This is a genomic window from Chitinophaga sp. NPDC101104 (genome assembly GCF_050277495.1).
Lineage (GTDB): Bacteria > Bacteroidota > Bacteroidia > Chitinophagales > Chitinophagaceae > Chitinophaga.
Genome location: NZ_JBNNSF010000001.1, coordinates 2,056,603 through 2,517,975, shown reverse-complemented (window position 1 = coordinate 2,517,975; position 461,373 = coordinate 2,056,603). Strand labels below are relative to the sequence as shown.

The following is a 461,373-nucleotide window of genomic DNA, read 5'->3' as shown; positions in this document are numbered from 1 at the left end:
CTGGGAAGGGATTTTCAAATACGTGGGGTTCCCCGCTTACATGAAACCATACGCCGGCGGCGGCTGGCGCGATGTGCACTACATCAGGACACGCGAAGAATTTTTCGACGTCCATCAGCAAACCGGGCAGGAAACCATGATGCTGCAGGCGGAAGTGAAATGGGAGGAATATTACCGCTGCTTTTGCATCGGCGCCAAACACGTCCACATCATGCCCTACCATCCGGGCTTGCCCCACGCAGAGCGGTACAACGCGAATTTCCGGCCATCTCCCGCGCTGGCGGCGCTTATCAAGGAATTCACCATTTCGCTCAACAGGATGCTGGGATATGATTTCAATACCGTGGAATTTGCCGTGCAGGACGGCGTCCCTTACGCCATCGATTTCTGCAATCCCGCACCGGACGCTGACCCGCAATCGGTAGGCCCGAAAAACTTCGAATGGTTCCTGGAGCACTCGGCCCAATACGCGCTGGAAAGGGCCATGGCGGCCCGTGAAGACGAGATGAACCTCCGATGGGGCATTTTCGTTACCGGCGCCGCGGCGCGCAATCCCGAATAATTTACGAACTTCACCTCCGGTTAACCAATCGTCACACATGAACTTTGCCGCTTTTACGCTCGGAATAGAAGAAGAATACATGGTCATGGACCCCGAAACCCGGGAACTGCGCTCCCATGAACAAAAAATCGTGGAACAGGCGCAGAAGGTCATCAAAGACAAAGTGAAAGCTGAAATGCACCAGGCCGTCGTGGAAGTAGGAACGCAGATCTGCGCTAATATCGACGAAGCCTGGAGCGACGTTTCGCTCCTGCGCAAAACGATCCACGAAATCGCCGGGAACCTCGGTTTCAGCATCGGCGCTTCCGGCACCCATCCCTTTTCCAAATGGGAAAAACAGCTCATTACCGACCATCCCCGTTATTTCGAACTGGTCAACGAAATGCAGGACGCCGCCCGGTCTAACCTCATCTACGGCCTGCACGTGCACGTAGGCATGGAGAACCGTGAAATGGCCATCCACATCGCCAACAGCGTCCGCTACTTCCTTCCCCACGTGTTTGCGCTAAGCACGAACTCGCCGTTTTGGGAAGGACGGAATACGGGGTTTAAGTCGTTCAGAACGAAGGTGTTCGATAAGTTCCCCCGCACCGGCATCCCCGACTATTTCGCCAGTATCGAAGAATACGACAACTACATCAAGCTGCTCGTAAAGACCAATTGCATCGACAATGCGAAGAAAGTCTGGTGGGACCTCCGCGTGCATCCCTTCTTCAACACCGTCGAATTCCGCATTTGCGACGTGCCGCTCACCGTCCGCGAAACCATCACCCTGGCCGCGCTTTTCCAGGCGGTTTGCGTCAAAATATACAAGCTCCGCGCCCAGAACCTCAACTTCATCCTCTACAACCGCGCCCTCATCAACGAAAACAAATGGCGCGCTTCCCGGTACGGGCTGGATGGCAACCTGATCGATTTCGGGAAGGAAATGGAAGTAAATACCCGCGCCCTGATTTACGAACTGCTTGATTTCGTGGACGATGTGGTGAACGACCTCGGCACCCGCGACGTGATCACGAAGGGAACGGAGGAAATCCTTTCCGGGGGAACAGGTGCGGATAAACAACTGAAAGTCTTCGAAGAATCCGGTAACGACTTCATTGCCGTAGTCGATTACATACAATCCCGGTTTCTGGCGTAATTTTGCAGTAATGAAAGTAGCTGTCTTAGACCTGTATGAAGGCGTTCCCAACGAGGGGATGCGCTGTATCCGGGAAATGCTCCTGCAATTTGCCGAAGCACGCCAGATACCGTTGCAACTCAATGAGTTCGATGTCCGCGGGCAAGGCAAGGTGCCCGATATGGGGTACGACGTTTACATCAGTTCCGGCGGGCCGGGAAGCCCGGTCGACAGCGCCGGCAGCACCTGGGAAGCCAGTTATTTCGGCTGGCTGAACGCCGTTATGGACTGGAACCGGAAAGAAGGGCGCCCCAAAAAGTACGTTTTCCTTATTTGCCATTCGTTCCAGATCGTTTGCCGTTATTTTCAGTTGGGGGAGGTTTGCCGGCGGAAGAGCCCGGCTTTCGGCGTATTCCCCGTCCATCTCACCGCTTCCGGAGAAAAAGAACCGACCTTCGCCGGATTGGAAGATCCATTTTTTATCGTTGACAGTCGCCACTGGCAAGTGATCCAGCCGAACGAAGCCAACCTTGCGGCCATGGGCGCAGAAGTGCTCGCCATCGAAAAGGAAAGGCCGCATGTTCCCCTGGAAAGGGCTACCATGGCCATCCGCTTCAATCCGTATATGATCGGGACGCAATTCCACCCCGAGGCCGATGCCGAAGGGATGCACAAATACCTCCGCCAGCCCGCCTGCCGCAAACGCGTTGTGGGCGACCATGGCGAAGAGAAATACGAAAACATGCTGGAACTGCTGCAACAGCCAGACAAGATCCTGCGCACGCACGATACCCTGCTGCCCAACTTCCTCGAAGCGGCGCTGCAATACCAGCATACCTAAAACGAATCATCATGATCCCCGATATCCGCCTCGCCTATAACCAATCGTTTTCACCGGCCCAATACCAGGCGCTGCTGTCGGACCTCAAGGCTTCAACAGGCGTGGAGCCTGCGTTCCGCATCGCGGAAACCCCGGTTTTTGTGCCGCATCTGCTGACCGAACGCCTCCTCGAAGCCGGGGACGCCGTTTTGAAAGTGGTCATGCGGCCGGATATCAAAACCCTCACGGCCGGGGCTATCCCGAAAGCATATAACGTGCCCGGCGAAAACGCGCGGCCGCAATTCATCATCGTCGATTTCGCCGTAACGCGGGCAGACGATGGCTCCCTCGCCCCGAAACTCATCGAGCTGCAGGGGTTCCCGAGCCTGTTCGGATTCCAGGAACAACTCGCTGCCGCATACCGGCGGCACCTGAACGTACCTTCGGGACTGGAGAACCTGGGCAAAGGGCTCACGCCCGCTTCCTACCGCGACCTGCTCCGCCGCACCATCGTCGGGAACCGGCCGGCCGGGGAAACGATCTTGCTGGAAGTGCTGCCCCTGCAACAGAAAACCCTCATCGATTTCGCGGTGACGGAAGCGATGCTCGGCATCCCGGTAGTGTGCGTTTCCGAGTTAAAACAGTCGGGCCGCGAGCTGTATTTCGAGCGCGGTGGAAAAAAGCGCCCCGTCAGCCGGATCTACAACCGTGTCATTTTCGAAGACCTCGAAAAGATGCGTCCGCAGCTGGGCAACCCCATCGATCTGCGGCAGGATTTCGACGTGGAATGGGCCCCTCATCCCAACTGGTATTACCGCATCAGTAAATACCTGTTGCCGCACATCAGCGGCCCGTTTGCCCCGCGGGCCTGGTTTTTGGACGAAATCCCCGTGTTGCCGCAACAGTTGGACCAGTTTGTGCTGAAACCCCTGTTTTCCTTCGCCGGCCATGGCGTCATCATCGACCCCACCCCCGAAGACGTGGAAAAGATCGCCGACCCGGGCAACTGGATTTTGCAGGAAAAAGTGGCGTACGCACCGGCGGTGGAAACGCCGACCGGCCCGGCCAAATGCGAGATCAGGCTCATGTATTGCTGGCCGGAAGACGCGCCCGCTCCCATCCTCGCCCATAACCTGGCCAGGCTGAGCAAGGGCAAAATGATCGGTGTGAGCTTCAACGATGCGCAGGATTGGGTGGGCGGAAGCAGTGCTTTCTTCGAATACTAAAAACTACGATATGCAACGACTCAACATCAGTTCCGGCGCTCCATGGGAGGCCAAAGTAGGCTATTCCCGTGCCGTCCGGATCGGTAATGTGGTGGAGGTTTCTGGGACGGTTTCGCAGGACGGGGACAAAGTCATTGGCCTGGGCGATCCTTACGAACAGGCCAAACACGCGCTGGCCAAGATCGAAGCTGCGCTCGTGAAGGCAGGCGCTTCGCTGCACGATGTGGTGCGCACGCGTATGTTCGTGACCGATATATCGAAATGGGAAGAGATCGGCCGTGCGCACGGGGAGTTTTTCGGCGGCATCCGGCCGGTTACGACCATGGTGGAGGTGAAAGCCCTCATCCACCCCGACCTCCTCGTCGAAATCGAGGCTACGGCCATCGTTCCCGTGAAATGACGCATCCGGGCATAAAAAAGCCGGATGCGCGCTGCATCCGGCCGGGGGCATGTGTGCCCGGAATCTCTTAGGCCCCGAAAGTTTCCTGCCATTTCAGCATTCCACCTACCAGGTTTTTTACGTTGGAGAAGCCCATGGTTTCGAGGATCATGGCTGCCTGCCCGCTGCGGTTGCCGCTGCGGCAATATACGATCACTTCTTCGTCTTTCAGCGGTTCGATCTCGTCTACCTGCATCGCGCGGATATCGCCGAGGGGAACGAGGGTGCCGCCGATGTTGAACTCGGCGTTCTCATGCGGTTCGCGCACGTCTACCAGGTTCAGCTTTTCGCCGCTGTCGATACGTTTTTTCAGGTCTTCTGCAGTAATATTTTCCATTGTTGGTTTTTTACAAAGTTAATTAATCTTCGGATGCAGGCTGTGCCGGTGGCGGTACGGCCGTTGAATCCGTCACGGGTTTGGTGGCAGACAGCCACAGGTCCACGCTTTCGCCGGCGCGGATGAGGTTCAGCTCTCCCAGGCCATTGCGCCGCGCGGGCGACTGCCGGTACACGAATGCGCCGAGCGTGTCTGTCACGGCGCCATCTATAAGCACAGTGCCGATGATGAGGTTGCTGGCGGCGAGCACTTCGCGGGCTTCCATATACGTCATACCCACAGTTTCAGGCACAGGGTTCTCCATACTGCCGGTACCGCTGGAAAGCACGAGGGTGATGTTGCTGCCCTCGGGGATTTCGGTGCCCGGCTTGATGGGCTTGCCGTGCAGGAGCTGCTCCAGAACGGTATTGGTAGCGAAGTCGGGGCGATAGATGGTATCTCCGATATTGAGCCTGCGGGCGCGGAGCGTCATTTCGGCGCTGCGGTAGGTCAAACCTTCGAGATCGGGCATGGGCACCATGGGCGGCACCACTTTATTCACCGTGAGGTAAATGGTGCGGTGGCTTTTCACGACGTCTCCCCGCTCCGGGGTCTGCTCATACACGAGCAACGCCCGCATGGTATCGATATATATGGAGTCGCGCACCTCCACGTCGAAGCCGAGCGCCTCCAGTGCCTTGGTGGCATCTTCGATGCTTTTGCCCCTGACGTCGGGAACGGTCACTTCTTCGCCGTGGCGGGTGAGGAAACCGAGGGATAGGAAGAAAATCACGCCCAGTACGATGATCAGGCCGCCGATAACCAGCAGGTTGAACCAGAACGAGCGCTTCGTTATATTATCGAACATTTTCATATTAGCAAAGTACGCTTATTTATTAACAGCAGCAAGGCACTCTTCAATAAGTATGCCGTAAAACTCGCGCAAAGTTATGCCTGCGGCGCGTACCTGCTGGGGCACGAGGCTGTTTTCGCTCTGGCCGGGCATGGTATTCACTTCCAGGAAATACACGTCGTTCGTCCCTTCTTCGAGGATGAAATCCGCCCGTGCGATGCCTTTGCAGTTGAGGCGGTTGTACAGCTCCTGCGCTACCTGGCGGATGTGGGCCGCGGCTTCTTCGGGGATTTCGGCCGGCGTCACTTCATTCGTCACCCCGGGCGTATATTTCGCTTCGTAGTCGAAAAACTCTTTACTGGAGCGGATTTCCGTGAGCGGGAGCACCTGCAGCTGGCCGTTCTTCCGGAATACGCCGCAGGTCACTTCCGTGCCTTTGATGAATTCTTCGATGAGCACCTGGCTATCTTCCCTGAATGCTTTCTGGATGGCTTCGTCCAGATCTTCCGCATGGTTCACCTTGCTCATGCCGATGCTGCTGCCCCCTTCTGCCGGTTTCACGAACACGGGCAGGCGCAGGTAGCTGAGAATGGCGGCGGGGAAATAGGGCTGATCGCGGAAAATATGGTAAGACTTGCTCACTTTCACCACGCCGAGCGCGGCCACCACCTTGTTGCAATAGCTTTTATTGAAGGTGAGCGCGGAAGTGACCATGCCGCAGCTGGTGAAGGGGATGCCGAGCATTTCGAAGTAGCCCTGGAGGCGGCCGTCTTCACCGGGCGTTCCGTGGATGCCGATAAACACGGCGTCGAACCGGACATGGCCATCGGCGGTATGGAGCGAAAAATCGTTCTTGTCCACTTCCACGATGGTGCCGTCGGGCGCGGTATATGTCCACCCGTCGCGGGTGATGATGATTTTATAAACGTTGTAAAAGGCGGGATCGATGTTGCGTTCGATCACGGCGGCGCTCTGGACGGAGATCACATATTCCCCGGAATAGCCGCCCGCAACGAGGGCGATGTTTTTCTTCATAGTTCGGCAAAATAACAAAAAAGGAAGGCCCAACGTACGCTGATCCTTCCTTTTTCAAGATTATTTCAATGAAATATATCGGTTTGACGGGGAAACTACACGTGCAGCTTGGCTTTCTTGGCCATGAGCTCGTCTACCGTTTCCTGGTACATTTCGTCGGGCACGCAGCAATCTACCGGGCAAACGGCAGCGCACTGGGGCTCTTCGTGGAAGCCCTGGCACTCGGTGCATTTATTGGGAACGATATAATACGTGTCTACCGAAATCGGTGCATTCCGCTGGTCGGCGTCCAATTCGGAGCCGTCCATCAAAGTATAGCTTCCTTTTACCGTGGTACCGTCAGCAAGCGCCCATTCCACGCCGCCTTCGTAAATAGCGTTATTCGGGCATTCGGGTTCACAAGCTCCGCAGTTGATACATTCATCCGTTATCTTAATTGCCATATTGTAAACTTTTTGTTTAGGATGTAAGCCATTAATTTTGCTCCAAAAATAAAATATCTTCAAATCAAATACTCAATTTATTTTCCCGGAGATGAATGTAACAAATAAAATCACCCTATTGGAGCGCCTCGGTGCTTATCTGAACGGACAGGGGACGGACGAAGAGCGCGAGGAACTCCGTTTGGTCAAGGAAAAAGCGTTTCGGCAAAACGGGTGGTTCATCCCGGAATTCATAGACCTTGCCATTGCCCAGATCGCGGACAATTTCCTCCGCCGCCCCCTGCTGGAAGCCTGGGTGGCGCAATATCCGGGCTTCGGGGAACCCAAAGCCCCCAAAACGGTGGGTATCGTGGCTGCGGGGAACATCCCGCTCGTAGGGTTCCACGACTGGCTCACGGGCTTCCTTTCCGGCCATCGCATCAAACTGAAACTGTCTTCCAAAGACGCCGTGCTGCTTCCCCACCTCATCGGGAAGATCGCGGAATGGTCCCCCGAAGCCGGTGAACTTACGTCCATCCAGGACGTCCTCAAAGACTGTGACGCCTACATCGCCACCGGCAGCAACAATTCCGCCCGGTATTTCGAATACTATTTCTCCAGATACCCCCACATCATCCGCCGCAACCGCACGTCCGTAGCCGTGCTCACCGGCGATGAAACGCCCGCCCAGCTCGAATCCCTGGCAGACGATGCCCTCCTCTATTTCGGACTGGGTTGCCGCAACGTCACCAAAGTGCTCGTACCGGAAGGGTACGATTTCGAGCCGCTCATGATCGCATTCAAAAAATACGACTGGCTCATGGACAATCACAAATACAAGAACAATTACGATTATAACCTCGCGCTGCTGCTGCTCAACAACGCGCCGTTCAAAACGAACGACAACCTGTTGCTGCACGAGAACGAATCCGTTTTCTCCCCGCTCAGCGTGCTTCATTACGGCATGTACCGCAACCGCGAAGAACTCGAAGCCCAGCTGGCCGAAAACGCTGACCTGCAGTGCATTGTAGCCGCAGACCGCATCGCGTTCGGACAAGCCCAGGCACCCCGCCTCACCGATTATGCGGATGGGGTTGATACCGCTGCGTTTTTCGCCGCATTGTAAGCCCGCACTTACATGAGCGGTTAACAAATTGTCACATCTTATTGTTAATTTGACAGGCACTGTACCAGCAATGGCAGTGCCTGTTTTCATTCCCGGCGGCGGGTTTTAACGTTTGACCTAAAAAACTGTTAAATACTTCCGTGTTATAACATTCAACGGTCATCTGCCGTTACATTTGTAGAACAGGGCATGTAAATTGATGAGGTACAGCCGTACGAAATACCAACATTTTAACCCTTAAAACCAGTACCTGTATGAAGTTTTCGCATGTCGCAGGGACCGTTCTCATCAGCGCGGCTACTGCAATTGCCAGTGTATATGTGTACAGCAAATATTTCCAGCCGAAAAGCATGGGACTGTACCAAAACGGATCGGATACCGTGCCGGTCAATTACGTCGATTACAGACCGGGCTCCGCGGGCAGCAATGCCCTCACGCCGCCGACGGATTTTACGCAGGCGGCGCGAATCGGGACACCTGGCGTAGTACATATTAAAACGAAGATCAATCCCCGGCAGCTGGGCAACAACCTGCAAAAAAGGCGCAGCCTGCTGGAAGAATTCTTCGGCGAACAATTCGAAGACAATAGCCGCCAGTACTATTCGCCACCGCAAATGGCTTCCGGTTCCGGCGTGCTCATCTCGGACGACGGTTACATCGTAACCAATAATCACGTGGTGGACGATGCAGACGAAATCTCCGTGACGCTGAGCAATAACAAGACATTTACCGCCAAAGTCGTGGGAACGGACCCCAGTACCGACCTGGCCGTGATAAAAATAAGCGCGACGGGCCTTCCCTACCTGCTCTATGGCAATTCTGACGACGTGCAGGTGGGCCACTGGGTGCTGGCCGTGGGCTATCCGCTCAACCTCGAAACCACCGTAACGGCGGGCATCGTGAGCGCGAAAAGCCGCAGCATCGGGATCAACCGGCGCAACAGCCGCAATGCCATCGAGTCGTTCATCCAGACGGATGCGCCCGTGAACCAGGGCAACTCCGGCGGTGCGCTGATCAATACGGCCGGCGAGCTGATCGGGATCAACTCGGCCATCGCTTCGCCTACCGGGGCTTACGCAGGGTACTCCTACGCCATCCCCGTGAACCTCGTGAAGAAAGTGGTGAACGATATCATGAAGTTCGGGAACGTGCAACGCGCCTACCTGGGCATCGAATACGACGATCCGAACCGGTTGACCGACGAAGAGCTGAAAGCCCGTGGCATGACGCGCGATATGGCTGGCATCAAGGTGCTGGGCGTTCCGCAGGGCGGGGCCGCAGCCGCAGCAGGGATCAAGACGGGAGACGTGATCACCAAGATCAACGGCGTTTCTACGGCCTCCATCCCCGAGCTGATGGAACAACTGAGCCGCTACAAACCCGGCGATAAGGTGACGGTCAACTATCAACGGAATGATAAAGAATTGACTGCCAATGCCGTCCTCAAAAACCTGGAAGGCAATACCGACATCGTGAAACTGAGCGTGATCGATCATTTGGGGGCGGACGTAGCGCCGCTGACCCGGGACGCGGCCGCCAAACTTGGTATCGACGGCGGACTGGTTGTGACAAATATCGGAAGCGGCCTTATCAAGAAACAGACGAATATGAAGCCTGAATTCGTTATTCTGAAGGCAGGCAGCACGGCGATCAAGTCTACGGACGATCTGAAGCGTGCGCTGGATGGCAAGAAATCAGTACGGCTGGAAGGATTTTATATCCGCGACCGTTACTCCAACATATATTATTACGACCTGGACCTTTCCGGAGGGACATCGTTCTAGAAGATATTTTACGTGTTTTCATATAGGTTTTATAGGTTAGGATTAAAGGCTTCCCGTTTTCGGGAGGCCTTTTTCATACATTTTGTTTACTAATTTGTTACGAATGAGTAATTTTTAATGTATTATAATATTATATTCTTTACCCACTGACTGTCAGGTAATACAATAAAAAAAGCCCTCCGGAAACGGAGGGCTTTTTGATGGTCGTGCTGGTAAAGAGCTTACAAACATGACCATATATCCTATGAAAACCCTACACCGAATGTAGGACTATAAATCATACAGGCCCCATTACGTTTGGTAAACGCTGGAAACGGGTTCGGCAACGGCCATAAAGCATCGGTGAAAAAAATAAGCCCCTTTGCAGGGGCGGCGTTTCAGAGGTTGATCACTCCTTTGAGCTGGGTGAAAAACTCGTCTTTTTTGCGGGAAGAGATCGGGATGTTCTTCTGGTCGCTCATAATAACGGCAGTGCCCAGGCCCTTGATGATCTTCACGATGTGGTGAATGTTGATCAGGAAGGATTTATGGACGCGATAGAAGCCCTTGTCAGACAACATCTCTTCATACTCCTTGAGGGATTTGGAAATGAGATGGCTGACATTGTTGATCAGCTGGATCTTCGTATAGCTGTCGAACGCTTCGCAGTAAATAATGTCTTTCAGATCGATGACGTTGTAACCGTCGTTCACGGGGATCACGATCTTCGAGAAGGCGTTATCGTTATTCTTGACGTAATCTTTGAGGATGGACGCCAGTTCGTTGAGCCGTCCTTTTTTGCTGCGCTTCACTTTTTCCAATGCGTCTTCCACCTCACTCACCTTGATCGGTTTGAGGAGATAGTCGAGGGCGGCGAACTTGATGGCTTGCAGTGCGTACTCCTGGAATGCCGTGATAAATATCACTTCAAAATTGAGTACAGGGAACATTTCCAGCAGCTGAAAACCGTTATGAGGGGGCATTTCAATATCCAGGAAGAGAACGTCGATGGGGTTGTTCTTGATCATCTCCGCGGCTTCATGGATATTTTGTGCTTCGCCAATAACTTTTACATCCTTGCAATAGTTTTCCAAAATATTACGCAGGATATGAATGTTGCGGACCTCGTCGTCTACAATGGCAGCTTTTATTATACTCATAACATCTTTACAATGGGAATGAGGATTTCGACCAAGGTACCTGCCTTGTTGCCGAATCCAGAGTTAAATTTATCAATTATTTCCAACTTTCCAACGCTTCCATTAAAAGATTTGATGATCTGCAACCTTTCACGGATCACGCTCAACGCCGTGGATTCGTGTTTGGTGAGCTTACCGGTCTTAATGCTGTTGGCATGTTCCCAACCGATGCCATCGTCGTCCACCGCGCAATACAGCAGATCTCCCTGCAGCTCCAGCCGCACCAGCAGGTGCCCGCTCCCGTTCTTCGGCGCCAGCCCGTGCTTGATGGCATTCTCCAGGATCGGCTGTATGAGCATGGGCGGGATGTAGATCGTGTATTCCTTCAGCTCCTGGCTCATGTCGAACTTATATTCGAAAGAATTGGCGAAGCGGATTTTCTCCAGTTCGATGTATCGGGTCAGGAACGCGATCTCGTCTTCCAGCGAAATGTAGGATTTACGGGAATTATTGAGCATTTGCCGCATGAGCGTCGCGAAATCTGCCAGGAAGTTCAGCGCCTGCTTTTCTTCCTTCTCCAGGATGAGGTGTTGTACGGAATTCAGCGAATTGAAGATGAAATGCGGGTTCATCTGGTTGGTAAGCGCCTTGGCCTCGAGCTCGGCTATACGCCGGTTGTACTCCGTCTTCCGCCGCTCTCCCCCCTTTATCCGCGCCACAATGTACCGCAGCACGAGCAAAATGGCCATAATGCCCAATAACACGAGCACGCCCCTCGCCCACCATTCCTGGTACCACCGCGGCAAAATGGAAATGCGCAGCACCACGGGCTTGCTCCAGCCGCTCTTGTATTTCCGCGCACGGATCAACAGCGTGTAGTCACCCGGCTGCAACTTGGGATAAGGCACGATGTTGCTCATCGTCGTCACCCATCCGGAAGCCGTATCGTTCGAAAAATTGTATTGATATTCCACCAAATCGGGCAAATCATACGCGATCGCGCCGAATTCCACTTCAAAAGTGCTGCTCCATTCGTACAAATGCTGGAAATACGGCCCGGGAATCCACGCACTGTCGCCATAACGGATCGAATTGAGATACACCGTCGGCGGAACGGTATCCACCGGGATATGGTCCCGCGAGAAATAGCAAAGGCCGTTAGACGTGGCCACGTACAGCGTATCGCCGGCATGACTGATCCCGCGGATGTCGTCGCTCATGAGCCCGTCGTTCGACGTCAGATTGCGCAGCAGCGTGCGGGTCCGGGTATCGATGATCGACAAACCCTTATTGGTAGCCACATACAGCCTTCCGTTGCCGTCATAATACAACTGCTGGCAGATATCGCTCACCAAATGATCGGAAGTCCGGAAATGACGGACCACTTCATTATCCTTCAGCACAAAAATCCCCTGGTCGCTCGTCCCCACCCACAGATATCCGTTTATCCATTGCAGGTCTTTAATGCTCTGGCTGAGCCGCGGATCGTCCTGCACCGGCACGGGAAATGCCGTGTTCCTGCCGAAATACAGCCCGGAGCTCGTTCCCAGGTAATAACTGCTGTCGCTCACGGAAGCGATGGAATTGACCTGGGTTTCCAGCGGCGACAGGTCGAGGCTCCGCCCGTCTGTCCCGAATGCGAGCCGGTTGCGGCTCACCACGCGGAGTTTCCCGTCAGGCGTGAAATCCATGTCTTTGATATTGCGCATCCGCAGCGCCGGTTTCGGAGCGGAACCGCCGGGCGCGTAATTAAAGACGATATTGTCCGTCGCTATTACCAGTTCGTTCGACCCCGGCTGCGCCAGGATGCCCAGCACGGAATTGCGGCCGCCGGTAGAATCCAGCTCGAACCTGCGGATGTTCCCGTCTGGCGTCATCACGTTCAGCATGCCCGCGTTTTCGCCGATATAGAGCAGGCCGTTCCGCTTGTCTTTGAATACACTGTACACGGAATGGGAATATAAACCGTTGGTATTGTCGAGGTAAGCGAAATAGAAATGCTTGAACGGGATATGATACACGCCGTCGCCGAAAGTGGTGATCCAGGTATTGCCGTCGCGGTCGTGGAGGATAGACGTGATGAAGTGATTGTTCAGGAGTTTGCTGAGCTTGCGCTCGCCTTTGAAAAAGTCGCGGATGAGATACAAGGCGCGCGGCGTGCCGATCCAGAGGTTGTCGCCGTCGATGCTCATGCTGCTGATCTCTTCGCGGATGCCCCATTCCGAACCGGAAAAGAAGGGCATAATGTCTTGCGGGGTGTAGGAATACAGGGTGTTACCGGTGATGATGACCGGATTGCTTTGGATCCGTTCTGCAAATCGCTGATTGCCAAGGGAAAAAGGCGAGGCAATGAATATTTTTTGTTGAACGTTGTTACTGTCTTTCACGCCTCCCAGGCTGAAATACCGTTGCAGGGGGTGGAAAACGCTGTCTTTGCTGAGGATGCTCATTACATCCATGGAGCTGGCGCCGAGCTTGTCGTACACTGTTCTGCGGCCGTTATACTGGATGATGCGGCCCGCGGAATTGAGGAACCAGATGGTGCGGGCGCGGTCTTCGAACGCGTATTGGACGTAATGGCTGCGGCTGTTGTAGCTGAGGGTAGAATCGGTGTCTTCGTTGTGGACGACGTGGTCCTGGAAGAACGAGAGTTTGCCGTTGCTGGTGAAGAACCAGATGCGGCCGCGGCTGTCTGCCGCGAGTTTCACGACGTCGTTATCGGTGAGGCCGTCCTTTTTGGTATAATTCCGGAAGCGCTTGCCGTCGAATTTGCTGACGCCGGTGGGCGTGGCGAACCAGATGAACCCTTCGAGGTCCTGGACGGCGCTGTAAACCGTTGCGTTGGCAAGCCCATCCTTCACATTATAATTGCGGATGACCAGGCCCTGCGCGGACCCCACGAGGGGGCCGGCCAGGCAGGCCAGCAGCAATATTATGTAACGGATGGCTTGCATCAACGGCAATTATCGGCTTTTTCCTTGATTAATATGCTCTTGCGAACAACACCCTTTCTTTGGAGGGTTTTCCGGTGAGGATGCAGGTGCCTGCTTCCTGGGGGTTGTTCAGCGGAATACAACGGATCGTGGCTTTGGTGCGCTCCTTGATGGCGGCTTCCGTTTCGGCGGTGCCGTCCCAATGGGCGGAGATGAACCCGGTTTTTCCATCGAGCAGTTGCTCGAATTCTTCCCAGGTGTCCGCTTTGGTGATATGGGATTCACGGTAATCCAGCGCTTTTTTGAACATGCCGTCCTGGATCTCGGTGAGGAGGGCGGAGATGTGCTGTGCGAGGCCGTCGAGGGATTCGGAGGATTTGGTCTTCGTATCGCGGCGGGCCACTTCGGCTACGTTGTTTTCGATATCGCGGGCGCCGATGGCGATGCGCACGGGTACGCCTTTCATTTCGTACTCGGCGAATTTCCATCCCGGGCGGTTATTGTCGGAATCGTCGTATTTCACGCGGATGCCAAGGGCTTTGAGCTCTTTGACGATGCCTTCCACCTTGGCGTCGATCCCGGCTTTCTGGTCGGCGCCTTTATAAATGGGCACGATCACGACCTGGAGGGGGGCGATGCGGGGGGGAAGGATGAGCCCGTCGTCGTCGCTGTGCGCCATCACGAGCGCGCCGACGAGACGGGTAGACACGCCCCAGGACGTAGCCCAAACGTATTCCAGCTTGTTTTCCTTGTTGGAGAACTGCACGTCGAACGCTTTGGCGAAGTTTTGTCCGAGGAAGTGGGACGTACCGGCCTGGAGGGCTTTACCATCCTGCATGAGGGCTTCGATGCAATAGGTGTCTACTGCGCCGGCGAAGCGTTCCGAGGGGGATTTCACGCCTTTGATCACGGGAACGGCCATGTAATTCTCCACGAAATCGGCATACACGTCGAGCATCTGGCGGGTTTCTGCCACGGCTTCTTCGGCGGTGGCGTGGGCGGTGTGCCCTTCCTGCCAGAGGAATTCGGCGGTGCGGAGGAACAGGCGGGTGCGCATTTCCCAGCGGACTACGTTGGCCCATTGGTTGACGAGGATGGGAAGGTCGCGGTACGACTGGATCCAATCCTTATATGTGTTCCAGATGATGGTTTCGGAAGTGGGGCGCACGATCAGTTCTTCTTCCAGTTTGGCTTCCGGGTCAACGATCACGCCGCCGTTCACGGGGTCGTTTTTCAGGCGGTAATGGGTGACCACGGCGCATTCCTTGGCGAAGCCTTCCACGTGGGCGGCTTCCTTGCTGAGGAAGGATTTGGGGATGAAAAGCGGGAAATACGCGTTCTGATGGCCGGTTTCCTTGAACATACGGTCCAAAACGTCCCGCATGTTTTCCCAAAGCGCGAAGCCGTAGGGCTTGATGACCATGCAGCCACGAACGGCGGAGTAATCCGCCAGTCCGCCTTTCAGCACCAGGTCGTTGTACCATTGCGCGTAATCCTGTGATCGGGCAGTAATCTCTTTACTCATATTATATTTTTTCTTTTTCCGTTTCCCCTGGAAAGATTTTGATGTAAAACCTTGATAGTCAGTCGCTTGCCTTAAGCTTACCGCCGCTCGTCCTGCCGGGTAGCCATTCGCCCCAAAAGGGGTTGAAAAGGGCTTCCCCATACAATAAACTGGCGTAATATTTGTTCTAATATTAATACGGAAACGCCACAGACCTCACAGGAAATGTCAAACCGGTCCCCGGGTGTGCGAAGATAATAAAACGGCCGGTGCGTGTAACCCATCAACGATAAAATTCGTTTAAATTGAGTAAATTTACATTGTTCATAAAATCACAGCAGAATGAGACCTATGATATATAGTGCGGTAGCGGCCCTGCTTGTTTTCGGCAGCTGTTCTACCACTTATCAGACCGCCCAGACGCCGGATGATGTGTATCACTCACCCGTACGTGACCAGCGAGGCTATGCTTCCGGCAATCAGCGTGCCAGTCAGGCCAGATCCCAGGAAACCGAAGAAACTTTCGATGAGGACGAAGGCAATTACGTTACTTATGCGGACGAAGATGAAGACCGTTATGACTATGCCCGCCGGATCGACCGGTTCAGCCGCCCCTATTCCGGCAGCTACTGGGATGGTTATTATTTCGACGACTTCGGCAGCAACATGTACATTAACAATTACTATGGCTACAACAGCTGGAACCGTTTCGGGTGGAATTCCTGGTACGGCCCTTCGCTGAGTATCGGTTTTGGTTTTGGCCGCCCCTGGGGTGGTTATTACAACAGCTGGTACAACCCCTGGTATAATAACTGGTACGGCGGTGGCTGGGGCCATGGCTGGTATGGTGGCGGCGGCTGGTACGGCGGCGGTCATGGTTGGTACGGCGGGGGCTATCCCTGGTACGGCGGCCATGGCGGCTACTACGTAAAACCCAGGCCTTCGGATTCCTACAGGCCCCGCGGGTCCAGCAACAGCCGGGCATATGACGGCAACCGTAATTACAACTACCGTAACGTAAACCCGAATGGTTCCGCGACGCGCAGGGTATATGACAGCAATAACGGCCGCCCGGTGACACAGCCGAGCAACCGCAGAACGTTTGACAGGGCGCCCGGCGAACGTCCGGCCAACCAGCCGGCACCGCAGCGCGAACGTTCCAGCAGAACGTACGAGCGTAACTATGACCGGAGCAACGCCGCTCCTCCCCGTCAACAGTCTCAGCCTTCGTATACGCCCGAACGCAGCAGCGCACCGCAGCGGAGCTACACTCCGCCCAGCAACAGCAACCCGGGCAGCAGCTCACCCGCGCCGACGAGATCTTACCGTCCCCGCGGCCGCTAACATAACAAATGCGAATTACCAGTAAGGAGAAGCTCACAAAGGGCGTCCGGCTGGTAATTCGTGTTTTTATCCCACAACAGATTTGTTCACCAGCACTTACACGATGAATAAAAGAACAGCATTTCTTTTGATAGCCCTTGGTGTATCCTCCACGGCCCTGGCACAAGACGAGCACGATGCATTACGATACAGCCGCCTGATGTTCGGCGGAACGGCCCGCACACAAGCCATCGGCGGTGCAGCCGGCTCCCTCGGCGGCGATATATCCGCCACCCATATCAACCCGGCCGGTCTCGGCTTCTTCAAAACCAGTGAAGTCAACATCACGCCCGGGTTCTATTTCAAGAATAACGACATGCGGTTCACCAGCGGTACCGGCAGCAATTCGAACCCCACCATGTCCGACAGCAAAAGCAATATGATGTTGGGGAACGTTGGTGTAGTGTTCGGCATCCCCAACCGCAACGCCAACAGCAAGTTCCGCAACTTTGCCGTGTCTATCGACTATGCCCGTACGGCCGATTTCAATAACCGCAGCTACCTCGGCGGCAAAAACACCCTTACCAGCTTCTCCGATACCTGGGTGGAAAAACTCATGCCCAACGGGAATCCGGTACCGTTCAACGATGCCAACGACGTATACGCAGAAGGCCCCAGCCTGGGTTTCCGGACATATGTCATCGGTTACGACCCCGATAACAACGGCGGCGTTGAAAAATATTACTCCGTGATCAATCCCACCGCGGCTGGCGGCATCCTTCAGAGCGATGATATCAGGGAACGCGGCGGGATCAACGAATTCTCCGTGGGCTTCGGCGGCAATTACAGTGAGCAATTGTACTTCGGCCTTTCCCTGAACTTCCCCCGGATCGATTACGAGCGCAACCGCACGTTCACGGAAACCGATCCCAACGAGAACAACGTCACCAACGACTTTGACCAGTACCAGTTCAACGAAGTACTGAATACCGACGCCACCGGTTTTAATACCAAGCTGGGTATCATTTACGCACCCATGCCGGCACTCCGCATCGGCGCCAGCTTCCACACCCCGACCTGGTTCAGCATGCATGACACCTATTCGGCGAGGGTTGATTCCTGGATGGAGGAACTTGGCAATCATTTTTCCAGCACGGAAGACCTCTATGATGGCTTCCCCATCGAATACGACTATACGCTGCGCACTCCCTGGCGCGCCGGCGGCAGCGTTTCCTACATCTTCGGCACTAACGCGGATACCAAACAGCAACACGGCTTCATTACCGCCGATGTGGAATATGTAGATTACTCCGCCACCAAATACAAGTTCAACAAAGGCGCTCCGCAAGACCGTGACAGGGCCAAAGCCATCAACCGCACGATCGAGGACTCTTACGCCGGTGCCATGAACATACGGGTGGGCGGCGAGCTGAAATTCAATGTACTGGCCGTTCGCGCAGGGTTTTCCTATTATGGCAATCCCTACAACAGCGATTTCTCCGACATCGACGCGAGCGTAAAGCGCGTGAGCGGCGGCCTGGGTTACCGTAACCGGGGGTTCTTCACCGACCTTACGTACGTGCATACACTGAACTCCAAATCCGCCTACAACCCTTACGTCCTGAACGACTCCCCCGGCCTGCCCGCGGCTCCCACAGCCGAGCATAGCCTGACCGGCGGAAATATCGTTTTGACGGTGGGTCTCAAGTTCTAGACAACATAAATTCAAGATACAAAAAGGGGAAGCGTGAAAGCGCTTCCTTTTTTTATGCAGCGCATTCGGGATGTAGATCTTCGTCCGATGATCTTGTTCCAAAAGACGGATCGCCGGTGCAGTCGGTTATTGAAAGATCCCAGGGAAAGATGAGCTGGTTTTGATGCCGGAAAATGAGGAATAGACGATCACATTCGACGGAATGATGCGTCCGGATCACGAAGCGTTACGCAATCCCCAACCGCCCGCGAATGAAAGTTTCCACGGCTTCGGGCGACCGCGCGTCGAACCAGTTCAGGTCGGGATCGCGGCGGAACCAGGTCATCTGGCGCTTTGCGTATTGGCGGGTATGGGTTTTAATACCTTCTACGGCAGACGCAAGGGTGGCATTGCCGTCGAGATAATCGAAGATTTCGGTGTAGCCCACGGTCTGGAGCGCGTTGTGCCGCCGGTACGGCAGCACGCTGCGCACTTCTTCCACGAGCCCCTGGGCCATCATCTGGTCCACCCGTTTGTGGATATTGGCATGCAGGAGCTCTTTCGGCAGTTCAAGCCCGGTCTTGATGACATTGAAACTCCGTTGGCGCGCGGTCTGCGTGCGGAATGACTGGATGGAGCGGCCCGTGGCTTCGAATATTTCCAGCGCACGGACCAGGCGGTGCGGGTTCTGGGTTTCTGCCGTTGCGTAGAACGCCGGGTCTTTCGACCTTAATTCTTCCTGCAGCCAGGAAATCCCTTTCGCAGCGTACCCCGCGCGCACGGCGTCGCGGATAGCCGCGGGAACGGGAGGCATATCGTCCATCCCTTCCAGGAAAGCCTTGATATACAGCCCTGTACCACCGGTCAACACGAGCGTATCGTGCCGGGAAAAGATATCCTGCGCGTACCCCATCGCCAGGGACTCGTACGCAGCGGCATTGACTTCTTCCGTAATCGAATGGGAATCAATGAAATAATGACGGACAGCCGCCAGTTCTTCCGCGGACGGCTTGGCCGTTCCAACGGAAATCTCCCGGTAACATTGCCGTGAATCCGCCGAAATGATCTCGGTGCCCAGCATCTGCGCGATGCGAATGGCGGTGGCCGTTTTACCTACTGCTGTAGGGCCGGCAACCAGGATAACCGTCTTGTTCATATGGTGAATGCCCGGCGCAGGACGCGCCGGACGGGCTTACTAAAACATGTTTTCGTCTTCGGAACCGCTTTCTTCCATGCCATCATCCTCACTTTCCGTCTCCTCTCCTTCTTCCCCGAAGCCGTCTTCAGACATGCCTTCGCGGTTGAGGTCGTACTTCTCTTCCATTTCTACCAGTTTATCACCGATGAGGCCTTTGGTGCCATACTGGCTGGGTGCCAATCCTTCCTTGCGGACGATGGCGGGATAGCTCAGTTTGGCGTTCTCATCTTTGGCAACACCGATCAATTCCACCAAAAACGTCCAGTTTTTAGCGAAATCGTAGAGGTAAATGAATTTCTGGTTCGGGTCCCTGACCATTGCGCCGATCGGTGTGTCTACCATCAACAGCGGCTCCGCTTTCCGGGGCGCTCCATCTTTTTCCAGCAAAATCTCCCGGCCACGCTGCCAGTTGTCGTTACTGCGGTAAAAGGTCGCCTTGTGCTTGGAGTCAAACTCATATGCTGTCAAGATGGCCTGATGAAATTGCACAAAATTCTGACTGGGCTTTACAACGATATCCCTGTAGACACTTTCGTCTTCTTCCCAATAAACTCTGAATTTTAATACCGGCATATGATTTACAATGTTGTATGAACAAAAATACCAAATTATTTAACAGGGGTCAAGTTTAGTTCCGCCGCCTTTTTCAGCATGAACGCATATGCTGCGTCATAATTATTGCTGATCTCACCGTCGAGAATGGCTTCGCGGATGGCACTTTTCAAGTCGCCCACGAGCTTTCCGGGCTTCAGTCCGAACGTTTCCATGATGAGCTCGCCCGTTACCGGCGGCTGCCAGTTGCGGATGCGGTCGCTTTCCTCCACTTCCTTCAACCGCTCGCGCACCAGCTCGAAATTTTCGAGGTAGCGGCGCACTTTCGCGCGGTTCTTGGAGGTGATATCGGCTTCGCAGAGCATCATGAGCGCTTCCAGGTCTTCGCCGGCGTCAAACAGCAGTCTGCGTATAGCCGAATCGGTGATATTCTCCTTTGTGAGGCTGATGGGCCGCAAATGCAGCTCCACGAGCTTTTTCACGAGCCGCATCTTTTCGTTCAGCGGCAGTTTCAGCCGCGTAAAGATCCTCGGCACCATTTTCCCGCCCACGGCATCATGACCGTGGAACGTCCAACCATGGCCGGCTTCAAAGCGTTTGGTAGCAGGCTTCCCGATGTCGTGCAGCAATGCCGCCCAGCGCAGCCAGAGGTCGCGGGTATGGCGGGAAATATTATCGATCACCTGGAGGGTGTGGTAAAAATTGTCTTTATGCCCCTTCCCTTCCAGCATTTCCACGCCTACGAGGTCCACCATCTGCGGGAAAATGATTTTCAGGATGCCTGATTTATACAGCAGATCGAGGCCCACGGAAGGTTTGGTACTGAGCATGATCTTGTTCAGCTCGTCGGTGATCCTTTCCTGGGAGATGATTTTTATCCGGCTGGCGTTGTCGACGATGGCCTGGAACGTTTCGGGAAGGATGGTGAAATTGAGCTGCGACGCGAAGCGGATGGCGCGCATCATGCGCAGCGGGTCGTCGCTGAAGGTCTGCCCCGGTTCCAGCGGTGTGCGGATGAGTTTGTCTTCCAGGTCTTTCAACCCGTTGAACGGATCGATCAGTTTCCCGTAGTCGGCTTCGTTGAGGCTGATCGCCAGTGCGTTGATAGTAAAATCGCGGCGCAGCTGATCGTCTTCCAGCGTTCCGGGTTCCACTTCGGGGTTGCGGGAATGGTCGCGGTAGCTTTCGCGGCGGGCGCCCACGAATTCGATCTCCGTTTCGCCGAACTTGATCTGGGCGGTACCATAAGTTTTGAAGAAATTGACTTTCAGGGACGGATCGAGCAACCGGGCCACCTGGTGCGCCAGTGCGATGCCGTCTCCCACGCAAACGATATCCATGTCTTTCGTAGGCCTGCCCAGCAGTTTGTCGCGCACGAAGCCGCCGATCAGATAAGCGGGTACGCCGATCTGCCGGGCCGCTTTCGCGACGCTTTCAAACAAATCCATTTCCCGTTTCGTACAGGGAATTTCCATCATGTATCTACCGTTTTAAGGCGCAAAAGTAATTTAATCCCGGATGATTTCCAGCCTTCCGTCTTTCCCGATGCGCACGATCCTTGAGGGGCGGGCCGGCGTTTCGTCCTGCTGCCGGTATTCCACCACATAATCCACACCGTTCCGGATTTCGGGGGAAACTTCCCTGAAGCTCGCGGGCGAGGGTGCTCCGGAGATGTTGGCAGACGTGGAAACCAGGGGTTTGCGCAGTCTTTTCACCAAATGGCGACAGAAAGGGTCCTGCACCAGGCGGATGGCGATGGAGCCGTCCTGGTTGATAACGTTGGGCGCGAGATGGAGGGCGCCTTCGTAGATAACGGTCGTGGGCCGGTCGAACCCGGCCAGTACTTCGGCGATATCGGGCGGGGGCGAGGCGAGGTATTTCATGAGGTCTTTGACGTCGGCCATGAGCACCACGAGGCTTTTGGCTTCGTCGCGCTGTTTGAGGGCGTAGATTTTGCGTACGGCGGCTTCGTCGGTAGCGTCGCAGCCCAACCCCCAGATGGTGTCTGTGGGATAGAGAATGGTGCCTCCGTTGCGGAGGGCTTCGAGCGAGCGGAGGATATCGTTTTCGAAATCGGTCATTTCAGGATGTTTTGATACACGTTCATCACGGCGTCGGCGCATTTTTCCGGCGTGAAGTGCCGGGCGTGGAGGATGCCTTTTTCCACCATTCCCTGTCGCAGCGCGGGCTCTACGGCTACGCGGAGCATGCCGTCGGCGATGCTGTCCACGCTGAAAGGGTCTACGTACAGCGCAGCGTTGCCGCCGGTTTCCGCGAAGCAGGAGCCGGAAGATGTTACCACGGGCGTATGGCTCCAGAGGGCTTCGAGGATGGGGATGCCGAAACCTTCGAAGGTGGAAGGGTACAGCAGCGCCAGGGCGCCCTGGTAGAGCGCGGGCAGGTCGCGGAAGGCGAATTTGGTGACGTCGTTCAGGAAGATCACCCGGCTGGTGAGGCCTTTTTCGGCGAGGTAGGCTTCCACTTTCTTTTTGTAGGCACCGCCGTCGCCCAAAACGACCAGCGGCACGTTGAGGCGGTCTTTCAGCAGGAACATGGCTGCTGCGATGCGGGCGAGGTTTTTCCGTTCGATGACGGAGCCGACGTAGAGGAAGTATTCCGAGGGAAGATTGTAGCGGACCAGCATCTCGCGGACCTTTTGCGGGTCAGGCGGCACCTGGAACGAGGGGTCGCAGGCCTGGTAGCAGACGGGGATTTTCTCTTCCTGAACGCCGTAGAACTCGATGAGGTCGGCTTTCGTCTGGAGGCTGATGGCGATCACCTGGTCGGCCGCCTGGCAGGCGTACTTCGCTTTTTTGCGGTACGTGTTGACGTCGATGGGATTGTATTGCCGGGGATACCGTTCAAAGATAAGATCGTGCATGGTGACGGTGCTGCGCACCCCGGTGCGGTGGATACCGAAGGGCAGTTCGGCGCTGAGGCCGTGGAAAACGTCGATCCCGTGGCTTTTCAGCTCGCCGGATACCCATCGGCTTCTCCAGACCGGTTTGAGGAGGCGGTGGAGGAATTGCCGGGGAACAACGGTGGTTACGGCCCCGGGGGGGCGGTACAGCGGCTTCACCTTGGGAGCGAAGAGCACGTATTCGTGATCTGGGTGATATTCCGCCAGGGAGGAAACCAGCGTCCGGCTGTAATTACCCAATCCCGTGCGGTTCTGGAAGGCCCTTTTGGCGTCGAAACCGATTCTCAATGCTTTTAATTTGATCAGTCGGCAAAATACTGAATTTGATTTTTTTCTTTCCCGCAAAAATTTTAACTTGAATGTCCTATTTAAAAGATCGGAACGGACATGTTCCGCAGAACCATATAAAAAGGAACGGAAAGCAAAAGTCATTGTTCACCACCCAATTTTTTTCCTGACATGAAACCCAATGAAAAACTCATGAAGCCGTTTTTCGCGCAGCTGTTAGAGTCGCAGCAACAGCTAAGCACGAGCAATCAAACTACAGAAAATTCTCACTGGACCAGCAAACTGGCCGATGTGCCTGACCAGACCCAGAAATACCCGTCAGACGGTGATGAGGAATGGTGGTTGCTGTAATCCCTCATTTTCAACGAACGTTTTCATAGGCAATGGCCCGGCGGCCGTTGCCCTTTTGTTATTTGCCGGCTTCTCCATGATACTCTGCCTTACGCATTCCCAGGACACATTTACGATAGACCGCGTTCAGCAACGGCTGGAAGCCCTCGGTTATGAAGGTTTCCGGTTCAACACCGATGAGTTCGGCACCAAATACCGCCTTCGCTACCGCTTGCACACCACCGGCCCGCAATACGAGCTCCGGTGCGGCAACCGGGTGATCGACGCCCGGGAGGTCCGCGGTGTGTGGTACCGGAAGATGTGGGACCTCCAGGTCCCTCCATCCCTCGACCCCGCCTATGTTCCGGCGTTCCTGAAAGAATACCGCACCTCGCTCCATATATTCCTCGATTCGCTGGACGTGCCCTGGATCAACCGAATGGACCTCGACCATGCCGTGGGCGCCAACAAGCTCATGCAGCTCACCGCCGCCCGGTCTGTAGGGCTCCACGTCCCGCAGACCCTTTTCAGCAACCACGCAGAAGACGCCATCCGATTTTTCGACGACCATGGCGGCAATGTGGTCGTTAAACTGCACGGGGCGCTGTCCAAATCCATGGACGGCAAAAGCGACTTCTTCCCTACCACCCGCCTGCGGAAGGAGGACGTCCCCATGCTGGAATCCCTGTCCGCCTGCCCCATGATTTTACAGGAATATGTCCCAAAAGACCGGGAATTACGCGTAATTTATATCGACGGGGATTTTTATACCGGGAGCCTCCGCGCCCCGGAGCTTACCGACTGGCGCACAGGCAATACCACCCTCGTTTCCTGGGAAACCTGGGAGCTGCCGGCCGCCGTGGAAGAGAAGTTACATGACATGATGACTTTACTGGGCTTGCCTTTCGGCGCCATAGACATGATCGTGCGGCCAGACGGCGAGCACGTTTTCCTCGAAGTGAACCCCCAGGGCGAATGGGGCATGCTGGAGAAATACCTCGGTTTCCCCATTGCCGCCACCATCGCCGAAAAATTAGTCAACCGAATCGAACAGTATGGGTAAAATTCTGATTATCACGCATTCAGCAGACAATGAAGCCGTTACATCCGTTATGGGACACCTCGAAGCCGCCGGCGCCACACCGGTCAGGTTCAATGTAGACCGCTATCCCCTCGTTACCCGACTCACTTCCGAATACAATGGCCATGGCCGCCGGCTTTGGCTGGACGACGGGCAGCGCACCCAGCAGCTCGAAGACCTCGACGCCGTTTGGTACCGCCGCAGTTACCATATTGCCGACGGGCTCGACCAGGTGCTGGAAAAACCCTATCTCTCCCCTGCTGCCGGCGAAATCAGGCGCACGCTCTTCGGGATGCTCGAATCGCTCCCCTGCTTCCAACTGGAACGGTACAGCGTGTACCGGCGGCTGGACAGTAAGGAAGAACAGCTCCGCCTCGCCACCGAATGCGGACTGCTAACGCCCGCTACCTGCATCACGAACAGCCCGGAGCGGCTGGAGCAGTTCATGAAGGAAGTGAACGGCCCCATCGTGGCGAAAATGCAGAGCGCGTTCGCCATCCAGCAAGACGGGCAGGAACAGGTCGTTTTTACGAGCGAGATCCGGGCAGACCATCTCGAACAATTACCGCAACTGCGCTTCTGCCCCATGACTTTCCAGGAAAAACTGCCGAAGGCGTTGGAATTGCGGGTAAATATGGTGGGAAAGGAAATCTTCGCGTTCAGCATCGATTCCGCGCAACAGCCCGGGGCGGAAACGGACTGGCGGAAGGAAGGCGCTTCGCTCGCCGTGCAATGGCGGCCTTATGCGTTGCCGGCTTCCGTTGCGGAAGGATTGTCGCGGTTGATGGACCGCTACGGCCTTAATTACGGCGCCATCGATCTCATCCTCACGCCTGAAGGGAAATACTACTTCCTGGAGCTCAACGCTGCCGGCGAGTTTTTCTGGCTGGACAAGCTCTGCGACGGCGCCATTTCCCGGCAACTGGCAGCGGTGCTGGCCGGAACGGCGGAAAGGAGAAAGCCCCTCATCCCCTGAACACTCATCAAATTCGAAAATCCCCATCTTTAGAACCCGCGTCTTCAGCGCGTCGCCGCTGCCTTGCCATAAACGGCGAAACATGCGTTACGCCTGGGTTATAATCCGGGGCCGCCGCAAAAAGGAACAGCCCCGCAATTGCAGGGCTGCCTTCGATATATCCATCAATTTGCACTAGTAACCTTCGTTCTGTTTCAGCTTCGGGTTGCGCAGCAGTTCCGCGTCGGTGAACGGGAACCAGAGGCGCGTGGCGTTGCGGCCTTTCGAAGTGAGGAAAGCTTCCGCTTTTCCGAAGCGCTTCATATCGATCCAGCGGCGGCCTTCGCCCACCAGTTCCCGACGGCGTTCCTTTTCCAGTTCGGCGAGGAATGCGGTGGCGTTCGCGAAATCGCCGGCGTTTTTCGGGCTGGCGTTCCGTGCCGTGCGCAACTGGTTGTAGCGCGTTACATCGACCACGTTCTGCCGCGCGGCGGCTTCCGCCGAAATGAGATACGCTTCGCTGATCCGCATGAGCGGATAGATGACATACACGGCTGCGGCGGATTGCAGCGTATCGGTAGAATATTTCAGCATGTAGTTCACGTCTCTTCCCGTAGCGTTCTGTTTTGCTTTGCGGATGATTTCGCGGCGGGTATCTCCGGGCTCGTAGGAATCCGCCAGTGCATCGTCCATCGACGTGAGGCCCGTGCCATTGCCGAGGAACGGCGGCGCGGGGCTGTAGAAGCTGAACAGGCCATAGCGTTCGTAGGCGCTGGGCATCGGGCCGTCAGACATCTGCCAGAGCATTTCGCTGGCCGGGCTGTTGTACCGGAAAATCGGCGAGAACGTGCCTGCAGACAGGCTTCTCTTTCCCGAGCCGATCACGGCTTCCGCCAGTTCTTTCGCACGCGCATGTTTCCCGCGCTGCAGGCTCACCCGCGCAAGGAGCAGCTGTGCGGCTTGCTTCGACGCGGCTTTGGGGGATTTGAAATCGCCCAGTAATGGAATGGCGGCTTCGAGGTCTTTCTCCACCTGGTCGAGCACTTCGGTTTCCGTGCTTTTGGGTTTGCGGATCTGGTCGATATCCGTTTCCACGGAAGCAATGAGCACCACGCCGCCAAACACTTCCGCCAGCTGGTTGTAGGAATGTGCGCGGATGACGAGGGCTTCGCCCAGCAGCTGCCGCATCGCCGGCGTAGCCGGATTCCCGATTTTGCCGATCACGAAATTCGCGTTCCCGATGGCGGTATATGCCGCGATATACAACCGCCCGATCCCGAAACCATCGGCGGAACTGGGGTTGCAGGCTTCGTAGGCCTGCGGGTTGAACTGCGCGGGATTGCCGCCCTGCAGGGAAATGATGTCGTCGCTGTAAATGTCCGTCATGGGGTACGACTGCGGAGGCCAGCTGCCCGACATGCTCATGTAAGCGCCTTTCAGCAGCAGCGCGATGTCGTTATCGGTGAGCTGATCTTTCCCGATCGCCTGGTCTGGCGCGGGCCTGTCGAGGTATTTGCCGCAGGAGGCAAGTGCCGCCACACAGGCTATGAATAAGTATTTTTTATAGTTGAGCAACATGATGTGTCTGTTTTAATGATGTCAGAAACGAAGATCGATACCGAATGAAACGGCGCGCGGCAGCGGCGCTACGTCTCGCTGCAACCCGGACTCCAGGCCCTGTTCGGGATCATCGGCGTTCAGTCGTTTATCCTTTATCGTGAACAGGTTCTGCGTGGCCGCGTACACCCGCACCTGCTGGAACCCTGCTTTCTGGATGAGGTTGTTGGGCAGGTTGTAGGCCAGCGTTACGTTGCGGCAGCGGAGGAACGAGCCGCTGTAGATGTAATGCGTGGAAGGCATGAGGTTCCAGTCGTTGGTCCTCCCGGCGCCGTGCTCGCCCACGATCGCGCGGGGATAGCGGGCCTGGTCGCCGGGTTGCTGCCAGCGGTCGAGCACCCAGGTCGGCTTGTTGTTCACCACGCCTGTCCAGATATCGAAATCATAGTTGCGGTAGAACTGTTCGCTGAAGTTGTAGATCTTGTTCCCGAAGTTGAATGCCAGCTGGGTGTTCAGGCTGAAGCCCTTCCAGCCCAGGTCTACCGTTACGCCGCCGTTCACTTTCGGCAGGGCAACGGGTATGTACACCATATCCTGCTGGTTGATCTTCCCGTCCTTGTTCACATCGGTATAGATGAGGTCGCCCGTTTGCGGGTCCACGCCTTCCGACTGGTACAGTTGCAGCAATCCGAGCGGCTGGCCGATGCGCACGGAGCCCATGGGGCTTCCCGGGAAATACACACCGAACGCCATGGTGCTGTCGCGCAGCTCGGTGACGCGGTTGCGGTTGATATTGGCCACGGCGCTCACCTCCCAATGAAATGCGCCGGGTTTCCCGTTTAGGGACACGGCGAGGTCGAGCCCGCGGTTGGTCATGGCCCCGAGGTTCACGCGCTGCGAGGTAAACCCGCCGCTCGACCAGGGGATCTGGCGGCTGGTGAGCAATCCGTCGGTTTTCTTCACATAATATTCTGCAGTGATGGAAAGGCGGTTGTTGAAGAAGCGCGTTTCCAGGCCGATGTCGTGCTGGCGCGTGCGTTCCCATTTAAGGTTGGGATTGCCGAGCAGGGTGTTGAGGCGAAGGGCGGGCTCGTTGAGATAAAGCAGGCTGTTGACGAGGTCCTGCGTATCGTAATGCCCCACCGGCCGGATGTTCCCAGTGATGCCGAAGCTGCTTCGCACCTTCAGGTAGCTGAGGGTTTTGTTGCCGCGGAGGAAGTTTTCGTCAGACACGATCCAGCCACCCGAAATGGCCGGGAACCAGGCCTGGCGGTACTTCTTCAGCTTGCTCGTGCCATCGCGGCGAAGGCTGAGGCTGAGGAGGTATTTGCCGTCCCAGCTCATGTTGGAGCGCACGAAATACGATTCGGAAAATTCTTCGTAGAGGCGGTTTTCGCTATTGTAATAGTTCGTGGAGATGGAGGCGTTCGCCGGTTTCCAGAGGCCCTCGATCATGGGAAAACCCTGCAGGTTCTTCTTGTTGATCCGGTATTGGTTGCCCGTGAACTCCTGTCCCAGCAAGGCGTCGCCTTTCAGTTTGCTGTAGCTGAAACGGTAGGTCAATACGTTATTGAACGTGTATCGCATCCCTTTGTTCTCCGTTTCCAGGTAGTCGCCCTTGGTGCCGAGGCCGCCGTAGCTGTGGGGCGACATAAACTCCACCAGGTTGCTTTCGCTCCGCGATCCGGCGATCATGGAGCGGAAGCTGAAATTCTTGTTCAGCGTGGCTTCCGCGAAGAAATTACCCGTATAGTTCCAGTTATCTTTTTGGTTGTCGTAGAAATAACGGAGGATGCCGTAAGGGTGTTCCTGGAAACCGTTCCAGTAGTCCCAGGTGCCATCGGGATTGGTTTTGATGGAATCTGGCGTATCCGGCCTTGCGGCGATGGCGGAGTTGATGGCTTCGGCCAGGCCGTCGTAGCGGACTTTCGAAATGTTCACGTCCATGCCGGCTTTGAGCCAGCGGTTCACTTTTTGGGTGAGGGCCAGTTTGCCGGAGTAGCGGTCGAGGCGGCCGTCGCCCACGGCATTGGCTTCGCCGTATTTGCCGAAAGAAAAATAATAGCTGGTCTGGTTGCTGCCGCCGGCAACGCTCAGCTGGATGTTGGAGAGCGGTGCGCTGGCGGGCTTCACTTTATCGAGCCAGTTGAAATCGTCCGGTCCCATTTTCAGTTCGTTCATCTGCAGGTTGAGGATGTCTTTTTCCCCGCGGAGATTGGCTTCCTCCCCGGGCGTTACGCCGCCGGCGAGCCGCCTGTCGATATCCCCGATCCGGTTCTGGCGCGCTTCCTTGAACATCATCGCGTATTCGTCGCTGTTGAGCGGGCGGTAAGAGAAAGACGACATATTAAAGCCCGTGTAGGCGTTGATGTTAACGACGGGCCTGGCGCCGAAGGAACCTTTTTTGGTGGTGATGAGGATCACGCCCTGCGCGCCGCGCGCACCGTACATCGCCGAAGAAGCAGCGTCTTTCAGGACTTCGATAGACGCGATGTCCTGCGGGTTGAGGTTGAACATGCTGAAGTTGGCGTTGGCGCCCGAGGGCGCGGCGTCGATCACCAGTCCGTCCACGACGATCAGCGGGTTGGAACCGGAACCGGTCACGTTATTCTGGATGGTTTGAACACCACGGATGGTAAAATTGGGCATGGAGCCCGGCGTTGCGCCGGTGTTGGAGACAGACAGGCCGGCCACGCGCCCCTGCAGGGCGGAGATGGGGTTGTTGACCATGTTCTCTTCCGGTTTCAGCGCCCCGACTTTGCCGATGGAGCCGGAAAGCTCGCGTTTCTGCTGGGTGCCGTATCCGACTACGATCACTTCGTTCAGCCGCGAGCCGCCGGTTTGCAGCGGCAGCTGGAGGGCCAGCGGGCCACGGTCTTTCACGGGGAATTCCATCTGGCGGTAGCCCAGTGAGGTTACGACTAGTATGGCGCCCTCGGTCACGGAAACGCTGAACTGCCCGTCTTCATTGGAGATGGCGCCTTTGCCCGTGCCTTTGACGATCACGGTGGCGCCGATCACCGGGTTCCCGTCATCCCCCGTCACCCTGCCGGAAACGATGAAAGCGGTGTCGGCCAACGGCCTTTCCGCAAGGCGGGGCTGGATGAGGATTTTGTTGTCCATCTGGCGGAAGGAAAGGGAATGCGGCTGCAGGAGCTGATCGAGCAGGGCGGCAAGGTCGCGCCGGCCTTCGGGAAGGCTCAGGTGGCGGATGTGCCCCACGTCCGACTTGCGGTACATGAAACGGAAATCCGTCTGGCTTTCGATCTGTTTGAAAGCCTCCATGAGCGAGGCGTCTTTCAACGCCATGCGCACGATCTGCCCGTTGAGCCGCTGCGCTTTGGCGGAGGCGGCTACGATAACCTGTGCGGTTACGGCGATCAGCATAAAAGACAATAACGAAATTCGCATACATCGATACAGGAAAATCGCGCTGGGCAGTTTCGGGAAAGCGCGGGCGCTTCCCGCTGCGAGTGCGGAAAAATTCATACTTTAGTGATTGCAGGTGAATAAAACGCCCGTTGACGCGGGCTTTTAAAATCTGGGGCCGTTGCACAATTCCCGTTGTGCAAGGCCGCGAGCCTCTGCTTCGGCAGAGGTTTTTCCGTTTACGGCGGTTGGATGTTGACGTTCATACGCATGATTCTGGTTGTGCCGGGTAATTACGGCAAGTAAATAATAACGCTCTTTTGCTCTTTGTCTATGGTGTATGCGGCCTGCAGGAAGGCGCAGATGCTTTTCAGCGCCTGCTCCAGCGGCTCGTTGCTGCCGAAGGTGGTGGAGAAACGCTGGCTGCGCAGGGCTTCGTCGGGGATGGAAATTTTGTAACCGAAACGGTCTTCGAGCAGGGAGGCGGCCTGCTGGAGCGTGACATCGTCGAACAGCAGATCGCCCTGCTGCCATGCGGCGGGCTGCGATGCCGCCTGCTGGAGCGATTGGCCGTCGTCTGCATTATACACGATCTGCTGGTTGGCGGTCAATTCCCCGAGCGGCGTTGCTTCTTTATCTACCCGCACTTTCCCTTTAAAAACCGTTACCGTCACTTTCCCGCTTTGCGGAGCCGCGACTTCGAACGTGGTACCCAGTACGGTGGTCTGCAATCCACCGGCATGGACTACGAAGGGCTGGCTGGTTTGTTGTTCTACGGTGAACAGGGCCTTCCCTTCCAGGAACACTTCCCTTTTATGAAATGCAGCGGCATACCGCAATTTGCTGCCGGCGCTTACCAGCACGGTGCTCCCGTCTGGCAGGGCGATGAGGTTGTTTTCCCGGATGGGCTGCACGGATTGATCGGTGGCCGCTACGGCAGGCGCTTTCGGGCCGGGTTGCATCACGAGGAACGCCACGGTGGCGGCGCCGGCGAGTACCAGTACGGCGGCGGCTATTTTCCAGGCAGCGAACATCGTTTTCTTCGGTGCAGGCCCAGCCTGGGCGGCGATCTGTTGCAAGATGCCGGCGTGCATCCGGCTGCCGAGGCGTTCGCGCTCTTCGGTCGTGAGCAAATCCGTTACATCGGGTTGCGAGGCGAACGCGTCGTAACTGGCGAGGAGGAAACGCTCCTCTTCGGGCGAGGCTTTGCCTTCCCGGTATTTTTGCAGTATTTCGAGGAAATACGAGTGGTCCATATCCTTAAGACAGCCGGAAAGGCAATTGCCCCATCCGCCGTGAAAATATTTTTCGGGGAAGGATGGGAACATCCTGGACGGTTGCCTGTTGTTCATTTATCAAACCGGTGAAATATGATATTTGTAGAAAGTGAATTCGCGCGCCTGCAAACGGTTGTACTGGCTGAATCGGAGTTCGGGTTCCCGGCGGTGCCCCGTCCGGAAGACCTTCGTTTTCTCACCCCGGAAGCCCGGGAGGAAGTGCAGCAATATCGTGGCCGCGATCATGCCGAAGCCCTGCCCGACGTTCATCGTGCCTGGGAGCTGGAACGGGAAGCGCTGAAACGGATGCTGGAGAAATACGGCGTGAAGGTGCTCCATCCCCGCAAACTCCTGCCCGAAGAGAAACAGGCGGCGGGTGTGGACGGGTATTCCAATTTCTTTGCCCGCGACCCGTTTTTTACCGTGGGGAATAGCGTGGTGGAGGGGTCGATGCGGTTTCTCCACCGCAGGAACGAAGTGTTGCCGATCCGGGGCATCATCGAGCGGGAAGTGATGCCGGAAGATTGTCACTATGTGGCCGTTCCCCGCCCTGCCATCGCTGCGCCGGACGATGCCACCCTCGGCCCCGGCCCTTTCCTGGAAGGCGGTGATGTGCTCGTACTGGGTAAAAAGGTGCTGGTCGGCAACTCCGGACTGGCCTCCAACGCGCAGGGCGCCCGCTGGCTGCAGAAGTACCTCGGGCACTGGGGGTATGATGTGGAGATGACGCGCCTCCATCCAGACGTCCTGCACCTGGATTGCGCATTGGGCCTTATCCGCGAGGGATTGATGGTGATTTGCGAAGAAGCTTTCCTCGACGGGGTGCCGTCTATCCTCCAAAACTGGACGCCGATTCCCGTAGACCTTTCGGAAACAGGTACCCTCATCACCAACGGGCTCCCCGTTTCATCCGGCGTATATATCACCGACCCCGCATTTGCCCGTATCGGCGAACAGGTGGAGGCGCACGGCATCAAAGTGGAATATATCGATTTCAGGATCAGCCGGAGCTTTGGCGGATCGTTCAGGTGCAGTACGCAGTCGCTGTTGCGAAAGGATTAATTACCAGCAGAACAGGGAACCGAGCGTGGCCCGGAGCCTTGCCAGGGCTTTGCCCAGCTGGTTCTGGACGGTTTTGCGGGAGATGTTCAGCTGCCGGGCGATCTCGTCTGGACTGGCGCCTTCGTTATACCGCATCCGGAAAATTTCCTGCCGGCCTGGCGGGAGCGCGTTTACCAGATCGTGGTAGGATTTCAGCCATTCATTACGACGGGCCAGGGCGTCAGCGGTTTCCCCGTTGGCGGTTTGTTCCGCCAGGAGGTCGGCCATGGGCAGGAAGCGTTGCTGCACTTCCAGCAGGTTCAGCACGCGGTTGCGGACCGCGGTATGGATGTACGCCGGGAGGTGGACGATGTGGAGGTCTGCGCGGCGGTTCCAGAGCTGCAGGAAGAAATCCTGGGTAATGTCCTGCGCGGCGGCGCCGTCGTTGAGGCGTTTGAAGGCGGCATTGTAAACGGGCTGCCAGTAGCGTTGATAGATCGCGTTAAAAGCTTCTATGCTGCCGTCTTTCAGCGAACGCAGCAGTTCCGCGTCGCCCTGGTCTTTATATGCGCCCGTATCCCCCATGAATAATGTTAGCCAGTCGGATAAAAATACGTTTTATCACCCAACTGTGCGTGATTATATTATTTTTGCGGAAAACAAGCATAAACCAATGGATATACAGCAACAAATCCAGGCTGCATGGAACGACCGCAGTCTTTTGCAGCAAACGCAATATTCTGACGCGGTACGTTCGGTGATCGAAGCCGTGGACAAGGGAAAGCTTCGCGTGGCGGAGCCGGTGGAAGATGGCTGGAAGGTGAACGAGTGGGTAAAACAGGCGATCCTGATGTATTTCTCGATCCAGCCGATGGAAACGATGACGCTGCCTCCGTTCGAGTTCTACGACAAAATGAAGCTGAAAACGAACTATAAGGAGCTGGGCGTTCGCGTGGTGCCGCATGCGGTGGCGCGTTACGGTGCGTTCATTGCCAAGGGCGCTATCCTGATGCCTTCGTATGTAAATATCGGCGCATATGTAGATGAGGGAACAATGGTGGATACCTGGGCTACGGTGGGTTCCTGTGCGCAGATCGGCAAGCATGTGCATTTGAGTGGCGGCGTGGGCATCGGCGGTGTGCTGGAGCCTTTGCAGGCCAGCCCCGTGATCATTGAAGACGGCGTGTTCGTGGGCAGCCGCTGCATCGTGGTGGAAGGCGTTCGTGTGGAAAAAGAAGCGGTACTTGGCGCCAACGTGGTGCTGACACAGTCTACCAAGATCATCGACGTAACCGGTGCCGAGCCTGTTGAATACAAAGGCCGTGTTCCGGCCCGCAGTGTGGTGATCCCCGGCAGCTATACCAAGAAATTCCCTGCCGGAGAGTTCCAGGTGCCCTGCGCACTGATCATCGGCCAGCGTAAAGCGAGCACCGACCTTAAAACGAGCCTGAACGATACCCTGCGCGAATTCAACGTTGCAGTGTAACGACAGTAAAATACCTTTTGAAAAGCCGCGCTGGTCGCGGCTTTTTCATTTTCTGTCAAATTTTTTCTTGCCAGAATTTGGAAATAATGAGAAAGTGCGTACATTTGCACTCCCTAACACGGACTAACGATGCCCAGATGGCGAAATTGGTAGACGCACTGTGTTCAGGTCGCAGCGCCGGCAACGGTGTGCTGGTTCGAATCCAGTTCTGGGCACCTGAAATTAAAAAGGCTTTAAGTCACTAGACTTGAAGCCTTTTTTAGTTTATATCTTTTTTATTCGTGAATGCCGCATTAGTCCAGCTCCATCCTCAACAACCATCTTTGCGGGGCGCATGTTTGTAAATTACTTCTCCCTCCCGTTCTGCATATTCGCCCGAAATTATCGGATATGCATATTTGGGAGCGTGCGATACGCTATGGCTTTTTATCATTATCTTGTCGCCCAACTTCAGACTGCCTAACTGCTGAGGAGCATCGTCAAATCTTAGGATAAAATCATCCCCGTTAATGCTGACCATTACGCCGAAACCCAATAATGAGCCTGGCGGAAGAGCGAGATCCGTTACAACCGCCTCCATATTGGTGTAATCCTTAATATGCTGCCTTATTTTAGCCTCGGCGGCATACACCTTTTTCCCTTCGGGAGACGCTTCCCACATTTTGAACGCTATCCCCGCCGGGGTCATCTCCCATTCTTCCTTTGCTGCCCTCCTTTCCGCATCCGTAAGCGGTTTAGGAGCTGGCTTCTTTGGGTCCTCATTTTGAATGGCGCGGCTGGCAAATACGAATCCACTTACCACGATCAGCGAAAAGATCAGCGCATACATTGCTTTTTTCATAGTGTTTGTGTGTTAGTTTAAAAATATAGATGCTGTGGTAGCGAAACTACTTTATAGCGCGCTGAATGAGGGATTCGGATTGTAAATAATAATGTAAATTTTGTAAATAATGTCTTGACAATGTGCTTGTTAGAGGAAGTCAGCTACCATAAAGGAATTAACAAGAATATATTGAATTATTGGGGGACAAGGTGAAGACCTGACAGCGCTGGCGGCGTACAGCAGACATTGGTGAATGCCGTCAGTCTGGGCAAAAATATCGGTCGGATATCAGGACGGGATCTTATAACGCGTTACGCTACTATTAATTTGCTGCAACAAAAAAGGGCAATCCGGCGGACTGCCCCTCAAGCGTTTACTTACATTTCCCGGTTACTCGTAGCAACCGTTGGAATTCAGGCAGTCTATCACGTGATCGATCGCTGCGCTGTACATTACGTCCCAGGAGGTGCCGTTCGGGGCAGATACCCAAACCGTGATCATCTGGCCGCAGGCGTCCCACATCTTGAAAGCTTTCTGGATGCGGAAATTGCCCACTTCCTGCTTGTTGGCAGAAACCTTGATGTCAGACTTGTTTGTTTTAACCGCAACTGCCGCTTTCCTTTCAGCAGGCATCGTGGATTTGGAGCCGGCGGCGAAGGCACCGGAGCCTATCATCAGGCAGGCAAAAGCAAATACTACTTTCTTCATAATAGTCGGATTTAAGCATTAACGATGCGTAAAAATCCGACAGTTCAAACGTTTCTTCCCCAACAGATACATATTTGCCTGCATCGGCCTGATATTCGTTCCCTTTAGCATAAAATCCGCTGCGCGGGAGCCGGCTTCCATCCTCTGTTTTTATTTCACCGCTATAACGACCGGCTTCCCTTTCAGTACGAACGATGCCACATTGGTATCATCTTCCGGCGGAAGCCCCCACCCTCTTTCTTTCCCCGGTATTACGAGGTAACCCGTTATGGACCCGCCACCATCGATCTTGCCGGTAAAAATCAATGTCTCCGACAACGGCCAGAACCCGAAATCGATCCATAGTTTCTCGTCCGGCATCAGCTCCCACGGCCCCCGGAAAATCCCGCGGGCAATCAGCGTAGTGTCCATAGCGCCATGTCCGCAGGCCGCGCAGCCGCTGTCGCTGCAATCCGCATCCAGGAAACATTTCTGGTGCGAATAGTCGATCCGCATCCGCACGCCTTTCAACAGCACGGTACATTTACATGGATCGCCGGAGCGGACGCAATGGCTGTAGGAGAAGAAAGGTCGTTGTATACCAAGTTCCTGCTCATCCATCCTGCCCGTGCCCGACAGCTCGCCATACCCCGATCCCACATAAAAACCGGACAGGTTTTTCCCGCCATACCAACCCCTGGCCACGGCGAGCGTCCGCTCTTCCAGACAGGGATGCGCGTACAATTCCTCATCCTCGCAAGGCGGATTGGGCACCATCTTCAGGTACTTTTGCGATTCGGGTAAAGTGGCTTTCAGCCGCGCCATGTTGTACCCCGAAAAGTAATCGGCGTCCAGTTCGTTCTGGAGCTTCTGACCGTCGTCTGCCCCGCTGGTATTCCCGTTCAGGTGATGGCCCAGCTCATGGAGGTATACCGCCATTTTGTCCCAGTTCTTGTGGCGGACGTCCACCGCAGAATCGAAAGCGGTTTTACTGTAGAGGACATACCGCGTATTGTCGCGCGCCGAAATGAGCGAGGCGAAATTGCGGACTTCGTCGCAGCCCCGGAGCAAAATCCTGCCCCGCAAACCGAGCGGCTGCAGCAGCTGCTGCATGGTATTTTCGGCCAAACTGTCCTGCACCGTGGGCGGCAGCGCCATACAGGGATACTCCACGGCCGCCGTATCGTCGCCCAGGAAACATACCCGGCCGTAATATTGCTGTGCGGACGCAATGCCCGGCAGCAGGAAAACCGGGAGCAGCAGGGCACTCCGCAGTATGATGGTTCGCAGGTCAATCATCGGTCATTTCCTGGTTGATGTAAGCGGGATTCACGTCGTTCTCACCCAGTGAGCTCACTTTTTTCATGGCCGCTATGGCAAGGTCGCGCGATTGTTTGTTCCAGTATCTGGGATGCAGCATGAACCCGCAGTTCAGCATTTTCTGCTTATCCGACCAGATGACATTGCAATCCCGTTTCCCGATGTTGCCGATAAAAGGGCAATCCGTTCCGAAGAAAGCGTACCGGTAAGAATATCCCCCAACGCCCGGGCCTTTCCCCTGTGAGGAATAGTACTTGAAACCTTTCGCCCGTTTCGAATAACCGGTCAGTTCATGGCCCAGGCTGTCGATGTAACAGATGAACAGCACGGCGTGCCCCGTGCGGGTGGTCCGGTTCAGGTTGACGAACGAGCCCGGCGTCAGTTCCCGGTAAGTGCACATGCTCCCCATTCCGTATGCGTTCAGCGCATAGGCCGAGCCGTAGGAACCGGAATTCACCCACATAAAATCCTTGAAGGTTTTGGATTGGGTAGACACCCAGTGCCGGATGGGGAGATAGCTGAACACCGAGGAATCACCGGTTTCCGCGGCGTAGATGTTCAATGCGGTCACGATGAGCTCCAGTTGCGCGGCCACGCACATGGTCACCGCCGGCCGGGAAGCTTTCAGCTTGTTTTTCCCAAAAGGGAGATCGTGGGTAAAAACCCCTTTGATATCGTAGCCCCGCAAAGCATAGTTTTTCTCTATCGTGTCTACGGCCCGCAGCAGGTAGCTGTTGAACTTTCTGTCCTGGGCTTTCAATGGCGCCGCTGCCCACAACACCGCGAGCAGGCACAGCAAGTGCCGGAAACGTTTCATGTTAACCATATCCTGTTGATTTAATTAGTCTGATGCACCGATCTGTACGATCCGGGAAAGCACTTTTTCCAGTCCGCCCTTAAACTTACCCTCGAACCCGTAATCGTTTTTATCATCCCCTTTCCGCAGGTACCGCAACTGGGCAACCAGGTTATCTATCTTACCGGCTTCGCTTCCCGGCAGTTTTTTCGCGTCTTGCAGCAACGTCACGTTATCATCGAAATTTTTCAGGAGAATGCGGTAATAATCGTTGTAAAACGGCTTGAAATCCCGCGCCAGCATCACCGCCTGCGCGGTAAAATCTTTCACCTTCCGGATCTCGGGCCGCAGCAATCCGTTCTTGTAGAAATTGTTGTTCCTGTTGGTATTGTTCATATCAAACAGCTCGTCTGCCTGCTCCTTGACGGGGCGCGTATTGCCATGTACATCTATATTCAATTCCGACCGGAACCGCTCCACCAGCGCGTTGATCGCGGGGAAATAATCGTCGTACTTCGCTTTGTGGAAACGCAGATCGCCAGAGAATTCCTGCGACTGGTCATTGAGTTGTTGATAAAAGTTTACATACGGCATCATGGAAGTCGAAAACTGTTCCAGCATTTCCTTCCTGATGGGCGCGTCGATCTTGACCGGCAACGTATCGCCTTCTTTCAGTTTTCTGGTCAGCTTTTCGATGAACGGAATATTGAAGGAAGCGAGCGTCGAAATTACCGACGTCACGATATTGACGGCGGGGAACGATTTGGCGATACCGCCGACGATGTCGGAGACCGTCGTTTTCAACCTGTTTTTATATTCCGGCGCGATGTTGGCCGTGGAGATGACCTGCTCCGCCACGGTGATGACCCGCTCCGTGAAAACGAACCCCAGCTGGTCGTTCGTGGGGTTGCCCACCTGGCTCATGAGCGTATTGGCCAACGCCTCGTTCCGGTCTGCGATAATGTCTTTCACCGTGTTCTGGAGGGTAGACATCAATTCCATCGTCAACAGTGCATTCCGGTAAGACGTATTATACGGTTCCGCGTAAGATTTTGCGTTGGTGTGATTGATTTCATTCACCACTTTGGCGAGGCTGTCGATCCGTTCCTGGAAAGCCTTCAGCAGCGAGTCCGTATTGCCGGTGGATTGCGCAAACAGAGTGATGGGGAGCAGCAACAACAACAGGCAGTAATATTTGATCATGGTACAAGAATTTATCAGCCGATGGGAATTGCGGATGGGGACGGCATGCAGCTTTCCGGCCAGGACGGATGGCAAGTTAGTCCCAACGTCATGGGGCGCGCATTAAGTCGCACATGCATTTGCATCAGGTATATGAAAGAACCGGGGTTTATCAGCAACGCAATGCGCTTTCACTGTTTTCCGAAAAGGGATTGATTTGACTGGAAGGCCGTTCAACCGACGCGATGAATCTGGGGTAAATCCTGGCGATAATATTAAGAGAAGATGCCGGCAGGTATAGTTGTCAATGTCTGCTTAGTGCTTATTGGGGCCGGACATACATCTTTTACCAAAGTAAGATATTTATTTTGATCTGCCAATTTTCAAGCCGATCGCATGCCCGGATCGAGGGGTTTATCCGGCGGTTCGTGGGCCAGATTCCGCGGTTGATGGAAAAATCGCGGGGAACGCGGGCGGGCGGGGGCAATTTGCGGGTATGCAACCAGATAAAATCAAGAACAAAGGGCAGGCGCGGCTGTTCGAGAACCAGTATCTTGAAATGCTCACCAAAACGCATCCGCTGGTGATCTGGGGGATGTACCTGCCGGTAATCGGGTATTTGCTGTATTACAGCGTGGCGCAGGCGGGATGGGGCGTGGCGCAGGCGGCGGGGATTTTCTTCCTGGGGGTTTCGGGGTGGACGCTTTTCGAGTACATCATGCACCGTTTCGTTTTTCACTTCGTGACGGAGCGCCCCCGGCTGCGGCGCATCATTTACACGCTGCACGGCAACCATCATGAATACCCGCGCGACAAGCAGCGCCTCTTCATGCCACCCGTTCCCAGCCTCATCATCGCCTCTGTCATTTTCGGCTTGATGCGGCTGGTACTGGGCATGGCGGCGTTCCCGTACTTTCCGGGGTTTATGCTCGGCTACCTGCTGTATGGCACCATCCACTATGCGATCCACGCCTGGCGCCCGCCGTTCCCATGGGCCAAGCCCCTGTGGCGGAACCACCACCTGCATCACTACAAGAGCGAGGAAAGAGGCTTCGGGGTCAGCACTTCGCTGTGGGACCGCGTTTTCGGGACGTTCTTCAAGGGTTAGGTTGTTCAAAAAGCGCAGTTCGTATCTTTGCCGGATATGCTGCACCGCTTTCCTCCTTCACCGGCCCAGGCTATGACCGACGCCTCGTTCCTCGCGCATCCCGCAGAAACGCTCGCAAAGCTGAAAATAGAATCGCGGCCGGGGAAGCGGACCGTGCTCATGACCGAGCATACCTTGATATTCGTGCAGCGGGGCGTCAAGCTCCTCCATTTTCCGGATGAAACGGTACGGGTTTCGCCGGGGGAAGTGTTCCTGCTGCGCAAAGGCATTTACGTCATGGCAGAATACATAGGGGAAAGCGCCGATTTCGAGGCGATCATGCTGTTCCTCCCCCTGAAGCTCCTCCAATCCATGTCGATGCACGGCAGCCATGCGCCTCATCGCCATTCCCGGCCTTACCTGGTGTTTCCTGCCACGCCGCTGCTGAAGGGGTTTACGGAAAGCTTCCGGCAATACTTCGGCCAGCCGCCGGCACAGTTCGAACCGCTCATGCGGCTGAAGCAGCAGGAAGCGTTGCTGCTGCTGTTGTCTGGCCCCCAGCGGGGAATCGTCCAATCGTTCATCCGTTCGGCGATCGACAGCGAGCCGGCCACCATGGACCATATCCTCAGGCAATACCTCCTGCAGCCCGTCACCATCGAAGAACTGGCCAGTCTCTGTAATTGCAGCCTCGCCAAGTTCAAGCGCGATTTCCGGCAACGGTACCAATGTTCTCCCCGCACCTGGATCAACGATCAGCGGTTGGCGCATGCGCACCTCCTGCTGAGGAATACGGACAAACAGGTAGCCGCGATCGCCCTGGATTGCGGTTATGAAAACACTTCCTGGTTCATCCGGCTGTACAGGGAAAAATACGGCCATACCCCCACCGAAGAAAGAGCCAAAAGAGTTACCCGATGAGCCATCCGGGTTACCTGTGATCCCCATTTCCGGCCGACCTTTGCTGAAAAAAAAGTATGAAGATCTTATTGATCGGTGGTGAAGGCACCATCGGAAAGGCAGTAGCGGCCGAATTCCGGCGCCGCGGCATGGAAGTGATCACCGCTGGCAGGAACAGCGGGGATGTTCAGGTAGACATTTCCCAACCCGCATCGATCGAGCGCATGTATCGCCAGACCGGCACCGTGAATGCTATTATCTGCACCGCCGGCACGGGATATTACGGACCGTTCCGCACCATGACCGCCGACATGATGATGCCCGGCATCCAGGGCAAGTTGATGGGGCAGATGAACCTGGTGCTGATCGGCCAGGACTATCTCGCCAAAGGCGGCTCCTTCACCCTCACCACCGGCATTGCCGCCGAGCACCCCGCCCGCAACGGCACCTGTGTATCGATGATCAATGGGGCCGTTAACAGCTTCGTACTGGGCGCGGCGCAGGAAATGACGGAAGAAAGAAGGATCAATGCAGTGAGCCCCGGCCTGGTGGAAGACAGCTTCGAACGGTACGGGTCCGCCTTCCCTGGCTATAACCTCGTGCCCATGGGCAAATTGGTGAATGCATACATCCTGAGCGTGGAAGGTGCGGTGAACGGCAAGGTCCTGAAAGTGTATGCGTAAAGCGTCGCCTTCTCCCTGTTCGTACCTGCATTTAACCGGTTTGCATAGAAAACCGCGTTGATTCCCTTCATATCCCCTACTTTTTCGGAAAACCAACTGGAAGTATGAAAAAATACCTGCTGATGTTCCTGGTTTGCTGGAGCGGAACCGCGATGGCGCAGATGGGAGCCGCACAAAAAATCGTCCCGGAATATCTCCACGAAACCCGGATCAAAAGCGATCCTCCCGCTATCTGGCAAACCATCCGCGACCTGCCGAAAGTTAAGGATTACTCCAACGGCACGATCACGGAAGTAAATATCCGTTCCGTTGGCGGAACGCAGTTCCGTGACCTCGTGTTCGCAGACGGCCGCAAGCGCACGGATGAAATCGAACAGATACACGATGCTTACAAATTCTTCGTGTTCCATGTTGCCGCCCCGCTGCCGACGGGCGTATCCAAAGCGATCGTTACCGCGCTGGTGGAATCGCTGCCGGACAGCAAGGATACTTCGGTCGTTCGCTGGTCTATCATCATGGAAGGCGACAAGTCCGCCAGGAAAGCCCTGACAGACACTCTCGTCGCGGAAATCGCCAATTATGAAGCCGGTCTGAAAAAATTGATGGAACAGGCGCCGTGATCCTAACGCAGTATTCGATTATTTGCCATAAGAAAAAGGCCTCTTTCGGGAGGCCTTTTCTATTTTACAATGTTTTATATCAACCTGGGGTCCACCAGGTCCATCCGGTTATCGAATCGGCTTTTATTATCTGGAATTCCGCATCGCTCTTACGATACGGTCTGTCCGCCTTTCTGCCCGTGCGTTGTTCAAAGACACAACGGCCCAGATAGCGGCGGGGAGCCACCCAATCAGGGTGATCTGCAGCACCAGGCACAGGATCGCGTGAAGGATCATGCCCCTGAGGAGAAAGGATAATGCCGGGAGGAGGATTGCAATCAATATCATATCTGTTGAATTCAGTGTTTTGGAATGGCTGCGTGTTTCATATGCCCGGGAGCTCCCTGGTCATATGTAAACGCAATATACTATAAGATACTGAAAAATGGCTGCTCCCGATGCCCCGCCAACCTTTCCAGTCCTGAATTTTCAATTTTTCCACGTACAGATTTTCCCCGCAGGTCTCTACCTATATGGAAGGATACCATTTTATCAAAAACCAGTCAAATCCAATGTCATGATCTCCAGACTCATATGCCTGTTCATGCTTGCCGGTGCCCTGTTCGCCACATCCGCCACAGCGCAGTCCAGGCCCCCGTTACGACCATTAAAAGTATTATTCGTAGGCTACGACCCAGCCCGCCCCCTGCCGGAAATGACCCGGTCGGCCCCGGGCGGTATGTCGAAAGAGGGCTTCATCGCCGAATACCCCGTGCGGATGCCCGCCTTCAAAGCCCTCCTGAGCCAGTATTTTTCGGAAGTGGCAACGATGGATTGCCGCGACTGGAAACCGGCCGATTCCAACCCTTACGATGTGACCATTTTCGATTTCCGGCCCAATCCATTGCCCCAGCAGGATTCCGCACGCCTGAAACGCAGGCTCCGCCCGGCTTTCCTGCCCGACGATTTCTCCCGGCCCGTCGTGTTCATCGCCAACACCGCACCTGAAATGGGCGAAGCCATCGGCCTGAAGCTCGACTGGCTCTGCCTTTGCCTCGATGCCGACGCGCACCACCTCAATGTAAAACACCCGATTTTCAACGGCCCCGTCGCCAGAGTGAAACCGACGCTGCAGCTGAAAGAAACGCCGGAAGGCATTTTCCACTATACCACCGGCAAAAACGTACCGAAGCAGATCCCTATGTGGAAAGTCCAGAACGAAGGGTACCTGACCAGCAAAGATGCCCGCATCGGCCTCGTGGCGCGGGGCAACCGCTTCGAAGAAGGACCTGATGCGGAAATGATCTCCAGCGGCGTTTGCACCAAAGACGTGCAGGCCGTGGCCCTCGGCCGCCATGGTAATTTCTTCCTCTGGGGGTTCGGCTCCTCGCCCGCTAAAATGACGGACGAAGCAAAAAAGGTGTTCGTCAACACCGTCGCCTATATGCAGCAGTTCGCCGGCAAAACGCCCATCGCCCGGAAATACAACGACCGGATGGCCACCACCGACAATGTCCGCGAAATCGCCGCCGCCGCTACCCGCGAAGCTTACGAATCTTCCAAAGTGGAAATCCAGCGGTTCAACGAACAGAACAGAAAGGAAAAAGCCCGGCTGGACGCCAAGAAAGCCGCCGGACAGGCCTTCACTTCGCAGGAGGAAACCATGTACCCCTACTACGGCAATGACGAAGAAATCCCGAGTTGGGAAGATTACCTGAAATCCCTCACCGGGAAATACCACGAAAAATTCGGGAGCGATGCCGCTGCCTTCCAGGCTTACATCTCCAAAAATTTCGATTACCTGTATTGCGACCCCACCGCGTTCTTTACCTGGACGGTAGACGAAGACGTGGCACAGATCGGCGTTTCCAACCACAGCATCAAATTACTGGATACCTGCATCGACATGCTTCGCCGCAAAGACCGGGAAGACCTGGCGCTGAAAGTGCTGAAACGCTACACCGCAGAGAATTTCACCACCGCCAAAGAATGGAGCGCCTGGCTGTCGGCCCACCGGAAAAAACTCTTCTTCAGCGAAACCAACGGTTACCGTTTCGTCATCAACACTTACAACTGATGAAGCACATATTACTGATAGGCCTGTTGCTCCCCTTGCAGGCGCTTTCCCAAAGCAAGTTCAGCGACAGGATCGAAAAAGAGGCCGCGGCCCTGAAGTGCCCGCCGCCAGACGGATCGAAGCCCGTTACCGTGAACGCGGCGGTGGTGGCGACTGCAGACAGTCTCGCCGTTATCGTAAAATCAGAGATACTGCGGGGTTGGCACATCTACGCCTATGTCCCGGAAAACCAGCCCTACATCCAGTTAGACCCGATCCTGGAAACGCCGGCTTCCCTGCAACCTGCCGGCGGGTGGTCGCAAACGCCCCCCACCGCTTCCGTTCACGATCCGGGCGTGCTGATCTACAACAACACCGCCGTTTTCATCCGGAAGTTCGCCAGGAAAGAACAGTCGGGCGGCAAGATCAAAGCGGGACTGTATTTCCAGTGTTGCGATATCAAACAATGCCTGCCACCGGATGAACATGTGGTGGAACTGAAGTTTTGACGATACCATCCGGACGTTCAAATCATCCACATCACAAAGCCTGCCCGGAATGGGGCAGGCTTTGTGATGTACGGCGACAGGCATTCAATTCCGCAGCAGTTCCATTTTCACCCAGTCTTTCTTTTGCCGGGAAACGGGCACGGTGCTGTTATCTTCCATTTGCAGCGCGAGGCCGTCGCCGCGCAGCAAACTGCGGACGTATTTGCGGTTGACGAGGTGCGACTGGTGGCACCGGATGAACCCGTAGCCTGCCAGCAGCTCTTCATAGTCGGCGATGGGCGTGGTGGAAAGGATTTTTTCCCCGTTGGACAGGTAGAAAAATGTATAGGAGTTCTCGCTCTGGCAGCGCACGATATCCTGCACGGCCACCATCCGCATTTCCTTGAGGGATGAGATGGCGATGCGATGATCGTGCCGGTTTTGGGTATGCTGCAGGTTGAAAAGGAGGTTCCGGAGGTTATGGTTTTCCTGTTTCTGCGCGATCCTTTCCGCGGCGCGGGCTACAGCGGCCACGAGCTCCGGGATGTCGAGCGGTTTCATCAGGTAATCGATAGCGGAAAACCGGATCGCGCGGATGCCGTATTCGCTGAAAGCGGTCACGAAGATCACTTCGAACTCGTAGGTACCGAGCTCCTGCAGCATTTCGAACCCGTCTTTTCCCGGCAATTGCACATCCAGGAACACGAGTTTGGGTTGCAGCCGGCCGATCATTTCCCGCGCTTCGAACGCATCCGCCGCCAGGCCTACCACTTCCACCTGTGCGCAATATTTCTCCAGCAACGCGCGAAGGTTGTTGCGGTTGTGCGGTTCGTCTTCTATGATCAGGGCTTTAATCATCCAGCCAGTTTTTGAATGTAAAATACGCCGTTGTGCCGGATTGAGCGCTTTCCAGCTGCAACCGGACTTTCTTCCGCCGCTCCGCCTGGTTGAACAGCGCGATCCGGTCGGCCGTGAGCCGCAGGCCTTTGCCTTCCGCGGGCCGGCTGGCATCGAACCCTTTTCCGTTGTCGGCGATTTCCACCAGCAGATCAGCACCTTCCGTCCGCAGGGATATCCCCAGGGCTAAGGTTTCCCCTTTCCCCCGGAAACCGTGCTTCACCGCATTTTCCACGATAGGCTGGAACAGCAGCGGCAGCATGTCTATGGCCGCCAGATTCACGCCCGGCGCCACTTCCAGCGTAAAATCGAACGGCTGGCGGAGCTGCTCCAGGCGGATGTAGCTTTGCAGGTGTTTCAACTCCTGGTCCAGCGAAATGCTGTCGCGCTCCCCGTTTTGCAGGGTGTTGCGCAACAGTCCCCCGAAACCCGACAAATAATGGTTCGCTTTTTCCACTTCGCCTTCGTTGAGCAGGCCTTGTATGGAACCCAGCGCATTGAACAGGAAATGCGGATTGAGCTGGGTGTACAGCGCCCTGGTCCGCATGCGCTGCGCTTCCTGCTGGCGTTTCCGCCAGCGGTTGCGGAACCAGTAGAACAGCAGGCCGGCCAGCAGCAGCAACCCGATGGCCACCACGATCAAAAACCAGGGCGCCTGGTACCAGTTGCCCGGCACATAGAACCGTTTCACGAAAACAAATTGGGGCTTATCGGCGTAACGCACTTCCAGCCGATAATTATTACCAGCCTGCAGGTCGGCCACGATGATGATGTTATTGGATTTCCGCCAGACGGCGCGGGTATCGCCGTTTACCAGCAGGCGGTATTCGAACGCGGAGTCGTTCGGTACATCGCGCCGCGGCCGGAAAACCATCGCGGATTTCGTGTCGGGGAAAAGTTTGGCCGGTGGCTTCGATTCCGGCTCAGTGCGGCCCGGCCAATCTTCATAAAAACGTTCCGTTTCTCCTGCATTTCCAGATATCGCGCGTTGCTTCTCATACACATCGCGGACAAATTCGGTCAGGGTCATGGTTGGATCGTGATTGTCCATCCCATACATCACCAGCGGCGGCGACAGCAGCGCGTCTACCTTACTGAAATGCATGGTGAGGAACGGGGCTTCCTGCCGCTGCCGGAAGCGGAATACCAGGCTGTCGCCGTTCTCCAGCATCATATCGTATAGCATCAGTCCCTTTTGCGGCCAGTGCTTATATGGCTTGTCGAGATTGGCGTAGAAAGAATCGGTATATGGCCGCCCGGCCGAAACCGGCAGCCATCCCGTCTCCTCTTTTCCGTTCCGGGAGGCCTGGTAATACATGGTGGCCGTTTCAAAGACATGAGCATCCTCGGGCAGTGTGTCGCGGAAGGAGCCGCCGATGGAATACCCGCCATTGTCCACCAATTCCTTCATCCGGAACACGGAAATGGCCAGCCGCTTTCCGTATACCTTATAATGCTGGTCGTTGAAGGGTAGCCGGATATCGTATGGCTGATAATCGACGTCGAGATTGAGGGTATAGTTATTGGCGATCTGGATAACGGTCGAATCGTTGTACACGAAATTATGGGCCCGCGGCGTCCTTTGCCCGAAGGCGGCCACAACCGGTACCAAAACCAGCAACACGGCAATATATAAATGGCGAAATAACTGCATCAGCTTGAAAATTAAGGAAATTCCTATTGAGGCAACAAAGTATACTTTTTGAGATCGATATCTACGGCCACGATCCGGCCATCCGGCCCTACCAGCACATTCTGCGGAATGGCGCTGATATTGTAGTTTTTGCCCGTCTCCCCTTTCCAGCCACGCAGATCGGACGCATGCACCCAGTTCAGCCCGTGCTTCCGGATCGCAGCCTTCCATTTCTCCCCATTATCATCCAGCGAAATGCCGATGACCGTTAACGCCTTGTCCTGGTTCGCTTCATGGAATTTTTTCAGCTCGGGCACCTGCGCGATGCAGGGGCCGCACCACGACGCCCAGAAATCCAGCAACACATACCGTCCTTTGAAATCCGACAACCGTACCGCTTTCCCGGAAGTATCGCGCGCAGCCAGTTCCGGCGCGGGGTTCCCGGGCTGGATGGCGCCCCGGCGGTCTATCCGGAATCGGAGGGCCCGGCCTTCGGCGGACTGCTTCAGCTCGCGCGACAACCCTTCAAAATCCGCGCTCAGCGTCTTCGTGTCCAGGTCGTGAAAAATGGAGTAGGCCATCGTCACGAGTGAAATGTAGGCATCGGGATGCTGGCGCACCCAATCGTGCGTCAGTGCTATCGCTTTCCGTTTCAGCGCCGCGGCGGAATCCTTCATGGATGCCACGTTGCGGGTGGAATCAACCCTGGCGATGCTGTCTGCCCGGTGCTGCAACTGATAACGTTCCGCATCCAGTTTTCCGGTGAGCGCCCGCAGCTCCTGCCAATGATCGTTGGCCGGGGAGCCCGTCAGTTGTGCATTCCCCGGGATATACCACTCCTTGCCCCGGAGGGTCAGCGTCATGTCGGCGTTCTGGAAAAAGAGTTGGGTGAAAGAGCGCCTGTCGCCCGTGACATACACCGAAAACAGTAGGCCTTCCGTTACGAGCTTGCCGCTGAAGGTGAAGCGCCCGTTAGATACAAGTGCGGAGTCCGAGAATTTGGGGTTCATGTCCGACCAGTCGATCCCGTAAAAATGGATGTATTGTCCATTGAAAGACTCGTCTACCTGGCCTTCCAGGGTAAACTGCTGCGCGGAGGCCTGCAGGTGCATGATAACGGCGAGGGAAATCAGGGAAATGATGCGCCGCATGATGGTGGGATTTGATTTCATGCGTCAAAAATGTGGATTCGGAAAAACTCCCGGCGGCCGTTTCCTGAATTCAGCGGGTTTGGCACTGAATCGGGCGGCTATTGCAGAAAATAGCTTCCTGGCCAGACGGCTTCCCGCGGCCCGCCATTACAGAATGCCATCAAGTTTCCACTGACGGAATATTCGCCGGAACCGATAGCGGATTCGCACATTTAGCCTGGAATCGCAAATCCTGATAGTATTTGCACCTGCGCTTGCTGCAGCCGGTTTTATTTCCCTATTTTAGCTACCTATCCAAAGCAGTACTTGGCTATTCACGTTTTACAGTCAGAACAGGATTTGCTCAGCAAAACGGCATCGGGCGATCAGCAGGCATTTGCCGGGCTGGTAGACATGTACTGGAATAAAGTCTACAGTCATGCCCTGGCTTACACCAAACGCCAGGCACAGGCGCAGGAAATCACCCAGGATATTTTTCTGCATATCTGGCACAAGCGCGATCATCTCACCGAAGTCACCAGCTTCAAAAATTTCCTCTTCATCGTCGGGAAAAACCAGATCATTTCGGCCATGCGCCGGAACCTGCAGGCAACCGTTGCGCCAGACGGGTCCGAGCTGTATGAGGAAGTCATGCAGGCTGACCATCCCTTGCGGTACAAGGAAGCGTATCAACAGGTCCTGGAAGTGATCGAACAGCTGCCGCCCGTCCGCAGAAAGGTTTTCAAGCTGAGCCGGTTAGACGGGCTGAGTTATGAAGAGATCGCCGCGCAACTGAATATTTCGCGGAACACGGTGAAAGAGCACATCGTGAAATCCCTCAACTATTTACGGCAACACCTCCAGGCCGAAGGGCATTTTGTAGCCCTCATGATCCTTTTTTCCATTTTTTTCTGACAGGAACCACCCACCCTTTCTTTTTCACGCGTCTTTAATTGTAATCAGCCGAAAATGGATCAACCTACACTGAGCGAATTACTGGACCAATACCTGACCGGCACCATTTCCGCCGAAGGGAAAGCGCAACTGGCGGACATGCTCTCGGAAACAGCGCATGCCAGCGAGCTGGAAATGCGCATGCAGGACGATTTCATGAGCGACAGGTTCCTCGGCGACGATCACCCCGCCGCACGGAGCGCGTTGCACACCTGGCTGCAGGAACGGATCAGGGCGCATGAAAAACCGAAATCCCGCATCCGCCCGCTGTTCCGGATAGCGGCGGCCGCTTCGCTCCTGCTGGTTATCGGAACGGCAGCCTGGTTGATCACCTCCCACCGGAATCGAACCGTCAAAACGACGATTGCACAACACAACGTACAAGACGCCCAACCGGGCACCTACAAAGCCAAGCTCACCCTCGCGAACGGACAAGTCGTAGTGCTGGACAGCCTTTCATCCACCCAACCCCATTCCGGCGCCGTTCAGATAGCGGAAGACGGCAGCCTGGTATATGAGCCCGGCGCCGAAGGGCTCAATACCATTTCCACGAACAAGGGAGAAACGTTCTCTTTTAAACTGGCCGACGGCTCTACCGTCTGGCTGAATTCTGCATCGTCCGTGCAGCTGCCGGCCGCGTTCCTCGGAAAAGAGCGCCGCATCGTGGTAATGGGAGAAGTGTTCGTGGAAGTGGCGCCAAACCCGCAACAGCCCTTTATCGCGGAAATGAACGGGATGGAAGTGCTGGCGCTGGGTACCGCCTTCAACCTGAACAGTTACCCGGACGAGCCGCGGCCCACGGCCACACTGGTGAGCGGGCGGGTGAAGGTAACGACGGCCGACAAAACCGCCGGGCCGGTGATGCTCTCGCCCGGGCAGCAAACGAAGCTGCTGGAAAACGGGCTGCTGGCGGCGGCGGAAACGGTGAATACCGACGAGATCGCCGCGTGGAAAGACGGGCTTTTCCACTTCGAGAACGCCAGCCTGGAAACGGTGCTCCGCCAGTTTGCGCGGTGGTACGACATCGAGGTCGTCTATGAAGGGAAACCCGCCGCAGGCCGGCAATTTTTCGGCATCGTTCGCCGGAACAACACCCTGCAGCAAGTATTGGAAATATTGAAAGACAATGATATCGGATTCAAAATAGAAGGAAAACGCCTGACTGTAACAGCTAAATAAGAAACATGAACGATCAACCAAAAAGGAACCGCTTCGTGGTCTAGACGAAGCGGCGATGTTTAGTTGACAATAAACAACACCTGTAAGCACCATTTATTAGTTCACCAAACACTCCAAAGTTATGAAATTAACTGTAAGCGTACTTACCGGCCGCCCGGTCGGGTGGTACCGTATTACCAAAATCTTCAGGGTAATGAAATTATCAGCCATTCTCCTCCTCACGGTTTGCCTGCAGGCAGCTGCAGCCAGCGTTTCGGGGCAAAACGTGACGCTGCGCGTGAAAAATGCCACTTTAAAAGAAGTTTTCCGGAAGATCCAGCAACAAACCGGGCTCGATGTTTTCCTCGATGAATCGTTCCTCGAGAAAGCCGGCCGTGTAAGTATCGACGTGAGTAACCTTCCTGTGGAAGACGTGCTCGACATCTGCCTCAAAGAGAAACCGTTTTTCTATACCATACAGCAGGGGCGCATCGTGGTGAAGCCCATCGCCGAAAAGAAGGACTGGCTGCCGGAAGTGCTGCAGCAGTTCGTTAAAATAACCGGTATTATTAAGGATGCGGAAGGGAACCTGCTCGTGGGGGCTTCCGTGTCCGTGAAAGAAACGCATAAAGGCGTGGCCACGGGCGAAACCGGGGAATTTTCGCTGGACGCGGAGCCCGGGCAAACGCTCATCGTTTCCTACGTCGGGTTCGTGACCCAGACGATCAAGGTCGGCGAAGCCAAAACGCTGACCATCGTACTGGAAAAATCGCCTAATAAGCTCGACGACCTGGTGGTGGTGGGATATGGCATGCAGAAGAAAGTGAGCCAAACCGGCTCGCTGGCCACCGTTTCCGGCCAGGAACTGAACAAACGCCCTGCACCCAATGTGCAGAACCTGCTGCAGGGGCGCGTGGCAGGGCTCGATATCGTGCAAAGCACCGGCCAGCCGGGCCGCGACAACGCCAGTATCCTCATCCGCGGCGTGGGATCGTTCGGGTCATCGTCTGCCCCGCTGGTACTGGTAGACGGTGTGATCGGCAGCATTTCCAACCTGGCACCGGAAGACATCGCCGACGTCACGGTGCTGAAGGATGCGTCTTCCGCCGCGATCTATGGTGCAAGGGCGGCCAATGGCGTCATCCTCGTTACCACCAAAAAAGGCCGGAAAGGCCAGTCGGTACTGGAATACAGCTTCAACATCGGCCGCAGCACCGCTACCCGGCTGCCCGACCTCGTGTATAACTCCGCACAATACATGGAGCTCCGCAACCAGGCGAGCATCCGCGTGGGGCAACCGGCTTTCTATTCCCAGGACAAGATCGACGCATATAAAAACGCGACGGATAAAACGAAATATCCCGATTTCAACTGGATGGATTACGCTTTCAATCCCGCCACCACACAGAACCACCGTCTCGGATTTTCGGGCGGGAGCGAGAAAACGACATACAACTTTTCGCTCAATTACCTGAAGCAGGACGGCGTACTGGACAAAAACGACTACAAACGCTACAACGCCCTGCTGGATTTCACCACCCAGGTACATAAACGCGTGAAAGTAGGCGCCAACGTGAACATTTCCCACCAGCTCATCACCGAGCCCTGGCAAACGAACGACGGGCTGGTGCTCATTCTCTACCACTCCGCACCCACTTTCGGCCCTTACCTGCCCGACGGCAGCGGCCGGATCGCGTCTAACGCCTACCCCGGCGAATCGCAGGGGCAGCGGAGCTATCCCGCGGTGCTGGCCAGCGGCGGGCAAACCACGAAACGCTACAACGTGAATGCGCAGGCCTTCGCCACGGTAGACATCGCGAAAGGATTGGTATACGAGGCCAAGGGGGCATTTTCATACTTCAACGAAGATTACCGCAACCGGCAGTTCCCCACGCCGTCTTATTACTATCAACCAGACGCGAACGGCGTTTACCAGTTGTCGGACAATGGAACGCCCACGTTCGAAGGGCTGAACCAGACCTTCTCCCAAAGCATCACGCAAACTTTCTATAACACCCTGACCTATACTACCACCATCGCCAACGACCATAACATCCAGGCGCTGGGCGGTTACGAGCAGCAGAGCAACCAAAGCCCCTCCCTCACCGGTACCCGCCGCGGATTCCCGAGTAACGGCCTGAACGAGCTGAGTGCCGGTTCCGCCACCGGACAAACCGCTACCGGCAACACGACTGAGTGGGCGCTGCAATCGCTTTTCGGCAGGATCAACTATGATTATAAAAGCAAATATTTCCTGACGGGCAATATCCGGTACGACGGCACCTCGCGCGTGGCGCCCGATACGCGCTGGGGGCTGTTTGGCGGCGTTTCTGCAGGATGGCGCGTTTCCGAAGAAAACTTCATCAAGGAGAAAATGCCCTGGATCAGCAACCTGAAAGTGCGCGGCTGCATCGGTAACCTCGGGAACCAGGAGATCGCCAATTATCCGTACCAGGACATCCTCACGGCCACCCAATATCCGTTCGGCGCCACGCTGAACCAGGGCGCGGTGCTCACAAGGCTGGTCGACAAAACCCTGAAATGGGAATCGACCCGCATCACCGACATCGGGCTGGAATTCGACTTTTTGAACGGACTGATCGGCGGTTCGGCCGGCTGGTACAACAAATACACGAGCGGCATCCTCGCCCAGCGGACAGACGTTCCCGGCAGCGTAGGCCTCGCCGCACCTACCTTCAACGCCGGTGCGATGGAAAACAAAGGCTGGGAGCTCGAGCTGCGGCACAACAACCGCATCGGGGAAGTGACCTACGGCGTGAGCGCACTGTATTCCGCGTACAAGAACCAGGTGAAGAAAGTAGTGGTGCAGACACCGGGCACCCTGGAAGTAGGCGTTCCGTATAATTCGTATTACCTATACGACTGGGCAGGCGTTTTCCAAAGCCAGGAAGAAATCGACAAATGGGCGAAGCAACCCAACTCCGGCGTGCTGCGCCCGGGCGATCTGAAGATCAAAGACCAGGACGGGAATGGTACCGTAGGGCCGGAAGACCGCATACGCATGAGCCCTTATCCCGATTTCACCTATTCCCTCAACATGTTCGCCAACTGGAAAGGGTTTAACCTGACGGTGTTCTTTCAGGGCGTGCAGGGCCGCAAATTGCTGGTGCGCGGCTGGGGTATCGAGCCCTTCGGCCAGGGCGCGCCACCGCCCAAAAAATGGCTGAACGCCTGGACGCCGCAGAACCCCAGTCAAACGCTCCCCGCCATTTACCTCGACCGCGCCAATTACCCCGGCGTAACGGGATATAATTCCACCTTCTTCATGCAGGACGCATCGTACCTGCGGCTGAAAAACGTGTACCTCTCGTACAGTCTGCCCCAACGCCTGCTCGACAGGATCAGCTCGAAGGGGCTGACGGTTTATGTTTCGGGCGACAACCTGCTGACTTCCACCAAATACGAAGGAGCAGACCCCGAACGGGCGGGCGGCGGTAACTTCTCGCAGTTCCCGCAACTGAAAACCTACACACTTGGCCTGAACGCGAAATTCTAGTACCTGAAAAACACTACATCATGAGAAATCGACTTTCCATATATGCCGCGCTGCTGCTGGGCCTTTCGGGCACGCTGGCCACTTCCTGCAAAAAGGATTTCCTGACCAAAAACCCACTGAACGCTATTTCCGGGGAAACGTTCTGGAAAAACGAAACCGATGTGAACCTGGCGCTCGCGGGCGTCTATTCCCGCCTGCAAACCGGGTTTTCGAGTTATAACAAAGTGTACCTGGACGGGTATTCGGATAACGCGTACGACCGTTTCGGCTACTTCGGGTTCAACAACATGACCACCGGCGTGGTGAACCCCACCAACGTTCCCGGCACCTTCTACGATCCGCCGTACCAGGGCATTGCGGCCTGCAACTTTTTCCTGGAGAATGTAGACAAGGCGCCGATCGGCGACGCTACCAAAAAGATCTATAAAGCGGAAGTGCAATTCCTCCGCGCACATTTTTACATGGAACTGGTACAGGCTTTCGGGGATGTGGTGCTCTACAAAAAAGCCCCCGCCACCGTGGATGCGGCCAAAATACCGGCGGCGCCGAAAAACGAAGTGCTGGCTTTCATCCATGAAGACCTCGACTTCGCCATCGCCACCCTGCCGGATACGAAATACGACGGCCATGCCGTGAAAGGAAGCGCGATGGGCCTGAAAGTGAAAGCGTTCCTGCTGCAGGAAAAATGGAGCGAAGCGGCCGGCCTGGCACAGCAGCTCATCACCGGCGGGAAATTCAGTTTGTCGCCCAGCTACAGCGGCCTGTTCATAACCTCCACCCAGCAGAACAATCCCGAGATCCTTTTCTCGACCCGGTATCTCGCGCCCAACAATGTGCACGCCGGCGGCGAGGGACTGGAAACGGAAGTGGGCTGGTACGGATCGATCGGGGTATACGCCAACCTGGGCGATGATTACGAATGTACCGACGGTAAATCCATCACCGAATCGCCCCTGTACAATCCGGCTGCGCCTTATGCCAACCGCGATCCCCGGATGGACATTACGCTCAAGCTGCCCGGTGAAAAATACATCAATCCGGACGGGACGGAATTCCAGCATTCCGACCCGGTGCTGACGCCTTACCTCATGCAGAAGTACCTCGATATGGGCCATTTGCCCTTTACCCGCGGCGGCGCTTCCATTTCCACCGACCAGAATATCATCCATATCCGCTTCGCGGACGTGCTGCTGATGTACGCCGAAGCGAAAAACGAGGCCTCCGGCCCGGACCCGTCCGTATATGACGCCATCGACCAGGTGCGCGAGCGCGCGGAGGTGAACATGCCGCCGGTAGACCGCCTGAAATACGCCAGCAAAGACGCGCTCCGGCAATACATCCGTCACGAGCGCCGCATCGAGCTGGCTTGCGAAGGACATCGGTATTTCGATCTGAAAAGATGGAACAAGATGGCGGAGCGGTTGGCACTGGTGAAAAACCCCGCCGGTGCGCAATTAAGTTATGGTGAAAAGAACAACGTACTGCCCTTCCCCCAGGGCGAGATCGACAAAAACCCGCAACTGAAGCAGAAGCAGGGTTATAATTGATGCTACCTACCCAATACATGGACAAACCGGGAATGCTTCCTGGTTTGTCCTTTTTTTATTCCGGGATACGGGCTGCCTTCGCTTTGGCTGCTGCGAAAGCTTCCGGCCTACTAAAGCAGGAAAGGCACGGTTGCCCGTACCTTTCCCATCCTGGTATTATTATCTTACATATGATTCGATCTATTATTTCCGGCTTATTTCATAAGTCCCTCCTTTCCTCGTCATAATTGCATACACACCGTTTTCCCTTTTCACGGAAACCGGTTTCCCATCCACCGTAACGGTTATTCCCGCATCGTTCCAGGGCGATTTCAATTGACACACACCTCCCTTTTCACTAAAAATATTCAGCGAAGATACGGCCGATCCGTCGTAGTCAGCCGAAACCAGGAAGGCCCCCTTCGCCCGGAGCCTCGTAAACGAAGCCGGCGACTTCGGCCAGCAGGGGAAAAGGGTCAAAACACCATCCACCGTTTGCAGCATCATCGAATTGACGGTTTCAATCACCGTCGTTTTCTCGGCACAATGATGCCCGTCGGCGATAATAAAATTGGGGCGGGCCGTTTTGATCAGCTCCTTCATACTTTGGACCAGGATTTCCGGATCAAGTCCCGCACGCGCCCACATGACGTAAGCGCTCAGGCCCAGGGCGTTCATGGATCCGGTAAACCCTTTCTGCGACACTTCGTAGTAATACATCGTATTCCTGGCGATTTGCAGGCGGGCACTGTCCGAACCCAGATGCAGCACTTCGCAGGGATACAGGGAATGCATCTGGATCGCGTGATTGGGCAAATCCCACCCGGCTTCATTTTTGGCAAATACCGGCAGGCCCTGGTTGGGCGTTTGGGTGGGCATGATCACTTTGTACGCCGGCAGGTGCGTGAGAATGTCGTTCCATTTATCGCGGCGTTGTTTGTCGACGCCCAGCAATTTGCTGTACTTCATGAGCAGGCTGAAAGTTTGCTCCACGAACGCCAAATCCGAAGGCGGGTTCAAATCCCAGGAGCCCTCATGCCCGCCGGTCGTGATGGAATACCGGTAGGTGCCGCCAAAAGCCTCCTTCTGCAAATAATCCTCATAAAAATCACCGCAAAGGCGGATATAGGGATAGGCTTTGTCCCGCAGGAAATCCAGGTCGCCGGTATATTCGTAATACCAGCTGAACAGGGGAATATTGAACGGGGCGTTCATCGTTTGCTGCCAATAATAATTATAGAAAACACCAATTCCCAGCGCGCCTACCGGGAAAAGCAGTCCCCGGCAGGATTTCCCTTTCCAGGAAGGATGCATGGTCCCCATCTCCTCTTTCGCCCGCCGCTTCCCTTCGGGGATCAACAGTTCGACCGTTTTATAGAACGGCAGGGCGATTTCTGGCCGGTTGGCGGAAAAGGCGCTGTAAAACCCCGCCTGGCTGTTGTAGTTGAAATGCATATCGCCGTGGTACATCATCCTGTCGTCCATATTCCACACGCCATACATGCCGCCGCTCACGGGAGAATGTTCGTTGTAAGCGGAGGCCAGTAAATAAATGGACGACAGGTAATGACGGTCTAGCAGTGAATCGTTCGTTTCTACGTAAGAGCGCGTCCACATATCCTTCCACCAGGCGGTTTTCGCGGCTTTCAAGCGCGAAACACCCTTTTCGTCCAGGACAGACAACCTTTTGCCGGCGGCAGACAATTGCGGATCGTTGGTCTTACCTCCGCCGGAAACATACACGGCGATGTACACCGTATCTGCGGCCGTCAGTTGAAAATCCGCTCTCACCATGGCGTCCGACAAGCGTTGCAGTGCAGTGTTCGCGCCGACGATGCGGGTCGAAATCCCGGCGTGGGAAATCCAACGCACGTTGGTCGTTTTCGTTTTCCGGGATACCTGGGCGACTTGACCGTTCACGGCCGCAGAAGTGGCATAATCTGTCGATGGGTCATCGGCATAGGTGTCGACAGAAATAACTACCGGCGTTTTGGATGCGGTCGTCAATTCCGTGATGATCACATTTTCCGCCATGCTCATCCAGCTTTTCATTTTTACCTGCCGCGCCGTGGCGGTCGACATCCGCAGTTCGCTGTTCAATTGGTCCATCTGGTAGTTAAACCCCGAGGGGTCGGGCCGGTTTACGGTCACGAAACCCGAACGGACAGGTGAATTTACCGTAATGGTCACGCCCCCGACCGGAAGGGCCGCCGGTCCGCTGCCGGCCCAATCCGTCCATCCATCCGTCACAAAATCCACCTTTGAAATCTTTAACGTCTGGCTGTTATCCGAAGTAAAGGCCACCACGCCCACGTCGCCATTCCCCAAATACGGGCCCAGCGGCGCATGGTTGCTTTTGATGCTGCTATAGCTGAAAGGCTGGTGCCAGGTGGCCGTGAGCATCCCTTTCTTCCGATCGAAAAACAGGGAATCTTCCGGCCAACCAGCGAACGTTCCCTGGTGAAGCGCAATCAGCAATATGCTGCAGCTTACTAATCGTGGAATATATCTTGATTTCATTTCCGGTTGTATAATTGGTAACATGTATTTGATTAGTAAAACCCGCCTGGAAAGACGGGTTTACTACTTAACTAAACAAAGTGTCATCATTTACATTTGAACACGAGGGGGAATACTATGCTATTTTACAATGAAAGAATGTAATTTACGATTTTCTTCGCATCGGCCGCTGCCAGTGCTGGATGCGGCGTCATGGGGGTTGTGCCCCACACGCCGGACCCGCCCGAGATCACTTTGGCCGCCAGCTTCCCGATGTTGGATTCCGTACGTTTGTATTTCAGCGCGATGTCTTTGTACGATGGTCCAACGAGTTTGGCGGCAGGCTGATGGCAGGCATGACAGTCGAGCCCCGCCAGCAATTTCCTTTCCGCAGCGAACTGGCGCTGTTTGTCATCTTTTGCCTTCAGCGGCGCAGCGGGCTTTGCGGCAGGTTTTGCAGCTGCTGCTTTGCTGCCTTCTGTCGCTGCCGGTACATTGAATGCTTCCAGTTCCGGAAGGGTAAACATCGACGCGCGGCCTTCCGTAGCGGCCCGGACCTTTTTCACATCGTCCGGGCTGATCATTGCAAACCCGCTGCCCGACGGGCGGAAGCGGTAATGCACATAGCTCAGTACTTCCGCCACCCAGGCATCGCTGTTTGCGACGCCCAACGGCGCCATGACATCGGGATAGGTTTTACCGTCGATGGGGCCGGTGAGGCCATGCAGCAACACGGCTACGAGGGCGTCCCGGCTGGCGGCCCTTTTTGAATTGGCGAGCGGCGGCGCGGCCATAGGGGCTCCGCCGATGGATACCCCTTTCCCGTTATCGCCATGACAGGTTGCGCATACCTGCTGGAAGGTTTGCCGGCCGCGGAGAACAGCCGCCCGGTCTGCTACGGGCAGATCGGACACGTCCATGCCATATGTCTTCTGGTTTTTATTCCTTTCTACGATCGCCGCTACTTCTTTGAGATGGCGGGTGTTTTCCGCCGGTGACAGCTTCGCCAGGTAAGCTTTGGCGCCGGAAGCACCATACAGCGAAAGTGTGGCTGCGAGCTGCATTTGTACATCTGCGTCCGGATCGTTGAGGTCTGCCAGCCGGTGGAACAGTTGTTCATCGCCGTTCCTGAGATAACGTTCGCTGATGGTTACCGCGGCTTTGCGGAGCTGCGGGCTCGCATCGCGCAATGCTGCGCCTACGATGGAGGTATCTGCGGCCTCCAGTCCCTCGAGCGTCCAGAGGGCGTGGAGGCGCGCCAGTTCTTTGTGGTGCGTGCGCAGGATGGTTTGCAGGGCAGGGACGACGGACCTGTCTCCGCGAACGATCAGTTCTTTCTGTGCATTATCTCTCCACCATCCGTCGTTGTGCGACAGCAACTGCGCAAGTTCGTTGCTGCTGCGGTCTAACAGGTCCGGGCGGGCGGCGGGTTTGAAGCCGTCATACACCAGCCGGTAAATCCTCCCATGCCCCACGTTTTTGTCGAGCGCGCGTTTCAGTATTTCCGGGCGCAGGTAGCTTCCTTTCCGCGTCCAGTTGCCTTCCTGGATGATGCCGCGGTGCATGTCTACGATATAGAGGCAACCGTCGGGGCCGTTGGCGGTGTTGACGGGGCGGAAATTCATATCGGTGGAAACGATGAATTCTTCGCGGTCGTAGGCGTTCCGCAGCACGCGGATGCCGTTCCTTTCAGACACTTTTGCCCGGCGGATGAGGCGGCCTACCGGTTCGCAGAGAATAAGGTCGCCCTTCAAATCCCCCGGCAGCGCGCTGCCCCGGTAAATGGACTGGCCACAACAGCCCGTAAAATGGTTCAGGGTACTGTCTGCCCGAAGGCGCCCCGGCCCGCCCTGCACGTCGGGCGTGGCGATCACAGGCCATACGGCATTGAAATCGCCGTCCAGCTGCTCTTTCACGTCGTACTTACCGTAAAACGGGTTGATCTGGAATCCGTAAGCAGGTACTTCGCCGCCGGCGGAGGAGAAAAACAAGCGCCCGTAATCATCGTTCCCGATACCCCACTGGCCGTAACCGGCAAACATGGTATCTGCCACCAGCTTTCCGTTGACGTAGCGGTAGCGGAGGTTCTCGTAAGTCGTATAAATGCGGTTGTCGATGTTCCAGATGAAGCCGCTGCGCTGGTGCTCGAGGTTCCCCGTATGCGGAGTGCCGTTGCCGAACACCTGCGTTTTGTGATCGGCCACGCCGTCGTTATCCCGGTCTTCGTAGGCCCAGATGTTGTTGGTGTAGGTTTCGCTGACGAGGAGCCTGCGGCCTACGCAGAGGATCATCCTGGGCAGCAAAAGGCTGTCGATATACACGGTACTTTTGTCCATCGCCCCGTCGCCGTCCGTATCTTCGAGGAGCGACACCCGGGATACGGGCGCGTTTTCATCCGTCCCGTCCACATCCTGCATATAAGTGCGCATTTCGGTGACGAACATCCGTCCGTTACCGTCCCATGCGATCGCCACCGGCTCCCTGATCATCGGCTCGCTGGCCACGAGTTGCAGCCGGTAACCTTTGGGGAGGTAAATGGAGGCGAGACTTTCCTCGGGCGACAGGTATGCGCCGTCGGGGTTCGTGCGGACGATGATCCGGCCTGCCGAGTCGCGCGGCAATTGTTGCTGTATCGTTTCTTTTCCCGGATCGGCGGATTTGCGGGGCGCGCCGCAGCGATAGAGCGTCATGGCCACTACGCCCGATATCAGGGTAATCAGTATATTTTTTCGCATGTGCATTTTTAGGATCAGGACGATTTACGGCGGTGCAGGGTACGTGGCTGGCCGGGGCTTCCGTCCCCCTGTACCAAAAATAACGTCCAGGTGTCTGCATCCACCTGTTCGAGGTGATACCGGCGGCTTTCCTCCTTCATCTCTTCCTTCAGTTGCTTGTCGAAAACCCCGGCACTGCGCGCATCCTGCCAAATCCGGAACGCCCGGAACAGTTGCTGCTTGTCCTGCCGCTGCTCCACGCTTTTCTCGCTGAGGCCCAGCATATAGGTAGCATCCCACGCAATGGATTTCGCCTGCAGGTTCTCGATCGTTTGCACGTTCCAGTCTTTCTGGATGTTCTGGATTCCGAAAGTACAGGGGAAGTAATTGCTGTTGAAGGAATAGCGGATATCCTTTCCTTCGATCCCCCATTTATTACGGACGGGATCGAACATATGGTTGCCGCCGCCCACATTGCAGACGCTCATGTAATGCCAGTTCCCTTCGAACACACAGGAGCCCATCACCCGCAGGTACGGAACGCCCAGGCGTTGCAACTCGCCGAACATGACGCGCAGGAAGCGTTTGAACGGATACTGCCCCTGGCCCTGGTAGGTAAAGCTCTCGAAACCGTCGAAATCGATATAGTTCATACCGCCTTCGTGGAGGAGCCGGGCGTAGAAAAGGGCGTATTCGTCGCCGAGCTGCACATCGGGGATAAAGCCCGAATAACAGTTGACCTGCAGTTTGGACAGGGTATCCCCGGCAAGGTGCGCCGCCACTGCCGTCTTGTACGCCCCGCGCACCACGCCTGTGAGCGTGTAAGGCTTTTGAGTGGTGACGCCGCGGTATTTGATCAGCTCGCTGCCGATGCGGAGCACGTTGGTACGGTTATCGTCCCAGCCGCCGCTTTCATTGAGCCACGATGTGTCGGAGACAGTAATAAGGGTGTCGGTAGCCGAAATCTTTGCTGCGATGGCCGTTTTCAGCACGGTGCACAGCCCGCTGTTGGGAACGGGATGCACGTCGCTGCTATGAGGCTGGATGAAAGTACAAAGCGTATGCAAACCGTAAGCGATGCCATGCTTGTTCGTTTCCGCGGTGAGCGTGGTGATGGGGTGCTTTTCGCCGTTCAGGCTCACGCGCTTGCCGGCCCAGCGGTCTGCCGGGTTGGTGTAATATTCGCCCAGGCCTTCGTCCTGCACGGCTTTCAGGCCGAGCTGGTTCGCGTAGGACACGAGGCTGTCGTGCCGGCCAGACCAGGCCATGTCGATCTCGAAATTCTCCGGGTCTTTCACCCATTTACCGTTGCGGGTGATGTAAGGCAATCCTTCGTTTTTCACGATCTTTTCGATCACTTTCAATCCCAGCGTATCCGGACAGGCGTACAGCGCGATGGATGAGCCGATGAAATCCACGTCTACGGGCGTCAATTCCATATGCCGGGGAGATTTGATGCCGGGGAAGTCGTTGAAAAGCGGGTAGAAAATGGTTGCCGGCTTGCGGCGGTCGCGGGAATGCATGGTGATGGCCGCGCCGAACGAAGGCTCCAGCTTCACGCCGTTGCCGTTCATATACCGGAAATATTCTTCCGGATGGGAATAGAACGCCACATCGTTCATCCCGTCTCCCCCGATGCGGAACCGCTGGCCTTCGTAAAGACTGTCGGGCAGAGGGTATTTCACGGGATCGGGCGAATGGATGATGTAAAAACCCTGCGACATGCCACCATCTACGGCAGGGCCGCTCGTCGTATTATCATCGAGACCGAGCATGCCGATGGCGAAATCGTCGTTGCGCACCACGGAAATGATCTCCCCGATGTATTTGGAAATGGTGGTATTATAGGGCCCCCACACCACATTGTCCACGCCATTGCGCGGCGCGAGCGACAGCAGCCGGAACCGGAAGTAATCGCCTTTCTGTTCCGCTTTCAGCCGTGCTACCGAGCCGTTGGGGTAATGCAGTTGCAATTCCCCGGCGGCTTTCAGCCATTTTGCGCCGTCGGGCAGGATCTGTTGTTTGTTTTGCTGGAGCGCGAGGATGGGTGAAATGGTCCCTTTGGGATGGTATTCCTTTTTTGTTTTTTTATCCTGGATACTGGTGATGTAGCCGCTGGCGCTGATCCGCAGGCTGGCATGGGCGGTATTCAGGCGGATGTCCTGCCCCGTTGCAGGGAGGCAGCATGCCAGTACAAAAAGTGCCATAGCGGCGAGGGATCCGCGTTTTTCTTTCGTCATAAGGTGAGCCGGGATGTTTTGTTTAACTGATCGTTACCGGTGATGATACTGCTCCGGTTCCCAAAACTCACCCAAATCCGCCACTGCGGTATCGTCAATATTATCCAACATCGATGGAAAATTTGCAGCCTGGCGTTTAAACGATCTGCCGGAGCAGCCTGTCCGCATCGGTTTTCTGGCAGAGCCCCGTCCCCTTCGCCAATGTTGCCGCCGTGCCGCAGGCGACGCCGTACCTGGTGGCGGCAGAAATGTCCAACCCGTTCATCAACCCGTAAACGATCCCCGCCACCATGCTATCTCCCGCCCCCACCGTACTTTCCGGCTTGACGACCGGGGCCTGGATGCGTTCTTCGACGTTGCCCGTTACCAAAATCGCCCCCGCCGCTCCCATCGAAATAACGACCACGGCAGCCCCTCCCGCCGCAATGATCCTTTTGGCCGCCTCGACCGCCCCGCGCTCGTCCAGCTCTTTGCGGTCGGCCAAGGCCGCCAGTTCCCCGAGGTTGGGCTTTACCAGATAAACGCCGGCCAACGTTGCCTGCCGGAGCCCGTCGCCGTTGAGGTCCGCGATCACGAGGCAATCGTGAATATCCGCCAGGGCAACGAGCTTTTCCATAAAGTCGGGCCCCGTACCCCTGGGCAGGCTCCCGCTGACCACAACGTATTGCGCCCCGGGCATCACCTCCGCCAGTTTGTTCAACATGGCGATGTTCTCCGCATGCGAAACGGAAGGCCCGGGCATAACGAAACGATATTGACGGCCGTTGGAAATGTCGGACACATGGAGGTTCTCACGCGTTTCGGCCAGCATCCCGACCGGTGCCGCCGCCATTCCGGCAGACGTAAGCTGCGCCGTCAGCATGCCGCCGTTGCAACCGCCGGCGAAGTACACAGGCAGCACTTTTTCACCGAACCGGTGCAGCACCCGGGCCACGTTAATACCGCCGCCACCGGGCTCTGTACGGGGCGCGGCGCAGCGAAGTTTCTTTTCCGGCTGCAGCGATTGTACGGAGGTACTGACATCCACGGCCGGATTTAGCGTAACGGTAATGATCGGGTACATATCTTCAGGTATTGATCAGATACATTGTTCCTGTATGCCTTTACCTATCTGGTACAGCAGCTCGGGGTTGAAATCTTCCAGGTGATTGATAGCCCGGAGGCCGTCGTGCTCATCCCGCTCGTAGCAAATTTCCAATCCTTGCAGCACAACGGTTATTTTCCTGCCAAGGCCGCCGGAAAGTACCCGGACGGGCACGTCCCATTGCCTGCCGTCGAACTGAATTTTGACGGTATAATTTTCCGTTTTCATAAGACGATGTTTTACGGGCCATCAATGAACGTAGGTAATGTAAAGGTCGTAGGCCTTCAGCAGTACCCAGGCGAGGAATTCCCGTGCTATGGGCCATCCCAGCCAGGCCAGCAGCAAAACAATGCCCCAGGAAAGCTCCTGCGAGGTGAGAACGTTCGTTCTTCCTACGGGCCTCGGATAGGCGGGTGCGTGAGAAATTGCGTGTGCCATAACGGTAAGTTTAGACATTAAAGCTAGGTTTTTCAGGCTTCCTTATCAATGACGGGAGGCTGCGGCCGGACTGACTGAAATCATACATTCCGCCGTTGCCGGATCATCGGCCGGGACGGGGATTTGAGGTAGCTTTTCAATAAATCCTTCGTTATGACAAATATATTTTCACCCGCGTTTTTCGTGATCAACGGGATATGCCTGTTGATCTTCATATTTGCCTTCCGGCGGCCAGGCCAGGCCGCCAAGGCGATCGGGACCGTATTTTTCCTCACTGCATTTATCAATATCGTCGTGCTCATAGCATGGCCGGAAACATACCTGGACCTCGAAGCGGTGGCGGTGTACGAATGGTATGTGAGAACGATCCATGAATCGTTCCGGGTACATATGCAAGTGATAGTCATATCTATCTCACTGGCGCAGATATTGATCGGGCTGGGATTGTTCGGATCGGGGAGCCTCCGGATGGCCGCCTTGTTTTGCGCGCTGATCTTTTTCTGGGCCATCGCCCCCTTCGGCGCCGGTGCCGTTTTTCCAGCTCCGGTCATTTTATCGGCCGCATGCCTGGTCATCCTGTTCAAAATCAACAGGAAACGGTCTGCGCTTACTTCGCATGGGTAATTCCGATACTTTATCGGCAGAACGATTTGTCAGCTTATTTGTTAATTCGGTAAATTTATATTGCTGATCGCATGTTATGCTGACAAAAGACTCGCCCAATGCCTACAATTCTTGTCATCGAAGACAGCCCCGACGTATTGGCCAATATTACGGAAATCCTGGAGATGGACAATTACGACGTGCTGAATGCAAAAGACGGCCTGGAGGGCGTCAGGGTTGCGACCGAAAAGAAACCCGATCTCATTATCTGCGACATCTGCATGCCATTGCTGGACGGATACGGCGTTTTGCACATGCTGCAGAAGCGTGAGGAGATCTGGAGCACGCCATTCATCTTCCTCAGTGCACTGTCTGCCAAATCGGAGATCCGAAAGGGCATGGAACTGGGCGCAGACGACTACCTCGTGAAGCCGTTCGATTCACTGGAATTGCTGCATGCGGTGGAAGTCCGGCTAAGCAAAAGCAAAAAGCTGCGTTCCTCGTTCACGCCGGACATGACCGGCCTGCAATCATTGCTGAACGTGGCCAACGGCGCTTCCCTGCTCGATGAATTGCGGGAAGGCAGGAATTGCAATACCTACAAAAAGAAGCAACTGATCTATTCGGCCGGCAACCATCCGGCCTATCTTTATTATGTCAATAAAGGCCGCGTCAAAACGAGCCTCCATAACGAAGAAGGCAAAGAGATCATTACACGGGTATACGGGCCTGGAGAATTCCTCGGCTATAAATCCCTCCTGGAAAATAAGGTGTACGACGATGAGGCCGAAGCCATCGAGCCCACTGAACTGGCGCTTATTCCGCGCAGCGATTTCGAATCGCTGGCTTATAGCAATATGGACGTTGTCCGCAAATTTATCCAGCTCCTCACCACTAATCTTTCCGAAAACCAGCAGCATTTACTGGGCATGGCCTACAATTCGCTGCGCAAGCGCGTGGCAGATGCGCTCCTGTACCTTTTCCGCAGGTGCAGCAGCCAGGGCGTTACCAATCCCGGACTGGATATCGGGCGGGACAATATCGCCGCCATCGCCGGGGTGGCCAAGGAATCGCTGATCCGCACCCTGGGCGATTTCCGGGACGAAGGCAGTATCGACATCCAAAACGGCGCGATTTATATCAAGGATATCCGTAAACTGGAAAGAATGGTGAACTGAACCATTGATAACTGTCAATCACTTTCATGATGGCCGATATTGGCCAAAGATGGCCGATCAACTAATTTTCCGGAAACCGTTATCATGAATGCACAACACAACGGCCAGCCCGGTCCGGCGAAACGGGAGGCGGATATCAGAAAAGAGCGGTACTGGCTGGAAGGGCCGCGGTCGCGCATCCGCGAGCTGTTCTTCCTGCTGGATATCCTGTGGGAGTTTGTCCGCGGGTTCCGCATTTTCCACTTCTCCCCGCCCTGCATCGCCGTGTTCGGCTCTGCCCGCGTAGCTCCCGGCACCCTGCATTATGACGCCGCGGTAAAAATGGGCACCGGCATCGCGGGGCTCGGATTTGCCGTCATGACCGGTGGCGGGCCGGGCATCATGGAAGCCGCCAGCCGTGGCGCGCGCGAAGGCGGCGGCGTAGCCCTGGGATGTAATATCCAGCTGCCGATGGAACAAAAAGCGAACCCCTACCTGAACAAATATTTCACCTCCCGGTACTTCTTCGTCAGGAAAGTGCTCATGTTCAAATACTCTTACGGATACGTCATCATGCCTGGCGGGATCGGCACGCTGGACGAGCTTTTCGAAGCATTGACACTGATACAGACCAAAAAGATCCTCGATTTCCCGGTGGTGCTCTTCGGCAGCCATTATTGGGAGCCGGTCAAAACCATGCTCGACCGGATGCTGGAAGAACGCATGATCGCACCCGCCGACCTGGAATTGTTCCTGGTGACGGACGAAATTCCCGAAGCGATTGCACACCTCCAGCAAACAGCCCTGCTCAAATACCAGGCAAAGCGGAAAAAAATATTCCGGAAATTCATCGTTTTGGGCGAGTAAACCTGGCCATCCGTGATATCGTGCGGCCCGGAGCGGCTTTCCGTCATCATTTCCTGTGACGGGCATCATTGTCTGGCGATGCGAGTACCGGTAACTTTCCCGAAACTTTCCACCATGAAAAAGGTACTCTACCTGGCGGATGCCTACAAGATCGACCGCCATCCGCTGGATTTCGCTGGTTTCGTTTGCCAGTTATTGCATGCGCCGCTGACCGGGCTGTTCGTGGAATTGGCCGCGCATGATTCCGCATCGGAAAAGGCACTGCGGGAAGAAATGATCTGCAGCGGCGCCGATTACAACCGGGATACGCCCATGGAGATACTCAGGGACGAATGTATTCAAAGGAACCTCTCGGTGTTCAGGAATACCTGCGACGAAGTCGGTTTCAACGCCCAGGCGCTGCTGATCAGCGATCATATCGCCGATTCGGTGGTAACGGAATGCCGGTATGCGGACCTGCTGCTGATAGATCCCGCGTTGGGATTGTCGGTTTCCAATGCCGGCCATTCGCCGTCGATGGCGCGCAATATCCTTTCACAGTCTGAATGCCCAGTCATCCTAGTCCCCGAAAGGTTCGACGGGCTCGAAGAAATCGTGTTCGCCTATGATGGCAGCCCTTCTTCCGTATTCGCCATCAAACAGTTCTGTGCCCTTTTTCCCCGGCTGACCGACAGAAAGCTGACGGTGCTCACCGCCCATGGCGAAACCTGGGTCAGCAAAAACGAGTTGCAACTGATGGGCGATTGGCTGCGGGGAAATTTCCGCGATGTGAAATTCGTAAATGCGGGAGCCGACAGCAGGATGGCGTTGCTGGAATATGTGCTGGAAAAGGATAAACTGCTGATCGTGATGGGTGCTTATGGAAGAAGCGGCTGGTCTGCGTTCGTGTCTGCCAGCCATGCCGAACCGATCGCGAAATTCGTATCGAAAGCATTATTTATCAGCCACCGCTAAATAAAAACTCCCGGCTCACCTGGGCCGGGAGATCGCTTTTCGGCGGACCAGTTCCCGCGTCAGCACCTTGCCGTATTCATGCGCCATGCGCTCCTGCGAGGACGGCGCGAACGAAACGGATTGCACGGCAAATTTGCGCAGGCCATCGGCCACGTCGTACAGGCCGCTTTCCCAGGCGTACCGGGTTTCTTCCCTTTGCAGCTCGGGCGCCAGCATCCAGTAGTATTCCGAAGCGTATTGGTCGGTCAGCAGTTGATAGAGGCTAATGGGAAGGAAGACGCCTTCCGTTGTTTTATTGATCAGTGAAATGGTCAGCACGGCATCGATCCCCCGGTCGGCGAATTGTTTTGTCGGCACTTTGTCTTCCGACTGCAGGAACTCGAACGCATCGAACCCCTGGAACGAGGTTACCGCTGTAAAGCCTGCGTCTGTCAGATCTCCCGCAACATGGGATTCCATCCGCTGCCGCAATGCGCTGTCGGGCATCATCCCCAACACGAGTATTTTTTTGCAGGCCACCGGCGATGCAGCCGCCGGCTGCCGTATCCGGGTAAGCTGTGTGGAATAACAGGCGGGAAGCATGGCCATGGCGGCAAAATAGATCAGGATGCGCTTCATGTTTGTTCGTTTAGATCGTTATCAGGGATGCCTGGACGGATAGCCTCATAGCTGCCTCTCTCCTCCAGTTCGCCCAGCGTCAGGTCGTCAGTTTCCGTGGTTTCGAGCCAGACATTCCCCGATTTCCGGAAAACCTGTGCGCTCAGGCCCAGCAAATGCGTGAACTGATCCTCCAGTTCTGCGGCAGTGACGTAACCGCCGAAATCGATCCACGCCGCACTATGGAAGTCGCGGATTTCATCGATATGCGTATCCGGATGTACTTTATCCGCCCGATGGCTGCCTTCGTAAAGGCCGTGTGGCTGGCGGAAGAATTCCAGCTTGAGGTGCGGGTAACAGACATGAAATTCGTCCTGGATGTAGCGGACAAGGAATTCTTCCGTGATGAGCATTTTCATATGGCGGCGTTTTGCGAGGTGAGTGATGTTGTAGCCATCAACCGGGCGGCTTCGATCACCGGGGCGATATTTTCCCTGGCCACGTGGTTATAATCCGTAACCACTATTTTTTTCCCTTTCCTGGCCGCGAGCCAGGCGCCCATCCGCAGCAATAATTTGTCTTTCAGCGACAGCAATCCGAAATTCAAGCGGCCCGGCAGGTAAAAGCAATGTGCGCCCGGCTGCAACGTGGCCGGCACACATTTTTCGACGTAGCTTTTTACTTCGGCCAGGTTATCGGGCACACCGCCGGCAACGATGAAAAAGATGAGCTTCTTGCCTTCCAGCAAGGCCAGATTCGCCTGGAGCCACTTTTTCACCTGCAACTGGCCGATGTAAACGCTGGTGCCGATCAGGATACATTCCGCCTGGGTGATCTGCTCCGGCCGTACGAAATCTGTTTTAACGACAGGATAATTCAATGCCGTACCGAGCCAGATGCTGTATTGCATCGTTGCACCATACCGTCCATTATAAACGATTAATCCTTTCATACAATGTGGATTTTAGGGATGAGTAATGAACACGGGAATGTTGGCCGTCCGCAGGATCGCTTCAGCATCGCTGTGGCGGAAGAACCGGGAAGTGGCGCTCCGGCCGTATGCGCCCAGCGTAATGACGCCATGGGTGCTGTGCAGGGTGGCGGCAAGCAGTTCCGCGGTGGGCTTGCCTTCGAGCGACTGGTACGTGACATCTTCGTAATGATGGTTGAGGTATTCTTTGATGAGCTTGCCGGAAGGGATTTTCCGCTCGTCGTTTTCGACGATGTAAATGACTTTGACGGGCACTTCGCTCAGGGTATCGAACAGTTGTGTGAACTGGCGGATGGCGAACGAAGAAGAAAACGTGCCGTTATAGGAAAACATGAGCTCCCGGAAATAATGGACGGTTTCCGGGATCACCATCACCGGGCATTGCGCATGCACGAGCATATCTTTCACGAATTGCGTGGGATTGGAATCGGTGACCATGGAAAAGGTGGTATCGTTCCGAACGATCAGGAGGTCGGCGAAGCGGCTTTCAGCGACCGCTTCCACCATGGGCACGCCCGGGATTTCGCGGACGGTCACGTCCATCCCGTTATCCCGGTAATATTCCTGCAGGCGTTTTTTGTTCTCGATGGATTTTTCCCGCCTTTCCTTCATGCTTTCCGCGAAAATGGCCTGGTAATCGAGCGTACCGGAATCCAGCGCCGCATATTGCACGGCTTCCCCGGCGATGTTTTCGAGAAAAAGAATGGTGAGTGCGCCGCGGGCTTTATCGGCGATGTATTTGTAACTTCTCAGCTCATGTTCCGAGAAATGCAGTGCGTCTACGGTTGCAAGGATCTTTTTCATGGTGAGTATTTTAATGAAAGTTAGGCCTTCCGGCCTGGCGGAAGAATGATGGCGGACGCGGCAGCGATGATCGTGGTCATCGTTTCATGAGCGGTGCGCAATGAATACGGGGTACGTATGGTCGGTGATGGCGCCTGCAGCGAAGCTCTGCCTGAACATCATGGACAGGTCTGACCGGCCGTAAGCCCCGCAGACCAGCATGGATGCCGGACGTTCATTGAGCCATTCTCGGAAATGTTTCCGGGCGGAGGATTCCAGCATTTTCACCGTCAGGTCCGGGTAATGGCGCGTACAAAGCTCCAGGATGTAGTCTTTTTCCGGCAGGCCGCCATGTTCCCTGGAGGAGGCATGAACGAGTGTGGCCGGCCATTTGGCCATTTCCGGGAACAGGAGCGCGAATTGCCGGATGGCGTAAACCGAATCCTCACTTCCGTCGTACGCCAGTACGATCCGGGAAGGGAAATCGAAGGATTCCGGAACCACCACTACCGGGCATTCCGCTTCCTGCAATGCCATTTTCAGGTATTCGTTGGGCCGCTCGGTGCCATACCGGTCATAAAAGGTTTCCCCGCCCAGCACCAACAGATCGGCGAACCGGGATTCCTTGCGGATTTCGGGCATGGCCACGTCGTAAGGGTATTTATGCACCCGCCACTCGATCCCTTCCGCGTTGCAGGTTTTCTCGAACCGCCGGATATGTTCCTCCATTACCTCTCCATTGAAATCTTCAAGCATGGGGCTGAAGTGTCCGGCGCTGCCCAGGGCATAGCTCCAGGTAGACGACAGATCGATCTGCGGCAAAAAAGTGCCTGCCAGCAGGATCGGCGCTTGTTTGTTGAGCCCCGCGGCGAAAGCCAGCGAACCTTCGGAATAATTGGTACCATCGAAGGCAAGTACGACCTTTTTCATATGTCTCATTTTTAATTATTGATATTGGATATAAACCGGGGAAGGTTGCAGCAACAGCACCTCGGCCGGCAACATGAGGCGCCCGCCGGTAGCGGGGTCCACCTTGTAGAACAACTTGAATCCCGTAAACTGCGGCGGCTTTTTCCCGATGTATGCCCTGTAGGTATCCCTTTTCCTGGCAGGTGAGCCGAAGCCGTCCATATTCATTACGAACTGCACTTCCGGCCGGCGTTTGATCGACTGCGTATTGGTGACCATCGCCTGGGTGAAGCGGTGAACAACGAGGATTTTCGGCGGCAGCCCGTTTTCCCGGACCAGCTCCGCCAGGTACCCGGAAACGGCATTGATCGTAGCCGCATCCATGGTGCCGATGGCGGAGCATGGGATTTGTCCGCCGGTCATATTGTATTCCGGGTCGAGGCCCAGGTGCACGTCGGACATGGCCAGGTATCCGGCGAGCGCTTTGGTTTCCGTGAGCGCATCGCTGTGCCCGGTCTGAATATCGAGGAAAACGACCGCCTGGTGACGGCGCGCCATGCCGATGACCCTGTCGATCTCCGCGTGCGGCATCCGGAGGCGGTACATACGGTCCTTTCCCGGGGAGCGCTGGGCGGTCACGGCGATGTAATGCAGGGCAGACACCGTGGGGATCAGCGTATCGGCAGCTACCCAGCGCCGCATTTCACCGGCGAGTTTCTCCATGAGCGCGTCTTCCGGTAGCATACCCAATATCCCCATGGCGGGTGTATAGAAGTTGCCATAATAGGCCACAATTCTTTTATACGGCAACAAAGCCCCCGGCAACGGCGGCCCGTCTTCGGCGGCAGCCCACCAGGTAAGGGGGGCTCCGTGCGCCAGATGCCGGAGGGCCTGACGCCAGGCGGCAGTATCCGGCGGCAGGGAATCAGGCGCGATCCGGATGCCGGCCGGGACCGTATCCATATGTTCCCGGCCCAATTGCCGTATCATTTCCGTACGTTCCGTACAGGAACCCAGTATTCCCGCGAAGACGATGCACCGTATCGTTGCAAGGAGCGCCATGGTACTTTGTTTATAACCCAAAGCTAACATAGCGCCGGCGCCGGGTAAATGATGTCGATACAGGGCCTTGATGACATTCATGCATTGCCGCGCCGGCCCGGCTGATCACGATCAATGGCGGGGCGTACGGCCGTCAGCGCCAATGATCCGGCAACTTCGTACTTTGCTAAAAACGCTGGGTATGGAAGAAAAACAGGCGATACAGTACGTCCGGAAATCGGACGGCGGACTGGCGGCATTTTCGGAGAAAAAACTGCGCCGGTCGCTGACCCGCTCCGGTGCTACGGACGAGACGGCAGACGGGATCATCGCTTCCCTGCGGCCCAGGCTTTACCCCGGTATTTCCACGCGGGAGATATACGACCAGGCTTTCGGCATGCTGAAAGACAGGATGCGCCCTGCCGCAGCGCGCTATCATCTGAAAAGGGCCATCCTGGAGCTCGGGCCGTCTGGGTTTCCTTTCGAACAGTTTATCGGGGAACTCTTCCGCCGCAGGGGCTACAACGTTCAAACCAACCAGTTCGTCACCGGCCACTGTGTCAGGCATGAAGTCGACGTAATGGCCACAACGGCCGGTGAGAAAAACTTTATCGAATGCAAGTACCACCAGGCAGGCATCAAATGCGACGTAAAAGTGGCGCTTTACGTACATGCACGGTTCCAGGACATCGCGCGCTCATTCGAAAAAACCAGCCCCGGCAACCTGCATGGTTGGCTCATCACCAATTCCCGTTTTTCGTCTGACGCGCTCCAGTACAGCAACTGTGTGGGATTACAGTTACTGTCCTGGGACCACCCTTCCGGTAAAAGCCTTCGCGACATCATCGACCAGGAACAACTCTACCCGGTAACCTGCCTTACCACCCTCAGTCATTACGAGAAATCCAGGTTGCTGCACCTGGGCGTCGTGCTCTGCAGCGATCTGCTCGGGCGGCCCGGTGCCCTGAACGAAGCGGGCGTTCCTCCCGGAAAAGCGGACAGGGTGCTGGAAGAAGCCGGCACACTCTGCGCAAAAGAGCAGCACCATCGCAAGCAAAAAGACAAAAAAAGCCCCGCCTGACCGGCGGGGCAGCAGTAGCGGCAAAGCGCCCTATTTTACCGTTACGTTCACGGTGGGAGCTGTTTTTGTGTCTTCTTTTTTCGGCAATACGATCTCAAGTACGCCATCGGTATATTTCGCTTCGATTTTACTGGCGATCACCGACTCCGGGATTTCGAAAGAGCGCGTAAAGCTGCTGTAATTATACTCCTGCTTCCGGTAGTTGTCCTTTTCCTCTTCATGCTTCGATTCCGTTCGGGAACTGACGGTCAGCAGCCCTTCCGACACATCGATCCTGAAATCTTCCTTCTTCATGCCAGGCGCTGCCATGGCGATTTTGAATGCATCTTTCCCTTCACTGATGTTCACCGCCGGAACGGTCAGAAACGGTTTGTTTTTCTTCCCGTTCATATCGAGCCATCCGGAAAAGAAGTCGTCCCACAGGGCCGGGAACATCGTGTCGGGTTGTAAAGAAAGCGTTTTCATGTTACTTCAGATTTATAAGTGATGAGATGAAATTTCCATGGTTGAAAATTACCCAGGAATATCCCGGCAAAGAATGACGCAAATATGGCTGCTGCCTGATCGATATCATCCGCTCCCTTTCCGGGCCTGCGCTCCGCCATGGGGACGAAAGGGACGTAAGCGAGGCTTTTATCACGCAGGAGTTTTCCCCATCCGGCCAGGAAAAGGGGCTCAGCGGTCTTTTCCGGATGCTGAACGGGCCAGCAACAACCTCCAATGCGCCCATTCCTCCAGATGGTCTGCGGCAATCTTGGCCATGGCCGCGAATGGGATGAACAGGACCATGCCCGCAACGCCCCAAACGATCCCTCCGGCAAGGATGGCTACCAGCGTTGCCCAGGTGCTTACGTTCAATTGCGCGGCCACTACTTTCGGGAAGATGATGTTGGCCTCCAGGTATTGCACGAAACTGAAAACCCCGATCACTCCGACAGGGTACCAAATGGACCCATGGACGGTCCACGCCGCCGAAATTGGCAGCAATGCGCTCACAATGATCCCGAAATAGGGAATGATGGTCATAATGGCCGTAAGCATCCCGAAAAGAATGGCATGGGGCACATCGAGCAGGTAAAGCCCGATGGAATTGAGGATACCCACGATCAGGTACACGAGGGCCATACCTTTGACATATTGGAAATATGTCCGGATCACCTGCCGCAGGATCGTTTCCAGTTTATGCGCGTAACGGTCGCCCGCCATCTCCTCCAGGAACGAAACAAAAACCCGTCGGTGGAATAAAAAAAGTGCAGCAAAAACCGGCGTCATGAACAACATAAAAAGTGTATTCGCCGTGACATTGACCGTCCCCCTCAGCACAGGGCCGATGAACCCCATGACCTGGCCTGCCTGGTCGTGCAGCCAGTTATCCTGCACCTCGAGCGTGATCCGGAAATTCAGCGCCAACCATTGCTTCATATCCGTCAGCGATCCTTCCAGCTTAGCCGCCAGCATCGGCCAATCGCCCAGGAACGATCGGAGTTGCCAGACAAGCAGCGCCAACAGCGCTGCAAACAGCGCGATGACGATAATGAGGCAAACCGTCACCCCGGCCGTCCTGGAAGCGCCCCGCCGCTCCAGCGCCGTACAAACCGGGTACATGATCATCGCTACCAATAAACCCATAAACAGCGGCACGAAAAGCGGCTTCCCGAAAAAAAGCAATGCCCCGCCAGCCAGTATGAGCACCAGGCTCCTGGCCAGATTATCTGTATTGCGGACTGGTTGCATGTGGTGATTTGAAGTGAACAATGATATTACGGATAATAACAAGTTCACTTAATTCCCCTTCATGGAAAATGACCACTGTCGCAGCGAAGCTGATCCTAATCACCCCGGCGGGATCCGGCTATCCAAACCCCTAATTCTATATAACAGCGCGTAGCATCCCTATTCCTCTTCCATCACCACAAGCCGGTCCACGACCAGCCCGCTGTTGTTATCGGCGGCGAACTGGATGGCAACCTTGCCATCGTTGGTGTCTTCCCGCATCATGAAAATTTTGATCCATTTCCCTGTTGCCGCGATGTCGCCGGTTTTCAGCTCCCTGCCTTCGATCGTGATAATACCGGAGGCCTTACCGTTGCCTGGGCGCAGGAGATGCAGATATACATGTCCTTTTACGCCGGCGGGCGGTTGGAGCTGGATGGAAAAATCCCTCCCGGCCCAGGCGCCAACGCTATCCCGGCGGATGGTCCGCAGGCCGGTGGCGCTGTATTTGTAGCCTTTGTTGGCGATCACGGCATCGTCTTCCGCAGACCAGTCTTTGGAAGCGGAAGCGTTCCGGCCCGCACTGATGAACAATGCCGCACCGTTGAACTCGCTGGGCAACTGCGAAGTGGGCGCCGGAACCTCGGTTTGGGCCAGGATCTCTTTCAACCGTGCTTCCGGCAATGCCATTTTCGGGCTGAAAGCCGGGCTTTTCATGTATTGCACGAGGCTGTAGTACAATTGCCGGGCGTATGCGTTCGCGGGTTGGCGGAGGTTGTATCCGCAAACCAGGAGCTTCCCGGCACCGATGCACGTTTCGAAAATACTGCCCAGTTTTTCGTTGAAATGGAAATCGGAAACAGGCTGCGCGATGGGCGTATATGCCGCCGGCATGCCAGTCAGTTTAAAGTACTTCGCTCCGGGAGTGATCCGGTACCATTGCCAGTTCGTGAAATCGCTGGTCGGGAAATGGCGGAACGCTTCGCTGCCAGCATCGATGCGCGAACCGAGCGTTTCATTGCCCTGGCCCGGGAAGAAGCTCGCGCTCCAGAAGAGCGGCGCAAAGCTGACCGGCGCCGAGGTCCGCTTGTTGCCGAGCTGGTCTGCCAGCAACAACACCTTCCCTCCTTTCGCCAGCACGCTATCTACCGAATGGTCCCAGGCATCGTGTACGTAGATGCCGTCGGTATCGACCGTCCGTTTCTCCGCCGGCGGGAATACGAAAAACTGCCAGCTGTTGCTATACTTATTGTCCGCGAAATACAACCTGAATGTGTACTGGCCTGCCTGGCCGGGGAAATCTCCCAACGGCAGGTCAAGGCTGTCCGCTTTCGTGAGCGTGCCCTGCGGGAATACCGACTGGCGGGCCTTACCGCTATGCAGCTTTTTCCCGGCGGCATCGGTGATTTCCCAAAGCAGCGGTCCATTCAGATCGGATTTGAAAAAGTTCGCCACTTCCATGCCCATGCGCAACGTATCGGCGTGGGTGTAGGTGAACGTAGGCGTGCGTACCAGCGGCACTACGGCATTGCTGTACCCGCGGAAATTTTTGGCGGAAGTGGTGCCCTTATCGTCCCAGAAACAATCCAGCCAGCCTACGAGCGCTTCGCCCTGGCCCTGGTAATCCTGCAGGCTCAGGAGCTGGAACCCCGCGCTGGAGGGCGCCAGTTGGATATTCTCGATGAGGTTTTTATACAACAGCTGCTGCAGCTTGCCCGTGGAACTTTGAAAATCCCTATCCTGCAAAGCCACGCCGTTTTTCAGCGCCATATCCCGGAAACCTTCGAGGTTGCGGGCTTTCAGCACGCCGGTGTATTTACCGGTCTCGCTCCAAAGCGGATGTACCGGCGCCTGGCCAACTTCATGCGCGATGATGGGAATGTTCGCCCGGCTGTAATTCGCTTCCAGCCCCGCATCGGTTTTGTTCATGCTGTATCCGTAAGTGCCGCCCACTTCCGGGATGTTATGCGTCACCATATAATCATCCACCGGCATGATCTTCCGCGCGGTGGATACGGAATACAACCTGCGCGGATCGCCGGCCTTCGCCTTTTCGATCCACTGTTGCATCACGTCGAAATCGGAATTGCCCAGTTCGTTGCCGATACAGAAAAAGAGGAACGACGGATGATTGCCGTATTCGTCGATCACGCGTTTCATTTCCGCCTGCACAAAAGCGTCGGCACTGGGGTTCTTGCCCAGCCCCTGCGGATAGTTTTTCGTGTTCATTTCCGGCCGGGTTTTCTGTTCGCCGGCCATCCACCAATCCAGCCAGATGATTTCCGTCTGGATGTAAATCCCCATTTTGTCTGCCGCTTCGAAAGCCGCGCGCGGCGGCGTCCAGGAGTGGAAACGGACGGTGTTCAGCCCGAATTCCTGGTACTTTTTGAAAATCCGCTCCCATTCCTTCTCATCGCAGGAAGGATAGCCGGTGAGGGGGAAATGCACACAGTCGAGGTTCCCGCGCACGAACGTCGCCTTTCCGTTCACGAGGATTTTATTCCGCGAAGCGGACACTTTCCGGAACCCGATCCTGTCGTTCCACGCAACGGTATTTTTCCCCCGCTTCAATTCCACCTTTACATCGTATAGATTGGGATTGAATTCGTCCCATAGCCGGACATGCTCCCAGCCCAGTGGCGCAAACGCCACCAGGGTATCGCCGGCCGGGACACGCAATTTGCGGACGATATTTTTCACCACTTTACCCGTTTTCGGATCGTTCACGGCCACCGACGCTTCCACATCCGCGGCAACGTCGCTTTTCACCATCACTTCCACCCGCATCTCCATTTTTTCCGCATCCGGGTAAAATTTCGCCCTTTCGATGGAAAAAGTTGGTGTGGCCTGCAATTCCAGCCGGCCCACGATGCCGTTCCAGATACTTTGGGTGTATTCCGTATAGCCGTGCCCTTTATCGCCGATGTTATGGATGAGATCGTTGTTCACGCAGATATCGATCGTATGGGTGCCGGGCGCCAGTTTCCCGAGGGTATGGCGGTGCGGAACGTAGAGGGGCGACAGGCGGGAGATTTCCTTTCCGTCGATAAAAACCCGGCTTTCCCACAACACCCGCTCCAGGAACAGGCGCACCTCCTTCCCGGCCCAACCCGCCGGTATGGTGATCTGCCGGTGATACCAGGCAGGACCAACATGTTTGTAGGCCCGAGTCAGGATACCGTAATCGGAGCCCGTGGTTTTTTGTCCGATACGCGCCTGGTCGGTGGTCCCGGGCAATTGCACCGTATGCTGAAAAGTGCGCGGCGGTGTGTTCCGGTTGAAATATGTGCTGTCCGCATCCAGCTGCACGGCCCATTTCCCGGCGAGCGACATCCGCTCCTGCGCCTGCGAAGGCAGCGTGGCGGCCATGCCGGCAAGGAGCATCGATCCCAATATCCAATCGTTCGTTCTCAGTTTCATAAGTAAAGTTGTTCGTTCAAAGTACAAGGAATCGGCGTTACAAACAATGGATGAGCGGCTCGACAAATAAAAACTCCCCGAATGGAAAATCAGAGTGTATTTATCGATCAGGATCGTATTACAATCAATAGCCAGGGTTTTGTTTGCCCTGCAATTTCGGGTTCTGTTCGATCACGCTTTGCGGGATGGGGAATAAATAGTTTTTGTTGGCGAAGAATTTCCGGTCGCCGCCGCGCGCGTCTACCGGTGCGTATTGCAGCGATCCGTTGGGCGCCACGGTAATGGAAATCCCGCGCAGGGGGCGGTTCAGGTTCACTTCGGCGATTTTCCAGCGGATGAGGTCCCAGTAGCGCTTGTCTTCAAACGCCAATTCCACCCTTCTTTCCCGGCGGATGGCCGTGCGCATCTGGTCTTTGCTCAGGCCAGCCGGCAGCCCGTTGAGATCGGATCGGCCGCGCACGGCGTCTACCGCGGCGTACACCGTTGCATCGGGGCCTGCGGCTTCGTTCTGCGCTTCGGCATAGTTCAGCAGCACTTCCGCATACCGGAAAATGATGTAGTTCTGGTAGCTGGTGTAGCCGTCCCAGCTGGCGGCGCCCAGCGTAATATCGGTGGCCATGCGCTTGCGGGGGTAATATCCGGTTTGGCCGGCATCGTCGCGGTCGGTGAGGTCTATTTCGTTGGGGCTTCCGATCCCGCGGCGGGTGAAAATCGTATCGTTGTAGAACCAGGAGCCGTCATATACGATAGACTGGTAAAAACGTTTTTCCCGGTTTTCGTAAGGCTTTTGCGGGTTGTAGCCGGACGTGGGGTCGGTGATGACTTTCCCGTTGGCCATGGCATAATCGTCCACGAGGTCTTGCGTAGGGTTCATGCCGCCCCAGGAGGTTTCGGCGCCGCCCTTGGTGAACGTGGGGCCGATGAGCCCGTCGAGGCTGCCGCCTTTTCCCGGGCCCGGAGGCGCGTATTCGCGGTAGAGGATGGATTCTTTGCTGGCGTTGCCTTTGCTGAGGAACAGCGCCGCATAGTCCGGATCGAGGTCGTAATCCAGTTCGTCCATGATTTTTTTATTGCTCGCGGCAGCGGCGGCCCACTTACCGGCAAACAGTTCGCACCAGCCTTTCAGCGCCATGGCTGCACCTTTCCCGATCCTGCCGGAATTCGGCATGGGCGGCAGGTCGGCGTAGATGGCGGTGCATTCGTCGGTAATGAATTTCAGTGTTTCCTCTGAAGTATTGCGCGCCCGGAACACGCCGTCGCCCTGGGTTTCCACGTCGAGCACATCGGTGATCACCGGCACCCCGCCGAAGGCCATCCAGAGGTTGTGGTAAAAATAGGCGCGCAGAAAACGGGCTTCGGCCAGCCTTCCTTTTTTATAATCGGCGGAAAGAGAGGAAGATGCGGTCACGTTCCTGATGAACACGTTGCATTTGCGGATATAGGTGTAGTTGGTAGACCAGTTGTACATATTGCTCACTTCGCCCGACAGGCCGGCGTTTGCGGGAGAATAGAGCGCCTGCTGGACGAGCGTCCGGGAGGTGGGCCAGGCAAATCCGCAGATCGTATTGTCTGACCAGTTCTCTACCGGATCGTACCAGTTATTGCCGTCGGGCAGGCTGCGGTAGATATCGTTCAGGAAAAGGTCGGAGGCGCCGGGGTCTGTCCAGACATTGGCGTCTGTAAGCCTGTCGCGCGGTTCCACATCCAGTTGTTTGTCTGAACAGGATGTCAGCGCAGCCGCTCCCATCAACAAACAGCATCCGATTATCGATATATGCTTTTTCATCATCTTGGTCAAAATTTTAGAAATTAACGTTTAAGCCAACGGTGATCACTTTCTGCTGCGGATAATAGTTCCCGTTGCTGACGCTCGCCTCCGGGTCGAAATCCTTCATGTCTTTGGCCCAGGTAATGAGATTCTGCCCGGACACATATGCGCGGACAGATTGCAGGCGTGCTTTTGCGACGAGGTCTTTCGGCAGGGAATATCCCAGTTCCACGGATTTCATGCGGAGGTAGTTCACTTTCCGCATCCACCAGTCAGACACCTGCGTGGAGTTCTGGCTGGGTTGCGGCAATACGCGCGGATAGAGCGCCCCGGTGTTGGTAGGCGTCCAATAGTCGAGCGTGGTGGCCAATGCAGAGCCGCTGTTGAAGAAAGGGAACGCGGCCTGGCCGTTCAGCAGGAAACTGCCGGCGCCCGCGCCCTGGAAGAGCAGGTTCAGATCGATGCCTTTGTAAGAGATGGTGGGCGAGAAACCGTAGATCAGCTGGGGCGTAGACGGGTTGCCAATGACTTTCTGGTCGTTGGCGTCGATCTTCTTATCGCCGTTCACGTCTTCGTACATAATATCTCCCGGGCGGAGGGTGCCGAATTGCGCGACATCGTATTCCCCGCCGTCGATGATGCCGTTGCCGTTCTTATCATCGCTTTGCTGGAAGAGGCGGATGGCGTGATAGCCGAACTGCGTGCCGATGGGCCGGCCGGTCTGCTTCCGGTTGGGATTGTTGAAAGTAGCGGGCAGTTCGAAAATCTCCACGTATTTATTTTTCGCGTAAGTAGCGTTGGCCACCAGGCTCACCCGAAAATCCCGCGAGATGTTATAGGTCGATCCGACGCTGAAATCGAAACCGCGGTTGCTGACCGCCGCGGAGTTCGACTGCGGCAGCCCGATCCCGTATTCCGCCGGCACCTTGTTCTGGTTGGCGATGAGGATATCGTTGCGCTTCTCGATGAAATAATCGGCTTCCATGGTGAACAAACCTTTCAGCACGGAGATCTCAAACCCGATATTCGTTTTCTTCGCTTTTTCCCAGGTGATGGCCGCGTTGCCGGGGGCTGTTTCCTGGAGCCCCTGCGAGCTGGCGCCTCCGAAAACGGCATTGTTGCTCAACAGCGAAAACGCGCTCAGGTACTGGAACGGCGCCAGCACACCGCCGATGTAAGGCAGGGCGCCGCTCTCGCCGTAGGAACCGCGGATTTTCAGGTTATCCAGCCAGGCAACGTTTTCCATGAACTGCTCTTCCGAAACCCTCCAACCGGCGGAGAACGCCGGAAAGAGCTGGTACCGCTGCCCAGGCGCGAACACGTAATGCCCGTCGTACCGCCCGGAAGCTTCGAACATGTATTTACCGTCGTACGCATAGGTAAGGCGGAAGATCATCCCCCGCTGCTTCAGCTCTCCCGATGAGCCGCTGTTCGACAGGTCGTTGGCATTGGAGCTGCCATTGTTCAGCTCGGGAATCCCCACGTTATAGTTTACCCGTCCCGCCCCGAAACTGGTCGATTTGGTGTTGCGGGACTCCAGTACCAGCGTAGCGCCCACATCGCTCTTACCGAAACTGTTGGCATACGTCAGGAAGCCCTGGTACGTGAATGCCTGGCTTTGCCCGAAAGAGACGTTGTACGTCGGTTTCTGCGGCCCGTCGGACCCGATCTGCGTGATGGTATATGGACGGGTAGCCGCATCCGTGATCGCATAATACGGGATGGGCGTAGCCCAGGTTTTCACCGTGCCGCCGTTGGGATCGTTGTAATCGTAACTGAACACGGCTTTGGCGGTAAGGCCTTTGAGGGGCAGCTTTTGTTCCACGCTCACCTGGCTCAGGAGGATCTGGCGGAGATCGTTGGAATAACCGCTTTTGTAGATGTTCCCGTATGCCGAGCGACCGATGTACGAGCCCCAGAGCCCGTTGCTGAAGAGCACCGGTGCCACGGGGGGCGTACGGTACAGCTGGTCGAATATGCTGCCGGCGGAACGGGCGGGATAGCGCCTGTCTTCCACCCTGCCGCTCAGCGATATGCTGAACTTCGTGGTGTTCGTTACCTGGGCTTCTACGTTCGATGTAAGATTATAGCGCTTGAAATTGGTGGGGCCCCACATGCCGTCCTGCGACAGGTACCCCAGCGCCCCGAAGTATTTCACTTTCTCCGAACCGCCCGAAACGGACAGGTTGTGCCCCATCATGGGCGCGTTCCGGTTGATGAGCGTTCGCAGCGGATCGTTCACGGGGAATAGGTCCGGGTCGGAACCGTCTTTGAATTTCTGGAGCGCGTTATCGTCGTACACCGGCGCCGTGCCCGCGTTTGCGGCGGCCGCATTGCGCATGGTGGCGTATTCGAAGGAGGTCACCATTTTCGGCAGCATGGTCGGGTTTTGCCAGCCGTAATAGCCGTTGTAAGACAGTTGCGGCTTGCCGGCGGAACCTTTTTTCGTGGTCACGAGGATCACGCCGTTGGCGCCCGCTACGCCGTAGGGCGCCACGGCCGCGGCGTCTTTCAGGATGGTGAAGCTCGCCACGCTGTTGGGGTCCAGCTGCTGGAAGCTGCGCGGAACGCCGTCTACGATCACAAGTGGCGCGGTGTTGCCGGTGGTGCTGAAGCCGCGGATGAGGATGGAAGAGCCATCGTAACCGGGCTCGCCACTTCCCTGTTTGAAGATCACGCCCGGCACGCGGCCGCCCAGCGCGTTGCTCAGGTTAGCCACCGGCAGGCTCGCCACTTCGGAACCCTTGATGCTGGAAACGGCCGCCGTGAGCGAGGTCCGCTTCTGCGTGCCATATCCCACCACGATCACTTCGTCCAGCTTTTTGTCGAGCGGCTTGAGCACGAACCGGATATCGGTCTGATCGCCGACCGCGATCTCCGTGGGCGACGAAGCCATGTGCGTGGCCACGAGCACCACATTTTCTCCCGAAACGGAAATGGTGAATTTGCCGTTATCGTCCGTAATCGCGTTGGCCGGACGGCCCTTGATGGAAATGGTCGCGCCCGGTAAGGGTTGGCCCTGTTCATTTACCACCGTTCCCGTCACCTTCCGCGTAGCCTGCGAAAAGCCCGGGAAATGGATGAACAGCAATAGCAGGATGAATAATCCACTGACCAGAGGAATAACGTGGTGATGTTTACCTAATTTCATTAGATGTGAGTTTTAGTTTAGTATACCTGAACCTTTTTCGCAACAGGATGCCGGTGGCCGATCAGGGATCGCCCGGAAATAACATGCATGGCTGCATGCATCACATGGTAAGACGGAAATGCTGTTTCGTCAAAAATGCTGATGTCTGGTGCTAATCGTCGTTTTTCATAACTGTAAGACTATGGAATGTGGCGCCAACACTGCTTCATCCGGCGCCGGATTCAAAATAATTACCTTTCGTTCCATGCATGCGCATGGCAGCGCAATGCAGCTTTCGTTCGCCAGCCTAATGGTTTCGCGGTATGTTCAGGTTTTAATAATGGCTTCCTGTGTTGCTTATCATACCGGGTTTACAACAATACGGGAAAGAAACGGGCGCTTTTCCTTTCACTTCCATCCCATCGCCCCGCCTCGTTGCTGACTGATGGCTCACTGCTTATATCATACAAAACATCGGGTACTGTCCGCGGATGATGCCGTAACGACGACGCGCACGTCAAAACCGGCGGTAACGTTACAAAACTAGGCGTAATCCATAGCCCGGCCAATGGACTAACTAACTGATCGCATGGACAATCTTATGGTCCGCAAGCAGCCTTTCCGAATCGTACGTATCTTGTTCCGGCATGCAGGATGCATGTATGGATTCCACTTTTCACCCAATCGATTGTAAACTTTCCGCATCATGAGATGGACATTCACATTCCTTACGGCCGCGTTATTGCTGTTTCAATGCCAGACCTTCGCCCAACGTGTTGCATCGCCTGAAGAGGTAACGGTTTCACTGAACGGGGATTGGTTGTTTTGTATAGACTCGCTGGATGAAGGGGCTGCTGCGCGCTGGTTTTCCACAACACTCCCGGCCCAAATATCGAGAACGGTCAAAGTACCGCACACCTGGAATGTTGACCCCGGCACCGAAGAATACTACGGCACCGCCTGGTACCAACGGGAAATCGACATCCCGCAGGAAACGAAAGGCAAGTCCGTCCGCCTGAAATTCAACGCCGTGTACCGCGACGCCCATATTTATCTCAACGGCCAGCAAATCGCGAAACACTACGGTTCCGGCTACACTGCCTTTTATGCAGACGCGTCGAAAGCGGCCCGGAAAGGGAAAAACCTGCTGACCGTTTCCGTGAACAATCAATTCTCCAACACGGCACTCCCTTACGGCAAATCGTTCGACTGGGCCAACGACGGCGGTATCACGCGAAGCGTATCCCTCCATATTTCCAACCCCTCGGGCATCGATTATATTTTGGCCGATGCAAGACCCGTTCCCGGAACGAAAGCGGGCCAACTGCACGTGCAGACCGTCCTGCTCGACAGAAAAACCCAAAAACCGCTGCGCACCCGCCTGTCTGTAACCGATGCGGCACAACAGGTCGTATTCACGCAAACGCAAAACGGAACGCCGAAAGACGGCAAACTGACAACAACGGTACAAATCCCCGAAGTTCAGCTTTGGCATTTCGATCACCCCAACCTCTACCAGGTACGTATAGATGTGATGGACAAAAACACCGTTATCGCCACCAAAACCGTCACCATCGGCTTCCGCAGCATCGAAGCCCGCAACGGGAAAATCTTCCTGAACGGTGAACCGGTAAGACTGTCTGCCCTGGAATGGATGCCTGGCTCCCATCCGGATTACGGCATGGCCGAGCCCGCGGCTATCCTTTACGGCAACCTGGAACACCTCAAAAAGCTGAACGCCGTTTTCACCCGGTTCCATTGGCAGCAGGATGAAGCGCTGCTGGACTGGTGCGACCGCAACGGACTGCTCGTCCAGGAAGAAATCCCGCTATGGGGAGGCGCTACCGTGCTCGATTCCATTAAATCCGTTGCCATGATGCAGGCCGATGAAATGGTACTGCAGCATTTCAACCATCCTTCCGTCATCGCCTGGGGCGTGGGCAACGAGCATTCCGGCCAATACACGCCAACGCACGATTACGTGAAACACATGTACGGTTACATCAAGGCGATGGACAGCAGCCGCCTCGTCAATTATGTCAGCAATACCATCCAATACAATCCAAAACTGGACGCTACCGTTTTCGGGGACGTCATCATGTGGAACGAATATTTCGAGACCTGGTTCGGCGGGAAAATGTCGGATGCCCCGGCGATGCTGGACAGCATCCACAAATATCATCCTGAAAAACCCGTCGTTGTGTCGGAATACGGGGTTTGCGAGCCTGCGTTTGCCGGCGGCGATCCCCGGCGGATCGCGCACATGATCAGTCATACCGCCCTGTACGAAACACGGCCTTTCGTAGCCGGCGCCATCTACTTTTCCCTGAACGATTACCGGACTTTCATTGGTGAAGAAGGAACGGGCAAGCGCCGCCAACGGGTACACGGCATGATCACGCTCGATGGTGAGCTGAAACCTTCCTATCACATGCTGAGAAACCTCTTCAGCCCGATCATCGTGACCAGCATGCAATCTTCCCCAGACAAGGCCAGTATATCCGTCACCGTTACCATTCCGGGCGGTATGCCGGCGTACACGTTGACAGGATATACGGCGCAGGTTTCCAGCGCATCGGGCGCGGGTGAAATGCTCCGGCTGCCCATCATGGAACCGGGAAAACAATACAAATTCACCCTGAAAAACCAGGATGGTGACAACAGGCAGGTCGTGTTCAGCCGTCCCGGCGGGTACGCTGTGATCTCGGTCCCGGTCAACAGGTAAATTCATCGCAAATAAAAAAGGCCTCCCGGTATGGGGGGCCTTTTTTATTCCGGCAGGATGCGGGGACGGTTGCTTCGCTCTCGAAAAGCCCCGCTCCCAGCCGATCTCCGGCTTCCTGCCTGTGCATCGCTGCGGTATTATCAGGGAATCATCTTTTATCCCACCAAACCGGTTTGAGCCAGTCGTTTTGCCCGCCGATCCGCTTCAGCGCTTCCTGGTAGTTGGCCGTGTTGTTGAACGCTTCCGTTCCGGGATAGTACAACCGCAGGAATGGGACTTTATTCGTTTCCGATTCGGTTCCCACATCTGCGATCGCTTCCAGCACCGGGTATCCCGTGCGGCGCTGGTTGGCGAACGATTCGTAGCCGTTGGGGAAGAGCGCCACCCATTTCTGCATATTGATATGTTTGAGCACCGTGTCTGCCGGCAGCCCGGTGAGCGGATGCGCCGTCACGAAAGCATCTACCTGCGGTTGCGGAACGGGTTCCATTCCGGGGTACATTTCCAGCTGCTTCATGGCGGCGCGGATGCCGTTGTGGTAGAACTGTTGCGGGTTGGCGCCAGCCCAGCCCCGGGCGGCGGCTTCCGCCAGCAGGAACTGGACTTCGGCATATCCCATGTGCAGGAAGGAGGCTTGTAATTGGACGAAAGGCCGGTTGATGACACAGAACTTGTTGGCATGGGGGATCACGCGGCCGCCCGGCGCGGTAAAATCGCTCCAGTTATCCCACCAGTAAAGGCCGGACTGAACGGACATAAAACCCGTTAAAGCAGTGATATCTTCTCCGGCAGGGTCGCGGTTGATGAAAAAGCGCGACAGCCGGGGATCGCTGTGATACTTCAGGTATTGGACGAAGGTGTTGGTACCGATCGTATACAGGAAGGAGGATTCTTCATGGAAGGCCTGTGAGAGGCCGTTGCCGCGGAGGTCGGGGAAACCGAAGTTTTCGTGGATGATCTTGAAATTGTCGTCTGCGCTCGCCATCACGCCCGCATCTACCGCCGCTTTCACTTCCCGCGCGGCCATGTTGGCGTCGATTTTGGACAGGCGCATGCCCAGCCGCAACCGGAGCGAATTGGCCAGTTTCTTCCAGCGGTCTACATTGCCGTTGAAGACGATATCGTTCAGGAGCGCCTGTTTACCGGCGTCGAACTGGGCCGTTGCCTCGGCCAGTTCCTTGAACAGGTCTTTGTAGATATCCTGCTGGAGGTCGTACTTCGGCGTATAGATCTTGCCGTAATAAGCGATGCCGGCCTGGGAATAGGGTACATCGCCGTAGGCGTCCGTCAACAGCGAAAAGATGTACGCTTTCAGGATGCGGCCGGCGGCGATATAGTTCACCAGTTCCGGGTCTTTTTTCGAGCGCTCGATCATATCGATGAGCTGTTTGAGGCTTCTTCCGTAGAAGATCTCCCACATGCGCTCGCCGTAAAAATCGTTGCGGATGTACTTCCCGCCGAAGCGCATGCCCCATGCGCCGCTCACGTACTGCGACCGTGGGAGGAAATAATACATAATGGGATAGCCCGTTTCCCGGCCGCCGCTCAGGTAATAGGCCGCGGCGGTCAACTGCTGCCCCGGGGCGATTTCCGCGCCGCGCGTCGGGTCCGTATTGATGGAATCGAAATCTTTCGTGCAACTGCCGGCGCCCACAAGGGCCAGGCAACTGATCAGGATATATGGAACGATTTTCATGTTGGCCGTTTTAGAATTTTGCATAAAGGTTGACGCCATAAGTTCTGCGCGTGGGGAGCGATCCGTATTCAAAACCCTGGCCGTTGCTGTTGTTGTAGCTGGATTCGGGGTCTACGTTCGGGACGTGCTTGCTGATGGTGAACAGGTTCCGCCCGATGAGCGATATCGCCAGTTCCCTGAAAATCCCGTTCCCCAGGAACGATTTCGGGAAGGTGTAATCGATATTGAGCTGGCGGATTTTCACGAACGAGGCGTCGTAGATGAACTGCTCGGGGATATTGTCGGTCACCCGTTGCCACCATGCCTGGGGGCTGACGAATGCGGAAACGTCTTCGTAAATCGGCTTCCCGTCTGCATCGGTCCCTGTCTGGCGAACGCCGCTCACGGAACGGCCGCCGGTCGGTTTCCAGTTGCCGGGCGTTTGCCCTGCCGCCAGGCGCGCCCTTTCAGATTCCGCCCAGCCTTCGCGCCCTTCCAGCGTGGCTTTATGCCGGCCGTTGGCATGCGCGAGAAGGTTGGTCATGGAATAGATGTGCCCGCCCTGCTTGATGTCCAGCAAAATGCCGAGGGAAATGTTTTTATAAGTGAACCGGTTGTTGACACCGCCGATCCATTCGTACTGCCCGCTGCCGATCTTCGTATCCGTTGGGTCGTACAGTGGCAGGTTGTTGGCGTCCAGCACGATCTTGCCCTGCGGGCTGCGCAGGAACTTCCGTCCCACGATGATCCCGAATTCCTCCCCTTCTTCCGCCACGATCGAGGCATTTGCCCAACGCGCCTGCGCCAGGGTATAAAATCCGGACACGAGCGGGCTCAGTTCCAGGATCTTGTTCCGGTTCCGCGCGAAGTTCACGTTCACATCCCAGCTGAAATGCTTGGTGGTGACGGGTTTGCCGAGCAACGTCACCTCGATGCCGCGGTTGCGCACGTTCCCGGAGTTGATCACGGCGCTGGTATACCCGCTGGATGAGGAGATCGGCGCGTTGAGGATCTGGTTCCGGGTGTTGGACTGGTACCAGGTAACATCCAGGTTCAGGCGGTTGTTGAAAAAGACGAGGTTCGCGCCGGCTTCGTACGATTTGCTGATGCTGGGCTTCAGGTCGCTGAACGGCACCTTGTCCACCGCCACCCCGCCGATCGCATATCCGCCCACGATAGGCACGTCGGGATTGCTGCCGTAGGTCAGTTTCAGCTGGTAAGGCTCAACGGCGTCCGTTCCCGTTTGCGCCGCGGAGAAGCGCAGTTTCCCGAAAGTCAATGCCCCGCTTTTCGGCATCAGCTCCGTAAACACGAAGCTGAGCGACGCCGAAGGATAGAAGAAGGAATTCCGGCCCATGGCGAGCGTCGACGACCAGTCGTTCCTGCCCGTCAAATCCAAATACAGGAAATTCCCGTAAGCCAGGTTCACAGCGCCATACACGGAGTTAATGCGTTTGCGTAGAATCTGTTCATTGCTCAGTTTCGTTTTGAAGTTATTGATGCTCCGCACGCCGCGCACGCTCATATCCCGGCCGGTCGTATTGAGGAGGTTTTCGCGGTAGTCCATGCGGTTGGCGCCGAGGTTACCGCCGATCCAGAAACGTTTCACCTGTTTGCCGTAATTCAGCATCACTTCGGTATTGGTTTCGCGGAAAACGCGGTCTTTCAGGTTGATCATCCCGCTCTGGTTGAACGGGGTCGACACTTCCATGAACTCCCGGAACCCGAAGCGCGAGTAATCCGTACCGGTCCTGGCCTGGACAGACAGTTCGGGGAGCAATTGATATTTGAACTGCACGAAACCGTTGAGGCGGTCCTGGCGGCTGTCGTTCGGCTGTTCGTATATGGCCCAGTAAGGGTTTACCTGGTATTGCTGGTTATTCCAGTTGATATAATTCCCGGTAACGGGGTCTTTATATTCCTTGAGCCAGTTGATGTCGATATTGGGCGCGATCCCGCTCAGCACGTACCCGATGTTATTCGGATTATCTGAGAGGGCCGGACGGTTGTTCACCTTTTCGTTGAGATAGGTGATCTTGGCGTCCATAGTGAGTTTGGACGTCAGCTGCGAGGTCCCGCGCAGGGAAAAATTATGCCGGTTCAGGCCGCTTTCGGGAACGATGTCTTTATTGCTGACGTTGGTATAGGTAAACCGCAGCTGGGCTTTATCGCTGCCGGTAGATACGGAAACCGAGTTGGTCAGCGTGAGGCCGGTGCGGAAGAAGTTCGGGATGGGATTGCGGGCTTTGCTGTAGGGGACCTGTTTGCCGTTCCAGAGCCAGGTAAGGCTGTCGGCGGTCATCTTCGGGCCCCAGCTGGCCTGGGAGTAGCCGCGGGCCGTGGCCACATCGCGCGGGAGCATGCCGTCGCGGCCATTGCCGTAGGTATCCTGGAATTCGTAGCTGGCGTTCAGTTTCTCGAGCACGGAATTGGAGGTCACTTCCACTTCCAGCCCTTGCCGGCTGCCTTTTTTGGTGGTGATGAGGATCACGCCGTTGGCGGCGCGGCTGCCGTAGAGCGCCGTGGCCGCGCCGCCTTTCAGGACGGATATGCTGGCCACTTCGTCGGGGTTGATGATGGAGGAGCCGTCGCCGAGGTCGTACCCGCCGTAGCGGTCTGCCTGCCCGGGCGAGGAATTATCCGCCGGGATGCCGTCTATCACATACAATGGCTGGTTATTGCCGCCGATCACTTTCACGCCGCGGAGGGTCACTTTCACGGAGCCGCCCACGCCGCTGTTGGTAGCGTTGACGTCGAGCCCTGCCACGCGGCCGGTGAGCGCCTGGATGGGATTGGTTTCGCGGGCGCGGGTGAGGTCGCTCCCTTTCACGTCGGTGAACGCGTAACCGAGCGAGCGTTGCTGCCGCCCGATCCCCAGTGCGGTAACCACCACGGTATTCATATCGATCACCCGTTGCGGGGCGTTGGTATCGGCAGGTGCGGCCGGACCGGCGGCCGCCTGTTTGATGATGATCTGGTTGCCGATGGCTTTGATGGAATATTGGGCAGGGGGAAAGATCACTTCCAGCAAATGCTGCAGCGTAGCGTCTTTCCGGCTGATGGAATACTTGGGGCGATTGGCCAGCACGCCGGTGGGATATGCGAAAGATACGCCGGCCTGCTTTTCAAGCAAAGTAAGGATCGCTTCTGCTGGCTTGTCTGCGATGGCCACCGTGAGCTTTTTCGACAGGGCATCGGGCTGGCGCTGCGCGATGGCGTAGAACGACGCGCAGACCATCGTTATGATCAGTGTAATACAGGGAATTTTTTTCATCTCTTCATTTTAAGATGTGATCTGCCGCCGGCGATGTTGGCAGACATAACGCTCCCTTCAGGATCAGCCGGCTAATCCCCCAAAGGCGGGCAATACATCTCCAAACCGGCAGGCACCGGTGATAAAATGGGAACTACGGTAAGCTTTACTTTGTTTTGATCCTGGTTTTAAGTTTCGCTGTTACGGATTTATTTGCGTATCAATTCATAGTCTTTGTCTGAACGGCGGTTAACACGGAGGTCGAGCATTTCGGAAAGAACGGTCAGCGCCTCGTCCAATGGCATGTTGTTAAAGCGGACGGTGATCCTGCTGCCGAGCAGCTGCGGGTCTTTCACATCCAGCGAAACACGGTAATAGGAGCCCAGGGTTTCCAGCACTACCTGGAGCGACTGGTTGCTGAACGACAGGTCGCTGTTGCCCCATCCGCAGCGGTATGCGTAATTGCCTTCCGGCTGTTCCACATCCCCTGTTTTCGCATCCACCACCGCCATATTTCCGGCGGTGAGGACCACTTTCTTCCCGTTGCCTTCCACGCTCACTTTGCCATCCCACACGGTTATATCGCTGAAACCTTTGGTGGTATTGATGTTGAAAGAAGTCCCCAACACCCTTACGAGCCCTTTCTCCAACTGCACGCTGAATTGCAGGTGCGCATCGGGGCTGATGCGGAAGAAGGCTTCGCCGGCCGTGAGCCGCACCGATCTTTCGCCGTTATCTATCTTATATTGCACCGTGGCGCCAGGGCGCAGGAAAACATCGGAACCGTCGGGCAGGCGGAGACTGTCTTTCACGGCGTGTTGCGCGGTATAGGAAGTCCATTCGCCGCCCGTCCCTTTCATCCACCAGTAACCGGCCAATACCAATACCGGCAGCAACACGGCGGCGGCACGCCACCCCTTGCGCCGCGCGGGCATCGTGCGCACCGTTGCGGTTTGAGGCGCATTCGATATATGGTCGCGCATACTGTTCCAACCGGCCTGCACATCGAAGGGCTCGGGCAGTTGCCCGGCAGCCTCCCAGGCCCGGCGTACCTCATCGAACCGGCGGCGGTTCTCCTCCCCGGCATTCAGCCAGTCGCTCATCAGCCGCTGCTTTTCCGGGTTGCCGCTATCGGCCAGGTAGCTGATTATGAATTGGGACAGGTCGTTTTCCATATGCTTATAGTATTAAGACAATTCAGAAAGGGGATACTTTGATGCCTTCAGGAATTTTTTTTCGGGCCAATCCGGCCGCGGAGGGATTTAAGGGCTACGGAGAGCTGGAAATAAACGGTATTGACGGAAATGCCCAGTTTCTCCGCGATCTCGGAAGGCTCCAGGCCGTGGACGCGGCTGAGGAGGAGGATTTCGCGGCAGCGGGGCGCCAGGGTGCCGAGGTGCTGCATCAGCTCCTGCTGGAACAGGATATAATCGGATATCTCGAAGAAAGAATGGCCATCCGCCTGGAACTGGAGTATCTCCTCGCCGATGTGGCGCTTGCGCCGCTTCAGCTCGTTGATGCACAGGTTGGTGACGGCACGGTACAGGTAACTGCGGACCTGCCCGGTAATAACGATGTCGCCTCCCCTGTCCCACAAATGGGCGAAAAGATTATGGACGATATCCTTGGCCAGGCTGCTGTCTTTCACCCACCGGAATGCCAGCAGGTAAAGGGGCTCGCTGTAGGTCGTATATAATTCCTGGAAGACCGTTACATCCCGGTTACGCAGCGCGTCGTTGGCCAGGGAGGCGGAGATGTTCGATTCGTCCTTCATTCCCGTAATAATACAAAATATTCAAATATTTTCCTTTGGAGGGCGATGGCCTCGTTTTGATCAGCATCCCGGGGGCTTGCCTATATTTGCGGATATGGATTTTTCGAAAGAATGCAGGATACCGGCTTCGGGGATCGCGACGCTTTCCGGGTACGGCCTGTTGCAATATACCCGGAACGGAAGCTTCCTGGAGTCCCGGGAACTGGGAGACATCTTCCCCGTTTCGCTGGAACTGAACGAAGGCGTGTTCACCAAGCGAAAAGCGGCCGTCCATTTCCCGGCCGTATCCGTCTGCCAGACCGGGAATTCCATCGTTTCCTCCTGCGCCTGCGGCGGCAGCGACACCGGCCTTTGCGAGCACCAGGCGGAAGTGCTGTACGCCATCATCGAAAGAAAGCAGCTCCGCGTCTTCTTCGACAAACCCCTCCGCCACAAAACACTCCTCAAAACGGCCAGGGAATACGGACTGGAAGAAGAGCCCGACCTGGACGCATATTTCCGGATCAGCATCAAGGGCGACGATATCCTCATCGAGCCCCTCGTCAAAGCGCTTCTCCCGATCAACGACAAGCTCTTCCGCGATGAGCTCCTCCCCCTGCGCATCTCCACGCCCAAACCGCCGGAAACTACAGACGCGGAGAAACGCACCATCCTGGTGATCGACAAACACCGCTTATACAACCAGCCCGCCTTTCTGCTCATGCAGGCCGACGTCTCCCAGACCGGAAAGCTCAAAAACCCGGTCGATAAAATCGATCCGCTCCAACGCATCTGGGAAAGCCAGGACCCCGCGGTCATCAAATTCCTCACCGCCATCTCCACCTTCTCCCAAAAGGAAATCGAATTCGGGCAACCCGCAGACAACAACGCCCTGCGGCTCATTTTCGAAAACCCCATGCAGCTGGACGTCTACCATCACGACCGCTCCGTGTCCGAATCCGTGTCTGCACGGTCGCTCACGCCCGTTCACCTGCAAATCCTCCAGGCGGAAATTTCCCTGTCCGTCTTCAAAAAATCCCCGTTTTTCGAGATTACGGGAAAGCTGCTCATGAACAATACGGCCATCCCGTTCGACAAGCTCGTGCTGCGCCATCAATACTTCATTTTTTACCGACAAACCTATTACCTCGTCGATAACCCCGACATGCTCCGCGTGATCCGTTTCTTCAAAAAGAACAACGAAATCCTGCTCGTCCACGCTTCGAAATACGAAACTTTCCTGCAGTCCGTACTGCAATCGCTGGAACATCTCGTTCAGATCGACTACAGCTATATCCGGCAGGCGACTCCCGCGCAACTCGCGGAAAGGTCATACACAACGGAGCGGCTGGTGTACCTGCAGCAGCGCGACAATTACATTTACATCACGCCCGTCATGAAATATGGCGGTGTGGAAGTGCCGGTGTATTCGCGCAAGCAGCTCACGGATACCGACCGGAACGGCAATGCATTCAAGATCCAGCGCGATAACGAGGCCGAAGTGGCGCTGACCACCATGGTCATGCACCAGCACCCGGATTTCAACGACCAGGTCCGCGAATACGAATACTTCTATCTCCATAAAAACAAATTCCTCGACGAAGACTGGTTCCTCGATGCGTTCGAGACCTGGCGGAAGGAAGGCATTACCATCCTGGGGTTCAACGAACTGCCCGGCAACAAAAGGAATCCGCACAAAGCCCGTGTTCAGATCGAAGTGAACAGCGGGATCGACTGGTTCAACGCGCACCTGAAAGTCAGTTTCGGCAATAAACCGGCATCGCTCAGGCAGCTGCACAAAGCCATCCGCAACAAAAGCAGGTTCGTGGAGCTGGGCGATGGCACCAGCGGACTGCTGCCGGATGAATGGATTCATCGTCTCGAAAAATACTTCCAGGCGGGCGAGATAGACGCCGACATACTGAAATTCCCCAAGATCAATTTTTCGGAGATTTCGGCGATGTTCGACAGGGAAGTGCTGAGCCAGGAAACGCAGGCCGAGATCGCGCAATTGGGGCAGGCTTTCCCGCCGGCGAAAGAAATCCCCGAAACGCCCGTTCCCGCGGGCTTGCAGGCGGAACTGCGGGCGTATCAGCGCGAGGGTTTGAATTGGTTGAATTATCTCGATGGATTTAATTTCGGCGGATGTCTGGCAGACGATATGGGATTGGGGAAAACCGTGCAGATCATCGCGTTCATCCTCTCCCAGCAAGAAAAAAACGGGCATGCCACCCACCTCGTGGTGGCGCCGACTTCCCTGCTGTTCAACTGGCAGGAGGAATTGCAGCGTTTCGCGCCTTCCCTTTCCGTACAGCTGCATTACGGCGCCAACCGCCTGAAATCGGCGGACAGCGCAGGCGATTTCGATGTGGTGCTCACCAGCTACGGGACGCTCATTTCCGATATCGGTTTCCTGAAAACGTTCCGGTTCGGATATGTCTTCCTCGACGAATCGCAGGCCATCAAAAACCCGAATTCGGAAAGGTACAAAGCCGCGAGACTTCTTCAATCCCGCAACAGGATCGTGTTGACGGGCACGCCGGTTGAAAATAATACGGTGGACCTCTACGGCCAGCTGTCGTTCGCATGCCCGGGCCTGCTGGGCAGCAAGCAATATTTCCGGGAAATCTATTCCATCCCCATCGACCGTTTCGGATTCTCGAAGCGGGCGATGGAATTGCAGCAGAAAGTGAAACCCTTCATCCTGCGCAGAACGAAGAAGCAGGTGGCGCGGGAATTGCCGGAGAGAACGGAGATGACCATCTATTGCGAAATGAACGCCGAACAGCGGAAGATTTACGATGCGTACGAACAGGAACTGCGCGACTACATCGCCAATAAAACCGACGACGAAATCCACCGCAACAGCATGCACGTGCTCACCGGCCTCACCAAACTGCGGCAGATCTGCAATTCACCGGTGTTGCTGAAAGAAGGCCATTCCGGCGAAAATTCCGTCAAGATAGAAGTGCTGCTGGAGCAGATCGAAAACAAATCCCGCGAGCATAAAATCCTCGTTTTTTCGCAGTTCACCGGCATGCTCGACCTCATCAGGACGGAACTGGAAAACCGGAAAATCCCGTTCGAATATTTAACGGGGCAAACGAAAGACCGCGGCGCCAAAGTGGCCCACTTCCAGACCAACGATGCCGTCCGCGTGTTCCTCATCAGTTTGAAAGCCGGCGGCGTGGGCCTGAACCTCACCGAAGCCGATTACGTATACCTGGTAGACCCATGGTGGAACCCTGCCGCGGAAAACCAGGCCATCGACCGCAGCCACCGCATCGGGCAACACCGGAACGTGGTGGCGGTGCGGCTCATTTGTTCCGGGACGATCGAGGAAAAGATCAGGATAATGCAACAGCGGAAAAGCCAACTGGCGCTGGATTTGGTAAAAACCGACGGAACGGTGCTGCAGCAGATGTCCAAATCCGATCTCCTGGAAATTTTATAGCGTCAATACGGGGAAGGACTGGTGGCCGTCCACCCGCCATCCACCACGAGGCTCTGGCCCGTGATGTGGCGCGCCTGGTCGGAAACGAGGAACAGCGCGGCATGGGCGATGTCCTGCACGCTGGCGGGGCGGCCCATGGGCGTAATGCGCGACCATACCGCTTCATAATCCGGTTCCGTGGTGGTCCGTTCCGTGAGCGTGGCGCCGGGGGCCACGGTGTTGACGCGGATGCCGAAGCCGGAGACTTCGGCCACGAGGTTCTTCGCCAGCATTTCCAGTGCGGCTTTGGTCATGGAATAGGCCGCGAGGTTTTTATGAGCCTGGTGTCCGGTCACGGATGAAGTGAACAGCAAAGCGCCTCCATTCCCCTGGCCGATCATCTGCCGGGCGGCGGCCTGGGCGAGAAAGAAAGTGCCCCCGATATTGAGCTGCAATACCCGGAACAGCGATTCCGCAGGATAGGAAAGGAATTCCCCGAACAGGGTGATCCCCGCATTCGCAATGGCGATATCCAGCCGGCCGGTTTGCTCCACGGCGGCTTTTACCAATTCGTTGACAAATTTTTCCTGGCCCGAATCCCCCGGAACGGGAAAACAATGCCCGTATTCCGCGCTGATTTTCCCGGCGGCTTCGATGCAAAGTGCGGCGTCGATATCGTTGAGGAATACCGTGGCGCCGTGTTGCGCCAGTTGCCGGCACATTTCAAAACCGATCCCGCTGCCTGCGCCGGTGACGATGGCTGTTTTTTGCTTGAAGTCCATGTTCGTATAGCTTTTGCCGTTGGATGATCGTTTTAATGGGAATCCCGCGTTACCTGGCTGCCGGAGCCGCCTTTGAGAAAATCGAAATCCGCGCCTTTGTCCGCCTGCTCCACATGCTCCACGAAAAGCCGGACGTAGCCGCGGGTGTAGGGGCTTTGGAAGGGCGCTTTCCTCGCCCGTCTTTCCGCTAATTCCGCAGCATCTACTTCCAGTTCCAGGCGCCGGTTCTCCACGTCCAGCGAAATCCAGTCGCCGGATTCGACGAGCGAGAAAGTGCCGTTTTCCGCGGCTTCGGGGGAAACGTGGAGCACTACCGTGCCGAACCCCGTTCCGCTCATGCGCCCGTCCGAAATGCGGACCATATCCGTCACCCCTTGCTGCAGCAATTTGGCGGGCAGCCCCAGGTTGCCGACTTCCGGCATGCCCGGGTAGCCTTTCGGACCGGCGTGCTGCAACACCAGCACGCTGTCTGCGTCCACATCCAGCGCGGGGTCGTTGATCCGTTGCTTGTAATCTTCGATATCGCGGAACACGACCGCTTTCCCGCGGTGCCGCATCAACGCCGGCGTGGCGGCAGACGGCTTGATGATGGCGCCGTTCTCGCAGAGGTTGCCCCGCAGCACCACGATCCCCGATTGCGGGTTCACGGGCGCATCCGCCGTGGCGATGACGTTCGTATCCCAGCTTTTGGCCGGACGGATGTTTTCCGCGATGGATTTTCCATTGGCGGTTTTACATCCGCCCTGCAATTTTTCTGCTATCTGCTTCATCACGGCCGGCAATCCGCCGGCGTAATAGAGATCTTCCATGAAATACCGTCCGGAAGGCTGGAGATTGGCGATGAGCGGCACCTGGCGCGAAAAGCGGTCGAAATCCTCCAGTTCCAGCGGCACGCCTACCCTCCCCGCGATGGCCAGCAGGTGGATGACGAAATTGGTTGAACCGCCGATGGCGGCGTTTACGGCGATGGCGTTCTCGAACGCTTCGCGGGTGAGGATATCGGAAGGTTTCAGGTCTTCATGGACCATTTCCACGATCCGCCTGCCCGTGAGCTGCGCCAGCACTTTGCGGTTGGCGTCTGCGGCAGGTATGGCGGCGTTCCCTGGCAGCGAGAGCCCCAAAGCTTCCACCATGCAGGCCATCGAGGAAGCGGTGCCCATTACGGCGCAATGCCCCCGGCTGCGGCACATCCCGGCTTCCGCCTCGTTCAGTTCTTCCTCGCTTATCACGCCCGATCGCACATCTTCCGAAAAACGCCACAGGTCGCTGGTCCCGATATCCCTCCCCCTGAACTTGCCCGTCAGCATGGCGCCGCCGGAAATAACGATGGCCGGCACATCCACGCTGCAGGCGCCCATAACGAGGGAAGGCGTCGTTTTATCGCACCCGCACATCAGCACCACCCCGTCCAGCGGATTAGCGCGGATGGCTTCCTCCACTTCCATGCTGGCGAGGTTCCGGTACAGCATGGCCGTGGGTTTCATGAGCGTTTCACCGAGCGACATCACCGGGAATTCCAGCGGGAAACCGCCCGCTTCGATGATGCCGCGCTTTACCGACTCCGCCAGTTCGCGGAAATGCGCATTGCAGGGCGTCAGTTCCGACCAGGTATTACAGATGCCGATAACGGGCCTGCCGCGGAACTGATCGTCCGGTATGCCCTGGTTACGCATCCAGGCGCGGTAGATAAACCCGTCTTTCCCTTTCTTCCCGAACCATTGCCGGCTCCTGAGTTGTTTTTCCATGGAATTGAATTCGTGTGATGAAGATGCCTATCAAAATACGAAATTTTCCGCCCCCTGCATCCCGCTCCGTTCTGCCCCGGAAAACGGAAAAGGCAGCACCGAAGCGCTGCCTTTTCTGAAGCCGGTTGTCCGTTTCAATTACTTTCCATACATGTAGATTTCCGCCACGCTGGTGAATGGCGGGTTGTTACTGTCGGGGAGCAGCATTTTCAGGTAGCGCCCCGTAGCACCGGTAGTGTTGTTGATCGTCATCTGGTTGCCGGACGCGAACGTGCCAGAGGCCGCCAGCGTCCAGGTACCGTTGGGATCGCTGCTGTTGCCTACGTACAGTTGCACGGATTTCGTGTTGGTGTTATTGTTACGGCGATAAATGGTGAAATAGGAAATGTTCTTCACCGATTTCATGTCGATGATCGCCCAGTGGGGCAACGCTACGTCTGGCCCCCATTGGGAATGCCAGTAGGTACCGTGGTCCCCGTCTATGAGCGTCGCCTTTCCGCCGCCGTCCGACGCGGTTTCATCAGATACGGCGAGCACTTCCCAGTTAGACCGGTCGAAGGTGAAATACTCCGGCAGTACATCGGATGCCCAAGCGGTGGCGAAAGTATCGATCGCTTCTGCTTCGGGGATGTACAGTGAGCGGTACTGGAACGGGGTGCTGCCCGCCGCGTCGATGTTAGCCGTAAAATCATCTGCCGGGATACGCACCACGGTATCTGTTCCGCGGCGGTTCTTGAATTTCAATTCATTGAAGATCATGTTTTCCGCCGGGGCAAACCAGTCGATGGCCGCTGCCGTCTCGTAAAGCGCCATATTCTTGATGCGGCGGTTCTGCAGTAACGCTGTGTACTGAGCGCCGTAAGTGGCGCCAAACGTAGTGTAGGTAAGGGAACGATGGCCGAAATTATCTACGGCGTATATGTCGAAAGAGTAGTTTTTTTCTACCAGCCCGTTAATCATCACGTCGATGCTGTCGCGGCCCGTTTTCATCTTCGCGGCCAGCACCAGGGAATCCTGCCGGCCGTTCCACAATACGATGATGTTCTTGATATTCTGGCCGTTTATCATCCACAGCCGCATCATCAGCCTTTCCTTTCCGGCAATGAATGCCACGGAATCCGGCCTTACGGCGTAAATGATCTCGCCATCTTTTATGAATTCCTTGTGTACGTCCGTGAACTTTTCGCAGGAAGCGAGCGAAGCCAGGATGCACAAAAACGAGAAAACATGCAGTATATATTTCATGTGCTTGTCGGTTAAAGTTGATGATTATTTACGCTCTCCGTATACGTCCACTTCCGCGGGGTGGGTGAACGTTGTGCTGCCCCAGGTGGATTTTACCACTATGCGGATATAGCGTACGGGTTCCAGGCCGAGGTCGAAGGTGAATTCGTGCCCGTTGATGGCTGCGTTGAGATCTTCGTCGGTAACGTTGCTGCCATTGCCGGAGGGCTTTACGATCGCCGTTTCCATAATCTTTTTCCACTCGCTCCAGTCGCCGCTTTGCGAAGGCGTCGTCACTTTTACGTAGACGTCGAAATCTTTGGGGTTGCCCCAATTATAGTAGCTGTCGCCAAAATTACGCTGGAACATCACGATGCGGCTCACTTTGGCCAATACGCCAAGGTCGATCGTAAACGGCGCGGGCAGCGACGAAGAGGGCGAGTGGCCGAAAGAGGTCACGTCGTCGTCGATGATCTTCTGGTCTGAACCTTCCCAGTTGGTGAAGTTCTGGTCGTTTGCCAGCTTCATGATCTTCATTTTGCCTTTGGGCAGTCGTTCCTCGAACAGGGGCACAAGCTTCCTGCCTGCGGGAAAGATCGTGTCTGAGCGGTTACCGTAGTTATCCTTAATTACCATGGCGAATTCGCGTGCCACCGGCGGATATCCGCGCAAAGCCTGCATGTCTTTCGCGAGAGAAGAAGTAATTACGCGTGCCAATGCCATGCGGCCAAGGGAGTCCGGCGTATAGAGCTCGAAAGCCAGCGGTGTTTTCAGGTCGTTGAGCCAGGTGAATCGCGCGCCGCCGAAGTCGCTCTGGATGCCTACCGTTTCAGTGGCGATCCTGATGGGCGATTTAAGCGGTTTGATGGTACATTTGACCGGGTCGGAAATTTCCTGCGCACGGCTGATTGTGTACAGGGTGACTTCATGTTCTTTTTCATCGTTGAAGCCCATCACCTGGAGCTCGTTTCCGTACATGGAGGCCGCCGCTTCGAGTTGTTTGCCGTTCGTAAGCGTATACACGGCTTTCACTGAGAGCACTTCCGCCTCGTTGGGGATCCGGTACGTGATTTTGGCGCCGCCGGGTAGATTGGTCACTGCCACTTCCGAAACGATGCCGGGTTTACCGGAAGAGGGCGAAATGGGTTTGTTCTCTTTTTTGGTACAGGCCTGCAACGCGCCAAAAAAAACAATATTCAGTAAAATCAGTTTCTTCATAACCATAATATTTTAACCTTACCATCCGGGGTTCTGGATGAGCAGGGGATTGTTAATCATTTCAGACTGGGGAATGGGTGAAAAATAATCCCTGAAGGAGAATCGCTGGAAGTAAACGGTGGTTACCGAATAATATTCTTCCGCCTCCCTCCCGTTTACGTTCCATCCCTGGATGGGGCGATTCCGGTCACGGACGGATGTTTTCCAACGGTTGCTGTCCCACATGTATACGCCTTCGCCCGCCAGCTCGATCCTTCTTTCCTGCTGGATGATTTGGCGCATCCCGGCTTTGGACAAGGGCTTGTTGGGCTGGTTGGAGTATTGTGCCCAGCTTTGCACTACTCCTTTCAGGCCGGCGCGTGACCGAACGGAGTCGATATAACGATAGACTTCCGCATCAGGCGCCGATTTCGATTCGTTGAGTGCCTCCGCGCACAGGAGCAGCAGGTCGGCGAAGCGCATTTCGGGATATGGGTAGCTTTCCTCCGTAACACTATTTTCATCGCGCCAGGTGGTGTTCATAGACACGAGTTTTTTGGGCCAGTACCCAGTAGCATTGTACTCCCCAGGGTTAAACACCGATGAAAATTCTCCGAAGCGGTTTTTGGGGAACGGTGTGTTTTCTTCCGTGGTAACGAGATGGGTATTCCCGTACCAGCGGCCGCGGTCAAAGCCAAGAGAAGAATAGAAACGCATTTCCCGATCGAAGTTCATCGACGCCGATTTTTCGTTTTGGGCGATAAACAGGTTATGGGCTGCATCTCCCACACGGATGTTGTAGCGGGAGGAATAAGGGAACGTAACGTCTTCGTTGATAGGCACTCCCTTATCGGAATAAAACTGTTCCACGGTAGACAGCGGTACGCTCAGGATGCCTGTATTGCCCGACGGCGTGGAGGTACCGCCTTCCACGCGCGCAAGGGCGGTAATCTGGTAGTTCCAGTTGGCCGGATAGGAAGAGTTGGCCCAGATGATCTCGGGGTTCCAGCGCTGCGTCACCGAACTGCGCAACGTATTGATCAACATTGTGGTGTCTGAAAGGAATTTGGAATTCACAGCTTCATAGTCGGAAATCTTATACAACCGGTGGCCAGCAGCTGCACAAATTTCGATCGCCTTCCTACAGGCGTTGGCGGCACTGTCCCACCGTGAAGGTTCGAACTTCTGGTTGAAGAACGGAGCGCCTTCGTGGTTCACAAACCCGCTGTAATCGGTATTCCCGTTGAAGAGCGGGCTTGCCCAGTACGTCAGCACCTTGGCCTTGAGGAAGTAAGCCACCGGACGGGTAAAGCGTCCCAGCTCGGTGCCTTTGCTCTCGATACTGAGCGGTAATGCATCCGATGCGATCACTTCATTGATCAGCTGCAACACATAAGCGAAACAATCGTCGATCTTCTCACGATACACGCGGATCCCTTCTGTGGATTCCGTCAGGGAAGTATTCTTCCGTAGCGGCGTAATGGGGCCGTAGTACTGGATCAGGTAAAAATTGAGATATGCCTTGATGAGCTTCACTTCAGCCTTCATCCGATCTTTCTCATATTTATTGATATCGCGCACGCCGTCGATATTCTCCAGGAAGGTATTGCAGTCGCGCTGACCTGCATACAGCGACCGCACCATGTTGCTGGTACCGCTCCAGTAGTTGGTGATGGCCAGCGAAGCGCTGTTTTCTCCGAGCGCGAACCGCATGCCGCCATCGGTACGCTTGTCGCGGTTAAAGATCAGTTCCATGGCGCCAAGCATCGCGGGATTCTCGTTCCAGCCAGCTGATTTTGGGATGCCCCAGTAACAGGTGGCCAGGAATTTCATCGCCTGGTACCGGTCCGAAAATGCGTGTTCGATCGTGGCAATATTGTCCGGTACCACGTCGAGGTACTTGTTACAGGAAACCGTTCCCGCCAAAATGCTGCAAAAGGCAGCTATTTTAATAATTACTTTCTTCATAAAAAATCTTTTACAGGCCAATGTTAATACCTACATTATACACTTTCTGGAGGGGGTAGTCGAACCCGGAACCCGCCATTTCGGGGTCCCACAGCTTGAACGCGCTCCACACCGCCAGGTTGGTGCCGCTGGCATAGATCCGCAGGTTTTCCACTTTATATCTTTTCAGCCATTCCCGGGGGAAAGTATACCCGATGTCGGCGGACTTCAACCGAAGGAACGAGCCGTTTTGCATGAACCAGGTGCTGGACTGTGCGTTGTTGGTAGACACATAGTTGGCCAAACGGGGCCAAAAAGCGTAGGCATTGCGATTGGATTCGGACCAGTAATCGTCTGCGATCGCCTGCAGCACGGCATTCTGCCCGATCCGGTTATCACCTCCGTCTCCGTCCACAAAAGGCGTCACGTTCTGCATATTGAGCCAGAAGGATTCGCGGCCAAGGCCCTGAAAGAAGAAGTTGACATCGAATCTTTTATAAGTAACAGACAACCCGAAGCCATACACGATTTCCGGTGTAACAGGATGGCCGATGGGTACCTTGTCGAGGTCGTTGACCTTTCCGTCGCCGTTGACATCGCGGAATTTGATATCTCCGCCGGAATACTCGCCATACTCCTGCCTGGGAGAGTTTTTCACTTCAGCGTCGTCTACAAACAGCCTTTCAGCGATGAAACCGTAGTTTTGACCGAGGCTCCTGCCCACGCGCGAGAGCCAGGGGCTTTTGCTGTAGTCGGGCTCTTCCCATTTAATGACTTTGCTGGTGCTGTAAGTGAAAGTACCACGGCCGGTTACCTGCCAGTCTTTCCCGAAGCTCTTGTCGTAATTCAGCTCGATATCGATACCCTTTCCTTCCGCTTCGCCGAGGTTAGCTTTTACAGACGGAATGATACCGGTAGTAGCCGGAATGATCCGCTGCTGAAGAATGTCTTTCCGTCTTTCCTTATATACTTCAATAATGGATGAAAGTCCGTTGACCAGGTTAAATTCGAGCACCAGGTTAGATTTATAGGAACGCTCCCAGCCGATCTGGTCGTTTGCGTACCGGCGAACGTTGATGCCGCCCGGGTTTTTGTCCATATTCAAACCCCAGTTCACATTATAGTTCGCATTCAGGTCCACATCCGAGAGATAGAAAAAGCGCTCGTCCCTGCTCCCGATCGCTTCGTTGCCGGCGATGCCGTAGGAGCCGCGGAGCTTCAACTGGCGGAAGAAGGAAGTAAGCGGCTGGAAAAACGCTTCGTTGGATATCACCCACCCCGCACCGAACGAGGGGAAGAAGCCCCAGCGGTTGTTTCTCGCGAAACGCTCCGATGCGTTGTAACCGAAAGCGAATTCGGCGAGGTAGCGGGAATCGTAATTATAGGAAAACCTGCCAGACAAACTTACGTTGCGGGTGGGCAGCGAAAGCTGGAGGCTCGGGGCCGCACCTTCCTTGAATTGGCGTGCGGTAAATACGCCCAGGCCGCTCACGCTGTGCTTGCCGAAGTTGCTGTTATACTGAGCCGCACCTTCAAAGTAAACGCTGTTAGAAACATCGCGGCCGCTACCTTCGCCGTAGCTAAGCGTTTCGGTACCCGTTGTGGGATTAAGACGTGCCAGCTTGTAAGCGTCGTTTTTCAGGTCGTAACCGGTGATCTTGTAGTAAAAGGGATTGTAAGCACGGGTGATCTGGTAATACGACCGGCGGTCGAAGTTTACAAGTCCCCGCAGCATGAGGCCTTTCACTAATTTGTCGAGGTTTTGTTTCATTTCTATGGTAGTCAGCATATTGCTCGCACTGTAATCCTTGTAGCCACGGAGCACCTCGGCGTAGGGGTTCAGGTAATCACCCGTTTCGAAGTTCCCGAACAGGATGTGCTTGGCATAGCTGAATACGGAATCCGGCTCGTAGTAAGGCTTGAAGCGGACAGGGTTGGCCTGCATCACTTTGCGGTACATGGAAGAACCTCCGTCTATCGGACCAGTATAATCGTCGAAGTTCGCCACGAAGCGGGTCGACAATTCCGTTGTTTTCGTGAGGTTGATATTTACGTTCGAACGAATGGAGTATTTGTATAGATCGATATTCGAGTTGAAATTGTTCCTGCGGTCTACACGTATATTCCCCCGGTCTCTCGTAACGGCACCTGCCACATAATACCTGGCCACGCTGCCTCCGCCGGTAAAGCTGAGGTTCAGGCGGTTGTTAATGGTCATATCCTTGAACATCGCTTCGCGCCAGTTGGTGGCGGGAAAAATGTCTTTGTGTTCACCTCTTTCAGTGAAGGTTATCTGTTCGTCGAGATAATAGGTATTGGCTTCGGGGAAGCGGGTTTTGATCGCCTCGTTCTGCATCCTCATATACTTAACCGGATCCGCCGTCTTGATCGTTTCGGTAGGCATGGAAAACGAATTCTCGACGCGCACGTCGACATTCATCTTTCCTTCCTTCCCTTCTTTGGTGGTAACGAGGATCACGCCGTTGGCGCCGCGGGCGCCGTAGAGCGCCGTGGCGAGGGCGTCTTTCATGATGCTGAAGCTGGCGATATCGTCGGGGTTCAGCCGCGCGAGGTCGCTCGTGTTCAGCTCGATCCCGTCAATGAGGATGAGCGGATCCTTTTTCGCGGAGGCGCCGAACGAGGTGATCCCGCGAATAAAAAACGAGGTGTTGTCCTGCCCTGGCTCCCCACTTCGCTGGTAAGCCACAACGCCCGCCAGGCGGCCTGCGAGGGCGTTGGTGAGGTTACTGCTCGGGATGCGCAATTCGCCCGGCTTGATGGTGGTCACAGACGCTACCATGCTGGATTTTTTCTGCCGGGAGTAGCCCACCACGGCCACTTCGTTGAGGCTCCCCTCCTGCGCTTCCAGGACGATGATGATCGGCCGGCTGTCGGCGATGAAAACCGTCTGCGGCTTATAACCCACGAAAGAAAAAACGAGGCTATCGTACATATTAGCCTCGAGCGTGAACTCGCCTTTTTCGTTGGTCATGGTACCGTGCTGGGTACCTTTAACGTAGACCGACACGTGCGGCATCATACCGCCCGCCTTGTCTTTCACCGAGCCCCGTACCGTGACCGGCGGCTGCGAAGAGGCGGCGCGCACTTCCGGGGCGGTTTTGTTCAGGATGACGATCACGTTGTTCTCCATCTTTTTGTAAGACAGCGGCGTGTTCCGGAGCAACTTGTTCATCACCGTATCGATGGTGGCGTTTTTGGTGCTGATGTTGATCTGGATGCCCTGCGGGATCACTTCAGACTGGTACACGAACGAATACTTGCTTTGCGCCTGGATCGTCCGCAAGACGCTTTCGATGGGGGCGCGACTGAAGTTCAGCGTGATCTTGTCTTGCCCTGCCAGGTCGTTGGCCAGCAACGACGACCCGGTGAAGAGCGCAAGAAACATGATAATTTTCATGGCAATAAGATGCTTATACATATAGCCGCGGCTATAGCAGTACGTGTTAATCATAGCTAAAATAATTCAATTGTAAATCAGCCGCTCCTTTGCGGCTGGATTTTGACCAGTGTTTACAGCAGGGCACGTGGGGGCCCGGCCGGTTTTCGTGGAAAAACCAGGGACGTTAACTTATCATATGCGATTCGAGTTTGGTTTAAGGCGCTATAAAAATTGTATCGTTTTTCATTTTGTAACTAAAACCGCCGGCTACCTGTAATGATTCCATAACGCTTTGGAGACTTTGGTTTTCAAATATCCCCGTGTACTGCCGGGCTTTCATGTCTTCATCTCCATGCACGACCACATTCACACCATACCACCGCGATAGAATATCTGCTACTTCATGAAGCGGTTGGTTGGCGAATACCAGCTTGTTCCTGGTCCACTGTGCTTCCGGAGGAATAGAATCTGTTTTAACGATCCTGATCTTGGTTATTTCTTCCGGGATTTTTCCCGATTCAGCGTGTATTTCTTTTATTTCTTCTGGCAGGCCGGTATCGTTTTTCACGATCAGTTTTTCATCCGGCGACAGCAAATAGCTCAGTTCTTTTTTATGGTTGACCGATACCTGGACTTTCCCCTGTACCAGTGTGGTGGCCGTCGTGTTCTCGTCCGGATAGGCACGGACGTTGAAGGCGGTCCCCAGCACCTTGATGGTAACGGTGGCCGTCTTGATGATCATCGGGCGGCCGGGATCTTTCGCCACGTCGAAATACGCTTCCCCGATCAGCGTCAGTTCGCGGTCGTTTTTCCCGAAGCTCGCGCCGTAAGTGATCCGGCTGTCGCCGTTCAGCCACACCCGCGACCCGTCGGGCAGCGTCAGTTTGGAGCGCGATCCCTTTTCAGTGCCAACGATGTTCTGCTGCGCCTGGGCCTCTTTCCTGGCAGACATCCAGTACCAGGTACCGGTGCCGGCCACGCAAAGCAGGACGACGGATGCAACAGACAGCGGGATGATGCGGCGCCACGTGAATATCCGCGGCTGCTTCGGCTGGTCGGGCGCTTCGCCCCCTTCCGAATGGACGGACCTCATGATGCGGTCCCAGCTTTTATCACTGTTCCTCCGGTCGTCGTCCGTCCGCCGCGGCCCGTATTCCATGCCGAACAACTCGTCTACCTGGCTGGCCAGGTTCCGGTCGTCCTCATTCTCCTGCAGCCATTTAGACAACTCAAACTGTTCTTTGAGCGAAATGCCCCCTGCTTTCTTTTTTGCGAGCAATTCAATTAAACGGCTTCTATGCATGGACTTGTCGATAAATTCTTCTACTATAAGACAACGGAAAAGGCGGAATTACGTATTCGTCCGCAAAAAATATTTCCCGGATGCGCCTACCGGCTGCTTCGCCTGGGGAGGATCACCTGGCTTTCTTCCAGGATGGCGGCGATTTTCTTGAGAGAATGGTAGAGCTGGGTTTCAACCGTGCGAACGGAGGAGTTGAGGATCTTGGCCACTTCCCGGCAATTGAGCCCTTTTTCCTTCACGAGATAAAAAACGAGCTTGGATTTGGGCGGCAGCTGGTTGATGGCTTTTTCGATGGTGAGGACTTCTTCCTTCCCGATCATGGAAGTTTCTGGCGTGGAGAAGGAATACAGGCTCTGATCGTCGAGATCTTCGATGGATACGTCGCTCACATTTTTCCTCGCTTTGAGGTAATTGATGGAAGCGTATTTGGCGGCGGTGTAAAGGTAGGCGGAAAGGTTGTTGATATTGCCCAGTGTTTTCCGGTTCTGCCATAGCCGGATGAACACATTTTCCACGGCGTCTTCCGCAGCGGCATCGTCCAGAACGATCTGCCGGGAAAAGGCTACCAGGTCGAAATAGAACAGATCGTAGATCTCCCGGAATGCATTTTCATCGTCATTTTCGATCCGTTTGGATATTTCAGACAACTGTGTATTTTCCAATGACAGCGATTTATTTGAGGGACGACAATATCAGTACGATGGTGGATCAAGTTATTAGATTTTTTTGATTTTTTTATTTTTTTTCGGAAATCCGGAATGGAAACGATTGTCATCCCAACACTATTTCACTGGCATGACAAAAGCCTCCCGCGCAGCGGCTCCTGCTTTTATTATTGTACCCGATGTGTCATCCGCCACAACATCATTTATATATGCGCGTAAATTACCGCCCGGTGAAAAAAATCGCGATCTTATATGGTCTTTTGCGCCGTTTTTGTAAATTTATACGAGCTGCTGCCATAGATATGAGCGAAATCAACGATATAGCTTTATTGGACTTACTGAAAGACGGGGATGAAACTGCGTTTACGGAAATCTACAACCAGTATTGGGAGCGGCTGTATTTCATGGCGCACAAAAGGCTGCAATCCGCGCAGGACGCGGAAGAGATCGTGCAGCAGGTGTTCCTGACCCTCTGGCACAAGCGCGCTTCGCTTTCCATCCAGTCACTCCCCTTTTACCTCTCGGCCATGGTACGCTACGCCGTTTACCGGCATTTCGCCAACGAGCAGCGCGCCAGCGAGCGGACGGGCACGCTCCAGGCCGTGGCGCCCGATATGGCGCCCGCATTCGATATCGACAACCGGCAATTGATAGACATCCTGAACAAATTCGCCGACGGGCTGCCGGCCAAACACCGCATCGTTTTCCTCCAGCATAAGCTGCTGGACCGGCCGCTGGACGAGGTGGCCAGCGAACTGGGGGTGTCTCTCCGGACAGCCGAAGGTTACGTTACCCATGTGATGCAGCTCATGCGGAAGCGGCGGGAATCCCTCGCCATGGCGCTGCTCATTTTCCTCCTGAAATAACCCCGGAAAATTATTTTCTCCTTTTTTGCGTACAAAAGTATTTGGCGATGCTCTATATATAAAAGGGCCCCTCGCTCTGGATTAACTACACGTAATGGATACAGCACAGGTTAAGGTCCTGGCCGCAAAATACCTGGACGGCACCGCCACCCCCGAGGAGGCTGCGGCGCTGCACGACTGGTACGACCAGGTAAACGCGGGCGATACGGAAATCGTGACCACGGAACAGGAAACATCGCTGGAAGACACGCGTGCCCGCATGATGGCACGCATACAGGAACAGATGCGCCCGGCCGCCACCCTCCGGCCGCGGCGCCGGAAATGGCTGCCCGCCGCCGCGGCCGCCGCACTGCTGCTCCTGGCCACAGGGGCTTACCTGCTGCGCCAGCAAGGCAAACCGGCCGGTCAGCCAGCGGCGGAACTAACGCCCGCCACACCGCCCAACAACAGCAAGGGCGTAACGCTCACGCTGGGCAACGGCCAGGTTGTGGAGCTGGATTCCAGCGCTAACGGCTACCTAGCGCAACAGGGCGGTTCTACGATCAGCAAAGAGGAATCGCTGCTGGTGTATGGCCCCGAAAAGCCGGGCGAAGCGCCGGTGATCAACAAACTGAACGTCCCGAAAGGGGAACAGTACCGGTTGATATTGCCCGACGGCACGAAGGTCTGGCTGAACGCCGCCAGTGAGCTCCGGTTCCCATCTGCATTTGCGGGGGAACAGCGGCTCGTGGAGCTGAACGGGGAAGGATATTTCGAAGTGGCCGCCAATGCCGCGCAACCCTTTGTGGTACAAACCGCAGGCCCGAGGATCGAGGTGCTGGGGACGCACTTCAACGTGAAAGCCTACCCCGGCGAACCCGGCATCCAGACCGCCCTGCTGGAAGGCAGCGTCCGGGTAGTGGCCGGCAGCGGAAAGAGCAGGGTCATGCGCCCCGGCGAAGTGGCAACCGTCGGCGCAGGAGCCGACATCTCCGTGCTCCAGGACGCAGACGCCGCGCAGAACGTAGCCTGGAAAGACGGGCTTTTCGTTTTCCGGAACGCCGACCTGCCGGTCATCCTCCGGGAGATCGGGCGTTGGTACGACGTAGACATCGTGTACGAAGGGCCTGTTTCCCACCGGCGGTTTACCGGGAAGGTTTCGCGGGGATACAGCCTCTCCGAAACCCTGTCCGTCCTGCTGGCCAGCAACCTGCATTTCAGGCAGGAAGGGAAAAAGATCATCGTATTGCCATAAGCGCAAAACAGATATAAACATCGAGCGGACGGCTTCCCGGCACGAAGCGTTCAACCAATCATTCACGAAAAAAACAAAGACTCAGACAGGAAAGCCAAAGTCGTACACCAATTACAAGGAACATTTTTAAAACTTTAATCAACCATTATTATGTTCTCGACGTCCTTTAGCCGAAAGGAGCTGGGCAGACTATGCCTGCTATCAACCAAATCCGGGCGGAGCCCGTTCACAAAAAGTTTATTCACCGTGAAGCTCTCCATCATTTTCGTCCTGTTAGGCGCCATGCACGTCAGTGCCGCCGCCACTGCGCAAAAGATCTCCATCCTGCGGGAAAATGCGCCGATCGAGCGGGTGCTCGATGAGATCGAAAGGCAAAGCGGCTACCAGGTATGGTACGAAGAAGGTACCCTGCCCGCCGGCGCCATCGTGTCTATCGCCGTGAAGAACGCTTCCCTGGAAGAAGCGCTCGATGCCTGCCTGAAAGGGCGGCAGCTGGCCTGGACCATCGTCAGCAAAACGATCGTACTGCGCAAATCTGCCCCCAGCACCGCTCAACCGCAACCGCCGCAGAAAGTCCGCGGCACCGTGCGCGATGCGGCCACCAACACCCCCATGCCCGGCGCCACCGTGCAGATCAGCGGCTCGTCCAAAGCCACCGTCACCAATGGCGAAGGCGAATTCGAACTGGATACCGACAATGCTGACGTGACGCTCGAAGTTACGTTCGTGGGGTATGAGCCCCGCAAAGTAAAAGCCACTGCGGGCCGCGCGGTCACCATTCTACTGTCTGCCGCCTCCTCCAAACTGGACGAGCTCATCATCACCGGTTACTCTGCCAAGAAAACCGGCGAGCTCACCGGCGCGGTGCAAAAGATCAGCGGCGACCAGCTGCGCAAAGGCATCACCACCTCCGACCCCGTTTCCCTGCTGAAAGGGCGCGCTACCGGGCTCTACATTTCCGAACAGGGGGCCGGTGACCCCACCAGCGCCGGCGGACAGATCTTCGTGCGTGGCCAGAGCAGCATCGTGGGCGTAGGCGTAGACCGTGTCAACGAATTCGTGATGCCCACCCAGAATTACGGGCCCCTGTTGGTGCTCGACGGCGTGATCATGCCGAACCAGAACCTCAAGGAGCTCGTGAACGCACAAGACATCGATAACCTCACCATTCTGAAAGACGCCGCCGCCACCGCCATCTACGGCTCCCGTGCAGCCGCCGGCGTGATCGTGGTCAATACGAAAAAAGGCCAGACCGGCAAACCGCAGCTCCGCGCCGAAGTGAAATACGGGATCAACAAACCCAACCGCGGCGATATCCGCTTCCTTTCCAGCCAGGAGCTGTACGACCTGCAGAAACGCTACTATACCGAAGATTACCGGGTAAACAACGGTACCCTCTCACCCCAGTACCCTACCCTGCAGGCTTATCTCGACAATCGCCTGCCCGCCCTTTCCGACGTGCAGAACGGGTACAACTGGGAGCGTTACGCCTTCCTCAACAGCAACACCAAGGAAGTGAACCTCTCGGCCCGCGGCGGCACCGAAGCCGCCAGGTATTACATCGGCGGATCGTATTATGACGAACAGTCGACCGGCGTACAAAACGGCCTGAAGCGCGGCAACTTCCGCATCAATCTCGAAAACCGCCTCTCCTCCCGCCTTACCACCAATATTTCCGTCAACGGTATTTTCGACAGCGGCGAACGGGAAAACATGAACTCCGGCACATTCCTCTATGGCATGATCCCCTGGGTGAACCCTTACAACGCCAACGGAACGCTGAAGCCCAATCTGCAATACAAAATCGACGGCAGGATGCGCACGGCCGAGAACCCCATCTTCGAGAACGAGTATAACTACGTGCATCCCAAAGCGCAAAGGCTCGTGGGGTCTATGCGGGCGGATTACAGGATCACCGACTGGCTGAGTATTTCCAGCACCAATTCCGCCAACCTGAACTATACCAAAGACGAGCGTTACATCGACGCGCGCAGCTATGCCGGCTCCGGTACCAGCACCTCTTCGAAAGGGTTCCTGGGCACTACCACCAACCAGCTTTTCTCCTTCCTCACATCGAACCAGCTGAATTTCCGGAAATCGTTCGGGTTGCACAGCCTGCGCGCCCTCGCCGCAACGGAATACGGCCGCACGAAAATGGAGAACATGCTCGTGAACGTGAACAACGTTCGCGCCGGATATCCCGTGATCTCGCTGGGCCGGCTGGTGGGCGGACGATATGATTACTCCATCTACGGCATCCCCACTACCAAAAACGGAAATATCGAAGGCGGCAAGGAAGACCGCGCCGTGTTTTCCGCCTTCGGCGAAGCGGGTTATACGTACGACGATCGCTTCAGCCTGAGCGCCTCCCTGCGAACGGACGCTTCCAGCAGCTTCGGTGCAGACAAGCGCTACGGAACGTTCTACTCCGTCGGCGGCGCATGGGTGGTAAGCAAAGAACGGTTTGCGGCCGGGATGCCCTGGCTCAGCAACCTCAAGCTGCGCACCAACTACGGTACCAGCGGCTCCCAGCTGGGCGATAACTTCCTCACCCGTACCCTTTACGACCCTACCTACACCTACCAGGGGCAGGGCGGCGCCATCGTGGCCGTGCTTGCCAATCCTGACCTGAAATGGGAGATCACCAAAACCTTCAGCGCCGGCGTTGACCTCGGCCTGTTCAACAGGGTTACCGCCAGTGTGGATTTTTATAGCCGCAGATCGGAAGACCTCCTCCAGAAAGTGACCCTCGAATCCGTAGCCGGCTTCCCCACCCAATGGAAAAACGTGGCTACCGTGCAGAACCGCGGCCTGGAAATCCTTATCAATTCCGATAACATCACCGGCGGGAAGTTCCGCTGGAATACTTCCTTCAACATCAGCTTCAACAAGAACAAGATCATCAGCGTAGCCAACGATTCGCTGCGGCAGGGCTTCTATAACGCCAACGCGTTCTACCTCTTCCCCGGCGACGATATCAACTCCCTCAAAGCCGTTCCCTACGCAGGCGTAGACCCCGAAACCGGCAAGCCCCGGTTCGAAAAACGGGTTTTCGACGACAAAGGGAATGTCACCGGCATCACTTACGTAAATTCGATGGACGAAGTGGGCGCATCCGCCGACCCGCGCCAGTTCCAGCATATCGGCAACTTCCAGCCCAAAGCTTTCGGCGGCCTCACCAACAGCTTCTCGTACCAGCAGTTTTCGCTGGACGTGCTCATCACCTTCGCTTACGGGTACGTCATCAACGACGACCTGGCCGAGCAGATGCAGGGCTCCAATCTCACCAGCTACAACCAGATCGCGCTCCGCAGCTCCCAGCGCCAGTGGACGCATCCCGGCCAAACGGATGCCACCGAGCCTGAACTGTACACCCACGCCAACACGAGCTATTTCGGTTCCAGCAAATACATGCACGACGGCAGCCACGCACGCCTGCGCAGCGTTCGCCTGGGATACGAACTGCCGCAATCGCTGCTGAGAAAGCTGCGGCTGGCACAGGCCAATTTCTACGTGAGTGGCGATAACCTCTACACGCTCTATTCGAAACAACTCATTTCATCCGATCCGGAAGGGCCTTCTGTTGGACAGGCACAGGATTTCGGCGGGTCTATCGGTTCGGCGATCGGCATTCCGCGCAGGTACGTTTTCGGATTGCAACTTGGATTTTAATTTTTCGGGCAACAATAATTGAACATGAAACACATTACCACCCTCATAATTACCGGATTGCTGGCCACGGCCTGCAACAAGCAGATCGACAGCGTTCGGCCATTGACGAAGATCGACAAGGAAGGCGAACTGGCTTCGCTGGCAGGGATCGAAGAAACGACCATCGGCAACTACGTGCTCATGCAGGGCAGCGGGTTCAACGATTACGACGTGCCGATGCATGATTTCGCGGAAAGCCGCGGCAATAACGTGACCCTGCAGACCTGGGGCCTCCCTTCCAAACAAACCGACGCCTTTTTCTACCGCAACAGCGCCAGTCCCACCCAGGGCAACAGCGCCGATTTCTACCGCAACGCCTACCAGATCATCGTGAGCGTCAACACCACGCTGGAAGGGATCGCCGACATGGAACAATCCTCGTTCTCTTCGCTCACCGAAGCGGAGAAAAACCGGTTCCTCTATGCGAAAGGTGAAAACCATTTCATCCGCGCCCTCATTTACTTCAACCTGGTGCGCGTGTACGGCAAACCCTATTACCAGCAGGCCGCACAAAGCCCCGGCCTCATCCTGAAAACCAGCAGCGACATCAAGGACATCCCGGCGCGCAGCACCGTGCAGCAGACGTACGACCTCATCGTGGCCGACCTCGCCATGGCCGCGCAGCTCATGAAAGCACCGGTAACGAAGAACAACGGGTTTGCCAGCACCGCTGCGGCATGGGCGCTCCTGTCCCGCGTGTACCTCTACAAAGGCGGCAGTATCGCCAGTCCGGACGCGGCCGCCAATGCGCTGGCCATCAAGTACGCCGACAGCGTGATCAGCCATACCGGTGCCAAATACGCCCTGCTGCAGGGAGACGCCTACGTGAAGATGTTCGCCAGCGATGAATTCGGTGAGAACGATCGCGTAAAAGGCGCCACCAACAAGGAATTCATCTTCGCCTACGACAACTCCACCCGCGGCAGCTCCATGGGCGAAATGTACCACTTCGACGAATACTACGGCGTGGGCGCCACTTTCCTGCCCTCTACGGAATTCAAGAGCCTCCTGCTGCCGGGGGACTTGCGGAGCAATTTCATCCTCCTCAACCCCAAATCCGGCTTTGTAGAAACAACGAAGTACCTTGTTTTGCCCGAAGCCTGGCTCACCCGTGCGCCGTATCCCTACTTCCGGCTGGCCGAACTGTACCTGAACCGCGCGGAAGCCAACGCCAAGCTCGGCAACACCGCCCAGGCGAAAGCAGACCTGAAAATCATCCATACCCGCGCCGGACTGCCCGCTGCCGATATCGACAACCTGACCGCGCAAAACCTCATGGCCGCCATACTGAAGGAAAGAAGGATCGAACTGGCTTTCGAAGGACATAACAGCTTCGATTATTTCCGCAACGGCCTCCCTATGACAAGGATCGCCGCGGATTTCAACGGGACCGCCTTTACCATTCAGCCCACCGACCCGAAAGTTGTGCTGGAACTGCCTAAAAATTAAGACAAGCTAAACCAATCGCACACATATGAAACGCACCCTCCCCTGCTTACTGGCCGCCGCGGTTTACGCCTGCGGCACCGCAGACAAACCCAAGGCAACCATCACGGCCGAGATCACCGGCCTCAAGGATTCCGTGGTCTACCTTTCCGTACCCGTGGCCGATTCGGCGCGGACAGACACCATGCGCGTGGTAGACGGTAAATTCAGCTGGTCGGGCGACGTGACCGAACCGGAAAAAGTATACCTCATGTTTCCGACGCGGTATGTGGAACTGTTCCTGGAACAGGCCGACATCAAAATCTCCGGACACGCCGATTCCCTTTCCGACGTCCGGGTTTCCGGCTCCGCCAGTCATGATGAGTACATGGCCTACCGCAAATCCCTGAAGCCGGTCACCGACCAGGAAGAGGCGCTGTACGCCAACTATAACGAGATCAAGGACAATGATTCGGCCATGGCCGTCCTCGAGGTAAAAGCCACCGATCTGCGGACGCAGCGCCGCGCCATCACGAAAAGCTACATCGCGGAGCATCCGAAAAGCCCCGTGAGCGTATCGCTCCTGCAGGATATGGCCGTGGTAGGCGAATACAAAACGCTCGACAGCCTTTACCAGCTGCTCGACCCTGCCGCGCAGAAAACCGGTACCGGCACCCGCCTCGCCAGCCGCATCGCCATCCTGAAAAAAAGCGCCATCGGCGAACCGATGATCGATTTCACGCAGCCCGACGTAAGCGGCAAACCCGTGAAACTTTCCGATTTCAAAGGCAAATACGTGCTGCTCGACTTCTGGGCCAGCTGGTGCGGGCCCTGCCGTGCGGAAAATCCCAACGTGCTCAAGGCTTTCAACGCTTATAAAGACAAAAACTTCACCGTGGTAGGCGTTTCACTGGACGAAGACGGCGAGAAATGGAAAAAGGCCATCGCCGACGACGGCATGCCCTGGATCCAGCTGTCGGACCTCAAAGGCTTCAAGAACTCCGTGGCGCAGGAATACGGCATCCAGGCGATCCCGTCCACCTTCCTCGTGAGCCCCGAAGGGATCATTGTGGCCAAAGACCTCCGCGGTGCGGCATTGCATAAAAAACTGGCAGAATTGTTGAACTGATAGCCCACTTCCAAATAAAAACACGCATCATGAAACAAATACCGATGCTGATCGCAGCCAGCCTGCTGATATCGGGCGCACAGGCGCAGACTTTCACCATCAACGGAAAAGTGGAAGGCAAGCCGGGCGGATTCGTTTACCTCAGTTATGAAGGCAGCAACGGCGAGCGCCATAGCGACAGCGCCAGGCTGCAAAACGGGCGCTTCACCATTTCCGGTCCCCTGACCGGCCCCACCGTCGGGCATTTTATGCTGGAAAGCCCTTCCGCCATGAACTACGACGCGGAATACGCCACCCTTTTCCTCGAGCCGGCCAAAATGACCCTCACGGCGAAGAAAGGCGCGCTCGACGAAGCAAAGCTCGCCGGCTCCCGCGCACAGGCCGACATGGCGAAGCTCAACGAGCTGCATAAGCCGGTGTACGTTCACCTGAAGCCTATTTCCGAAAAATTCAACCAGCTCAACAAGGAGTACATCGCCGCGCGCCGCGCCAAGAAAGACAGCGCCACGCAGGCCGGGCTGATCAACCAGCTCGATGAGCTGAAAGAAAAGATGGGACCGTATCAGGACCAGCTCGACGCCATCGATAAAAAGTTCATCGACGGGCATCCCGCTTCATTCGTGAGCGTGTACCTGTTGCGCTTCCGCATTGGCGGGATGAACCTCAAAGAAGCGGAGAACGCCTGGAACAAGATGCCCGAGGAATTGCGGCAAACCGGTTACGGGAAAGAAATCAAGAAAGAAGTGGACGCCCTCCGCGGCGGATCTCCCGGCAGCGTGGCCCATGTGTTCACGAAGCAGGACATCAACGGGCAAACCCTCAGCCTCAGCGATTACAAAGGGAAATACGTGCTCATCGACTTCTGGGCCAGCTGGTGCGGCCCCTGCCGCAAAGGCAACCCGCACCTGAAAAAACTGTACGCGCAATACAAAGACAAAGGCTTTGAGATCATCGGCATTTCTGACGACGACAGCAAGCCCGAAGCCTGGAAAAAAGCCGTAGAACAGGACGGTATCGGTATCTGGAAGCATGTGCTCCGCGGGCTCGACATGAAAAAACGCCAGAACAACGAGCCCAATCCCGAAGATATCAGCGATTACTACGGCATTCATTCCCTGCCCACCAAAATCCTCATCGGCCCCGATGGCATGATCGTTGGCCGTTACGGCGGTGGCGGTGAAGATGACGATGCGATGGATAAAAAACTCGCGGAAGTTTTTGGGAAGATGTAGCATCCCCTTCCCAATGCCTGAATTTGAAGCGAATGCCCTTCCTGCAATATGGAAGGGCATTCGCATTTACGGAGGGATATTAGTACGTTGTCTTTTTTTAATCTGCAAACGTTCCTTCCTGGCCGCGCAATTGCTCCGCGGCCTGCAACAGCACTTCCAGCACATGGTCCAATTTCCGGCGCGAGGGGTCGTTATCCGCCGCGTGATGCTCCAGATCGATCAGGTCCGCTTCCAACGCCGCGATCCCCATGGCGTCCACAGAAGGACGGATCTTGTGGATGGCCGCACGCACCGCGGGCCAGTCACCCGCGCCGGCAGCCTGCCGGATCTCTGTTACCGATGCCGTGGCCTGCTGGCGGAACATCCTGACCATCTGGGTGATAAAACCCGTGCTATCGTTGATCTTCCGCAGCTTCGCCAGATCGTACAGCGTTTCCGGCGCGGCGGCCGGGGAACCGCTGTTTTGGGAAACGGAATGGCGTAACTGATTTTTTTGCAGGCTGATGGCGATCTCCCGGATCAGGGCATTTTCTTCGAAAGGTTTGGACACGAATCCCGTCATACCCGCTTCGATGCAGCGGTCGCTTTCCCCTTTGATGGCATTGGCGGTGAGGGCGATGATCGGCACATCCAGCTTCAATTCCCTGCGGATGAGCGCAGTGGCTTCATAACCGTTCATGACGGGCATCTGCACGTCCATCAACACCACATCGTACCCCGCTACCTTCAGCTGCCGCACGGCTTCATAACCGTTTTCCACCTCTGTCAGCTCCACATGGTAGGCTTCCAGGATGGTGCGCACCACCAACCGGTTCATGATATTGTCTTCGGCCATGAGAATGCGGCTGCCTTTGAGCGCATCTTTGTCGGGCATTTCGGTGTCGATCGTATTCACGGCCGCATCCGTCGAGGTTTCGAGCGACAGCCAGAAGGTAACTTCCGTGCCGGCGCCCATTTCGCTGGAGATGCTGATCTGGCCGTCCATCAATTCTACCAACTGTTTGCAGATGGCCATTCCCAGCCCGGTGCCGCCGGATTTGCGCGCGGTATCGCGGTATTGCTGGGAGAATTTGTCGAATATTTTTTTCAGGAATTCGGCGTCCATTCCCGCACCGGTGTCGCGCACGGAAAAAACGATGGTCTGCCGGCCGTCTTTCATCCCGCTGGGCGTTACCTGCAGGGTGACCGTACCACGGTCGGTGAATTTGATGCTGTTGCTGAGGAGGTTCAGAAGCACCTGGCTGATGCGGTGCGGATCGCCGGTAAGTACGGGATGCATTTGTGAAGACACTTCGAGTTTCAGCAACAGGCCTTTTTCATCGGCCTTCGGCTGCACAACGAGCAGCACATTTTTCAGCATATCGTAAATCCGGAAGGGAATGGTTTCCAGCTCCAGTTTCCCGGCTTCTATCTTCGAGATATCGAGGATATCGTTGATGACGACCAGCAGGTGTTCGGACGCGGTATCGATGGTATCGAGCAGGATGTGCTGGCGGTTATCGAGCTGCGTGCGGGCCAGTTGCCGGCACATGTTGATGATAGCGTTCATGGGCGTCCGCATTTCGTGGCTCATATTGGCCAGGAAAGCTTCCTTTACCCGCGAAGACTCCTCCGCCGCGATACGCGCCTGGCTCAATTCGTATTCCAGTTGCTTATGCTCCGTGATGTCGAGATGAATGCCGATAGAACCGGTGAAACGGCCGGCATCGTCGTAGTTCGGGGCGCCGCTGATGAGCCACCACTTCGGCTCCCCGCGCTTATTCCTCACTTCGAGCTCATATACGTCCGACACGCCGTTTTCGCGCAACCGGCCTTTTTCGGCCAGCAGCCGCGCCTGCGCTTCCTCGTAAAAAAGCAGGGACGGGTCCTGCCCCATCAGCTCCTCTGCCTGGTAGCCCGACATTTCGCAAAAACACTGGTTGGCGAAACGGATGATGCCGAGCGCGTCTACTTCCACCAGGCCCAGGTTCATATTATCGATGATGTTGCGGTATTTTTCCTCGTTCTTCTTCACTGCGTTCACCGCCTCAACGCGCTTCGTCACGTCGCGGCACTGCCACAGGTGGCCGCGGTAGACGCCGTTCATGAACAGGGGAATGTAATCCCGTTCGTACACCCGGCCGTCTGCCAGCTCCATTTCATCGTTCACGACCGGCACCTGTTGCCGGATGAGCTGGTTGATCCGGGCCACCAGTGCCACGGGGTCTTTAAACAGCGAACTGCTTTCCCCGATCGCTTTTTCGCAATCCCTGCCTACCATTTCAAGCGGTGTTCCGGGAATATTGAACATCTTGCAGAAGCTGGCATTGGCCAGCACGGCGGTACGATGCTCGTCTTCCACCAGCACGCCTGCCTGCAGGTTGGCGATCAGCAGGGCGAGCCGGTTAGCGGTGTCGGCCAGCTCGGCTTCCACTTTGCGGCGCTTGATCATTTCCGTTTTCAATACGTCCAGGATATCGAGGAGCTCGTCTTTGCCCGCGGCCAGTTCCGAACCGGTGAGCTGCACGACAGCGTCCTGGAGCTGGACGATCGACAATTGCTTGTTGCCGAGCTCGCGGGAAAGCCTGCCGTTGAGGGATTGATATTCTTCTTCGCTGATGCGGAACGCCCTTTCGGAAAGTTCCAGATCGCGCTCGTACGCCAGGTAGGAATCGTTGACCGCATGCAGGAAACGTTCGCAGCCGGGATCGTCGATGATTTGGGGCGGTGCGTATTTGGACAATTGCCTTTCCAGCAGTTTACTCCATTTCATAGAAGGTGGTTATGGTCATCGTTTGATTGTGCAACTGGCATTTGCCGCCCGGCACGTTGGGCGACAGCTCACCATAAGAATAAAATCCCGACATGACGCATCGCCCGCCGAACTGATCGATCACCGCGTCTACTTCCTCTTCGATACGATCGCGCAGGATCACTTTCCGGCCAACGCACGAGATGAGCAGGGCGTATTGCGGCCCGGAGGCGCCGTTGGGCAAGGTGGCATTCAGCGCTGCACCATGCGATGCGTTGATGAGCCGGTCAAAGTTGGCGCGCATAAAACGGGCGCGGGAATCGACGGGGATATCACCGGCGAAGGTCATGGTACCGGCTTCCTCATCCACCGACAAAATCGTCCGCACCACGGCCTCCTCCGTATCGGGCAGTACTACTGCCAGCGGGAAAAGCAGCGCGGCACCCGGCAGCCCGGAAGCATCGGGGCCGAGGTAGCGTTTATATACCGATAGCGCATTGACGCCGTCGAGCTCGTACAGCACGTTATGGTCCGATCGCGTCACTACTTTTTCCAGTCCGAACGTGTCCCATCCGCCCTTGGAGCCGTGGCCTACCGCCAATTTATCGCCGAAAAACCCGATGCCGACGATGTTGCCCTGCTGCGCCGGGGCGTTGAGGCCGACGAGCGTGGAGGAAAAGCGGAGCCCGTCGCCCGCAAGCCCCCCGGTCACCAACACCTGCTCCCATCCCGGCGCGGCGTGGATGCCGTTGAGCAGGTCTGTCCCGTTTACGAAACTGCCATCGCTCACTACGAGCAGGTATTTCGGCGGAACGCCGTTGCGCAGGCAGCGGTCTGCCAGTCCACGGCCGGCGCCGAAACTGTCTGTATACGCCGAAATATTGACGCATTGCGCCTGCAGCGCAGTATGATCGAACCGGAGCGCAACGATGGATACGCCGCCATCTGTCACCGACGGACCGCTGATTTCCCCGGAAGTGGAACACAGCACGATTTCCGCCGAAGGGAAATATCCGCGCAGCGCGTTGTGCAAATGATCGGTTTCCAGGTGTTGCTTATCGGCGAAGCACAGTACAAGGTTACAGGATGCCGGGTCCATTTCGGGGCCGCCTTCCGACGGTAAAACCCGGCCGTCGTTGAAGCGAAACAGTTTTGCTAACATGCATTCATGGTTTAGAAGATGGTCGATCTTTCAAGGTTGTAACGGTTGACCGGAAGTTATGCTGGGGCCTGCTGCAATTTTACGGCGAACGCAGGATTGCAGGAGATCTACTTATAAATTACTCCATTTTCGCAAGCCGGGAAAATTCTTTTGGCCGCTTTCCATAAATTATCACCGATTTATATGCGATTTTATCTGCAAGTTAATAAGTAAGGGCCGCCCAACATCGGAATGCCGGGCATAAAAACGCCCTTCCTGCGGAACGGGAAGGGCGGTCAGGTTTTGATATATTTTGTAAATTGACGGCGGCTTCACCGTTAAAAGCGTATCAAAATGAAAGACAACACCGAAAGAGTCAAAAAAATGTCGTTCGCCAGCGTTTACCCGCATTACATCACGAAAGCGGAGAAGAAAGGGCGGACGAAGGCCGAGGTGGACGAAATCATTTTCTGGCTGACGGGATATGATGAAAAAACGTTTCAGCAGCATCTCGACAACAAAACAAATTTCGAGGATTTCTACGGCCAGGCCCGCATCCATCCGAACGCTTCCCAGATCAAAGGCATGATTTGCGGATACCGGGTGGAAGACATCGAAGATAAAACCATGCAGCAGGCCCGGTACCTCGACAAACTGATCGATGAACTGGCGAAAGGCAAAGCCATGGAGAAGATCCTCCGGAAATAAGTTTACAGTCCTGCTGCCTGCAGCGCCTGTTCCATGTCGCGGACCAAATCTTCGTGGTGCTCGATCCCGACGCTCAGCCGCACCATTCCCTCCGTAATTCCGTATCGCAGTTTTTCCGATTCCGGCACGCCCGAATGCGTCATGGACCAGGGGTGCTGCGCGAGGCTTTCCGTACCGCCCAGGCTCACGGCTAGTTTGATGTGCCGCAACGCGTTGAGGAAGCGGAATGCCGCCGGCTCCCCGCCCGCTACGTCGAAGCTGACCATGGCGCCGAAACTGGTGTATTGTTCCGCATAGATCTGCCGCTGCCTTTCAGACATCCCCGTCCGCAATCCGGGATAGTAGACTTTTTCCACGCCCGGGCAATTTTGCAGGAACGCGGCGATGTGGGCAGCATTTTGCGCGGCGGCGTCCATCCGGAGCTTGAGGGTTTCCAGGCTGCGCAGGAGCATCCAGGCCGGGTGGGGATCGATGATGGTGCCGAAGAACGTTCTGGCCGCTTTGATGGACTGGATGATGGATGTACTGCCCACCGCAGCCCCGGCGATCACGTCGCTGTGGCCGCCGATGTACTTGGTGGCGGAATACAGCACGATGTCTGCCCCGAACTGCAGCGGGCGCGACCATAACGGCCCCATGTAGGTGTTATCGACCGCCAGCAGCACCGGCTTTTCTTCCGTCGAAAAACGTTTGGCCAAATCGCTGCACATCCTGACGTCGATCACTTCACCCGTGGGGTTGGCGGGCGTTTCCACGAATATCATTTTCAGTTTCCCGGCGGCGCCGGCCGCTTCCACCTGGCCAGTGATGCTTTCAAAGCTGTCGCCCGCGCTGAAACCGATCGTGCCGATCCCCCGTTCTTTGAGAAAATGCTGGATGAATTTATGGGTGCCGCCATAGAGGGGATTGCTGAAAAGGATGAAATCGCCCGGTTTGAGGAAGGCCATCATGGTGGTGGAAATGGCGCTCATGCCGCTGGAAAAGGCGGCCGCGTCTGCTCCGCCGTCCCACAGCCGGATGCGCTCTTCCAGGATTTCTATGTTGGGATTGTTGATCCGGCTGTAGATGAGGCCCATTTCCCGTTCCTGCGTGGGCGTATGGCCGTGCGCCATGGTAAAGAAATCCTTGCCTTCTTCGGCCGTGCGGAACACGAACGTGGAGGTGAGGAATACCGGCGGCTTTACGGCGCCTTCACTGAGCTCGGGTTTGTAGCCATGCCCCATCATAGCGGTTTCGGGAGATTTGATCATCGGGTCGTTTTCCTGCAAAGCTGGCTGTTGGCGGATGGGAAAACAAGATGCAGCGGGTGCGGCAGTATAAAATCGCTAAATAGCGGCGCTGCGGACGGCGAAATAGTCTTTTTGACTATTTTTGGCCCATCCAAAGCAATTTTCAACTTCCTGCATCATGCAATTAGACAAAACCGACCTGCGGTTACTCGCGCTCCTGCAACACGACGCCCGGCTCAGCAACAAAGAGCTGGCAGACAAACTCGGCAAATCCGTAACGCCCGTGCTGCTGCGCAGGAAGAAACTGGAAGAAAGCGGATACATCAAAAAATATATGGCGATCGTAGACAGGCATCTCATCAACCGTTCCCTCATGGCATTCACCAGTGTGCAACTGAAAGAGCATGCCGAAGAATTGCTGCATGCTTTCCAGCAATCCGTTTCCCGGTTCGAGGAGGTCATGTCCTGCCACCATATGACCGGCACCTACGATTACCACCTGAAGATCGTGGTGGCCGACATGAACGCGTATCACAAATTCATCACCGAAAAACTCGCCAAATTACCCAATGTGCTCACGGTGCAGAGCAGTTTCGTGATGGCGGAAGTGAAAGACGAGCTCGCCTACACGCTGTAATACCCCGCTAAAAAAACACCCCCCGGCATTCGGAGGGTGCGTATCTTCAGTACCGGCTTATTGCAAAATAAAACTGGCCGGCGCATATTTGTTCAGGTTGAAAGAAAACCGCCGCGCTTTTACCGTTATCGCATTCTGCGTCAATTTTTCTCCCCTCAGATCTACCGGGATGGCTTTCGTCCAGGTTTTCCCTTCCGGCAAATGGACCGTAATCATCCCCGATAATCCCGCCTGTTCCCAAACGGAGAGCAGTGTGCCGTTGTGCCCGTTGGCGTCTGGCCCGAACGCGGTAACGAGCGTGCCTTTGCGGGAAAGCCACAATCCTTCTTTCGTGGCCGGCAGCGCGCCTTGCTGATTGCCTGCAACAGCGGCCAGGAGCGGCAACCGGGCTTCCCAGGACTGAACGGCCAGGTTTGCCGCCGGCTGTTCGTTCGCGGATACGGGCCAGATGCGCACCCGCTCGCTCCAGCTCCCATCCTGCCATAACGGAAAATTCGTGTTCCACATGTTGTTATAGAGGTTCACGAAAACGTATGGTTTCTCGGGCACCGCGTCCATCGTCCACCGCCAAAGCCCCGGCTCACCGATCGAAACCAGCGGCGCATCGATGGGGCAAATGCCTGCGCCCACGCCATCTCCACGGACCTCCACACCCGTGGTCACCGCCAGCAGATGACGGTTGGTACCGGGAATGATGTCTGTATCCGGACGGATGGGCGCTCCCAATCTCCCCACCAAAAATTCCGGCTGCCGGATCAGGAACGGAAAGCACAGCCAGCCGCCTTCCGGATGCTTGTCGGGCGTTTTATCCTTCACCTGCCATTCAATATCGATATACGGACGGTTGCGGGGAAAAGTAAAAGTGATCGCATATCCCTTCGCCAGTCCCTTGCCGTCTGCAGCGGTCAGCACGATGCGGTCTTCCACAGGCGACTCCTCCTGCGCCAGTTCCCAGCCGGAGATGGTCGTGGCTTTGTACGGCACCTGCGCCGAATCGGGCATTCCGGGCTTGCCGATATCGTTCAGGCCCCAGCCCGTCTTGATGCGGGAATACTGATTAAAAAACCGGTCGTACACTTCGTGGCTGCTGAACCTTTCGTGGAGGAACTGCCCTGCCACGTACCCCGACGCGGTGTCTATCATTTCCTTTCCCGAAGCTTTATCGATGAGGGAACGGATACCGCCCTTTTCCAGGTCGAACGAAGCGATGAAATACCGCGTTTCCAGGCGGGCATTGCCCTTCCGGCTTTGCGTAAGCGCCTGCGCATAGGGGACCGTTTTATAGCCATTGGCGGGCACATCTTCCACCCAAACCGCATTCCCGTCTATCGTCGCCATGCCCGAACGCCGCCATGGAAGGGCGTTGTACACGACGATGCTCTTACCTTTGGATGGTACGGCACCGGCCAGTTGCGCCAGGCGTTTTTCCAGTTCGGCGGTAACGGTCTGCGCGGCGTTGCGTGCATAATTGCGATGGTCTTCATACGATTGCATCCATTTCCGTTTGCTGCCGCGCGGCAGTTTCGAATAGTCGCCGTTTTCGGGAAGGGGCTCTTTTTCCAGGTCGGCCAGCCATTGTTCCCACGCGTTGCCGTACAGGCGGCGCGGGCCATATTCCGCGTTCATGCCCCAGGTGTGCTCGCTGTACAGGAGACTGTTTTCATAAGCCTTGTGCAATGCATCCTGCAATTTGCCGGTGGCCAGCCCCCAGGCGCGGAGGTGCGTATCCATGCTTTCCAGCGCGGGCTCCAGCGGGCGCAGGTTACGTGCGGTTTTGGTGGCCTGCGGCATGGACATGAGCCCGTGGATCCAGGTGTCGGGCATATCTCCTTTCACGACCGGCACCTGCGGGTTTTCGGCCAATACCGCTTTTGCGAAATCGTCGAGCTTACCGAAGTGGACCCGCACACCGGGCATCTTTTCTTCATATTCCTTACGCCATTTGCCGACTTCTTCGGGCGATGGCGGGCCGTGATTGTCGCCGGCCATGATCATAGACAGGTAATTCCGGCAGGGCCAGTCTTGTGGCGGCAGCAAACTGCTGCCGTAATCGATGGTATACCCGCAAAGGACGCGCGAGCCATCGGGCCCTTCCCACCAGAACAGCTGCGGCACGCGCGGGTACTGGCTGGCGGGGTTGACGCCGATATGCAGGAATTTAACGCCGGCATGCTGCAGCAAAACGGGCATTATCCAGCTGTGCGAGGGCACGTCCGTCATTTTTGCCGCGATGGGCAACGGCCGGTTGAATTGCCGGCTCACGTTTGCCGCGATCGAAAGGCCATGCACCATGTCGGCCAGGTCCTGCGATTCCGTATGCGTCGTGAAAGGAAGGGCATGCACCGCGATAAAACCTTCCTTCACCGCCTTTTCAATCTTCTCCCTCCGCTCCGGGTCTTGCTGCGGACCGAGCATCTGCGCCTGCAAAGGCCATCCCGGAACGGTCCACACGAACCGGTGGGAAGCGGGCAGATCGCGGTTTTGACCGATCACTTTCAGTGCATTGTCCATCATTTCCGTGCGGTAGCGGTGGAATACGTTTTCCGCCAGGTCGGTAAAGCCCAGGTCGAAATGACTTTTCACGACGATCCAGACATCCGTGACTTTGGAAGCGGGCGGTTGCGTCTGGGCGATGGCCTGGCAGATGCAAAGCATCGCGCAGGTAATGGATAGTATTTTTTTCTTCATGCTGATGATGGTTCGGGAATAGTGCATCGTTTGCCGTAATTACCGATCAGACAACATTTGTATGTTACCGTTGCTGTTGATCTTCACGTTCGTGGCCCCACCGGAAGGTACGGATACTTTCGGCCATTGCATAAATTGCGTGTATCCCATGGCCGTCCGTGCCTGGCGGGCGTTCTCGGCGAATATTGAGACGGCGGCGTCGTAAGGCGTTGTGTTGGTGAGGCGCAGGGTGACGGAGGATTTGTCTTCCGCCAGCTTTTCCGCTTTCACATGATCGAACACATACAGCAAACCTTCACCGGGGCGCACATATATCCCGGGGATTTCCATGGCCATGAGAATACCGTTGGTTTCCGTCCATGAGTTGCGGGTGTGGATGAAATTGCCGATAGCCCCGGCGCCTTCCGCGTCGCTGGGCTGGATGCGTTCCATGCTGCTGCCGATGAGATAATTGGTGGTGATGTGCCCCGGCATGTTCACGGCTTCGGTATGGGCGTGCTGGATGTCGCGGAGGAGATCGGCGAAGTGGCGGTCGCCGGTGGCGCGGAATAGTTTGAAAAGGTGATCGGCGGAGGAAGTACAGACGCCTGGCGCCGCGTGTTTATTTTGGCTGCTGGCCCAAACGGCGCCGGCCATCCGGCCGCCCAGTTTCGCGATGGCGCTGCCCGGCGGGAAAACGGGATCATAGGCCAGCGTCCAGGAGGCGCAGAGGGCCGCCTGTGCTTTGGCGCGCTCCAGCCAGATCGCTTTGCCCGTGTACCGGTACATCGCCATGAGCGATTCCATGAACCCGAAGGCGGTTTCGGAATCCGCGTCCTGCGAAATATCGCCGCAGGCGCCGCTGTTAAAGCCTCGCTGTTCCACGTCGCGCCGGTAATAAAATCCTGCGGCATCACCGGCCACTGCCAGCCAATCCGGCCGGCGGAAGTAATCGGCGGCCAGCGCGAGGCCCGCCGGCACGATGGCGCCGGCAGACGAATTAAAAACCGCCACATCGCCCGTTTCCGGGACGATGTATTGCCCGAATTCGCCATGGGCTTTCCAGGTTTTTACGAAAGCGGCGGCCAATCGCTGTGCGGCCGTTTCCCATTGCGGGTTGATGGTGCTCCCATGCCCCTGGGCTTTCAGCAACAGGAGGTGTTTCATGAGCCAGAACAATACGTCGCCGTTTTTGCGCACCATGGCCTGGAGTTCCGGGAAATCAGGATGGGCTTTTTCCGTCCCCAGTTTCCCGTCCTCCGAAATAAATCCATAAAAATATCCGCTTTTTCCCTGCATCTTCGACACGATGAAATCCAGTTCTTCCGCTACCCTGCTTCTTTCCAGCGGATCGTTCAGCGCCAGCATGGGGAAAGTATTGATCATACCGCTCACCCATCCCAGCTGGAAATGCCGGCTGTTTTCAGGCAGGTAAAACTTCCCGGCTTTCGTTTCCGTGAAATTGCCGCGGCAGATGTCTGTCCCCAATTGCGCCAGTTTGCTCATGGGCACGAGGTTTCTCGGCGCATTCGGCCCCGTCACCGATTTCCGGATGTCCATGAAATGCCGCAAATGGCCGGGAATCCCGTCCGATTTCCTTCCGGATATTTTAAAACGCAATACCACTTCATCGCCGGCCGACCAATCCGGCGCTTTGTCGCCGCTGGCGTGGAAATCCCCGAACCCCGCGGCGCGCGTGCGCATGGCGGGGGCCGTGATCCGGAAAGTGCAGGTGTCGCGCTGCTGATTTTCTATAATCGATATCCCGTTATTGCCGAGCCGGGTCTGCTGCTCCATGAGCACAAACCAGCTCTGCCCTGTTGCGGGCGCATAAAAGCTCATGCCGGGCGCCGCGGTGTTGGTCGATTGCAGCTCCAGGAACGAGTTACTTTCGCCCGGCAGCGCGAGGCGCGGGTTGTTGGAGATCGTCAAGGGCGCACCGGGATTGAAATACATGTCTTTCGGGTACTGCGGACTATACCCGTTGCCGATGGCGCGGTAACGGTTACCGTTATAAACGATGCCCGGCACCAACACGTAATTATCTTCCCGCCAGTCCCCGAAAACGAAATCCACCACCAGCGCGGTGGCCGTCGCTTTTCCCTTCAGCAGCCTGCAACCGAGCGCCACATCGATCGTGCCGTCTGCCGCGGGTTTCATTTTCCAATCGAGCTGCCAGACATTGATGCCGTCGGCCAGCACGTTCCCGTTCCTGAACGGTAACGATCGCTGTACCACGGTGCCTTCGTATTGTTGCAGGCTGATCTTCAGCCCGCCGTTCATCGGGCCAATGGCGGCGGGCGGCACTGCCTGCTGCGCACAGGCAATTGCCGTCCAGCCCGCCATCAACCAAACACTCATCCATTTCACTTTGCTTATCATAATTCCTTGTTGATCGGTGAATAATATACCGCCGGGAACGGCAGTACCGTTTTTCTTCGGGCGTTCAGTGTCAGCAACCGACTGATGCGCCCGGTGGACTTAACCAGTTTAATTCAACCAAAAAGTGATTACGTTTACTGTAAACGTGGCGTAAACTGCTTATTTCAAGTATTGACCGAAAGCGCCGGCGGAAACATCCGACAGCGCCGCGCCAGCCAGCAATTGATCTCTATGTGATTGGTGAATTACCGACAGCTTTTCTCGTGGCAAAGTGATCCTATATCCAGGCGATGGTATAAAATTCCGATTCTGCCGTCCGCCCCACCACCCTAAATTTGACTTTTAACTATGCTTTTTTTGCAGGGGCCGTTAAATTGTCGGTTAGACATTTAATCTGCTGTAAAACCAGTCCAAATCAGTATATTTGAATAAGATACATTCCACAAACCAACAGTGAAACATTCCAGGACCGGTACTTATGCAATACATTTATGAGAATTTCACTTTTCCGCCCGACCAGTCGTTTACCGTACGGTCGGAGATACTGGAAATAAAAAAGTATACCGCGCTGAAGTCGCATGTCAACTTCGAGATCGCGTTGCTGGAGAACTGCAGCGGCAAGCGTTTCATCGGCGATCATATCGAAGATTTCGAGGGAACGGAGCTCGTGTTGCTGGGGAGTTACCTGCCGCATTGCTGGCAATATTACACCACGCTCGACCCCATGATCCCGCCACAGGCAACGGTGATCCATTTCTTTCCCGATTTCCTCGGGCAGCAGTTCCTGGAGAAGCCCGAATCGAAGCAGCTCAACGAGTTGTTTGCGCGCGCGGCGAAAGGGATTTCGTTCTCGGGCTATACCATCCAGACGGCCAAGCTTATCATGCAGCAGATGCTGTTTTCCACCGGGATGGCGCGCGTGGCGCTCATGCTCAGTTTGCTGGACACGCTGGCCAATGCGGACCAGGCGCGGGTATTATCTTCCCCGTTCTACAATTCCGTGGCGTCGTCGGGCGAGGCGCAAAAGATCAATAAAGTGTTCGATTATATTTTCCAGCATTTCAGGGAAGAGATTTCGCTGAAGGCGGTGGCCGATATTTTACCATTGTCGCCCGCGGCGTTCTGCCGGTATTTCAAGGCGCGGACCAACCGTACGCTGATCGATTTCGTGAAGGAAGTGCGGATTGGCCATGCGGCCAAGCTGCTGCTGGAAAAGAAGCACAATGTAACGGAGGCCTGTTACATGAGCGGGTATAACAATCTATCCAATTTCAACAAGCATTTCAAGGAAGTGAAGGGCCTCTCGCCGCGGGATTTCATGCGGCAATACGACACTTCCGCCGGCCGCTGATCATTTGTTCTCAAAATCATAGAAAGGCGATGCTTCCGTCCAGGTCTGCCCGGGCAGGGAGCCTTCCACACCGCGCTGGTAGCCCGCCATCAGCCGGTTCCATTCCGCGCAGCGCGGGTCGGATGCTTCCGCTTTCTTTCCCATTTCGCCGAGATCGGCGCCCTCCGGCACGGTGATCACCATCACCAGGGTATGCTGGCTGCGGAACATGCGGATCCGGCGGTAACCCGCTTTCTTAAACCCCTGCTCCACTTCCGGCCACACGGCTTCATGGTAATGGAGGTATTGCCGCAGCGAATCGGCGCCGGGCGCGATGTTGACCACGAAGACCTTCTCCTCCAGGCGCTCCTTCGTTCCGCAGGCGGCAAAAACAATAACGGAAAACAATACGATCATCCAACGCATAAAAATATTTTTAGATCAGGCGAAATACAGGTAAATAGCGATCATCACGGCGGCCAGTAATCCCCACGACACCCACACGCCCATACTGGTGCGGCCTCCCCGGCGCCACGATTCCGAAAGCGACGGCAGGGCCTGCACGGCCGGAGGTTTCGTCATCAGCGTAACCGCCACCAAAACTACCGACATGGCCACGAAAAGATAAAAAGACAGCAACATGAAATGCGGCCAGAATTCCTTCGACGGAAAGCTCAGCACATGACAGACGCCCACCACCAGGCAAACCATTCCGCCGCCGTACAACACGGTTTCCGCGGCCTGGCGGTTCACCCTTTTCCAGGCGATGCCGCCCACGAAAACGACCGACAACGGCGGCGCCAGGATCGATACCATGCCCTGGCTCAATTCGAAAAACCCTTTCCCCGAACGGGAAAAGACCCAGGCCACGCCTACCGCCAGCACGGCCGCCAGCAACGTGGCCCACCGACCGGTAGCGCGCTTCGCCGTTTCGTCCATCTCCCGGAAACGGGCCAGCACGTCGAGCGTCAGCACAGTGCTGAACGAGTTGAGGCCCGACGACACCGTATCGATCAAAGCCGCGATGAGCGCGGCGATGCACAGGCCCAGGAACCCATGCGGCATCACCCGGCTCACCAGCGTAATATAGGCATTGTCGGGCTGCGCAATGTCTTTATACAACACGTAACAGATGATCCCCGGAAAAATAAAAATGAACGGCATGAGGATTTTCAGCGCGGAAATGAAAATGGCGCCATACTGGCCTTCCTTCATGCTCTTGCCTGCCAGCACCTTCTGCACGATCGTCTGGTCGGTACACCAGTAATAAATCCCGACAACCGGGTACCCCAGCACCATCGCCACCCAGGAATATTCCGGGTCAGACGCGGGGCGGAACAACTGCCAGTAACTTCCCGGCGCGGCATCCACGAGCGCCTGCACGCCCCCGGCCTTGCGCAGCGCGAGGTAAACGAGGATGATGGAAGACAGGATAATGATCGCCGACTGGAAAATCCCCGTCCGCACCACCGCCTTCAAGCCACCCACCGCCGTAAAACTCGCTGCAATGAGCGCCACCACGGCCACGGCCTGCATAAGCGGGATGTCGAAAATCTGCGAGATGATCAGTCCGCCGGCATACAGCGCGCATCCCAGCCAGACGATCAAAATGGAAATGAGACTGTACCCCACGAGGAAATTGTACGAAGGCTTCCCGAACCTTGCCAGCAGGAATTGCGGCATGGTATAGACTTTCGTGGAAATGTAATGCGGCAGGAAGAACATCGACATGAGGAAGATGAAGAACCATGCCAGCCATTCGAAGTTGCTGCCCACCATCCCCTGCGTGAAACCGATGCTCGCGAAGCCCACCAGCATAGACGGGCCGGCATTGGCGCTGAACAGCGAAAAACCGATCTGCCACCACGACAGCGACCGGCCGCCAAGGAAAATGTCCTTGCCGGCAGCCTTGTTCCGGCTGTTCAGGTAAAAACCGGTGGCCAGCAGTGCAACTACGTACAGCAGCAGCACTGCATAATCGGAAGATGCCAGGGTGATTTTCAAATATTTCCCATTTTATGATTTATAGAATGACATTCGGTCGGTAGGCGGCCATATCTGCCGCGTCCCAAATTACGGAACGGGTGATTTTTCCAGCGCGTGCCCAATAATCCCAATCGATGCGCACCGGCGACCCTTCGATATCCGGGAGCGACCAGCCTCCGTGACGCCATTCCGGCCGGACGCTGAAATATTTCTCCAGTCCCGACATGATGGGGTACAGGTATTCCACGCGGCAGGAATCGGGCGCCGTGGCCATGAGGCCAGCCGTGTACAATGAATATCCGCCGGAGGAAAAGTCGGCCCCGTTGCGCATGGCCATGTCCCGCACTTCCGCCCATTCGCGCACGCCGCCGATCTGGGTGGGCACGGGCTGGAGGTGTCTGACGCCGGCCTTCAGCAGCGTGGGGAACATCCGCGAGGTGCGTTCCGATTCACCGAAAGCGACTTTCACCGGCGAGCCTGCGCATACGCGATGGATGTGCTCCATACCGGCGGAGTGCACCGGTTCTTCGATCCAGGCGATGTTGCAGGCGGCGGTTTCCTCGAGGAAACGGAGGGCCTGGTCTGCCTGCCAGACCTGGTTGACGTCTACGGCCAATTGCACATCGGGCCCCAGCAGGCTGCGCACGAACCGGACGCGCTCCGCGTCTTCCTGCGGCCGACCGCCGAAATCCTTGCCGATCTTCATTTTATAGCAATCCACGCCTTTCCCGAGGAAGTAATTGACCTCCGTTTCCAGCTGGGCGTAGGTGTAGTTGGTGCCGCCGCCGCTGCCGTAGATCTTCACGTGGTCTTTTTCCGCGCCGAGATAGCGGTGCAATGGCCGGCCGGCGCGCCTTGCGGCGAGGTCGTGCAGTGCAAAATCGATTTGACCCAGCATGGCAGCCGCGGCGCCGCGGAACCCTTCGTTGCGTATCGACCAATATAGCTTGTGATATAATTCTTCGTAGGGAATGCCTCCCCCGTGCAGCAGGATCGGCAGGAAGCAGGACTCCAGGATATTGGTGTAGCTGCTGAAAACGGGCGCCTCGCCCACGATGCCGTGCTCGTCTTCCAGCGAGATCACGGCGAGGCCGAACGTGAGGAAAGGGCCCATGGTAGCGTCCTGGAAGGGTGTAACCGCCGGCACGGGCTCCAGCACGGTAACTTTTACGCGGGTAATATTGAAAATCTGGTCGTTGATCGTGTTCATGTCAGTGATTTCTCCTTGCTCGATTGTAGAATTTTCTGGAATAGCGGGGCTGGTAACGGCCCGGCGGTGAAATCGCCGAGGGTAGCCCGCAGTTCTTCCGGGTTAGACGGGCCGATGACGATGTTGAATTCCGGTGGAAACGACAGCAGGAAGCGATGTGCCATGGCGCGCAGTGCGAGCCCTTCGCTTTCGGCCAGCTGGTGGAGGCTCCGGGCGGCGGCGATGTCGCTTTCCGGCAGCCATGCGGGAGGATTGCGGGAGAATTCGGCGAACGGACGGCCGAGGGCGCCCATGTTCAGCGGACTGGCGGCATAATAACGTTTGCCGGCAGCGAGGGCCGCGGGCATGGAGGTTTCCAGCGCCGGGGTGTGGCAGGCGTTGAGGCGGTTGTATTCCATCAGCACGCTGAAGGTATCGTCTACCAGCCATGGCCAGGCGTACAGGGGCGGGTTGCCGCCGATGCCGATCTGGCGGGCGTATCCGCGGTCTTTCAGTTCCACCATTATTTCCACTACCCTTTCGAAATCGTTTTGCGGGATTTGTGCGGGATCGTGGAGGAAGAGCACGTCCAGCTCCGGGATACCCAGTGTTTCCAGCGAAGCGGCAGCGCTGCGGAACATGGCGTCGCGGCTGTAATCGTAATGCCCGTCGTACGCCGTGGCCCCCGGGAGCCGGCCAACCTTGGAGCTGATGGCCGGCAGCGGGCGCCGCCATTGCCGGAGCGCTTCGCCGACGAACCGTTCGGCCTGCGCGTAGGCGGGAGCGGTATCTATCGACCCGATTCCCAGTTCCATCGCGAGCAGCACGGTTTCCACGGAAGCCGCCGGCTCCACCGGTCCCCAGATGCCGCCGATGCCGGCAGTGCCAAGTATTAACCTTTCAAATATCATCCCGGGAATTTTTTTCATGCGTTATCAGTCCCTCCAAATGTACCCCCGCAGCCGCCAACACCGCCAGATGCATTTTGACCAATTTACATGTTTTTTTGACGGAGCCGCCACCGGAATTTGCAATCGAATGTTGCACGCGGGGACCGCTATCCTCCTGAAAACCTGTCCCGAAAACCATAAAGAATCCCTAACTTGCCCCGGCGAAACACAGATCAGTGAACAAGGCATGAGCACACTTTATTGAGACTCTTTATTGTAAGCAATTTAACCGTACTATTTGAAGCACAACGTCCTATGAGCAAATTTTCGATCCGGAAGACCCTGTTCACCGGTCTCCTGTTTTTATCCGGCATCACCACTTTACACGCACAATCGGCACAACCGGCCTTCACCTGCGGATCAGACATCCTCCTGGCCAAACTGCGCGACAATCCCGCTTTCCGGTCCCGCGAAACGGGCATGAACCAACGCATCCGCCAATTCCCGGCTGGCGCGCAAAGCAAAGCCGCAACGGATTATGTGCTGCCCGTCGTTTTTCATATCCTCAACGCCGACCCCGCGTCCATAACCGACGCCGATGTGGCGGCGGCGCTGCAGCAACTGAACGACGCCTACGGCCAAACGGGCGCTTTCGCCGGGGCCAGGACCAACACGCGCATTCAGTTCTGCCTCGCCAAAACCGATCCCGACGGCGGTAAAACCACCGGCATCCTCCGCGCCAAAACCTACCTGGGCGATTTCGACGCCGATATGGAAGGCGGCGACGTTACCGCCATGGGGCGCTGGGACGGCAGCCGGTACATTAATATCTGGGTGGTGGAAGACATCAAGTCCGAATTCATGCAAAACTTCGAATGCGGGAAATGGCGGCGGCTGAAAATGGGCGGCTATGCGAGCGCAGGCGGAGATATCGTAGTGGCGGGCCTCGGCGTGGGCGTACTAGCCCACGAAATGGGGCATTACCTCAGTTTACTGCACACTTTCGCGGCGATGGACTGCAAGAATAACGATTGTGCAACGGATGGCGATATGGTGTGCGATACGCCGCCGGACAAATCCATCAACGGCGGTTTCGCCTGCAGCGATCCGGAGAATAGCTGTCACACCGATACGCTTTCCGGCTTCACGACAGACGTGCCCGACCTTCCGGACAACTTCATGGATTACGGCGGCGGCAGCGGCTGTGTTTCTTCTTTCACGGAAGGACAAGCGGAAAGGATGCGCAACTTCATTGCCACATCGCTTCCCGGGATGACCGGCAGCACCTTGTGCAGCGAGCCCTGTGCAGACGCGGTGTCGGCGGGATTTACGCGGGATATCGATTTCCCGGTGACGGGGAACACCGTTCAATTCACCAATACTTCCACCGGCGCAGTGCGGTACGAATGGTGGGTGAACGGCCAGCTCGAAGCTACTACGACGGATTTCAGCCTGCTCACAGATAAAAAACAAAACTACCACGTGGCGCTGCGCGCATACACCGCTACCGCCGGATGTTTCGCGACATTCCATCAAACGGTGCAGGTGAGCTGCGGTGTGGTGGCGCGGTTCTACCCGGATAAAAGAAAAATCGCCTCGAAGGAAAATGTGGAATTGGACAGCATCCTTTTCACCAACCGCTCCGAAAACGCGACGGCTTTCCGGTGGCTGATGCGGAATGATAAGGGGATGATGGAACAGGCCGTGAGCACGGATAAAGACCTCCGGTATATTTTCAAAGTGCCCGGCACCTACACCGTACGGCTGGAAGCTACCGATGGCAGTTGTACCGACACTACGAACGCGTTCACTTTTACGGTGGACGACCCCACGGCCGATGGCGCCATTTACGTCCGCTCGGTGGACTGTTACGACAAGGATAAAATCCGCGTGTCCCTGTATTTCTACAACTTCGGCTACAAGGAAATCCCGGCGAAAACGCCCGTCTCTTTCTACGACCGCGACCCTCGCCTGCCGGGGGCCCGGCTGCTGGGGAGCCCATACCTCATCCCCTACGCACTGAAAGGCAAATGCCCCTCCTATCTCGAAACGACGATCATCGCCGCGGGACGTTCCGATTTCGACACGGTAGTGGCGGTGCTCAACGATACGGGCAGCATCGTGCCGCTGACGTTCCCCAATACCGGGATCGATGAATCCAACTACGGCAACAATTTCAATTTTACCAAAAACTTCCGGTTCAGGGTGAAGATCGCGACCGATGAATTCACGTTGCAGCCTGGCGAGCAGGTGACATTTTCCCCGGAGCCCAGCCGCGGCGGCGATATTGCCGCAGGGAAATGGGAGCTTCCCGATTACCTCAGTTGCAGCGATTGCATCGGGCCGGTATTTACCGCGCCTTACCGGAAAGGGACGCAACTCGTTAAAACCTTCATTGCGGAAAGCAAGTACAAATGTTACGATACGGCCACCGTTACCGTCAACCTCCCTATCGTGGACGATTATACGGTGAAGATCGATGGCTCGGAATGCGCTGCAGGCGGCCAGGTGCATGTGGATTTCACGATCTGCAACCAGTACGCGAAAGGAAATATTCCCCCGGGCCTGGAAGTCGTGTTTTATGACGGGGACCCGGCGCAGCCGGGGGCCCGTCAATTGGGGACTGCTTTCCAGACCGGCCGGTTCAGCGGCGGCGCCTGCGAAACTTTCGACCGGACAATCTCGGGAACGGCCACGGGCAAGCTCTTCGCGATCGTGAACCCTGCCAGCTCCGTTGCGGAAACGGGGCCTGCCAATAACCTTCATTCTGCGCAGCACTACGGACCGGTCGCTACGGTTTATCCCGGAGACACGACCGTTATCCGCAAACACAGCTATCCCTTACGTTTCACTACGGATCATTTCACACCGGCAAGCTACCGCTGGAGTATCGATAAAGGAAGTTCTGAACTGAGCTGCAAAACCTGTCCGGCGCCGGATATCAGGGTGCTGGACACGTCTGTCGTGAAACTGGTGCTCACGAACCGGTTCGGCTGTACCACATCCGCCACTGCGAAGTCGCAGCAATTCCCGGCAGATCTCACCATCAACATCCGCGACGTCAAATGTTACGACAACAACCGCACCTACGTGAAGTTCCAGGTGTGCATGCAAAACGGGTACGATGTGGTGTACGGCGGCATCCCGGTTACGTTTTATGATGGCCCGACCACCCGCGCATTGGCCACCACTTTCGTTCCCGCGTCCCAAACCGCCAATTGCGTGATCGCGCAGTTCATCGTTCCAACACCGGCTTCCGGCGAAGTGGTGGCGCGGGTGAACGATCCTGGACAAAGTGCGGCAATTCCGCTCATCGAATCGGATATTACCAATAATGAACATACTGCGACTCCCCTGCCATTTATCGTCAGATTCCCGGAACCAGGCTCACTTATTTCGCCCCGGCCGGCTGGCCCGCTTCGCCTGCAGCCCTTGCTCACCGGCGGCCCGGCACGCAACTGGCAGTGGGAGCCCGCACTGGGACTGTCCTGCACAACATGCGAACAGCCCATCGTCAACCGCACCGGCTCTTCCATGCAATACCGCGTTACGGCCACCAATGAGTTTTTCTGTACATCCACCGCCGTTTTCGACCTCAAAACCTTCATCCGCAAAACCGTCGAAATGCCGACCGCCTTCTCGCCCAACAAAGACGGGGTGAACGATGTATTTTACGTGATCGGCAGCCTGAACATCAAAACCGTAAAGGATTTCATCATTTACGACCGATGGGGCAGATCGTTCTTCGAAAGACATAACATCCCGGCCAACGACCGGCAATTCGGTTGGGACGGCGCCGGGATCAAAGGCCCGGCCAGTGCCACCACTTATGTTTATTTCGTCCGGGTGCTGCTGGACGACGATCGCATCGAAACCTTCACGGGAACGGTGACGCTTATCCGGTAACTTTCATTGCATGGCCAATAAAAAAAGCCGGTGATCGCTCACCGGCTTTTTCGTTTTATTGCAGCACTTCACTCACCAGGACCACCGGCTTGATATTGGTATATTTCGGAATATCGGCCAGGATCTCCTTTGCGTTGGGGCCAAACGTGTTTTCGTAGGCCGACAGCCGCTCGAAGTACAGGTATCCGATCGCCAGGTAAGGGACCGGCTCGCCGGGCCGGCCGCCGAGGCCTTTGTCGATCTTGACGGCTTTCAGGGAGTCGCCCATCAAGCGCTGTAGCATCGGCATATGTTTCGTTTTGTAATAGTCCATATCGAAATGCATACCTTCCCCGTTGGGATACAGGATCGTTACCTTGATCATGCCTTTCCGGGTTTCGGGGAGATCGGCGGGCCTGGGTTCCTCCTTTACGGTTTCCGGCACCTGGGCCGGTTTATTTTGCTGGCAGCCGAACAATATCGCCGCAGGCAACAGAAACAGATAGATTTTCATGAACGTGCGATTTAGGGAATTAATGATACGATAGTTTCCCGAAGCGGGGATTACCGGCTTCCCGGTAATCGCCTTCAAATTACCCGGTTTTCACCAAAAATCCCTCCTTCCACTCCAAAAATCTTAATCTAGATTAAGCCGCTTTCTTAAACTGGTTCATAGGCCGGGGAAGCAGCCCGACGGAACTTTGTGATGTAAAAAGGAAGCAATGTCACAATACATCCATCACAAAGCAGATACCCGCGGCCACGACCGCCACGACTGGCTCGACAGTCAGAAAACCTTCAGTTTCGGCAGTTACTACAACCCGAAGCGGATGGGCTTCGGCGCGCTGCGGGTCCTCAACGACGATGTGCTGCCCGGCGGCAAAGGCTTCGGCAGCCACCCGCACGACAACATGGAGATCATCAGCATCCCGCTGAAAGGCAGCCTCAAACACGACGATTCCGCCGGCAACTCGGCCGTAGCGGGCGTGGGCGACATCCAGCTGATGCACGCCGGGAGCGGGCTTTTCCACAGCGAATACAACAACAGCGCCGAAGAAACGGCAGAATTCCTCCAGATATGGGTCTACCCGGAAGACCTGAACACACCGCCCCGGTATGCGCTGGGCACCTTGCCCCTGGCGGCCGAAAAAAACCGGATGCATGCATTCATCGGCCCGGATACCGGCGCAACAGTGCGCAGTGATACCTGGTTCAGTTTCGGGACCTTCAGGAACGGGGCGAGCCAACGCTACGATGTCCGCAAACCCGGGAATGGCATGTACGCGTTCGTGGTGAAAGGCCGGTTTTCCATCGACGGGAAGGAACTTGCCGCGCGCGACGGGCTCGGTATCTGGGAAACCGCCGGTATCGATGTCCGCGCGCTCAGTCCCGACGCGCAATTGCTCATCATGGACGTTCCCATGGATTTTCAACACTAAATCCCCCATCATCATGGACCATAACGCACAATTACACCTGCTGGCGGTTGGATACGATACCGCTATCATGCAGGTAGTGGAAAGACTGCTGAACAGTCACGAAGGATGGAACGGCACGATCGCGCTGTCGCGGGAAGAAGGGCTTGCCCGGCTGGAGGCCGCATCGTTCGACGCCGTGCTCCTCTGCGTGGGCGTTTCCGCATCCGACGAAGCCATCATCCGCGAAGCGGCAGCCGCCCATCGGCCGGCCACAAAAATCATCAGACATTACGGAGGCGGCAGCGGATTGCTCGAAAACGAGCTCCGCGCGGCACTCGATCACAATAACCTTTAATCCTGCCAACATGGAAAAACAGATACTGGGCCTGCATCACATCACCGCCATCGCGGCAGACGCCCAAAAGAACTACGATTTCTATACGAAAGTCCTGGGATTGAGAATGGTGAAAAAGACCGTGAATTTCGACGATCCCGGCACCTATCACTTTTATTACGGCAACGAGCACGGCACCCCCGGCACCATACTCACCTTCTTCCCCTGGAAAAACATCGGCCAGGGAAAAAGCGGCACCGGCATGGCCACCGAAATCGCTTACGCCGTGCCATCCGGCAGCCTCGACGCCTGGAAGGAACGTTTCTCCCGGCACAATGTCGCCTTCTCCGAAACCGCCCCGCGCTTCGGTGAAACGGGCCTTTCGTTCTCCGACCCCGACGGGCTGCAGCTCCAGCTGGTGGTCCCTGCCGCGGAAGATGCGCGCATTCCCTGGGAAACGGCTGAAGTAAAGGCGGATATGGCGACCAAAGGCTTCCACAGCACCACTTTATCGCTGAAACAGATCGACGCCACGGCGAAAGTTTTGACAGACATCTTCGGATACCGCCTGCAGTCGCAGGAAGGCAACCGCTACCGGTTCGTGACCGATGCCGTGGCCAACGCAGGTATCATCGACCTGCTGGAACTGCCGGACGGAGCACCGGGCAAACAGGCAGCCGGCACCAACCACCACGTAGCGTTCAGGGTCGCCAATAACGCCGACCAGATGGAATACCGGGATAAAGTGCTGGCCAGTGGATTGCAGATCACGCCGCAGATCGACCGGGATTATTTCTATTCGCTGTATTTCCGGGAACCGGGCGGCGTGCTGTTCGAGATCGCGACAGACAATCCGGGGTTCACGGTAGACGAGCCGCTCGATCAGCTCGGATCCAGCCTGAAACTCCCGAAACAATACGAACAATACCGGGCCGCCATCGAAAGGGAACTGCCCGTCATAAAATAATAACTATGCACACCGAAAATATCGTCACGGCCGGGAAACCGCTGTCTGAAGCCACGAAGGCATTGATCATGGTCCATGGAAGAGGGGGATCTGCGGAAGACATCCTCTCGCTGGCGGCGCATCTTTCCGTGAAAGACTTTGCGCTGCTGGCGCCCCAGGCCACGAATAACACCTGGTACCCGCAGTCGTTCCTGGCGCCGCCGGATCAAAACGAGCCCTGGTTATCGGCCGCCATCGATCAATTGAAACACATCACCGACCACCTGGAACGGCGCGGCATTGCGCAGGAAAACACGTATTTCCTCGGGTTTTCGCAGGGCGCTTGCCTCACGCTCGAATTCCTGGCCCGGAACGCCGCAAGATATGGCGGGGCGGTTGCCTTCACGGGCGGGCTTATCGGCGACATCATCGACAAAAGTAATTACAAAGGGAATTTTGGCGGAACGCCCATATTCATCGGCAGCTCCAATCCCGATTTTCATGTTCCGGTGGAAAGGGTGCAGGCCTCGACGGCGATCCTGCAGGAGATGGGCGCTATGGTAACGGAAAAGATTTACGACAACATGGGGCATACCATCAGCGGAGACGAGATCAAACTGGCCAATTCGCTGATCTTCAACTAAGGCGTTATTTCCGCTTTTGCAGGCTGCTCCGCACTTTACTGAGGAATTCCGGCGATACCCCCAGGTACCGCGCGATCTGGTTCTGCGGAACGCGTTGCGCCACCTGGGGGTATTTTTCCAGGAAAGCGAGATAACGTTGCTCCGCCGTTTGCGAAACCATACTGTGGAAACGGCGCTGCAGCGCGAACAGGGCCCGCTGCACCAGCAGCCGGAACAGGACCTCGAACTTGGGGACTTTTTCGAACAGCTCGCGCTTGCTCTTCCGGTCGATGACCAGCACTTCGCAGTCCTCCAACGCTTCGATGAACATGTTGGAAGGCTGCTGGTCGGTAAAACTGTACAGGTCGCTCACCCACCAGTCTTCTATCGCAAAGGTCAGGATCGTTTCCGTTCCATCGTCGCTGAGAAAATAAGTTCGGATACAGCCCTTCACGATGTACGCTTCAAAATCGCACACCTCCCCTTCCTGCAGCAGATACGTCCGCTTCCGCACCCTTCTGAACTTCAGGAGCGAATGGAAATACGCCCGCTCCTCCGGCGTGAGGGCGATGCAACGGTCTACGAATTGGTCTATCTGTTCGTACATGATCCATTAAAGATAAGGAAACCCCGTTTCCCAACCGCGCGCCGTTAAAAAGAAACGGCGGCCCCGGGCCGCCGCTGTATCAGTTCAACGCCACCGAAAAATCGACCGGTTCTCCCGGCTGGCATTCATGATCGTTGCAGACCATGTATTCGATGGTGCCGGAAATTTTCGTTCTGGCCTTTCCCTTCACTTTCACGATCTGCACAAACTCCACCTGGCCTTCATAGAACTTCAGCGTTTTCCCGAAAGACTCCTCGAATTTGCTGATCATCTTCCCGTTTTCCTTCGCCGTCCCCTGCAGGGTAAGCAGCGGGCTCTTTTTGAAAACGATCTTCGTGGGCGTGGCCGCGTCTTCCGGACTGGCCTGGCTGTAAATATGCCAGGGGTTTGAAACGCTGGCCGAAATGCGGACTTCGTACGTGCCTTCCGACACTTTTTTGGAAGCGTAGCTCCACTTCACGGGGCTTTGCGCGAATGTGGCGGCGCTCATCAATAAAATGGCAATGGTCAGTATTGATTTCATAACACTTGTATTTAACCAATAATATCCATCCGCCAGCTATTCCGCAATCCCAACTTGATGAGTGAATGAAAGGAAGGATGTAAGGAAAATCTCCTACCCATGGGCCGTCAGCAGCGAAGTAGGCGCATAGCCGAAATGTTTTTTGAACGCGAAGGAAAAATGCGACAGGTTCTCGAATCCCACTTCATAACAAACATCGATGGGTTTCTTCTTTTTCTCTACGAACTGGTAATGCGCCAGCTCCAGCCGCTTTTGCGTGAGCCACCTCTGCGGCGTAGTGTCGAACGCTTTTTTGAAGTCGCGCTTGAAAGTAGTGAGGCTCCGGCCTGTAAGGTAACCGAATTTTTCCAGGGGCATGTTGAACATGAAGTTTTTCTCCATGTAATCCGTCAGGTCGATTTTCCCCGGCTCTTCAAAACTGGCGAGCATACCGTCTATCTCCGGATCGAGGGAACGCAGGATGGTGACGGCTTCCGTGATTTTCAGATGGGCGATGTCCTTCGGCAGTTCCTGCATATCGAAATACGGGACCAGCGACGACAGGCAGCTTTGCAGCAGCGGATGGTCCCTGAAGTGGCGGATCTTCTGCGCTGTTGCAGGCTTCGGCTTCACGCCGAGCTTTTCATAAAAATCCCGCAGCCAGGGCGTGGTCAGATGCATGACCACCGTTTGATGCGGAAGCCCGTTTTTCGGATAATTGATGATCGTAGCCAGCTGGTTGCGCGGGATGAGGAAAATATCGCCCTGCTGGAACATGTACGTCCCTTCCGACTGCACGATCTTCGTTTCACCTGAAATGAACCAGATGAGCATATGGTGCTCGAACAGGATGTCCGATTTGAAGAATTTGTCGGGGTAGCAGGACAGTTTGATGTCTTCGGTAATATATTTTGCCTGGTATTCCATGTGCTGAATTTTACGTTCCATCGCAGCCGCTTGCATAAAAATAAGCATATTCGGCCGCAACGGGAACTCCGGGAATGGTGAACGGATCAATTTGAGTGGCGTTTTTGTTGCCGCCGGTTAAAAAGGATGTACGTGAAGCATAGGCCCCGCAGTCCGCCATACAGCTCGCACAGCTGGCTCGAGCGCCCGGCTATGGAGAGGCCCCCGGCCTGCAAGGGTTGCAGCGCATCCGTCACCAGCAGGTACGACCGTGCCGGCACATTGTTCTTCAGCAGGCGGTGCGCTTCCACCACCACTTCTCCGTACAGTTTATGATATGCCCCTACCGAGAATTCCGCCATATCCCCGTAATGTGCGATGGCTTTGAGGTGCAGGTCCAGCTGCAGCCCGAACTGTGCTTCCAGCTCGCGGAGCTTGCCGTCGAAGGCGGCTTTCATCGCTTCAAACTGTGCGTACAGCGCTTCCATGGCGGGTATTGCATCCCATTTGTAGAAAAAAACGGCATCTCCTTCGATCTCCGCGATCTCCATCCCGAGCGTGTTATGCTGCAGGATAACGGCCAGCAGCTCGCAGGTGATGATTTGTCCGGTAATGAGGTCCGTACTGCGAACGAGCGCTGTAAACCCGCTCATATCGGGGATGAACACGAGGCCTTTCCGGGCTTGCGTTCCATGACTGCGATGCACGGGATTTCTTTTCGGGAGGATGGAGGTACGCATGGGAATGTATTTTTCAGGGGATGAAGAACGGGTTGGGTCAGCGGATATCGAATTCGATGCCGGTCAGCGTTTCGGTGAGCGACCAGAGGCGTTGGGCGCTGTGCGCGTCCAGCGAGGCGGGCGATACGCCGCTTTGATGGAGTTTGGCGCTGCCGGGGCCCAGGAGCTCGGCCACATCGCCGTCTTCGCAGTAAACCCCGCCGATTTCGTTGAGCAGCGGGCTCGTAGCGGCCCACACGGTGGTAGCGGCGCCCTGCGGGACGGTTTTGAGGGACGCCAGCACTTCCGGGCGCATATTCCCCTGTTCATCCACGAACCCCATCTGCTGGAAAAGTTCCAGCGGCGCTTCCCGGCCCAGTTCCGTGCCGCCGATCGAGCCCGGATGCACGGAATATGCCCGTACCTGGAAACGGGCCGCCCGGTTATCGAGCTCCAGGGCGAACAGGTTGCTGGCCGTTTTCGATTGCCCGTAGGCCTGGAGGGTTTCATACGGCCGGTGCAGGAAATTCGGATCGTCGAAATCGACGCCCCCCATCTGGTGCCCCAGCGACGACACGTTGACCACCCTCGCCCCGTTTGCCGCTTTCAGCGCGGGCCAGAGCCTTGCCGTGAGGTGGAACTGCCCGATGTAATTGGTGGCCAGCTGAGATTCGATCCCACGGGCATCCCTGCGCAGCGGCACCCACATGATGCCCGCGTTGTTGATCAGCAGGTGCAACGGACGTCCCGAAGCCAGGAATTTTTCGGCGAAGTCATCAATGGTAGCGGGGTCCATCATATCCATGGCTTCGATTTCCACCTGCGGGATGCCTTCGAGGTTTTTGCGGGCTTTTTGCACATCACGTGCCGGAACAATTACCGTAGCACCCGCCGCTGCCAGCGTTCTGGTGGTTTCTACGCCGATACCGGCATTTCCGCCCGTTACGATCGCAATTTTCCCGGAAAGGTCCATACCGGCGATCACATCTGCAGTGGTAGATTGGGCGTTAAAGCCCGAGCGGAGCGGGTGCTGCAGGGCGCCCTGGTTGTTGTACTGTTTCATGCTTGTTTCGTTTTGTTTGTTGAAACAAATGTAGAACAGCCGCCGCCGGGGCACTTTGTTCTGCGGGCCGAATTTGCTTTGTTTAAAAGGTCAAGGGGTTTGTTCAGCGGACCGGGGTATAAAATGCAGGGACTGGCGGCTATATTTGCATGGATTCCACGCTATTTATCAAATAAAAAGACCATGAAAAGCATTTTTCTTACCGGAAACCTCATCCTGGCGCTCATTACCGCCGGCTCACCGCTCCTCGCCCAATCTGCGCGCACCTTCCAGAACCCATTACCCGTTGAATTCGGCGACCCGTACGTGTTAAAAGTACCGGGCGGCAAATACTACATGTACGGCACCGGCGGCGCCAGGAACGGGTTCGCGGCCTGGTCGTCGGTCGACCTGGTGCACTGGAAAAACGAGGGACAGGTTTACCATGCCAGCAACCCCAACGGCTGGAGCGATTCCACCGCCGCGTGGGGCGGGGCTTACTGGGCACCCGAAGTATATGCCTTCAAAGGAAAATACTGGATGTTCTACAGCGCCCAGTGGAAAGAGAACCCCGGCAAGGAGCTCGAACATTTCCGCATAGGCGTGGCCGTAGCCGATTCACCCACCGGCCCGTTCATAGACGTCATGCAAAGGCCCGTTTTCGATCCCGGATACCCCATCATCGATGCCAATGTCTTCTTCGACGACAACGGGAAAATCTACCTGTATTATTCCCGCTGCTGCTACAAACACGCTGTAGACAGCGAAGTGGCCGACTGGGCCCGCAAACAGGGATGGTTCCAGGAAATCGAGGAAAGCTGGGTGTATGGCGTGGAACTGAAACCGGATTTCAGCGGCGTGATCGGCGAACCGGTACTGCTGTTGCGCCCGCCCGTAAAGATGGACGATAAACAGGCGGAATGGGAAAGCAGATCTGTCACGTCGAGGGAAGTGAACCGCCGGTGGACCGAGGGCTCCGTGACTTTCAAAAAAGGCAATACTTACTATATGATGTATTCCGCGAACTATTTCGGCGGCAAGAACTACGCGGTCGGGTACGCGACGGCGAAAAGCCCCCTGGGCCCGTTCATCAAAGCGGCCAACAATCCCGTGCTGCAAAAGAATGTGGAGAAAGGCGGCATCGTAACCGGAACGGGGCACAACAGCATTACGTATTCGCCGGACGGCAGGGAAATGCTCTGCGTGTACCATGCCCGCACCTCCGCCACGGGCGACAAACGCGTTGTCTTCATCGACCGGATGCGCATACTGAAAAACGGGAAACTGGTGGTGGAAGGGCCGACAACCTCGCCGCAAAAATCACCCGGCAGCAAATAACGGAAAAGCCCCGCGGAAAAAAATTTATGGAAAACCATCGGGCCTGCATCTTCCCTTAACGGGAAAATTCCATCGTTCATGCATCCATAAACCTTCATTCCATGTTCAGGCACTATCTCCAGATCACCCTCCGCAATTTCAGGCGTTTCAAAACCACGTTCATCATCAATCTGGTGGGGCTTTCCACCGGGCTGGCCGTAGCACTGCTCATCTACCTCTGGATTTCCGGGGAATTGCGGGTAGACGGCTTCCACGAAAACGGCAACCGGCTATACCAGGTGATGGTCAACCGCGAACAGGACGGCCGCATCAACACCGTTACAGGAACGGGCGGCGGATTGGGCGATGCCCTGCAAGCAGACATGCCGGAAGTCGAATACGCCGTGAGCATGACGCCGCCGGAATGGTTCAAAAAATTCAATATCGGCTGGACGAACGAGGTGATGGGCGCGAGCGGCAATTTCGTGGGGAAGGATTATTTCCGGATGTTCAGCTTCCCGCTCATCCGGGGGAACGCAGCCAGTGTGCTGGCGGACAAGAATTCCGTGGTGCTGTCGAAGCGCCTGGCGGAGCAGCTCTTCCGGTCGGCCGATAACGCAGTCGGGAAAACGCTGGAATGGAAATGGCTGAGCTTCATGAAAACCTGTACCGTATCGGGCGTGTACGCCGATCAGCCGGAATCTTCGACCCAACAATTCGACTTCGTCCTCCCGCTGGACGCCTGGAAAGATTTCGTTCCGGCGACGGCAGATTTCCGTTCAGGGCCGTTCCAGACGTTCGTTGTCCTGAAGCCGGGCACCGACCTCCCGCAGTTCCAGCGCAAAATCGAAAACTTCATCACGCAAAAGGATAAAAACACCCCCTTCCCTTCCCGGCTGTTCCTCAGTAAATATGCAGACGGCTACCTGTACGGGAATTACGAAAACGGCGTGCAATCGGGCGGAAGGATCGAATATGTACGGCTTTTTTCCATTATCGCGGCATTCATCCTCCTGATCGCCTGCATCAATTTCATGAACCTTTCCACCGCAAAAGCCTCGCGGCGGATGAAGGAGATCGGCATCAAAAAGGCCATGGGCGCGGGCCGGCATAAACTCATCTTCCAGTTCATCGGCGAATCGCTGGTAATGAGCTTCGCCGCGCTTATTATCGCATTATTGCTCGTGGCGCTGTTCCTCCCGCAGTTCGACCGCATCGCCGGCAGGGCCGTGGCCATTCACTTCAGCTGGCAACTGGTGCTGGCGGTACTGGGGATCACCATGGCAGTGGGGATCGTGGCGGGCAGTTACCCGGCATTTTATCTCTCGCGGTTCGGCGTGGCGGCGGTCCTGCGCGCCAAATCCGGCGGCGGAACGGGGGAATCGTGGGTAAGGAAAGGATTGGTGGCTTTCCAGTTCACCGTCTCCATCATTTTCATCGTTGGCGCCATGGTACTGTACCAGCAACTGCAATTCGTGCAAAACAAACAGCCGGGTTTCGATAAGGACAATGTCATTTATTTCGAGATGGAAGGAAGGGTGGCCGAGCGGACAGACGCGTTCCTCAGCGAGCTGAAAACCATTCCCGGCGTGGTGAACGCCAGTACCGTGCAGCAGAATATCATCATGCCCGCTTTCCTGCCGGGGCCGGGCGTGCAGTGGGACGGCAAGAACGCCGACGACCGTATCCGCTTCCACAAAATGCCCGTCAACTACGATGCGCTGGAAACCCTCGGCATCCAGATGGCCCAGGGCAGAACGTTCAGCAAAAACTTCGGCACGGATTCCACCGGCGTGATCCTCAACCAGGCTGCGATACAAATGATGGGCATCACTGACCCCGTCGGCAAAACGATTTACCTCGACAAAAACCCGAGAACGATCATTGGCGTCACCAAAGACTTCCATTACAACTCGATGCATGAAAAGGTCCAGCCATTCCTGTTCTCGCTCCAGCCGCAGGCTACGGCGCTGGTGATGGTGCGGATGAAGGAACACGGCCAGCCCGCCACCATCAGCCGGTTGAGCGAATTCTACAGCCGCTTCAATCCCGGCTACACGCTCAATTTCAACTACATGGATACGGCTTACCGGCAGCAGTATTCCCTGGAAAACCTCGTGGCTACACTGTCCAGGTACTTTACCGTACTGGCGATCGTCATTTCCTGCCTGGGGCTCCTGGGGCTGGCGGCGTTCAGCGTGGAGCGGCGGGTGAAGGAGATCGGCATCCGCAAAGTGCTGGGCGCCAGCAACGGGAATATTTTCTGGGTGTTGTCGGCCGGTTTCACGAAGGTGGTCCTCATTTCCATCGCTGTGTCTATCCCCATCAGTTACCTCCTCACAAAAAACTGGCTCAACGGGTTCGCCTACCACATTGCGCTTACACCGCTGTACTTCATGGCCGCGGCCATTATTGCGCTGCTGGCGGCATGGTCCACGATCGGTGTTCAGACGGCGAAAGCGGCCAGGGCTAACCCTTTGCAGTGCCTGAAAGACGAATAAACATTTCTTTTTTTAACACAACAGCCCATACAAAAGCCCGCTCAAACTGAGCGGGCTTTGCTTCCTTTTCGATAAACAGCTGCAAGCCGGGTGGCCTGCAGCTGCGTGTTTTTATATCCACTGCAATACTACCTCCGCTTCCTGTACAGCAGCAAAAACGCCGCGAATACGAGGAGCGATCCGGGGATGAGGCCAAAGAAAACTATTCTCATGGTGATGATACCCTTGTCTGTGGTATCGATCGCGTCTTTCGAACGGATGGCGCCCGTGTTCACGGGAAAATCGCCGTAGGTGAACCAGCGGAACATTTCCGTTACGAGCGGCTGGTTCCATACCAGGGGCTTGCGGCGCTCCAGTTCGCCGGAGCTCATGAAATCCGCGTCGCCCGTTACGATGATGCGCTGTGCTTTCCCGTTCACCGTTCTTTCGGCGGCCACGGCCAGCGCCTCGTTGTTTTTCGCTTTCAGCAGCGGAATGGTGCGGAAGCCCGTTGCGGGACCGAACCGCAGCGGCAAGGTGCCCGCCATCGATACGATGCCACCGCTCGCCTGGAACGCGCCCAGCTGCGGCGCTACGGCGCCTGCGCTGTCTGCAAACCGCGCCAGCACGAAATCCGGGGCGTAGTCGCGGCTTTCTTCCAGTACGGCGGAATCGCCGGGGTGCACATCGAGCTGCTGCAACAGGGGTTTCAGCACTTCCTGCGAGCCGGGCTCCGCGATCACGAGGAGGTTGCGGCCGCTGGCCAGGTACGCGTCCAGCTTCTGCTGCACTACAGGTGCGAACGCGCTTTTGGGATCGGCGACCACCAGTACGGACGTAGTGGCGGGGATGTCCTGCTTCGTGAGGTCTACCGTATCCACGTTGAAGCCCTGGTTCACGAGCGCGCCGCGGAATGTGAGCTCGTTCACGAAGGTGCGGAACGCCCCGTCGCCGGCTTTGGTGATACTGCGCTCGCCGCTGCCGCGGAGGAACGTGACCACGGGGATCTCTTCCGGCGTCACCAGGCGCTTCAGCGCGGCGGTGAACTCCTGCTCGCCGGGATAAATACGGAGGTCGTTGTAGAAACGGAGGAAGGTTTGCCTGTCGCCGTATTGCAGCGACCGCACGAGGCGGTTTTCTTCGGAATTCAAATCCACCAACTTCTTCACATCTTCCGGCTTCATCACTTTTTTATAATCCAGGTCCTGAATATCGGCAACTTTTTTGGCGATGGCGGCATCGCTTTCGCCGGGGTAGTTTTTATACAGCCCTTCGTTGTTGGAGAAATCGTAATAATACACGTACTCCATTTGCATGTCGGGCATGAACCGGCGGTAGGGCGTGAGGATGCGTTCGTCTTCGCTCTTCTTTTCCGGGGCGCCGAGGTAATAGTTCTGATCGAGGATATTGACGTAGGTGGTGATCTTCAGCGGATGTTCCATCTTCGCGATCAGTTCGCGGCTTTGGGGCCCGAGCGTATGGTTTTTGGTGGCCGTCATGTCCAGGTACCCCGTCAACGCCGGCAGGCTGCTGAGATAGCCGGTTACGAAGCAGATGCACACCAGCCCGAGGTACCTCGCGGCGCGGGCCATGGCGGGCCTTGCCTCCCGCTGGTCTTGCAGCCGCATGCCCGTGATGGCCAGGAAGAACCCGATGACGATGCAGAAATACACGATGTCCTGCGTGCTGATCAACCCGAAAATGAACTTCTCCGTTCTTCCGGCGATCGACATGAAATACGTGATATGCCTGACGGTATCGTTGCCCTGGAAGAGGCCGCCCACGAAGTTGAGCCCCGCCAGCACCGCCAGGGTACTGATGGCCGCCACTACCTGGTAAGTGGTGAGGGACGACATGAAAAGACCGATGGCGGAATAGGCGCAGATGAGCAGGTACAGGCCGATGGCGCCGGACACGAGCAAAGACCAGTCGATGTTCGTGATGAAAAACGAACCGGCAACGGCGTAGGCGCAGATGATGAGCAGCAACAGGGCACCGTATCCCATCATCGCCAAATATTTCCCGAGCACGATGTCTTTCACTTTAATGGGCGACGACAGCAGCAGTTTGATGGAACCGCTGTGCATTTCCCGGCTGATGAGCCCCATCGTGAGCAGGGGGATATAGAAATAGAGCGTGCCTTTCACGCCGGGATAAAACCCTTCCTGCAGGCCGGCGAATACCATGGAGGTGACGTCGTTGAAATGGTTGCCCATCCGCTGCGCCCTGCCGATCATCTGCAGGTAATAAATGAAATTGACCCCGATCTGGATGGGAAAAACGATCAGGATGAGCCAGGCCACCGGCGAATGGAACAGGAGGCTCAGCTCCTGGCGGGCTATTCTGGTTATGACTTTCATGATGGTACGGCGGATTTAAATGTTTTGTTGGATAACTGGGCGAAAATGGCGTCGAGCGAGCTTTTCTCCAGCGTGATCTCCCGGAGGCGCCACTTCCGCAGCACGCTCGTTTCCACGATATGCTCCGCAATGTCTGCCGCCGGCTCGAACCGCAGCCTGACGGTCTTGTCGGACAGGAACTGCACTTCCCTGATGCCCGCGATGGACCGCAGTTCTTCGGCGGATGGTGGGTTTTCCATCGTAGCTACCAGGCTGTCCGGCTCGATGTAGTTGTTGAACGTATCCATCGTGTCCTTGAACACGATCCTGCCGCCTTCGATCATAATGATGTCCTGGCAGGTGGCCTGGATTTCGGAGAGGATGTGGGAGGAGAAGATCACCGACCTGTCTGCCGCGATTTCCTTGATGAGCTGCCTTACTTCGAGGATCTGGTTGGGATCGAGGCCGTTGGTAGGCTCGTCGAGCACCACCAGCAGCGGCCGGTGGATGATGGCCTGGGCGATGCCGACCCTTTGGCGGTAGCCGCCGGAGAGGTTGCCGATGAGCCGGTTGCTGAAGTGCGCCACGCCGCAGCGTTCCTTCACTACATCCACTGCCGCCTTGATCTTCCGTTTATCGATGAGGCGGAGATGGGCGCAATAGGTCAGGTATTCGTCTACGGTCTGTTCCAGGTACAGCGGCGCGTTCTGGGGCAGGAACCCGATCCGCTTTTTAGCGTCTTCCGGATGCTCCCGCATGTCGATGCCATCGATCAGCACGCGGCCGCGGGTTTGACTGAGCACACCGCAGAGGATGTTCATGGTGGTGGATTTTCCGGCGCCGTTGGAGCCGAGCAGCCCCACGATGCCGTTCCGGTTGATGTCGAAGCTGATATCCTGCACCGCCCAGTCTTTGCTGTAGCGGTGAGACAGCCCTTCGATCTTAACGATGTTATCTTGCATGTTCGTTATTTTACGCAAAGGGAGGATGATGGCGCCGGCATTCACCGGCGCCGATCAAGGTATGTGGCTGGTTTGGAGATTACGGGTTGAGCGGCCAGTCCGGGTTGAACACGGTGGCGTTGGGCCACAGCTGGCGCAGGTATTCCTTGCTGTTGGGCAGCAGTTCGTAGACTTTGCCTTCCGCAGTATGTTTGATGGTTTTGGCGAAGCGGGGCTCCTTGTTCAGGCGCTTCAGATCGATCACCCGGATGCCCGTGAAGGCAAGCTCCCGCCGTCTTTCATTCAGCACAAAGCGCAGCACGCGCTCCGAATCGTTCCCGAAATCGGCCGGGGCAAAGGCTTTGTACGCCGCCGGTGTGATGCGGTTCAGGCGCAGCTTGTTGATGTCTGCCAGCGCATCGGCCTGTTTCCCTTCGCGCGCCAGGCATTCCGCGCGCACGAGGTACATTTCCGGAACGCCGAGGAAATTGTTGTAATAATCGCCGCGGAGGAAAATCTTCACGCCATAACGGTTCATGTAATTGAACGGCGGCGCCGGCGGCCAGCCGTCTGCATAGTACAGCGTCCAGCGTTTATCGTCGTTGGTGAACAGGGCCGTCAGTTCCGGAGAAGCGCACACGTATTGCCCGAGGCCCATCGGCCGCAGGAAGTGCCTGGCCACGATGGTTTCCGTGTTCAGTTGCGCATCGGGAATGTTGGTCCAACCTACCGGGGCACCGGGCACGTTGGGGAAAGGCCCCGGCGCGATGATCTGGTAGGTGTTCATGTCTTTCAGTTCGCTTTGCAGGCCCAGCGCCAGGTCGGCGTTCTTTTTGGCATTGGCGTAATCGCCCATGAAAAGGTAGGTGCGGGCCAGTGCTGCGTACCCTCCTGCTTTGGTGGCCCTGAACTTCGTAGGTCTGTTTTTCAGCGGAAGGTCGGCCACCGCGGCATTCAGATCGCTCAGGATCTGCTGGTACACTTCCTGCACGGAATTCCGGGTGAACTTGGCGCTGATGTCGGCGATGAGCGCGATGGGAACGCCGGGCGTTGTGGCCGCGGTGGCCCCGTCGTAATGCTGCGCATAGGTGTTCACCAGCAAGAGGTGCTCCATGGCGCGGCCCAGGTAAGCCTCGGCGCGGATGCTACGCCGGCTCGCTTCGGAGCCTTCCGTCGCCTCCATGATATTGTTGATGACGCTGTTGCAATAGAAGATACGCTTGTACCCTTCGCTCCAGGTGTAATCGTTATTCCCCTGGTCGTACGGCGAAGTATTGAACTTGTAAATCAGCCGGGCAAAAACCTGCCGGGCCGAATACAGGTTGCCGGGCTCCCCTTCCGGCAGGAAAGCGTCGTCTGACTGGAGGTCCCAGTACATATCCCCGTAATTCACCATGGTACCGGAATTGAGCATGTTCTCGTAATCGGTGACCGTGGTGGGGATGAATTTATCTTTCGGCTTGATGTCCAGGAATTTGTCGCAACCAGACAGTGCCACTATGCTGATGATATACAGATGTAATTTCTTCATGGTTCCAGGTTTTAGAAAGTGATGTCGATGCCGGCCATATAAACGCGCGACACCCAAAGCGTCCTGTTGGCATACTGGCTCGCCAGCTGGTACGCCTCGGGGTCTATCCCCTGGCCGTTACGGAACCAGGAGAAGGGATTTTGCACCTGCAGGGTGAATTTGGCGGAGGAGAGTTTGGTAACGGACTGCAGCATTTTCGCGAAATCGTACGACAACGAGATGTCCCTTACTTTGATATAATCTGCCTTCAGCACGTTCCTGTCTGCCGCAAACCAGATCAGCGTGTAATATTCACGGCCGTCTGCGTTCAGGTCGGGAGCGGGCATGGTATTGGGGTTCAGCTCGTCGCCGGGCTTGCGCCAGAAATTCATCAGCCTTTTGTCTACGTTCCTGCTGCCGAAATCGTTCTGGATGGGGCTCGCCACATCGCGGATCACATGCCCGCCGTTGGCGATCATCATCACCCGGAGCGTAAGTTGTTTGTAATTAAAGGTATTGGTAAAACCGGAGGTCCATTTGGGCCGGAGCGTACCGCCGTACACGAGGCCGTTGACGTCTTGCATGTTGGCCACCACGGTGCCCGACTGATCGTAATTCTTCACCACTTTTCCGTCTGCATCGTACACCATTACGGTTCCGTTCGTAGGGTCGAGGCCGGCGTAGCGGAAGCTGAACACCGCATCCATGGGGTAACCGATACGGTTTACGCCCCAGCCCTGCGTAAGCGTCCGGTAGTCGGGGTTGCGCAGGTTGATGTCCGTCATCCGGCTTTTGTTGAAAGTCAGGTTCAGCGTTGTGTTCCAGCTGAAGTTCCGGCTTTCGATATTGCGGGTATTGAGCGCGATTTCCAGCCCTTTGTTGTTCATGCTGCCGTAGTTGATGAGGGCGAAGGGGAACGCATTCGTGGGGTCGGTCAGTTTTTCGCCGAGCAGGTCGGTCGTTTTGCGGATGTAGTAATCCACCGAGCCGGAGATCCGGTTGTTCAACACGGCAAAATCGATCCCGATGTTGGTGCTCGCCGTTTTTTCCCAACGGAGGTTGCCGTTCGGCGGATAAAGGATATCGGTGGCGTTGGCGCGCGCATCGTTGAAGAAGCTCGACGTAGCCTGCAGGTACGGCCCGGCCGTCTGGGCCACGTTACCGCCCAGGCCGTAAGTGGTGCGTATGGCCAGGTTGTTCAGCCAGTTGATGTTTTTCATGAAATCCTCTTCCGTCAGCCGCCAGCTGGCCCCCAGGTGCCATACGGGCAAACGGCGGTCGCGGGTAGCCACGCCGAAAAGGTTGGAATCGTCGACGCGCGCACTGCCGGTCAGGTTATACTTGCCGTCGAACGTATATCCGAAGTTGCCGTAAAACGATACGTAGCGGTTTTCCCAGTAGCGGTAGTAAGTATCGTCATTGAAGCCCCAGAAGAAGGTGCCATCGATCGACTGCGTATTTTTCAGGCTGCCGAGCTGCGCCTCGTTGATAGGCTGGAACTGGAGGTTATTATCGTTGTACCCCATTTTCGACAGCTTCGTAGCGCTGCCCGAGATCGCGCGCCATTCCGTACCGGCGATGGCCGTCAAACGGTGGCGGGGCGCCACTTCCCGGTCGAAGCTCAACTGGCCGCGGGCGGTGTAGGATTTGGAGCTGCCCCTCGTTTCGAAAATCTGTCCGCCGTCGGGAATATTTTTGATAAGCTCCCCGTTATTGTCTATCTGCGCCGCATCGTTGATCATGCGCTTGGTGTAATAGGACGTGGGCGTGTAGTACGTCTTGCCTAAGCTGGACCCTCTTTCCGTCTGGTATTTCAGATCGAGCGTGAGCCCGCGGATGATTTTTGCCGTAAACCCGCCCTGCAACCGGAAGTAGTTCGACCAGTTCGACAATTTGGCCCTGTCCATTTCTTCCAGCGGATAATACGTTTCATCATACAGCCCTACTTCCACCAGCCGGTTATTTTCGTACGGCGATTTCAGTTTGGTGAAGGGAGCCGGGCTGCCGTCTGCGTACTGCATGATCTCGTACGGCAGATTGGTATAATATTGCGTAGGGCCTTCGCGGGTAAATTTCGCATTACTGAGATTGGTCATCACCCCCACTTCCGCATCCAGCCATTTGAAGACTTTCACGCGGTCGTTCAGTCCTACGTTCACGACTTCGTCACGATCGCGCAGGCCAAAGCCGGAATTGCCGGTATAGTTCATGAACAGATTGTACTGATGGGCATCGTTGCCGCCGTTGACGGAAAAGCTCTCGCGGTGCTTGAATTGGTTGCGCATATAGAGGTCTTCCACCTGGCTTTGGCCGTCGTAGCTGCGGAGCTGGTTGAGGATTTCGTCGAGCTGCGCTTTGGTGATCTTGCCTTGTTCATGATCGTAGAGCGCTTCTTTCACTTTGCTTTTGCCGGCGCGCTGGAGCCTGTCGTTGAAAGAAGGGTGCCATTTATTGAAGAGCTCCACTTCCATGTCTACCATCTCTTTCGAGTTCATCAAGTTCAGGTAGCTGGCGTCGGATTTGGGCGTCAGGAAGGCGGTGCTGCTGAAATTGACCGTCAGTTTCCGGGCGCTGCCGTGGCGGGTGGTGATGGAGATGACGCCGTTGGCGGCGCGGGTGCCGTAGATGGAAGAGGCGGCGGCGTCTTTCATGACGGTCACGTTCACGATATCGTTGGGGTTGAGGTAGTTGAGGTCTCCTTCATAGGGGAAGCCATCCACAACGAACAGCGGGCTCTGGGTACCGTACAGGGTGGAAATCCCGCGCAGGTTCACCGCTCCGTTCTGCATGAAAAGCCCTGGCACCGTGCCTTCCAGCCGGCTGATGAGGCTCGTTTGCATACGGGCGCCCAGCGTTTCTTCGGTGATTACGCTGAATGCGCCGGTGGCGCGCTCTTTGGGGATCGACTGGTAACCGGTATTGGCGGTAACGTTCAGTTCGGTGAGGTTGGACGATATCATGGAGAGCACCACATTGCCCATGGTGCCGCTTTGCAGCATGCGCGCCGTGATGGTCACATCTTTGGTTTTGAAACCGATGAAGCTGATGCGCACTACGCTCCCTTCCTGCACCGGAAGGGTGAATTTGCCCTCCGCATCGGTGATGGCGGAGCGGCCGCCGCCCGTTGCCACGATGGTGGCGCCGATGAGCGGAACGCCGGTGCTGTCGATGATGCGCCCGGTGATGGGGGTTTCCTTCACGGCCTGCGCCTGTTCGACAGGAACGGGATCGAACTTCCCGTAGAGGAAAATCGTGTTGTCGGCGATCTTGTATTGAAACGGCTGGTCTTTAACGATGAGGTCCAGGAAACTCAGCAGGGGCATGTTCTGCACGGATGCGGAAATGGTGCCGGCCTGGCGCAACAGGTCGGATTTACCCCAGACCACGTACCCGGTTTGCTGCTTGATGGCCGCAAAAACCCTTTTCATCGGCACTTCCCTTCCGGAGAAAGTAATTGACTGGGAATACGTGCTGGCTGATACATGTAAACAAATGGCGAGAAGGAGAACACTGGTAATTTTCATGATCCGGAGGATTTTGGCTGGGAACCGGCATGGCAATTCCCAACGGCTCCAGTAAGCAGTTTTTTGCATAGATTTGCAACGTTTGGTTGTTAGAAATGGAGGTCTCGAAACCCGTTTTTTATCAACCGGCAAACTTTTACGGGAGTGTTCGCAGCACTTCCGTTTTTATTTCCGGCCGACCGATCTTAGTTGATATTTACTGGTCCATGTATGATTTGCTGTTTTATGGTATAGGGATAAATATTTGCTAAGGCATTACGATCAGCCGCCGTCCTTCCTCCAGCCGGAAATGTACATCCGACCGCTCCAGTCCGCTCAACACGTCAGACAGCTTCAGTTTCCGGCTCATTTCCCCGAAAAACACCACATCGGGCACATTTCCTTCATACACCACATCAAGATCGTACCATCGTTCCAGCTGGCGCATCATGTCGCGCAGCCCGGCCCCGTCGAAGTTAAACAGCCCGTTTTTCCAGGCGATGGCTTTATCGAGGTTTGCGTTGCGCGTCACTTCCATCCCGTTCCCGCCGGCCTGCAACTGCTCTCCGGGCTTCAGCACCATGGCGCCCCCTTCGTTCCCCGCCTGCGCGATCCTCACGGCGCCCGTCACCAGTGTGGTATAGCTGTTCCGCTCGTTGGCATAGGCGTTCACGTTAAAGGAAGTGCCCAGCACTTCGAGGTCTAACTTCCCCGGCACCTTCACCCGGAAAGGCTTCGCGGCATCCTTCGCCACTTCGAAATACCCTTCCCCGGAAAGCTCCACGGTCCGGTCGCCCCCATTGAACGCCACCGGGAACCGCAAAGAACTGGCCGCGTTCAGCCAGACCTTCGACCCGTCCGGCAAAGTGACCGTAAACTGCCGCCCCTTGGAAGTGGCGATGGTATTGTATTTCAGCTCCCCTGCCCCGGGGTCTTCCGGCGTATACTGCAATCCCTCGCTGCCCAACACCACGGCCGTCCCGCTCTGGCGGGAGATGAGGCCATTGCCGGCGCTGTCCAGCTCCAGCTGCGAGCCGTCGGAAAGGGTGAGGATGGCGCCGTTCCTGCCAGGCTCCACGTCCAGCGGGGCGTTCACCGACAGCATCGGTTTAGGCACGGGCTGATGGCGGTTGAAATACCAAACCCCTGCGGCTACGAACAATACCGCCGCCGCGGCCGACCACCACCGGTGCAGGAAATGCACGCGCAGCTTCGGCGGAGCGTTTTCTTCGGCCAGGCGCTTGTCCGCCGCCAGTATCCGGTCGGCCACCTGCATCCAGTGCTGGCGGTCGAAAGGCCGGGCCGCTTCGGGCCGGACAGCTTCCAGCCAGCTTTCGGCTTCTCCGATAGCGGAATCGTCGCGGTCAACGAGGGCTTGCAGCTCCCCGAGCTCCGCATCCGTGGCGGCGCCACTGGCCATGCGTTCCAGCAAATATTGTAAGCGGTCGTGCTTTTCCATGCATTTCGGGATCAGGTAAACGATGATGTTTCAGTCCCCCTTATCTATACCAGACAATCGGGCGGACAGGTAGTACCGAAAAAAATCAAAGTTTTTTTTCGTTCGGGGGTACAATCAGAGGAGAATATCGATCAAAACGAGCACAGACAATGGATATCCGGCATTTTGAAGGGAAGCCCGGATATTTTTGAGCGCCATTACCATTAAGTTTTTCACGGTGCTGGAAGCGAGGCCCATGCGATCGGCGATTTCGGAAATCGTGAGCGCCTCTTCCCGGCTGAGGCGGTAAATCCGCCGCTGTTTTTCCGGCAGGAGGTCAACCGCGTCGCCCACCAGGGAAAGCAGCTGTCTGAATTCCACCATTTCCGCCACCGGTAACGATTTGCCGGAAGCGTCCTTTTCGTGGGCGATGTGGTCCATGACTTTATCGCGGACGGCTTGCCGGCGCACATGGTTCACGGCCAGGAAGAAACAGATCTTCCGGACCCAGGCGCCCGGCTGCTCCAGCCCGGTGAGCTGGTCCCGCGCGATCCAGACTTTGAGGAAAGTTTCCTGCACGAGATCGTCCGCCACCGCCGCCGACCCCGTGATGCGCAAAGCCATGGCCTGCAGCCGGGGAACGTACAGCTCGAACAGTTCGCGGAACGCGGCTTCGTCGCCGGAAGCGATCCGGCTGAAAAGTTCAGGAGCGTCAATAAGTTGACCGTCGTCGTTCAAGGAAACGCAATTGATGATGAAATAAAGTGCCGTCGCAGGGAGATAACGAATGGTATGAAAATGGTCCCGGTTGAATGAGCAGCGAATTTCGCCAAAATCCCCCGGAAATGCAATGGCCGTACCGGCGATCACAGCGGATAGGCCGTATCGCTTTTCGTTTCGGAAAGCACGAAAAAGCTCTGCACCGTCGTGATATTGGGCAGGGTGGCGAGTTTGCGGTAGAAAACGTGGTAAGCGTCCATGTCTTCGGTGGCGATGCGCAGGATGAAATCGAAAGTGCCCGTCATCTGGAAGCATTCCATCACTTCCGGGAACTTTACCACTTCGTTCTCGAAGGAGCTGAGGGTGTGGGCGGAATGGTCTTTCAATAATACATGGCTGAAGGCGATGAGTCCGCGGTTCACCTTTTTACGGTCGAGGATGGCCACGGTCCTGCGGATGAAGCCCTGCTGCTTGAGGCGCCTGATCCGTTCGTGGACGGCGGCCACCGACTTGTGCAGCTTGCCGGAAATCTCCTTGTTCGTCAGCTCTGCGTTGCGCTGGAGAAGGCGCAAAATCTCCAAATCCGTCTGATCTATGTCTTGCATGGCAAAAAGTTGAAAATATGGAACCGGAAGAAGTTCGGGTTTCCGGCCACCGCCGGCCCGGCCCATCCGGAAAAAATGCCAAATTCAGGCTTTTCACCGGAAAATTTACGGTTTATTCAGCCATCATGCAAAAATTAGAAAAGATTTTTGAATTTAGTATGGAAATAATACGCCGGCAGACAGGGCAGCAGATCAACCGAAAAACAGACGTACATCAAAAACCAACCATTTATTTTCTTTTTGGGGCTCACCGGCTCAGGGAATCCCCTTATCACGAATTCGCATGGATTACAGGAAGTGTAGATCATTCAGATGTACACGGTCCAACATTATGACACTGAAAAGAATAATTTGAAGCAGTAAAGGATTCCCGATCTCCATCGGGAATTGCATCCACGCCATCATGCACCAAAACGGTCCGGTTGCACAACTGCCCTTCCGCCATGTTAAAAAACTGTTGAGTAATTACGCACAAATCCCGCTCATGTGGCGGGATTTGTGCGTTTTACGAAGGCCGTGCGGCTTATGCGTAACACCGTACCGCGCAAATGGCGGCGGGTGCTTCCGCTGATGGATGCGCCACTTCGATCACGAGTTTTTCCGTGTTGACGGGCTTGTCCAGTTCGATGCGGTTAAAAGCCTGGTAATTGCCTTTCCGCTCCGCGATGATGTTCCCGGCATCGTCTTTCACCTTGAAATCCCTTACGCAAAAAGGCATCGCCGTTTCGGGGTGCGTCATCAGGACAGATTCCATGGGATGGTCGTAATCGGTATCGAAGAAAAGCTCTATCGTACGGATGGCCTTCGGTTCCGGCCAGGTGAGCGTGAGCGCAGGCTGCGCATCGTGCCAGTCGGCCACCCAGGCATTGGGCTGCGACACGGGGCGCTCGAGGCCGTTGATGACGTTGGCGGCGGAGAAAACGGGCAATCCATCGCTCACTTTGAAATCGAGGTTATGCCCTTCCGGCCGGCGCTGCGGGCACCAGAACTCGAATGCTTCCATGCCGATATCTTCCGGCGGGGTTTGTTTGCCGTAGTTGGACACGGCTTTATTGACCGTATTGAAAACGGACAGCAGGCCGGTCACGCGCTTTTCGGTGTAATGCAACTGAACGTCCGAGTTTTTGAAGAACGTGACGAAACCATAGGCCGCTTCCTCCAACTGCGCATCGAACTGTAATTGCAGGCAATTACGGCCCGGTTGCAGGGGAACGGCCAGGCGCGCCAGGGTCACGTCCGGCGTATGGTTGCCGCTTTTGCCGCTGATCCGCAGTTCCACGTCGAGCGTCGTATGGGCGGCAGCTTCCGCATGAAATGCCATCACCGGCACTTTCCCGGTCTGCAGCGGCACCATCTGCGCCACGGAGACATCCAGCGGTTTGAGGATGGCCTTCCCCGGGAATTCTTTCAGCACCAGTTCGCTGCTCGCGGAAACGGTGGCCTGACGGGCGAGATCGGCCGGCGCGGCGGACCGCAGGCCGGGGATGTATTGGCCGAACTGCAGCAACCGCTGCTGGAGGGCGTTCGTATATCCTTTACCGATAATTTCGGCGGGTAAAATGTTTTGTTCCTTACAGATGACAGCAGCCATGGCGGCGGCCTGCGTAACGTGGGCGGAAGTGGCCATTACGCGGGTGGAGCCGTACGCTACGTGCGAGGCACTGATGATGCGGCCGCCCAGCAACAGGTTCGTGATATTGCGGCTGTAGAGGCAACGGTATGGGATCTGATAGATGCCTTTGCTGTGCCACTGGTTGCAGCCGGGCTTTTCGGAGAAAACGCCATCGGCAGGGTGCAAGTCCACCGACCAGCCCCCGAACGCCACGGCATCCGCATGCATGCGCTGTTCCACGATATCCTGCTGCACCATCATGTAATCGCCTTCGAACCGGCGGCTTTCGCGCTTACCGGGGATCATGCCTACCCATTCCAGGGTAAGGTTGGCGGCTTCCGGGAACTCCCCGGAGTTTTTGATATGGTCCCAGACGCCGTAGACCACTTTCCAGAGCTCCCATTTGATGGTTTCCGTATCGTGCACCGTATCCAGCCGGCCGCCGTATTCGATCCACCAGAGCTTGCAACCGTATTCGCGGGCGTTGAAGCTGCGATAGCGCGGCACTTTGGTGATGTCTTTCAATGCAAACGCAGGAGGGGTAAAGGTTACGGGCTTTCCGGCATCCTTGCTGTAGAAGTAAAGACTGTGGCCGAGGAGCTCACCGTATTCTGCCGACGGGGCAAACAGTTCGCCGAATTCCTCCTTCTTCTCCGCGCCCATCCGGAACGCGGCGCCCGCCAGAAAGCCCACTACCCCATCGCCGGAAGCGTCGAGGAACAGGGGGGCTTTCAGGATGTACGTTGTCTGGTTCTGGCTGCAATAGGCATGAAGGGCGCCGATGGTGGAAGGGTCTTTCTTCTCCACCTGGTACACGGCCGTATTGAGGAGCAGGGTGATATTGGGCTCCTGCGCAACTTTGTCGAGCAGGACCATGTCGAATATTACGGGATTGCCTTCGGGATTGCGGTAGGTGTTTTCGACGAGGATTTCATCGACTACGCCGCCTTCCCTCGCCCAGCGGTTATTGTTGCCCATGTGCGACGTGGCGCCGAGTATCCACAGGCGCACTTCGCTGCTGGCGTTACCGCCCAATACCGGGCGGTCTTGCACGAGCACTACTTTCAAACCCTGCCTGGCGGCGGTAATGGCGGCGCATACGCCCGAGAGGCCGCCGCCGGTGATCGCGAGGTCAACAACAATGTTCATTTCCGGGAAACTGCGCACTCCGGCTGCGTCTTGCTTGATCATATCTGGTATTTAATTGCCTATGGTTATTTTTTCACTGGTTTCGATGGCCCCGTCCCTCCCTTCCAGCGTGAGCCAGCAGCTGAGCTTGTATTCCTGCGGAAGCGGAACGGTAAATTCGAAGGGATACGCCGTATCGCGCAGCCGGTTTTCTTTTCCGCCGGCGTCCGTATAATGCAGCTGTACCGAGCGCCAGCGGGTATCGTCGTCTTCGAGATAAAGGAACAGCCGGCTGCCGTATGCACCGAGCCTGAACAGCATCGCTTTGGCGTTCCCGGCTTTTATCTCCCCGAAATCATTTCCATTTTTGTTGCTGCCCGACAATATTTTTTCCTGGAAACGGACGACCGGCTTCACCCCATCCACTATAAACACCGCCAGGCCACCCGGCGCCACGGTACAATCGAAGGTACCCTGTCGTAAAGGCCCTGCCACAGCGCCGTTGAGCGTCGACACCCGGCTGGCGGAAGTAGTTCCCACGAGTGCGGGATTGAGCGCAATACGCGTGCGCACGGTGGATTTGCTTTGATTGGTGAAAGCGAGGAAAACGCGCTCCCCTTTTCGCCCGGCGATGTAATTCAGCTCCGGGCTCGCGGCCGCCAGTAGTTTCGCCGGCATCCACAACTGCACGTCCTTTTCGCCGTAAAAGGTCCCGGGCGCGCCGCCGTACATATGATTCTGGAGGTACGCATATCCTTCGACGTACTCCGTCGGGAAATGGACCTTCCCTTTACTGCGGACGAACACGTCCGTCACCAGGTAATCGATCAGCATCGCCGCCATGGGCAGGATGTGGTTATAATGGAAGGAATTGACGCTTTGGGCTTTGTGTTCCCGCAGCGGAAAATCTTCTTTTTCATACGCCGTCGTCCGTTCGGTATTGATATGATACCCCGGAAAATTGCGGTATCGCCCGATGGTGGAAGCTTTGGCCACGTTCATGAGAAAAGTGTCTTTCGCGTAATAACCAACCTTGAGCATCCACGGCGCGAAGTTGGTCATGAAAATGCCGCGGTGGCCGGTAGACGTGCCGGAAGATTCAGGCGTGAGGCCGGTTTCCGACAGCCGCCAGGCGGGCGCTTGCTCTTGGGGATAATACACTTGCGTATGCCCTTTTGAACGGAGGTACCAATACATCGGCGCCTTTCCGCCCGCATTCACCGTGATCATACTATCGGGAACGGCAGGTGCCATCCAGGTGAACATGGCATAGTGGCGCGCGCCTTCCACGGCCGCGTCGAGATACGCTTTATAGCCGGTGAGCTCATAGAGTTGCAACAACTCGATCCAGCGGTTGGTATATGCCGGCCAGAAGAAGAAACTCCCGGCGAAGGGGTCGTCGAACGCCGTTTGAGACCGTTCAACACGGTCGCGGAGATAGGCGTTGGCTTTGGAGATCGCGACAGACTGGTATTCCCTGTTGCCCGTGGCTTTGAAGAGGTGCATGGCATTGATCCAGCTGGCGCCGTCTTCCTTCACGTCCAGGTTACGGACGCGGGCACCGGCATATTCCCGTTCCATCATTTGCAGGTAAAACGGGTTGCTGCGGCCGAAAACGTTGTACAACGCCACGAGCTCAGACAACGGCGCCACCGGGCCTTTCAGGCGCCTCGACGGACTTTGTATCTTCTGCAAGCTGTCGAGACTGAAGAGGAATTTCTCGCGGCTGAGCATGAATTCCATGAGCGGGTAGGCCCTTTTCTCGAACATCACGGAATCGTCGCGTACGATGGAAAGTTCCAGCGGATGCAGGCTGGATACGTTTTTCACAGCACCCGGCACATCGGTGGAATAGGCGAAACCTTTGAGACTGTCCACAAACCAGGCGTAGCGCGACATGGCGTAGGCGGTCATATTATCGAGCACGGTATTGAGCGACGCGATGTCGTTTTTCCGGTAATCGCGGAACCCGAAAATCCGCTCCGCGATGAATTGGTAAGTATGGGTAATATCCTGCGGTTCCGCCACGAGCTGCATGGAAAACCGGAATGGCGCTCCTGCTTTCATGTTCGAACCGTAACCGCCGGGGATGGGTGCGTACACCTGCGGTTGCATCCTGCCCTGTTCATTCCGCAACGTGACGCCGAACTGGCTGTTGGGCAGCGTGGGCAAGGGCTGGAACGGCAAATGCTCCGGCGCGGCGAGCACACCGAGCGTATGCTGGCCATTGTACACCATGGTTGCCGGCAAAGTGGCCATGAACGCGGGTGTGAGGTATGCCGCATCAGGAACGCGCAGCTCCTGCCAGATGAGCGGTTGCCAGATTTCCTTCACTTCGGGAACGGGAATAGCCGGAGCGCCCACGAAGCCGATGCTGTAATATCCGTCCCGCTTCGGACGGAACGTGAAATGCAAAACAGGATAAGGTTTGGCGGAAGGCAGGAGGAATGCGGAGAGCTCGCTGGACGGGAATCCGAAGAAAATAGTGTCTTTCACCTGCCGGATGGCGTTGGCCTGCAGCACCGTGCTTTCTCCTACGTTGAAAATATTGGCGGTGCGCCATTCGCTGCGCGTGCGGAGGATCCGATCGTCGAACCCGTCGCCCGCCATGGCCGCTCCGATTTTTTTCTGTTGGAAATCCGCGCGGCTGCTGTCTTCCACTTTCCAGGTGAGCACATTGTATTCGACATTTTTGATCCCGGCGGGCTTGAGTGCCATGGCCGGGTCTTTTTCGCTGAAAATAACCCGGAATGCAGGCTGGAAGGTGTATTGACGGCCGGCCGATGTGATCCGGACGCCTTCCGCCGCAGACGGTACCCGTACCTGCGCCTGTGCCGCAAAGGACATGAAGGTAAGACAGGCGATGAGTCGTGGAATTCCGTTTTTCATATGCAATGTTTGCGCTTCGATGTTCAAATTTAGTATCGCGCCGGAAGCGCTGTGAGCGTGCCTGGCAAGAAATCAGGCTGGGAACATTCCCAATTTGTGGGAGCATTCCCAAAATATCGCATTACCGTTCCGGCGGCGGCAAAGGCTTCCCTTTGAGGAGTATCCGGCCGAGGTACAACACGGTCTGGCCGTACCTTTCCGGGTACCGGAGGACATCTGTGCTCTGGCTCCCGCCGAGGATCGCGCGCTTGTCTGCCCGTTGGGAAGAAAGCCGGATGTTAACGGTGTATTCGCCTTCCGGCAGGGTAAAAAGCTGGTGTTGCCCGCGGTAGCGGTTGTAGCAGAAACTGTTGAACCTGTTCACCGGGATGCTATCCCCTTCCCGCAGCCGGTACACCTGCGTACCTGGCACCAGCGGCGGGTCCACCTGCATGGGTTTGCCGTTCACTTCGATGGTGATCTGCCCCGCTTCCGGCCCGCCGACGTCGAAAATCCCGAAGCCGGTGCCTTTGAAACGGAAGCGGAACGAAGCGCCCGGCGTGGAAGCCTTTTCCATCACCGGGAACCACGCCGCGAACTGCGGCATCGTTACCTGCGACCAATCCCCGCTGAAAACCGCTATTTCCCGCGGCGGATACATGCCCGCGTTCCACCAGTCGTCGGTGAAAAGCGGCGCCGGCAAAGGCCTGCGGCCCTTGCGCCGGGGCATCTTCCTCATCTTCTCCATTCCCCGTGCCACGGCGGCGGCATACAGATTCCCGCCGGCGGGCAGCGGATGGATGCCGTCCGTCGAAAAGAGCACATGGCCCAGGGTATCTTTCGCTTCGCCCTTCCAGACCAGCGATCCCTGTTTTTCCATTTGCGCCGCCTCCATACCCATGTGAACCGACGGTACGCCGTAATGCGCCGCCACTTTCTCCAGGCCCTGGATATGCAAAGGGATTTCACCGGCGGCGTAGGCCTGCGTTTGCTGGCCGGTGATCGTATAAATGAGGCAAACTTCCGCCCCCGCGCTCCGCACCTGTCGCACGATGCCTTCCATTCCCTCGGCGTACGCACCATTGACGGCAAATTCCACGAACACCAGGTCGGGCCGGTGTTGCAGCAATTGTTCCTGCACGCGGCAGGCGCCCAGGTCTGTCCCGGTGCCGGATACGCCCGCGTTCAGCGCGGAGATCTCATTGGCGGGGAACATCTTCTGCAAATACCGCAGCACCTGCGGCCGGTACCCGGCGTTGCCTTGCGTGATACTGCCGCCGATGAAACCGATCTTCAAAGGTTTGCCGGCGGCCGCTTTCGCGAAGAAGTCCGGCAGTCCGTTGCGGGGAATACATTCCCGGTGGTCATTGAAATTACCGGCGCTCACCAGCGTAGTGCCCGGCGGCACCTGGAAATACAGCGGCGACGCGCCCGCCTGCGATGCGGCGATCAGGTCGCCGTTGCTTTGCGCCAGCGCCGGAGCTGCCAACAGCATCCACCACAAGCCCGTCAGGTTTCGGATATGTATCATAAATGCATGTTTCTTTCAAATGTGCGGCCGTCTTTCGTGGTCACGGTCACTTTTACCGCGGCTTCATCGCCGGGCTGCAGCGGGTGGAACGACCATTCGAACGGATACGCCGTCAGTGTTGCTTCGCGGTGGTCCATGGAAACCGTGACGCGGGTGCCTTCGGAAAGCGTGGATTCGAGATAACCGTAGACCGCGTCCCAGCCAAACGGCGTGCGGATGCGGAACAGGTAGCACTTCCCGATCCCGGGGCCGAAATCCGTGGACCGCATCCCTTCCTTCAACGGGGAGATTTTCGGGCGGAGGGGTTTCTTTCCGGACAGCGGAAAACTAACCGCGGCAAAGCCTTTCGGGGGAATGGAAACGCTGAAGGAGCGGCCGTCCGCATCCAACACGCCCGATTTTCCGCCGGAGAAAAAAGCAGCGCGGGCATTTGCGGCCACCGGCGCTTCCGCACCGAGCGTTACGGGGAAAGTCAGTTCCCCGTCGGATTCGCTGGTGAACAATATCCAGAAACGCTTGTCAGACACCGCTGTCAGGAAATTCACCGCGGGATGGCTTACTTCCGCCAGTCCGCGCTTCATCCAGATACTGCCCCTTTCATCATCCATCACTTTTCCCTTTCCACCTCCATACACCCTGTTATTGAACCAAACGAAACCATCCTGTTTCACGAACGGAAAATTCACCTTTCCGCCGCTCCGCTGCTGCATTTCAGTAACCAGATAGTCCATCGTGAATGCCAGATGCGGCGGAATATGATGATAATAGATCGAGCTCACGTCCGGCCCTTTGTAGGGAAATTCCGGTTGCATCGTGATATCCTGGAACCCCGTGGCATAATACCCCGGGTAATTCGTGAAACGCCCTATCACCGCGTTTCTCGCATAGGTCTCGAAAATCTTTTTGGGCCGTTGCTGGTACAACCGCAGCAAATGCGGCGCCCAGCTGCTCATGTATACGTGCCGCACCAGCTTCCCCGGATCGAAAAACGTGTAAGGCTGCTCGAACCCGAGCCCCACGGGAGACACCAGCGCCTGGGGTACCTGCTTCTCGCGCACGTCGCCCGGCTTCCGCGGGAAGCCCAGCCGGTATTTCTCCCCGCCCTTCCACCACATCGTGGTATTGCCTTCATAAGCGTTGCCCGGATGGATGGTTTGCAGGGTATCTTTCACCGACGGGTAACTCCGCACGCCGGCGATCGTATGGTACGATGCGTATTCGGCGGCATCGAGGTAGGATGTATCGCCGGTGGCGTCGTACAGATCGGTCAGGTCCCACCAATTGGCGTAAAAGGATGTATTGTAAAAGGGTTGCTTGGTCAGCGGGATGGTTTTGGTGCCGTAGACTTCCGTCCTCACGAATTCATCCGCATGCAGGCGTGCCGAATCCAGCCAGCGGCGGTCTTTCGTCAACCGCCAGGCGGCCAGCTCCTGCGTCCACACCGGGATGGAAACGGAATAACCGCTGGCATCGCGCACTTTCCCATCGGGCAGCGCGATCTTTTTCAACCAGGGATTGGCATCTCCCAGCAACCGGTGCAATCCTTCGAAATATGCCGTCGTGAATTGCGATCCGAACGGGCTCAATGTTCCCGCTTTTTTGCTCATGCCTTTCTGTGCCCAGCGGAAACCGCTGCGGCTCAGCGTGTACTCGATCACCGGCAGCGCGCGGCTGATGAAAAGCGCCTCGTCATGCGCCATCACGGCCGCTGCGATCACGGCCAGGGGCGCGGATTGCACCACGGTGGGCGCCGCTTCCGGGTCTGCTTCGATGTCGAAGAAACCTTTCAGTTCCGGCGCCCATCCTGCGGCTTGGTCGTTCCGGATAAGGTCGGTTATGTTAAAGATGGTTTCCGTAAGCGATAATTGTTGCGCCCGGTAATCGCGAACGCCGTAAATGCTGTCTGAAACATACGCCAGCGCATTATTCCAGCCGGCCGCCGCTCCGATCGCGAACGACCGCCGCAACGTTTCTCCCGCTTCCAGCCTGGAATCGGCTAAACCGGGTACCGGCGAATACGCTACCGGCTGCACGCCGTTCCGCTCGTTCTGGATCCCGAAGCCCATCACAGCAGTACCTGCCATGGCCCAATCGAGCGGAAATCCATCGGGCGTTCCCGCTACGAAAAGCGCCAGGCTGTCGCCTTTCCGTTCCGTGATGGCAACGGGTTGCGGCATCATGGCGCTCGGGAGCATGAGCGGCTGTTCGGGGATGCGCTGGTACTGGAACATGGGCGGCAGCTGCACGTTGGAGATATTTTCCCTGGACGTAGCCTGGAAAGCCGTCACCACCAGGCTGTAATACGCCGTTTTCTGCGGCGTGAACGCCAGGTCGAGGCGGAAGTGGCGATGACCGGACCCGAGCGACCAACTGCCGGAGATTTCCCTTCCATCGGCGGCGCGGTAGATCACCCGCACGCGGTGTGGCCCTTCCTTTTCAAGTGATATGGCATGAAAGACCGTCAAATCACCCGACAGGAAAGGGTTCCGCAGGTTTTCAGGCTCCATGATGGTGTAGGTTTTTCCGTTGCAGTTGAAAGTGCTGTAACCTTTCGAGCCGTTCCAGCCTGGGATGAACCCGCCGAACGTGATCTGCGGATTTTCGGCGGAAAGCAGGAGGATGCGATGTTCTTCCGTTGGGGCCGGCAAATACTCCCAGCGCCCGTTGCGCTTGATGGCGGTGCGGGCGGCGAGCTGCGCGCCTTTCCGCCATTCGAGTCGCAGGAATTCGTTTTCCAGCGTGGCTTCCACGGGGGCGTTTTGCGGGATTTGAATTTCCGGGAGGGAAGGCTGCGCCGCTGGTTGGGGATGGATGGTCTGGTGCGGGGCTTTGAAGCGGGAAGGCTCGTTTTCGTTGGGATCGATGTTATCGGCCGTGAGGAAAAGCGCATCCACCCGGGCGAAGTTGCCTTTGCTGTCGCTCAGCTGGACTACGTTTTCGCCGGCATCCAGCTGCAGGGCGCCGGCTTTCTCCCAGTGATAGCCGTCTTTCCCGTGGTGGCCCAATTCGTTTTCCAGGGGCCGGTCGTTCAGCAATACCTGGAAAAGGCGCGTTCCCGGCCGGTCTTGCGGGTAATCGACGGTGCGGGCCCAAACGGAGTAGTTGCCGGGCTGCGCGATGCGGACCACCGTCAGGGCGTCTGCCGCTTTTACCTGTCCGGATATGACGCGCAGGATCAGGTGATTGGAGACGTTGGCGCCGGGGGGCTTTTCCACGATCCAGCCGCCTTTGATCCGGAAATCTTCCGCTTCCAGAAAATAACTGCACTGCGCCTTCGCGGACATAGCGAAGGTGACGCATATCCAAATGCATATCCCGATCGATCTCATAACTTGTTTTTTAACTTTCGCCCGAAACCGGCACTATCTGCCCCGCAAAGGGATTTCGACGATCTGAATGCCGTAAGGCTTCATCTTCACCGCGAACACCTCTTTCGGATCAACAGGCGTAGCCGGGATCCGGTCAAAGCGGATGCGCAACGAGGCAGACATGGCTTCATCGTCGTTATTCAACAACACCAGGAAGAGTTTCCTATTATCAGTACTGATCGCGCAACAGTAATCCAGGTAAGGGTTTTCGCTGGAAAGCAAGCCCTGGCGCAGCAGTAACCTCGCTGCCGTCCCGTTCACTTTCCCGGGCGCAAATCCGTACGATTGATGCGGGCCTACTTTCGGGGTGATGAATCCCCGCGGGAAAACGACCCTTCCGCCGGAGCGCATTTCCGCTTCCGCCAGCAAATAATCGGTGATCCACCCGATCTGCCACCAGGCGTGATGCGGATACGGCCCCGCACCTTTGTTCATGACATCCCAGTAATAGGAAGCCACGCCCGTGGCATCGTCTACGAACGCGTCGCGCCCCAGTGCGGCGGCCCTTGCCATGTTGAGGAAAAGCGAATCTTTCGTGAGCGCGAACATCCGCACGAACATCCCTGCGTGGCTCGCCAGCAATATCGGGCCGCGGTAATTGGCACTGCCGAAAGTACCGCCGTGCTCGAAGCTGAGGCCGGCCTGGCTGATCTCCCAATCCTTCCGTTCCACACCATTCACCTTTTTAATCGCATTGTTGGGAACAGGATGCGTGAAGATGGACGTGGTATACATTTTCGCGGTGTTGACCGCCGCCGTTTTATATTTTTCCTTACGGGTAACTTCGTACAATTCCAGCAGGGCCTGCGCGCTCTGTGCCGTCGCGAAGTCGGGAACAAAGCGGGTATCGCCGCAAACGCCGAGGAAACGGCCGGAATCCACGGCATGCCGGATGAACCAATCCGCTCCTTTCTGTGCCGCGGCGAGGTAGCGCGGCTGTTTCAGAATTTTATACGCGATGAGCAAGCCGTAAAACGTGGGCCGCAGATCGTCCACTTCGCGGAACATAGGCTTTTGCGTGGCCTGGTCGTACGCCACCTGCCACTGCCCCTGCGCATCCATCCAGGATAGCAGCCGGTCGGCCGCAGCGGTCAATTCCCGCCGCATGGCGGCATCGCCGGGATTGAACAGCAGCACGTTACCCGCGTCCATCAACACATAATACGTAGTAGCGATGGGCTCCACGTATGGCCCCCACTCTTCCGTAAACCGTTTGCTTTTGGACAGGTAATACTGTCCCGCGGCAGCGCCATGGAAAAATCCCGGCTCCGTCGTCTGCTGTTGCAGCTTGAAGTTCCTGGCGAAGGGAAGCCGCGTGCCCTGCAGCACCGGATCGTTCATAATGGTGGCGAGCATCCACATGGCGCCGTAATCGGAGTTCTTCATCGCGTCTTTCTCCGAACCGTACACCCCGCCGAGATAGGCCTGCGCACCGATTTTCATCCCGTTGAACGTTTCCGTCCGCCAAAGCGATGTAGAATCGTTCGTAACGTAGCGGTGCATAGCCAGGATGCGGTCTGTCAGCGAGCGGCGCGTGCTTTTCAGCGCCAGGAAATCCGGGAACCGGTAGATATCGTTCACAGCGTGCTTATAAACCGTGTACCAGTCTGCGCTTTGCAAAGTATAGCGGAAGGAAAACGTGGCTGACTGGCCTTTCCGGAGGAAAGAGCTTTCTTCTCCCAGCACCGGGTGATACAGCGTGGGCGTGAGTTGTCCTTTCCGGTTCATGAGCGATAGCCCCAGCCGCCACACGGTCTGCGTTTTCCCGCTGCCGGCCCAGGGATCGCGGGCGGTGCCGGGCGCAGCGATGACCGACATCGTTACCCCGTTTTTCCCTTCCACGAAAGGCGCCAGTGTAGACGCTGCCCTGTCGCGCACCAGAATAGGTTTGCCGGGGATGCCCTGCATGTACACGGCCGATTTGATGAAATCCTTTTCTATGGCGTTCCCCTGGAAGTAACCGGGGATCCCCGCCCAGGAGAAACCGTTTTCATGCCAGTTGGCGATGGTAGGCGTGGCGATGGAAAAGTAACCGGCTGCCTTGGCCGTGAGGGTGATCGTAACGAGGACGTCTGACGGGAAAGCGGGGTCAGGTTGCCAGGTGGCTTTCATCTCCGCACGGTGGTTCCCGGCGGAGAATGTGGGATTGCTTCCCTCCTGTTTCGCCGCTGAAGGATGGAAATGCCAGGCTTCGCCGGCGGTGTTCAGTTGCACGGGGCTCGTGAGCTCTTTCCAAAGCGGGATGATGTAGCGGTAAATGCTTTCCGGGAACAGGATGGGCTGTCCGGCAGCGTCGAGCACCGTTTCCGGGGATGTGGACGGTTTTTCCACGGCGTACAGGACGGTGTATTCCCCTCCTGCATGCGGCACCGGTTGCCATTTCCCGTTCTTTTTGATGGACAGGTTTTGCAGTTCGTACCCTTGCTGCGCCGCGCCCCAGCTCATGCGGACGGCCCCGCTTTCCAGCGAAATGCGCTCCTGCGCCAGGGCGCCGCCTGTCATCAAGCTACCTATCAACCACAAAAAAGTATGTTTCAGCATCATGCAGACTTTTTGAATGAAGCCCTCAGCGGAACCAGGGCCAGTAATAGAATGACGGTCGCGATCAAGGCTACCAGTACCGCGCTCCCCGCAGCGAAGAAGCACAGCACGTACATCAGTACCGCGATGAAAGCAAGCGAAAAAGCGATCACTTTCAGCCCGAACACATTCTGCTGGCGGATGGCCGCGGCCTCTTCCGGGTCCGGCTGCTGGGCAACTACCTTCCGCTGTGCGCGCACCTGCTGCAATTGCAGGAATTCTTCGCTGACGGTGCCTTTCATCCGCGCATATATCTCGAACACCAGCAACATGAGGAAAGGCAGCCCCACGCCCAGGAGCATCTCCTCCGCCCTGTCGAGCCTGATGGAGGAAGTGAAAGGCAGTACCAGCTTGAAAAGCAGGTTGGCAGCGAGGCTCAGGCCGGTGATGTACAAGGTCGCCCTGCCCGTCAGCCGTTTCGAGAACAGCGACCAGATCGGCGGCGCCAGCAGCGGCCCGCCCGTTACCGCGGCGATGCTCAGGGTAAATTCCACGATGCCGCCGATGTAGGGAACGATCAGCGCGATGGCGATCATCCCCAGCCCGAAGCACCACGATGATAGCCGCGCTACCGACATCAGCTTTTTATCACTGGCGGCGGGATTGATCCGTCCTTTGTAAATATCGTTGGTAAACACGGCAGACACGACGTTCAGCGCCGTATTGGCCGAAGCCGACGTTGAGAAGTACATGCCCGTGAGGATGAGCCCCATCAATCCGGCGGGCAACACGTGCTTGCAAACCATCAGGTAAGCGTTTTCCGTTTCCGCGCCCTGCAACGTGGGATCGATCAGTTTGTACAGCATGGGCGGCAGCATCCAGAGCACGGGGCTAATGATGTACAGCGCCGCGAAGAGATACGCCACTTTCGAAGCGGAGCGCGGCGTATCCACGCTGGTATAGCGTTGCACGAACGTCCAGTTGCCGCCGATGTAAAAAATATGGTACAGCGCGAACGCGAAAATGAAACCCCAGGAAAATTCTCCATTCACGACATCAAAAAATCCTTCCGGCGAAAAATGCAGGAAATGTTCCACGCCTCCCGCCGCATCGAACGCGAGCGGAATAATGATCAAAACGGCCGCCGTGAGGATCACGAACTGCAGAATATCGGTCACCATCACCGCCCAAAGCCCGCCCACGGCCGTATAGGCGATCATGAGCAACCCCAGCACAACGGTGCTGGGCATCAACGGAAAACCCAGCGACGAGCTTACCAGCCGCGCCACCGAATACAATACCGAGCCTTTAATGAGCAGCGATACGATCATGAAGATGTAGATGTACGATTGCTGAACGCCCGTCCCCAGCCGCTCGCGGATGAACTCCGCCGCCGTGAGGTTGCCGGTGGCTTTCCATTTCGGGGCGAGGTAGAGGCCGGTCACGAGCCCGCCGATGCACATCGTCCACTGGATGGTTACCGCCACCCAGCCGTATTTGTAAGCGATCGATCCCCAGGCCACGAACGTGCCGGCCGAGAAAAAGCTCATGAACAGCGAAAGGCCGCCGATGAACCAGGGCACCGCTTCGCCCGCGGCAAAAAAGAATTTCAGGTTACGGCCCGTCCGTGAAAAGGAAAAGCCCACCAACATGATGAATACCGAAAAAATAACGATCACCGAGGTATCAATCGCAACGTTCATGTCTCTGCTTATGGTGTAATGGTTAAGGTAATTTCACGCGTCAGCCGCTTTTCTCCGTTGTACCGCACCGCCGAAGCCTCGAACACCACTTTGTAGGTGCCGGGTTTCGTGTAGACGTAGCTATGCCCGCCCAGCACGGTACTGATGTTTTTCAATGCGGTGCCCGCATCCGGCGCTATCTGCCGGGGGTCGAAGCCCTTGCTGATCACCCAGTCTTCGTTATCGTCTACCGTGGCGCTGCTGTTTTGCATGAGCAGCTGGGCCGAGGTGATCGTCCAGACGCGAACGGGATTTTTCACGTCCACCTGCTGCCATCCGCCCGTGCTCATCACCGCCAGGGGCGTTACCACGCCGTCGTCAGACACGTTATTGGCACTGAAGGTACGCACTGCCCAGAGATTCTGGCCCTGCGGCTTCTTGTAATCCGTGTACCGGAACGCCACGTACACGCGGGCCGTATCATGCAGGTTTTTCGAGAACTCTTTCAGGCTGATGATGCCGGAAGGCGTGTTGTCGGTACCGGTGGAAAAGACCGCCCGGTCGGAAATGTCCGTCCACGTAGCGGCGGCCAGATCGGCCGTGGTGGCTTTCCCGTTGAAATCGCCAGACACCATCAGCTGCAGGTTGGGATAAATCAGCCCGCTGCGCACGAGCGTCGAAAACTCGATCCGGAGATCGTTGGCGGCGCGGGTCCGTTTCCGGAATTCGTAATTATGGCCCGGTTCGCCGGAATAGAAAGTGATATTGTCAGGATTGCCGGAGAACTCGAAACGTACGGAATCGCCCACTTTGTAGGTCTGCGCGCTCGTCCGCACTTCGAAGCCGGGCATCTCCACTTTGTCTTTGTTACAGGCCGCCAGCGCAATGGCTGCGGCCAGGGAAAATACGACCTTTCGCATGATTACCAGTTCGGGTTTTGTTTGATGAGATGGTTGACGGTGATTTCGGTGTTAGGGATGGGGAACACGAGATTCCTGGCGGTCACGTTTTTTGCTGCATTGGCCGCGTACCGGAAGTTGGAAGGCGCGGTGGCGGTGATTTCCGTGGCGAGCGACTGCATTTTGGAAAGATACAGCCCCCAGCGCATGAGGTCGTGCTTGCGCATGCCTTCGAACGCCAGCTCGCGGGCCCGCTCGTCTTGCAGGAACGCCAGGAACGACGGTTTATCCAATCCCTCCGGCGCGTCCACCGTTGCGTCGGGCATATCCACCGGTTTCCCGTAGCCTCTCCGGCGTACACTATTCAGTGCCTTGTACGCTTCCCCGTTCGGCCCGTTCACCTGGTTTTCCGCTTCCGCCTTCATCAGCAGCACATCGGAATACCGGACCACGGGGAAGTTGGTGGAATTGTAAGACCTGTTTTTGGGCGTGGCCGTTTCGTATTCGCGGCGCCATTTCCCGATGGTACGGTCGTAAATCTGGACAGGCGTGTAATTCACTTTGGTCGTAACGCCGCTGACAACTGCGTATTTGTAAGGTGCGATGGCCCAATCCCTCCGCAGGTCGGTTGCTTCGTACATCCCGAACATCCGCGCGGTGGGGTGGATGCCGCCGCCGCTGTAGCCGATCTTGTCATCCGGGCACTCCAGGCCGTTTTCGATGCCCACGGCGCCGGCGAGCTGTGTGCTGCCGAGCTGGTTGCCGAACATCCCGATTTCCCAGATGCATTCCTGCAGGTCGTATTTATCCTGGGAATGGTTGATGAAAATCTGTTTGTAGTCCGGGTTGAGGGAATGACGGCCGGATGCGATCACCTTGTCGGCATATTCCAGCGCATCGGCATACCGTTCCGTATCCTTCAGCGGCTCCCCGGCCATGGTGAGGTACACCCGGGCAAGGATGGCCTGCACGGCGGTCTTGGTGACGGTTTCGTTGTAGGAATAGTTGCTGATGTCGCTCACGAGGGTTTCCGCTTCCCGCATGTCTTTTACGATCTGCGCATATACGTCTTTCACGGCAGCGCGCGCCAGGTAAGCATCGTTCGGGGATTTGGTGGATACGAGCTTCAGCGGCACGCCGCCGAAATTATCCACCAGCAAAAAGTAAAAGTAGGCGCGGAGGAACAACGCCTCGCCGCGTATCATACTGCGGCGGATTTCGTCCATTTTCGGCCGCTGTACGTTCTCGAGCAACAGGTTGGCCCGGTCGATGCCCTGGTAAGCCGTTTCCCAGAAGCGGCCCACATCCAGCTGTCCCGCGTCGAATTCCATCACCTTGAGGTTATTGATGGTGATATTCTTGTAGAAGAACTCGTCGCTGATAGCGAGGTAGCTGAACAACCCGCGGGAATACATGCGGCCGAAGTTGTCGATCAGGCGGTTGTACACCCCGTTCAGGGCGCGCCGCAGATCGGCTTCGGTGTTGTAATAGTTATCGGGCGTCACGAAATCTTCGGGCTCCGTTTCCAGGAAGCTCTTGCAACCGCCGAAGAAACCGGCCGCCAGCAGAAATATGATGAGGATGCGTTTTTTCATCGCAATGCTTTTAAGTGTTCAATCATTAAAGCGTAAGGTCGAGCCCCAACGTCAGCGTGCGCGCCTTGGGATAGGCCGACCAGTCGAAACCGGGCGTGAGGGCGGAATGGCGGACAGACACCTCGGGGTCCAGGCCCGTGTAGTTCGTCCAGGTGTGGAGGTTCTGCGCGGCGGCGTACACCCTGAGCGATTTGATGTTCGCACGGCGCAGCAACCGCTGCGGCAGCGTGTACCCCAGCGCCACGGTCTTCAACCGCAGGTACGATCCGTCTTCGATCGTCCGGGAAGAATACACCTGCGGTCCCTGTCCGCCAACGCGGTACAGCTCGTTCGTCTGGTTCTCCGGCGTCCAGCGCTTTTCGAAAGACTGGAACATGTTCAGGTAATTCCGCACCACGTCGCCTCCTTCAAACTCGATCCGGTTGGCGTTGAGGATATCGTTCCCGTAACTCCACTGGAAAAACACGTTCAGGTCGAACCCGCCATAGGTAAAGTTGTTGGAGAAACCGCCGGTGTGCTTCGGATTGGGATTGCCGATGATCGTGAGATCGTTGTTATCGACCTGTCCGTCGCCGTTGATGTCTTTGTATTTGATATGCCCCGGCGTAATGTTGGCGCGCGGCATGGTGTTGTTCGGCACATCGTCTTTCAGCACGTACGAACCGTTCGCCAGCTTGTTGAAGTCGCTGTACTGGTACACCCCGTCGAACAGGAACCCGTAAAACTGCGCGATGGGCTGGCCGGGAATGGCGATGTAAGGGAACGCGTTGTTGAAATTGCCCCAGGTGATGCGGGTGGCCAGGCTCGGCTCGCCTTCGTTGAGCTGCACCACTTTATTGCGGTTGAAGGAAATGTTGAAGTTGGACGTCCAGCTGAATTTCTTCGTCTGCACATTGGTGGTGTTCAACGTCAGCTCCAGGCCCTGGTTGGAGACTTTCCCCACGTTGCGGAAGCCGCTCAGGTAACCGGTAGACCCCGGCAAAGTGGCCAGCAGCAGCAGATCGCGGGTATTTTTCCTGTAATAGTCGGCCGTAAACGCGATCCGGTTTTTCAGGAAGCCGAGATCGATGCCGACGTCCGTCTGGCCGGTGGTTTCCCATTTCAGCTCCTTGTTGCCGAGGTTGTTGGGAATGATGCCCGCTTCCATGTTATTGCCATAGGAATAACCGGAATAGATGAACATCTGGAGGGCAGACAGGTACGCGAAATCCAGCACGCGGTTATTCCCCGTGAGGCCGTAACCCGCGCGCAGCTTGGCGTCCGACAGCCAGCTGATGTCTTTCATCCAGTTTTCCTCGATCAGCCGCCAGGCGAACGCGCCCGACGGGAAATACGCCCACTTGTTGCCGGCCGCGAATTTCGAGGAGCCGTCGGCGCGGAAAGACACCGTGAACAGGTACCGCGAATCGATGCCGTAGTTCACCCGGCCGAGGAACGACATCAGCGCGTTCCTGGACCTCTCATTCGGCGCCGTTGCCACGATCCCCTCGTCGAGCCCGCTCATGCCCAGCGCCTCGTTGGGCACCTGCGTGGATACAAACCCATGGCGGTAAGAGCGGATCTGCTGCATGGTCATGCCCGCCACGGCGTTGAGGCTGTGCTTGTTCTTGAACGTGCGCACGTAGCTGAGCGTATTTTCGTTCAGCAGGTTGTTGATCTCGGTATTGTCGATCGATCCGTTCACGCCCTGGGCGCTGCTTTTCGGGTTGCCGAGGCGGGTGTTGGAATTGTTGAAGATTTCGCGGCGGATATTCGTTTTGGTCATACCCCCGGTGATCCGCAGCGTCATGTATTTGAACGGCCTGATCTCCAGGTAGGCGTTGGAAATAAGGGTATTGTTGAAAGCGGGATTGTATTCGTTGCGGGTGGAAATGATCGGGTTGATGCGCCACTCGCTCAGCGGGTCTACATCGGGATCGAAGGGCTCGTCGATAAGGGAAGCGTCGCTGTCGGCGTCGCCCGTTACCGGCCGGAAACCCCATACGCTGTACATCAGGCTCGCTGTAGGACCGCTTTGCGGGCCGCTCACCGTCGAATTGGCGAATACCCCGAACGTTTTGGTGCCGGTGTAATTGACGTTGATGCCGGCTTTCACCTTGCTGCTGATGGTCTGGTCGATCACCACGCGGCCCTGGTAGCGGCGGAACCCGCTGTTGATGATGATGCCGTCTTGCGAGAACACGTTCCCGGAAAGCGAATAGCGGGTTTTGTCGGAGCCGCCGCGCAGGGAAATGTTGTGATTATGCCCGAACGCGTCGCGGAACACCTGGTCTTGCCAGTTGATGCCCTTCACGCCGCGGTAGCTTTCCAGCGTTTTGCCATCTTTAAGGTATACGGGCTCGTAGAGCGCGGGATTCATTTCCAGCTGATATTTGACGAACTCGTAAGGTTCCATCATCTTCTGCTGGCGCAGGTTCTGCATCACTCCCAGCCAGGTCTGGTAATTCACGACCGGCGCGCCTGCTTTCCCTTGTTTGGTGGTGATCATTATCACGCCATTGGCGCCGCGCGCACCGTAAATAGCGGTGGCCGACGCGTCTTTCAACACTTCGATGGATGCGATCTCTGCGGGATTGATGACGTTGTTGTCAGGGCTTTCCATCGGGAAGCCGTCTACCACGTACAGCGGCGAGTTGTCTTGCGTAACGGAGTTGTTGCCGCGGATGACGATCTGCATGCCCGCGCCCGGTTGCCCGTCTGTGGCGGATACCTGCACACCGGCCACCCTTCCCGCCAGCGCCTGTTCGAAGCTGGCAACGGGTGCTTTTTCCATATCGGCCATTTTCACTTCGCCTACCGAACCGGTGAGGTCTTTGCGCTTTACCGTTCCATAACCGATCACCACCACATCGTTCAGGCCTTTGACGGCGGGCTCGAGCCTGGTGTTGTAAACGGTGGCGTTCGGTGCGATGCGGGCTTCTTTGGTGTGGAACCCGACGAACGAGAAAACGAGCACGGCGTCAGTTACCTGTGGAAGGCGGATGTTGTACAAACCTTCTTCGTTGGTCATGGCATTGGCTTTGCCGCCTTTGAGGAGAATCGTTACTCCGGGGAGCGGCTCCCCCTCCATGTCTGTGATCTTCCCGGTGATGGTGCGGCCCTGGGAAGGTTGTGCCTGTGCATAGGTAAGTTGGACCTGCACAACACACAACAGTAACATTAAAAAGATCTTAGCTTTCATAATAAACCAGCAGGTTTTAAAGATAAACTATGCGTGCAGTGCGGAGCATTCCGGAAATTCTGAAAACGTGGCATTAGCCGGCATCGGTGAGCCGATGGAGCGCAACAGCTTTTTCATACGTGTGAATTTGATTGATGGCCAAAGATTGCAACTAACAGCTATTCCACGAACAAAAAAATGACTTTTCCCACATTGGGAACATTCCCAATTTGCGGGAATGTTCCCACCAATTGAAATAATTCGTTTCTTAGCAACATGAAAAGGCACCAGGTAACCATCATCGATATCGCCAAGGAGCTGAACCTCTCCAAATCCACGGTCTCGCGGGCATTGACGGGCCACAAGAGCGTGAAGCCAGACACGCGGCAGGCCGTGCTGGAACTGGCGGAGAAGCTGGACTACCAGCGGAACATGCTCGCCATCAGCCTCATTACCAAAAAAACGAATACGATCGGGATTATCGTCCCCGAGTTCAAAAGCTCCTATTTTCCCACGGCGATCATCGGCGCGCAGGAAGTGGCGAGCAAAGCGGGATATTCGACGGTCATCTGCCAGTCCGACGAAAGTTATGAAACCGAAGTGGCGAACACCCGCGTGATGCTGGCCAACCAGGTAGACGGCATTCTCGTATCCATCACCCGGGAAACGCGGAACTACGATCATCTGAAGATCTTCCAGCGCAAGGGCATCCCCATCGTGTTCTTCAACCGGGTGTGCGACGAAATGGAAGTGCCGAAAGTGATCGTGGACGATTACGACGGTGCATACCGGGCGGTGAATTACCTCATCGAATCCGGACGGAAACGCATCGCGCACCTGGCGGGCCCGTCGTCGCTCAAGATCAGCGAAAGGCGGATGAATGGGTATAAAGCGGCGCTGCGCAAGCACAATGTGCCCCTGGATGAAGAGCTGCTCCTCTCTTATGATCTCAACATCGAAAAAGTAAAAATATACGTTACCCACCTGCTGAACCTGGAAAACCCGCCCGACGCCATTTTTGCGGTGAACGACCCCACTGCCATCGAAACCATCCAGGTGATCCGGAAACGCGGGCTAAGGGTGCCGGAAGACATAGCTGTGGTGGGTTTCAGCAACGATTTCGTGTCCGGCCTCATCGATCCGCCGCTCACTACCGTATCGCAGCCCGTCCGCGAAATCGGCCGTACGGCGGCGCAATTGCTCATCGACCAGATCAGCCGGGAAGTGGCCGACTGGAAATCCATCATCAAAGTATTAAAAACCGAGCTCATCGTTCGCAAATCCACCTGAAACATGGAACAGCTCACTTATAGAAACGCCTTGCAGGCAGACCTTCCCCAGATCGTAGCGATCTACAACTCCACCATAGCTTCGCGGATGGTGACGGCGGATACGGAACCCGTTTCCACCGAAAGCCGGCAACACTGGTTCGATATCCATACGCCGGAGCGGCGGCCGTTGTGGGTGGTGGAAAACGAAGGAAAAGACATGGTAGGATGGATCAGCTTCCAGTCGTTCTACGGCCGGCCTGCCTACAACGCCACCGTGGAGATCAGCATTTACCTCGACGAAAATTTCCGGGGGAAAGGATTCGGCAGGGAAATGCTGAAATACGCCATCCAGCACGCACCGTCGTTCGAAGTAAAAACCTTGCTGGGATTCATTTTCGCGCATAACACTCCCAGCTTGCGGCTGTTCCGGTCACTTGGGTTCGAAGATTGGGGCACGCTGCCCGACATCGCGGAGCTCGACGGGAAAGAAGTGGGGTTGAAGATTGTGGGGAAACGGGTGGGATGAATTTACCTCCCATCAATAATTACTAAACTTTTTGATTAGCATTACTTAACTTGCAGTTAATGAACATCAGCCGCAAGCAATTCCTCCGCCAGGCCGCGCCCCTGGGCTTAACACTGCTCCTCCCCGACCTCGTGAAAGCGAGCTTCGGCGGCAGTTCCAGCATATTCCGCCTTGGCCTGCTCACCGATCTCCACCACGATATCATGCACGACGGGCCCGCGCGGATGCAGGCGTTCGTTGCCGCGATGGACAAGCGCAAACCCGACGCCATCGCGCAGCTCGGCGACTTTTGCTATCCCAATGAAAAGAACCTCCCCGTCATACAGGCTTTCAACGAAAGCCACGACCACCGGCTGCATGTGATCGGCAATCATGATACCGACAGCGGCCATACCAACGAGCAATGCACCCGCTTCTGGGGCATTCCGGCGCCGTATTATTCGCAGGTGACCGGCGGTTACCAGTTCATCGTGCTCAACGGCAACGAAAAAGGCTCTCCCACGCACAAAGGCGGCTATCCTTCCTACATCGGGCCCGAACAGGCCGCATGGCTGAAAACACAGCTAACTGAAGGAAAGGGGCCCGCCATCATCCTGTGCCACCAGCCGCTGGAAGGCCCGGCGGCGGTAGACAATGCGCAGGAGGTCCAGGATATTATCTCGGGATTCAACAGCCGCGTGGTGCTCGTCATCAACGGGCATACGCATGTAGACCGGTTGCAGCATGTAAACGGCATCCCCTATCTTACCATCAACTCCGCATCGTATTATTGGGTGGGCGGGAAATACAAACACGAAAGCTATTCGCCCGAGGTGCACGCGTCGCATCCCTGGATCGCCTACACCTGTCCCTATCGCGACGCGGTTTTCACCACGCTTACCATCGATCCGGGAAAAGGCACGGTCAGCATCGAAGGCTGTAAAAGCGAATGGGTAGGCCCTGCGCCGGAGCGGATCGCCTACAACGAAAAAGGCTTTGCCAGCGGCGAAGATATCGTTCCCTATATCCGGGAAAGGAAATTCAAATCGCCCATGAAGCTGAAGAAATAAGGGGGCTGAAATCCGCTCCTGTACGACCTTACTACACAAATATCAAAAAGAAAACCCCGGGGCCCAGGCCCCTGGGTTTCACATGACGTTCCCTTCCTCACTCGGCCGTGTTCTTCAACTGCATCAGCAGGGAATACGCGCCGGCGGTCACGATGGTTTTGCCTTCCAGCCCGGAAGCAGCCACCACGGTCACACCTTCGCCCTCCTGCCCTTTGGTGACGGGCGTTAACCGGAAAGTGCGCTCGCCTTCCTGCACGAATACATAATCCTGGTTCTCGAAATTCACGAAAGCCGCCGTGGGCAATACTTTCTCGACGATATCGTTCAGCCGAACCTCCGCATTCATGTACATTCCCGGCACGAGGCTCTTGTCGTACTTCCGGAAATGGCAATGCACCTCGGCGCTGCGGTTCTCGTTCAGGGAATGACTGATCAGGATAATTTCCGCATCGTATTTCTGATCGGGCCGGGCGTTGGTGTACACCACCGCCGGCTGGCCGATAGACAGTTTGGCGAGGTCTTTTTCGTAAACGGTGAGGTTCAGGTGGATGTCTTCCGGGTTCACGAGATCGAAAATCACGTCAGACGGCGTCACGTACTTCCCGATGTTGACATTCACTTTATTGACATAGCCGTTAATGGGCGACAGGATATTGACCGTCCGCGAGATATTGTTTTCCGTGAGCCGGTCCGCATCAATGCCGATCAGCGCCAGTTTGGCGGCGAGCGCGCGGGTGGAGATGCTCACGTTGCGGTATTCGCTTTCGGCCTGTTGCATGACCTTGTCGCTGCTGGCTTTGCTGCTGTTGAGCTCTTTCTGCCGCTCGAATTCCTTCCGCGCGAACTCCAGCCGGTTTTTCGACATGAGGTAATCCTGTTGCAACTGGATGAACTGCGGATCTTCCATCACGCCCAGCAATTGTCCTTTTCTGACCAGCGTCCCGGGCATCATGCCGGTGGATTTCAGGTAGCCGCCGAGCGGGGTGCTCACGGAGATCATGTTTTGCGGGGGCACGTCCACCTGTCCGCTGAGCCGCAGGATGCCGCTCACGCTTTGTTCGGAAAGGCGGCCGGTTTGGAGGTCTACGTGCTTGCGTTGTTCCGCCGTGAGGGTCACCACATCGGCATCCGCCGCTACCGGCGCGTCTTTGGGCGCTTCCGGGGCATTTCCGCAGGCGGCGAGCAGCAGGCAAAGCGCGGCTGCGAGGGTATTATTGAAAATGATATCGCGTTTCATAATTAATCAGCTAACAGGTATTGCAATTGGATAATGCTATTGTTGAGATTTTTAACGGCGTCGAAATAGTCGAGCTGTGTGCCGAGGGATTGCTGGTTGAGGACGGTCCATTCGAGGTAATTGATTTCCCCTTCCTGCAGTTGCCGGTTCAGCGTGGCGGTGATTTCCTGCGCGTTTTTCAAAGCGCCCGTTTCGTAATCGTTCACGATGTCGCGGAATTGCTTCACCCGCACCATCGCCCCGGCCAGCTCCGCTTCCAGCGCGGCGGCCTGGTATTCGGTCTCGTTCTGCGCAATGCGGAGGCCGGTTTTGGCGGATTTGATCCGGGCGCGCTGCGAACCCGCGAAAACGGGAACGGCCACGCCCACCTGGAAGGAATTGAACCGGTCGCCCCGCCCGTACCGCACGCCGTCGCGGATGCTGCCGTTATTGAGCCCCGCGCTGAAATCGGGCAGCAGCTTCGCTTTTTCCACCTGCACGGCCGCACCGGCGGCGGATTCCCGCTGGCGGCGCCATTTCAGCAAGGGATGGCCCGCAAGGCCCGAGGTATCCGGCAACGGCATATCGAGCTTGAAGGCGGCCGATTCGGGCATGCGGGGCTCGCTGGAATGGAGAAGCAGCATGAACTGGCGTTGCAGCAACGCACGCTCCTGTCCTACGGTTTTGCGAAGCATCCGCAGCTGGATGAGCTGGTTTTCGGCGCTCGCTTTTTCGAGGATGTTCGTTTCGCCCGCCTTCAGCCGCAACGCGGCCACGCGGAGGAACGCGCTGTAGGTGGAATCCATTTGCAGGAGGAGCTTTTCGCGCTCGGCCATCAGCAGCAGTTCGTAGAAAATACCGGTCGTCAGCCTGCGGATTTCCACCTCCTGCAATTCCGTTTCCAGCAGCGCCGCTTTCCACTCCTCGCCCAACTGCCGCTTCTGCCGGTTGTACAGCGAAGGAAGGCTGAAGCTTTGGGTCACGGAGATCCTGTCGTCCGCCAACGGACCGTTAAACTTCCCATATTCCGCCCCCACGGACGTTTTCGGCAGATCGACCGCGGTTTTCATCAATTCCTTCGCCTGTTCCGCGCGCAAGCGCCGGTTCTGCACGAGGAGGTTATTGCGAACGGCGGAATCCAGGGCCGCTTCGAGGCGGATCGGTTGTTGCGCGAAAGCAGGCATCGCTGCCAAAAGCAATACCACACCGGCCGCCAGTTTCTTTCTTTTGATTTTCACCCCTTTCTCAAAGGCAACGTAGAGGATCGGCAACACGAACAGCGTCAGCAGCGTGGCGATCATCAGTCCGCCGATCACCACCGTGGCCAGCGGCCGTTGCACTGAAGCGCCCGCACCGTTGCTGAGCGCCATGGGCAAAAAGCCCAGCGATGCCACGAAAGCCGTCATGAGCACGGGGCGCAACCGCGTAACGGTGCCGCGGGTCACAATTTTCTGCATATCGGTTTCTCCTGATTTTTTGATGCGGTTGAATTCCGCCACCAGCACGATCCCGTTCAGCACCGCAATCCCGAACAGCGCGATAAAACCCACGCCTGCACTGATACTGAAAGGCATGCCGCGTAGGGCGAGGAGGAAAATGCCGCCGATGGCGGACAATGGAATGGCCGTATAAATCAACAAGCCGTATTTGATGGAATTGAAAGCGAAATACAGCAACAGGAAGATGAGCACCAGCGAAACCGGCACGGCGATAGACAGGCGCGCCTTTGCTTCGTTGAGGTTCTCGAAAGAACCGCCGTAGCCGATCGCGTAACCGGCGGGCAGTTTGATGCTTTCCGCAACCTTCCCCTGCAATTCTTCCACGATGCTTTCCACATCGCGGCCGCTTACGTTGAAGCCCACGAGGATCCGGCGGCGGGTGTCTTCGCGCTGGATCTGGCTGGGACTGTCGATCAGTTCCACAGCCGCCACCTGGTATAGCGGTATCTGCGTACCGGCTGGGGTCGGGATGAGGAGGTTCTGCACGTCGCGGATGTCGGTCCGCTGATCGTTCTGCAAACGTACCACCAGTTCAAACCGTTTTTCCCCTTCGAACACGAGCCCTGCGCTCTGACCGGCGAACGCGGCATTCACGTTCCGGTTGATATCGGCGATGTTCAGTCCATATTGCGCGATGGCCGCGCGGTTGTATTTGATGACGATCTGCTGTGTGCCCGTGATCTGCTCCACGTACAATTCCGTGGCGCCTTTGACGGTGCGCACGATGCCGGCGAGCTGTTTGGCGTAAACGCCCAGTGTGTCGAGGTCTTCGCCGAATATTTTGCAGACCACGTCTTGCCTTGCGCCCGTCATCAGTTCGTTGAAGCGCATCTGCACCGGGAACTGGAAGCTGGTAGTGACGCCCGGCACCTCCGACGCCGCGGCCCCCATCTTTTCGGACAGCTCGTCGAACGAGCGGGCCGACGTCCATTCCGATTTGGGCTTGAGGTTGATGATCATATCGCCCATATCCATCGGCAACGGCTCCGTGGGCACTTCGCTGCTGCCGATCTTGGTGACGATGTTGCGCACTTCCGGGAACCGGCTTTTCAGGATCCCTGCTACCTTCTGCACATGATCCACGGTGGTATGCAGGTTACTGCCCGACAGGACGCGCGTCTCCACCGCAAAATCCCCTTCTTCGATCGACGGGATGAATTCCCCGCCGAGCCGCGTCAGGATGAATATGGCCGTTATGAACATCACCACCACGATGCCCACGATGGTTTTGGGAACGGCCAGCGCCTTCGTCAGCCAGCCTTTATATCCTTTCTCGATCCGCTCCATGGCCCTGTCTGACAGGTTGGGCTTCGTTTTGACCTTCCGGCTGAGCACCACCGCGCTCATCATCGGGATGTACGTCAGCGACAACAGGAACGCCCCCAGCAGCGCGAAAGCCACCGTTTGCGCCATGGGCTTGAACATCTTGCCCTCGATCCCCTGCAGCGTAAAAATGGGCAGGTATACGATAAGGATGATGATTTGCCCGAACACGGCGCTGTTCATCATTTTGGAAGACGCGCTTTTCACTTCGCCGTCCATCTCTTCCTTCGACAACTGCATCACGCCCGCAAACTTTTTGCTGTGGCTCAGCTGGTGCATGACCGCTTCCACGATGATCACGGCCCCGTCCACGATCAGCCCGAAATCCAGCGCGCCGAGGCTCATCAGGTTGCCGCTCACGCCGAAAAGGTTCATCATGATCACGGCAAAAAGCATCGACAGCGGGATGACCGACGCCACGAGCAGCCCCGCGCGCAGGTTCCCCAAAAAGATCACGAGCACGAACACGACGATCAGCGCGCCTTCCATCAAATTGACCTCCACCGTTTTGATGGCGTTAGACACCATGTCGGTACGGTCGAGGAAAGGTTCTATCACCACGCCTTCCGGCAACGTTTTTTGTATTTCCGCGATTTTGGCTTTGATATCTTCGATCACCACATTGCTGTTGGCGCCTTTCAGCATCATCACGATCGCGCCGGACACTTCGCCTTCGTTGTTATACGTCAGGGCCCCGTACCGCGTAGCCGACCCGATCCGCACATCCGCCACGTCGCGGATGAGCAGCGGCGCACCGGCGGTACCGTTCCGCACCACGATGTTGCCGATATCTTCCTGGCTGCCGATGAGCCCTTCGCTCCGGATGTACAGCACGGTCGCCTGTTTTTCGATGTAGGCGCCGCCGGTATTTTCGTTATTGGTTTCGAGGGCGTTGAACACGTCGGATATGGTAACGCCGTACGCCTGCAGCTTGGCGGGGCTCACGGCCACGTGGTACTGCTTCAGCTTTCCGCCGAAACTGCTCACTTCCGCCACACCCTTCACACCGAGCAATTGCCGGCGAACGATCCAGTCCTGGATGGTGCGCAGTTCGGTAATATCGTACCGGGACGCGTACCCTTTTTTCGGGCGGACGACGTATTGGTAAATTTCCCCCAGTCCGGTGGAAATAGGCCCCATTTCGGGTTTGCCGATCCCGTCGGGGATCGAGGCCTGGATCACGGCCAGGCGTTCGGACACCTGCTGGCGTGCCCAGTAAATATCCACCCCGTCGTCGAACACCAATGTTACGAGCGAAAGGCCGAAGCGGCTGTAGCTCCTGATCTCGCTGATGCCCGCAATATTGCTGCTGGCCTGCTCCACGGGGAAAGTAACGAGCCGCTCGATGTCGGTAGCCCCGTACGAGGGCGCAACGGTGATGATCTGGACCTGGTTGTTGGTGATATCCGGGACGGCGTCCACGGGGAGTTTGAACAGTTCGAAAATACCATAGATGATGAGCGCGATGGTAAACAGCGCAACAACGAGTTTATTCCTCACGGAAAACCCGATAATTCGATTCAACATGAAATTCTGCTTTGATCTATCCGGAAACAATAATTGGACAGACCCGGCTATGGCCAGGCCTTACACAAAAAGGGACGCTCCGGGCCGGGGCGGCTGCCAGATCTTGCTGACGCCTTCGGTGGGGATGAAGTCGGCGTAGCGGGGAAACAATGCATCGGCCGCAAGGGGCATCACCGGCTTTTTGAGCACCAGCGGACTGGGTGCGGGGATGACTGGACTGAACATCAGGTTGGTATCTGCCTGTTTGAACGGCAACTGGTTGTCGCGCTCTTCGTCGTTGTCCGTATGCGGGATGTTGTTGTAATGATCGATGAGGAACTGTGAAAAAGTGATGTCTTTGTTCAATTGCCGGTGCTCGTTGAAGTGCTGTACCAACACGGGCAACTTCACGATCTCCCGGAGTTCCGTGCTGGAGATCGTGTAGACCACGAACAATATCAACGCTAGCAACTTTTTCACAAGGCACAAAGGTAGGCATTATATCTTTTAATTGCATGGCCCTTTCCGTCCCGGCTTTCCCGGTCAATGGGGAATAGCCCGGCAAAGCGGGATTATTCCCTGATTTCGGCCTGAATTTCCGCTTCTCAATAATTTTCGTATTTTTTGCCCGGAAACGGACCAAACCAAAATCGGGGAACGATTAACTTATCGTTAATTCCAGGTGATTCCCGGCAGCTTATTTTCCACGTTATTTCCAGTCTAACGGCAGGTTTGGCGGCATAGCGCCCCATCCCTGGCACGGAGGCTGCGGCGCCGGGTACTGGCAGTATCCGGCCGGCAAAATTATATTTGCTCAACAAAAACATGAGATGTCTGAACGCAAAGAAGAAATCGGACGGGGCTTGCTGCAAGCCGTTGCGGAAGGCGATGAAAAAGCATTCAGCGGGATATTCCATCATTACCGGAACAAAGTGTACGCCATTGCCTTTAAAGTGACGGGCTCCGAAGCCATCGCCGAAGAGGTGCTGCTCGACGTATTCCTGAAAGTCTGGCTTAAAAGGGAACAACTGCCGCAGGTAGCGCACTTCTCCGCCTGGCTGTTCACCATCACCCGCAACCACCTCTTCAACCTCCTCAAGCAAGCCGCGCATCGCACACAACCCGCGCTGCTGGCGGACTCCGAGGAATATGCCTTGTGCCCTGCATCAGACAATCCCGCCGCCATCCTGCAGGAAAAAGAATACCGGAAAGTGCTGCAACAGGCCGTAGACCGCCTGCCGCCGCAGCAGAAGAAAGTATACCGCCTCATCAAGGAACACGGCCTCAAGCGCGAAGAAGCCGCCGTGGAGCTCAACCTTTCCCCCGAAACCGTAAAGCGCCACCTTTCCGACGCCATGCAATTCATCCGCGTATACTGCGTATCGCACCTGGGCACCTGGGCGGCGCTCACCATTGTTAAGGGAATATTATGATCTGAAATTTTTTTCCGCCCGGCTGACCCGCTCCCCTTTTTTTACTGTCTCCTTTAATAGAAACGCATAACAGAACCGAATGTCCAGACTAGACGAGCTGTTCCATAAACTCCTGGCCGGCGCCTGCACACCCGCCGAAAAACAGGAACTCTACGCCCTGCTGGCGAAGCCGGAGCACGATGCAGACCTGCAGCGGCTGCTGGACGAAGCCATCTATTCCACCACCGGCGACGAAAAGCCCGTGGCCAACGAGCGCGCCGGCGCCATCCTGTCTATCATCCTGGAGGCACAGGCGAAGCCCGCGCCGCGGAAAACCATCCTGCGCACAGTGGCCATTGCAGCCGCTGCTGCAGCGGCGGTTGCAGCTTTAGTGTGGACGGGCGTTCAGCAAACACGGTCCCCGCAGCAAAGGTTGGTAAAAACGGAAGAGACCTTTACGCAGGAGATCCTGCCTGCATCCAGCGGAGCGTTGCTGACATTGGGGAACGGGCAGACCGTTCCGCTCGACAGTCTCGGTCAGGGCGTGATCGCCCAACAGGGCGGCACCTCCGTGAAACTGGGGAACGGATCGCTGGCGTACGACGATGCGCAGCCCGGGGAATCCACCTTCAACACCCTTTCCACGCCCCGCGGCCGTGTGTTCCACATCACCCTGCCAGACGGGTCGGGCGTGTGGCTGAACGCGGCCAGCAGCCTACGGTACCCGACCAGCTTTGATGCCGCGGAAAGAACGGTGGAACTGAAGGGCGAGGCGTATTTCGACATCCGGCCCATGGCGGCCAAACCGTTCAGGGTGAAAGTGAACGGGCGAACGGAAGTACTGGTGCTGGGAACGCGGTTCAACGTTTCCGCCTACGGCAACGATCCGCTCATCGCCGCCACGCTCCTCCAGGGCAAGGTGGCTGTAGACCAGCGCGTGCTGCAGCCGGGCGAACAGGCGCGGATCACCGCAGAAAATGCGATAAAAATCGTGAAAGCCGATACCAGCCAGGTGATGGCCTGGCGGAACGGGATGTTCAATTTCGACAATGCAGACATCCGCGAAGTCATGAAACAACTGGAACGCTGGTACGATATCGACGTAATCTACGAAACCGACATACCGCCCCTGCGATTCGGCGGAAAAATGGAACGCAGCCTTTCCCTCCAGCAAATTACCCGGATACTGGCCATATCCGACGTGCATTGCAGGCTGGAAGGCAGGAAACTGATCATCACACCTTAAAAAATTCAATCCGGCACATACAGCCCCCGCACCTTAACCCCGGTTAAGGCCGGGCTACCTATGCCCTAAAATTTCACATACGGAAATGACGCAGATTTTTGACCGCAAACACATCATGAAACCAAAACCGACAGTCATGAAACTGATCCTGCTGCTGGCCACGGTGCTGACCTTACAGGTACAGGCCAACGTTGCCGCCCAGACGATTACCATGACGGGCAAACAGCTCGCCTTCCCGGAGATCTTCGCCAGACTGGAGAAACAGACGGGGTACGTGGTATTCTACAACCTTTCCCTGCTGGCCAAAACCACGCCGGTGAATGTAGAAGCCCGCAACAAACCCCTCGAATCCTTCCTGTCCGACATCATGGCCGGCCAGCCCATCGATTACGAGATCAGCAACAAAACGATCACGATCAAGGAACGGCCGCTCACTCCGCAATCCGCCGGCACCGTGGCGCAGGCCCCGCCGGTTAAAGGCCGCGTGACAGACGAAGAAGGCAATGCGCTGCCCGGCGCCACCATCGCCGTGGCAGGCACTTCGCGCGGCGTGCAGACGAACGAGAACGGGGAATTTTCCATCGAGGCGGATAAACAGGACATCCTGTTCGTCACCTATCTCGGCTTCGAACGGAAAGTGATCGCCGTGAAAGATATCAAACAGCCACTCGTGGTACAGCTTTCCCCGTCGAAGAAAAACGTGAACGAAGTAGTGGTGATCGGGTACGGCAGCGTGCAGAAAAAAGACCTGACCGGCGCCGTGTCTACCGTAAAAATGTCGGACCTGGCAGACGTGCCCGTGGCGAGGGTAGACCAGATGTTGCAAGGGCGCATCGCCGGTGCGGAATTCGTTTCGGCGGACGGGGAGCCCGGTTCCGGCACCTCCGTCCGCATCCGCGGCACCCGCTCCATCACGGCAAGCAACGAACCGCTGTACATCGTGGACGGCCTCATGGACGCCATCACTTCCCTGAGCGAGCTCAACCCATCCGACATCGAGAACATCAGCGTGCTGAAAGACGCGTCCTCTACAGCCATCTACGGCTCCCGCGGCAGCAACGGCGTTATCATCATCACCACCAAATCGGGCGGCGATAAAAAAGGCAAAACCAGTTTCACGTTGCGCAACGACGTGGGTTTCTCCGAGCTTCCACGCTACCTCGACCTGATGAACGCCACCGAGTTCGCGCAATTGCAGAACGACCGGTATTACTTCGCCAGCACGGCCAACCAGACCAAACCGCTGGAAGAATATCCCTACCCCGATCCGCTCGCCCTGGGCGACGGCACCAACTGGACGCAGGAGATCACCCGGAGGGCGCCGTACCATAACCTGACGCTGTCTGCCTCCGGCGGCGACAAGGCCACCCAGTACTTCTTTTCCGCCAACTACAACAACAACCAGGGCATCATCAAAAACAGTGGGATGAAACGCTACCAGGTGCGCCTGAACCTCGACCGTACCATCAATCAATACGTGAAAGCGGGCGTCCGTTTCAACTATTCCAACCTCGACCGGGCGCTCAACAATGCCGACGTGGGCACGCAGACGCTGTGGTACCGGTCCACCATCTTCCTCGCCCCCACCATTCCGGCGTATAAGCAGGACGGCAGTTTCAACGACTGGAACTCCCAGTGGTACAGCGGCACCCTGTTCGATTCGCCGCTGGCCAACGTGTTGCTGCGGAAGAACGACCGGCTGGAAAAAAGCCTCAGTTCCATGGCCTATGTAGAGATCACGCCGGTCAAAAACATCCTGGTGCGGTCCACCATTTCCTATTCCGATCTTTCGCGGACCAACGACCAGTACATCCCGTCTACCATGCCCTCGCGCCAGAACGCCAACTCCGGCGGCTATGCGTACAAGAGCGCGTACGCAGAAAACAACCTGCTGAACGAAAACACCATCACGTACAAGCGGACGTTCAACAAGCGCCACAATTTCGACGCGATGTACGGTTTCACCATGCAGAAGCGCCAATACAATAACATGACCACCAACGGACAGGGTTATTTCATCGACGACATCGAGAACAACGATATGGGTGCGCTCCCTTCCAAGGAAACGATCAACCTCAGCTCCTCCCTGGAAACCCAGGGCCGGATGAGCCACCTCGCCCGTGTCAACTACAATTACCGCAACCGGTATTACCTCACCGCCACCATGCGCCGCGACGGGGCGTCGAACTTCTCTTCCGACAACAAATGGGCGTTTTTCCCATCGGGCGCGTTCAAGTGGAATATCAGCAGCGAGCCCTTCATGCAGCGTTTCAACAAACTGAGCGAGCTTTCCCTCCGCCTGAGCGGCGGTACGTCCGGCAACGATGCCATCAGCAGGTACCAGTCGCTCTCCCGGCTCACGTCTACCACCGGCGGCTACCTCTTCGGCGGCGCGCAGCCCGTGGCCTACTATCCCTCCCGCATCGCCAACGAAGGCCTTACCTGGGAAAAGACCACCACGTTCAACGCCGGGCTCGACGTGTCGTTCTTCAACAAGCGGCTGGACATCGTGCTCGACCTCTACCAAAGCCGTACCTCCGACCTGCTGCTCACCGTACAACTGCCCACTCACGTGGGTTACGGCTCGCGCCTGGCCAACATCGGCAAAACCTCGAACCGCGGGATCGAGCTGACCGTCAACCACGAAAACATCCGCCGGAAAAACTTCTCCTGGTCTACCTCCGTGACCGCGGCGCATAACACGCAGCGGGTGGAAGATATCGGCGGTTACGAGCGCGTATCCGTGTACGACAACCCTTACGGCGCGCAGTACATGATGTATGGATATGAAAAGGGCCGGCCGCTCAACGCCGTCTGGGGCATGCAATACGCCGGCGTGTGGAAGAACACGGCGGAAATCGAGAAGAACAAAGAGACGAAAGAATATGCCTCCGCGGCGGTGAATTTCTACCAGCCCGGCCGCCAGCGCTACATCGACCAGAACCGCGACGGCGTGCTGGACAATAACGACCTCATCTATCTCGGGAACGCCGATCCTTACGTGTATGGCGGCATCCAGAATACATTCCGGATCAAAAAACTGAGCGTTTCGTTCTATTTCAACTATTCGCTGGGTGGGAAGATCTACAATCCCACCGAATTGTTCATGGGCACGGGCACTTACCTGAGCAACCAGTTCCGTTATATGGTGAACGCCTGGCACCCCGTGCGCAACCCGGGCTCCGATTACCCGCGGGCGGATTCGAAAGACGATATCCCGAACGACCGCTTCCTGCACGACGCTACGTTCCTGCGGTTCAAGAACCTCTCGCTCGGGTACCCCGTCAACCTCAACGGGATCACCGGCAAAAGGCTGAATTCGCTCTACCTCGCGCTGACCGGCAACAATCTTTTCCTCTGGAAGCATTACAACGGATACGATCCCGAAGTATCCACCCAAAGCGGCGGTTCCACCATCCGCAGGATGGACAACGGCGCCTACCCGACCAGCCGCACCATCACCTTTAGCGCAGAACTGAAATTCTAAAAACACCGAACATGAAAACGAACAAGTACCGCATATTATATCTCCTGTTGCTCGGCGGCTCCCTCACACTGGGCAGCTGCGCCAAGCTGCTGGAAGAAGAGCCGCACAGCTTCGTGGACGCAGACGGGTTCTTCAAATCGGAGAGCCAGTGCATCGCCGCGCTGAACGGCTGTTACATCGACCTTACCAACATTTACGCCGCCGACCTCATGGTTTCCCTCGAGGCGGTGACCGACCTGGCGTTCCTCAATTCTTCCAACCTCGACGCCAAGCTCGAGATCTCCCCCGCCAATCCAGGCATGGGAGATAACGTATGGACGGCCTGCTACCGCGGCGTGATGTATTGCAACGCGGCCATCGCGGGGATCGAAAAGGCGAAGATCGCCGAAGACCGGAAGCCCGCGCTGAAAGGGGAAGCCGTGGCGCTGAGGGCTTTGTATTATTACATCCTCACCAGCACTTTCGGCGATGTGCCGTTCTATACGGCGGATGTCAACAGCCTGGATGTGCTGGAGACCATCGGGAAGCTGGGCCGCATGAACGCCAGTGAAACCCGGACAATCCTCATCAACGAGCTGAAGGAATACGCGCCTAAACTGCCGCAAACGCGCACCTCCGAAGTGAAAGACAACCGCATTTCCGCGTCCATGGCGTATATGCTCATCGGGAAAATGGCGCTGTGGAACAAGGATTACGCCACCTGCGAAAGCGCCATGGAGGAGATCCGGAAAATCTACGGCCAGCTCGTGCAATATCCCCTCACAGATATGTATTTCCGCAACAAGAACACGCCCGAATCGATCTTCGAGGTACAATATACCTGGTCGGCCGCCGGCCTGAAGAAAACCTCCACCGTAGCGGCTTTCTTCACCCCCACAAAAGCTTCCGGCACGAGCGTGTACGATGGCGTGGACATTCCGGAACTGGGGAACGCGGCCAATCCCTTCAACAGCATTACGCCTTCGGAATACATGATGTCGCTCTACGACCTGGCCGACCCACGCAAAGAGATCATCCTTGCCTATTCCTACAACGGCACCTGGTTCAAGCGGCCCATGGCCAACAACGGCACCGGCAAAGCCTGGATGGGGCCGAAGTTCTGGTGCCCGGGCATGACCAACATCGCCGACGGCAATAACCAGAAAGTGTTCCGCTATGCGGATGCGCTGCTCATGCTGGCAGAAGCCGCCAACGAAACAGGCAATACCGACCTGGCGATGCAATGCATCAACGAGGTGAAATCCCGCGCCAGCGCAGATTTCGTACTGACGACATATCCGGGAAAAACGGAGTTCCTGGAGGAAGTGAAGAAAGAACGCGCCCGCGAGCTGATGGGCGAATACGGCCGGAAGTGGGACCTCGTGCGCTGGGGAGACTGGTTCCGCGCCATACAGGAAACCATCGCCACGGAATACCCCGTCATCAAAGACAACGCCCTGCCCTATCACGAATTCTATCCCATCCCGGATAAGGAAGTGATGCGCTCCAACGGCATATTAACCAATCCCGCCTACAACCAGTAATGCACATGAAAAGAAATATCTCCCTCCTGGCCGTCCTGCTCCTGGCCGCATTTTCCGCCACGGCGCAAGACACGCTGCGCGTCCTCAGCTATAATATCCTCGAAGGGATGGTGAAAGACACCACCCGCGGTAAGAAAGTATTCGTGGAATGGGTGAAAGATCACCGGCCCGATGTGGTAGCCCTGCAGGAATGCAACGGCTTCACCCAGAAATCGCTGGAAGAACTGGCGTTGAGCTATGGCCATCCCTACGCGGTGATCGTGAAGGAAAACGGCTATCCCACCGGGCTCACGTCCCGCTTCCCCATCGCCGGCATCCAAAAGATCAATGACAACATGACCCATGGGTTCATCATGGCGAAAGTGGGGAAATACAATATCGTAGTGCTGCATCTCAACCCGCACAAGCATAAGAAAAGACGGGCCGAGATTGCGCAGGTGATCGCCAATATGGATTTGCAGACCGATAAAAAGAACCGGATCGTGATGGGCGATTTCAATTCCGTGTCGCCGCTGGACAGGGAACGCATCGAAAAATCGGATTACCTCGCCCGCCAGAAAGCCGCAGCCGCCCAGCGCCCCGTGCTCGACAATCTCGCCGAAGGCGGCGTGATAGACTATGCCGTGCAGCAGCAGATGCTGGACGCGGGCTTCACCGACGCCGGCAAAACGTTCGACGAACGGCAGCAGGCGCAATCCGGTAAAAGCATTATCGCTACCAACGCGCGCATCGATTACGTGTACCTTTCCGGCGACCTGAAGAAGAAGATCATCCGCTGCGCGTTCATCTACGATCCCTTCACGGCCGTTCATTCCGACCACCGGCCCATTCTCCTCGAACTCAAACAATAAAACGGCATGAAGCATTTCAATAAATTCCTCCTGGCCGCCGGCACCGCAGCGATCCTCTTCGCCGGTTGCCGCAAGAAAGAAGATTATCATTTCACGACGGAACTGGCCATAGACACCCGCATCGTCCGCCTGAACGCATTGCCCGACACGACGCAGATCATCGTGTACGCAGAAGGTACATGGACGGTTGAGCCCCTCGAAAAAACGGACTGGATGACGCTGCAACAATCTTCCGGCGAAGGCAAAGGCAGCATCCGCGCCGAAGTGACCAGCAACGAAGGCAACCTCCCCCGCGCGGTAAAAATCCTCGTGCGGTCAGGCGGTAAATCCGACACCATTTCCCTGCAGCAACGGGGCCTCACGCCGCAGATCGCCATCGCAGACACCACGCTGCAAAGCATTGCAAACGGCGGCTCCATCAAATCCGTCATCACCACCAACGTACCGCTGGAGAAGATGACCGTCAGCTACCAGTACGACGATCCCGAACAGCAAAACTGGATCAGCAACGCCAGCATCCAGAACGGTTACCTTTACATGAAAGCCGATACCAGCCGCGCCGCCGCCATACGCAGCGGCCTGCTCACCCTGAGTTACCTCGACGCGCTGGGCACCACCACCCGCGATTCCGTCCGCATCCGCCAGCATCCCGGCATCGATTTCACGGGAGCAGTGATGAAGGATTTCGCATACATCAAACAGGCGCTCGCGGCCGGCACCATCGACGAGAATATTTATGTGGAAGGGATCGTGATCAGCGACAAGGGGCATCCCAACATCGCCAAAAATCTCAATACCGCCAGCAACAAGCATACGGTCGACAAATCAGAAAATGCCGTGGCCGTGTATGTGCAAAGCATGGACGGTATGATGGGGCTGTATATCAAGACCCAAACCCCGGGCGACAATATCTTCAGTTTCAACGACCATGTGAAAATATGGCTGAAAGGCGCCACCCTTGCCCGTCTCACGAACCCTGACCGCGTAACGGTTTCGGGTATTACAGCGCCGCAGGTGATGGAGAAGGAAAGCAATACCGCCGTGTTGCAGCCCCGCGAAAAATACATCGGCGACCTGACCGACAATGATCTCTATACCTATGTGAAATTGCGTGATGTGGAGATTTCCGTTCCCTGGGGCTCTTTCAGCAATATCAATGAAGGATATGCGGCCAGGATGGACTGCTTCCCCACCCATATCCGCGACATCCGCGGCAACGGGATGTACCTGCTCACGAACCTGGACGTGCCTTACCGGCGGGACGGGAACGCCCTGCCCCAGGGCTCCGGCACCATCGCCGGCGTGCTGGTGAGCGAAACGATGGACCGTTACGGCGGCAACATCGGAAAATATGCTATCCGCCACCTCCGCCGGGAAGATATTGCGCTGCAACAAGCCCGCGAAAACGGGTTCTCGAACGTACTGGTGGAATGGGGCCGCTTCCGCAACGAATTCGCTGCCACGCCCACGGCCACCCAGAACCCGCTTACCCCCGAAACCGGCGCAGGGCGCTTCTACCAAAGCACCAAAACCGGGCTGAACTTCACTTCCAGCGGCATTTCCGCCGCCACCGACTTCAACGCCCTGCAGCAGGAACCCACCACCAACAAAGGGGCCGTTAGCAATGGCGGATGGGCCACCAAAAACTGGTGGAACGCCACCGAAAACCGCGGAGAATACTGGATGATCGAAGTATCGACGGCAGGCATCAGCACACCGGTTTCCCTCCAGCTGGACGGGAATTCCGACATCGGCGGGCCGCGCAACTTCACCGTGGAATGGGCATCCACCAACGACGCCGCCACAACCTGGAACACCGTAGGCACCTTCACTTTCCAGGACGTGGTGAACTGGTCGAACACCCTGCTGACGCAGGTGGCGGGCACCAAAGTGGTGAACTTCCAGTTTCCGCAGGCCGCCAGCGGACTGCTGACGCTCTACATCCGCATCCGCGTCACCAACAAGACCGCAGGAACGTCCACGGCCGTTTCCGGCGGGTCGGTGGGCGCGAATTCCGTTTCGAGGATCGTGCATGCGTCGATCAAGTACAACAAGTAAGTCTTTCGATTTTGGTTGAAATGGAGTAAAAGAAAACCCGCCTTCGTGGCGGGTTTTCGCATATCTGGAGAATATTTTTATACGAGTATCACCTCCTCATCCACCGCTTCCCCGTTCATCAACTGCCCTACGCTCCGCAACGTGACCTCCGCGATCTGCCGCAGGGCTTCTTCTGTGAAAAAGGCCTGGTGGCCGGTCACCAGTACGTTCGGGAAACTCATGAGCCGCTGGATAGTATCGTCTTCGATGATGCTGCCGGACAGGTCTTTGAAAAACAGTTTCTCTTCCTGCTCGTACACATCGATGCCGAGATAGGCGATGTGCCCGGATTTGAGGCTGTCGATCACATCAGCGGTATGCAGCAGTCCACCCCGGCTGGTATTGATGATCGTGACGCCGCGTTTCATTTTCCGGAGGGTTTCGCGGTTGATGAGGTATTTGTTTTCGGGGACGAGGGGGCAATGCAGGGAAATAATGTCGGACGCGGCGATCAGCTCCTCCAATGGTAAATATTCCACGCCGGTCGCCTGCAATTCCGCATCGGGGAACGGGTCTGAAGCGATCACCCGGCAGCCGAACCCCGCCATGATCCTGCAAAAAGCCTTGCCTATTTTGCCTGTACCTACCGCCCCTACCGTTTTGCCATGGAGATTGAAGCCAAGGAGCCCGTTCAGCGCGAAGTTCTGCTCCCGCACGCGGTTGTAGGCTTTGTGGGTTTTGCGGACGAGCGTCAGCAACATGGCTACGGCATGTTCCGCCACGGCTTCGGGGGAATAGGCCGGAACGCGGCACACGCGGATGCCGTGTTTGCGGGCCGCATCCAGCTGCACATTGTTGAAACCGGCACAGCGCAACGCCAGTACTTTCACGCCTTTGGCGGCCAATACACCGATCACTTCCTCGGTGAGCTTGTCGTTCACGAAGGTGCAAACGACCGGGGTGCCATCGTCCACGGCATTGACGATATGCGGGCCGAGATGGGTTTCCAGGAATTCCAGCTCGAAGCCGTGTTTTTCGTTCGCCTGGTGAAAAAACTGCCTGTCGTATGGTTTTGCGGAGAAGAATAACATTTTCATGGTCCTGAAAGTACGAAACCACGGGTTTTCGGGCAAATGATCGTCGTCATCCAAAAGGAAAGGCGGCCGTAACCGGCCGCCTTATTTATCAAATTCAGCTGTAATGACTACAATAAAACCTCAGCCAGTTTCTTTTCCAGCTCCTCCCCTCTTAAATTCTTCCCGATGATCCGGCCTTCCGGGTCGAGGAGGAAGTTGGCGGGGATGGATTTGATGTCGTATTGCCTGGACACGGCATTGTCCCAGAATTTGAGATCGGAAACGTGCGTCCATGTCAGGTTATCGTCGTGGATGGCCTTGATCCACTTGGCTTTGTCCTGCTCCCGGTCGAGCGAAACGCCGAGCACGGTGAAGTTCTTATCGCGGAACCGCTGGAAAGCCTTTACCACATTGGGGTTCTCCTCGCGGCAAGGCACGCACCAGCTGGCCCAGAAGTCGATCAGCACGTATTTGCCGCGGAAATCTTTCAGCGAAACGGCTTTGCCGAGCGTGTCGTTCTGTGTGAACTCGGGCGCCATTTTCCCGATAGCCGTGGCCCTGGCCGCTTCCACGCTGTGTTGCATTCTTTTGGCGAACACGTTCTGTTTGGCGGAGGGCTCCAGGTCTTTGAGGCGTTTTTCCAGCTTGTCCATATCCTCGTACCGGATGAAGAAACCCAGTACCATGGCGCTCACCGGCGATGCCGGATGCTGGTCGACCCACTTTTCATATTCGACGGTAACAGCGGAATCCAGTTTGTCAAATTCCGGGCGAAGGGCCTTCAATGTTACCGTATCCTTCTTCTCATATGCCGCGTTCAGCTTTTCGCCCAGCGCCATTCTCGCCTTGAACGGTTTGGTGTTGTTCAGGCCGGCAAGGCTGTTGAGCTCCTTTGCATAAGGGGTACCGGCAAACACGAGATCCTTCAGCAGCGGGCCTTTCCCCGATACCTTCAGCACGCCGGGCTCCATGTAGAAAACCGCGCCTCCATGCTTTGCACGCCGGTCGTTGCCGGCGCGCAGTAAAAACAAATCCGATTCACTGGCCTTTGTAGCGATGCGGAACGCGCCGCCTGTCACCACGGTGGAATCGGGCTTTCCGCCGGCAAAAATGGAATTGAAATAGATTTTCGTGCCGTCGGGCAAACCCGCGATCTTCCCTTCCACAACCGCTTCCTGCGCCATAGCGGAGGTTGCGAGCAGGCAACATGCGAGTATCTGGCTAATCGTTTTCATATGGATGATTGATTTTTTGATGATTACTTCCCGCCGAGCAGGCTTTCCAGCTGGGCGTCCATCTTGGCATCGTCGCGGTCGCCGCCTTCGAACCGCCCGATGATCTTCCCTTGCGGATCGATGAGCACTTTCGTGGGTAGGGAGGCGATGCCGAAACGCTTGCTGATATCCGTCGGGTTATAGATGCCGGCCATGATCTTTTCGCGGTCCATGCCACGCAGCACGTGCTTCCAGATCCCGATACCGTCGTCATTCACCGCTTTACGCCAGGCTTCGGGCTTGCTGTCGTCGTCAGACACACCGATGATCTCCAGCCCTTTTTCCTTATACTGCGCGTACAGTTTTTTCAGGTGCGGGTTGCCTTTCCGGCAGGGCAGGCACCAGCTGGCCCAGAAATCGATCAGCACGTACTTCCCGCGGTAATCTGCCAGTTGGAAAGGTTGCCCGTTGATGTCGGACGTTGCGAACGCATAAGCCTCCGTTCCCGGCACGCCGATCTTCCGCCGTTCCAGCTCATCGCCGATCCCCTTCGCCATACCGTTTTTGATGGATGCGGGAAATTGGTCGAAATATGCCTGCAGCTTTTCCGTCGGCAACGAATAACTATACCCCCGCAGCAAAAATGCGCTGAGATAGGTGCCGGGATGCGCGTCGATGTACGCCATATCGATCTTCTCCATATCGGCGTAATACGGCTTCAAGCCCGACTTAAACTCCTGCGCCTTGAAATTATCGATTTTATTGATGGAATCAAGGGATTTGAAGAAAGGTTCCCATTGCTTTTTGATGGGCGCTTTCTCTTTGTTCACGGTATTAAAATCCGCCTGCACCGCACCGCCTGTAACGGCCATTTCCTTGAAGGCGTTTTCCTTTGCGGCGATGGTGGTTTTACCGGGCTCGAGGAAGAAGAACTGGATGTTGGGATCGTCCATGCTGCGGGACTTCATTTTCCCGCTCAGGCTCGCATACACGGGCCCTTCTATCGTTCCGGCGAACCGGAATTGCCCGTTGCGTACGGCTACGCTGTCTTTCACGTAAGTCCCCTTTGCGCCGGGATATTGCAGGTACAGATACGGATCACTGCCCGCATACCGTCCTTCGACGGTGAACGCTTCCTGCGCAAATGCCCCGGGAATGGCCGCCAGCGCAACCAGCGATAAGGAAAGGAATTTTTTCATGGCGATGGATTTATTGTTCGTTTTGTGTGAGGTTCGGGTTGCCGACGATCTCATCCGCCGGAATGCGCATCAACACCTTCGGATCGGTCGCCTGCACCGTCAGGGCGCCCGACGATCCGGAAGCGTACGTACGCACCATGGGCAATCCGTTCCGGAAGCAATCATAACTGCTATGGCCTTCGAACATGAGCTCGATCCGCCGCTGCTTGAGTATTTCGTTGAACAGCGGCTGGCCGGCGATGTTGGACGTATCCCCCAGTCCCGCGCGCCGGCGGATCACGTTGAGGTCTGCCAGCGCACCGGCATTATCGCCCCCTTTCACCGCCGCTTCCGCACGGTTCAGGTACATCTCCGCCAGGCGGAGATAGCGGTTGGGCGACACGCTGTAGAGCGAAACGTAATTGAGCGAATATTTCACCGTCGCCAGGGTATCTTCCGTATATCCCGGAGTCACGTTGCGCTTGAAAAACTGCCGGCGAAGGTCGTGCGGCTGGATGATGGAAAGCAAGTCGGGCGAAGGGCGGTACAATCCGCCGGAGTAATTGATCTGCGAAGGCATGGCGAACAGGTTGCTGATGAGGCCCTGGTTGTACTGCGCGTTCACCGCGAAAATATCCTCCGGGTTACCGGGCGCATCGGTATTGTAGTACGCCGCGAAATCGGCGCCCTGCCGCAGCGAGTAGCCGCCGTTCAGGATCACGGAATCCGCATACTGCCGCGCCTTTTTGGCCGCATCCGCGTTGGCGGACGCGAAAGGCCCCGTCATGTACAGGTACACGCGCGACAGGAACGCGAAGGCCGCATAACGGCTGGCGTAGCTGTTGCCGGCGTTTGTCTTCAACAACGGCAGCGCCTCCGTCAGATCGGCGATCACCTGGTCGTACACCGCCTTTACCGTGGCCCGGGGCGGCGCGAAGCCGGCGCCGTTATCGTCTGTGGTAATGAGCATCACGCCGGGATTGTTGCCCCCGTTCTGGTAATACGGCTTGCCGTAGAGGCGTACCAGGTTGAAGTAGATATATGCCCGGAGGAACAGCGCCTCACCTTTGGCCTGCAAAATGGCCGGGTTGGCTTCGCCGGGTTTTACATGCGCGATGATCTTGTTGATCAGCAGCGATGCGTTGTAGGCCCCGCGCCAGTATTCATAGGTTAAGGACAGGTCTTTTTCCGCGGAATTGAGGTACCCGAAGGCATTGGTGTACCTGTTCACGGCCGCGTCCAGCGCGCGGATGTCGTTGCCATGCGCTTCCGACAGGAAGAGCTGCTGGTCGTTGAAGTTGAACGAGCTCTGCACTGCGGCGCCCGCCACGGCGGAGTATGCGCCGAGCGTGGCTTTGCGGAAACCTTCGGCCGAGGAAAACTGCTGGTCTTCGTACGTCACGTTATGCGGCCGCAGCTTGTCGAGCTGCTTGTTGCACGCGCTGCCGGTAAGCAACAGTCCGCCAGCTACGATATATTGAAAAACGGATCTCATGATTCAGGTATTAATGGTTAAAAGCCTACGTTGATGCCAGCCAGGAATCTGCGGGGATTGGCGAAGCCTGTGCCCACGCCGCCGTATGATGTGCTCGTATTCAGCACCGCCCCTTCGGGATCTGCGCCCACGAAGTCTTTCCGTTTGATGACGGCGAGGTTGTCGCCGCTGATGTAGGCAGACAGTTGCCGGATCTTCAGCTTGCGCAGCAGGGCTTCCGGCACATCGTACCCCAGCCGCACGTTGCGGAGCCGCAGGTGGCTCGCATCGCCCCAGAGGCGCGAGGAGCGGTAGGTCAGTGCGTTCCAGGCATTGGGGCTGGTGCTGAACACATCCGGGTAATTGGCTTCCGTATCGCCTTTCCCTTCCCAGATATGCTGGTTGCTGCCGAATACCACGTTATTGCGGCCGAGGCGCGGCGCGGTGGGCGACTGGAAGTTGTTTACCAGCGACATCATCACGTAGTTGCCGTACTGGAACCACCATTCCGCGCTCAGCGTAAACCGTTGGTATTTGAAGGTATTGGTGAAGCCGCCAAAGAACTTGGGCGTGGCCGAACCTACCACCTGCCAGTTGGCCAGGTTGGTGGTGCTGCCGATGCCTTCCACCTCAGCAGGTTTGCCGGAGGGGTCGAAGTTCTGGTGTATCATGTTGCCATTGTCGGGGTTGATGCCCACGAAGCGGATCGCCTTGATCACATTGATATCTTCCCCGATCTTCCGGTAATAGGTGCCGGAATAGCTGTCGCGCAGGGAGTCCTGGTACAGCCGGGAGATCTCGTTCTTGTTGAAGCTGATGTTGAAGTTGGCGAACCAGTTGAATTGCGCTGATTTCACGACGTGCGCGTTCAGCATGATCTCCAGGCCGCGGTTGATGATCTCGCCGATATTCTGGTATTGTGCCAGCGAGCCCTGCGCCGAAGTGAGGTTCACGTTCTGCAGGAGGCCGCTGCTGCGTTTGCGGTAGATGTCCGCATTAAGATCGATCCGGTTCCACAGCCCGAGGTCTATCCCTACGTTCGTGTTGTAAAGGGTTTCCCAGGAAATGATCGGGTTCGCCAGCTGGGAGATCGTGGAGCCGATATTGTTCACCGACCCGTAGGTACGGCCATCCGTATAAAAGGTGGTATTGAGGTAACCATCGCCCAGGTCGCGGCCAGATGTGCCATATACCGCGCGGAGCTTCAGGTTGTTGATCGTGTTGCTGCCTTTCAGGAACGCTTCGTTGGAGACCATCCATCCACCGCCGATGGAATAGAAAGTACCGTACCGCTTGTCGCGGCCGAAGTTCGTGGTGGCGTCCGTCCTTACGGATGCGGAAGCGTAGTAGCGTTGGTCATAGTTGTAATCCGCCTGGCCGAACGCCGAGAAAGTAGCCCGCTCCTGGTAACTTCCCGATGGCCTTGCCGGCGGCGAAGACGGTAACACATAAGCGAGATAGATCGCATCCCCGTAAGCCTTCGCTGCGCCTGCGTTCCGCTCTCCCGGCAAGAGGTTGTACATGTCGGCGCTGTTGATTTCCGTCGTCCGTTTGCCCCATTCCTGCCCTACGAGCGCCGAAACGGCATGCGCGCCGAAAGATCTCCGGAAGTTCAGCGTGTTGGAAGTCAGGAAGTCGGTATAGCGCGTGTCGCGGATCGTGAGCGTGCCATTTGGTAAAATGGGACTGGCGGGCGTGAAGAGGTACGGATACCCGCCGTATTTCCCCGAATATGAACGCGGATCGAGGTAAGAGTTGAAGCGCGTGCCCATGTAGTTGATGGAATTCGCGCTTTGGATGTACAGCCAGGGCAGGATATCGTATTTCAGTTTCACTGCGCCGAGGTGGTTCTGCACGTTGGTGATGGCGGAATTGTCGTATTGCGTCTCGGCGAGGAAATTCTGCGCCCAGGTGGTAAACACCGGCCCATAGTTGCTGGATTGCTTGACGGGCAGGCTATCGGCCATGGCGCCATCGGCCTTGTAAGGGTTCATGAACGGCTGGATCATGTACAGCTCGGGGATGCCGTTGCGTTTCGTGGTTTTATCGAGGATGGAGCTGATGTTCAAGGCCACGGAGAAGCGGTCGCTCACCTGCTGGTCGATGTTCATGCGGATGCTCTTCCGGTCGAAACCGTTATCGTACAGCGCGCCGTTTTCCTTGTACCAGGCCACGCCGCCGTAGAAGCGGGTCTTATCGTTCCCGCTGCGGATGTTCAGTTCGGTATTCCGGAAATTTCCGTTGCTGTAGATCGCATCTTCCCAGTTGAAGTTATTGTTGCGGTCGGCGTCGGTATATGTCCGCCGCTGGCGGATGAATTCCTGCACATCGGGGAAAGTGGCCTGGATGGAGGGCGTCTGTTCCCAATAGCGCTGCATCTGCTTGTCCATAAAGGAAATCAGCTCGCCGGTGTTCATAAACCGGATCGCGCGTTTCGGCTGAATAACGCCGTATTGCATATTGAGATTCACATCCGTGCGGCCTTTTTTGCCCCGGCGCGTCGTGATCACGATCACGCCCTGGGCGGCGCGGGAGCCGTAGATGGCGGTAGACGAGGCGTCTTTCAACACCGTGACGTCTTCCACATCGGCGGGGTTCACTGCGTCCTGCAGGCTGGTGTAGTTGGTAATGACGCCGTCCACCACGTACAGCGGCCCGTAATAGCTATTGGTGGCCGTGGCCATCGAGGATTGTCCCCTTTCGATGACCTGCCCCTTGGCGCCCGACTCGCCGGTGGTTTCCGTGATGTACAGGCCGGTGGTCTTGCCTTTGAGCATAGACAGCGCGTTGGGCGTGGTCACGCTGCTGCGGAGCTGGTCGCCGGTTACTTTCTGCACCGCACCGGTCAGTTCCTTGGCCGATTTGGCGGTATAACCGGTGATGATCAGCTCGTCCAGCTTCGAAGCCGACTTTTTCATTCTCACCTCCAGCGCCGCGTAATCACGGGGCGTGAAGCTCACGGGTTCGTAACCGATGTAGGAAAAGATCAGTTGCGGATCATAAATCCCACCCACGGTAAAACGGCCGTCGTTATCGGTATTGGCGATGTAATTAGCACCCATGGGGTGTTTCGTGACCGAGCGGACCGTCACACCGGGCAGCGGCGTCCCGTCTTCGTCCGTTACGCGCCCTTCATACTTGAGCGCCGCCCTGGGCACTTCGTTCTGGACGTCTGTCACCACGGTCGTTTCGCGGTTCTTGATGACAATGAACTTTGGTGCCTGGATAGAATAAGTTAATGGTTGGTTTTTGAAGCAGGCCGTTAGCGCATCGTTGAGCGAAGCGTTTCGGATGCTGAGCGTTACAGGCTTGGCGTTGTCTAACTGATTTTTTCCATAGATAAAGGTGTAGCCGCTCTGTTTTTCGATCTGTTTGAGGACTTTCAAAAACGGTTCGTTGCGCAATTGCAGGGAGATCTCCTGCGCGCGGGCAGCGGTGCCTGCGGCGAGCATCAACAAGAACAACGTCAGCATACGGTAAGCCCTGCGGATGGCCGGTTGGCATGAAATGCCCCGATCCGCCTGGCGCCAGGCGCATGAATACATAAATTCGATTTTGGTGATAAATAATCTCGTGTCTGAAATGTATGTCCCTTTTCCCCGGGCCGCCCTTTCAGACAAGGCGGTCCCTTTCCCGCGGCGCTTTTCCGCCTTCGGGATACCTGCGATTCAGATGGCCTGCGTACTACCCGATGCAGCTGTTCATCAGGGCGTCACAGTTACTGTATTTCCATTGATTGTAAAGTGTACGAGTCCTGTCAGTTCCAATAATTCCAGCACTTTCGACAGCGGAACGTTCCGCGGGATCGTGCCATTGAAGAATTCCTTCACCGTTCCTTTTTCATATTTCACATCCACGTCATACCAACGGGATAACTGTTTCATCACGATGTCTATCGGCGCGTCGCGGAAGAGGAACAAGCCGTTCTTCCAGGCTGTGGCGGCTTCCACGTCGGCCTGCGCGTTCAGTTGGACGCCGGCCGCTGCGATGGCTTCCTGGCCCGGGCGCAGCAGCTGCTGCTCCGGCCCCTTTTGCACGAGCACCGCGCCGTTCACCAGCGTTGTGCGGCTGGCGGGCTCGTCGGCGTACGCCTGTATGTTGAATCCCGTTCCCAGTACCAGCACGTTCGCGCCGTCGCGGAGCTTTACGGTGAAGGGGCGCTCCGTTTGGGCAGCCACTTCGAAATAGGCTTCGCCGGTCAGCTCCACCGCTCTTTCCTTCCCTTCGAACGCCGTCGGGTAGCGAAGGGCGCTGCCTGCGTTCAGCCACACCACCGATCCGTCGGGTAAGGTAAGCCGGTATTGTCCACCGCGGGGCGTAGTGAGCGTATGGTATTCCAATTCGCCCGCGCCTTCGGCATAAGCCAGGGCGCCCTGTCCCGTTTTCACCGCGTTGCCGCCGCCTTTCGCTGCCAGTTCCCCGTTTTCCGCATCGGAAAGGTTCAGCAGGCTGCCATCTCCCAGGGTCAGCGTGGCCTTGTTGGAGCCGGGCATCGCTTCTCCGCCGAAATGCCGGGCGGTGGCACCCGTATTTCCAGCCGGCCGCAGCGCGTAATATCCACCGGCACCTGCCATCAGCACGATCGCGGCTGCCACGGCGATTTTCCGCCAATGCAGGCTGCGCACTTTCGCAGGCTGTTTGGTGGCATGGATGCGGGCCATGATCCTGTCCATGTCTTCCGGCGCCAGGTCCATCGGCTGTTCGGCTTCACCGAGCCCGGCGAGGGTTTCGTGCATGAGGGCGTCATACCGCCCTTCCTGCAGCAACCGGCCCAGTTCGGCGGCCTCGCTCTCTCCTATGCTGCCGGCGTAATATTGCCGGAGCAGGAGACGCACTTTGTCCCTTTGTTCGTCTGACATGGTGGAATAGAAATTTGCAACAACGATATAGCTATAACTATCGAACGGCTGGTTAGGACCAGTGCGCCCGAAAATATTTTTGACTTTTTTTTCAGAACCAGAACAGTCCCGCTTTGCGGACGAAATCCCTGACCGACTGCAGCGCCCGGACCAAATGGTTTTTCACCGTATTGGGAGACAGTTGCAACCTGGCGGCGATCTCGGGGATGGAGAGACCCTCGTAACGGCTCAACCGGTAAATCTGCTGCTGCTGGGGCGGCAGCCGGTCTACGGCCCGGGCGATCACGGTGCCGCTTTCCCGGAACTGGAGTTGCTCGGCCACGTCGGATCGCGCGGTGTCGGAAAAATCGCGGAGATGCTGGAGGAGTTGGCCTTCGCGGGCAAGGCGCTTGATGTAGGTAAGCGAGAGGTTGGAAACCACGGTGAACAGCCAGGCGCGCAGGAATAGGATCTTCTCGTATTCCGCACGATGCTGCCACAGGCGCAGGAATGCTTCCTGCACGATATCTTCGGCAACAGCCCTGTTTTTCGTGATTTTAATGGCAAACGGCAGCAGTCGCGGGAAATAATGACGGACGATCGTTTCGAACGCCCGCTCATCGGAAGCGCCTATTCCGGCCAGCAACGACCCTTCATTATTTAAATGCTCGCTCATTCCGTCCCCCTCCCTTGGCATGCGGTGATGGTTGATTCGGGATAAAATTAATAAAAATGCGAGAAAATCATGGAAGGGAGGAACCCTGACCGGCGGCGATCGTTACAACTGCACCATGGCCTTCACGACGCCGTTGGCCGGATCGAGCCAGGACGCGAATTTCCCGGCCACTTCATCGAAATTGACGGTATGGGTGATGTAATGGGTGGGGTCTACGAGCCCTTTGCGCATGGCGTCCATGACATGCCGGAAATCTTCTTTCGTGGCGTTTCGGCTGCTCATGAGAGTGGCTTCGCGTTTGTGGAATTCGGGATGGGCGACGGAAATCTCCCCGCGCTGGAGCCCCACGAGCACGTACCGCCCGCCGTGCGCGAGGTACCGGAAGCCGTCGTTGATGGCGCGCTGGCTACCCGTGGCGTCTATCACCACGGTCGGGAAATCGCCGTGGGTAATGGTTTGAAGCGCCGCTTCGGGGTTTTCGGCAGCCGCGTTGATGGTATGCCTGATGTTGAGCTTGTCTTCACAGAACCGGAGGCGCTGGGAATTGATATCTACGGCGATCACTTCCGCCCCGGCGATCCGGGCAAATTCCATGATCCCCAGGCCGATGGGGCCCGCGCCGATCACCGCCACGAATTCTCCGGGCATCACGCCCGCCCGGCGCACGCCGTGGGCGCCGATGGCCAAAGGTTCCACAAGCGCCAGCGCGTCATGCGAAAGCCCTTCGCCATGCAACAGGGAGGCCGACGGCACCTGCAGGTATTCCACCATCCCGCCGTCCACATGTACGCCGCAAACAGCAATGTTCACACAGCAATTGGGTTTCCCCGAACGGCAGGCAATGCATTTCCCGCAATGGAAATAGGGAATGAAGGTAACCGCCTCCCCCGGCTCGAACCCCGGTGCACCATCCACCGCCACCAGTTCTCCGGCAAGTTCGTGCCCCAGCACCCGCGGGTAACTGAAAAAAGGCTGCGTGCCTTCAAAAGCATGCAGGTCGGTACCGCAAATGCCGATCCGGCGGATGCGGATGATCGCGTGGCCTTTCTTCAATTCCTGTTGCGGGGCTTCGCCATATGTCAGCACGCCGGGCGTGGTGCAGGTCAAAATCTTCATTCGTTGCGCGTTTTCGGTTCAAAAATGGCTAATCCCGGCGGAAATTCCTTGTCCGGATCCGACTTTTCCTGTTACGGATCAGAGGATGTAACAAAAAAGCGCCGTACCCCTCGGGCTACGGCGCTTTTAACTTTGAAAGCAAATGCTTTATTTCTTCTGCTGCGACAGGAAAGTCACCAGCGAAGCCAGTTCTTCGTAAGAAAGGGCGTTCGCCAGGCCGGCCGGCATCATGGAATTTTTCATTTCCTTCCGGGATGCGATATCAGAGGCTTTCAGCGTGGTCACGTTGCCGCCGATATCGCGCAGCACCACTTTGGAAGCGGTTTCTTCCGTCACAAAGCCCATGTAGGATTTTTTGTCTTTCGTGGTGATCGTCACGGTCGCGAAACCCTGGGAAATGGAAGCGTTCGGCTTGAGGATGGACTCAGCGATCTGTTCGCGGTTCATGATCGAGCCGATCTGGCCCATGAACGGGCCTTTCATCTTCTCACCCTTATTGATGCTGTGGCAGGCCACGCAACCCTGGGCGGTGAAGAGCAGCTTTCCTTTCGCGGGATCGCCCTTGATGTTGTTCACGGCGATCAGCACATCTTCGATGGAAGATTTGCCTACCTGCCCTTTTTTATTCTTGATCTTTTCGAGGTCTACCTTCGGCTCGTTTTTAGCGACCGCGTCTTCTTTCTTCGCCGGTGCGAATGCGGCGATTTCCATACGGTTGCGCTCGTCGAGGTCGGTGAAGAACTGTTTGCGGGCGGGCGCTTTCAACGCTTCACGCTTCAGGAACTTCTCGATGGCCGCCGATCCTTCCCAGGTCACCGCTTTGTAGTACGGGCCGTGAGAATCCGGACGGGTGCCCCACCACCAGGAGGCGTCGTAATCCGCTTCTTTCTTGTAGAGACGGGCCAGCGTAGTGATGATCTGGTTTTTCTGTTTCAGGTCTTTGGCCAGCGGGTACGCCGCCAGCAGCCCGTTCACCGCTTTGGTATCGTGCATATACCGGAGCGCCCACATCGCCAGTGCGCCGTTGGGGCCATTGATGCCCGCCACGGCAGCGTCTACCGCATGCAGTTTCACCAGCGACTGCACTGCCAGGTGCGGCAGCACGATCTCGGCGTTCGGGGTAGCGTGCGGCCCTTCGGTGCCTTTCGCCGGCGCCACGAACGTTGCGGGAACTTTCGTCTGCAACAGGGCTGCCGCTGCTTCCGGACGGCCCAGTCGGCCGAGGCCTACGATGGCCGCTGCGGCTACGCGGGGCGAGGGGTCTTTAATGCCTTGCAGGAAGGGATCGATGGAAACATCGGCTACCAGGCCCTTGCGGTCTGCCAGGGCACGCAGTGCGTGCTCGCGGACAGCGGCGTCTTTGGTAAGACCGGTCAGCCCGGCGATACCATCATGGCCAGCCGCCTGAGCGTAGGTATAAATACCGGCAACACGGGCGTACAGCGGCGCTTCCATATCTACCGCCACGGCGAGCGCCGCTGCGGAAGCCGCCTGTTTATCTTCGCGGGAAACGAGTTCCTGGGAAGCGGCCAGGCGCGCCACGGAACTGGGGGATTTCAGCATCGCCGCCAGTTCTGCTACGGAAGATTTCGTGATATCCGGGAATGCGGTATACGTCCAGTCTTTGGGGACCGCGCGGATGATGTATCCTTTATTGGGGCTGCCGGAATAGCCGGCGCCATCCCATGCGGAGAGGTACAGCCTTCCGGAACCGTCCACATCCAGGTCGGTGATCTGCGGAATGCCGAGGAACTCCTCTTCCTTCTGCGTGAAGGTAGCACCGTCGGCCGTTACGCGGTGGATGTAGAGCATGCTCCTGCCCCAATCCGCCATCATGGGCACGTTGGTGAATTTCTCGGGCCAGCCGGGCTCAGACATGTAGAGCGCGCCCGTTCCGGAACCGCCGCCAACGTCTACCAGCGCGGGCAGGATCTCGTCGGTGAAGTGCTGGAACAATACAGGGTAACCATATTCGCCCGACTGGATGTGGTGCGAGAAACGCACGTTCCATCCGCCGCCGTCGTTGGTGTTTTCACGGGTGAACACGTTCATGAACGGGTCGATGGCCACGTCGTACACGTTACGGGTACCGTGGGTGAAGACTTCCATCTCCGTACCGTCGGGCCGTACACGTACGATGCCGCCGCCGAGCATGGTCATTTTCTTGCCGGAACGGTCGGTGGCGTTGTGGAAACCGAAGTCGCCCACGGAAATATAGATCCATCCGTCGATACCCATGCGGATACCGTTGGTAGCGTGGTCCGTACCGCGCTCCTGGATGTATTTGGTATTGCTGAGGTCGGTCACCAGCGGCTGGGGAGCCCCGTCCGCCTTGCCGTCTCCGTCATTGTCTTCGAACAGCACGAGCGACATGCCCGTGGCTTTCCCGGTTGCTGCGGAAAAGGTGGTGTGGAGCACATATACTTTTTTGCCGATCACGAGGATGCCGCGGGGGTTGTCTACCACGGCGAACTCGGTGTGCGCGTCCATTTTGCCGTCGTTATCGCTGTCGGTCAGCCGCAGGATACGCCCTTTTCCGGGATCCTTCCCGAGCGAGCCGATCATGTCTACCCCTACGAATACGTCGCCATTGGGCGCAACCGCGAGGCATGCCGGGCTGGGCGTGACATCCGGTCCGGCAAAACGGGAAATGGTCAATTCCGGGGGATCGGACAACTTGAATTTCTTGTCTCCCATGTAGAAGTTTGCGCCAGCCAGTACCGATGCGGTGCAGAGCAGGGCAAGCGAAGTTTTGATCATCGTGTTAAGTGCTGTTTAAGAGCGTACGGTTAAAATGCTTATCAAATGAGCCGCTCAAAGTAATCAATAAATTTTCCGGAAGGAAATTTTTTCCATGGATTGTGTACTTCATACGCTTAGTAAACTGCCTCCCTTCTTTCAAATCCGCCACACAGGCCCATTCCGGCTATTCTCAACCTATCCCGCCCAACGGCTGATTTCTGGACGAAAGGCGAAGGCGGCGGATAGGCGGATTTTCTGAATTCGATTGTAATTGCCGGCGGCGGTAAAAACCGTGGAACATCCGCCCGAACGGCCGCAGGCACCGGGGTGGCGCCGCCCCTATTGCCATGGTTGTTGCGCGGGAACGTTTTTTGTCGGATGCCTTTATAAACTATCCACATGAAAAACCGGGCATTTTACTTTGCCACCGCCGTGATCACGCTGGCATGCAGTTGCTACCAGACCCGCCAATCGAAAGGCGGCGGGCAGCAGGCAGACAGCGTCCGTGAAACCGACCCGGCAGACATCGTGCTGCCCGAAGGCTATCGTGCAGAGGTGGTCGCAAAAGGGCTCAACTTCCCCACGGCGCTTACGTTCGACGATAAGGGCGTACCGTACGTGATCGAAGCGGGATATTCGTACGGGGAAGATTTTTCAACCCCACGGCTCCTGCGCTTTTCCGGGGGCAGCCCGGAAACCGTAGCCGAAGGGGAACAAAACGGGCCATGGACGGGCGTTCAATACCATAATGGCAATTTTTACGTCGCGGAAGGCGGGCAAACCCACGGCGGGAGGATACTCAAAATCTCCCCAGGAGGCAAATCCACCGTGCTGATCGAACGGCTGCCCGGCCAGGCAGACCATCACACCAACGGCCCTGCCATCAAAGGAAATTACCTGTATTTCGGCACCGGCTCCGCTACCAACAGCGGCGTAGTGGGGCCTGACAATGCGGAATTCGGCTGGCTGAAGCGCCATCCCGGGCTGCACGATATTCCCTGCGAAGACATCGTCCTCAACGGCATCAACTTCACATCCCCCAATCCGCTCACCCCGGCTGAAGGCGACACGGCCGTCACCGGCGCCTTCCTCCCGTTCAACACGGCGTCGCACGCCGGGCAAACGATTCCGGGGAGGCTTCCCTGCTCGGGCGCCATCCTGCGCATTCCGCTCGAAGGCGGTAAACCGGAGTTGGTGGCTTGGGGATTGCGGAACCCTTACGGCCTCGCGTTCTCCCCGCAGGGCAAGCTCTATGTCACCGAAAACCAGGCAGACGATCGTGGCAGCCGGCCCCTCTGGGGCGTGGGCGATGTGCTGTGGGAAATCAATCCCGGTGATTGGTTCGGCTGGCCGGATTTCGCAGAAGGCAAGCCCATCGCTTATTTCAAACCGCCGGGAAAATCAACGCCGGAAAAGCTGCTGCAAGACCGGAAGAAACCCATCCCCAAACCGGTGGCCGTACTGGCCGTGCACTCCTCTTCCAACGGCATGGACTTTTCGGGAAGCGGACGATTCGGTTTCGAAGGCGAAGCCTTTATCGCGCAGTTCGGCGATATGGCCGCCAACGTCGGGAAAGTCCTGAAGCCGGTGGGCTTCAAAGTGGTGCGGGTGAACACGCAAACGGGCGAGATCAACGATTTCGCCGTGAACCGCGGGAAACGGAACGGCCCCGGCAGCAAGCTGGGGCATGGCGGACTGGAACGGCCCGTTTCGGTACGGTTCAGTCCCTCGGGCGAAAGCCTGTACATCGTCGACTTCGGCGTCCTGCTCATGAAAAACGGCGAAACGCGCCCCGTCCGCAACTCGGGCGTGATCTGGAAAATCAGTAAAACGGATTGATATGAAACCTGCCATCATACTGCTGACGATCATTTTCATCTCCTGCACCGCACGCAGAATGCCGTTGGCCGGTAACGGCGTGCAGGGAAAGGAAGCCGCGCTTGCGGGTAAAAAGGCTTACCAGCAATATTGCGACAAATGCCACCCGGGCGGAGAAGCCGGCCTCGGTCCTGCGCTCAACAACAACCCCGCGCCGGGGTTCCTGAAACGTTTCCAGGTGCGGCACGGGCTGGGCGCCATGCCGGCGTTCGACGCATCGGTCGTTTCACCGGAAGACCTCGATCATATCATGGCCTACCTGAAGGCGAAGCGCAGGGAACCGGCGTTGCCGCGATGATCAGCGGGAAGGCCTGTTCCCCTGATCCCGCGTTTTCCGGCGCGCCTGGAACGCGATAAATAAGACAGCGATGATAATAACGGCGATGAGCGCAATGAGTGGTATGAACATGGTTTCCTTTTCTTCCGAAACTCCATATTGCGTGCCTGAACGCCACAGCCGTGGCGGATCTCCACGCTCCCGAACAACTGCGCAATTTTTTGCCCGCCGCCGTGTCGCTCTTCCACAACGTTTCCTGCTGTTGAACGCTTGTTGCGCATGGCATGATATTCCGCCCTTTCATTGGAAAGCAGATTCTCATGATCACACTTGGCATCAACGCCGCCTTTCACGATTCCGCCGCCTGTCTTGTCAAAGACGGACAGCTCATCGCCGCGGCAGAAGACGAACGATTCACGCACATCAAACACGGCAAGCGGCCCGTCCCGTTCTCCGCCTGGGAACTACCTTTCCATGCGATCCATTACTGTTTGAAGGAAGCCGATATCCATTTATCGGACGTAGACCAGGTCGCCTATTCGTTCGACCCCTACCTGGTGATGGAGCGCCCCGAGCTGGAAAGCCGGGAAGTCCGTCTCCCGCTCGATCCGCTCGCCGTTCCCATGACGGAAAAGTGGAAATCGCCCTGGGACCCGCTGTTCCATTCGGCCATCCTGAATGCGCCGGGAATGCTGGCAGACGGCTACCCGCATCATTTACAGGACAGGCTGGCCGGCACTTCGCGCAACGATGAGCGCTTCCATTTCCTGGACCATCACCTCTGTCATGCCGCAAGCGCGTTCCTCCCGTCGCCTTTCAGCGAAGCGGCCGTTATGACGCTGGACGGGCGCGGCGAAACCGCTACTTCCACTTTCAGCATGGGCCATGGCATGCAGCTGGAGCGCCTGCGGCAGGTAGATATGCCGCATTCGCTCGGGATGTTGTATGAGCAGGTGACGAAGTACCTGGGGTTCCTCCATTCTTCCGACGAATACCGCGTCATGGCACTGGCTTCTTACGGAAAACCGGTGTACGCGAATATTTTCAGGGATATGGTCCATCTCGGGAACGATGGCGGGTATACGATCGATGAAGAAAGGTTCGCGCAACATTTCGGGCCGCCGCGCAGTAAAGGCGCGCCTTTCACGATGCTTCACTTCGATATTGCCCATTCGTTGCAGGTGGTACTGGAAGAATCCGTGCTGGAGCTGGCTTCCTGGTTGCGCCGGGAAACCGGCGCGAAGCAACTGTGCTTCGCAGGTGGCGTGGCATTGAACTGCGTGCTGAACGCGCGGCTCCGCGATGCCGGAATTTTCGACGACATCTGGGTACAGCCCGCTTCCGGCGATGCAGGCACCGCACTTGGCGCGGCGCTCTGGCAGGATGCGCAGGCCCGTGGGGAAAGCGGCAAAGCTTTCACTATGGAACATGCGTATTGGGGCCCGGCGTTTTCGGATGAAGAAATCATCACATTCCTCCGTTGGGCGAAGGTGCCTTACCGCCGTATGCAGGACGTAGCGAGGGAAACCGCTGAACTGCTGCTGCAAAACCGCGTTGTTGGCTGGTTTCAGGGAAGGATGGAATTCGGGCCCAGGGCTTTAGGTGCCCGCTCTATCCTCGCATCGCCCATCGATCCGAAAATGCAGGCGAAGTTGAACGAAGTGAAGGACCGCGAAGATTTCAGGCCGGTAGCGCCCGCCGTGCTCGAGGAAGAAGCCTGCAACTGGTTCCAATCCGCCGGCGCCAGCCCGTTCATGCTCTTCGTGCATCAAGTGAAGGAAGATAAAAAAGCACAGATACCGGCCGTTTGCCATGTAGACGGCACCGCGCGCATCCAGACGGTGAACCGCACCCAGCATGCCCGGTATTACGACCTGCTGAAAGCGTTCCAGGAATTATCCGGCGTACCGGTGATCATCAATACCTCATTCAATACACTCGGCAAACCCATCGTCTGCACCCCGCGCGACGCGCTGGAATGCTTCTGGTCGTCGCCTTTCGACGTGCTGGTGATGGGCGATTGCCTCATCGAGAAGAAACCATGAAAATATCCGTTGTCATCCCTACTTACAAAAGGACGCTCCTGCTGATGGAATGCCTTGCAGCCCTCGCGCGCCAGCGCTTCCCGCACGACGAATTCGAAGTGATCGTGGTGAGCGACGGGCCCGACCGCCTTACCCGCCAGATCGTGGATTCGTGGTGCCACACCCGGCTGCTCGACGTCACCTACCTGCCGCTATCGGAAAACAGGGGGCCTGCCGCGGCACGCAACGCCGGCTGGAAACTGGCTTCCGGGGAACTGATCGCTTTTACGGACGACGATACCCAACCCGATCCGCACTGGCTTTCCGAATTATGGGAAAACGCGGCAGGCCAGCCCCCGGCCGCATACACCGGTCGAATCATCGTGCCCATCACCGAAGCGCCGACCGATTACGAACTGAATACCGCACAGCTCGAAACCGCTGAATTCGTAACGGCCAACTGCGCCTGTTCGCGAACCGTACTGGAATCGACAGGCGGTTTTGACGAACGCTACCGCATGGCCTGGCGCGAAGACAGCGACCTCTATTTTTCCATCCGATCGGCCGGGTTCCCGGTGGAGCATATTCCCGAAGCCATCGTGGTGCACCCGGTCCGGAAAGCGACATGGGGCGTGAGTTTCCGGGAACAAAAGAAAACCATGTTCAACGCATTGCTTTTCCGCAAATTCCCCGATCTCTACCGGAAAGAACCGCACCCGTTCCCGCCTGGGCATTATTATGCCATGGCGCTGCTTTTACCGGCAGCTTTCGTGTGCGCGGCTTTCGGGGAAACGGAATGGGCGGCGGTATTGTTTGGCGGCTGGGCGGGACTGATCGCGATGTTTGCCGTGAAGCGGCTCCGCCGGACGTCGCGCAGCTGGGCACATGTGCTGGAAATGATGCTTACTTCCGCCACCATTCCGCCTGCATCGATTTTCTGGTACTGGTATGGCTGGTGGAAATTCCGGTTAACGAAAGGATGATGTATGCTGAACAATATCCGGAACATAGCGATCCTCCGCGCCCTGCAACTGGGCGACCTGCTCTGCGCCGTTCCCGCGTTCCGTGCATTGCGCGCGGCTTTCCCGGAATCGGAAATTACGTTACTGGGCCTGCCCTGGGCGGCGGAGTTCGTTTCCCGTTTTTCCAGGTACATCGATCATTTCGTGCATTTCCCGGGCGTGGCGGGCCTTCCGGAGCAGGCGCCCGGCGATTTCGATGCATTCGCCGAAGCGATGCGCGCCAAACATTTCGACCTGCTGGTCCAGATGCAGGGCAGCGGCTGCATCGTTAACGGCCTGCTCCCGGAACTGGGCGCCCAGTTGACCGCGGGCTTCTGGAAGCCGCCGGAAGATTGTCCCAATCCGCTGTCGTTCCTCCCCTATCCCGAACATCCGCACGAAATCCACCGCCACCTGGCGCTGCTGCAATACCTGGGCATCCCGCTATGGGGAGATTACCTGGAATTTCCCATTACTCCAACAGACGAAGCCGAATACAGGCTGCTAAACCTGGATGCGGAGCACCATCAATACGTCTGCATCCATCCCGGTTCGAGGGATCCATCGCGGCAATGGCCTGTCGAATATTTCGCAAAAGTGGCGGATGTGCTGGCGGAAGAAGGCTGGCCGGTAATATTAACCGGAACGGAGGGTGAAAAAGAACTGACGCAGGCCGTGATGCAGCAGATGCAACACCCGGCCATCGATCTGGCGGGAAGAACAACCCTGGGCAGTCTTGCCGTGTTGCTGCGCGGCGCACGGCTGCTCGTCAGCAACTGTACCGGCGCGGCGCATGTATCCTACGCGTTGCGGACGCCATCGGTGGTCATCAGCATGGACGGGGAACCTGCGCGCTGGGGGCCGTTGAATACCGCGCTGCATCATCTTTACGACTGGAAAAAAGATCAGGAATTAGGACAGGTGATAGATTCGGCGATTGAATTATCACGGTAGCGGAGCAGGCGCAACGCTTCGGCCACCATATTTTCCGGTGTGGCAACCCGATGATCGCCGGAGAAATACTTCCTTCCTACAAATCTGACCGCTAAATTCCGGCTGTTGATCATCAACGGCACATCAAAATACAAAACCGACGAAATGCCGTTCCATGGCGTATGCTGCGGATTGGTTTTAGCGTAAGCCACCACCACCGGCGTTCCCAGCGCGGCTGCAATATGTGCCGGGCCTGTATTGGCCGTGAGTACGAGCGCCGCATGTTTTACCAGCGACAAAAATACCTCCATCGGCAGGCGGCCGGCCAGCGAAAATCCCAATGGCCCGCATGCTCCCGCAATCCGCTGCGCCTCCGTCACATCCCCCGGCATGCCCGTACAGATTACCTGCATGCCTGTCGTGGCAACGATTTCCCGGGCAACAGCATCCCAGGAAGCGGCGGGATATTTCCGTTTGGCTTCACTGACACCACAATTGAGCACGATGTAAGGTTTATCCGTGTCAACGCCCGCTTCCTTCAGGCGAGCCCGTAATGCTTCATGTGGATAGTTGGACTGCAGGGAAAGGTCTTCATTATCCATTCCGGCACCCAGCGATGCAGCGAGTGAAAGATCGCGGAGCACCTGGTGGCGGAGGGTTTCGTACGGTTCTGCGTCCGGGATCCAGTGGGTGAGCAAGGCATAGGGGTTTTCCCGGCAATACGCCGCCCGGATGGGAATGCCGGCCATAAAAGCCAGCATGGCGGCGGGTAGCGGGTTTTGGGTGCATACGGTAAAAATTACCGCCGCATCGAAATGCATGGCAGCGAGACGCGCCGCCATTCCGCCGATATCCGCACCGTCTCCCCCCTTTACCCAGGGCGCTTCCCAGGTAATGATCGCGTCGACGACCGGGATGTGAGCCGCAATAGATGCGCCTGCGGCGGATGTGAGCAGCGTGATCGCCGCGCCGAAATGTTCCTTCAGCGCGCGGACCGCGGGGGTAGACATGAGCACGTCGCCCATATTATCCAGCCTTATAACGAGAATGTTTTTCATGTATTAAACCGATTTCAGCACGGGATCGCTGTGTATGCGCCTGATAACGGAAGTAGTGGAACGCCCGGGCACGAGCGGCAGTAACCGGACTTCTCCTCCCAATTGTTTTACCAGTGAGGCTTCCGGCAATTCTTTCCCGGCATAATCCCCCCCTTTCACGAAAACATCGGGGCGTATGGCGGAGATCAGCGACACGGGGGTATCCTCTTCAAACGAGATGAGATGCGTGATCGCTGAAAGTCCCGCCAACACCTGGATACGTTCTTTCAACGCGTTGATGGGGCGATGGGCGCCCTTGTTCCGCCGGATCCCCGCATCCGAATTAACGCCTACGATCAGCACGTCTCCCAGTTCCGCCGCCGCTTCCAGGCAGGCCACATGCCCGCTGTGGAGAATGTCGAAGCATCCGTTCGTGAAAACCACTTTTTTACCCAGCGATTTATAATAGCTGCTGAGCGCGGCCGCTTCAACCGCGGAATACAGCAACTTGCCCGTGGCTGCCGCCTGCGCCAGCAATTCGGCATGACTGCAATACGCGGTACCCGGCCGGGAGATGGCAATGGCGGCCGCTTCGCCGGCGAGCCAGGCCGATTCCGCGGCCTCCGCCCCGCAAACCGCCGCCAGCGTGAATGCACTGATATATGCATCGCCCGCACCGTTCACGTTGGGATGCGACACCGGCCGCGCGGGCAGCGTGGCCTGCGGAATCCCTCCGGCGATGATCACGGCGCCGTCTTCGTCCAACGTAACGGCCGCTACCGCCGCTCCCGTGGCCGCGCAGATACCAGCGGCCGCAGCTTTCACCTGCGCCGGACGGTTGGCCGATGCGGTTTGCCCCATCAGCAGGAGCGCTTCCTGGTAATTGGGTTTCACCAGCGACGGGCGCAGCCGTTTAAAAACTTCCGCATGCCGGGAATCCACTGCCAGGTACACCTCCGTTCGCCGCCGGATTTTTTCCAGCGCAGCAATGACGCCCGGCGTAAAGACGCCCTTGCCGTAATCGGCGATCACGATGGCGCAATGCCCATCGCTGGCGGTTTCCAGCAGTTCGATAAAAGCTGATTCCGTAGCAGGTGACAACGGCGTCTCCGTTCCTTCATCCAGCCGCGCTACCAATTGCCGGCCTGCAAGCACTCTCGACTTCACGATGCTCCGCCTTTCCTCCGCAAACACGAACCGCGCCGCTATACCGCGCGATTCCAGCATCGCCTGTGCATGCCGGCCGTTTTCATCCGCACCTGCCACGCTGCAAAATGTAACCGCTGCGCCAAGTTCCCGTAAATTAACCGCGGTATTCGCCGCGCCGCCAGGCGCTTCCGATGCTTCCGTCATCTCTACCACCGGCACCGGCCCCTCCGGGCAAAGGCGGTGGCTCTGACCATGGAGATACCTGTCGATGATAAGATCTCCGATCACCAGTACGGCGCAGGAAGTAAATCTCGATATGATTTGCTGATACATGTCGTTCCTTTTAGTCGTTTCGAATAATCCAGCCCGCCGCTTCCAGCAGGTTGTCTGCAATAAAATCCGGGCTCCTGAGCGCATTGCGCTCCCATTCCGTTTCGTGGCCATTGTCGAGTAAAATGGTTCTGCAGCCGGCGCGGTTGCCCGCTTCCACATCGTGCAGGATATCGCCCACCATCCAGCAGTGCTGAAGTTCGAGGCCAAGATCGTCCGCGGCCCGCAACAGCAGGCCGGGCTTCGGCTTGCGGCAGGAGCAATCGCGGTTGTATGGCTGCACCGTGCCCTGGGGATGATGCGGGCAACAGTAAAACCCGTCAAACGGGACGTTCAGCAATTCCTCCAGCCGTTCCCTCACCGCCTGCAACGCATCTTCATGGAACATCCCGCGCGCAACACCGCTTTGATTGGAAACGAGGACGAGCGCGAAACCGCGCCGGCGCAGCTGTCCGACAGCCTCTCCGGCGCCCGGTTCCAGCGCAATGCGTTCCGGGTCTGTGTTATAGGGAACGTCCCGCACGAGGGTCCCGTCTTTATCGAAAAACACCGCCTTCCTCATGCTACCGCGATTTTATCCGACTCCACGCCTGTTTCGCTGCCGGAGTTGCTGAAAAGTTTTCGTTCTATCAGTCCGCAGAGCGTATGCAGCGCATGCAGTTGCAGTTCCTGGATCCGCACCGTACTGCCGGTGGGTACAATGACGTTCAGGTGGCCGTAGGCGGCGGCGTCCCCGCCGTCTTTTCCCAACAGGTTGATGCAAAACACCTGTTTTTCTTTCGCCGCTTCGAGCGCCCGCAGGATGTTTGGCGAACTGCCGCTGGTACTGATGCAGAACAGGATATCGCCCTTTGTCGCCAACGCCTGCACCTGCCGGGCAAAAACATCGTCGAACCCGATGTCGTTAGACCAGGCCGTCAGCAAAGCCGTATCGGCAGTGAGGCTCACGACCGGCAATCCCGGCCGGTGCGCCAATTCGAATCTTCCCATGAGCTCCGCCGCAAAATGCTGGCTTTCCGCCGCGCTGCCCCCATTGCCGCAAACGAGTACCTTCCCCCCTTTCGACAAACAGTCGCTCATCTGCTCCGCCGCCTCCAGCAAAGGTTTCCGTAAATGACGGCTGCATTGCTCCACCACTTCGGCGAGGTGCGAAAAAGCGCCGTCGATGAAATCGAGGTCGGCCGTTTGCCGTTGCTCCGGCTGCCGGGCTGCCAATATCTCCCTGAATACCACGATCATCTTTTCGGCGACCATCCGCCAGGTGAAAGCCGCCTTCACCCGTCTCACCGCGTTCCCGGCCATAGCGGCCAGCAACGCCGGTTGCGACATCAATTCATCAACGGCTTCCGCCAGCGCCGCCGGGTCGTTGGGCGGCACGAGCCGGCCCGTTTTCCCGTCGCGGACACTGTATTTGATGCCACCCACAGCCGCGCCGATCACCGGCGTAGCACAGGCCATCGCTTCCAGCGGCGTGATGCCGAAGGGCTCATACCAGGGCGTAGTGATAAACAGGTCTGCGGCAGAATAAAAGTATTTCAGTTCGTCCCGCTTCTTTTGTCCCATGAAAGTGATCCGATCGCTTACCCCCAGATCTGCCGCCAGCTGCTGCAAACGGACCACTTCCGCTTCGGGCTCGCCGCAGGTCTCCGTTGCTCCGCCAACGATCAGCAGGTGCGCATCCGGAGAGCTCTTCAGCAGGGGCAATGCACGGACCACGTTATCGACGCCCTTACGCGGCACCATTCTTCCCAACTGCAACAGCACGGGGCCAGTGGCCGGCAATTGCAGCCGCATGCGCGCCAGCTGCCTGTCTACGGGGTAAAACGCCTCCGTATCCACCCCGCAGGGGATCAACGCGATCTTCTCCGGCGCAGCGTTATAGAAATGCACCAGATCGTCGCGGTCCTGCGGGCATTCCGCGATGATCCTGTCTGCCGAAGCCACCACGTCGGTTTCGATCTGAAGCCGCGCTTCGGGGAAGCGGTCGCGTGCGCCCTGGTGCATCCGCCGCACGTATCCCAGGGCGTGGAACGTTACCACGAACGGGATGCCAAGCCGGGCTTTCAGCTCCATCGCCACCAGGGCCGACATGAAGAAATTGGCGTGTACCACAGCATAACTTAGCTGTTCCGTTTCGATGAACAAAAGCATATCGTCGCGAAACGCGGGCATGAACGGCAGCAGCCTTTCCTTCTCGATATATTCCACCGGGCCTGCATCTACATGCACGATCCGCACGTTATCGCGCCACTTGACGCATCGCGGGATCCCGGGATGTTCGCGGCGGGTAAAAACGTCGACTTCAAATCCTTTTCTTGCAAGTTGCTGCGCCAGTTCACCAACGTAAACGTTTTGGCCGCCGGCGTCTACACCGCCCAAAATGGCCAGCGGAGAGGCATGCTCGCTGATGATCGCTATTCTTTTTCGCATATGCTTAACTATTTATTTGATGATCTGAATGCATGGGGCCCGATACAACCGTTGCGGCCTGGGCAGTAATGGCCAGATGAAACGCATCTTCCCAGTCGGCCGTAAAACGGCGGATATTGAATAGTTCCCTGGCGGTTTCGCGGCCTGCCAGGCCAATGCGCCGGGCGTAGGCATGGTCGCGCAGGAGGCGTTCCATACCGTCGAATAACACATTAATATCCGTATGAGCAATCCCGTTCTGTTCATGCTGAATAACGGCCGCAAGCTCCGTAACCGCCAGGCCTGCCACGGGCATCCCCTGCATCATGGCTTCGCAAACGGCGAGCGCGAGGCTGGTGTGGCGGATGGGATGGAAAAGAAAACGGTACCGTGCGCGGGCGGCAGGCAGCTGCGGATGCAGGATTTCCCCGATACCGGAGGCACCATTGCCCATGCCGGCAAGATCGATCGGGAGGCGGCTGCGCGCCTCGGCGAGGAGGTCCCAGCCCAGCGCGCGGCCGCGCTGTTTCATGTGATTGACGACAGTAAGCCCGCGGGCCAGCCCGCCCGTCCAGGGCACGGGAGTGTCCGTAACCCCGTGCGGGATCACCATCGTGGGCGTGCTGTGGTTGTCCCACATCAACCGGTTATAATGCGTGACATGCACAAGCAATATCCCCGGATCATTTGCAGGATGCGGCGTTGCCGCCGCAGGGCCGGCAGGTGTATTGTGCTCCAGGTAAATCCGGGGCAACTGCCGTTGCGCTTCCGAGAGAATGGCGTACTGGTCTGTACGGTAATTGCTTTCGGACTGGAATAAGATGAGATCGAAATGCTGATGACGGACCTGGTCTGCGGGGATTTCCCGCACGTTGTCCCCAAAAGGGAACGTTTCTCCCCTTCCCCAATATCCTTCGCCCTTTTCGGGCCTAACGGGAATGAATATATCATAATCTCCCTGCGACAGGTAAAAGAGGTAACTGCCGTGTACATGCCATGTAAAAATGCGGAGCCTGGGTTTGTTGAGGATAGCCATCGTCTGTCGTGCGTTTAATGGCTTATCGACCAAGAAGCGAACCAAACAAGCAACAGCATTGGCTTTCATTGGAGGAACAACGGAGCGCCCGGCAGAAGTATCAGCGGAAAAACGTCGTGTATCCCTGGCTATGGACGGAAGGGCCAGGCGGATCGCCGGACTGGCGGCATGTGTTGACTAAAATGCTCACCTGTGGCGATTCGTTCCCCTTTTCGGTATAATTGCCGGGACGATGTTGCCGTTGCCGCCAGGGAACCATTCGGATTCTTGATAATTTCCCCCTATCTTGTTTGCGCCGCAGGAAACCGGCTATCTTAATCCTTACTTTGATGAAAAATTACCTATTGCTGCTGGGCGCCCTTATCATGGCCCCGCTGTTGGCATTCAGCCAAGAAGCTTTCAAAATTACACATGGCCCGTATTTACAGGCGCTTGGGGAAACCGGCGTCAATATCGTGTGGACGACCAGCAAAAATTCCATCGCCTGGGTAGAGCTGGCGCCTATGGATGATTCTCATTTTTACGCCAGGGAGCGCCCGAAATATTTCGCGGCGGCACATGGACAGAAAACGGAAGGCATGGTGCACAATGTGCGCATCGAAGGATTGCAACCCGCCACAAAGTACCGTTACCGCATCTATTCGCAGGAAATCCTCAGCCACGAAAGCTACATCGTCAAATACGGCAACATCGCCGCCAGCGCCGCTTACCGCGCCGAGCTGCCCACTTTCACCACCCTCGATCCCCAGGCTACGGAAACCGGCTTCGCCATGGTGAACGACATCCACCAGCAAAGCGACGTGCTGAAGAAACTGCTCTCGCAGGTTGACTGGAAACAAAACCAGCTGGTGTTCTTCAACGGCGACATGCAGAACAATTCCCGCAACGAAGCACAGATATTCAGCTCGTTCATGGATACGGCGATCAGCGTTTTCGCCGACCGTGTGCCCATGTATTACGCCCGTGGTAACCACGAAACGCGGGGCGAGTTCGCCAGTGCGTTCCCGCGGTACTTCCCTACGGCCGACGGCCAGCTGTACTATATTTTCCGCACCGGGCCCGTTTGCTTCGTGGTGCTGGATACGGGGGAAGACAAGCCCGATTCCGACATCGAATATACCGGCATCGCAGACTATGACGCTTACCGCACCCGGCAGGCCGCCTGGTTGAAGGAGGCGCTGAAACGGCCGGAATACACCGAAGCGCCGTATAAAGTAGTGATCGCCCACATTCCGCCGTTTGGTGGCTGGCATGGGGAAAAGGAAGTGGCGGAAAAATTCGTGCCGCTGCTGAACCAGGCAGGGGCGCAGGTGATGCTGTCCGGCCATCTGCACCGCAACGTGAAAAGGATGCCCGAAGCCGGCGCCTGGAACTTCCCGGTGCTGGTGAACTCCAATACCTCCATCGTGAAAGCCAAAGCGGATGCGAAGCAATTGCAGATCGAAGTGTTTGATTTGTCGGGAAAGAAGATCGATGAAGTGATATTGAAACCGGCGAAATAGGTATGTACTGCAATAGGAAATGACATCTCCGCCACAACAACATTTCAAAAAAGCGCGCACGTAGCCACTACGATGAGTTACAGGCGAGAATTTGCGGCGAGATCTGCAAGCGATAATATGTCAGGCAAGCCCGCTCAACAGAGCGGGTTTTCTTTTGCGCTGCATCCGGATTTCAGGAAGCTTTCCGGATAACGGCCGGCGCTGCGATCGTGCGCACCAAAGCGGTTTTGCGGATGAGCAACGAAATAATCAGATTGCATCCTGCGAGCACGGCCAATACCCATACAAATACCGACACGCCCATCGACTGGATCACCCATCCGCCTACGAACGGCGTAGCCGCCTGCGCGATAAGCTGCGGGCGCGCCAGTTTGCCCATGAGCGCCGCATAACCGTCTGCCCCGAACAGATGCAATGGCAGCGTGCCCCTGAGGATCGTCCGCATCCCGTTCCCTACCCCGTAAGCAACGATGCCCATCGCCGCCAGCGCAGGGCTCCCCAGCAACAGGCCCATCCCTGCCAGCACGCCGGCCGATGAAATGGCCGTAGCCGTCAGTTGCGACTTTTTCGGCCAGAAAAGGTCCAGGAACCGCACGCCCACCTGGCTCGGGCCCAGCAGCGCGCCGATGCCCACGGCCGCGGGGAGCGATAATCCATTGTTCCGCAGTATATCGATCATATGGACAGACATGCCCGTCATAAGGATGGCGCCGATGGTGAGGTGGACCATCACCAGGTAATAGACTTTCGGCTCGCCGGTTGCACGCCGGGCGATGTCTCGGAGGGGTTTAGGCGCGGGCCGCGGGGTACTTGCACTGTTTTTCGGGAAGATGTAAGTATAAACGGGAAAAATAACCGCCGCCAATACTGCCGCGTAAATGAGCAGTGTGTTTCGCCAGCCAAACTGCCCCAGTAGCAAGGTGAGCAAAGGCCAGATGATGGTAGTACAGAATCCGGAAATGAGCGTGATATAAGTGAAGGCTTTGCCGGCCGTAGCGCCGTAACGCTTGCCCAGTGCGGCAAAGAGCGCATCGTACAATCCGAGCGCCATGCCCGTCCCGATAACGGCCCATCCCAGGAAAAACACGGTCACATGCGGCGCGAGGGCTGCGATGGCCAGTCCGGCCGCGATGACGAGCCCGCTGAACCGCATGAGCCGCTCGCCCCGGGGCTTGCCGATCACCCGGCCGATGAAAGGCGCCATGAGCCCGGAAATGAGCAACGCCAGCGATAAGGCGCCATATACCGTCTCGTGCGACCAGCCCGTATCCCGGACGATCGGCCCGCCCACGATGGCCATGAGGAAGAAGGAACCACCCCATAAAAGGATTTGTGTGAATCCCAATACGATACTGAGGCGCCGGGAAGGCGAAAGGGTCTGTTGAACGGCATCCATCGGGTAAGACGGTTTGTTTCCCGGCAAAGTTCCCAACAATGCCTAAATTTGTAAAACGGTATTTTTCTATCACATCCATCGATAAAACCGATCAATTATGGAACTGCGACAGCTGCGGTATTTTCTGAAAGCGAAGGAAATGGGGAATTTCACGGAAGCGGCGAGATTGCTGCATATCAGCCAGAGCACGCTTTCGCAGCAGATCAAGCAGCTGGAAGACGAGCTGGGCGTGCCGTTGTTCAACCGCGTCGGCAAGCGCGTGGTGATCACCGAAGCCGGGCAACTGTTTTCCGACTACGCGCTGCAAAGCGTCCACAAGGCGGAAAGCGGGCTCCAGGTGCTGCGCGACCTCAACAACCTCGAAACCGGCGAAATCCGGATCGGCCTCACCTACGGCCTGCGCCCGGTACTCGCCCCCGCCCTCATCCGGTTTATGGAAACGCACCCCAACATCCGGGTGCAGGTGGTACTCGGAACGTCTTCGGAAATGATCGAAAAACTCCAGCATTTCGAATTCGACTTCGTGCTCACGTTCCATGAAGCGGAAAAGGAAAAGGACCTCCGCTACCAGATGCTTTTCGAATCGCCCATGACGCTCGTCATGGCGCCCGGGATGCCACTGGCGAAAAAGAAAAGCGTGAGCCTGGAAGAAGCCGCCCGCCTGCCGCTTGCATTGCCCGCACAGGGCTACAGCACGAGGGCCTTCATCTCCGAAGTATTGTCCCAGAAAAACCTCTCCCCCAATATTTCCCTCGAGATCAACGACATCCACATGCTCCTGGAAGTAGTGCGCTCGGGCGAATGGTACTCCATCCTCATCCGTACCTCCATCCGGCAGGAAGACGGCGTTACGACAGTCCCCATCACCGGAAAAAACATGCGCCGCAAAGCGATGATCATTTCGCTGCGGGAATCGTACGAAAAGAAAGCGGTAACGGAGTTTTACCGGTTGCTGAAGGAAACCTCGAAGCGGATGGGGTAACAAACCGACCCGCATCTCCGACGCGGGAATACAAGCGCCGTACCGCCGCCGGCGAATATCTACAAAAGCCGGATTTCTCGAAAAGCTGAATATCTCCAGCATCACCGAATTGGCAGCAATGATAAAATTATTCCTGAATTGAAGCGACGTTACAACGCCCGCTCTTTCCGCCCTGCCGCTTCGGCAACGGCAGCCACCCGTTTTTCCCGCGTTTCGGGGCGCTTAGCCATGGCGATCCACGTCAGCATGAGCTTCTGTACCGATTTTGCCTGGCTCGTAAACCAGGTTTTGGCGCCGGGATAGGATTTGAACGCTTTTTCCAGGTCTTTGGGGATGAGATATTGCTCCACTTGGTCGAGGATCGTCCAGGAACCGTTTTGCCTGGCCACTTCAATGCACCGCAGGCCGGCTTTCGTCATTCTTTTGGCGGCGATCAGCTTTTCCACCTTGTCCTTATTGATTTTCGACCAGTTGCTGTTCGGCTTCCGGCGGCTGAAAAACTGGATGAACGTATGCTCGTCGAGCGTTTTGCGGGTACTGTCGATCCACCCGAAGCACAGCGCCTCGTCTACCGCCTCGCTCCAGTTGATGACGGGCTTTCCGGATTGCTGTTTATACATGACCAGCCATACCGATGTTTCGGTCTGATGGTGCTGTTTCAGCCACTGGCGCCATGCCTGGCGGCTTTCGGGCGTAAATGTAGGCGTTTCCTGTTTCAACATTTGAATGGGTTTGTAATGCAAATGTATTCCGGGGGATTGACAGCCTTATGTCAGTAGCCTGCCAACTATTTTTTACTTCGCCTGCCGGAGGATGTATGCCATGGCGCGGTCGATGCCGCGCCGGTCGTCGGCAACTTCCGAATTGACGGGCACGTCGGGCATCACCGGCATATTCCCGGCGCGGGTGCCGCCAGCTCCATGACTGAGTGAAGACGTAGACTGGATGCGGATTTTGCTGGCCGGTAGTTCGATGGTGAACGCTTCGCCGTAATCCTTCGTCCTTTCGCCGGTAGGCTCGCCCACGATGGTGCCCAGTTTCCAGGTTTTCACGACATCGGCGAGGGCCATGGCGCTGGAGAAGGTGAACGGGCCGGTAATGAAATATACTTTCCCGTTGAACAGGGAATCCGCATGCCGCGAAGGCAGCTTCTGCGCGAGGGGATCGCTGGAATTCCAGATGGTACCATTTTCCCGGCGCAGGTAGGACGCTGCGGTATCGCCGTTGGCGATGAGCGCATCCTTGTACGGCTGGCTGATCTTCCAGCTTTTGCGGCCCCAGGAGTAGGGTTTGCGGGTGATGTAACTGAGCAAAATATCGGCCAGATCGGTGTTACCGCCGCTATTGTTCCGCAGGTCTACCGCCAGCGTATGTACGTTCGCCTGCCGGAACGCGGTGAAAGCGGAATCAAGGAAGGCGGAGAATTTGGCGGGACTGGCGCTCAGCGTCCGCACGTCCAGGTACCCCACCTTCCCGTCACGCACTTCAAAAACGAACGGCTCCGTGATATGGGGCATACTCACCGCCAGCGCCGCTTTCAACGGAACGCGCTGTTGAATTACCGTGCGTGGCGATCCTTTCTCCCGGAACGTTACCGTAAATGGCGGGCGTACGCCTTTCAGGTAAAGGAAATACGAAAAAAGCCGAATACCTGCTTCCCGGCGGAAGGCGGGCAGACCGGCCAGGTGCGTATCCAATTCCCTGCGCAGCGCATCCATCCTTATACCGTTGATGCTGACGATAGGTTCACCCGGCTCCAGGCCGTGCACGATAGCCATCATACGGGGAACGTACACGCCGTTTTTGTCTTGCAACAACCGGTACGGGAAGAACAACGGGCTTTGGAAATCGTCACGGAAAGCCGGCTGGCCGAGCTGCGGAGTGGCGTGGGCATCGCCGGTGAGGGCGGTGATTGCGTACATCTTCCACAAAAATTCCGGGATGGAGATGGTGTCGCCGATGGCGTTTTTGATCTCCGCCGTCCGCCGGTCGAATTCCTTTTCGGTAATTTCCGCGAACGGCGAATAATGCGAAGCTTTCATCGTCCGCACATAATAATCGATATCGGAAATGGCCTGGGCGCGCGTGAGGGGGCTTTGGGCGAATGTATTCCCGGTAATCAGCAGCAGGAGGCAATAAACAATTCTATTCATGGAATGAAAAGGTAGGTAAAATCCGAAAAAGAGGATACAGGCCAATTCATAAAGCTGCGTTAATTCTGTTGGCGATCATCCTGGCGGGGTATTGCCGGATGTCGGGGAACCGGTCGCGGTAATACACCCAGTAACTCCCGATCCGGTCTTCCGTCAACCGCCAGTATGCCGGGTTTTCTTTCACGAACCGAGCGAAAGTTGTCATGTTCCCTCCCGTGATGTACGCATCCAGGTCCTGGATGATCTCAATAACGTATTCTCCGAGCAGTTGCAGGACGAACGGAATCATCCAGTAATCAAGATCTTTGTCCAGCGCGGCCAGGGCCCGTTGCCGGACAAATCCGTCGTGATTCCGGAGAAAGGTGCAATGATAAATGCGCAGCTGCGTTTCCGTGAATTGCGGCATCTCCGCGTCGAAATCCGGTTCCCGGCAATAGATACGCGCCGGGATCTGCACCTGCTCCCCGTCCAGCGAAAACATGGGATGGTCGTATTCGAAGATAGCACGATCGCTTTCGAGGATGCCGGATAAATGTTTACCAATGGCCAACGCATCGGGCCGCAGTATTTCGGGCCAGGCCCGGAGGAATAAAGAAACGTCTGATCGGGATAACATAATATTTGATCGGGTTAGGGACGGGAATGTATGCCATTCCCAAAATAGTAACATTCTTCCAAAATCAAAACCACGGGAATGGCGGCCCCATTTTCCGTTTCCTGCTAAATTTCCGCTAAATCGTTACATTTAAGCCGCATAACACGTTTTTAGACCGCCGAGATTATGACTACGCCCGAGATTTACCGCGAGAAATCGCCTTTATCGGAGAAAGATTGCTTTGTTGTTTTCGACAGAAGGAAGTCGTCGTTCACCTTTCCCGTGCACGTGCATCCTGAGTTCGAGCTGAATTTCGTGGAAGGGGCGCCCGGGGCGGAGCGGGTCATCGGCGATTCGGTGGAAACCATCGGCGAGCGGGACCTGGTGCTGATCGCCAATCCGGAGCTGAAGCACGCCTGGAAAGACGGGGCCTGTACTTCCAGCAATATCCATGAGATCACGATCCAGTTCCATTCTTCGCTCATCGAGCAATATCTTGACAAGAACCAGTTCCGCAGCGTCCGCCAGCTTTTTTTGCGGGCGGCCAGGGGCGTGAGTTTCGGGACGGCAACCATAGACAGGGTGCAGCCGCTCCTGCGCATCCTCACCATGGAAACCGACGGATTTTATTCCGTGATGCGTTTTTTGATGCTGCTGCACGAATTGTCGAAAGGAGACGACTACCGCGAGCTGTCGAGCACCGCCACGCCGGAGATCAACAGCGCCGAGCGGCAATTGCAGCAGTTGCGGACGTTCATCAACCGGCAGGTGTCGGGAGACATCGGGATGACCGACGCCGCGGCGGTCCTCAACATGAGCCGGTCTACCTTCGCGCGGTTCCTGAAACTGCATACCGGCATGAATTTCACGGACTATTTGCTGGACGTGCGCATCAACCTCGCCATCCAGGAGCTGAAGGCCGGAGCGCCCGTTCCGGACGTGGTGGGCCGTTGCGGTTTCAACAGCGTTTCCTACTTCTACCGCGTTTTCAAAAAAGCAAAAGGCATCACGCCGGTGGAGTACCGCGACATGTCCCGGAAACATCAAACCATCATCTGATTTCCGGGAAAGCTACTGACGCAGCAGTTCAACCCGATTGAACAAATCGTACAACAAAACCTTCCCACAAGTAAACTTCTCCAACCTGCCCGACCCTGCTGAATCAGCGCGTCAATCCGACATTTAATATTCCCTGAACTGCCACTGCAGGGACTTTCGCCTGCAGCCGGACATGCAGCGCCTGTTAGCGCCATCATCATTCCACCGGCCTGCAAAATTGAACTGATTGTTCAATCAAATTGAGCAATACGGTCAATCCTCCGAAGCACCAATCTTCTAGCTTTACCACCGGATAAAAAAGGGACAGCAACCAAAATGATAAGCAAACGCGCCCCGCAGCGGGCCAATCAGACATAACACCTTTCTTCAATACACTTAAAAAATCCGCTTCTACGTATGAAAAAAATCGCATTCATACTGCTATTTGGAGTATTCAGCCTCAACGCATTGGCGCAGCAGGCGCGCCCGCTCAAGGGCACGGTGACCGACAGGGAAAACAACCGGATCCCCGGCGCCACTGTCCGCATCAAGGGCACTAACAAAGGCACGACTACGGACGCCAACGGCAATTTCTCGCTGGACGTCGAAAAGGGCCAGACCCTGGAATTCTCTTCCGTGGGCATGCAAAAGACCGAAATCAAAGTCGGCGAATCGGCCAACGTGGCCATCACACTGGAGTCTGACAGCAGGCTCGAAGAAGTGATCGTTGTCGGTTATGGCCGTGTGAAAAGAAAAGACCTCACGGGCGCGGTAGCTTCCGTGACCGGGAAAGACCTCCAGGCAGACATCGCCAAGAGCGCCGCATCCGCCCTCCAGGGCCGCATCGCCGGCGTTACCGTCTCCAACAGCGGCGGCCAGCCCGGCGCCGGCATGAGCATCAACATCCGCGGCCTCAGCTCCCTCGGCTCCAACACGCCGCTATACGTCATCGACGGCATGTATGGCGACATGAACATGGTAGACCCCGCAGACATCGCCAGCATCGAAGTGCTCAAAGACGCATCCGCAGCAGCGATCTACGGTGCCCGCGCCGCCAACGGCGTGGTGCTCGTTACCACCAAAAGCGGCCGCAAAGACATGGCGCCTACCGTGAACATCAACGCCCTGACCGGCGTTCAGAACGTGACCCGCAAACTGGGCGTGCTCGATGCCCAGCAGTGGAAAACCGTCATGAAACAATCCGGTTACCTGCCCCAGGAAGCCGTAGACTTCCAGGGCGAAGGCACCAACTGGCAGGACGAAGTTTACCGCTCCGCCCCCATCTCCAAGCTGAACCTCAGCGTGGCCGGCGGTACCGCACGTTCCACCTACAACCTCTCCGCAGGTTATATCAACCAGAAAGGCGTTATCCTCAATTCCGGTTTCAAATCCTACAACATCCGCGCAAAAAACACCTTCAACTTCCTGAACGATCACGTACGCCTGGGAAGCACCATTTTGCTGCGCAATTCCAACAAGCAGATCAACTCGATGACCATCACCGATGCGCTCCGCCAGAACCCGCTGATGACCGTTTACAACCCCAACCAGCTTGGCGGCTACACCGGCATCTCGCCCTGGATGAAGAACATGGACAACCCCGTCGGCCGCTCGATGCTGTTCAACGAACAGCAACATGTGAACGAGCTGCTCGTGAACGGTTATGCGGAAGTAGACCTGTTCGTGAAAGGACTGAAATACAAATTCAACCTCGGCATCAACCGCAACAACGGCCGCAACTACAACGCGAACGTACCCTATGATTTCGGTTCCGGTGCTTACCAGTCGCGCCTCGCCGAAGGAGCGTTCTTCAACAACCAATGGCTGGCGGAGAACACCCTTCACTACGATAACGAGATCGGCAACCACAATATTTCCGCAGTGGTGGGCTATGCCGCGCAGAAGAACTCCAACCGCGGGTTCGGCGCCAGCCGCCTCGACGTTCCCTTTGGTACCGACGCGATCAACGCAGGGCCTACCACACAGCAATCCACCAACGGTTCGCTGCAGGAAAACGCCCTCGTATCCATGTTCGGCCGCGTGATGTACAGCTATGATTCGAAGTACCTGTTCTCCGCGTCCGTTCGCCGCGACGGATCGTCCAGGTTCGCGCCGGGCCACCAGTTCGGCGTGTTCCCCTCCGTTTCCGTAGGCTGGAACGTGATGAACGAAAACTTCTTCGCGCCGTTGAAAAACTCCATCGACGAGCTGAAGCTCCGCGCCAGCTACGGCGTGCTGGGCAACCAGGAAATCGGCAACTATACCACCCAGAGCATCAGCACCAGCGGTATCAACTACATCCAGGGCGGTACCTGGTGGATGGGTACCAACACGGGTGTGGAATGGGTAGCCCTTCCGCAGCTGACCTGGGAAGAGACCAAAACCAGCAACATCGGCCTGGACGCGAGCTTCCTGAAAGGCAAGCTGACGCTGAACGCCGATTACTTCATCAAGGAAACCGACGGCGTACTGCTGAACATCGGCCAGCCCGGTTCCACCGGCATCAAGGGCAGCCCCCCGATGAACGCCGGTATCATCCGCAACACCGGATATGAAGTGCTCGTGAATTACCGGAACAACATCGGCCAGGTGAACTACAGCATCGGCGTAAACGGCTCCACCGCGAAAAACAGCGTGAAGGCCATTACCGTAAGCAGCACCATCCAGGAATTCGGCGGTTACAACCCGCAGGGCGAAGGCACGGTAACCTGGGCGAAAGTGGGCTATCCCATCGGCTCGTTCTTCGTGACCAAAACCGACGGCCTGTTCCAGAGCCAGGAGGAAGTGAACGCACACGTAGGGAAAGACGGCAAGCTCATCCAGCCTGATGCGAAGCCCGGCGATATCCGTTATATCGACTTCAACGGCGACGGCAAGATCGGTGACGACGACCGCCAGTTCGCAGGCAGCCCCTTCCCCAGCTTCATGTACGGCATCCGCGGATCGCTGGAATATAAAGGGATCGACTTCGGGTTCTTCTTCGACGGTATGACCGGCAACAAAATCTATAACTATACCCGCGCCCGGATGGAATCCATGAACGAGTATACCAACTTCGGTATCCGCGCGCTCGATGCCTGGACGGAAACGAACCGCAACACCGATATGCCCCGCTTCACGCAGGAAGACAAAAACAAGAATGCCCGCCGCGTGAGCGACCGCTGGCTGGAGAGCGGCAATTTCCTCCGCCTCAAAACGCTGGAGCTCGGCTATTCCCTGCCCAACACGCTCGTGCAGAAAGCACGTTTCCGCGACGCCAGGGTGTATGCCGCTATGGATAACGCTTTCACCATCACCAAATACAAGGGCTACTCCCCCGACCTCGGCCAGAACAACGAGCAGAACGGCGGCGGCGGCGGCACCATGACCAGAGGTACCGACCACGGCCGTTTCCCCCTCGCGAGAACGATCATGGTAGGCCTCCAGGTGAACTTCTAAGACTGTCATCCACAACATCGACCGAAAAATGAAAAAAATGAACTTTTCCACTATAAAAAGAACTTCATTCGCCGCCTTCCTGGCGTGCACGTTCGCAGCCTGCAACGAATCGGAATTCCTCAACCTGACGAATCCCAACCAGGCTGTAGATAAAACCTTCTGGACGTCGGAAGCCAACGCACAGGCTGCCATGGCCACCGTCTACTCCCCCATCCGCGGGCAGATGTACGGCTACTTCGGCGGTTACACCGGCTGGCATACCATGAACCGCGCAGACGATGTCTGGTTCATCCTCAACGAGGAAATGCACAACTGGGAGCCCGCCACCTACACCAATACGCCCAACACCGCCGAAAGCGATTTCGACCGGCTGTACCAGGCTATCAACCGCGCCAATGTAGTGATGAAGAACGTGCGGAACGTGCCCATGAGCGACGCCAAGAAAAACGAGCTCTACGGCGAAGCCGCATTCCTCCGCGGATACACCTACTTCCTCCTCGTTACCAATTTCGGCGATGTGCCCCTGCGCCTCGTACCGGCACTGGATGATCAGGCCGAAGTGATGAAAGCGTCCTCGCCCGAGGCCGATATCTGGAAACAGGTGATCGCCGACTTCAAAACGGCGAAGGAATTCCTCCCCGTGACCCGCCCCGCGAAAGAATCCGGCCGCGTGACCAAAGGCGCCGCCATCGCCCATCTCGGTAAAGCATTGTGCTATACCAAACAATACGCGGAAGCCGAAACGGAACTGCGGCTGCTGCTGAGCGCACCTTACGCCTACGACCTCACCGCCGAATTCGGCGATAACTTCACCGAATACACGGAGAACAACAAGGAATCCGTGTTCGAGATCCAGTATGACGGCAGCTTCGGACAGGGCGCCTGGGGCTCGGAAGGCCCCAACGACACGCAGGGCTTCGTGATCCCCAACTTCACAGGGCCCCAGGGCACCGGCGGCTGGTTCAAATGGATGCCCACCGCCTCCATCGTGTCCAGCTTCGTGCAGGAACAAAGGCCCGCTGGCTCCGACACGCGCTTCGACAAGCGGATGTACACCAGCTTTTTCTGGAAACATTCCGATTTCACTGACAACGTGCCCGATGGCGCGTGGTTCGGGAATATGTCGTTCGACGAGATCTGGGAAGCCTCCGCATCCAAACGCCTCCGCGGCCAGCCCGACTACCCGACGATCGACGGTAAGAAAGGGCGCTTCCTCATCAAGAAGTTCACCAACTACTACAAGAACGTCAAAGACGCCAACAGCCATTACAACCAGGCGAACCAGAACAACAACCTGCGCGTGATGCGCTTCGCGGAAGTGCTCCTGCTGCATGCCGAAGCCTGCGCCAAGACCAACAAACTCGGCGATGCCGCCGCAGACCTCACGCGCATCCGCAACCGCGCCGGGCTTGCCCCGAAAACCTGGGGCTCCGCAGACGCCATCATGGCGGAAGTGATACACCAGAACGAACTGGAGTTCTTCTTCGAAGGGCACCGCTTCTTCGACCTGAAACGCTGGTACAATTATGCAGACATGAAGCAGATCCTGGTGGCCAACAAGAAACAGGGCGCCGAAAACTTCCAGCAGAAACACTACTACCTGCCCATTCCGCAGAATGAGCTGAACACGAACACAGCGATCAGGCAGCACCCGCTTTGGTAATATGTAAAATGTGAATCACCGGCCGGGAACGGGCATCGTTCCCGGCCTTTTATCCTCTCGCGTATATGAAAGTGAACAACCTGATGCAAGGGCTTACCCGGACCATTCTTCCCGTCCTCCTCATCGCGTCGCTGACCTCCTGCCGCAAAAACCGTGGCAACGATACACCAGACCCCGCTATTCAAAAGACATTCGAACGCCTCGCCGACATCGGCAGCCTGCTCAACGGCTACACCCTTTCCGGCGGCGTTTATACTTTCCGCTTCGAAACGGAAGAAATCCGCATTCCCGCGGAAGAGATCGCGCAGGTGCAGGACCAGCAAGACAAATGGAAAACGCTGGTAACGCTTCGCGGCGGCAAGGTGGTTACCGTGCCTACGAAAGGCGGCAACCTCGATTTTATGGTGGAAGGCGTGACGCTGAACCCCTCGGGCTGCAATCCCCTCGCCGCCCTGGCCGAGCTCCGGTTGCCCGCGGCGGGCCGCATCCGCGTGACGGTGGCAGGAAAAGAAGGCACTTCCGGCACCATCACCCACCTGCTGCAATCCACGCTCGTAAGGCAGGATGTGCCCATTCTCGGCCTGTACGCCAACTATAACAACACCATCACCCTCACCTATACCGATAAAGACGGGAAGGAACGCGGCGCCACGCAGCTCCGCATCCAGACGGCCCCCTTGCCCATGCAGGGCTTCGCCATTCCCCAAACCATCGTTGCCCAAACGGCCAAAATGGAACCGGGCCTGAACCTGGTGAACTATCCCGGTGAAAGCGAGATCGACGTTTCCGCGCCTTATATGGTAGATGCGGAAGGCGAGATCAGGTGGATACTGCTCCTGAAGAACTCCCCGGACTTCCAGCGGTTCGGCGCTTCCATCGGCCTGAAACGTACGAAAAAAGGGACTTTCATCTCCGGAGATGGGCAACAGCACCGGATCGTGGAGATGGATATGTTCGGGAAGCTCCTCCGCAAGTGGGACCTCGCCGCTCTCGGCTATACCTTCCATCACGAAGTGGCGGAAGCCCAAAACGGGAACTTCCTCGTGACCGTGAGCAAATCTTCCGCCCGGCTCGCCAACGGCAAGCCGCGCGTCAACGACTTCATCATCGAGCTCGACCCCGTCAACGGCACCATCGCCCATGAGTGGGACCTGGCTACGATGCTCGACACTTCGCGCTATCCGAAGTTGCCCGACGGCTCCACGCCCGGCCCCTTCGCACAATCGCCCGGCAACTGGGCGCATAACAACTCCGTAGCCGAGCACCTCGGCAACCTGCTCATCACCTGCCGCTACCAGGGCGTTTTTTCCTATACGGCCGGCGGTACGCTGAAATGGATCCTTTCGCCGCATAAAAACTGGGGCGACAAATTCCAGCGGTTCCTGCTCAAACCGGTCGATGAAGCCGGGAACGCGGTTACGGACGTTGCCGTTGTGAATGGAGAGGCCGCGGCGCCGGGGTTCGACTGGGCCTGGGGCCCGCACACGCCCGTGAGCCTGCCCAACGGCAATATCCTCGTGTTCGACAACGGGTACGACCGCCAGTTCATCCCCAATTCGCAGGCGCAGAATTACAGTCGCGCCGTAGAATACAAGATCGACGAAGCGAAGGGTACCGTGCAGCAGGTATGGTCTTACGGTAAAAACCGCGGTGCCGCCGCGTTCTCGCAGGCGCTTTCCGGCGTCCAGTATTTGAAGCAGACCGGCCACATTATGTTCTTCCCCGGTATGGGCGTACCTACCGCCAAAGGGTTCGGCGGCCGCGTGGTGGAAGTGGACCCGGCCACGAAAGAAGTGATTTTCGAGATGGAGATCACCGCACCCAGCGGCACCGCCTTCCACAGAGTTACCCGTTTATCCCTCTACCCCGAAACCTATTAGACAACAGATTTTTTTGGACTTTTAACAATTGCAGAAGAAAGGAAAACACATGAAAGACCAGTTTCAGCAACGCTGGGAAACCCTCGTTCAGCGACAGGAGGCCCTGCTGGCCCAGCCTAACTCTCCCGCTTCGTACCACAACGGCGTCGTGCAGCGATACCGCAACCCGGTCATCACCCACGAACATATCCCGCTTAACTGGCGGTACGACCAGAACCCGCAGTCTAACCCGCACTGTATGGAACGCATCGGCGTCAACACCACTATGAACGCCGGCGCCATCAAATGGAACGGAAAATACCTCATGATGGTGCGCGTGGAAGGGGTAGACAGGAAATCCTTTTTCGCCATCGCCGAAAGCCCGAACGGGACCGACCAGTTCCGGTTCTGGCCGCGGCCCGTGGAAATCCCGGACACCGATCCCCACGAAACCAACGTGTACGACATCCGCCTCACCGCGCATGAAGACGGCTGGATTTACGGCGTGTTCTGCAGCGAGCGCCATCACCCCGATGCGGCGCCCGGCGATCTGTCTACCGCCATGGCCAGCGCGGGCATCGTGCGGACGAAAGACTTCCAGGCCTGGGAGCGCCTGCCCAACCTGCGCTCAACCAGCCAGCAGCGGAATGTGGTGCTGCATCCCGAATTCGTAGATGGCTGTTATGCGTTCTATACCCGTCCGCAAGACGATTTCATCATGGCCGGGCGCGGCGGCGGTATCGGCTGGGCGCTGGTCAAAGACATACTCCACCCCGTTATTGAGCAGGAAACGATCATCAACCGCAGATATTACCACACGATAAAGGAACTGAAGAACGGCGAAGGCCCCCATCCCATCAAGACTTCCAAAGGATGGCTGCACCTCGCCCACGGCGTGCGCGCCTGCGCCGCAGGGCTCCGGTACGTGCTGTACCTCTACCTCACGGCGCTCGACGAGCCCTCCCGCCAGATCGCCGAGCCCGCGGGGTACCTCATGGCGCCCGAAGACATCGAGCGCGTGGGAGACGTGTCCAACGTACTTTTCTCCAACGGCTGGATCTGCGACGACGACGGTACCGTGTACATTTACTACGCTTCCAGCGACACACGGATGCATGTGGCCACCACCACCGTCGATAAACTGCTGGATTACTGCCTCCATACGCCGGAAGACGGCCTGCGGTCGGCTTCGTCCGTTCAGCGGATCAACGAGCTGATCGACCGGAACCTCGCTTTCGAGCAGCAAATGGAAAAGTCTTCCGCCAGCCCGAAATTCATCTAACTTTACCGCCTTTTACCACGTTACAAGGAACACCAGACAATGAAGCTTGCATTAATCGACTTGATCATAATCGCCGTATATCTCGCCGCCATGGTGGTGATCGGCCTCATCGTGAAAAAACGGGCCGCCAGGAACCTCGATGGCTATTTCCTCGGCGGCAAAAAGCTGCCCTGGTATATGCTGGGCCTGTCTGACGCTTCCGGGATGTTCGACATTTCGGGGACGATGTGGATGGTATACCTGGCTTTCGTTTACGGTCTGAAAAGCCTGTGGGTACCCTGGCTGTGGCCGGTATTCAACCAGATTTTCATGATGGTCTACCTCTCCATGTGGCTGCGGCGCAGCAATGCGCGGACCGGTGCAGAATGGATCCGGACGCGCTTCGGGTTCGGCAACGGCGCGGGATTGGCGCACGGGGTGGTGGTTTGTTACGCGGTGATCGGCGTGGTAGGGTTCCTCTGCTACGGATTTATCGGCGTAGGCAAGTTCATCGAGGTTTTCCTGCCGTGGGACATGGTTTCCAATTACGTTCCTTTTCATGTAGCTCCCGAGTACGTCCCTCATCTGTACGGGATTTTCTTTACCAGCATCGCCACCCTGTACGTGATCATGGGCGGAATGGAAGGGATCGTATGGGCCGATGCCGTGCAATTCACCATCATGACGATTTCCGGCGTTACCATCGCCGTAACGGCCATCAATGCGGTGAGCCCGGAAGCATTGGCGGCGAAAGTCCCGGCCGGATGGGATACGCCTTTCTTCGGCTGGGAGCTGGGGCTCGACTGGAGCCACCACATCCCGGCGATCATGGACAAGATCAGCGGCGACCAGTACGGATTGTTTGCCATTTTCGTGATGATGATGCTTTTCAAGGGAATATTCTTCAGCATGGCCGGGCCAGCGCCCAGTTACGACATGCAGAAGATCCTGGCCTGCCGCAACCCGCGCGAGGCTTCGCTCATGAGCGCATCGGTTTCCGTGTTCCTCCTGTTCCCGAGATACCTGATGATCATGGGGTTCACCGTGCTGGCGATCGTATTTTTCAGCGATGATTTCCGGCAGATGGGCAACGGTATCGATTTCGAGACCATCCTTCCCCGGGCGATCAGCCAGTTTTCGCATGCAGGATTGACGGGATTGCTGCTGGCCAGTCTGCTGGCGGCGTTCATCTCCACCTTCGCCTCCACCGTCAACGCCGCGCCGGCATACCTGATCAACGACATCTATCTGCGGTACATCAATCCCAAGGCGCCGGTGAAGACCCAGATCCGCGCCAGCTATATCATTTCGGCCGTGGTGGTGATCTTCAGCACCTGCGTGGGCTTTTACTTGCAAAACATCAATACCATCCTGCAATGGATCGTTTCGGCGCTGTATGGCGGCTATATCGCGGCCAATGTGCTCAAGTGGCATTGGTGGCGCTTTAATGGATTCGGGTTCTTCTGGGGCATGGCGGCAGGGATCATCGCGGCGATGTTCGTACCCCTGCTGTTTCCCAATACCCTGCCGTTGTATTACTTCCCCCTCATGCTCGTGGTATCGCTGGCAGGTTGCCTGATCGGCACATACAGCTCACCGCCGGTGGACGAAGAAACGCTCGTGGAGTTTTATGTGCGCGTGCGGCCCTGGGGCTTCTGGGGACCGGTGGCGGCGAAGGCCATGGCGCGTTATCCCGGCCTGCAACCGAACAGGAACTTCCGGCGGGATATGGTGAACATCGGCGTGGGGATCGTTTGGCAATGCGCCCTTACCCTGCTGCCCATGTACATCGTGCTGCAATACAAACTGTCGCTCCTGAGCACCGTTCTCGTGCTGGGTATTACCACCCTGATCCTCAAGAAAAACTGGTACGACAAGATGAACAAAGAGTCTATCGAATACGACCGGTTCATGGCTACCATCGGAAAAAGTACGCAGGAACAGGTGATGGAAAAATCGGTTGCGTAGAAAATTACTGCTGACATAAGGCTGTCAAAACCGCGGTTTAACTTTGTCTTGAAAAGACGAAGGGAAGCCGCGGTTGTACTTTTCAGGGAAGTTTCAAAATACCCTAAAATTGTCGCGTTTGCGCCCCTTCAATCTGATTTGCCGGGATTATTTTTGGAATCTGTAAAACCACTATATGCAATCAAACAAGAAAGGGGCGTTGGCCTTTATTTTCGTAACATTATTGATAGACGTGATGGGTTTTGGCCTGATCATCCCGGTGATGGCCGACCTGATCGCCGAGCTGAAGGGCATTCCGCTGAATGAGGCCAGTACCTATGGCGGGCTGCTGCTGTCCGTTTTCGCCATCATGCAATTCATCTGCGCACCGATGGTGGGCAACCTGAGCGACCGCTACGGCCGCCGGCCCATATTGCTGATTTCGCTGCTGGGCTTTGGTATCGACTATATCATCCTGGCCATGGCGCCAACATATGGCTGGCTGTTCGCGGGCCGCATCATCGCGGGGATTACCGGGGCGAGCTTTACCACGGCTTCGGCCTACATCGCCGACGTGAGCACAGACGAGACCTCCCGCGCCAAGAACTTCGGGATGATCGGGGCGGCCTTTGGCCTGGGCTTCGTGCTGGGGCCTGCGCTGGGCGGGCTGCTCGCCAAATTCGGGCTGCGCGCGCCGTTTTACGCAGCGGCCGTGCTTTGCCTCATCAACTGCCTCTACGGTTACTTCCTGCTGCCCGAATCGCTGGCGAAAGAAAACCGCCGGCCGTTCGACTGGAAGCGCGCCAACCCTTTCGGCTCCCTGAAATTCCTCACCCGTCACCCCGAGATCGCCGGGCTGTCAGTCGCTTTTTTCCTCATTTACCTGGGCAGCCAGGCGGTGCAGGGCAACTGGAACTTCTTTACCCAATACCGCTTCGGCTGGCATTCTGATATGGTTGGCTGGTCGCTGGCGCTGGTAGGCGTACTGGTGGGCGCCGTGCAGGGCGGGCTTACCCGGGTGATCGTCCCGAAAATCGGGAATGAAAGGAGTATTTACGTGGGATTGGGGCTCTATACGCTCGGAATGGTACTTTTCGCATTTGCCAACCAAAGCTGGATGATGTTTGCTTTTCTTGTGCCCTACTGTTTGGGCGGGATTTGCGGACCTTCCCTGCAATCGGTTATCGCCGGTCACGTGCCGGCCAACCAGCAGGGCGAGCTCCAGGGAGGGCTGACCAGCCTGATGAGCCTCACGACCATCTTCGGGCCGCTGATCATGAACGGAACGTTCGCTTATTTTACTTCGGCGAATGCGCCGTTCCATTTCCCGGGCATCCACTTTATCATCGGCGCTGTTTTCATGGGGCTGAGCATCGTGATCATCAAGCGGGTGTTTATGCGGGAGAAGTCCAATCCCTCCGTCGGGCATGTGCTCGAGCAGACACAGGCGGCTACGGAAATGCCGTTACACTAATAAGGATACGATATTGAAGAAAGGGCCCACCGGAGCGGTGGGCCCTTTTTTATTCCAGCGCCTCTTCCGGCAGGCTGTCCTTGCTTTCCAGTGCCATACCCGTTACCAGCGGCAATATCATCAGGGAATTGAACAGCAGAAATATGTTGAAATCATCGACAGTTGTATCCGTCAACATATAATGCGCCTGAAAAATCCAAAAAGCGATCATTTTGAAACCGGCAGTAGCTACAAACACACACACCGGGTAGCGCATCGGCCAGCAAAAATGTAGTACCCCCACGACGAAGCCAGCAGTTATTAACGATGAAAATACATACCATCCCCAAAAACCCTTTCCCCCATGATTCAATCCTCCCAAAATGAAAAGCACTGTGATAGTGCAAATCCCCAGGGTTATCGGGATCAACGCCAGACTAAACCAACTGAACGGCCGCCTGCCCAATATCAGGCTCAGCGGGAAAACCAGGAAAAATGCGAAATCCACTTTATCACCAAGCTCCAGAGAAGTGCTGCGAATGGCCAGAAACAATATCGTAGCCACCACATAAATAACCATCGTACGCGAAAAATCCTGCCAATTGAATATGATTGATTTCATTATTGCTTTTTTCTGCATCAGTATACATCAAGCCGCTACTTCCTCCTTTTTCATCGACAAGCTTACCGCCAATGGTAGGAACATCAATGAATTAAATAACAAGAAAATATATGCCGGCTCGTTAAAAAAAATGATTATTCTCTAATTTATCCAACACCTAGAAAGCGATAATCTTGCATAACGCCGTTGCCACAATGGTCCACATAGGGAACCTGAGCCGAACGACATTATGAATCGCTACCACAATAGCCACAGCTGTGATAACAGATGAACCCGCACGTATCTTCCAAAGCACGATTTCATTTTCATCGTAATACATTTGGCCGAACAATACACCCCACGCTATTAATACAAAGACCAATGTGAGCACCACAATATTCGCATGAAACCGTCCAATCCCAACCATTAAAGCAGCCGGAAATACGAAAAAATCAATACCGGCAACCAACCAATGAAACGCCTTGCTGTCGAAATCCTGAAAAAGCACCAATAAGCCTACAGTCGCCGCTACGCCAGCCAGGTAAAAAAGGGCTATCCGTATGAAAACGCGAAGATCGAAAGGAGTTGATTTCATAGTCATGGATTGGTAAATAATTAATCACACTACACCTGTACATCTGCTTCCTTTACCGATATGCCCAAGGCCAGCGGGAAAATCATAAAAGTCTGGAAAATCAGGAAAATGGAAATCCGGGGCGCAATACCCCAATTAAGAAACACCAGATCCTGGTACCTTTGGATCCCGTAATATGCAACCAGCAAACAAATTAGCGTGAGCAGCATCGTCCATTTCTTGAACAGGATCCGGGCCCGGCAATTCACCAGCAACGTCATCGTCGCCGAAACGAATACCGCGCAGGAAAATGAAGCCCACCAATAGCTTTCGAAAAGATTTTCCGCCAAAGGGCCTATTACAAAAGAGTTTATCCAAAATATTAGCAACACGCCAAAAGGCAATAAAATAAATTGCTGCCACCGAAATCGTCCGATGGCAAAAATTAGCGTACCGGCAATCACAAATGGATATCCGCTGATCGCCAGGAAATCACTTTCCCAGAACTCGTTCGTGAGCAGGAACGTCCCGGTCCACACCGCAGTTGCGACCAGGTAAAACAAAATCGTTCTGAAAAACATGCGGGGGTCAAAAAAGAATTGGCGCATAGGCAGGGGATTGTTACCGGCAAATTACGCCAATCCCCTCACATTCCCACCATCACCCCTCCAGCGCCCGGCGGAGGTAATTCACCTGGCCGAGATGATAACTCACGTGCGTAAGGATGTGGCTGAGGAACCAGGCGTACGTAACGTCCTGCTCCATGAATTTGCGGGGGAATGTGGCCGTGAGGGTCCCTTCCGGTTGCGCATTCAGCGTTTTCACCACCATTTCCCGGCAGGCGTCGAGGTCGCGGAGCATCGCTTCCCGGGGGACGTTCCTGTTGGCGAACTCGCCTTCACGGTCGCGCACGAAACCCGTATGGCCCATGGTGTTGCCCACAAAATGGTTCAGCGAACCGGTGAGGTGCAGGCAAAGCGTACCGGCCGGGTTAATGATGGCGCCGATCGTTTTCCATACGTTTTCTTCACTTTTGAAAGCAGCGATCTCTTCATGTAGTTTCTTCAGATCGCGGTCGAGCAGTTTCGCCCAGGCCGACCAGATTTCCTTTTCGGGGGATACTTGTGTCATCGTCGTACAATTTTCATCAAATGTACCTTTTTATACCATTCAGTCAAATTATATTTATCGATACGCCCATCAAGATAAAAAGCGGCCCCGGAACATCCGGGAGCCGCTTTTTTATAAGTGCGAGCATTTGCTATTTGGCGTTGGAACCACCGTCTATCACATATTGTGCGCCGGTGATGAACTGGCTGTCGTCTGACCCGAGGAACAGCACCAGTTTCGCGATTTCGATGGGCTCTGCATACCTGCCGAGGGGAATCCCCGCGGCGAAGCCTTTCTGCATTTCCGCCGCTTTACCGGGCGCGTAGCCTTCTTCGATGGAGCGCATCATCCGGTTGTTGACCGGCGAAGGATGGATGGAGTTCACGCGGATCTTACGGGCCGCCGCTTCCAGCGCTGCGGTTTTCATGATGCCGAGGGTCGCGTGTTTGGAAGTAACGTATGCCACGAATTCGGGCGAACCGCCTAAGCCGGCCACGGAGGAGGTGATGATCATGCTGGCGCCGTCGTTCATCTGCGGCAGCACGTATTTGCATCCCAGGAACACACCTTTCACGTTTACGGCCATCACTTTATCGAACACGTCTTCCGGGAACTCCGTGATGGGCGCCACGGCCCCTTCGATACCGGCGTTGTTGAAGAACACGTCGATCTTCCCGAATTTCTTCACCGCTTCTTCCGCGTATTTTTTTACGTCTTCAGGCTTCGTCACGTCTGCCGCCACATAAGCCGCGTTGGGGCCCAATTCTCCGGCGATCTTTTTCAGCGCACCTTCATCCAGGTCTACCAGCACCACTTTGGCGCCTTCGTCGAGGAACAATTTTGCGGTCGTCTGTCCGATACTGCCTGCGCCGCCCGTGATCAGGGCTACCTTGTTTTCCAATCTTTTCATAATGCAATATTTTTTGAATGATACAATACGGGTGGATAGGTTTGACGGGATAAACGGGGCTTCGTTTGAAAGTATACCAAAGTTACCGGTTTGCGGATGCGGGAAACATGACAACTATCAGTCAACACGCTAATTAACGTTTTGTTCAGATAACAGAAAAATCAGGATATGACGGCCCCGCCGCCTTGCTGGAAGCGGATTGCGGAGCAATTAACGTTTGACAGGATTATTTACCGCGGAGCTTTTTCAGTTGCTGCGCGGCGTTGCCGTTGTTGGGATTGATGCGGAGGGATTTTTCGTAATTGGCGATCGCGGAAGCCTTGTCGCCGTTCTCCATGTAAGCTTCGCCAAGACTGTCCCACACGTTGGCCGATTCCGGATGATCGGCCGTATTCTGTGTGAAGACGGCGATGGCGTCGGTGGTTTTCTTTTCACGCAGCAAAGCATACCCGAGCATGTTGAGCACGTTTTCCGGGAACTTTTCCTTCCGGCCGGCCACATATGCTTTCATCGCCTTTGCCGCGCCCTCTTTGCGGATAGACAAGAGCAACTTTTCCGCCGCCGGATCGAACTTGTCATATGTCACCCATTTCACGATACCCTCCTGGTTGCCGCCGGGCGCGATGGCGAGGAGGTCTGCAGCGGGAGAAAGCCCGTTGGCGCTATTGGTGAAATAAACGATGCCTTGTTGCTTGTCGATATCCACAACGAACAACGCTTTGCTATCGCCCTGATCGCCCCAATGCCAGGCGTAACGGCCGGTGGAAGTGCTGTCCAGCCCGATGCCCAGGCCCCAGGCCAAATCCGGTGATTCCTTCGGATCGGGAAAACTTTGCCGGCGCAACATGTCATGGAACAGCACAGGACCGATCCTTTTGCCGGACAGCAATGCAGACAGGAAAAGCGCGTAGTCGGTGGCCGTCGTCCGGAGGCTGTATGCGGCGTTCACATTCGTATAGTCGGCAGGGTAAGCCGTTTCGCCCAGCCAGTTGTGCCGCGGGGCATAGAGTTGCCGCGAAGCCGTATCGCAGACCATACTGCTGTGGATCATTTCCAGCGGCGTAAATACGCTGTCTACCGCCAATTCCGCGTAAGGTTTTCCCGTAATTTTCTCCATCACTTTCGACAGCAACACAAACCCTTCGCCCGAATATTCGAACCGTTCGCCGGGCGCGAAAAGGAACGTGAGTTTCTCCGAGTCCCGCCAGTTGGGGAACCCGGCGGTATGCGTGAGCACCCGCCGCGCGGTAACGGCCGCAAACCGGGGATCGTCTCCCACGTCGTCATTATTGCCGAGATAATCGCGGAGGGGTTTATCGAGATCGAGCTGGCCGCTGCCGGCGAGTTGCATAGCCATGTAAGCGGTGACTACTTTCGTGAGGGAAGCGGCTTCGAAGCGGGTGTTGGCGCGCACGGGCACGCCGGTGGCTTTGCTGGCGACGCCGAAATGCCTCACCCAGGCCACCTGCCCATTTTCGATGTATGCGATGGAAAGTCCGGGTATGCGGTCCCTCGCCATCAGTGCGGGAATGCGTTCGGACAGCTGTTGCGGGACTGACGATTGCGCGCCTGCGGCGAGCGTGGCAATAAGGAAGCAGAGGGTAACCAGGATGCGGGACATGGGAAAACCGTTAAGTTTCCCAATATCGGGAATTTCCCGGAAGAAAATCAGAGGGGGACGTTGGTGACGGTATAGCCGGCTTTGCGCAGGAGCATGATGAGTCCCTGTTTGCTGATCAGGTGATCGTGCCCGACGGCGATGAACGCGGGATCTTTTGTAATGATGCCGGGGATTTTCTCCATCCATTTTTTATTCCGGGCAATGCCTACTTCCAACGCATATCTGTCTTTCGCCGTGAAGTTGAAATAGTGCGGCAACTTGCGGCTGCGGTATGCCAGGGTGGCTTGCCGTTGACGGGCATCATCGGTGGCACCAATTTCTCCCTTGATCTTGCTGACCAGTTTCGATGCGTCTTCCCGCATTCCCGCGGCGGCTACCACCGCCGAAAACTGGTCATGGACGGTTTCGAGGGGAAGTACGGGTTTGCCCAGAGCCCCGGCGGTTTGGCGGAGATAGTCGTCGAGGTACGGCCCGGTTTGCCCGCCGGGGCTGGCAGGCGCAAATCCTTTCAGTTCGGCGATCAGTATGTTGACGCCCTGCGGCTTCAGCCGGGCAATTTTCGGCAGGAGGCTGGCTTCCTCCCCTACCAGGTGCAACCGGAAAAAGGCCATCAGGGTGTCGTAGTCTGCCCGGGACATATAATTCTGGAGGGAATCTCCTGCCGGGAATTCGATCACGTCCGAGTAATCGGTGCCAGCCGGTTCGGGGATCGCCTCGCACACATAGACTTTCGCCTGGCGGAGGGCTTCACCGATCCGGGGGAAGGAATCCGCGAAAGCGCCTTCAATGGTATGCATCGTGCCCAGGAGGTACGATGGCGCGGGGAGGCCTTTGCCGGTGATCTTCCATAACTGGTAATAGATGTCCTTTTGCTGGGAATGGCCGGCCAGCGTGAAAACCAGGGCCGAAATGGTGAGGGCGACGAAACGGTATAGCTGCATATGCATTATCAAACAACAATTATTCCAAATATATAATATAAGTTATAACATATGAAAAATCCATTTTGCAAAATGAGGGATTCTCCTATCTTTACAATCGATTTAATTCCATGAACTGAAAAAAACGGTACGACCACGTTGAATTGAACATGAGCATACGCCTAACATTCAAAACAATTTTCTAAAAGCATATAGTAACAATGAAATCACCAGGCTGACAATGAGCATGCTGGTGACAGGAAAGTAAAACCGCACATTTTCCTTCTCTATCCGGATATCGCCGGGCAACCTGCCGAACCACCGCAGTTTGTCGGAGAAGAAATACAGAATTATGCCGAGGGCAACGATCAGCAGGCCGATCATGATGAGTTGTTTGCCAAGTTGCGGGTTCATTATCCAAATATAAGCAGCCGACCGGTGCTTATCACCTTGAATATGAACTTTCTGTTACCCTTGCGTTAATACATCGGATTACTATACACCTTATTTAATTTTACACCTCGAATAAAAATGCTAGCTGCATGAAACACATCCTCTCTCTTTTGCTTTGCCTTAGCTGTCTGGCCGTGCCCGGGCTCCGTGCCCAAACCACGCAGGCCTCGATTTTCGGGGTCGTATCGGACGAAAACAAACAACTCATCCCCGGCGCATCGGTGATGGTAAAGAACAATTCAACCGGCTTTACCACCCGAACGGTGACCAACAACAAAGGGGAATACAACTTCCGCGAGTTGCCCCTCGGCGGCCCCTATTCCATCATCGTGACCTATGTCGGCTACGCCACGTACGACGCCGGCGGCAACTTCCTCAACCAGGGCGACGTGCTCCGCCAGAACATCGTCCTCAAATCCTCCACCGTAAACATCGGTGAAGTGAAAGTGGTCGGCAACGCCCTGCGCAACAAGCGCGAGAACTTCGGCGCCGCCACCACCGTTACCGCCCGCGACATCCAGAAGCTGCCCGTAAACGGCAGGAACTTCACGTCGCTGGTAGACCTGTCGCCCCTCAGCCGCGGCAGCAACCTCTCCGGCCAGCTGGCCTCTTCCGTGAACTTCACCATCGACGGTACCTCGGCCCGCAACCCCACCTCCGGCGGCGGCTCGAACAGCCGCACCGGCGCGCCTTACATCATTTCCATGGAAGCGATCCGCGAGTTCAAGGTGGTAACGAACCAGTACGACGTCACCTATGGCCGCAGCGGCGGCGGTACCATCAGCACCGTAACCAAATCCGGCACCAACGAATTCACCGGTAGCGCGTTCATGTTCGGCCGTACCGACTGGGCTTCCAGCCGCTACGACATCCGCGGCGCCAAACGTAACAGCGAATTCTCCACTTACCAGTACGGCTTCGCCATGGGCGGCCCCATCGTAAAGGATAAAGCGCACTTCTTCGTCACCTGGGACCACCAGGCAGACGCCCGCCCGCTCCTCATCGCCGAGATCAAAAGCCCGGAAGATGAAGTCCGCCTCAACATCACCCAAAACACCCTCGACCAGTTCCAGAACATCGCGCGGACCAAATACGGCGTGGCCAATTCCCCGCAGTTCGGCAACTTCGATAAAAAACGCGGAACAGACGCCATCTTCGCCCGTGTAGACTGGCAGCTGAACGAGAAAAACCTCCTCACCATCCGCAACAACTATATCAACGACCGCAACTTCCAGGGGCGCGACGATAACACGACCATCAACATGTTCGAATCTTACGGCGACGCCAACGTATACAACAACAGCTTCCTCGCTACCCTCCGTACGGTGCTCAACCCGAAAGTGACAAACGAGCTGAAGCTCCAGCACCTGTATACCTTCGAGGAAAGCGTGCCCAACAAACAGCTGCCCCGCGAAAACATCCCGCGCGCTATCGTGGAAAACATTACTTCCACCGTGAACGGCAAAACCGTGAATACGAACATCCAGCTGGGCGGACAGCGCTATTCCCCCGAGCATTTCTACAACAACATCGTACAGCTCGTGGATAACGTGTATTTCAGCACCGACAAGGCGAATTTCACCTTCGGTACGGACATCATGTACAGCCATCTCAACTCCCTTTACGGCAGTGAAATGAACGGCCGGTTTTATTATCGCGGGATGGACGCGTTCAACAACAACACGCCCTACCGTTATGCCCGTGAGGTAGCCATCGGCGGCAACCCTGCGCTGGACCAGAACGTGCTCAACGCCGGCCTGTACGCGCAAATGCAGACCAAACTGGCGAAAGGCCTGGAAATGATCGCCGGTCTCCGTGCGGATTACACCACCTACATGAACAAGCCCAACTTCAACCAGACCGTTTTCACCGAACTGGGCCTGAACACGCAGAACGGGCTGAACTCCTTCATCCTCCAGCCGCGTATCCAGTTCAACTGGGACATCGCCGACAAACATACCGATTACCTGCGTTTCGGCGCCGGTATCTTCGGGTCGGACATCAACAACTATGCGATGATCAATAACCAGCTGTTCGACGGTACGAAAGTGATTTCCATCGACGTGACCGATCCGGCGCTGCTGCCCGTTCCCGACTTCATCGGTTACCGCAAGAACCCGAGCACCGCGCCGGGCGAAGCGTACATCGCAGAAAAGAACCTGCCCCGGACCGGCACCATCAACATGAACGGGAAAGACGCCCGTATCCCCGTGGTGTACAAAGCGAACATTTCCTATAACCACTTCTTCACCGACCGCCTCAAAGCCGGCATTACCTTCTTTACCACCATCGCCCGCCACAACTATATGTACGTGGACCGCAACATGGTAGACAATCCTTACTTCACCCTCGCCAACGAAGGCGGCCGCGGTGTTTACGTGCCCGCATCCACCATTACCGACAAAGGGATCATGGACTGGCAGAAGGGCCGCAAGACCACCAACGTGGGCCGTGTGCTGGAGCTGAACAGCGGCGGTAAAGTGAACCAGTTCGCCGTGGTGCTCGACGCAACCTGGCGTTACTGGAAAGACGGTGAAATTACCGGCAGCTACACCTGGAACGATTCCAAGGACAACACCTCCTACAACGGCGACGTGGCCAATACCGCTACGCTCGGCCTCATGGTGAAAGACAACCCGCGCGACCTGAGCCACATGACGTATTCCGACAACCAGTTCCGCCACAAAGTGGTGTTCTACGGCACCCTGCCGTCCTGGAAAGGCTTCAGCGTCGGCATTCGCTACTCCGGCCTTGGCGGTACCCGCTACTCGCTGGCGGTGAACGGCAACGTGAACGGCGACTTCGTGACGTCCAACGACCTGGCTTACATCTTCAACGTGAACGATCCGAACGTTTCACAGGTGTACAGAGACGGCATCAACGGCATCCTGAACAATCCCAACGCCAGCAACAGCCTGAAATCCTACATCCGCGAGAGCATGGGTAAGGTAGCAGAGCGCAATGGCGGCGAAAACGGCTTCTTCGGCATCTGGGACCTCCGCATCGCCAAGAAATTCAGCTTCGCGAAAAGGCATGGTATCGAACTGTCGGTAGACGGTTTCAATATCGCCAACATGCTGAACAAGGATTGGGGTACCAACAAATCCCTCGGCAAACAGAACATCTATACCACCACCGGCTTCGACAAAGCGAAGAACGAAATGGTATACCGCGTAGGTGCCAACACCGGTGTGGTAAGCCCCGGCGGCACGCCCTGGCAGGTGCAGTTCGGCGCCCGCTACAGCTTCTAGTCATTCCGAACAGAACAGTAATAACCCGGGAGGGACCGCCGCATGGCGGTCCTTTTCTTTTGGGGCAGACCGCAAGAATCGGGCTGGACGGCTGCCGCGGAAAACGTAAATTGCCCCATGATCGAGCACCTGCATATGGGAAGCACCGCCGCGGAAAGAAGCGCCCGGTTCCGGGAATTGTTCCGGAAAGGGAAGATCGCCTTCGGCGGATACCGCAAAGGCCGGATTTACGGCACCTTGCGTTGCGCCAGCGGGAAACGGATGCTGGACCGGAACCGGGTGTTTTTCTCCAGTGAGGAAGAAGCCCTGGCGCAGGGGTACCGCCCCTGCGGCCATTGCCTCCCCGCCAAATACAAACAATGGAAAGCCGCGAACAACATATGAACCTTTTGCCCAAAGACGGCGACGTGCGCCTGTTCCCGCATTTCTTCCCACCACAAGAAAGCGACCGGCTACTGCATGCGTTAACGGAAAACATCGCATGGAAGCAGGAGCCCATCGTCATCATGGGCCGCCAGGTAATGCAGCCGCGCCTCACGGCCTGGTATGGCGACGAAGGAAAAGTGTACACCTATTCCGGCGTTACCATGCAGCCGCTGCCTTGGACGGAGGAGCTGCGCTACATCAAATCGAAGATCGAGCCCGTGGCCGGCGTGGTTTTCAACAGCGCGCTGCTCAATTTTTACCGCAACGGCAACGACAGTATGGGCTGGCACCGCGATAACGAGCGTTCCCTCGGCCCGCAGCCCGTCATCGGTTCCGTGAGCTTCGGGGCGGCGAGGTATTTTCAACTTAAACACGCGAAAGAAAAAACCCTGCGCCAACAGGTGGTACTGACGCACGGAAGCTTCCTGCTCATGCGCGGCCATACGCAGGAAAACTGGTACCACGGCGTCCCGAAAACGGCGCGGGTCGCGGAGCCACGCATCAACATTACCTTTCGTATCATCATATAGCAACTGGATTGCGCAAGAAGCGGGTTTCGGGGGAAGTGCAGCCGCGATAATTTTGTGGTATAAAATGGAGAAACATGGAAACGCAACAACAAATCGATTTTAACAGGATCGCTTCGGCCATCGCCTTCCTCCGGCAGCATTTCAAGGACCAGCCAGACCTGGAAGCCGCCGCAGGACATGTGCACCTCTCCCCTTTCCACTTCCAGCGGATGTTCCAGGATTGGGCCGGGGTAAGCCCGAAACAGTTCCTGCAATACCTCAGTCTCGACCACGCCAAAGGCCGCCTCATCCAGGGAGACACACTGTCTGACGCGGCTTTCGAAACCGGCCTGTCCGGCACCAGCCGCCTGCACGATCTCTTCGTCAAAATTGAAGGCATGACGCCCGGTGAATTCCGGAACGGCGGTGCGGGCTTGCAGATCAACTATAGCTTTGCGGAAAGCCCGTTCGGCCCGCTGATCGTAGCCTCCACCGAAAAAGGCGTTTGCCACATGGCTTTTGCCGATGCAGGCGAAGCCGAAGCCCTGCGCGACCTGCAGGAAAAATTCCCCCGGGCCGTGTACCGCCAGTTCGTGGACGTGAACCAGCAAAACGCGTTGTTTATTTTCGGGCAAGACTGGAAAAAGCTCCCCGAGATCAAGCTGCACCTGAAAGGTTCGCCTTTCCAGGTCCGCGTTTGGGAAACCTTGCTGAACGTACCGATGGGCGGGCTGGTCACTTATTCGGGACTGGCGGAACAGGCGGGCCATGCCGGCGCGTCGAGAGCCGTGGGCACTGCCGTGGCAGCTAATCCCGTAGCCTTCCTCATCCCCTGCCACCGCGTGATCCGCGCTTCCGGAGACGTGGGCCAGTATCACTGGGGCAGCAACCGCAAATCCGCCATGATCGGCTGGGAAGCGGCGAAAGTCTCCTGAATTCCTTTCTTACATTAAACCAGTATCATGCATCCAACCGCAAACGCCCTCCTGCAGAGGGACTGGCCGCTCATTGCCCGGCAGCTCCAGGAAAACGGGTATGCCATCATCCCGCAGGCGCTAACCCAACAAGACGCACAAGCCCTCTCCTCCGCCTACCACGAACCTGCATTTTACCGCAAAACCATTGTGATGGCCCGTTACCGCTTCGGACTGGGCGAATACAAATATTTCCGTTACCCGCTTCCTCCGCTGCTGCAATCGCTGCGGGAAACGTTGTACGCACAGATCGCGCCGGTGGCCAATAAATGGATGGAACAGCTGGAAACGGGGATCTCGTACCCCGCCGAACATGGGGCCTTCCTCGAACGCTGCCGCGCCAATGGCCAGGAGCTTCCGGCCGTGCTGATCCTTCAATACGGAACAGGTGGTTTTAATACCCTGCACCAGGACCTGTATGGCGATGTATACTTCCCCATCCAGGCCGTCCTTTTCCTCGACGAAGCCGGGAAAGACTACACCGGCGGGGAATTCGTGCTCACGGAGCAGGTGCCCCGCGCGCAATCGAAAGCCATCGTGCTGCAGCCCGGCAAAGGCGATATCCTATTATTCACCACACAGTTCAGGCCGCTGAAAGGAAGCCGCGGGTTCTACCGCGCGCATATGAAACACGGCGTGAGCGCGCTCCGCTCGGGGCACCGGCATACGCTGGGGATTATCTTCCATGATGCATCGACGTGATCCGGGAATCTGAAAGCACGGTTGCCTCTAACTATGTAGGCCACCGTGCTTTACGGATTTGAAACTTGTTTATTGAAATCGATCGAGTAATGGCGAAGGGCTATATCAAATAACTTGCGTGGATCATTAACTTCACTTTTCAGGTTATGGAAACGTCCCAGCCGATAACCGGTTATAGGCTTGTAATGAAGTCATAACAGATATGCATATCCTCATATCAGCTTTTAACCGCCAGGCTCCTCCACAAATAGGCTACCATATAGCTTTCCCAGCCTTTGAACTTGCGGTAGAGTTTTTCCATGGCGGCCTGATCGGATTTACTGGAAATGAGTTGATGGGATAACAGCGCATTGAGCAATCCCGCATCGCCATGCGGAATGCAGGTAGCATCGCGCAGGCTTTTCATGAGCGCGTAGTTGGCCGACCAGATGCCGATGCCGCGCAGGTCTGTCAGCGCCTTTCGGCGCGCCTCCAGGCCCGGGAGCGCCAGCAGCGCCGCTTTGCTCACATGCCCTTCGGCGAATTGTTGGGCCACGCCGATGATGTATTCCGCTTTCCGGCCGGTAAATTGCATGGCGCGCAACTCCGCCGGATCGGCCTGCGCCATCACGGAAGGCGCGGGGAACAGGTGGTACGCCGTTCCCCCGAAATCGAAACTTTCGCCCCAACGCTCCACCATCCTGCGTTTCAGCCGGTAGGCAAAGGGCAGGTTGATCTGCTGGCCGATGATGCTCCAGGCCAACGCTTCGAAAAGATCGGGAATACCGATCAGGCGAAGGCCTCTGAACGCCTCGGGCATATATGCCATCGCAGGAATTCGGGCGAGCTTGTCGTAAAAGGGAAGAATATCCTGCTGCGGCGCGAGCCATTCATGGATGTACGCCCGCAAGGCAGCTTCCGTCCCCGGATTAACTTCACCTTCCAGCAACTCGGCCATAATGCCTTCCGGATGCGCGCGGAGGTCCACCAGCACGGGGTTTCCCGGCAAGGGCACGAGCTTCCTGACGCGGGCTGGCAGAATGGTATGCATACATTCGTCGAACCCCCGGTCCAAAAACCAAAGGCATTCGTCGAAACTGAAAGGATCGGCAGCGGGAATAATGAAAGTTCGGGCAGACATGGCCGCAAAGTTAACGCAGCCGGTTGGTTCAGCCACCCGAAACTTGCGGAAATCGCTCCACCTTCCCGTTATCACCCATGAGCACCAGCGCCGCCATTCCCGCGAAAATCCCGTGCTCCACCACGCCCGTGATCGCTTTCAGCTGCGCGCCCAATGCCGCGGGGTCGGATATCAGCCCGAAATCCGCATCTATCACGGCATTGCCTTCGTCCGTCAACACCCCGTGGCGAACGCTGCTGCTGGCGCCCATGGCGGCGATCCGGTCTTGCACATAGCGCACGGCGAAAGGGATCGTTTCTACCGGCACGCGGAATTTGCCCAGTTGCGCTACCCGTTTCGAAGCATCCGTCATGATCACCAGCTGCCGCGACCGCACCGCCACGATTTTCTCGTGCAGCAACGCCGCCCCGCCGCCCTTAATGAGATCGAGGGAAGGCGTGAACTCGTCGGCCCCGTCGAGCGTGATATCGATATACGGCACATCGTTGATATCCACCAGCGGAATGCCGAGCGACCGCGCCAGTTCCGCAGTTTGGCGGGAAGTGGGCACCCCTTTGATGCTTAACCGTTGCTCCGCAATGGCTTGCAGCGCGAACCTGGCGGTGGAGCCTGTCCCCAAACCGACCGTCATACCGCTTCGGAGCATCGAAACCGCCGTTTCAGCGGCGAGTTTCTTATCGTTATCCTGTTGAGAAGTCATTCCGGAATTTACGTCATTTCCCGGTTTGCGGGATTTCGTAGATTGCTGTAGTTTGATCAACCACCTTACATGCAACATACCTATCTGACTGCTTTTGTATTCGTTTTCATGTCGTTGAGAGCCGCCGCACAAGACGCATCTTCCGTTATCCGCGCAGAACGGGGCTTTGCCGCGCATGCGGTGCAGCATGGCGTAAAATCGGCCTTTCTTGCTTTTACCGACAGCACTGCCGTCGCTATGGACAACGGCGAATACGTAAACGCCCTCGAACAATGGCGCCAGCGGCCGGAGAGCGACATCCAGCTCATTTGGGGGCCGCAATTCGCCGGCGCCTCGGGCGACGGCGCTTCCGGGTTCACGACCGGGCCGTATTACATGAAACATCCCGGGGCGGATACGCTCCTGCTCGCCGGGCAATACACCACTTTCTGGGTGCGACGACCTTCCGGTGACTGGAAATACCTCATCGATTTCGGTATCCGGTTTCCCAAAAGGTTATATGCCGATCCGTCCCCCAACCCCATTACCGTTTCCCTCACGCCCGATCCGCAGGCTACGGCCAACACGGCCGAAGACGCGTTCCTGCAAAAGTACCGCACAGCCGGAAAAACAGCCTACGACGATGTGCTCGACGAGCATTCCTGGCTGAACCTGGAACGCAATGTTCCGGTATCAAAAGCGGATGGTTTCCGTGAACTGATCCAACGGATGCCGCTGGCCCCGGATTTCCGTCCTGCAGGATCGTTCCTTTCCGCCGCCAAAGACCTTGCCCTGGTGTACGGTGACGCGGTGTACGAAGGCCGGAAGGCGCATTACCTGCGCATCTGGGGGCACACGCCGGCAGGATGGAAGATCCTCGTGCAGGTAATGCATTAAAAGCTGCGGCAGGCTACATGAAGAACTGCTCTGAAACCACCTTCCCGTCTTTCACCTGGTACACGCAAAGTTCTTCCCAGGTAGTCCGTGGCCGGTCTTTCATGGTTACGTCCATGCTCAATACAAATGCGATCACGTTGCCGGTTATGACGGTATCCCGGACGTCGAGGCTGTGCATCGTATCTACCAGGGAATAGAACTTCTCCCCCTTTTGGAGGATATTAGCTTTGCCGCTGGTTTCCTTCTGGAATTCCGGTGTTTCAACTGGTTCGATGCTTACGGCGTCGTCGGCAAACAGTTCGTCCACGGCCGTGTGGAAATCTCCCGCACGGCAGAGGGTTTCGAGGCGGTAAGCGATTTGGGCGGTAGTCATATGGAATCGTTTTCCGAAAGCACAACAAACCGCAGGCCGGTTTCGTTTCAGCCGTAATTTCAACCGTACGATCCGGCATTTCGCGGAAAATATGCAACACTTCAGTTTGCCAAAATCTGCCAAACGCAATACAGCAGCAGTTTTCAATAACGTAACCAGTTGGCCTCCGGGCCGGGAATCTCTCCTGAAATTGGCGTACCTTCCCGCCAACTTGGACGGTTATGAGCAAGTCTTTTATGGGAAAAATAGCAGCAGCACTGAAAAAGAGCGCATTCAGCAATATTACCTGGGGCGAAGCGGCGGGCTATTGCCTGCTGTTCGTGCTGCAGGATTTCGTCCTGTATATCCCGGAAGTATTGCTGGGCCGGGTAGACGCTGTTTACCTGCGGATGATCTGCTGGGATTCGTTGATCCTGCTGGCCGTGAGCGTGCCTTGCTGGTACCTGGTGTTCCGGAAGTTCCGCGACCGTCCGCTCCGCTTCCGTTTCCGGCTGCATTTGATGCTCATCCCTCTTTTTTGGGGCGCCTGGCTGGGAGGGACGCAGCTCTATAACTATATGGTGGGCCAGCCGCTTATGCAGGGGATCTACATTCTGCGGTCGGTTTTCCCCGTTATCGTCTATTATCTGCAGTGTTTCAGCCTGCTGCACGTTTATTATTTTTTCCTGGAGCGGGAAGCGCAGCTGATAAAGGAAAAGGAACTGGCGGACGCGGCGTTCCGCAGCGAGATCAACGCCCTCAAAGCACAGATCCAGCCGCATTTCCTCTTCAACACGCTCAATTCCATCAGCGCCAGCGTGCCGATCGAACAGGAACCTACCCGCGAACTGATCGCCCGGCTGGCGGATACGTTCCGGTATTCGTTATATTGTACGGAACATGAATGGGTGCCGTTGAAGGAGGAGATCCGCTACATCCGCACCATGCTGGAACTGGAGCACAGCCGTTTCCGGGAAAGACTGGAATTCAGCATCAGTCCGCTGAACGGCTCCGAAAACGTCATGATCCCCGCCATGCTGCTGCAACCGGTCGTGGAGAACGCCATCCGGCACGGGATCGCGCCGAGCATCCATGGCGGGAAGATCCATATCGACATCGCCCGGGAATCCGACAAACTGCGGATCGAGATCAGCGACACCGGCGTAGGGTACAGCGGGGAACTGGCGGAAATCGGGAGAAGCACCGGCGTGGGCCTGCGCAACATCCGGCAAAGACTGGAGCTCCTGTTTTCCGAAAGCCTGCTCATCCGCCGCAACCAGCCTTCCGGCCTACGTTTCATATTTTATACACATACCAATCGACCCTCATGAGCCGAAAAACCGTACTGATCATAGACGACGAAGAAGCTTCCCGATTCCTCATCCGCCAGTACCTTGCGGATTTCCCGGACATCGCAGTGGCCGGCGAATGCCGCAATGGGCTGGAAGCTGTGCGCGACATCAACGCCCTGAAACCCGACCTCATCTTCCTCGACATCCAGATGCCCGCCATGAACGGCTTCCGGGTACTGGAGGAGATCACCCATATCCCGCTCATCATTTTCACGACGGCCTACGACCAGTTCGCGCTGCAGGCGTTCGAGATGAATGCGCTGGACTATCTCCTCAAACCCTACACCCGAGAACGTTTCAGCAAAGCGATGGAGCGCATCCACCGGGCCGATCATGCCCAGAACCTCCACTTCCTCGCAGATGCGCAAACCGTCAATTTCCCCAAGCGCATCCTCGTTGAAAAAGGCAACCGCCTCAAAAGCATCGCCGTCGATGAGATCATCTATCTCAAAGCGGAGAAAGACTACACGCAAATCCATACCCACGACCAATCTTACCTCAGCTCCCAGGGAATCGGCATCATCGAAAAGCGCCTCGATCCCGAGAAGTTCATCCGCATCCACCGCTCCCACATCGTCAACATCCTCCACATCCGCGAAGTGTACCGCGATATCAGCAAGATGTTCCTCGTCATGGAAAATGGAACGGAGCTCAGCATCGGCCGCAATTACGTGGATAACCTGAAAAAACTGATTTACTAGGGTACGGTTCGTCGGGAGATGATGCTGTTCGTCGCCCTGCCATGCCGTTCGTCGACTTGCGCGGGAAGCTACGCCGGGCGGCCCTACCTTTCGGCAAAATCGATCCCATGCACAGTTTCAGGTACTGGCTCCGGCAGTTGTACGCTTTCCTCGGCAGGGAGCCCCGCAGCAGGGTGCAGCCCTGGCGGAACAGGATCAGGATGTAAAGTGAACTTATTGCTGCTGGCCGCAATATGCCCGGAGGCTTTCCTCGGCATAATCGCCGCCGAGGTCGCGGGCTTTGGTCCAGTCGCGGCAGGCGCCGGCCTGGTCGCCCAGGCGTTGTTTGGTGTTGCCCCGGTTGAAATACACGGCGGGATTGAGGGCATCCAGGAGGATGGCCTGGTCGTAGTCCGCCAGCGCGCCGGCGTAATCGCCCGCTTCGTCTTTATTGACGGCCCGGTTGATCCAGGCTTCCTTGAACGAGGGAGACAGCCGCAGGGCTTCGTCGTAATCTTCCCGGGCTTTGGCGTTGAGGAGCAGTTCGTCTTTGGCGATGGCGCGGGAATACCAGGCGTTGGGGTTTTCGGGGAAGATGCGGATGGCGGAAGTAAACTGGATGGCACAGTCGCTGAAGTTGCGGTTGGCGTAGGAAGCCAGTCCCCGGTCGAAGATTTCCGCCAGTTTTTCGGGTGCTTCGTCGGGATATTGCAGCTCCGCGGGCGCGGGGGCGGTGGAGTAGCCATCCATCCGGCAATCGTGCTCAAAACCCTTGAGGCACATATCCATCACGAAATACAGGAGATTTTCCTCGCTCACGGGGAACGGGGTGGTGAGGCACCCCATTTCGATGATCCCGCCGCCCGACTGCCGCGTTCCCGCCACTTTCATTTTGTAAACGTCTTGCAGGAAATATCCCAGCTTTTCCAGCTTCTGGCGGTCGTCCGACACGAAATACACCTCAAATTCCGCCAGGGCGAATTCCTTCCAGCCATTTTCGAGCATGCGCCTGTAAACGTCTGCCGCCAGCACGATTTCCTGGGGCATTCGCTGAAAAAACTGATCGCGGGAATAGAACCTGGCAGCCATATATTAGGATTTTGAACGGCAAAAATACGCTTTTCAACCGTAAAGCGATGGTGTTCAGGGACTACCACGAAGCCGAAGGTTTTTTATCTTTGCACCATGCCACTTTCCGAATTATCGGCCAGATCATTCCTATTCCGACTGCTCAACATAGGCATCACACCGGATATGCCGTTCATTGAGGCACGCCGCACGCGGCTCCTCAATCTGCTGACCGTTCCCTGGATCCCCGGACTGGTATTTTTCGCGATCACCAACTTCATCCAGGAGCGGTACCTCCTGTCGTTCTTCAACTGCCTGAACGTGGCATGCAGCGTCGGCACCGTTATCCTCACCTGGAAACAACGGTACCTCAGCGCCAGGCTCTTTATCATCATTTCCAGCATCATCATTTACACCATTACCGCCCTCATCTACCGGAACGGGGTCGAATATTTCCTCCTGAACATTCTCATCGTGACCGTACTGGTGTACGACGACAAATGGCTCATCATGTCGCTCTCCTTCGTGATGATCGCCTCCTTTCTCGCGGTCCGCTTTTCCTGGATCGATTTTATCCCCGAAAGGCCCGTCCCGCACGACCGGATCATCTTCAACGTGGCCTGGGGGCTCTCTTTCATCATCATGGCCCTCTCCTACTTCAAGCGGGTGCACGACGATTACGAGGAAGAGAAGGAAGTGCAGCGCCAGGCGCTGGTAGCGCTGAACCGCGACAAGGAAAAACTGTTCAGCATCATCGCGCACGACATCCGCGGGCCCCTGGCCACGCTGGAAATGTTGCTGGACATGTTCCGCAAGGGCGAATACCCGGAAGCAGACATGAAAGATGCGGCCGACGAGCTTTACAAAAAAGTGAACCGCCTGGCCGGTACGATGGATAATATGCTGCGCTGGAGCATGGGCCAGATGAAAGGCATCCGCGTGAAACCGGTCCACGCTTCCCTGGCCACCCTTTCCGAGGAAATCGTGGCACTGTTCGAAAACGCCATCCGGGAAAAGGAAATCCATCTCCGGGTAGACGTGCCGGCCGATTGCTGGGTGTATGCCGACCGCGACCAGGTGTCGGTCATCCTCCGCAACCTCCTTTCCAATGCCGTGAAATTCAGCTACCCCGGCGGGGAAATCCGCATGTCGGCCATCAACGTCGAAGGCCAGGTTACTTTCCGCGTGCACGACCAGGGAACGGGCATCGCCCCCGAAAAAATTCCGCAACTCTTCACTTTCAAATCCGCGCCCGGCTACGGTACCAAGGGCGAGCGCGGCAGCGGGCTGGGTTTGCTGCTCTGCCAGGAATTCACCGCCCAGAACAAAGGCCAGCTGAACGTGCAGAGCGCACCCAGCCAGGGCACGCAGTTTACGCTCCTGCTCCCCGCCGGCAAACCCCAGCCGGTAAAAATTGATTCATAATATTTTATTCTAATATTTTATGTAATTTGCCGGGAAGATAAAACCCGAGATCGAACCATACCTATGAAACCACTTGCGATCCTCGTAACGGCGGCCCTGCTGTGCTGCTTGTCAATGCGGGCAAGCGGTCAGGGTGTATTGCGCACGCCGGCGTCGGATACAACGAAGTACATGATGAAGCAAGGCTCATACCTCGGGTTCAGACAAGTGAACCTGAGCATGGGGGAAATCGGGTTCGAAGTGGTGATCAGCAGCAACCTGAAAGGAAAATCCGCTCCCAGGCTGGAATTCCGGATAGACAGGCCCAACGGCAAGCGCAGCAAAAAACTCGGTTCCATCCGCATCCCAGACACGGCAGATACCACATTCAACGTAAAGCTCACCGGCCAGTTACGGCATGCTTTCGGCATCCACGACCTTTTCCTGGTAGCCAAGGGCGCCGGGGAATTCGAGATCTCGGGGTTCTCCTTTATTCACAATTATTTCGCGGAAAAATGATCAGCCCGCCAACACACCGCCGTCTATCGGTAGGATGCTGCCATTGCAATACGACGAATCGTCTGACGCGAAGAAGATGAACGCGCCGGCGATTTCTTCGGGCTTGCCCAGGCGGTGGATGGGCGTTCTTTCCTCCCATTTCCCGCGGATGTCGACGTTGAGGTCTTTCAGCAGCGGGGTTTCGATGTAATACGGGCAGATGGCGTTGCAACGGATGTTTTGTGCGCCATATTGCACCGCCACGTTCTTGGTGATGCCCAGCACACCGTGTTTCGCGGCGGTGTAGGGCACCAGGCCCGGTTCGGCCACGAGGCCCGCCAGCGACGCAAGGTTCACGATCACACCGCCGCCCTGTTTGAGGAATTGCTGCAGCTCGTATTTGACGCAGTAGAACTGGCCGGAAAGATTGATGTCGATGATCCGCTGCCAGACTTTCTCGTCGGTTTCGTGGATCCCGGCGTAGGGCGCGCCGATGCCGGCGTTGTTGAGCGCCACGTCCAGCCGGCCGTATTTTTCGACGGTGGCGGCCACGGCTTTTTTCACGCTTTCGAAATCGGACACGTCGATCGGGACGAAGGAAGCCTCGGCGCCGAGGTCTTTCAGTTGTTGAATGGCAGGCCCGTGGTCCACTTTTTCGAGGTCTGCGATCACGACGGTAGCGCCTTCCCTCGCAGCGGCCTGCGCACAGGCGAACCCGATCCCGGAATTGCCGCCGGTGATAAATACCACCTTCTTATCCAGTTTACCCATAACAGTAGTTTTTTTGTTGCCTATTTTTAACAAGCGGAAGCCCCGATTGTTTTTTCTATATTTCGGGCATGAAGCGCCTGATCCTCCTCTGCTGCGCCGCTGCGGCATTCCTCCCCGCCTCCGCTCAGCAAAAATCCAAACGGAAAATGTCCGGCAACCCCGTGTTCCCGGGCTGGTACGCCGACCCGGAAGCCATCATCTATGGCCGGAACTACTGGATATTCCCCACTTTCTCCGCCCCGTACGAAAAACAGGTGTTCTTCGACGCCTTTTCCTCGGCCGACCTCGTGCAATGGAAAAAACACGCCCGTATCCTCGACACGGCGGCCGTCAAATGGGCGAAACGCGCCATGTGGGCGCCGTCCGTGATCCGCCACAACGGGAAATACTGGCTGTTTTTCGGGGCGAACGATATCCAGAACGACCAGGAATACGGCGGTATCGGTGTGGCGATGGCCGACAAGCCCGAAGGCCCCTACCGCGACCATCTCGGCAAGCCGCTCGTAGACAAGTTCCATAACGGGGCGCAGCCCATCGACCAGTTCGTTTTCCGCGACAAGGACGGGAAGCATTACCTTATTTACGGCGGCTGGCGCCATTGCAATATCGCCAGGCTGAAAGACGATTTTACGGGATTCGAGCCGTTTGAGGACGGAACGGTTTTCCGCGAGATCACGCCGGAAAAGTATGTGGAAGGGCCGTTCATGTTCATCAAAAACGGGAAATATTACTTCATGTGGTCGGAAGGCGGCTGGACCGGCCCCGACTACAGCGTGGCCTATGCCATCGCCGATTCCCCTTCCGGACCGTTCCGCCGGATCGGGAAAATACTGGACCAGGACCCCGCCATCGCAAGGGGCGCGGGTCATCATTCCGTCATTCATGTTCCCGGAACGGAAAAATATTTCATCGTATACCACCGCCGCCCCATCGGTGAAAAAGACGCCAATTCCCGCGAAACCTGTATCGAAAAACTGGAATTCGACGAAAACGGCCTTATCAAACCCGTGATCATCACCCGCGAAGGCGTTCCGGCTATGAAATTGCCGCCCTTCCACTACGATAAATAACATACCATCCCCGAACCCGCGCCCCCGCTTTTTGTTGTAAGAAAGGCGGGGGCGCGGCCATTTCACGCCCGCCTGACCCGCCCCGACCACGATCAACGGCTCCGTTGACCGTCATCATTCCTGCTTCCATCACATTATCTGAATTTTATAGCATGAAAAAGATCATTGTTGCCCTCGACGGCCTTAAACTTTCGGAATCCAGTATGCAAACGGCCATTGCTGTCACCGCCCGGGAAAAAGCCCACCTCGTCGGCGTTTTCCTCGACGATTTCACCCACAACAGCTTTTCCATCGCTACCGCCATGGAAACCAACGACCTCGAAGCACGGATGGCCAAGGATAAACAGATCCGGGACAATGCCGTCAAAACATTCGAAAACGCCTGCCAGGCCGGCGGTGTCAATTTCACCGTTCGCCGCGATAAATCGTTCGCCCTGCCCGACCTCCTACGGGAAAGCATATACGCCGATCTGTTGATCATCGGCGCCGACGAAACTTTCACCCGTTTCCCCGAAGCCGCGCCCACGCGCTTCATCCGCGATCTGCTGTCGGAAGTGCAATGCCCCGTGCTGATCGCGCCCCTGAAATGGGAGCCGTTGGAAAAAACGGTGATGCTGTACGACGGGGCGCCGTCTTCCGTTTTCGCCATCAAAATGTTCTCCGCCATCCTGCCGGAAACGAACAAGCTGCCGGCTACTGTGATCACCGTTCGCGGGGACGACAACCACCACGTTCCGGAAAACCAGCTGATGAAGGAGTTCATGAAAAGGCACAACCCCAACGCCGCATACGAAGTATTGCAGGGCGATGCGGAAAACGCCATCCTCGATCACCTGCTGAAGGCAGACAGCAAAACCCTCGTAGTGCTGGGCGCCTACCAGCGCAGCACCGTGAGCCGCTGGTTCAAGGCCAGCATGGCCGATCTGCTCATGAAAGCGGTACCCTGCGCCTTATTCATCGCACATAACAAGTAAAAATGAGCCGGGAGAAGAAATCTGAATTATTGCGGATGCTGGAGTTCCTCAAACAGGAGAACATCCTGCTGAAACAACGGCTGATGGAGGCTTTGCAGCTGGATTCGTCGCGCCAGTTCCTGGAGCGTGCGGAATCCCTGCAGCAGCAGTTCCTGCAGAACGACCAGGCCCTCGCGCTCATGCACCACGATCTGGTGATGCTATACCAGAAGCATTCGGATGGTAAATCGTATTTGTTGCAGCGGGAAGGATTGGAATCCGACCTGGACAAAATGAAAGAAGAAATCGGGCACCTGCGGACGCAGTGCGCAGACCTCCCTAATTCAGGAGGCGCGCCAGCTTCTTACGGTCTTCCAGGATAATCTCGCCTTCCCGGATGCTGATGAGCTTTTCGTCGCGGAAATCTCCCAGCGTCCGGATGAGGGATTCCTTGGCTACGCCGGCAACGGCGGCCAGGTTATCGCGGCTGATGTCGATGCTGAACTGCATGCTTCCGGCCGCGTTGTATTTTTTATCGAGCGCCAGCAGGGCGTCGGCCACTTTGCGGCGCAGGGAGTTGTAAGCGATGCCCAGCAGCTGTTCTTCCTTTTCGGCCATGTTGTTGGCCAGCATCTGGATGAGGCGGCGCTGTACGGCGGGGTTCCCGTTCATGAGCGCTTCGAAATCCGCTTTCGGGATCATGGCGATTTCCGCGTCTTCCATCGCTTCGGCACTGTCCTGGTACAGTCCGCCGCTCAGCAGCGGCGTATACCCGAAGTAATCGCCTTCGTTGTAGAGCCCGGTGATGAGCTCTTTCCCGTTATCGTGCCGTTTGCTGGCCTTGATTTTCCCTTTAACAATGTAGAACAGGTTGGTGGCGTGTTTCCCTTCTGAATACACGGCCTGTTTCTTTTTGAACAGCTGCGTATTGCGCTCGTTCTTCAGCGCCTCCAGCTGGTCGCCGCCGCCGGTAACGGACAGCAGCGCCGAAATGGCGCCGGGGCCCTGGGCGATGTCTTCCTTCAGCTTACTGGCTTTCTGCAGGCGGATTTCGATGGCCTGGAGGAGCTCCATGGCGTCGAAAGGCTTGGTGATGAAATCATCGGCCCCCATTTCCATCCCTTTGCGCATATCCGTTCTTTCGGTACGGGCGGTGAGGAAGATGAAGGGCGTATGCTGGAGGGCGTTGCGCTTGTGCAGCATGTGCAGCACGCCGTAGCCGTCGAGCACGGGCATGGAAATATCGCAAATGATCAGATCCGGGTGATGCTCGAAAGTCATCTGCACGCCTTGCATGCCATCGGCTGCGGTCAGCACCTTGTAATTGGCCATGGTGAGGATTTCCGCGGTATTTTCGCGGATGTCGGCATTGTCTTCGATCAGGAGAATCGTGCTCATGGGTTGGGCGGGATTTGAAATGTCAGAATAAATTCGGTGCCGTTTCCTACCTGGCTGCGGCATTGGATGTTGCCGTCCATCAGTTCGGTATACTTGGCTACGATATGCAGTCCGAGGCCCGTGCCCTGGATATCCGACACGTTGTTACCACGGAAGAAGCGTTCGAAAAGGTGCGCCTGGTCGTCTTCGCTGATGCCGCGGCCCTGGTCGGCCACGCGGATCACCAGCTGCTGCCCTTCCCTTTCGGAAGATACGCGGATTGCGCTGCCTTCCGGCGAGAATTTGATGGCGTTGGACAGCAGGTTGAGGATGATATGTTTGAGCAGCGCCGGATCGAGGAGCGCTTCCGGATCACCGGTATGCACGTACGAAATGCGCTGGTCCTTTTTGTTGAGCTCGAAGAGCTCCTGAACGGTGGCGCCGATGATGGATTCCACGTTTACCGTGGCCGGCCGCACATGGATCCTTCCTTCTTCTATCTTGCCTACGCTGAGGAAATCATTGAGAATATCGGTCAGGAGGTTGACGGACGAAACGATCCGCTGGATGTGTTTTTCGCGCTGCGGCTGCTCTTCCGCTGCCGTATAGCGGGAAATGAGGTAGGATGAGGAAAGCACGGTGCTGAGGGGCGTCCGGAATTCGTGGGAGGCCATGGAAACGAAGCGGCTCTTCAGTTCGTTCAAATCCTTTTCCTTTTGCAGGGCCATCCGTAACTCATTGTCTTTCCGCTCTATCTCCTTCATCTGCATTTCCATCTGCTTCACAAGCTTGGACAACGATTCCGTACGATCCGCCACCTTTTGTTCCAGTTCCGCGTTCAGTTCGCGCAGCGCGTCTTCCGACTGCTTGCGCAGGGATATGTCGCTCACGAAGGCCACCACCAGGCGGCCGGTGGGCGCTTCATAAACGCCAAGACTGATCTCCACCGGGAATTCCGTCCCGTCTTTCCGCCGCGCGAAAAGATCCATTCCCATGCCCATGGGCCGGTTGTGGGGATGATGGCTGAAACGGTCGCGATGGCTCTCGTGACGGCCGGCGTACCGGTCGGGAATGAGTTTCTCCACCTTCTGGCCTTCCAGCTCTTCGGCCGTATATCCGAACTGCCGGAGCAGGAAAGGGTTGGACATGACGATATTGCCGGCCGTATCGGCCACCAGTATACCTAATGTCGCATATTTGAATAATACGTCGAATCCGAAATCTGCGTTTTTCATTTCTTGGCGCGATATGACTGAATATTGCGGAACGAATTTACGATATTAATCCGGCGGGGCGGAATAATGGGTACATGAAAATTGGGATCAACCGTTTTTCGGCTGCGGCTTCCCGAATCCCTGGCGTGTCATTTCGCCCCAGCTTTTCGACTTGCGGAAGAAATCGAAATACCCGCGAACGCCCGCCCATACTACAAACGGATGGAATATGAACGGCTCCGTCAGCGCCGCCAGCACCAGCTTGAGGATCTCTTTGCGGCGGCGGTACTGGTTATAGGTATATACTTCCATGTAAATGGCGAATACGCTGTTGAGGTACCCGAAAGACACGATGAATATCAAAAATGCGAAGAACATGTGCCAGTTGATGAGCCCGAAGAAAGCCAGGAACAAAAACACCACGAACCCCGTGAACTCGATCAGCGGCGCCAGCATTTCGAACAGCAGCCAGTAGGGATAGCTCAATGCCCCCAGCAGATCGTACCGCGGGTTCAGGAATATCTTCTTGTGAAAGCGCAGCGTTTCGATGGTGCCCCGCGTCCAGCGGTTGCGCTGGCGGGTGAGGATGGTCCCGGTTTCGGGGGCTTCCGTCCAGCAGAGCGGATCGGGGATATAGGTCACTTTATACGGCACGTCCTGCTCATGCATATAGCGCCGCATCCTTACTACCAGTTCCATGTCTTCCCCCACCGTATTGGTATTGTAACCGCCGCAGCGGATAGCGATCTCCTTGTCGAACGCGCCGAACGCCCCGGAAATGAGCAGCAGCCCGTCCAGCCGCGCCCAGGCCATGCGCCCAAGCAAAAACGCGCGGATGTATTCCAGCGCCTGCATGCGGGCCCAATAGTTTTCCGGGAGATGCACGCGCGTAAGGCGGCCATTCGTGACCTCGCAGGAATTCGCGATGCGGATCACCCCCCCCGACGCGATCACTTTCTTCTCCCCTTCTTCCAGGAACGGTTTCACCATTTTGAGAATGGCATCGTGCTCCAGGATACAATCGGCGTCGATGCAGACGATATAATCGTTCGTAGCGATGTTGATGCCCACGTTCAGTGCATCCGCCTTCCCCCCGTTCACTTTATCGACCACCACGAGCTTGTTGTAGGCCGGGTGTTTCGTTTTGTACACGGCCCGCACTTCTTTCGTCGGGATGCGGTAGTTGACGAAGAAATCCACTTTTTCCAGCTGGTACGCGTCGATGAGCTTTTGCAGGCTATCGTCTTTGGACCCGTCGTTGATGACGACCAGTTCGAGTTTGTTGTAATACAGCGACAGCAGCGACCGTACGTTGTCTACGATGGTTGCGCCTTCGTTGTACGCCGGCGCCAGGATGCTCACGGTAGGCGCATGCGGCGATGCGGCCAGCAGGCGGTAATCGGTGGCTTCGTTTTTATGCAGGTATTCCCTGGTTTCGTTGACGGAATTGATCCCGATGACGATGTAAGAGATGATGAGGGTGACGGAATAAACGAAGATGCCGGTCACCAGCAGGTAAACGAGGATATCGGCCAGTATTTTCATCGTGCGGACTCGCTTTGAATGTGAAGCAATATTTGCCTATAGGGTTCCGGCTGGGCCAGGGCTTTGGCGGCGATGATGGCTTCCCCGCCTTTGAGGCAGCGGGAAATGATGCGGGCCGATTGCAGTTGAACGGCGGGATCGTCGCTGGCCAGCGTGGTTTCGAGAAACCCGCGCTGCGCGTCTGTAGCTACATGTTCGAGGCCTTCGAGGATCGCTTTGCGGTTGTGCTCCGTTTCCGTCGGGTATTGTTCGGCGAGCAGGTTGCCCGCTTCTTCGTCCCCGATATGTACCAGCGTTTTCACGGCCTGTTCGCGCACATGGGAATTGGGATGCTGTAGGCAACGGGTGGCTTCTTCCCTTACCTGGAGTTGCTGGTAGATCTCGGCGAGCTTCAGCGCAAAGATCACCACGCTGTCGTTCGCCGAACCGAGCCACTGCGGCAGGCCTTCGAAGTTCCCGGGGTCAAGTGCGTGCAGCTGTTCGAGCAATTTGAGCTGCTGCCAGTTGTTCATGGGCTGTGTGAGGCCGCCCAGGAACCGGAGCCCGTCGAACCCTTCGAACGCCAGCAGGGCGGTTTGGGCTTCGGCGCGTACGTATGCGTTGCGATGGTTGGTATGTTTGCCGATGGCGACGCCGGTATCGCGCTGCTCCATCATGTACAGCTCGTAAATGCCGCGGGCCTTGCGGTACCAGAGCGGACTGGTGAATTTGTCCCACGAAGCTTTCCGCAGCCCTAACAGTCTATACAGCTGTATCACGTTACGGGCGGCCTGGCCGATGAGGTTCTTTTTGGTGTTGATGAGCTGATTGATGGCGAATTCGCGCGCGAGGCGGTTATGCGGGCGGTCGAGCAGTTCTTCCGGCACTTCGATAGCGCTGTTTTCGTTGATTTCTCCCAGGAGGAGGTCTCCCAGCCACTGATCGAAATATTCCTGCACGCGCTTTTCCGTCCGGTACCGTTTACGGCGGCGGCGGAGCACGGCGGCGGTCATGAGGAGGACGACGATCATGGTCGCCGCGAACAGGACCGTATATGCATACAGGGTTGCCTCGGGTATGGTGCTCGGTTCCAGCAAGATATTCGGTTTAGTTTTTTAACGGGACTGAATCAGTTTTTTCACGCGGATCGATAATTCCGTCAGGCTGAAAGGTTTGGTCATGTAATCGTCGGCGCCGAGGCGGAAGGCTTCTTCCACGATATTTTCCTGCCCCATGGTCGACAGTACGATCACTTTGATGGGGTTCCCTTCCTGCTTGATGGCGCTTACGATTTCGAGACCGGAAACGGACGGCAGCATAATATCCGTGAGCACGATGTCGGGCTTTTCGGAGCGGATGCTTTCCAGCGCCTGGTTGCCCTCGGAACAGGATATGATTTCATAACCGTCTTTTGCCAGTTTTATCTCGATGGTTTTCCGGATGAGGTTATCATCTTCCGCAATTAAAATCTTCATGGAATATACGTGTTAACACGAGTACAAAAATATATAATATTTCGCTGGTCTGGAAGAAGTTATATCTTTATCAGGCAATAAAAACCGAACACCGACAAATATGAGGCATATCCTTCTGACCGTTATCGCCGCCATGATATCGATTGTTGCGTTGGCGCAGGATTCCGATGAGCTTTTCCAGCTGGCCCGGAAGGCCGCGTTCGACCGGAAAGATTATCCAGAAGCGATCCGGCTTTGCCGGCAGGCCCTCGCCAAAAGCCCCGACTACGCCGATATCCGCGTTTTCCTCGGCCGTATCTACACCTGGAGCGACAAAACCGACAGCGCCCGCGCCGAGTTCCAGTATATCCTCCAGCGTAAGCCCGAGTATGAAGACGCTTACGTGGCCATCGCGGACCTGGAATACTGGAACGACCGTCCCGCAGAAGCCATGCAGCACATCAACAAAGGCCTGGAGTACCATCCCCAGTCCGAGGAATTGCTGCTACGCAAAGCCCGCGTGCTGGGGTTCCAGAAAAACCTGCAGGAAGCCGCCATTTACGCTAATAAAGTATTGGCCATCAATCCCAATAACGCCGCCGCCCGGTCGCTCCTCAGCGGCATCCGCGACCAGGTGCGGAAAAACAAGCTCGACCTCAGCTACGATTACACGTATTTCGACAAAAGGTTCGATGATCCCTGGCATATGCTGAGCCTCGCTTACGGCCGGCAAACCCCTATCGGGTCGGTTTTTGCAAGGGTCAATTACGCAAAGAAGTTTGGGGACGACGGCGTGCAGGGCGAAGTGGAGGCTTATCCCCGCTTCTCCAATACGTTTTATTCCTACGTCGGCGCCGGTTACTCCAATAGCTCTATCTTCCCGAAATACCGTGCCGGCTTCTCCCTCTATGCCAACCTGCCGAAGAGCTTCGAAGCGGAACTGGGCTTCCGGTACCTGTATTTCAGCAGCTCCACCTGGGTGTACACGGCATCGCTGGGCAAATACTGGCGCAGCTGGTGGTTCAACTTCCGGACCTACCTCACGCCCGGCGAAGACAACCTTTCCAAATCATTCAACCTCAACGCCCGGTATTATACCGCCGGGGCCGACGATTTCTGGCTGTTCGGCATCGGTACGGGGATTTCGCCCGACGACCGGCGCAATAACATCAACTACGAGATCAATAACAGCCTGATGTCGTACAAGTTGAACCTGGGCTGGCAGAAAACCTTCCTCCGCCAGAACATCATCGGCCTGTACGGCACCTGGTATTACGAAGAATTCCGGCCCAGCACCTACGGCAACCAGATCAACCTGGGCGTGAGCCTCATGCGCCGCTTCTGACCGCATCAAACTAAACCGGACAGCCGGATCCCGAACGTAAATAAAAAGAAGGTGCCTCCACGGAAGCACCTTCTTTTTTTATATCGAACGATTAGTCAAATTCGACTCATTTCCGCACATACCGGTTATAGAGCGAATCCGGCAGCAATTGGCGGGTTTGTACCATACGGTCGTTCCGTTTGCGGTATGCGGCAAACCCGGCTTCCAGTTTCCCGGCGGTATCCTCGTCGTCTTCCGGCTCGAGGTCCATATTCGGGAGGATGCGGTACAGCGATCCGGAATTCATGAAGTAGGGCCCGGCCAAATAATCGGCCAGGTCGTTTTTCGTTTGCATGAGCGGATAATGATGCACGTTGCGGAAAGCGCGCGCCGTATCGAGGCCCGTGCCCACCCAGGTGGCTTCCTGCGGAATGTCCCAGCCGTATTGGCCCGCCAGCAGCCGCGTAAAGGATGGCGCCACGTCGAAATGCGAAGAAACGGACGAGAACCGGGTATACTGGGCCAGCAGCGGCGAATGTACGAGCAGCAGCGTATGGTAGCGGTCGATCTTCGAGCGCATGGGGATCTCGGGCAACCGGTGGTCGCCCGTGATGAGCACGATCGTGTTCGCGTAGTCCTTTCTCGATTGCAGCTGACGGAAGAAGCCCCGTACAGACTCGTCCATATACATCACCGACGCATACACGCTCAGGTACTGCATGTGCGCTGCAGTTTCCTCCGCAGATAATCCCAATGACCGGACCCGTTGCTCCGCCATGGCGTTAAACCGCGCCTGGTCGGGGATTTTGAACGGCGAGTGCGTGGAAACGGTCAGCATGATATCCAGCCGCGGCGCACCGGAATCGGGCGTGGCGTCGAAGTATTTACGGAACAGTTCATCGTCGCCGTAGCCCCAGGTAAACCCGCCGCTGTTGGCCGGCAGGAGGCGGTAACCGTCGCCGAACGATGATTTATCGATAATGGAATCCACACCCTGGTTGCGGACGAAAAGGTCCATTTTATCGAAACTGGCGTCTCCCGCATAGAGGAACCTGGCGCCATAGCCGTTATGCCGGGCGAGGTTCATGAGCGTGAGGGAATTGGGCAGGCCGGGTGCCATTTCCGCGAAACCGTTTTTGCCGAACGGCAGCGATCCCAGGATGGTGGGCAATACGGCGAACGTTCGTCCACCGCCGGATAGCAGGTTTTCGAAATAGAGGCTCTTCCGCCCGAGGGAATCCAGGAATGGCGTAAAGCTTCCCAGGTAAGCATTGTCGCCCGAAAAAGCACGTCCCAGCCCCTCCACCAGAATGATCACCACGTTCGGCTTCACCGAATCGGCACGGAAGAACGGCTGGAGGTTGTTCCCCGCCGGCTGCGCGTGCAGGAAAGGGAACGCGTCGGGCTGCAGATATTTATAGGTAAAAAGCGGATCGCCTTTCAAATCCTCGCCCGCCGCGCCATAGGCGGCGTCGCCGGGGAAAAAGTAATCGGCGGATTTGGCGAGGAAGAAACCTGTTTTATTGAGGACGATGTTCCCGGCATATTCGGACCGCAACCCGCTGCGGGTGAGCGACCGCGAAACCGGTACCCAGAAAAGCAATATACAGGCCAGCACGAACCAAAACCCGCGCCGGTCGCCCCGGATGCGGCCCCTCACGAACAGCACGATGGCCACAGCAGACACGACCACTGCTACGCCGAGGCCCACCAGCGTGGCCATTGGCACGGAGCCGGCGGCGGCGCCTACGGTCTGCTTGATGTCGTGCATATTATATCCGAACAGGTCGGCGCCCAAAGGCACGCTCGTTTGGTGGAAATACAGGTTCAGGGAAAAGCTGACCAACACATACAGAACGATCAGCGAAATGTAAAATGCGTTGCCGGCGCGGGGGCTCACCAGCATGTACAATAACAGGAACGGCAGTACGATCCAGCGGATGACGGACAGGAAAGTGAGCACGTCCGCCCAGAGCGCCCGGCCGATGATCGTCCCCAACGGCACCGGGAACGTCCCGATCATGATAAGATCGATGGTGCGGAGCACCAATATCAATAGGAATAGTAACAGAGACAATAGCAGAAACCTGTTAAATGCAGGTATCCACTCGTGTAACTTCGGCAATTTTACAATCATACATTATTTTTCAATTTCTTTTTTCAGCAACTCCTGCACCAGGACCATTTCGTCCCGGGTTTCCTGCAACAGCGCATTTACCTGGCCAGGCTCGAATTCGGTCAGCATGTCGAGCACGCGCGCCAGGCGCGCCAGTTCCCGCATACCTACGCTGGCCGTTGTCCCGTATAGCTTATGCCCGATAGATTTAATGCCTTTCAGGTTCCCTTCCCCCACGAACTGCTCCAACGCTTCGAGCGATTTATCCAATTCTGAGGCCGTGAGCAGGAGAATGTCTTTCGACACATCGTCATCGTCGCCGAGGTAGCTTTTCAGCACGCTGATATCGAAATGCTCGTTAGCTGAAACGTTCACTGCTGCATCGTTCCGCGCCTCCGCATCGCCAGACTGCTCATCCGGCAACCATTTCCGGAGAATGGCGGCGAGCGTCTCCTCCACGATGGGCTTCGACAGGAAGTCGTCCATCCCCGCGGAAAAACTTTTCTCCCGTTCCCCGCTGATATTGCCGGCCGTCAGGGCGATGATGGGCACGCGGCCATCGGATTCCATCGCGCGGATTTTGTAAGTGGCTTCGTAGCCGTTCAGTTCAGGGATTTGTATGTCCATCAGGATGAGGTCGGGCCGCGTGTCCCGGAAAATCCGGACCGCGTCCAGCCCGTTGCCCGCTTCGATGATGGCGGCCGACGGCATGAGTTTGTGGATGATCGTTTTGGTGAGCAGCATATTCACGGTATTGTCTTCCACCACCAGCACGGTAACCTGCCGGTGCTCCAGCGAAACGGCGGGCTGCCCTTCGTCGTGGCCTGCCGCTGCATCGTCTGCCGAATCGCCCTGCTCCACGGGCAGCGTTACGTAGAAATAGAAGATACTGCCGGAGCCGGGGTAGCTGATGAGTTGCAGCTTGCTGCCCATGAGGGCCAGGATTTTATTGGAGATGGCAAGCCCGATGCCGGTACCGCCATATTTCTTGGTGGTGGATGCGTCTTCCTGCGAGAAGGCTTCGAAAATCCGCTCCTGCTTGTCGGGCTTGATGCCGATGCCGGTATCGCGCACTTCGAATTTGAACGTGGTGTCGCCATTGCGGGCCACGGCGATGGAGCTGATGCGCAGTTCCACCATTCCTTTCTCCGTGAATTTCACGGCGTTGCCGAGGAGGTTGACGAGCACCTGCTTCAGGCGCAGCGCGTCTGTATGGATGTAGGCAGGCAATTGCGGCGGGATGCTCAGCCGGATATCGAGCCCTTTTTCGCGGCCCTGGTAGGTCACGATGTCGATAGCTTCCTGCCCGAGGCCGTACAGCTTTACCTTTTCGTTGTGCAGTTCCAGTTTCCCGGCTTCGATCTTCGACAGGTCGAGGATATCGTTGATAATGCTCAGCAACACGTTGGCGCTTTGATGCACGATGCTGAGGTATTGCTGCTGCTGGCCGTCGAGCTCCGTTTTCATGACCAGGTCCGTAAACCCGATGATGCCGTTGAGCGGCGTGCGGATCTCGTGGCTCATGTTGGCGAGGAATTCCGATTTGGCGCTGCTCATCTGTTCCGCCTGTTGTTTGGAGGCGATGAGGGCCTGTTCCATGCGCTTGCGCTTGGTGATGTCGGTGGCGATGCCGAGGTAGCCGGTCACCTGGTTCCGGATATCCCGGATGGGCGTCATCACGAGCGATACGATGCAGCGGGAACCGTCTTTCTTTACATATATCCATTCCCGTTGTTCCGACCCTTCCCGCTCCGTTTTGTAGATGAAAGCGCGCATGGGCGTTACGTTCTCGCCGGATTCTTCCGAAAGTTCCCTTGCCCGGGCTTCCACTTCTTCCTTATCGTGGATGACATGCGCCATCACTTTCCCGATCATTTCTTCGGAAGTATACCCGAGCAGCCTTTCCGCGCCCCGGTTGAAGAGGGTGACCACACCGGTCTTGTCCGTAGCGATGATGCTCACTTCGGAGGCCGATTGCAGTACTTCCTGCAACAGCTTCCGGGAGCTGGATATTTCGAGCTCGGCTTTCTTTTTATCGTTGATGTCCTGGAAGGCGCCGTACAGTCTTTTGCAGACACCGTTCTCGAAATCGGCATGCCCCTGCGTGCGCACCCAGCGCTCTTCGCCCTGCCAGGTGATGATGAGCACTTCGAGGTCGAACGACCGGCCGGTGCGGATGGCGCGGTTCACGGCGCGGATCACTTTGTTCTGGTGCTCGCCTTTCTTGAAAAAGCCGATGGCGGCCTGCAGGTCGGGCTCAAACCCGTTCGGAACGCCGTGCAGCTCGCGCGTCATGTCTGTCCAGTACAGCTTGTTCCTCGGCACTTCCGCCACCCAGGCCCCTACCCGCGCCACGGCGTTGGTCTGTTCCAGCATTTCCTTGGTGCGGGCGAGGTCTTTTTCGAGCAGGTAGCGCTCGGTGATATCGATGGCGTTGCCGATCACGTAGGGTTCTTCGTTCTGGCCGGTTTCCAGCACATTGCTGAACATCCAGATGCGGCGGGATCCGTTGCGGTGGATGGTCGTCATTTGTCCGGCGGCCATTCCCTTATCGCGGATTTCCTGCAGATAGGCGGTGAATTCGAAGCGGTGGGTTTCGGGCAGCAGATCGGCCAGGTTCATTTTCGACATTTCCGCCACCGTATATCCGAGCAGGTTAGCGCCGGCATAGTTGACGGAAATGATCTTCCCCCGCAGGTCGTGGGTGCACATGAGGCCCTGGCTGTGCTCGAAAAAGGCGCTCAGTTTCTTCTGGCTGTGTTCCAGCAATTCTTCCCTGATCCGCTCGTCGGTGATATCCCGGCCGATGGCGAAGATATCCCCGGTATCGGGATCGGGATTGGCCGCCCACTGGATGAGCCGGTAGGCGCCGGTCTTGGTGCGGAACCGGCGGGTGAAGTTGACTTTGTCTTTTCCTCCGCGGATGTTGGTCAGGTTCTTTTCCGCTATTTCCACATCGTCGGGATGGGCGAAATGCAGGATCGGGTTCGTCATGAGGTCCCGTTCATCCCAACCGAGGGTTTTCGTGAAAGCCGGGTTCACTTTCCGGTAAAAACCATTGGCCTGCACGATGCAAATCAGGTCTGGCGACAGCTCGAACAGCTGTTCGAAATAATTCCTTTCGATATTTTTCCGCCGTTCCACGATGAGCGACACCACCATTTCCGCCAGCAGTTTGAGCGATTCTTTCTGCTCGGGGTTCAGCACGCCGGGCTTGCGATCGAGCACGCACAGTGCCCCCAGCGCAAAACCTTCGCGGTCGATCAGCGGGTACCCGGCGTAATACCGGATATGTTCCTCGCCGGAAACGCCGGGCAAGGCTTTAAAACGCGTATCTTTCGAAGCGTCGTTCACTTCGAACAGGTCGGAATGGGAAATCGTGTATTGGCAAATGGATTCGCTGCGCGGTGTTTCCTCGATATCGAGCCCGGTTTTCGCTTTGATCCATTGCCGGTTTTCATCGATGAGGGTAACGAGCGAGATCGGCATACCGCAGATTCGGGACGCAAGGTCCGTCAGCTTTTCATACTCTTCCTCCCGGAACGTGTCCAGGATGTTGTAGCTTCTCAGCGCACGCAGGCGTGCAGCTTCGTTTTGTGGTACGGGCGGTTTCTTCATAGTTTCAAATCAGGACTCCTTCTGATTATCACGAACAATAAATATAATGCAAAAATAAGAAAAGCGCCGCAGAAGAATCTGTGGCGCTATAAACCATATCCTATGAAAAACACTAAAATTGCTTAAAACGTAGTGCAAATATCGGCCGGCACGCGCTCACCAGCACTGACGCCAGTCAGTATGCCGGCTGATCTTAGTAAGTTCTCCCCGAAACAGCCGTAGCGGTTACATCATCATCGCCTCTTTCAGCCAGGAAGATGCATAGGGGGAAGCCAGCACTTTGTCCCGGAAACCGGGCTGGCCGATGGTGGCTTCGATCTCCACGGGATTGGACAGGTCGATGCGGGAAAACAGCTCGTAGAACTGGGGATCGGTCTGCAACAGGTGCAGCAGTTCGGCCGCCAGAGCTTCTTCCGGCGGCACGGGCGTTGTGCTCCTGAAAAGTTTCCGGCGCTTGAAGAACGAGCCCACGATCTCCACGATCCCCCACCAGGTACTTTCGGCCGAGGGCGACTGCACCAGCTGCGCAGGTTCCGCTACCGGCACCTGCAGGGCGTCCCAGGCGCGGATGATCCCGTTCCCGTAGTATTTCTTCCAGTCGGCGAAAACATTCCCTTTCGCGGCGCTGGTAAAAAGCGCATGGCGAACGGCTTCCACCTTCATCCATTTCTTCCCTTCGTCATAATATCCTTTCTGCTCCATTTCGTTCCGGTGCCGGGCGATGTAGAGCGCCGCCGTGGCCGCCACCTGCGGGGTGGCCGATGAAGTGCCGCCCCCGCTCCTGACGAACGGGTGAATGGAAGAAGCCCAGGGCGTATTCGGCGTATAGCCGGCCAGGGCGCGCGTCATCCGCGACGCCGGGCCCCAGGAGCCCTGCATGTATTGCGTGCTGATGGCCCGCTCGGAGCCTTCGCGCAGGAAGTCCACATCGTAGGGCTTATGATCGTACATGGCGCCGGTGGCCGCGATCACCCGTTCGAAAGCCGCCGGGAAAAGGACGCATTTCGGCAACAGGGCGCCCGTGCCCTTGTACCAGCAGTTGCTGGCGGCAGACACCACCACGATCCCCGCCTCGTAGGCCCGGTTCACCGCCCGCGCCATCCGCTGGCTGGGCTTTCCGGCCATGGACATCGACACCACTTCGCAGCCCTCCCCGATCGCATAGTCGATCGCTTCGGCGAACGTGCGGTCGTTCATGATCACCACGGATTCGGAAATCCTGCAGGGCACCACCGTGGCTACCGGGGCACCGCCGATATAGCCCTCGTATTCCCCGAACGTCTGCTCTTTCGTCACCTTACCGCCCGCCAGCAAAACAACCGTGCCCAACCCGTGGCCGTCCTGGCCGGATTCGGGTTTATCCTGCGCCAAATTCGGATCTTCCTTGCTCACGAAGCTGCGCTGGCGCCGGAGGTCCAGGTTTTCGGGCAGCGCGGGATGGCCGGCGATGTAACCGGTGTCCAGGTGCGCGATGCGGACGTGCGCGTCAGGCGTGGCCCGCACTTCGGCCGTGGCTTTGGCGAGCTGGGAATGCGCGTCGTCGAGGTGCCAGCCGATAGCGGCCTCACCCATGGCGGGCGGCCATTCCCGGATGTAGTCCGGATTGTTGGCGTCTCCTTCCCGGGTAGCGCGCTTGTCTTGTGCGGGCGATACGCTCATGATCGGCTCCACGGCAGCTTCCAGGCCCGCGGCCAGGAGGCTCTGCCGAAGGGCGTGCGCCGCGCTCCAGCTGTGCTCGTGCGGGGTGGATTTCATTTCCAGCACGAGGTAATCCGCGCCTTTCTCCAGTATTTCAATGTCTTTTCCGGGCTCGATGTCTTTGGCGGGCGGCACTTTCCAGGTAACGAGCAGTTGCGCGTTCCTTTTCACCTTCACTTCGTCCCATTCTTCCTCTTTCGTGAGGTTGCGGCCGGCCGGTGTAGGTTTGAGGTCCGGCTTGCGGGAACCTTTTACGACTGCCGCGTCGGGAATATCGATCTGGAACGGGAAAGCCGCGTCGAAAGATGGGATGATGGCGCCATATTCGAAAAAGTTGGGGCGGGGATAATAATATTTTTCGCGGATAGCGTCTATCAGTTCCGGCGCGTTTTTCTTGCGGGTAGCCGCTTTGCGGAACAGTTCGATGAACGATTCGGTGAACACGCCGTTGGATTCCCCGTCGAAGGTCGTCTGATCGTCCTGGCAAGCCGCCAGCAGTTTCACCGCCGCTTTCACGTTCGCCGCCTGGGCCGTTGAGCGGAACTGGTCTTGCAGCGGACCGTACACCGTGGGGCCATATGTCTCCATAATATCCTGTTCCTGCTTTAACGGCAGTTTCCGGGAACGGAGGCCACGCATTTCCGTCGCTTTTTCCAGGCCGGCGGCGAGGTGCTCGCTGAGGGTTTGGGGGGATTTCGCCACCCGGGCGATGGTGCCCGAATGACAACTGTCCGACACGATAAGAATACGCGTGCCGTCCCCGAAACTGCGGAAGGCTTCGAACAGCTCGTCGTCCAGCAGCTCCCGGTCGTACAGGCACCAGGTCTGGTCGTTCCGCTCGTTGTCCAGCCCTGTCACTTTATCATTACCGATCTGGCTGCCGTGGCCGGCGTAGGTGAGCAGGAGAATGTCTCCCGCCTGCATTTGCTGCGCATAATCCGCCAGGGCGGCCAGCACGGCGGACGCGGTAGCTTCATCATCGAGGAGTTTTTTAGCTTTATAGCCGTTCTGCTCCGCGAACGCTTTCCAGAATTTCGCATCGGCGACGGCCGCTTTCAGTTCGGGCACGTCGAAATAATGCGCCTTGTCCAGTTTGTTCACCCCGATGTGCAGGGAATAGCCTTTAGACATGTCGTATCAGTTTAATGTGGAATGATTTGATGTAAGATCGATGTGATGATTTTTTCGTCCTGGAGATAACCGGGATATAATCCGTTATCCACCTTATCCGGCGAATGATCCGCGTGTAGTTGCAGCGTGGCCGCCAATGCCGGGATGGCTGTTTTCGCGACACCGCTTTCCCGCACTGCGAAAGCTATCATGCGCAGCAAATCGCCCGATGTCCGGCCTTCGTGCTCGTCTCCCGAAAAAACGATCGTCCCCGATTGCGGGATTTCCGCCATTTGTGCCAATTGCCTGCCGATGCCGTTGGTGATGACCGCCACGTTCCCTGCGCCAAGGCCCGCGATGGCGGCGTGCAGGCTTTCCGCGATGACAGACTGGTCGTCTGCCGGCGAATAGTCGAACCGAAGCAGCTGTGCGGGCGCATCGGGCCGCGCGGAAAACGCCTGCCACATCAGTTCCGAATTGCCGGTAACACCATCGAGCAGCAGGGCGCCGGGTATGCCGGGATCGAAACCGGGACGCTGTTGCCAGGAGCCGTTTTCCCGGGAATAGATCCGTAGGCCGGCATATTTTTCAGGTAAGAAGATGCGCCTGAAACGGAGATCGGTTACCGGAACGTCCGTAACCACAACGTATCCGGAGCTTCCCTGGAACCCCACGGGCCCGTAGGCATCCGATTCCGCCACGAACGGGATTACAGCATGCGGCGGCAATTGCCGGACTTGCGCCAGGGGCGGCGTCAGCAATACGCGCATAGGCTCCTCCGGCCGGAGGTTCCCGGTCATTTCCACGCGCAAAACCGCCATCCCGCCATCCAGCGCGTTGCCGGATGGCCCGGCGCCCCAAACGGCGGATTCAACGGCCGGCACCTCGCCTTCCGCAATGAGCGCGCATTTCCCGGAAAAACCCGCCGGCGTTTGTATCTCCAGCGGCCCAAGCTTCACTTTTTCCCCTGCTCCTATCGCTTTTTCCAAACCCTCGAACGAAGTGGCGATGCGGGCCGTAAACACCGACCAGGCAACGCCTTCCCGCGAATCTTCGTCCGACCCGCGCGAATTGCCCAGCCCGCGGCTGCCCGGGCCATCCAGCTCCAGGGCGTCCTGTTCAAATTTCGTTACGTCGAAATGCGCGGTGGAAACGATGATCTTCAGATAATCGTGTATGCGGTACCTGTTATATGCCCTGTATTGTTCATCGATGAAAACGGGGATATCATACACCGTTCTCCCGTTATCGATGTAAGCCAGTTCGAGCGGACCGCGGCCCCGCGTCAACGGGCCTTCGCCGTCGTTAATGAGATTCGGGTAGATATCGAATTTACTGCCGAGATACAGCACGCGGACGAAGCATTTTTCTACCGGGGCGTCGGCCTTCAGCGCAATGCTGAGGCGGAACGCGGGCTGGACCCCGTCACGGTAATGCAGCTCGAGGAGATCGCCCGTTGCCGGGGTTGCTACGGGCTGACGATTACTACCTTCTATGATTTTCCACGTCAGCTCGAAATGTTCGCGGGCCAGCCGGGGATCGAGGCGCTTCCAGTCGAGCGCGGCCATCCAGGCGCCAACGCGCTGCGCGTGTTGCAGGAACGTTTCCGGGCTCGCCGTTCTGCGAAAAAGCGGCAACGTACCACCGTTCTCCAATAAAACATAGGAACCGTCTTCCGGCCGGAACACTTCATAAGCCGCGCTTTCGCCGTTCCCGAACTTTACGTCGACCAGTGGGTACCGCTCTTTCCCCAACGCCGCTTCCAAAGCGGGATCCGGCGCGGAAACGACCGTCAGCCGCGGCGCCGCAGCCCTAACCAGGGTTGCCCGCGCCGTTTGGGACGCCGTATCGAGGTCAGCGATGTCTATAAGGGAAAAAAGCGCTTCCACTTCCTGCAGCTCCACTTCCTTCCGGAAATCCCCGTCCCTCACCTCCACCACCGCCCCGGGCGCCAGGCCCTCCAGCGCGCCGGCGAAGAGTTTCCAGCGCTGGAGGCTCACATCGAACAGGACTTCATATCGCGGCACAACGGGCAACATGGCGCCCGACAGGAATCTCCCGTCGAGGTCGGCATTTTTAGCTGCAAAAACGACCGGATGCTGATCGGCCGCAGCCGTATTCACGACGGTTTGCAGCCGCCACATGAGTTCCCGGTACGAGGTAGCCCCGCCGTTGGCCCGGAGCGTATCGGTCAGCCGCCCCGTGAAAAGCCCGCCGCGCCAGGATTCCTGCGCCAGCTCATCGGCCCGGCAGGCCGCGAAATGGATATACCCGGCGATTTCGGGTTTCATTTCCCCGTCTTCCAGTTTGAAAAACCCCGGCACATCGTGCCCCAACAAATCGGTAAAGGCCAATTCCGTATCGCCGTCTGACTGGAAACGGGGACGGAATTCCCCCATAGCGCCCGCGGGCGCGAGGGCGCGGGTATTGCCGCCGGAATGACAGCAGTCCGTGATCACGAGGCAATGCGCATCCGTTTTGCCGAAGGCTTTCCAGAGCAGGTATGCGAATTCCTTGTTGGTGAGGTCGCGCGCGGTGGTGCGGCTGTCCGCACAAACGAGCGTCTGCAGTTTCCGGCTGGGATTGTTCCGGTGGAATTCAGGCGGAGCGGGGGTTTGGGAGCCATGCCCGCTGTAAAAGAAAACACAGATATCGCCGGCTTTTGCATCGCTGAAATGCGTGAATATTTTTTGCGTGAAGTTGTCGAAAGTGGGCGGCAGCCAGGTGACGGGGGCGCCGATGGAAGCGGCGTATTTGTCGAGCAGCCGGAGGTCGGCGGCATTGGGCTGGAGATAATACGCGGGATGATAGCTAAGGCCAACTTGCGCCGCGCATTGATCGCGGAAGAGGCGGTCCATTTTCAGCACGTCCTGTATGCAGCCGCTGAGCGGACTGTCGGGATATCCGTTTATGCCGGCGAAAGCCGCATAAAATCGACGTTCTTGCATATATACTGCTACTATTTAAATAGGAATTCCGGGGTTATACCGAATACACTGCTTCGTTTGTTCCTGGGGTTATCGCGTCCTGACTAATTCGTTGAAAAATCGTACCTTAGGTAATAGATTGTGACTCCAAATTAACTCCAAAAGTCGAGATTTCCATCGTGCAGCAAGGAATTTATTTACCCCAATTCCATATCAGTCATGAAAAAGATCATTATTGCCTTTGCAAATCTTCCGCAGGCCCCGTTGCAATCGGTGACGGAGGAAGACGAGGGCATCCATAATACCCTGATCGCCGCCAACCGGGGAGATTACAGCGTTCACCGGGAGTCTTTCGCCACCGTTTCCAACATCAACAACGCCTTTTCCACTTACGGCGCGGAGATCGCTATTTTCCACTATGCCGGCCACGCCGGCGAACAATCCCTCCTGTTTATCGATCAGGCCGCTAACGGACAAGGCCTCGCTTACCTGTTGAAACCCAGTGCGGACGCAGGCGCCCTCCGCCTGGTGATCCTCAACGGCTGCTCCACGGGCGCACAGGTAGACCAGCTGCTGGCACTCGGCGTTCCGGCGGTGATCGCGACGTCGTCTGCGGTGAATGATTTGTCGGCCCGGATTTTCGGTGTGGAATTCTTCAAAAACATCTGTACAAAGGGAATGAGCATCCGCCAGGCGTTCGACGCCGCGCTGAAATCGGCGCAACTCGCCTCGCAGGTGCCGCTGGGCGTGGACGCACCGCCCGCCCGGGACCTCAACCTGCCCGGAAAAACGCCCCGCGAACCGTTCTGGGGACTGTTTTTCAATAATGCCGCGGCGGTGGACGTAAACCCGCTGCCCAGCGAGCCCAACAAGCCCCTGCCGCCGTACGAGCCCAACGCGCAGCTGACCCAGGCGCTGTTCAACGCGCTCGTGAAAGACGGCAATCTGCCCGCCAAACAGATCGACGACCGGCGGCAGACCGAGATCATCGAAGACAATATGCTGCAGAAAACGATCCTCGACGTGCTGCCCCACCCCATCGCCATTCAGCTCAAAACGCTGTTTGCGGCGGAATATGGCGCGGAGGGGCTGAAGCAGCCCGGCATCAAACGGCTCGAACAGATCGGGCGGGCGTTCCACATCGCGTCGGAGTTCATGGGGATCATCATGATCTCGCAGTTGTGGGAGCTGAAAATCACGCAGAAAGTGGAGAACCTGCCGGATGAAATGATGGAATTGCTCGATAAATATTTCGGTCTTTCCATCGCCGACCGCTCCGTGTACGATTACTCGGCGCTGATCCGGTCTATCCGCAAATACATCGATTCGCTGGCGGATGTGCAGTATTTCGTGAGCGAGCTTTCCACCCTGCGCGACGACGATCCGCAGAACAAACCTTTCAGCGAGGCCTGCGTGTTCCTGCAATACATCCGGTCGGCCACGTACACGGGTTTCGGGGCGGCGGGCGGCCAGCAAATCCCCGAGGCGGAAGTGCCCGCGCTTTGCATCCGTGCGGAAGACATGCTGAGCACGGTGTTCGAGCGGCTGGGGTTCCTCCATCGCTACACGCTCACGAGCATCCAGAATATCCGCATCAACAAATACCGGCACGATACCCTCACGGTGTTCGATCACCAGGTGGTCAAGCTCATGAATTCCAACGCCAGCCACGAAATCAATTATTACCTCCTCGCCCATCACCTGGACAATAGCGGCGTGGTGCTCACCAAGCAGGCGCTGCCCGTTTTCAACGTGGAACGCCGCCAGTACAAAGGCGATTCGCTGGAATTCCTCAACCTTTCGCCCCTCGTGGTAGACGTGAACACTTTCGAAAGCCGGTCTGACCGCTCCAACCTCGTCATTTTCGGGCAATACCAACCGGCAGACGATACCTATGTTTTCCGGACGGTCCCCAAGCCCGATGAGCCGCTCGACCATGTGCGCATCAACATCAACCGCCGTTTTGCGCGCAACGAGCAGCAGGAACAGGGCCGGTATGAGGCCATCTGCCAACAACTCACCGCCTTCCGGCAATTCGCCCAGCAGGCACTAACCCCGGCACCGTAATGAACAGCATCCTCAATAGCCCCTTCAAATTCCTCGATCCTTATGGAAGGGAAGACTACAACATCTTTTTCGGCCGCGACGAAGAAGTGAACGCCCTGTACCAGCACATCCACAAAAACCGCCTCGTGCTCGTGTACGGCACCAGCGGCACCGGCAAAACGAGCATCGTGCAATGCGGGTTGCAAAACCGGATGGACGATACCGACTGGTTCCCGCTCTTCGTCCGCCGTGGCGATCAGCTGGTGGAATCGCTGGTGACGGCCACGCAATCCGCCGCCGATCCCTTTTCCGGGGAGATGCCGTCCAATTCGCTCGCGGGCGGGAAGGCTTACAAACAGGCGCCGTCCGTATTGCGCAGCCGCAGTGCGGGAGATGCGGCACAGAAGATTTACGAGGCATTGAAAGGCATCAATCTCCGTTACCTCCGGTCGGTTTACCTCATTTTCGACCAGTTCGAGGAACTGCTGATCATGGGAACGGAGGAGGAAAAGAAAACGATCATCGAGATCATCGACCATATTTTATACGACCCCGATCTCCAGTTCTGCAATTTCCTGTTCATCATGCGGGAGGAATTCTTCGCGGGCCTGAGCCCGTTCGAACGCGCCATCCCGGATTTCTGCGACCGGCGGCTGCGCATCGAGACGATGAACAACCGGAACGTGGAAGAAGTGATCCTCAAAAGCTGCGAGCGCTTCAACATCCGGCTGGAACAGGGCGCGGATAACGCCAAGGAGATCATCAACGTATTGCAGGACCGGCAGACCGTATCGCTCCCCTATCTGCAGATCTACCTCGACCAGCTCTGGCGGACGGTTTACATGAACACGCCCAACAAGCCGGAACCATCCGGTTCCGCCTGGCCGCAGCTGACGGTGAACAGTACCGTCATCCGGCAGTTCGGGAGTTTGCAGGATGTTCTGGACCGCTTCATGCATGAGCGGATCCATGTGATACAGGAGCAGCTGGAAAAGGATTTTCCGGACATAGAAGACGATTTTGTGGCCAACGTGCTCGATGCGTTCGTGACCAATGAAGGTACGAAACGGCCGCTGCCGTATGCCCGCGTGAACAACGGCATATGGTTTACCGGCCTGGTGCCGCCGTACTTGCAGGGGCGGTCGTCGGCGCTGATGACGAGTTGCCTCACGGAACTGGAGAAGAATAAAATTCTGCGGAGCGACGGGCAGACGTACGAACTGGCGCACGATATCCTCGCAGGTTTGATAGACAACCGGAGGACGGAGGAACAGCGAAAGACGGGGTTCACCGAAAAGCAGATCATCAGCCGGTACGAAGGGTTCAAGAATAATACCAGCGAACTGCTTAGCCTTCGCGAGATCGCCTCCTACGAACCTTACATGAAACGCCTGAACCTGCCGGCGGAAGTAGTGGAGTTTTACAGGACCAGCGTGAACAAAAGGCATGCAGACCAGTTGAAGGAAAAACGCCAGAAGTTCCGGCAACGGCTGTGGCGGTACAGCTGGGTGATCGGCGTGCTGCTGCTCGTGGGGATCACTTTGGTCACGCTGTACATCCAGTCGCTGCGCCGCGCGTTCAACCGCAATGAAAGCCTCGTGTACATGGGGTTCGACCTCGCCGGCAAAGACGCCCGGGAAGCCCTGGGGCTTTTCAAGGTGTTCAGGGATAAAGTCTATGGGGAAGATGCGAAAATGGTGGACGAGAAACTGCAGGAAATCATGCAGCTGCAGAAATCGCAGGCTTTGTTCGCCGTCTCCACCTACACCATGCCGTTCGTGAAAGTAGACGCGCTGGACATCGACCTGTCCGACGACGGGAAGCTCGTGCTATACAACATCCTGCCCAAGGAAACGCAGGACTCCCTGAAATCATATCAAATCAGCACCATCGAGGGTACCAATCTCATGAAATTCGATTCCGTGCCGTACGCCTATTTCGTCAACGGATCGAACCTGGTGGCGGTAAGCAAGCGCACCATCCGCGAGGAACTGGTATCCACCGGGCTATCGACCAAAGGTAATTCGCGCGGCAACCGCATGCGGGCGATGTACTGGCTCCGGAATGAAGGGTTCCTGTACGACCCCGTAAAAGACGAGACCATCCGCATTCCCCTGGAAACGGGGCAGCAGTTGCACGATGTTTCCGACATCCTGAAATACGCGAACGACGAACATGAATCCTATCACATCCAGGCCACGGCTTCCGGCAACCTCATCGTGCCCTATGTGGAAAACGGCAGGGACAGGATCATGTTGCTGAATAAATACGGGAAGGTGTTTGCGCGGTTCGCGGCGTCGTCTACCGTCACGGTTTCCCGCGACCGCCGCAAGTTCATGTACCTGGAATACAATCTCGGCTATTACCCGGAGTTACATGTTATCAGCGAAACCGGCGTGGAACTGCACCGCATTTCCGGCGAAATCACTTTCACCGATTTCACGGACGATGGCTCCCCGCTTTGGGGCTCGCCCAGCATCTGCAATATCCTGAACGGTGCCGATACGCTGATTTACGACGCCCCTTTCAACCGCGACATTCACTATGCCTACGCCAACCTGGCTACGGAAATGTTTGCCGTGGTACTGGGGAACAGTCCGATAAATGCGTTCGCATTCAGTAAAGTAAATGGTGTGAACGTCTCCAATTTCAACAACGGCGCTTCCGAATCGCTGACCGGTATTCCCATCGGGATCCATATGGGGAAAGGCTACGCCATCATGCTGCGGAACGCCCATTCCGGGCCGGGCGCCACCAGCGAAGCCGCAGACACCATTTTCAGGCACGATATCCGGAAGAAAACACCACCACGGCAGTACGTAGTTCCGGAAGGGGTGAAAGACCAGCTTTTCAACGCGGCTTCGGGCGACGTGATGGTGTACACGCAAAACAACCGGCTTTTGGTGCTGGACAGCAATCTCGCGCTGAAAAAAGGACTGCTGATCACCTCGAACGATCTGTTCGGCATGTCTAACGGCGGCCAAACCTATTTCTACGCCCGCGACCGCTACCTCACGATCTTCCATAACGACACTTCGCGCCTGAATGTTTTCGACCCCGCATCGATCTGGGCGAAACTGTATGCGCCGGGCTCGCCGGTGCAGCCCATTACGGATAAGAAGCAGTTAAGGGAGTTGGGGTTGCATTTCAAGTAAGCTGATAAAATGCAAAAACGCCCGGGCACATGGCCCGGGCGCATAGTTGTGGAAAAATCGAATTGCATGATGCTTCCACCGGTCTGGCAAAAGCGTACCTCAGCCGCCGTATTTCACGATGAGATCCTTAACCATCTGGATCTGCTTGTCGATATCCGCCGTACTTCTGCCGTTCTTCACCAATCCGTCCCGGATTTCGTTCCCTACTTCCACCGCTTTATTAAACTGGAAATTGCGCCACAGGATGTAGAAATAGGTGTTCAGGTAGCGGGGATCGCGGTTTCTTGCGAGCAAGGTCTCCATCCAGGTTATACCCGCCGCGCCCGCGTCTTTCCGGCCGGTCCAGTTCCCCAGCATCGACGCGAGGGAAAGGGTGTACGAGTCGTTCTTTTCCCCGTATTTGGCGAGGAATTCGGTACCGCGCTTCATATACAGGTTGATATCGTCTTTTCCGGCCGCGTCTTTCGAATCGAACACCGAGTAGAACATGGCATATTCTTCATAATACGGGTACTTTTTAGCCTTGAACATTGCCAGTTCCTTGTTGAACTGCGCCAGGTCCTTGTTGCTCAGGCCGGTAGCCTGCACGCCTTTCAGGTACCAAAGGTAGCTGGTGGCGATGAAGCTGTCGATGGCCGGCTTGCCGATGGTTTTGTAATAATCCGTGCGGTTCTTTTCTATATGCCCGAAAGGCGCACTGAACGGCCCTACCCGGACGATCTGCATCAGTTCGTAGGTATTTTTATCAGCTTTCTTCTCTTTACTAAGCGAATTGAAGTACGCATCGAAATCGGCTTTCGCCTTGTCGTTCCGGTAAGATCTCACCAGGTTGTTGAAGTAACGCGTCATGAAAACCTGTGTCCTGTTCCCCGCTTCCCACTCCTTTACCATGGAAAGCTGGTTTTTGGTGGGATCGGTAGCGGTTTCCGCCAGGCCGATGAGCCCTTTTACATCCAGCCCGCCCGCCATGGAATGGATGTTGTTGCCATTGGTATCCATGAACATGAGCGTTGGATATGCGTTGATCTTGTATTTTTTGCCCACCGCTTCGCCGATGCCTTTGTCGTCGCATTGCACTTTGCAGCTGATGAACCGGGAATTGTAATAATCCCCGGCTTCTTTCTGCGGAAAAACCTCGTTAGACATCTGCTTGCACGGCCCGCACCACGAAGTGTAAAAATCCACGAAAACGATCTTGTTTTCCGCTTTCGCTTTCGCCAGCGCCGAATCGAGGTTGTGCATGAACTCAATGCCCTGTGCGTACCCGCAAGCACCGCCCAGCAGGCATAGCAATCCCGCCAGGAGTATGCTCCTTTGAAAATTTCTGAAAATCATGATTATTTTTTTATTGCGTTATGGATAATGGATAATGATTTTATAATGCCTGCAAGCTGAAAGCGGTGATCTTCCCGAATCCGCCGAAAATCCTGAAGTACGCCGGGTCTGTTACCAGTCCGCCCACTCCCAGCAGCTCCAGCGGGATGGCTACGATCTTGCCTTCCTTTGTGGCATCGTTGTAGGTACTGAGCACCAGCAAACGGTTGGCAGACGTGGCGGTTTTCCTTTGTTGCCAGTCGCCCGGGGCGTTGGGGTCCGGCAGATACATCCTTCCCCCGCCGGTATGCATTTTCATGCCGGTGATCCTTTCTCCCGCGGGCACGGTGTAACGGAGGTGGGTAACGGCCGGGCTGCCGATTTCCATGATCGTGGCGTAGACTTTGTTGTCGGTCGCATAAAACAGCACCTGTTCGGCGGTGGAGCAGGTGAAATACCGGGCCGAGGAGATGTCCGGGTTATTGCTGATATCGTTCATGGCCACGCCCATTTTGCCCGTCATGGGCTCGGTGAGCTTCACCTGGCAGGCGAAGTATTTTTCGCTCGTGCGGTCTTTGAGGATGGAAAGTATCCGCTGGTCGTAGCCTTCCATCATGGCGATACAAGTTTTGTCCCCCATCGCGTTCGGATCGAACGCCGGTGCGGGATCGGAATAATCGACCGGTCTGAAAGCCACCAGGGGATTGTTCATGCTGGTCATTTTAGGCAACATGAGGAAACGGTTGTTCTTTTCGTCATACAAGGCCCCGCCGGTTTGCAGGTTGAACGCGGGCTCCTGAAGGCCGCAGATCTGCTTCGTTTCATACCCCGCCGCATCCGGCGCCAGGAACGAGTAGCCGAATTGCTTGTTATCGCCGTAACGGCCGTACCCTTTTCCGTTGTTGACGAGGTACTGGTGCTGGTTGCGGGTGATGGCGGTCTGGATGGCATCCGGCTTGATGGCGGCGGGCGCCAGCACGAACAGCTCCTTGTCTTTCACCGTGGCCTCGTACGAATTGGGATTGAGGCGGATGAAGGATTGATCTGTCAGCAGCGTGATGTCTTTCATGGAATTGTAGCGCATATAGTTCAGCTGCCGGACCAGGCCGGGCACGGGCTGATTCCCGTTGGCCTTGCTGTAAGCGTTCATGAAAACGCGGGACGTAGCGCTATCCGTGAGGAAGCCCGACGTGAAATTAAACGCCATCACGAGGCTCACGTCGCCATTGACGCCGTCTTTCGTATCGGCCACGATGAGGCCTTCGCCGAAGGGAGATACCACGTTGATGTTCCAGGAAAAGAAGGCTTTCAGGTTGGTGACGGTATCGGTCACCCGCAGGATGAGCGCGTATGGCGTGGTGACGGGGTTTTCGGTGATGCGGGCATCGAGCTGTTTTGCATTGCCGACCACGCGCTCATATCCGCCGAAGGCGTTCATCGTCCATTGGTAACGCAGGCTGGAGGGGTCTTTCCCTTCCAACTTGATGGCGGGCGCCACCCGCAGCGTGTCGAACTGGAATACGACGTAAGACGCCGGCATCCCGGCTGTATCAATGACGATGGGCTCCACTTTCGCAAGGTAGAGCGTGGATTTGTCTTTGACGCAGGAAACGGCCACCGCCGCCATTGCGATCAATATATAACAGATGGATCTTTTCACGGTAATGAATTTTAAATGAAGAATCAGGGCATAGACACCAGCTCCCCTTTGTATTGCCCGTCGTTATGCCGGAGCGGACTGTCGGGATGCGCCGCATTGTAAGCCTGCAGCGCTTCTTTCACCTGCAGGGCATATGCCTGTATCTGCCCTGCAGACATCCACCAGGTGGCGGGATCTGTCCGCGCCAGGATAGGCTCGTACGGGAAAGACGAGCGCCCGGTGGCTTCGATGATGAACTTGTACCAACCGGTGGAAAACGGCGTCCCGAAATAATAGCGCAGCCACCGCGCCCAGTTCACGGGCTGGATGATCTTGCCCGTCCACACCACCTGCACCGAGGCGTTGGGCATGGTATCGAGGGCGCTGCCGGGCTTGAGCTTCAGTCGGAGCCTCACCAAAGACGTATCCACGGTGGCATTCCGCTTCAGCACGATCGGCACTACGCCGTTTACGCTGTTTTTGGGAAGGTATCCCTGCCTGATCTCGTACCAGTCCGGCTCCGCGGTGGTATTCGTATCGTTGACAGGTTCCATCGTAAATGCGCGGTCTTCGTCTTTCAGCGAGCCGGAGAGCTTCACCGGCAGGTAAATCAGCCGGGAGGTGGAATCCAGGTCGTCCATAAAGGAATAGGAATAGTTCGTCAGCGTGAAATAAATCGCCGGGGCTTCGTCCGAATATGTTTGCACCTGCGATTTCTTACAGGCAAACAACAGGCAGATGCCGGCTATAATGAAACGTAGTTTTTTCATGGTCATGCATTTTTTGCGATTAAGAACTGCGGTCGGGCGATCAGTTGCCGCCGCCCATTTCGATTTCCCGCTGCGGCAGTGGCAGCATATAAATGGCGTTGTTCATCGCCTTGGCGGTACCCGGGATGGTTGCTTCCCCTCTCCGCTTGTAGTAATAGAACAGCTGGCCTTCGGAAACGAATTCCTTCCGGTATTCCCTTAAAATTTCCGCCGTTACCTCCTGCCTGGTCAGGCTCGCCGGCAGGTTGTACTGGTTGGAAATGCCACGGTTGATGCGCATCCGGTTGAGGTAGTCTACTGCAGTGGCCACATCGCCCTGCTCGTTAAAACATTCCGCCATGATGTAATACATTTCCGGCAGCTTGATGAGGGGCATGCGGTCTTTGAACGTGGAATTGGTAACGTACGTGAATTTCAGCAACAGGTAATCGGTGGAAGACACTTTCTTGTACAATTCCTTGTAGCGGTAGTCCGACAACGACATGCCCGGCTTCGTGTTCACTTCGTACAATTCGTTGGCCACCGTTCCGCTGTGCGCCAGCTTCGACGTATTCGTGTTGATGCCGTCTGGCCCGAACTGGTCGATGGATGGTTTGATGATATCGTACATATTCTGCACGTTCAGGGAAAACAGGTGCTCGGTGCTGAACGTAAAGTCCTTGTTGACCGGGTTGGGATCGTTGATATTGCCGTTGTTGAAGGCAACAAGGTAACGGAGCCCTTTGTCGATCACTTCCTGCGCGGCTTCCTTCGCCAGGTCGTAGTTCCCCCGCCAAAGGTGCAGCCGGGCCTGCGTTGCCTTTACAGCATAATAATTGAACCGCATCCGCCGGTTGTTGTAAAACTGGTCGGTATTCGGGATATCTACGCCGGTCGCGGCATTACGGTCTACGCTCATGGAATCGTACTTCGCCATCAGGAAAGCGGCGGCAGACAGGTCGGCCGCAACGGAATCGAGGAACGCCCTGCCCGAAGAAGGCTGCGTGATCTGTTTGGCGAACCGGCTCACGTACGGTAGCACTTTCAAATCGAGGCCCGACGGATCGTTCACCAGGTTTCCCGCGCCAAAGAGGCGGTACAGGTCGAAGTGCAGGAACGCCCGCAGGCCCAGGGCCTCCCCTTTTATCATCGCGTAATTGGCCGGGTGAAGCATGCCGTGGTTACCGTCTATCGTATTGATGATGTTGTTGAGATTGGCGATGGCCTGGTAACCCGTTGCCCAGATGTTGTCTTTCTTCGGCACCACCGACAAATGATCGTATTGGTACGCCGACGCAAAGTAATAAGGATGCGTGGTGCCCGGCATCGCGTATTGCTGGCCCAATACGTCCACGAGCCCCACGGTGCTCTCGAACCCGTAGGATCCGGACGAGGTCATCAGCAAATAGGAACCGATCAGTGCGTCCTTATACCCCTGCTCAGATTTGAACAGCTCGGTAGCGGAAATCTCGGATTTGGGCGTGATGTTCAGCCATTTCTTGCAGGCGCTGAGGCCTACAATGGCGATGATGAATATGGAAAGTCTTTTCATGACAGCTGATTCGTTTTCAAATGATGATTGTCCGCATCCTTAAAAAGTAGCGGAAAGATTGAAGGAGAACTTCCTCGAAAACGGATAGTTGACGCCACGCTCTACCGGTATGGAGGAAAGGATGAACAGATCGTTGGTGTAGCATGCGGCCCGCAGGCGCTGGATCCCCGCATCTTTCAGCCAGGCCCAGCGGTAGAAGTCGTACGACAGGCTCAGCGACGCCAATGACAGCTCGTTCCTGTCCATCACGAAACGGCTGCTGGGCTGCGTGCGGATGAACTTCCGCGTCCAGGTGCCGTCGGGATTTTGTACTTCCACGGAGCCCAGCGCCTTGAAGGGCTTTACGTCTCCCGGTTGATGCCAGGTGCTGTTGAGTACGCGCTTGTCTACGTTATAGCTCATATCCACGTTTTCCACCCGGTCTACCAGTGTCTGGTTATACAACTGCCCGCCCTGGCGGAACGTAAAATAGGCGTTGATGCCGAAGCCGCGGTATTCGCCGTTGAGCCCGATGGTCCCCGATACGTTGGGCATTTTGTCGCCCACCACTACCTGGTCGTTGGGGGAATAGGTATATGTTCTCACGCCGTTGCGGGTGAGGTAGATCTCCTGCCCGTTCGCCGGGTCGATGCCCAGCGAGCGCACCGCCCAGATGGCATCCATGGAGGCGCCTTCGTAATATTTCACTACCGGCCTGTTATTGAACCGGTCGCCGGAAATCTTGTCCTGCTGCTGGTTGTAGGCATCCAGCGCGTTGGAGATGGAAAGGATGACGTTCTTATTGTGGATGGCCGACGCAGAGACTGCGAAGTACGAGCGGTTGCGGGGATCCGAATACACATTATATGTAACCATCGCTTCCAGGCCCGTGTTGCGGATGCGCCCGAGGTTTTCCTTCACGCTGGAAAAACCGGTAGACGGCGGCAGGGTGAAATCGAGCAGGGTGTTCTGCGTGATGCTCTGGTAGTAGTCGATCCTGCCGCTCAGGCGCTTGGCGATGGAGAAATCCATGCCCACGTTGTAATCCATCTTTTGCTGCCAGCGCAGGTCCGGGTTGGCCATGCCTTTCAGATAGGCGCCGAGGTAGCCCTGGTAAATCTTGTCGAGGAAATAGGCGTAGGTAGCGATCGACTGGTAAGAGCTAAAGTTCTGCGAACCGGTAGAGCCCACGGAAGCACGGAGCTTCAGCCGGTCGAAAATCCGCATCCTGCTGATCCATTCTTCGTTGTGGATGTTCCAGCCCACGCCGGTGCTCCAGAACGGTCCCCAGCGGTGGTTAGCGCCGAATTGGGAAGAGGCGCTGGCCCGGAAAGACGCGTCGACGAAAAACCGCTCGTCGTAAGAGTAGCTCACGATGGAAAGCAGCCCCAGATCGCGGGTGGTACCCTCCTGACCGGTGGGCCGGTTCTGATACTTGGCGTATTGCGCGGCAAAAAGGATGTCGTTCATCCGGTCGTTCGGGAAACCTTCGGCGTTATATGCCACCTCCTCGAAGCTGCGCTGCCCGATATTGGCGCCGGCGTTCACGAAGATCAGGTGCCTGTCGCCCAAAGGCTTGTTGTAATTGATGTTGAAGTCGGCCGTATACCGCAGCTGCGCGCCTTCGTTCCTTTTGTAGGAGCCTTTGCGAAAGAAATCGTCGCCGGTGAAATTCTGGAATTTCAGGTGGTTGGCGGGGTAAAACTCGTCGGCCTGGTTCTTGGTGCTGGTGAAGCTTCCGCGCAGCAAGGCTTTCAGGCCGGTGGCCACGGTAATTTCCGTGTAAAAGTTATCGGTAAACTCGGTGTAGTCGCTGCTCAGCTTAGTATTGAGCGTAGAGTTGTAGAGCGGGTTCGGGAAAAAGAGCCGCGCTACCGAAGTGCTGCCTACGTAGGGCACCAGGCCCGTTTCGGCGTTTTGTTTCAGGTTGCCGAATTCATCGTATGGCGTCCAGTAGGGGTTCATCTTCACGTATTCGTTGAAGGTACCGAAGGGGGAATCGTTGCTGCGGGCGTCGGTAAAGCTGAGGATGTTGCGGAACAGCACGTTCTTGTAGCGGTAAGACATGGCAGCCGAAGTGCCCAGCACATTCCTCGACGAGCCTTTCATTACGCCGGCGATGCGGTTGTAGGAGAAGTCGGCGATCAGCTTCAGGTCCCTTTCGCCGAGCTCCACGGTAATGCCGTGTTTCTGGCCGAAGCCGTTGCGCAGGGGTTTGGACATCCAGTCGGTATTCACACCGGAAAGAACGGCCTGCAGGCGTTGGTTGTATTGCTGGTCGAGCTGGAGCTGGGTTTGATAATTGGGCGCATAGTCCGATATCTGCGAATACATCCCGTAGATCCTTTCCGCTTCCAGCTTTTCCGCTGCATTGGTCAGGTTGTAGCTGGACAGGTCGGGCGTTTCGATATCGAGGCTGCCGTTGTAGGAAACGATGGCCTTGTTGCCGGTGTTCTTCTTCGTTTCGATCACCACCACGCCATTGGCCGCCTTGGCGCCGTAAATAGCTTTGGCCGACGCATCTTTGAGGATGGTAATGGACTCTACCCGGTTCATGTCGAGGTCTACCACTTTGGTGAGGCTCACTTCAAAGCCGTCGAGGATGAACAGGGGGCGGTTGGGGCTGTTGGCGTAGTCGCCCTTCAGGTCTGCCAGCTCGCCCTGCGGGAAAGAGGAGTTGCCGCGGAGCATCATTTCCGGGAGCTTATTGGGATCGGAGCCGAGCTCGAGGTTGTCGAAGATCATCAGCGAAGGCTCCAGGACTTTGAGGCTTTGCACAACGTTCTTGTTGCTTACCTTCAGGAGGTCTTCTTTGGTGAGCGTAGTGGCTGCGCCGGTAAAGCTGCTGATCTTGCGGCTAACGATCCCGGTATTTACAACTACTTCATTCAGGCTGGCCACGCTCCTTTCGAGGACAACGTCCAGTCTTTTCGATGCATCCGAGACGGTGACCGCTTTCGGCTTGAACCCGATGTTGGTGAAATAGATGGTGGTGCCGGTGTAGATACCTTGCAGGGAGAATGTTCCTTTTTCGTCGGAGATAGCCGCTTGCCGGGCGCCTTTCACGGCAATAGTGGTACCGGCTACGGGCACTCCTTTTTCATCCACCACCCTGCCCGTTACCGTGGCGGCGGGCTTCGACGTGTCTGCTGCAACCGCGTCGGGCGCAACGGCCGCAACGGGTTTGGCGATCAGTGTGATGGTTTTGCTCCTCACTTCGCAGGTGAATGCCTGCCCTTTCGAAATTTCACGGAGGAAATCGCTGAGCGGCAGGGAATTTACTGTGAGTGAAACGGGCTTGCCTGAACGGAGCAATGCCGAGTTGCCGAATACATGGTACCCGGTTTGTTCTTTAATGGCGGCAAACACCTGTTTCAACGGCATGTCGCGGCCGGAAAGGGTCACGTTTTGCGCGTTGCCGGGCTCCGCCTGTACGGTCAGGAAGGCGGCCGTTAATAGGAACACTGTTAATTTCATCGCGATCCAGAAAGTTGTCTTTGTAAAACGAATTGGCCCTGTGCGGCCGTCATTCACGGCAGAAGGGGCCCGCTGCCTTGCCGGGTCAGCGGTTGGCCTGTCTGGCAGTGCGGCAAAGGAATCCCCGCACCAATTGGCATTTTTTTGCATACCTTGCAACTGATTTTGGTTTGATAAAATGTGGTTGGTCAAATCCGTTTTGCACGAACTGAAATCATCCACCGTCACCGGCCCTAACCGTGACGGTTTTTTCATGTCTGCCTGTAAGCCGAATGCGCCGCGCAGGCCCTAACTGCGGGCGGTCCGGCATTTTTATTATTTGGTTTTGTTGAGAATTACTAGTTGTCCGCCCGGCTCAAACCGGTAGGAAAGCCCTGCCCCCGCCAGCATTTCCAGCAGGTCGCCAAGGTTGACGTTTCGGTCTACTTCGCCGAAAAACCGGATATCCGGCATGCCCCTTTCATATGTTACCCTGATATCATACCACCTTTCCAGCTGCCGCATCGCCTCGTCGAGCCGGAGCCCCTCGAAATTGAAAGCCCCGTTCTTCCAGGCCATCACCTTCGCGAGGTCCGCGTTGCCGGCCACCCTTGGGCCTTCAGCACCGGTGGTGGCCGCTTGTTCTCCGGGAAGCAAGTCTACCCCGCCAACATCCCCCACCGTAACCGGCAGACCGTCTACATGCACTTTACCTTCCAGCAAAGTAGTCTTGACGGAAGGTTCGTTCTGATAGGCATTTACATTAAAGCTGGTGCCGGTAACACGTATTTGCTGTTGGGAAGTTTTGACGATGAAGGGTATTTTCCCGTTCGGCCCCGCAGGCTGGCTGGTCACTTCAAAATAAGCTTCGCCGGAAAGCTCCACCAGCCGTTCGCTTCCCGTGAAAGCGGTGGGGTATTGGAGCGTGCTGGCCGCATTCAGCCAGACTTTCGTACCGTCTGGCAGGATCACCTGGTATTGGCGGCCGTTGGGCGTGGAGATGCGATTGATGGAGGCTGCGGATGACGCGTGTGCATCATACACGAGCTGGCCGTTGTTGAGCACCACCTGCGTACCCTGCTGACTGGCGATGGTACCGTTCTGCAAGCTGTCCAGCACTACCTGCCGGCCATCCGCCAGCGTCAGCACCGCCCCCTCGCGCCCCGGAGCGATCTGCGCCGGAGAAACGGGAACGGTGGCCATTTCGGTGCGCGACTGGCCCCGCTGCCATAAACGATAGCTGCCGACCGCCAGCAGCAACAGCACGCCGGCCGCGGCCATCCATTTCCAGCGTTGCATATGCTTAGCGGAACGGACCGCCGGCGCGGGCTTGTCGACCCGCAACACGCGCCCCAGCTCTCCGTCGAGGTACGGCCCGTCGAAATGAGCAGGTTCCTGGCCGGCGGCGAGCTGCGCGAACAGCGCGTCCCATCCGGCATCGTCCGTTCCCACGGCCAACGCCAGCAGCTCCTCGCGTTCCGCGGGAGTTAGCTGTTGGTCTTTGTACTGTTCCAGCAGGTATTGAAAGCGATCGAAATTCATGGTTTTAGGTAGCTTGACCTAAATGAAGTGCATCGCCGATGAAGAACGTACTATCGTAAAAAGAAAAATTTTGCAGCAAACGGATACGGAGCAAACGATGTATCCCGATTCTTCCAGGCGGGTGCGCATTTGTTTCAATGCGGTAACCAGGGTGTTTTTCACGGTGCTGACGGATAGGGAAAGCTGTTGCGCGATTTCCGCCGGTTTCAGGCCCAGCTCCCTGCTCATGATGTAAATTTTCCGGCGCTGCTCCGGCATGCCGTCCAGCGTTTCCTGCACCAGCCGCCGCAATTCCCCGCCCTGCATATGGTGCGACGGTGTGTCCGCCACTTCCTCCTCAGCCGCCAGCGCTGCGCCTGCGATAGTGCGCTCCTGCAACAGGTGCTTCCGGAGCAATTCCCGGCACCGCCGCGATGCGATCCGGAGCAGCCAGCCCTGCAGGTTCGCGATTTCCGGAAGGCGGTCGCGGTGCAGCCACACCTGGATGAAGGTTTCCTGCAAAGCTTCCTGCACGTCGGTATCGGTGAGGGAAAAACGGTGGACCAGCGGGAACAACCGGGGATAGTAATGGGAGAACAATACGCCAAATGCACGCTCATCGCCGTCTGCTATTCGTTGCAGCAGCGCATTTTCGTCATAATTCTGGCTTACAGGCATAGCTGGCGGCATTGGTTGACATTATCTGCGGAGATGCAAACTAAAGTAAAAAAAGTGATGGTTTCCGCGATAATATTAATTTGATATAGGCCCGCCAGAATTAATTAATGTAGCGCAGTAACACATGCAAAAAAAGCATCGGAATTCATCAAAATGATTGCAATATCTCCCCGCCAGCCGCTGTACCATTCACTTCCCGCTGCGTTTAAGCCGACGATAGGCGTCCCATGTTTTTGACGGAACTCGCGCAAACAATAAAAAATTCCCGGCCATGCATATAACCGGGAAGCGTCAATTTCCTCAACTTTTTTATGTTCAATTTCTCAACGCGAGATGCGTGTATTGATCCCTTGCGCCACCATCTCGTCGATTTCGGATCTGGAGAACAGGGGCCAATCGCCCGGAACACTTTGCTTCAGTACACCACAGGCGGTGGCGAAATCGATGATTTCCTGGGGAGAGAGGCCGGTCATGGTACCATAGAGGAGCCCTCCGGCGAAGGCGTCTCCCGTCCCGATGCTTTCCTTCACCTGCGGTAGGGCGATCTTCACCCGGCTGAAATACGCTTTGCCGCCGCTCATGAGCGCGGCGGTGTAATACAGGCGGTCGTTTTCAGGAACACGGAAACTCATGGCCAGCGTATGCGTTCCGGGCATGAAGCGGGCTTGCAGCTCCTGCGCCGCCATCTCGAAACGGCGGGTCCAGGGTAGCGAGGGGTCTGTCGTCATGCCGAAATACACATTACAGGCATCGAGATCGGCGATGGCGATGTGGCAATGTTTTAATAATGCGGGCATCACTTCTTTGGGATGTTTACCGTATTGCCAGAGGCGCGATCGGTAATTGAGATCGGCGGAAATAGTGAGGTCCCGGCTGCGGGCAATAGCTATCGCTTCGGCGCAGACATCCGCCACAGAAGCGGAAAGCGCCGGCGAAATGCCCGTCCAGTGGAAATGGGTTTGATCTTTTAAAATGCTTTCCCAGTCCACCATTCCCGGCTGCAATTCGGAAAACGCGCTGCCGGCGCGGTCGTAAATCACCTGGACGGGCCGGATGTGGTTGCCTGTTTCAGAGAAATACAATCCCAGTTTCCGTCCGCCGTACAATACTTTTTCCACCCCTACCCCATGCCCGCGCAATTGCGCGATGCCGGCCAACGCAAGATCGTTATCCGGCACCCGCGTGATATACTGCGCGGGAATGCCCAGCCTTGCCAGCAATACGCACAGGTTCGCTTCCGCGCCGGCGTAGTACGGAATATACCCGGAGGTTTGCAGGAAACGGCTGTCGCCGCCGCTGTGCAGCCTCAGCAATAATTCCCCGAAAGTGGCAATAGCAGGATTCATACCCGGTGATTTTCCGGCAATGTAATTTTTTTCCCGGTAATCAAGGCTTTCAATCATCGTGCAATTCGAAGAGCGCCTCGATTTCTACGGGAATATTATCGGGCAATGATCCGAAACCCACGGCACTGCGTACCCCGATCCCGTTCTCCGTGCCCCATACCGCTGCGAACAGCTCGCTGCAGCCGTTGATCACATACGGATGCCGCTCGAATTCCGGCGTACAGTTCACCATCCCCAATACCTTGATCACCCGTTTCACCCGGTTGAGGCTGCCGAGATGCGTCACGATGGTCGACAGCATGGTAAGGCCCACCTGCCGCGCGGCGAGCTTACCGGCTTCCATGTCCATGTCTTTGCCGATGCGGCCGATGATGAGGGATTTATCGTTCTGTACGGGCCCGTGGCCGGAAAGATAAAGGTACTTCCCGTCTACCAGGCAAGGCTTGTAAACGCCCAGCGGCGCGGGAGCCGGCGGCAATACCAGCCCGGTTTTCGCAAACTGCTCTTCTGCATTGTAATTCATAAGATATCCTGTTTTTATAAGATCGAATGTAAAATCAATACGCCCGCCAGTCCAGCCACACCTACCAGCGTTTCCATGACGGACCACGACAGCAGCGTGCTTTTGATACTGAGGGAAAAATATTCCCGGAACATCCAGAAACCCGCGTCGTTGACATGCGAGAACATGAGGCTTCCCGCGCCAACAGACAATACCATGAGGTTTGGGTCTACCAGCCCGGCTTTCACCAGCGGCGCCAGCATGCCGGCGGCCGTGAGCCCGGCGATGGTGGCGGAACCTACACAGGCACGGATGATGGCGGCCATCATCCAGCCGAGTACCAATGGCGGTACGGGCCACAACTGCATGGCGCCCGCAATTCTTTCACTGACGCCGGTTTCCGTCAATACCTGTTTCAAAGCGCCCGACCCGGCGATCACGAGCAATACCGGGGCGATGTCTTTCACGGCGTCGCCGCAGATGCGCATGATGGCCGTCATATCGCGGCCCTGCATGGTCCCCAGCGTTACCGTGGCGGTGAAGATACAAAACAGCATCACAATTGCCGGGTCTGCGGCGAATTGCAGCCATGATACGCCGGGAAAGAAGTGCTGTGCCGCCGCACCGCTCATCAGGAGCAAAACGGGCAGCAGCGCGGTGAAGAAGCTGGCGGCTTTGCCGGGCATGGGCGCATCTGCGGGCCCGGATTCCGATGCGCGGAAAAGGGCGGATTCACCTGCGGGGATGCGGCGGAGGAAGACCGCGAACAGAGGCCCGGCGATAACGATGGCCGGTATGGCAACGGCGAGGCCGTACAACAGCGTTTTCCCCATGTCCGCGCCAAACGCACCCACCAGCGCCACCGGCGAGGGATGCGGCGGAAGGAAGCCATGGGTGACGGAAAGCGCCGCCAGCGCCGGGAGCCCAGTGGCCACGGCAGGCAGTTGATAACGGTAAATGACGGAGAAGATAAGCGGCACCATGAGCACGAACCCCACGCCGTAATACAGCGGGATCCCGATGATGAAACCCGCTACCATCAAGGCCCATTGCACATGCTTCGGGCCGAAGAGCCCTACCAGCACCTGCGCGATCTGCCGCGCGGCGCCGCTTTCGGCCACCAGCTTGCCCAGCATGGCGCCCAGCGCGAGGATGGACAACAGGCCTCCCACCGTATCGCCGATGCCTTTCTGCAAAGCGACGGGGATCCTCGGCAGCGGGAGGCCCAGCCATGCGCCGCCGATCATGGACACGAGGAGGAATGCGAGGAAAGCGTTCATCTTTCCCCAGGTCAGCAAAATCACCAGTAAAACAATGCAGATTGCAACGATCACAAAAGCCATCATCGGGTTTTATTCGATAATCAATTCGTCGGCCAGCAACATGCTGTTGCCGCCTGCGCCGTATTCGCCCGGCGGGATGACGCCTTTATGCTTCGCGATGAATTTCACGAAACGCGCTTCCACCGGGGCAACGGACAGCCGTATGGCATTGATGCCGTTGACGGGAAAACTGTCCGTTTCCGCGATTTGCGTGAAATTTTTACCATCGGCAGATACGAGGACTTGAAAAACGGCGGACTCCCACATCCTTTGCCAGTGATAGTTCAGGATGTTTACCCCCACCCGCCGGATCCATTTCTTTTCGCCGAGGTCTACCACCGCATCGAGGTCGCGGGCGGAGAAGCCCAGCCACTGGCCATCGTTGTAACGGTGCGTTCCCCACACGCCGTTCACGAGCGTTTGTGCGGCGGCGTTATATTTCGTATTGGGAGGTTGATGCAGCCGGATGGGCGCTCCCGTTCCAAGGTGCACCGTCAATTCCCGGCGGAGCTTCCGGCCGGAGGGGCTATCTGCGCGCCAGGCTTCCAGCACGGCCGATTTCCGGACATCGAACGGGGCGGAATAGATTTTCACCGGCCCGCCGTCGAGGCGATAGGCGATCTTTCCGATACCTTCCAGCGAAACGCGAATGGTGCCGGGACGCGGCGTCTGTGCGCGCATGACGATTTCACCGGGGACCAAAGCCGGGTCTTTCTGCCGGAGACGTACCAGGAAATTCATCCAGGATTTGCCGGGATCGGGGCTCCATGCCGTTTCGGCGAGTGCCAGCATCCGGGGATACAGCATGTACAGGGCTTGTTGTTCCGTTGGCAGGTATTCGCTCCAGAGCTGTCCCTGTATGCCGGCAATGTGCGCGGGCATGGGCGGCTCCCAGGCATAGACTTCCTTCAGCGTCGTGTAGCCGCCTGCGGCTACGGGCTCGTCGTCGTACAAAGATGTATAATGATCGAAATAATATTCGTCTTCGGGCGTCATGATGACGCGGTGGCCCTGGGAAATGGCGGCAGTGGCGCCTTCGGTACCGCGCCAGCTCATGACCGTAGCGCCGGGCGCGAGGCCGCCTTCGAGGATTTCGTCCCAGCCGATGAGCTTGCGGCCGCGGGCATTCAGCCATTTACCGATCCGGCGGACGAAATAACTTTGCAGGGCATCCGCGTCCGGAAGGTTTTCATCGACCATGCGTTGTTTGCAGGCGGAACAAGCGTTCCAGCGCGTTTTAGGGCATTCGTCGCCGCCGATATGGATGTATTGCGAAGGAAAAAGCGGCAATACTTCTTCGAGCACCTCTTCCAGGAAAAGGAACGTACTGTCTTTCCCCGCACAGAAAACATCGTCGAACACGCCCCAGAAAGTAGCGGTCTGATACGGCCCTCCGGTGCAGCCCAGATGCGGATAGGCCGTGAGCGCGGCCTGCGCATGCCCGGGCATCTCGATCTCGGGCACCACTTCGATCCCCCGCGAAGCGGCGTAGGCAACTACCTGGCGAACTTCTTCCTGTGTATAGAAACCACCATACCGTTTCCCGTCGAAGCGATGGGGCAGTTCTTTCTTATGCCCGATCAGCGTTTCGTTCCGCCAGGCGGCTTCCGATTGCAGGCGTGGGTATTTTTTTATTTCGATCCGCCAGCCCTGATCGTCGGTCAGGTGCCAATGGAAGGTATTGAATTTGTATAGCGCGAGACTGTCGATGAATCCCTTTACGAAATCCACGGAAAAGAAATGACGGCTCACATCGAGATGCATGCCGCGATACGGGAAACGCGGCGCGTCTTCGATCTCACATGCAGGCAACTGAATGGCCCCGTTGGATGTACGCGCCAGCTGGCGCAGGGTTTGCACGGCCCGGAACGCGCCGTCTGCGTCGCGCACCGTGATGACAGCCTGTTTGGGATGGATATGCATGCGGTAGCCTTCGGGCTGTTTCACCGCATGCGTATCGGTCCGGAAAACGATTTGGCTGCCGGTCCCGGGATTCATTTTCCAGTACTCCGCCAGCAGGCGAATGGCCGGAGCCAGTTCGGGAGGCGCCGCTATGCCGGGATCTCCCTTCAATATCAATGCCCCCTTCATCACACGATACGCCACCGGCGAAGGGATCAGGGGATTTACGGCCGCGGAAGCCCGCGGGGCCGGCGCTCCGTGTGGAGAAGCACCGGCCCGTTGAGCCCTCGTTGTTGGCATGGCCGCCAGTAAAACAATAGTCAGGATAAATGTCCGCATCGGCCTTATTTATCCCACCAGATGCGGGTTGTCAGTAAATCGGCTCCCTGGCGCGCCAGGGCGGCGTCGTAATTGGAACGGTTGCTGCCCTGCTCGGTCCTGCTGTAGGGCAACCTGCGCGGGATGGTGCCGTTCGTCATATTATCTTTCGCATTCACCGGCACCAGCACGGGGAAGCCCGTTCTCCGCCAGTTGGCGTACGCTTCCTGCTCGTCGAACAGCGATGCGATCCAGAATTGGCTGTGGACCTGGTTCATCTGATCGTTGAACGATCCGGCCATGTTCAGGGCGTTCGCCGTGGTATAGGCATTGATCTTGTCCGGAGCGATCCTTCCGCCTTCCCCGAACAATGCCCAGTTGCGCATCGCGATCTCGATCCCTTCCTTATACGTTTGTGCCGCGTTTCCCGTAGCCCATGTGCGGAGGACCGCTTCCGTCAGCAGGAACCGCATTTCCGCGGCAGACACCACGATCAGCGGCGCGGAGTTTTGCAGCACGGTGGCAGGATTGGGCTCTGAATAAGTCACGAAATCATCCGGCCGGCCTTCCGTCCCGTTCGGCATCCCGCGCTGAATGGCGGCAGACGTATCGGGCTTCCCGTCTTTCCACACCACCGAGATCACCGGCAGGCGCGGGTCGTTCTTCGCCTTGAGGAAATCGATGAACGTCTTGCTGAACTTGCCGTTCTCGGTATTGTCCGCCCCTTTGGAGCTGGGCTTGATATCCTGCCCCACGATCTCGAACACCACCGGGTTCACGTTGTAATTCTGCGATCCGCTGCCGTACTGCACGATCGCCTGGTCGCTTTCCTGCATGATGATCCCTCCCGCAATGGCCTTCTGCGCCCACTCGCGGGCCTTGTCCGGCGCAACTTTCGTCATCCGCATCGCAATGCGCAGCATGAGCGAATATCCGAGTTTCTTCCATTTGGCGACATCGCCCTTATACACGAAATCAGCCGCGCCGAATTTCATTTTTCCGTCGTTGAACGCGCCTATGGCGGATTCCAGGTCGCGGAGCATACCGTCGTACACGGCCGACTGCGCATCGTATTTCGGTTGGTATACCCGGTCTGTCACCGCTTTCCCCGCTTCGGAATACGGCACGTCGCCGTACAGGTCCGTGATCCTTTGCTGGATGAGCACGCGCCAGATGCGGGCGGAAGCGGATTTATTGACGAGGTCGGGATTGGCGTCCGCCGTGCGGATCAGCTCTCCCAGCGTAGTGAGGACATTCGTATAGGCGAAGCGGAAATACTGGCCCTGGTAGCTGTCTACCTGCCCGTATTTATCGCCGCTGCCGGCCAGCGTCACCTCCTTCCCGAAGGCGAAATGCTGTACGAACGCGCCGCAGGTGAGGTAAGAAGTATAGAAGTACACCCGGTCGTACACGTAATTCCCCTGCAAAATGCTTTGCGAGAACAGGTAATCGACGTTCGGTTTAGTGGAGGCGTTGGGATTGGTGTTCATTTCCTCGAAACCTTTGTCGCACGAAGCGAGCCCCATGGAAGCGCCGAGCAAAAGCGCGAAAGTATATTTGGTAATGCGTTGCATGATCGTTCTTTTAAGCGTTTACAGTTTAACCATCAGGTTGAGGCCGAAGCTGCGGGTGCGGGGCACGCCGAACATCTCGAAACCCTGTGCGTTGGAGTTGTTGAAAGTAGACTCGGGGTCCACGTTCGGGGTTTTCTTGTGGAGGATGAGGAGGTTCCGCGCTACGAACGACAGGGAAGCCGACTGGAATTTCACCGCGCCGATCCTGTCTACCGGCAACTTGTAGCCCAGAATCACCTGCCGCAGTTTGATAAAGTCCGATTTGTAGACGAACCGCTCCGACTGTGCTTTCCAGTTATCGTAATAGCCCTGCAATTCGCTGGGCTGCAGCGTTTTGCTGAAAGGTTCTCCCTTGTCGTTCACACCTGTCACCGTTAATCCGCCATCGCGGCCGGGCAGCGTAATTTTGTTGAGGCCGAAGCGGGTGCTGTAAAGGTTGGTGCCTGAGTACACATATCCGCCGAAACGCCCGTCCACCAAAAATCCGAGGTTCCAGTTCTTATACTTGAAGTTGTTGTTGATACCGCCGTTCCAGGGCGCCACACCGGTGCCGATCTGCTCCGGTGCCACGGTGGCCATTTCCCAGCCGTTGGCCGTGTATTTTGCCTGTCCCTGCGCATTCCGCAAAACCTTCGTTGCGTTGATCATGCTGAAAGGCTTGCCCACCACGGCGGAGATGGTTGCGTAACCATTTACCGCGCGGCCGATCTCGATGGAATTAATACCGTCTGCCAGGCGCACCACTTCATTTTTGTTGTAGGCCGCGTTCAGCGACACTTCCCAGCTGAAATGCTGTTTCTGAACGGGAACGCCGCTCAACAGTAATTCCACGCCCTTGTTGCTCATTTCGCCGATGTTGATATTGGTAAAATTGTAGCCGGACGATTGGGAAATGGTGATGTTCACGATATCGTCTTTCGTGCGCCGGTCGTACACGGCAAAGTCGGCCGACAAGCGGTTATTGAGGAAACGTGCTTCGAATCCCGCTTCCAGTGTGGTGTTGGTGTACGGGCGAAGCGATTTGTTCGGCGCGGTAAGCGTTCCCCCGCCGGCGCCGTTCACCTGCGAGGGTGTCTGCAACGGCTGCTCGAAATGGCCGCCGCCGGGCACCACGTGATACGTCTGGTTCAGCGCGTACGGCTGCGGCGCGCCGCCGCCCACCTGCGCCCAGGAAGCGCGCAGCTTGGCGAAAGTGATGGATTTCGGGAGGTTGGCCGCTTCGCTGAGGATGAAGCTGCCGCCGATGGAGGGATAGAAAATGTGGTTGTTTGCCGGATCAAGGGTCGAGAACCAGTCGTTACGGCCGGTCACCGTCAGGAACAACATATCGCGGTACCCGAAATCCGCCGAAGCGAAGAGCGAATTTACCGCCGAGCGGCTCAGCACGTTGGTGGTAGTGAGGCTTTTCACGTTGGAGGGGTCATAAAACCCGGGTTCCGCGAAATAGTTGCCCAGCAGCACTTTATTCTGCGAGCGGTAACGCTGGCGGTTGCCGCCGGCCAGTACATCCACCGTGAAATCGCGGCCGAAACGGCCCTGGTAGTTCAGCGTCAGTTCGGCGTTGGTCTCGGTGATGCCGTTCGTTTGCTCCTGGTAGTACCCACGCGGTTCGTAGGCCGTTCCGGAAGGCACCACGCCCAGCCAGTTGATGTTGGTGAAGTCGTGCGTAACGCGGCCGCGGACGAACAGGTTGTCGAGGATGTTGAACTTGACGTTGAGGTTGCCGAGGAAGCGGTCGCGGTCGTCGTTATTGATGAATTTGTTGATGGCGAAATAAGGGTTGGTGGCGAATCCGGAAGGGTTCCACTGCGTTTCGTTGCCGGTGGTAAGGTCGTACCCCGGTGCGAGGCTGCGCACGTCCACCGAATTGGCGAGCATATACACGCCCCAGTTCGGGTTGCCCGTGGCGTCGGCCACGTTGGAGCGGCCTTTCGCCTTTTCCTTGTTGTATTGCGCGTAGCCTTCTACGGTGAGGCGTTTGTGGAGATTGGCCACCACGGCGAGACTGAATATCTTCTTATTCAGTTCCGCATTCGGCAGCAGGCCTTTATTGTTCATGTCGGACATCGAGAGGCGGTATGTGCCGAGCTCGCTGCCGCCGTTCACGGCCACGGTGTTGGTGAAGGTGGAACCGGTGCGGTAGAAATTTTTGATATTGTCTTTTTGCGCAACGTACGGACGGGCAACGCCATCGAACTGCATCACATCGGAGCCATCGAGTTTCGGGCCCCAGGAAAGGCGGCCGGAGTTGATGGCTTCGTTTTTGGTTGTGGGCTTGGCGGTACGGATGCCCTGGCCGTATTCGTATTGCCAGTCGGGCACGATGGCCGGTGCTTCCAGGGTGAGGGTGGAATTGTATTCCAGGCCGATGCCTTTTTGTTTGACGCCTCTTTTGGTGGTGATGATGACAACCCCGTTTGCGGCGCGGCTGCCGTAGAGTGCGGAAGCCGTAGCGCCTTTGAGGATGGAGATGGTCTCGATATCGTCCGGGTTGATGCCGCCGATGCCATCGCCGCGGTCGGCGTTGAGGCCGATGGAGGCATTGTCTGACGAGGGCACGTTGGACGTGGAGTTATCCATGGGCATGCCGTTGATCACGTATAACGGCTGGTTGTTGCCGAAGGAGCCGTTGCCGCGGATGATGACGCGGCTGGAGCTGCCTGGCCCGGCGGCGAGGCCGGAAACGGAAACGCCGGCTACTTTGCCTGTGAGCCCTTCTACCACATTGATCTCGCGGGCCTGGGTGAGATCTGCGCCCTTGACTTCGGAAACGGAGTAGGTGACGGCTTTACGGGCTTTTTTGATGCCCAGGGCGGTAACTACGACTTCGTTGAGGGCACGGGTGCTTTCGGCGAGCGTGATGTTGGCGGAGGTTTGGCCGGGTTGAAGGGTGAGGGTGACGGGGTCGTAGCCGATGAACGATACCACGAGGGTAACGGGCGTATTGGAAGCGGGAACGGACAGGGAGTAATGGCCGTTGGCGTCGGTTACGGTGCCGGTGCCGCGAGCGCTGGCGAGGGAGACGCTGGCGCCGGGGATTTTTTGTCCATCGGCACCCGTTACCGTACCGGAAATTTTGAGGGATTGGGCGAAGCTATCCAGGCACAGGAGCAAACTGCACAGTAAAACGAGCAGTCGTGGAATAGCAGCCAGTTGGAATTTTTTCATCTCGGTGGTTTGGTTGATAAATAAGTCGGATATTGCAAAAATATTGACTAAAAATACGCACTTCTGCAAGATTTGCAAATTATTTGCAAGGATTTTTAGCAATTATTGCAAATTCTTATCTTGTCAATTCTCAAGTCCAGCAACTTCTTTTAATCAACAAACTGATTATCAATCATATCGTTATCCTATCCACCGGAATGATTCAAAAATTTAACGCAAAATCATCCGAAATGATTCAAAAAATGCGAAATTTTGATGCGGGATATTATATTTACGGTTGATTTGCCCGGAATTCCTTGCTTAAACCCGGAATTTTCAGTAACATTCAAATCGCAAGCAGAATAGAGATGACTATGGACATTCAATCGCAAGACCAGTTACCCCCTGTTTCTCTGACGAAAAAAGCCAGGAAGGAACTGATCATCAAGCAGGTTAACATTCATACGCGGATCACCTACAGCGATCTCGTGAGCCTTATCAATGTTTCTGAGGATACCATCCGCCGCGATGTGAACGAGCTGGCGGACGACGGGGAAGTTGTCAAGATAAAGGGCGGCGCCATGTCTATCGCTTATCATTACGGCCACGAATCGGAGACCTATGCGCAGAACAGCAAAGCCGTTATTGCGGAAAAAACGCTGCAATTATTGCGGGACGATATGATCGTGCTCATCGGCGGAGGCACCACCATCCGGGAATTCATCAAGAAAATCCCCCCCACCTTGCGCGCCACTTTCATCACGGTGAACGTTTTGTCGGCCGTGGAACTGCTCGACAAACCCATGATCAAAACGATCGTTATCGGCGGCCAGATCTCCGCCTACAGCCAGATGACGGTCAGCGGCGAAGTATTCGAATACCTGTCCAACATCAAAGCCGACCTCTGCATCATCGGCACCAACGCCATCGATCCCGCCAACGGTCTCACGGATTCCGACTGGGAAACCATCCAGGTAAAAAAGGCCATGATCAAGGCGGCGGATAAAATCGCCATCCTCGCCATCGCCGAAAAACTCAATACTTCCATGAAAATGAAGATCGCCGATCTCCAGGAAGTACATTACCTCATTACGGAAATCCCGGCCGACAGCCCGGAAATCCAGCCCTACCGGGCCAAGAACCTCACTATTTTATAAGCTGTTGCCCATACCGTTTCAGCGAATGAACACTTGCGGCGGCGAGCATCATTTGCTTGCAGACTACGCCGCTTCTGCCAATCCACCCGTCAATCTGCTGCATCCGGTATTGCTCCTGCTACTTCGGTGGCGAACATCATCTACCGCAAAGTTCGAAGACCTGCCAGCGCGTCCGTCAATCTATAATCCATTTTGCATCCGGTACTGTTCCTGCAGCTTGACAGGCGCCGCATTGTACCAGGCGCTTTGCACCGCATCCACCAGCTGGCTTTTCTTCACTTTCCGCAAATCGACGGTCGTCCATCCCTGAAGCCCCCAGCCACCGGGCACCGGGTAAAACACCCCGGGCGCCAACTTGCACCAGGCCGCCTGCTCCTCCGGCGAAAATGGAAAATTGGCCGTGTTGGCCGCTTCCAGTAAGGTTGCAAAAATTTTGCGCTTCGTGCGGAACGCCTGCCGGTCGAAATGCTTCACTTCCGTGGTTTCCGGCATCGACAGGCAAAGCTCCCTGAATGTGGCGATCGTGATCATACTGCAAATGTAAGCGCCCCGGAAACGCCGGAATTGGAAAAATCCGACATTCCCGCAGGCTTCGTACATTCGTTTCCATGGAATGGAATTCTCCCAACTTCAGGAACGGCACTTTTCACAATCAGTTGCCCACTTTATTGATGTCGGCCGACAACACCATGCTGAAAGTCTTCATCAAGTTCATGCGCAAACCCAAGTCGGTCAACCCGCCGGGGCCGCTCCCCTCCATCCGCCGCGATCTCAAATCGCCTCCCGGGCCGGGCACCACCATCACCTGGTTCGGCCATTCCTCTTACCTCGTCCAAATGAACGGGCTCAACATCCTCGTGGACCCCGTGTTCAGCAGTCACGCTTCGCCCGTACCGATATTCGCGAAAGCCTTCGCCGGATCGAATGTGTATGGCCCGGCGGATATGCCCGATATCGACATCCTCATCATCACCCATAACCATTACGATCATCTCGACAGTCGCACCATCCACGCCCTGCGCCATCGCGTCCGCGCGGTATTCACCGGCCTCGGCGTAAAACCCGACCTCATCCGCCACGGCCTTCCCGCGGGCATCATCACGGAACTGGACTGGGGACAAAGCGCGCAACTCCCCGCAGGCCTGACGCTCACAGCCGCGCCTGCCCGGCATTTCTCAGGACGCGGTGTGAAAAGGAACCAGTCGCTGTGGTCGTCCTACGTGCTTGCTTCCGAAAAAGAGCGCATTTACATCGGCGGGGATTCAGGTTACGGCCCGCACTTCAAGACCATCGGCGACGCCTACGGCCCCTTCGACCTCGCCATCCTCGAAACCGGCCAGTACAACACCGACTGGGCCAACATCCATATGATGCCGGAAGAGGCCGTGCAGGCCGCGGCAGACCTTCGCGCCAGGGCCATGCTTCCCGTCCACTGGGCGAAATTCTCCCTCGCTTTCCATCCCTGGGACGAGCCCGTCCGCCGCGTGCTCGCCGAAGCGCAGAAAACCGGGATGCCCGTGGCCACACCTATGATCGGAGAGGCGCTCGTCCTCCATCAGCCGCTACCAGCTTCACATTGGTGGGAAAACGTAAAACAACCGTAGCCGTAGTTCCCGCAAAAAACACAGGCGTAGTTATACTTAAAAACTCCCGTATTTGCTACCTGTTCACCGGCATGCCGCGGATGTAATTTTGGGGCGTTGTTAAACCTCAAAAAAGCATCCAAAATGTCTAATGAAAAGCAACCCCAAAAAGGCGGTCCCGTAGCCGGAGAAAAACAAAGCCTGTCGAATCTGAGCACCATCCGCACGCAGGTCCTCCAGGACCGTACCGTCTTCAACATGCAGGCCGTCGGCCGCAATTACAAGCTGGCGCAGGCCTACCAGAGCGTACGCAATCTCCGGCTCACCGACCCCAACAAAATCCGCCTCAGTTCCTTCGCCGAATACGCCGAACTGAACAAAAACATCCTCAATTTCACACCGCTGATCGAAGAAAAACCGCGCCCGGCCGCACCCGCCGCCGAAAGCTACCTCAACGTCAACATCTGGCTGCGGTTCCCCAAAGGCAAGGTCCTCATCCTCGTGCATAAAGACGTGTATGCGGCCACGAAAGAACGCACCGACCGCTACGTGCTCGATCTCGCCCGTGATGGGTATTGGGCCACCGTGCATGTGGTAAGCGGCGGCAAACCGGCTTACATCCGCAATTACATCCGCAGTAAAAGCCCGGCGGGCGTTGTGATGGTAGGCGCCATTCCCGTGGCCTGGTTCGAGATGAGCGACGATTTCAACGGTTCCAGCTCCGAATTCCCCTGTGATCTTTTTTACATGGACACCAACGGTACCTGGACAGACACCGATGCCGACGGCAAGTACAACGCCGTTTCCGGCGACGTAACCCCTGAAATCTGGATCGGCCGCGTGTGGACGCCCACCCTTGGCGGGAACGATGCCACGCTCATCAATAATTATTTCGACAGGAACCATCTCTTCCGCACGGGGAACCTCGGGCACAGCCGTTCCGCGCTCGCGTACGTGGAAGACGACTGGACGAGCTTCGACGATTGCGAGATGGACCTTATGACGCCCGCATCTTTCATTACCAAATACACCAATCCCAACATTACCGACGCAGACCTGTATAAAGACGAAGTGAACAAAATGCGCTCGTTCGTGCAGCTGTGCTCACATTCTTCCCCGCACGTCCATTCCTTCCACATTCCCGCGACCGGCACTACCGAGTGGATCGACCGTTCGTATTTCCGGGACAGCCGTGCCCCGAATGCGCACTTCTACAACCTGTTTTGCTGCAGCACGGCGCGTTACACGCAAGACGACTACCTGGGCGGCTGGTACATATTCGACAAGGCCGGCGGCGAAACGAATTACGGGCTCACGGCTGTGGGCAGTACCAAAACCGGGTCGATGCTATTTTTCGCAGATTTCTACGACCCCATCGGCAAGGGCAAATGTATCGGCGATGCGATGGTGGACTGGTGGAAAGCGCGCGGTACCGACCATGACCTTGGCGAGCGCCAATGGTTTTACGGGATGAGCATCCTCGGCGACCCTACGCTTACCTGGTGGAAGGGGGCCGTTCCCCGCGCCATTGAACCGGCAGACGGCAGCGTGTTCAATCATTATCCGCGGACGATGACGTTTAAATGGCTGCCCGTGAACATTCCCGGCGCAACGTACAGCATCGAGATCGACGCATTCGGTGCGGTGAACGCGGGGCAATGGGCAGCGCAGAGCTTCCGGAACTTCGCGGTGTTCCATGGCATCACGGGCACGAGCTTCAACTACAATTTCGTGGGCGCACAGCCCGGCAGATGGCGTGTAAGGGCGAAGATCGGCGACCGGTATTGCGCATGGAGCTGCTGGTGTTACTTCAAATTTACCATCTAGGGAGTATTTCTTCAGCATAGACGACAGCGGCAGCCCCCGGAACCCTCCGGGGCGTTGCCGTTTTGACGGGTCGTCAACCAAAGGGCGCGCCGTTTGTTGTAGATAGGCAAACTTTGACGATATGAAAACGAAATGGCCCGTATTGCAATATGAGTCCTGGAAAGACACCCTGGCCACGGTCCACCGCTGGACGCAGGTGGTGGGCAAGATCCGGCTGCGGAAGATGCCCTGGCTAAACCATTCCTGGCACGTGACGCTCTTCGTGAGCCCTACGGGTTTGACGACCGGAAGCGTTCCTTATGGCGGCGGGCTGTTCCAGATAGATTTCGATTTCGTGCATCACCGGCTGCGCATCTGCACGAGCGAGGGGCGGCAGGAACAGCTGGAATTGCGGCCGATGGCGGTCGCTGATTTTTACCATGCGCTGTTCGAAAAGCTGAAACAGTTATCGGTGGACGTGGAAATTTTTACCATGCCGGCCGAACTGGAAAATCCGATCCCATTCGAAGAAGATTACACGAACCGTTCTTACGACGCTGCGAAGATGCAGGACTGCTGGCGGGCGATGGTGCAGATCCATACCGTGTTCATGCGTTTCCGGTCGGGGTTCACGGGGAAGGTGAGCCCGGTCCACTTTTTCTGGGGCGCGTTCGACCTGGCGGTGACGCGCTTTTCCGGCCGCGATGCGCCGGTGCACACGGGTTCGGCGCCGAACATGCCGGACCGGGTGATGCAGGAGGCGTATTCGAAGGAGGTGAGCTCCTGCGGGTTTTGGCCGGGCAACGATTCCTTTCCGCAGGCGGCGTTTTACAGTTATGCGTATCCATCGCCGGAGGGGTTTGCATCGCAACCTATTCAACCGGCAGGTGCATATTTCGACAACAACCTCGGTGAATTTATTTTACCGTACAGCGTAGTACAGCAATCTTCCGATCCCGAAAAAACGCTGCTCGATTTCCTGCAATCCACTTACGAAGCTGCCGCCAATACCGCGCATTGGGACCGGCACACATTGGAATGCGACCTCTCTCCTTTCGAGAATGCGTACGGATGTTTTCGGGTTTGATAATTTTTTTTGAAGAAGGATTTGGAAAGTTCCGGGAATCATTTACCTTTGCCATCCCGAACACAAAACCAGGGATGCCCAGATGGCGAAATTGGTAGACGCACTGTGTTCAGGTCGCAGCGCTCGCAAGGGTGTGCTGGTTCGAATCCAGTTCTGGGCACCAGAAAAAGACAAATCGGTTTATACTGATTTGTCTTTTTTGTTTTTCCAGCAATCCCTTATCCAGCTTGAATTGCAGCTCCACCACCCCGATAATCCAGGCGTTTCGATAATTGCGATCGTTTACATGGCAGGACGCCGGCAACAAACAGAATCTTCGACACGCCCGGAGCGTTTCAAATGATGATAGCATAATATCGACGGACAATGGATACCCGAAGTCCGTCGAAAATGCCATTACCGTATGATCATCACCCATCCTTTGTACTTTTTCATACCGGCTGGTTCCCGTACTTCCAGTATATAAAAATAGGTCCCTTGGCTGAGCCCGGAGCCGGTCCAGTCATTGTGATAGTCCCTGGACTGGTACACCTGAGCTCCCCAGCGGTTAAAGATAAGCAGTGTCGAGCCCGGGAATTTTTCCAATCCGCCGATAATGAATTTCTCGTTCTTGCCGTCCCCGTTGGGTGTGATCACGTTTGGTATGAAGAGGTCCGTTCCCTGGACATCTATCCTGGAAGAAACGCTGTTGTCCGTGGAGTCGGTGTCGGGGATATTGCCGTAAGCGTTGGCAATGTTGATCAGCTCGCCACCACCAATTATACGTGCGGTGAGCGTCATGGTTACGGTAGCTCCCGGCGCCAGATCGCCAATCAACCATTCCACCACCCGGGTATCGGGCTTAATGGTGATCTCGCCTCTTTGTGCGGAGGTATGGGAAGGCAGGTCCAGCTGTTGGGGCAGATGGTCTTCCGCTTTTATGCTGGTGAAAACGGAGGTGCCCCTGTTCCTGACAGTGATGCGATAGGTCAGGTCCTGGCCCAAACGGTAGGGCCCTGCGGCCGGCTGCACTACTTCTTTGGTGATCTGTATATTGCCTTCAAGCCTGTCTTCGCTGGTGATGGTCGCTGTGGCCTCATCCGAAGTACCGGGCGTGAAAGCATAGCTTGCAGATTGTCCGCCGGTGAGCGTGAGCACGACCGTCTCCGGCGTTTCTATCTCATCATCGTCTTTTACGGTTAATGGAACAACAACACTGTTGCTACCCGCCGGAATCGTAATCACGCCTGTAATGGCCCTATAATCAATATCCGGTGTGGCGATGCCGCCAATCCTATACCGTACCGTAATTACATCTGCGGTGCGTTTGCCGCCGGGTAAACTGACGGTGAATGCGCCATTGCCGGAAGGCTCGGCCGCATCCGCCGTTTTCGTGACGTTCAGTACCAGGTGGGCCGGAGCATTATCATCGTCGGCAATTGTCACAGAGGCGGTATTATTTGTGCCTGCAGGATAACGCTGGCTTACCGAACTTCCACCTGTGACCGTAAGCACTACGGTTTCCGCTGGCTCTATCAACTCGTCGTTGATTATATTAACAGGTACAATTATGGCGTTCTGACCGGCCGGAATTACTGCTGTGCCGCTAAGGATGCTATAATCCGTACCGGCAGCAGCGGAACCTGCAACCGTATATTTAACGGTGATAACTTCCTGCGATATCTTGCCTCCGGTAAGGCTGATACTGAACTCCCCGGCAGCAGCTGCCTCCGCCGCATCCGGTTTGGTGGCATTCAACTCCAGCGACACGCCGGCAATATCATCATCTGTAATGTTAAGTGTAGCTTTATTCGCAGGGCCCGCAGTAAAGGTCAGGCCCGGAGCTGAAGCGCCGGTAACGGTGAGGATCACCGTTTCACTATTTTCTATTAACTGGTCGTCCGTTACTACTACCGGGATGAGCACACTGTTCCGACCGGCAGGGATGACTACAGAGCCCGCGAGCGCAGTATAATCAACACCTGCGCTAGCCGTACCGGTTATGGCGTAGTTCACCGTAATATCCACATTAGCGGTTATACCTGCGGGAAGACTGATCCGGAAGCTGCCGTCGGTAGCCGGCTCTGCGCCATCCGCGCCTTTCGAAACAATCAATACCAGGCTTTCATTGTCGGCGATGCTTGCTGTCGCGTTGCCCGTACCGGTGAAAGTAAAGCTGGTACTGGTGCCGCCGTTCAGCGTCAGGACCACTGTTTCTGTGCCTTCAACATTATTATCGTCAATCACCGTCACCGGGACGGTCATGTTGTTCAGACCGGCGGGAAGCACGGCGATGCCGCTCAGCGCGGCGTAGTCGGTCCCCGCGGCAGCGGTTCCGCCAACCGTATAATTAATGGTGATATTTTCCGACGAAGTGACGCCAGCCGGCAGACCGATGGTGAAGGAGCCATTGCCGGAGGGCTCCGCCCCATCCGCCGTCTTCGTGACATGGAGTACCAGGTTAGCCGGAACATTATCGTCGTCTGTGATACTCACTGTGGCATTGCCATTGGTGGTGCTCGGCACCAGCGTAAAACTGGCCGATGCCGCCCCTGTCACCGTCACCAATATCGTTTCCGTGGATTCTATGACGGGGTCGTTGGTTACCGTCACCGGTACCTGTATGCCGGTTTGGCCCGCAGGTATCACTGCGGAGCCGCTCAGGGCGGCATAATCCGTTCCACCGGTCGCTGTTCCGCCGATGCTGTATTGTACGGTGATGTTCTCCGACGCGCTGTAACCTGCAGGCAGGCTAAGGGTGAAGCTGCCCCCGGTGTTTGGTTCGGCGCCATCAACAGGATTGGTCACGCTGATGACAAGGTTGGCAGGGACCTGGTCGTTATCTGCAATGTCTACCGTAGCGGCACCGCTCGTAGCGCTGGCGGTAAAGTTAAAGCTAGCGCTGGTGCCCCCGGTAAGCGTAACCAATACATTCTCGGTGGTTTCAATGACCTGGTCGTCGAGCACCGGTACCGTTACCTCCACGCTATGCTGACCGGCGGGGATTGTTACCGCGCCGCTGAGCGGGGTATAGTCCGTACCGCTGACAGCAGTCCCTGCAACGGTGTAGGTTACATCAATATCCTCCGACACCGTACCCCCCGCGGGCAGACTAACCCGGAACATACCATGGGCCGCGGGTTCTGCCGCATCGTTTATTTTCACTACGCTGAGCTCCCGGTTGGCGGCCGTGTTATCGTTATCTGTGATATTCACCGTGGCGCTGCCTGTGCCGGTCAGCGTAAAGCTAGCGGATGCACCGCCATTGAGCGTAAGGATTACCGTTTCGGTGCTTTCTATCACCTGGTCGTCCGTTACGGGCACCGGTATGGAAACGCTATTCTGACCGGCAGGTATGATCACCGAACCCACCAGGTTGGTATAGTCTACGCCATTTGCGGCCGTGCCGCTGACGGTGTATTGTACCGTGATATCTTCCTGCGATATCTTGCCTCCGGTAAGGCTGATACTGAACTCCCCGGCAGCAGCGGGCTCCGCCGCATCCGGCTTGGTGGCGTTCAACTCCAGCGACACGCCGGTAATATCATCATCTGTGATGTTAAGTGTAGCTTTATTCGCAGGGCCCGCAGTAAAGGTCAGGCCCGGAGCTGTAGCGCCCGTGATGGTGAGGATCACCGTTTCACTATTTTCTATTAACTGGTCGTCCGTTACTACAACCGGGATGAGCACACTGTTCCGACCGGCAGGGATGACTACAGAGCCCGCGAGCGCAGTATAATCAACACCTGCGCTGGCCGTTCCGGTGATGGCGTAGTTCACCGTAATATCCACATTAACAGTGATACCTGCGGGAAGACTGATCCGGAAGCTGCAGTCGGTAGCCGGCTCTGCGCCATCCGCGCCTTTCGAAACAATCAATACCAGGCTTTCATTGTCGGCGATGTTTGCCGTTGCGTTGCCCGTACCGGTAAAAGTAAAGCTGGTACTGGTGCCGCCGTTCAGCGTCAGGACCACCGTTTCTGTGCCTTCAACATTATTATCGTCAATTACCGTCACCGGGACGGTCATGTTGTTCAGACCGGCGGGAAGCACTGCGATGCCGCTCAGCGCGGCGTAGTCGGTCCCTGCGGAAGCGGTTCCGCCAACCGTATAATTAATGGTGATATTTTCCGACGAAGTGATGCCAGCCGGCAGGCCAATGGTGAAGGAGCCATTGCCGGAGGGCTCTGCCCCATCCGCCGTTTTCGTGACATGTAGCACCAGGTTGGCCGGAACATTATCGTCGTCGGCTATATGCACCGTGGCACTTCCATTAGTGGTGCTCGGCACGAGCGTAAAACTGGCCGATGCCGCCCCTGTCACCGTCACCAATATCGTTTCCGTGGCTTCTATGACGGGGTCGTTGGTTACCGTCACCGGTACCTGTATGCCGGTTTGGCCCGCAGGTATCACTGCGGTGCCGCTCAGGGCGGCATAATCCGCTCCACCGGTCGCTGTCCCGCCGATGCTGTATTGTACGGTAATATTCTCCGACGCGCTGTAACCTGCAGGCAGGCTAAGGGTGAAGCTGCCGCCGGTGGCCGGTTCGGCGCCATCAACAGGATTGGTCACGCTGATGACAAGGTTGGCAGGGACCTGGTCGTTATCCGCAATGTCTACCGTAGCAGCACCGCTCGTAGCGCTGGCGGTAAAGTTAAAGCTGGTGCTGGTGCCCCCGGTAAGTGTAACCAATACATTCTCGGTGGTTTCAATGACCTGGTCGTCGAGCACCGGTACCGTTATCGCTACGCTATTCTGACCGGCGGGGATCACGACTGCGCCGCTGAGCGGGGTATAGTCCGTACCGCTGACAGCAGTTCCTGCAACGGTGTAGGTTACATCAATATCCTCCGACACCGTAACCCCCGCGGGCAGACTAACCCGGAACATACCATGGGTAGCGGGTTCTGCCGCGTCGTTTACTTTTACTACGCTGAGCTCCCGGTTGGCGGCCGTGTTATCGTTATCTGTGATATTCACCGTGGCGCTGCCTGTGCCGGTCAGCGTAAAGCTGGCGGATGCACCGCCATTGAGTGTGAGGATTACTGTTTCGGTGCTTTCTATCACCTGGTCGTCCGTTACGGGCACCGGTATGGATACGCTATTCTGACCGGCCGGTATGATCACCGAACCCACCAGGTTGGTATAGTCTATGCCATTTGCGGCCGTACCGCTGACGGTGTATTGGACCGTGATGTCTTCTACTACGGTAATACCTGCAGGCAGGCTTATCTGGAACCGGCCGTCAGTCCCCGGCTCAGCGGCATCGGCGTTTTGGGCGATACTGAGCGTAAGGTTGGCGGCAATATTATCATCGTCGGTTATAGCAACAGTAGCGTTGCCCGTACCGGTAAAAGTAAAGCTGGTGCTGGTGCCGCCGTTCAGCGTCAGGGCTACCGTTTCCAGACCTTCAACCATCTGGTCGTTCACCGCTGTAACGTTAACGGTCACACTATTCTGACCGGCGGGGATAATCGCCGTGCCCGTCAGCGCAGTATAATCGGTACCATTTTGGGCGGCACCAGCAAGGGTGTAATTCACAGTGACATCCTCCGTAACTGTAACATTCGCAGGCAGGGAAATAATGAAAGCACCATCAGCGCCTCCTTCGGCAGCATCTGCACCATGGGCAACATTGAGCGTCAGGTTGGCCGGCGTTCCGTCATCGTCCGCAATATTCACCGTTGCATTACTATTTCCGGTAAAAGTGAAATCATGGCTTATACCGCCATTCAGGGTAGCAATCACCGTTTCTGTGCTTTCTATCAGCTGGTCGTTGGTAACCGTTACTGGTAACGGTACGCTGTTCTGACCTGCAGGTAGCGTAACCGTACCGTTCAATATAGCGTAGTCAGTGCCATTCTGCGCGGTGCCGGCGATGGAATACTGTGCAGTTATCGCTTCCTTCACGGTTATATTCGCAGGCAGGCTGATGCTGAAGGCCCCATCGGCGCCCCCTTCCGTGCCATCTGTTGTTTTGGTGATGCTGAGTACCAGGTTGGCCGCTGTATTTTCATCATCTGTAATGTTCACGACAGCAGCGGCTCTGCCGGTAGCCGGCGTAAAGTTAAAACTGGTGCTGGCTCCGCCGGTAGCAGTCAGCATAACCGTTTCGGTGCCTTCTATTACCTGGTCGTCCGTCACGCCGACAGGTACGGCCACGCCGTTCTGACCTGCAGGGATCACCACGGAGGTGCCCGGATCGGAATAGTCGGTCCCGGCGGTAGCCGTACCCCCTCCGCTAAAGTTGACCGTAATATTTTCGGATGACGTAATGCCCGCGGGCAGGTGGATGCTAAAGCTGCCGTTGGCAGACGGTTCAGCCGCATCGGCGGTATTGGTCACCAGCAGTATCCTGTTCGCGGCAGTGTTATCATCGTCTACGATATTGAGCGTAGCCTGGTTGCCAGCCGGATCTGCGATATAGGTAAAGCTATTGCCATCTGTTCCGCCGTTGAGATTGAGCGTGGCGGTCTCCGTCTGTTCGATGATCTTATCGTCGGTTACAAACAGTGGAAGGGTAATGCTGTTCGAATAAGCAGGCAAGGTAATGGTAAAGATGGAGTAGTCGTTATTGCGCGTGGCGGTGCCGGTCATCGTGTAACTAAGGGTCGTATTGGCGCTGGAGCTGTAGCCCGCAGGCAGGCTCACCGTAAAGGCGCCGTTGCCGGGAGGCTCTGCCGCATCGAATGTCTTTTCCACTTTCAGGACCTGGTTGGCGGCAACCGCATCATCGTCGGCGATATTCACCGTGATCTGCGGGTTGGCCGGGTCGGGCGGAAAGATAAATGCATTCCCCCCTCCATCCGTCGCACTGCCGGAAAGCAGCGTAATGGTCATCGTTTCTGTGGGCTCGATGATCTGGTCATTCTTTACAAGGAGCGGCACATTGATGCTGTTCTGGTTTGGGGGAATTACCACCGAGCCCAGCTGCGTATAATCCACGCCGGGAGTGGCAGTTCCCGACACCCTGTACCCAACCGTAACGGGCCACGCCGAAGTGGCCACGCCCGCCAGTTTTATCGTAAAGCTGGCATTCGCGCCTGGTTCTGCCGCATTGCTGCCGGTGATCACCTGTAATGGCGTGCTGCTGGCAGCATTGGCGTCCACGATGTTCACGGTGGCCGCGCCGGCGGAGGGATCTATCGTAAACGGATAGCTGGCGGAGGCGGCATTGTTCAGGTTCAGCATGGTATATTCCGGGCCTTCAATGATACCATCGTTGCCTGCGTCTACGTCCACATATACTTCATTGGCCCCTGCAGGTATAACGATATTAGATACGGACATCCCCAGCAGGCTATAATCCGTTACAAACGTGGCGGTCCCGCTAATCGCAACAAAGATCACCACATCCTCCGAAGCGGTAACGCCGGGCATCAGGGAGATCCGGTATTGGCCATTTGTGCCGCCTTCTATACAATCCGATACTTTAGAGATCTGCACGATATTGCTGCTCCCGTTAAAATCATTGTCCCCGATATTGACGGTAGCGGAGCCACCGCCCGCCGCCACGGTATAGGCGAACTGTGCATCGTTGCCGCCGCTGATATTGAAGATCACGGTTTCGGAAGGCGGCTCTATCACCTTGTTATCGATCACGGTTACCGGCACGGAAACCCCGTTCTGGCCCGCAGCGATCGTGACGGTCCCGGTAATTGCCCTGTAATCGGTACCCGGCGTGGCCGAACCGGCGCCTATATTGTATGTTACCTGTATATTCCTGGAGGAAGTATACCCCGCCGGAAGGCTAACCATGAACCCGCCATTGGTAGCCGGTTCGGAAGCATCCGCAGCTTTAGTGACACGCAATTCCAGGTTGGCTGCGGTATTGTCATCGTCCGCAATTTCCAGGGTAGCATTTCCATTCGCAGCGTCCGGTGTGAACAAAAAACTGCCATTGCTGCCGCTGGTCAGGGTAAGGACCACGGTTTCCGCACCTTCTATGATCTGGTCATTGGTGGCCGCCAGGGGCAAAGACACACTGTGCTGGCCGGCAGGAATCACTATCGTGCCGCTGAGCGCCGTATAATCCAACCCCGCAATGGCGGTACCGCCCACGGAATAGCCGACCGTGATATCCGCCGTCGCATTAACGCCTGCGGGCAGGCTGATTTGGAAGCTTCCGCCGGCCGAGGGTTCCGCAGCATCTGCCGTTTTGGTCACCGTCAGCACCCGGTCGGCGGCTGCGGTCTGTGCATTTACTCTCAGGCAGAGCGATAAAATCAAAAACAGTAAGGGGGCAAATACTTTCAAAGACATAATACAATAGCTTTGGATAAAACAGGGCCCTGCCTGGCGCAACGGCCGGTCAGTAGTTTGCTCCGGGAACACTCACATGCGTATTTTGGCATGACAACAATTATTCAAAATCGGCATGGTAACGTTACAGTAGCCGAAGAGGCGCACCAGGGTCGGCCAAACATTCCCATAGGATATATTTTTCATGTGAAAACAACTGATAAATAGATGCTAGCCCTCAAAATAAACCGGTTCTACATAGGCGATGGATCACACTAAATAAGTAAAGTCCCCAAACGGCCCTGATACCCCACTCCCACTGTTTTTAACACCGGCAGCAGCACCAGGTTACAAGTCAGCCGGCTGGCCTGTAAATAAAGCCAAACGGGCCCCAGAGGATATCATTCATTAATTGCATAGAGATCCGCTCTAATTGAACGATAACAAAAAACCCCGGAAAAAGATGTGCAAAAGCAAAAAAAAGGGGAAAAAGGGTAAAAAAGGGAAATTCCCAGCACCGCCTCGGAACAACCAGGCTGCAGGATCGATGCCATAAACTAACCAGCCTCGCGAACCTGGAGATATATTTCCATATCCAAAGAAATACCTGCGATGCCCAGGCGACACTTCACTACCGACGGTGTGAATTTCAGGGCGATCGGGAACGACCTGCAGATGAATCCCGATACAACTTTCAAATCGGCTCGCCCGCAGCGTCCTGATGCAGGGGTTGAAGATCCGCCACAATACTTACCTGAAAAATGGCTTGATCTTCTCCACCCACACCGCGTACCCTTGCTCGTTCAGGTGAACGCCATCCGTCGTCAGTTCCTTTTTCATCAAATCATGCCCGTCTGCGAACAGCGCGTGTAAATCGACCAGAATAAATTTTCCCGGCCGTTGATGCGCTGAGATCAACCGGTTTGTTTCCGATATTTTACTGGCCAGATCTTTCCGGTTGGTAGGCAAAATCGTCTGGATGAAAATTTTTGTTTTCGGTGATTGGCGATGCAGCCGGCTGGCAATTTCCAGGATGTTCTCCGAAAGCTTTTCAGGTGTTATCTCCGTAAACATCAGGTCGTTGATGCCGATGAGTAAAAACACGGCGGCCGGCCTGGCGAAAACGATTTCGCCCAGGCGCTGCAATACGCCGGCCGATATATCGCCGCCTATCCCACGGTTCCTGATACCGGGTTTTCCCAAACGCTTCTCCCAATCGCCGCCCATTTCCGTGATGCTGTTCCCTAAAAAAACGACATCGTGCTGCCGCAGCGGCTCCCGCCTGAAACGGACGATCCGTTCCGGATAATGTTTTTGGGTGTAAGGCGTATGCCCTTCTACCTTCAGGCTTTCCGGGGGATACAAACTATCGTGGGCCACGATCAAGGCGTTACCGGCGGAGGTAGACACTTTTCCCGCAGAAACGCAGGAAGCCGACGAACAGATGGCTATCAACACCGGCAGATAAATATGGGCAGGGAACTTCGTCATACAACAAATTAAACATAAAGATAGTCGATCGTTCCGGTTCTGCTCCTGCATTACCAGAAAGGGCCGGGTTGAAGGCCACCAGATTACATTAAAACATCCACCGGGCCTTTCACGCGCTGCATAAAACGAAAACCCGCTCAGGGAACGGGTTTTAAATTTGTTATGGTTGGATACCTGATGGGAAGCGTTAACGCACAAACGCAGCTACCGCATCCACGAAAGCGGCGTTCTGCTCGTAATACAGCATATGCCCGCCCTGGATCACGCAGACGCGCTGGTCGGGGAAACGGAACAGTTTATAGTGGTCCGGGCCGATGTTATGGTCGGTCGCACCTGAAATAACAAGTACCGGCTTATCGAGCTGGCTGCTGGATTTGGTAAAATCGGTGAAGTATTCCGCCATGCCCAGCGCGGCCCGACCGAAAGTATAATTCCTTTCCGGCCAATTGTCTACACTATCCAGTAGCTGGACGTTTGCTTCCTTGTCGGACAACATTTGATAACCGAGCCCTTTTCCGCGCAATGCGGTAATGGCTTTGGCATACGTTGCCACCACCGCCGCGGAGTCTGTTGCCTGGAAGCTGGTGCCTAACATTTCGTTGACGAACGCGATCTGGTTTTGCAGCGAATTGTTGATGCTCAGCGTGGAATTGAGCAGTATGATCCCTTTCACCTGGCCCGGATAACGGAGCGCGTAGTTATAGGCCAGAATCCCGCCAAAAGAATGTGCCAACAGGTATACCTGCGGCGCCCCCGTTGCTTTCCGGACATCTTCGATATCTTCCACCATCCGCGCGAGGCTGAAATCGCCGTTCGCCGGGGTCGCGGAACGCCCCGACCCGCGCTGGTCGTAATAATACATCGTTAAGGTACTTTCCAGGGCATTGCCGCCCAGTACTTCAAACGACTTGCTCCATGCGCCGGGCCCGCCATGGACAAAAATGCAGGGGCTCCCCTTCCCGCCGGTTTTCAGGTACAACTTCACCCCGTCTGAAGTGATGATGGAACTGTCGGCCGGGAACGCCTGGATCGCGCCGTAGCTGCCTGTAGCCAGCAGCATCATGAGGATAGCGAGACAACTTGATTTCATGGTTTCGATATTGAAATTGGGATTTTGCTTCGATAAAAAACTACTAAAGGAACGGCTTGGGCAGCTGCCATTTTATGCTAAAACATTTTAAAACACGCGCTACAACCGTTGCCGTGCCGGCATAACTTACGGAATAAAGTAGCATTGCGAATTATCGTCAAACCGGTGAACGCATCCATTTATCGTGCACGGTCCATTACCTGCCGATCAGCCTGCTGATAAACGCTCCCAGTCGCTCATACCCTTGTTCATTCGGATGGAGCCCGTCGCTGAAGAGCGTTTCATCCAGCTTTTTCCTGCTATCTAAAAATACACTGCCGGCATCTGCATAACTGACTTTTGCAGCTGCCGCCACGCCCGCGTACAACCGGTTCAACTTCGCAATCCGGGCTTCCATACCCCGCCGCGGAAGGATCCCCAGCACCAGCACCTTCGCTGCCGGCTGCCGCTCGCGGATGGCCGACAGCAATTGCCTGAGCCCTTCTGCAATTTCGGCATCGGAGTTGATCTGCAGATTATTGGTCCCGATCAACAATACGATCTGCTTCGCCGAAAACCCGTCCAGCTCCCCATGATACACCCGCCACAGTACATTTTCTATCCTGTCCCAACCGAAACCCAGGTTAACGGCGTTCCTGCTCCCGAAATACTTGTCCCACGAAGCCGCGCCCCTGGCCAGGTGCGCCCTGGGCTCGCCCGACCAGAAATGGGTGATCGAATTGCCGATCATGACCAGTTGCGGCGAATTCGTTTTATTGTAGTCCAGCACTTCGTTGTGCCGCTTCTCCCAATCGTATCCGGGCAGCTCGCGATATTGCGTCACCGGCCGGGACGTGCCCCCATTCCCTTCCGGCCGGACGAATATTTTCCGGATCGTTTTCGCATAGGCATTGGCGTAATTCATCATCCCGATATCGTTGGGATGCACACCGTCTACCATACTTTCGATATCCTGGCCGATTTCCTTTTTGGTAAGAAGGTGGATGTTCCTTATCCCTCTTGCCTTCAACTGTTTAAAAGCTTCGTTCAGCGCTGCGTTAGGCCTTTCGGATTCCGCTTTCCGGTTTGGGCTGATCAGCTCATCCGTAAAGCCGTCGTGCTCCGTCAACAGGATGGGGACACCTGGCCTTTTACTTTGCAATTGCAGCACGGCGGCCGTTATCTTTTCCATCAACGCTTCTTTTGGCATACCTGTGAGGTTGGGCAGGCAGTCTAACACATACAGGCCGGCATCGATTTCTGCAACGAGATCGATCACTTCCTTTTCCAGTTGGCCGTTCCCGGAAAATCCGAGGTTGATGACCGGGTGGTCCAGTTTCCGTTGCAGGATAGCCGTCCACGCCAGGCCTGGCCGGGTGGCACAAGCCCCCTGTGCGATCGATGTCCCGTACACGACGATCGGCTTCTCCCGGCGAACGGGAATAGGCGAAAAAGACCGATCGGCCGGCACATCAATTTCCATCCACTTCACCGAATTGTATAACGGCAGGTACAGGGTATATTCCCGGTCCTGATCGCTGCTCAGGTTCTGAAAACGGTAGGTGATGGTATCGCCGAAAGCATAGGTCCCGCTGCTCCAAATCCATCCGCCATCCCTGTCTTTCGCATACAAATCCACCCCGCTGACGCCCGTGGCCGGCATGTGCGGCATTTGCAAACCGCCTTTTACCGTGTACTTCACGACGATCTCCGGGGAGTTCGAATGGAACCGGAGGCTCATCCCGGCGCTGTTCCGGGACAAGTACCACACCGCGGGCCGCACAACGCCTTCCGCCTTTGCCGGCAGGCGGTCGTACGGGTCTTTGACCTGTTTGGGCCAGGCTTGTCCCTCCAGGACGGCGATGTTTTCCTTTGCCGGGTCCCAGGACTTAAAAGTCAACTTATCCTGTGCAATTCCGGTTTGGCTGCCGGCTAAGAGTAGGGCGATAAATAGCAGGGAACGGTTCATTTGCCCAATATAGCGCGAATCATTCAAAGTTTACATGCAGGTGATGGGGGCGTTGTTCATGCAGCCAACAGACATTTCGGTCATAATAACGGGACCCCCTGATCGATCACGCATTTATATGCATACAACTTATGTGCTATCTCTGAATCGCCCACCAAAATATTGGGGATCTGGATGATCGTGCCATCCTTCAGGTTTAATTTCGCAACCGCAAATACACTGTAAGGATTTCGACTTCCTCTAACCATTTTAATCGTGTAATTCAACAAATCCTTTTTATTGTATTTAACCGGGTTGTCTTTCTCCCCGAAATAAAAAACATCATTCCCTCTCGACATTACAAAAATCTTGCCCCTGGCATACTTTACATATCTGAAAAAGAAAACCAGGTGCACACCCCCTCCCATCGCAATGAACATTGCCAATAGCCACAACCAAAACCAGGCAGGCATTGAAAAAGACGCAAACTTAAAGCCCGTGAAAATAAAAATTACGGACATGATAGAACTAAACGAGCATGTTGACCAAAAGTATTTCCGGATCGATCCCGGCGTCAGGAAGTATCTGAAGTCCTGCGTCACGAAATGCTTCAAATTGCTTTGGAACAAGGTATTTTCTTTTCTGAAACCAGTCGGGACGAAAGGTACTTGCCCGAAAAACATTTGTATGAAAGGAAACGCATCCTGCAAATGGGTAAAACTCCTGGTATAAAGTGTTTGCTTGTCGTCAAAGTAATGAAGGGCAAATTTTTGATGATAGTATACCGAAAGCTTCAGAAAATCGTTATGCTTTCCTTCAATGGTAATGGAAGGGTTCGTCAAACTGATTTCGATCTTTTCTCTTTCGGTATTCCAGGGATAACTATTGATCAATGCAATCGTTTCTTCAAATCCCCGCTCCCGGATTTCAACAAATTCTCCGGTCTCGAAAATCTTATACTGGACTTTAGAAATCAGCTGCGCCATAGGTACGCAATTATAAGAAAAAAAGGCAAACCGGCCTGCGCCAGTCTGCCTTTTCCGTTGAAAACAACTGCTGCGCCTACAATATGTTATGCGGATTATCGATCACATGCCCCCCACAAAAAAAGGGAGGCCATGGAAATAGCCCCCCTTTCAACAAAAGTTGTATGACGATTTATTCTACTATTTCCACTTTGCCGTCTAGCCCCCAGTCAGGTTTCATCTTCACGCCCATCCATGCCAGTACGTTCGACGTCAGGTCCATCGCGCGCGGCACCAGCAGCGTAGCGTCGATGGAAGAAGGGTTGAGCACTTCAGTGCGCGCGTCCCAACGCGGCGTGTTCTGCATCACGAGGTCTACCCCGCTCGGACTGTAATCCTTGATCGTATTGCCCGCCGGCTGCTCGTTCGCTTTCCAGTATCCGATGAGCGAGGCGTAGGACGGATGCTGGTTCGTCACCGTCCGGAAAGCCCATGCTTCGATCGTAGCCGCGGGAAGAACGGTATTCCACACCCGCACGTCCGCGATGTAATTTTCGCCGGACGTATTCGCCCCGTTGTAACCGTAGTTCAGCGTCCCGTCCGACCCGATCGCCAGCGGCAGCCCCGAATCGAGATTCCCCTTGTTGGCAATGCTCCCGCCGGAAACGAAAAACTTCCCGTCCATATAAAAGTCGACCGTTCCCTGCCGGTTGAATGTAACCGTAATGTGATGCCATTTGCCATCGGCTACGGGAGGCCCGTTGCGGACGTCGATCCGGCTGGTGCCGACGCCCTTGAAGTTCAGGCGCAGGTTGCCGTTTTGTTTGTAGATCACCCAGCCGGTATTGCCGCCGCTGCCCCAGTTCTTATTGGCGATCACCGGATGGTCTGCACCGGAATTGAGCTGTGTAAGGATATTGAACTCGATGGTAAAATTCTGGTCGGCCCCTACCTTGTAAATGGGACTGTTCGTATACGCCGCTTTGTCGTTCCCGTTTTCCCGGTTGAAGAAGGCATATTTCCCATCGTAAGGCACGTTCACCAGCGGCATTTCCACCTGGCGCGACACGAATGACGGGTGATGGTACAGCAAGAAAATATTCCTCTCATTGAACGAAGTACCGCCATAAGCGCCGGTTTCCAGGCCACCGTGGTTAGACGTCACCACCACCAGCCAGTCTTCCCGCGCAAAATCCTTCCGGTTGCGCATCGCGTTGAGCACATCGCCCACATACACGTCCACCGCTTTGAGCGCGTCCATGTAAGTGCCGGCGGCTGCGCTGAAACCGCCGGTCACCCCGGCGCGCTGCACGCCGTTAAATGCCACCACCAGTACATCCGGATTGCCCGACTGCAGGCGCTTTACCGCGCTGTCCCGTGCCTGTACATCATTCCCGGCCGTGTTGACCCAGGCGTTGGCGCTGCCGCTTTTCAGCAGCGTATCGTTCAGCGACGCGCTGCTGGACACGCTTACGATATCCAGCGTAGCGTTGGTTGCCAGCCGCTGGAGGAAAGACGGGAATGCCTGCAGGTTGTGGCCGCGGTACCAGGATTCCTTCACCGCGTTTTTCAGGTTGGTGACGCCCGTGAAAAGCCCCGCCCAGCTGGCGGCGTCTTTCGACAAGGTGTCAGACACCGCATCCCAGCTATAGATGGAATGTTCGAGCAGGGATTTCAAATGCGGCATGTCCGCATCTTTCACCACCTGGCCGCGGGCGCCTTCGATGGCGATCACCAGTACCTTCTTTTTGGTGCCGGTATTGATGGAACTGTCTTGCCCCACGCGCTCGTCGAACAGCACGGGCTTGTTGCAGGCTGCGATGGCCAGTACCCCGGCCGCAAAGGCGCAAAATATCTTCAGTTTATTCATGGTAAGCTCTGATTCGATTGTTAATATCTGCTAAGGCACCCTGCTGATACCGTCTAACCCCCAACCGGAGTCGGCGGCGATTTTCAGCCAGGCGAAAATGGAAGGCAGCACATCCACCGATTGCGGCACGGCAGCGGGCTGCGGCACGTTGCAAAATGAAATTTCCTGCGTGATCCAGTTCGGATTGCCGAAAACCGTCAGCGGGTTGTCGCGGCCGCTGGCGTCGGCCAGCTGGTTGCCGTTGGGGCCCGTCCCCTTCCACCAGCCGATCATCCGGCTGAAATAGGGGTTGGTATGCTGCATGGTGTCGCATCCGCTGTACTTTTTGAAATCTTCCTTTTTCCAGAGCGTATCCCAAACGCAGACGTTGGACATGAGGAAATCGTCGTTCCCCCAATTGATCCGGTATTTGCCGGTTACGTCGTCCCCGATCACGAATTTCAGCTGCTGCCCCGATGGCGCGAAAGGCGACAGGTTGTTGAGGGAACTGCTGCCCGCCGGCTCGCCGTCCTGGAAAAGCAATACTTCGCCCGGGCCGGTGCGCCTGTCTACCGTGATGGCGATGGTATGCCAGCGGTTGTCGTTGATCCCTGCCGCGGAGGAATTAATATCGACCCTCCCGCTGCCGCTGCCGGCCTGGAATTTCCATTTGCCGGCCCCGACCGGGCAAAGCAACCAGCCGGGGTTATTGCCGCTGTTCCAGTCTTTATTGCCGACGAACGGCACATCGCTGACGAAACCGCGCGTCCGCACGTTGAACTGTACGGTAAACTGTTTGATACTATCGAAGTTATACAACGGGCTTGCAGAAGCGGCATACTGCCCGTCAGACGCGTAACGCGCGGCCCTCAAAGAGGTCAGGGGCTGCTCCACCTTGGTACCGGTGAAGGATTTGTTATGAAAGAGCGTGAAAATATTCCGCTCTTCCGGCGAGCTGCCGCCTTCCGCTTTGGCGATGCCGCCGTGGTCGGAAGCGATGATCACCAGCCAGTCTTCCTGCGCCGCGCCAGGCCGGGCCTTGAGCGCAGCGAGGATTTCGCCGATATAGGTATCTGCCTGTTCGATGGCCTGCATGTACTCCGGCACATCGGGGCCGTACCCGAATTGATGTGCGGCGGTTTTCACGCCCGTAAAGCCTACGAGGAGCAGATCGGGATCGTCTTGCCCGAGGCGTTTCACCGCACTGTCTTTCACCTGTGCATCCGCATCGGGGAGGCTGATGGAAACATCGGCCCCGCTCACCAGTTGCTGGTTCAGCGCCGGCCACGATTGGATGGAGACCGTGCGCAGCCGGGGCGAGAATAATTTCACATAGCGGAAGGCCATGGGGAATTTAACGGCGTCGTAACCGGTAAAGGAATTGTCTTTCACGCCGTGCTTGTTGCTCCACACGCCCGTGAGCAGCGAGGCCCATCCGGTACCGCTTTGCGTTGGCTGCTGCGTGAGCGACTCGTAGCTATACACGGCATTGGGCAGCAGCGCCGCGATGGCCGGCACCTGCGCCACTTCCATCGCATCTCCGCGCAAGCCGGAAACACCGATCAGCAATACTTTTCTCTTGATACCGGAGGCGCCGGGCGCCGTGGTCGTATCCGCGGGATCGATGTCGTTGGGCGGCCCCACTACCAGCAGCTTGTCTTTGAAACAGGCCGACAGCCCCAGCAGCCCTATCAGTAAACAGATATAAAATCTTTTCATAGTTGAATTTTTGAGATCAATAGCGCAGGAGAACGATGCGGCTGAGCGACAGCAGATCGAATTCCATGAAGGAGCCCACCATCAATGTGGCATTGGCGTTCGGCACGTTCAGCATGCCATCCACCGATCCGCCGATGCCGCCCATGGTGTTGTACCCTTCGCTTAATTTGCCGTCTCCGTCCAGCACCACGGTGCCTTCGCGGCGGACGCCGGAGAAAAGATCGAACGAACCGGTGAGCAGGAGTTTACCGTTTTTCAACTGGAACGCTTTCCGCACGAGCCCGTTCGGCCCGCCGTTCACGCCCGTGCCCACGGAAAACGACGGGTCTCCGCTGCCATTGGCCTTCAGCACGGCCACCTTGCGGCTTTCCGTGCCGTTGTATTTCATAAAGGCGCCGGCGATGAGGATGCGCCCGTCTGCAAGCACACAAACGCTGTTCACACTTGCATCCGGGCCCGTGCCGGGATTGAAAGTACCGTCTGCGGAGCCATCCCTGTTCAGCCGGACGATGTTGGGGATAGACTGGCCGTTGTAACGGGTAAAGTTCCCGACGATGAGCACTTTGCCGTCTTCCAGCATCACGGCGTCGTTCACCGGGCCGTTGGGACCGGCGAAGCTGCTCCGCGTCGCCGCGTTGAAATGGAAGGAAGAATCGAACGAACCGTCTTCATGCAACCGCACCATCCCTTCCATCCTGATACTGTCTACCAGGACCGAATCCCGCAACCCGTCCACCGTTACGCCGGCGAAGTTTTTGCGCATGAAATATTTGAAGGTGCCGAACACGACCAGCTTTCCGCTGTCGGGCGTTTGCAGGATATGATGGATATCACCGTCGAAGTAAGCGTTCAGCGCGGGGATGCCCTGTTTTTTGCCGGACACGCCGGTGATCTGCAGGCTGTCCAGCGACCCGTTGGCGTTGAGGCGGGTGATCCGGGATACGTACCCCGACTGGAAACGTTCGTCATAATTATCGAAAGTTCCGCCGACAACTATTTTCCCGTCAGACTGCACCGCGATGGCGTTGACGCTTCCGCCAAATCCCTTCCCGATTTTGAAATCCCGGTCGATGTGCCCGTCCGCATTGATCCGCGCGAGGCCATGATATCCGTCTTTGGCACCGGAGTTATCGAAGTCGTCGAAGCTGCCGCCGATCAGGTATTTGCCGCCCGGCACATATGCCAGGGTCTTGATATTCCCGTTATCGGCACCCGGCATCGACGCAAATTGCTGGTCGATGGTGATGGGCCCGGTTACGCGGAACCTCGGCCCGGGAAAAACCTGGCGGGCGACGGACAGCGTGATGAGGCCGCTGCTGGCGGATGCCGGCACTTTTACCGACACGGCTTCGTCTGTCACGGAAGAAATCTGTCCTTCCACCCCATTGAATTTCACGGCAAGGCCGCTGTCTTTATACCGCTGAAAACCGCTTCCTTTAATGGTAACCGTTGTACCCGCGGCGCCGTAACCCGGCACAGCAGCTGTTTTGTCGATTTTTATCTGCACCGGCTCTTTTGCACCGGCATAGGGATCGGTGCCCGAGAACGGGTCTTTCTTGCAGGCCGCCAGCATTGCGGGCAGTGCCAGCATCCATACCGGGAACCAGTTGTTGTATGTTCTTTTGCTGTTCATGTGGCCGTGATCAGTATGTTTATTGAATGTATTCCTTGATCGTATTGATGAAGTTATAGCCGTCGAAGCCGAAGTAATGTTCGCTGTTGAGGACGTGCACGATCGCGTTGCGCGTCTGCATGTCGGACGTGGCGGCGTACGACACGAAGTAGGAAGGCCTTTCCAGGCTCCGGATGTCGCTGATCACTACCTTCCTCGGCCCTACGTCTTTCGTGCCGTTGTAATCGCTGAAAATGACGCCGATGTTCATGATGTACCCCTGCCAGGATTCCATGTTCATGCCTGGATAGAGATCCGGCAGATCGGGCGCCAGCCGGGAAATATCCTTGAGTTTGTACTTATCCCGGAATATGTAGCGCGACAAGTATTTCCGCCACACTTCCGCCGGCACTTCCTCGAGCCGCAGCGAGTCCTTGAACGCCGCGTACCGCCAGCTATGCACATCGTTCATCGCCCGTTTGATCGCCAGGTCTGTAGGCGCAAAAAAGGTGACCGACGAATCCCGGATAACATTTTCCAGTCCGGCGAGCTTGATGACCGTAACGAGGGTATCGAAGTAAAAGGGGTTCGTTGCCAGCCATTCGTAGGTATCGCCATCGTACACCCCGCGCTGGAGGCCGGAGTCGACATAGTAATCCTTTTTACAGGCTGCAGTTCCTATTACGGCCCCGAGCGCCATCATCCATATTAGCTTTCTCATCGTGTCCAGTATGAATTTAAAGTGATGTTGGGATTGAAATTGCGGGCCTTTTCATCGATGGGCCACATCCAGCCGCCGCGGTTGAACTGGTCTTGCGTGAGGTAGCTTTTCACCTGCTCGGGGTCCGTGATCCTGCCCGTCCGTACCAGATCGTACCATCTTACCCCTTCGCCGATCAGCTCGCGCTGCCGCTCCAGGAAGATGAAATTCTTCAGGTCCTGGCCGGAGCCGGTATAAGGCTCGGTACCGGCACGGGCGCGGACGAGGTTCAGCATTTCCCTTGCCGGGCCATCCTGCCCGAGGTTTGCCAGTGCTTCCGCGCCGGTCAGCAGCTCGCCGCCGTAGCGGAACATAATGAGGTCATCGTCCAGCAGCCAGGAAGCGGAAGTGATCATGTTCACCACGTTGCTGTACTTCATGAACATCGACTGATTGTTATTGGCATAGGGTAAATAGAACCAGAGATCGCGGCGCTTGTCGGATTTGTCTACCGGGAATATCTTCTTGATATAATCTGAAGAATAATACACGTCGCTGGACGCATATCCCACCACCAGCGGGGAATGCAGCGTCCACTGGCCGATGCTTACATAACGGGTGGTAGTGCCGTAGTTGGTGTTCACGGAGAACTCGAAAAGGCTTTCGCGGGTGCGGCCTTTGAATATCCGCCGCCATTCTTCCAGCGGCAGCAGCTCAAAGCGCCCCGAAGCCTTCAGGGCCTGGATGGCTTCGGCGGCTTCTTTCCAGTAAGCGCGCTGGTTGTCTTTATCGAAACCCGCGGCCCACATGTCCACATTCGCGATCAGGGAATACACCGCACCACGGGCCGCGCGAACGCCCCATTTAGTGGGGTCGTCGTACTGCCAGGGTAGGTCTTCCCGGATCTCGTTCAGCTCCTTCAGGCAGAACTGCAATACTTCCACCATCGGCGCGCGGGGCAGCGACCGCCGGTCGTACGCTTCCGTGTACAACGGTACATCGCCGTAAATGCGGGAGATATAGAAATAGGTGAACGCCCGGAGGAAGCGCAACTCGGCCATGTACTGCTTCTTGTCGGCTTCAGACAAGGCCGCTACGGCCGGAATACGGTCGAGGCTGATGTTACAGGCGGCGATCGACTGGTAGAAAGGGTACCAGTCTGCCAGGCTGTTCATGTTGTATCTCGCCAGCCGGTTCTTGTTGGTCAGATCCTGCTGCGCGATGGCGGCGAATACGTCAAAGCTGGGCGGGGCGTCGATCTCGCCGGCGCGGAAATCGCCGTTCCCCGGCACGTACGGCCCGTTGGTGAGGATATCGAAAAGAAAGCCGTAAGCGTTGGCGATGGCGGATTCGACATCGCTTTTCGTTTTCCAGAAAGAGGCGTCGCTCATGCGATCGGGAGGCGCCACCGTCAGGAACTTTTTGCAGGACCCGGCGCCGAGCGCCAGCACAGTGATGAGAAATATACAGGTTAGTCGCTTCATGCCAATTTTTTTAGAACTCAATATTCAAACCGAACGAAAGGGACCTTGCCACCGGGTATGTATCCAGCCGGTCGCGCCCCAGGTCGGTCACCGCTTCAGGGTTGGGCCCGCTGTAGCCGGTAAACATCAACGGGTTAGATACGGTGGTGTACATCCTGAAGGCGTTCATCCCGAATCTGCGCAGCCATGTCCGGTCTACGGAGTAGCCGATCGTAACCGCGTTGAGTTTGATGAAGCTCCCGTCTTCCTGGAACAGCGTCTGGTAAATGCGGTAAGAATCGGAGGTGGAGTAGTAATCGAACGGATTGGGATATTTGGCTACGTCGCCGTTCCCTTTCCAGTAATCGAGGTCCCGCAGGTCTACGAACGTAGCGTCGTCGAAGGGGTCCCTTAACTTGGTCATACGCTCGGCCAGGGCCTTGTTCAGCAGGTCGCGGCGGAAAAGGATGGTACCGTTGAGGTTGATGCTCCAGTTCTTGTAAGTGAGGTAAGACGAGAAGCCGCCGGTGATCCGGGCGATGGGGGTGCCGGCTACCTGGAGGTCCGCATCATTGAGCACATAGTTGCCGTCCACGTCCCGGAACCGGGCATCGCCGGCCTTATAAAAATCCTTCCCTTCGTTGCGCATGGGCAGGCCGGTGATGGGATCTACGGGCACGTCCGCATTGGTGCGGTACACGCCTTCGTAGATGTGAAGGTAGTTGGAAGTGGCGCTGTAACCTACGCGGTTGATGATGGTCTTGTCGTCAGACAGTAACTGCGCGGCGCCGCCGGGCAGCGAAAGCACCACGTCGCGGTTCACGGCCCCGTTCAGGCTGATGGTCCAGTTGATCTTGCTGGTGGATTTGAAAGGCCTTACGGTCAGCATCGCTTCGTAACCGTAGTTGTAGATCGATGCGTCGTTCGTGAAGGTTTGCTCGAACCCGGTGCCCGTCGACAGTTTACGGGAATACAGCATGTTGTACACCGTTTTGGTGTAGGCGTCGAGCGTAAGCCCGATGCGCCCCTTGAAAATGCTCATATCGAACCCGTAATTGAACTGCTCCACTTCTTCCGGCAACAGGAACGGGTTGGGCATCTGGCCGAGGTGCGGCGAAATACGGGTAACGCCGTTATAATTGCCTTTTATGTCGTACCAACCCATCGAGGCGTAAATATTGGTCGTGGGACGGAGGTTCACGCCATAGCTGAAACGGAGGTCGCCGAAATCGAGCCATTCGGCATTCTCCAGCAGTTTTTCCTTGTTGAAGTTCCAGCGCAGGCCAACAGAGGGGCTATGCGCCCAGCGCTCGTTTTCCCCGGCAAACGAGTTACCGTCTGCCCGGTAGTTGAAATTGACCACGTATTTCTTGTTGTAGTCGTAGCTCAGGTTGGCCGCAAAGCCCACGCTGTGCACTTCGCTGAAGCCGCCGGCATCGGGCGTTCCGCTCACGGAAGAAAAGTAGGAACTGAAGCCGTAGGGGCCATGATAGTTATCGTTCGGGCCGTTGGACTGGTTGATCACCTTGTTCTGCACGTTCACGATCGTGGCTTCGGAAAACACGGAGGCATACACGCTGTGCTTTTCCTTCCAGGTGTTGTTGTAGTTGATGGCGCTCCGGTTATAGAGGTTGCTTTTCCTGCCGCTGAAACCGTATACCGCCGGTTTGTCGTTGTTGGCAAGCGCGGGGATGAAGGTGTCTTCCTGGTCGGAAGTATAGTTGTAGCTGGTGTTGGTAGACAGTTGCAGGTGCGGCATGAGCTCGTACATGATATTGAGGTACGTCCGGATATCATAGGTACGCGTATCGTTCACCCGGTAGATGGAATTAGTGAAATGCCCTACGTTGTTGAAGTAAGACGGGCCGGGAAGCAGCGACGAGCTTACATTGCTGCCTGCGCCCACATCGGTAAGACCGTTACCGCTACCCTTCAGCTTTTTACCGAGGCCGGCAGACAGGTAGCCCGACAGTTGCAAGCGGGGCGTGGGGTTGAAGTTCACGTTCTGGTTGAGGGAATAACGGTCGAACCCCGTGTTGCGCACCACGCCTTCTTCCGTATAATAGTTCAGGTTGGTTTTGTAGTTCAGCCGCTGGTCGCCGCCGGAAACAGACACGTTATGCGTATGGTTGTAGGTGGTTTGATAGTAGATATCCTGCCAGTTGGTGGAATTGTTGAAAAACGCGTTGAGACTGTCAGACAGGAACTGGGTCTGGCTGATGCGATAGATCTCGTTCAGGTTTTTTCCGTCCTGGATCATTCTCACCCGGTATGCCCTTTCGTCCTTTCCGCCGATGGTGCTGCGGAGCTGGGGGGTGAAGTTGATGAACATGTTACCGGCATAGCGAACGATCGGTACGGCCGACTGGCCTCTGCGGGTGGTGATCACGATCACGCCGTTGGCGCCGCGGGAGCCGTAGAGCGCGGTGGCTTCCGCGTCTTTCATCACGTCGATCGACTGGATGTCTTCCGGCGGGATGAGCGACAGCGGGCTGGTGCCCGGGCCCTGCGACTGGAAGCCGTATTCGAAACCGGCGTTGGCGTCAACCGGTACGCCGTCGATCACGTACAACGGCGATTGTGGCGTAAGGTAGGCGTTATCTCCCGAGCCGTTGACCATCATCTGGGACAGGCCGCGGATGGAGGAAGCGCCCCTGAATCCGGGCGCCCCGGTATTCTGCTGGATGTTCAAGCCCGCAACACGGCCCTGCAGCAGTTGTTCCACGTTAGACACCGGAACGTCCTGCAGCTCTTTCCCGGTGATGCGCGTTACAGCGCCCGTCACCGTTTCGCGGGTCTTTTTCTGATACCCTACGATCACCGATTCCTTCAGTGAGGTGGAAGACGGCTTCAGCACGATGCTGAGCGAAGTCCGGTTGTTCACCGGCACTACCAGCGTTTCGTAGGAAATGAAACGCAGCTCCAGCCGGGCGTTGCCGGGAACGGACACGGTGAAATTGCCGTTCTGGTCTGTAGCGGCCATGGGCTTGGGCGCGGCGCCCTGCTGGACCAGCAGCACGGAAACGCCCGGCAGCGGGCCGCCTTCTTCCGCCACTACCCTTCCCTTCACGGTGATGAGTTGTGCATTCGTTGCGCTGCAGCAAAACAGGAACAGCACGATCAGCGAAAAGCGATTAAAAAATAATTTCATATTCAAGGGAATTAATCGTCGTTAAAAATGGGATCGCGGCGGAAGTAGAAAGTGATGGTCCAGTCGCCCGGTTCATAAATGGCGAAATTCAATCCGAAACTCGCATCCAGCCTTTCCCCTCCGAATCCTTTCCGGCTATAACCGAATTTCACGTTCGCTTTCCCGCTGTTGGCGTAGGTGGTGTTGAGCTGTGTCAGCGGGATGGGATATGCCACGTCGTAGGTGACGCCCATGGCGGTTTGCCGGCGGTTGAAGCCGTGCAGGATCTTGTCCCACTGCGTATTGCTGAACTTCGCCGGGTCGATCGGGTTGAAGCGCGGGTCCACGAACTTGAACGTCAGCGAATGGCCGGTGGCATTTTCCTTGGTGAAGTATACGGAGATGAGGGTATCGGTGAAAAGACTGTCTTTCGTGAAATACATTTTGCTCACGCCCGTCGGGTGAATGGTGTAGGGCACGATGTTGGAGCCGCCGCCGGAAGGCCGCGGACGGGATTCCGTTTTGCGCTCGCGGGTATACACGTCGAATTCATATGGTTCGTACGGTACTTCCTTGATGGGCCGCAGCCAGAAGTCTTTAATCACCCTTTCGTTGCCTTTGTTGCGGACCTTGATATCGAAAAGGTATCCGGAATCCGGGTAGCTGCGGATGAGGGTCGACGGTGCATTGCGGAAGATAATATCGCCGGAGCCGCTGCGCACTTCCAGGAAAGGCGCTTCCACCCATACGCGCTTGGCTTCGATTTCGGCCAGCGAAGTTTCGAGGCCGGTGTAGTCGCGTTTCCATTCCTGTACTTTCACTTTTTGAAAGAGCTCGGGCACATTAGTATGGCCGCCGTTTTTGGTGCGGGCGTTCTCTATCGAGAAAATGAGCGGGTATGTGGAGCCATCGGCGCTGAACTGTGTCAGCTCCAGCGCGGTGCGGCCGAGAATGGGCTCGTATACCGATTTCTTGTTGAAGCTGGCATCCTGGCTGAGGTAGTCCTTCTTTTCGGGCAACTTCTTGCAGGCGATGGCCAGCACCATCACGACCGGTATTGCCAGGCAGCTGTTCCATTTCATTTGCTGTAATTTTTTCATGATGATCGTTTATTGCTCCCTGATGGCGGTGTAACGTAAAATTTCCTCGACCTTATGCTCTTTCCCCTGCGCGTCCATGAACTTGAACTTAAGGTTGAAAGCCAGGTTATCGGGGTCGAAACGGGAACCCGTGTCTTCGATCGTCTGGTTCGCCGCGGAAGGTGCCGCTTTTACTACCGCCGAGAAGTCCGGGTTAACGGTGATCTGCATCTGATCGCCGGTGGGGCCGTTGGTCAGCGCTTCGGTTTCCACCGTTTGCCCGTCTATCGCCTTGAGGCGTTTCACGTAGAAGTTCCAGAGGTTGATGGTGCCGTTGGGCTGGGTTCGCGCGCCGTCGGCGAACACTTTCATTTCCGACCAGAGGTTCTGCTTTTCCCGCGCTTTAAAGACGAAAGTGTTGAAACCCAGCACGTGCCGGGCTTCCAGGATGTGCACCGTACCGTTTTTCGTAACGATGTTGGTGGTGCCGGCAAATGAAGCGAGCCAGTATTTGGTGAAGCGCGACCCGTTCAGGTACGCCATGCTGATCACTTCGGCGCCCAGGCCGGGCGCCCCGGCGGCAGCGCGCGTGGTATGCCGCATGTTGAAATGGCGGAGGGAGAGCGACAGCAATTGCGTGCCGTCCTGACCGGTGAAATCGACCATTTTGTAGGCCCCGCGGAACAGGTAGTTGCCCATGACGGCCCGCCACGACGACGAGTCCACGTCATCCATACCGGCGGGCGCCAGGCCGAGGGTTTTACGGTAAACATTGTAGCTCTCCATGGCGGCGTGGAGACTTTGATCCGTGGGGGCGAACAGCGTAACCGAGTCCGTTTTGAGCAGGTTTGCCAGCCCGCATCTTTCCAGTACGGACAACACGTCCCTGAAATTCTCCGGTTGTGATTTCAGGTAGTCGTAGGTCGTGCCGCCGAATGCTTCCACGGGACGGGAATGGCGGTAGGTATCGTCTTTCCTGCAACTCCAGACGGCCCCGCAGAACAGGCACAGCAATAATATTGTTTGAATGCGTTTCATGAAGCGAATGGTTATTGTTGCCAGTATTTGTTTTGTTGGATGGGAGAAGCGGTGCTCAGCTGCGATTTGGAAACCGGCCAGAATTGCGCGCCATTGCCCAGATCGGCCGGGGAGAATCGGGAATATTTTTCCAGTTTTTCGAACCGTGCCAGATCGAACCAGCGCCAGCCCTCTCCCAGCAGCTCGCGCCGCCTTTCCTGCAGAATGGCGCTTGCCAGCCCTGCAAGCGGGCCTTTATATTCGCCGATGCCCCGCTGCCCGCGTACGCCGTTGAGCACCTGTGCCGATTCCCCGGTTTTACCGAGGTACAGCAGCGCCTCCGCGCGGAGGAGCAGCAGTTCTTCATACCTGAACACCACGATGGCGGATTGATAGCTGCGCAGCGGATTGGCGCCCGTTACGCTCAGCAACCGGATTTTGGAAAACAACGGAACGGGATTGCCGAAGCCGGTGAAATAATTCCCAACGCCGGCGCCACCGTCGGTCACTTTAAAGCGCTCGTCGTTCGGTTCGTCGAAGATCCGGAGGATGGAATCGTTGCTGATAAAGATATCGGGCTGGGCTTTGGAGATGAACGGCTCCGCCAGCACCCATTCTTCGATATGCCCCGAGGCCGAAGATTCCTGGTAATTTTTATTGAACGGCATGGCGAAAACGATGTCTTCCGCCTGCCCTGTAAACACACCCGTATTCCCGGTCAGCGTAGCCGTATTCACCACGGCGTAACCGCCTTTCGAACGGTTGTCGATCACCAGCCGCGCGAATTTATCCGTCGAAAGATAATCTCCACGCCATGCCGCGATGTGCGCCAGCAGCATGTAAGCCGAACCTTTCCCGGCGATGACGCCCTGCCAGAAGGCGCTGGGCTGGCCCCAGTATTGCGACCGCAGCTCGGGGCTTTGTTGGTCGTATTTCCAGGGCAGGGCTTGTGCCGCCGCCTGCGCATCCGCTGCGGCCATATCGAGCACCCGGGCCTGGGGCGCACGTTCCAGCGGTACGAATTCGCCGCTCACGGCGCGCGTCACCAGGGGCACATCGCCCCAGATACGTACGAGGTAGAAATACGCCAGCGACCGGAGGAACCGCAGATGCGCCAGGTCTACCTTCATTTCCTCTTCGGTATACCGGAAGTCGTTTTTATGAACGGTTTCTAGTTTTTCGAGGCAGAGATTGGCCTGGTAGATCACCGCGTAGAAACGCCGCCAGTTGCTCCAGTTCTCCAGCGCGGGAAAAGATGCGGTCAGCTGGTTGGCCGTAACGGCGCTGAGGTCGCCCCGCGAAACGCTGGTGAAATCCCCCGCCCGCAGCTCCCCGTACACCAGCCAGGCGTTATTGTCGGCCAGGGCGGAACGCAGCAGCGCGTAGGCGGAAAACACGGCGGAACGGGCATCGTTTTTAGTGGTCCACATTTTTTGCTCGGGCACGAGGTGCGAAGGCTGCACATCCAGCTTCGTCCGGCAGGAGGCCGCCAGCATCATACCCGACAAGAGAATGAAAAAGATGTATGAACGTTGCATATGCATGTAGAAGTAGCTTTTAAAGGTCTGCGTTGATGCCGATGGTGAAAGTGCGCGGCAAGGGCTGCGGAACGCCGTAATGGATGCCGGTAAGCCCTGCCAGTGAAGGGTCTCCGCCTTTATACGGCGTCAGCGTGAACAGGTTCATCGCCGTGGCGTACACCTGCAGTTTGCGTAATCCCGAACGTTTCATGAAACCGTAACCCGCCAGATCGTGCCGCAGCGTAAACGCCTGCAGCTTCAGCCAGGAAGCTTTTTCGAGGAAAAGGTCCTGCTCCGCCTGGTAAGGGTTCACGAGGCTCCAGGGATTGTACCGGGGATATTTATCCAGGCTGGAAGCCGATTGCCAGAAGGTCAGCTCTTTCACCCCGTCGAGGTTGTTGGCGCCCTCGCGGTTGGCGAAGTCCAGCCGGTTGGCAGCGTCGCCGTTCAGCAAGTGATTGCCGGTAGCGAAGGTGAACAGCACATCGGCCGACCAGCGGCCGTACACCATCGTGTTGCTCCATCCCCCGCGCAGCGGCGCAATGATGCGGCCTTTCATGACACGGTCGGCGTTGGTGATGGTGCCGTCCCCGTTGACGTCTTCCCAGCGCGGATCGCCGCCGCGGAACGGGATGCCGTTATAGGTGAGCGCCTTGCCCCCGGAAGCGCCCGGCACGTCGGCGTCTGTGGCGTAAATCCCCTGGTTTTGCAGCAACCAGAACTGGTCCATCGGCTGGCCGGCCTCCAGGTGGCGGTCGCCATATTCCATCGTCGGAACATTGCCCGGCAGGCGCAGCACTTTGTTCCGGTTATACTGCATGTTGAGCCGGGTTGTCCACCGGAGCCCGCGGCCACTGAGGACCTTCCCTTCCAGCCCCAATTCCGCGCCCTTGTTGTTCACTTCCATCCCGTTCACGTTCTGACCGCTGAAACCATAAGCCGCATCTACCGGCACCTGGGCCATCAGTTCGCGGCCGGTACGGGTATAGAGGTTGATGGAAGCTGTCCATTGGCGGAAAAGACCAAGGTGCACACCGAGGTCCAGGTGATCGTTATACGGCCAACGGATCCCGCCGGCGGTGTAGCCGTTCCTGAACGGCATGTTCAGCGAAGGCATGGAATTGTAGGTGGAAATATTGAGCGCGCCCGCCCATCCGGCATCTACCGTAAAATAAGGGCCGTAGCCGTAGTAGTCAGATGAAGGCATGATGGCCGTGCGGCCCGCGTTCAGTTGGAGTTGAACGGCACCCAGCGCGCGGTCGTGCGAAGTGGCTTTCTTCACATCCCAGCTCAGCGACGCCACCGGCGAAATCGCCCACCAGTAACCATTCCCGAAAAGCGACGAGCCATCGCTGCGCAGCGAAAGCAACGCGTGGAATTTATCCGCGTAGTCGTAAGCTACATTGCCGTAGAACGACAGGGTACGTTGTTTCAGGAAATCCTTGAATGTATAAACGAGCGATTTATCGTGCGTGATGGGGAGATTGTTGTACGTATCCACCTGGATGATCTTGATGAAGTCCGACGGTCCCCGCCAGCCCCGGATGTAATCATACTTCAGCTGGTCTTCTTCATATGTTTGCCCCAATTGCGCTTTAAATGAATGCAACCGTCCGGCCGCGCGCTCGTACGTGAGAAAATTATTCAGCCGGATGCGGCGGTTCACACCGGTATAGTAAGCGTTGTAGCTATTGTAATCGTTCAGTGCGCCGGGCACGAACATATCGCGGTCGTTGTCGTTGTAGTCGATACTGAACTGCGACCGCACATCCAATCCCCTGGCCAGTTTCACGCCCACATCCACCATTGCCTGCACGGAATTCGCGAAGTTGTTCTCCTTCCCGGCTTCCAGCAATTCGTAGTAACGGCCAAGATAGGCTTTGTTGGGCGGCAGCGGGGCCTGCTGGTTGGTGATGTATTCCATTTCGCCCAGCCTTTCCACGAGCGAGCGGTTACGGTCGCGGCGGGCGGTGAACATCTGCACATAGGTATTGATGGTCAGCCCTTCAACAGGGATGATGTTCATGTCGTAAAACACGTTGTATTTCCGCAGCGCCGTATTGTCTGCCACGCCGTTTTCGGTGTGCTCGCCGACGCCGAACCGGAAGTTGGCCCGCCGCGTTCCGCCGGTGATATTGAGGCTGGCGCCGTGTTGCAGCGCGTTTTTGTAATAGAGGTCATCCCAATCCGCCGGCCCGAAATATACCTGCTGCGTAGAATCCGCCAGGTAGGCCGGAAAGTTCGTCCATTGGGCGGGCTGGGCGTATTGCCGGTAAAACGGCAGCAGAAAATCGCGCTGGTAGTACCCGTTCACGGTTTTCACCTGCGGTTTTACCGCCAGGCCGGCGTAAACGTTGAGGCCAAGATGATAGCGGCCCAGTTCGGGATCGCGGGTGGTGATCACGATGGCTCCGGCCGCGGCACGGGTTCCGTACATGGCTACCGCTTCGGGGCCGCGCAGCACATGCATTTCCTGCACGTTTTCCAGGTCTATCATTTCCGTAACATCGATGCCGCTGCCGATATCGGTAAAAGGATGCTCTTTTAACGTCAGCGCATAAGGGTGATCGTTCCGCACCAGCGGCATCCCGTTCACGACGTATAGCGGGCGATTGGCGAACTTGTCTGCCACATGCCCCGCGGGCATGGAAAGCCCCCTGATCAGCGGAAGCGGCGCGATGCCGGGCTCGCCGGAAGCGCGCATTACCGATACGCCGGGCACCCGCCCGTCCAGCAACTGCCCGGTATACGTGTAAGGCAGCTCCCTGGCGGGCCGGAGCGGCAGACTGTCTGCGGATGCGGGGAAGAATACCGGCTTCTTCCAGTTCGGACGGCCGGCGGCGGTATCTGCCGGCGCGGATTGCGCCACCGCGTTCCCCGCGCTGCAGCAGGCTGTCAGCAAAAGGAACAAGTTGCGTAACCGGTGAAAGTGTAACAATGATATCATCAGTATGGAATAATATGTTTGTTCGGAATGCGGCGGGATAAGACATAGCTTTCCCACCCGGTTTCGCCGGCCCGTTCGTAACAGGCATGGCAAAAGCGATGTACGCACCAACGCGCGTATTCAGTTTATCTAACGACGATCAAAAAAAGGGTTGGCTTTCTTACATACAAATTTTGGTTCAGCTTAACAGAAATTCAAGTGGTCTACCATTAAAGACACAGCAATTTCCATATTCCCCCAAAAGATTGAAAAAAATTTTCCGTTAGGTTACCTGATGAGCCACATCTGGCCATTGAGCTGGTCGATCCCGCCATACTGGCGGTTGAGGGCGGCCTGGAGATTGCGGCCGTTGTCGATATATTCGAAAGGCGGGTAAAACCAGCGGAGGGGAATCTTTCCGCCGTTCTGGTTGGAAGGGCCGATGCCGAAAACGGGCACGCCCGTTCTTCGCTGGTTATAAAAAGGCTCCCATCCACCCATCTGGAAAAAGTCGATATACTTCTGCGTAAGGATTTGCTCCAGTCCCTGCTGTTCATTGTCTGCATACCTGACCGTTTCCTGCGCCAGGTAATCGTTCACCGCTGCTCCCGACAGGCCGTACGATTCCATGGACGCGCGGATCCCCGCCTCATAATATGGAGCGGCATTTCCGCTGATCCAGCCGCGGCTCGCCGCTTCGGCGATGGTAAATTGCAGTTCCGGGTAGCCGAACAGGATGGTAGGCCGGCCGGTTTTCGATGCGAACCAAAATGCCGGGTCAGGATGGGAATAATAACCCGCCGCAGCGGAATCGCTCATGGGCTTTTGCAGCGTTCCCGTGGATGCGCCGCGATACGAACGGAAATCGCTTGCAGATTCGGTAAGCGTATCCGCCAATGCAGAAGGCAACGCGATCACCATCAGCCGCGGATCTTTCAGTTTCACCATCAACGTCACGAAAGTGGCCGCCAGCGGACTGTTGCGGGAACTGGCGCCGGGGGTGGCCGAATAGGATGGATTGTAATTTTCAACGCTGGCGTCGCTATAGGTAACCACGAGATTATCTGCATTGCTGCGCGGCAGCGGACATTGGTCGGGGTGGGAAACGATGAACGCAAATGTTTCGGGGACCTTCAGTCCCGCATCCCCCGTTTTCTTACTGAGCCCGATCAACACCCGCAACCGGAAAGCATTGACCATGCGTTGCCACCGGTCGAGGTCGCCCTTATAGAACACATCGCCCGCAACGGTTTTGCCGCCTTCGCGGTTCAGGACGCCCAGCGAATCGTTGGCACGTCGCAGGAGATCCAGGCATTGCAGGTACACATCGCGCTGGGTATCGTACACCGGCGCTATGATCCCCTGTTCCGCCATCATGGCCTGGCTCATAGGTATATCACCTACCTGGACCGTCATCTGGATATAGAACCACGCGCGCAGGAACAGCCCGAGCGCCAGGTAAACACGCTCGTTGGGCCCGCCGGTGCGCCGCGCCTCCTTCTCCATCTGCATCACGTTGCGGAGCTGGTAATATCGGTGCGAGGCGGCGCCAAAGTCGTAGCTCTGCGATCCGTAGTAGGAATTCACCACGCAATGGTACTGGCTGCTCCGTTGCGCGTAACCCCACTGGCTGGTGAACATATCTTCTTCCACACCGGTCAGCACGCTGCCCGGCGTTGCCACGTTAGCTTTATTCGGGTTTTTCTGCAGCTCCTCGGGCTTCATGCAAGCCGCCGACAGCAACAGCAAAACAATTGAAGGCAGCAGTAACTTCTTCATGCTTAGAAATTAAGGTGTATGTTAAAGCCGATACTTCTCATCGATGGCTCTTCCAGATCGCTGCCGGAGGTGTACGACCAACGGTCGAGATCGATCTGCTTTTCTTTCGATAAATACATGATGTTCCGCCCTACGAGCGACACGCTTCCGCCATGCAGCCCCTTTATCCTCCGAAGCACCGCCGCCGGCAGCGTATAGGTGAGCGTAACGCCGCGCATCTTGAAATAAGTTTTGGACTGGTACCTCCGCTCGTCGGCCGTTTCGTAGGTAGTGACCCAGTCCTGCTCCAGCACCGGCGTCGTGTTGGGGGCGAAGGTCCGGGTGTCTGTCAATATCTTTCCGTCGGCATCGTAGGTCACCGTTCCGCCGGTCACCACATCGCCTACACCGACGCGCGTACCGCGATAGCCGGGGTCTTTATAATGCAGCCAGTCCTGGTACCGGAAATAATTATCCGAATCCGGATGGGAGCCGGCCTGCCACATTTTCAGGTTCAGGTAATTGGAGAATTTGCCGCCGAAGCTGCCGTCGAAATCCAGCGTCAGTTGAAAGCTTTTATACTTCAACTGTTGCTGCATCCCCACCAGCCAGTCGGGATCGGTGTTCCCGAAGCGCACGAACCGTTGCCGGTTGATGACGGGCGTTCCGTTGGGATGGAACAGGATGGCGCCCGTATGCGGATTCCGCTCGAAGGGGTTGACGTACAGCTGATCGAACCGCTCGCCCACGTTTACGCGGATATGATGGTCCAGCGAATCGTAGACTTTTTTGAGATACCGGATATTGCGGCTGACGTTGCCCGCCATCGTCCAGGTAAAATGCTTGCGCTGCACGGGAATGGCGTCTGCGATCAATTCCACGCCCCTGCGCTCCAGCTCCAGTCCGTTCATTTTCTGATATCCCCAGCCCGAAGCGGCGGAGATGGACAAATTGAATATCTGCGGCCCGTCTACCGTGCGGTATACCTGTGCCTTCAGGCCGGCGCGCTGGTTGAAAAAGCGGGCGTCCAGCCCGGTTTCCATGGTGGTATGGAATTCCGGTTTGATATCGGGGTTGTACAACACGTTGTCTGGCGCGTAGGTAACGCCCTGGTTGCCGAGCCAGGCCGTCGTCCACTCGTAGGTCTGCGCCAGGGAATAGGGGCTCAGTCCTTCCCCCACCCTGGCCAGGGAGCCGGTCCATTTCAGGAAAGATATGACGCGGGGGAGCTTCACCATGTCGGAAATAATGGCGCTGATGCTGGCCTGTGGATAGAAGTAGAGATTATTATGCAGCGGCATATTGGAATTGCGGTCGAACCGGCCGGAAACATCGAGGTACAACAGGTTTTTATAAGCCACGTCCGCATATCCGTAAAAACTGGCCACCTGCATGAGGCTGCGGTAATTCTCCGCATTGTTGACGGGCATGGCGGAATTCTGGAGATTGTAAACGCCCGGAACGGTGAGCCCGCCGGAAGTATGAGCGGAGTAGTTTTTCCGCCGGATGGTTTGGAGGTTGCCGCCGGTGGAGAGCTTTACCGTCCAGTTGCTTTCGATCTTCCGCTGGAAATTCAGCATGAACGAAGCGTTCTGCTGGCTGAACCGGGAACTGGCTTCCATGTAAGCGCCCACTTTATAAAAATCCAGCCCGTAGAAATTCCCCGATACCGGGTAACGCCATTCCTGGCCGGTGTAGTGGATATTGAAATCGGATTTCAATTGCAGGTTGAAAGCAGGGGAAATTTTGTAACCCAACGAAACGAATCCCGTGAACACGTCTTTACTGAACGCTTTGGTATTTTCATACGCGTTGAACCAGGGATTATTGTAGCGCACATATTCCAGCCATTGCTGCTGGACGCCCTCCTGCCCCGGCTTCCAGTAATTGCGCAGCCGCGGGTCGTTGATGTCGAAATTGGCGCCGTTCCAGATCAGCAGTTCATACACCGGGCTTTCCGGGCCGTAATAAATGCTGGGGTAATTGGGGGTGTGCTGCCGGTTATAATTGACCATAACGTCAGCCCGCAGACGCTTGCCGATGTTCTGCCCGAGCGACATGTTCATGGTCGTAATGCCCAGTTTCGAATTGGGCACGATGCCGCGCTGGAAATGCCGGGTCAGCGAAATCCTGAAATCTCCCTGGTCGTTTTTGGTGGACAGGGCGAGGTTGCTGATGGTCAGCATCCCGTTGTCCAGAAAATCGCGGAGGTTGTTTTTGTTCCGCGGCAGCCAGGGCAGCGGCACCAGGTTGCCATTGGCATCGAGCGGGCTATCCCATTGGGTGATGAGCTGGCCTTCCATGCGCGGCCCCCAGATGTTGTAATCGAAATCGTTGATACCGCCGCCTTTGCCGTCTTTGTAAGCATACTTGAAATAATCCCCTGGCCCGTAGCTGCCCTGCGAATGCGGAAAGGCCACCGGGCTTACCTGCCATTCCGTAGTAGAGCTGAACGAAACTTCTACAGGCCTTTTGTTGGAAGCGCCCCGCCGGGTCTTGATCTGCACGGCGCCGTTCGCGCCCTGCTGGCCGTACAGGGCCCCGGCAGCAGGCCCTTTCAGCACGGTGATCGATTCTATGTCGTCCATATTGATGTCCCAGGAATCGGTGTCAACGGGTATCCCGTCTACCACCACCAGCGGCCGCTGTCCACGGAGATACAGGGAAGGGTTGTTGAAGAGATAACGGGAATTCTGCACGCCCAGGCCCGCCACTTTTCCATATAGCGATGTAAAGGCATTCGGTTCCCGGGATTTGATAATATCCGTGCCGGCCACTTTGAACGATTGGGTGGCGTACCCTATCGACCGGGTTTCTTTCGGTATTTCCAACGCGGTAACCGTTATCTCTTCCAGGTCTTTGTGCTTTTCGGCCAGTTCCAGCCTGATGTGCGACAAGCCCGCCGTGTTCACGTTTTTCCCGTAATACCCGATATGGCTGATCCGCAGTACCGACTCCCGTTTGATCTCCAGGGTAAAATACCCGCTGGAATCGGAGACCGTGCCGGCCGTTTCGTCTTCTATATGAATGGAAGCCCCCGCCACCGGCTGTTCCCGCCCATTGGTGAGCACTCCGGTGATGGTGCGGCTGGCCGGCGCGCCGGTGGCCGATATCACGATCAGTTTGTTGTCGAGGATATTGAATTGAAGGCTGTCGCCCAGCAACCGCGACAGGATGCGCGGCAGCGTAGCCTTGTGGATATTGAAGTTGAGGGGTTGGGAAGGGATGTTGCGGGAGTTATACAGGAATTTGTAACCGGTTTCCGTGCCGATTTCGGTCAATATCCGGTCCATCCCCACATTCCGGAAAGAAAAGGAATAACGCTCCTGCCCTTTGGCAGTGAGACTTACCATAACAACAACCAGCATGCATAGCCATACACGCGCGCTCATACGTTTCCATTGGTTGATACTGAACTACCTGCGGATATACACGTCTGCCCCATTCCGGGTATAGGTGAAAGGAGTTGCGATCTGCAGCGCCTTCAAAGCTTCGTTGATATCCTGTTTGTCGAACACGCCGCTGAACAGTTCTTTTCCCAGCGCGGCGTCTTCAAGGTGAATCTTCACGTCATACCAGCGTTCCATGTCCCGGGCGAGCGCGCGGAACGGAACATCCCGGAACACGAGCCGGTCGTTTATCCAGGCGATTTCGTCGCAATCGGCCGGGTTCACGGCCCCTACTTCCATGGGAAGCTGCAATTCCGTATCGGCCACCCCTTCCCCGGCCACGGTGCCGAGCGTCACTTTCTGGCCCGGTGCGAGCAACAGGTCTTTTTCCTGGCCGCCGGCGGTATTACGGAGGGTTAATTTGACTTTGCCGGTCAGCAACACGGCTTGCACCTGCCCGTCTTCCGGGTAGGCTTTAATGTTGAAGCGGGTCCCCAGTACATGGACGTCCATATTTCCGGTACGGACCACAAAAGGCCGTTTTTCATCGGGCGCCACCTCGAAGCAGGCTTCCCCTTCCAGGCACACTTCCCTGTTGCCGTTGCCGAACGTTTCGCCGTACGACAGTTTACTGCCGCCGTTAACCCAAACCCTGGTGCCATCGGGCAGGCTGAGGCTCGTGCGCTCCCCTTTCGCGATGACGATGTTGCGCTGCGCTTCGTGCGGCATGGCGGCGTTTTCCCTGAACAGGAACGGAAGGGCTACCGCAACGGCGATGACCGCGGCAGCGGCGGCGTAATACCACGGCCGCATCCGGCGGACTTTCGCAACGGGCGCGGCTTCCTGCGGGACTGCCGGCGCTGCGGGTGCGTTCATGGCGGCTTCGAGCGAAGACCAGCTTCTTTCCGCCCAAACCTGGGGATCGGCCAGTTCCGGGTCGCGGCCTGGCGTAACGGTTTGCACAGCGTTCAGCACTTCCATCACAAAAGCCGTGTCGGCGTGGCCTTTCAGCAATTGCTGCAGCTCCTCCCGCTCGGCCGGCGTGATCTCGCCTGCCATATGCCTTGCCAATAATATATCGATCCGCTGTTGCTTTGCTGTCATTTCAAAATTAAGTTCTGCTGTCGTTTAGACACATTTTTTTGCCTTTACCCCCAAAAAAGCGTTTAAATATTGGAAGAACGCTCCGCCGGCCGGCCTTCGCCCGTGCGCAAATATATTTCGTCGCCGATCTTCCGGATGGCGATGGTGACCTGGTTTTCGATCGTTTTCACGGAAAGATTGAGGATTTCCGCTACTTCCCGGTACTTCAGCCCGTCTTCCCGTATCAGTTTGAAGATAACGCGGCACCGGGGCGGCAGGCCAGCCACCGCGGTTTCGATCCGGTTCCGCAATTCGGAGGAAATCATCTGCTGTTCCGGATCGATGGCGAGCTCCAGGGCTACGTCCGATACGGTGTCGATGTCTACATGCTCCCATTCCTTGTTCCGGGTGAAGTAATTGGAAATCCCGTTCCGGATGCCGACGTACAGGTATACCTTCAGATCTGAAATCTCGTCGAGGTGCTGCCGCCGGTGCCAGAGGCGCAGGAAAACATCGTTCACTACTTCTTCCGCAATGAACTTGCTTTTGATATACAGGTAGGCGAATTTGAGGAGTTGCGGTGCAAGGGACAGGTACAATTCCCTGAACGCCGCCTGGTCGTCTTCCTCCTGTATCCGTCTTAACAAATGCACCATAGTCTCGGATAAATAATTGTTCACTGTCACGGTTGGCCCTCATCCACATGCACAATATAAGCACCGGCGCGACAATTTTCCTTTCTTTTTCTGAAAGTTTCCGAGCGGGCAACACCCTAGTATTACGATACACCTTATGGCGTTTACGGCGCCGGATTACCGTTGAAAATCCCGGTGATACGAAGATGCGGTCCGGATGATCAAAAAAAAAAGCCGGTCACAAGACCGGCCTTTAACATGCACCTGATGGCGCTTATCCTTTCGACAGCAACTTTTCCAGCATTTCCTTCAGCTTCGGATCGGAAGGCCGCAGCGCGTTGGCGCTCACGATTTTGCCGTCCGGCGAAATGAGGATGAAGCGGGGAATGGCGTTGATGTTGAACTTCTTCACGAAATCGGAACTAAAATCCTTATCGGCCAGCACCTGGACGCTGTTCAGCGTTCCGTTCTTTACGAAATCCACCCATTTTCCCTTATCCGATTGCTTGTCGACCGACAGGCTCACGAACGTGATATTTTTTCCATGGAAAGCTTTTTCCACTTTTTCGAGATGCGGGATTTCTGCTTTGCAGGGCCCGCACCAGGTGGCCCACACATCGATGTACACGTACTTCCCGCGTAAATCGCGCAGGGAAACGTTTTTGCCGTTGATGTCTTCGTACGTGAAGTCGGGCGCCTGTTTATTATCGCCGAAAGTGTTGGCGTTGGCGTAGATTTCCTCCACCGCTTTCCGGTAATCCGCGCGTTTTACGGTAGCCATATAATTTTGGTACAAGCTATCGCGGAGCGCCTTGTCGCCGAGCATTTTCAAGGCGTTGGTAACATGCCGGTGCCGGAGGTTCGACAGGATGAAAGGATCTTTCACTTCATGCTGCACGATCGTCAGATCGATGAGGCTGCGCCGGTCGCGGCCCGTTCCTTCCGCCATCCACAGATCACGGTATTTCCCCCACTGCAGCGCCGACAGGTGCGACGATAACATGTACCGGTACCAGTACGACTGCTTAAAAAGCTGCGCATCGTTTTTATCCCACTGCACATCGTACAGGTCCGCCAGTTTCGCCTTTTCTTCCTTGGTCAGCCGTTTTACGTGCTGGGCCGAGTCCAGCGCACGGAATTTCTTTTGGTAATTCGAATCGGCCCTGTCGCCGGACTGCATGTACTTGTAGAATTCCGCTTGTTTCACGAGGTCGGTGCCATAATAAATGGCATACATGTGCATCACATATTTGGCATAAAACGCCAGGTCTTTCTCCGCGAGCTCCCGGAACGAAGCGTTAGACGATTTGGCGAATTCCTTCTTCCCCCCATCCAGGAACGCGTCCAGTTTGGCGAGGAACTCCGGCATAGGGATATACAGCGATTGCTGCGCCAGCAGGGTTTCTTCGCCCAGGGCGATGTAATTGCCGAGCATTTTGCTGGCGGTTACGAAAGCATTGTTTTCCACCGCGCCCTTGCCGGTAAAACGGTAGGTACTGTCGGGCGCATAAGCGATGTTGAGCGCATATCCCGGTTCCAGGTATACATTCCCGATGCCGGACACATCATAGAAACCCTTTGCGGGGATATTGATCTTCCCGCTGAATGAACCATCGGCCTCCACGGGAATGGTCAGGTCGGCACCTTCCGTGTTGCGGATATGCAACGGCGTGGTGATATCGTCCTGTTTGAGCTGGCCCGCAAGGGCGGCGGTGCCCTTCTGGGCGTATGCGGCGGCATGCAGAACGATGCCCGACGCGAAACAAAGCATGAGTTTTCTCATATTTACTGGCATATTAGCGGTCATTTAAAATGATATCAGGGTTGAATTGCTGTACCCGCGCGGGTATCTGGAAAACATACTTTTTGTCGCCCGGCGCCAGGGTGGCCTGCACGGCTCCCGTGCTGCGGAGCACCCTGTCCACCTTCGGCATGAGCCCCTCCTGGTCGAGGCGCTTCATATCCATCCATCGCTGCCCGCGGAAGGCGAGCTCCTTCCTGCGCTCCAGCAGTACTTTCTGCAGGGCATCGGTTTTATTGGCGGCAGTAAGTGGCGCGTATGCGTCCGTGTCGATGCGGTAGCGGCGCAATTGGTTGATGACGTCCATGGCGGCGGCGGGCTGGTCCATCCGCGCCAGCGCTTCGGCTTTCGTCAGGTACATTTCCGGGAAGGTGCTGCCGAAGTTGAACCATCCGGGCTCCGCGTTATAGGTATAAAAACCCGAGCCCGCGGGCCACTCGTACGTCAGCAGGGTTTTGCGGCGGTCGGAATCCGGGTACAGGTCTGCCAGGCTTTTCTGCAACCTGCCGCCGGCCGGCAGCATATAATCCAGCGAACCGCGCTGCCACAGCACTTCGGGGTTGGAGTCCATCGACGGGAAGTCCCATACGTCCACATAATCGTTGTAATCGATCAGGGTATGCTGCATGGAAAGCGCCAGGTCGGCGTATTTGCCCGCTTCCGGGAAGTTGCGCATGTACAGGTAGATCCTTGCCAGCAGGCCGTAAGCGGCGTATTTGGTAGGCCGGTGCTTGTTGAGATTGGTCAGCGGAAGGGAAGGAATGGCGCGATGCAGCGCGTTGAGCATGCTGTCGAGCGTTACCTGTACCGACGCGCGCTGCGGCGTTTTGTCGGTCACATCCGTGCTCGTGACCAGCGGCAGCCCGGGATCTTTCGCCGCCGTAGCGGGATTGTACGCTTTGGCAAAAATCGTCAGCAGCGTGAAATAACAATCCGAGCGGATCACCAGCGCCTCGGCCTCCACGGATTTCCGCTGGGCCTCGGTGCCATCGCTCACCTTCAGCACGTTATTAATGATCACATTGGCGTGATAGATCGTGTTGTACAGTGGCCCCCAGGCGATGGGGTCCGACTGTTCGTTCTGGTCCAGCCCTTCGCGCCAGAAGTAAGCATTGGCGGAAGGCGCGGTGCTGAGATCGTCGAATTCTTCGTAATAATCATCTGAAATCTCCAGCAGTACGGTGGGATAGCTGAAGTTCATGTTCCGGGAATTCAGCATCAGCTGGAAATCGTTCACCTTATCGGGGATCACGATCCCTTTGGGCTTTACGTCGAGGAACTTGTTGCAGCCCGTCACCGATAATGCGGCCGCTGCCAGCGTAAGGAAAATATATTTGAATTGCATGATGTTCGGGCCTTAGAAGTTAGTGAAAAGGGAAAGGCTGTACAGCGGCTGTACTTCCAGCCTGCGGCGGCCGCTCACGCGGTCGATGGCTTCCGGATCGATATCGTTTCCGCTGAACGTGTATTTGAACATATTCTGCCCCTGCAGGCGCAGCTGCGTGCGGGAGAAGCCCGCCTTCTTCATGAAAGCGAAATTGGCGTTCCAGGTCAGCACCACATCGCGCAGGCGGATGTAATCGGCCCGGCGCACGTATTGCGATGCATACTTGTAGCCATACCGGGCGTACGACGAAAAATAATACGGGTCCGCCGCCCTGCCGGGCGTAAATCCGGGTATCTGCGTCACCAGTTCGTCTCCGGGCTGCTTCCAGTAATTGGCGGAACCTTCCAGCAGCGGCGACGCGTAAGACCCAAGGTTGTCCGGGCTGGGCTGTTCCACACGCATCACGTGGCCGCCGTAATACATGAAGAGGAACGACAGGTCGAAAGCCCCTACCGTAAACTGGTTGTTCAGGCCCAGCACGTATTTGGGCGTAACCGTCCCGTTGTAAATGAGATCGTCGAACGTGACGTCCACCACGGCCGCGCCGTAGAAATTGAGGATATGCTGCCCGCCTTTCCGGTCGTTCACGAAGGGTTTGCCCATGTTGGTGAGGCCGCCGTAATGATAACTGAACAAGGCATCCATCGGATAACCTTTCCGGTTGATGCGGTTGCTGGTGATGCTCTGAGAATTATCATATTCCGTGGCTTTCACCGCCAGCACCTTGTTGTGGTTCAGCGATGCGGTGAGCGAGGTCCGCCATTCGAACTTCCGGCTGCGCGCGTTCACAGATGAAATGAGCAGGTCTACCCCGCTGTTGCGGATGGTGGCGGTATTGGCGTTGTACTGGTTGAACCCGGTGGTGGGATCGGCGTCGTACTGCCCGAACACGTCGTTGGTCCGCTTCACGTAATAATCCACCGAGCCGTACAGCCGGTTGTTGAAGAACCCGTAATCGAGGCGGAGGTTGTAGGAGCGGGTGGTTTCCCAGCGGAGCGACTGGTTCTCCGGCGTCAGCACGAAATACGCGGGCTGCGATACGTCGAACAGATTATTGAGCTGCGATTGCAGGATGAGGAACGGTCCGTTATTGCTCAGGGGCACGTTGCCGTTGAGGCCAGTGGTGGCGTTCAGCTTCAGTTCGCTGATCCAGGTTTTGTCTTTCAGGAAATCCTCCATATGCATGCGCCATGCCAGGCCGGTAGACCAGAGCGGGCGGTATTTATACTTGGGGTCCACGCCGAAGAGGTTCGACTGGTCGATCCGGTAACTGCCCGTTGCGATGTATTTGCTTTTGTAGATATAGGTGGCTTGTGCGTAATACGACATGAAGCGGCGGTCGCTGCTGGTTTCGTTGAAGTAATTCGCCAGGTTCATGCCGGTGCCGTACGTGTTCGCGTCGGGAAAAGCGGGGCGGGTAGACAGGGATGCGCGCTGGAGGTTGACGGGCTTGCTGAGCAGCGTTTGACCGTCGTACCCGAAGAAGCTGGCCAGCGTGGCGTCTGCGGTCGTCCTGCGTTGTTCGGCGCCCAGCATGCCGGTGATCTCATGGTCGCCGAAACGTTTATCGGCGTTGAGCTGTCCGCGGAGCGTGTAGTTCATGGCATTTTGGTCGGTTTTGCGGAGGATGTTGCCCTGCGGTACGTCGATGAACTGCGGGCGCCCGCTGGCGTCTTTCGTGGCTTTCATATTGAGCAGCTGGCGCACTTCATAGGCCGATTCCAGCAACAGGTTTTTCGAAACGCCCTGCAGGTATTCGTAGTTCCCGCCCACTTCCGCGGTGAGCCAGGAAGCGATTTTCCCTTCCAGCCGGGCCTGTACTTTCAGCGAGTTGGTTTTGATATCGGTGGTATTGGCGGTCAGCTGCCGGTAAGGATAATAAAGCTGATCGTACAGCCCCGCGGCTATCAGCCGGTCGTTCCGGGCTTTCGAAGTGCCGGTGTTGAGGTAGTCGCGGTTGGGGCCCTGCACAACGGAAACGGGATTGCCATGTTCGTCGGTAAGGCGTTCGTAGGGATAGAAGTCCGTCAGCGAAGGGATCACGCCCTGGCCGGATGCGGCATGGGCGTATGTGCTGCGGAAGTCCATCCGTATGCGCGGCGACAATTGAAAAGTATTGGCCAGGTTGAGCATGAGCTGGTCGTTCTTCGCGTTCATGCCTTCGCGCTTCTCGCCGATATAATTCACACCGAAGAGATAGGTGCTTTTCTCACCGCCGCCGCTCACGTCGAGGTTGAGGTTATGCGCGGCGCGGGAGCGGTAGAACAGGTTTTCGTAATCGCGGCGGTTGTCGTACCCTGCAATGGAATCGAGCCTTTGCCGGGCGATGGCGGGCGTGATGCGGTTGGCTTTTTCGTCGAACAGGATCTGGAACACCGGTGCCGGCGGCCCTCCTGTGATGGTGTAGCTGGATTCTGAGGGATTGGACCTGCGGAACTGCGCTTCCTGCAGCCCGGCGAATTCCCCTGCGCCGGCATAGCGCAGGTACCCGAAATCGGGCGCGGCCTGCATGGCGGTGGTGGCGCGGAAATTGAAGCGGGCTTTGCCGGCCTGGCCCCTCCGCGTTTCCACGACGATCACGCCGTTGGAAGCGCGCACCCCGTAAATGGATGCCGCGGCGGCATCGCGCAGTACGGAAATGGAAACGATGTCGATGGGATTGATGGTATTGAGGTCGATCTCCGTCGGGAAGCCGTCTACCACGATCAGCGGCTTTTTCACCGCATCGAAAGTGGATACACCGCGGATAGACAGCTCGCCCGTCTGGCTGTTATACACCAGCCCCGGCACTTTACCCTCGAGGCTTTCGAGGAAGTTGCCGGTAACGGCCACGCGCTGGTCGTATTCCTTTTCGGTGATGACAGAAGCGGCGCCGGTGAGCTGGTACTTTGGGACTTTCTTATACCCCGTGGAAATGGTCACGTTCTCCAGGTTTACCGCTTCGGGCTGCAGCGGGATCTTCAGCGTGCTTTGCCCGCCGATGGAAATTTCCTGCATACGGAACCCCATCATCTGCACGAGCACGATATCGCCTTTGCCGGCGTTGAGCCGGAACGTGCCGTCTTCGCCTGTAACGGCGCCATTGGTGCCGCCTTTCCTGCGGAGCGTGGCGCCGGGGATGGGCGCGCCCTGCTCATTGGTCACGATACCGGTGATGACCTGCTCCTGCGCGCTGGCCATTTCTTCCCGGATGGCGGCTTCCTTTTCCGGTACACCGGCAGATGGCGCTTTGGGGGTCAGCAGGATGGTGTTCTGTTTAATGACATACTTCAGCGGTTGCTGTTCGAATATCTTATCCAGGAACGTTTGCAGCGGCATATTGCTGGCGTTCACGGTAACTTTTTTCGCGTCTTTCAACAGTCCGGAACTGTACACCACGAGGTAACCGGTCTGCGCTTTGATGACGGAAAACGTTTTCTCCAGCGGCACGTTCTTACCGGCGTACGTGATCTTTTGCGCATAGGCTGCGATGCTGAAAAACCATAGCATCGCGGTGATGACAGTTACATGGATCTTGGTTGGCAACCGGCGGTAGCCGCCGTCTGTACAGGGCATACGATGCCCGTACCGGTTGCATCGAGCGTTTGATTGCATAGCTGTTTGCAAAGGTTTAGTTGATAAAATAGCGGCGCTGTGCCGTTTCCGTTAATCGGCGGGAATAGTCACCTTCCGGAATTCCCTCAGGGCGATACGATCAGCTTCCGGCCTTCGATCCGGAAATGCACCCCTGATCCTTCCAGGAATTCCAATACGTCTTTCAGTTCCAGGTTGCGGCCCATTTCTCCCCCGAAGGTGAGCACGGGCACCTGTTTTTCATATACAACTTCTACGTCGTACCAGCGCGAAAGCTGGCGCATGACGGTTTCGAGGCTGGCGTTCTCGAAATGGAAAACACCGTTTTTCCAGGCTACGGCCTGTGCCAGGTTGGCGTTGTTGTTGACGGAAAGCTGGCCGTCCGCCACGGCTTCCTGCCCGGGATCGAGGATACGCTCCCCGCCCGCGGCCTTCACGCGTACCCTGCCCTGCAGCAGCGTGGTACGTTGCACTTTCTCATCTTTATAGGCATTGATATTGAAGCTGGTCCCCAGTACCTGGACCTCCGTTCCGCCGGCCACATCCACGACGAAAGGCCGCGCGGCGTCTGCCGCTACTTCCAGGTACGCCTCTCCTTCTACTTTCACTTTCCGCTCCCCGCCGGTGAACGCGACGGGATATCGCAGCGTAGATGCGGCGTTCAGCCAGATTTTGGTGCCGTCCGGTAACACGACCTGGAATTGCCGGCCCGGCGGCGTGGCAATGGTGTTAATGGCATCGGCCGATCTGCCGGCATCGTGTTTTTCGTCGTAGGAAAGCCGTCCGTTCTGCAACATGAGCGTGGTGGCGCCCTGCGTGGTTACGACCCCGTTCTGCATGCTGTCCAGCACCACTTCGGTACCATCGGCGAGTGTGAGGATGGCTCCTTCGCGGCCGGGGCGTATCGCGTCACCGGAACGGATATCCGCCACTGCGCCTTGCTGTCGTTGGGAACGCTGCGCAGTCATCCAGATGCCGGCTCCCAATAAAATGGCCACGGCAGCGGCGGCGGGCCACCAGCGCCGGAGGGGGCGGACGATCGTTTGCGGCGTGGATTCCCGCTCGCGGGCGGCCTGCATCACCTGCGCGAAGGCTTCCTCCTTCGATCCCGGAAGCACGTCGGTAAAGCGGGCTTTCCACAGGACGGCCTCGATGGCCGCTTCCTGTTGGCTGGCCGCTCCCTCGTCGGCGAAATGCCGGCGGAGGGCGTCCAGTTCCGCTTCGGAGATCGTGTCTTCCAGGAACTTTTGCAGGAGCGAATCTAATTCGGACGGGTGCATATGCATGGTTTGTTGGAGTAAAGACAATAAAAGAGGCGGGGGTAAGACGTGCCGGCCGAAATATTTTTTATTTCGACAGCAAAAACAGCAGCAGCCCCAGCCGGGCGCCGTTTTTGCCGAGGTGCCGCCGGATGGCGAGCAGGCACCGCACCATGTACGTTTTGGATGAAACGACGGAAATATTCATTTTTTGCGCGATCTGTTCATGCGTCAGCCCTTCCTGCCGGCTATAGAGGAAAACCGATTTCATTTGCGGCGGCAGGTGGGCGATGGCCTCGTCTACCCGCGCTTCCAGCTCCCGGAACTCCAGGCGCTCTTCCGGCGTAAGACTGCCGTCCTTAAAATACGCCTGCAAAAATTCGATGTTCTCCGTGGAGAGCACCTTTTTACGCAGCTCGTTGCGGATCACGTTGCGGGCCACGGTAAAAAGCCACCCGTCGAACCGGTCGATCTCTGTGAGCCGGGAACGGTGGAGCCATACACGGATGAAAACCTCCTGCGTGAGGTCTTTGGCGAGCTCGGGGGATTTGGTGAAGTGAAGGGCATTGGCGTACATCCTGTCTGCATACCGGTCGAAGATGACCCGGTAAGCCTGTTCGTCGCCCCCGGCGATCCGCCGCAGCAACGCCTGCTCGATGTCTGTGTTGTATTGCATGTCCCCCGTAGTGATGTGCCTTCGGATTTAATTTTGGCTGGTCCCGGGTTAAAAATAGGAAAAAAGCGGATTCGGAGGTAACGGGCACGATTGCGCCCACATTGCCATTTTCGGCAACCTCGCGGGTGTTCCGTTCCTGTCAAAGCAAAAGGAAGCTTCGTTTCTTTTTCGTGGATGAAGGGCTACGGTTTTTATTCGATGATGAGCGTGGTGATGCCGTAAGGCAGCATATCGATGTCTGTCCCTGTTTCCTCGCCGGGCGTTTCATCCGCGATGCAAGTCCGGATGGAAGCAGGTTTGAAGGAAGGAAAATGGAGCCGTACTTTTTCGGGGGCCGGGGAAACCGACCGGAGCCGGATGATCATGGATTTGCCATCCGCCGCCGTCTTTACGATCGAAATGAAAACCTTCTCATTGTCCACTCCTACCAACGAACCTATCTTAACATTCTCGCGGACAGGCGCCACCACCAAAGGCTGCGCCTGCTCCAGCCCGAAGCGGTTCGCTTTCACGGCGTCATAAGCATGTTGATGCGGGAGTATGCGGTAACGGAACCGGATCTTCCCTTCCTGGAACAGCGGGAAATTGGTGTGCCAGTGATTATTCAGCGCCCAGGAATACACGGTGGAGCTGAGTGGCAAGCGCTGTATCCATTCCGGCGAATGGAACGCACCGCCGATGATATTGGCGGTCATGCCGCCGCTTTCAAAAATCGGCGCGTCCAAAGAAACCCAGGTTACGCCTTTCTGCCCGTTCGAGATATCCAGCCAGCGCTGAAACCCCATCCAGTTGCGGTTCGCGGCGGGCAACTGGTCCACTTCCATTTCCACCACGCCAAAGGGAATATCCATCCGCGTGCGGCCATCCGGCACGTTGAACGCGAACCCAAAATGGATACCTTCTTTCCGGGTGGTGGCTACCTTATCTACCCAGTTTTCAATTTCGATTTCCGCCTGGCCCGCCACCACGCGCACTTCGCGTGTCAGCGCGTTACATCCGTCTGCCTGCGATTCCACGAGGATGGAAGCTACCAGCGGCCCGTTTTCCTTGATCGACAACCGGACGTTCGACGGCCCGGTGCCCTTCGCGCCAACATTTGGCCCGGACTGCACCACCCCTTCCGCGTTCGCCGCATATTGCGGGCCGCCCGCTACCTGCTTCCCACTTCCCAATAAATACCGGAAACTGTTGACTTTGCTGGCATCCGTATCGTTCACGAATTCCTCTCCTTTTTTATCCTTAATGCTGATGATATCGCCGGTAACGGGGTCGATCGTAATGCGATGCACACCGTTATCGAGCACATTCCCTTTCGCCAATTTCAAATTCGGAGCCGCTGCGGCGCGTGTGCTTAATTTATAGTTTTTCGCGCCGTAGGCGGGGATGCCGCTGGCCATGAACACCAGTTCGCCCGTGCTCAGCCGCTGTGCGCTCACCGGCTTTCCCTGTTCATCCGCAACGGATAAAACCCCTTTGCTTTGGCTGCCGGAAAGCGTGACCAGCCCGCTTCTCGGCCAGGCCAGCGTATTGAAGACCGCCACCGTTCCCGACGATTCGGCGGCTACTGGTTGCAGCGACTGTGCAAGCTGGCGGATGCTGCCTTCCTCGGCATTCCGGAAGAAAGCCTGTTTCCCTTTCCAGATAGCGTTTTGCATATCCTCCTGGTTGGGGTTCATGTAGCACCAGGTATGTTCCGAGCCCATCAGCACATTCCGCCAGGCCTCGTCCATCGCTGCGCGGGGCGCTTTTTCGCCGCGGCGCAGCATCGACCAGAGCACATCCGCCTGTATCAGCCGCTCTTTGGCGTTGCGGTTCATACCCGTTTCCTTTGCCGCCGAGCCCAGGCCATCCGTCCAGTATTCCGTGAAATCGCCGCGGTACGCCGGGATCACGTCGCCGTATTTCTTTTCAAAGGCAGACATGATGCCTGTGGAGCTGGAAATCACCAACCGGGGATAGGCGTATTCCTCATTCCAGCTTTTGACGGCGTCGGGAAGGTCGGCGTCGATGGGCGTATTGTCCGCCATCGCCCAGGTCATGGGAAACAGATCGTAGGGATAGTCCGCATCCTGCTCCAGCTCCTTCAGTTTCGGCCATAAGTAGCCGTCGATAAAGTGGTCGCGCGGGCGGTCGGTTTTCACGATCTGGATGAGCTTCGACGGATCTTTCTGTCCGGCCATCAACGGCCAGAACATGTACCCTTTTGCCCTTGCCCCGGGGGTATAATCGCCAGGCTGGAGGAACAGTACTTTCGAAACCCCGTCTTGCCCGATCCACCAGAACGGCTTGAAATTCACTTTATCGGCCAGTCCCGTCCTGTCTGACCCGTTGAAAGGCGCAAACACATATTTGATCCCGAACTGCGCCGCCAGGGGCACGATCCCCCATGTCATCCCGGGAACGTCCACCTGCACGATGGTGCGCACGGGAACGCCAGTGATCTTTTCCATCCGCTTCGCTTCGCCGAAAAACCCGGGGAACTCCTCATCTGCCGTAACGCTCGTATTATCGTTGATGTACCCCGCATCCAGGTGAATGTGGCCTTTTCGGATGGCATCGAAGAGCTCGGCCTTCTCGTCGGCCGACGCGTCTTTCAGGTAGCGCTCCACCGGCCAGATCACTTCCGGGTTCCAGAGGTACCTGGCGCCATCGGGATAGTTGGCCGTTTGTTTGGCCAGTTTGATGGCGTTGACGAGGTTCCGTTTATGGATGATCTCCACGTTCTCGTGCGTATTGGTATAACCGATGTCTACATGCGAATGCGGATAAATGTAAACGGTCCATTGCCTTTGTTTGGGAAGGATGAACGATTTCCGCATCACCCGCTTGCCCGCCCTGAGCTGCACGAACACCTGGATCTCCTTGTCGACCCCTACGCCCGAAGGCAGCACGAGCTTTGCGGATTCGTAGCCGTATTTGTTGAACGGCAGCGCAGCGGTTTCCTTCCGCCCGTCTACCAGGACTTCGATTTCCGACGCCGCATACAGGCTGTTCCCCGAAAAACCCAGCGTCACTTCCCGGCCGGGCTTCCCGTCTTTGCAATAGCGGTAAATGCTCGTGGACGTGCAGTTAAAGTCTTGCGGAAACGGCAGCTCCGCCTCCTTCAGTTTCTTTTCCGATTCGAATTTCACTTCGCTCAGCCCGAAAACGTTGCCGCCCCAGTTGGATTCCGCCGCGATGATCACGGCTTTCAAAGGCGTGGCGGCATGGATGTCGATTTTGGAAGCTTTTCCGTTGAGGGACCTGGCTTCCGGCAGTTCAAACCCTTTCAGCAGCTGCCAATGTTGCCCGTCGGTGGTGCCGTACAGTTTGGTTGCGCGGAACCCGCGGTTGGTGAGCCTTTCCTGGTTGTGGTTCCAGATCAGCAGGGAATTGAAGGTTTTGGGCGACGAAAAATCGAACCGCACCCATGCAGGGAACGCGGGCACGTTCGCCGCGGGACTGGTGGCTGCCGGCTGCAAAGCGGTGTGCCACATGGTGGAGGCGCTGCCGTTGTTATCGTGGAGGCTGTCGCGCAGGCCGGAGCCGTCGGTGAGGTGGGCCACGTTTTGATCGGCGCCGAAAGTGCCCGAGGCCGTCAACCGGACCTCATTTGATCGCACCTGTTCAACGATGTTGTAGACGCGCTCCTGCGCGAAAACGTTACCGCAAAAGAGCGCCATCGCTGCTGTCAAAGACATGCAGGCATGCAGTTTTTTCATTTCCATGTTGTATCCTTAATTCACAGGGTTTGTTAATCCGCGGGCTGTTGCTGCGTTACGCAATGCACCATGCCTCCGTTTACGTATAGGTTCCTGACGGCGATCCTCTCCGCCGTTCTTGTTGGACAGCGCAGCTGGATGATATTGCCGGCGGATAAAACCGGGAGACAACTCGTGATAATAACAATCTTTCGCCGGTATCGTCAGTTGCATTTTGAACGAAATGCCACATCAGCCTGACAAGCGTCATCATTTCTCCTACTGGCATTCGTATTCGATGTGATAAATGTCCGTTTAAGCGTTATTCCCCTGCATTTTCGCCGAAAATTGGACGCCGATCCAAATCATACCGGCTTTTCAAATGTATGTACATATGTACATAAAAGCAAGCGTTTCCTCATTTTTTTTGCACCGGGGAGCCATCAGGCACCTCTACCAGCAAACGAAAAAAGCCGCAGACACCTTGCGGCGCCTGCGGCTGATCGGGATTTTCAACATATCGTTATTTCAACAGTTCCGCCAGTTGTTTGGCCAGCTCCTCCCCAGAAAGACTGGTGCAAAAATACCATCTGAAATAATCAATATCGTTGTGATGGGAACCATCCCCGTTCTTCACCTTTGAACATCACAAATGCTACTCACTACATAAGAAGCCGCGATTCAGCAACGCGCGCTTCCACGGAGACAACGACCATGAAAAAAGCACTCTTTATGTTACTCGCAGGCGTTTGCCTGGCGGGCGGGCCATTGATGGCGCAACAGCCACCGAAAGCCTACACGGCAGACAACGGCGACGGTACTTTCAAAAACCCTTTCCTCTGGGGCGACTGGCCCGATCCGGACGTGATCCGCGTCGGCGAATATTTCTACTTCGTATCTACCAGCATGCACTACGTGCCCGGGAGCCCTATCCTCCGCTCCAAAGACCTGGTGAACTGGGAAATGGCCGGCTATGCCCTCGACCGTTACGATGAGGACCCGAAATTCGACATGCAAGGCGGCACCATGTACCTCAACGGTTCCTGGGCCAATACGATCCGGCATCACAACGGGAATTTCTACGTCGGGTTTTGTACGCCGGATGGCTGGGGGGCCGACAGCGGCCGGTTTTCGATCTGCGTGGCCAAAGATGTGAAAGGCCCCTGGAAGCGTACCATCTTCCCACAATATCTCTACGACCCCGGCCTGTTCTTCGACGACAACGGGCGCGTGTACGTGGTGCATGGTTCCGGGACGCTTTATCTGACCGAGCTGAACGCCGACGCACTGTCGGTAAAACAGCCGTTTGATACGATCCCCATCTGGCGGGGGCGCATCCGTCGTCCAGAGGGCTCCACGGCGCCTTATCCGGCTTATGGCATGGAAGGGTCGCACATGTACAAGATCAACGGGTATTATTATATCACCAACCCGGCGGGCGGTACGGAAGGATGGCAGGTTTGTTTGCGCAGCAAAAACATTACCGGTCCGTACGAAAGCAAAGTCATTTACCAGGACGAAAGCTCCTACCCCAACAACGGCCTCCACCAGGGCGGCATGGTGCAGTTGCAGAACGGCGACTGGTGGTTCATCATCATGCAAGACCGCGGCCCCATCGGCCGGGTACCGCATCTGCTACCGGTGAACTGGGTAGACGGTTGGCCCATCCTCGGCGAAAACGGCAAGGGATACGCTTCCGGGAAGAAACCTGATCTCGGGAAAAATTTCCCCGTCGTGGTGCCTGCCACGTCTGACGAGTTCAACAACGGCAAACTGGGTTTGCAGTGGCAGTGGAACCATAACCCGGACAACAGCAAATGGTCGCTGAAGGAGCGGAAAGGGCATTTACGGCTGAAGGCTTCTTTCGCCGAAGACCTCAAAACCGCCCGCAACACGCTCACGCAAAGGGTGCAGGGCCCCGCGTCGGAAGGCATCGCCGAAATAGATACAAGGGGCCTTAAACCAGGCAATGTGGCGGGTTTCGGGATCTTCGAGTTTCCGTACGCCTATATCGCCATCCGCAAAGAGGCCGGTAGCAATACGCTCATCATGGTGAACGATGGCAAAGTGATCGACAGCATCCCGCAATTCGCGCCGTCAAAGATCTGGATCAAGGCGCATGCAACCGACCAGCAATTTCTCGCAACGTTCTCCTACAGTATTAATGGACGCGATTTCCAACAGTTCGGCAATACATTGAAAATGGACCTGGGGCTCGTGTGGACCGCCAACCGTTTTGCGCTGTTCAATTTCAGCACCACGAAGGAAGGCGTAGATGGATATTTGGATGTGAACTGGTTTCATTTTACGGGGGAAAATCCGGCGCCTGTCAGACAATGATCAGCAAACAGGATATCCGTTTTAAACAATCCGCGAGGTGATCCAGCCAGGCGAAAGACAATTGGAAAACGTGCACACCAGCAGCGACCGCGATGCACCCGGATTACAGTTAACCATCAATTGAAAATGAAATTTCCACTGCCAGGCCAACGATTCGGCCTGGCAGCTTTTTTTTGCAGGACCGGCAAAAGTTATCGGAAGAGGAGCAACAACAACAGCAACAACCCCGTATCGTTCAACTGCAGCCGGAGCAGCCGGAGCGCCTTGCCCACGTGCTTCTCCACCGTGTTCACGGACACTTTCAATATCCCGGCGATCTCCTTGTACGACAAACCCTCGTACCTGCTCAGCAAAAACGCTTCCCGGCATTTGTCCGGCAATTGCGCGATCGCTTTGCGGATACTTATTTCCAGTTCTTTGGCCTCGAGCTGATGATCGATTTCCGTGTGGGGCGATTGCAGCAATCGCATTTGCTGATGGTGCGACGCATGCAGCAGGTCGGTCCTAATTATGTCGAGCACCTTGTTGCGCAGCGCGGTGAACAGGTAGCCGGATAAATTGCCCGCATGTTTGATGGCATCTTTCTTCAGAAATAAACCAATGAAAACTTCCTGCACCACCTCTTTCGCCTCTTCTTTCGATTGAAGCCGCTTGTAGGCCGCGTTGAGCAACGGCAGCGCATACCGGTCGTAAATGGCGTCGAACGCTTCTTCCTTCCCCGCCAGTAGCATGCGGAAAAGCTCGTCTTCGTTGTATGTTGGTGTATGGCTGATAATGAAGCGTATGTCCTGCAAACGTAACCATATTCAGCACGGGCCGGTAATATTATTTTCACATAAAATGAATGAAAATTGATTATCCGTTTTGGGAGTGGCGGTAAACCCTGTGTGGATCGTTAAGTATAGAAAGCGCCTACATGGATAATGATCATTTATTGATCCTGATCGAAAAATATTTGAACGGAGAAGCCACGCCGGCCGAACAGCGATGGGTCGAAAACTGGTACGCATCATTCGACCAAACGGAAAATTGGCTGGAAGCACGATCGGAGGAATCCGCACAGGTCCGGCAGGAATTGAAGCAGTCGATCGGTGAGCGCATCGCCGGTATCCGGCAGTTGGACAGTCTGCAGGAGCAGGTGTTCACGCCGCGCATCCGCCTCTATTGGAAATGGGCGGCGGCCGTGCTGTTGCTCGTCGGCAGTGCCGCGGCGTTCCTTTACCTGCGGCCCCGGCCGAAGGAAATGGAAGTCTGGGCAGCGACCGATAAACCCCGTACGGCGGCATTGCCGGACGGTTCCGTCGTAAGCCTGCAACCGGGCAGTACCATCCGCTTCGAGAAAAAATTTGCCGGCAGTCAGCGGGAAGTTTCGCTGGAAGGGAACGCCAGTTTCGACGTAGCCGCCGCCAGCATTCCGTTCGTGGTGATAACGGGGAACGTGGCCACCCAAGTGCTGGGCACCGTTTTCCATATCGTGGCGTTCCCGGGAACGGACAGTTTGACGGTGACGGTTTTGGAAGGGAAAGTCCGGGTGAGCAGAGACCGCCAGGTGCTGGGCACCCTCGCCGCGGGCGACAGGCTGCTTTCAACGAACGGCAACGCGTCGCAGTTCAAATTAAGCCGCCTTCAGCTGGCGGAACTGGAGAACGGGGAATTGCAGTTCGACAAGCAATCGCTGGCGGAAATCATGGCCATCTTCGAACAATGGTACGGATATACGATCCATACGACAGACAACAACATCCTGCAGCAACGATTTACCGGCAGCTTCAACAGGAGCGCGCCACTGGAAGAACTACTCAGCATTATATGTGATGTGAACAATATTACTTACCACGTAAACAAACAACAAAAACAGATCACGCTCAGCAGGAATTAACACCGCTGGCACCAGCAACATTCACGACAAGAGAAAAACTAAACGGAACGAGAAAGCCGCCCTGTGGTCAGACAAGGCGGCCGGAATTCGAGTTCTATTTGCGTAACAAACAAACCCTTACAAATCTATGCAATTTCATGGAAATGAAATGGCACGGGCAGCTTTTGTGCCACGGGCACCGCTGCGCTGTGCTGTCAACCAAAATTTTTTAGCGTTCATGCGGATTTCCACTTTATTCATCGCGTTATTCGCCGCCACTTTTTCCACGTTAAAAGCGGAAAACGTTTCCGCCCAGCGGCTGAAAGAACTCAAGCTCACGCTTAAAGCCGGGAACGAGCCCCTGCTGCAGGTATTGCGCCGGATAGAAAAAGCAACCCCGCTGCGCTTCGCCTACAACGCCACGCAGGTGAACGGCGACCAGCTGGTGACCGCCTCCTTCCACGACACTCCGCTGGAAGATGTGCTCAACGCCCTGCTGCTCCAGCGCCGCTACGCCTGGAAGGAAAAAGGGAACAACATCCTGATCTTCCCCAGCGCGCAACCGGTTAAAATATCCGCGGATTCCGTGCTGGTAAGGGGCCGCATCCTCGACCAGGCCGAGCCTCCGCAACCCATCCCTGGCGCTACCGTTTCCGTAAAGGGAACATCCCGCGGCATGATCGCCGACCCCGACGGTTATTTCGAGATCAAGGCCAGCGCCAATGATGTGCTCGTTTTCTCCATGATGGGGTACAAACCCCGGGAACACACCGTAACCGCCGGCCAGCGCAACCTCACCATCTCCCTCGCGGAAAACGTGAGCAGCCTAAACGAGCTCGTGGTAACGGGGTTCACGGAACAAAAAGTAAAACACATGGCCAGCTCCGTAGGCACGGTAAACCTGGCCAACCTGAATAACAAACCCATCACGCAGCTGTCGCAGGCCCTGCAGGGCGGCGTTACCGGCATCAACGTTTCCCAGGGCTCCGGCCTGCCGGGTGGCGACGCGGCCGCCATCAAGATTCGCGGCGTGGGCACCTTCCTCAGCTCGGACCCGCTGGTACTGGTAGATGGCGTTCCGTTCGACATGAACAAGCTCGACCCCAATACCATCGAAAGCATTTCCGTGCTCAAAGATGCAGCAGCAGCATCCGTGTACGGCGCCAGGGCGGGCAACGGCGTGATCCTCATCACCACCAAAAGAGGCGTGCCCGGCGTGGTCAACCTCCAGTACAACGGGTACGCAGGCTTCCAGACGCCCACCTTCACCCCGAACTTCGTAGATGCCGCCACTTACATGCGCATGACCAACGAAGCCCTGAAAAACAACGGCGGCGATCCCCTGTATTCCGATGACGCCATCCGGCAAACGGCCGGCAAGTCGGACCCCGTGCGCTACCCGGATACGCATTGGCGCGATGAGGTCGTTCGCCCGAAATCTTCCATCCAGCAGCATTCCATTTCCGTATCGGGCGGCAACAGCGCCGCGCGGTTCGCGCTCACGGCCAACTACCTCAGCCAGCAGGGCATGGTCAACAATTCCTCGTTCAACCGTGCGAACGTGAGGGCCAACACCAGCGTAGACCTCAGCAAGAACATCGTGGTGTTCATGGACCTCTTCGCCTCGCGCGACGAGCAGAAGGAGCCCTATGCGCTGGGACGCGGCACCGGCGGCATTTTGAGCTGGGTGTACACGGCACCGCCGAACCTGGCGTCCAAATTCCCCGATAAACCCGAAAGGCCTGGATATACTTACTACGGCACTTACGGCGAAAGCTGGAACCCCGTCGCCAATACGGAAAGAGGCGGCCTCATCAACCGCATCAGGGACGAAGTGCTCATCAACCTCCGGCCCAAATGGGAACTGCTGCCGGGATTGCTCCTGAAAGGACAATTCAGCTACCGCGTTTCCTCCGGGGGCGACAAGCAAAACCGCGACGCCTATCTCTTCTTCGATTATTTTACCGACCAGAAAACAGGGCGCGATTTCACAGATATCAAATCCGCCGGGCCCACCAACCGCTCCAGCTATTACTACACCGGCGGTAACCTCGATTACACGAAAACGTTCGGGAAGCACCGCCTGAACGTGATCGGCGGATACTCGAAGGAAATGAACAATTCCGACGCGTGGACGGAAAAAACGCTGACCTCCGTTTTCGGAAAGGCGTATTATAGCTTTAATGATAAATACCTGCTGGAAGCGGGCATCAGGCGGGATGGCTCTTCGCTCTTCGCGCCGGGCAAAAAATGGGGGAATTTCCCCTCCATCGCCGCAGGATGGAACGTGGGCAACGAGGACTTCATGCAATCCCTCACCTTCCTCGACCAATTCAAGATCCGCGCTTCGTACGGCAAACTGGGCAATAACAACATCGGCGCCTATCAGTACCAGTCTACCATCGACGCCGGCAGCGGCAACGAAACCACTTTCGGCAACCCGGACATCACCTGGGAGAAAGTCGGCATCCTGGACATCGGAACGGACATCAGTCTATTTAAAAACAAGCTGGACGTAACGTTCGACTGGTACAACAAAAAAACGACCGACCTCATCCTCTATCCCCAACCCAGCCTCACTTCCGGCATCAGCAGCGCGCCCGTCAATATCGGCAGCATGAAGAATACCGGATGGGAAGTGAAGCTCTCCTACAACGCAGACCTCGCCAAAGACCTCAATATCGCGTTCAACGTGGGGTATTCGCATAACAAATCCACCCTGCTGAAACTGGCGCAGGCCACACCGCTGATCGATGGCAACATCATCCGCGAGAAAGGCGGCTTGCTGTCTGAATATTTCGGGTTCAAAAGCATGGGGCTCCTCCAGCAGGGAGACATCGAAAAAGGCGTGCCCATCATCCAGGGGCAGGCTGCAGGTGATATCCGTTACGCCGACACCGATGGTAACGGCGTCATCAATGACAACGACAAAGTGAAACTCGGCAACGCAGACCCTTACAACACCTGGTTCACCAGTGTATCGCTCAAATGGAAACGCTTCGATTTCGAGACCATGGTAACCGGCATCGGGCAGGTGGTTTCCTTCTATAACGGCAGAATGGCCATTCCGTTCAACGCCGCCGGCGAAGGCGGTACGCCGCTGACCTGGCACCTGGACTACTGGACGCCCGAAAACCCCGGCGCCCGCTTCCCGCGCCTGCTGCCCTCCCCCGGCCCCAATGAGAAATTTTCGGATTTCTGGGCCGTTAACGGTGCTTTCGCCCGCGTGAAATATGTGCAGCTCGGGTATAACATTCCCATGGCCGCTTCAGGGCCGCTCCGCATCAAGGGCGTGCGCGTTTACCTCAATACCCAGAACCCGTTCACCTTCAGCAAAAGGGAAGTCGGCGACCCCGAAAGCAAGGGCGACCAGTCTACCTACCCGGTCATGAAAATGTACACCGCCGGCCTGAACGTTACTTTCTGATCCACAAACTACCATTCATGAAAAGGAACTCACTCATACTGTTATCGATAATTTTCGCCATTCCTTTCTTTGCCGCCTGCAAGAAGGACTTCCTCGTGCGCGACAACCCTACCGCCACTACCGACGAAAAATGGTGGAAACTGGAAACCGATCTGCAAAGCGCCCTGGGCGGCATTTACGCCGGCCTGCCCACCGGTTCCCTCGGCAATTACGATTATATGTCGAACTGCAGGATGCACCTCGCCGGCACAACGGACGAAGCGGTTTTCCGCGGGAACTACGGCGATTGGCAAACCTATCCCGTAGGCCTGGCCACCAGCCAGACCAACTCGGTGTATGAAATCTACCGGAACAGCTACCTCTTCATCCGCAAAGCCAGCCGTTTCCTCGAAAACTACAATCGCGCTTATGTGGAAGATGCGAACCGTAAAAACCGCTATGCCTGCGAAGCCCGCGCCCTCCGCGCCTGGTACCACCTCGACCTGTTCCTGCTTTACGGCCCCATCCCGATCGTGAACCATTCACTGTCGCCCAACGAACAGTTCGCCAAACGCAGCTCCCGCGAGGAAGTGATCGCTTTCATCGCCGCGGAGCTCGATACCGCTGCGGCCGGCCTGCCCGCCACTTACTCGGAAGCCGACGCCTACCGCATGAGCAAAGGCACCTGCTATGCCCTGCAAACCCTGCTGTACCTCAATGCCGGCGATTACGCCAAATGCGCGGAAGCCGCCAGAAAGGTCATCGACCTGAACGTATATGAGCTGCATCATAGTACCGACGCCGCTGTCGGCAATTATGCCTCCCTCTTTTCCTATAGTGGGATGATCAATAAGGAAAGGATTTTTTTCCGCGTGCGGGGGCAGAAGGAAGCGTTTTTCCGGTTCGGGCCCAAAAGCCTTAGCGGACAGGCCACAACGAGCCCCACCGCCGCGATCGTGAACACATACGAAACGCTGCAGGGCAAAACGATCAATGAACTGGGGCCGGACAGCATCGCTATCTACCAGGCCGACCCCGCGTTCAAAAACAACCGCGATCCCCGTTTAGCCGCCAGCGTGCTCCTTCCCGGAGAAACGTTCGTGAACAGGAAACTGGAACCGTTTAAAGTAGGAAGCCCCGATCAGATCGGCCTCACCCAATCCACCCAAACCGGTTTCTGGATCAAAAAATACCTCGACCCGCAGGATGCCGGAACGCCCTGGGAAGGATCGCTCAACTTCATGATCATCCGGTATGCGGAAGTGCTGCTCAGTTACGTGGAAAGCCTCGTGGAAATGAACGACTGGCAAAACCCCGACGTAGTGCGTTATCTCAACATGATCCGCTCGCGCGCGGGAATGCCCGATGTGGACGTGAGCCGGTACAATTCACAGGCGAGCCTGCGGCAGCTGGTACGCCGGGAAAGACAGGTGGAACTGGCTTTCGAAGGACAGCGGCTGTTCGACATCCGCCGTTGGAAAACCGCGGAAATCCTCCTGAACGAGCCCGCCAAAGGCGCGATAGACCCTGCTACCGGCAAGGCCGTCATCATCGAGCAAAGGAAGTTCAACGCGGCCAGGGATTACGTTTGGCCGATCCCGCTGGTAGAATTGAACGCGAACCCGAACATGGAGCAGAACCCGAACTGGTAACTGCACTTTTATCAAACAGTAAATGAATTTGACTTACATAGCGAAAACGATGGGAAAAAACTTGTTGAAGACGTGCCTGCTCGGCGGGATGCTGCTTTCAGGATACGGAACGTTCGCACAGGCGGGCGGCGGGCTGAAAGCCAATGCGGCAGAGCCGGAAGCGATCCGGGACGCGCGTATGCGCTGGTTCCGCGACGCGCACTTCGGGATGTTCGTGCACTGGGGCCTTTATAGCGCCGCCGCTGGCGAATGGAACGGAAAAGATTACGAAGGATGCGTGGAATGGATACAAAACATGGCCAACGTTCAGGCGGCGGACTATGAAAAACAGCTCACACCGCTGTTCCGGCCGAAGCCAGATTTTGCGCGGGAATGGGCGAAAACGGCCAAAGAAGCCGGTTGCCGGTATGTCATCTTCACTACCCGCCACCACGAAGGGTTTGCGCTGCACGACAGTAAAACCACTACGTTCGACGGGAAAGATGTGACCGGCCGCGACCTCATGCGGGAAATCGTGAACGCCCTTCACGAACAGGGATTGCGGGTAGGCGTGTATTTTTCGCTGCTGGACTGGCACCATCCCGACGCTTATGTGGAGCACGGCATGCCTACGCCCGGCGGTGTAAAGAACGATACCCGCAACAACGCCAACTATGTGGCCTACATGCATCAGCAGGCCGGGGAGATTTTTTCCAACTACGGGCCTATCGATGTGGTTTGGTGGGACTACAGTTCGCAGGAGATCCAGGGTGAGAAATGGGGCGCCAACGCGTTGGTGGACATGGTCAAGAAGCACCATCCCAACATCATCATGAACAACAGGCTGTACCATTTCGACGACAACAGCGATTACACCCGCGCCAATGGCGACCTCGTGACGCCGGAGCAGTTCATCCCCGAAACGGGCTATAAAAACATGGACTGGGAATCCTGCATGACCATGAACGGCACCTGGGGCTACAGCAAAAACAACCAGCGCTGGCATACCGGTAAGGAACTGGTGCAGAACCTGGTCGACATCGTGTCCAAAGGCGGGAATTACCTCCTGAACGTGGGACCTATGGGAGATGGCACCATCCCGGCCAAAAGCATAGAACTGATGCAGGGCATCGGCGGCTGGATGAAAATGAACGGCGAAGCGATCTACGGCTCCCGCGCCAACAATGTAGGCAAAGTGAACTGGGGGCGGATCACCACCAAGCCCGGCAAGTATTTCCTCCATATTTTCCATTGGCCGGAAAACAACCGGCTGCACGTGCCGATCGCTCCGGACGCAGGCAGCACGCCGCGCGCATTCGTGCTGGCAGACGCCGCACGCACGCCCCTGCGCACGGAAGTGAACGAACAGGGCATTTTCATCGATATCGCCGATACAAAACGGAACGAGCTCGTTACCGTGATCGAACTGGACGTTACCGGAAATTCCCTCGTTCCCATGGGAATTTTCCCGGATGCAGACGGCGGTTACCGCCTGCATACCGGCGATGCGATACTCACGCCGGGCGTAGGGCTTTCGGTGGGCGACAAACCGGTCATTTACAGCTGGACCGCCCTGACAGGCACCGCCACCTGGAACCTCCGCGTGAAGCAACCCGGAAAGTACAAGGTGGTCCTCCGGGCGGCATGCACGGACGAATCTGCCGGATCGAAAATCGCGGTGACGGCCGGGAAATCCACCCTTACCGGCGTGGTGAAAAGTACCGACAATAACTGGAGCGCTTACCGCGATTGGGACCTCGGGACCGTGAACCTCTCCACGGCCGGCGTAAACGCCATCACGATCAAACCACTGACCAAACCCGGCCTGGGCGTAATGAACCTCCAGGAAGTGCGGCTGGTGCGCGTGAAATAACTATTCCGTCAAAATAGAAAGGGTAGCTGGCCGGAAGGGGCCGGCTACCCTTTTCTGTTTCCGCCCCGGAAGCAGGTTTCAGCGCGCGGCGGTCTATTAATTCGTCATTTACGCGAATTGTCCTTTCTTTGCAGCATGCAACAAATACAGGAACTCATCCAGTCGGGGCAAATAGAAACGGCCATCCGGGAAGCGGAAGCGATGCTGGGCCGGCTTCCGGCGTCCGGATTCCAGCAAGTGATCGGCAAAGACCTGCTGCACCTCCAGGCGCCGCTCACGGCGTATTTCAATCATTCCTGGACGTATATGACGGATGAAGAGGAACTCGAGATCAAGGCACTCTATCTCGAAATGAACAGTTTTACGACGCATTTCGACCGGTGGTTCCTGCACCTGCTGGCTTACGAATCCATCGCCAACCGCGACAACCTCGACTGGCTGCAGGACTTCAGCGGAGAATCGGAAAAAACCCTTACCATCACGGGCTTCGAACCGCTGCAGGCCACCAATAAAAAATATATGGAAACGGAAGGCTACCGCGACGATCAGTTGCGCGAGGCATGCGAGCTGCATGAATACCTCGTCATCCTCCGGGTCCAGGAACTGGCCAAACATACCGTGGCCGCTGCCAAAGGAAAGGCTCCCTGGGCCGAAGTGCCCCTGTATGTAGCCGCGCATGATTATGAAGACATGTTGTACGTGGTGAAATAATCGACCGTACACCAACAACGGAATGAAAAAAGGTATCCCATGACAAGGGATACCTTTTTTTCATTTCTTGCGAAACGATGCGTCAACAGGCGTTTCCGCCTACTGCTGTTTCTCTCCGGGCATTGAAAAAACATCATCTTCGGAAAATACTTTTGCTGAAATAAAATAATTAGTGCTAATTTCATACTGCCCTATTTTGACAAAATCGTCTAGCATTGATTGTTCAATTCTAAAAGTTTATCGAGCCCGAAATTCATCATTCATCTTCCTGTCAGCGTTTCAGTATTGATAATTTATCACGTAGCCTTGCCGTGCATCGTGTGAAAACCGCATGTCCCAAACGGATGCAGGATTTTCACCCGTTTGTCCGGAATGGATGCGCCCGTATTACGTGTCATACATTGCTTTAAAACCCGATTCGAAATGAACAGAACCCAACTAGAAGCTATCCTGAGGGCCATGGGCGTAACGCCGCCGGACGTGAACCGTGCGTCTTTGTACCTCGACTATCTCCAGCAGGCGCAAACTTTCTTCCAGACTACCCTGGCCGCCAATATCGGCGCGCCGAATTACGCCTTTGTAAGAACGGCCGTCCGGTCTGCCAACCTGCTGAATGAAATGGCTGCGATGTTTGACCTGTACATTGGTGCAGCAGTGGATGCGGCATTGCTCCTCAATGTGCCCAACAACGAAACATACCAGCAATATTTCGATAACAATATCCTGAATGCCGGCTATCCGGGCACCCGGAACACTTTCCGGGGGATTTACACCGTTTCCACCAATGCGCTGCTGCAGCTGTACAATCATTTCACCGGCAATATCCAGCAGGCCTGCCAGCGCGTGTACGCCGACAAGAACGCGCTGGGCACTTTTTTCGATGAACTGGCTCCCAACACGACGAACGTCGTCTGGGGGCTATCGCGCATAAAATCCACCGGCTCGGATTTTCACAAAGGCGGCAAACAGGTGCTGATCTTTACATTAACGGTGGATGTGACCGAAGCCGCGGGAGACACCACCATGACCACGGACAAACGGATCGTGTACAAACCCAGCGACATCGAGGCGGATTGCCTGCTTGCGGGAAAATCGGCCGTGATCAACGCCATTTCGCCGGGGTTTATGGCGGCCAGCCTGTTCGAAATATACAATACGCAACTGGCGGCCTACAAGCTCGCCAATCCCGGGTTCACCGGGCTGCCGGTAACGACCTACGGCATGCTGCCGCGCAGCTTTCAATCGGCACATGTCGGCGGGCCGCCCCTGCCGGTGCGCGCTGCCTACGGATACCTCGAATATCTCAACAACGATCTTTCCGGTACTACCATCCAGTATAACGGCTACTTCCCATTCGCGCAAAGCGATTACATGATCTTCAAAAGCCAGAACGCCGCCGCCATCACACAGGCTTTTTACCGGACGGAAGGCGCAATGGCCGCGCTGGCATGCAGTTTTTCCATACAGGACCTCCATCTCGAAAACGTACGGGTAAAAGGTTATTTGCCTTACCTGATAGACATGGAAGTCAGCCTGGCGAAGGCATCGAACAGCATTGGATCGACGGTGCTCATCGCCAACGTGCTCGGCCTGGCGGCCGGCGGCATCAACGGATTGTACCTCGATGCGCAGGAATTCGGATGGAGCACCCCCGCTCCCGCCGCCTCCGGGGCAAACTGTTACCTCAATCAGGTATATGAAACAGTGTTTTATCAGAACCGTTTATGGACATGGTCTGGCAGGCAGAACAAACAAAATGTGATGATAGACCAGCCTTCGCTGCTGGCGGGCTTTGCAGACGGGATGACGGTACTGGCGTTTGCGGAGCAGAACCTTGCTTTCAACGGTTGGTTCGCGCGGTTGAACAATGTAGTGGTGCGCTATCTCCCCTATCCTACCTCTTTTTTCAAGAACAGTTTTATTTCGCCGTATTACCTGGACCCCGGCAATGCAACCGGCAATGCATATACGTTACAAATGCTCGTCACGGCCGAGCTTACCGCGAAGGCGAACAATTATGTGCCCGGCGCGAACCCGGACTTCCTGTCGCTAGCGGGCGCGCAATGCCTGACCGACCTGCAGCAGTTGGATATACCGATTTACTATTACCGGATCGGCATGCAGGAAATCATTGACTCCAACGGTGCGCAGGTGCCCATCCCTGCCACGGTAACGATCAACAACGCCGCGCCGCCGCCGCCCACCGTTCCCTTCCAGGTGGCGCCGGTATTGGGAAGGGCTACGTTCCTGGCCAACATTCCCACTACCACCATCGTATACCAGGGGCAGGTATTTCCGCTGGCGAATCCGCCGGGAAACCCGGCGCGCTCATTATTGCTAACGCCCACCATCACGAATGCATTGGGTGCCGCAGGCATGAATCCGCAACAGGTAATTCCCGTCAACTGAAAACCCGCCGTATCAAATGAAAACACAAACAAGTAAGACATCCACCATTACACAATGGCAGCGGCCGCAACAGGCCATGGCAGGCAATTATAGCGCAATCGAAAAATATTTATAAAATATATTATCCGTGTATGACATGCTATAGACGGAAGCTGTTTTTCACTGCAAGAAAAAGCTATAATCATCGAAGGATTGAATTGTTAAGTTTTTATTTTTGCTAAAATACTTTTGTCGAAATAAAATAAATAGTGCTAAATTCATATCGCCCTATTTGACTGATCGTCTAGCCCTAAAATAGATTCATTGTAAAATCCATTAAACCCGTAATCAGTAATTCATCATTCATCTTCCTGCTGAGTTTTTATTTGTGATCAAATAGTCACGTAGCCCTGCTTTGCAGCTGGCACAACCGGTATTCCATGTACCCGGTGCTGTTCAGCCATTGCCTCATCTCGCGCAAACACGCGCCAGGTGTACGTGTCGCGTATTGTCCGAAAAACCTTATTGTCATGACATATCCTGAACTGGTCGCCGAACTGAAAGCCCTGCGCGTTACACCACCAGACAACTATCGCGCATCATTGTACCTCGATTATCTGCAAGATGCGCAAACATTTTTCCAAACAACGCTGGCCACCAATCTCGGTGCGGCCAACTACAGTTTTGTACGGACCGCCGTGAGATCTGCCAGTCTCATGAATGAAATGGCAAAGATGTTTGATTTGTTTATCGGCACGGCGGTAGACCAGGCATTAAGGCTCAACATCCCCAACAACCAGACGTACGAGCAATATTTCAACACCAACATCCTGAACAACTACCCCGCCAGCCGCCAGGCTTTCAGGAACACGTTCACGGTTTCCACCGGCGCACTGCAATTGCTCTATAATCATTTTACCGGCAATATCGAACAGGCCTGCCGGCGGCTTTATGCCGATAAAGCCCTGCTCGACGCCTTCTTCGACGCATTGACGCCTCACACCATTAACGCCGTACAGGAGCTGACCGCCATCAGGTCTACCGGTTCCGATTTCCACAAAGGCGGTACGCAGGTTTTGATCCTTGCATTTAATGTCGATGTCGTAGCATTGTTTGATTACAACCCGGTCACCGAAGTGAAAAGGCTCGTGTACAAACCCAGCGATATTGAGGCCGACTGCCTGCTGGCGGGCCGGTCGGACGTTATCAACGCCGTTGTTCCCCGGTTTATGACGGCCAGTCTTTTCGAGATTTACAACGCACAACTGGCGGCATACAAGACTACCCATCCCGGATTTACAGGATTACCCGTACCCGTCTACGGCATCCTGCCACGCAATTACCAGTCGGTGCGTCCGGGCGGCCCGCCCCTGCCGGTGCGCGCTGCATATGGCTACATCGAATACCTCAACAACGATCTGTCTGGCACCTCCATTCAATTCAACGGATATTACCCTTTTGCGCAGAGCGATTACCTCATTTTCAAAAGCCAGGATGCCGCGTCCATTACCCGGACGTTTTATAGAACGGAAGGCGCGATCGCCGCGCTGGCCTGCAGCTTTTCCATTCAGGACCTCCACCTGGAAAACCTCCGGGTGAAAGCGTACCTGCCTTATCTGATAGACATGGAAATATCGCTGAACAAGGAAACCAACTCCATCGGCGCCACCAGCCTCATCGCCAGTCTTGGATTGCCGACGGGCGGCATAAACGGGCTCTTCCTGAATGCACAGGATTTCACCTGGGTAACCCCGCCGCCGGCAGCCACCGGGAATAAATGTTTCCTGGACCAGAAATACGAACCGGATTACAAGGAGAACCGGTTGTGGCAATGGGAAGGCATCCGGAACAAGCAGTATGTGCCGATGGACCAGCCAGCTTTGATGACGGGGTTTACAGACGGCATGACGGTATTGCGGGCGGCCCAGCAAAACCTTGCGTTCGATGAATGGTTCGACCGGCTGGACAATGTGGTAGTGCGATACATTCCCTATGCTACCGCGGAATTCAAAAATAACTTTATCTCCCCCTACTACTTCAATCCTTTAAATGCCACCGGCCAGCTGTACACGATGCAAACGCTCGTCAGGCGCCAGCTTGAAGTGGATGCGCGCGACTACCAGGCGCCCGACCTTCCGAACTTCTACGTACTGGCGGGCACGCAATGCCTGACCGATCTGAATCAGCTGGACATCCCGATTTATTACTACCGGATTGGCATGCAGCAGATCGTTGATTCTGCCGGTACCCAGGTGCAGATTACCAACTCAGTGACGATAGACAATCCGAATCCACCGCCACCTACCCAGCCGCTTCCCGTTGCGTACAACCTGCCTACCTTTTTTCCCAATATCCCGACCACTGCGATCATCAAGCAGCAGCAGGTACAGCCATTGGGAGACGCGCGATATGCCGCCCGATTGCTGTTGCTGCAAACCTCCATTACCAATTCACTGCACGTAGAAGACGTAAGCCTGCACGATGCACTTCCCGTAAACTGATAACCCAACTCATTATGGCCTCACTGATAGCACAGATCATCGAGAAAATGGAAGCCATCCCCATCCAGCCGAACGGGGACATGCTCATAACCCCGGCGGATTTCGGGCTGGATTTCATGGACACGTTCTTCCGGGACGTGTTGCAACAGGAAACGCTCCTGCTCGCCAACGCCGAAAAACCCGCGCCCGGAGCGGAATCGGTGACCGTTATAGGGACATCGGGATTGCTGGGATACAAAACCCTCGCGCTGACGCTCACTTTCGACGTGCAGGACGACCAGGTAGTGGGGGCCGTCGATGCCATCTTCCCGGCCAGCTACACGCCCACCCTCCCCGTTATAGACTGGATCACGGCGGGCAACATCTCCTTCAACAAAACACTGTCGGAAAAATTCAGTCTGCAGGGCTTCCGGTTCAACCTCAACGTGACCAGCAACGGCGTTTCCGGCAGCGGTATTCCCATCGTCCTGCAAAGCGGTACGGGCGGCGACTGGCAGATCGGCATCGCCGAGGGGGGCGATCAAAACCTTACGCCGGCCGAAATCAGTTCCCTGCTCGCGGGGCAGGACATCACGCAGTTCCTCCCTTCCGTGCTGGCCGGCGCGCTCACCGGGATCCAGATCAACAGCTTCGATGTATCGTACAACGTCGACATAAAATCTATCACCTACTTTACCATCGGCGTTTCCGTGACCAACGGCTGGACGATCGTGGACAAACAGATCCTCCTGCTACCGGGGCTCCAGGTAAACCTTACGCTCACCAAACAGGCGCCCGCCGCAAACTGGCAAACCACCGCCAGCGTAACCGGCACCTTCGTGCTGGGCGGCGTCAACGTGCCCGCGTACCTCGGCGCCAGCCTGGGAAGCACTACGGAATGGGCTTTCGGGCTGCAGCCCGGCGAAAAGGTAACGTTACCCAGTTTCTCGGACCTGCTCGCACTGGCGGGCGGAACGGATTTCCTGAACTCCCTGCCCGCAGGCTTAAGCAGCATTCCGCAAATCGATATCAACGCGTTGTTCGTCAATTTCAACGCCACCACCGGCGTACTCACGCAATTGCAGTTCGAAGTGGCCACGGCTTCTTCCTGGCCCGTGATCGAAGGGTATTTTTCCATCACGAAAATTTCCATCGGGTTCAACATCTACAACCTCACCGACCCTCTCACGCGAAACGTGCTGGGCGATCTGTACGGTATTTTCGAAGTGGGGACGGGCAACTTCCTCCTGTGCGCGCTCCGGAAAACGGAGGATAACCCCGACTGGGCCATCACGGCCGGGCTCGCGCCCGGGAAAACGCTGAGCCTTACCGCCGTCGCCATGCAGCTTTTCGAAGGAACGGTGACCGTTCCGGAAGGGGTGCCAGACTTTTCGTTTTCCGTGCTCGAAATCGGCGTGGTGCCATCGCTGCAGAGCTTCCGGTTCGATGCGCAATCGGCCACCGTCTGGCAGATCACGAACAATATCGCCATCAACGTATTCAAGCTCCACTTCACCCGCGACCCTTCCAATATCCAGCAGCCGATACAGGGAAGCGTGGCCACGGTATTGCAGATCAGCAAAGTGGGCGTGGAGCTGAGCGCGTCCATCAACAACACGCCCGAAGGCGGATGGCAATTCAGCGGCCGCACCAAAGACGGCGACCCCATCGTTATCGGCGACCTCATCTCCTATGTGGTACAGATGTTCGGGGTGTCCAATCCACCGAAATGGATCCAAACCATCACGCTGATGAACCTGGCCGTCAGCTTCAATTCCACCACCAAAAACTTCTCCTTCGGCGCCACGGCCAAAATCACGTTCACCACTACGGAACTCGCCATCAACGTGAAATTTTCGCTGGAAAACGAAGGCAATAACAATTTCAAGAACGTGATGTCGGGAGACATTACCCTCAAGCATGTGTCTAACGGCGGCGAGTCCGTTTTCCACATCAACTTCACTTCCGGCACTACCGACACCCGGCTCACTGCCTCCTGGGAAGCCCTCGCCCCTTCCGAATACCTGCAACTGGCCGATATCGTGGGCGCCTTCGGGTTCGATATGCCCACCGTTCCGGCGGGCCTCGACCTGGCGCTGAAAAGCGCCTCCATGATGTACGATTTCACGTCCAGCACGCTGGCTTTTTCCCTGGAATCCGCCAACTACGGGAAAGCGGTTTTCCTCGCCATGAAAAACCCCGCAGACCAGCAATGGATCTATTATTTCGGGCTGGCCTCCGACCTGGTGATCGATCTGGCCAACCTCCCTATCATCGATAAAGTCGCAACGCTGATACCGGCCGGCAAACTCGAAATCACGGCGGTGGACGTGAACTTCGTTTCCATCGTCACCACCAAAGCCCTCGCCACCAGCATCAACGATCAGATCAAAGCCCTGGTGCCCAACCCGGCCGGTTACCCGCTGCTGCCCGAAGAGGGCCTGAACGGGAAGGTTTCCTTCTCCATGACCGTCAACATCGGCGGCACGCTGTACCCGCTCAGCCTGGTCCTGGGCGGCGACAGCAGCAACGGCGCTACGATGGAACTGGCGGCGGTGGGAGACGATGCCGTGAAAGCGAAATGGTTCAACATCCAGAAGAATTTCGGGCCGTTATATTTCGACAAGATCGGCATCGGGTACAAGGATTCCCGGATATACGTCTTGGTAAACGTTACCGCCACCGCCAGCGGCCTCAGCATCGGCCTCAACGGTTTCGGCATCAGTTCCGCCATCAGTTCGTTCGACATCGCCTTCGCCCTCAGCGGCATTTCCATCACCTACAACAGCGGCCCCATCCTCGTTTCCGGCGGGTTGACGGGCAGCTTCTCGCCCGTCAACCTCTATGGCGCCATCCTCGTAAAAACGCCCGCGCTCACCATCGGCGGCATCGGCGGGTATACGGAAGTGGAAGGGAAACCCTCCATGTTCCTGTACGCCGTGCTGAATTTCCCCATCGGCGGGCCGCCGTTCTTCTTCGTGACCGGGCTTTCTGCCGGGTTCGGCTTTAACCGCAAACTGGTGATCCCCGACATCACCGGCGTGGCTACCTTCCCGTTCGTGGTATGGGCCACGGGCGGCGGCCCAACGCCCGATCCAACGAAAGACATCGCCGCACAGGTGAATGGCGTGCTGGCAGACATCGTGCAGAAAGGCATCGTGGCGCCGCAGATCGGCAGTTCCTGGCTGGCGGCGGGCATCAACTTTACGTCGTTCGAAATGGTGAACTCCTTCGCCCTGCTCACCGTGATGTTCGGCACGCGCCTGGAGATCGCGCTGCTGGGGCTTTCCCGCGTGGTGCTCCCTCCGGGAACAGGCGGCAGCACGGGCATTCCGGCGGTAGCATATGCGGAACTGGCTATCAAGGCTTCTTATGTAGACGGGTCTGGAATGATTTCGATACAGGGGCAGTTGACCGACAGTTCATACGTGCTGGCCAAAGCCTGCCACCTGACCGGCGGGTTCGCGTTCTATTTCTGGTTCGGCGGCGATCATGAAGGCGATTTCGTGATTACGCTTGGCGGGTACAATTCCAATTACACCGTTCCAGACTGGTACCCGAAAGTGCCCAGGATGGGGGTTTCGTGGAAGGTGGACAGTCACCTCATGATCAAGGGCACCCTGTATTTCGCGCTCACCTCCAACGCGATCATGGCCGGCGGTTTGATGGAAGCCGTATGGCAAAGCGGCGGTATCCGCGCCTGGTTCATCCTCCAAGCCGATTTCCTCATCATGTGGAAGCCTTTCCATTACGACATCGTCGCCAATACGGACATCGGCGCGTCTTTCACCGTCAATCTGCTTTTCACGAAGAAAACCATCACCATCCACGTTGGCGTGGGCCTGCATGTATGGGGACCGGAATTCAGCGGAAAGGCGACCATTCACGTCACCATCATTTCCTTCACCATTTCCTTCGGCGCGGGCAGCCAGAACAAGCCGCAGCGAATCGGCTGGGACGAATTCACCCGCGACATGCTTCCCCAGTTGCCGGCCGGCGCCAGCCAGGGCCTGCAAACCGGCAGCAATGCGGATGTATGTAAAATCCTGGTGGCCGATGGATTGCTGGCGCAACTGAGCGACAAACCCGGCGAACTGAACTGGATCGTGAACGCGGAAAAATTCGAGCTGACGACAGACGCCATCATTCCTTCGAAAGAATGGGATTTCACCAATAACAAAAACGATAAGATCAGCATCGTCATCGATCCCGACATACCGGCGCCATTGCAGAACACGGATTTCGGAGTGCGGCCCGTGGGGCTCGACAGCTCCGCCTTCCAGTCGAAACAGGTCATCGAGATCATCAGCGACAACGGCGATTTGTCCACCTTCCACGCCACACCGATACTGAAAAACGTGCCGAAAGGTTTATGGCAGAAAGTCAGCTTCAACCGCAACGGCAATCCGAATGTGGGCGATCCGTTGAACGATACGACGCTCAAAGACGTGCTCACCGGGTTTACCATGGTGCCTTACAAGGATTGTCCTGCCAGCACGTTGCCCATCGACCTGCAATACCTGCAATTCCGGCTCGATCCCGAACTCCAGCATTTCACCTGGACGGAAACGTACGTACCGTTGACGGATGATTTCAAGGACATAACCGTTTCCGGCACTATCATGGCCAACAAGGCGCAGGCCAACCGGCCCATGTTGCTGAGCGCCGTTACGGACCTGGGATTCGACGTGGACGTGCAGATCAACGTGGTGGAACTGGCAGACCCGGAAACCTATTATTTACTGGCCAGTCCGCTCTTCCGGTTATTGGGAGAAGAAAAAAACTAAGCTATGAAGAACACCACACCCGCGGAAAACGAGGTAATTTTTATCCAGTATGATATTCCGCCGCTGAAAGCCGCCGAGTATACCATCACGGTGAAGCAGCAAACGAACCAGCAACCGGGAGAATTTTCGGCCAGCCGGAAATTCGCGGTCACCAGCGAGCGGTTTACACTCGACCCGGACGATATCAATTCCAACTTCCCGCAAAACCTGGCCAACGGCGAATTCGGCGGAACGCTGCCGCATGTGCTGTTCAACCGCCGGATTTTGCCATGGGAAAGAAACAGTGTGAATGGCGATGCGGCGGCGCCCTGGCTCGCGGTGTTGCTGTTCGGCGACGGCGAGCAGCCCACCGTGGTGCGGGAAAAAGCGAAAGCCCTCGTGCCCGCGGGCACCGACATCACCGTAGCGGGCTCCACCATAACGGGAACCGGCACCATGCCTGCCGGGACTTTCTCCTACCCCGGCATGCAAAAACTCGACTACGGCGAAACGCCCGACGATGATTGCAACATCATCGACATCCCCGCGGCATTGTTCAACCAGATCGCCCCCACGAAAAAAGACCTCCCGTTCCTGGCGCACATCCGGAAAATGCAGACGCTCGACAAAACGGACAACCTGGCGAAAGAAGTGGAAAACTTCACCGTGGTGCTGGGCAACCGCCTGCCGCAAAACGATTCCGACAACTACGCTTTCCTCGTTTCCCTCGAAAACTTCGGTGATTACCTGCCGGACGACGACGGCAAGAGCAACCTCCCCGCCGGCATTACCACCGTTCGCCTGCTCACTTACATCGACTGGAGCTATACCGTCAATTCCCGCGACGAAACCTTCAAAAGCCTCCTCGAGCACCTGAACAAAAACGAGCTGGACCAGCAGGGGCTCACTGTGCTGCAGGTGCCGTTCAAAGGCACGCCGCCCACCACCGACGCCGTGAAAGCCGCCCTGGAGAAGCAGGCGCTGGGCACGCTGAGCCCGGCAGACGCCACCGTGCTGGTACAAAACGCCATCATGATGGGATATACGCCCCACGGGCATTCGCTGCGGCACAGCGGCCATACCGTTTCCTGGTACCGCAGCCCGCTGTTGCCGTACCTCGTGAAGGAAACGATCGAATTTCCCGTATCCTGCTCCGACGCGGCGAACCGGTACAATCCGGATACCGGCCTGTTTGACATCTCCTATGGCGCCGCGTGGCAGTTGGGGCAGTTGCTGGCGTTGCAGAACAAGAACTTCGCATCGTCGCTCTACAACTGGAAAAAAGGCTTGTATGCCTGGCAGGTGATCGAAGAGGAAAACAAAATCATCCAAAGCAAATACCAGGGCATCGAAGCGTTCGGCGACGTGTTCGCCGCCAGGAGCGTGCGCATGGAAAAAGACATTTCGCCGCCGGAAGACGTCGTGAACTGGATGGCCAGGTTGAGCTTGCTCAATGGCGTGCCGTTCAATTACCTCGTGGCTGACGAACGCATGCTGCCGCCGGAATCACTGCGGTTTTTCTACATCGACAATAATTGGGTAGATGCATTGATGGACGGGGCTTTCAGCATCGGGCGCTCCACCACCGCATCCATGCTCGTGGAAACACCCTATCTGACGAAGCTGCGCGTCAAGGCGAGAAAAACGGCCACGCAATTCCGGAAACGAAAGCAATCGTTGAAGGGATACGTGAACAATACCGGTACCATCACCGGATTCCTGCTGCGGTCTGCCGTGCTGAAAGGCTGGCCCGGCATGGAAATCACGGGATACGACGATGCCGCCGGCACTTCCGAGATCCAGCAGCTGCGGATGGAGCGCCTGTCGGAAGAAGTATTGCTTTGCATCTTCGATGGCGTGGTGCAGCGGGTTTCCATCCATGAACCGCCGGAGGCGCTGCATTCCGGCGTGGAAGGCGCATATCCCGATCTCTTCACCACCCTGCGCGTGGTCCAGGGCGGCGGAGACCCCGGCTCGGGGATCGACGGATATACGGCGAAGATCACCACCCGCAGCAACCAGCAGACATTGCAGGTGAGCAAATCCGCGGACGCCATCAAAACGGTGCTGAACGCTCCGCCCCTCAGCGAAGGGATCACCGATTTCACCGCTGCGCAATTTGCGCTGGAAATGATCAAAGGAGTCGTAAAAGTTGATTTTCTCAATACTAAAGCCTGACGTATGCCTCAAGCAGATAACGGACTGATCGTACCCGTGGATATCACCGCACTGTGCGTGGGAATCAAAGACCAGGAAGACGCAAACGGTACCAGCACCTTCGCGGGCGCTACCACCACGTTCATCAACCAGACCGGCATTTACGACGCCTTCCTGGGCTCCAACGTGGTAAGGAAGCTCACCGACGCGCCGCTGGACCAATTGAAAAAAGGGGTCCACCTGCACTGGGCGCTCCCCGAAGCCCTCACCAGGGGCAACTATGACCCGGCAACCAATCAAACCAATTTCGCCGTTGCGCCCAACCGGTGGCTGCTGAGCCGCATCATTATCACCAGCGGCGTGCCTTCCCGCACTTCCTGGATCATCGAGAGCGACGGTCTCTACGATGCCGGCGTTCACCCGACAGACGCCGTTGTGACCCTGCCGGTAAAAACCCTCAGCGACAAGGAACAAAACTATCGCTACACGGGCATCTCAACACTGTTCACCACCAGTTGGAACGAGCCTGCGGACCCCAACAAATTCAGGGACCTCACGGGGCAGGACCTGAGCGCCGTTGCGAATGGCGATACCTGTTTCGCCGCCTTCTACCCGAACTCCAGGAACATCTTCGGCTTTTATGACGATATGGATAAGCTCGATGGCCCCATCGATGTGATGTACCAGGTAACCGGCTGGTACAGCCAGCCCGCCAACGATCCGCTGAACGGCGGTAAAACGAAAGACCAGTTGCAAACCGCCTATGGCTGGACGTTCAAAGACAGCGACGCAACGCCGGTGTATTCGTTTTACAGCGGTTTGACGGAAGCCATCACCTGGAACGTCAAAACCAGTTATATCGTGGACAGTCCCAACCAGGGCCCCATTCCCGCGGCGGTTACCATCGGCAACAATCCTTCGGAAACATTTTCCGCTTACTTCAAAAAGCGGCTGCATCCGGACATCGATTTCTTCGAAGACTTGCTGAACGCTTTCCAGACAGGCATCCTGCCGATTTTCAAGGAACCCGAGCCCGGGCAGCTCTCGCTGCTGCAGGAACTGCTGCACGGCAAACAGTTCAATCCATCGGACGCCGGTGTCACCTACCTCATCGTCCAGAAACCGGACGACGACGATATCAACGATCCGGGGAACGATACGCCGGCCACCGATCTCCCGCTACAGATGGGCATTTCCCTGAACCAGCTCAACATCGTCCAGCAGCAATACGATTACTACTCCGATTATGACGCCCATTTCAAAGGCACTTTGTTCGGGAACTGGTACCGGTTGATGAAAGCCGATGACGATGGCACCAAAAACGAGCTCGACGCCATCATCCGTTCGCAGGTCGGCTATTACGAAGACGCCATTTTCCCGAAGCTCACTTCCCTGAAAAACGAGCTCGACGCGCAGCGCAAACTGGTCAACGATCAACTCGGCGCGCTCAACGAGGAACGCAGGATCAAGCCGCAGCTCGAACTGAAGGAAACGCCGGCCAGCAGGTACTGGCAGCCGAACGAACCGGTGTTCCTGCTTACCGCGCCGGAATTCGCCGGCACGGCGCGCTTCAGCGTTACCGCCAGCGTAGATGCAGACGGGTACCTGGTTTGCCGGATCAACGACCAGCTGCTTTCATCCATCGTTGTCAATAACATCACCCTCACGGCGGCCCAGTTCAACGCCGTCGGCCTGCCCGGGCCGAACAATTTACCGCAATCCGCCGTTTTCAACAGCCTGATCGAAGAAAGCTGCCTGCTGAACACGAACATCGTATCCAGCCTTACCAGTATCGCCGCCAACGTTTTGCAAGACAGTTTGCAGGCCGCGCTGGAAGGTGCGCCCCAATCCACCTACACCTTTACCGGCCTGCTGCCGGCGCCCAAAGCCGTACGCTGGTGGAACGGCAATCCCTGGAACCCGATCATGGTGATCTGGGAAGCGGATTTTTCGCCGTTACAGCCCACGATGCAGGGAGAAAACCTCCAGCAGTACAGCACCAATTTCTTCAGCAACAACTACGACGTAGACCAGAACGCCGGCGGATTTATCACATATAAAGGCCCTGCCGACCCCACGCAGTTCATCGCGCATAACCGGGAAGGCTATAGCGGCTCCGCCATCCTCACGCTCAGCGCGGCCGACAGCTTCGCCAAACAACTCGCGGAATACCTGGAAGACCACAGCGACCAAACTTTACAAACCATCCTGGACGACCTCGGAACGGGCAAGTACGTTACCTTTTCCATCAACGGGTTCGGGAATTCGCTCATCATGCAGGACCAGGACCTGCAACTGAACATCAAGGTGCCGGACAACAACCCGTACGCGCCGCTTACCGAAAGCGTGAGCGACATCGTCGGGGATTTCTACAGCGTATCGCCCGAACCGAACGGATTTTACAACCCCATCCGCGCGGGGTACCTCAACGCGCGGCTTACGGCCGTAGACGTGTACGGCAACAAGCGCGAAATCCGGATTTCCGACCAGTGCTACGCCAATTCCATGATCAGCTGGTACGATGGCAAACAAATCCCGGAAACGGCGTTCCTGCCCCCGCGGATTTCCCAACCTTCGCGGCTGATCTTCCGGTGGCTGTCTGCCGATGGCGACCAATCCCAGGAAATGACCGTACATCCCGCCACCACTCCCATTTGCGGGTGGGTCATGCCCAATCACCTCGACGCCAGCCTGTTTTTCTACGACCAGCAGGGCCACGCCCTCGGTACCATGTTCCTCGACGGCGACCACACCACCATCCTCTGGCAATCCGCCCCGGGCGACAACAAAACCATCAACCAGCCGGTAGCTTCCGTTTTTGCTTACCAGAATCCCGTTTTTGCGGCTTTCGCCGAAAGTCTTGCCGCCAGCACGCCCGCCTTCTTCCTCGATTTCTGGACGGCGGTGGATTCCATGCATAATTTCGTGAACCCTTCCAGCTACGCGCAAAACAACGACCTGGCCGTGCTGATCGGCCGGCCGGTAGCCATTACCCAGGCCATGTTGCGGCTGGAAGCGGCGGGGAGCCCGGCGGCCAATCAAAGCTGGTATACGCTGGAGCCGGAAGACAACGGTTTCACCGGCGTCCAGTTCCCCGTCATCCTCGGCGACCTGGACAACATCGACGACGGTCTGATCGGCTATTTCAAACAGGGAACGGAGGGATACGATTTTTCATCTTTCTACTGCGAAGCCGCCACCGGCACCAGTGGCGTCGTGAAGCCGGCGGCCACCAACCTGATGGTGAACGTTTCCCCGAAAATCGATGCGCCCGACCCGGCCAACGTGATGCAGGACGCGGTGAAAGTCCTCATGCTGGTGGACCCCAGGGCCGCCATTTACGCCACCAGCGGCATTCAGCCCGTGATGACCATCGAGATACCGCCCGATGAATACACCGATATCGTCAGCACCCTCGAAATGACTTTCCTCACCACGCCTGTGCTGCAGGGCGTTACCGGCTTCAACCTGCCCCTGCCCGCGGAAGAAGGTTATCAATGGAGCTGGGTGGAAGAAACGCTCGTGGCCGACAAGCCCGTCTGGGCCGTGGTCCCCGATATCAGTTTCACGACCAGCGAAGCCATCGCCGCCTACACGCCACAGGCCATCCGGGAAGGCTGGCTGCGGCTCAACCCGCAATTGCTCAGCTTCACGCTGCAGAACCCGCTCGGCCAACCCGTGGCCGTGCCGGGGCAGGACAACAACTTCGTCCTTACGGTAAAAAACCGCAAACCGACGGACGTCACGTTCAAGGCCGGTCAGCTATTGCCCGAAGGCGACCCCAATACCGGCGCCATTTTCTATATCCATTTCGGCCAACTGATCGATGACGACAAAGTACCGGACATCGCTATCTCCCGAGCCGGCTGGACGTTCAAATGCCTCAACAACCTGCAATACGGGAACTACTGGGCCTGTACGCCTTCGGCAGACACCGAACTGGCGCCCGGCGCGGAGATCACGTTCAACATCACCAAAGCGTTCGTTGCCGGAAACAGCGGACAGGTGCAGGTGTATGTCGATTTCATGGATGTGACCGGCGTCAACAACGGCACCGATGCATCTCTCCTGTCTATCATCCAATAAACTGTATTCCAAAACATTTAATACACGCATATGGAAACATTACAAAACAAATTGCCGCAGCTGACGCATGCCGCAGAAGCATCGCAGGGCACGTTGCCGCAGCTGTCTTTCGAGATCGGGAACCCGTCGGCCGCCAATACGATATACATTACCACAGACCCGGCGGTGAACAAGCTCACGCTCGCCATCACCTTCAATACCGGTGATGCCACTTTCACGCCCGGCGAGCTCGTTCCCAAAAGCGATGCGCCCAAGGCTGCGGGGTCGATCCTCTACCTCGACCTCAGCGCGCTGCAGCTCACATCCGCCGAATTCGGGGCGCTGACCTGTGCGGCGGCCGACTGGCAGTTCGAACTATACCCGGACGACCACCTCATCTGCATGACGCCCACGGCAGACATTACGCTGGGCAGCGGCGCCGGCGATGCGATCAACATCGCCATCAACGGGTTAACGATGAGCAATCCGCCGGCGGCGCCCAACGCCAGCCTGAACGTGAGCTGCTTCAGGGTAAGCCCCGCTTCCAGCGGCAAACTGCCGCAGGTATCGTTCTTCAAGGTACTGCTGCAAAATGCGCCCGACGGCCAGAAGGACCTCAATACCGCCATCGGCTGCGAGCTCAATTCCGCCAGCGATATCTTCAACAGCATCGACGGGTACGATCCGGTGATGAACAGTATTTCCTTCATTTTCAAGCCCGGGCCTACGCCGGCTGTCGTGAAAGCCGGGCCTAAAACGGTGTTCACCGTTTCGTTCGTGTACGCCGCCGATTGGCCGGGGTATGGCGCGTTGACGACGCCCGCGTCCGCAGCGAAGATCAGGGTACGGCAGGGGCAGAACGCCAGCAACTGGACGATCACCCAGAACGCCGACCAGCAAAACCCCTGCTGGCTCATGGTGCCGCCAGACGGACAGGCCATAATCGGTACCGGTACGAAATCGGTCGTGCAGTTCGACATCGACCAGATCGTGACCACCTTCGAGCCCGGGCCCACGCTCATGTTCGTGCAATACCAGGACGTGCCCGGGTATAACGACGGATCTTACTACATCGTCCTGAACAAAATCCCGCATGTGGCGATAGACAACCTTACGATTTCGCCCAACCCTGCCATCGTGCAGAATGGTGTGGCGGAAGTGACGGTGAGCTGGACGGCCAAAAACTTCAAGCTGCTGACGCTGATGCCGTTCTATGAGGACGTGACGAAGGTGACAAGTTACAAGGCCCTCCTTACCGAAACCACCGACATCACGCTGGTGGCCAATGGCGCCGGCGGACCGGGGAACACGGTGATGAAAACCGTAACGGCGAACGTGCTGCCGGAAATCAACTCATTCATCGCAACGCCTACGGCGATCTATAAAAAAGATTTCCCGCACGACGTGAAGTTTTACTGGGACGTGGATACCAACGATCCCGTGTACCTCGTCAACGTCCGCGACAATACCAAAGAGCCGGTCGACAAATCGGGAACGCTGTACAAATCCGTGAAAAACCCGGGTATGTGGTCCATCGTCCCGAAAAACTCCGCGAAACTGTACGAACTGCAACGCAGCGTGCTGATCCAGGCGTTTGACCAGGAACCCCGGAACGTGAACGTCGACTTCGTTCCGAAACAGGTCGTGGCCTCCCCCGACGCACAATTCGTGGCGGCCATCAACCAATCGGCCAACAGCGTCGAAATCCTCAATTCGCTGACGTACGACCGTTACACCGATCCCATCAATGTAGGCGGAAAGCCGGTAGACATCCTGTTTTCCACCAACGGCAAATATCTTTTTTCCGCGGAAGACAACGGCACGCTTACCGTGATCGGGGTGACGTATAACGACAGCACCGCGTCCTATTCCTTCAGCATCGTCTGCACCGTACCGCTCGACAATGTTCCCGCACACATAGCGGTTGGGCCAGACGAAGACTACGTTTTCGTGACCTGCAACGATAGCGAAGACCAGCAGGGGCATTTGATGGTGATCGAAAAACTGAGCGACACCGTTTTCTCCGTGAAAAACGATGTTCCCGTTGGGCTGTCTGCCATGGGCTTGGCGACCGACCCCACCGGCGCGCTGGTGTACGTGGCCAATGCGGGCAGCAACAACGTTTCCGTGGTGGCGTACAGTTCGCTCAACGACAGTTTCGATTTGATCCGCAATATTTCCGACCTGGATTCGCAACCGGTGGACGTGGCCGTGGGCGACCCCACGGGCGATACGCTGCTCGTGGTTTGCAAGGGCAGCAACAAGCTCATCGCGGTGCATCACGATGACAGGGGCTCGTCGCTGCGCCAGGAGCTCCCGCTCGGCAACTCGCCCATTGGCATAGACACGGATACCAGCCGCGCGTATGCATTCGTCACCAACTCCGGTAGCAATACCGTGACGCTGGTGAGCTGCGGCGGAGGGGTGTCCAACTGCAAAATCCTGGAAGCTGGTATTGCGACAGTGAACAGTCCGGCGGGGATTTCCCTCTCGCTCGACGATGCCATGGTGTTCGCCGCGAGCAGCACCGACAAATCCCTCACGGTGATCAAGCTCATCAATTACCAGATGCAGAACGCGCCGGTGAATGTGGGCAATCTGCCGACGGATGTGGAGATCAGCAACGACAACAAATCGGTCGTGTCCTGGCACAATGCGCTGATCACGATCGGCAAGGGCACTTATTCCAAAGGGCTGTCCGTGTACAACGTAGCAACCGGCGCCGTGGTGAACAAAATGAGCACCACCGATGTGATCGGCTGCGTATTCTCGCCACAGATCCCCGTTAAAAAGCTATTCCTTATCGCCAGTGCCGACGATTCGGTGGAAGTGCTGGATGCCACTACGTTCGCTTCGCAATTGAAGATCCCCATCCCGACGGGCACCGGCGGCGTCACCCGGCAACCGATCAATATTTCCATGTCGGCCGCCGGCGATTATATGTATCTGGTCGTAAAAGAAGCCACGGGACAGCATGCGCTGGTGACGTACGCCTGCGATGTGAATTCGAATATCTACACGGTGGTTTCCGACAACAACCTGTTCATATCCACCGTAAAGTCCAATACCATCCTGCTGGCCAATTCGCCGGACGGAGCCGTGGTATTTGTCCTGGACGCGTTCGCAGGCAAGATCTACACGATCAACCGGGACGCCAACGGCATTTACCAGCCATCCGAAAAAATCTATACGATCACCAGCATCGCGAAATCCATGGTGGTATCTCCAGACAACGGCACGCTGTACATCCTGGCGCAAACCAATATGATGACCAGTTTCGTGCTGATCGACATCCCCAAACAGGAGATGCGGGAATACAAATATCCCGATTCCTACGGCACGGTGATCAACCTGCAGCGTTTATGCATTTCGCCAGACGGCAGCCGGCTGTTCATCACCGATGCAGACATTACCGGCATCAGGGTGGTGAGCACCAATTCGCTCCGTATCGTGCAAACGCTCTCCTGGGAGCGCGACATCCGATACCCGATGGGCATCACGATGTTGCCGGACGCCTCTTCCATTTACCTGGCCTGTGTAAACAGCAACAATATTGCACAAGTGTTTCAAATCAATTCCTAATCCTTAAATTTTTTCTTATGGGATACCAAGGACTATTTATCAGGGACTACGTTGGCGAAACGCCCGACAACGCGAAAGGCCCCAGCTGGACGCAATCGCCCGACATCTGTATTTCCGGGACGGTGCCGCTGAAAGATCCGCAGTCGCTGCTGGATATGGACAATTACAACAAGGGCCTGCCCGACGGCGACAACCAGACGCCGTTGCAAATCAACTTCGTATATGCCCGTGGTATCAATACGGAACTGGTGGGCATCACTTCCACGATCTACCTGTATTATGTGGATACCAGCATCGTGTTATGGCCGCAGAACTGGAAGATGGATACCATCATGCATACCGAAGGTACCAACGTGCCCATCAACGCCGCGCAGGTAGTGGCGCAGGCGCAGGGGCTGGCCGCCACGATCGAACCGTTCAAATGGACGCCTCCGCGGCAAGACAACCATTATTGCCTGGTGGCGTGGGTGAAGAATGGCGACGACCAGCTGGAGCCGCCCGACCTGTACAGCATCGGTACGGTGAACGACATGGCCAATTTCATCCTGACGCATCCCAACGTTGGCTGGAAAAATACGATAGAAGTAGACGCCACACAGCCCACTATCGAAAATTACGCGACCATTTACGGTGCGGAAAACGGCGGCCTGCTGAACATCGGCGTACAATGCCAGAACCTGCCTACGGACGGCGAAATCGAGTTTTCCGTGCCCGGCCCGGATGCGCAGAATACCATCATCTTCCCCAGGCAGGCCATCCCGAACCCCAACTTCGCGCCCACCGTACAAGTGAGGTGGCCCGATAATTTCGATTCCACCATTACCTTCAGATACTACAAGGGCAAGACCGATCCGCCCGATGGCGCCAACATCATCCCGATCGTGGGCACCAACGGTACAGGGACCGATTTCATCGAGCATGTGAAACGCGTAGCGCCGCAATACCTGGCAGACGTGAACTATTATGCGTCTCCGGAAGAGATCATTACCAAAGGACAAGGCGTTCCCATCAAAAAGATCATGATCGTGGGAAGCGTTCCGTTTGAACTGAAACGCTAGCTTTTGAGGATTTACAACTGGCAAAACCCGCTCACGCAGCGGGTTTTGCTGTTTCACGACTTCACTTCCCGAGGGGTTTCTTTTCGGCCGGAGGATGATTATCTTTGGAAACCTGTCCATTTCATAACTGCATTCCGCATGAAAACGATCCCATTATTGCTCCTGGCGGCCCTTGGCGCCGGGTTCCGCGCTTCCGCCGCAGACACGACTTTCACGGTTACCAAACGGTACATCAACCTGCCCGTATCACAACGGTCGGAACGGTCGGTAATGAAGTTCAGCGTGAACGGTGCGGAAGACCGCCATTTCCGCATCCGCCTGAGCGCCGAGCCGGATTACTGGGTATTCGTGGACGCAGGCGCCTGGAAAGGGAAAAAACTGCGGGTGGAATTCGAAGGCGGGAAGGAAGGATTGGGGATGATTTACCAGGACGACCGCATTGCGGGACAGGACTCCCTCTACCGGGAGCACCGCCGTCCGCAGTACCACTTCTCCACCCGGCGCGGATGGATCAACGACCCCAACGGCATGGTATTTTATGAAGGGGAATACCATCTTTTCTACCAGCATAATCCATACGAAAGGGAATGGGAGAACATGACTTGGGGGCACGCCGTCAGCCGCGACATGGTCCACTGGGAAGAACTCCCCGTAGCCCTGCATCCCGACAAAACCGGGACGATGTTCTCCGGATCGGCGGTCATCGATCACGACAACACTTCCGGCTTCGGGAAACCCGGAAAACCGGCCATGGTGGCGCTGTACACGGCAGATAGCCCCGACCGCGAAGTGCAATGCGTGGCGTACAGTCTCGATAAAGGCCGCAGCTGGACCAAATACGCCGGCAACCCCGTGATCGATTCAAAGGAAAAATGGAACAGCAAAGACACCCGCGATCCCCGCGTGTTCTGGTATGCCCCATCGAAACATTGGGTGATGGTGCTTAACGAGCGCGACGGCCATTCGATTTACACTTCGCACGACCTGAAAAAATGGGACTACCAAAGCCACGTGACCGGGTTCTGGGAATGCCCCGATCTGTTCGAACTGCCCGTAGACGGCGATCCCGACAACCGCAAATGGGTGATGTATGGCGCGTCCAATACTTATATGATCGGGCAATTCGACGGGAAAACGTTCACACCCGAGCATGGGAAATTTTACTTCTCCGCCGGTTCTATTTACGCGGCACAGACTTTCAACAACATTCCCGCCAGCGACGGCCGGCGCATCCAGATCGGTTGGGGACGCATCCCCCAGCAAGGTATGCCTTTCAATAACATGATGCTGCTGCCCACGGAACTGACTTTACGCAATACGAAAGACGGGCCGCGGCTGTTCAGTTATCCTGTCAGGGAAGTATTACAGCTCCGTGATTCATCCCAGAAATGGGCGCAGCTCACGACAGACGAGGCCAACCGCCGGCTGGCGGATTTCGGTAACGACGATCAACTCTACATCAAAACCACCATCCGCCTCTCCCACGCTACCGACGCGGGGCTCAGCCTTTCCGGCCAGCGGCTTATCGGTTACGATATGAACTTCAATATGCTCAACGGGATGTTCTATTCTCCGCAAAACCCCACCAGCATGGAGCTCACAGCCGAAATCTGGCTCGACCGTTCTTCGGTGGAAGTGTTCGTGGACGGCGGGGCGTTTTCCTGGTCTGCGGAACGGAAAGCCGACGCCGGGAACACGGAAGGGTTCCGGTTCTGGGGCAACAACGTGACCGTCATTTCGCTCGAAGTAGCGCGTGTACGCGGGATATGGCCATAGCTAAGGCTTCCAGTCGAACACGGTGATCAGCGCGGCATGGTCTGACGGGTATTTTACCGGATGCCGGTCGATGAGGAACGATTTTACGGGGTGGAGTTTGCTGCCTTTGTAATAAATATAATCGATCCGGTCCTTGAACGCCGACGGGAACTCGGGGCTCCAGGTAGTGCCGCGGTCTTTCAACGGATCGGGATGCACTTTCCGGTAGCTGTCCGTGAACCCCGCTTCCGCCATGTAGATACTTTGCGGGAAAGGCACTACCAGTCCACCGTTCAAATGCTTCGTTTTTTCGACGTAATCCAGGTGAGATCCGCTGTTGAGATCGCCGCAGAAAATGACGGGCACTTCGTTTGCCCGGTGAATGACCGGCGACAGTCGCTCCAGCGTGGCGGTGAGCTGCGCGGCGTTGTGGGTTTTCATCCCTGCGACGAGCGTATCCGGTTCCAGCTTCTCCCTTTTCTCCAGCATGGCCCAATAATCGAAAGGATAGCTGAGCCAGTTGGTGATGAAGGCGACTTTCGAGGTTTCGTTCAGCCGGACCAATGCGCCGCCGTTGAAGAACGAACGGGAGCCGGGCAAGGTGGAGTCTATCGGGAAGCGGCTCATGATGCTCAGGTTGCTGCTGCGGAGGTAGAAATAATATCCCAGCGCATCGGCGATCTTCTCGCCCGAACCGTAGGTTTCCTGCATGGAAACGATGTCGGCGCCGGATTGACGGATGATGTCCACCACCCGTGCCGGCCCTGCGTCTTTCCCGGTTTCGTTGCCGCCGTGCCAGATGTTGAAGTTCATGACGGTCAGCTGCTTGCCCGCCGGCAGGCGCTTTTCGGGCGGCAGCGGGAAATGCCTGCGCCAGGAAGCCGCCACGTTTGCGGGGGAAAGCACACCATCGAAGAGGGTTACTTCGTCCAGCTGCCCGGGGAATGTGTTCCATTCGCCGCGGTCACCCTGTGGGCGCCCGCCGGCGAACAAAGTATCGGCGGCGGTGGCTTTGGAAATTCCTTCTATGTTATAAATGGCGACCTGCCTTCCATCGAAATACAGGGTGGCTTCCTGTTTGCCGACATCATGGCAAAACGTTAGCTGGTGCCAGCGTTTGTCGCGGATTTGCTGGCGTTGCGGGGTAGGCTGATAGCGATACACCGTTTTCCCCTGCTGCAGTTCCCAGGTCCATGCGCCGTTTTCCTGGATACCGAGCTGCCAGCCGTTCCCGGCAGCCGTTGCTTCGAGGAATGTGTACCCCGACCGGCCTTCTCCCGTTTTTACCCAAACCTGTACGCTATAAGATCCTGCATGCGACCGGAGGGCATAGGGGAAAGTAACGGGGCGCCTGGTGGCGGCGGCACTACTGAGGTCTAAAGCTTTTCCGGCGATGCCGGCGGTGGTGGGAACGGAAACGGTGTCGAACCCGTGGCGGGCTACCATCGTCTGGCCCATGGCGGTGGCAGCCGTGAGCGTGGCCATTGCGGCCAGTATACATGCAATTCGCATCGTCAGGTTATGTTTTAAAAGGAGGTTGGCGGGCTGGCCGGTTGCTTATCATCTGAAAAAATTCGCCCCGCCGCTCAAATATACAGCTTTGGGGAAAAGACGCAAGTCCGGTAATCCGGGAACTTTCCAACTGCCGGTTCTTCCATCGAAAAAAAAATTCCAAAAATCCCGATCATTTCGGGCCGCCCGATCGTCGAAATGAAAAAGCGATACAGAATGAAGAGTTTAAACAACAGGGTAGCGGTCATTTTCGCCGCGTCCGGGCAGGTGGCAGGCGCGGTAGCCCGCGCGCTCGCGCAACATGGCGCAAAAGTGTACGTAACGGCCAGAAGGCGGGCAGCGGCGGAAGCACTGGCCGGGGAGATCGTGGCTGGCGGCGGCCTTGCGGAAGCCGGCGAAGCAGATGCGATGGATGAAGCGCAGATCGACGGTTACCTGAAAAAAGTGGTGGCCGAAAACGGGCGGCTGGACATGGTGTTCAACGGTATTGGCAGTTACTACAAGGATGCAGGAAGCGGAACACCCAGCACGGTGGCTACTTTCGAACAATTCATGCACCCTTTGCAAAAGATCTGCGGTTCGCAGTTCCTCACATCCCGGGCCGCCGCTAAATACATGATCGAATCCGGGACGCCCGGCACCCTCCTGCTGTTCAACGCCTCGATGGCCAGAACGAAAACACCCAATATGGCGGGGTTTGCCGCAGCCTGCGCCGCCATCGAAGGCCTTACGCGGGTCATGGCCGCCGAATTCGGGAAACACGGCATCAAATCGATCTGCCTCTGCGCCGGCGCACTCCTGGAAACCCGGAAGATACAGGAAATGATCACAGACTTTTCCGCCCTGGCCGGCATTCCGCGGGAAGAAATGGCGCAACACTACACCCGCCACGACCTTCTCCCTACCGGCCCCACGCTCCGGCAACTCGGCGAAACCGCCGCGTTCCTCGTGTCAGACAACGGCACGCCCTTTAACAGCCACATCGTCGATTTCGATTGCGGAAAAATAAACCTACTTTAACATCCGAAAGCCTGCATCAAACCATGGAAAAAGAAACGCTGTACAACAAAGCCCTGGCCGGCGACATTAACGCCTTCCAGCAATTCTTCGCTGAATTCCAGCACCCGCTCAAATCTTACCTCTACCGCCTGCTCACCGACCGGAACGATGCAGACGACCTCACCCACGACACTTTCATCCGCGCGTTCGATAAAATCTCGACGTTCAACCGGCAGTCGTCGCTCAAAACCTGGGTGTTCAGCATCGCTACCCACCTGGCCTACGACCATCTGAAGAAAAAGAAAAGATGGCCCAAAGACGCGCAGGACCAGGGCGCCATGCTCGCCATCGGCACGGCGGAAATCGCCCAGTCGTTCCGGACGGTACAAAGCACCTCTCCTGCCGGGGCATACGACATGATGGAACATATCGACTTCTGTTTTACCTGCATTTCCAAAACCCTGCCCATCGAAAACCAGGTGGCGCTCATGTTGAAGGATGTATATGATTTCCCCGTGAAAGAGATCTGCCTCATTCTCGACAAAACCGAAGGCGTGGTAAAGCACCTGCTGAACGATGCGCGGGAGACGATGACCGGGATCTTCGACCACCGTTGCGCGCTCGTCAACAAAAACGGCATCTGCGATCAGTGCAGCCAGTTGAACGGGATTTTCAATCCGAAGCAGGACCAGCAGGCGCAACGCATGCAGCTCGACCTGGTGAAAGGCTCGAAGAAATTCAACCGTACGGAACTGTACGAGCTGCGGGCCCGCCTTGTCAAAGCCATCGATCCGTTGCAGAGCGGGGGTGCCGATTTGCAGGATATTATCATGCGATGCACCCGCACCGCCATCGGCGACGTCGATAACTTCTTCACAGCCGCAAACCCTTCAACACCTTCTTCCATCATCCCGTAAAAACATACTCATAACCATGAAAAAAGTAATTATCCTGGCTGCGGCGATCGTGGCCTGCACCGCCGTGCGCGTACAAGCGCAGGAACTTTCATCCAAATTCCTGTTCGACCTCGAGATTTCCGTACATCCGCCACAGGTTGTCGGACCTGTATCGACGGGGGCACGGTTGATCTTTCCCTTCCGGGAAGGGCTAGTCAAGGGCGATAAGATCAACGGCAAATTAACGGGATGCGGCGGCGAATGGGGATTGATGACAGACTCCACGACCTTCAGGCTCGACACGCGCGCAACCATCCAGACAGACGACGGCGCCCTGATCTATATCAGTTATACCGGTTTCAATTATGCGCCGGCAGACAAGTCCGCGCTTTTACGGGCGGGGAAAGGTCACGAGCTTTCGCCCGGGGACTACTACTTCAGATCGTCGCCGGTTTTCGAGACCAGTTCCCCGAAATACGCATGGCTGAACCATACCGTGGCGGTTGGCGTGGGGCGGTTCGTGGCGCCGGGGAAACTGAGCTACCGGATTTACGCCATTCAATAATAAAAAGGCCGGCCTGGCAGGATGTTGTTCTCCCAGGCCGGCCCATTTCGGCTGTTACTGCACGTTTTGCGCTTCAGGTTTACATTCAGCGGTAGGATTTGCATCACGGCGCTCCATGCGCAGCGGCCGGAGCCTGTCTCAGTTGCGGATACCGGGTTAACAAAGCGATATCCGCTTAATAATCAGGGATTTTATGTATTTTGAAAGCCGGAACGGCCCATCCGGCGGCAGCCGCATTTTAACACCCAAACCCGAGCATGCGATGACGAAAAATGAATTGAAAGCGAAAAGGAGCACCACGATCGTATTGCAATACCTCGATTTCATCGACCGTCATATCGAAGACGTGGTACACGGCGACGCGCCCGAATTCCTCGAGCTGAACCAGATCGCCCGGGAACTGGCCGTTTCGCACCAGCACCTGACAGACATCATCCAGAAGGAAAAAGGGAATCACCCCTGTCATTTTTACGACGCCAAAATTATCGAGAAAGCGAAATCGCTGTTGCGCGACCCCGACGTTTCCATTGCCGAAGTGGCCATGAAACTGACCTACGACCCGTCCAACTTCTCCAAATTCTTCAAAAAATGGACGGGTGAAACGCCCGGCGAATACCGGAAATCGCAAGGGCAGGCCGGATAAAAACCGAAAAGTTCACCATAATGCTTCCATGAATAGTGCTGAATTTTGAGTTCACAAAAAAACGCACGATCATGGCACGAAACGATGTAAAAGGGAAAACGGTACTGATAGCCGGCGGGGCAAAGAACCTGGGAGGCTTGCTCAGCCGCAGCTTTGCTGAAAAGGGCGCCAATCTTGTCATCCATTACAACAGCGACAGCAGCGGCGCAGACGCGATAAAAACATTTGCCGATGTGCGCGCTGCGGGTGCGGAAGCAATATTGGTACAGGCAGACCTCCGAAGCGTATCCAACATCACAAAACTCTTCGACGCCGGCATTGAAAAATTCGGCGGGGTGGATATCGCGATCAACACGGTAGGTAAAGTATTGAAGAAACCCTTCGTGGAAACCACCGAAGCGGAGTTCGACAGCATGAGCGACATCAACGCGAAAGTGGCGTATTTCTTCCTCCAGGAAGCAGGGAAAAAACTGAACGACAACGGGAAGATCTGCACGATCGTCACTTCCCTCCTCGCGGCCTACACCGGTTATTACTCCACTTACGGCGGGATGAAAGCCCCGGTCGAGCATTTCACCAGGGCGGCTTCCAAGGAATTCGGCCCGCGGGGGATTTCCGTGACCGCGGTTGGCCCCGGCCCCATGGACACGCCGTTCTTCTACGGCCAGGAAACTGAAGACGCCGTAGCCTACCACAAATCCGCGTCCGCACTCGGCGGGCTCACCAACATCCAGGACATCGCGCCGCTCATCGAGTTTCTCGTGACGGACGGATGGTGGATCACCGGTCAGACGATCTTCGCCAACGGCGGATACACCACGCGATAGCACCCACCGCGAAAAATTGATCAGGGAGCAAGACGGGAAAGGATCTCAGGCAGCTTCGATTTCATGGAGTAATCGAGCCAGGCGGCGATCTTCCCGTCTTTACCCACCACGATCACATGCGGGATGCTTTTGATGTTCAGTTTGTTTTTGACGGGCGAATCCGCCCCGAATCCCCCGTCTATCAGGCCCTGTTTCCATTCCATGCCGGTTTCGGCGATGGCCTGTATCCATTTGTCACGGGAATCGTCGAACGAAACGGCCACGAACTCCACGCCTTTCGGCTGCCAGGCTTTGTAATATTCCCGCATGGTCGGGATGAACGCCCGGCACGGCCCGCACCAGGATGCCCAGAAATCGAGCACCACCACTTTACCGGCCATGCTGCCGATGGAGAACTTTTCGTTTTCCGGACATGTCATGGAAAAATCCGGCATGTCTTTACCCGCGGCGGTAGTTTTGAACTGTTCCAGGCGGGCGGCCACTTCCTGTCCCCAGTGAGATGCCTTGTTGGAGGGGCTCAACAGGTCGTAGCCTTTTTGCACGTCTGCCAGCTCGCGCGTGAATGCGTGCACGAGGAATGCGGAGATGGGGGCATCTGCATGACCGGCAACATAGGTCAGCGGCGGCGATTGGCTTTCCAGGTAATCCCAGTACTGATCGTTGAGGCGGCTACCTTTGAAATGCTTGCCTGTAAGGTCTTGCAGGGTAGATTCCACGGTGTATTCGGTGTTTTCGAGCAGGATGCGGACGGTACGGGTGCTCACTTTCAGTTCCACCACTTCGGGTTGCGCAACGCTGCCGGTAAATATGAACGCTCCGTCCACGATCCTGACCCGTTCCGGCAATTCGCCGGGGGCTTTGGCAGCGCCTTCCACCGCCGGCGCAACGATAGACACGTATCCGCTGATAATGCCGGACACTTTGCCTTTGATGACGAACCCGTCCGCTGCCAAACATCCGAAGGGAAGCAGCAGGCCGAGCGCTATCTGAATGATCTTTTTCATGAAACGGTATTATGGCATCAAAAAGTAAAAAGGGGCCGGCCGTAGCGCCAGCCCCTGTTCTATCAAAACGTGGATGGATTATTTGAGGAATTCCGCCAGTTTCTTTTCAACGTCTTCGCCGTACAGGCCCATGGCAAGGATCTTGCCTTCCGGGCTGATGAGCACGTTGAAAGGGATCGCGGAGGCGCCATAGGCTTGCGCCGCGGGCTCAGACCAGCCTTTCAGGTTCGAGATGTTGATCCAGTCGAGCTGATGGGCGGCGATCGCCTTTTCCCAGGCTTCCTTCTTGCTGTCGAGCGAAACGGCCAGTACCACCAGGTCTTTGTTCTTATACTTGTCGCGCGCGGCTTTCAGGAAAGGGATCTGCGGTTTGCAGGGGCCGCACCAGCTGGCCCAGAAATCCACCAGCACATATTTCCCTTTGAAATCCGCCAGCGAAACGTTTTTACCGTTTACATCGGGTGCGGAGAATTGCGGAGCGTCCTGCCCTACGGAAACGGCGGAGAAATTACGGTCGGCGGCTTTACTGTCGTCGAAGCCCATGGATACGGGCGTAGGGTCTACCTTGCCGGGATGGAAATACCGCTGGGCGATCCGGGAAGCTTTCGCGTGTTCGCCGAGTTGATTCATGATGGAATCTTTCGCCTTCATGTTATCGATGTAACAGGTGGCCAGGTAAGCGGAAACGCCGGAGTTCATATTCCCGGCCAGCCATTTCCGCATGGCGGTCAAACGGATTTTCGTGAGGGAATCCGCCTGTTTGTTGATTTCGGTAGCCGCATCCTCGTCACCTAACTGGTTCGCTTCGCGGAACTTTTCTTCCAGCACGGCCAACTGTTTGCTGACCGGCGTTTCGGGATCGAGCATAGCGTATACTTCCATCCATTCCTTCACCCACTTGTCTCCCGAAAATTTGGCACCGGCCAGATAATCGCCTTTCCCCGCGATGTGCATTTTACCGCCTTCCACATAGGCGAGCATCATGCTTTTCAGATCTGCGCCCTGCCCCACCTTGATGATGTGGATGCTTCCCCCTTTGGGCATGGGTTTGTTGATGATGAACTTGCCGTTTTTGATCTGGGCGCTATCGTTTTCCCCGGCGTACATTTCGTAGAGGTACACCATGGTATCGTTCAGTTTCCTGCCAAGGTCGCCGGTAACGATGGCATTTTCGGATTGATTGATGATCAGCGTGACTTTGCCGTCAGACTGCTGGGCAAATGCGCCTGCGCCGGAAAGGCAGCAAGCGGCCAGGAGATATTTTTTCATGTGCGGTGATTTAAGTAATAGTCAATCGGGTTTATGAAATGAGTGAGGGGAAAAGCGGATTATTTTTTTCCGGGCTTTTCCGGGTTGGCGGCCATGTCTTCCAGGATGGAAACGGATTGGCCGATGTATATGTCTTGTGCGATGCCTTTCAGCCAATCCTGGTTGGCGGGAAGGGCGGACTCGTCTTTGCGCAGGTCTGGCCGCAGGCTCCGGTTGAGCGGCAGGCTGGCGCCCAGGGCCTGTGCAGGCGGCAGCGTCCGCGCGTTGCGGATGCCGGTTTCGATACGGGAGAGCGTATTGTAATGTTGGCGGAAGGAGCCCATATCGAGGGGAACGGGCAGGCTGGCATGTTCTTTCTGGCGTTGCATGTTCACCGCTATTTCCGCAAATGCGGGGTTGCGGGCGATCCGGCTGCGGGCGCTGTCTACCACAACGCTGTACCGGAACCCGGGGCCGGCCGGTTCGAATGCGGGGAACTGCACGGTGTCACAAGCCAGGCTGGAACGGAAGTCGCGCTCCCGCTGGTCGTGAGGGCTCATGCTTTCCTGGAGCACGATATCGGGGATGACGCCTTTGAGCTGCGTTGATTCGCCGGTGACGCGATAGAATTTCTGGACCGTCATTTGAAGGGTACCGTAGCTGACGCTGGGGATGTTGCGCGCGGGGTCGCCCATTTTCCCCATATTCACCGGAATCTGGGCGGTGCCTTTGCCGTAGGTGGACGAGGGGCCCACGATGAGGCCGCGGCGCTTGTCCTGGATCACGGCCGCGAGGATTTCGGAAGCGGATGCGCTATTTTCATCGACCATCACTACCAGCGGCCCTTCGTAGGAAGGCTGTGCCATCGGTGAACTGTAGGGCTTGAATTCCTGCTGGCTGCGTAACCAGCTTACCGGCCCTGCGGGCAGGAAAAGCGAGCTCATCCGTACCACTTCGTCCAGCGACCCGCCACCGTTACCGCGCAGGTCCATGATGATCCCTTCCACTTCCTGTTCCTTCAGTTTTTCCACTTCCCGGGCCACGTCTGCCGACGCACCGGTAATGCCGTAGCCGGAGGGGTCCATGTAAAACAGCGGAAGGGATATATATCCGTACTTCTTTCCGTTCCGTTCCAGTACGGCGCTTTTGGCGCGGTTTTCCATATCCACCACTTCTCCCCTTTTCAACATAACGGTGCGGATGGAATCGCCGGGCTGCTGCAATTTCAGTTGCAGTTCGGTATCCTTTTCCCCGCGGATCATGGCAGATACTTCGCCGGCCGTGAGCCCTCTCACGGGCACCATCTTGCCGTTTTCACCCGAAATGGAAAGTATATTGTCGTTCTCCCGTACCCTCCCGCTTTTGAAGGCAGCGCCGCCCGGCAGCAGGCGTTTGATATAAAAATCGCCGTCCCTTTCGCCCAGTTCCATGCCGATGCCGAAATACCGTTTGGTGATGTTTTGCTGGAGCGATTTATCTTTCGGGCCGCTGTACACCGTATGCGGATCGATTTCCGATACCGCCGCGGCCATGTACAGGTTGAATTTTTCGTCTTCGTCGTTCGGCCCACCGTTCACACGGAAGTAATCTGCGTACCACTTCCGCACGCGCTCCCGGGCTTTCGCTTCCGTGGCGGGGTCGGGCACCCGGGCGTCCGCCAGGGTATCGCCGTCTGCCGCCTTGAGGTCCATGTAATTGCGGAGCACCTGGTACTTCACCAGTTTGCGCAACATTTCTTCCTTCTCCTTTCGACCGGCGGCATAATCGCGCGCGGCGCCGGTCAGCTGGACGGATTCCTTCCTGTCGAAATCGAACTTCCCATCGAGCGTACGCATGATGATCCGCTGGTTTTCGTCCAGCCGTAGGCGGTAGATGGCGTATACCGAATCGAAGAAAGCCGTCTGCCCGGCCAGCAACTGATCGTCTATCTGCTGCCGTTGGGCCTGGAGCCGCCGGATGTCGCCGGTCAGGAATGCATGCTTGCCGGCGTCCAGCAGCTGCAGGTATTTGTCGTACACGGCGGCCGACCAGGCATCGTCGAACGGGCGTGGCGAGTAGTGCCTGGTTTTTATTTTCTCCAGTATGTTATTGATGACGGTGCTGCGGAAGGCGTTTTTCGGGCCGGGAGCCTTCTGCTCCTGCGCGTGGGCGCTGAAACTGCATGATACAGCCAGGGCAGCCACGATAAAGGGCCTGCTTCTATGGTTCATAATCTGTATTTCAGGATGATCGTTACGGTGCTGTTGCGGGAGGCGCTGGGTCAGGGCAATTGCCCGATCGCCTGAAGGTCTACCCCGAATTCCTGTTTGTAATAATCCACGATGATCTGGTAACGTTTCCGGATCAGCCCTTTGGTATCGATACTGGGCTGGAACAGGCCGGCTTCCAGTTCGGCAGTGGTTTTCCCGGTGATAAGCTCGATGTAGGCCACGAAATCCTGTCCTTCATTGAGGTTGAGGCTGTAGTACCCGTCGGCCACAACGCCTTCGGAATACCTGTTGTCGACGTTGATCTTCTGGTAATCGGGCGCCGTGGCCAGGAAAGCCGGCGGCAGAACGAAACTTTCGGTACGGTATGCGCGCTCCCAGTAAAACCGGTGCATCTGGCTCCGTATCTTCCTCAATTCAGCCGGCGTTTTTTGCAGCAGCGTACTGTCTGCCCAGCCGATAGCGAGCATGCTCTGTGTAGTAGCGAAGCCTGTGGCCGAGCGCGCGCTGCCGGCGCCGATGTATGCCGCCAGCAACACTTTGAACGGCATTGTTTTCCGGAGGAATTTTTCCGGGTACTGGTCCATCAGCTGGTGGCGGAAAAAACCCAGCGCGGTATCGATGTACGCGGGGTTGGCGTTGAAAGCACTGTCCTTTAGCTCGTTATAATAATTGTAGGCGTAATCGTCCTGCGAAAAGCGGTACAGGATGTAGGTGCCGAATTTGCCGTGGATGTCCAGGATGTCTTTATCTGCCGGAGCATTGCCCTGCGGCAGTGTGTAGAACTTCTCGACGGGGCTCGCCGTCAGTGCGGCTTCCTTCTTGCAAGCCATCAAAACGAGCGCCAGTACCGGGATGAAATATGATTTCATGTTGATTTTTTTCTTGGAGGATGATGGATCAGTCGGGTTGACGGGTGCCGGGGATCAGCGGGTCCCTTACGAGCGCCGGGTTCCGGGTCAGCACGATTTCCGGGATGGGCACCACATACTGGGCGTCCCGCTTCTGCAAGGTGAATGTCTGCGTGGTCGACAGATCGGGATGGTATACGTGCCGGATCGAGGGCATTCCATACCTTTTCAGATCGAACCAGCGATGCCCTTCCTCGAAATACAATTCGCGGCGGCGCTCGTCACGGCACATTTGCAGGAGTATATCGGCCGGTTTCAGCGTCCAGGCCTGAAAATCGGCGGGAGCGAACCTTTGCGCGCGGAGCGTATTGAGGCTTTTGAGCGCCTCGCTGGCCGCGGCCGCGTCGCCCTTCGTACGGTACAGCTGGATGTACGCCTCGGCCCGGTTCAGGTAAGCCTCCGAGCTGCGCCAGGAGTTATTGATGGTGAGGTATTCGTTCGCACCGCTCGGGTACATACGTTTGTTCTGGAAGTAGTCCAGCCCGATATAAGGTTTTAATTCCACCGGCACCTCAAAAATAACGTTCGCTTTCCGGAGGTCGTTATCTTCGAAGCAACCGACCAGTTCTCTCGACACTTCAAAGCACATCCCGAAACCGGCTTCGTTCATCGGATAATATTCCCTGGCGGAGCCGTAACACCACACCGATTCCACATTTTCCGGCCCAACGAAGGAATTGTCGAAGTCGGGCGTCACCCCGTTCCAATCCATATAGTTCATCAACTGGGGATGTTGATGGAGCACGGCATCTGCGTGTTGGATACAGCGTTGCCAGTCTTCCATATAGAGATAAACCCGGCTCGCCAGCAAATGCGCCGCTACGTGGGATATACGGAATACGTCATCCGTTTTCCGCGATCTTTCCAGTAACAGGATGGCGCTGTCCAGATCACTGGTGATCTGGTCATAGACTTCCTTCACGGTGTTGCGGGTCATGTACTGGTCAGACAGGTCGCCGTTCGTACGGAGCGGGATCCCGGCCAGTTTGCCGGGCGTGGTGGTGGAATCGTTATACGGCCTTGCGTAGATGTTCACCAGTTTGAAATGGTAATAAGCCCGCAGTGCGTAGGCTTCCCCTTTCACCTGGTCTTTCAGCGCGGGGTCGCCGGTCGACCGGTCCACGTTCTGCAATACCACGTTTACGCCGAGCAACTGTTTGTAATAATTGCCCCAGGCGTTGAAATATTCCGGGGAAGCTCCCGACCCGTCGCGCCCCTGCACGGATTGCCATTCGTAGGCGCCGCGGATAGCAGCATAGTAGGTCGGTGCGTCGATCATATTGGCGGGGCTGACGTAAAACTGGATATCATCTTCCATGTACATCAGCCAGGGATGGAGCTCTTTTTTTGCATCGGGATAGCCGTCAGAAAAGAGGATTTCATTAAAATCCGCCGTGGATTTGGGCGTTACGTCGGAAGGGGAATATTCTTCCAGGAACTTTTTGCAGGAAGCCAGGCTACATGCGGCGAGCAATATGACGAGTAATTTTTTCATGCGCTTACGTTGAAAGGGTGATGGGCTAGAAAGTGGCGCTCAGGGTCCCGGCGTACTGGCGGGTCAATGGCAACGCGGACGTTCCCACCCCGTCGATTTCCGGGTCCTGCCCCCTGAGCCTGGAATTGGCGATCGTAAAAACGTTGTTGACGGAGAGCCCGACATTAAGCCCCCTGATGCCCGAGCCAGTGAGCCACCTGGCGGGAACGGAATACGTCATGTTGACGTTGCTGCAACGCAGGTAATTGTTCTTCACCGTCATACGGTCGGATAAACCGTAGGCCGTGAGCGGGTTTTCCTGGATGTTCATGATCTGGCCGGCAACGGGGCGGCTGTTGGACGTGTAGGGGATGTCTATCAACTTCAGGTCCGAAGTGCCGTCCACGAATGCGGGAATGTCTGTCCGCAGCTCATCTCCGGGTTTTCGCCAGCGGTTGAGGTATTCGCGGTTCATATTGGCATAAGGCCCTGGCGCGTTATTGCTGGCACCATGACGGTAATACAGCGGGTTCAGCCGTTTTACGCTACCGAGGCTGAGCAGCATGGCAGACGAAAATGAAAAGGATTTATACGTAAATACGGGCGCCAGGCTCATCGTCAGCTTCGGTTCCAGTTGCCCTGAATATACCAGGAACGCGTTGGGGTCGGAGGTCCTTTCGGTCTTGTTCAGCTTGTCGAATTCAGGCAGGCCTTTCTTGCCATCGAGCCCCTTGAAAACATAGGAGTAAATGCCGCTGATGGCCTTGCCGGGCAATCCGCCGTTTCCGGTAAAGAAAGCGCTGTAATTTTGAACGATCAGCTGGTCGGACACCCTGTTAAGGTTTTTGCTGGTATTGAATTGCAGGGAAAGCGCAGTGTGCTTTTTCCTGATCAGCTGCGCCATGATGGACAGTTCCAGCCCTTCGTTGTACAAGGTGCTGCCGTTGCGGTACATAAAGTCCATCCCGTATTCGTAGGGTATGGGCAGCATATCGATCACGTCCACCGATTTTTTGGAATAGTAGTCCACGTTCACCAGCAGCCGGCTGTTGAAGAGGCCGACGTTGGTGCCGAGGTTCCACTGGTAGGTTTTCTCCCACCGGAGGTCGGGATATGGCATGGATTTGATGGACAGGTAAGGCAGGCCCGTGATGGGATTGGTTTTGTTGCGGCTGTAGGCGGCGATGAGGTTGGGGCCTACTTCCGTCACCACATTGCCCTGCGTGCCGAAAGAAGCGCGCACCTGCCAGTCGGTGAGGAAATTGCCCTTCGGGAACCAGGGCTCCATGGCGGCGTTCCACCGGCCGGAAACGCTGTAGTTCGGCCGGAAGTTGGTGTTGGCCGTCCGCCCGAAGCGGTTGGAGCCGTCTGCCCGCACCGTGGCACTGAAGATGTAGCGGTTATTCAGGCTGTACGCGATGTTGAGGTAGCCGGAAACCGTGTTGTCTTTCCTGCGGTTGACGGCTTGCTGGCTCACCATCCGGAGGCCCTGGTCTGACGGCGAAAAAATATCGCCCCGATCGGGGAAATAACCGGGCATAATGCTGCTGGTCCCGTAACCCGCTTCGCTCCTGACCTCGTTGCCCAGGGTAACGTTGAACTGGTCGCGGTTGTCGAATAGGCCGGTGCTGTAATCGACGCTGTTACGGATTCCGAGCACTGATTTACTGAATGCGTTCAGGCTGGCGATACCGCCGGCGGGCAGCGGCGACTGCTTCACCACTTCTGGCGTCGGCGTCCAGGATAGGTCCCACCCCCTGAGCTTCGAAGCCGCGAAAGTGTAGTAATCGGCATAAGACAGTCCGTCCGAAGCGTCGATGATATAACTGGAATTATTCCGGAAAAAAAGTCCGTTCGCGATCTTGTAATCAAGCGACACGTTCAGGCTGGAAGAGCGGCTGGACGAGGTATTTTTCGAATGTTCGATTTCGTTGAGGATATTGAGCGTGTAAGGCGGGCGCTTCGTTTCCAGGTCTGTCGGCGCCGCCCATCCCAGCACGGCGTTCTGCATGGCGATGTAATCGCCGGGGTCGAAGATGCGGCTGGTTTGCAGCGCATACTGGAGCGGGTTGATGCCGTTGTAATAAGCGCTCGACTTCCGGTGGTTGCTTTGCAACGACATGTCGACCGTCAGCCGTTTCCCGATCTGGGTACGGAGGTTGAAAGTTGCGGCGTATGATTTCATTTCGTCTTCGCGGGCGGCGCCTTTATTGTCGGCATACAGGAGCGAAGCGTAATAAGTCGTTTTGTTGCTGCCGCCGCTGATCCCTACGGAGTGTTTCATGCTGAACGCGTTCCGGAACAGCAATTTGAACCAGTCGGTATTGCGGGTTTCCATGATGGATACCTGGCGGTGAAACTCGTCTTCCGTGATATTGCCGGCATACAATTCCCGCAATTTTCCTTCGTAGGAGAGTTTTTCGTCGAGCCCTACGCCAAAATAGTGCATAACTACATGGTCTTCCTGCAGCTGCCGCGAAAACTCGATCCTTTCTTTGGAATTCATCAGATGGAGCTGGTTATAGGAAGGGCGGGCCTGGAAAGAAAAATCGGTGTTGTAGGAAATGCGGACGGGGCCTTCCTTCCCTCTTTTGGTGGTGATGACGATCACGCCGTTGGCCGCGCGGGTGCCGTAGATGGCGGTGGCCGCAGCGTCGCGGAGGAAGGTGAGGCTTTCGATATCGTAGGGGTTCACGCCGCTGATGGCATTGCCCATCAGTTCGAAATTCGCGCGGGACTCGCCGTTGATGATGTTATTGAGGACGGCCGATGAAACGTTTACGGGATCGGGGCGGATCATCCCGTCGATCACCCACAGGGGCGAAGCGTTGCCCAGCAGCGTGGAGGTACCGCGCATCCGCATCTTCGGCGCGGCGTTGACGCCGCCGGAAGTATTGATGATCATGAGGCCCGGGACTTTGCCCTGCAGCATTTTGTCGATGGTGGCCACGCCCGGCTGGAGCACTTCCGCGGCGGAGAGCTTCAATACCGAACCGGTAGCCAGCCGCGGATCGATCTTCTGGTAGCCGTTCACCACCACTTCCTGGATGGCTTGTATAACAGTATCCATCTGCAGTAAGACCAGTTCCGAAAAATCGCTCTTCACTTTATAAACCAGCGGTTTCATCCCGAGCCGGCTTAGCCGGATCTGCTCCCCCACGCGCGGGAGCATCATGAACATCCCGTCTGCCTGGGTAACGGTCATCTGTCCGGATTCCTGGGCACGGATGCTGACACCTTCCAGCGGTTCACCGGAAGCGCTCACCACACGCCCGCGCAACACCTGATGCAGCTCGGCGGAGGCCGGCACAATGTTCGACGAAACGGCTGGCGCCTTTTTCATGATGATCACCGTTCCCATATCTACCACATAAGCAAGGTCGGTCGGCCTGAGCAACTCGTCCAGGAACGCGCCCAGCTTCATCCCTTGCGCCTTGATGGTGATGGCAGGCTGCCGGCGGATATGCTCTTCGTTGAAAGTAAACCGTAACCGCAGCTGTTTGCGGAGGTCTTTGAGCACTTTGCCCAGGGGCGACTTGTTGGCCTCGTACGTCACTTTCGTCGAAAGGATGCTGGCTTCTTCCTGTGCGCTGGCCGTGCCGGCGAACAGGATGCATGCAATCAGCAATGTAAGGGATGGCAGGATGCAAAACACTCCTGCAACCTTCCGGAGGAAGGATGGGCCCGATTTGTTGCTCATATGGATCAGATATTAAAGTTGAACGGATGCCGCCGGGGCGGCCAATGGTTGATTACACTGTTTTTTATGGTTGCAGGCGCCGGGAAACGGTGACGACTTTCCCGTTTATCTGGAAATGCAGCTCTGTACGGCTGGCTTTCAGCTGCGCCAGGGCTTCCCCGATGGTGGCGGGGCGCGGCATGTCCAATGTGAATCGCAGCTGGCCCGTGGCGGCGTCATCGAAAGTGAAATCGAAACCGTAATACCGCCCGAGGCTTTCGGTGATGTCTGCCAGTGGCACGCCGTCGAAATACAGGTTGCCCTGCACCCAGGCCGTCATGTCTGCCGCAACAACGGGCGCCTTCTCCAGTTGGCCGCTTTCCGGGTCGAACGTCGATTGTTCGTCGGGCTGCAGCGTTACCGATGCCGCTCCGGCCGTTACCTTCACTTTGCCGCTGCTGAGGGTGGTGATCACCGACGCGTCGTAGGCGCGGATATTGAAAGCCGTGCCGAGCACGGTGGTGACGGTCTTGCCGCTATGCACGAGGAAGGGCTGACTTGCGTTCTGTGCCACTTCGAAATAACCCTCCCCTTCCAGGTAAACTTCCCGCGCAGCGCCATGGAAAGCAGCCGGGTAAATCAGCTTCGACGTTGCGTTCAGCCATACTTTCGTTCCGTCTGCCAGCAGCAACTGGAACGGCATGCCCACGGGTATTTCGAGCGTATCCATTTTTGCGCCTCCGGTGCTGGCGGTGCCGGCGGTGTAAACGAGCGAGTCGCCACCGGCCTGGATCCGGGCAATGTCATTATCCTGGATGGTGCCGGCGCCGCGGTCCAGTTCCAGGATGCGGCCATCGGCGGTGCGCAGGCGTACTTTACCGGGGCCGGCGGCATCTGCGGTTTGCAGCGTATTGCCGGCGGGTGCGAATATCCAGAGGCCGGCGCCGATCGCCAGGGCAAGGCCGGCAGCTACGGCCAGGCGGACGATGCGCAGCCGGAACGTCCTCCGTTTTTCGCGCAGGGCCGTGAATTCCCGCCAGCCGCCGTCTTCGTCGAATTCTTGCGCAGCCAGCAGGGCACGTGCTTCACGGGCGGCAGCCAGGGCAGAGAACTCTTCTTTCGTCATATCGTGGGTGATTTTAGCTTCTTCTAACGATTCCAGTATTTTGTTCCAGTCCATTCCGGTATGATCGGGTGATTGTGACATAAGATCCGTTTGAAGGTTAGAATAACATGTCCAACTGAAGGCAGCAAAGCAGTAACGACACCGGCTTCACCATCCATTTGCATTCTTCCCGCAAAAACAGGAGCGCAAGCCGGATATGTGTTTTGACGGTATTGATGGAAATCCCCATCTGCTCCGCGATGTCTTTATACTTGATCTTTTCCTGGTTGCTCATGAGGAATATCCTGCGCCGCTGTTCCGGCATCCTGTTCAATGCCTCCCACAACGCCCGGTACCGGGTTTCACGCACTTCCTTGTCTTCGGCCGTGAACTGCATGGCCAGCCCGTCCATCACTTCCAGCTCTTCCAGTTTGACCCTTCCCGTTTTCTTCAGATAGTTGATGGAAGCGTAGCGGACCGCCTTCGTGGCGTAATGTTTAAAGTCATGCGTGAGCCTGATCTGATGGCGTTTGCTCCAGAACCCAAGAAAAAAATCCTGGACAATGTCCCGCGCGGCATCTTTGTCATCCACCACATAATAAGCGATCGTGCAGAGTGATACAAAATGCTGCCGGAACAACTCTTCGAACGCAGTGTTCTCTCCTGAAATTGGTTGATCCATATTTACCCCAAACTTAGGTCAGCGTTATCCGTACAAATAAATTACCTCAAGACGCATATATCCATATGCCATTGTATATTACAATTCTGTCTCATGTTACTCGTAACACCGACCGGGCCACTACCTCCGGCCAATGCAATTGTGGTCTTCTATCGACAAGTCAATGAAAGTATTAAAAAGGGTGAATGTGATGGAAAAAATTTTTTGCTCAGGTGTCCTTACCTTCGAAGTTTGATTGAATTTTGATCAATTCTCATTGTTTATTCACAACTATGCAAAAATAGGAGCGCCCCACATTGCCCGGAAGATATTTTTTCCTATCATTGTTTCCAGCGGCCCGTCAGCCCGACGCAACCACGATTTGAAAAACTGAAGAATAACCGGGCAGGCACCACACGTACTTCATCATCATTTGCGAGAACACCAGGATCGAACCAAGTATTCACCTAACTAAAATGTATTCTTTCCGGCGACACCAACTGCCGGGGCTTCCGATTTCCACTCATTCCAAATCATCTAAAACTACGTTATGATGTATCGCCGAACTATGTCCGGCCCGCTTTGACGGCCCAATTATACAATCGATTGAAATGACAGTATGGATTCGCTCCGGGGAGATGGAAATCTCCCTGCGGACGGGTATTGCTGTCCCCATCCACTTTTTAACGATCAAAATCCTAACGATGATGCTACACACGACGTTCAAGACGATGTTGCTGACCATCTTCACCATTTGCAGCTGCGCGGCCGCCTACGCACAGTCGGTCACCGGGCGCGTCACCGATGTGGGAAACCTCCCGCTGGCCGGCGTTTCGGTGCGCAGCAGCAATGGCGCCAAAGCCACGCAAACCAATGAAAAAGGGGAATTCACCCTGCAAGTAAAACCCGGAACGGTACTGCGGCTGACCTACGTCGGCTTCACACCGCAAGACATCACCTACAACGGCAGCCCGCTCCAGATCATCATGGAGCGCCAGGCTGAAACCATCGTCACCGATGTAGTCGTGATCGGGTACGGCACCGCCCGGAAAAAAGACGTTACGGGCACCACCGCCCGGGCCAACCTCACCGCCTTCCGCGAATCCCCGAACGTCAACATCCTCCAATCCCTGCAAGGCTCCGTACCGGGGCTGAACGTGGGCGCCGTCACCACGGCGGGCTCCAGCCCATCGGTAAGCATCCGCGGACGCACTTCGCTGAGCGGCACTACCAGTCCGCTGATCGTGCTGGACGGGATCATCTTCCGCGGCAACCTGGCAGACATCAACCCGGCAGACATCGCCTCGGTCGACGTGTTGAAAGACGCGAGCGCCACGGCCATTTACGGCTCCCAGGCATCGAACGGCGTATTGCTCATGACCACCAAAACGGGGCGCGCCGGCAAAAAGCCCCTCATCTCCTACAACGGCGCCCTCACGCTTTCGCAGGTCTCCAACCGCGACATGCTCCCGCTCGATAAGGAAGGCTACCTGCAGTTCGTGGCCGACCGGTGGATCAACGAAAGCCGCACCGGCGCCAACCTCGACGCGCCCAACCCCGGCTGGGACCCGCTCACCCGCATGTCCGCCGAATCCGCCAAAGGCTTCCAGGCAGGCGTGGACACCGACTGGTGGCAATTGCTCACCAACCGGCACCCGCTCATGCAAAACCACGACGTGAGCGTTTCCGGCCGCTCGGAAAACACCGCCTACTTCTTCTCCCTCGGCTATACCAACCAGGAAAACGTCATCATCAACGATACATATAAACGCTACAGCTTCCGGGTGAACCTGGAAAGCAAAGTGGCCAGCTGGCTGAAAGTGGGCATTCAATCCAGCTACGGCATCAGCGACTATTCAGGCGTGGCGCCGACCCTGACGACCGTCATCCGCAACACGCCTTTCCTGTCTGCCTACGATTCCACCGGGAAACCGCTGCGCCTGCCCGACGGCTCCAACCTCAACCCCATCCTACAAACGCAGCAGAACAATCTCGACAAACGCTACAACCTGTTCGGGTTGATGTATGCAGACATTACGGTACCCTGGATCAAGGGGCTCAATTACCGCGTCAATTTCGGGCAGAACTACGTTACCGCCCAGCAATTCAACTTCGATCTGTACGGCGCCAACTTCACGGGGAGCGGCAGCAAAATGAATTCTTCCGAATACAACCAGACGCTCGACCATATCTTCAATTACCGCCGCGAATTCGGTGACCATGGCATCAACGCCACTTTCGTGTACGGATTTGAAAAGCGGAATTTCGAACAGACGAATGCCAATGCCAGCAACTTCGCCAATCCCGCGCTCGGCTATCACAGCCTGGAAGCGGGGCAGCCCAGTTTGCAGACCGTTAACTCCGACGCCTGGAAAGAAACCAGTCTTTACCAGATGTACCGTTTGATCTATAGCTACAAAGACCGGTACGTTTTCACGGGAACGGTGCGGAACGACGGTTTCTCCGGCTTCGGGCCCGGCAACAAGACCGGCGTGTTCCCCTCCGCCGCGCTGGCCTGGCGGATCACCGAAGAGCCCTGGACCAAAGGCAAACTCGGAAAAATCGATGATCTCAAGTTCCGGCTCAGCTACGGCGCCAACGGCAACCGCACCGTAGGCCGCTACCAGACGCTTTCGCGCATGAACGCCTCCATCGCCAATGGTTATTTGTTCGGCGATGGCGGATTGGCGCTCCAGGGCCAGGGCATCGGCAGCCTCGCCAACCAGGACCTGAAATGGGAAACGACCAAAACGCTCAATTTCGGGCTGGACTTCTCCCTCTTCAGCAGCCGCCTTTCCGGGGAAGTCAATTACTACACCGCCAATACTTCCAACCTGCTGTATACGGTGAATATTCCGTCCGTCAACGGCCAGACGAGCATTCCCTTCAACGTCGGGAAGCTCCATAACAAAGGCGTCGAGCTGGCGCTGAACGGTACGCCGGTCCGCAACAAAAACTTTTCCTGGGACGTAAATACCAGTTTCTCCCTGAACCGCAACAAGGTGGTCAGCATCACCGGCATCGATGCGAACAAGGACGGGAAGGAAGACGACCTCGTGGCTTCGAAGATCTTCATCGGCCAGCCGTTTGGCGTGGCATATGATTACAACATCATCGGAATGTGGCAGGTGGCCGATCGCAACGCCGGTATCATACCCGGCGGATTTACGTATGGGACGTACAAGGTGGAAGACATAAACGGCGACGGATCTTACACCGCCGCGGCAGACAGGAAGATCCTCGGCTACACCGATCCCTCCTATCGCTTCAGCGTCCTCAACACCCTGCGCTACAAGGCATTCGAGTTCAAGATGTTCGTCAATTCCATCCAGGGCGGTAAAAAATACTATTACGGCCAGCCCGGGTCCACGCTTCCCAACCCGGACAATATGCAAAACCGCAACTTCTTCAAATTCGACTACTGGACGCCGGAAAACCCCAACGCCAGGTACCGCCAGATCGGCTACTACTCCGCCGCGCTCGGTAACGAATTTTCCCCGTACGTACAACGCAGCTTCGTTCGCCTGCAGGACGTAACGCTCAGTTACGCGCTGCCCGCGTCCATCACCCGGAAGCTCAACATCAGCCGCCTGAGCGCCTACGTGAACGGTAAAAACCTGCTCACCCTGTCTGACTGGGATGGCTGGGACCCGGAGTCCGGCACGGGCCTCAATATGGAAGCATTCCCCCTGCTGAGAAGCTATACCGTCGGTTTAAATGTTGAATTTTAAATTTCGAACCCATGAACAAGATCTTCCGATACGGCTGCATGACCGCTTTCGCAGTAATGCTCGCCACCAGCTGCAATACAGAAAAATTCCTGAAAGAAGAGCCGCTCGATTTCTATACGCCAGGCAATGCGCTCAATACCGCGGCGGATTTCCAGTCGGCCACCAATTACCTGCACAACCGCATGCGCCACATCCTTTTCGGCGGCATCAACCTCGACGCGAACTTTTCGCTGCGGTACGCCACGGATTTTGCGGTGAACGCCACCGATTACAATCCGCCGGTGAAGCTTAACGATTATAAAAACACCATGGTGCCCACTTTCAACGTGGTGGAAGTGATCTGGCAAAACGTATACACCGTTATCTCGAACGCCAATGTCATCATCAGCCGCGTGCCCAAAGCCGCCGCGCTTTCCGAGGCCGACCGGAATTCCTTCAAGGCGCAGGCACTGTTTTTCCGCGCCTGGGGATACAACATGCTCGCCAATCTCTACGGCGGCGTGCCGCTCATCACGGAGGAAGTTACCATGCCGCGGACGGATTACGTGCGGGCCACCCGCGACGAAGTGTACAACCTCTGTCGCAAAGACCTCACCGAAGCACTGCTGTACCTCAAAGACATCGATGCCGTGAAAGACGGCGCCGTGAACAAACAGGCCGCTTACCATCTACTCACCGAAGTGCTCATCTCGCTGAAAGCCTACGACGATGCCATCAACGCCGCTACGCAGGTCATCAACCATCCGGCGCTGTCGCTCATGACGCAGCGTTTCGGCCGCCGGGCCGCCAAGCCGGGCGACGTGTACCGCGATCTCTTCGAGTTGAACAATCAAAACCGTTCCAGTGGCAACAAAGAAGGCATTTTCGTCATCCAGACCGATTATCTCAATCCCGCATCGCCCGCGCGCGACGTCATCCAGTGGGCCATCATGCCCAACCTGACCAACCTGCGGGTGATGACGTCCGTCAACGGCGCGCCCCCCTCGAGCCAGCCCGCGGTGCTGGCGTTCAACGATCAGCTCGCAGGGCGCGGCATCGGGTGGATCCGGCCGACGAAGTATTTCCTGTACGACATCTGGACAGACCCTAACGATATCCGGAACAGCGAATACAACATCGTCCGCGATTTCATCATGGATGGCGTACCTAAAAATTCGGATGCGTATGGAAAATGGTATGTGAAAGACGGGTTCAAGGCCAGGGCGGCCAACTTTGCCGATACGATCCGGAGCTGGTACCCCGTCCTCAAAAAAGCGACGTTCTCCGAAGGGGATTTTCCGATAGAAGTGATCCAGAAAGACGCGAACGGCAATCCCCTGAAGTCGCCCTTCGCCGGCCAGCTGCTGTTCAATTCCAGCGGCGATGTGTATAGTAAAGACGCCTACCTCATGCGCCTGGCCGAAACCTACCTGCTCCGTGCCGAAGCCTACATCAGGAAAGGCGATAAGCCGAAGGCGGCCGAAGACATCAACAAGATACGCGCCCGCGCCAATGCCGCTCCCGTGGCGGAATCCGACGTAACGATCGATTACCTCCTCGATGAAAGGCTACGGGAATTGTACGTGGAAGAACTGCGCATGGTAACCCTTTGCCGCATGGGCCTGCTGTACGACCGCGACAAGAAATACAATGAAAAATCCGGTCTCACCATCCAGCCGTACCACAACCTCTGGCCGATACCCTTTTCGGAAATCGAGCGGAATACGGGCGCGGTGATCACCCAGAACCCGGAATACAAATAGATACCACCACTAAAACGACTGCCAGGCTGTGATTTCAGTCTGGCAGTTTTTTATTCGGGGGATACCTGCGCGATTTCCAATTGTGCTTCGTGGCCGTTGCAGGGATTGCGCACGGTCAATCCCTTTTTTCCGTCTGGCCGGATATGCAGGGTGATGAACGATCGGAACGGTACGCCATCGTCCCGCTGAAAATCGCTTTCGAAAATAACGATCAACGTCCCGAACTGGCTGCTGCGGTTATCGACGGCCACAGCCGATGTGAATTCGCCGACGGCGCGCTTTCCGCCGGTAATTTCTTTGGGGAGGACCAACTGCACGCCTTTGTAGAACACTTCGAAATGCGCATACGTACCCACCGACAGGTGCCGTTTTTTTACGAAATACACCTTCCAGTGGTACACCCGGTTTTCGAAGAGCAGGGTTTTCCGGGTGCCGTAGCAGGAACTGAGCAGGATGACGCAGGCGAGCACCAGCGTGGCGGCGATGTATATTTTCCAGTTCATTTCAGTCAGGATTTATTTTGGAGGATACGGATGTGCGTCATTCGCTATATGCAAAATCTTCGTCCAGCCGCTCCCACCCTATCTCCCGCTGTAAAATGGACGCCAGTTCACCGCGGGTGATCAACGGTTTTTCCGCTCCATCCCGACCGTAAACTTCCGACAACGTGCGGTATTGATTTTCGCTGAGCCAGGGTTGGTGCGTGCGTAGGAAATGCGTAAGATCTTCCCGGAATCCCGTTTCCGACAGCAGACCGAATTGCGCATCTTCCACATCGGCAACAGCTTCCAGCATGCAACGGAAAATAAAATCCCTGAGATTACGGGCCTTGTAAGTTGCATAGCCGGCATCGTGCCGGAGCAATACGACGCATATTTCGGCCCCTTCCGCCAAAAAACAAAACCAATCGCCTGCGCCGTTTCCCGCAAAAGGAACGAACGGAAAATCTTCCCGGATCCCCATCCAGTAATCGGGATCCCTGAATTCTTCCAACTGGCTTTGGATATCCTCCATGCGCATCAGCTCGAAATCATTGGCAAAAAGCAATAGTGGCGGGTTTTTCCGGAGTTCCGGGTATACGTCGCGGCCCCAGTCCGGCCCCAGGGCCCCCCAATCCAGCATGCCCTCGTTGTAGAGGCGCTCAAAATCCGGCGGCCAGGCAAATCCAAATTGCTGGGCTATTTGTTGCGGTTTGAACATGTTTTTCATTTTGACGGAACTAATAAGCGGTACTTCCCGGCTTCCATCCCAAACCCGAAACAATAATTTTCAGCAAACCGGTAATCGGGCTCATTTTTAACGATCAGGCCCTCGCGGGTCAGCAGGTGAACGGGTGTTTCGCCCAACACGGTCAGCAGCGGCTTGAAATACATGGCCATGGCGGGGTCGGCGAATACCGTAGCCGGATCTGGATGCAGCAGGATATTTTCCATTGCAGGATGGTTTATGCGGCCTGTTATCGATCAGGCGGGTTGTAAAAGCGGAAGGAGGTGTTGCCAGTTGAGTTGCCGCGCGAAATCCAGCGCCGTTTTACCGGAACGGGTTTGGGCAGACCTGTCGGCGCCCGCCTGCAGCAATGCTTCCACCGTGCTGCGGTTGCCGGCGATGGCTTCGCGGTGCAGCATGGTAAACCCGTCTTCGTCGGCCCTGCCGGCCTCCTCAGGATTTTTCTGCAGGAAGTCGCGCAGGCTGTCTTTCATGTTGATGCTCATGGGATGTTCCTCCTGCGCCGCGGGGTCCGTTTCCTCGTCGCGCACCACATAAACCGTGTCCGGCTCAGCGAAGTCGAGCCCCCAGGCTTCATCGTGGGCATCCCGCTCTTCTTCGTCCATTTCACTGCGCAGCACCTGGATGCTGAAACCGCCGTACGGCGTATCGTTGCTGGCGAAAAGCCAGTCGCACAGCCGGTTGAGCGGTGCTTCGACCGCATCGCCCTTCGCCACATTATTGACGATGCCGGGCGAGTTGATGAGCGTTCCGTAAATCAGGTCGCCGTCGAATCCGATGTCGGCCACCCACATGTATTCGACTTTCGGCTTCCCGGGAACGCCGGAAGGCTGTACGAAAGCGATCTTGACGTAGGCGAGGTCTAGCGCGGGCACGATGCGGCGGGCTTCCCAGCTAAGTTCGCGCCAGCAGTATTTAAAAGTTTCCTGTGCTTTGGCGATGGCCTGGAGCATAACAGGACTGTCTCCATTGGTATAAAAAATATTATCGCTCATGTGCATATCATTTTTTATCTGCCGCCAGGAACTGCCCTGGCGCCAGGGGTGAGGAATATTGTTCGATAGCGGGGCTTGCCGGGCCGTAGTGCGGGTCTTTCCCCAGGCTCCGTTCCAGCATCGCCCCTTTGTACCGTTTTTTAAAAGGCCGGAGCAGGCTTACGCAGAAGGGGCCTCCGGGCCAGCTGAAGACCGTCTGCACGCGGTTCCCGGCCAGCAGTTCCGCGTCCAGCACCGCTGCCAGCACGGGATGGAGGGAGCTCAGCAGCTGGAGAACGTGCCGGATGAGGGCTTCGTCCGACGTTACAGTGGCCGGCAAACATCCCGCTTCGCGGAACTGCGCGAGTTTTTCACCGTTACCGGCGGTAAACAGCGGGTCGAGGTGCACGGCGGAATACGCCATCAGAAGAAATTCAATTTTGCTTCCGCGAGCCCGCCTACGAGCGGCAATGGTTTCTGCGCGCCGTTGGCGGCGTTGATGATGCCCAAAATCCAGAGGATGAGCACCAAAATGTTCGCATACGCCAAGTACCCCAGCACCGGGACGATCGCGGTCAATACGGTGACCGCCACTGCCAGCGCCAGGCCAAGGATCATGACGCCCAGCGATTGTTTCAGGTGAAAGCGCACGGCGGCGTCTTTTCCGTTGTTGTACTGCAGCAGCGCAACGATCCAGCCAATGATGGTGATGTAGGCTACGATGGATTGTGTTTTTTTGTCCATATAAGTGATGTTTGAGGTGTTACCGGCCCCAGGGGCCGGGTGTTTTGAGGATGATGAAAGGCCGGAGTTCCGGTCTGGCAAAGTTGCGCCCGCATCCGCACCGTTCCAAATAAACGGCGCTTACAAAGCGTCTACATCCCCCAACCGGAAGCGTCTACAAAGTGTCTACAACTTTCCAAACTGAGCCACAGCACTTTATATTTGCCCTGTAGACGACCGGCTTGCTTAATTCGTTAATTTCGTTTCGCATGGACAAGGAACAATTAAAAGGACATATCAGCCGCCCGGCCACCTGGATGAGCACCGGCGGGTTCAGGCCCACGCAGGCGCTCACGGAAAGCTGGGTATCGCGGGTATTCCTGTACCGGGAAAACGAAGACATTCCCCTCGACAGGTCCGCCCAACCCATGTTCCCCCTTTTCCAGCTTTGCGTGGAAGGCCTGCCTTTCCCGCTTAAAACCAACTTCATTGCGCAGGATTGTCCCGTTTGGGACGGCGGCGGATTGGCGTCCGGCGATAGCGATACCATTATTGCACTGGAAGACAAAGGGATCATTTCCGGCTACCACCACGATTTCCCGAACCATTACGGGCACAAACTGGGCGGTTTCCCGTCTTTTTGCCAACCCGGCGTCAGCATGGGCAAAGGTTTCGAGTTCGTGATGCAGATCGCCACCGACGAGAAAGCCAATATCAATATTGTAGACAGCGGCACGGTTTTCCTCGCCAAACATCCAAAAACCGGCGATTGGAATTATTACTGTGACTTTTATTAATAATATGCAGCTATGGAAAACCGGATTTATTTTAAAGATAACCCGTACCCCGGCGGTCATGCCGTGAAAAAGTTCAGCTGGAGCGCCAAAATGGACCCTGAAGCGGGGTTGTTCTTTCATTTTCACCTGGAAACGGAAGATTATTACGCGGAAGACGAAAGTGAGGAAGAGGAGGACGATACAGTGCCCGACTGGCAATCCAAATCTGTTTGGGGGAATTATCACAGCTGCACGTTGTCGTCCACCGCACACGGTAATGCCGGCATCCGGGTGGCCGCGGCGGGGGAAAAATTCGATTTCGGGGGATGGGAAACGCTGCAGCTCGCGGCAGACACCTTCCCGCTGCCGGACGACTGGGAGTACGACGATCTGAACTTCGGCATCTATTTGCTGGGGCACGATTCCGTCGCCGACCACCACATCCGCATCGACCGGCAAACCGGCAACACTTTCCACCTGCACTGGACGGGCAAAATCGCCCTTACCTACGGCGGCGACGACGAATTCAAATACAGTTTCGAAGCACGGCTCGACAATATCACGTTCGACGGGATATTCTACCCGAAAGATTTAACCCAGGACCAGGCGATGGCACTGCTCGGCACGCTCGTAGAAAAACCGGGGCAGTTCGGGTTCCAGGACCTCAATCCCAAAAGCTTCAAACGCGAATATAAACTCGTACTGAAACAGCATGACTTATAAACCCCTCCTCCGGCAACTCTTCTCCCTCCCCGACCAGCCGCAGGGATATGAAGAAGCCGAAATCGCCACTGCGGAAGCCCGCCTCGGCTGCCGGTTACCCGCCGTGTTGCGGGATTATTACCGCACAATGGGCCGCTTCGAAGCCCTGAACACCGCCTTCAACCGGCTGCTGCCGCCGGAAAAGCTGTACCTGTCAGACAGCGGCATGCTCGTGTTTTACACCGAAAACCAGGACGTGGTGATCTGGGGGATCGATCATGAAGATTTCGGCAAGCCCGACCCCGCCGTATATGGCAGCTACGATGCGGACCGCGAAGAATGGCTGCTGGACGCGGATACGATGGAACATTTCCTCTGGTCGATGGCATACGTGCAGGCCGGTATGGGCGGATTGGCACACCTGGCGTTCGCGGAAGGCCTCACCGAAGCCACCCTGCTCCAACTGGAAAACGATTGGACGGAAGTGAAGGGCATCACCCATCAATACTACCGTTTCTTCCTGCAAAACAACACCGCCATCGCGCTGGTGCCTACCAACGACAAAGGCGCGCCGCTGTGCGTTTATCTCGCTTCCAACGATGGTGAACTGCACCGGCAGCTGCTGAAAAGCATTCCGCTGAACTGGGACACTTCCCTGTAAATCCATATCCGAATGCACATGCGCTTTTTCCTGATATTGCTGACGGTCGTATTGCTGCGGGCTTTACCCCTCGCCGCGCAAAACCGCTATACCGACAGCCTCTATACGATCGTGGACAGTAAAGACGCCGCCGGCCGCGACAAGATCGTTCCGCTGAGCCTGCTGGCCCATACCGTCCGCTATTACGACACTACGGAAGCTTTTCGCCTGGCGGCCCGCGCGTTGACGCTCGCCTCCGCCGAAAGCGACGCCCGGTACAAGGTGTACGCCTATGTTGCCCGGGCCAGCATTTACCTTAAACTGCGCGACGTTCCCCAGAATGTCCGCGATGCCGACAGCAGCCTCTACTTCGCCGGCCGAACCACCGACGTCCGCACCAAAGCCTGGGCCTGGTACAACAAAGGCCGCGACCTCAATATGGACAACCACGAAAAGGAAGCGTTGGCCGCCTTCCTGAAGGCGCTGGAGTTCGTAAAAAAGGGAAATGACCCGGCGCTGCAGGCATCCATCTATTACGCCATTTATACGATCTTCTCCACCTGGGAAGACATTGAAAAAGAAGGCCATTACGCACATTTGTCGCTCGAAGCCGCGCTCCAGAGCCGCGATCCCAACAACATCTGCGAATCCTGGCAGGCCATCGGTTCGGCGACGCATGACAAATACTTGAAATCCGGCGCGAAAGACCCGTCACTCCTCGATTCCACCATGAACGCATTCCGCCGCGCCGTGGCCGTGTACCTGCAAAACGAGCCCTACATGCGCATGGTGCAACTCATCACCATTCCCTGCATCAATCTCGCCGATTCGTACAACCGCCATTACCCCGCGTCCGCACAAACGACGGACTCCCTCCGCAAATACGCCATGCTGGCGTTCAATTACGCTACGAAAGACAAAGACAAACGCCTCCAGGCCTCGGCTTACGGATTGATGAATGAAGACGCCAAACGCAGCGGCAATTTCCAGCTCGCGGAAACCTATCTTATCCAGGCGCTGTCGCTTTTTGCGGGAGACCCCATGCCCGACTATTACATCCGCTCCAGCATCTACCACGACCTTTCCGGCCTCGCCGAACGCAGGAACGATTTTGCCAAAGCGTTGCAGTACCATAAACTTTACCTGGCCGACTATAAAAGCGTCTACGACGCCGAACAAAGCAGCGCCGGCAAAAAACTCGAAGCCCAATATCTCGCCAGGGAAAAGGAACAGGAGATCAGGTTCCTCCGGGAAAGCGAAACCTTCCACCGGCGGCAGAAATATCTGTACATCGCCATCGCAACCGCACTGCTGGCGGGTTTACTGTTCATGTTCCGCTCCTATCATTTCCGGCTGCGGTATTCCCTCCAACGCAGCCAGCTGCTGGAACTGGAAAAAGAAGAAGCCCGCCTCCTCGCAAAATTGAAAGCGGAAGAAAACCGTACCCTCGAAACCGGGAAACGGAACGCCGAACTGAACGCGCAGCTGCAGAAAGAACAGGCGAAACTCAAAGCCGAAGAAGCCGCCCGCCTGCAAACCGAACAGACCATCATTCTGGCGCAGAACGAAATCCTGCAGAAGGAAGTAATGGCCGGCGCGCTGCAGGTGGAACAAAAGAATAAAATGCTCCAGCTCCTGAAAGAAAAGCTGGAAGACCATCGCAGTCCCGACATCAAGCGCACGGAACTCAACCGGCTCTTACACCAGCAAACGCGGCTGGATAACGATTTTGAAGAGTTGAAGACCGATATCAAAGACGTGCATCCCGGTTTTTACCAGCGCCTCCAGCAAAAGGCCGGCGATAAACTCACCGACCTCGACCTGAAATACTGCGCCTGCATCTTCCTCAAACGGAACACGAAAGAAATGGCCAGCATCATGGGCATTGAGCCGAAAAGCATCCGCATGAGCAAGTACCGCATCAAACAAAAACTGGGATTGGGGAAAGACGAAGACCTCGACGCGTTCGTCCGCAGTATGGCCTGACCGGCTTACTTCTTCGCTTTTTTGATACCGTCCTGGTACTTTTTCTTCACGCCGTTGTCTGTTTCCTTATCGCAGAGTTTTTCCACGGCCGGCAGCAGTTTGGCGTTGGCTTCCGTTTTCAGTTTGAGGATTTCGGCCAGCGCGGTGGCGGTGGCCCAGCGTACTACCGTGCCATCGTTTTCCGCGTTCGCCAGGAGAAGTTTGATAGATGGGGCCAGTTGCGCAGGGAACTGTTTGGCGATGTTGGCGATGACTTTGGCGCTTTCCCATTTCACGCGGGGCTCTTCGTCTTTCAGGGATTTGGTCACGAAGGCCAGCAGGGTTTCATCGGCAATGCCGGGCGCGGTTTTGGTGGCATATTCCACCGATTCGATGCAGGTGGCTTTGCCGGCCGCCTTTTGGTGTTCGGCGAAGGCGAGCAGTTCGTCCAGCGGCAATTCACCGGCTACGAGCCATTGGCCGATGGTGGCCACTTTAGCTTTGGCCTTGATGGTCTTGTCTTTGAAGATTTGTTCGATCGTCATGTTAAAATTCGTTTACATAGTAGAAGATACGGCGCTGGGGCGGTGGCCGTTTGGCAATATTCGGATGGGGCAGCATGGCCGGTGACGCCTCAATATGCATCTTTTTCGAAAACCTGCCAAATACGGCATCCGCTTTAAGGCATAAATCCCCCCTTCATCCGTCACATCCCCCACCCGCCGCAGTAATGGCCTTTCCGTAATTTGGCAGTGGATGGAAACGAAGCAAATGCCGCATATCGCCCGATCGCCTGCCCAGGCGGAAGAATATCCGAAGGTGTACCTCTACCGGCGGATCGTTCAGGCGAAACTGTACATAGACGCCAATTATGCGGAAGAGATCGATCTGGACAATATTTCAGACGAGGCTTACTTTTCGAAGTTCCACTTCATCCGCCTGTTCAAATCCATTTACGGGAAAACGCCCCATCAATACCTGCAAGCCACCCGGATCGATGCGGCGCAGCTATTGCTCCGTCATAACAGATCCGTTGCCGAAGCCTGCTTCTCCGTGGGTTTCCAAAGCCTGACGTCGTTCAGCGGCCTCTTCAAAAAACTGACCGGCGAAACCCCGTCGGCCTTCCTGCTGCGGCACAAATCCGTGAGGGAACAAATCCGCGCCACGCCGCTTTCCTTCATTCCCGGCTGTTATGCCCATCGCCTCGGGCTGCACGAGAATAGCAATTTTGAAGAATAGTATCTCCCGCCCGTTCCGGAACTTTGTTTCATCATCAAAAAACAAACTGACATGATCACCAAAATGACCATTACCAACATTCATGTGCTGAACCAGGACAGCGCCTACGATTTCTACGTGAACAAGCTCGGGTTCAAAGTAGTGGACGATATCCCCATGGGCCCGGATTCCCGCTGGCTGACCGTTTCGCCGCCCGAGCAGCCCGACCTCCAGATCGTCCTGTTCCCCGTCAAAGTGAGCAAGATGTTCCCGAAAGAAACCGCCGAAACGTTGATTTCACTCATCAAACAGGGCGTTTTCGGCTGCGGCGTGCTCACCTGCTCCGATATTTACGCCACTTACGAAGAGCTTAAAGCGAAAGGTGTGGAATTCATCAAGCCGCCCACCAAAGAGTTCTACGGCACGGAAGCCTTCTTCAAAGACGATTCCGGCAACTACTTCTCCCTGCAACCCATCAACAATTTCAACCATGAAAACCGTATTTGATCCCTCCACCCGCAACGAGCTCATCGGGCGCATCCGCTCTATCAGCGCAAACAGCCGCCGGAACTGGGGAAAGATGAACGTATACCAGATGGCCAGACATTGCACGATCTGGGACGAATGGGTACAGGGCACGCAGCCCGAAGTGTACCGCCAGGATTTTCTCGGAAAAATCTTCGGCAGATGGGCGCTGAAAAGCAACACCCGGAACGAAAAGCCCCTGCCCAAAAATACCCCCACCGGCAAAAGGTTCACCGTCAAAGACCAGGGCGACGTCGAAAAACAGAAACTACGCTGGATCGAGGGCGTTCAGGCATACGGGCATTTTTCCAATCCTTCCTTTATCCACGACTTCTTCGGCAAGATGACCGAGGAACAGATCGGCATTTTCGCTTACAAGCATGCCGACCATCACCTGCGCCAGTTCGGGGCATAGGTCTGAAATAAAAAGGGAGCAAACCCTGCGGCCTGCTCCCCGATCGTATAGGTCAGGAAAAATGATCAGAATTTCTGCACTTTCTTCGACAGCGATCTGCCACCGGCCTGCAATTGCAGGATGTACGTAGCCGGCGCCAGTTCTCCGCATGCATGTGAAACGCTGTGCTTCCCGGCCGGGAGCTGTCCTTCCTGCAACACCGTGACCGGTTTCCCGTTCATATCGAAAAGTATCAGCCGCACCTGTCCCGCTTTACACAGCACGAACTGAACGTTCAGCCGCGACGTGAAAGGGTTGGGCGAAGCGATGAGCTCCGGTCCCTCCGCTGCTTCCGCTTCCGGCAGTTTGGCCGCTGCGACGGACTGAAGCCCGCTGCCGGTCACGATCTTCACTTCCGTATAACTGTTCCAGGCATTCACGCTGTTGCCATGCCCCACGATGCGCACGTATTTGGCGGACTGCGGCGCGATGGAGAAGGTTTCCAGCTGGGTAGAAGTGCCGCTGCTGGTGAGATTGGTGGCGGCGTTCGTCCAGCTGCTGCCGTTTTGCGACAGTTGGATATCGAAATTCGACGTGCGCAGGTTCCCGTTATAAAACGCGATCTGCACTGCGGAAACGGTTTGCACCGTGCTCAGGCAAAACTGTATCCATTGCGGGTTGCCGCTGGCCGACCAGCGGGTGCTCAGATCATTGTCGAGCACATTCGCCGGAACATTGCCGTCGTCTGTACTGGCGCTTACCGGTAAGCAGGCGGGCGCGGCGCCCACCGTGATATTGACCCCGGCCGATGTGGTGGAAGCATTGCCGTTGTCGGTCGCTTTCGCGGTGATGGCGTAACTGCCGGCGGCCACGTTGCTCCAGGTGATGCTGTAGGGCGCCGTAAGCGATTCCCCGATCTTGGTGGCGCCCTGGAAGAATTCCACTTTGGAAATGGAGCCGTCGCTATCCGCGGCGTTTGCGGAAACCGTGATGCTGGCCGGTGCCGTGAAAGTGGCGCCGTTGGCGGGAGCGGTGAGGCTCACGGTGGGCGGAACGTTCGTTTGCTGCATGATCTGCACTTCCGTATAACTGTTCCACGCGTTCACGCTGTTGCCATGGCCTACGATCCGCACATATTTAGCGGATTGCGCGGCGAAGGCAAACGTTTCCAGGGCGGTGCTGGTGCCGCTGCTGTTGCGGTTAGTGATCGCGTTGGTCCAGGTGCTGCCGTTCAGCGACGTCTGCACGTCGAAGTTCGATGTGCGGGTATTGCCGTTATAGAAAGCGATCTTCACGCCGTTAACGGTTACGGTATCGGCCAGGCAGAACTGTATCCATTGGGGATTGCCGTTGGCAGACCAGCGCGTGGCCAGGTTACCGTCGAGCACATTGGCCGGTACGTTGCCATCGTCTGCGCTGGCGGAAACGGGCTGGCAAGTGGGGTTCGTGGGGCCGGTGGGGAAATCGTCTGCCGGGCTCAGCATGCGCTGGCGGATCCATGCGCCGGCGGGTTTCAGGCGCGCGGTGGTCCAGGGGCCGGCGGAGCAGGTGCCGCTAATCCATACCGCACCGCTGCGCGCATCGTCTGAATAGTTCCAGTTACACCAGCTGATCTTTTTGTTGCGCATGAGATCGATGTACTGCTGCGTCATCGTGAAATCGTTGGGGCCGTCGCCCGAGGCCAGCTGCGAGCCGAATTCCGTTACGAAAACGGGCAGGCGGTCGGATGCCCAGTCGAGCTCGTTGAGGTATTCCGTTCCGTGATCGTTGGCGTAGAAATGGAAGGTGTACATGATGTTGGAGAAGCTCAGGGGATTGCTGACGATGTCTTGCGCCGAGCGCCCGTCGGAAATACCCATCGAAGCCCATGCATGCGTGCCCACGAGTATGACCGCATCCCCGTCGATAGCGCGGATCACGGGGATGATCTGGTCTGCATAGGTTTTGATCTGTCCCCAGCTGACGTTGTTCGGTTCGTTGCAGACGTCATAGATGATGTTGTTTTTGTTTTTGTGCTGGTTGGCGATGGCCGTGAAAAAGGTTTTGGCTCTCGACAGGTTGTAGTTCGGATCGCCGGGGGTGAGCTGGTGCCAGTCTACCAGCGCGTACATCCCGCGCTCGGTGGCTTCTTCGATAAGGCGGTTCACCTGCGCCGTGAAGCCCGCGGGATCCGTCTCGTAGCCGTCTTCCTGCACGTACAGCGAAATCCGCAGCACGTCGGCACCCCAGTCGTACGCCAGCGCGTCGAGCGATGCTTCGGTGAGGCAGCTCCCCCATCCGTACCATTGGATGCCATGGGTGCTCATGCCCCGCAGCTGGATGGGGTTGCCATATTGATTACAAAGCTTGAGGCCGATGACCTGCAACTGGCCATTCTGGGAAACCGGGGTTTGGGCCGACGCCGCGGTGGTGAACAGGCAAAACCAGGCGGCCAGCGCATAGAGTTTGGTTAGATGTGTTTTCATACGGGTTTATATTGTCGGGTTATTAAATGCAAAGGCAATACAGTGCCAGGAGCATGTTTCATGCCCTGCATTTCAGATGTAAACAATGGGAATACGCTTCGCGGAAACGGCTTAGCTGTTCATAACGTGTCCTTATTATATTCCGGGCTTTCTTCTCCGATAATTTTCCACTTTCTTGTTAATTCGTGCAATCGTTTGCATAAATATAGTTAAATTCATCAAAACAAAAAATTCCCGGTTATGAAATTATCGAGTTTCGGTCGACTGTAATCCGCCCGCACTCCTATTTTCCGCCAATTCCGCCCCATATTCCACGTGTATGAAAATCATTGTTTAACCAAAGCTCAAACCCTACGCACCATGAACCACAATTACTTATCGCGCAGCAGGCCGGCCTGGCTGCTATCCTTTGCCCTTTTCTTCGGGTCCATGTCCGCCAACGCCCAATCTACCGCCGTGGCCGACGGACCCGGCAACACGTATGAACTACTGGAGTCCAAAGGTTACAACGTGGAATCGCCCGACTGCGGGCATGCCGTCCGCCACATCGCGGAAGTCATGGACGCGGCGCTCGGCAAATACGTGTTCGCGTTTACCCTTCACCGCGACCTCGACGACGACCGTTGCGGCGCCACCGACCGCCAGCGGATCGAGCTGCGCGGCAATGGCACACAGCAACAGGGCACGCAGGGCTCCACCTCCCATTACCGCTGGAAATTCAAGCTGGACGCCAACTTCCAGGCATCCCCCAACTTCACCCACATCATGCAGCTCAAAGCGTATGGGAATGGCCATGGCAGCGGCGCTCCCATCCTTCACCTCACACCCCGGTACGATAACAAAATGGAAATCGGCCACCCGGGGAGCGGTGGCGTAAAAGCCAGCGCCGATCTCAGTCTTTTTCTCGGCGTATGGGTGGAAGCGTACGTTAAGATAAAACATGACGACGCCGGGACGCTGCAATTCATCATCAAACGCCTCAGCGACGGTGTTACCCTGCTGTCTTACACCAACAATAACATCGACATGTGGGAAGATGGCGCAGGATACGGAGCCCCGAAATTCGGATTTTACCGCAGCCTTACCAGCCCCTCCTACCTCCGCGACGAAACCATTTACCTTGCAGACATTTGCGTCGCCAAAAGCACGACCGACCTTTGTCCCAGCGACGTGGGCAGCAATGCCCCGCCAACAGTGAGCCTCACATCGCCCGCCGCCAACGCCACATTCACGGCACCGGCCAGCATCACGGTTACCGCGAACGCGGCGGACAGCGACGGCACCGTTTCCAAAGTGGAATTCTTCCAGGGCGCTACCAAAATCGGCGAAGATGCTTCCTCCCCCTACAGCATCACCTGGAGCAATGTGGCGGCGGGCAGTTATGCCATCACCGCCAAAGCGACCGATAACGACAACGCGGCTACGACGACTCCGGCCGTCAATATCACCGTGAATGCCGCGCCTTCCTGCGTGCCGGTAGTGGCCAGCGGAGACGACGGGAACGTGGCGGCGAACGTGCTGGACAACGACCTGAATACCCGCTGGTCGGCCAGTGGAGACGGGCAATGGATCCAGTTCTGCCTGAATACGGCACAAACGGTGACCGGCGTGCAGATCGCGTTTTATAACGGGAATGTGCGCGCTTCCAGCTTCGACATCCAGCTGTCGCAAAACGGCACCAGCTGGACGAATGCGGCGACCAATGTTTCCAGCAGCGGCACATCGCTCCAGCTGGAATCGTTCCCCATCACGGCGCAAACCGCCAAATACGTGCGCATCCTCGGGCATGGCAACAGCGTGAATGCCTGGAACAGTTATACGGAAGTGAAAGTGAACGTGGCTACGGAACCCGCGTGCCTGCCCGTTTCCGCGAGCGGAGACGATGGCAATGTGCCGGCGAACGTGCTCGACAACGACCTGAACACCCGCTGGTCGGCCAGTGGCTACGGGCAATGGATCCAGTTCTGCCTCGGGTCGCCGCAAACCGTATCCGGCGTGGCGATCGCATTTTATAACGGGAATGTGAGAAGTTCTTCCTTTGATATCCAGTTGTCGCAAGACGGCGCGCTGTGGACTACCGCCGCAGCCAACCTCAGCAGCAGCGGCACTTCCCTGAACGCAGAAACCTTTTCCATCGCGCCCCAATCCGCGAAATACGTACGGATCCTGGGGCATGGCAACAGCGTGAATGCCTGGAACAGTTATACGGAGGTCGACATCCTCACCGGTAGCGGCCTGCAGGCGATATCTGCGGTAAAACTGCCGGAGGAAGCGAAGATCGAAACCCCGGAACTGAGCCATTATCCCAATCCTTTCCAGCTTTCGTCCAACGTAACGTTCACCCTTCCGAAACCCGGCAGAACGCGCCTGGCGCTTGTAGACATGCAGGGCAGAACGGTGGACGTGATGGTGGACGGCATGCTCCAGCAAGGCAGACACACGTACCCGGTGAACGGCGCCCGCCTGCAGACGGGCACTTACATCCTGCTGTTGCAGCATCATGGTAAAACCGTTTCCCGGAAGGTCCAGAAGTTGTAGCATGACCGATGCTGCCTGTCAGAAGGTTGCGGCGTTCGTCCGCAACCTTTTTTCGTTCCGAACGATTACCTTTACCGGCCAAACCGATCGCATGCATCCCAAAACCGTTCTTATTCTCGGCGCCAATTCCGATGTGGCCAAAGCCGCCATCGTGCAATACGCGGACCGGGGCTACCGCATCATCGCCGCATCGCGCAGTACCGCAGAGCTGGAAAGCTTTGTGCAGACGGGCGTTCCGAAAAGCGCAGACGTAAGCGTCCTATATTTCGACGCTACGGATTTTGCGGGGCATGGGGCGTTTTACCGGTCGCTGCCCGGAAAGCCGCAGATCGTACTGTATGCCGCGGGGTTCCAGGTGCCGCAGGAGCAGGCTTTGGTGGATTTTGAAGGGAGTTTCCGGATGATGCAGGTGCATTACGCCGGTGCCGTATCCATCCTTAACATCATTGCTACCGATCCGGTAAACCCGGGACTGGAGCGGATCGTGGGGCTATCATCGCTCTCGGGCGTGAGGGGCAGGAAAAGCAATTTCATTTATGGAAGCACCAAATCGGCCTTCACGCAATATCTTGCCGGGTTGCGGCAGCATTTGTTTCCCCGGAAAGTGATCGTGAACGTGATCGTAGCGGGATACATCCGCAGTAAAATGACCGCCGGTCTCGACCTGCCGGAATCCCTCCTCATGGAGCCCGCCTTCATCGCGAAAGCGGTAGTGAATGCCGGGAACGGATTTACCATCGTACCGGGATGGAAATGGAAGCTCATCCATCTGTTCCTGAAATATGCGCCGGAAAAGCTGGTCGCGAAATTGCCCTGACAAGTTCAGTACCGGGAGGTCTTTCCTTTCACGACATGCGTAATAAAGACGGTCTGCGCCGCCATGAAAAGCAGCACCAGCAGCCAGGTATAAGGCAAAACATAATATCGATCCGTGGTTGGGCCGGCTCCATACCGCGAAGCCCCTGACTGGCTTACGGACACATATCTCCCTGCAAACCCCTGTGAATGATACCAGCACATGGCCGCTACCGCCAGCAATGTGCAACCGAAATGCAGCCAGACCAGCTTCCTCGAATACAAAAACGAATCCTGCCCGATGTAGATCAACCACATCAAACCAAATACCATGGCTGAATACAAAAGCCCCGTCCGGCTGGTTAAGGTATAATATTCCCCATCGACGACGATATTCAGTTTCTCGCCGTCCATCAACAGGTAAGTCAGGCACGCGATGAGGGCCGCATAAAAAAACGAACTGTATGTGGTAAAAAGGTATTTCATAAGCAACCACAAATTAATGCGAATCTGCCGGAAATACCATCACAGCCGTCAGGGCCGGGCGATAGCCTTCCGGAGGGCGGCTTCCTTCTCCCCGTCCCAATACGCGCAATCCAACTCCAGCAGCACCGAGGTATAGGGCAGCTTTTCATCCGTTTTCAGCACCACTACCCGGAACAGCCCGGCGGCCGCGTCCAGTTTCGCGAATACGGAATCGTGCAGCATCTCGCGGACGTCGTGCCCTTTGAGCGCGGCCGCTACGGAATCGCGGAAAGCGCCGATACCGGTGCTTTGGGCTTCGGTGATGAATTGAAGCTCCTTGTCCCGGTACACGATGGGCTTCACATGGCCGGAACCTTGAACGGCGGCCATTACTTCCTGCAAAACGGGCAGCAGCCGGCTGCCGGTATTGATGTATGTGATGCCTTCCGCCTTCAATTGCGGGAAAGCCTTGTCTGCCACGATGATCCAGTTGCGGTGCCCCAGCAGCGGGAGCGTTTCGGAGAATTGTTGTTGCCAGCCGGGCCCCGAAGCGGTTTGCACGGGCGCGGCCGAGCACGCGGCGAGCAGTGGGAATGTCAGTATCCAGGCGGATCGCAGGATTTTTTTCATATCGGATATTTAATAATAGGGCCTCCCGGCCGTGCAGGACCGGGAGGCGATGAATGTTTGATGATGACAGCGACAGGAACCATTACAGCGGAAGCCAGTATTTGTAGCCTCTGCTTCTTACCTGTTCCCAGCTTTGCGGCTGATAAAAGGACCCGCCGCGCACGGGGTTCAGCGTCAGGTCTTCGCTTTCGAACGTCAGTACGTCCGTATAGTCTTCCCCGATCACGTTTTTATAATGCAGCGTAAGGGTTTTCAACCGTGGATCGTAAAAATTTTCTTCGCTGGGTTCCTGGGTGGTTGCGTATGCGAAGGTGTGGTAAGGGAAATCGTTGTTCCCGGGCAGGATGGGGTCCATCCGGTAAATGCCGTAGTTCTTGTCGACCAGCGACAGGATATTGTACATGTACCCCGCGCTGTGAAATCCGAACATCTCGAAGCTCCAGGCGCTGGTGCCCCAGATCATATACTTATCGTTCAGCTTCGGATCGTCGGTAATGCTCAGCGGCGTGATGTATTTGTATTTCCGGGTGCGGCCGTCGGTATTGTTTTCCCCGGGGTTGCCCATGATCTGTACCGAGGTGTACCGGCCCGTGGGGATTTTCGGGATGGGGAATCCCGACCAGTTCACGGTCTTGTCTTTATCTACCCGCAGCCCGGCGATCATGAAATTGGTGAACTGCCGGCTTAATGGAACATTATCGGCGCGGAGCACCTTCAGCGGGAAAGCAAACTTCTCATAAGTTTCCATTTTGGCCCTTTCCACCGGTACGGTAAAAATCAGGGACGCCGACGCGCTTCCTTTTTCGATTTCAACGACGAAACCGCCCTCCTTATCATCGAAAGGTATGCTGGACGTGTATTCCGTAGCTGCGGGAATGATCTTGTCGGCATTCTTGAGGATATTGTAATCTTCCAGTGCTTCGTTATCGAACCCGACTACCACCCGTACTTTTTCCGCCGCAGGCAACGATCCGCCGATGCCGACCTTGAACTTGATTTCCGCCATGAAAGTTTTGTCGTCGATGATGGTGTCGGAATCATATTGCTCATTGAGATATTTGAGCGTATCCACGAATGTGTGGACCTGTATGTCACTGATCTCCCTTTCCACCGCCGAGGTGGATTCGGAAGAGATGATGTACACTTCCTGTTTGTAGAACTCCTTGTTCTCGTAGTCGTTCTTCCCGCAGGCGTAAAAAACGACGGTGGCGATCAGGCCAAGAAATATAATTTGAATGCGTTTCATGTTCTGATTTTTTTATGTGCTACCAACCTGGGTTTTGCGTCATGGTGCCCCAATAGTTCGCTACTTCTTCGAAGGGGATCGGCAGGAAGTAATTTTTGGGGCGGAAGATGTAACCGTCAATTACCGCACGGTCATAAAAACTACCGTCGGGCGCGGTATAGTTGCAACCGTACACCAGCCCGCCCATGCCCTGGCTGTTGCCCCACCGGTCGCGCGAGGGCTTCCCGGCATCTTTCCAGCGCCGCGAATCGAAATACCGTTTCCCTTCGAAAGCGAATTCCACATGCCTTTCGCGCTTGATGCGCTCACGCGTCTCCTCCTTGCTGGCGGCGGCATACCCCGGCAGTCCCGCCCGGAAACGGACCAGGTTCAGGTATTTCAGCACGTCTGCGTTACCGGGATCGTATTCATTGAGCGCCTCGGCATAGCTCAGGTATATTTCCGCCAGGCGCAGCACGTAGTAGGGCTTGTCGCTGCTGCCGCGCGCCTTCAGGTCGTCTGCCGCCACCCATTTCACGATCGGGTAGCCGGAGCGGGTGGAAGGCCGGTCGGACTGCAGGAAACCGTCGAGCGCATTGGCCTTGTAATCGGCATAATACAACGTTCCGTTGTTCTGCAGGTATCCCCGGCCGATAAACCCGATGGTCGCATAAAACCGCGCTTCCCGGTTCAAGACCCGCTTCGGCACTTTGGCATTGGTGTTCGACAGTTTGAAGCCCGTAATGATCGGCGTATGCGCCTCCATGCCGGACCCGCTGATATAATAGCCATCCCCGTTTTCGGCGATGCCTGCGTCGTTGTACAACCGCTTGTCTTCCGCGTCTATCGTTTCCCCGTTGTTCATGAAATAAGCATCCACCAATTTCTGTGTAGCATACACAACGGCGGTCGAAGTTGCGTCTTCCCCGTTGTTATAGTTCCTGGGAAAGCCGAGTAAAGACAGCTGGGCCGTCTGCGACCCTACGTTCACCTGCCAGATGCCTTCTTTGTTCCAGTAGGTTTGTCCACCGCTGAACAGCTCCTTGAAAGAGCGGTACGGATCGATGCCGGCGGGACCGTTTGGCCAGGCCACGTCGTTCCCCGGAAAATCGCCGAGCGGCACCGTCGTGTAGCCTTGGTTGGCCGGCGCGGTATGCAATTCGAAAATCCCGAGGTCGATCACGGCTTTGGCCGCCGCCGCCGCTTTGCGCCACTTTTCCATATCCGTTGCGGGATTGAAATAATTACGGCCTTTCGCGTCTTTGAAACCGCTGTAGTCGGGGTTGCCGTTTACGAGCGGACTGGCGTCCCAGAGCAAAACCACGGCTTTCAATGCCATAGCGGCCTCGCGCGAGGGCCTTCCCAGTTCGGAAACGAGTATCCGGTCGTTTTGCGGCAGCGTGGCGATGCATTTATCCAGCTCCGAAACGATAAAATTCACACATTCCTCTTCCGTATTGCGGTTGGTGGGCAACGCGGCTTCGTTGGAGTAGTCCACCGTTTTCTCGACGATGGGGAATGGCCCGTACATCTGCAGCAACAGGGAATAATAGTATGCCCGCAGGAAACGTGCATCGGCCGCATAGCCTTCCACTTCGCCGGGCACGAGCAGCTTGTCGTTGGCTTTATGGTAATTTTCCAGGAACAGGTTGCAGGTGCGTACCGCGCGGTAGAAATTGGCCCAGAAGTTGAACAGCACGTTGTCTGCATTGAATTTCCCCTGTGCAAATACGAGGCTGGTATAGTTATCCCTGCCGGCATGGCCTTCGTCGTAATTCGTATTGAAAGGCCAGGACCAGGCCAGGTCGGTATAGTTGGGAAGATGTCCGTAGCAGGCCGCCCATGCTTTACGGATATCCACGCGCTGCGTCCAGATATCGTTCAGGTTGTTTACCTCGTGCAGATATTCGTCTGCCTCCAGGTATTTACAGCTGATGGATTGCATCGTCAACAGCACGATCGCCGTTATTTTCAGAATGCTATTTTTCATAAACGGTTTTTAAAGGTCAAATCCAATTTCCAGCCCCACTGAAAGCGTACGTTTCAATGGATAAGCGAACGATGATCCCTGTTCGGGGTTCCAGTCTTTGAAACGGGAAAAGGTGATCACGTTGTCGCAGCGCCCGTAGTAATAAATGCTTTTGAAGGGGGATTTTTTCGTGCGCGGCGTCCAGTTATACCCGAGCTCCGCGTCCGCAATCCGCAGGTACGACGATTCCCGCAGCCAGAAAGTGGATGTTTGCGCGTTGTTCTGATTGTCCGTTCCGAATCCGAGCCGTGGATAGGTAGCGTTGAAATTCTCGGTGGCGCTGGTACCCGACCAGGAAGCCGGCGACCAATGGTCTTTTACCGATGCCTGGTAAACGGCGCCGTTATCCGTACCGCCGGAGTTGTAGGGGTTGAAAGGGATCCTTCCGCCGCTGATGGACCTGTACAGGTTGAATTTGCCGATGGCGCGGGTAGCCAGCGTCCACTTTTTATAACGCAGGTCCAGCGCCAGCGAGTAGCTCCATTTGGGGTAACTGTTACCGGCCCAGATCCGGTCGTTCGGGGTGATCACCCCGTCGCCGTCGATGTCTTTATACTTGATATCGCCTGGCATCACTTTATTCCAGGTTTGCACCGGGCTGTTGTCGATATCTTTTTGGTCTTTGAAAAGCCCCAGCGCGATGTAGTTCAGCTGCCGGCCATAATCCAGCCCGATCCCGCTCTGGTAAGAAACCTTGGGATCGAGCTGCCCGTTTTCGAGGATGGTATTTTTGTTATAGCTGATGATGCCTTTGATATAGCTGATCTTGAAATTCCCCCAGGATTTGGCGTACGTGAGATCGATATCGACCCCTTCGGATTTCGTTCTCCCGAGGTTGGCGCGGGGGACGGAAGGGAGGCCGAGCGTGGCGGGCAACCGGTTGAGGAAAATCAGCTGATCGTTGTTGGTATAGCTGTACGCATCTACGATGATCTTTAACGCACGGAACAGCCCGATCTCGGCGCCCAGGTTCAATTTTCGGTTGCGCTCCCAGGTAAGGCCCAGCTGCTCCAGCCGCGACTCTCCCACACCGGGGATCCCCAGCCCGCTGCCAGCCGCCCGGCCAAACCCGAACACATAACCGGTCACCGGCCCGGAAGTGGCCATGTACCCGAATCGTTCCGCATTGCCGGAAGAGCCCACCGATCCATAAGAAACACGGAACTTGAGGAAGTCTACTACGTCTTCCATCCCGCCCCAGAATTTTTCGGAAGACGGCACCCAGCCGAAACCGATCGAGGGGAACGAAGACCAGCGCTTGTCGGGCGTGAACATCTGCGAGCCCGAGGCCCCGAAATTCACATCCGTGAAATAGCGGTCGTCCCATCCCAAAGTCACCCGCCCCGCTACGGATTGCTCCCGGGCCGGCAGGGCATTGATCAACAACGAGGCGCCCGAGCCGCCCGGCGCATCGGTCAGGTATTCGCGCTGTTTGTACAAGAGCAGCCCCGTGGTGGAGAGCTTCCCGAACGTCCGCGCATAATTGATGCTCCCCTGCAGCTCTATGACCCGGTCGCCCGTAGGCGCCTCGTACACGAACTGCATCTTGTCGTCGATGTCCGGCGTTTTGTTAATGGTGACTAGGTTCCCGTTTTCATCGCGCCCCGTGCCCATGTGGCTGTTGGCGAAATCAGGCGCATGCTGCTGGTAATTCTTCGAATAGCGGTGCGCGTATAAATTCCCCTTCGTAAAAGACACGATCCCGTTCAGGAAAAGCCCCTGCGTGAGAAAGTCCAGCTTCTGCGTAACGTTCACATTGGTAGACATGTAATTCTGATACCGCTTCACGAAGCCGGTTTTGTTCAGCATCGACCAGGGGTTCCTGATATTGGCGGGTTCCTCCGGCGCCATGCCGTTCGAATATTCTGCAGGGAACAAGGTAGGGTTGATCATGTTCATGATATTCAGCAGGTTGCCGACCCCTTGTCCCGGCTCGGTCGTAGTATTGTAGCGCCCGTCAAAACCCAGGCCCAGCGCGGTGGTCGGCGAAAGGTCTGCACGGAGGTTGGAGCGGAAATTGAACTGGTTGTAGTTGGCGTTATTATCGTTCCGGGCGTTGAACATCCCTTTTTCATTGTAAAAGCCGCCGGACATGTAGTAAGTAACGGCATTGCCGCCGCCGCTGATATTGAAGTTGGCGCGATTGGAGCGGTTGTTTTGCTTCACCATGGTTTCGTACCAGTCTACGTTCGGGTAAAAATCCATGTCATCGTCCGCAAACCGGGCGATGTCGGCTTCCGAATAGTACGGCCGCTTCCCGCGGACCACCAGCGCCTCGTTCTTCATCCGCGCATACGTCGGCGCATCCACCCATTTCGGCTTGTAGCTGGCGTTGTTGATGGAAGACGAAGCCGAAAGCCGGATCGTGGGGCGTGAAGCTACCTTACCCGTTTTCGTGGTGATGACGATGATGCCGTTGGCGCCTTCCAGCCCGTATACCGCCGTTGCGGACGCGTCTTTCAGCACGGTGAAGGTGGCCACGTCGTTGGGGTCTACGTCATCGATGTTCCGCCTCAGCCCGTCGATCAGCACCAGCGGCGAAGTGTTCCCCGTCACGGAGTTGATGCCGCGGATGATGAAGGAAGCGCCGTCCTGCCCCGGCTGCCCGGATTGCTGCACGAACGTGACGCCGGCCACCCTTCCCGCGAGCTGCGTGGTAAGGGAACGCGTAGGGCCCTTGAGCTCGGAGGGGTTCACGGAGGTGATCGCGCCCACCACGCTCACTTTCTTCTGCGTGCCCGTTCCGGTAACCACCACTTCGCTTTGCGTGAGGCTTTCCAGTTCCATCAGCACGGGGTACTTCCGGAGGCTGCCCGCGGGGATGGACTTCACTTCCACCTCCTGTGTTTTATAACCCACGGAAGAAAGTACCAGCACGGAATGGCGGGGAATGTTGCTGATGATGAAATAGCCGTTTTTGTCAGACACGGTGCCCACGAGCGGATTGGCTTTCAAATAAATACTGACCGAGGCGATGGGCTGGTTCTGCAGGTTGGAGATAGTGCCTGAAATGGTAACGTTATCGCCTACACTGTCTTTGGCTGCCAACTGCGCCGAGCGCGGGGTCTGGAGCGTAACGAGCTTATTGGCGTTGACGCGGTAAGTGATATCCGTTTGTTTGAGGACGGCGTTGAGGACCTGGGAGATATCGCCTTTCCCCTCGTAGCTGCCCGCGATCCGGTCGAACGCGGGATCTTCGGTATAGAGGAAACGGTACGCAGAAGTCTGCTCTACGAACTCGAGCACCTGCCTGACCGTCTTTTTCCCGCCGGGAATGCCGACTTGCTGTGCGTACGCGCCCCGGAAAGGCCCCAGGCAAAGTATCACCGTCGCATACAGCAAAAACCTGCAGCATTTTATCAAAGTCATGTCAATTTTGGTTTTTAAAATGAACATATTAGGCAACAGGCGATACCTGCGGCTTCCGGAAGCCGCATGATCCCATGTATGTAAAGCATATTTGTATAAAAATGCGTCTGTGCCGAAGACGTGGAATACCTTTCTCTACTGGTATTTAATTATTGGCTGATATAGATTTTATGGCCTGAACTGGTGTACTGAAATGGTATGGTTTGCTGCAATTCAAGAATGATCTCGTGGATGGATTCATCGGAGAATGTTCCCGTTATGCGTATGTCCTGGAAAACGGTGTCGTTGAAATGTATGTCTGTGTTGAATTTGCGTTGCAATTCGTTGGCTACGTCGCGGAAACGGACGGATTTGAAGACGATCTTGTTCTTCATCCAGGCGGTTTCGTCGAAACTGCTGTCTGACCGGTTGAACATCACCTGCCGGAGGGAAACGGTTTCATTCCTCTTATCGCGGGTGGAAGCCGCGGCGGCGAGTTGATCGTGCTGATGGTTGATGGTGACCTTTTCCCGGGGGCGCATCATGATCACCCTTTCCGGGTCCTGCTCGGTGGTCAGCTGGATGGTACCGGTGAACAGGGACGCTTCCACCACCGAATCTTCCGGGTAGGCTTTTACGTTGAAGGTGGTGCCGAGCACTTTCACTTCCACGTTCCCGGTGGAAACGATCATCGGCATGCCGGGGTTTTTCACCACATCGAAATAGGCTTCCCCTTCCAGCCTTATTTCACGGTTCTTTTCGCCGAAATCCTTGTTATAACTCAGCCGGCTGCCGGAATTGAGGGTTACGACGGACCCATCGGGCAAATGCACCGTGGTTTTGGCGCCGCGCTCCGTATTGATCTTGTTGTACAGCGGGCCGCTTCCGCCCAAACGCGGCAACACGAATACCAGGGCAATGGCCGCCACGTTCACCAGGCCTGCGATGTACCATTTGGCGTACCGCCGGAAATGGGATTTTTCGACTTCGGACGGAACAACGGCTTCATCGCCCGGCACTTCCGCCTCCGCCCCGCCCAGTATCTTCTTCAGCCGCAGCTCACTGCGCTCGCGGGCGCCATCGTCTTCCGGCGACACGGCATCCAGCTCCCAGGCGGCCTGCAGCATTTCGTTCTGCTGGAAATCGTGCTGGTGCATTTTGAGCAAATCCTCCAACTCCCGGCTCTCCTGCTCCGTGATCTCTTGACTGAATTTCTTTGCGAGTAATTTCCAGATTCTGTTCATATGGAAAAATGCCGGTCGTTTATAGAAGGAGTGCAAAAAATGCCCGGTACCCTTAAAAGGAAATAAAAAATATTTCAGATAGTGGAAAAAGCGATGGCTTTGCCCAGTTTTTTCATGGCGATGCCCATCTGGGCTTCCACGGTTTTGAGGGAAAGATCGAGGATTTCAGCGACTTCGCGGTATTTGAAAGACTGTTCCTTCACCAGCTGAAAGATGAGCTTGCATTTGGGGGGAAGTTCGTTGATGGCCATATTGATGCGGTGGAGCATCTCCGAGGAAATAAGGAGGTCTTCCGGAGACCGGGCCAGTTCCAGTTTGAAATCATCGATCCCATCGAGCGGATCGGTAAAATGCTGTTGCTGCTTGAGGAAAGTGTAAGCTTTGTTGCGGGCGGTGACGTAGAGATACACTTCGGGATTCCTGATATCGGGCACCTTATCGCGGCGCTGCCAGAGCTGGACGAACACGTCGCTGGCCAGTTCCTCTGCGGATTCGCGGTGTTTCACGAGCGAAAGGATCAGCTTGAAAATCCGGTCGAAGTAACACCCGTGCAATTGCATCAACACCGCTTCGCCATTGGCATGCGGCAGTTGCTGGAATAGAAGCGCGGCGTCTGATCTACCTTTCATAACGATAAGACACTAAATAAAAGCCGCTCCCTTACAAAGACAAGCAAGCAACAAAATTCAGGAAGCAAAAGGCAAAATAATATCGGAACGGATGATCAAAGCGACAGCGATCCGATCCAGCGAACGATCTCCGCGGCGTGAAGGATGACGGTTGCGGTGCGGCTGTACCGGGCGATGGCGATCCCACAGAACCGGGCCTGGTCGTCGAAAACAGGTGAACCGCATTCGGTGGACGAGATGTGCAGGTCGCTGAACCACACCCTCGTGAAACCATCTCTGCGCCCGCTTTTCCCGCCTTCATACATTTCCGCGGGATGGTTGTTGAGCGGCGCTTCCCGGCGCTGCGCGAGGGTGACGGATTTGCGGAGGAGGCTGTCGCCGCGTTGAAAAGTAATGGTGATGGTTTGATGGGGTTGATAATGCCGGAGATCGTTGATGAAGCCCGTGGATGGAAGATCGTTGATGCGCAACAGCAGATCGTCCGGCAAGAAACCGCTCCGCGCCGCAGGGCCCTGCGGATCGAGGAACGCAATTGCGACGGCGGTGTTTGTCTCGACCAGCTTCGCGCCGAAATACCCGCTGCTGAGGCGGGGCGGCATGTCGAAAGTCCCGGTGCCGGTAATCCCTCTTTTCTGCTTTCCGCCCGGCAACGCGGCGAACAGGAACCCTCCAAGCGCCGGCTCCTCCCCGTTCCGCGCGAGATTTTCCACACCCGGCAAATGGAGGTCCATTCCGGTAGACAACAATGCCAAATCATGTTCAGGATTGCGCGCCACTACTTTCAACCGGATTTCCTTTCCATTGGCTGTTTTCAACAAAACCGTATCCCCCAGTTCAGATAACTTGCCGATGACGAACGTTCCCCCCTTACCGGAACGCCAGACCGTTCCGCCGGTCGTTTTCCCTTTGCTGATCAACCAAACCGCGCCCTGTACCGTCAGCGTGCGCGGCGGAAGCACCGGGACGATCGCCGGGGGAACGGGCTCATTCCATCCGCTGTCGGGTGGCGGGTATTGGCGGTAATTGGCCTGCCGGGTGAGCGCCGACCAATATTTCCTGAATTCGGTTACGGGAACATGATGATTGAGTGCTTCCCCGGCCTGGCAGCGGCTGTTCACCCCGATCACCCTGCCGTTCATATCGAAAACCGGCCCGCCGGAATCCCCTACTTCCATCGTGCATCCGGAAACCAGGAAACCGTGCCCGTCTGCCGGATCGGTGACGAGCCCGAAGCGCAGCGTGGGGAACGGCAGCCCGGTGGATTCGGGGTAAGCCAGCATCATACAGGCGTCTCCCATTTTTGCCGCAGCGCCCATTTCCGCGAAAGGCCAGGGGCCGGCGGCCAGGAGCTTCATCGTGGCGATGTCTGGAAGGGTTTCTTTTTCGTCGGTGTCGATCCGGCCCATCCCTACTGCCAGCGCAGTTATCCCGCCGGGAAAGGTAACGAGATAGGTATGCCCGGGGCGCGACGCATGGGCAGCCGTCAGCAACCATCCATCCGCGGAAACGACCACCGCGCTGAACGGTCCGCCGGTTTGCACCTGCTTCACCGTATCGAACGCAAAAACCTTCACCACCGCGCTCCCGGATTTGCGGACCGCTTGCTGGACGGCCGTTGTGGCGGCAATACCGTCCTGTGCCGCCACCGGTAAATTGGCGGTCATCCACCCGAGAGATATGGCCACCAGGGCCGCTTTCTTCAAAAACATACTATATAAAGCCCTCACCTGCATCATTCTTACCGCCGGTCGAAAATTATTTTTGTACCGAAGGACAAATTGAATATGTTTGTACATATGTACAATATGGATGTATAAACAGTGAACAGGCCCGATCGGCACCCCGGCAAACGGGAATCCCGGCGGGATGAATTGTATCCATAACCAGCTGATCAGTAACATCAAAAGACCGATATCAATCTACATGCAAGCACAAAGACGAATTGGGGTGGATGTAGGCGGGAGCCATGTTTCCGCCGGAATATTTAACGACGGAGCGCCAGACGCGCCTTTGCGCATGGCGCACCGCCAACTGGATTCGCATGCGCCGGCGGAGGCCGTCATCGGTACCATTGCCGCATGCATCGGCGAGGTGATGATGGAAGGAACGGTGGCGATCGGGATCGCGTTCCCCGGGCCGTTCGACTACAAAAAGGGCGTCTGCGCCATCCCGGCATCGGTGGGAAAATTCGGGCAGCTCTTCGGGCTGCATGTGCAGCAGGCGTTGCAGGACAGGCCGGAAATCGCCGGTTTGCCGGTGCTCTTTGCGAACGATGCGCATTGTTTCGCGCTGGGCGCGCAGCAGCGCATGCAACTGCAAGGGGAAAAAACGGTACTCCTGACGCTGGGCACCGGTTTCGGATCGGCCTTCCTGGTAAACGGCGAACTGGCCGGGCCGGGCCCGGGCATTCCCGCATCCGGTGCGTTTTTCGACCAGCCGTTCGGAGACGCCCTGGCCGACGATTACTTTTCCACCCGCTGGTTGCTTCGCGCCTTTGCCAACGCTACAGGACAGACCATCACTTCCGTCAGAGAAATGGCTACGGCGCACATCGAAACCGCCCTCCCCATTTTCGAGACTTTCGGCGACAACCTCGGCGCTTTTCTTCGTCCCAGGCTGGAAGCGTTTGCATGTAAGGAGCTCGTCATCGGCGGCAACATCGCCCGGGCGGCCGCGCTCTTCGGGCCCGCGCTGCTGCGGCGTTTGAACGGACTGGACATCCACCTGGCATACTGCCTGGAAACAGAGCCCTGCATCCTCGCCGGCGCCGCCGCGTTGAAAGACGCTTCCTCCAAACTGCCTGCACGCCTCAGTTCCCAGCCATTGCTGCCAGTAAAAGCCAAGCCCACGGAAGGCTACGATATTTTCCCATCCTGCAAAACCGGCCACGCAATAGCCGAAGGGTTCGATGCGCTGGCAGCAAAGATAGCAGGAGAAACGCGGGTGGTGATAGACGGGTTCGGCGGCATGTTGTGGGAAACCTTCCGTGCGCAATTGCACACTGCTTTGCAGCGCCGCGGGATCCCCGCGCATTGGTACGATGTGGATGCCTGCCTGTACGACACTTCCGTCATCGATGAAATCGTCGCCGCCTCCCTCGGTGGCGATGATCCCGTGTTCGGGAAAAAATACACCGGCGCGCTGGGGGATTTCTTCGATCCGTCCAAACTCGCCATGCTCAGGCCTGCCAGCACACCTGGCATCCACATCATATATGGAACGGGCGCTGCGCTCGCCTCGCCCGATGGATTGCTGATCTACGCCGACGTTCCCAAAAACGAAATTCAATACCGCATGCGGGCCGGCAGTATCACCAACATCGGCTCTGAAACGGCAACGTATAAACGCTGTTACTTCGCAGACTGGCCCGTGCTGAACCTCCATAAAGCCTCCCTCCTGCCGCGTATCGCCATCATGGCCGACGCGCAGCGGGAAGCAACCCTCACTTTCATGACCGGCGACGATTTCCGCGCCTCGCTAGACCAGCTCCTGCGCACGCCTTTCCGCGCCCGGCCCTGGTTCGAAGCCGGCGTTTGGGGCGGGAACTGGATGAAAAAACACCTCGCCGGCCTCAATCCGGACGAAGTGAATTACGCCTGGTCGTTCGAGCTGATCACGCCTGAAAACGGGATCGTGCTGGAAGGGGAAGGCCTGCTGATGGAGGTTTCGTTCGACTTCCTCCTCTACCGCAATAACCGGCAACTCCTCGGCAAGGCGGCCGGGCGCTTCGGCACCGAATTCCCCATCCGCTTCGATTTCCTCGACACTTACGACGGCGGCAACCTTTCCATCCAATGCCACCCGCGAACGAAATACATCCGCGAACATTTCGGGGAAAATTTCACGCAGGACGAAACGTACTACATCCTCGACTGCGAGCCGGATGCCGCGGTGTACCTCGGCTTCCAGGAAAACATCGATCCGCGGGAGTTCCGTTCGGCGCTGAACGACGCACAGGAAAAATCCATCCCGCTGGAAGTGGAGCGGTATGTGCAGCGGTTCACCGCGGAAAAACACGGGCTCTACCTCATTCCCAACGGCACCGTCCACGCCTCCGGGAAAAACAACCTCGTGCTGGAGATCAGCAGCACGCCCTACATCTTCACGTTCAAGATGTACGACTGGCTCCGGCCCGGCCTCAACGGCCAGCCGCGCCCCATCCACCTCGATCATGCCTTCGCCAACCTGTATTTCGACCGCAAGGGCGATCAGGTCCCGAAGCACCTCATCTCCCAACCGCAAATCGCGCAACGTTGGGACACCGGCCGCAAAATCCACCTGCCTACCCATCCGGAGCACTTCTACACCGTTGACCGGTACGAGTTCACCGGCACCGTGGAAATCCCTACCAACGGGCAATGCCACATCTGCATGCTCGTTTCGGGCTCCGCGATCAGCGTGGCCGCCGGCGGATCAGAACAAAAGTTCCACTTTGCGGAAACCTTCGTAGTGCCTGCGGAGGCAAATGCCTACATCTGCCGGAACGAAGGCGAAAGTCCTGCGTTCCTCGTGGTAGCATACGTTAAAGACGATCATTGCTGAATTATAAATCCTACGTTATGAAGTCAAACCGTCAACAGTTCTTCACCATCACCGTTACGCTCATCGCCGCGCTGGGCGGGTTTCTTTTCGGGTTCGACATGGCCGTCGTCAGCGGCATCATCGACCCCGTGAAATCACAGTTCGGCCTTTCCGCCTCGCAGGAAGGCTGGTTCGTGTCCTGCGCGCTGCTGGGCTGCATCATCGGCGTATTGTTTTCCGGCAACCTCAGCGACCGTATCGGCCGCAAGAAAGTGCTGTTCCTCGCCGCCGTCCTATTTCTCGTAAGCGCCGCGGGGTTTGCGTGGTCTACTTCCTACACCATGCTCATCGGGTTCCGGATTCTGGCGGGAATGGGCGTGGGCGTGGCTTCCAACATTTCACCGCTGTATATTTCCGAGCTGGCGCCGGCGCAACAGCGCGGGCGGCTCGTCACGTTTTACCAGCTCGCCATCACCATCGGCATCCTCTGTGCCTACATCAGCAACCTTTTCATCCAGCGCCACGCGGCCGGCGCCAGTACAGATGGCGTTTGGGGCTGGCTGTTCGCGGCGGAAGTCTGGAGAGGCATGTTCCTCGTGGGCGCGCTGCCTGCCGGGGCGTTTTTCCTGCTACTGACCATCGTGCCGGAAAGTCCGCGCTGGCTGGCGCAATACGGCCGCAACGACGAAGCCCTTTCCATCCTCACCAACATCAGCGGGCCGGAAGAAGCGCGCCGTGAAATGACCGCCATTACCGCGCTGTCGCAAAAACCGGCCGGCGGGTTCAACGAACTGATGCGCCCTCCCCTGCGGAATTTGCTCATCATGGCAGCGGTGCTCACGGCACTGTCGCAATTCAGCGGCATCAACGCGGTTATTTTTTACGGTCCTACTATCCTGAAAAGCACCGGCATCGTAGCGAGCGACGCGCTTTTGTACCAGGTGATGCTCGGCGCGGCCAACACGCTGTTCACTTTCATCGCCATCTGGAAAGTCGACTCCCTGGGCAGAAGACCGCTGTACATCATAGGTTCCCTCTGCTCGGCGATCGCGCTGGCTGCCACGGCCACCTGCTTCCTGGCGGGCGTTACGGGATGGGGGATGCTCCTGTCCATCATGCTGTTCCTCCTTTTCTTCGCGTTTTCGCTCGGGCCGCTGAAATTCGTCATCGCTACGGAAATTTTCCCGACGCACGTGCGGGGAACGGCTTTATCGATGTGCATCCTGACCATGTGGGTGTCTGACTGGCTGGTGAACCTCCTTTTCCCCATGCTGCGCGACGGCATCGGCGTAGCAGCCACGTTCTTCATTTTCTCCGCCTGTTGTCTCGTTTCCTTCTTTTACGCTAAAAAATACCTTTTCGAAACGAAGGGCAAAACCCTGGAAGAGATCGCTTCCGGCGAGATGCTGCCCGTCGGCCAATAAATAACTGACTATGAGGATGATGATAATCGCCGCGCTGGCGGCTTGTTCCCAGCAGGCGACCGCGCAAAAAACGGTTCCGTATTTCGGGCAGATCGACTGGATCAGCGGATACGAAAAAGAAATTTCCGGCGAAAACATCCGGTATTTCTCCGCTTTCCCCGACGATGCCGACATCGCCCTGCTGACCCGCGCTACAGACGGCCGCAAGGAAATCGTCTGGGAAACGGCCCCCGTTCCCGCGAAGCTCAAAGGGAAATATGTTTACTTCAGCTGGGTAGCAGGCCACTCATCGGCCACCAGCAGCGGTAGCCGCCATTGGGACCTGTATGCCGACAACAAAAAAGTGCTGACGTTCACCACCGTCCCCGGCAACAGCAACCCGAACTGGTCTTACGCCGGGCCAGACAGCAGCCGGATCGTGTTCATGCAAACGAAGCGCGACGGCGCCAATGACGCGCACGGCCTCGCTTTCCTCCGGCTCCCCGTTTCCGCCGTTCAGCCCGGAAAACCGGTAGTATTGAAAGTGGTGGGACAGGCGCAGCAAAGCAACGACTGGTACATGACTTTCAAATTCACGTTCCAGGAAAAAGTGGACATCGCGCCGCAGCCTTTCCTGTTGCGGAACGGGAAGCAGCCCCTCACGCTGACGGCCCTCCATTTCGGGAAGCCCCGCACGTTCCAGGTGGTGGCGGGCAATGCAACGTATTCGTTCGTGGCGGCAGATGGCCTTTCCAACTTCGATGTACCGGTAACGCCCGTGCAGCAGGCAGACAGCATCCACGTCAAAGTGCTCGACGGAAAGAAAGTGATTACCGACAAATTCGTGCAGCTCACGCCGGTCATCCACCGGGAATTGCATTTTATCCATCATTCCCATACCGACATCGGCTATTCGCATTTACAGCCCGACGTCCTGAAAATCCACCTCAGGAATATCGACGATGCGCTCGACATGATCGCTTCCACGAAGCATTACCCCGACGAAGCGAAATTCCGCTGGAACATCGAATCGCTGTGGGCCGTGGAGCACTGGATGAAACAGGCCAGCGCCGGCCGGAAAGCCGCGTTCGTGCAGGCAGTGAAAAATGGCGACATCTGTCTTTCGGCGCTATACGCCAACATCCTTACCGGCCTGAGCCTCCCGGAAGAAATGTTCCATTACACCGACTACGCGCAGCAATTGCGGAAGGAGTTCGGGTTTACCATCCCCAGCGCCATGATCTCCGACGTGCCGGGCTATACCTGGTCTACCGTGACGGCCCTGGCGAAAGGGGGCGTGAAGTATTTCTCCAGCGGCCCGAATTACCTGGGCGAGAACCATCCCTACCTCGGCGACCGTGTCGGGCATTTCGTGCGCACCTGGGGCGATAAGCCGGTTTACTGGAAAAGTCCGTCAGGAGAAGAGAAAATCCTCTTCTGGACGGGCGGAAAAGGCTATTCTTCCTGGCATGGTACCGCGCCTGGCGCCATTTTCGAGCGGGGCGCGAAGAAGATCGCGGAATACCTGCAGGACCTGGCCAACAAAAACTATCCCTACACGCTTGTGCAATGGCGCTATAATGTGGTGGCCGACAATGGGCCGATAGACACGGCCATCAGCCGTTTCGTGAAGGAATGGAATGAAAAATATTCGTCTCCGAAGATCGTACTTTCCACGCCCGACCGCCTTTTCCCCATTTTCGAAAAGCAATACGGGAAAGATTTGCCGGTGGTTTCCGGAGACATCACGCCTTATTGGGAAGACGGTGCCGCATCTACCGCGCAGGAAGAAGGGAAGAACCGTGTCAACAGCCTGCGCCTTCAACAGATCGCCAACGCTTACGCCATACTATCGCCGGAGCGCTATTCCAGCCGGCAGTTCTACGAAGCCTGGACCAACATCCTCATGTTCCACGAACATACCTGGGGCGCGCATAACAGCATTTCCCAACCCGATGTCGATTTCGTGACGGAGCAATGGCGGATCAAAAAGCAGTTCATGCAGGACGGCGACCAGCAGACCGCCGCACTGGCGGCCTCCCTCCTCGAACCCCTTATAGACAAAGCTTCCAGAAAGATCGTAGTCGTGAACACGCACTCATGGCCGGCTTCGGGGCCCGTTGAAATTCAGGTGGCAGGCGCGTCGGTGAAGGATGCGAAAGGAAAAAAATCCCCCCTGCAAAAAATCCACAACGGCCGCTACGTGTTCATCGCAGAAAACGTCCCGCCATTCGGATCGGCCGTTTACACCGTTTCCGGCGAAACCGTAAAAACCGCGACGCCGTTCAAACGCAGCACGCAAGCCCTTTCCAACGGATTCGTTTCGCTGGCATGGCATCCGGGGAACGGGAGCATCATGCAACTTTCGGGGCCGGACGGGCATAACCTCGCCGGCCAGTTCGGCGACCAGGGCCTGAACAGTTACTGGTACGTTCCCGGCAGAGACCCCGCCGGCGCGCAAACCACGCCTGCGCTCACGGCCAGCGTTATCGACGAAGGACCGGTAGTGACGGTGATTTCCCTGAAAGGCGAAGCCCCCGGCGCGCGCTCTCTCGAAAAGCGCATCATCCTGTATGCCGGCGCGAAAGAAGCGGTGATCGAGAATATCGTAGACAAAAAGCCCGTTCGCAGCAAGGAAGCCCTGCATTTCGGGTTCCCCTTCGGCATCACATCGCCCCAAACTACATTGGACGCGGGTTATGGCACCATGCGCTACCTCGAAGACCAACTCCCCGGCTCCAACATGGATTTCCTCTACGGCCGCCGGTGGCTGAACGTTTCCGATGAAAAACGCGGCGTGCAATGGATGCTGCTCGAAACGCCGATGGTAGAGCCCGGCGCCATGATCGACGAGCGGTTGGCCATTTCGCAGAGCCACAAGGAATGGCGGAAAGACGGAAAACCCACCGCCACGTGGTTCGCGTACGTCATGAACAATTACTGGCATACCAATTATAAATCCGACCAGGAAGGCGTGAGCAGCTACCGGTACGCACTGCGCCCGCACGCTGAAAGCAGCGCTGCCGACATGGAAAAAGCCGCGGCCATGTTCACCCAACCTTTCCTGAGCTTCCCGCTGAAAACCGGGGCCACCGTACCACAAAGCCTCTTCAGCCTCAGCAACCCGGCTATCATCGCCACGTCCATCACACCGCAGGAAGACGGCAGCCTCCTGGTGCGGTTGTTCAATCCCGAAAAAACCGCGCAAAGCACGAAGTTCGTTTGGGGATCGCTGAAACCCTCCGGCATACAGCGTTTGCAAAACGGCGAACGGCTTGTGCCCAATGCGAAAATCAGCCTTCCGGCCATGGGCGTCCATGAATTCTTTATTGTTCTATAATAATGCCACGGCATAAAAAAAGCTCCACTCAAAACAAGTGGAGCCTTTTTCATTCGGTATGTTTCCTCAATCGGCTAACAAAGTAACGGGCCGGCCTTTCTTCAGTTCTACGGTGATCACATCCCCATCCACAGAGGATTTCCCGGGAGCGATGTTCCCCACGGGCGTATTCCGCTTCACTTTCACGGTTTGATTTTTATCGGACGCAAAAGTCACGCTTTTCAGTTTTCCGCCTTCCAGCGATGCGCTGACCAGGCAACCGCTTTCGCTGCGCAATTGCTGGAAACCTGCGGCCTTCCAGTCTTTCGGAGTAGCCGGGAAAAGCAGGACCACGCCATTGCGGGTCTGGAGCAGCATTTCGTGGACACCCTGCGCATACGCGAAGTTGCCTTCCAGCGTAAACGGACGGTAGGTAAACCCGGAATATTGTCCGCCTTTCTGATCGCCATTCACATGGAAACTGTTGCTCAACACGAAGTTGGACGCAAACTTCCGCAGATAGCTCACCGTACTGTCCCCATTGCCCGTTTGCGCGTACAGGCACGCCGCCCAGGCAAAAGAATACCCCACCCAGGCCCGGGTGCCCTTGCGGCTCATCCAGGCCAGGGAACTGTCGATCACCCGCCGGTCGTCCGGCCGGTCGTACGACAGGACCTTTACCGGATAAATCGCCATGAGGTTGCTATGGTGGCGGTGCGACGACAACTGCGGATGCCCCGGCGCGATGGCCAGCCTGCCATCCACACTGAATAATTCCGGATAGTTTTTCAGGGCTTCCGTGGCCGGGGGCACCGATCCGTCGCCTGCCGCAGCGGCCACTTCGGCATACGCAGTGAAGAAGAAACGGATGAGCGCGAGGTCGTAGTTCGTATAATCGGTGAACCAAGCATCGATGCTGTTGTCATGATATTCCGGCGATGAGCTGAGCGGCAATTTGTACACACCGGTTGCAGGGTCTTTGACGCGGACGTTCTTCAGGTAAACGGCCACCCGGTCGAACCAGGGCTTGCAGCGTTCCCGGAGGAATTTTTCATCGCCGCTGAACTTCCATTGCCAGTAGAAATGCTGCGCCAGCCACGCGGCTACGGTGGGACTGAAAGAATACTGGACCCATCCGCCCATG

General features: G+C 56.4%; 320 protein-coding genes and 2 tRNA genes (2 of these 322 cut by a window edge). 127 read left to right on the top strand and 195 right to left on the bottom strand.

Annotated elements, in window-relative coordinates; translation table 11 throughout:
* The 5 genes in view from ACQKLP_RS10000 to ACQKLP_RS09980 are tightly spaced (at most 37 nt apart) and all read left to right on the top strand, a layout consistent with a single transcriptional unit that may run on beyond the window.
* Positions 1-562, top strand: the 3' portion of a protein-coding gene (locus ACQKLP_RS10000) for an ATP-grasp domain-containing protein (protein WP_427322480.1). The gene continues 389 nt to the left of window position 1, outside the view; only the last 562 of its 951 coding nucleotides appear in the window; its start codon lies beyond the left edge, outside the window; its stop codon occupies positions 560-562.
* Between the two features lie 37 nt (positions 563-599).
* Complete coding sequence (locus ACQKLP_RS09995; RefSeq protein ID WP_427322478.1) at positions 600-1,703, top strand: carboxylate-amine ligase; 1,104 nt, start codon at positions 600-602, stop codon at positions 1,701-1,703.
* A gap of 10 nt (positions 1,704-1,713) precedes the next feature.
* Entirely contained in the window at positions 1,714-2,523 is an 810-nt protein-coding gene (locus ACQKLP_RS09990) for a type 1 glutamine amidotransferase (protein WP_427322476.1), read from the top strand.
* 11 nt (positions 2,524-2,534) lie between these two features.
* Positions 2,535-3,728: a hypothetical protein gene (locus tag ACQKLP_RS09985; protein WP_427322474.1), complete on the top strand. Its 1,194-nt coding sequence runs from the start codon at positions 2,535-2,537 to the stop codon at positions 3,726-3,728.
* A 10-nt stretch (positions 3,729-3,738) separates the two neighbouring features.
* Positions 3,739-4,128, top strand: a complete 390-nt coding sequence (locus ACQKLP_RS09980; RefSeq protein ID WP_126246569.1) for a RidA family protein — start codon at positions 3,739-3,741, stop codon at positions 4,126-4,128.
* Positions 4,129-4,195: 67 nt separating this feature from the next.
* Here ACQKLP_RS09980 and ACQKLP_RS09975 read toward each other — a convergent pair whose 3' ends face one another.
* The 4 genes from ACQKLP_RS09975 to ACQKLP_RS09960 all read right to left on the bottom strand — a co-directional run bounded on the left by ACQKLP_RS09975 (position 4,196) and on the right by ACQKLP_RS09960 (position 6,814).
* A complete protein-coding gene (locus ACQKLP_RS09975) occupies positions 4,196-4,504 on the bottom strand; it encodes a rhodanese-like domain-containing protein (RefSeq protein ID WP_341838906.1) in 309 nt (102 codons plus the stop codon).
* 22 nt (positions 4,505-4,526) lie between these two features.
* Entirely contained in the window at positions 4,527-5,351 is an 825-nt protein-coding gene (locus ACQKLP_RS09970; RefSeq protein WP_427322471.1) for a PASTA domain-containing protein, read from the bottom strand.
* A gap of 21 nt (positions 5,352-5,372) precedes the next feature.
* Complete coding sequence (locus ACQKLP_RS09965) at positions 5,373-6,371, bottom strand: D-alanine--D-alanine ligase (RefSeq protein ID WP_427322469.1); 999 nt, start codon at positions 6,369-6,371, stop codon at positions 5,373-5,375.
* 95 nt (positions 6,372-6,466) lie between these two features.
* On the bottom strand, positions 6,467-6,814 hold the full coding sequence (locus tag ACQKLP_RS09960) for a 4Fe-4S dicluster domain-containing protein (RefSeq protein WP_427322467.1): 348 nt from the start codon (positions 6,812-6,814) through the stop codon (positions 6,467-6,469).
* A 91-nt stretch (positions 6,815-6,905) separates the two neighbouring features.
* Between ACQKLP_RS09960 and ACQKLP_RS09955 the strand changes: the two genes are divergently transcribed.
* Positions 6,906-7,919, top strand: a complete 1,014-nt coding sequence (locus ACQKLP_RS09955; RefSeq protein WP_427322465.1) for an acyl-CoA reductase — start codon at positions 6,906-6,908, stop codon at positions 7,917-7,919.
* A 254-nt stretch (positions 7,920-8,173) separates the two neighbouring features.
* Positions 8,174-9,703: a trypsin-like peptidase domain-containing protein gene (locus tag ACQKLP_RS09950; RefSeq protein ID WP_427322463.1), complete on the top strand. Its 1,530-nt coding sequence runs from the start codon at positions 8,174-8,176 to the stop codon at positions 9,701-9,703.
* A 377-nt stretch (positions 9,704-10,080) separates the two neighbouring features.
* On the opposite strand, the gene ACQKLP_RS09945 is transcribed toward ACQKLP_RS09950, so the two are convergent.
* The 3 genes from ACQKLP_RS09945 to proS are packed head-to-tail and all read right to left on the bottom strand — an operon-like array spanning position 10,081 to position 15,279.
* Complete coding sequence (locus tag ACQKLP_RS09945; protein ID WP_074237512.1) at positions 10,081-10,842, bottom strand: LytR/AlgR family response regulator transcription factor; 762 nt, start codon at positions 10,840-10,842, stop codon at positions 10,081-10,083.
* Positions 10,839-13,775, bottom strand: coding sequence for a sensor histidine kinase (locus tag ACQKLP_RS09940; protein WP_427322461.1), 2,937 nt, complete (start codon positions 13,773-13,775; stop codon positions 10,839-10,841). Before ACQKLP_RS09940 ends, ACQKLP_RS09945 begins: the two co-directional genes overlap by 4 nt.
* Positions 13,776-13,803: 28 nt before the next feature.
* Positions 13,804-15,279, bottom strand: a complete 1,476-nt coding sequence (proS, locus tag ACQKLP_RS09935; RefSeq protein ID WP_427322459.1) for a proline--tRNA ligase — start codon at positions 15,277-15,279, stop codon at positions 13,804-13,806.
* 321 nt (positions 15,280-15,600) lie between these two features.
* On the opposite strand from proS, the gene ACQKLP_RS09930 reads away from it, so the two are divergent.
* Positions 15,601-16,602, top strand: a complete 1,002-nt coding sequence (locus ACQKLP_RS09930) for a hypothetical protein (protein WP_427322457.1) — start codon at positions 15,601-15,603, stop codon at positions 16,600-16,602.
* 103 nt (positions 16,603-16,705) lie between these two features.
* Positions 16,706-18,295, top strand: coding sequence for an OmpP1/FadL family transporter (locus tag ACQKLP_RS09925; protein ID WP_427322455.1), 1,590 nt, complete (start codon positions 16,706-16,708; stop codon positions 18,293-18,295).
* Positions 18,296-18,521: 226 nt separating this feature from the next.
* Here ACQKLP_RS09925 and miaA read toward each other — a convergent pair whose 3' ends face one another.
* From miaA to ACQKLP_RS09900, 5 genes are read right to left on the bottom strand one after another with little or no spacing between them, the layout of a single operon-like run.
* A complete protein-coding gene (miaA, locus tag ACQKLP_RS09920; protein ID WP_427322453.1) occupies positions 18,522-19,430 on the bottom strand; it encodes a tRNA (adenosine(37)-N6)-dimethylallyltransferase MiaA in 909 nt (302 codons plus the stop codon).
* Between the two features lie 39 nt (positions 19,431-19,469).
* Positions 19,470-20,045, bottom strand: coding sequence for an IS1096 element passenger TnpR family protein (locus ACQKLP_RS09915; protein ID WP_427322450.1), 576 nt, complete (start codon positions 20,043-20,045; stop codon positions 19,470-19,472).
* Between the two features lie 35 nt (positions 20,046-20,080).
* A complete protein-coding gene (locus ACQKLP_RS09910) occupies positions 20,081-21,502 on the bottom strand; it encodes a CCA tRNA nucleotidyltransferase (RefSeq protein WP_427322448.1) in 1,422 nt (473 codons plus the stop codon).
* Between the two features lie 30 nt (positions 21,503-21,532).
* Positions 21,533-22,105 carry an L-threonylcarbamoyladenylate synthase gene (locus tag ACQKLP_RS09905; RefSeq protein ID WP_427322446.1) on the bottom strand — a complete coding sequence of 191 codons (573 nt, stop codon included), beginning with the start codon at positions 22,103-22,105 and terminating at the stop codon, positions 21,533-21,535.
* Entirely contained in the window at positions 22,102-23,232 is a 1,131-nt protein-coding gene (locus ACQKLP_RS09900; RefSeq protein ID WP_427322444.1) for a glycosyltransferase family 4 protein, read from the bottom strand. Before ACQKLP_RS09900 ends, ACQKLP_RS09905 begins: the two co-directional genes overlap by 4 nt.
* Positions 23,233-23,403: 171 nt before the next feature.
* Here ACQKLP_RS09900 and ACQKLP_RS09895 point away from each other — a divergent pair, with 171 nt between their 5' ends.
* The 3 genes from ACQKLP_RS09895 (at position 23,404) to ACQKLP_RS09885 (ending at position 25,619) form a co-directional block, all read left to right on the top strand.
* Positions 23,404-23,583: a microviridin/marinostatin family tricyclic proteinase inhibitor gene (locus ACQKLP_RS09895; protein WP_427322442.1), complete on the top strand. Its 180-nt coding sequence runs from the start codon at positions 23,404-23,406 to the stop codon at positions 23,581-23,583.
* 76 nt (positions 23,584-23,659) lie between these two features.
* Positions 23,660-24,625, top strand: a complete 966-nt coding sequence (locus tag ACQKLP_RS09890) for an MvdC/MvdD family ATP grasp protein (RefSeq protein ID WP_427322440.1) — start codon at positions 23,660-23,662, stop codon at positions 24,623-24,625.
* Entirely contained in the window at positions 24,618-25,619 is a 1,002-nt protein-coding gene (locus ACQKLP_RS09885; RefSeq protein ID WP_427322438.1) for an MvdC/MvdD family ATP grasp protein, read from the top strand. Before ACQKLP_RS09890 ends, ACQKLP_RS09885 begins: the two co-directional genes overlap by 8 nt.
* Before the next feature lie 174 nt (positions 25,620-25,793).
* On the opposite strand, the gene ACQKLP_RS09880 is transcribed toward ACQKLP_RS09885, so the two are convergent.
* The 3 genes from ACQKLP_RS09880 to ACQKLP_RS09870 form a co-directional block, all read right to left on the bottom strand.
* The gene (locus ACQKLP_RS09880) at positions 25,794-27,176 is read right to left on the bottom strand and encodes a RagB/SusD family nutrient uptake outer membrane protein (protein WP_427322435.1); all 1,383 of its coding nucleotides are present in this window, start codon (positions 27,174-27,176) and stop codon (positions 25,794-25,796) included.
* Between the two features lie 21 nt (positions 27,177-27,197).
* A complete protein-coding gene (locus ACQKLP_RS09875; protein ID WP_427322433.1) occupies positions 27,198-30,644 on the bottom strand; it encodes a SusC/RagA family TonB-linked outer membrane protein in 3,447 nt (1,148 codons plus the stop codon).
* A gap of 173 nt (positions 30,645-30,817) precedes the next feature.
* Positions 30,818-31,852, bottom strand: a complete 1,035-nt coding sequence (locus ACQKLP_RS09870) for a FecR family protein (protein ID WP_427322431.1) — start codon at positions 31,850-31,852, stop codon at positions 30,818-30,820.
* A gap of 42 nt (positions 31,853-31,894) precedes the next feature.
* Here ACQKLP_RS09870 and ACQKLP_RS09865 point away from each other — a divergent pair, with 42 nt between their 5' ends.
* On the top strand, positions 31,895-32,863 hold the full coding sequence (locus ACQKLP_RS09865) for a dimethylarginine dimethylaminohydrolase family protein (RefSeq protein WP_427322429.1): 969 nt from the start codon (positions 31,895-31,897) through the stop codon (positions 32,861-32,863).
* Here ACQKLP_RS09865 and ACQKLP_RS09860 read toward each other — a convergent pair whose 3' ends face one another.
* On the bottom strand, positions 32,864-33,427 hold the full coding sequence (locus ACQKLP_RS09860) for an RNA polymerase sigma-70 factor (protein ID WP_427322427.1): 564 nt from the start codon (positions 33,425-33,427) through the stop codon (positions 32,864-32,866).
* 88 nt (positions 33,428-33,515) lie between these two features.
* On the opposite strand from ACQKLP_RS09860, the gene ACQKLP_RS09855 reads away from it, so the two are divergent.
* Positions 33,516-34,328, top strand: a complete 813-nt coding sequence (locus tag ACQKLP_RS09855; RefSeq protein WP_341838882.1) for a 2,3,4,5-tetrahydropyridine-2,6-dicarboxylate N-succinyltransferase — start codon at positions 33,516-33,518, stop codon at positions 34,326-34,328.
* Between the two features lie 131 nt (positions 34,329-34,459).
* A tRNA-Leu gene (locus ACQKLP_RS09850) sits at positions 34,460-34,543 on the top strand.
* A gap of 95 nt (positions 34,544-34,638) precedes the next feature.
* Here the strand turns inward: ACQKLP_RS09850 and ACQKLP_RS09845 are convergent.
* From ACQKLP_RS09845 to ACQKLP_RS09825, 5 genes are all read right to left on the bottom strand, one after another.
* On the bottom strand, positions 34,639-35,169 hold the full coding sequence (locus ACQKLP_RS09845; RefSeq protein ID WP_427322425.1) for a hypothetical protein: 531 nt from the start codon (positions 35,167-35,169) through the stop codon (positions 34,639-34,641).
* Between the two features lie 372 nt (positions 35,170-35,541).
* On the bottom strand, positions 35,542-35,859 hold the full coding sequence (locus ACQKLP_RS09840) for a hypothetical protein (RefSeq protein WP_427322423.1): 318 nt from the start codon (positions 35,857-35,859) through the stop codon (positions 35,542-35,544).
* A gap of 150 nt (positions 35,860-36,009) precedes the next feature.
* Positions 36,010-37,137, bottom strand: a complete 1,128-nt coding sequence (locus tag ACQKLP_RS09835; protein ID WP_427322421.1) for a hypothetical protein — start codon at positions 37,135-37,137, stop codon at positions 36,010-36,012.
* A complete protein-coding gene (locus ACQKLP_RS09830) occupies positions 37,130-37,984 on the bottom strand; it encodes a hypothetical protein (protein WP_427322419.1) in 855 nt (284 codons plus the stop codon). Before ACQKLP_RS09830 ends, ACQKLP_RS09835 begins: the two co-directional genes overlap by 8 nt.
* A 15-nt stretch (positions 37,985-37,999) precedes the next feature.
* The gene (locus ACQKLP_RS09825; protein ID WP_427322417.1) at positions 38,000-39,157 is read right to left on the bottom strand and encodes a hypothetical protein; all 1,158 of its coding nucleotides are present in this window, start codon (positions 39,155-39,157) and stop codon (positions 38,000-38,002) included.
* Positions 39,158-39,632: 475 nt separating this feature from the next.
* Here ACQKLP_RS09825 and ACQKLP_RS09820 point away from each other — a divergent pair, with 475 nt between their 5' ends.
* From ACQKLP_RS09820 to ACQKLP_RS09805, 4 genes are all read left to right on the top strand, one after another.
* Positions 39,633-40,244: a sterol desaturase family protein gene (locus ACQKLP_RS09820; protein ID WP_427322415.1), complete on the top strand. Its 612-nt coding sequence runs from the start codon at positions 39,633-39,635 to the stop codon at positions 40,242-40,244.
* Between the two features lie 36 nt (positions 40,245-40,280).
* A complete protein-coding gene (locus tag ACQKLP_RS09815; protein WP_427322413.1) occupies positions 40,281-41,144 on the top strand; it encodes a helix-turn-helix domain-containing protein in 864 nt (287 codons plus the stop codon).
* Between the two features lie 56 nt (positions 41,145-41,200).
* Positions 41,201-41,806 (top strand): short chain dehydrogenase, encoded by a 606-nt coding sequence (locus tag ACQKLP_RS09810; protein ID WP_427322411.1) that lies wholly within the window; start codon positions 41,201-41,203, stop codon positions 41,804-41,806.
* A gap of 104 nt (positions 41,807-41,910) precedes the next feature.
* A complete protein-coding gene (locus tag ACQKLP_RS09805; RefSeq protein ID WP_427322409.1) occupies positions 41,911-42,426 on the top strand; it encodes a hypothetical protein in 516 nt (171 codons plus the stop codon).
* A 126-nt stretch (positions 42,427-42,552) separates the two neighbouring features.
* Here ACQKLP_RS09805 and ACQKLP_RS09800 read toward each other — a convergent pair whose 3' ends face one another.
* A complete protein-coding gene (locus ACQKLP_RS09800) occupies positions 42,553-42,753 on the bottom strand; it encodes a YqaE/Pmp3 family membrane protein (RefSeq protein WP_341838864.1) in 201 nt (66 codons plus the stop codon).
* 229 nt (positions 42,754-42,982) lie between these two features.
* Here ACQKLP_RS09800 and ACQKLP_RS09795 point away from each other — a divergent pair, with 229 nt between their 5' ends.
* Positions 42,983-44,482, top strand: coding sequence for a hypothetical protein (locus ACQKLP_RS09795; RefSeq protein WP_427322407.1), 1,500 nt, complete (start codon positions 42,983-42,985; stop codon positions 44,480-44,482).
* Positions 44,482-44,970, top strand: a complete 489-nt coding sequence (locus ACQKLP_RS09790; RefSeq protein ID WP_427322405.1) for a hypothetical protein — start codon at positions 44,482-44,484, stop codon at positions 44,968-44,970. Before ACQKLP_RS09795 ends, ACQKLP_RS09790 begins: the two co-directional genes overlap by 1 nt.
* A gap of 84 nt (positions 44,971-45,054) precedes the next feature.
* On the opposite strand, the gene ACQKLP_RS09785 is transcribed toward ACQKLP_RS09790, so the two are convergent.
* Genes ACQKLP_RS09785 through ACQKLP_RS09775 form a run of 3 tightly spaced genes read right to left on the bottom strand, consistent with a single transcriptional unit; the run spans position 45,055 to position 48,651 of the window.
* Complete coding sequence (locus ACQKLP_RS09785; RefSeq protein WP_427322403.1) at positions 45,055-45,807, bottom strand: LytR/AlgR family response regulator transcription factor; 753 nt, start codon at positions 45,805-45,807, stop codon at positions 45,055-45,057.
* Positions 45,800-47,500 (bottom strand): sensor histidine kinase, encoded by a 1,701-nt coding sequence (locus ACQKLP_RS09780; RefSeq protein WP_427322401.1) that lies wholly within the window; start codon positions 47,498-47,500, stop codon positions 45,800-45,802. The genes ACQKLP_RS09785 and ACQKLP_RS09780 overlap by 8 nt, the downstream gene beginning before the upstream one ends.
* A gap of 23 nt (positions 47,501-47,523) precedes the next feature.
* Entirely contained in the window at positions 47,524-48,651 is a 1,128-nt protein-coding gene (locus tag ACQKLP_RS09775) for a redoxin domain-containing protein (RefSeq protein WP_427322399.1), read from the bottom strand.
* A 285-nt stretch (positions 48,652-48,936) separates the two neighbouring features.
* Here ACQKLP_RS09775 and ACQKLP_RS09770 point away from each other — a divergent pair, with 285 nt between their 5' ends.
* From ACQKLP_RS09770 to ACQKLP_RS09755, 4 genes are all read left to right on the top strand, one after another.
* Entirely contained in the window at positions 48,937-49,524 is a 588-nt protein-coding gene (locus ACQKLP_RS09770; RefSeq protein ID WP_427322397.1) for an RNA polymerase sigma factor, read from the top strand.
* Between the two features lie 54 nt (positions 49,525-49,578).
* Positions 49,579-50,742: a FecR family protein gene (locus tag ACQKLP_RS09765; protein WP_427322395.1), complete on the top strand. Its 1,164-nt coding sequence runs from the start codon at positions 49,579-49,581 to the stop codon at positions 50,740-50,742.
* A gap of 193 nt (positions 50,743-50,935) precedes the next feature.
* Positions 50,936-54,238: a TonB-dependent receptor gene (locus ACQKLP_RS09760; RefSeq protein WP_427322393.1), complete on the top strand. Its 3,303-nt coding sequence runs from the start codon at positions 50,936-50,938 to the stop codon at positions 54,236-54,238.
* A 20-nt stretch (positions 54,239-54,258) separates the two neighbouring features.
* Entirely contained in the window at positions 54,259-55,785 is a 1,527-nt protein-coding gene (locus tag ACQKLP_RS09755) for a RagB/SusD family nutrient uptake outer membrane protein (RefSeq protein ID WP_427322391.1), read from the top strand.
* 183 nt (positions 55,786-55,968) lie between these two features.
* Here the strand turns inward: ACQKLP_RS09755 and ACQKLP_RS09750 are convergent, their stop codons facing one another.
* The 6 genes from ACQKLP_RS09750 to ACQKLP_RS09725 form a co-directional block, all read right to left on the bottom strand.
* Positions 55,969-58,284, bottom strand: a complete 2,316-nt coding sequence (locus ACQKLP_RS09750) for a glycosyl hydrolase family 95 catalytic domain-containing protein (RefSeq protein WP_427322390.1) — start codon at positions 58,282-58,284, stop codon at positions 55,969-55,971.
* A 125-nt stretch (positions 58,285-58,409) separates the two neighbouring features.
* On the bottom strand, positions 58,410-60,998 hold the full coding sequence (locus ACQKLP_RS09745; RefSeq protein ID WP_427322388.1) for a DUF7133 domain-containing protein: 2,589 nt from the start codon (positions 60,996-60,998) through the stop codon (positions 58,410-58,412).
* A 14-nt stretch (positions 60,999-61,012) separates the two neighbouring features.
* Positions 61,013-63,217 carry a hypothetical protein gene (locus ACQKLP_RS09740; protein ID WP_427322386.1) on the bottom strand — a complete coding sequence of 735 codons (2,205 nt, stop codon included), beginning with the start codon at positions 63,215-63,217 and terminating at the stop codon, positions 61,013-61,015.
* Between the two features lie 136 nt (positions 63,218-63,353).
* A complete protein-coding gene (locus tag ACQKLP_RS09735) occupies positions 63,354-64,280 on the bottom strand; it encodes a 1-phosphofructokinase family hexose kinase (protein WP_427322384.1) in 927 nt (308 codons plus the stop codon).
* 15 nt (positions 64,281-64,295) lie between these two features.
* Entirely contained in the window at positions 64,296-64,529 is a 234-nt protein-coding gene (locus ACQKLP_RS09730) for a hypothetical protein (RefSeq protein ID WP_427322382.1), read from the bottom strand.
* Between the two features lie 21 nt (positions 64,530-64,550).
* Positions 64,551-64,739, bottom strand: a complete 189-nt coding sequence (locus tag ACQKLP_RS09725; protein ID WP_427322380.1) for a hypothetical protein — start codon at positions 64,737-64,739, stop codon at positions 64,551-64,553.
* Positions 64,740-64,892: 153 nt separating this feature from the next.
* On the opposite strand from ACQKLP_RS09725, the gene ACQKLP_RS09720 reads away from it, so the two are divergent.
* The 4 genes from ACQKLP_RS09720 (at position 64,893) to ACQKLP_RS09705 (ending at position 68,320) form a co-directional block, all read left to right on the top strand.
* The gene (locus tag ACQKLP_RS09720; RefSeq protein WP_427322378.1) at positions 64,893-65,363 is read left to right on the top strand and encodes a hypothetical protein; all 471 of its coding nucleotides are present in this window, start codon (positions 64,893-64,895) and stop codon (positions 65,361-65,363) included.
* Positions 65,364-65,461: 98 nt separating this feature from the next.
* The gene (locus tag ACQKLP_RS09715; RefSeq protein ID WP_427322376.1) at positions 65,462-66,520 is read left to right on the top strand and encodes a response regulator; all 1,059 of its coding nucleotides are present in this window, start codon (positions 65,462-65,464) and stop codon (positions 66,518-66,520) included.
* An 84-nt stretch (positions 66,521-66,604) separates the two neighbouring features.
* Positions 66,605-67,366 (top strand): TIGR00730 family Rossman fold protein, encoded by a 762-nt coding sequence (locus ACQKLP_RS09710; protein ID WP_427322374.1) that lies wholly within the window; start codon positions 66,605-66,607, stop codon positions 67,364-67,366.
* Positions 67,367-67,480: 114 nt separating this feature from the next.
* A complete protein-coding gene (locus ACQKLP_RS09705; protein ID WP_427322373.1) occupies positions 67,481-68,320 on the top strand; it encodes a hypothetical protein in 840 nt (279 codons plus the stop codon).
* A gap of 15 nt (positions 68,321-68,335) precedes the next feature.
* Here the strand turns inward: ACQKLP_RS09705 and ACQKLP_RS09700 are convergent, their stop codons facing one another.
* The 6 genes from ACQKLP_RS09700 to ACQKLP_RS09675 form a co-directional block, all read right to left on the bottom strand.
* Positions 68,336-68,938, bottom strand: a complete 603-nt coding sequence (locus ACQKLP_RS09700) for a hypothetical protein (protein WP_427322371.1) — start codon at positions 68,936-68,938, stop codon at positions 68,336-68,338.
* Positions 68,935-69,336: a hypothetical protein gene (locus ACQKLP_RS09695; protein ID WP_427322369.1), complete on the bottom strand. Its 402-nt coding sequence runs from the start codon at positions 69,334-69,336 to the stop codon at positions 68,935-68,937. Before ACQKLP_RS09695 ends, ACQKLP_RS09700 begins: the two co-directional genes overlap by 4 nt.
* Entirely contained in the window at positions 69,333-69,869 is a 537-nt protein-coding gene (locus ACQKLP_RS09690; protein ID WP_427322367.1) for a flavodoxin domain-containing protein, read from the bottom strand. Before ACQKLP_RS09690 ends, ACQKLP_RS09695 begins: the two co-directional genes overlap by 4 nt.
* A gap of 12 nt (positions 69,870-69,881) precedes the next feature.
* Positions 69,882-70,712, bottom strand: a complete 831-nt coding sequence (locus ACQKLP_RS09685) for a hypothetical protein (protein ID WP_427322365.1) — start codon at positions 70,710-70,712, stop codon at positions 69,882-69,884.
* An 84-nt stretch (positions 70,713-70,796) separates the two neighbouring features.
* Positions 70,797-71,621 (bottom strand): hypothetical protein, encoded by an 825-nt coding sequence (locus ACQKLP_RS09680; protein WP_427322363.1) that lies wholly within the window; start codon positions 71,619-71,621, stop codon positions 70,797-70,799.
* A 15-nt stretch (positions 71,622-71,636) separates the two neighbouring features.
* On the bottom strand, positions 71,637-72,662 hold the full coding sequence (locus tag ACQKLP_RS09675) for a hypothetical protein (protein ID WP_427322361.1): 1,026 nt from the start codon (positions 72,660-72,662) through the stop codon (positions 71,637-71,639).
* Between the two features lie 181 nt (positions 72,663-72,843).
* Here ACQKLP_RS09675 and ACQKLP_RS09670 point away from each other — a divergent pair, with 181 nt between their 5' ends.
* Complete coding sequence (locus ACQKLP_RS09670) at positions 72,844-73,722, top strand: restriction endonuclease (RefSeq protein ID WP_427322359.1); 879 nt, start codon at positions 72,844-72,846, stop codon at positions 73,720-73,722.
* 30 nt (positions 73,723-73,752) lie between these two features.
* Here ACQKLP_RS09670 and ACQKLP_RS09665 read toward each other — a convergent pair whose 3' ends face one another.
* The 5 genes from ACQKLP_RS09665 to ACQKLP_RS09645 all read right to left on the bottom strand — a co-directional run bounded on the left by ACQKLP_RS09665 (position 73,753) and on the right by ACQKLP_RS09645 (position 83,774).
* Positions 73,753-74,187, bottom strand: coding sequence for an Hsp20/alpha crystallin family protein (locus tag ACQKLP_RS09665; RefSeq protein ID WP_427322357.1), 435 nt, complete (start codon positions 74,185-74,187; stop codon positions 73,753-73,755).
* 210 nt (positions 74,188-74,397) lie between these two features.
* A complete protein-coding gene (locus ACQKLP_RS09660) occupies positions 74,398-75,456 on the bottom strand; it encodes an AI-2E family transporter (RefSeq protein WP_427322355.1) in 1,059 nt (352 codons plus the stop codon).
* 159 nt (positions 75,457-75,615) lie between these two features.
* Positions 75,616-78,855, bottom strand: a complete 3,240-nt coding sequence (locus ACQKLP_RS09655) for a glycoside hydrolase family 2 TIM barrel-domain containing protein (RefSeq protein ID WP_427322353.1) — start codon at positions 78,853-78,855, stop codon at positions 75,616-75,618.
* A 124-nt stretch (positions 78,856-78,979) separates the two neighbouring features.
* Positions 78,980-80,602: a RagB/SusD family nutrient uptake outer membrane protein gene (locus ACQKLP_RS09650; RefSeq protein WP_427324361.1), complete on the bottom strand. Its 1,623-nt coding sequence runs from the start codon at positions 80,600-80,602 to the stop codon at positions 78,980-78,982.
* Between the two features lie 55 nt (positions 80,603-80,657).
* Positions 80,658-83,774: a SusC/RagA family TonB-linked outer membrane protein gene (locus tag ACQKLP_RS09645; protein ID WP_427322351.1), complete on the bottom strand. Its 3,117-nt coding sequence runs from the start codon at positions 83,772-83,774 to the stop codon at positions 80,658-80,660.
* 685 nt (positions 83,775-84,459) lie between these two features.
* Here ACQKLP_RS09645 and ACQKLP_RS09640 point away from each other — a divergent pair.
* Positions 84,460-86,478 (top strand): glycoside hydrolase family 2 protein, encoded by a 2,019-nt coding sequence (locus ACQKLP_RS09640; protein WP_427322349.1) that lies wholly within the window; start codon positions 84,460-84,462, stop codon positions 86,476-86,478.
* 148 nt (positions 86,479-86,626) lie between these two features.
* On the opposite strand, the gene ACQKLP_RS09635 is transcribed toward ACQKLP_RS09640, so the two are convergent.
* From ACQKLP_RS09635 to ACQKLP_RS09620, 4 genes are all read right to left on the bottom strand, one after another.
* Positions 86,627-88,174, bottom strand: a complete 1,548-nt coding sequence (locus ACQKLP_RS09635) for a SusD/RagB family nutrient-binding outer membrane lipoprotein (RefSeq protein WP_427322347.1) — start codon at positions 88,172-88,174, stop codon at positions 86,627-86,629.
* A 10-nt stretch (positions 88,175-88,184) separates the two neighbouring features.
* On the bottom strand, positions 88,185-91,427 hold the full coding sequence (locus ACQKLP_RS09630) for a SusC/RagA family TonB-linked outer membrane protein (protein WP_427322345.1): 3,243 nt from the start codon (positions 91,425-91,427) through the stop codon (positions 88,185-88,187).
* A gap of 188 nt (positions 91,428-91,615) precedes the next feature.
* On the bottom strand, positions 91,616-92,581 hold the full coding sequence (locus ACQKLP_RS09625) for a FecR family protein (protein ID WP_427322343.1): 966 nt from the start codon (positions 92,579-92,581) through the stop codon (positions 91,616-91,618).
* A 47-nt stretch (positions 92,582-92,628) separates the two neighbouring features.
* A complete protein-coding gene (locus tag ACQKLP_RS09620; protein WP_427322341.1) occupies positions 92,629-93,180 on the bottom strand; it encodes an RNA polymerase sigma factor in 552 nt (183 codons plus the stop codon).
* Positions 93,181-93,274: 94 nt separating this feature from the next.
* Here ACQKLP_RS09620 and ACQKLP_RS09615 point away from each other — a divergent pair, with 94 nt between their 5' ends.
* Positions 93,275-96,613, top strand: coding sequence for an SNF2-related protein (locus ACQKLP_RS09615; RefSeq protein ID WP_427322339.1), 3,339 nt, complete (start codon positions 93,275-93,277; stop codon positions 96,611-96,613).
* Positions 96,614-96,615: 2 nt separating this feature from the next.
* On the opposite strand, the gene ACQKLP_RS09610 is transcribed toward ACQKLP_RS09615, so the two are convergent.
* The 8 genes from ACQKLP_RS09610 to ACQKLP_RS09575 all read right to left on the bottom strand — a co-directional run bounded on the left by ACQKLP_RS09610 (position 96,616) and on the right by ACQKLP_RS09575 (position 108,852).
* Complete coding sequence (locus ACQKLP_RS09610; protein ID WP_427322337.1) at positions 96,616-97,374, bottom strand: SDR family NAD(P)-dependent oxidoreductase; 759 nt, start codon at positions 97,372-97,374, stop codon at positions 96,616-96,618.
* Between the two features lie 32 nt (positions 97,375-97,406).
* The gene (locus tag ACQKLP_RS09605; RefSeq protein WP_427322335.1) at positions 97,407-99,119 is read right to left on the bottom strand and encodes an IlvD/Edd family dehydratase; all 1,713 of its coding nucleotides are present in this window, start codon (positions 99,117-99,119) and stop codon (positions 97,407-97,409) included.
* A gap of 138 nt (positions 99,120-99,257) precedes the next feature.
* Positions 99,258-100,364: a DUF4998 domain-containing protein gene (locus ACQKLP_RS09600; RefSeq protein ID WP_427322333.1), complete on the bottom strand. Its 1,107-nt coding sequence runs from the start codon at positions 100,362-100,364 to the stop codon at positions 99,258-99,260.
* Positions 100,365-100,388: 24 nt separating this feature from the next.
* Positions 100,389-101,561 carry a DUF5000 domain-containing lipoprotein gene (locus ACQKLP_RS09595; RefSeq protein ID WP_427322331.1) on the bottom strand — a complete coding sequence of 391 codons (1,173 nt, stop codon included), beginning with the start codon at positions 101,559-101,561 and terminating at the stop codon, positions 100,389-100,391.
* Positions 101,562-101,579: 18 nt separating this feature from the next.
* The gene (locus tag ACQKLP_RS09590) at positions 101,580-103,508 is read right to left on the bottom strand and encodes a RagB/SusD family nutrient uptake outer membrane protein (RefSeq protein WP_427322329.1); all 1,929 of its coding nucleotides are present in this window, start codon (positions 103,506-103,508) and stop codon (positions 101,580-101,582) included.
* Positions 103,509-103,518: 10 nt separating this feature from the next.
* Positions 103,519-106,905 carry a SusC/RagA family TonB-linked outer membrane protein gene (locus ACQKLP_RS09585; protein ID WP_427322327.1) on the bottom strand — a complete coding sequence of 1,129 codons (3,387 nt, stop codon included), beginning with the start codon at positions 106,903-106,905 and terminating at the stop codon, positions 103,519-103,521.
* Between the two features lie 196 nt (positions 106,906-107,101).
* On the bottom strand, positions 107,102-108,190 hold the full coding sequence (locus ACQKLP_RS09580) for a FecR family protein (RefSeq protein ID WP_427322326.1): 1,089 nt from the start codon (positions 108,188-108,190) through the stop codon (positions 107,102-107,104).
* 86 nt (positions 108,191-108,276) lie between these two features.
* Complete coding sequence (locus ACQKLP_RS09575; protein ID WP_341838814.1) at positions 108,277-108,852, bottom strand: RNA polymerase sigma factor; 576 nt, start codon at positions 108,850-108,852, stop codon at positions 108,277-108,279.
* Between the two features lie 332 nt (positions 108,853-109,184).
* Here ACQKLP_RS09575 and ACQKLP_RS09570 point away from each other — a divergent pair, with 332 nt between their 5' ends.
* From ACQKLP_RS09570 to ACQKLP_RS09545, 6 genes are all read left to right on the top strand, one after another.
* On the top strand, positions 109,185-109,721 hold the full coding sequence (locus ACQKLP_RS09570) for an RNA polymerase sigma factor (protein WP_427322323.1): 537 nt from the start codon (positions 109,185-109,187) through the stop codon (positions 109,719-109,721).
* A 94-nt stretch (positions 109,722-109,815) separates the two neighbouring features.
* The gene (locus ACQKLP_RS09565; RefSeq protein WP_427322321.1) at positions 109,816-110,955 is read left to right on the top strand and encodes a FecR family protein; all 1,140 of its coding nucleotides are present in this window, start codon (positions 109,816-109,818) and stop codon (positions 110,953-110,955) included.
* Between the two features lie 246 nt (positions 110,956-111,201).
* Positions 111,202-114,627, top strand: a complete 3,426-nt coding sequence (locus tag ACQKLP_RS09560) for a SusC/RagA family TonB-linked outer membrane protein (protein WP_427322319.1) — start codon at positions 111,202-111,204, stop codon at positions 114,625-114,627.
* Positions 114,628-114,651: 24 nt separating this feature from the next.
* The gene (locus ACQKLP_RS09555) at positions 114,652-116,115 is read left to right on the top strand and encodes a RagB/SusD family nutrient uptake outer membrane protein (protein WP_427322317.1); all 1,464 of its coding nucleotides are present in this window, start codon (positions 114,652-114,654) and stop codon (positions 116,113-116,115) included.
* A 25-nt stretch (positions 116,116-116,140) separates the two neighbouring features.
* Positions 116,141-117,220: a redoxin domain-containing protein gene (locus ACQKLP_RS09550; RefSeq protein ID WP_427322315.1), complete on the top strand. Its 1,080-nt coding sequence runs from the start codon at positions 116,141-116,143 to the stop codon at positions 117,218-117,220.
* A 29-nt stretch (positions 117,221-117,249) separates the two neighbouring features.
* A complete protein-coding gene (locus ACQKLP_RS09545; protein ID WP_427322313.1) occupies positions 117,250-118,452 on the top strand; it encodes a redoxin domain-containing protein in 1,203 nt (400 codons plus the stop codon).
* 97 nt (positions 118,453-118,549) lie between these two features.
* Here the strand turns inward: ACQKLP_RS09545 and ACQKLP_RS09540 are convergent, their stop codons facing one another.
* Both ACQKLP_RS09540 and ACQKLP_RS09535 read right to left on the bottom strand, forming a co-directional pair.
* Complete coding sequence (locus tag ACQKLP_RS09540) at positions 118,550-121,204, bottom strand: ATP-binding protein (RefSeq protein ID WP_427322311.1); 2,655 nt, start codon at positions 121,202-121,204, stop codon at positions 118,550-118,552.
* Positions 121,191-122,345, bottom strand: a complete 1,155-nt coding sequence (locus ACQKLP_RS09535) for an FIST signal transduction protein (protein ID WP_427322309.1) — start codon at positions 122,343-122,345, stop codon at positions 121,191-121,193. Before ACQKLP_RS09535 ends, ACQKLP_RS09540 begins: the two co-directional genes overlap by 14 nt.
* A gap of 333 nt (positions 122,346-122,678) precedes the next feature.
* On the opposite strand from ACQKLP_RS09535, the gene ACQKLP_RS09530 reads away from it, so the two are divergent.
* Positions 122,679-123,032, top strand: coding sequence for a DUF2200 domain-containing protein (locus ACQKLP_RS09530; RefSeq protein ID WP_427322307.1), 354 nt, complete (start codon positions 122,679-122,681; stop codon positions 123,030-123,032).
* Between the two features lie 2 nt (positions 123,033-123,034).
* On the opposite strand, the gene ACQKLP_RS09525 is transcribed toward ACQKLP_RS09530, so the two are convergent.
* Complete coding sequence (locus tag ACQKLP_RS09525) at positions 123,035-124,282, bottom strand: cystathionine gamma-synthase family protein (protein WP_427322305.1); 1,248 nt, start codon at positions 124,280-124,282, stop codon at positions 123,035-123,037.
* A gap of 157 nt (positions 124,283-124,439) precedes the next feature.
* Here ACQKLP_RS09525 and ACQKLP_RS09520 point away from each other — a divergent pair, with 157 nt between their 5' ends.
* A complete protein-coding gene (locus ACQKLP_RS09520) occupies positions 124,440-124,898 on the top strand; it encodes an Lrp/AsnC family transcriptional regulator (protein WP_427322303.1) in 459 nt (152 codons plus the stop codon).
* Positions 124,899-124,955: 57 nt separating this feature from the next.
* On the opposite strand, the gene ACQKLP_RS09515 is transcribed toward ACQKLP_RS09520, so the two are convergent.
* Together ACQKLP_RS09515 and ACQKLP_RS09510 are read right to left on the bottom strand one after the other, a co-directional pair.
* Positions 124,956-127,613 (bottom strand): hypothetical protein, encoded by a 2,658-nt coding sequence (locus tag ACQKLP_RS09515; protein WP_427322301.1) that lies wholly within the window; start codon positions 127,611-127,613, stop codon positions 124,956-124,958.
* Positions 127,614-127,625: 12 nt separating this feature from the next.
* Complete coding sequence (locus ACQKLP_RS09510) at positions 127,626-129,947, bottom strand: hypothetical protein (RefSeq protein WP_427322299.1); 2,322 nt, start codon at positions 129,945-129,947, stop codon at positions 127,626-127,628.
* Positions 129,948-130,425: 478 nt separating this feature from the next.
* Here ACQKLP_RS09510 and ACQKLP_RS09505 point away from each other — a divergent pair, with 478 nt between their 5' ends.
* Positions 130,426-131,298 (top strand): AraC family transcriptional regulator, encoded by an 873-nt coding sequence (locus tag ACQKLP_RS09505; protein WP_341838797.1) that lies wholly within the window; start codon positions 130,426-130,428, stop codon positions 131,296-131,298.
* On the opposite strand, the gene ACQKLP_RS09500 is transcribed toward ACQKLP_RS09505, so the two are convergent.
* The 4 genes from ACQKLP_RS09500 to ACQKLP_RS09485 are packed head-to-tail and all read right to left on the bottom strand — an operon-like array spanning position 131,299 to position 135,363.
* Positions 131,299-131,703 carry an L-rhamnose mutarotase gene (locus tag ACQKLP_RS09500; protein ID WP_427322296.1) on the bottom strand — a complete coding sequence of 135 codons (405 nt, stop codon included), beginning with the start codon at positions 131,701-131,703 and terminating at the stop codon, positions 131,299-131,301. It abuts the gene before it with no gap.
* A gap of 15 nt (positions 131,704-131,718) precedes the next feature.
* On the bottom strand, positions 131,719-133,281 hold the full coding sequence (locus ACQKLP_RS09495) for a sodium:solute symporter family transporter (protein ID WP_427322294.1): 1,563 nt from the start codon (positions 133,279-133,281) through the stop codon (positions 131,719-131,721).
* 19 nt (positions 133,282-133,300) lie between these two features.
* The gene (locus ACQKLP_RS09490) at positions 133,301-134,473 is read right to left on the bottom strand and encodes a mandelate racemase/muconate lactonizing enzyme family protein (RefSeq protein ID WP_427322292.1); all 1,173 of its coding nucleotides are present in this window, start codon (positions 134,471-134,473) and stop codon (positions 133,301-133,303) included.
* Positions 134,470-135,363 (bottom strand): aldo/keto reductase, encoded by an 894-nt coding sequence (locus tag ACQKLP_RS09485; RefSeq protein ID WP_427322290.1) that lies wholly within the window; start codon positions 135,361-135,363, stop codon positions 134,470-134,472. The genes ACQKLP_RS09490 and ACQKLP_RS09485 overlap by 4 nt, the downstream gene beginning before the upstream one ends.
* Before the next feature lie 294 nt (positions 135,364-135,657).
* On the opposite strand from ACQKLP_RS09485, the gene ACQKLP_RS09480 reads away from it, so the two are divergent.
* Positions 135,658-139,248: a M43 family zinc metalloprotease gene (locus ACQKLP_RS09480; protein WP_427322288.1), complete on the top strand. Its 3,591-nt coding sequence runs from the start codon at positions 135,658-135,660 to the stop codon at positions 139,246-139,248.
* A 55-nt stretch (positions 139,249-139,303) separates the two neighbouring features.
* On the opposite strand, the gene ACQKLP_RS09475 is transcribed toward ACQKLP_RS09480, so the two are convergent.
* Positions 139,304-139,741, bottom strand: coding sequence for an EthD family reductase (locus ACQKLP_RS09475; protein ID WP_427322286.1), 438 nt, complete (start codon positions 139,739-139,741; stop codon positions 139,304-139,306).
* Positions 139,742-139,949: 208 nt separating this feature from the next.
* On the opposite strand from ACQKLP_RS09475, the gene ACQKLP_RS09470 reads away from it, so the two are divergent.
* Genes ACQKLP_RS09470 through ACQKLP_RS09455 form a run of 4 tightly spaced genes read left to right on the top strand, consistent with a single transcriptional unit; the run spans position 139,950 to position 142,569 of the window.
* A complete protein-coding gene (locus ACQKLP_RS09470; RefSeq protein ID WP_427322284.1) occupies positions 139,950-140,666 on the top strand; it encodes a pirin family protein in 717 nt (238 codons plus the stop codon).
* Between the two features lie 13 nt (positions 140,667-140,679).
* Positions 140,680-141,000 (top strand): hypothetical protein, encoded by a 321-nt coding sequence (locus ACQKLP_RS09465; protein WP_427322282.1) that lies wholly within the window; start codon positions 140,680-140,682, stop codon positions 140,998-141,000.
* Positions 141,001-141,010: 10 nt separating this feature from the next.
* The gene (locus ACQKLP_RS09460; protein WP_427322280.1) at positions 141,011-141,946 is read left to right on the top strand and encodes a ring-cleaving dioxygenase; all 936 of its coding nucleotides are present in this window, start codon (positions 141,011-141,013) and stop codon (positions 141,944-141,946) included.
* Positions 141,947-141,951: 5 nt separating this feature from the next.
* Complete coding sequence (locus tag ACQKLP_RS09455; protein WP_427322278.1) at positions 141,952-142,569, top strand: alpha/beta hydrolase; 618 nt, start codon at positions 141,952-141,954, stop codon at positions 142,567-142,569.
* Positions 142,570-142,573: 4 nt separating this feature from the next.
* On the opposite strand, the gene ACQKLP_RS09450 is transcribed toward ACQKLP_RS09455, so the two are convergent.
* From ACQKLP_RS09450 to ACQKLP_RS09430, 5 genes are all read right to left on the bottom strand, one after another.
* Positions 142,574-143,155 (bottom strand): Crp/Fnr family transcriptional regulator, encoded by a 582-nt coding sequence (locus ACQKLP_RS09450; RefSeq protein ID WP_427322276.1) that lies wholly within the window; start codon positions 143,153-143,155, stop codon positions 142,574-142,576.
* Positions 143,156-143,234: 79 nt separating this feature from the next.
* Positions 143,235-143,678: a hypothetical protein gene (locus ACQKLP_RS09445; protein ID WP_427322274.1), complete on the bottom strand. Its 444-nt coding sequence runs from the start codon at positions 143,676-143,678 to the stop codon at positions 143,235-143,237.
* Between the two features lie 93 nt (positions 143,679-143,771).
* Positions 143,772-144,584, bottom strand: coding sequence for a helix-turn-helix domain-containing protein (locus ACQKLP_RS09440; protein WP_427322272.1), 813 nt, complete (start codon positions 144,582-144,584; stop codon positions 143,772-143,774).
* 86 nt (positions 144,585-144,670) lie between these two features.
* On the bottom strand, positions 144,671-145,303 hold the full coding sequence (locus tag ACQKLP_RS09435) for a DUF2652 domain-containing protein (protein WP_427322270.1): 633 nt from the start codon (positions 145,301-145,303) through the stop codon (positions 144,671-144,673).
* Between the two features lie 37 nt (positions 145,304-145,340).
* Entirely contained in the window at positions 145,341-146,345 is a 1,005-nt protein-coding gene (locus tag ACQKLP_RS09430; protein ID WP_427322268.1) for an SDR family NAD(P)-dependent oxidoreductase, read from the bottom strand.
* 183 nt (positions 146,346-146,528) lie between these two features.
* On the opposite strand from ACQKLP_RS09430, the gene ACQKLP_RS09425 reads away from it, so the two are divergent.
* On the top strand, positions 146,529-147,662 hold the full coding sequence (locus ACQKLP_RS09425) for a glycoside hydrolase family 43 protein (protein ID WP_427322266.1): 1,134 nt from the start codon (positions 146,529-146,531) through the stop codon (positions 147,660-147,662).
* A 101-nt stretch (positions 147,663-147,763) separates the two neighbouring features.
* Positions 147,764-150,142, top strand: coding sequence for an ABC transporter permease (locus ACQKLP_RS09420; protein ID WP_427322264.1), 2,379 nt, complete (start codon positions 147,764-147,766; stop codon positions 150,140-150,142).
* A gap of 128 nt (positions 150,143-150,270) precedes the next feature.
* Here the strand turns inward: ACQKLP_RS09420 and ACQKLP_RS09415 are convergent, their stop codons facing one another.
* The 7 genes from ACQKLP_RS09415 to ACQKLP_RS09385 form a co-directional block, all read right to left on the bottom strand.
* Positions 150,271-152,481, bottom strand: coding sequence for a Gldg family protein (locus ACQKLP_RS09415; protein ID WP_427322262.1), 2,211 nt, complete (start codon positions 152,479-152,481; stop codon positions 150,271-150,273).
* Positions 152,478-153,422, bottom strand: a complete 945-nt coding sequence (locus ACQKLP_RS09410) for an ABC transporter ATP-binding protein (RefSeq protein ID WP_427322260.1) — start codon at positions 153,420-153,422, stop codon at positions 152,478-152,480. The genes ACQKLP_RS09415 and ACQKLP_RS09410 overlap by 4 nt, the downstream gene beginning before the upstream one ends.
* Before the next feature lie 79 nt (positions 153,423-153,501).
* Positions 153,502-154,932 (bottom strand): RagB/SusD family nutrient uptake outer membrane protein, encoded by a 1,431-nt coding sequence (locus ACQKLP_RS09405; protein WP_427322258.1) that lies wholly within the window; start codon positions 154,930-154,932, stop codon positions 153,502-153,504.
* A gap of 11 nt (positions 154,933-154,943) precedes the next feature.
* Positions 154,944-158,435 carry a SusC/RagA family TonB-linked outer membrane protein gene (locus ACQKLP_RS09400; RefSeq protein WP_427322256.1) on the bottom strand — a complete coding sequence of 1,164 codons (3,492 nt, stop codon included), beginning with the start codon at positions 158,433-158,435 and terminating at the stop codon, positions 154,944-154,946.
* A gap of 247 nt (positions 158,436-158,682) precedes the next feature.
* Positions 158,683-159,873 carry a FecR family protein gene (locus ACQKLP_RS09395; RefSeq protein ID WP_427322254.1) on the bottom strand — a complete coding sequence of 397 codons (1,191 nt, stop codon included), beginning with the start codon at positions 159,871-159,873 and terminating at the stop codon, positions 158,683-158,685.
* A gap of 114 nt (positions 159,874-159,987) precedes the next feature.
* Positions 159,988-160,590, bottom strand: a complete 603-nt coding sequence (locus ACQKLP_RS09390; protein WP_427322252.1) for an RNA polymerase sigma factor — start codon at positions 160,588-160,590, stop codon at positions 159,988-159,990.
* A 128-nt stretch (positions 160,591-160,718) separates the two neighbouring features.
* Positions 160,719-161,177: an Lrp/AsnC family transcriptional regulator gene (locus ACQKLP_RS09385; protein ID WP_427322250.1), complete on the bottom strand. Its 459-nt coding sequence runs from the start codon at positions 161,175-161,177 to the stop codon at positions 160,719-160,721.
* Positions 161,178-161,194: 17 nt separating this feature from the next.
* Between ACQKLP_RS09385 and ACQKLP_RS09380 the strand changes: the two genes are divergently transcribed.
* On the top strand, positions 161,195-161,512 hold the full coding sequence (locus ACQKLP_RS09380) for a hypothetical protein (protein ID WP_427322248.1): 318 nt from the start codon (positions 161,195-161,197) through the stop codon (positions 161,510-161,512).
* Between the two features lie 188 nt (positions 161,513-161,700).
* Here the strand turns inward: ACQKLP_RS09380 and ACQKLP_RS09375 are convergent, their stop codons facing one another.
* The 9 genes from ACQKLP_RS09375 to ACQKLP_RS09335 all read right to left on the bottom strand — a co-directional run bounded on the left by ACQKLP_RS09375 (position 161,701) and on the right by ACQKLP_RS09335 (position 181,561).
* On the bottom strand, positions 161,701-163,980 hold the full coding sequence (locus ACQKLP_RS09375) for an FAD-dependent oxidoreductase (RefSeq protein ID WP_427322246.1): 2,280 nt from the start codon (positions 163,978-163,980) through the stop codon (positions 161,701-161,703).
* Positions 163,981-163,989: 9 nt separating this feature from the next.
* Positions 163,990-166,806, bottom strand: coding sequence for a hypothetical protein (locus ACQKLP_RS09370; protein ID WP_427322244.1), 2,817 nt, complete (start codon positions 166,804-166,806; stop codon positions 163,990-163,992).
* 121 nt (positions 166,807-166,927) lie between these two features.
* Positions 166,928-168,316: an SGNH/GDSL hydrolase family protein gene (locus ACQKLP_RS09365; RefSeq protein WP_427322242.1), complete on the bottom strand. Its 1,389-nt coding sequence runs from the start codon at positions 168,314-168,316 to the stop codon at positions 166,928-166,930.
* Entirely contained in the window at positions 168,313-171,600 is a 3,288-nt protein-coding gene (locus ACQKLP_RS09360; protein WP_427322240.1) for a hypothetical protein, read from the bottom strand. The genes ACQKLP_RS09365 and ACQKLP_RS09360 overlap by 4 nt, the downstream gene beginning before the upstream one ends.
* A gap of 78 nt (positions 171,601-171,678) precedes the next feature.
* A complete protein-coding gene (locus tag ACQKLP_RS09355; RefSeq protein WP_427322238.1) occupies positions 171,679-174,228 on the bottom strand; it encodes a glycerophosphoryl diester phosphodiesterase in 2,550 nt (849 codons plus the stop codon).
* Positions 174,225-175,907 carry a sodium:solute symporter family protein gene (locus ACQKLP_RS09350; protein ID WP_427322237.1) on the bottom strand — a complete coding sequence of 561 codons (1,683 nt, stop codon included), beginning with the start codon at positions 175,905-175,907 and terminating at the stop codon, positions 174,225-174,227. Before ACQKLP_RS09350 ends, ACQKLP_RS09355 begins: the two co-directional genes overlap by 4 nt.
* Positions 175,908-175,915: 8 nt before the next feature.
* The gene (locus tag ACQKLP_RS09345) at positions 175,916-176,806 is read right to left on the bottom strand and encodes a DUF5017 domain-containing protein (RefSeq protein ID WP_427322236.1); all 891 of its coding nucleotides are present in this window, start codon (positions 176,804-176,806) and stop codon (positions 175,916-175,918) included.
* Between the two features lie 2 nt (positions 176,807-176,808).
* Positions 176,809-178,380 (bottom strand): RagB/SusD family nutrient uptake outer membrane protein, encoded by a 1,572-nt coding sequence (locus tag ACQKLP_RS09340; RefSeq protein WP_427322234.1) that lies wholly within the window; start codon positions 178,378-178,380, stop codon positions 176,809-176,811.
* A gap of 25 nt (positions 178,381-178,405) precedes the next feature.
* A complete protein-coding gene (locus ACQKLP_RS09335; protein WP_427322233.1) occupies positions 178,406-181,561 on the bottom strand; it encodes a SusC/RagA family TonB-linked outer membrane protein in 3,156 nt (1,051 codons plus the stop codon).
* Positions 181,562-181,816: 255 nt separating this feature from the next.
* Here ACQKLP_RS09335 and ACQKLP_RS09330 point away from each other — a divergent pair, with 255 nt between their 5' ends.
* Genes ACQKLP_RS09330 through ACQKLP_RS09320 form a run of 3 tightly spaced genes read left to right on the top strand, consistent with a single transcriptional unit; the run spans position 181,817 to position 184,386 of the window.
* A complete protein-coding gene (locus ACQKLP_RS09330) occupies positions 181,817-182,830 on the top strand; it encodes a LacI family DNA-binding transcriptional regulator (RefSeq protein ID WP_423735900.1) in 1,014 nt (337 codons plus the stop codon).
* Between the two features lie 3 nt (positions 182,831-182,833).
* Positions 182,834-183,337 carry an N-acetyltransferase family protein gene (locus ACQKLP_RS09325; RefSeq protein ID WP_427322231.1) on the top strand — a complete coding sequence of 168 codons (504 nt, stop codon included), beginning with the start codon at positions 182,834-182,836 and terminating at the stop codon, positions 183,335-183,337.
* A gap of 59 nt (positions 183,338-183,396) precedes the next feature.
* Positions 183,397-184,386, top strand: coding sequence for a metallophosphoesterase family protein (locus tag ACQKLP_RS09320; protein WP_427322230.1), 990 nt, complete (start codon positions 183,397-183,399; stop codon positions 184,384-184,386).
* 97 nt (positions 184,387-184,483) lie between these two features.
* On the opposite strand, the gene ACQKLP_RS09315 is transcribed toward ACQKLP_RS09320, so the two are convergent.
* From ACQKLP_RS09315 to ACQKLP_RS09305, 3 genes are read right to left on the bottom strand one after another with little or no spacing between them, the layout of a single operon-like run.
* Positions 184,484-185,623 carry an efflux RND transporter periplasmic adaptor subunit gene (locus ACQKLP_RS09315; protein ID WP_427322228.1) on the bottom strand — a complete coding sequence of 380 codons (1,140 nt, stop codon included), beginning with the start codon at positions 185,621-185,623 and terminating at the stop codon, positions 184,484-184,486.
* 2 nt (positions 185,624-185,625) lie between these two features.
* Positions 185,626-189,951 carry a CusA/CzcA family heavy metal efflux RND transporter gene (locus tag ACQKLP_RS09310; protein ID WP_427322226.1) on the bottom strand — a complete coding sequence of 1,442 codons (4,326 nt, stop codon included), beginning with the start codon at positions 189,949-189,951 and terminating at the stop codon, positions 185,626-185,628.
* A 60-nt stretch (positions 189,952-190,011) separates the two neighbouring features.
* The gene (locus tag ACQKLP_RS09305) at positions 190,012-190,410 is read right to left on the bottom strand and encodes a hypothetical protein (protein ID WP_427322225.1); all 399 of its coding nucleotides are present in this window, start codon (positions 190,408-190,410) and stop codon (positions 190,012-190,014) included.
* A gap of 350 nt (positions 190,411-190,760) precedes the next feature.
* Here ACQKLP_RS09305 and ACQKLP_RS09300 point away from each other — a divergent pair, with 350 nt between their 5' ends.
* The 6 genes from ACQKLP_RS09300 to ACQKLP_RS09275 all read left to right on the top strand — a co-directional run bounded on the left by ACQKLP_RS09300 (position 190,761) and on the right by ACQKLP_RS09275 (position 200,507).
* Positions 190,761-191,363 (top strand): RNA polymerase sigma factor, encoded by a 603-nt coding sequence (locus tag ACQKLP_RS09300; RefSeq protein WP_427322223.1) that lies wholly within the window; start codon positions 190,761-190,763, stop codon positions 191,361-191,363.
* Positions 191,364-191,442: 79 nt separating this feature from the next.
* Positions 191,443-192,588: a FecR family protein gene (locus ACQKLP_RS09295; RefSeq protein WP_427322221.1), complete on the top strand. Its 1,146-nt coding sequence runs from the start codon at positions 191,443-191,445 to the stop codon at positions 192,586-192,588.
* Positions 192,589-192,724: 136 nt separating this feature from the next.
* Positions 192,725-196,075, top strand: coding sequence for a TonB-dependent receptor (locus tag ACQKLP_RS09290; protein WP_427322219.1), 3,351 nt, complete (start codon positions 192,725-192,727; stop codon positions 196,073-196,075).
* An 11-nt stretch (positions 196,076-196,086) separates the two neighbouring features.
* Positions 196,087-197,598, top strand: a complete 1,512-nt coding sequence (locus tag ACQKLP_RS09285) for a RagB/SusD family nutrient uptake outer membrane protein (protein ID WP_427322217.1) — start codon at positions 196,087-196,089, stop codon at positions 197,596-197,598.
* Positions 197,599-197,603: 5 nt separating this feature from the next.
* Entirely contained in the window at positions 197,604-198,449 is an 846-nt protein-coding gene (locus ACQKLP_RS09280) for an endonuclease/exonuclease/phosphatase family protein (protein WP_427322214.1), read from the top strand.
* Between the two features lie 6 nt (positions 198,450-198,455).
* On the top strand, positions 198,456-200,507 hold the full coding sequence (locus ACQKLP_RS09275; protein WP_427322212.1) for a DUF5689 domain-containing protein: 2,052 nt from the start codon (positions 198,456-198,458) through the stop codon (positions 200,505-200,507).
* Positions 200,508-200,584: 77 nt separating this feature from the next.
* On the opposite strand, the gene ACQKLP_RS09270 is transcribed toward ACQKLP_RS09275, so the two are convergent.
* The 9 genes from ACQKLP_RS09270 to ACQKLP_RS09230 form a co-directional block, all read right to left on the bottom strand.
* A complete protein-coding gene (locus tag ACQKLP_RS09270; protein ID WP_427322211.1) occupies positions 200,585-201,583 on the bottom strand; it encodes a 2-hydroxyacid dehydrogenase in 999 nt (332 codons plus the stop codon).
* A gap of 107 nt (positions 201,584-201,690) precedes the next feature.
* Positions 201,691-202,797, bottom strand: a complete 1,107-nt coding sequence (locus tag ACQKLP_RS09265) for a redoxin domain-containing protein (protein ID WP_427322209.1) — start codon at positions 202,795-202,797, stop codon at positions 201,691-201,693.
* Between the two features lie 23 nt (positions 202,798-202,820).
* Positions 202,821-203,975 (bottom strand): redoxin domain-containing protein, encoded by a 1,155-nt coding sequence (locus tag ACQKLP_RS09260; protein WP_427322207.1) that lies wholly within the window; start codon positions 203,973-203,975, stop codon positions 202,821-202,823.
* A gap of 10 nt (positions 203,976-203,985) precedes the next feature.
* Positions 203,986-205,449 carry a RagB/SusD family nutrient uptake outer membrane protein gene (locus tag ACQKLP_RS09255; RefSeq protein ID WP_427322205.1) on the bottom strand — a complete coding sequence of 488 codons (1,464 nt, stop codon included), beginning with the start codon at positions 205,447-205,449 and terminating at the stop codon, positions 203,986-203,988.
* 17 nt (positions 205,450-205,466) lie between these two features.
* Entirely contained in the window at positions 205,467-208,901 is a 3,435-nt protein-coding gene (locus ACQKLP_RS09250; protein WP_427322203.1) for a SusC/RagA family TonB-linked outer membrane protein, read from the bottom strand.
* 231 nt (positions 208,902-209,132) lie between these two features.
* A complete protein-coding gene (locus ACQKLP_RS09245; RefSeq protein WP_427322201.1) occupies positions 209,133-210,287 on the bottom strand; it encodes a FecR domain-containing protein in 1,155 nt (384 codons plus the stop codon).
* 91 nt (positions 210,288-210,378) lie between these two features.
* Positions 210,379-210,963 (bottom strand): RNA polymerase sigma-70 factor, encoded by a 585-nt coding sequence (locus tag ACQKLP_RS09240; protein WP_427322199.1) that lies wholly within the window; start codon positions 210,961-210,963, stop codon positions 210,379-210,381.
* 81 nt (positions 210,964-211,044) lie between these two features.
* Positions 211,045-212,058 carry a zinc-binding alcohol dehydrogenase family protein gene (locus ACQKLP_RS09235; protein WP_427322198.1) on the bottom strand — a complete coding sequence of 338 codons (1,014 nt, stop codon included), beginning with the start codon at positions 212,056-212,058 and terminating at the stop codon, positions 211,045-211,047.
* A gap of 147 nt (positions 212,059-212,205) precedes the next feature.
* Positions 212,206-214,818: a DUF7133 domain-containing protein gene (locus tag ACQKLP_RS09230; protein WP_427322196.1), complete on the bottom strand. Its 2,613-nt coding sequence runs from the start codon at positions 214,816-214,818 to the stop codon at positions 212,206-212,208.
* 381 nt (positions 214,819-215,199) lie between these two features.
* On the opposite strand from ACQKLP_RS09230, the gene ACQKLP_RS09225 reads away from it, so the two are divergent.
* From ACQKLP_RS09225 to ACQKLP_RS09205, 5 genes are all read left to right on the top strand, one after another.
* Complete coding sequence (locus tag ACQKLP_RS09225) at positions 215,200-216,639, top strand: PQQ-dependent sugar dehydrogenase (RefSeq protein WP_427322194.1); 1,440 nt, start codon at positions 215,200-215,202, stop codon at positions 216,637-216,639.
* A gap of 1 nt (position 216,640) precedes the next feature.
* Positions 216,641-216,976: a c-type cytochrome gene (locus tag ACQKLP_RS09220; RefSeq protein ID WP_427322192.1), complete on the top strand. Its 336-nt coding sequence runs from the start codon at positions 216,641-216,643 to the stop codon at positions 216,974-216,976.
* 299 nt (positions 216,977-217,275) lie between these two features.
* Positions 217,276-219,000 (top strand): carbamoyltransferase family protein, encoded by a 1,725-nt coding sequence (locus ACQKLP_RS09215; protein WP_427322190.1) that lies wholly within the window; start codon positions 217,276-217,278, stop codon positions 218,998-219,000.
* Positions 218,997-219,962: a glycosyltransferase family 2 protein gene (locus ACQKLP_RS09210; protein ID WP_427322188.1), complete on the top strand. Its 966-nt coding sequence runs from the start codon at positions 218,997-218,999 to the stop codon at positions 219,960-219,962. The genes ACQKLP_RS09215 and ACQKLP_RS09210 overlap by 4 nt, the downstream gene beginning before the upstream one ends.
* 3 nt (positions 219,963-219,965) lie before the next feature.
* A complete protein-coding gene (locus tag ACQKLP_RS09205) occupies positions 219,966-220,934 on the top strand; it encodes a glycosyltransferase family 9 protein (protein WP_427322186.1) in 969 nt (322 codons plus the stop codon).
* Here ACQKLP_RS09205 and ACQKLP_RS09200 read toward each other — a convergent pair.
* Genes ACQKLP_RS09200 through ACQKLP_RS09180 form a run of 5 tightly spaced genes read right to left on the bottom strand, consistent with a single transcriptional unit; the run spans position 220,886 to position 226,874 of the window.
* On the bottom strand, positions 220,886-221,971 hold the full coding sequence (locus ACQKLP_RS09200; RefSeq protein ID WP_427322184.1) for a glycosyltransferase family 9 protein: 1,086 nt from the start codon (positions 221,969-221,971) through the stop codon (positions 220,886-220,888). The two genes, ACQKLP_RS09205 and ACQKLP_RS09200, sit on opposite strands and share 49 nt — an antisense overlap.
* Before the next feature lie 3 nt (positions 221,972-221,974).
* Positions 221,975-223,432 carry a D-glycero-beta-D-manno-heptose 1-phosphate adenylyltransferase gene (gene rfaE2, locus ACQKLP_RS09195; protein ID WP_427322183.1) on the bottom strand — a complete coding sequence of 486 codons (1,458 nt, stop codon included), beginning with the start codon at positions 223,430-223,432 and terminating at the stop codon, positions 221,975-221,977.
* A 10-nt stretch (positions 223,433-223,442) separates the two neighbouring features.
* Entirely contained in the window at positions 223,443-223,991 is a 549-nt protein-coding gene (locus tag ACQKLP_RS09190; RefSeq protein WP_427322181.1) for a D-glycero-alpha-D-manno-heptose-1,7-bisphosphate 7-phosphatase, read from the bottom strand.
* Positions 223,988-225,859 (bottom strand): glycosyltransferase, encoded by a 1,872-nt coding sequence (locus ACQKLP_RS09185; RefSeq protein ID WP_427322179.1) that lies wholly within the window; start codon positions 225,857-225,859, stop codon positions 223,988-223,990. The genes ACQKLP_RS09190 and ACQKLP_RS09185 overlap by 4 nt, the downstream gene beginning before the upstream one ends.
* Before the next feature lie 4 nt (positions 225,860-225,863).
* On the bottom strand, positions 225,864-226,874 hold the full coding sequence (locus ACQKLP_RS09180) for a glycosyltransferase (RefSeq protein ID WP_427322177.1): 1,011 nt from the start codon (positions 226,872-226,874) through the stop codon (positions 225,864-225,866).
* Positions 226,875-227,203: 329 nt separating this feature from the next.
* On the opposite strand from ACQKLP_RS09180, the gene ACQKLP_RS09175 reads away from it, so the two are divergent.
* The gene (locus ACQKLP_RS09175) at positions 227,204-228,376 is read left to right on the top strand and encodes a metallophosphoesterase (protein WP_427322175.1); all 1,173 of its coding nucleotides are present in this window, start codon (positions 227,204-227,206) and stop codon (positions 228,374-228,376) included.
* Between the two features lie 172 nt (positions 228,377-228,548).
* Here ACQKLP_RS09175 and ACQKLP_RS09170 read toward each other — a convergent pair whose 3' ends face one another.
* The gene (locus ACQKLP_RS09170) at positions 228,549-229,772 is read right to left on the bottom strand and encodes an MFS transporter (RefSeq protein ID WP_427322173.1); all 1,224 of its coding nucleotides are present in this window, start codon (positions 229,770-229,772) and stop codon (positions 228,549-228,551) included.
* A 97-nt stretch (positions 229,773-229,869) separates the two neighbouring features.
* Between ACQKLP_RS09170 and ACQKLP_RS09165 the strand changes: the two genes are divergently transcribed.
* Complete coding sequence (locus ACQKLP_RS09165; protein ID WP_427322171.1) at positions 229,870-230,754, top strand: LysR family transcriptional regulator; 885 nt, start codon at positions 229,870-229,872, stop codon at positions 230,752-230,754.
* Positions 230,755-230,903: 149 nt separating this feature from the next.
* Here ACQKLP_RS09165 and ACQKLP_RS09160 read toward each other — a convergent pair whose 3' ends face one another.
* From ACQKLP_RS09160 to ACQKLP_RS09150, 3 genes are all read right to left on the bottom strand, one after another.
* The gene (locus ACQKLP_RS09160) at positions 230,904-231,476 is read right to left on the bottom strand and encodes a YdeI/OmpD-associated family protein (RefSeq protein WP_427322169.1); all 573 of its coding nucleotides are present in this window, start codon (positions 231,474-231,476) and stop codon (positions 230,904-230,906) included.
* A 72-nt stretch (positions 231,477-231,548) separates the two neighbouring features.
* Positions 231,549-232,907 (bottom strand): S41 family peptidase, encoded by a 1,359-nt coding sequence (locus ACQKLP_RS09155; RefSeq protein ID WP_427322167.1) that lies wholly within the window; start codon positions 232,905-232,907, stop codon positions 231,549-231,551.
* Positions 232,908-232,953: 46 nt separating this feature from the next.
* Positions 232,954-233,523, bottom strand: coding sequence for a hypothetical protein (locus ACQKLP_RS09150; RefSeq protein WP_427322165.1), 570 nt, complete (start codon positions 233,521-233,523; stop codon positions 232,954-232,956).
* 165 nt (positions 233,524-233,688) lie between these two features.
* Here ACQKLP_RS09150 and ACQKLP_RS09145 point away from each other — a divergent pair, with 165 nt between their 5' ends.
* From ACQKLP_RS09145 to ACQKLP_RS09115, 7 genes are all read left to right on the top strand, one after another.
* Positions 233,689-234,561, top strand: coding sequence for an AraC family transcriptional regulator (locus ACQKLP_RS09145; protein WP_427322163.1), 873 nt, complete (start codon positions 233,689-233,691; stop codon positions 234,559-234,561).
* A gap of 396 nt (positions 234,562-234,957) precedes the next feature.
* Positions 234,958-237,978 carry a SusC/RagA family TonB-linked outer membrane protein gene (locus ACQKLP_RS09140; protein WP_427322161.1) on the top strand — a complete coding sequence of 1,007 codons (3,021 nt, stop codon included), beginning with the start codon at positions 234,958-234,960 and terminating at the stop codon, positions 237,976-237,978.
* 37 nt (positions 237,979-238,015) lie between these two features.
* A complete protein-coding gene (locus ACQKLP_RS09135) occupies positions 238,016-239,641 on the top strand; it encodes a RagB/SusD family nutrient uptake outer membrane protein (protein WP_427322159.1) in 1,626 nt (541 codons plus the stop codon).
* A 65-nt stretch (positions 239,642-239,706) separates the two neighbouring features.
* The gene (locus ACQKLP_RS09130; protein ID WP_427322157.1) at positions 239,707-241,521 is read left to right on the top strand and encodes an aryl-sulfate sulfotransferase; all 1,815 of its coding nucleotides are present in this window, start codon (positions 239,707-239,709) and stop codon (positions 241,519-241,521) included.
* A gap of 49 nt (positions 241,522-241,570) precedes the next feature.
* A complete protein-coding gene (locus ACQKLP_RS09125) occupies positions 241,571-242,782 on the top strand; it encodes a glycoside hydrolase family 130 protein (RefSeq protein WP_427322155.1) in 1,212 nt (403 codons plus the stop codon).
* A gap of 39 nt (positions 242,783-242,821) precedes the next feature.
* Positions 242,822-244,729, top strand: coding sequence for a sodium:solute symporter family protein (locus ACQKLP_RS09120; protein ID WP_427322153.1), 1,908 nt, complete (start codon positions 242,822-242,824; stop codon positions 244,727-244,729).
* A 175-nt stretch (positions 244,730-244,904) separates the two neighbouring features.
* Complete coding sequence (locus ACQKLP_RS09115; RefSeq protein WP_427322151.1) at positions 244,905-246,182, top strand: TCR/Tet family MFS transporter; 1,278 nt, start codon at positions 244,905-244,907, stop codon at positions 246,180-246,182.
* A gap of 49 nt (positions 246,183-246,231) precedes the next feature.
* Here ACQKLP_RS09115 and ACQKLP_RS09110 read toward each other — a convergent pair whose 3' ends face one another.
* From ACQKLP_RS09110 to ACQKLP_RS09075, 8 genes are all read right to left on the bottom strand, one after another.
* Entirely contained in the window at positions 246,232-246,783 is a 552-nt protein-coding gene (locus ACQKLP_RS09110) for a hypothetical protein (RefSeq protein WP_427322149.1), read from the bottom strand.
* Between the two features lie 157 nt (positions 246,784-246,940).
* A complete protein-coding gene (locus ACQKLP_RS09105; protein ID WP_427322147.1) occupies positions 246,941-247,357 on the bottom strand; it encodes a hypothetical protein in 417 nt (138 codons plus the stop codon).
* A gap of 29 nt (positions 247,358-247,386) precedes the next feature.
* Positions 247,387-247,944, bottom strand: coding sequence for a hypothetical protein (locus ACQKLP_RS09100; RefSeq protein WP_427322145.1), 558 nt, complete (start codon positions 247,942-247,944; stop codon positions 247,387-247,389).
* A 52-nt stretch (positions 247,945-247,996) separates the two neighbouring features.
* A complete protein-coding gene (locus tag ACQKLP_RS09095) occupies positions 247,997-248,467 on the bottom strand; it encodes a DinB family protein (protein WP_427322143.1) in 471 nt (156 codons plus the stop codon).
* Positions 248,468-248,597: 130 nt separating this feature from the next.
* The gene (locus ACQKLP_RS09090) at positions 248,598-249,356 is read right to left on the bottom strand and encodes an SDR family NAD(P)-dependent oxidoreductase (RefSeq protein WP_427322141.1); all 759 of its coding nucleotides are present in this window, start codon (positions 249,354-249,356) and stop codon (positions 248,598-248,600) included.
* A gap of 226 nt (positions 249,357-249,582) precedes the next feature.
* Positions 249,583-250,977 (bottom strand): serine hydrolase, encoded by a 1,395-nt coding sequence (locus ACQKLP_RS09085; RefSeq protein WP_427322139.1) that lies wholly within the window; start codon positions 250,975-250,977, stop codon positions 249,583-249,585.
* Between the two features lie 47 nt (positions 250,978-251,024).
* Positions 251,025-251,924: a TraB/GumN family protein gene (locus tag ACQKLP_RS09080; protein WP_427322137.1), complete on the bottom strand. Its 900-nt coding sequence runs from the start codon at positions 251,922-251,924 to the stop codon at positions 251,025-251,027.
* A gap of 162 nt (positions 251,925-252,086) precedes the next feature.
* Complete coding sequence (locus tag ACQKLP_RS09075) at positions 252,087-252,311, bottom strand: DUF2905 domain-containing protein (RefSeq protein ID WP_427322135.1); 225 nt, start codon at positions 252,309-252,311, stop codon at positions 252,087-252,089.
* 128 nt (positions 252,312-252,439) lie between these two features.
* On the opposite strand from ACQKLP_RS09075, the gene ACQKLP_RS09070 reads away from it, so the two are divergent.
* The 5 genes from ACQKLP_RS09070 (at position 252,440) to ACQKLP_RS09050 (ending at position 258,212) form a co-directional block, all read left to right on the top strand.
* Complete coding sequence (locus ACQKLP_RS09070; RefSeq protein WP_427322133.1) at positions 252,440-255,601, top strand: carboxypeptidase regulatory-like domain-containing protein; 3,162 nt, start codon at positions 252,440-252,442, stop codon at positions 255,599-255,601.
* A 117-nt stretch (positions 255,602-255,718) separates the two neighbouring features.
* A complete protein-coding gene (locus ACQKLP_RS09065) occupies positions 255,719-255,985 on the top strand; it encodes an Ada metal-binding domain-containing protein (RefSeq protein WP_427322131.1) in 267 nt (88 codons plus the stop codon).
* Complete coding sequence (locus tag ACQKLP_RS09060) at positions 255,982-256,557, top strand: alpha-ketoglutarate-dependent dioxygenase AlkB family protein (RefSeq protein WP_427322129.1); 576 nt, start codon at positions 255,982-255,984, stop codon at positions 256,555-256,557. The genes ACQKLP_RS09065 and ACQKLP_RS09060 overlap by 4 nt, the downstream gene beginning before the upstream one ends.
* Before the next feature lie 74 nt (positions 256,558-256,631).
* Positions 256,632-257,471, top strand: coding sequence for a bifunctional transcriptional activator/DNA repair enzyme AdaA (locus tag ACQKLP_RS09055; protein ID WP_427322127.1), 840 nt, complete (start codon positions 256,632-256,634; stop codon positions 257,469-257,471).
* A gap of 27 nt (positions 257,472-257,498) precedes the next feature.
* A complete protein-coding gene (locus ACQKLP_RS09050) occupies positions 257,499-258,212 on the top strand; it encodes a 2OG-Fe(II) oxygenase (RefSeq protein ID WP_427322125.1) in 714 nt (237 codons plus the stop codon).
* A gap of 217 nt (positions 258,213-258,429) precedes the next feature.
* On the opposite strand, the gene ACQKLP_RS09045 is transcribed toward ACQKLP_RS09050, so the two are convergent.
* Both ACQKLP_RS09045 and rpiA read right to left on the bottom strand, forming a co-directional pair.
* Entirely contained in the window at positions 258,430-259,332 is a 903-nt protein-coding gene (locus ACQKLP_RS09045; protein ID WP_427322123.1) for a DNA-3-methyladenine glycosylase family protein, read from the bottom strand.
* A gap of 28 nt (positions 259,333-259,360) precedes the next feature.
* Positions 259,361-260,032 (bottom strand): ribose-5-phosphate isomerase RpiA, encoded by a 672-nt coding sequence (rpiA, locus tag ACQKLP_RS09040; protein WP_427322121.1) that lies wholly within the window; start codon positions 260,030-260,032, stop codon positions 259,361-259,363.
* 69 nt (positions 260,033-260,101) lie between these two features.
* On the opposite strand from rpiA, the gene ACQKLP_RS09035 reads away from it, so the two are divergent.
* A complete protein-coding gene (locus tag ACQKLP_RS09035; protein ID WP_427322119.1) occupies positions 260,102-260,908 on the top strand; it encodes a hypothetical protein in 807 nt (268 codons plus the stop codon).
* A gap of 13 nt (positions 260,909-260,921) precedes the next feature.
* Here ACQKLP_RS09035 and ACQKLP_RS09030 read toward each other — a convergent pair whose 3' ends face one another.
* Positions 260,922-261,281 (bottom strand): SnoaL-like domain-containing protein, encoded by a 360-nt coding sequence (locus tag ACQKLP_RS09030; RefSeq protein WP_427322117.1) that lies wholly within the window; start codon positions 261,279-261,281, stop codon positions 260,922-260,924.
* Positions 261,282-261,502: 221 nt separating this feature from the next.
* Here ACQKLP_RS09030 and ACQKLP_RS09025 point away from each other — a divergent pair, with 221 nt between their 5' ends.
* Together ACQKLP_RS09025 and ACQKLP_RS09020 are read left to right on the top strand one after the other, a co-directional pair.
* Positions 261,503-262,591 carry a sensor histidine kinase gene (locus ACQKLP_RS09025; protein WP_427322115.1) on the top strand — a complete coding sequence of 363 codons (1,089 nt, stop codon included), beginning with the start codon at positions 261,503-261,505 and terminating at the stop codon, positions 262,589-262,591.
* Positions 262,588-263,313 carry a LytR/AlgR family response regulator transcription factor gene (locus ACQKLP_RS09020; RefSeq protein WP_427322113.1) on the top strand — a complete coding sequence of 242 codons (726 nt, stop codon included), beginning with the start codon at positions 262,588-262,590 and terminating at the stop codon, positions 263,311-263,313. Before ACQKLP_RS09025 ends, ACQKLP_RS09020 begins: the two co-directional genes overlap by 4 nt.
* Positions 263,314-263,526: 213 nt before the next feature.
* Here ACQKLP_RS09020 and ACQKLP_RS09015 read toward each other — a convergent pair whose 3' ends face one another.
* Positions 263,527-264,381: a tetratricopeptide repeat protein gene (locus ACQKLP_RS09015; RefSeq protein WP_427322111.1), complete on the bottom strand. Its 855-nt coding sequence runs from the start codon at positions 264,379-264,381 to the stop codon at positions 263,527-263,529.
* 165 nt (positions 264,382-264,546) lie between these two features.
* On the opposite strand from ACQKLP_RS09015, the gene ACQKLP_RS09010 reads away from it, so the two are divergent.
* A complete protein-coding gene (locus ACQKLP_RS09010) occupies positions 264,547-265,785 on the top strand; it encodes a sensor histidine kinase (protein ID WP_427322109.1) in 1,239 nt (412 codons plus the stop codon).
* 171 nt (positions 265,786-265,956) lie between these two features.
* A complete protein-coding gene (locus ACQKLP_RS09005; protein ID WP_164714293.1) occupies positions 265,957-266,283 on the top strand; it encodes a hypothetical protein in 327 nt (108 codons plus the stop codon).
* On the opposite strand, the gene ACQKLP_RS09000 is transcribed toward ACQKLP_RS09005, so the two are convergent.
* Positions 266,284-267,033 carry an SDR family NAD(P)-dependent oxidoreductase gene (locus ACQKLP_RS09000; RefSeq protein ID WP_427322106.1) on the bottom strand — a complete coding sequence of 250 codons (750 nt, stop codon included), beginning with the start codon at positions 267,031-267,033 and terminating at the stop codon, positions 266,284-266,286.
* Positions 267,034-267,101: 68 nt separating this feature from the next.
* Between ACQKLP_RS09000 and ACQKLP_RS08995 the strand changes: the two genes are divergently transcribed.
* From ACQKLP_RS08995 to ACQKLP_RS08985, 3 genes are all read left to right on the top strand, one after another.
* The gene (locus ACQKLP_RS08995) at positions 267,102-268,103 is read left to right on the top strand and encodes a glycoside hydrolase family 43 protein (RefSeq protein WP_427322104.1); all 1,002 of its coding nucleotides are present in this window, start codon (positions 267,102-267,104) and stop codon (positions 268,101-268,103) included.
* A gap of 152 nt (positions 268,104-268,255) precedes the next feature.
* A complete protein-coding gene (locus ACQKLP_RS08990; protein WP_427322102.1) occupies positions 268,256-269,077 on the top strand; it encodes a universal stress protein in 822 nt (273 codons plus the stop codon).
* 2 nt (positions 269,078-269,079) lie between these two features.
* The gene (locus ACQKLP_RS08985) at positions 269,080-269,439 is read left to right on the top strand and encodes a hypothetical protein (protein ID WP_427322100.1); all 360 of its coding nucleotides are present in this window, start codon (positions 269,080-269,082) and stop codon (positions 269,437-269,439) included.
* Here the strand turns inward: ACQKLP_RS08985 and ACQKLP_RS08980 are convergent.
* The 5 genes from ACQKLP_RS08980 to ACQKLP_RS08960 form a co-directional block, all read right to left on the bottom strand.
* Complete coding sequence (locus tag ACQKLP_RS08980; protein WP_427322098.1) at positions 269,396-270,454, bottom strand: response regulator; 1,059 nt, start codon at positions 270,452-270,454, stop codon at positions 269,396-269,398. The two genes, ACQKLP_RS08985 and ACQKLP_RS08980, sit on opposite strands and share 44 nt — an antisense overlap.
* A complete protein-coding gene (locus ACQKLP_RS08975) occupies positions 270,451-271,668 on the bottom strand; it encodes a PAS domain-containing sensor histidine kinase (RefSeq protein ID WP_427322096.1) in 1,218 nt (405 codons plus the stop codon). The genes ACQKLP_RS08980 and ACQKLP_RS08975 overlap by 4 nt, the downstream gene beginning before the upstream one ends.
* Before the next feature lie 87 nt (positions 271,669-271,755).
* Positions 271,756-273,192: a glycosyltransferase family 2 protein gene (locus ACQKLP_RS08970; protein ID WP_427322094.1), complete on the bottom strand. Its 1,437-nt coding sequence runs from the start codon at positions 273,190-273,192 to the stop codon at positions 271,756-271,758.
* On the bottom strand, positions 273,189-274,268 hold the full coding sequence (locus tag ACQKLP_RS08965; RefSeq protein ID WP_427322092.1) for a HEAT repeat domain-containing protein: 1,080 nt from the start codon (positions 274,266-274,268) through the stop codon (positions 273,189-273,191). Before ACQKLP_RS08965 ends, ACQKLP_RS08970 begins: the two co-directional genes overlap by 4 nt.
* A gap of 18 nt (positions 274,269-274,286) precedes the next feature.
* Positions 274,287-274,646, bottom strand: coding sequence for a response regulator (locus tag ACQKLP_RS08960; protein ID WP_341843730.1), 360 nt, complete (start codon positions 274,644-274,646; stop codon positions 274,287-274,289).
* 100 nt (positions 274,647-274,746) lie between these two features.
* Between ACQKLP_RS08960 and ACQKLP_RS08955 the strand changes: the two genes are divergently transcribed.
* Positions 274,747-275,970 (top strand): YaiO family outer membrane beta-barrel protein, encoded by a 1,224-nt coding sequence (locus ACQKLP_RS08955; protein WP_423735957.1) that lies wholly within the window; start codon positions 274,747-274,749, stop codon positions 275,968-275,970.
* A 106-nt stretch (positions 275,971-276,076) separates the two neighbouring features.
* On the opposite strand, the gene ACQKLP_RS08950 is transcribed toward ACQKLP_RS08955, so the two are convergent.
* From ACQKLP_RS08950 to ACQKLP_RS08935, 4 genes are all read right to left on the bottom strand, one after another.
* Positions 276,077-278,026, bottom strand: a complete 1,950-nt coding sequence (locus ACQKLP_RS08950; RefSeq protein WP_427322089.1) for an LTA synthase family protein — start codon at positions 278,024-278,026, stop codon at positions 276,077-276,079.
* Positions 278,027-278,089: 63 nt separating this feature from the next.
* Entirely contained in the window at positions 278,090-281,683 is a 3,594-nt protein-coding gene (locus ACQKLP_RS08945; protein ID WP_427322087.1) for a PAS domain S-box protein, read from the bottom strand.
* 225 nt (positions 281,684-281,908) lie between these two features.
* On the bottom strand, positions 281,909-284,512 hold the full coding sequence (locus ACQKLP_RS08940; protein ID WP_427322085.1) for a S8 family serine peptidase: 2,604 nt from the start codon (positions 284,510-284,512) through the stop codon (positions 281,909-281,911).
* An 11-nt stretch (positions 284,513-284,523) separates the two neighbouring features.
* Positions 284,524-287,439: a caspase family protein gene (locus tag ACQKLP_RS08935; RefSeq protein ID WP_427322083.1), complete on the bottom strand. Its 2,916-nt coding sequence runs from the start codon at positions 287,437-287,439 to the stop codon at positions 284,524-284,526.
* A gap of 198 nt (positions 287,440-287,637) precedes the next feature.
* Between ACQKLP_RS08935 and ACQKLP_RS08930 the strand changes: the two genes are divergently transcribed.
* Together ACQKLP_RS08930 and ACQKLP_RS08925 are read left to right on the top strand one after the other, a co-directional pair.
* Entirely contained in the window at positions 287,638-289,485 is a 1,848-nt protein-coding gene (locus ACQKLP_RS08930; protein WP_427322081.1) for a CHAT domain-containing protein, read from the top strand.
* Positions 289,485-292,619: an ATP-binding protein gene (locus ACQKLP_RS08925; RefSeq protein ID WP_427322079.1), complete on the top strand. Its 3,135-nt coding sequence runs from the start codon at positions 289,485-289,487 to the stop codon at positions 292,617-292,619. The genes ACQKLP_RS08930 and ACQKLP_RS08925 overlap by 1 nt, the downstream gene beginning before the upstream one ends.
* A gap of 99 nt (positions 292,620-292,718) precedes the next feature.
* Here ACQKLP_RS08925 and ACQKLP_RS08920 read toward each other — a convergent pair whose 3' ends face one another.
* The 13 genes from ACQKLP_RS08920 to ACQKLP_RS08860 form a co-directional block, all read right to left on the bottom strand.
* The gene (locus ACQKLP_RS08920; RefSeq protein ID WP_427322077.1) at positions 292,719-293,954 is read right to left on the bottom strand and encodes a thioredoxin family protein; all 1,236 of its coding nucleotides are present in this window, start codon (positions 293,952-293,954) and stop codon (positions 292,719-292,721) included.
* 40 nt (positions 293,955-293,994) lie between these two features.
* Positions 293,995-295,593 (bottom strand): PKD-like family lipoprotein, encoded by a 1,599-nt coding sequence (locus ACQKLP_RS08915; protein ID WP_427322075.1) that lies wholly within the window; start codon positions 295,591-295,593, stop codon positions 293,995-293,997.
* A 23-nt stretch (positions 295,594-295,616) separates the two neighbouring features.
* Positions 295,617-296,342 (bottom strand): DUF4843 domain-containing protein, encoded by a 726-nt coding sequence (locus ACQKLP_RS08910; protein WP_427322073.1) that lies wholly within the window; start codon positions 296,340-296,342, stop codon positions 295,617-295,619.
* 40 nt (positions 296,343-296,382) lie between these two features.
* The gene (locus ACQKLP_RS08905) at positions 296,383-297,873 is read right to left on the bottom strand and encodes a RagB/SusD family nutrient uptake outer membrane protein (RefSeq protein WP_427322071.1); all 1,491 of its coding nucleotides are present in this window, start codon (positions 297,871-297,873) and stop codon (positions 296,383-296,385) included.
* A 39-nt stretch (positions 297,874-297,912) separates the two neighbouring features.
* Positions 297,913-301,329 carry a SusC/RagA family TonB-linked outer membrane protein gene (locus ACQKLP_RS08900; protein WP_427322069.1) on the bottom strand — a complete coding sequence of 1,139 codons (3,417 nt, stop codon included), beginning with the start codon at positions 301,327-301,329 and terminating at the stop codon, positions 297,913-297,915.
* A 315-nt stretch (positions 301,330-301,644) separates the two neighbouring features.
* On the bottom strand, positions 301,645-302,850 hold the full coding sequence (locus ACQKLP_RS08895; protein WP_427322067.1) for a FecR family protein: 1,206 nt from the start codon (positions 302,848-302,850) through the stop codon (positions 301,645-301,647).
* Positions 302,851-302,868: 18 nt separating this feature from the next.
* Positions 302,869-303,507 carry an RNA polymerase sigma factor gene (locus ACQKLP_RS08890; protein ID WP_427322065.1) on the bottom strand — a complete coding sequence of 213 codons (639 nt, stop codon included), beginning with the start codon at positions 303,505-303,507 and terminating at the stop codon, positions 302,869-302,871.
* 323 nt (positions 303,508-303,830) lie between these two features.
* Complete coding sequence (locus ACQKLP_RS08885) at positions 303,831-304,853, bottom strand: PfkB family carbohydrate kinase (RefSeq protein ID WP_427322063.1); 1,023 nt, start codon at positions 304,851-304,853, stop codon at positions 303,831-303,833.
* A 49-nt stretch (positions 304,854-304,902) separates the two neighbouring features.
* Positions 304,903-305,376: a RidA family protein gene (locus ACQKLP_RS08880; protein ID WP_427322061.1), complete on the bottom strand. Its 474-nt coding sequence runs from the start codon at positions 305,374-305,376 to the stop codon at positions 304,903-304,905.
* A 14-nt stretch (positions 305,377-305,390) separates the two neighbouring features.
* The gene (locus tag ACQKLP_RS08875) at positions 305,391-306,698 is read right to left on the bottom strand and encodes a gluconate:H+ symporter (protein WP_427324359.1); all 1,308 of its coding nucleotides are present in this window, start codon (positions 306,696-306,698) and stop codon (positions 305,391-305,393) included.
* A gap of 9 nt (positions 306,699-306,707) precedes the next feature.
* Positions 306,708-308,879 (bottom strand): glycoside hydrolase family 20 protein, encoded by a 2,172-nt coding sequence (locus ACQKLP_RS08870; protein ID WP_427322059.1) that lies wholly within the window; start codon positions 308,877-308,879, stop codon positions 306,708-306,710.
* A gap of 44 nt (positions 308,880-308,923) precedes the next feature.
* Complete coding sequence (locus tag ACQKLP_RS08865; protein ID WP_427322057.1) at positions 308,924-310,471, bottom strand: SusD/RagB family nutrient-binding outer membrane lipoprotein; 1,548 nt, start codon at positions 310,469-310,471, stop codon at positions 308,924-308,926.
* An 18-nt stretch (positions 310,472-310,489) separates the two neighbouring features.
* Complete coding sequence (locus ACQKLP_RS08860; RefSeq protein WP_427322055.1) at positions 310,490-313,639, bottom strand: SusC/RagA family TonB-linked outer membrane protein; 3,150 nt, start codon at positions 313,637-313,639, stop codon at positions 310,490-310,492.
* 353 nt (positions 313,640-313,992) lie between these two features.
* Here ACQKLP_RS08860 and ACQKLP_RS08855 point away from each other — a divergent pair, with 353 nt between their 5' ends.
* Positions 313,993-314,775, top strand: coding sequence for a DeoR/GlpR family DNA-binding transcription regulator (locus ACQKLP_RS08855; protein ID WP_126246747.1), 783 nt, complete (start codon positions 313,993-313,995; stop codon positions 314,773-314,775).
* Positions 314,776-314,955: 180 nt separating this feature from the next.
* Here ACQKLP_RS08855 and ACQKLP_RS08850 read toward each other — a convergent pair whose 3' ends face one another.
* On the bottom strand, positions 314,956-315,306 hold the full coding sequence (locus tag ACQKLP_RS08850; RefSeq protein ID WP_427322052.1) for an MmcQ/YjbR family DNA-binding protein: 351 nt from the start codon (positions 315,304-315,306) through the stop codon (positions 314,956-314,958).
* Positions 315,307-315,383: 77 nt separating this feature from the next.
* On the opposite strand from ACQKLP_RS08850, the gene ACQKLP_RS08845 reads away from it, so the two are divergent.
* From ACQKLP_RS08845 to ACQKLP_RS08830, 4 genes are all read left to right on the top strand, one after another.
* On the top strand, positions 315,384-316,379 hold the full coding sequence (locus tag ACQKLP_RS08845) for an MBL fold metallo-hydrolase (RefSeq protein ID WP_427322050.1): 996 nt from the start codon (positions 315,384-315,386) through the stop codon (positions 316,377-316,379).
* Between the two features lie 123 nt (positions 316,380-316,502).
* Positions 316,503-318,185 carry a C25 family cysteine peptidase gene (locus ACQKLP_RS08840; protein ID WP_427322048.1) on the top strand — a complete coding sequence of 561 codons (1,683 nt, stop codon included), beginning with the start codon at positions 316,503-316,505 and terminating at the stop codon, positions 318,183-318,185.
* A 121-nt stretch (positions 318,186-318,306) separates the two neighbouring features.
* A complete protein-coding gene (locus tag ACQKLP_RS08835; protein ID WP_427322046.1) occupies positions 318,307-319,251 on the top strand; it encodes a DUF5996 family protein in 945 nt (314 codons plus the stop codon).
* A gap of 76 nt (positions 319,252-319,327) precedes the next feature.
* A tRNA-Leu gene (locus ACQKLP_RS08830) sits at positions 319,328-319,414 on the top strand.
* Between the two features lie 233 nt (positions 319,415-319,647).
* Here the strand turns inward: ACQKLP_RS08830 and ACQKLP_RS08825 are convergent.
* The 26 genes from ACQKLP_RS08825 to ACQKLP_RS08700 all read right to left on the bottom strand — a co-directional run bounded on the left by ACQKLP_RS08825 (position 319,648) and on the right by ACQKLP_RS08700 (position 369,361).
* Positions 319,648-327,492 (bottom strand): Calx-beta domain-containing protein, encoded by a 7,845-nt coding sequence (locus ACQKLP_RS08825; RefSeq protein WP_427322044.1) that lies wholly within the window; start codon positions 327,490-327,492, stop codon positions 319,648-319,650.
* 729 nt (positions 327,493-328,221) lie between these two features.
* A complete protein-coding gene (locus ACQKLP_RS08820) occupies positions 328,222-328,962 on the bottom strand; it encodes a GDSL-type esterase/lipase family protein (RefSeq protein WP_427322042.1) in 741 nt (246 codons plus the stop codon).
* Positions 328,963-329,149: 187 nt separating this feature from the next.
* Positions 329,150-330,052 carry an alpha/beta fold hydrolase gene (locus tag ACQKLP_RS08815; protein WP_427322040.1) on the bottom strand — a complete coding sequence of 301 codons (903 nt, stop codon included), beginning with the start codon at positions 330,050-330,052 and terminating at the stop codon, positions 329,150-329,152.
* A gap of 196 nt (positions 330,053-330,248) precedes the next feature.
* Positions 330,249-331,931 carry an SGNH/GDSL hydrolase family protein gene (locus ACQKLP_RS08810; RefSeq protein ID WP_427322038.1) on the bottom strand — a complete coding sequence of 561 codons (1,683 nt, stop codon included), beginning with the start codon at positions 331,929-331,931 and terminating at the stop codon, positions 330,249-330,251.
* 149 nt (positions 331,932-332,080) lie between these two features.
* A complete protein-coding gene (locus ACQKLP_RS08805) occupies positions 332,081-332,965 on the bottom strand; it encodes a hypothetical protein (protein ID WP_427322036.1) in 885 nt (294 codons plus the stop codon).
* Between the two features lie 172 nt (positions 332,966-333,137).
* The gene (locus tag ACQKLP_RS08800) at positions 333,138-334,814 is read right to left on the bottom strand and encodes a LamG-like jellyroll fold domain-containing protein (protein WP_427322034.1); all 1,677 of its coding nucleotides are present in this window, start codon (positions 334,812-334,814) and stop codon (positions 333,138-333,140) included.
* Between the two features lie 30 nt (positions 334,815-334,844).
* A complete protein-coding gene (locus ACQKLP_RS08795; protein ID WP_427322032.1) occupies positions 334,845-336,512 on the bottom strand; it encodes an alkaline phosphatase family protein in 1,668 nt (555 codons plus the stop codon).
* 16 nt (positions 336,513-336,528) lie between these two features.
* Positions 336,529-338,145 carry a DUF5008 domain-containing protein gene (locus ACQKLP_RS08790; RefSeq protein ID WP_427322030.1) on the bottom strand — a complete coding sequence of 539 codons (1,617 nt, stop codon included), beginning with the start codon at positions 338,143-338,145 and terminating at the stop codon, positions 336,529-336,531.
* 19 nt (positions 338,146-338,164) lie between these two features.
* Positions 338,165-338,845 carry a fasciclin domain-containing protein gene (locus ACQKLP_RS08785; RefSeq protein ID WP_427322028.1) on the bottom strand — a complete coding sequence of 227 codons (681 nt, stop codon included), beginning with the start codon at positions 338,843-338,845 and terminating at the stop codon, positions 338,165-338,167.
* Positions 338,842-340,308, bottom strand: a complete 1,467-nt coding sequence (locus ACQKLP_RS08780; protein ID WP_427322026.1) for a RagB/SusD family nutrient uptake outer membrane protein — start codon at positions 340,306-340,308, stop codon at positions 338,842-338,844. The genes ACQKLP_RS08785 and ACQKLP_RS08780 overlap by 4 nt, the downstream gene beginning before the upstream one ends.
* A gap of 10 nt (positions 340,309-340,318) precedes the next feature.
* Complete coding sequence (locus ACQKLP_RS08775; protein WP_427322024.1) at positions 340,319-343,438, bottom strand: SusC/RagA family TonB-linked outer membrane protein; 3,120 nt, start codon at positions 343,436-343,438, stop codon at positions 340,319-340,321.
* A gap of 11 nt (positions 343,439-343,449) precedes the next feature.
* Positions 343,450-344,517: a DUF5007 domain-containing protein gene (locus ACQKLP_RS08770; protein ID WP_427322022.1), complete on the bottom strand. Its 1,068-nt coding sequence runs from the start codon at positions 344,515-344,517 to the stop codon at positions 343,450-343,452.
* Positions 344,518-344,526: 9 nt separating this feature from the next.
* Complete coding sequence (locus ACQKLP_RS08765; protein ID WP_427322020.1) at positions 344,527-345,534, bottom strand: hypothetical protein; 1,008 nt, start codon at positions 345,532-345,534, stop codon at positions 344,527-344,529.
* Positions 345,535-345,545: 11 nt separating this feature from the next.
* Positions 345,546-347,051 carry a RagB/SusD family nutrient uptake outer membrane protein gene (locus tag ACQKLP_RS08760; RefSeq protein ID WP_427322018.1) on the bottom strand — a complete coding sequence of 502 codons (1,506 nt, stop codon included), beginning with the start codon at positions 347,049-347,051 and terminating at the stop codon, positions 345,546-345,548.
* A 19-nt stretch (positions 347,052-347,070) separates the two neighbouring features.
* A complete protein-coding gene (locus tag ACQKLP_RS08755) occupies positions 347,071-349,935 on the bottom strand; it encodes a SusC/RagA family TonB-linked outer membrane protein (RefSeq protein WP_427322016.1) in 2,865 nt (954 codons plus the stop codon).
* 312 nt (positions 349,936-350,247) lie between these two features.
* On the bottom strand, positions 350,248-351,738 hold the full coding sequence (locus tag ACQKLP_RS08750) for a SusD/RagB family nutrient-binding outer membrane lipoprotein (protein ID WP_427322014.1): 1,491 nt from the start codon (positions 351,736-351,738) through the stop codon (positions 350,248-350,250).
* Between the two features lie 2 nt (positions 351,739-351,740).
* Entirely contained in the window at positions 351,741-355,070 is a 3,330-nt protein-coding gene (locus ACQKLP_RS08745) for a SusC/RagA family TonB-linked outer membrane protein (RefSeq protein ID WP_427322012.1), read from the bottom strand.
* A gap of 63 nt (positions 355,071-355,133) precedes the next feature.
* Entirely contained in the window at positions 355,134-356,210 is a 1,077-nt protein-coding gene (locus ACQKLP_RS08740; RefSeq protein WP_427322010.1) for a FecR family protein, read from the bottom strand.
* 62 nt (positions 356,211-356,272) lie between these two features.
* Positions 356,273-356,845: an RNA polymerase sigma-70 factor gene (locus ACQKLP_RS08735; protein WP_427322008.1), complete on the bottom strand. Its 573-nt coding sequence runs from the start codon at positions 356,843-356,845 to the stop codon at positions 356,273-356,275.
* Positions 356,846-357,098: 253 nt separating this feature from the next.
* Positions 357,099-358,607 carry a TlpA family protein disulfide reductase gene (locus ACQKLP_RS08730; protein ID WP_427322006.1) on the bottom strand — a complete coding sequence of 503 codons (1,509 nt, stop codon included), beginning with the start codon at positions 358,605-358,607 and terminating at the stop codon, positions 357,099-357,101.
* Positions 358,608-358,620: 13 nt separating this feature from the next.
* Positions 358,621-359,970 (bottom strand): RagB/SusD family nutrient uptake outer membrane protein, encoded by a 1,350-nt coding sequence (locus tag ACQKLP_RS08725; RefSeq protein ID WP_427322004.1) that lies wholly within the window; start codon positions 359,968-359,970, stop codon positions 358,621-358,623.
* Positions 359,971-359,982: 12 nt separating this feature from the next.
* Complete coding sequence (locus ACQKLP_RS08720) at positions 359,983-363,567, bottom strand: SusC/RagA family TonB-linked outer membrane protein (protein WP_427322002.1); 3,585 nt, start codon at positions 363,565-363,567, stop codon at positions 359,983-359,985.
* 125 nt (positions 363,568-363,692) lie between these two features.
* The gene (locus ACQKLP_RS08715) at positions 363,693-364,865 is read right to left on the bottom strand and encodes a FecR family protein (protein ID WP_427322000.1); all 1,173 of its coding nucleotides are present in this window, start codon (positions 364,863-364,865) and stop codon (positions 363,693-363,695) included.
* Positions 364,866-364,932: 67 nt separating this feature from the next.
* On the bottom strand, positions 364,933-365,520 hold the full coding sequence (locus ACQKLP_RS08710; RefSeq protein ID WP_427321998.1) for an RNA polymerase sigma factor: 588 nt from the start codon (positions 365,518-365,520) through the stop codon (positions 364,933-364,935).
* Positions 365,521-365,711: 191 nt separating this feature from the next.
* Positions 365,712-369,200 carry a glycoside hydrolase family 38 C-terminal domain-containing protein gene (locus ACQKLP_RS08705; protein ID WP_427321996.1) on the bottom strand — a complete coding sequence of 1,163 codons (3,489 nt, stop codon included), beginning with the start codon at positions 369,198-369,200 and terminating at the stop codon, positions 365,712-365,714.
* 53 nt (positions 369,201-369,253) lie between these two features.
* Positions 369,254-369,361 carry an agmatine deiminase family protein gene (locus ACQKLP_RS08700; RefSeq protein WP_427324358.1) on the bottom strand — a complete coding sequence of 36 codons (108 nt, stop codon included), beginning with the start codon at positions 369,359-369,361 and terminating at the stop codon, positions 369,254-369,256.
* 233 nt (positions 369,362-369,594) lie between these two features.
* Between ACQKLP_RS08700 and ACQKLP_RS08695 the strand changes: the two genes are divergently transcribed.
* Complete coding sequence (locus tag ACQKLP_RS08695) at positions 369,595-369,843, top strand: hypothetical protein (protein ID WP_427321994.1); 249 nt, start codon at positions 369,595-369,597, stop codon at positions 369,841-369,843.
* An 89-nt stretch (positions 369,844-369,932) separates the two neighbouring features.
* Positions 369,933-371,540: a glycoside hydrolase family 43 protein gene (locus ACQKLP_RS08690; protein ID WP_427321992.1), complete on the top strand. Its 1,608-nt coding sequence runs from the start codon at positions 369,933-369,935 to the stop codon at positions 371,538-371,540.
* Between the two features lie 191 nt (positions 371,541-371,731).
* Here the strand turns inward: ACQKLP_RS08690 and ACQKLP_RS08685 are convergent, their stop codons facing one another.
* Complete coding sequence (locus tag ACQKLP_RS08685) at positions 371,732-372,334, bottom strand: RNA polymerase sigma-70 factor (RefSeq protein WP_427321990.1); 603 nt, start codon at positions 372,332-372,334, stop codon at positions 371,732-371,734.
* Positions 372,335-372,456: 122 nt separating this feature from the next.
* Here ACQKLP_RS08685 and ACQKLP_RS08680 point away from each other — a divergent pair, with 122 nt between their 5' ends.
* The 13 genes from ACQKLP_RS08680 to ACQKLP_RS08620 all read left to right on the top strand — a co-directional run bounded on the left by ACQKLP_RS08680 (position 372,457) and on the right by ACQKLP_RS08620 (position 403,291).
* On the top strand, positions 372,457-373,419 hold the full coding sequence (locus tag ACQKLP_RS08680) for a FecR family protein (RefSeq protein ID WP_427321988.1): 963 nt from the start codon (positions 372,457-372,459) through the stop codon (positions 373,417-373,419).
* A gap of 217 nt (positions 373,420-373,636) precedes the next feature.
* Positions 373,637-376,825 carry a TonB-dependent receptor gene (locus ACQKLP_RS08675; protein WP_427321986.1) on the top strand — a complete coding sequence of 1,063 codons (3,189 nt, stop codon included), beginning with the start codon at positions 373,637-373,639 and terminating at the stop codon, positions 376,823-376,825.
* A 17-nt stretch (positions 376,826-376,842) separates the two neighbouring features.
* Positions 376,843-378,456 carry a RagB/SusD family nutrient uptake outer membrane protein gene (locus tag ACQKLP_RS08670; protein WP_427321984.1) on the top strand — a complete coding sequence of 538 codons (1,614 nt, stop codon included), beginning with the start codon at positions 376,843-376,845 and terminating at the stop codon, positions 378,454-378,456.
* Between the two features lie 61 nt (positions 378,457-378,517).
* A complete protein-coding gene (locus ACQKLP_RS08665; protein WP_427321982.1) occupies positions 378,518-380,308 on the top strand; it encodes an alpha-L-fucosidase in 1,791 nt (596 codons plus the stop codon).
* Positions 380,309-380,443: 135 nt separating this feature from the next.
* On the top strand, positions 380,444-381,019 hold the full coding sequence (locus tag ACQKLP_RS08660) for a hypothetical protein (RefSeq protein ID WP_427321980.1): 576 nt from the start codon (positions 380,444-380,446) through the stop codon (positions 381,017-381,019).
* A 423-nt stretch (positions 381,020-381,442) separates the two neighbouring features.
* Positions 381,443-383,428 carry a DUF4135 domain-containing protein gene (locus tag ACQKLP_RS08655; RefSeq protein WP_427321978.1) on the top strand — a complete coding sequence of 662 codons (1,986 nt, stop codon included), beginning with the start codon at positions 381,443-381,445 and terminating at the stop codon, positions 383,426-383,428.
* 509 nt (positions 383,429-383,937) lie between these two features.
* Positions 383,938-385,908 carry a DUF4135 domain-containing protein gene (locus tag ACQKLP_RS08650; RefSeq protein ID WP_427321976.1) on the top strand — a complete coding sequence of 657 codons (1,971 nt, stop codon included), beginning with the start codon at positions 383,938-383,940 and terminating at the stop codon, positions 385,906-385,908.
* Between the two features lie 14 nt (positions 385,909-385,922).
* Positions 385,923-390,674, top strand: a complete 4,752-nt coding sequence (locus tag ACQKLP_RS08645) for a DUF6603 domain-containing protein (protein ID WP_427321974.1) — start codon at positions 385,923-385,925, stop codon at positions 390,672-390,674.
* 3 nt (positions 390,675-390,677) lie between these two features.
* On the top strand, positions 390,678-392,831 hold the full coding sequence (locus ACQKLP_RS08640) for a hypothetical protein (protein ID WP_427321972.1): 2,154 nt from the start codon (positions 390,678-390,680) through the stop codon (positions 392,829-392,831).
* A gap of 3 nt (positions 392,832-392,834) precedes the next feature.
* Complete coding sequence (locus ACQKLP_RS08635) at positions 392,835-396,896, top strand: hypothetical protein (RefSeq protein ID WP_427321970.1); 4,062 nt, start codon at positions 392,835-392,837, stop codon at positions 396,894-396,896.
* A gap of 30 nt (positions 396,897-396,926) precedes the next feature.
* Positions 396,927-400,457, top strand: a complete 3,531-nt coding sequence (locus tag ACQKLP_RS08630; RefSeq protein ID WP_427321968.1) for a beta-propeller fold lactonase family protein — start codon at positions 396,927-396,929, stop codon at positions 400,455-400,457.
* Positions 400,458-400,474: 17 nt separating this feature from the next.
* Positions 400,475-401,515: a hypothetical protein gene (locus ACQKLP_RS08625; protein WP_427321966.1), complete on the top strand. Its 1,041-nt coding sequence runs from the start codon at positions 400,475-400,477 to the stop codon at positions 401,513-401,515.
* Positions 401,516-401,653: 138 nt separating this feature from the next.
* Positions 401,654-403,291, top strand: a complete 1,638-nt coding sequence (locus ACQKLP_RS08620; protein ID WP_427321964.1) for a GH32 C-terminal domain-containing protein — start codon at positions 401,654-401,656, stop codon at positions 403,289-403,291.
* On the opposite strand, the gene ACQKLP_RS08615 is transcribed toward ACQKLP_RS08620, so the two are convergent.
* Positions 403,292-404,782 (bottom strand): LamG-like jellyroll fold domain-containing protein, encoded by a 1,491-nt coding sequence (locus tag ACQKLP_RS08615; protein WP_427321962.1) that lies wholly within the window; start codon positions 404,780-404,782, stop codon positions 403,292-403,294. It abuts the gene before it with no gap.
* Between the two features lie 216 nt (positions 404,783-404,998).
* On the opposite strand from ACQKLP_RS08615, the gene ACQKLP_RS08610 reads away from it, so the two are divergent.
* The 5 genes from ACQKLP_RS08610 to ACQKLP_RS08590 all read left to right on the top strand — a co-directional run bounded on the left by ACQKLP_RS08610 (position 404,999) and on the right by ACQKLP_RS08590 (position 408,712).
* The gene (locus tag ACQKLP_RS08610; protein WP_427321960.1) at positions 404,999-405,802 is read left to right on the top strand and encodes an SDR family NAD(P)-dependent oxidoreductase; all 804 of its coding nucleotides are present in this window, start codon (positions 404,999-405,001) and stop codon (positions 405,800-405,802) included.
* Between the two features lie 23 nt (positions 405,803-405,825).
* On the top strand, positions 405,826-406,698 hold the full coding sequence (locus ACQKLP_RS08605) for an RNA polymerase sigma factor (RefSeq protein WP_427321958.1): 873 nt from the start codon (positions 405,826-405,828) through the stop codon (positions 406,696-406,698).
* A 16-nt stretch (positions 406,699-406,714) separates the two neighbouring features.
* A complete protein-coding gene (locus tag ACQKLP_RS08600; RefSeq protein WP_427321956.1) occupies positions 406,715-407,242 on the top strand; it encodes a DUF3237 domain-containing protein in 528 nt (175 codons plus the stop codon).
* 193 nt (positions 407,243-407,435) lie between these two features.
* On the top strand, positions 407,436-407,885 hold the full coding sequence (locus tag ACQKLP_RS08595) for a helix-turn-helix domain-containing protein (RefSeq protein ID WP_427321954.1): 450 nt from the start codon (positions 407,436-407,438) through the stop codon (positions 407,883-407,885).
* Positions 407,886-407,956: 71 nt separating this feature from the next.
* Positions 407,957-408,712 carry an SDR family oxidoreductase gene (locus tag ACQKLP_RS08590; protein ID WP_427321952.1) on the top strand — a complete coding sequence of 252 codons (756 nt, stop codon included), beginning with the start codon at positions 407,957-407,959 and terminating at the stop codon, positions 408,710-408,712.
* A gap of 20 nt (positions 408,713-408,732) precedes the next feature.
* On the opposite strand, the gene ACQKLP_RS08585 is transcribed toward ACQKLP_RS08590, so the two are convergent.
* The 8 genes from ACQKLP_RS08585 to ACQKLP_RS08550 all read right to left on the bottom strand — a co-directional run bounded on the left by ACQKLP_RS08585 (position 408,733) and on the right by ACQKLP_RS08550 (position 421,022).
* Positions 408,733-409,716 carry a thioredoxin-like domain-containing protein gene (locus ACQKLP_RS08585; RefSeq protein WP_427321950.1) on the bottom strand — a complete coding sequence of 328 codons (984 nt, stop codon included), beginning with the start codon at positions 409,714-409,716 and terminating at the stop codon, positions 408,733-408,735.
* A gap of 78 nt (positions 409,717-409,794) precedes the next feature.
* Positions 409,795-410,985: a redoxin domain-containing protein gene (locus tag ACQKLP_RS08580; protein WP_427321948.1), complete on the bottom strand. Its 1,191-nt coding sequence runs from the start codon at positions 410,983-410,985 to the stop codon at positions 409,795-409,797.
* A 59-nt stretch (positions 410,986-411,044) separates the two neighbouring features.
* Positions 411,045-413,174, bottom strand: a complete 2,130-nt coding sequence (locus ACQKLP_RS08575) for a S41 family peptidase (protein ID WP_427321946.1) — start codon at positions 413,172-413,174, stop codon at positions 411,045-411,047.
* 50 nt (positions 413,175-413,224) lie between these two features.
* Positions 413,225-414,043: a hypothetical protein gene (locus ACQKLP_RS08570; RefSeq protein WP_427321944.1), complete on the bottom strand. Its 819-nt coding sequence runs from the start codon at positions 414,041-414,043 to the stop codon at positions 413,225-413,227.
* 28 nt (positions 414,044-414,071) lie between these two features.
* Positions 414,072-415,577, bottom strand: coding sequence for a RagB/SusD family nutrient uptake outer membrane protein (locus ACQKLP_RS08565; RefSeq protein ID WP_427321942.1), 1,506 nt, complete (start codon positions 415,575-415,577; stop codon positions 414,072-414,074).
* A 25-nt stretch (positions 415,578-415,602) separates the two neighbouring features.
* Positions 415,603-419,256 carry a SusC/RagA family TonB-linked outer membrane protein gene (locus tag ACQKLP_RS08560; RefSeq protein WP_427321940.1) on the bottom strand — a complete coding sequence of 1,218 codons (3,654 nt, stop codon included), beginning with the start codon at positions 419,254-419,256 and terminating at the stop codon, positions 415,603-415,605.
* A 64-nt stretch (positions 419,257-419,320) separates the two neighbouring features.
* Positions 419,321-420,442 (bottom strand): FecR family protein, encoded by a 1,122-nt coding sequence (locus ACQKLP_RS08555; protein ID WP_427321938.1) that lies wholly within the window; start codon positions 420,440-420,442, stop codon positions 419,321-419,323.
* 16 nt (positions 420,443-420,458) lie between these two features.
* Positions 420,459-421,022, bottom strand: coding sequence for an RNA polymerase sigma-70 factor (locus tag ACQKLP_RS08550; RefSeq protein ID WP_427321936.1), 564 nt, complete (start codon positions 421,020-421,022; stop codon positions 420,459-420,461).
* Positions 421,023-421,705: 683 nt separating this feature from the next.
* Here ACQKLP_RS08550 and ACQKLP_RS08545 point away from each other — a divergent pair.
* Together ACQKLP_RS08545 and ACQKLP_RS08540 are read left to right on the top strand one after the other, a co-directional pair.
* Positions 421,706-424,732 (top strand): SusC/RagA family TonB-linked outer membrane protein, encoded by a 3,027-nt coding sequence (locus tag ACQKLP_RS08545; RefSeq protein ID WP_427321934.1) that lies wholly within the window; start codon positions 421,706-421,708, stop codon positions 424,730-424,732.
* An 11-nt stretch (positions 424,733-424,743) separates the two neighbouring features.
* Positions 424,744-426,474, top strand: coding sequence for a RagB/SusD family nutrient uptake outer membrane protein (locus tag ACQKLP_RS08540; RefSeq protein WP_427321932.1), 1,731 nt, complete (start codon positions 424,744-424,746; stop codon positions 426,472-426,474).
* Positions 426,475-426,524: 50 nt separating this feature from the next.
* On the opposite strand, the gene ACQKLP_RS08535 is transcribed toward ACQKLP_RS08540, so the two are convergent.
* Genes ACQKLP_RS08535 through ACQKLP_RS08510 form a run of 6 tightly spaced genes read right to left on the bottom strand, consistent with a single transcriptional unit; the run spans position 426,525 to position 429,419 of the window.
* Positions 426,525-426,977: a hypothetical protein gene (locus ACQKLP_RS08535; RefSeq protein ID WP_427321930.1), complete on the bottom strand. Its 453-nt coding sequence runs from the start codon at positions 426,975-426,977 to the stop codon at positions 426,525-426,527.
* Positions 426,978-427,014: 37 nt separating this feature from the next.
* Positions 427,015-427,674, bottom strand: coding sequence for an SMI1/KNR4 family protein (locus ACQKLP_RS08530; protein WP_427321928.1), 660 nt, complete (start codon positions 427,672-427,674; stop codon positions 427,015-427,017).
* A gap of 5 nt (positions 427,675-427,679) precedes the next feature.
* Positions 427,680-427,907, bottom strand: a complete 228-nt coding sequence (locus ACQKLP_RS08525; RefSeq protein ID WP_427321926.1) for a hypothetical protein — start codon at positions 427,905-427,907, stop codon at positions 427,680-427,682.
* 30 nt (positions 427,908-427,937) lie between these two features.
* The gene (locus ACQKLP_RS08520; protein ID WP_427321924.1) at positions 427,938-428,696 is read right to left on the bottom strand and encodes a DUF2314 domain-containing protein; all 759 of its coding nucleotides are present in this window, start codon (positions 428,694-428,696) and stop codon (positions 427,938-427,940) included.
* A 7-nt stretch (positions 428,697-428,703) separates the two neighbouring features.
* Positions 428,704-429,099, bottom strand: coding sequence for a hypothetical protein (locus ACQKLP_RS08515; protein WP_427321922.1), 396 nt, complete (start codon positions 429,097-429,099; stop codon positions 428,704-428,706).
* Entirely contained in the window at positions 429,099-429,419 is a 321-nt protein-coding gene (locus ACQKLP_RS08510) for a DUF4870 domain-containing protein (RefSeq protein WP_427321920.1), read from the bottom strand. The genes ACQKLP_RS08515 and ACQKLP_RS08510 overlap by 1 nt, the downstream gene beginning before the upstream one ends.
* 248 nt (positions 429,420-429,667) lie before the next feature.
* Here ACQKLP_RS08510 and ACQKLP_RS08505 point away from each other — a divergent pair, with 248 nt between their 5' ends.
* From ACQKLP_RS08505 to ACQKLP_RS08490, 4 genes are read left to right on the top strand one after another with little or no spacing between them, the layout of a single operon-like run.
* Positions 429,668-430,195, top strand: coding sequence for a hypothetical protein (locus tag ACQKLP_RS08505; RefSeq protein ID WP_427321918.1), 528 nt, complete (start codon positions 429,668-429,670; stop codon positions 430,193-430,195).
* A 12-nt stretch (positions 430,196-430,207) separates the two neighbouring features.
* On the top strand, positions 430,208-430,897 hold the full coding sequence (locus ACQKLP_RS08500) for a hypothetical protein (RefSeq protein WP_427321916.1): 690 nt from the start codon (positions 430,208-430,210) through the stop codon (positions 430,895-430,897).
* Positions 430,887-431,537: an SMI1/KNR4 family protein gene (locus ACQKLP_RS08495; protein ID WP_427321914.1), complete on the top strand. Its 651-nt coding sequence runs from the start codon at positions 430,887-430,889 to the stop codon at positions 431,535-431,537. Before ACQKLP_RS08500 ends, ACQKLP_RS08495 begins: the two co-directional genes overlap by 11 nt.
* An 18-nt stretch (positions 431,538-431,555) precedes the next feature.
* Positions 431,556-433,502, top strand: a complete 1,947-nt coding sequence (locus tag ACQKLP_RS08490; RefSeq protein ID WP_427321912.1) for a tetratricopeptide repeat protein — start codon at positions 431,556-431,558, stop codon at positions 433,500-433,502.
* A 5-nt stretch (positions 433,503-433,507) separates the two neighbouring features.
* Here ACQKLP_RS08490 and ACQKLP_RS08485 read toward each other — a convergent pair whose 3' ends face one another.
* Positions 433,508-434,026 carry a HEAT repeat domain-containing protein gene (locus ACQKLP_RS08485; protein WP_427321910.1) on the bottom strand — a complete coding sequence of 173 codons (519 nt, stop codon included), beginning with the start codon at positions 434,024-434,026 and terminating at the stop codon, positions 433,508-433,510.
* A 211-nt stretch (positions 434,027-434,237) separates the two neighbouring features.
* Between ACQKLP_RS08485 and ACQKLP_RS08480 the strand changes: the two genes are divergently transcribed.
* Genes ACQKLP_RS08480 through ACQKLP_RS08470 form a run of 3 tightly spaced genes read left to right on the top strand, consistent with a single transcriptional unit; the run spans position 434,238 to position 435,639 of the window.
* The gene (locus ACQKLP_RS08480; protein ID WP_427321908.1) at positions 434,238-434,720 is read left to right on the top strand and encodes an AraC family transcriptional regulator; all 483 of its coding nucleotides are present in this window, start codon (positions 434,238-434,240) and stop codon (positions 434,718-434,720) included.
* A gap of 51 nt (positions 434,721-434,771) precedes the next feature.
* Complete coding sequence (locus ACQKLP_RS08475; RefSeq protein ID WP_427321906.1) at positions 434,772-435,206, top strand: VOC family protein; 435 nt, start codon at positions 434,772-434,774, stop codon at positions 435,204-435,206.
* Positions 435,190-435,639, top strand: coding sequence for a DUF1569 domain-containing protein (locus tag ACQKLP_RS08470; protein ID WP_427321904.1), 450 nt, complete (start codon positions 435,190-435,192; stop codon positions 435,637-435,639). The genes ACQKLP_RS08475 and ACQKLP_RS08470 overlap by 17 nt, the downstream gene beginning before the upstream one ends.
* A 65-nt stretch (positions 435,640-435,704) precedes the next feature.
* On the opposite strand, the gene ACQKLP_RS08465 is transcribed toward ACQKLP_RS08470, so the two are convergent.
* Complete coding sequence (locus ACQKLP_RS08465) at positions 435,705-438,083, bottom strand: cellulase family glycosylhydrolase (protein WP_427321902.1); 2,379 nt, start codon at positions 438,081-438,083, stop codon at positions 435,705-435,707.
* A gap of 360 nt (positions 438,084-438,443) precedes the next feature.
* Here ACQKLP_RS08465 and ACQKLP_RS08460 point away from each other — a divergent pair, with 360 nt between their 5' ends.
* Positions 438,444-440,621: a discoidin domain-containing protein gene (locus ACQKLP_RS08460; RefSeq protein ID WP_427321900.1), complete on the top strand. Its 2,178-nt coding sequence runs from the start codon at positions 438,444-438,446 to the stop codon at positions 440,619-440,621.
* Between the two features lie 91 nt (positions 440,622-440,712).
* The gene (locus ACQKLP_RS08455; RefSeq protein ID WP_427321898.1) at positions 440,713-441,438 is read left to right on the top strand and encodes an SDR family NAD(P)-dependent oxidoreductase; all 726 of its coding nucleotides are present in this window, start codon (positions 440,713-440,715) and stop codon (positions 441,436-441,438) included.
* Between the two features lie 5 nt (positions 441,439-441,443).
* Here the strand turns inward: ACQKLP_RS08455 and ACQKLP_RS08450 are convergent, their stop codons facing one another.
* The 8 genes from ACQKLP_RS08450 to ACQKLP_RS08415 all read right to left on the bottom strand — a co-directional run bounded on the left by ACQKLP_RS08450 (position 441,444) and on the right by ACQKLP_RS08415 (position 452,689).
* Positions 441,444-441,902, bottom strand: coding sequence for a hypothetical protein (locus tag ACQKLP_RS08450; RefSeq protein WP_427321896.1), 459 nt, complete (start codon positions 441,900-441,902; stop codon positions 441,444-441,446).
* A gap of 48 nt (positions 441,903-441,950) precedes the next feature.
* The gene (locus tag ACQKLP_RS08445; protein WP_427321894.1) at positions 441,951-442,511 is read right to left on the bottom strand and encodes a hypothetical protein; all 561 of its coding nucleotides are present in this window, start codon (positions 442,509-442,511) and stop codon (positions 441,951-441,953) included.
* A gap of 82 nt (positions 442,512-442,593) precedes the next feature.
* Positions 442,594-443,757, bottom strand: a complete 1,164-nt coding sequence (locus ACQKLP_RS08440) for a DUF1735 domain-containing protein (protein WP_427321892.1) — start codon at positions 443,755-443,757, stop codon at positions 442,594-442,596.
* 19 nt (positions 443,758-443,776) lie between these two features.
* Positions 443,777-445,726: a RagB/SusD family nutrient uptake outer membrane protein gene (locus tag ACQKLP_RS08435; RefSeq protein WP_427321890.1), complete on the bottom strand. Its 1,950-nt coding sequence runs from the start codon at positions 445,724-445,726 to the stop codon at positions 443,777-443,779.
* 9 nt (positions 445,727-445,735) lie between these two features.
* Positions 445,736-449,134 carry a SusC/RagA family TonB-linked outer membrane protein gene (locus ACQKLP_RS08430; RefSeq protein WP_427321888.1) on the bottom strand — a complete coding sequence of 1,133 codons (3,399 nt, stop codon included), beginning with the start codon at positions 449,132-449,134 and terminating at the stop codon, positions 445,736-445,738.
* Positions 449,135-449,283: 149 nt separating this feature from the next.
* Entirely contained in the window at positions 449,284-450,357 is a 1,074-nt protein-coding gene (locus tag ACQKLP_RS08425) for a FecR family protein (protein ID WP_427321886.1), read from the bottom strand.
* A gap of 74 nt (positions 450,358-450,431) precedes the next feature.
* Positions 450,432-450,986, bottom strand: coding sequence for an RNA polymerase sigma factor (locus ACQKLP_RS08420; RefSeq protein WP_427321884.1), 555 nt, complete (start codon positions 450,984-450,986; stop codon positions 450,432-450,434).
* A gap of 95 nt (positions 450,987-451,081) precedes the next feature.
* Positions 451,082-452,689, bottom strand: a complete 1,608-nt coding sequence (locus ACQKLP_RS08415) for a trypsin-like peptidase domain-containing protein (protein ID WP_427321882.1) — start codon at positions 452,687-452,689, stop codon at positions 451,082-451,084.
* Positions 452,690-452,909: 220 nt separating this feature from the next.
* Between ACQKLP_RS08415 and ACQKLP_RS08410 the strand changes: the two genes are divergently transcribed.
* Genes ACQKLP_RS08410 through ACQKLP_RS08400 form a run of 3 tightly spaced genes read left to right on the top strand, consistent with a single transcriptional unit; the run spans position 452,910 to position 460,250 of the window.
* Entirely contained in the window at positions 452,910-455,528 is a 2,619-nt protein-coding gene (locus ACQKLP_RS08410; protein WP_427321880.1) for an ROK family protein, read from the top strand.
* A 17-nt stretch (positions 455,529-455,545) separates the two neighbouring features.
* Positions 455,546-456,931 (top strand): sugar porter family MFS transporter, encoded by a 1,386-nt coding sequence (locus ACQKLP_RS08405; RefSeq protein WP_427321878.1) that lies wholly within the window; start codon positions 455,546-455,548, stop codon positions 456,929-456,931.
* 10 nt (positions 456,932-456,941) lie between these two features.
* The gene (locus ACQKLP_RS08400) at positions 456,942-460,250 is read left to right on the top strand and encodes a hypothetical protein (protein ID WP_427321876.1); all 3,309 of its coding nucleotides are present in this window, start codon (positions 456,942-456,944) and stop codon (positions 460,248-460,250) included.
* 66 nt (positions 460,251-460,316) lie between these two features.
* On the opposite strand, the gene ACQKLP_RS08395 is transcribed toward ACQKLP_RS08400, so the two are convergent.
* Positions 460,317-461,373: the 3' end of a glycosyl hydrolase family 95 catalytic domain-containing protein gene (locus ACQKLP_RS08395; protein WP_427321874.1), read on the bottom strand. The gene runs 1,163 nt beyond the window's last position; 1,057 of the gene's 2,220 nt are visible here — the last part of the coding sequence; its start codon lies off the right edge, out of view; the stop codon is at positions 460,317-460,319.

Bases quoted from the DNA above. Each gene is read 5' to 3' on its own strand.
- ACQKLP_RS09955 (WP_427322465.1), top strand. From the start codon at position 6,906: ATGAATGTAACAAATAAAATCACCCTATTGGAGCGCCTCGGTGCTTAT.
- ACQKLP_RS09405 (WP_427322258.1), bottom strand. From the start codon at position 154,932: ATGAAGAAATTACATCTGTATATCATCAGCATAGTGGCACTGTCTGGT.
- ACQKLP_RS09585 (WP_427322327.1), bottom strand. From the start codon at position 106,905: ATGAAAATTATCATGTTTCTTGCGCTCTTCACCGGGTCGTCGTTGCTG.
- ACQKLP_RS09665 (WP_427322357.1), bottom strand. From the start codon at position 74,187: ATGAAAACGCTTTCTTTACAACCCGACACGATGTTCCCGGCCCTGTGG.
- ACQKLP_RS08825 (WP_427322044.1), bottom strand. From the start codon at position 327,492: ATGTCTTTGAAAGTATTTGCCCCCTTACTGTTTTTGATTTTATCGCTC.
- ACQKLP_RS08490 (WP_427321912.1), top strand. From the start codon at position 431,556: ATGCGCTTTTTCCTGATATTGCTGACGGTCGTATTGCTGCGGGCTTTA.
- ACQKLP_RS08840 (WP_427322048.1), top strand. From the start codon at position 316,503: ATGTCTAATGAAAAGCAACCCCAAAAAGGCGGTCCCGTAGCCGGAGAA.
- ACQKLP_RS08525 (WP_427321926.1), bottom strand. From the start codon at position 427,907: ATGGAAAATATCCTGCTGCATCCAGATCCGGCTACGGTATTCGCCGAC.
- ACQKLP_RS08495 (WP_427321914.1), top strand. From the start codon at position 430,887: ATGACTTATAAACCCCTCCTCCGGCAACTCTTCTCCCTCCCCGACCAG.
- ACQKLP_RS09165 (WP_427322171.1), top strand. From the start codon at position 229,870: ATGGAACTGCGACAGCTGCGGTATTTTCTGAAAGCGAAGGAAATGGGG.
- ACQKLP_RS09155 (WP_427322167.1), bottom strand. From the start codon at position 232,907: ATGAATAGAATTGTTTATTGCCTCCTGCTGCTGATTACCGGGAATACA.
- ACQKLP_RS09785 (WP_427322403.1), bottom strand. From the start codon at position 45,807: ATGATTAAAGCCCTGATCATAGAAGACGAACCGCACAACCGCAACAAC.
- ACQKLP_RS09185 (WP_427322179.1), bottom strand. From the start codon at position 225,859: ATGCGAAAAAGAATAGCGATCATCAGCGAGCATGCCTCTCCGCTGGCC.
- ACQKLP_RS09835 (WP_427322421.1), bottom strand. From the start codon at position 37,137: ATGATTGACCTGCGAACCATCATACTGCGGAGTGCCCTGCTGCTCCCG.
- ACQKLP_RS09895 (WP_427322442.1), top strand. From the start codon at position 23,404: ATGAAACCCAATGAAAAACTCATGAAGCCGTTTTTCGCGCAGCTGTTA.
- ACQKLP_RS08445 (WP_427321894.1), bottom strand. From the start codon at position 442,511: ATGAAAAAAATCCTGCGATCCGCCTGGATACTGACATTCCCACTGCTC.
- ACQKLP_RS09580 (WP_427322326.1), bottom strand. From the start codon at position 108,190: ATGCATAGAAGCCGTTTAATTGAATTGCTCGCAAAAAAGAAAGCAGGG.
- ACQKLP_RS08890 (WP_427322065.1), bottom strand. From the start codon at position 303,507: ATGCCTGTAAGCCAGAATTATGACGAAAATGCGCTGCTGCAACGAATA.
- ACQKLP_RS08585 (WP_427321950.1), bottom strand. From the start codon at position 409,716: ATGAAAAAGATCATTCAGATAGCGCTCGGCCTGCTGCTTCCCTTCGGA.
- ACQKLP_RS09685 (WP_427322365.1), bottom strand. From the start codon at position 70,712: ATGAAAAAGATCCTTGCAACCGTAGACGCACTGCATTTCTCGGAACAT.
- ACQKLP_RS09705 (WP_427322373.1), top strand. From the start codon at position 67,481: ATGAAAAAGGTACTCTACCTGGCGGATGCCTACAAGATCGACCGCCAT.
- ACQKLP_RS09820 (WP_427322415.1), top strand. From the start codon at position 39,633: ATGCAACCAGATAAAATCAAGAACAAAGGGCAGGCGCGGCTGTTCGAG.
- ACQKLP_RS09545 (WP_427322313.1), top strand. From the start codon at position 117,250: ATGAAACAAATACCGATGCTGATCGCAGCCAGCCTGCTGATATCGGGC.
- ACQKLP_RS08560 (WP_427321940.1), bottom strand. From the start codon at position 419,256: ATGAGCAACAAATCGGGCCCATCCTTCCTCCGGAAGGTTGCAGGAGTG.
- ACQKLP_RS09200 (WP_427322184.1), bottom strand. From the start codon at position 221,971: ATGAAAAACATTCTCGTTATAAGGCTGGATAATATGGGCGACGTGCTC.
- ACQKLP_RS09840 (WP_427322423.1), bottom strand. From the start codon at position 35,859: ATGAAGAAAGTAGTATTTGCTTTTGCCTGCCTGATGATAGGCTCCGGT.
- ACQKLP_RS09015 (WP_427322111.1), bottom strand. From the start codon at position 264,381: ATGGCTGCCAGGTTCTATTCCCGCGATCAGTTTTTTCAGCGAATGCCC.
- ACQKLP_RS09750 (WP_427322390.1), bottom strand. From the start codon at position 58,284: ATGAAATCAAGATATATTCCACGATTAGTAAGCTGCAGCATATTGCTG.
- ACQKLP_RS09350 (WP_427322237.1), bottom strand. From the start codon at position 175,907: ATGAACGTTGCGATTGATACCTCGGTGATCGTTATTTTTTCGGTATTC.
- ACQKLP_RS09600 (WP_427322333.1), bottom strand. From the start codon at position 100,364: ATGAAATATATACTGCATGTTTTCTCGTTTTTGTGCATCCTGGCTTCG.
- ACQKLP_RS09285 (WP_427322217.1), top strand. From the start codon at position 196,087: ATGAAAACGAACAAGTACCGCATATTATATCTCCTGTTGCTCGGCGGC.
- ACQKLP_RS09120 (WP_427322153.1), top strand. From the start codon at position 242,822: ATGAAGCTTGCATTAATCGACTTGATCATAATCGCCGTATATCTCGCC.
- ACQKLP_RS09470 (WP_427322284.1), top strand. From the start codon at position 139,950: ATGTCACAATACATCCATCACAAAGCAGATACCCGCGGCCACGACCGC.
- ACQKLP_RS09670 (WP_427322359.1), top strand. From the start codon at position 72,844: ATGGAAGAAAAACAGGCGATACAGTACGTCCGGAAATCGGACGGCGGA.
- ACQKLP_RS09825 (WP_427322417.1), bottom strand. From the start codon at position 39,157: ATGATCAAATATTACTGCCTGTTGTTGTTGCTGCTCCCCATCACTCTG.
- proS (WP_427322459.1), bottom strand. From the start codon at position 15,279: ATGAGTAAAGAGATTACTGCCCGATCACAGGATTACGCGCAATGGTAC.
- ACQKLP_RS08530 (WP_427321928.1), bottom strand. From the start codon at position 427,674: ATGTTCAAACCGCAACAAATAGCCCAGCAATTTGGATTTGCCTGGCCG.
- ACQKLP_RS09510 (WP_427322299.1), bottom strand. From the start codon at position 129,947: ATGATAAGCAAAGTGAAATGGATGAGTGTTTGGTTGATGGCGGGCTGG.
- ACQKLP_RS08615 (WP_427321962.1), bottom strand. From the start codon at position 404,782: ATGCGAATTGCATGTATACTGGCCGCAATGGCCACGCTCACGGCTGCC.
- ACQKLP_RS09310 (WP_427322226.1), bottom strand. From the start codon at position 189,951: ATGTTGAATCGAATTATCGGGTTTTCCGTGAGGAATAAACTCGTTGTT.
- ACQKLP_RS08910 (WP_427322073.1), bottom strand. From the start codon at position 296,342: ATGAAAAAACTACGTTTCATTATAGCCGGCATCTGCCTGTTGTTTGCC.
- ACQKLP_RS08945 (WP_427322087.1), bottom strand. From the start codon at position 281,683: ATGAAGAAACCGCCCGTACCACAAAACGAAGCTGCACGCCTGCGTGCG.
- ACQKLP_RS09800 (WP_341838864.1), bottom strand. From the start codon at position 42,753: ATGATATTGATTGCAATCCTCCTCCCGGCATTATCCTTTCTCCTCAGG.
- ACQKLP_RS09135 (WP_427322159.1), top strand. From the start codon at position 238,016: ATGAACTTTTCCACTATAAAAAGAACTTCATTCGCCGCCTTCCTGGCG.
- ACQKLP_RS09290 (WP_427322219.1), top strand. From the start codon at position 192,725: ATGAAACTGATCCTGCTGCTGGCCACGGTGCTGACCTTACAGGTACAG.
- ACQKLP_RS09805 (WP_427322409.1), top strand. From the start codon at position 41,911: ATGAAAAAATACCTGCTGATGTTCCTGGTTTGCTGGAGCGGAACCGCG.
- ACQKLP_RS08955 (WP_423735957.1), top strand. From the start codon at position 274,747: ATGAGGCATATCCTTCTGACCGTTATCGCCGCCATGATATCGATTGTT.
- ACQKLP_RS09885 (WP_427322438.1), top strand. From the start codon at position 24,618: ATGGGTAAAATTCTGATTATCACGCATTCAGCAGACAATGAAGCCGTT.
- ACQKLP_RS09615 (WP_427322339.1), top strand. From the start codon at position 93,275: ATGGATTTTTCGAAAGAATGCAGGATACCGGCTTCGGGGATCGCGACG.
- ACQKLP_RS09520 (WP_427322303.1), top strand. From the start codon at position 124,440: ATGCAATTAGACAAAACCGACCTGCGGTTACTCGCGCTCCTGCAACAC.
- ACQKLP_RS08510 (WP_427321920.1), bottom strand. From the start codon at position 429,419: ATGGACAAAAAAACACAATCCATCGTAGCCTACATCACCATCATTGGC.
- ACQKLP_RS08430 (WP_427321888.1), bottom strand. From the start codon at position 449,134: ATGACTTTGATAAAATGCTGCAGGTTTTTGCTGTATGCGACGGTGATA.
- ACQKLP_RS09400 (WP_427322256.1), bottom strand. From the start codon at position 158,435: ATGAAAATTACCAGTGTTCTCCTTCTCGCCATTTGTTTACATGTATCA.
- ACQKLP_RS09790 (WP_427322405.1), top strand. From the start codon at position 44,482: ATGAAGCACATATTACTGATAGGCCTGTTGCTCCCCTTGCAGGCGCTT.
- ACQKLP_RS09330 (WP_423735900.1), top strand. From the start codon at position 181,817: ATGAAAAGGCACCAGGTAACCATCATCGATATCGCCAAGGAGCTGAAC.
- ACQKLP_RS09275 (WP_427322212.1), top strand. From the start codon at position 198,456: ATGAAGCATTTCAATAAATTCCTCCTGGCCGCCGGCACCGCAGCGATC.
- ACQKLP_RS08780 (WP_427322026.1), bottom strand. From the start codon at position 340,308: ATGAAGCGACTAACCTGTATATTTCTCATCACTGTGCTGGCGCTCGGC.
- ACQKLP_RS08925 (WP_427322079.1), top strand. From the start codon at position 289,485: ATGAACAGCATCCTCAATAGCCCCTTCAAATTCCTCGATCCTTATGGA.
- ACQKLP_RS09190 (WP_427322181.1), bottom strand. From the start codon at position 223,991: ATGAGGAAGGCGGTGTTTTTCGATAAAGACGGGACCCTCGTGCGGGAC.
- ACQKLP_RS08805 (WP_427322036.1), bottom strand. From the start codon at position 332,965: ATGGCGCAGCTGATTTCTAAAGTCCAGTATAAGATTTTCGAGACCGGA.
- ACQKLP_RS09380 (WP_427322248.1), top strand. From the start codon at position 161,195: ATGGAACCGGAAGAAGTTCGGGTTTCCGGCCACCGCCGGCCCGGCCCA.
- ACQKLP_RS09990 (WP_427322476.1), top strand. From the start codon at position 1,714: ATGAAAGTAGCTGTCTTAGACCTGTATGAAGGCGTTCCCAACGAGGGG.
- ACQKLP_RS08595 (WP_427321954.1), top strand. From the start codon at position 407,436: ATGTATTTTGAAAGCCGGAACGGCCCATCCGGCGGCAGCCGCATTTTA.
- ACQKLP_RS09355 (WP_427322238.1), bottom strand. From the start codon at position 174,228: ATGATGCTGAAACATACTTTTTTGTGGTTGATAGGTAGCTTGATGACA.
- ACQKLP_RS08670 (WP_427321984.1), top strand. From the start codon at position 376,843: ATGAAAAGGAACTCACTCATACTGTTATCGATAATTTTCGCCATTCCT.
- ACQKLP_RS08720 (WP_427322002.1), bottom strand. From the start codon at position 363,567: ATGCCCTGTACAGACGGCGGCTACCGCCGGTTGCCAACCAAGATCCAT.
- ACQKLP_RS08735 (WP_427322008.1), bottom strand. From the start codon at position 356,845: ATGGTGCATTTGTTAAGACGGATACAGGAGGAAGACGACCAGGCGGCG.
- ACQKLP_RS09925 (WP_427322455.1), top strand. From the start codon at position 16,706: ATGAATAAAAGAACAGCATTTCTTTTGATAGCCCTTGGTGTATCCTCC.
- ACQKLP_RS08870 (WP_427322059.1), bottom strand. From the start codon at position 308,879: ATGCCAACAACGAGGGCTCAACGGGCCGGTGCTTCTCCACACGGAGCG.
- ACQKLP_RS09395 (WP_427322254.1), bottom strand. From the start codon at position 159,873: ATGGAAAAGCACGACCGCTTACAATATTTGCTGGAACGCATGGCCAGT.
- ACQKLP_RS09205 (WP_427322186.1), top strand. From the start codon at position 219,966: ATGCTGAACAATATCCGGAACATAGCGATCCTCCGCGCCCTGCAACTG.
- ACQKLP_RS08875 (WP_427324359.1), bottom strand. From the start codon at position 306,698: ATGGCTTTTGTGATCGTTGCAATCTGCATTGTTTTACTGGTGATTTTG.
- ACQKLP_RS08940 (WP_427322085.1), bottom strand. From the start codon at position 284,512: ATGTCTAAAGGCTATTCCCTGCACATCGGGGTGAACAAACTGGACAAG.
- ACQKLP_RS08695 (WP_427321994.1), top strand. From the start codon at position 369,595: ATGTACATAAAAGCAAGCGTTTCCTCATTTTTTTTGCACCGGGGAGCC.
- ACQKLP_RS09370 (WP_427322244.1), bottom strand. From the start codon at position 166,806: ATGAAAAACGGAATTCCACGACTCATCGCCTGTCTTACCTTCATGTCC.
- ACQKLP_RS08520 (WP_427321924.1), bottom strand. From the start codon at position 428,696: ATGAGCGATAATATTTTTTATACCAATGGAGACAGTCCTGTTATGCTC.
- ACQKLP_RS08710 (WP_427321998.1), bottom strand. From the start codon at position 365,520: ATGCAATACAACACAGACATCGAGCAGGCGTTGCTGCGGCGGATCGCC.
- ACQKLP_RS08705 (WP_427321996.1), bottom strand. From the start codon at position 369,200: ATGTCTTTGACAGCAGCGATGGCGCTCTTTTGCGGTAACGTTTTCGCG.
- ACQKLP_RS09320 (WP_427322230.1), top strand. From the start codon at position 183,397: ATGAACATCAGCCGCAAGCAATTCCTCCGCCAGGCCGCGCCCCTGGGC.
- ACQKLP_RS09450 (WP_427322276.1), bottom strand. From the start codon at position 143,155: ATGTACGAACAGATAGACCAATTCGTAGACCGTTGCATCGCCCTCACG.
- ACQKLP_RS09595 (WP_427322331.1), bottom strand. From the start codon at position 101,561: ATGAAGAAACTGATTTTACTGAATATTGTTTTTTTTGGCGCGTTGCAG.
- ACQKLP_RS09535 (WP_427322309.1), bottom strand. From the start codon at position 122,345: ATGTTAGCAAAACTGTTTCGCTTCAACGACGGCCGGGTTTTACCGTCG.
- ACQKLP_RS09480 (WP_427322288.1), top strand. From the start codon at position 135,658: ATGAGCAAATTTTCGATCCGGAAGACCCTGTTCACCGGTCTCCTGTTT.
- ACQKLP_RS08550 (WP_427321936.1), bottom strand. From the start codon at position 421,022: ATGGATCAACCAATTTCAGGAGAGAACACTGCGTTCGAAGAGTTGTTC.
- ACQKLP_RS09385 (WP_427322250.1), bottom strand. From the start codon at position 161,177: ATGCAAGACATAGATCAGACGGATTTGGAGATTTTGCGCCTTCTCCAG.
- ACQKLP_RS08995 (WP_427322104.1), top strand. From the start codon at position 267,102: ATGAAGCGCCTGATCCTCCTCTGCTGCGCCGCTGCGGCATTCCTCCCC.
- ACQKLP_RS08540 (WP_427321932.1), top strand. From the start codon at position 424,744: ATGAACAAGATCTTCCGATACGGCTGCATGACCGCTTTCGCAGTAATG.
- ACQKLP_RS09060 (WP_427322129.1), top strand. From the start codon at position 255,982: ATGAACCTTTTGCCCAAAGACGGCGACGTGCGCCTGTTCCCGCATTTC.
- ACQKLP_RS09725 (WP_427322380.1), bottom strand. From the start codon at position 64,739: ATGGCACACGCAATTTCTCACGCACCCGCCTATCCGAGGCCCGTAGGA.
- ACQKLP_RS09315 (WP_427322228.1), bottom strand. From the start codon at position 185,623: ATGAAACGCGATATCATTTTCAATAATACCCTCGCAGCCGCGCTTTGC.
- ACQKLP_RS09430 (WP_427322268.1), bottom strand. From the start codon at position 146,345: ATGAAACAGTACAACAACCAGGGCGCCCTGCAGCACCCGCTCCGCTCG.
- ACQKLP_RS09170 (WP_427322173.1), bottom strand. From the start codon at position 229,772: ATGGATGCCGTTCAACAGACCCTTTCGCCTTCCCGGCGCCTCAGTATC.
- ACQKLP_RS09150 (WP_427322165.1), bottom strand. From the start codon at position 233,523: ATGTTATCCCGATCAGACGTTTCTTTATTCCTCCGGGCCTGGCCCGAA.
- ACQKLP_RS08815 (WP_427322040.1), bottom strand. From the start codon at position 330,052: ATGAAATCAAGTTGTCTCGCTATCCTCATGATGCTGCTGGCTACAGGC.
- ACQKLP_RS08980 (WP_427322098.1), bottom strand. From the start codon at position 270,454: ATGAGCACGATTCTCCTGATCGAAGACAATGCCGACATCCGCGAAAAT.
- rfaE2 (WP_427322183.1), bottom strand. From the start codon at position 223,432: ATGTATCAGCAAATCATATCGAGATTTACTTCCTGCGCCGTACTGGTG.
- ACQKLP_RS09970 (WP_427322471.1), bottom strand. From the start codon at position 5,351: ATGTTCGATAATATAACGAAGCGCTCGTTCTGGTTCAACCTGCTGGTT.
- ACQKLP_RS08795 (WP_427322032.1), bottom strand. From the start codon at position 336,512: ATGAAAAGATTTTATATCTGTTTACTGATAGGGCTGCTGGGGCTGTCG.
- ACQKLP_RS09240 (WP_427322199.1), bottom strand. From the start codon at position 210,963: ATGCCAAGGGAGGGGGACGGAATGAGCGAGCATTTAAATAATGAAGGG.
- ACQKLP_RS08880 (WP_427322061.1), bottom strand. From the start codon at position 305,376: ATGAATTACAATGCAGAAGAGCAGTTTGCGAAAACCGGGCTGGTATTG.
- ACQKLP_RS08630 (WP_427321968.1), top strand. From the start codon at position 396,927: ATGGAAACATTACAAAACAAATTGCCGCAGCTGACGCATGCCGCAGAA.
- ACQKLP_RS09690 (WP_427322367.1), bottom strand. From the start codon at position 69,869: ATGAAAGGATTAATCGTTTATAATGGACGGTATGGTGCAACGATGCAA.
- ACQKLP_RS08535 (WP_427321930.1), bottom strand. From the start codon at position 426,977: ATGAACTGGAAAATATACATCGCCGCCACGCTGGTGCTCGCCTGCGTC.
- ACQKLP_RS09005 (WP_164714293.1), top strand. From the start codon at position 265,957: ATGATGAAGCAAGGCTCATACCTCGGGTTCAGACAAGTGAACCTGAGC.
- ACQKLP_RS09050 (WP_427322125.1), top strand. From the start codon at position 257,499: ATGCATCCAACCGCAAACGCCCTCCTGCAGAGGGACTGGCCGCTCATT.
- ACQKLP_RS09995 (WP_427322478.1), top strand. From the start codon at position 600: ATGAACTTTGCCGCTTTTACGCTCGGAATAGAAGAAGAATACATGGTC.
- ACQKLP_RS09460 (WP_427322280.1), top strand. From the start codon at position 141,011: ATGGAAAAACAGATACTGGGCCTGCATCACATCACCGCCATCGCGGCA.
- ACQKLP_RS08905 (WP_427322071.1), bottom strand. From the start codon at position 297,873: ATGAAAAGACTTTCCATATTCATCATCGCCATTGTAGGCCTCAGCGCC.
- ACQKLP_RS08620 (WP_427321964.1), top strand. From the start codon at position 401,654: ATGAAAACGATCCCATTATTGCTCCTGGCGGCCCTTGGCGCCGGGTTC.
- ACQKLP_RS09345 (WP_427322236.1), bottom strand. From the start codon at position 176,806: ATGCGAAAGGTCGTATTTTCCCTGGCCGCAGCCATTGCGCTGGCGGCC.
- ACQKLP_RS08750 (WP_427322014.1), bottom strand. From the start codon at position 351,738: ATGAAGAAGTTACTGCTGCCTTCAATTGTTTTGCTGTTGCTGTCGGCG.
- ACQKLP_RS09625 (WP_427322343.1), bottom strand. From the start codon at position 92,581: ATGGAAAACGACCTGTCCCAATTCATAATCAGCTACCTGGCCGATAGC.
- ACQKLP_RS08485 (WP_427321910.1), bottom strand. From the start codon at position 434,026: ATGACGATCGAACAAATCTTCAAAGACAAGACCATCAAGGCCAAAGCT.
- ACQKLP_RS09740 (WP_427322386.1), bottom strand. From the start codon at position 63,217: ATGACGAAAGAAAAACGCGGATCCCTCGCCGCTATGGCACTTTTTGTA.
- ACQKLP_RS08455 (WP_427321898.1), top strand. From the start codon at position 440,713: ATGCATCCCAAAACCGTTCTTATTCTCGGCGCCAATTCCGATGTGGCC.
- ACQKLP_RS08505 (WP_427321918.1), top strand. From the start codon at position 429,668: ATGGACAAGGAACAATTAAAAGGACATATCAGCCGCCCGGCCACCTGG.
- ACQKLP_RS08850 (WP_427322052.1), bottom strand. From the start codon at position 315,306: ATGATCACGATCGCCACATTCAGGGAGCTTTGCCTGTCGATGCCGGAA.
- ACQKLP_RS08680 (WP_427321988.1), top strand. From the start codon at position 372,457: ATGGATAATGATCATTTATTGATCCTGATCGAAAAATATTTGAACGGA.
- ACQKLP_RS08970 (WP_427322094.1), bottom strand. From the start codon at position 273,192: ATGAAAATACTGGCCGATATCCTCGTTTACCTGCTGGTGACCGGCATC.
- ACQKLP_RS08555 (WP_427321938.1), bottom strand. From the start codon at position 420,442: ATGTCACAATCACCCGATCATACCGGAATGGACTGGAACAAAATACTG.
- ACQKLP_RS09870 (WP_427322431.1), bottom strand. From the start codon at position 31,852: ATGTTCCCATCCTTCCCCGAAAAATATTTTCACGGCGGATGGGGCAAT.
- ACQKLP_RS09635 (WP_427322347.1), bottom strand. From the start codon at position 88,174: ATGAAAATCGTTCCATATATCCTGATCAGTTGCCTGGCCCTTGTGGGC.
- ACQKLP_RS08785 (WP_427322028.1), bottom strand. From the start codon at position 338,845: ATGAGAAAGCTAATATGGATGATGGCGCTCGGGGCCGTAATAGGAACT.
- ACQKLP_RS09030 (WP_427322117.1), bottom strand. From the start codon at position 261,281: ATGACTACCGCCCAAATCGCTTACCGCCTCGAAACCCTCTGCCGTGCG.
- ACQKLP_RS09795 (WP_427322407.1), top strand. From the start codon at position 42,983: ATGATCTCCAGACTCATATGCCTGTTCATGCTTGCCGGTGCCCTGTTC.
- ACQKLP_RS08500 (WP_427321916.1), top strand. From the start codon at position 430,208: ATGGAAAACCGGATTTATTTTAAAGATAACCCGTACCCCGGCGGTCAT.
- ACQKLP_RS08745 (WP_427322012.1), bottom strand. From the start codon at position 355,070: ATGGTAAGTCTCACTGCCAAAGGGCAGGAGCGTTATTCCTTTTCTTTC.
- ACQKLP_RS09980 (WP_126246569.1), top strand. From the start codon at position 3,739: ATGCAACGACTCAACATCAGTTCCGGCGCTCCATGGGAGGCCAAAGTA.
- ACQKLP_RS08570 (WP_427321944.1), bottom strand. From the start codon at position 414,043: ATGAAATCATATTTCATCCCGGTACTGGCGCTCGTTTTGATGGCTTGC.
- ACQKLP_RS08580 (WP_427321948.1), bottom strand. From the start codon at position 410,985: ATGAAAAAATATCTCCTGGCCGCTTGCTGCCTTTCCGGCGCAGGCGCA.
- ACQKLP_RS08440 (WP_427321892.1), bottom strand. From the start codon at position 443,757: ATGAAACGCATTCAAATTATATTTCTTGGCCTGATCGCCACCGTCGTT.
- ACQKLP_RS08640 (WP_427321972.1), top strand. From the start codon at position 390,678: ATGAAGAACACCACACCCGCGGAAAACGAGGTAATTTTTATCCAGTAT.
- ACQKLP_RS09650 (WP_427324361.1), bottom strand. From the start codon at position 80,602: ATGGGAGCGGCTGCGCTGACATCCTGTTCAGACAAACAACTGGATGTG.
- ACQKLP_RS09105 (WP_427322147.1), bottom strand. From the start codon at position 247,357: ATGAAATCAACTCCTTTCGATCTTCGCGTTTTCATACGGATAGCCCTT.
- ACQKLP_RS09180 (WP_427322177.1), bottom strand. From the start codon at position 226,874: ATGGCTATCCTCAACAAACCCAGGCTCCGCATTTTTACATGGCATGTA.
- ACQKLP_RS09960 (WP_427322467.1), bottom strand. From the start codon at position 6,814: ATGGCAATTAAGATAACGGATGAATGTATCAACTGCGGAGCTTGTGAA.
- ACQKLP_RS08405 (WP_427321878.1), top strand. From the start codon at position 455,546: ATGAAGTCAAACCGTCAACAGTTCTTCACCATCACCGTTACGCTCATC.
- ACQKLP_RS08775 (WP_427322024.1), bottom strand. From the start codon at position 343,438: ATGAAATTATTTTTTAATCGCTTTTCGCTGATCGTGCTGTTCCTGTTT.
- ACQKLP_RS09045 (WP_427322123.1), bottom strand. From the start codon at position 259,332: ATGTCTGCCCGAACTTTCATTATTCCCGCTGCCGATCCTTTCAGTTTC.
- ACQKLP_RS08855 (WP_126246747.1), top strand. From the start codon at position 313,993: ATGGACATTCAATCGCAAGACCAGTTACCCCCTGTTTCTCTGACGAAA.
- ACQKLP_RS09485 (WP_427322290.1), bottom strand. From the start codon at position 135,363: ATGATATTTGAAAGGTTAATACTTGGCACTGCCGGCATCGGCGGCATC.
- ACQKLP_RS09715 (WP_427322376.1), top strand. From the start codon at position 65,462: ATGCCTACAATTCTTGTCATCGAAGACAGCCCCGACGTATTGGCCAAT.
- ACQKLP_RS09255 (WP_427322205.1), bottom strand. From the start codon at position 205,449: ATGAGATCCGTTTTTCAATATATCGTAGCTGGCGGACTGTTGCTTACC.
- ACQKLP_RS09130 (WP_427322157.1), top strand. From the start codon at position 239,707: ATGAAAGTGAACAACCTGATGCAAGGGCTTACCCGGACCATTCTTCCC.
- ACQKLP_RS09210 (WP_427322188.1), top strand. From the start codon at position 218,997: ATGAAAATATCCGTTGTCATCCCTACTTACAAAAGGACGCTCCTGCTG.
- ACQKLP_RS09125 (WP_427322155.1), top strand. From the start codon at position 241,571: ATGAAAGACCAGTTTCAGCAACGCTGGGAAACCCTCGTTCAGCGACAG.
- ACQKLP_RS09940 (WP_427322461.1), bottom strand. From the start codon at position 13,775: ATGCAAGCCATCCGTTACATAATATTGCTGCTGGCCTGCCTGGCCGGC.
- ACQKLP_RS08885 (WP_427322063.1), bottom strand. From the start codon at position 304,853: ATGAATCCTGCTATTGCCACTTTCGGGGAATTATTGCTGAGGCTGCAC.
- ACQKLP_RS09985 (WP_427322474.1), top strand. From the start codon at position 2,535: ATGATCCCCGATATCCGCCTCGCCTATAACCAATCGTTTTCACCGGCC.
- ACQKLP_RS09265 (WP_427322209.1), bottom strand. From the start codon at position 202,797: ATGAAAACGATTAGCCAGATACTCGCATGTTGCCTGCTCGCAACCTCC.
- ACQKLP_RS09525 (WP_427322305.1), bottom strand. From the start codon at position 124,282: ATGATCAAATCTCCCGAAACCGCTATGATGGGGCATGGCTACAAACCC.
- ACQKLP_RS08610 (WP_427321960.1), top strand. From the start codon at position 404,999: ATGAAGAGTTTAAACAACAGGGTAGCGGTCATTTTCGCCGCGTCCGGG.
- ACQKLP_RS09905 (WP_427322446.1), bottom strand. From the start codon at position 22,105: ATGACCGATTTCGAAAACGATATCCTCCGCTCGCTCGAAGCCCTCCGC.
- ACQKLP_RS08645 (WP_427321974.1), top strand. From the start codon at position 385,923: ATGGCCTCACTGATAGCACAGATCATCGAGAAAATGGAAGCCATCCCC.
- ACQKLP_RS08920 (WP_427322077.1), bottom strand. From the start codon at position 293,954: ATGATTTTCAGAAATTTTCAAAGGAGCATACTCCTGGCGGGATTGCTA.
- ACQKLP_RS09700 (WP_427322371.1), bottom strand. From the start codon at position 68,938: ATGAAGCGCATCCTGATCTATTTTGCCGCCATGGCCATGCTTCCCGCC.
- ACQKLP_RS09500 (WP_427322296.1), bottom strand. From the start codon at position 131,703: ATGCGTTGGATGATCGTATTGTTTTCCGTTATTGTTTTTGCCGCCTGC.
- ACQKLP_RS09465 (WP_427322282.1), top strand. From the start codon at position 140,680: ATGGACCATAACGCACAATTACACCTGCTGGCGGTTGGATACGATACC.
- ACQKLP_RS08935 (WP_427322083.1), bottom strand. From the start codon at position 287,439: ATGCAAGAACGTCGATTTTATGCGGCTTTCGCCGGCATAAACGGATAT.
- ACQKLP_RS09865 (WP_427322429.1), top strand. From the start codon at position 31,895: ATGATATTTGTAGAAAGTGAATTCGCGCGCCTGCAAACGGTTGTACTG.
- ACQKLP_RS09780 (WP_427322401.1), bottom strand. From the start codon at position 47,500: ATGCAGTTATTTCGCCATTTATATATTGCCGTGTTGCTGGTTTTGGTA.
- ACQKLP_RS09945 (WP_074237512.1), bottom strand. From the start codon at position 10,842: ATGAGTATAATAAAAGCTGCCATTGTAGACGACGAGGTCCGCAACATT.
- ACQKLP_RS09435 (WP_427322270.1), bottom strand. From the start codon at position 145,303: ATGCGTACCTCCATCCTCCCGAAAAGAAATCCCGTGCATCGCAGTCAT.
- ACQKLP_RS08600 (WP_427321956.1), top strand. From the start codon at position 406,715: ATGAAAAAAGTAATTATCCTGGCTGCGGCGATCGTGGCCTGCACCGCC.
- ACQKLP_RS09325 (WP_427322231.1), top strand. From the start codon at position 182,834: ATGGAACAGCTCACTTATAGAAACGCCTTGCAGGCAGACCTTCCCCAG.
- ACQKLP_RS09735 (WP_427322384.1), bottom strand. From the start codon at position 64,280: ATGTACCCGATCATTACCGTTACGCTAAATCCGGCCGTGGATGTCAGT.
- ACQKLP_RS09000 (WP_427322106.1), bottom strand. From the start codon at position 267,033: ATGGGTAAACTGGATAAGAAGGTGGTATTTATCACCGGCGGCAATTCC.
- ACQKLP_RS08480 (WP_427321908.1), top strand. From the start codon at position 434,238: ATGGAAACGAAGCAAATGCCGCATATCGCCCGATCGCCTGCCCAGGCG.
- ACQKLP_RS09540 (WP_427322311.1), bottom strand. From the start codon at position 121,204: ATGAAATGGAGTAAACTGCTGGAAAGGCAATTGTCCAAATACGCACCG.
- ACQKLP_RS09620 (WP_427322341.1), bottom strand. From the start codon at position 93,180: ATGAAGGACGAATCGAACATCTCCGCCTCCCTGGCCAACGACGCGCTG.
- ACQKLP_RS09475 (WP_427322286.1), bottom strand. From the start codon at position 139,741: ATGAAAATCTATCTGTTTCTGTTGCCTGCGGCGATATTGTTCGGCTGC.
- ACQKLP_RS08475 (WP_427321906.1), top strand. From the start codon at position 434,772: ATGATCACCAAAATGACCATTACCAACATTCATGTGCTGAACCAGGAC.
- ACQKLP_RS09280 (WP_427322214.1), top strand. From the start codon at position 197,604: ATGAAAAGAAATATCTCCCTCCTGGCCGTCCTGCTCCTGGCCGCATTT.
- ACQKLP_RS09440 (WP_427322272.1), bottom strand. From the start codon at position 144,584: ATGGAATACCAGGCAAAATATATTACCGAAGACATCAAACTGTCCTGC.
- ACQKLP_RS08655 (WP_427321978.1), top strand. From the start codon at position 381,443: ATGAACAGAACCCAACTAGAAGCTATCCTGAGGGCCATGGGCGTAACG.
- ACQKLP_RS09530 (WP_427322307.1), top strand. From the start codon at position 122,679: ATGAAAGACAACACCGAAAGAGTCAAAAAAATGTCGTTCGCCAGCGTT.
- ACQKLP_RS09455 (WP_427322278.1), top strand. From the start codon at position 141,952: ATGCACACCGAAAATATCGTCACGGCCGGGAAACCGCTGTCTGAAGCC.
- ACQKLP_RS09410 (WP_427322260.1), bottom strand. From the start codon at position 153,422: ATGCAAGATAACATCGTTAAGATCGAAGGGCTGTCTCACCGCTACAGC.
- ACQKLP_RS09090 (WP_427322141.1), bottom strand. From the start codon at position 249,356: ATGAAAAGATTGGAAAACAAGGTAGCCCTGATCACGGGCGGCGCAGGC.
- ACQKLP_RS08545 (WP_427321934.1), top strand. From the start codon at position 421,706: ATGATGCTACACACGACGTTCAAGACGATGTTGCTGACCATCTTCACC.
- ACQKLP_RS09420 (WP_427322264.1), top strand. From the start codon at position 147,764: ATGTTCAGGCACTATCTCCAGATCACCCTCCGCAATTTCAGGCGTTTC.
- ACQKLP_RS09075 (WP_427322135.1), bottom strand. From the start codon at position 252,311: ATGAACCCGCAACTTGGCAAACAACTCATCATGATCGGCCTGCTGATC.
- ACQKLP_RS09775 (WP_427322399.1), bottom strand. From the start codon at position 48,651: ATGAAATCAAATCCCACCATCATGCGGCGCATCATTTCCCTGATTTCC.
- ACQKLP_RS09245 (WP_427322201.1), bottom strand. From the start codon at position 210,287: ATGTCAGACGAACAAAGGGACAAAGTGCGTCTCCTGCTCCGGCAATAT.
- ACQKLP_RS09810 (WP_427322411.1), top strand. From the start codon at position 41,201: ATGAAGATCTTATTGATCGGTGGTGAAGGCACCATCGGAAAGGCAGTA.
- ACQKLP_RS09695 (WP_427322369.1), bottom strand. From the start codon at position 69,336: ATGAAAATGCTCATCACGGAAGAATTCCTTGTCCGCTACATCCAGGAC.
- ACQKLP_RS08635 (WP_427321970.1), top strand. From the start codon at position 392,835: ATGCCTCAAGCAGATAACGGACTGATCGTACCCGTGGATATCACCGCA.
- ACQKLP_RS09755 (WP_427322391.1), top strand. From the start codon at position 54,259: ATGAGAAATCGACTTTCCATATATGCCGCGCTGCTGCTGGGCCTTTCG.
- ACQKLP_RS09415 (WP_427322262.1), bottom strand. From the start codon at position 152,481: ATGAAAGTCATAACCAGAATAGCCCGCCAGGAGCTGAGCCTCCTGTTC.
- ACQKLP_RS08760 (WP_427322018.1), bottom strand. From the start codon at position 347,051: ATGCAACGTTCATACATCTTTTTCATTCTCTTGTCGGGTATGATGCTG.
- ACQKLP_RS08860 (WP_427322055.1), bottom strand. From the start codon at position 313,639: ATGAAAAAATTCCAACTGGCTGCTATTCCACGACTGCTCGTTTTACTG.
- ACQKLP_RS09765 (WP_427322395.1), top strand. From the start codon at position 49,579: ATGGATCAACCTACACTGAGCGAATTACTGGACCAATACCTGACCGGC.
- ACQKLP_RS08590 (WP_427321952.1), top strand. From the start codon at position 407,957: ATGGCACGAAACGATGTAAAAGGGAAAACGGTACTGATAGCCGGCGGG.
- ACQKLP_RS09225 (WP_427322194.1), top strand. From the start codon at position 215,200: ATGAAAAACCGGGCATTTTACTTTGCCACCGCCGTGATCACGCTGGCA.
- ACQKLP_RS09830 (WP_427322419.1), bottom strand. From the start codon at position 37,984: ATGGTTAACATGAAACGTTTCCGGCACTTGCTGTGCCTGCTCGCGGTG.
- ACQKLP_RS09880 (WP_427322435.1), bottom strand. From the start codon at position 27,176: ATGTTGCTCAACTATAAAAAATACTTATTCATAGCCTGTGTGGCGGCA.
- ACQKLP_RS08565 (WP_427321942.1), bottom strand. From the start codon at position 415,577: ATGAAAAAATTACTCGTCATATTGCTCGCCGCATGTAGCCTGGCTTCC.
- ACQKLP_RS09110 (WP_427322149.1), bottom strand. From the start codon at position 246,783: ATGAAATCAATCATATTCAATTGGCAGGATTTTTCGCGTACGATGGTT.
- ACQKLP_RS09720 (WP_427322378.1), top strand. From the start codon at position 64,893: ATGACAAATATATTTTCACCCGCGTTTTTCGTGATCAACGGGATATGC.
- ACQKLP_RS08690 (WP_427321992.1), top strand. From the start codon at position 369,933: ATGTTACTCGCAGGCGTTTGCCTGGCGGGCGGGCCATTGATGGCGCAA.
- ACQKLP_RS09365 (WP_427322242.1), bottom strand. From the start codon at position 168,316: ATGATACATATCCGAAACCTGACGGGCTTGTGGTGGATGCTGTTGGCA.
- ACQKLP_RS08425 (WP_427321886.1), bottom strand. From the start codon at position 450,357: ATGAACAGAATCTGGAAATTACTCGCAAAGAAATTCAGTCAAGAGATC.
- ACQKLP_RS09655 (WP_427322353.1), bottom strand. From the start codon at position 78,855: ATGAAACTGAGAACGAACGATTGGATATTGGGATCGATGCTCCTTGCC.
- ACQKLP_RS09605 (WP_427322335.1), bottom strand. From the start codon at position 99,119: ATGGAAAAACAACTCAGGAGCCGGCAATGGTTCGGGAAGAAAGGGAAA.
- ACQKLP_RS09860 (WP_427322427.1), bottom strand. From the start codon at position 33,427: ATGGGGGATACGGGCGCATATAAAGACCAGGGCGACGCGGAACTGCTG.
- ACQKLP_RS09630 (WP_427322345.1), bottom strand. From the start codon at position 91,427: ATGAAAAAAATTCCCTGTATTACACTGATCATAACGATGGTCTGCGCG.
- ACQKLP_RS08675 (WP_427321986.1), top strand. From the start codon at position 373,637: ATGCGGATTTCCACTTTATTCATCGCGTTATTCGCCGCCACTTTTTCC.
- ACQKLP_RS09140 (WP_427322161.1), top strand. From the start codon at position 234,958: ATGAAAAAAATCGCATTCATACTGCTATTTGGAGTATTCAGCCTCAAC.
- ACQKLP_RS08845 (WP_427322050.1), top strand. From the start codon at position 315,384: ATGGAATGGAATTCTCCCAACTTCAGGAACGGCACTTTTCACAATCAG.
- ACQKLP_RS09095 (WP_427322143.1), bottom strand. From the start codon at position 248,467: ATGACACAAGTATCCCCCGAAAAGGAAATCTGGTCGGCCTGGGCGAAA.
- ACQKLP_RS08660 (WP_427321980.1), top strand. From the start codon at position 380,444: ATGCAACAAATACAGGAACTCATCCAGTCGGGGCAAATAGAAACGGCC.
- ACQKLP_RS09505 (WP_341838797.1), top strand. From the start codon at position 130,426: ATGCAATACATTTATGAGAATTTCACTTTTCCGCCCGACCAGTCGTTT.
- ACQKLP_RS08835 (WP_427322046.1), top strand. From the start codon at position 318,307: ATGAAAACGAAATGGCCCGTATTGCAATATGAGTCCTGGAAAGACACC.
- ACQKLP_RS09675 (WP_427322361.1), bottom strand. From the start codon at position 72,662: ATGGCGCTCCTTGCAACGATACGGTGCATCGTCTTCGCGGGAATACTG.
- ACQKLP_RS09340 (WP_427322234.1), bottom strand. From the start codon at position 178,380: ATGAAAAAACGCATCCTCATCATATTTCTGCTGGCGGCCGGTTTCTTC.
- ACQKLP_RS08410 (WP_427321880.1), top strand. From the start codon at position 452,910: ATGCAAGCACAAAGACGAATTGGGGTGGATGTAGGCGGGAGCCATGTT.
- ACQKLP_RS09055 (WP_427322127.1), top strand. From the start codon at position 256,632: ATGGAAACGCAACAACAAATCGATTTTAACAGGATCGCTTCGGCCATC.
- ACQKLP_RS09235 (WP_427322198.1), bottom strand. From the start codon at position 212,058: ATGAAGATTTTGACCTGCACCACGCCCGGCGTGCTGACATATGGCGAA.
- ACQKLP_RS09845 (WP_427322425.1), bottom strand. From the start codon at position 35,169: ATGAAAAAAGCAATGTATGCGCTGATCTTTTCGCTGATCGTGGTAAGT.
- ACQKLP_RS08450 (WP_427321896.1), bottom strand. From the start codon at position 441,902: ATGAAATACCTTTTTACCACATACAGTTCGTTTTTTTATGCGGCCCTC.
- ACQKLP_RS09375 (WP_427322246.1), bottom strand. From the start codon at position 163,980: ATGATCAAGCAAGACGCAGCCGGAGTGCGCAGTTTCCCGGAAATGAAC.
- ACQKLP_RS09680 (WP_427322363.1), bottom strand. From the start codon at position 71,621: ATGAAAAAGGTCGTACTTGCCTTCGATGGTACCAATTATTCCGAAGGT.
- ACQKLP_RS08575 (WP_427321946.1), bottom strand. From the start codon at position 413,174: ATGAACCATAGAAGCAGGCCCTTTATCGTGGCTGCCCTGGCTGTATCA.
- ACQKLP_RS08865 (WP_427322057.1), bottom strand. From the start codon at position 310,471: ATGCAACGCATTACCAAATATACTTTCGCGCTTTTGCTCGGCGCTTCC.
- ACQKLP_RS09760 (WP_427322393.1), top strand. From the start codon at position 50,936: ATGAAATTATCAGCCATTCTCCTCCTCACGGTTTGCCTGCAGGCAGCT.
- ACQKLP_RS09515 (WP_427322301.1), bottom strand. From the start codon at position 127,613: ATGCACTATTCCCGAACCATCATCAGCATGAAGAAAAAAATACTATCC.
- ACQKLP_RS09565 (WP_427322321.1), top strand. From the start codon at position 109,816: ATGGATACAGCACAGGTTAAGGTCCTGGCCGCAAAATACCTGGACGGC.
- ACQKLP_RS08895 (WP_427322067.1), bottom strand. From the start codon at position 302,850: ATGAATTTCGATCGCTTTCAATACCTGCTGGAACAGTACAAAGACCAA.
- ACQKLP_RS08435 (WP_427321890.1), bottom strand. From the start codon at position 445,726: ATGAAAAATAGCATTCTGAAAATAACGGCGATCGTGCTGTTGACGATG.
- ACQKLP_RS09065 (WP_427322131.1), top strand. From the start codon at position 255,719: ATGATCGAGCACCTGCATATGGGAAGCACCGCCGCGGAAAGAAGCGCC.
- ACQKLP_RS09360 (WP_427322240.1), bottom strand. From the start codon at position 171,600: ATGTCCGCGAAGGCGCAGTGCAGTTATTTTCTGGAAGCGGAAGATTTC.
- miaA (WP_427322453.1), bottom strand. From the start codon at position 19,430: ATGAACAAGACGGTTATCCTGGTTGCCGGCCCTACAGCAGTAGGTAAA.
- ACQKLP_RS08420 (WP_427321884.1), bottom strand. From the start codon at position 450,986: ATGAAAGGTAGATCAGACGCCGCGCTTCTATTCCAGCAACTGCCGCAT.
- ACQKLP_RS09010 (WP_427322109.1), top strand. From the start codon at position 264,547: ATGCCGTTCATTGAGGCACGCCGCACGCGGCTCCTCAATCTGCTGACC.
- ACQKLP_RS09645 (WP_427322351.1), bottom strand. From the start codon at position 83,774: ATGAAATTAGGTAAACATCACCACGTTATTCCTCTGGTCAGTGGATTA.
- ACQKLP_RS09160 (WP_427322169.1), bottom strand. From the start codon at position 231,476: ATGTTGAAACAGGAAACGCCTACATTTACGCCCGAAAGCCGCCAGGCA.
- ACQKLP_RS09100 (WP_427322145.1), bottom strand. From the start codon at position 247,944: ATGCGCCAATTCTTTTTTGACCCCCGCATGTTTTTCAGAACGATTTTG.
- ACQKLP_RS09425 (WP_427322266.1), top strand. From the start codon at position 146,529: ATGAAAAGCATTTTTCTTACCGGAAACCTCATCCTGGCGCTCATTACC.
- ACQKLP_RS08605 (WP_427321958.1), top strand. From the start codon at position 405,826: ATGGAAAAAGAAACGCTGTACAACAAAGCCCTGGCCGGCGACATTAAC.
- ACQKLP_RS09025 (WP_427322115.1), top strand. From the start codon at position 261,503: ATGAGCAAGTCTTTTATGGGAAAAATAGCAGCAGCACTGAAAAAGAGC.
- ACQKLP_RS08770 (WP_427322022.1), bottom strand. From the start codon at position 344,517: ATGAAAAAATTACAGCAAATGAAATGGAACAGCTGCCTGGCAATACCG.
- ACQKLP_RS09020 (WP_427322113.1), top strand. From the start codon at position 262,588: ATGAGCCGAAAAACCGTACTGATCATAGACGACGAAGAAGCTTCCCGA.
- ACQKLP_RS08990 (WP_427322102.1), top strand. From the start codon at position 268,256: ATGAAAAAGATCATTGTTGCCCTCGACGGCCTTAAACTTTCGGAATCC.
- ACQKLP_RS09590 (WP_427322329.1), bottom strand. From the start codon at position 103,508: ATGAAGAAAGTAATTATTAAAATAGCTGCCTTTTGCAGCATTTTGGCG.
- ACQKLP_RS09175 (WP_427322175.1), top strand. From the start codon at position 227,204: ATGAAAAATTACCTATTGCTGCTGGGCGCCCTTATCATGGCCCCGCTG.
- ACQKLP_RS09445 (WP_427322274.1), bottom strand. From the start codon at position 143,678: ATGAAATCAATACTGACCATTGCCATTTTATTGATGAGCGCCGCCACA.
- ACQKLP_RS09250 (WP_427322203.1), bottom strand. From the start codon at position 208,901: ATGCTGACGTTGTTCTTGTTGATGCTCGCCGCAGGCACCGCTGCCCGC.
- ACQKLP_RS09335 (WP_427322233.1), bottom strand. From the start codon at position 181,561: ATGAAAGCTAAGATCTTTTTAATGTTACTGTTGTGTGTTGTGCAGGTC.
- ACQKLP_RS09555 (WP_427322317.1), top strand. From the start codon at position 114,652: ATGAAACACATTACCACCCTCATAATTACCGGATTGCTGGCCACGGCC.
- ACQKLP_RS08765 (WP_427322020.1), bottom strand. From the start codon at position 345,534: ATGAAACGCATTCAAACAATATTATTGCTGTGCCTGTTCTGCGGGGCC.
- ACQKLP_RS09660 (WP_427322355.1), bottom strand. From the start codon at position 75,456: ATGCAACCAGTCCGCAATACAGATAATCTGGCCAGGAGCCTGGTGCTC.
- ACQKLP_RS09085 (WP_427322139.1), bottom strand. From the start codon at position 250,977: ATGTCCCGCATCCTGGTTACCCTCTGCTTCCTTATTGCCACGCTCGCC.
- ACQKLP_RS09710 (WP_427322374.1), top strand. From the start codon at position 66,605: ATGAATGCACAACACAACGGCCAGCCCGGTCCGGCGAAACGGGAGGCG.
- ACQKLP_RS08400 (WP_427321876.1), top strand. From the start codon at position 456,942: ATGAGGATGATGATAATCGCCGCGCTGGCGGCTTGTTCCCAGCAGGCG.
- ACQKLP_RS08800 (WP_427322034.1), bottom strand. From the start codon at position 334,814: ATGAATAAACTGAAGATATTTTGCGCCTTTGCGGCCGGGGTACTGGCC.
- ACQKLP_RS09640 (WP_427322349.1), top strand. From the start codon at position 84,460: ATGAGATGGACATTCACATTCCTTACGGCCGCGTTATTGCTGTTTCAA.
- ACQKLP_RS08650 (WP_427321976.1), top strand. From the start codon at position 383,938: ATGACATATCCTGAACTGGTCGCCGAACTGAAAGCCCTGCGCGTTACA.
- ACQKLP_RS08930 (WP_427322081.1), top strand. From the start codon at position 287,638: ATGAAAAAGATCATTATTGCCTTTGCAAATCTTCCGCAGGCCCCGTTG.
- ACQKLP_RS09890 (WP_427322440.1), top strand. From the start codon at position 23,660: ATGATACTCTGCCTTACGCATTCCCAGGACACATTTACGATAGACCGC.
- ACQKLP_RS08985 (WP_427322100.1), top strand. From the start codon at position 269,080: ATGAGCCGGGAGAAGAAATCTGAATTATTGCGGATGCTGGAGTTCCTC.
- ACQKLP_RS09220 (WP_427322192.1), top strand. From the start codon at position 216,641: ATGAAACCTGCCATCATACTGCTGACGATCATTTTCATCTCCTGCACC.
- ACQKLP_RS08725 (WP_427322004.1), bottom strand. From the start codon at position 359,970: ATGCAATTCAAATATATTTTCCTTACGCTGGCAGCGGCCGCATTATCG.
- ACQKLP_RS08625 (WP_427321966.1), top strand. From the start codon at position 400,475: ATGGGATACCAAGGACTATTTATCAGGGACTACGTTGGCGAAACGCCC.
- ACQKLP_RS09910 (WP_427322448.1), bottom strand. From the start codon at position 21,502: ATGATGGAAATTCCCTGTACGAAACGGGAAATGGATTTGTTTGAAAGC.
- ACQKLP_RS09260 (WP_427322207.1), bottom strand. From the start codon at position 203,975: ATGAAAAAATTCCTTTCCTTATCGCTGGTTGCGCTGGCGGCCATTCCC.
- ACQKLP_RS09080 (WP_427322137.1), bottom strand. From the start codon at position 251,924: ATGCATATGCAGCTATACCGTTTCGTCGCCCTCACCATTTCGGCCCTG.
- ACQKLP_RS09490 (WP_427322292.1), bottom strand. From the start codon at position 134,473: ATGAACACGATCAACGACCAGATTTTCAATATTACCCGCGTAAAAGTT.
- ACQKLP_RS09855 (WP_341838882.1), top strand. From the start codon at position 33,516: ATGGATATACAGCAACAAATCCAGGCTGCATGGAACGACCGCAGTCTT.
- ACQKLP_RS09730 (WP_427322382.1), bottom strand. From the start codon at position 64,529: ATGAAAACGGAAAATTATACCGTCAAAATTCAGTTCGACGGCAGGCAA.
- ACQKLP_RS09550 (WP_427322315.1), top strand. From the start codon at position 116,141: ATGAAACGCACCCTCCCCTGCTTACTGGCCGCCGCGGTTTACGCCTGC.
- ACQKLP_RS08470 (WP_427321904.1), top strand. From the start codon at position 435,190: ATGAAAACCGTATTTGATCCCTCCACCCGCAACGAGCTCATCGGGCGC.
- ACQKLP_RS09035 (WP_427322119.1), top strand. From the start codon at position 260,102: ATGCAACATACCTATCTGACTGCTTTTGTATTCGTTTTCATGTCGTTG.
- ACQKLP_RS08515 (WP_427321922.1), bottom strand. From the start codon at position 429,099: ATGGCGTATTCCGCCGTGCACCTCGACCCGCTGTTTACCGCCGGTAAC.
- ACQKLP_RS09300 (WP_427322223.1), top strand. From the start codon at position 190,761: ATGTCTGAACGCAAAGAAGAAATCGGACGGGGCTTGCTGCAAGCCGTT.
- ACQKLP_RS09965 (WP_427322469.1), bottom strand. From the start codon at position 6,371: ATGAAGAAAAACATCGCCCTCGTTGCGGGCGGCTATTCCGGGGAATAT.
- ACQKLP_RS08740 (WP_427322010.1), bottom strand. From the start codon at position 356,210: ATGACAGCAAAGCAACAGCGGATCGATATATTATTGGCAAGGCATATG.
- ACQKLP_RS09230 (WP_427322196.1), bottom strand. From the start codon at position 214,818: ATGATCAAAACTTCGCTTGCCCTGCTCTGCACCGCATCGGTACTGGCT.
- ACQKLP_RS08960 (WP_341843730.1), bottom strand. From the start codon at position 274,646: ATGAAGATTTTAATTGCGGAAGATGATAACCTCATCCGGAAAACCATC.
- ACQKLP_RS09145 (WP_427322163.1), top strand. From the start codon at position 233,689: ATGACTACGCCCGAGATTTACCGCGAGAAATCGCCTTTATCGGAGAAA.
- ACQKLP_RS09215 (WP_427322190.1), top strand. From the start codon at position 217,276: ATGATCACACTTGGCATCAACGCCGCCTTTCACGATTCCGCCGCCTGT.
- ACQKLP_RS09295 (WP_427322221.1), top strand. From the start codon at position 191,443: ATGTCCAGACTAGACGAGCTGTTCCATAAACTCCTGGCCGGCGCCTGC.
- ACQKLP_RS09930 (WP_427322457.1), top strand. From the start codon at position 15,601: ATGAGACCTATGATATATAGTGCGGTAGCGGCCCTGCTTGTTTTCGGC.
- ACQKLP_RS09975 (WP_341838906.1), bottom strand. From the start codon at position 4,504: ATGGAAAATATTACTGCAGAAGACCTGAAAAAACGTATCGACAGCGGC.
- ACQKLP_RS09115 (WP_427322151.1), top strand. From the start codon at position 244,905: ATGCAATCAAACAAGAAAGGGGCGTTGGCCTTTATTTTCGTAACATTA.
- ACQKLP_RS09915 (WP_427322450.1), bottom strand. From the start codon at position 20,045: ATGCCGGTATTAAAATTCAGAGTTTATTGGGAAGAAGACGAAAGTGTC.
- ACQKLP_RS08975 (WP_427322096.1), bottom strand. From the start codon at position 271,668: ATGAAAAACGCAGATTTCGGATTCGACGTATTATTCAAATATGCGACA.
- ACQKLP_RS09270 (WP_427322211.1), bottom strand. From the start codon at position 201,583: ATGAAAATGTTATTCTTCTCCGCAAAACCATACGACAGGCAGTTTTTT.
- ACQKLP_RS09875 (WP_427322433.1), bottom strand. From the start codon at position 30,644: ATGAATTTTTCCGCACTCGCAGCGGGAAGCGCCCGCGCTTTCCCGAAA.
- ACQKLP_RS08790 (WP_427322030.1), bottom strand. From the start codon at position 338,145: ATGAACAGCAAAAGAACATACAACAACTGGTTCCCGGTATGGATGCTG.
- rpiA (WP_427322121.1), bottom strand. From the start codon at position 260,032: ATGACTTCTCAACAGGATAACGATAAGAAACTCGCCGCTGAAACGGCG.
- ACQKLP_RS09815 (WP_427322413.1), top strand. From the start codon at position 40,281: ATGCTGCACCGCTTTCCTCCTTCACCGGCCCAGGCTATGACCGACGCC.
- ACQKLP_RS09950 (WP_427322463.1), top strand. From the start codon at position 8,174: ATGAAGTTTTCGCATGTCGCAGGGACCGTTCTCATCAGCGCGGCTACT.
- ACQKLP_RS09610 (WP_427322337.1), bottom strand. From the start codon at position 97,374: ATGGACTTCAAGCAAAAAACAGCCATCGTCACCGGCGCAGGCAGCGGG.
- ACQKLP_RS08820 (WP_427322042.1), bottom strand. From the start codon at position 328,962: ATGACGAAGTTCCCTGCCCATATTTATCTGCCGGTGTTGATAGCCATC.
- ACQKLP_RS08715 (WP_427322000.1), bottom strand. From the start codon at position 364,865: ATGCACCCGTCCGAATTAGATTCGCTCCTGCAAAAGTTCCTGGAAGAC.
- ACQKLP_RS08730 (WP_427322006.1), bottom strand. From the start codon at position 358,607: ATGAGAAAACTCATGCTTTGTTTCGCGTCGGGCATCGTTCTGCATGCC.
- ACQKLP_RS08900 (WP_427322069.1), bottom strand. From the start codon at position 301,329: ATGAAATTAACAGTGTTCCTATTAACGGCCGCCTTCCTGACCGTACAG.
- ACQKLP_RS09070 (WP_427322133.1), top strand. From the start codon at position 252,440: ATGAAACACATCCTCTCTCTTTTGCTTTGCCTTAGCTGTCTGGCCGTG.
- ACQKLP_RS08460 (WP_427321900.1), top strand. From the start codon at position 438,444: ATGAACCACAATTACTTATCGCGCAGCAGGCCGGCCTGGCTGCTATCC.
- ACQKLP_RS09745 (WP_427322388.1), bottom strand. From the start codon at position 60,998: ATGCGAAAAAATATACTGATTACCCTGATATCGGGCGTAGTGGCCATG.
- ACQKLP_RS08465 (WP_427321902.1), bottom strand. From the start codon at position 438,083: ATGAAAACACATCTAACCAAACTCTATGCGCTGGCCGCCTGGTTTTGC.